Genomic DNA, 451,629 nt, shown 5'->3' with positions numbered 1-451,629 from the left:
ACCCTCCCGGAGAAGCTCGCCGCCCCGATGGGCGAGGGCGGCTGGATCAACCTGCCCGCGCTGGTCGTGGTCCTGCTCGCGATGGTCTTCCTGATGCGCGGCGCCAAGGAGAGCGCCACGATCAACTCGATCATGGTCGGCGTGAAGATCGTGACGCTCGTGCTCTTCATCGGCATCGGCGTCATGGGCATCAAGTCCGGCAACTACACCCCGCTGGCACCGCTCGGCGTCACCGGCATCAGCGCCGCCGCCTCCACGCTCTTCTTCTCCTACATCGGCTTCGACGCCGCCTCCACCGCCGGTGAGGAAGCCAAGAACCCGAAGAAGGACCTGCCGCGCGCGATCATGCTCTCGCTGGGCATCGTCACGGTCCTCTACGTCCTCGTCGCCTTCGTCGCCGTCGGCGCCATGCCCTGGCAGGACTTCGAGGGCACCGAGGCCGCGCTCGCCCAGATCATGACCAACGTCACCGGCACCAGCGTCTGGGGCGTCGTCCTCGCCGCCGGCGCGGTCGTCGCCATCGCCTCCGTCGTCTTCGCCGTGCTCTACGGCCAGACCCGCATCCTCTTCGCGATGTCCCGCGACGGCCTGGTCCCGAAGGTCTTCGCCAAGGTCGACGCCAAGACCGGCGCCCCGCGCGCCAACGTGGTGATCGTCTCGCTGTTCTGCGGCGCGCTCGCCGCCTTCATCCCGCTCGGCGAGCTGGCGAACGCCACCAGCATCGGCACGCTCTTCGCCTTCGCCCTGGTCAACGTCGCCGTCGTCATCCTGCGCCGCACCAAGCCCGACATGCCGCGCACCTTCAAGGTGGCGCTGTTCCCGGTGACGCCGATCCTCGGCTTCCTCGCCTGCGCCTACATGATGTACAGCCTGCCGGGCGCCACGTGGGTCGCGTTCGGTGTCTGGATGGCCGTCGGCCTCGTGGTCTACTTCCTGTACGGCATCCGCCGCTCCCGATTGGCCACGGCAGAGAAGTGATCCACCCGCAGTGCGACTGAACGATCTCGACGAACGCATCGTGCACGCCCTCGCCGAGGACGCCCGCCGCTCCTACGCGGACATCGGCTCCGAGGTCGGGCTCTCCGCCCCCGCCGTCAAGCGGCGCGTGGACCGGCTGCGCGCGGAAGGAGCCATCACCGGCTTCACCGTCCGTGTGGACCCGGCCGCCATGGGCTGGGAGACCGAGGGCTTCATCGAGATCTACTGTCGCCACAACACCTCGCCGGACGACATCCGGCGCGGCCTGGAGCGGTACCCCGAGGTGGTGTCCGCGTCGACCGTCACCGGCGACGCGGACGCCCTCGTCCAGATCTTCGCCTCCGACATGCGGCACTTCGAGCGGGTCCTGGAGCGCATCGCGGGCGAGCCGTTCGTAGAGCGCACCAAGTCGGTCCTGGTCCTCTCCCCGCTGCTGCGCCGCTTCACCTCCGGCGCCCCGGCCTGACCCCTGGGCGGTCCGCCTAGGCCGATTGCTTGACGCGGGCCGGCGCGTGCGCGTCGAGGAGGGCCCGGCGCTCCTCCTCGGTGAGGCCGCCCCACACCCCGAAAGGCTCGCGGGTCGTCAGCGCGTGCTCCAGGCAGGCCGCGCGCACGGGGCATCCGGCGCAGACGCGCTTGGCCGCCTCGTCCCGGACCTCGCGGTCCTCGCCCCGCTCACCGGCGGGGTGGAAGAACCGGCCGGAACCCAGGTCCCTACAGGCGGCGCGGGACTGCCACTGCCAGTAGTGGTGGGCGGAACCCGGCAGGCGGGAGACGTCGGACATGGCGGTTCCTTTCCGTGGGAAGTCGTCGGTACCAGCGCGTGTGACCCTTCCCCGCGCACTGAAACCCCTTCTCCCGCACCGAAGCCCCTTCTCCCGTACGGGAATCCCCGTCTTCCGGCCCACCGCCGCCGGCCGTACTCGACGAACCCGCGTTACGGCTTCCTCTCCCCGGCCGGGTCCGCGTCCGGCCCGGCGCCCGGGGTGCGCAGCCCGATGAACACCGGCTCGCGGCGCAGGGTGAACCCCATCGACCGGTACAGCCGGATCGCGCCGGTGTTCGCGGCGGCCGCGTGCAGGAAGGGGACGTCCCCGCGCTCGCGCACGGCGGCGGCCACCGCGCGGACCAGCCGCCCGGCCAGGCCCTCACCCCGGTGGCCGGGATGCGTGCACACCGCGCTGATCTCCGACCAGCCGGGCGGCCGCATCCGCTCCCCGGCCATCGCGACCAGCCGGCCCCCGCGCCGGATCCCGAGGTACGTGCACAGCTCCACGGTGCGCACGGCGAACGGGCCCGGCTGGGTGAGGCGCACCAGCTCCAGCATTTCGGGTACGTCGGCCGGGCCCAGCCGGACCGCCTCCGGGTCGGCCTCGGCCCGTACCTCGCGGCCGTCCAGCTGCACGCCCGGGATGGAGCGCAGCGTCCGCCACCCGTCGGGGGGCGTCGGCAGGCCGGTGAGCCACACCTCCCGGCCCGGCCCGACCAGTGACGCCAGGTCCGCCCAGGCCAGCGGGTCCGCCGGGTCGGCGAGGGCGGCGAAGGCGTTGGCGTCCGGCTGGTAGCGGGCCGCGCGGCCGGCCACCTCGGCGAAGTCCCGGTGCGTACCCGTGAGGGCGGCCCAGACCGGGTTGTCGAGGGGGTGGGCGCCGGTGGCGGTGAGGGTGTCCGAGTCGGGGGACATGGAGTGCCGGATCCTTCGGGTCGGGGGGAGGGCCAAGGGCGTCAGCGTCCGCGAGGGGCGGTTTATGCCCGGCTGACCGGGGGCTCGTCACCGTCCGGCGTCCGCCCCCGCGTACCCTCGTAGCTACGCCGCCGACGCCCAGGGGCCCAGCCGTGAAGGCCCCGCGCAACGAATCTCCGTACCGGCTGCGAAATACGCAACGAATCGATGCTCCGAGCGCAACGGAGACATCTTGTCGCGGTCGAACGGACGAACGTACCGTCTAAGGACACCCTCCCCACCCGTCACAGAGGTACGCCCATGCCCCCGCTGCGCACCGCTCTCCTCCAGAGCTCCGGAGTCCTCGGCGATCCCGCCGGGAACCTCAAGAGGCTCGACGAGGCCGCGTCGCGCGCCGCACAGGGCGGGGCCGGGCTCCTCGTGACTTCGGAGATGTTCCTGACCGGCTACGCGCTGGACCTCCAGGACATCCCCGGGCTCGCCGAAGCGGCCGACGGCCCGTCCGCCGTCGCCATCGGCGAGATCGCCCGCCGCCACGGCGTCGCCGTCCTGTACGGCTACCCGGAGCGGGCGGGCGGGGCGGTCTACAACTCCGCCCAGCTCATCGGCCCCGACGGGACCGCGCTGGCGAACTACCGCAAGACCCACCTCTTCGGCTGCTTCGAACAGGACGCCTTCACCCCCGGCGACGCCCCCGTCGTCCAGGCGGACCTGAACGGCCTCCGCGTCGGCATCATGATCTGCTACGACGTGGAGTTCCCCGAGAACGTCCGGGCCCACGCGCTCGCCGGGACCGACCTCCTCCTGGTCCCGACCGCGCAGATGCACCCGTTCCAGTTCGTCGCCGAACAGCTGGTCCCGGTACGGGCCTTCGAGAACCAGATGTACGTCGCGTACGTCAACCGGACCGGCCCCGAGGGCGAATTCGAGTTCGTCGGCCTCAGCTGCCTGGCCAGCCCCGACGGGGTCACCCGCACCCGGGCCGGCCGCGGCGAGGAGATGGTCCTCGGCGACGTCGACCCGGAGCTGCTGCGGGTCTCGCGCGAGACCAACCCGTACCTGCGCGACCGCCGCCCGGGGCTCTACGCCTCCCTCGTCTGACCTCCCCGGGCCGCCCCCGCCCGCACCCACCACCTGCCGCACAGTCCGTTCGCAAGGAGCCGTACCCCCATGACGTCCACGGTGCCCCCCGCCGTCCCGCACAGCGACGGACAGCCCCCGATCACCATGTTCGGTCCGGACTTCCCGTACGCGTACGACGACTTCCTCGCCCACCCGGCGGGGCTCGGCCAGATACCGGCGACCGAGTTCGGCACCGAGGTCGCCGTCATCGGAGGCGGGCTCTCCGGCATCATCTCCGCCTACGAGCTGATGAAGATGGGCCTCAAGCCCGTCGTCTACGAGGCGGACCAGATCGGCGGCCGCCTGCGCACCGTCGGCTTCGAGGGCGCCGGCACCGAGGGCCTGACCGCGGAGATGGGCGCCATGCGCTTCCCGCCCTCCTCCACCGCCCTCCAGCACTACATCGACCTCGTCGGCCTGGTGACGGAGCCCTTCCCGAACCCGCTCGCCGAGTCCACCCCCTCCACGGTCGTCGACCTCAAGGGCGAGACGCACTACGCCGAGACCATCGCGGACCTCCCGCAGATCTACCGCGACGTGTCCGCCGCCTGGAACGCCTGCCTGGACGAGGGCGCCGACTTCTCCGACATGAACACCGCGATGCGCGAGCGGGACGTCCCGCGCATCCGCGAGATCTGGGCCAAGCTGGTCGAGAAGCTCGACGACGAGACCTTCTACGGCTTCCTCTGCAAGTCCGAGGCCTTCCAGTCCTTCCGCAAGCGCGAGATCTTCGGGCAGGTCGGCTTCGGTACCGGTGGCTGGGACACCGACTTCCCGAACTCCATCCTGGAGATCCTGCGCGTCGTCTACACCGAGGCCGACGACCACCACCGCGGCATCGTCGGCGGCTCGCAGCAGCTGCCGCTGCGCCTGTGGGAGCGCGAGCCCGAGAAGATCGTCCACTGGGCCCAGGGCACCTCGCTGTCGTCCCTGCACGACGGCACCCCGCGCCCGGCCGTGACCCGCCTGCACCGCACCGCCGGCAACCGCATCACGGTCACCGACGCCTCCGGCGACATCCGCACGTACCGCGCCGCGATCTTCACGGCCCAGTCCTGGATGCTCCTGTCGAAGATCGAGTGCGACGACACGCTCTTCCCGATCGACCACTGGACGGCGATCGAGCGCACCCACTACATGGAGTCCAGCAAGCTCTTCATCCCCGTCGACAGGCCGTTCTGGCTGGACAAGGCCGTCGACGACGCGGGGAACCCGACGGGCCGGGACGTCATGTCGATGACGCTGACGGACCGCATGACCCGCGGCACCTACCTGCTGGACAACGGCCCGGACCAGCCGGCCGTCATCTGCCTGTCGTACACCTGGTGCGACGACAGCCTCAAGTGGCTGCCGCTGTCCGCGAACGAGCGGATGGAGGTCATGCTCAAGTCCCTCGGCGAGATCTACCCGAAGGTCGACATCCGCCGCCACATCATCGGCAACCCGGTGACCGTGTCCTGGGAGAACGAGCCCTACTTCATGGGCGCGTTCAAGGCCAACCTGCCCGGCCACTACCGCTACCAGCGCCGCCTGTTCACCCACTTCATGCAGGACCGCCTCCCCGAGGACAAGCGCGGCATCTTCCTCGCGGGCGACGACATCTCCTGGACGGCGGGCTGGGCCGAGGGTGCGGTCCAGACGGCCCTCAACGCGGTCTGGGGCGTGATGCACCACCTGGGCGGCTCCACCGACTCCACCAACCCCGGCCCGGGCGACGTCTACGACGAGATCGCCCCGGTCGAACTCCCCGAGGACTGACCGGTCCCCGGCCCCTGATCACGGGCCGCCCCCGCGCTTCCCCCGGCGCGGCGGCGGCCCGTTCTCATGCCCGGCGCCGCGGAACCCTCACGTGGCGAAGGCGCGGGCCGTACGGGGAACCGGCGCCGTCGGAGTCAGCAGGCACCGGCCCACCAGGCCGACGCCCGCGTCGAGGGACTCGCGGAACTCCTCGGCGAGCTCCGGGGCGCCGCGCAGCGTCCACAGGAGCCGGGCCGCCGCCCAGGCGCCCGAGCGGGCGCGGTCCAGGCTCCAGGAGCCGAGCAGGTGCGTCAGCGGATCGGCGACCTCCAGCAGGTCGGGGCCGGGCATCAGGTCCTCGCGGATGCGTTCCTCCAAGGAGACCAGCACGTCCCCGACCCGGTCGAAGTCCGCTTCCAGGGCCGCCGGTTCGCAGTCCAGGCGGCGGCAGGTGGAGACCACCGCCAGCGCCAGGTCGTGGCCGATGTGCGCGTTGATCCCGGCCAGCGCGTGCTGGAGCGGGCGCACGCCGGGGTGGCGGCGGTACTGGAGCAGAGGCCGCCAGCAGGCCGGGGCCCGGTCCGTTTCCACCGCCGCCAGATAGCGCTCGGCGAAGCGGACCGTGAGGGTCTGGGCCCGGCGCGGCGCGGGGAAGTCCCCGTCCCGGACGCGCCGCTGGAGCGCCTCCGTCACCGTCAGGTAGACCCGGTTGAAGACCGCGACACCGTCCCGCGCGGGCAGCCGCTCGTCCAGGGCGCGCATCCGCGCGAGCACCGCTTCCATGGGAGGCAGCGTCGCAGCCCGGACCGCCCGATCGGGGAACTTGGCCGTGGCCTTCCCCGGTTCGGGCGAAACACCGTCAACCGCGCTTGTCCCCGGACTCCGGGTCGTCGTAGCCGGAGGCACCCGCGTCGAGCAGCGGCCGCTGCTCCTTGAGGTGCGCGGGGGCGAAGTACCGCAGCGTGTGGTAGCCGGTGATCACCACGATCGTGCCGAGCGCGATGCCGCCCAGCTCGAACGTGCCAGTGATGTGCAGCTCGACCCCGCCGATGCCGATGATGATGCCCGCGGCGGCCGGTACGAGGTTCAGCGGATTGCGCAGGTCCACCCGGGCGTTCAGCCAGATCTGCGCCCCGAGCAGGCCGATCATCCCGTAGAGGACCACGGTGATGCCGCCGAGCACCCCGCCGGGGATCGCCGCGACGACCGCCCCGAACTTCGGGCACAGGCCGAACAGCAGGGCGAAGCCCGCCGCCGCCCAGTACGCCGCCGTCGAGTAGACGCGCGTCGCCGCCATGACGCCGATGTTCTCGGAGTACGTGGTGTTCGGCGGGCCGCCGAGCGCGGTCGACAGCATGGAGGCCGCGCCGTCGGCCGCGATGGCGGTACCGAGCTTGTCGTCGAGCGGGTCGCCGGTCATCTCCCCGACGGCCTTGATGTGTCCCGCGTTCTCCGCGATGAGCGCGATGACGACGGGCAGCGCGATGAGGATCGCCGACCATTCGAAGGCGGGGGCGTGGAAGGACGGCAGCCCGATCCACTCCGCCTCGCCGACCCCCGAGAGGTCCAGGCGCCAGTGGTCGACCGCCGGCCCGCCGCCCACCGTCGAGTGGATCTTGCCGAAGACGAGGTCGAAGACCCAGGAGATCGCGTACCCGAAGAGCAGCCCCAGGAAGATCGCGATCCGCGACCAGAAGCCGCGCAGGCAGACCACGGCCAGCCCGGTGAAGAGCATCACCAGCAACGCCGTCCACTGGTCCTGCGGCCAGTACGTCGACGCCGTCACCGGAGCCAGGTTGAAGCCGATCAGCATCACCACGGCGCCCGTGACCACCGGAGGCATCGCCGCGTGGATGATCCGCGCCCCGAAGCGCTGTACGGCCAGACCCGCGAGGAAGAGCGCCGCCCCGACCACGAACACCGCGCCCGTGACGACGGCGCTGTCCCCGCCGCCCGCCCGGATCGCCGCGGCGACACCCACGAAGGACAGGGAACAGCCCAGGTAGGAAGGCACCCGGCCGCGCGTCGCCAGCAGGAACACGACGGTCGCGACACCCGACATCATGATGGCGAGGTTCGGGTCCAGGCCCATGAGGACCGGAGCGACGAAGCTGGCGCCGAACATCGCCACCACGTGCTGGGCGCCGAGCCCGGCGGTACGCGGCCACGACAGCCGTTCGTCCGGCCGGACCACCGCGCCGGGTGCGGGGGTCCGCCCGTCCCCGTGCAGGGTCCAGCCCACGCCGAAGCCCATGTCCACCACTTCCGTTCCGCCGACCGGTCACCGATATCGGCTGCAGCCGGTCAACCACCCGCGCGAGCCAGCGGACATCCTACGGCCGGGTGGCGGCCGGTTCGTCCTGAGCGGCGGGGCCGCGGCCGCCCTCGCCCGCCGGCCCGCGCCGCAGCACCGCCGCCCCCGCGACCAGGCCGAACGCCAGCAGCGTGACCAGCCCGAACGACACCACGAGCGAGGTCGCGTCGGCCACCGCCCCGATCGCCGACGGCGCGATCAGGCCCGAGGTGTACGTGATCGTCGCCACCCCGGCGATGGCCTGCGCCGGAGCGGGCCCGCTCCGCGCCGCCGCGGCGAAGGCCAGCGGCACGACCACGGCGATGCCGAGCCCGATCAGGGCGAATCCCGCCAGGGCCCCCGCCGGATGCCGGACCGCGACCACCGACAGCCCGCCCGCGGTGGCCAGTACGCCGCCCGCCCGCACGGTGCGCACCGGGCCGAAGCGGTCCACCACCCGGTCCCCGCAGAGCCGTGCGACGGCCATGGTCAGTGCGAACGCGGTGGTGCAGGCGGCCGCGAGGCCCGCGTCGGTGTGCAGTACGTCGCGCAGGTAGACGGCGGACCAGTCCAGGCCCGCGCCCTCGGCGAAGACGGCGCAGAACCCGACCGCGCCGATGAGCAGCGCCGACTTCGGCGGCAGGGTGAAGTGCGGGGGCGCCTCGGCCTGCGCGTCACCGCCCGGATCCAGGACCCCGTGCACGGCGACCAGCCCGGCCGCCGTCAGGGCGAGCGCGGCCAGGAGGTGGTGCAGCCGGGCATCGGTACCCGCGTGCGCGGCGACCGTACCGGCGGCCGAGCCGATCAGGGCCCCCACGCTCCACATGCCGTGCAGGGAGGACATGATCGAGCGGCCGAGCCGGTCCTCGGTCTCCACGCCGAGCGCGTTCATCGCCACGTCGGACATGCCGGAGGTGGCGCCGTAGACGAACAGGGCGCCGCAGAGGGCGGGCAGGCCGGGGGCGAGGCCCGGCAGGACGAGGGACGCGGTCCACAGGACCAGCAGGCCGCGCAGCGCGGTACGCGTCCCGAAGCGGTGGCTGATCCGGCCGGCGAGCGGCATCGCGAGGGCGGCGCCGAGGGCGGGGAAGGCGAGGGCCAGGCCCAGCGTGCCCGCGCCGAGCCCGGCGTGCTCCTGGATCCAGGGGATGCGGGTGGCGAACGAGCCGGTGACCGCACCGTGGACGCAGAAGACGGCGGCGATCGCGAGCCGGGCGCTGCGCAGGCGGGTGGGGGTGGGGGCGGGCCCGGTCGTCATGCCGACAACCTACCGGTGGTTGCCGCGGCGAGGACGGGGCCCGTGCCCGGCCCGTGCCCGGCCCGGGGCCGCCCGAGGTGCGGTGCGGCGCCGCGGCGCGAGCGGTCCCGGCTGCGCCGGGCCCCGCGGGGCTCCGCCCCGCACCCCGCGCCTCAAACGCCGGCGGGGCTGGGAGGGGTTCGGCGGGGCCGGATGGGCCGGCCCAGATGCCGGCGGGGCCGGGCGGGGGTGGTCAGTGGGGGGTCTTCAGGTATTCAGCGAAGCTCTGGTGGCCCACCGCGCGGGTCGGGGTCAGGTGGCCGCCGCGGCGGAAGGCCGCGTAGGCCTTGCCCGCCAGCGGGACGTCCAGTACGCGGCGGCGGCGGCCCGTCGCCGCGAGGCCGGCGCGGGCCAGGTCCGACAGCGAGTGGATCTCCGGGCCGCCCATGTCCGGGACCCGCCCCGCCGGCACCGGCACCGCCAGTTCCGCGAGCCGGTCCGCGACCTCCCCGACCGAGATCGGCTGCATCCGTACCCCCTTGGGCACCGGTACCACCGGCAGCTTCCCCATCACGTCCACCACCCGCGCCACCAGGTCGTGGAACTGGGTCGTCCGCAGGATCGTGAGACCCAGCCCCGACTCCTCCAGCATCCGTTCCACCTTGAGCTTCGTCACGTAGTAGCCGTACGGCACCACGTCCACCCCGACGATCGAGATGTAGACGATGTTGGTCACGGTCCCCGCCCGCCGGGCCGCCTCGATCAGGTGCCCCGCCGCCACGTCGTCACCGCCCCGCGGTGAGCTCGCGCAGTGCACGACGACCTCGACGCCCGCCATCGCCGCGTCCAGTCCGCTGCCGTCCCGGAGGTCGACGGGGTACTCCTGCGAGTGCCGGCTCAGGACACGGACCTCGTGGCCCGCGTCCCGCAGCCGGGTGACGACGAGCGCCCCGACGGTGCCGGTGCCTCCGGTGACCAGGATCGTGCTCATGATGGGGTCTTCCTTCCCGGTAGAGGTGTGTTCACCAGCCAGGACCGGACGGCCTCCCCGGATGTGACAGCTGCCGCCGCAGGAACTCCAGCTTTTCCGGATTCAGCACGGCCCGCATGCCGGTCACCAGCCCGTCCGGCCCGTCCCCGAACTCCACGACCAGCACCCCCAGCTCGCCGAACACGAGCGCGGGCATCCCGTTGACCTCCGCCGGGGCGACCGGCAGGTCCGCCGCGTACTTGTTCAGGACGCCCACCAGGAACCGGGCCACCTTGTCCCGGCCCACGACCGGCCGCCGGGCCGCGCTGACCACCCCGCCGCCGTCCGACACCACCCGGACGTCGGCGCTCAGCAGGGTCTCCAGCCGTGCCACGTCCCCGTCGCGCGCGGCCGCCATGAAGGTGTCCACCAGGCCCTGCCAGCGCTGCGGGTCCGGCCGGAAGCGCGGACGCGGGGCCTCCACCCGCTGGGCCGCACGCCGGTACAGCTGCCGGGAGTTGGCCTCGGTGATGTCGAGCAGCCCGGCGATCTCCCGGTGCCCGTACGCGAAGGCCTCGCGCAGCACGTACACCGCCCGCTCGACCGGTGTGAGCTGCTCCAGCAGCACCAGCAGGGCCATCGAGACGCTGTCCCGCCGCTCCGCGGAGTCCAGTGGGCCGAGCGTGCCGTCCGAGGTGAGCACCGGTTCCGGGAGCCAGGGGCCGACGTACTCCTCGCGCCGGGCCCGGGCCGAGGTCAGCCGGTTCAGGCACAGGCGGGTCACCGTCTTCGCGAGCCAGGCGCCGGGGTGCTCGACGTCGCCCCGGTCGGCCGCGCTCCAGCGCAGGTACGCGTCCTGGACGGTGTCCTCGGCCTCGTGCGCGGAGCCCAGCATCCGGTAGGCGATGCCGAACATCCGGCCCCGGTGTTCTTCGAAGTCGGCCGCGGAGGCGGCTACAGGCGTGCTCACGTCGGCAGCGTACGCGGGAGGACCCGGTGGCCGCGGGGCCACCGGGTCCTGACCGTCACTCACCTGCGCGTGTCAGCAGGCGCCCTGGTCCCTCCAGACGCCCCAGTCGCCCGTGGTGCCGGGCTCCTCGTTCTGCGTCCACCACTGGGCCTTCCAGGTGTGGCCCTTGTGGGAGACGAGGTTCCCGCTGTTGTATACCGTGCCCGCGACGTACGCCGGGGCGGTGCAGGTCCCCCCGGGGGGAGTGGTCGGCGGGGTGGTCGGGGGAGTGGTCGGCGGGGTCGTGGGCGGCGTCGTCGGGGGCTGGGTGCCGCCCGGCTCGACCACCGTCGTGCCGCGCGCCAGGTCGCCGGCGAGGGCGTAGGCGGTGCCGGAGATGTTCACCGTCCAGTTGGAGGGTGTGGAGACAGGCAGGTAGTAGTTGAACGCCAGGTCCACCGAGGCGCCGGGAGCCAGCGTCTGCCAGGCCGGGAGTTTCAGCGAGACCCGCTGGAAGTCGCCCTTGAGGCCGCCGACGTTGTTGCCGGTGTGGCCGGCGCTGATCACCTTGGTGCCGAATCCGGACTGGTCGGAGGCGTTGGCCGGGGCCGAGGTCCCGTAGTCGAACTGGAACTCGGTGCCGCCGGGCAGCGTGGTCTTCGTGTTGTTCGTGATCTTGAGCTTGGGGGTGATCGGGTAGTTGGAGTCGCCCAGCTTGAACTCGGTGAACTCCGTCTTGATGTCCACGGCCCGCGCCGGGAGCGCGCTGCCCGCCGTCTTCGCCCCGTAGGGCGCGGCCGACTTGAACTTCTCGTACATCGTCGTGGTGAGCGTGTCACCCATCTCGTACTGGCCCTTGGCGGCGTTGTAGCCGTAGTCGCCCGCCAGTTCCCAGACCATCGTGCCGCCGATTCCCTTGTCCACCACGTAGTCGGCCTTGGCTGCGACGGACTGTTCGTCCTCCGTCGACAGGAAGACCTTCTTCTGGTCGTTCCACAGCCACGGAGCCACCAGCGTGGAGTCGTACTTGCGGACGTAGGTGCCGGTCAGCGAGGTGTTCGCGGGGAAGCCGTACTTCGTGACGTAGTCGCCGACGACGCCCTTCTCCAGGTTCTTCGCGTGCCACATCGGGTTGGAGCCGGCCGGGGATTCCTTGCCCGCCGTGTCCAGGTCGTGCCAGAGGTTGTCGATGCCGACCGCGCCGTCACCGCACTTGGTCAGTCCCGCACCTGCCGGACAGCTCGTGGCCGGGGCCCTGCCCCACAGGCCGTCCGTGCCGCCCTGCACGTTCTTGAAGCCGCGGGTGTAGTACGGCAGGCCCATGTTGATCCGGCCGGCGGGCATCGAGCCGCGGAAGTAGTGGTAGGCCCAGTCCGAGTTCAGGTAGCCGATGCCGCCGTACTGGGAGGTGGAGTAGACGCCCGCGGCGGCCAGTTCGCCGTCCTTGCCGTCGTCGAAGAGGGAGGCGTTGGGGCCGACGTACTCGTTCCAGGCGCCGTGCAGGTCGTAGGACATGATGTTGACGTAGTCCAGGTACTTCTGCATCTGGAACGTCTCCATGCCCCGCAGCAGGTACCCGGAGGAGGGCGCGGCCACCGAGAGCAGGTAGTGCCTGCCGTCGGCGGCGCCCGCGCGGTCGAGCCTCTCGCGCAGCGACTTCATCAGCGCGGCGTAGCCCTTGACCAGCCCGGCCCGGCGGGCGTTGGAGAGCTGCCAGTCCAGCGGGTTGCCCGCGTCCTTCATCGTCGTGGGGTACTCGTAGTCGATGTCGACGCCGTTGAAGCCGTACTTGCGGATGAACGCGACGGAGGAGTCGGCGAAGGTGTCGATGCCCGCCTGGTTGACGGAGCCGTCGGCGTTGGTGGCCATCGAGTAGAAGCCGCCGGAGGCGACGCGGTTGCCGTCGTCGCCGAAGTAACCGCCGGTCTCCGCCCAGCCGCCCACCGAGATCAGCGTCTTGACGTTCGGGTACTGCTTCTTGAATTTGTTCAGCAGGTTGAAGTGGCCCTTGTAGGGGAGGGCCGGGTCCATCTCGGCTCCGGCGACGCCGGGCCAGGTCATCCCGGTAGCGGCATTGGCGGCGCCGTCCGAGCCGACCGAGATCTTGTTGTCGGAACCGACGTGGGCGAAGGCGTAGTTCACGTGGGTGACCTTGGACCACGGGACGTCGTCGGCGAGGTAGGCGGGGGCGCCGTCCTTGCCGGTACGCCAGCCGGTGAAGTAGCCGATGACGCGCCGCTGGTGGTCGGCGCCCATCTTCTCGCGGCCTTCGGAGTCGTAGACCGAGCAGTACGGGACGTCGACACCGGGCGTCGTGTACAGCCCGTCGGGGCGGCAGCCCTGGTTGTCGGCGGCCTGGGAGACGCCCGTCGAGAGCCCGGCCGCCAGGAGTCCGGCGATCGCTGCGCCGGATGCCAGGAGCATCGCTCTCGTACGTGTGGGGGACGGCATGGTGCCTCCTGGGGAGGGGAGGATGGCGGGACACGACCTGGGGCAGCGTGGGGCAACGTGCGGAGGAGTGGCGCTGGTTGGCCCGTGGCGTGCGCACGCCGACGGACCGCCTCCCGGGGAAGATGAAGGGAACGTTAAGAGGACTAGACCACCGCGTCAATAGGTCTGGACCAAAGTGCCGTCGCGTGCGTGCGCGGGGTGTACGTACCGTGTGTGCGTGGCGCGTGCCGGGCTGCCGGTGGCGCAATAGCGGCGCTCAAGAACGGCCGGTTTGTGAGCCAGGCCACAGCGCCTCACCCGCATGGCCGCAGATCGCCCGTGGCACACTGGCCCTAGTACCAGTAGCAGCGCACTCCGGGGTCGGTGTAATTCCGAACCGGCGGTTATAGTCCGCGACCCGTCCGCAGCCAGCGGCCGGTTGACCAGGTGAAATTCCTGGACCGACGGTTAAAGTCCGGATGGGAGGCAGTGCGCGGCGGGCCAGTCACCGGTACGCCGCCGTCGGCGGTCCATCGGGCGTATCCCTCGGGATACCACCGAGCGGACCCGCTTTTCCGGCCTCGGCGTCCCCGCGTGTGCTTCCCGCTTCATCTGTCGTATCCCGACAGGCCCCGGAGTCCGTGCCCGATGAGGCAGGAGGACCCGGTGGCGACAGACGCCGCGCAGACCGCACCCGAGACGGGTGCCGCCGCCATGCGCCGGGCGATCGCCCTCGCGGCCCGCGGACTCGGCTCCACCAGCCCCAACCCCGTCGTCGGCTGTGTCATCACCGACGCCGCCGGAACGGTCGTCGGCGAGGGCTGGCACCAGCGGGCCGGCGGTCCGCACGCGGAGGTCCACGCCCTGCGCGCCGCGGGCCCCGCCGCCCGGGGCGGAACCGCCTACGTCACCCTCGAACCCTGCAACCACACCGGACGCACCGGCCCCTGCGCGCAGGCCCTCCTCGAAGCGGGCGTCACCCGCGTCGTCTACGCGGTCCCCGACCCCGACCCGCAGGCCAGTGGCGGCGCCGCCACCCTGCGCGCGGCCGGCGTCCAGACCGAGGGCGGCTTCCTGGAGGCCGAGGCCGAGGCCGGCAACATCGCGTGGCTGACCTCCGTACGCCTGGGCCGCCCCCACGTCACCTGGAAGTACGCCGCCACCCTCGACGGCCGCAGCGCCGCCGCCGACGGCAGCAGCCGCTGGATCACCTCCCCCGAATCCCGCGCCGACGTCCACCGGCTGCGCGCCGAGGCCGACGCCGTCCTCGTGGGCGGCGGAACCCTGCGTGCCGACGACCCGCACCTGGCCGTACGCGGCGTCGAAGGGGCCACCCAGCCGCTGCGCGTCGCCCTCGACACGCACGCCGCCCTCCTGCCCGGAGCCCGCATCCTCGACGACGCGGCCCCGACCCTGCTCGTCGTCGCCGAGGACGCCGACACCCGGCACCTGCCCGGCGTCGACCTGCTCCGGCTGCCCCTGCGCGACGGCCGCGTCCCCGTCCCCGAACTCCTCACGGCCCTGCACGCCCGGGGGGTGCGCTCCGTGTTCCTCGAAGGCGGTCCCACCCTGGCGGGCGCCTTCCTCGAAGCCGGGGCCGTCGACCGCGTCGTCGGCTACCTCGCCCCGGCCCTGCTCGGCTCCGGCCCCGCGGCCCTCGCCGACGCCGGCATCACCACCATCGCCCGGGCGGTGCGCCTCGACATCACCGAGGCCGTCCGCGTCGGCGCCGACCTGCGCATCACCGCCGTCCCCACCACTGCCGTCCCCACCACCGCCCCCAAGGAGCACTGAGTGTTCACCGGAATCGTCGAAGAACTGGGCGAGGTCACCGCCGTCGAGCAGCTCGCCGAAGCCTCGCGCTTCCGCCTGCGCGGCCCCCTCGTCACCGAGGGCGCGAAGCACGGCGACTCCATCGCCGTCAACGGCGTCTGCCTGACCGTCGTGGAGACCGCGGACGGCGAGTTCACCGCCGACGTCATGCAGGAGACCCTGAACCGCTCCAGCCTCGGCGCCCTGGCCAAGGGCTCGCGGGTCAACCTGGAGCGCCCGATGGCGCTCGGCGGACGCCTCGGGGGCCACCTGGTCCAGGGACACGTGGACGGCACCGGCGAGATCCTCTCCCGCACCCCCTCCGAGCACTGGGAGATCGTCAAGGTAGCCCTCCCGGCCCACCTGTCCCGCTACGTCGTGGAGAAGGGCTCCATCACCGTCGACGGCGTCAGCCTCACCGTCGTGGAGGCCGCCGCCGACTGGTTCACGGTCAGCCTCATCCCGACGACCCTCGCCCTGACCACGCTCGGCCGCAAGCAGCCCGGCGACCCGGTCAACCTGGAGGTCGACGTCCTCGCCAAATACGTCGAACGCCTGCTGGCCGCCGGAGTGGACCCGCTGCGCACCGAAGGAGAAGCCCAGTGAGCGCCCTGACCTGGCTCAACACCGAGGCCTTCGAGATCGTCGGCCAGAAGGTCATCTGGTCCGACATGATCGGCAACCTGATGGGCCTGGCCGCCCTCGCGCTCGGCTGGCGCCGCTCCATCTGGACCTGGCCCGCCCAGCTCCTGTCCGGCCTCATCCTCATCGCCGCCTACGCCTCCGCCCACCTCTCCGGCGGTGTCGGCAAGCAGCTCCTGGTCATCGGCGTGGCCGCATGGGGCTGGCGCGCCTGGCAGCGCGGCAGGCAGCAGGCCCAGGACGGCTCCATCGCCGTCCGCACCGCCACCTGGCGCGAGCGCGGCCTGCTCCTCGCCGGAGCGGCCCTCGGCACCCTCGCCGTGGGCGGCCTCTTCACCCTGTTCCCGGACCTGTCGTGGAGCCCCTGGGCCGACGCCTACATCTTCGTCGGCACCATCGTGGCGATGGTCGCCCAGGCCCGCGGCCTGGTCGAGTTCTGGGCGGCCTGGCTCCTCGTCGACCTCGTCGGCGTCCCGCTCGCCTTCACGGGCGGCCTGGCCTTCTCCGGCCTCGTCTACGTCGTCTACTTCGCACTCGTCCTGTGGGGCGCGTACGACTGGTACCAGCGCTCGCGCACCACCACCGCCCCGGCCCTCGAAGGAGCAACGGCATGACCCCCCTCAAGCCCGTGCCGGACGTGCCCGAAGACCTCCACGCGCAGACGTTCCGCCTCGACCCCGTCGAGCAGGCCATCCGGGACATCGCGGCAGGCCGCCCGGTCGTCGTCGTCGACGACGAGGACCGCGAGAACGAGGGGGACCTCGTCATCGCAGCCGAGAAGGCCACCCCCGAGATCATCGCGTTCATGATGAGCGAGTGCCGCGGCCTGATCTGCGCCCCCATGGAGGGGCCCGAACTGGACCGCCTCGAACTTCCCCAGATGGTCCAGCACAACACCGAGTCGATGAAGACCGCCTTCACCGTCTCCGTCGACGCGAGCGCCGCCCACGGCGTCAGCACCGGCATCTCCGCCGCCGACCGCGCCACCACCCTGCGGCTGCTGGCCGCCGGCACCAGCGAACCCTCGGACTTCGTCCGCCCCGGCCACATCTTCCCGCTGCGCGCCAAGGCCGGCGGCGTCCTGGTCCGCAACGGCCACACCGAGGCCGCCGTCGACCTCGCCCGCCTCGCGGGCCTGCGCCCGGCCGGCGCCATCGTGGAGATCGCCGGCGAGGACGGCGTGATGCTGCGGCTGCCCGAGCTGGTCCCCTTCGCCCGCAAGCACGGTCTGACGATCATCTCCATAGAGGATCTGATCGCCTACCGCCGCTCCGCCGAGCCGACCGTGCGCCGGGAGGCCGAGGTCAACCTGCCGACCGCCTTCGGCACGTTCACGGCCTACGGCTACCGCTCCACCGTCGACGGGGTCGAGCACGTCGCCCTCGTCCACGGCGAGGTCGGCGACGGCAGCGACATCCTGGTCCGCATGCACTCCGAGTGCCTGACCGGCGACATCTTCCAGTCCCAGCGCTGCGACTGCGGCCCGCAGCTGCACGCCTCCATGGCCCGCATCCAGGCCGAGGGCCGCGGCGTGGTCGTCTACCTGCGCGGCCACGAGGGCCGCGGCATCGGGCTGCTGTCCAAGCTGCGCGCGTACGAACTCCAGGAGCGCGGCCGCGACACCCTGGACGCCAACCTGGAGCTCGGCCTGCCCGCCGACGCCCGCGACTACGGGGCCGGCGCGCAGATCCTCGCCGACCTCGGCGTCCGCAGCGTGCGGCTGCTCACCAACAACCCCGACAAGGCGGACGCCCTCGTCGGCCACGGCATCGCCGTCGCCGGCCGGGAGTCGATGCCGATCGAGGCCGGCGAGCACAACCTGCGGTACCTGCGCACCAAGCGCGACCGCATGGGCCACGACCTGCCCTGGCTGGAAGGGCCCGTGACCACCTCCGCCTGCGGCAACCAGTAACCCCGTCACCACCCCACCCACCTACGCACGACCAACGAGGAGCAGAGCTGTGAGCGGCAAGGGCGCACCCGAACTGAGCGTGAAGAACTGCGGCGACCTGCGGGTCGCCGTGATCGCGGCCCAGTGGCACGAGAAGGTCATGGACGGGCTGGTCGACGGCGCCCTGCGGGCCCTGCACGAGCTGGGCATCGACGAGCCCACCCTGCTGCGCGTCCCCGGCAGCTTCGAGCTGCCGGTCGTGGCGAAGGTACTGGCCGGTCGCGGCTACGATGCCATCGTCGCCCTCGGTGTGGTCATCCGCGGCGGCACCCCGCACTTCGACTACGTCTGCCAGGGCGTCACCCAAGGCCTGGTACAGGTGTCGATCGACACCGGAGTCCCCGTCGGCTTCGGTGTCCTGACCTGCGACAACGATGAGCAGGCGCTGGACCGCGCCGGGCTTGAGGGGTCGAACGAGGACAAGGGGCACGAAGCGGTCACCGCCGCCGTCTCCACCGCCATGACCCTGCGGACCGTCAGCGAACCCTGGCGCTGAGTGGCGGCGGGGGACCCCTTATTCTGAGGACCATCATGGCGAACAAACCCTCCAAGAGCTTCGAAGAGCTCTTCACCGAGCTCCAGCTCAAGGCCGCCAACGGCGACCCCAGCTCCTCCCGTACCGCCGAGCTCGTCGGCAAGGGCGTCCATGCCATCGGCAAGAAGGTCGTCGAGGAGGCCGCCGAGGTCTGGATGGCCGCCGAGTACGAGGGCAAGGAAGCCGCCGCCGAGGAGATCTCCCAGCTGCTCTACCACGTCCAGGTGATGATGGTCGCGCGCGGGATCTCCCTCGACGACGTCTACGCGCACCTCTAGGCCGGAGCTCTTCACGCGGGCCCCCGCCCGCGCCACTCTTTCGCACCTACGCACCCAAGGAAGCCCCCATGCTGCGCATCGCCGTCCCCAACAAGGGTTCACTCTCCGGACCGGCGTCGGCGATGCTCCATGAGGCCGGCTACCGGATGCGCAAGGAGTCCAAGGAACTCGTGGTCGTCGACCCCGAGAACGAGGTGGAGTTCTTCTACCTCCGCCCCAAGGACATCGCGATCTACGTGTCCTCCGGCAAGCTCGACATCGGCATCACCGGCCGGGACCTGCTGCTCGACTCCGGCGCCAGCGCCGAGGAGATCCTGCCGCTGAACTTCGGCCGGTCCACCTTCCGCTACGCCACCCTGCCCGGCACCGCGAAGGGCCCCGAGGACTTCACCGGGATGACGATCGCGACCTCGTACGAGGGAATCGTCGCCAAGCACCTCGCCGAGAAGGGCATCGACGCCTCCGTCGTCCACCTCGACGGCGCGGTCGAGACCGCCATCCAGCTCGGCGTCGCCCAGATCATCGCGGACGTCGTGGAGACCGGCACCAGCCTGCGCAACGCCGGCCTGGAAGTCATCGGCGAGCCGATCCTCACCTCCGAGGCCGTCGTCATCCGCGGCAACGGCACCGACCCGGCCGACCCGCAGGCCCAGCAGTTCCTGCGCCGCCTCCAGGGCGTCCTGGTGGCCCGCAGCTACGTGATGATGGACTACGACTGCCGCGCCGAGCACCTGGAGCGCGCGGTCGCCCTCACCCCCGGCCTGGAGTCGCCGACCGTCTCCCCGCTGCACAACGAGGGCTGGGTCGCCGTCCGGGCCATGGTTCCCGCCAAGGAAGCCCAGCGGATCATGGATGACCTGTACGAGCTCGGCGCGCGCGCGATCCTCACCACCTCCATCCACGCCTGCCGTCTCTGACACCCCTGCCCGTCACGGACACCAACCCGTCACGGACGCCAGCCGTCACCGACACCACCCGCCACTGACACGACCCGGCACTGCCGGAACCTCGCAGAACCGAGCGCACACCATGGCCGACGCCGCCGCCCAGCCCGAACCGCCCGCCCTGCCGGTCACCTTCCGCCCGACCCGCACGAGGGCCGTGCTGCTGGGCGCCGGCCTCGCCGTCTTCGTCACGATCACGGCGATCGCCCTGCTCCTGAACCTGCACCCCGGCGAGCGGATCAGCTTCGTCTTCACCGCGGTCCTGCTCAGCTCCGTCCTCGTGCTGCTCAGCCGCCCCAAGGTGGTCGCGGACGAGGCCGGGGTCACCGTCGTCAACCTCACCCGCACCCGCCGCCTGGAGTGGGCGCAGATCCTGCGGGTGAACCTCCGTCCGGGCGACCCGTGGGTCTTCCTCGACCTGAGCGACGGCACCAGCCTGCCCGTCCTCGGCATCCAGCCCGGCATCGCCAGGGCCCGGGCCATCGGCGACGCGCGCACCCTGCGCGCGCTGGCCGAAACCCGCGGAACCGGTACAAAGGGCCACTGACCCCGGGCATCCCCGCTGCGTCCCATTGCGGCGGCGATCCCAATGACTACCCTGGTGGCGGGGCGCAGCTGTGCGCCCTCCCACCGGCCCCGGGACCCCGTGGCCCGTGGGCAACTGCGACTTGAGGAGTGACTCCCTCCAGCAATGGACGGATCGTCCGGTAGTACCCGCGCCGCCCTCCCCGTGGAGGCGGCGGCATGACCATCCCGCTACTCCTTCTCGTGGCGGCATTCGCCCTGATCCTCGCCAACGGCTTCTTCGTGGCGGCCGAGTTCGGCCTCGTCACCGTGGAACGGCCCGAGGCCGAACGCGCCGCGGCCGACGGTGACCGCCGTGCCCGCACGGTCGTCAGCGCCCTGCGTGAGCTGTCCTTCCAGCTCTCCGGCACCCAGCTCGGCATCACCATCACCTCCCTGGTCGTCGGCATGCTCGCCGAACCGGCCCTCGCGGCCCTGCTGTCCGGTCCGCTCGCCGCCACCGGGCTGCCCGCGGGAGCCGTCTCGGGCGTCTCCGTCGTCATCGGCATGCTGCTCGCCTCCGCCGTCCAGATGGTCGTCGGCGAACTCGTCCCGAAGAACTGGGCGGTCTCCCGCCCGCTCCAGGTGGCCCGGTTCGTCGCCGGACCGCAGCAGTCCTTCTCCCGTGCCTTCCGGCCGGTCATCGCGGCCCTCAACGCCGTGGCGAACCGTCTCGTACGGGCGCTCGGCGTGGAGCCGGCCGAGGAGATGGCCTCCGCCCGCACCCCCGGCGAGCTCGTGTCCCTGGTCCGCCATTCGGCTCAGGCCGGCGCCCTGGAGCAGGACACCGCCGACCTGTTCGTACGGACCCTGTCCCTGGGCGGGCTCACGGCCCAGCACGTCATGACGCCCCGGGTGAAGGTCAGCGCCCTGATGCACACGGCCACCGCGGCCGACGTGCTCAACCTGACCCGGGCCACCGGCCTGTCCCGTTTCCCGGTCTACCGCGAGCGCATCGACGAGGTCACCGGCGTCGTCCACCTCAAGGACGCCCTCGCCGTACCGGAGGCGGAGCGCGCCCGCACCACCGTGACCCGCATCTGCGTCGCCCCGCTGCTGGTGCCCGGCTCGCTGCCGGTGCAGCCGCTGCTGGAGCGGCTGCGCAGCGAACAGCCGATGGCCGTCGTCGTGGACGAGTACGGCGGCACCGCCGGTGTCGTCACCCTGGAGGACATCGTGGAAGAACTCGTCGGCGAGGTCCGCGACGAACACGACCTCGCGGAGGACGACAGCCCCGAGCTGGCAGCCGTGCCCGCCGAGGACGGCCGCCCGTCCTGGGAGGCCGACGGAAGCTGCCGCGTGCACACCCTGCGCCGGATAGGCCTGGAGGTACCCGAAGGCCCGTACGAGACCGTCGCCGGTCTCGTCGCCGATCTGCTCGGCCGGATCCCCGCCCCCGGGGACCGCGCCGAACTCCCCGGCTGGAGGCTGTCCGTCCGCCAGGTGCGCCGCTACCGGGCCGAACGGGTCCGGCTCGTACGCACCGCCCCGCTCACCGCTCCCGCCGAACTCGAGGCGGTCGGCCGGTGAACGCGCTCCAACTGCTCTTCGCCCTGCTGCTCGTGCTGGCCAACGGTTTCTTCGTCGGCGCCGAGTTCGCCCTGGTCTCCGTACGCCGCAGCCAGATCGAACCCCTCGCGTCCGGTTCCAAGCGGGCCCGCCAGGTGCTGCACGGCCTGGAGAACCTGCCCCGGATGATGGCTGCCGCGCAGTTCGGCATCACCCTGTGCTCGCTGACGCTCGGCGCGGTCGCCGAACCCACCGTGGCCCGGCTGCTGGAGCCCCTCTTCCAGGCCGTCCACGTCCCGGAGGGCCTGGTCCATCCGCTCGGCTACGCCGTCGCGCTCGCCGCCGTGGTCTTCCTCCACCTGGTCATCGGCGAGATGGTGCCCAAGAACCTGGCCATGGCCGCCCCCGAGCGGACCGCCCTGTGGTTCAGCCCCGGCCTGGTCGCCTTCGCCCGCCTGTGCGGGCCGGTCACCACCGCGCTCGGCGCCTGCGCCACCTTCGTCCTGCGGCTCTTCAAGGTCGAGCCCAAGGACGAGGTCGAAGCCGTGTACACCAGTGCCCAGCTCGGCCGGCTCCTCAAGGACTCCCGGCAGGCCGGGCTCCTGGAGCCGGTCGAACAGGAGCGCCTGGAGGACGCCTTGGAGCTGGGCACCCGCCCCGTCACCGACGTCCTCCTCGCCCGGGACCGGCTCGTCACCGTCGGCCCCGACGTCACACCGCGGCAGATCGAACAGCTGACCGTGCGGACGGGCTACTCGCGGTTCCCCGTCCGCTCCGGCAACGGCGCCTTCATGGGCTACCTGCACGTCAAGGACGTACTGGACCTGGAGGAGCGGGAGCGGGCAGTGCCCCAGCGGGTCTGGCGCCGGATGACGACCCTGTCCTCCACCCTCCCGCTGGACGACGCGCTGACCGTCATGCGCCGCGACGCCACCCACCTGGCGCAGGTCGCCGGCCCGGGCGGCCGGGTGCTGGGCCTGGTCGCCATGGAGGACGTGCTGGAGATGCTGGTCGGCGAGGTCCGCGACCCCGCCCACCGCACGCCCCCGCCGGCCCGCAGGGCCCCCGCCCCGGAAGACGCCATGGCCGGCTGATCCCGACCCCGCTCAGGCGTAGCGGTCGAACAGCGCCTGGACGTACTCCTCGAGCCTGCGGGTCAGGACCCCGGCGGCCAGGTCGGTGCGGCCCAGCTCGCGCCAGGGGACGCCCACCTTCTCGGCATCGGGGGCGAAGCCCAGCGCGTCCAGGAGCCTCCAGTAGAGGTGCTCGGCGCGGTCTTCGGCCAGGGTCCCTCCGGCGGCGGCGTACCGGTCGGCGAACCGGATGCCCGCGGGAGCGCCGTGGAGCAGGGCGAGGGCCGTAGAGCAGTGCGCCACGTCCAGGTCGGCCGGCCCCCAGGACGTCTCCACCCAGTCGACGACACCGCTGATCCGAAGACCGTCGCCGCTCCCGGTGAACAGGACGTTGCCGGGATGGAAGTCCCGGTGCAGGAAGCAGCCCCGGTAGGCGGGCGGCTCGCGGCGGATGACGTCCACGGCCCGCCGCCACAGCCCGGGCCTGTGCGTGTCCGCGGGCGGGACCGCCCGCTCCGGGGAGGTCCACGCCTGATAGGTGCGGGGCCGCCGTTGCGTGGTGACCGGCAGCCGGTGGATGCCCACCAGTTGCCGGGCCAGCAGTTCGGCGCGTTCGTCGGCGTCCTGCTCGTCCAGGCGCACGGTCCCCGGCAGCAGGCTCATCAGCAAGGAGGGGTGGTCGCAGTGCCGCGCCGTCGCGTCCACCGCGGCGAGGGTGGCCGCGGGCACGTCCGTACCGCCGAGCAGGCGCAGGACGGCCGCCTCCCGGGACAGCAGGCCTTCCGCGTGCCGGCGGAAGAACGGCTCGACGAAGGACCGCAGGACCAGAGAGCGCGCCCCATCCGGTCCCCGCAGGTCCAGCCTGCGCATCTGTGACGTCCACCCGCCGCGCAGCCGCACGGCCCGTTCCACGTACTCGCCCTCGGACAGCTGCTTCTGCACCCAGGAGCGGGTGGAACCCCAGTCCTGACCGTCCTGGTCCCCGCCGATGTCCTCGGCCCCCTCCGTCACCATGCCGGCAGGGTAACCGCCTCCCGCGGAAGGCGCGCCGGGGACCCGGTACGCCGGCTCCGCCGCTACAACGGCGGTGGCTCCGGGCGCTCTTGGGGGCCCCGGCCGGAGAGGACCTCGCCGTACGCCTGCATCAGGTCCGCCAGCCGCAGCGTGGAGAGGTCCTCCCGGGAGGGGTCGCCTGCGAAGCCCGCCAGGCGCAGGTCCCGGTAGGCGCAGCTCTTCTCGTAGAGGGTGCGCAGGAACCGGCCGTTGCCCAGTTCGTCGATCCAGCCCTGCTCGACCACGTGCCCGCTGATGCTGCGCAGCTCCTCCAGCGCCTCCTCGTCCCAGCGGTCGCCGTTGCCGTCCGCCAGCACCTCCCCGATCGAGGTCAGTTCGAGGGGACGGTAGCTCGGGAAGTCCACTCGGGTCGTGAACCGCGAGGAGAGTCCCGGGTTGGTGCTCAGCAGCCGGTCCATCCCGGCCGGGTAGCCCGCGAGGATCACCACGAGGTGGTCGCGGTTGTCCTCCGCGCGCTTGAGGAGCACCTGTAAGGCCTCGTCCCCGTATGCGTCACCCTTGCTGTAACCGGAGTTGGACAGGCTGTACGCCTCGTCCACGAACAGCACCCCGCCGATCGCGGAATCGATCAGCTCGTTCGCCTTCACGGCCGTCTGCCCGAGGAACTCGCCCACCAGATCGGCCCGCTGGGCCTCCACCAGGTGGTCGCCGCCCAGCAGGCCGAGCGCGTAGAAGACCCGGCCCAGGATCCGGGCCACCGTGGTCTTGCCCGTACCGGAGGGCCCCGAGAAGACGAAATGCCGCTTGGGCGGCTGCACCGGGAGGCCTTGGCCCGCCCGCAGCCTGGCCATGTGCAACTGCGCCGAGAGGGCTTTCACCTGCCGTTTGACGGGCTCCAGGCCCACCATCCGCTCCAGCTCCGCCAGCGCCTGCGCCAGCGCCCGCGGGTCGGCGGGCCCGGCCGGAAGGCCCACGGGCGCGCCCTGGGCCGGTAACGCCGCCTTGTGCCGCGTCCCGTCCGCCCGGCCCCCGTCCGGAGGACCGAAGCGGGGCTCCGGCGGGTCGGGGAGCAGCGGGTCCGGCTCCGCCTGGCCGTCCGCCGCGACGTCCTGCGCGGGGGCGCCGCCCCCGCCGCCGAGGGCGACCGCCGCCAGGTCCCCGCCGGCCGGGGCGGGCCCGTGCCCGGCGAACTGCTCGCCCACGTGCCCGTAGGCCGCGTAACCCGCCATGTCGTCGGGGTCGCTGCTGTCGGCGATCGCCGTCAAGCGGGCCGCGGTGTCCATGAACGCCGGGTCCACCCGGTGCACCGCCCGGTACAGCGGCAGCGCGGCGGCGCTGCGGCCGGTCCCCTCGTGGGCCCGCGCCAGCCAGTACCGCAGCTCCTTGCGCTGCGGCTGCTCGCTGCGACAGCGCATCAGCGCCGCCGCCAGCATCGGCTCCGCCTGCCCGTACATCTCCAGCCGGACCCGGGCCATCCCGCCGAACAGGCGTGCCTCGATGCCCAGTTGCGGATCGTCCACCAGCGGTTCGGTGTGCCGCACCAGCTGCTCCCAGTCCTTGACCAGGTAGGCCCGGCAGGCGTGCAGGAAGCGGACCTGCGGATCGGTGTCGACCGGGGGCAGGGCGGCCAGCGCCTGGTCCAGCTCGGGCACGTGGCGGCCGTCCAGCCAGTGCGAGGCGTGGGCCAGCAGCAGGTCGCGGCGGCTCTCCAGCACCGGCTGCACCCACCAGCCCAGCCAGTACCAGGAGTTCAGCGTCCTGCGGTGCCGGGCGCGCTGCTCCCCGAAGCGGTCCCGGTGCGCGTACATGCGCAGCAGCGCGTTGGTGGTGTCCGCCCTGAGCGCGTGCAGGCCCAGCCAGGCGTCCGCCATCGCGGGATCGAGCCGCACCGCCGTGCGGAACTCCTCCTCGGCCTGCGGATAGGCGCCCATGGTGCAGGCGTCGACCCCGCGCAGCCAGGCGAGTTCGGCCGGGGCGTGGGTGCTGCCCGGCATGCCGAAGTCCATCACATCCCCCACAAGCCTGCCCCCGTGGTGCGCGGCAACCCTCGGATCACTCCCGTGGGTTGTCCACCATGCCGATGAAATCAGGGCTGCATCGTACCTGCGGTGACGCTCCTTACCCAGGGTGCGGCAGCCGCGGGTCCGGAGGCCCCCGCGGACCCCACTGGTGACTCAGCGTGAAGGAAGTGGAGGGGATCGCGGTCGCGGCCGGCCGTCCGCGGCCCGCGCCGGGACAGAACGAAGCCCCCGATCACGGGGGAACAATCGGGGGCCTCGCGTCCGCCGCGGTCGCTGCGGACCGCGCATTCAGAACGTAAGGCCGCCGCGGGGGCGAGGTCAAGCGGCTCGGGGAACCCCCGGCGCAGGGCCGTCGGGGGCGGCGCTCAGGCCCGGGGGAGTCCGTGACGTTGGGTGACCGAAGCCGGGGTTCGCGCAGTCGCAAGAGCCCCGGAAGTCCACTCGTATCCCGTACCGCTCTGGCGTACCAGGGTGTCGGCGAAGGGGCGCGAAGGGTCGCCCGAGAAGTGCACGAGCTCCGCGCGCTCCCATTCGTCCCAGAAACCGTGAAGTTCACGCCCGTCCCGGCTGCGCCCGCGCCCCCAGGACACCTCGCGCGGCGTCTCCAACCACAGCAGCCGCGCCAGCCACGGACGCAGGGCCCGCCGGCCCGCCCCGACGCCCTCGACGATCACCACCGGGACCGGCTCCAGCACCCGCTCCGGGCCGAACCGGCGCAGCACCCAGTCGTACGGGGCCCAGCGCGCGGGCCGGCCGGCGGCGAGCGGCTCCAGGACCTGGGCGCTGAGCCGCCCGAACCAGTCGAACAGTTCCTCGTGCGTGGCCACCTCGTCCAGGTGCAGCACGGGAGCTCCGCCCAGGGTCTCGGCGAGGCGCTGCGCGAAGGTGCTCTTGCCGGATCCGGCGTGCCCGTCGACGCCGATCAGCCGGACCGGCCCGAGCGAGGGCGACAGGGCGGCGAGCTCCCGCGCGAGTGGGCCCAGGGGCCGGCCGGGGGAGAGGGGGGACTGCTCGGGCTGCTCCACCCGGCCAGCCTATGACGTGCGTGCCTCCGACACGGTCCCGCGGCTTCCGTCACCCGTCGCGCGGGAACTGGGAGGGTGGAGCAGCAGCCGATCCCGCCGTACCGACCCCAGGGGGCCACCACCATGACCGCACCCACCCCGCGCAGGGCCCTGCTCGCCGCAGCCCTCGCGGCCGCCGCCGTGGCCACGGTCCCGGGCGGGAAGGCCACGGCCGCCACCGCGCCCCACCGGGAGCGCGAGCGCGGCGCCACCACGCCGACGATCGACAACCGCTTCTGGTACTCGTACGCCCACTGGCAGGCCGGCACCCACCGCGGTACCGGGGCCGTGGCCGGAGACCGCCCGGGCCTGGAGATCGCGACCCCGGCGGGCCGGACCGAGTACACCGACCCGCACACCGGCAAGACCGCCGCCTGGGACCACGCCACCTGGACCTCCCCCGTGCACCGCTCCGCCGTCCCCGCCACCGAGGCCGTCGCCTCGTGGAACGCCCGTACCCCGGCCGGTACCTGGATCCAGGTCGAGCTGCGCGCCACCTACGGCGACGGCACGGCCACCCCGTGGTACGTGATGGGCCGCTGGGCCTCCGGCGAGGGCGACATCCGCCGCACCTCGGTCGACGGCCAGAGCGACGGCCGCACCACCGTGTGGACGGACACCCTGGCGGTCGACCCCGCCGCGAAGGCGAGCGGTCTGCGCCTGCGGGACTGGCAACTGCGCCTGACCCTGTACCGCAAGCCGGGCACCGCCGTCAGCCCCACCGTCTGGCTGGCCGGAGCCATGGCCTCGGACGTCCCGGACCGGTTCACCGTGCCCCCCTCGAAGCCCTCCGGCACGGCCCACGAGCTCAAGGTCCCGCGCTACTCGCAGGAGATCCACATCGGGCGGTACCCGGAGTACGACAACGGCGGCGAGGCCTGGTGCAGCCCCACGTCCTCCCAGATGATCATCGAGTTCTGGGGCCGCAAGCCCACTGCCGCGGACCTGGCCTGGGTGGACCCCTCCTACTCCGACCCGCAGGTCTGCCACGCCGCCCGCTCCACCTACGACGCGGCCTACAAGGGGTGCGGCAACTGGCCCTTCAACGCCGCCTACGCCTCGACCTACCGGGACATGGCCGCGGTGGTGACCCGGCTCGCCTCCCTCACTGACCTGGAAACCCTGATCCGCGCCGGAATCCCGGTCATCACCTCGCAGTCCTTCCTGCCCGAGGAACTCACCGGGGCGGGGTACGGCACCTCCGGCCACATCATGACCGTCGTCGGCTTCACCGGGGCCGGGGACGTGATCGCCAACGACCCCAACTCGGCGGACGACGCCGCCGTACGCCGGGTCTACCGGCGCACCGAATGGGAGAAGGTCTGGTTGCGCACCAGGCGCCTCAACGCCGCCGGCAAGGAGGTCCAGGCCGCCGGAGGGATCTGCTACCTCTACGTTCCGGCCCGTCCGGGCGCTGCGCGGCTCGCGGCCCTGCGCGCGGCCGGCGTGCTCTGAGGTCCGCCGGTGTGCTCCGACGTCCGTCGGTGTGCTCCGACGCCTGGCGCACCCGATTTGCCCACCACCGAATGGGTTGTAAGTGGGACATAAAGGGCAGAGGGGGTGTAGGAGCAGCTTCAACAGGAGGCAGTCCGACATGACCACGCACTCAAGCATCGAACACCACCCGGACCTCGCTGAGATGCGCACGCGGTTCGAGCAGGTCACCAGCACACCCCGCGCGCAGGCAGTGGAGGCACTGGCCCTCATCACGGGCCTCTACATCGCGGCCTCGCCGTGGATCGCCGGATTCAGCGTGCTGAGCGCGCTGGCCGTCAACAACCTCATCGCAGGCCTGGCCTACTGCCTGTGCATGGGCGGCCTGGGTACCGCGTACGAGCGCACCCACGCCATGGCGTGGACCGCCGTCGGCATCGCCGTCTGGACGATCATCGCCCCGTGGGTCATCGCGGGCAACGTGGACACGACCCGCTCGGTGGTCAGCAACGTCATAGCGGGCGTCGTCGGAACCGTGCTGGCGCTGGCGATGGCCGCCATGGCCGGTCCCGAACGCCGCGGCGCCGGACGCATGCGCCGCGCCTGACGGCGACGGCGACCGGACGCACCCGTATCCGCGCACCTGATATCCCACCCCTCCGATGAACCCGATCACGCCCGCCGCCTTCCGCGGCGGGCGTGACGCGTGGGCCGGCGCCGCGGGGGCGTCGCGCCGGCGCCGCGCGGGCACGGCGCGCGCAGTGAGGTGCGCCACCCGTGATGCTCGTCTCTACCGCGAAAGCCGCGAAGGCTGCCACATTGGACGGCATGACCGCACGCGCCTCCGCCTTCACCACCGCAGCCCCCGACCTCGCCGCCCGCCTCCGCCGCCGTGTCGGCACCGGCGGCCCCGACGGGGACACCGCCTGGCTGGAACACGTCCTCGGCTGGACCCTGGTGGTCGTGGTCGCCATGTTCGTCACCCAGGTCGGCTGGCTCTGACCCTCCCGCGCCGCGCCTGCGCCCTCACGACGCTTCCAGCCGCAGCCCGTCCGTGACGATCACGTCCGAGGTGACCAGCGCCTGCTCGGCGCTGACCCGCGTCATGAAGACGAACGGGGGAATGACCGGGGGAGCGGGCAGGCCTTCCGGGCTGAACGTGACGCAGAGCAGCCCCTCGATGCACCCGCTGAACCTGGTCAGGTACAGCGTCACGTTCCCGCGCAGCTCCAGCGACGAGGCGGTCAGCCCGTACTCGTCCCGGCCGTCCCGGGTACGCAGCCGGTAGTCGCTGAGCGAGGCGGCCGCCATCCTCAGCACCAGCACCTTGCGCGGTCCGTCGACCGTGGCGACCTCGGTGACCCCGGCGAGGGCGAAGCCCTGGGGTGCGAAGAGCGAGGTGGTCACGGTGGGCGGAGTGCGGGCCGCGGTCACCGGCGCCTGCGCGGCCCGGGCCTGAGGGGCGCCGGCCGTGGCCGTCGCCAGCAGCGCGAGCGGCAGCGCGGCGGCCATGACGCGCGGAGCGCCGCGCCGGGGGCGGGGCGCGCCACCCGGCTCCCCGGCCCCTTCCGGGCGCGGGGTCCACCCGAAGGCCAGCGCGCTGCCCGCGACGCCGAGCAGCATCCCCACCAGGAAGCCGCCGAGGTTGGTCGCCACGAAGGACAGAACCGACAGCAGCAGGGCGTGGACGCAGACGTACGCCCTCGTCCCGGGCAGGAACCACAGGAACAGCGCCGCCACGATCAGCGCGGTCCCGATCCCGATCGCCGCGACCCCGCCCAGGCCGAGGCTGACCAGCACCGCCAGCGGGGAGAGCGGGACCAGCAGCAGCTCCGCCCCGCCCAGCAGCACCAGCAGCCCGCCCCAGAAGGGCCGGGTCCGGCGCCAGGCCCGCAGCCGCCGCCGGGCGCCGTGAAGCGGGAGCCGCCGCCGGCGGGCGGGCCGCGCCCTGCCTAGAAGCACTGCTCGCCGTCCAGGGTGACGTTCAGCCGCATGCCCTTGAGCCGGAAGTTGCCGCCCGTGGCGGACCAGGCGTGCGATCTCACGTTCAGCACCTCGATGTTCCCCGCCTGGAGCCCGAACTTGCCCGGCTCGCCCTTGATCCCGTCGACCCGGTCGAGGGTGGAGGCGTCCCGGCCGATCTGGGCGGTGCCGAAGGTCGCGTCACCGTCGAGGTCCTCGCCGTCGATCACGAGATTGCCGGCGGTCACCTGCCCGGCCGGCCCGCCGGCCGTCAGCTTGAAGACCACCGCGCCCAGCGGGGTGTCCACCCGGGCGGCCTGGCAGATGTCGGCGAGCGTCGCCTCACCGATTCCGAGCAGCGCCACCGGGTGTCCCTTGCCGTCCGCCGACCGGTCCGTCTGGACGTAGGAGGCGAGGCCCCGGCTGCTCAACTTGGAGGAGGAGACCTGGAAGCTGGTCCCCGATACGGCGAAGGACGCGGCCGGCGCGCCCTGGGCCATGACCGTCGCCATCACGCCGACGGCGACCACCGCGGGCAGCGCCACGGCCGCCGTCCTGCGCCAGTCGACCCGGCCCTCCGGCCTGGTGTCCACGCTCATGGAAGTGCCTCCCGTACGTCGTCCGTGCGCAGGGAAGTGCCGAAGACAGGTCTGCCATACTGCGGGCGTCCTGTGGGAGTTCGAGGCTGGGGCCGAATTTGAATAATAGTCAACAGCGCGGTGAGGGGCGGGGCCGAGGACGCGGCCGGCAGCCCGGCGCGACCGGCCGTTCGCAGGTCCGCAGGGCCGAACTCATAGCCATCGGCCGCAAGTTGTTCGCCGACACCCCGTACGACGCGCTCTCCATGGACGACATCGCCAAACAGGCGGGCGTCGCCAAGGGGTTGATCTACTACTACTTCACGAGCAAGCGCGGCTACTACCTCGCCATCGTCGAGGACTCGGTGGCCGAACTCGTCGCCCGCGCCGGCGCGGACACCGAACTGACCGGTGCCGAGCGTGCCCGCCGGACCATCGACGGCTACCTCTTCTACGCCGAACACCACCAGGCCGCCTACCGCACCATCGTCACGGGCGGCGTCGGCTCCGACGCCGAAGTGCTCGCCCTCCGTGACGCCGTGCGCGAGGAGCTGGTGGCCACCATCGCCGAGGGCGCGTACGGGCACCGAGCCGTTCCGCCGATCGCCCGCCTGGCCCTCGTCGGCTGGCTCTCCGGGGTCGAGGGAACCACTCTGGAGTGGGTCGGCGGGCTCGGAGCGGACGGCGGCGAAGGGCTGCCCGGGCTGCCGGGCCGCGAGGAACTGGCGGCGCTGCTGGTGCGGCAGCTACGGGCCACTTTGGGGGTGATCGAGGAGTTCGTACCGCAATGCCCGGCTCCACCCGTACTCGAGGAAGCCTCGGCCGGGGGCGGGGATCTTGACGATCAACTACCGGTGACGGGAAGCCCCTGATCGGGCATACTCAAGCCGCCGCAGCCGCTGAACAGGTCCTTCCGTGATCCGGGAGGGCAGTATCGGCTGTGAGAGCACCGAGACCCGGCGGCGCGTCCCACACCTCACGCGCCGTCGCCGTGCCCGATGAGGGAGGAGAGCGCCGCCATGAACGACCGCGCCCCGCAGCCGGTGGAACGTCAGCTGCCCACCGAAGAGTCCCGCGATCTGCTCGCGCTCGTACGAGAGATCGCGCAGCGGGAGATCCGCCCCCGGGCCGCCGAAGAGGAGGACGCCGGCCGCTTCCCCCGCGAGGTCTTCGCCCTGCTGTCCGACTCGGGGCTGCTCGGCCTCCCCTACGACGGTGAGTTCGGCGGCGGCGATCAGCCGTACGAGGTCTACCTCCAGGTGCTGGAAGAGCTCGCGGCGGCCCGGCTGACCGTCGGCCTCGGCGTCAGCGTGCACTCACTGGCCTGCCACGGGCTGGCCGGGTACGGCAGCAAGGAGCAGCAGGCGGCCCACCTGCCCGCGATGCTGGGCGGCGGCCTGCTCGGCGCGTACTGCCTCTCCGAGCCGGCCGCCGGTTCGGACGCGGCCTCGCTGAGCACCAGGGCGGTGCGCGACGGCGACGACTGGGTGATCACCGGCACCAAGGCATGGATCACCCACGGCGGGGTCGCGGACTTCTACACCGTCCTCGCCCGCACGGGCGGCGAGGGCCCCAAGGGGATCACCGCCTTCCTGGTCCCGGGGGACGCCGCGGGCCTGACGGCGGCCGTTCCGGAGAAGAAGATGGGCCTCAAGGGCTCGCCCACGGCCCAGCTGCACTTCGACGGGGTCCGCGTGCCCGACGCGCGGCGGATCGGCGAGGAGGGCCAGGGCTTCACCATCGCCCTCGCCGCCCTGGACGCGGGCCGGCTGGGCATCGCCGCCTGCGCGATCGGCGTCGCGCAGGCCGCCATGGACGAGGCCCTCGCGTACGCGCTGGACCGCAAGCAGTTCGGCCACCCGATCGCGGACTTCCAGGGCCTGCGCTTCATGCTGGCCGACATGGCGACGAAGATAGAGGCGGGCCGGGCCCTGTACCTGGCGGCGGCGCGCCTGCGGGACGCGGGCAAGCCGTTCTCCCGCCAGGCGGCGATGGCGAAGCTGTTCTGCACCGACGCGGCGATGGCCGTGACGACGGACGCGGTCCAGGTCCTCGGCGGCTACGGCTACACCGCGGACTTCCCGGTCGAGCGGCTGATGCGCGAGGCGAAGGTCCTCCAGATCGTCGAGGGCACCAACCAGATCCAGCGCATGGTCATCGCCCGGCACCTGGCGGGCCCCGAAACACGCTGACCGCCCCCGCCCCCCGGGGCGGTCGGCACGACCGCCGCCCCCGGCCCGCGTGGGGCGCTCCGGGGCGCCGGACGCCCCGGAGGCCGGGTCCCCGGCCCGTCCCCTGCGCGTGGCCCGCGGCAGTCCGCCGGGGGCGGCCGGGGCAGTCGGAGCGGCCTTTCCCGCTGCCCGGGCGAAGCATCCGGAACACCGGCCCGTGCGGGTGCCCAGAACGAGGTACCGGCTCCGTGCCGGGGTACCGGTAAGCGGAACGGTTCGCGTGCCGAAGAGGGAGCTCCCCGTGGCGACCCCACGGAGGGACAGCGTGGCCATCGTCGTCGACGGCATCCACGACATCGACGGCACGACCAGCCGCCTGCGCCGCCATGACGTCGGACTCCTCGGCGAAGCGGCCCGGTACGAGGGCGCCTACCGGCCCTGCGACCTCCGCGGCCCCTCGGGGATCATCTGCGCTCCGGCGGAGCGGATCGGCCGGACCTGGGCGCCCACCGCCCGGGCGCGGCGCCCCGCCCTCCCGCCGCGCCCCCGCCCTACCCGTGCAGGCGGGTCGTGGCGAGGTGGACGGTCAAGGCGCAGGGGACCAAGCCCTCGGGTGTCGTGAGGTCGCGGACCTCGGCGGTGAAGGTCCCTCGCAGTCGTTCCACGCTCGCCGCGTCGAGCGGGCCGAGGTCGTAGACGCCGCAGAGGGCGGCCCACACCTGCCCTACCGGGCCGCTGAGGTCGATGGGGACCGTCTCCCATTCCACCGCGGCGAAGCCCGCCGGGCGGAGGACCGCGTCGAGCCCGTCCCGGTCGCGCGTCCTGCGGTCCCCCAGCGCCGGGATGCGCCGTGAGGCGGGCAGTTCCTCGCACGTGCGCCGCAACAGCCCCATGAACCGCTCGCAGGCCTCGCCGCCCACGGCCCCGCCCCCCACCACGCACGCCAGGACCCCTCCGGGGCGCAGCACCCGGGCGACCTCGGCCGCGACGTCCTCGACGTCGCTCATCAGCATCAGCGCCATGTGGGAGACGCAGGCGTCGAAGCTGTCGTCGGCGAAGGGAAGGTCCTGGGCCCGGCCCTGTTCCACCCGCGCCCCGGCGAGCGCCGGCCGGCGTCGGGCCAGCGCCACGGAATGCGCGGACAGGTCCACCCCCGCGAGGTGCCCCCCGTCCCTCCCGTCCGCCCCGGCCAGGAGTTCGAGCAGGAGGCCGTCCCCGCATCCGAGGTCCAGCACCCGTCGGCTCCCGGCCACCCGGTCGCACAGGATCTCGTAGCTGGACCGGCCGTCCGGAGCCCGGCCGGGGCCGAACGCCTGCGCGGTCACCGCCGGATGTCGGGCGTGGAACGCCCGCAGGAACGCCTCTTGCTCCGCCGTGGTCGTCACCCGGCCACACTACGTCCTGCGGGGCGGCGTTGCGTGCCGGGGTGTCACGGTGTGTCAGAAGCCTGGTACGCCCGCCAGTTTCTGACGTACCGTCATATCCGCCCGCGGAGCCCGCCCGTACGCAGGAGGTTCGTCATGCCCGCCGACCGGCCCGTCGCCCTGGACGAGTACCCCGTCCACCAGGCACCGCTGTCGATGAAGCACCTCGTCAGCGGCGACCGCAACGCCTACGACCGCTGCATCTTCCACGTCTTCGACCACGCCGGCCGGGCCGTCCTCATCCTCGGCCTCGGCGTCTACCCCAACGCCGGCGTCATCGACGCCTACGCCACTTTGCGACTCGGCGACGAACTGCTCGCCGTGCGCGCCTCCGACGCCCTCACCGACGACCGCATGAACCTCTCCGTCGGCCCCCTGCGCATCACCGTCGACCAACCCCTGAGGCGCCTCACCCTCCACTGCGACGCCGACCCCGCCGACCCCGGAGGCCTCTCCTACGACCTCACCTGGACCGCCGAGTTCCCCGCGGTCTGGGAACCGCACCACATCCAGCGGCGCGGCGACCGCCTCATGCTGGAGGGCCGCCGCTTCGTCCAGGCGGGCAACGTCACCGGCACCATCCGCGCCAAGGGCGAGGAACTCACCCCCACCCCCGGCGCCTGGACCGGCACCCGCGACCGCAGCTGGGGCGTGCGGCCCATCCCCGGCGAGGACGGCGGCCGCGCCGCCGACGAGTACCGCCCCGAGGGCTTCCACTGGCTCTGGGTCCCCGTCCGCTTCGAGGACCGCTTCCTCATGGTCATCACCCAGGAGGACGCGGACGGCCACCGCACCCTCAGCGAAGCCGTCCAGGTCTTCCCCGAGGGCAGCGGCCGCGGCGACGTCCAGCTCGGCTGGCCGCACACCGACGTCCGCTACCGCCCCGGCGGCCGCCACCCCGAGAGCGCCGTCGTCCACCTCACCGACCCGGCCCGCAAACCCCTCGAACTCGGCGTGGAGATCCTGAACTCCTCCCCGCTGGCCGTCGGCGCCGGCTACCCGCCCGCCGCCGACTGGCAGCACGGCACCTGGCAGGGCCGCGGATGGACCGACCGACGGGTCTACGACCTCTCCGACCCGGCCGCCCACCCCATGGCCGCCTTCGGCGTCACCGACCACTCGGCCCGCTTCACCCTCGACGGCCGGGTCGGCCACGGCATCTTCGAACACGGCAGCTTCGGCCGCCACGACCCCAGCGGCTTCGCCGACTACGCCTCCGTCGCACCGTAACGGCCGAGCCGAGCCGAAGACCACCCGAAGCAGCAGGAGGGACTCCATGGCAACGGCACCACGTCCGCGCACCTCCACCCGCGAGCCCGAGGAACTCGGCCGGCGCCTGACGGCCTGGCTCGACGGCCGCCTCCCCGGCGCGAAGGTCACCAACACCTCCGTACCCGGCTCCAACGGCATGTCCAGCGAGACCCTCCTCTTCGACATCGAGCACCCGGACGCCGCCGACTGCGCCTGCGCCCTGCGCCTCGCCGCCGACCCGGCCGCCTACACCGTCTTCCCCACCTACGACATGGCCCGCCAGTACCGCGTCATGCGGCTGGTCGCCGAACACACCGACCTGCCCGTGCCGCGCGTGCGCTGGCTGGAGGAGGATCCGCGACCGCTGGGCGCGCCCTTCTTCGTCATGGCCCGCGCCGAAGGCCGTGTCCCGCCCGACGTCATGCCCTACACCTACGAGGGCAACTGGCTGCACTCCGCCACCGACGCCGAACGCGCGGCCCTCCAGGAGGCGAGCATCTCCCTGCTCGCCCGCCTCCACGACCAGTTCCCGGCCGACGAAGCGCAGTTCCTCCTCCCGGCCGGCCCAGGAACCCCGCTGCGCCGGCACGTCGAGGCCCAACGCGCTTACTACGCCTGGGTGGTGGACGGCCTGGCCCCCTCACCGCTGCTGGAGCGCGCCTTCGACCGGCTGGAGGAACTCTGGCCCGCCGACGAGGGCGACCCGGTCCTCAACTGGGGTGACGCGCGCATCGGCAACGTGATCTACCAGCCCGACGGCTTCGAACCGGTGGCCGTACTCGACTGGGAGATGGCGGCGTACGCCCCGCGCGAGGTGGACCTCGGCTGGACCGTCTACCTCCACCGCTTCTTCCAGGACCTGACCGTCGGCTTCGGCCAGCCGGGCCTGCCCGACTTCCTGCGCCGCGAGGACCTCGAACGCCGCTACGCCGAACTCACCGGGCACGTCCCGCGCGACATGGAGTTCCACACCCTGTACGCCGCCCTGCGGCACGGCATCGTCATGCTCCGCATCGCCTACCGCCAGGCGTACTTCGGCGAGGTCGAGGTCCCCGCCGATCCCGACGGCCTCATCCTGCACCACGCCGCTCTCGCCGCCATGGTGCAGGGAACGTACTGGTAGGGCCCTCGGCCCGGCCGGTCAGGCGGCCTGCGCGTGCTGACGCATCTGGGGCGGCAGCACCGTCGCCGTCATCCGCACCGGACGCGATCCCGGACCGCCGACGTGCGAGAAGGGCTGCGTCCGCCAGTCCAGTCCCTGCGGCAGCGTCAGCATGACCACCGGGTCCAGCTCCTGGGCGTCCGGCTGGAACGCGCCCACGGACGCCAGCGCCTCCGAGGCCGGGCGGCCCGTGCCCGCGCACACCGTGAGCCCGAACGGGTTCCACGGGGTGAGGCAGAGCGCGTGCTCCGGCAGGTACTCCTCGTCCGCGACCAGGGCGATGGACTGACCGCAGTCGGGGCAGACCGCGTGGTGGACCTCGAAGCCGTCGGCGTCTTCGAGGTACTCCCCGTCGTCCGCGTCCTGTGCGTACTCGCCGTACGCGGCTTCGCTCACGCGGTCGGCACGGTTGGTGTTCAGCATGGATGTACTCCCCCTTGGGTGGGCCGGGCGGGCAGATTTCTTCGGCCACGGCCACAGCAAGCACTTCCCGTCGCGCGGCACGAGTAACCACGAGAGCCGGGCGTACGCATCCATACCCCTGTGGCCTTGGTCACATGCCTGCCGCAGGTGCCGTTTCCCCGTGGACACCGCTGTGCCTGGAGCGGTCCTGGGCAATAGGTTGAGCGGCTATGAGCGCAATGGAGGAGCTGGACCGCCAGATCGTGGATCTGCTCGTGCGGGACGGGCGGATGAGCTACACGGATCTGGGCAAGGCCACCGGACTGTCCACGTCGGCAGTCCATCAGCGAGTACGCCGCCTGGAGCAGCGCGGTGTCATCCGCGGGTACGCGGCCGTCGTGGACCCCGAGGCCGTCGGGCTGCCGCTGACGGCCTTCATCTCGGTCAAACCGTTCGACCCCAGCGCCCCCGACGACATCGCCGAGCGGCTCGCGGGGGTCCCGGAGATCGAGGCGTGCCACAGCGTCGCGGGCGACGAGAACTACATCCTCAAGGTGCGCGTGGCCACGCCCCTGGAACTCGAAGACCTGCTGGGGCGCCTGCGCGCCCTGGCCCACGTCGCCACCCGCACGACCGTGGTCCTCTCCACCCCCTACGAAGCCCGCCCGCCCCGCGTGTGAGCCGTGGGCCCGGTCCCGGGCGCCCGCGGCACCGCCCGGTGCCGGGGCGCCCCGTCCCGCGGCGTCTGCGGCCCGGCGAGGGGGCCGTGTCCGGGCGGGGGCGGGCGACCAGCGAAACTGGGGGCATGACTGACCGCACCGCCTCCGCCACCGCCGCCGGAACCCACCGCACCGTCCTGCTCCGCGGCGGCGAGGTGCACAGCCCCGCCGACCCCTTCGCCACGGCGATGGTGGTCGAGCGGGGGCACATCGCGTGGGTCGGCTCCGAAGGCGCCGCCGACGCCTTCGCGCAGGGCGTCGACGAGGTCGTCCACCTCGACGGGGCGCTCGTCACCCCCGCGTTCACCGACGCCCACGTCCACACCACCTCCACCGGCCTCGCCCTCACCGGCCTGGACCTCTCCGCGGCCCGTTCCCTCCCCGAGGCCCTCGCCCTCGTCCGCGCCCACGCCGCCCGCCGCCCCGCCGACCGGGTGCTCCTCGGCCACGGCTGGGACGCCGCCCGCTGGCCCGAGCGGCGCGCCCCGCGCCGCGCGGAACTCGACGAGGCCACCGGCAACCGCCCGCTCTACCTCAGCCGTGTCGACGTGCACTCCGCCGTCGTCACCACCGCCCTGCTGGACCTCGTACCCGGTGTCCACGCGGCCGGTGACGAGCCGCTGACCCGCGACGCGCACCACGCGGTCCGCCGGGCCGCGCTCGACGCCGTCACCCCGGCCCAGCGCGCCGAGGCGCAGCGCGCCGCCCTGGACCGCGCCGCCTCCCTGGGCATCGGCTCCGTCCACGAGTGCGGCGGCCCCGACATCTCCTCCCCGGAGGACTTCAGCTCCCTGCTCGACCTCGCCGCCCACCACCGTGGCCCGCGCGTCTTCGGCTACTGGGCCGACCGCGACATCGACCGCGCCGTGGAACTCGGCGCGGCCGGCGCGGCGGGCGACCTGTTCGTGGACGGCTCCCTCGGTTCGCACACCGCCTGCCTGCACGCCCCGTACGCCGACGCGCCCCACACCGGCACCGGCTACCTCGACGCCGCCGACGTCGCCGCGCACGTCGCCGCCTGCACCGGGGCGGGCCTCCAGGCCGGGTTCCACGCCATCGGCGACGCCGCTCTCGGCGCCGTCGTCGAAGGAGTCCGGGCGGCCGCCGAGAAGGTCGGCCTCGCCCGCATCCGGGCCGCCCGCCACCGTGTGGAGCACGCCGAGATGATGACCCCGGCCACCATCGCCGCCTTCGCCGAGCTGGGCCTGACCGCGTCCGTGCAGCCCGCCTTCGACGCCGCCTGGGGCGGCGAGGACGGCATGTACGCCGACCGGCTCGGCGCCGACCGGGCCAGGACCCTCAACCCGTTCGCCGCCCTCCTCAAGGCGGGTGTGCCGCTCGCCTTCGGCTCGGACGCGCCCGTCACCCCCCTCGACCCCTGGGGCACCGTCCGCGCGGCCGCCTTCCACCGGACCCCCGAGCACCGCATCTCCGTACGGGCCGCCTTCGCCGCGCACACCCGCGGCGGGTGGCGGGCACTGGGCCGGGACGACGCGGGCACCCTCGTGCCGGGCGCTCCCGCCGACTACGCCGTCTGGCGCACGGAGGAACTGGTGGTGCAGGCCCCCGACGACCGGGTCGCCCGCTGGTCGACGGATCCGCGCTCCGGCACCCCCGGTCTGCCCGACCTGACGCCCGGCGCGGATCTCCCCGTGTGCCTGGCCACGGTCGTGGGTGGCCGGGAGGTATTCGTACGGCCACAGGGGTGATCCGGCGGGCCTCGGTTCGGTACCGGCGGCCCGACCCGGATAGGTTCGGCCGGGTCCACCACAGGACGTCCCTTCCGGACGGATCCGTCCGCCCAGCGCGCCCGCGCCTCGGGGGCGAGGGAAGGTTTCGCCGGTGCGGGCGCCCCCAGCGGCAGTTGGGGGAGGGGTGGCCTCAGGTCGGGGCCCGGCGGTCCAGTAGACAACGGCCAGGGTCACCCGCAGCCAGCGGGAGCCTGGTCGGCCCGAAGGACCGCTGGCCCCGATCCCTGTTCTAAAATCGTCCCGCTGTGACGGGACGGACGAGGCGGGGCTGGACGAGAAGCATGCAAGGGGACCCAGTGAGCGACGGCGGACAGCGGACCTACGGGCCCCTCGGCACCACCTTGGTGATCATCCCCACGTACAACGAGGCGGAGAACATCGGGCTGATCGTCGGCCGGGTCCGCGCCGCGGTGCCCGAGGCGCACGTCCTCGTGGCCGACGACAACAGCCCCGACGGCACCGGCAAGCTCGCCGACGAGCTGTGCGCCTCCGACGACCACGTCCACGTCCTGCACCGCAAGGGCAAGGAAGGGCTCGGCGCCGCCTACCTCGCGGGCTTCGCCTGGGGCCTGGAGCACGGCTACGGCGTCCTCGTGGAGATGGACGCCGACGGCTCCCACCAGCCCGAGGAACTGCCCCGGCTGCTGACCGCGCTCGCCGGCGCCGACCTGGTCCTGGGCTCCCGCTGGGTGCCCGGCGGCCGGGTCGTCAACTGGCCCAAGAGCCGCGAGATCCTCTCCCGGGGCGGCTCCACCTACTCCCGGCTGATGCTCGGCGTCCCGATCCGCGACGTGACCGGCGGCTACCGCGCCTTCCGGCGCGAGACCCTGGAGGGGCTGGGCCTGGACGAGGTCGCCTCCGCGGGCTACTGCTTCCAGGTAGACCTCGCCCGCCGGGCCGTCCGCAAGGGCTTCAAGGTCGTGGAGGTCCCCATCACGTTCGTCGAGCGCGAGTTCGGCGACAGCAAGATGAGCAAGGACATCGTGGTCGAGGCCCTGTGGCGGGTCACCCAGTGGGGCATCAAGGCCCGCACGGCCAAGCTCACCGGCAGGCCCGGGGCGTAGCGCACGCTGCTCCGGATCCCCTTGGGGGATGTCCGGTACCTCCGACTGAGGCCGCTTTTACGCCATCCCAGGCACACTGGGGTCATGACGACCGGCACCTCGACTGCTCCCCGGCGGCGCTCGGCCGCCCGTACCTTCCTCCCCCTGGCGGTCGCCGCCTGGTTCATCCTGGAGATCTGGCTGCTCAGCCTGGTCGCGGGCGCGGCCGGCGGCTTCACCGTCGCACTGCTCGTCCTCGGCGGGATGCTGCTCGGGGGTGTGGTCATCAAGCGGGCCGGCCGCCGGGCCTTCCGGAACCTGACGGCCGGCTTCCAGCAGGCGCAGCAGGGCGAGGAGCCCGCGGCTCGGCAGCCCGGGCAGGGCAATGCGCTGGTCATGCTGGCCGGCCTGCTCCTGATCCTGCCGGGCCTGCTCTCCGACGCCGTCGGCCTGCTCCTGCTGCTGCCCCCCGTGCGGGCGCTGGCCTCGCGCCGGTTCGCCCGTTCCCTGGAGCGTTCGATGACCTCGGCGGCCTCCGGCGGCTTCGGCGCCGCGTACCAGCAGGTCCGCATCCGCCAGCCCGACGGCAAGGTGGTCCGGGGTGAGGTCATCCGCGAGGACCGGCCGCAGCCCGGAGCGGGCCCCTCCGGCCCCGACTCGGGGTACCGGCCGCCGCTGGCCTCCTGAGACGGACACGCAGAACCGAGACCCGAAGACCGGGACGCCGGAACACGCCGAGGGCCCCCGCCACAGGAAGTGGCGGGGGCCCTCGGCTTCGTTCTCAGTCCGGGTGTCAGGCGGACTTGCGGCTGTCCCGCGGATGCACGGCAATGTTCATGGCGCCGGAACGCAGGACCGCCAGCCTCTCGGCCAGCACTTCCTCGAGTTCCTCGCGGGTGCGTCGCTCCATGAGCATGTCCCAGTGCGTTCGCGCGGGCTTGCCCTTCTTCTCTTCGGGCCCGTCCCCGTCGACCAGGAGTGCCATGGCGCCGCACGCCTTGCACTCCCACTCCGGCGGAATTTCTGCCTCAACCGAGAACGGCATCTCAAATCGATGTCCGTTCTGGCATGCGTACTCCACCGCCTGGCGCGGGGCCAGATCGATGCCGCGGTCCGTCTCGTAGCTGGTAACCACGAGCCGCGTACCGCGGAGAGCTCGCTCACTCATGAATCGTGCCTCCCGGGCTTGTCGCCCACAGGACAGGTGTCGCTGTCGTCGTCATCCGGTCAACGTCCGGTCGGCGGTATAGATTCCCGCTCCGGGTCGTGCGTCGCCCGTCGTGCCGCCCCTTGTTGTACCCACCAGTGCCCGGTTTGTCACATCTGGCAGCAGATGTCACCCAGCGCCCATCCCTCGGGTGCGCGCAGTAACGGTCCGCCTGGCAGGCCAAAGGCGTACACTACCGGCCCTTTGCTTCAACGTCGAAATTCGTTCCGAATTCGTTCCCGGAGCCGTTGTCCGGAGGCCGTCGGGCTCAGAGCCGTTCGGGAACAGGATTGCCCGCCGCCTCCACCGCGCGCCGCACCGGCACCCGGGCCAGCAGCACGAAACCCAGTGCGAAGAACACCACCAACGAGATGATCGCCGTCCGGTAGCTGCCCGTCACCTGGTACGTCAGGCCGAACACCAGCGGCCCCACCCAGCTCAGCCCCCGGTCGCTCATCTCGTACGCGGAGAAGTACTCGGCCTCCTTGCCCGCCGGCACCAGGTGCGAGAAGAGGGAACGCGACAGCGCCTGGCTGCCGCCGAGCACCAGCCCGATCATCGCGGCCAGGGCGAAGAACCAGACCGGGGTCCGCGCCGGCAGGAAGTAGCCGGCCGCCAGGGTCAGCGCCCAGGCCGCCAGGGAACCGAGGATCGTGCGCTTGGCGCCGTAGGTGCGCGCCAGCCGGCCCATCCCGAGCGCGCCCGCCACCGCCAGGACCTGCACCAGGAGCACCGCCACGATCAGCGTCGACTGCTCCAGCCCCAGCTCCTCCGACCCGTAGACCGAGGCCTGCGAGATCACGGTCTGCACGCCGTCGTTGTAGATCAGGTACGCCAGCAGGAACGACAGCGTCAGCGGGAAGCGGCGCATGTCCCGCAGCGTCGCGACCAGCTGCCGCCAGCCGCTGACCGGCGGGGCCGCCCCCGCCTCCCGCACCACCGCCCGGTCGCGCAGCCGGCGCAAAGGGATGATCGCGAAGGCGCCCCACCACAGGCCCGCCGAGGCCAGGCAGATCCGTACCGCCGTGCCCTCGGACACGCCGAAGGAGTCGTGGCCCTGGAACAGCACCAGGTTCAGGACCAGGACGAACGCGCCCGAGGTGTACCCGAACGCCCAGCCCCGCGAGGAGACGGTGTCCCGCTCGTCCGGCGTGGCGATCTGCGGCAGGTAGGCGTTGTACAGCACCATCGAGACGGCCAGCGCCGCGTTCGCGACGACCAGCAGCAGCCCGCCCAGCAGGTAACGGTCCCCGCTGAGGAAGAACATCCCGGTGGTTGCCGCCGCGCCCGTGTAGGCAGCGGCCGCCAGCAGTGGTTTCTTGCGGCCGCCGCGGTCGGCCACCGCGCCGGCCAGCGGCATGATCAGCACGGCGACGATCACCGACACCGACACCGAGTACGCGAAGAAGGACCCCGCCCGGACCGGGACGCCCAGCGGGTGCACATAGCCCTCGGCGTCCGCCGCGGCCTTGGCCACCGCCGTCAGGTAGGGGCCGAGGAACACCGTGAGCACACTCGTCGAGTAGACCGAGCAGGCGAAATCGTAGAAGTACCAGCCGTGCTGTTCGCGCTTGCGGGCGACGGCGGATCTGCCGTCCTCCGCCCCCGGTTCCGCTTCGTCCGTCGTCTGCGCCGTCATCCGGTGTCCCCTCGCTGTTCCCCGTACCGCCGCGGCCGTCCGGGCCCGCGAGCGGGCCCGCCGGGCGGTCAGGCCCAGGCTCCGCGGCGGTCCAGCACCGTGCGCAAGATGTCGATCCGGTCGGTCATGATGCCATCCACACCGAGGTCGAGAAGAGCCTCCATGCGTTCCGGTTCGTTCACGGTCCAGACGTGCACCTGGAGCCCGCGCGCGTGCGCCGTCCGCACGAAGCGCCGGTCGACCACCCGTACGCCGGCCTGGCTCTCCGGGACCTGCGCCGCCACCGCTCCCACCCGCAGGGCCGCCGGGATGGCGTACGAGCGCAGCCGCAGCCCGAGCACGCCCAGCACCCCGTACGAGGTCGCCAGCCGCGGACCCGCGATCCGGTGGGCCCGGGCCACCCGGCTCTCCGAGAACGAACCCACGCACACCCGGTCCCACGCCCCGGCCCGGGCGATCAGGTTGACCAGCGGGTACAGCGCGGACTCGGCCTTGATGTCGACGTTCCAGCGGGCTTCGGGAAACTCCTCCAGCAGGTCCTCCAGGAGCGACAGCGGCTCCGTCCCGGCCACCCGGGCGGCCTTGACCTGCTTCCACGGCAGCTCGGCGATCCGGCCGCGCGCGTCCGTGACCCGGTCCAGGGTGGCGTCGTGGAAGGCGACCAGCTTGCCGTCGGCGGTGGCGTGCACATCGGTCTCGAAGTACCGGTAGCCCGCCCCGGCGGCCCGCCGGAAGGCGGCCGCGGTGTTCTCCAGGCCGTCGGCCGCACCACCCCGGTGCGCGAAGGGGATCGGAGCCGGGTGGTCGAGATACGGATGGCGAAGGCGTACGTGCGTCACGGCGGCAGTATGCCCGTTGTCACCGGTGGGACGTGAGCGGCCGGACGGACGCACGGTGAACTGCGGGTCCTCCCGGCCCGAGGGACGGGCCCCCTGGCCCGAATGGACCGCTCCATGACACCCTGACCCGGCAGGAGCAATCCAATACCGGCCCCCGAACCGGCCGGTCGCGGCCAATTCGACGAAGGTGGACCGGACAGCATGGCTCAGTGGACCTCGGCGGTCGGTGCCGCACAGCTCGCCCGTCTGATCACCTCGCAGCAGGACCGGCCGCCCGTACCCGGCGCCCGCAAGCCCCCCGCCTACCGCCTGCTCGCCGACGGCATCCGCCTCCTCGTCCTCGAAGGCCGCGTCCCCGTCGCCGCCCGGCTGCCCGCCGAACGCGAGCTGGCCGTCGCGCTCTCCCTCAGCCGCACCACCGTCGCCGCCGCCTACGAGGCCCTGCGCGGCGAGGGCTTCCTCGAATCCCGGCGCGGGGCCGGCAGCTGGACCGCCGTCCCCGCCGGGAACCCGCTGCCCTCCCGCGGCCTGGAGCCCCTGCCGCCCGAGTCCCTCGGCTCGATGATCGACCTCGGCTGCGCCGCCCTGCCGGCGCCCGAACCCTGGCTCACCAAGGCCGTCCAGGGCGCACTGGAGGAACTGCCGCCCTACGCCCACACCCACGGCGACTACCCCGCCGGGCTGCCCGCGCTGCGCCGGATGCTCGCCGACCGCTACACCGAACGCGGCATCCCCACCATGCCCGAGCAGATCATGGTCACCACCGGCGCGATGGGCGCCATCGACGCCATCTGCAGCCTCTTCGCGGGCCGCGGCGAGCGCATCGCCGTCGAATCACCCTCCTACGCCAACATCCTCCAGCTCATGCGCGCCGCCGGCGTGCGCCTCGTACCCGTCGCGATGGCCTCCGGGCTCGGCGGCTGGGACATGGACGTGTGGCGCCAGGTGCTGCGGGACTCCGCGCCGCGCCTGGCCTACGTCGTCGCCGACTTCCACAACCCGACCGGCGCGCTCGCCTCCGACGAACAGCGCCGTGCCATGGTCGAGGCGGCCCGCTCCGCCGGCACCGTCCTGGTCGCCGACGAGACGATGGCCGAACTCCGGCTGGACCCCCAGCTCGCCATGCCCCGCCCGGTCTGCTCCTTCGACCCGGCCGGCTCCACCGTCATCACCGTCGGCTCCGCCAGCAAGGCGTTCTGGGCCGGCATGCGCATCGGGTGGGTCCGCGCCGCCCCCGACGTCATCCGCAGCCTGGTCGCCGCGCGCGCCTACGCCGACCTCGGCACCCCGGTACTGGAGCAGCTCGCGGTGAACTGGCTGATGCGCACCGGCGGCTGGGAGGAGGCCGTCGGGATCCGCCGGGTCCAGGCCCGGGACAACCGTGACGCGCTGGTCGCGGCGGTGCGCCGGGAGCTGCCCGACTGGGAGTTCCAGGTCCCGCTGGGCGGCCTCACGCTGTGGGCCCGGGCGGGCGGACTGTCCGGGTCACGGCTCGCCGAGGTGGGGGAGAGGGTCGGCGTGCGCGTCCCCTCGGGCCCCCGGTTCGGGGTGGACGGGGCGTTCGAGGGATACGTCCGGCTGCCGTTCACCGTGGGCGGGCCGGTCGCGGACGAGGCCGCCGCACGGCTGGCGGCGGCGGCCCGGCTGGTCGGTACGGGAGCGGGCGGCAGCGGGGCGGAGCCGCCGCGCACGTTCGTCGCGTAGGCCGTCCGGGGGCGTGTGGCGGGGTGAGAGGGGCCTGTGGCGGGCTCAGGGCCCCACGGGCCACGGCCCGCGGGCCTTCGGTGTCTCCGCCGGGACCTCCTCCCGCACCGCCTGAGGCTCCTCCCGTGCCTCCGTCGCGCCGCTCCCGTCCTCCTCGGCGTCGATCGACGGCGCCTGTGCCTGGGGCGGCGGCTGGACGATGCGCAGCGGGACGGCCGGGGCGGCGTGCTGCAGCGCCGCGGGCCTCGGCGCACGCCGCTCCGCCCGCTCCGGCAGGAGCTCCGTCACCGCCTGGCGGTGCGCCGGGTACGTGGCGTCGTCGTACGGGTCCGGCGTGGCCGGCACCTGGAGGCGCAGGACGGGACCCGCCCCGAGCCGGGCGTACCCGCGGCCCGGCGGTACCTGCGCCGTCGGCGTCGTGTGCGGAGGCATCCCCAGCACTTCGGCGATCTGCTGGATCCCGGCGGGGCCGAGCACGACCCGGGCCCGGGTGTGCTGCCAGACGGCGTCGCCCAGCAGGTCCAGCTGGTCGAACTGCTCGGCCACCACCACCGTGACGTGGACGCCGCGCCCGTGCCGCAGCGGCACCTGGAGCCGCCCCAGCGGATCCGGCCCGTCGTCGGCCGCGGCCAGGTGCGCGAGCACGCTGGGCCGGTCCAGGAGGATCCACAGCGGGCGGCGGGTGTCCTCGGGCATGGCTCCCCCCGACTCCCGGGCCCGTTGGGCTGCGGTCAGCCGCCGCTCGGTCTCCTGCGCCGCCCACTCCAAGGTGGCCTGCGCCCCGCTCGGACCGCACTCGACCGCGAGCACGCCCGCCCGGCCGGCGAGGCACGCGTACTCGCCGCTGCCCGCGCCCTCGACGACCAGCACCTCCCCACCGTGCCGCAGCGCCTGCAGGGCGATCGAGCGCAGCAGGGTGGTGGTGCCGCTGCCGGGCTGGCCGGCCGCCAGCAGGTGCGGCTCCGTGGAGCGGGGCCCGGTGCGCCAGATCACCGGCGGCACGTCGTGCGGCTCGCCGGCCGCCAGGACGGGCAGCGTGCGCTGCACGCTCCCGGCGTCGGTGAACCCGAGGACGATCTCCCCGGGGGCGGTCACGAACGGCTGGGCGGCGATGCCCGTCGGCAGCGCCTCCAGCACCCGCAGGTCGAGCTGGTTGCCCTCCTCGTCCCAGTGGAAGAGGTACTCCCGCCCCCGCCCGGACTTGGCGTGCAGCAGTGCCTCGATCCGGGCCCGGGCTGCGGGCTCGCCGTCGGTGAAGTAGGCCGGGTAGCGGATGCGCAGGCGGGTGACGCGGCCCGATCCGTCGAACGTGTGGTCGCTGAACGCCTGGTCCCAGCTCCCGCCGTGGGTGAACAGGGGACTGGGGTCCTCCGGGACGGAGAAGTACGGCACGAGGGCCTCGTAGAGCGAGCGCAGGCGTTCGGCCTCGGCCTCGCTCGGGCCGGTCTTCACGGGGGTGCGCGCCCGGCCGTGCCAGGCGGCCGCCGCCATCAGGGTGAGCAGGCCGAGGAGGGGACCGTAGGGCACGAGGGCCAGGACGAGGACGACGGCGGCCCCCAGGAACAGCGCGGGCCCGCGCTTGTCCTTGGGGGTGTCGGCCCACTTGCGCCGCCCGGCGGCCGCCAGGACGCGCAGGCCCCGCCCGATGACGATCAGCGGATGGAGGACGTCCGTGGCGCTGTCGGCAGCCGTGCGGGCGAGGTCGCGACCCCGGGTCAGCGACGTGGTGCCGCCGAGGAGGATGCGGGGGAGTGGGCGCCGGGCCACGGGCGTCTCCTGGAGTTGTGGTGTGGCGGGACGGTGCGGTCGGGGACGGGAGGTGCGGGGGCGGGCCCGGCGGCGGACGGCCCGTCAGGCCGGCCCGGGCCGGCCGGCCTGAACGGCGGACGGCGGGCTCAGAGCTTGATCCCGCCCAGCAGGCTGGCGAGGCTCGCCGTGCTCGCCGTGATGCTCGGGGCGATGGCGGAGCCGGCGAGGAAGAAGCCGAACAGCGAGCACACGAACGCGTGGGTCAGCTTCATCCCGTCCTTCTTGAAGAAGAGGAAGCAGATGATGCCGAGCAGAACGACGCCTGAGATGGACAGGACCATGACGACTTCTCCTGGTGGGTGGGGACGTGGGACGGTCACCATCAGTTCTTCCAGGCTCACAGAAAGTATCAATGCGACAAAAGGTGCATCCGGGTGAATCTCGTCGCCTTTCACTTGACTGGCCGCTCCCGGCTGGCGCGGCGGCGTCGAAGCGGTCATGGGGGCGTCCGGCGCACGGGCGGACGGGTGAACCGGGCCGGGGTGAACCGGGTCAAGGGTGATCTTTGCCTCAGGTCGTCCCCGCCATGTGCGGACCCGGGCGCTACTCTGGCGATTCACCCGTACGGACGCAGTTCCGTACGCCCCCCTGCCCTCCCGGCCTGGGGAAACTCTTGCCGACGACAGTGAGTGAAAGGCGGTACGGACCATGAGCGAGCACACCCCGGAGGGCCCCGGCTCCCAGGACGTTCCCGACGCGGACGTCATCGAGCTGGCCACCAAGATCTTCGACCTCGCCCGGCAGGGGCAGACCGCCGCGCTGACCGCCTACCTCGACGCCGGGGTCCCGGCGAACCTCACCAACGACCGGGGCGACACCCTCGTCATGCTCGCCGCCTACCACGGTCACGCCGAAGCCGTCACCGCCCTGCTGGCCCGGGGCGCCGAGGCCGACCGCGCCAACGACCGCGGGCAGACCCCCCTCGCGGGCGCCGTCTTCAAGGGCGAGGAGGCCGTCATCCGCGCCCTGCTCGCCGGCGGGGCCGACCCGTACGCCGGCACCCCCTCCGCCGTGGACACGGCGCGCATGTTCGCCAAGGCCGACCTGCTGGAACTTTTCGGAGCCAAGTAATCCGCTTCCGGCCGGTACCGGGCGGGCTCCTACCCCTCCCGGACCTCACGGGTTGGTCACGGGAGACGTAAATGTGGTCGCGGCACACAAACCGCCTGGGTCATCATGGCGTCGGATTCGATTCGCGGACATGACGGACGGGCAGGAGCGGGCTGGACACGAACGCCGTTCCGCCCACCCCCGCCGAACCGGCCGTACTGATCGCGAAGCACCGACGGAGAGTGAGAAGGCAATGGTCTACATCGAGCGGAACAAGACGGCGAACGTCCTCACATGCTGTTACGCGGCCCTGTGAATCCCGATTCCCGGTTGCGTCCCCAGCTTGATTTGAGGCCATTCCCATGTTCGAACCAGTCATAGCGCCGAGCGGCACCCTGCTCGGACTCCTCCAGCGGGGCCGCGGCGACGGCACGCTGCACGCGCTCGCGGCGCCCAGGGCAGAGGCCCTCGCGGCCCTCGACCAGTGCGTCATCAGCGATCCGCGCCAGGACTGGCAGGTCGAGAACCGCTCGCTGTACTACGCCCGTCTCTACCTGGACCTCGACGGTCCCCTCGGCGCGATCGAAGCCCACCTCTTCGCCGCCGACGACCTCCTCGACGAGGACGAGCACCGCACCGGCCTCGCCCTGTCCGTGCTCGGCCACCTCGCCGCCTACGGACGCGACGACGCGCTGATGCTGTTGCGCCGCTACGCCGCCTGCGGCGCGAACTGGTCCTGGGCCCTGGACGAACTCGCCCTGCGCGACGACGACGAAGGCCTGCGCTCCCTGGCCGCGCCCGTACTCGCCCGCTTCCCCGCCACGGAGGAAGGCGGGGCGCTGCTGGCCGCCACCGTCCGCGACGCCTACGAGCCCCGGCCGTGGAGGCTGTGGGAGGAGAGCGCCGCCTACGGGGAGCGGCTGCGCGCCGCCCGGCAGCAGGGCTCCTTCGACCGTTGGCAGCGCCAGCTCACCCCCAAGGGCCCCCAGCCCGGCTGGGGCGTCGAGGCCGTCTTCGAATGGGCCGCCGACGGACTGCGCCGCGGCACCCCGCTGCACGTGCCGGCCGCCCGGTGCCTGGCCGCCGTCGCCGCGCCCGAGGACCGCCCGGCCATCCTCGCGGCCGCCGCCGGCGCACACGGGGAGGCCGCCCGGGCCACGGCCCTGCACCACCTCGTCCTCGCCGAACCGGAGAACCCGGCCGTGCTGGACCTCATCGAAGCCGCCGGGGACGAAGCCGCCGTGGCCGCCTACGAGCGCATGTGCGGCCCCGCGGCCGTCGAGCGGGCCCGCCAGTGGATCCACCGCCCCGACGCCCTCGGAGCCGCCGCCGGCGCCCTGCTCGCCGCCCGCGGCTCAGCCGAAGACGCCCGGCTGGTCCTCGGCGCCCTGCGCTCCACGGTCCGCGGCCACGGCCCCGACACGCAGCGCCTCTTCGCCCTCGTCGACGGCGCCGGCCGCCTGGCGATCGGCTGCGCGGCGCCGGTGCTGCGCCACATCTACCGCGAAACCTCCTCGTCCCACCTGCGCGGACGCGCGGCCCGGGCCCTGGCCAGCACGGACGCCTCCTTCGCGGCCGGCTTCGCCGTCGAGTGCCTCTGGGACTGCGAGGAGACCACCCGCGAGGTGGCCGCCCGCCACGCCGAGACGGCCGACGCCCGCGTGGCCCCCCGCCTGCGCCGCCTGGCGGCCGACCCGGCGGAGGAGGAGGACGTCCAGTCGGCGGTCCGCAGCCGCATCGCCCCGGAGTCGGCGGTGTAGCGGGCGCGCGGGGGCATGCCGGCTCCGCCTGCGTGCGGGGGCCCGGCGGCTCCGCCTGTGCCGGCGTGCGGGGCCCGCCGGCTACGCCCGAACGAACCGGACCTCCAGGCCCGGTCCCGCCTGGGCCGCCGCGTCCAGCGGGCGGCCCGCAGGGACCACGCCGAGCACCGGGTAGCCGCCCGTTACCGGATGGTCGGCCAGGAACAGCACCGGCAGGCCGTCCGGGGGGATCTGCACCGCCCCCAGGACCATGCCCTCGCTCGGGAGTTCCCCGCCCCGCCGACGGGCCAGCCGGGGCCCGCCCTCCGTCCGGAGACCGATCCGGTTCGACCGGGCCGACACCCGGTACGGCGAACGCAGCAGCCCCGCGATCGAAGCCGCCTCGAACCAGTCGGCCCGCGGCCCCAGCCGCAGCGGCAGCACCAGCACCGACGGCGGCCCCGGCACCCCCAGGGCGTCCGCCCCGCGGACCGGCCCCGCCCCGGCCGGACCCACCGGCAGCACCGCGCCGGCCGACAGGACGGCGGGCCCCAGACCGGACAGCAGGTCCGTCGAGCGACTGCCCAGCACCGGCGGGACGGCGAACCCGCCCCGCACCGCGACGTAGCTCCGCAGCCCGGACTCCGCCCGGCCCACATCGAGCTCCGCCCCCGCCCGCAGCCGGACCGGCGCTCCCCAGGCCGCCGGGCGCCCTGAGACCCGTACCGCGCAGGGCGCGCCCGTGACCGCCACCGTGACCGGGGCCCGGGCGCGCAGCGCCACCCCGTCCAGCGTGGTCTCCAGGACGGCGGCGTCCGCCGGGTTGCCCACGAGGCGGTTGGCCAGCGCGCACGCCCCCGCGTCCAGCGCCCCCGACCGCGGCACACCCAGGTGCGCCAGACCCGGGCGCCCCCGGTCCTGGACGGTCGTCAACGCCCCCGCCCGCAGCACCAGCAGCCCGCTCACGAGCCCGCCTCCTCGAACCGCACCCGCACCCCCGGTGCGAACAACGCCGCAGGCTCCCGCGCGGGGTCCCACACCACCGCGTCCGTCGAGCCGATCAGCTGCCAGCCGCCGGGGGAGGAGCGCGGGTAGACCCCCGCGTACTCACCGGCCAGTGCGAGGGACCCCGCCGGGACGGACGTACGGGGCGTCGCCCGCCGGGGCAGGTGGAAGCGGGCCGGAAGCCCCGTCAGGTAGCCGAAGCCGGGGGCGAAGCCGCAGAAGGCGACCCGGAACACGAGGCCGCCGACGATCCCCGGCACCTCCCGCGCGCCCACGCCCCACAGCGCGGCCACTTCCGCGAGGTCCGGCCCGTCGTAGCGCACCGCCACCCGCACCAGCGGCCCCTCGGACCCCGCCAGGGCGGGCACCTCCCAGCGGGCGATCCGGGCGCCCAGCCCGGCCGGGTCCGCCACCCCGTCCAGCAGTACCGTCCGCGCGGCCGGCACGATGTCCCGTACGCCGCCCAGCTCCCCGCGCCGTCGCAGCAGCTCGGCGTGGAGCGCGGCGACCTCCTCGGCGGAGTCCGTCTCCAGCAGCAGCGCCCCCGTTCCCACGACGAGCGGCCTCACGCGAACGCCTCCACCCGTACCCCGGCCGCGCCCAGCGCCTCCCGGACCCGCAGCGCGAGGCCCGCGGCGCCCGGGGTGTCCCCGTGCAGGCACAGCGAGCGCGCTCCCACCGGGACCGCCGAGCCGTCCGCCGCCGTCACGACCCCCTCGGCCGCCATCCCCACCGCCCGGGCCACCACCGCGTCCGGGTCGTGCAGCACCGCCCCCGGCTCGCCCCGCGGCACCAGCGTCCCGGCCGCCGTGTACGCCCGGTCGGCGAACGCCTCCGGCACCGCGGGCAGCCCCGCCTCCCCGGCGGCCGCCAGCAGCAGCGAACCCGGCAACCCCAGCACGGGCAGCCCGCCGGGGCCGGCCGCGAGCAGCACCCCGGCGACGACGGCGCCCGCCTGGCCCGCGTCGTGCACGGTGCGGTTGTAGAGCGCGCCGTGCGGCTTCACGTACGAGACGGCGGAGCCGGCCGCCCGTGCGAACACCTCCAGCGCACCGATCTGGTAGGCCACCTCGTCGGTCAGCTCGCGCGGCGGCACGTCCATCGCCCGCCGCCCGAAACCCGCCAGGTCCCGGTACGACACCTGCGCCCCGATCCGTACGCCCCGCTCGGCCGCCAGCTCACAGACGCGGCGCATGATCGACGGATCCCCGGCGTGGAAGCCGCAGGCCACGTTGGCACTGGTGACGACCGACAGCAGCGCCTCGTCGTCCGTCAGCGTCCACCGCCCGAAGCCCTCACCGAGATCGGCGTTGAGGTCGATGACGGGTGTGATCACGGGAGCCATGCGGTGAGCGTAGAACAGGCCCGGCCGAACCGGGCGTCGTGCGGGACGGGCCCTGGGGAGGATCCGGCCGAACCGTGCCGTTTGGGATGTTGTCCGTGTCAGCGCCTAGTCTTTCCGTCGTGACTCTCCCTGCCCCGGCGAAGCCCCTCGTCTCCCCGGCGCCGGGCCCGGCCGCCGACGAGGGCCTGGCCCGGCGCCTGCGCGCCCTCGCCTGCACCGCCCCGCTGCACGACCTCGACGTCCGCAAGGCCAATCTGGCCGGCGAGTACGGGGTCTACGCCATGGCGGAGGTCGCGCTGGCCGCGATCGACCTGGTCACCCTCAACATGGACTTCGACACCGGCGCCGACCACGAGCAGATAGTGGCCCGGCTGCTGCCGCGCGTCGCCGCCCAGGCCCCCGCCCGGCCCACCGCCGAGCACGAGCGGGTGGCGCGCTGGGTCCTGGAGAACCTGATCAACGTCGGCAGCGTGGACCGGGGCTTCCGCGCGATCTACGGCACCTTCGGCCCCGACGGTGTCTACGTCCGCAGGGACTACGACTTCAAGCTGATCGAGGAAGTCCCCGGCTACGGCGGGGCGGTGTACCTGCGCACCACCGACGAAGCCGTGAACGTGCTCGTCGGCGCCCTGGACACCGACGTGACCAGCGCGCAGATCGCCGCCGAGGTCAAGCTGGAGGTGCTGATCAGCCGCGGCCGGCTCGCCGATGCCCAACTCGCCGCCGAACAAGCCAGGTACCGCACGGTCCAGTACGCGGAGACCCTGCGCCGGACGCTGGACGCGACGCGGCGCAACGTACGGGCCGTGGACTGGCTCGAAGCCGTCCCGGACATGATCGCCGAGGCCCTGGAGCACGTCGCCGACCGCTACCGGCACGAGAACGCCATCCTCACCAACATCCGCAAGGCCCGCGACGAAGCCGAGGACCCCGACAACAAGCGGCGCGCCGCAGAGCTGGTCGACATCGTCAAGGACTGCATCCGCCGGCACACCCAGCTCCAGTCGCGGCTGCTGGACGCCGGCCCGCTCTTCCGCGCCGAGCAGGACCGGCAAGCCTTCGCCGCCCCGGCGCCGCGCTCGGGAATCGACCTGTACGGGCAGCTGATCGCCCCCGTGCTGCCGTTGCCGCTGGAACGGGCCACCAAGGTCACCGACGCGTTCTTCGCCCGGGGAACCGGTCTGCGCACCCCCGTCTCGGTGCGGGTCGCCGACCTGGTGGAGATCCTGCTGACGCCGCCCGTGGAGCGCGAGCACCTGGGCGTGGAGATGCCCGAGCCCGACCTGATCGCCACCCCGGACGACAGCCGGTTCAGCGAGGAGCAGCTCGCCGCGGCCATGGTGCTCCTGGACCTCCCGCACGACGCCCCGCGCCGGCTGTCCGGCCTGCTGGCCGAGGCCCGGCGCAGCGACCCCGAACTGCCGTACCTGGTGGCCCTGCTGGCCGTCCACGCGGCGAGCCCGGCGGTGGGTACGGCGTACCGGCAGGGCGAGGAGCGGCTGCTGTTCGCGGTGGACGACGGCACCGAGCTGGACGACCCGGAGTTCGGCGGCGCCGACCTGATCGTCGGCACGGCCCTCCTCGACGCCGCCGCCATGACGGCCGCCCGCACGGAGGCATCGTGACCGCCGCGTCCGCCGCGTGGGCCCGGCCGGGGCCCGTGTGCGGGCGGGGCGGTCTCCTCACCGTGCCGTCGGCCGTCGCCGCCGCTCCCGCTACCGCCGAATCCACCGCTTTGACCGCCCTGTCCGCGGCCGGCGCGTGGACGACGGCCGAGACCGCCGCGTGGCCCCGGCCGGTGCCCGTGTGTGGGCGGTGTGGTCCGCTCACCGCGTCGCCCCATGCCGTTGCCGCTCCCGCTCCCGCTCCGGTCGAGACCGCCGCGTCCGCCGCGGGGGTCCGGCCCGCGCACCCGCGCGGGCGGTGCGGCTCGCACCGCCGAGCGCGCGGGGGCGGGCCACCCACCGGGCCGGGCACGGGGTCGCCGGCGGTCACGGGCCCCCGGCCGCGCGCCGCTGCGATGGTCGGCCGGGTTGCCCATGTGCCTTCCGAGACGACCGCCGCGCCGCTCCCGGAGCGTTCCGCCGCTGCTTGCCCGGTCGGCGGCCGCGCTGCTTTCGGGCCGGTCTCTTCCACGGCCGCGAGCCCCCGCCCGGTGTCCGCCTCGGGGGCCGCCGGCCCCCCCGACCCGCAACGCCGGCCGCCCGCCGGGCCCGGCCGCCGGGCCGGGTTCCGCCGGGAGCCACGACGGCCGGGGCGGGGTCGGCCGTCGGCCATCCCGGCGCCCGCCGCCGAAACCACCGCACCACACGAAAGGCACCACCCGTGAGCGACCACCACGCCGAAGCCCCCGCGTGGGGCGAGCCCGACGCCGCCCCGGGCCCGGCGCCGGCGCCCGGCGCCGCGGCCGTGACCCCCGCCGACGCCGCCGACGCGGCCCGGCTCGTCGCCTTCGGGCTCCAGCCCAAGCTGCTCCCCGCCCGCGACGCCGAGTACGCCGAACTGCTGCGCCGCTACCGCGACGAGCCCGCCTTCGGCCGTCTCGCCGACGCCGTCGCCACCGGCCTCGGCCTCGTCGTGCTGGAGGTCTCCGCGCGCGCCGGCATGGCGGTGGCCGCCGACGAGGACTCCGTCTTCGCCGTCCGGATGGGCGACTACGCCCGCCGCACCGCCGCCGACGGCGGCGACCGCTTCCTGCACGGCCTCGCCCACCTCGCCGTCGCCGCCCTGGCCTTCCCCCGCCCCGAGGACCTCGCCGACGACGGCTACATCGGCCGGATCACCGTCAACGGCGTCGACTCCTTCGTCCGGCAGACCTGCCGCCGCCTGGAGGAGCGCGCCGAGGAACTCGGCGAGAACACCGACCCCGCCTCCGACGCCCCCGGCCTGGAGGCCGCCTGGCGCGTGTACGCCCGCCGCAGCGCGACCGGCGCCACCAAGGACGCGCGCCGCCTGGCCGGTTCCACCACCGGCATCGTCGGCAAGGCCGCCGCCTTCCTCACCGAATCCGGCTTCCTCCAGCGCACCGGCGACGAGTCCGGCGGCACCTACCGCACCACCCCCCGCTACCAGCTCCAGGTCCGCGACATGGCGGGCAGCGCCGCCATGGCCGAACTCCTGGAGCTCGGCGTGGTCCCCGTCAGCGACGGCTGCGCCACCCTCCTGCCGCCGCCCGAGGGCGACGACCTGGAGCTCGCCGCCGACGCCGGCCTGCCCTTCCACGCCTGAGCCCCGCGCCCTGATCCCCGTACGCACCACGAGAGACCGCGAGAACCCGCCGCCATGTACGAGCTGTCCCGGATCCGCCTCTACTCCATCGGGCCCGCCGGCGCACGCTACGCCGACACCGTGCTCGACCTGCGCGGAGTCGGCGAGCCGGTGCCCCACCCGGCGCCCGCCCAGGCGGAGTTCTTCGAGGACGAGCCGACGGGCCCGCCCCGCCGGCCCGCACCCGCAGGCGTGCTCTTCCTGGAGAACGGCGGCGGCAAGTCCGTCCTGCTGAAGCTGATCTTCTCGGTGATGCTGCCCGGCCACCGCAACACCCTCGGCGGGGCCAGCTCCGGCGTGCTGCGCAAGTTCCTGCTCGCCGACGACTGCGGCCACGTCGCCCTGGAGTGGCAGCACACCCAGACCGGCGAATGCGTCGTCGTCGGCAAGGTCAGCGAATGGCGTGGCCGGCAGGTCTCCAACGACCCGCGCAAGTTCGCCGAGGCCTGGTACTCCTTCCGCCCCGGCCCGGGCCTGAGCCTCGACAACCTGCCCGTCGCCGAGGCCACCACCGTGCGCCCGCCCGTCGAAGGCGCCTCCGGCGCCCAGGGCCGCCGTCGCACCATGAAGGGCTTCCGCGACTCCCTCACCGAGGCCGGCAAGGCGTACCCGCACCTGGAGGTGTACTGGGAGGAGATCCACGACCGCTGGAACGAACACCTCACCGATCTCGGCCTCGACCCCGAACTCTTCCGCTACCAGCGCGAGATGAACGCCGACGAGGGTGAGGCCGCCGGTCTCTTCGCGGTCAAGAAGGACTCCGACTTCACCGACCTCCTGCTGCGCGCCGTCACCGACACCCGGGACACCGACGGCCTCGCCGACCTCGTCCACGGCTTCGGCAACAAGCTCGGCCGCCGCTCCGAGCTGATGGCCGAACGGGACTTCACCGCCGGGTCGGTCGAACTCCTCACCAAGATCGTCGAGGCCGCCGAGACCCGCTCCCGGCTGCGCGACGTCCACGCGGGCGCCGAACGCCGTACCCGCACCCTCGCCCGGCGCCTGTCCGCCCGCGCCACCGAGGAACGCGGCCGCGCCGCCGAACTCGCCGAGCGGGTCACCGCGGCCGCCCACGCCGTCACCGCCGCCGAGTCCGCGCGCGAGCGCAGCGCCGCCATCTCCGCCGAACTCGCCTACCGGCACGCCTCGCTGGCCCTGACCGTCGCCGACAAGGCCGCCGCCGCCCAGCGCCGCGAACTCCTCGAAGCCCGCACCCTGCACTCCGCCTGGCAGGCCGCCGAGACCGTACTGCGCCACCGCGCCGCCGCCGACCGCTCCGCCAGGGTCGCCGCCGCCATCCTGGAGGCCGAGCGCGACGCCGCCCCCGCCCTGGCCGCCCGAGCCAGGGCAGCCACCGAACTCGTACGCGCCCTGCACACCGCCGCCGAGCAGGGTGAGGCGCGGGCCAACGAGGAGGAGGAGCGTTCCGCCGTCCTCCAGGCCGCTGGCGAGGCCGCCCACCGCGACGCCACCGCCGCCGCCACGGCCGCCCAGCGCGCCCGCAGCGAGGCCGAACACCTCCGCGCCCGCCTCTCGGAGGTCCAGCAGGAGACCGCCGAAGCGGTACGGGCCGGCTGGCTCGACGACTCGGCGCCAGACGCCGACCCGGCGCGCGCCGCCCTCGCCGCGAGCGACGCCGAGAAGAGCGCCGTGGCCGCCTGGGACGAGTCCCGCGAGGCCGCACGCGCCGCCGCCGACGCCGCCCGCGAGGCCGCCGCCACCGAAGCCCGCGCCGAGCTCACCGCCGCCCGTGCCGCCGACGCCGCGGACGCCGCCGAAGCCGCCCACGCCGCGGAGGAGCGCGCGGCCGCCTCCCTGGCCGCCACCCCCCGCCTGGCGGAGCTGCTGGGCCTGCCCTCGGCCCCCGACACCTTCCTCCCGCGTCCCCGCGCGGGCGCGCAGCCGGTTTCCTCCCAGGCCGCGGACGCCGGTGCCCCCGGCTCCGCACCCACCGCCCAGGCCTCGGCCGCCCCCGGCCTGACCGTCGCCGACCTCGACCGGGGCTCCGACGAACTGCTGCGGATGCTGGCCGATACCGTCGGCTCCGCCGAACGCCAGCTGTTCGAGCTGCGCACCGCAGCCGCCGAGGACGCCCGCATCCTCGGCGCCCTCGGCGACGGCGGGCTGCTCCCGCCCGGCCCCGACGTGCTCGCCACCGTGGAGTACCTCGGCGAACACGGCATCCCGGCCCTCCCCGGCTGGCGCTACCTCGCCCAGTCCGTGGACCCCGCCGACCACGCCGCCGTCCTCGCCGCCCGCCCCGAACTGGTCGACGGCGTCGTCATCACCGACCCCGACACCCACTCCCGTGCCCGGGAGGTCCTCTCCGGCGCCGCCCTGCTGCCCCGCTCCACGGTGGCCGTCGGCACGGCCGCCGCGCTGCTGGCCCCGGTTCCGCCCGCCGACGCGGATCCGGCCGGCTCCGGCATCTTCATCGTTTTCCCGAACCCGGCCATGCACGACGAACACGCCGCCGACGAGGAACGCCAGGCGCTGCGCACCCGCGCCACCGCCCGGGACGCCGAGATCCGCGACCTGGCCGCCCGCCTCTCCGGCGACCGGGAGCTCGCCGCCCGGCTCGCCTCCTGGCGCACCGGCTGCCCGCCCGGCCGTCTCACCGAGCTCGCCGAACACGCCGCCGCCGCACGGTCGTTCGCCGAGGAATGCGACGCCGAACTCGCAGAGGCCCGTACCGTACGCGCCGAGGCCGACGAAGCCGCCGCCGACGCCGCCCGGGTCCGCGACGAGCGCCAGGACGCCGCCCAGCGCGCCCGCCGGGCCGCCGACGCCCTCTCCGGCCTCGCCTACCGCTTGCGCGAGCGCTCCGGCTGGCAGGCCCGGCTGCGGGAACTCGCCGACGAGGCGGCCGAGTCCGAGGCGCGCGCCGAAGCGTGCCTGGACCGCGCCCGCGCCGCCGACGAGGACCGCCGCGCCGCGCAGCGCGCCGCGGACGACGCCCGCCGCACCGCCCGCGCACTGCGCGCCGAGCGCGCCGACATCGCCGGCGCCCCCGACCCCCTCCCCGAGGACGACGGCACGCCCAAGGCGCCCCTCCCCGACCTGCGCGAGGCCTACCGGGCCGCCTCCCGGCTCTACGAGAAGGTCGGCGTCGGCGCCGACCTGCGCGCCGAACAGGCCCGCGCCGAAAGCGACGAGAGCGCCGCCCTCGCCGAACTCGACCGGCTCACGAACAAGGTGCGCACCCGGGCCGCCCAGCTCCTCGAAGGCACCGACGGCGCCGACGGCCCCTCCCGGCAGGCCGCGGCGGCGCGCGCCGAGGCCCTCGTACAGATGCTGGAATCCCGGGCGTCGGCAGCGAGCGAGCAGCTCGGCCGGCTGCGCGGCGAGGCCGAACGGCACGCCCCCGCCGACGGCGAGGCGCACACCGACCTGCCCGAGGAACTCGTCCCCGGGGACGTCGAGCAGGCCCAGGGCCTGCTGCGCACCGCCACCGCCCAGCTCGCCGCCCACACCGCCGCCGTCGAGAGCGCCCGCGCCGCCCACGGCGACCTGCTGCGCTCCCACCGCACCGCGGAGGACGGGGCGGGCGGCTTCGACGAGACCGCCGCCCTCCTGCGGGACCTTCTGCGCGACCACACGCAGCAGGAGGACGAGCAGGAGCCGGCGCCCCACCGGGGCACTCTGGAGGAGGCCCGCCAGTCCGCCGCCGAGGCCCGCCGTTCCCTGCGCGGCTGCGCCGCCGACCTGTCGGCCGCCGAGTCGGCCGTCCGTGAGGCGAGCGACGTCCTGGTCCGCCACGCCAACGCCAACCGCTACGAGCAGGTGCGCACCCCCGCACGCCAGCAGATCCGCGAACTGCCCGCCTCCGCGCTGCCGGAGCACGCCGCGGCCTGGGCCTCGGCCTTCGCCCCCCGGCTGCGGGTGCTCACCGACGAACTCGCGCAGCTGGAGCGCAACCGCGACAGCATCGTCGACCGGCTGCGCGGCCTGGTCGAATCCGCCCTGGCCACCCTGCGCTCCGCCCAGCGGCTCTCCCAGCTCCCCGAGGGCCTGGGGGAGTGGTCGGGCCAGGAGTTCCTGCGGATCCGCTTCGAGGAGCCCGACCAGGCGACCCTCACCGAGCGGCTCGGGGAGGTCATCGACGAGGCCACCCGCGCGGCCGTCAAGAAGAACAGCACCGCCTCCTTCGGTGAAGGCCGGCGCGACGGCATGTCCCTGCTGCTGCGCGGGGTCCAGGCGGCCCTGGAACCCAAGGGGATCTCCGTGGAGATCCTCAAGCCCGACGCGGTACTGCGCGCCGAGCGGGTGCCGGTCGGACAGATGGGCGACGTCTTCTCCGGCGGCCAGCTGCTCACCGCCGCGATCGCCCTCTACTGCACCATGGCGGCGCTGCGCAGCAACGACCGCGGCCGGGACAAGCACCGCCACGCGGGCACCCTGTTCCTGGACAACCCCATCGGCCGCGCGAACGCCACGTACCTGCTGGAACTCCAGCGGGCCGTGTCCGACGCGCTCGGCGTGCAGCTGCTGTACACCACCGGCCTGTTCGACACCACGGCCCTCGCGGAGTTCCCGCTGGTCATCCGGCTGCGCAACGATGCGGACCTGCGGGCGGGCCTCAAGTACATCAGCGTCGAGGAGCACCTGCGCCCCGGTCTGCCGCAGCAGTCCCCGGACGGCGAGACCATCCACGGCGAGATCACGGCGACCCGCATGTACCGCCGCTCGACCGCGGGCGCCTGACGCCCGGCGGGCGCCCGGCCGGGCAGGGCCGCCCCGTACCGTCAGTCCCGTACCGTCAGCCCCGGCCGTGGGCAGCCAGTCGGCCGCCCTCGGCCGGGCGTATGCGGGGCACCCGGCCGGGCGCCCCCGAGCGGGCCTCCCGGCCGGTCCGGCGCTCCTCCCGGCCGCCATCGCGCGCCGTGCTGCTCGGCCGGGACAGGACCCCGTGACGCTGGTTCCACATCTGCCGGGTGATCAGCACGTCCAGCACGGCCCAGGTGGCCACCACCGTCCCGGCTATCGCACCGAGCCCCATCGGCAGGGCGAGCCACGAGCCGGTCAGGGTCAGGAAGAAGCTCACCGTCGCCTGCATCAGGGTCAGGGCCACTATCAGCACCGCCCGCACCGCCGAAGCCCTCACCGGATCGGGCATGCGGTACCTGCGTGCGGGCTCCTCCACCCACAGCGACCGCCTCGTGGCCGTCGCCCCGGCCCCGCCGTGGTCCCCGTACCCCGATCCGTCCGCCACCGCGTCGCCCGTCACCGCGTCGCCCGTCACCGCGTCGTCCCTCGTGCTCATGGTCCACTCACTCCCCACCGCACGGTCCGCATTGCCTACCCACACCTCATACCCCCTTGTGCGGTTTCGACCGTCTTCCCCGTCAGACGATCGGAGACGACGGGAGATTCCCGGATCCCGGAACGGGTTCACGCGCCCCGAGAGGCCCGGAGGAAGAATTCCAGCCATCCCTCCGATTGCGGGAACCGACACCCCACGAGGTGCCATGTGCCACATAACGGGCCGGACTTGCCAGGACCTAACGGACAACTCATGATCTTCACAAGGGCAGCAGGCCGAAAACGTCCGGACACGCCTTCGAAGCTTCTCCCCGGCAGTAGTAGGCTCACGCCGTTTAAAAGACGGAACACCGAGCCCCGGCAACGGGGTTGACCTGGGGGAGGCTGGGGAGGCCATGCGCTTTCGCGGGAAGTCCGTCCGCCGGAAGATCGTGGCGTTGCTCCTTGTGCCGCTCGTCTCCCTCACCGCCCTCTGGGCCTTCGCGACCGTCATCACCGGCCGCCAGGCCGTGCAGCTCCTCGGCGTCGCGCCCGTCATCGCCAAGGTGGGCTACCCCATCGAGGACGTCGTCCGCGTCCTGCAGAAGGAACGCCGGCAGACCCTCGTCGTCATCGGCGACCCCCGCGCATCGTCCGCCATCGCCGAACTCGCCAGGAGCCGTACCGCCACCGACACGGCCGTCCAGGACATCACCGCCGACGCCTCCAACCCCAAGGTCGTCGACCAGCTCAGCCCCGCCAACGCACAGCGGCTGCGCTCCATCCTCGACGCGTTCCACGGCATCGCGGCCCTGCGCCACTCCGTCGACCAGAACAGCCTCGCCCCCGACCAGGCCCTCGACCTCTACAGCCGGCTGGTCGACCCCTGCTACGAGTTCCTCATGAACCTCCACGCCCTGGAGGACGTGGAGATGGACAAGGAGGGCCGGGCCCTCGTCGGCGTCACCCGCGCCCGGGAGACGCTCTCCCGCGAGGACGCCGTCATCGCCTCCGCCCTCGCCGCCCGCAACATCGGCGCCGCCGACATCCGGCACGTCTCCGACTACACCGCCAACCGCGCGCTGCTCTACGAGTTCAACCTCGCGATCCTCCCCGCCGCCGACCGCGACGTCTTCGAGCAGTACTGGGCCGGTCCCGAGACCAAGGCGCTGCGCGACGCAGAGGAACGATTCATCTCCGCGGGCGCCGCCAAGCCCCCGCGCACCCTCACCGCCGCCCAGTGGGACGAAGCCGCCGGCAAGGTGCTCGGCGACCTCGCCGACATGAACACCGCCGCCGGAGACCGCTACCAGGAGCGCGTCAAGCCCGTCGCCATGAACGTGCTGGTCCAGGCAGCCGTCGCGGGCATCCTCGGCTTCATCGCCCTGATCGTCTCCCTCGTGATGTCCGTGCGCATCGGCCGCGACCTCATCCGCGACCTGTCCCGGCTCCGCAAGGACGCCCACGAGGCGTCCGGCGTCCGGCTGCCCAGCGTGATGCGCCGCCTCGCCGCCGGCGAGAACATCGACGTGGAGACCGAGGCGCCCCGGCTGGAATTCGAGAAGGACGAGGTCGGCCAGGTCGCCCTCGCCCTCAACAGCCTCCAGCGCGCCGCCGTCGAAGCCGCCGTCAAGCAGGCCGAACTGCGCCGGGGCGTCTCCGAGGTCTTCGTCAACCTGGCGCGCCGCAACCAGGTGCTGCTGCACCGCCAGCTGACCCTGCTCGACACCATGGAGCGGCGCACCGAGGACACCGAGGAACTGGCCGACCTGTTCCGCCTCGACCACATGACCACCCGCATGCGCCGGCACGCCGAGGGCCTGGTGATCCTCTCCGGCGCCGCGCCCTCGCGCCAATGGCGCAAGCCGGTCCAGCTGATGGACGTCGTACGGGCGGCCGTCGCCGAGGTCGAGGACTACGAGCGCATCGAGGTCCGCAGGCTCCCGCGCATCGGCATCGAGGGCCCCGCCGTCGCCGACGTCACCCACCTCGTCGCCGAACTGCTGGAGAACGCCACCGTGTTCTCCCCGCCGCACACCGCGGTCCAGGTCCACGGCGAGCGCGTGGCCAACGGCTTCACCCTGGAGATCCACGACCGGGGCCTGGGCATGACCCCCGAGGCGCTGCTCGACGCGAACCTCCGGCTCGCCGAGACCCCCGACTTCGAGCTCTCCGACACCGACCGGCTCGGCCTGTTCGTCGTCAGCCGCCTCGCCCGCCGCCACAGCGTCAAGGTGGTCCTCCAGCCCAGCCCGTACGGGGGCACCACCGCGGTGGTCTTCCTCCCGGCGGAACTGCTCACGGACGCACCCGACACCAACGGCACCGGGATCCGCCTCGAAGGCCTCAAGAACGCCAAGACCGGCAAGACCGGCAAGGCCGCAAGGCCCGTGCCGACGGGCAGGGGCGGCTCCGCCACGGTCGGCGCCGCCCCGGCCGGCCGGCCGCTGCCCGCCGGGGTGCTGGGCGGCCCCGTAGAGCTGGAGGGCCCGCTCGGCGTCCTCGGCCTGGACGGCGCCGACGGCCTGGACGACGACCCCGCGGCCCTGGACGAGGCCGCCCCAGGTCTCGCCGGCCTCACCGGAGCCGGCGGCCGCCCCCCGATGGCCACCCTCGACGACGAGACACCGCCCGGCGGCATCCCGGGCGCCGTCCTCGGCCTGCGCCCCTCGGGCAGGCCGGGCACCGGCCGGCACCCGGAGCGCTCCGGCCCCTGGAAGGGCGACCGGCTCGGCGAACGCCACCGCGAGCGCGGCACGGGCCCGGCCGGCGAGTCCGTCGCCCCGTCCGGCCCGGTCCGCATGGAGCGTTCCCGCCCGGACCCCGAAGGCCCCCGCGCCCCGGGAGCCATCCCGCTGCCCCGCCGGCGCCCGACCCCGACGCTGGTCGCCGACCACGGCCGCCGCGTCGAGCCCCGCCCCGTGCCGGTGGCCGGCCGGGCCGGGCAGACCGAGGAGGCGGCCCGCGCCGAGAACCCCGGCACGCCCGATCCGGGCCCCGCCGGCCTGCCCCGCAGGGTCCGCCAGGCCAACCTGGCACCCCAGCTCAAGAACACCCCGGCCCCCGCACCGGCCGACACCACCGCGAAGGCGGTCACCGACCGCGACGCGGAGGACGTACGTACGCGCATGTCCGCCCTCCAGCGCGGCTGGACGGCGGGCCGCAACCAGCACGCACCGCAGCAGTCCGAAGCCGAGGCCGGCACCCCCGCCACCCCGACTCCCGGATCCGAGAACGAAGGGGACGGTCGATGACCGCACCGCAGACCGGCAACGACACCAGGGGCCGCGGCTCCGGCCCGCTCAACTGGCTCCTCGACGAGCTCGTCGACAAGGTCGGCAGCATCCGCAAGGCGGTCGTCCTCTCCGGCGACGGACTGCCCACCGGCAGCTCCAAGGACCTGACCCGGGAGGACAGCGAGCACCTGGCGGCCGTCGCCTCCGGCTTCCACAGCCTGGCCAAGGGCGTCGGCCGGCACTTCGACTCCGGCAGCGTCCGCCAGACCGTGGTCGAGCTGGACGAGGCCTTCCTCTTCGTGATGGCGGCCGGCGACGGAAGCTGCCTGGCCGTGCTGGCCGACGCCGAATCCGATGTGGGCCAGGTCGCGTACGAGATGACCCTCATGGTCAAGCGCGTCGGCGACCACCTGGCGACCGCCCCGCGCTCCGGGCTGCCAGCCGGAGGGTGAGACGGACGGCATGAGCGATTCAGGCCGGTACCACCCCGAGCAGACCCCGGGCGGCGCGGAGGACCCCGCGCACCCGCACTGGTTCGACGACGAGGCGGGCCCCGTCGTGCGCCCGTACGCCATGACCCGCGGCCGCACCAGCCACGCGGGCCAGCACCGCCTCGACCTGATCGCGCTCGTCGTCGCCGAACCGGCGGCCGACGATCCGGTCTGGGACCTGACCCTGTCCCCGGAACACGCCCACATCCTGGGAAGGTGCCGGGAACGCCCCCAGTCCGTCGCGGAACTCGCGGCCGACCTCGACCTCGCGGTCGGGGTCGTCCGTGTCCTGATCGGCGACCTCGTCGACGACGAACTGGTCCACGTGACCCGGCCGGTACCACCGGCCGAACTGCCCGACGAATCCATTCTGCGTGAGGTGATCGATGGCCTTCGGGCGCTCTAGCCGCACCGGCGCCATGCATGCCGTGTCGCCGGTCGAGCCGCTGACCCTCAAGATCCTGGTCGCGGGCGGTTTCGGGGTGGGCAAGACCACCCTGGTCAGTGCGGTGAGTGAGATCAGACCGCTCCGGACGGAGGAACGTCTGTCCGAGCCGGGCATCGGCATCGACGACACCGGGGGAGTGGAGGGCAAGAGCACCACGACCGTGGCGATGGACTTCGGCCGCATCACCCTCCGCGAAGACCTCGTGCTCTACCTCTTCGGCACGCCCGGACAGGACCGCTTCTGGTTCCTGTGGGACGAGCTGGCCCAGGGGGCGCTGGGCGCCGTGGTCCTCGCCGACACCCGCCGCCTCGCGGACTGCTTCGCCGCCGTGGACTACTTCGAGCGGCGCGGCATCCCCTTCGTGGTCGCGGTCAACTGCTTCGACGGCGCCGACCGGCACCCGGTGGTGACCGTACGGGAGGCCCTCGACCTCGACCCCGACGTACCGGTGCTGCTGACCGACGCGCGTGACCGCGAGTCGGTCAAGGACGTACTGGTCGGCGTGGTGGAACACGCCATGTCGCAGGCCAGGGCCCGCCGCCACAGCCTGTCGGCCGGGGCCTGAGCGGGCGGCCCCGCACGCGGAGGCGGCCCGTACCCCCGCCGACTGGGGTACGGGCCGCAGCTCTCATGGGGGGTTCGGGGATCCCGGTCGTGCGCGGGACCGTGGAGCGAGTGTGAACCCGCCACCGTGGGCCGTCAAGCATTCGGACAGCACCCGCCGGTCAAGAGTGCGGTCGACGGGCGTCCCAGGGGCCTACCGCACCACGACGACCGCCGAACCGTGCCCGAACAGGCCCTGGTTGGCGGTGATCCCGGCCCGCGCCCCGGCGACCTGCCGGTCCCCGGCGGTGCCCCGCAGCTGCCACGTCAGCTCGCACACCTGGGCGATCGCCTGCGCCGGGACCGCTTCCCCGAACGAGGCCAGTCCGCCGCTGGTGTTCACCGGGACCCGTCCGCCGAGCGCGGTCGCCCCCTCCCGCACGAGCTTGGCCCCCTCACCCTCGCCGCACAGCCCGATGTCCTCGTACCACTGGAGCTCCAGCGCCGTGGACAGGTCGTACACCTCCGCGAGGGACAGGTCGTCCGGCCCCAGCCCCGACTCCTCGTACGCGGCCCGCGCGATCGAGGCCCGGAACGAGCCCCCGGCCGGGGCGGAGGCGGAGGCGGTCACCGCGTCGGTGGCGATGTCCGGCAGGTCCAGCAGCGTACGGGGGTAGGTGGGGGTCACCGTCGACACGGCGCGGATCCGCACCGGGTCCGCGACCCCGCGCGAGCGTGCGAAGTCCATGCTGGTCAGCACGAGGGCCGCGCCCCCGTCCGAGGTCGCGCAGATGTCCAGCAGCCGCAGCGGATCGGCCACGACCGCCGAGGCCGCCACCTCCTGGGCGGTGACCGTCTTGCGGTAGCGGGCGTACGGGTTGAGCGCCCCCGCCGCCGCGTTCTTCACCTTCACCTCCGCGAAATCCTCCGGGGTCTCCCCGTACAGCGCCATCCGGCGGCGCGCGTACAGCGCGAAGTACGCCGGGTTGGTGGCCCCCAGCACCCGGAACCGCAGCCAGTCCGGATCGTCCGGCCGCTCCCCGCCCGCCGGGGCGAAGAACCCCTTGGGCGCCGCGTCGGCCCCCACGACCAGCACCACCTCGGCCAGCCCCGCCAGGATCTGCGCCCGGGCCGCCCCGATGGCCTGGGCGCCGGACGCGCAGGCCGCGTACACGCTGGTCACCCTCGCGCCCTGCCAGCCGAGCGCCTGCGCGAAGGTGGCGCCGGCCACGTAGCCGGGATACCCCGAACGCACGGTGTCGGCGCCGACGATGGACCGTACGTCCGTCCACTCCAGTCCCGCGTCGGCCAGCGCGGCCTTCGCGGCAGCCCGCCCGTACGCGACGAAGCTGCGGCCCCACTTGCCCCACGGGTGCATGCCGGCCCCGAGCACGGCTATGTCGGCGCTCACGCGGCCGCCCCCGCCGGGGTCACGGGCCGGAACCGCCAGGTGGTCCACACCGTCCCCGCGTCCTCGTTCAGCACGCCGCCGATCACCTCGACCTCCATCCCGACCGCCAGATCGGCGACCGTCACGCCGGGCGCGCCCTGACCCAGGACGACCATCCCCTCGGCCTCCAGCTCCACCGCGATCAGGGTGTACGGCTCCCAGGGCGCGTCCGGGTCGGACACGTACGGCGCGGGCGGCCGGTAGCGGCCGTCGGTGTAGGACCAGATCCGCCCGCGCGGTGACAGCGGCGCCTCGACGAGTTCGCCGCCGCCCGGGCAGCGCGGGTTGCGGCAGTACGCGTCCTCGCGCGGGAAGAACACGGCGGCGCAGGCGGAACACCGGGTGCCGAGCAGCCGGAAGTCCCCGTCCTCCTGCGAACCGGTGAACCACCCGCTCACGACGGGCGTGCGGTTGCGTTCCAAAGCCCCTCCCTCACTCGTCACCTGACGACTCGTCAGAATGTGAGTGTGGCACGAGCGGCTCGCCGCGGTCACCGGTTCCCGCAGCCTGCCCGCTCAGCGGCCGACGGACGAGGAGGAGACCGGAAAGTCGAAGTACGTGTCCGGGAAGGCCTCGGGCCGGTACGTGAAGTGCCACCACTCCTCGGGCAGGTTGACGAACCCCTGCGCGGCGAGCGCCCGCCCCAGCAGCTCCCGGTTCGTGTGTGCCCGTACACCCACCCGCGGATCATCCGTGTGGGAGAGCGGGTCGAAGAAGTCGAACGCCGTCCCCATGTCGAGCACCCTGCCGCCCGGCAGGGCCACCAGCGTCACGTCCAGCGTGCTGCCCCGGCTGTGCCCCGACTTCGGCGCGATGTACCCCTCGCGGATCAGCCGGGCCTTGTCCACGCGCGGATAGAACTCCGCCTTGGTCGACTGGTCCCCCTCGTCCCCCGCCCACCGCACGAACGCGTCCACCGCCCGCTGCGGCCGGTAGCAGTCGTACACCAGCAGCCCGTACCCGCGCCGCAACAGCTGCCGCTGCGCCCGGCGCAAGGCCTCCGCGGCGGGGCGGGCGAGCAGACAGACCGGCTCCTCGTACCCGGCCACCGGACGGCCGGTGAAGTTGTGCGCCGACGCGTACCGCACGTCCTGCGCGATCGTCGGATCGACGTCCGACAGCGCCACGAAACCGGGCCCCGCCGACCCGCCGAGCAGCGCCCCCAACAAGGCCACGACGGCCGACATCCTCATTCCCCTTGGCATACCATCGCCGGATGCCGGGACACCTGAGGGACTCGCACTGCTCCACCTGCGGAGCTCCGTTCGACACGGCCGACTGGCCCCGTACGTGCACCGCGTGCGGAACCACCACCTACCGCAACCCGCTCCCCGTGGCGGTGGCCCTCCTGCCCGTCGAGGACGAGCAGGGCACCGGCCTGGTGGTCGTCACCCGCACCATCGAACCGGCCCGCGGCGAGATCGCCCTGCCCGGCGGCTTCGTCGACTTCGCCGAAGCCTGGCAGGACGCGGTCGTACGGGAACTCCGGGAGGAGACCGGCATCGAAGAGCCCGCCTCCGGAGTCGTCCTGGCCGATGCCCTCAGCTCCCGGGCCGGGCACCTGCTCCTGTTCGGCCTCCTCCCCACCCGCCCGGCGGACTCCCTCCCGCCCTCCGTACCGACCGACGAGACGGACGGCTGGCACATCCTGCGGGCCCCGGCGGAACTGGCCTTCCCCCTCCACACCCGGGCGGCCGGCGCCTGGTTCGCCGGCCAGTACGCCTGAGCCGCCCGCCCCGCCGTATGCCTCGAGGCCCCCTCGGGCCCCTCCCGAAGCCCCCGCACCACCACCCCGGGAGCGCGGCGGCGGGGCGGCCCTTCTCACAGCCCCCGCACCACCACCCCGGCCACCGGCTCGCCCGCCTCGTCCTCCACCACCACCGTCTCCCCGGCCCACCGGACGGCGTACCGCTCCACCCGGCCCGCCTCGAAACCCGGCCCCGGATCCCGCACCACCACCCCGCCGCCGGTCCGCCCCCGCGCCGGGGCCCACACCTCCAGCGTCACCGCGCCGTCCTCCCCGCGCACCGGCAGCACCGACCCCGCCCTGGCCAGCACCGGGGTCCGCCCCAGCGGAGCGTCCAGCAGCACCTGCGCCGGTCCCTCGTGCGCCGCCCCCGTCGCCGTGTCGTACCACCGCCCCCTCGGCAGCCGCACCGCCCGCCGGTCCGCCCCGCACTCCAGCACCGGCGCCACCAGCAGCGCGTCCCCCAGTAGGAACGCGTCCTCACAGTCCCGCAGCCGCCGGTCCTCCGGCGCCCCCCACCACAGCGGCCGCACGTACGGAGCCCCCGACCGCCGTGCCAGATGGGCCAGCGTCACGAAGTAGGGCCGCAGCCGCTCCCGCTCCGCCAGCACGGCCCGAGCCGCCTCCTCGACCTGCGGCCCGAACTCCCACGGCTCCCGCCGGCCCGCCCATATCGCCGCGTGCGTACGGAACAACGGCAGGTACGACCCCAGCTGGAACCACCTCAGGAACAGCTCCGGCGACGGCGACCCGCCAAAACCCCCCACGTCCGGGCCCGAGTACGGCACCCCGCACAGACCCAGCCCCAGCACCAGCGCCAGGGAGGCCCGCATCCCGTCCCAGCTGCTCTCCACATCGCCGGACCACGTGCCCCCGTACCGCTGCATCCCCGCCCACCCCGACCGGGAGAACAGGAACGGCCGTTCGTCCGGCCGCAGCCGCACCAGCCCCTCCCACCCGGCCCGCGCCATGCCCAGCGCGTACACGTTGTGCGCGGCCCGGTGGTCCCCGCCCGCTCCCTCCAGCACGTGCCGCGCCGAGCGGGGCAGCGTCGCGTCGCCGAACGCCGCGAACGCCACCGGCTCGTTCATGTCGTGCCAGAAACCGGCGAAGCCCTGCGCGAGGCGCTCCTCGTACAGACCGCCCCACCACGCGCGCACCGCCGGATCCGTGAAGTCCGGGTACGCGCACTCGCCCGGCCACACCTCTCCCCGGACCTCTTGTCCCCGCGCGTCCCGCACGAACGCCCCCCGCTCGCCGACCGCCAGCCCGGCGGTGTGCAGGGGGTCGCCGGCCATCACGGCCGGGTCGACGATCGACACCAGCCGCACCCCGTCCGCCGCCAGTTCCCGTGCCAGGCCGGGCAGGTCCGGGAACTGCTGCCGGTCCACCGTGAACACCCGGTGCCCGTCGTAGTGGTCGATGTCCAGGTGCAGCGCCGCCAGGGGCAGCCCCCGCGACGCGTACCCCGCCACCACCCGCCGCACCTCCGCCTCGCTGCCGAAGCCCCAGCGCGCGTGCTGGTAGCCCAGCGCCCACTGCGGCGGCACAGCGGCCCCTCCCGTCAGCGCGGACCAGCCCTGGAGCACCCGGGCCGGCGTCCCCACCAGCACCCAGCAGCGCAGCGGACCGCCCTGCGCGCGCAGCTCCGCCGTCCCGGGCCGGTCCGCCCCCGAACCCGCCCCCTCCTCGCCCTCACGCAGCACCACCCGCCCGTCCCAGGTGTTGTCGTGGAACATCAGGTGCGTCCCCGCGTCCGCGACCACCCACTGCACCGGCATCGTCAGGTACAGCGGGTCGTCACCCGGCCCGAAACCACCTTTCGGGTCGGTGTTCCACAGCCGGTACGAGCCGTCCCGCAGCCGCGGCCCCGCCGCCCGGCCGCCCAGCCCGAAGAACCGCGCGTCCGCCGGGACCTCCCCGCGCACCTGCCACCGGGCGCCGTCCCGGCCCGGCTCCACCGGCTCCCACCAGCGCGGCGGCGACTCCCGGCGCAGCACCGTTCCGCCCGGCGTGCGCACCTCCACCGCCCCGTGCCGGGACACCGCCACCGTCACCCGCTCCGACACCACCCGCCAGCCGCCCCCGGTGTCCGGTTCCAGCACGGCACGCGGATCCGGTTCGGGGCCGTTGCCCACCACCGCGTACGAGGGCGTCGGCTCCGCCCCGTCCCAGCCCCAGAACACCGCGCCGCCCGCCGTCACCCGCACCACGAGCTCCGAGCGCGCGAAGCGCAGCACACCCCCGCCCGGCCTCGGCTCCGTACCCGTCAGCAGTCCCGGCACCCGCGCCCGCTCCGCTCCCCGGGGCGGCAGCCCCTCGGCGTCCGCCCGCCGGCGCCGCCACGCCGCGCGCCAGGCGCGCCGTCCGCGCGCCGTACCGATCTCCCACACCCCGCGCACCAGATCACGACCGTCCATGGCGTCACCCTGCCACCGCCCCCCGGCCGAGCGGGCTGCGTTCAGCTGCCGTTCACCCGCCGACGGCGCCCGGCGGACGATCACACCGCCGCCCCGGGCCGCTCTGGTGCGGATGTCGATCACATGGCATCGTCCCTGTGAGCCGCCGCGCGCGCACCGATCGCGCGATGGCAACGTACGCACACGAAGCGCGAGCCACACAGTCGACCGGGAGCCGACCCATGACCTCAGCCACCCCGCCGGAACCCCTCTGGACCCCGGGCCCCGAACGGATCGCGGCGGCCCGGATCACCGCATTCCAGGCCTGGGCCGCCGAGCACCACGGCGCGCCCGTCGAAGGCGGCTACCCCGCCCTCCACAGCTGGTCCGTCGACGAACTCGACACCTTCTGGCAGGCCGTCGCCGAGTGGTTCGACGTCCGCTTCACCACCCCCTACGAGTCGGTCCTCGCCGACCGCTCCATGCCGGGCGCCCGCTGGTTCACCGGCGCCACCCTCAATTACGCCGAGCACGCCCTGCGCGCCGCCGAAGACCCGGCCCGTGCCGGGGAGCCGGCCCTGATCTGCGTCGACGAGACCCACCAGCCGGTCCCCGTCACCTGGGCGGAGCTCCGCCGCCAGGTTGGGGCGCTCGCCGCCGAACTGCGCGCGCTCGGCGTGCGCCCCGGCGACCGGGTCAGCGGGTACCTCCCCAACATCGCCGAAGCCGCGGTGGCCCTCCTCGCGACCGCCGCCGTCGGCGGGGTGTGGACCTCCTGCGCCCCGGACTTCGGCGCCCGCAGCGTCCTCGACCGCTTCCAGCAGGTCGAGCCCGTCGTGCTGTTCACCGTCGACGGCTACCGCTACGGCGGCAAGGAGCACGACCGCCGCGAGACCGTCGCCGAACTGCGCGCCGAGCTCCCCTCGCTGCGCGCCGTCGTCCACATCCCGTTGCTCGGCACCCCGGCCCCCGAGGGGGCGCTCGCCTGGCCGGAGCTGGTCGCGGGCGACGCGGAACCGGTCTTCGAACAGGTCCCCTTCGACCACCCGCTCTGGGTCCTCTACTCCTCCGGCACCACCGGCCTGCCCAAGGCCATCGTCCAGTCGCAGGGCGGCATCCTCCTCGAACACCTCAAGCAGCTGGGTCTGCACAGCGACCTCGGCCCGCAGGACCGGTTCTTCTGGTTCACCTCCACCGGCTGGATGATGTGGAACCTGCTCGTCTCCGGCCTGCTCACCGGAACGACGGTCGTCCTCTACGACGGCAGCCCCGGTTTCCCCGACACGGGCGCCCAGTGGCGCATCGCCGAACTGACGCGGGCGACGTTGTACGGCACGTCGGCCGCGTACGTGATGGCCTGCCGCAAGGCCGAGGTCCACCCCTCGCGCGACTACGACCTGTCCGCCGTCAAGTGCGTCGCCACGACCGGCTCGCCGCTGCCTCCCGACGGCTTCCGCTGGCTGCACGACGAGGTCGCCGAAGACCTGTGGATCACCTCCGTCAGCGGCGGCACCGACGTCTGCAGCTGCTTCGCGGGCGCCGTGGCCACCCTGCCCGTCCACATCGGCGAACTCCAGGCGCCTTCACTGGGCACCGACCTCCAGTCCTGGGACCCGTCCGGCAAACCGCTCATCGGGGAGGTCGGCGAACTCGTCGTCACCAACCCCATGCCCTCCATGCCGATCCACTTCTGGAACGACCCCGACGGCAGCCGCTACCGCGAGAGCTACTTCGAGATGTTCCCCGGGGTGTGGCGGCACGGCGACTGGATCACGATTACCGACCGCGGCTCGGTGGTGATCCACGGCCGATCGGACTCCACCCTCAACCGGCAGGGCGTCCGGATGGGCTCCGCCGACATCTACGAAGCCGTCGAGCGCCTCCCCGAAATCAAGGAGTCCCTGGTCATCGGCCTGGAGGAACCGAACGGCGGCTACTGGATGCCGCTGTTCGTGCACCTGGCCCCCGGAGCCACCCTCGACGACGACCTCCGCGCGCGCATCAAGGCGACGATCCGCGAGGAGCTCTCCCCGCGCCACGTGCCCGACGAGATCATCGAGGTCCCGGCAGTCCCGCACACCCTCACCGGCAAGCGCATCGAGGTCCCCGTCAAGCGCCTCCTCCAGGGCACTCCTCTGGACAAGGCGGTCAACGTCGGGTCGGTCGACCGCCCCGAACTCCTGGCCTTCTACGAGGAGCTGGCCCACAGCCGGAGGTGACTGTCAGTGGCCATGGTTACCGTGAGTGAGCAAGAGGTTGCGAATTCAGGGGGAACCATGCCACACACGAACACCACCGCCAACACCGATGCCGGAGCCGCACCGCCCCCCTCCGGGGCGACCGGCCGCCGCACCGACCGGCGCACGGACCGACGTACCCTGCGCCGCCGGCTCCGCCGCGAAGTCCCCAGCACCCTCGGCCTCCTGGCCGACGCCGAGGACTTCGCGGCCATGCGCCGCTACCGCAGCTTCCCCTTCGCCGAACACGCCGACTACGCGGACTACCTCCGACACGTCGAAGCCCTGCTCCGCTCCCTCGCGGCGCAGGGCATCCACTCCACCGTCGCCCTCTTCGACCCCGAGGAGTACGCCGAGTACTGCACGGAACACGGCCTCGACCCGGACACGGCGCAGGCCCGGATCCGCTTCACCGCAGAACTCGCCGGCGCGAGCGGCTGCCTCCCCTACAGGGGCCAGCCCATCGGGGAACTCGTCCCCCTCCTGCTCGACGAGGCCGTCCGGCAAGCCACCTGGGAGTACGCCACCACCCTGCTCGCAGGCGTCGGCACCTGCGCGGACTGCGGCGACGACATCGGCCAGGCCTCCTTCGAACGGGCCGCCGGCGCACTCAAACGCCTCGTGGAGGGAGCCGGCCCCGGCCACCACCACCTCGTCTGCAGCGTCCCCACCGACACCCAACAACTCGTCGCCGTCCTGCACGCGGAGGTGCCCGACGCCGGATCCCGGCCCCGGATCGACAGCCGCGAGGGCATGGACTTCGTCACCGTACTGGCCGCCGGCATCGCCCTGGGGGGCGCCGGGGGACTGGTGCTCCGCAGCACCTCCGGGGACTGCCCGGACCGCGTCCACGGCTGGCGCCTGGACCGCGGCCGCCTGGTCGCCCTCTCGGCAGCGGCGGTCTTCAACGCCTACTGCACCGACGCGGACACCGGCGACCCCGTCGCCCCCGAACCAGGAGTGGAGTACTGCCCGGGATACGAGGTGGACGACCCGGACCCCCACCACTGACGGGCGGCGGGAAACGCCCGAGGGGCCCCCGCCACCGGCGAAGGCCCCTCGGGCCGGACGACCTCTGCGGCCCGCTCCCGCGAGCCTGCCCGCCTACTCGCCGGACAGCACCGCCTGCGCGGCCACCCGTGCCTCGTCCGCGGTGTCGGCCGCACGTGCCGCGGCCGCGGCACGCTCGCACTGCGCCAGCGTGTGCTTGGCCAGCGTCGCCCGTACATAAGGAATGGAAGCGGCACCCATCGAAAGAGAGGTGACACCCAAACCCGTCAGCACGCACGCCAGCAGGGGATCGGAAGCCGCCTCACCGCAGACGCCGCAGCTCTTGCCCTCCGCCTTGGCGGCCTCGGCCGACATGGCGATCAGGTCCAGCAGCGCCGGCTGCCACGGATCCTGGAGCCGCGACACCGCCCCGACCTGCCGGTCCGCGGCGAAGGCGTACTGCGCGAGGTCGTTCGTTCCCAGCGACAGGAACTCCACCTCCTGCAGGATCGAGCGCGCACGCAGCGCGGCGGAGGGGATCTCCACCATCGCCCCGAACTTCGCCTGCAACCCGGCCTCCCGGCAGGCGTCCGCGAACGCCTTGGCGTCGATCCGGTCCGCGACCATCGGAGCCATGACTTCGAGGTAGACCGGCAGCCCCTCGGCCGCCTTGGCCAGCGCGGACAGCTGCGTACGCAGCACCTCCGGGTGGTCCAGCAGCGTACGCAGCCCCCGCACGCCCAGAGCCGGATTCGGCTCGTCGCCCGGCGTCAGGAAGTCCAGCGGCTTGTCGGCGCCCGCGTCCAGCACCCGTACGACGACCCGGCCCTCGGGGAAGGCCTCCAGCACCTTGCGGTACGACTCGACCTGCTTCTCCTCGGACGGCGCCCTCTTGCTGTCGTCCAGGAACAGGAACTCGGTACGGAACAGGCCCACGCCCTCCGCACCCGCCTCGACGGCCGCCGGCACGTCCGCCGGACCGCCGACGTTGGCCAGCAACGGCACCTTGTGCCCGTCGGAGGTGGCACCCGGCCCGGACGAAGCGGCCAGCGCCGCCTTCCGCTCGGCCGCGGCGGCCTCCAGCTCGCCCCGCTTCCGGGCGGACGGGTCAACGAACAGGTCGCCCGTGCTGCCGTCGACGGCGATCAGGGTCCCCTCGGCGATCTCACAGGCCCCCGGCAGGGCGACGATCGCCGGCACGCCCAGGGCACGCGCGAGGATCGCGCTGTGGCTGGTCGGCCCGCCCTCCTCTGTGACGAAACCGAGCACGAGCGCAGGGTCGAGCAGCGCGGTGTCGGCGGGCGCCAGGTCCCGCGCGATCAGTACGTACGGCTCGTCGCTGTCCGGCACACCCGGCATCGGTACGCCCAGCAGGCGGGCCACGATGCGGTTGCGCACGTCGTCCAGGTCGGCCACCCGGCCGGCCATGTACTCCCCGGCGCCCGCGAGCAGGTCACGGTAGGAGGCGAACGCGTCGTAGATCCCGCGCTCCGCGGTGCTCCCGACGGCGATCCGCCGGTCCACGTCCGCCATCAGCTCGGGGTCCGTGGCGATCATCGCCTGGGCCTCCAGCACGTGCTGGGCCTCGCCACCGGCCAGCTGCCCCCGCGCCATGAGGTCGGCCGACACGGCCTCCACGGCCTTACGGGCGCGCCCCTGTTCGCGCTCCGCCTCGTCCGCGGTGATCTGCTTGGCCGGCGGTTCGAGGACCGCCGTACCCATGTGCCGCACCTCGCCGATCGCCACACCGTGGCTCACGCCGACGCCTCGCAGCGTTGTCTCCATTTCACCCGTCTCCGATTGAGCGGCGGGCCCAGCCAGCCGCGGTGGATGTCCGACGCGCCCCCGACCGGGGGCGGTACGTCACTGCCAGCTGAAGAGGACGTCGTCGGCCTTCACGTCCCCGGACTCGACGACACCGGCGAGGGACTCCGCGGAGGCCTCGAGCGCGACGACGGGACAGATGGGCGACTTGCCGGCGGCTTCGACCGCTGCCGGGTCCCAGCGGATGACGGCCTGGCCGCGAGTGACGGTGTCGCCCTTGTTGACGAGCAGCTCGAAGCCCTCGCCGTTGAGCTGGACTGTGTCGATCCCGAGGTGAGTGAGCACGCCGTGCCCCTCGCCGTCGACGACCACGTACGCGTGCGGGTGCAGGGAGACGACCACACCGTCTACGGGCGCCACCGCCTCCGAGGCCTCACGCACGGGATCGATAGCGGTGCCCGGTCCCACCATCGCGCCGGAGAACACCGGATCGGGCACAGCCGCGAGTCCGATGGCACGCCCGGCAAGTGGGGAAGTCACGCTGGTCATGGAGGGCCTCCCAGGGGGGTGGGGCTTCTTCGAGTCGCCGTCACAATCTGTCAGGACGGCCTACTTTGAGAAGGGTAAGTCATGAGATGTCCCGGTTCTGCACGAAATGCTCCCCACCGGAGAGGGGTGCTGGACGTGCTGCCGCGACACCAACGTAGTGGACTAGACCATAGCCTGAATCGATTTGCCTGGGCACTCCCTGCCCTGTACTGTCGTGAGTCCCGCCAGGACGTGCCGCGTGAACATCTCGCGAACCGCCGATGGACGGGGAACCCCCTCTGAAGTACTGATCTTGAACTCGGCTTCTCTTCGTGTGCCTTGCGGCAGAACGGCGAGTGGTCAGAGGGACCGAAAAGCACTGATAGAGTCGGTCTCGCCGGAAAGGGAAACGCGAAAGCGGAGACCTCGAAGGTGGAAAACAAGCGGGACTGGCTCTGCTAGAGTCGGAAACGCAAGAACAAAACGAAGAACAAAGGAAGCGCCCGGAGGAAAACCCCAGTAATTGCTACTGAGGGTGAGTACGAAGGAAGCGTCCGTTCCTTGAGAACTCAACAGCGTGCCAAAAATCAACGCCAGAAGTTGATACCCCGTCCACTCCGGTGGATGAGGTTCCTTTGAAAAAGTCCTGTGGGGCTCCCTCGTGGAGTGCTTGCAGGCAATGAACACAGCGAGGACGTTGTGGTCAGCCGGTCTTATTCCGACCTTGGCTGGCCCGCTCTAAGTGTGTGTTTCACCCGATTACGGGTAAACATTCATGGAGAGTTTGATCCTGGCTCAGGACGAACGCTGGCGGCGTGCTTAACACATGCAAGTCGAACGATGAAGCCCTTCGGGGTGGATTAGTGGCGAACGGGTGAGTAACACGTGGGCAATCTGCCCTTCACTCTGGGACAAGCCCTGGAAACGGGGTCTAATACCGGATAATACTCCTGCCTGCATGGGCGGGGGTTGAAAGCTCCGGCGGTGAAGGATGAGCCCGCGGCCTATCAGCTTGTTGGTGGGGTAATGGCCCACCAAGGCGACGACGGGTAGCCGGCCTGAGAGGGCGACCGGCCACACTGGGACTGAGACACGGCCCAGACTCCTACGGGAGGCAGCAGTGGGGAATATTGCACAATGGGCGAAAGCCTGATGCAGCGACGCCGCGTGAGGGATGACGGCCTTCGGGTTGTAAACCTCTTTCAGCAGGGAAGAAGCGAAAGTGACGGTACCTGCAGAAGAAGCGCCGGCTAACTACGTGCCAGCAGCCGCGGTAATACGTAGGGCGCAAGCGTTGTCCGGAATTATTGGGCGTAAAGAGCTCGTAGGCGGCTTGTCACGTCGGATGTGAAAGCCCGAGGCTTAACCTCGGGTCTGCATTCGATACGGGCTAGCTAGAGTGTGGTAGGGGAGATCGGAATTCCTGGTGTAGCGGTGAAATGCGCAGATATCAGGAGGAACACCGGTGGCGAAGGCGGATCTCTGGGCCATTACTGACGCTGAGGAGCGAAAGCGTGGGGAGCGAACAGGATTAGATACCCTGGTAGTCCACGCCGTAAACGTTGGGAACTAGGTGTTGGCGACATTCCACGTCGTCGGTGCCGCAGCTAACGCATTAAGTTCCCCGCCTGGGGAGTACGGCCGCAAGGCTAAAACTCAAAGGAATTGACGGGGGCCCGCACAAGCGGCGGAGCATGTGGCTTAATTCGACGCAACGCGAAGAACCTTACCAAGGCTTGACATATACCGGAAAGCATTAGAGATAGTGCCCCCCTTGTGGTCGGTATACAGGTGGTGCATGGCTGTCGTCAGCTCGTGTCGTGAGATGTTGGGTTAAGTCCCGCAACGAGCGCAACCCTTGTCCTGTGTTGCCAGCATGCCCTTCGGGGTGATGGGGACTCACAGGAGACCGCCGGGGTCAACTCGGAGGAAGGTGGGGACGACGTCAAGTCATCATGCCCCTTATGTCTTGGGCTGCACACGTGCTACAATGGCCGGTACAATGAGCTGCGATACCGTGAGGTGGAGCGAATCTCAAAAAGCCGGTCTCAGTTCGGATTGGGGTCTGCAACTCGACCCCATGAAGTCGGAGTCGCTAGTAATCGCAGATCAGCATTGCTGCGGTGAATACGTTCCCGGGCCTTGTACACACCGCCCGTCACGTCACGAAAGTCGGTAACACCCGAAGCCGGTGGCCCAACCCGTAAGGGAGGGAGCTGTCGAAGGTGGGACTGGCGATTGGGACGAAGTCGTAACAAGGTAGCCGTACCGGAAGGTGCGGCTGGATCACCTCCTTTCTAAGGAGCACAGTACCGATTGCAGGCAAATGTTCTGCACGGTCAGCTCATGGGTGGAACGTTGATTAGTTGGCACGGTTTCGGAAACTTCCTGTAAGTACTGCTTCGGCGTGGAACACAGTGACAGTGGACGGGATCGTGCTTGGCACGTTGTTGGGTGTCTGAGGGTACGGCCGTATGGCTGTCCTTCTGCGATGCCGGCCCCAGTGAACTTGTGCTTTCGAGTGCAGGGTGATGGGTGGCTGGTCGTTGCTTGAGAACTACACAGTGGACGCGAGCATCTGTGGCCAAGTTTTTAAGGGCGCACGGTGGATGCCTTGGCACCAGGAACCGATGAAGGACGTGAGAGGCCGCGATAGGCCCCGGGGAGCTGCCAACTGAGCTTTGATCCGGGGGTGTCCGAATGGGGAAACCCGGCAGTCGTCATGGGCTGTCACCCACTGCTGAACACATAGGCAGTGTGGAGGGAACGAGGGGAAGTGAAACATCTCAGTACCCTCAGGAAGAGAAAACAACCGTGATTCCGGGAGTAGTGGCGAGCGAAACCGGATGAGGCCAAACCGTATGCGTGTGATACCCGGCAGGGGTTGCGCATGCGGGGTTGTGGGAATGAGCTTGATCGGTCTGCCGGCCGGTCGGCGAGTCAGAAACCGTTGATGTAGTCGAAGGACATGCGAAAGGTCCGGCGTAGAGGGTAAGACCCCCGTAGACGAAACATCAGCGGCTTGCTTGCTCATCTCCCAAGTAGCACGGGGCCCGAGAAATCCCGTGTGAATCTGGCGGGACCACCCGCTAAGCCTAAATATTCCCTGGTGACCGATAGCGGATAGTACCGTGAGGGAATGGTGAAAAGTACCGCGGGAGCGGAGTGAAATAGTACCTGAAACCGTGTGCCTACAAGCCGTGGGAGCGTCGCCGTTGTTCTTCGGAACAACGGTCGTGACTGCGTGCCTTTTGAAGAATGAGCCTGCGAGTTAGCGGTGTGTAGCGAGGTTAACCCGTGTGGGGAAGCCGTAGCGAAAGCGAGTCCGAATAGGGCGATTGAGTTGCACGCTCTAGACCCGAAGCGGAGTGATCTAGCCATGGGCAGGTTGAAGCGGAGGTAAGACTTCGTGGAGGACCGAACCCACCAGGGTTGAAAACCTGGGGGATGACCTGTGGTTAGGGGTGAAAGGCCAATCAAACTCCGTGATAGCTGGTTCTCCCCGAAATGCATTTAGGTGCAGCGTCGTGTGTTTCTTGCCGGAGGTAGAGCACTGGATAGGCGATGGGCCCTACCGGGTTACTGACCTTAGCCAAACTCCGAATGCCGGTAAGTGAGAGCACGGCAGTGAGACTGTGGGGGATAAGCTCCATGGTCGAGAGGGAAACAGCCCAGAGCATCGACTAAGGCCCCTAAGCGTACGCTAAGTGGGAAAGGATGTGGAGTCGCAGAGACAACCAGGAGGTTGGCTTAGAAGCAGCCACCCTTGAAAGAGTGCGTAATAGCTCACTGGTCAAGTGATTCCGCGCCGACAATGTAGCGGGGCTCAAGCGTACCGCCGAAGTCGTGTCATTGCAGCAATAGGGCCAACGCCTGCTGTGATGGGTAGGGGAGCGTCGTGTGCCGGGTGAAGCAGCAGCGGAAGCTAGTTGTGGACGGTTCACGAGTGAGAATGCAGGCATGAGTAGCGATACACACGTGAGAAACGTGTGCGCCGATTGACTAAGGGTTCCTGGGTCAAGCTGATCTGCCCAGGGTAAGTCGGGACCTAAGGCGAGGCCGACAGGCGTAGTCGATGGACAACCGGTTGATATTCCGGTACCCGCTTTGAAACGCCCAATATCGAATCAGGCGATGCTAAGTCCGTGAAGCCGTTCCGGACCCTTCGGGGAAAGGAAAGTGGTGGAGCCGACGAACCAGACTTGTAGTAGGTAAGCGATGGGGTGACGCAGGAAGGTAGTCCAGCCCGGGCGGTGGTTGTCCCGGGGTAAGGGTGTAGGCCGAGGGGTAGGCAAATCCGTCCCTCATTAAGGCTGAGACCTGATGCCGAGCCGATTGTGGTGAAGTGGATGATCCTATGCTGTCGAGAAAAGCCTCTAGCGAGTTTCATGGCGGCCCGTACCCTAAACCGACTCAGGTGGTCAGGTAGAGAATACCGAGGCGTTCGGGTGAACTATGGTTAAGGAACTCGGCAAAATGCCCCCGTAACTTCGGGAGAAGGGGGGCCATCACTGGTGAGGGAACTTGCTTCCTGAGCTGGGGGTGGCCGCAGAGACCAGCGAGAAGCGACTGTTTACTAAAAACACAGGTCCGTGCGAAGCCGTAAGGCGATGTATACGGACTGACGCCTGCCCGGTGCTGGAACGTTAAGGGGACCGGTTAGTGCGCTTTCGGGCGTGCGAAGCTGAGAACTTAAGCGCCAGTAAACGGCGGTGGTAACTATAACCATCCTAAGGTAGCGAAATTCCTTGTCGGGTAAGTTCCGACCTGCACGAATGGCGTAACGACTTCTCGACTGTCTCAACCATAGGCCCGGTGAAATTGCACTACGAGTAAAGATGCTCGTTTCGCGCAGCAGGACGGAAAGACCCCGGGACCTTTACTACAGTTTGATATTGGTGTTCGGTTCGGCTTGTGTAGGATAGGTGGGAGACTTTGAAGCCGTGACGCCAGTCATGGTGGAGTCGCCGTTGAAATACCACTCTGGTCGTGCTGGATGTCTAACCTCGGTCCGTGATCCGGATCAGGGACAGTGTCTGATGGGTAGTTTAACTGGGGCGGTTGCCTCCCAAAGAGTAACGGAGGCGCCCAAAGGTTCCCTCAGCCTGGTTGGCAATCAGGTGTTGAGTGTAAGTGCACAAGGGAGCTTGACTGTGAGACCGACGGGTCGAGCAGGGACGAAAGTCGGGACTAGTGATCCGGCGGTGGCTTGTGGAAGCGCCGTCGCTCAACGGATAAAAGGTACCCCGGGGATAACAGGCTGATCTTCCCCAAGAGTCCATATCGACGGGATGGTTTGGCACCTCGATGTCGGCTCGTCGCATCCTGGGGCTGGAGTCGGTCCCAAGGGTTGGGCTGTTCGCCCATTAAAGCGGTACGCGAGCTGGGTTTAGAACGTCGTGAGACAGTTCGGTCCCTATCCGCTGTGCGCGTAGGAATATTGAGAAGGGCTGTCCCTAGTACGAGAGGACCGGGACGGACGAACCTCTGGTGTGCCAGTTGTCCTGCCAAGGGCATGGCTGGTTGGCTACGTTCGGGAGGGATAACCGCTGAAAGCATCTAAGCGGGAAGCCTGCTTCAAGATGAGTATTCCCACCTCCTTGAGAGGGTAAGGCTCCCAGTAGACGACTGGGTTGATAGGCCAGATGTGGAAGCCCGGTAACGGGTGGAGCTGACTGGTACTAATAGGCCGAGGGCTTGTCCTCAGTTGCTCGCGTCCACTGTGTTAGTTCTGAAGTAACGACCGTGTTGTCATCCGGTTGGTCAACTTCATAGTGTTTCGGTGGTCATAGCGTTAGGGAAACGCCCGGTTACATTCCGAACCCGGAAGCTAAGCCTTTCAGCGCCGATGGTACTGCAGGGGGGACCCTGTGGGAGAGTAGGACGCCGCCGAACAATCATTGCGGGAAGCCCCGCACCAGCCCTTCGGGGCCGGTGCGGGGCTTTTCTGCGTTCAGCTGGCCGGCAGGGCGCCTCGGCCTCTCCTGTAGGGTCAGGGGGCATCGTTCGACTAGTTCTACCGTCACAGTGGAGGCCCCCGGGTGGAGGTCCAGGAGACTCGGGTTCAGACTGACCGAATTTTCACCATTCCGAACATCCTGAGCATGGCTCGCCTCGTCGGCGTACCCCTGTTCCTCTGGCTGATCCTCGCGAAGCACGACGGTTGGGCACTTCTCGTCCTCATGCTCAGCGGCATCAGCGACTACCTCGACGGGAAACTCGCGCGACGCTGGAATCAGATCAGCAAACTCGGCCGCCTGCTGGATCCGGCGGCGGACCGGCTGTACATCCTGACGACGCTCTTCGGTCTGACCTGGCGCGGGATTCTGCCGCTGTGGCTCACCGGTGCCCTGCTGGCCCGTGAGCTGATGCTGCTGGTCATGGTGTGGATCCTGCGCCGGCACGGCTATCCGCCGCCGCAGGTCAACTTCCTCGGCAAGGCCGCGACCTTCAACCTGATGTACGCGTTCCCGTTGCTCCTGCTCAGTGACGGCAACGGTCCGTTGGCCTGGATGGCGTCAGTTTTCGGATGGGCGTTCGCCGGATGGGGTACAACCCTCTATTGGTGGGCAGGAATCCTTTACGTGGTTCAGGTCCGCCGGCTGGTCAAGGCGGATGCCACGGCCGATTGAGCTTGCTCGACGCCGGTACACGCGGAGGAGTTGCGGAGTCACCGTCCGAGACGGGTGAGGTCGGCTTGACCGTCATCTCTCAAGGAGGACTCTTCCGACATGAAGGCCGTCGTGATGGCCGGTGGCGAAGGCACACGTCTTCGCCCCATGACCTCGAGCATGCCCAAGCCGCTCCTGCCGGTGGCGAACCGGCCGATCATGGAGCACGTGCTCAGGCTGCTCAAGCGGCATGGGCTCAATGAGACCGTTGTGACCGTGCAGTTCCTGGCGTCCCTCGTCAAGAACTACTTCGGTGACGGCGAGGAGCTCGGGATGGAGCTCACCTATGCCAACGAGGAGAAGCCACTCGGGACCGCCGGCAGCGTGAAGAACGCCGAAGACGCTTTGAAGGACGACACCTTCCTCGTCATCTCCGGCGACGCGCTCACCGACTTCGACCTCACCGATCTGATCCGCTTCCACAAGGAGAAGGGCGGCCTCGTCACGGTCTGCCTCACTCGGGTACCGAATCCGCTGGAATTCGGCATCACCATCGTGGACGAGGAGGGCAAGGTCGAACGCTTCCTGGAGAAGCCGACGTGGGGGCAGGTCTTCTCGGACACCATCAACACCGGCATCTACGTGATGGAGCCGGAGATCTTCGACTACGTCGACGCGGACGTATCGGTCGACTGGTCCGGTGACGTCTTCCCGCAGCTGATGAAGGAAGGCCGGCCGATCTACGGCTACGTCGCCGAGGGCTACTGGGAGGACGTCGGCACGCACGAGAGCTACGTCAAGGCCCAGGCCGACGTGCTCGAGGGCAAGGTCCAGGTCGACATGGACGGCTTCGAGATCTCGCCCGGCGTGTGGATCGCCGAAGGCGCCGAGGTGAGCCCCGACGCCGTGCTGCGCGGGCCGCTGTACATCGGCGACTACGCCAAGGTCGAGGCGGGCGTCGAGATCCGTGAGCACACGGTCGTGGGGTCGAACGTCGTCGTCAAGAGCGGCGCCTTCCTCCACAAGGCCGTGGTGCACGACAACGTGTACATCGGTCCCCACAGCAATCTGCGCGGCTGTGTGATCGGCAAGAACACCGACATCATGCGGTCCGCCCGGATCGAGGACGGCGCCGTCATCGGCGACGAGTGCCTCGTCGGCGAGGAATCGATCGTCCAGGGGAACGTGCGGGTCTACCCCTTCAAGACGATCGAGGCCGGCGCCTTCGTCAACACCTCCGTCATCTGGGAGTCCCGCGGGCAGGCCCATCTCTTCGGGGCGCGCGGCGTCACCGGGATACTGAACGTGGAGATCACCCCCGAGCTGGTGGTGCGGCTGGCCGGGGCCTACGCGACGACCCTCAAGAAGGGCGCCACGGTCACCACGGCCCGCGACCACTCCCGCGGTGCGCGAGCGCTCAAGCGGGCCGTGATCTCGGCGCTCCAGGCCAGCGCGATCAACGTCCGTGACCTGGAGAACGTGCCGCTGCCCGTCGCCCGGCAGCAGACCGCGAGAGGCAGCGCCGGTGGCATCGTGCTGCGCACCTCGCCGGGGGTGCCGGACTCGGTGGACATCATGTTCCTCGACGAGCGCGGCGCGGACCTCTCCCTGCAGCAGCAGCGCAAGCTGGACCGCGTGTACGCCCGCCAGGAGTACCGGCGCGCGTTCCCCGGCGAGATCGGTGACCTGCAGTTCCCGGGCAGTGTCTTCGACGCCTACACGGGTTCGATGCTGCGGCGCGTGGACATCACCGGGGTCGCGGACTCCGGGCTCAAGGTGGTCGTCGACGCTTCCAACGGCAGCGCGGGCCTGGTGCTGCCCAGCCTGCTCGGCCGGCTCGGGGTGGACGCCCTGACCGTCAACCCCGGGCTCGACGAATCCCGTCCGACGGAAACCAGGGAATCCCGGCGCGCCGGGCTGGTGCGGCTGGGCGAGATCGTGGCCTCGTCGCGGGCGGCCTTCGGCGTGCGCTTCGACCCGGTGGGCGAGCGGATCTCGCTGGTGGACGAACGCGGGCGGATCATCGAAGACGACCGGGCGCTGCTGGTGCTGCTGGACCTCGTCGCCGCCGAGAAGCGCAGCGGCAAGGTCGCGCTGCCGGTGACCACCACGCGTGTCGCCGAGCAGGTGGCGGCCTACCACGGCACCCAGGTGGAGTGGACGACGACCTCGCCGGACGACCTGACGCGGGTGGGCCGCGCGGAGAGCACCATCTTCGGCGGTGACGGCCGCGGCGGGTTCATCGTTCCCGAGTTCAGCAGCGTGTTCGACGGCTCGGCCGCGTTCGTGCAGCTGATCGGCCTGGTGGCGCGCACGCAGCTCACCCTGAGCCAGATCGACGCGCGGATCCCGCGGGCGCACGTCCTCAAGCGCGACGTGCCGACGCCGTGGGCGGTGAAGGGACTCGTCATGCGGCGGGTCGTGGAGGCGGCCGGCGACCGGCAGGTGGACACCACGGACGGGGTGCGCGTGGTCGAGGCCGACGGTCGGTGGGCGCTCGTGCTCCCGGACCCGGCGGAAGCCGTCACGCACCTGTGGGCCGAAGGCCCCGATGACGCGTCCGCGCAGGCGCTGCTCGACGAATGGGCCGCGGTGGTGGACGCGGGCGAACACTGAGGCAGCCGTACCAGCGCCGTCCGGGGCCGGGCGGGAGAGATCTCCCGTCCCGGCCCCCGGACGGCGCATTCGGTGTCGGCGGGGGCATCATGCGACGATGAGCGGCATGTCGCAGCCGCACCACAACCGGAGTTCGGTCACACGGCCCGCGCGCCCGGACGCTTCCATGTCGCTGCTGACGCACGTGATGGACCACAGTCTCGACGAGGGGTACGCGGAGGCCTCTGCGCGGCGTGAAGCCGAGGGCACTTCCGGCCTTCCGCGGACCCTCAAGGCCAAGCTGGCACTCGCGGGCGGCCTCGTGCTCGCCGCGATGGTGGTCACCCTGGGCGCCGCACAGGCGAGGGTGGCGGCGCCGGTGCTGGCCAAGGAGCGTCAGGAGCTCATCGACCGCGTGGACCGGGCCAACGCCCACGCGGACGGGCTGGAGGCGGACATCGAGCGGCTGCGCACGGAGGTCGCCGACCGCCAGCAGGCGGCGCTCAAGCAGACCGGCGGCGACCAGGGCCGGCTCGTGGCGCTGCTGTCCGGGGCGACGGACGTCCGCGGGCCCGGGGTGAAGCTGGTGGTGGACGACGCCAAGGGCTCCTCCTCGGGCGGTGGCGGCGGCCCGCGCGAGACGAAGGGGTTCTCGGACACCGGACGGCTGCGGGACCGGGACATGCAGAAGATCGTCAACGGTCTGTGGCAGTCGGGGGCCGAGGCGATTTCGATCAACGGGCAGCGGCTGACGGCGCTGTCCGCGATCAGGGCCGCCGGTGACGCGATACTGGTCGACAACAGGCCGCTCGTGCCGCCGTACGAGGTCCTCGCCGTGGGTGACGGCAAGCGGCTGGGCACCCGGTTCCAGGACTCGGCCGGCGGCCAGTACCTGCACGCGCTCCAGGAGAGCTACGGGATCCGCTCCAGCCTGTCGCCCGTGGACGACCTCCGCCTCCAGGCGGCGTCGAGCCTCGCCGTACGCACAGCCACAGCAGAACAGCCGAAGAAGGGTGCATCGTGATCGCGGTACTGGGCCTCGTGGCCGGAGTGGTGGTCGGGCTGCTGGTCCGGCCCGAAGTGCCGGCCGTGGTGGAGCCATATCTGCCGATCGCCGTGGTGGCGGCGCTGGACGCGGTGTTCGGCGGCCTGCGCGCCATGCTGGACGGCATCTTCGTCGACAAGGTCTTCGTCGTGTCGTTCCTGTCCAACGTGGTGGTGGCCGCGCTGATCGTCTTCCTCGGCGACAAGCTGGGCGTCGGCTCGCAGCTGTCGACCGGTGTGGTGGTCGTGCTCGGCATCCGCATCTTCTCCAACGCGGCGGCCATCCGCCGGCACGTGTTCCGGGCGTGAGGCCGATGAGTACGAACGGAACCCCTCCCGAGGAACCGAACGTTCCGGAGCAGCCTCTTGTAGGAGGGACACCGGCACCGGCCCGGGCCCCGCAGGAGAGCGGCCGCCGGCGGCTGGCGGAGGGCCTGTGGCCACCGCGGCTGAGCCGGGCGCAACTGGTCGTCGCGCTGCTGCTGTTCGTACTGGGACTGGGCCTGGCCATCCAGGTGCGGTCCAACAGCGACTCCAGCGCTCCGCTGCGCGGAGCCCGCCAGGAGGACCTCGTACGGATCCTCGACGAACTGGACGGGCGCACCAAGCGGCTGGAGGACGAGAAGCAGAAGCTGGAGGACCAGCGGAAGGAGCTGGAGAGCAGCTCCAACCAGGCGGAGGAGGCGCGCAAGCAGACCGTGGAGAAGGAACGCCAACTGGGCATCCTGGCCGGTACCGTGGCCGCACAGGGCCCCGGCATCACGCTGCGGATCACCGACCCCAAGGGCCAGGTGCAGTCCGATCAGCTGCTGGACACCCTCCAGGAGCTGCGGGCGGCCGGCGCCGAGGCGATCCAGATCAACGGCGTGCGGGTCGTGGCGAGCTCGTTCTTCTCGGACGAGGGCGGTGGGGTCGCGATCGACGGTAAGAAGATCACACAGCCCTACGAGTTCAGGGTGATCGGCAAGCCCCAGGACTTGGAGCCGGCGCTCAACATCCCCGGCGGTGTGGTGCAGACGCTGGAGAAGGAGCAGGCCACGGCCGCCGTCACACGGTCGGCCAAGATCGTCGTGGACGCCTTGCGGGCTGCGAAGCAGCCTGACTACGCTCGGTCGTCATCGTCGTGAGGCGGGGCGGAATGTGGAGCGGCTCACGTGGGCGGATGCCTGCGGGGGGTCGACGCGCCGAAGTCGCGGTGCGTGGTGGAAACTGTCTGGTGGTTACGGACGTTGTGAGAATGTCCGGGTCGGCAGGTGTGTGCATGCGGAGTTCGTCCTGCCCCACGGGCGGGTCTGTTTCGGTCAAGGGGAATCGCCCGTGAAGTTGTTTGAGAAGTTGTTCGGCAAGAAGAACCGCGAGGAGAGCGGTGCTCGCCACCGTGCGGGGCACGGGGACGGGGAGGCTCAGGCCGACCGGCCCCTCTTCCGGGACGAGGTCGGGTCCGGGGGTGACATTCCGGGCGCTCCGGGCGCGTCGTCCGTTGACCCCGCCGGTTCCGGACGCATAGGTTTCGGTGAACCGCCAACCTCAAGTGCGGGTGGAGGGTTTGCCTCCGACCCGTATGCCACCAATGCCTCCGCGGGGCAGCCGCGGCGCGAGGAGCCGTCCATGTCGGCCGAGCAGGTTTGCAGCAGGTGTGGCCACCGCAGCGATGCGGCGAGCCGGTTCTGCTCCAACTGCGGGGCGCCGCTGCGGGCGGGTCTGACGCCGGAGCGTGCCTCGGAGACCACGTCCACCATCTCGATCTCGGGCCTGGAAGCCTACGAGGCCGAGGTGGCGGGGCACGTGCCGTCCTCGCTTTCCCCCGAGGCCCAGGCCGCGGTGGAAGCCCTGCCCCCGGGTTCCGCCCTGCTCATCGTGCGGCGCGGTCCCAACTCCGGCAGCCGCTTCCTGCTGGACGGCGAACTGACCACGGCGGGCCGGCACCCGCAGAGCGACATCTTCCTGGACGACGTCACCGTCTCCCGGCGGCACGTCGAGTTCCGCAGGAGCCAGGACGGCGGGTTCACCGTCTCCGACGTGGGCAGTCTCAACGGCACGTACGTCAACCGTGAGCCGATCGACTCGGTCGCCCTGCACAACGGCGACGAGGTGCAGATCGGCAAGTACCGGCTGGTCTTCTACGCGAGCCTGCGGGGCATCTGACCCTCCCCCGGGGCGCCTTCCCGGCCACCGCCGGAAAGGGTGCTCCCCTGGGGAACCGACAGGGAAGGTCCCATGCTGCGTACCCCGTCCGGCGGTGCCGCGAAGAACGGCACCGCCGGGACCGCCGGGCGGCTGGTGAGCATCGGCACGGTGCTGACCATGCTGCGCGACGAGTTCCCCGACGTCACCATCTCGAAGATCCGCTTCCTGGAGGCGGAGGGGCTGGTCGAGCCCAGACGCACACCTTCCGGATACCGCAAGTTCAGCACCGACGACGTCGAACGGCTGAGCCGGATCCTGCGTCTGCAGCGGGACCACTACCTGCCGCTGAAAGTCATCCGGGAGCAGCTCGACGCACTCGACCGCGGCGAGCAGATCCGTATCCCCGCCCCCACGGCGCCCCGTGACCCGGGCGGCGCGACCGGAACCACCGGACCCGCGGCCGCGTACGGCGAGGTGGGCCGGGAGCGGCCGTCTGCGGCCCGCGTGGGGCGGGCGGAGCTGCTCGCCGCCGCGGAGGTGGACGAGGAGCAGTTGGCGGAGTGGGAGTCGTACGGCCTTCTCGGCGAGGCGCCGGACGGCGGGTTCGATGCCGAGGCGGTCACCGTGGCCCGGCTGATCGCCGATCTCGGCCGTTTCGGGCTGGAGCCCAGGCACCTGCGGGCGATGAAGGCGGCAGCGGACCGCGAGGCCGGACTGGTGGAGCAGGTCGTCTCCCCGCTGCGTCGGCACCGCAACCCGCAGACCAGGGCCCATGCCGAGGCCACCATGAAAGAGCTGGCGGGACTCTCCGTACGGCTGCACGAGGCTCTCGTGCAGACCGCACTCGGGGTCCGTCTGCGTTGACCGGAAAGAGCCCGACTACCCAAACCGGTCGGGCACGTCCTAGGGTTGCTGTGTGAACGAGCTCGACGTTGTGGGTGTCCGGGTGGAAATGCCCTCGAACCAACCGATCGTGCTCCTGCGTGAAGTGGGAGGCGATCGGTACCTCCCCATCTGGATCGGTCCCGGGGAGGCGACCGCCATCGCCTTCGCGCAGCAGGGGATGGCGCCTGCCCGGCCGCTGACGCACGACCTGTTCAAGGACGTGCTGGAGGCGGTCGGTGAGGAGCTCACCGAGGTCCGGATCACGGATCTGCGGGAGGGCGTCTTCTACGCGGAGCTCGTCTTCGCGAGCGGGGTCGAGGTGAGCGCGCGTCCTTCGGACGCCATAGCGCTCGCCCTGCGGACGGGGACGCCGATCTACGGCAGTGACGGTGTGCTGGACGACGCCGGCATCGCCATTCCGGACGAGCAGGAGGACGAGGTGGAGAAGTTCCGCGAGTTCCTCGACCAGATCTCGCCCGAGGACTTCGGCACCGGCCCGCAGTGAGACGGCGGACAAGCCGCCCACCTGGGACATTCTGCCCATTCGGTGAGCCATTCCCCGATTTGGGGCACGGGAAACCACTCTCAGGGTGATTATCACTCGGCGTGCCGAGTGTGGCGATCGTTGACGCACCCCTGGTGACTGCCTACCTTCGAGGTGGGCAGGTCAAGGACGGAGGGTCGGCGTGAGCATCACGGGCGACGGCATGACCGGGGGCATCCCCGCACGGAGTGACGGTGGGCCGTACCCGCTGCACGGCGGTGCGGCGGGCAGTGCGCGCCGTCAGCCGGAACCGGCGCCGGCCGCCCAGGGGGGCGGGGCCCCGGCGCCCGAGCAGGTCGGCTACCGGGGACCGACGGCGTGCGCCGCGGCCGGCATCACCTACCGCCAGCTCGACTACTGGGCGCGGACGGGCCTGGTGGAGCCGAGCGTGCGCCCGGCCCACGGCTCGGGGACGCAGCGGCTGTACAGCTTCCGCGACGTGGTGGTCCTCAAGATCGTCAAACGCTTCCTCGACACCGGCGTCGCGCTGCAGAACATCCGTACCGCGGTGCAGCACCTGCGCGACCGCGGCTTCTCGGACCTGGAGCGCATGACCTTGATGAGCGACGGCGCCACCGTCTATGAGTGCACCTCCCCGGACCAGGTCGTCAGCCTGCTCCAGGGGGGACAGGGCGTCTTCGGCATCGCGGTGGGCGTGGTCTGGCGGGACGTGGAGAACGCCTTGTCGCAGTTGCACGGGGAACGCATCGACACCGGCGAGACGCTGGTGGGCCACAATCCGAGGGACGAACTGGCCGCCCGCCGCAACCGGGCCGTCTGAGGCGCCACGAGCCGCCGGCGCCCCGGGCGGCGTTGTCAGTGGCGTAGGGCAGCATCGGAGCTGTGAGAGCCGCGCCGACCATCCTCCACCTGGACATGGACGCCTTCTACGCCGCCGTGGAGCAGGCGTCGAAGCCGAGCCTGCGCGGAAAGCCGGTGATCGTCGGCGGCCTCGGACCGCGCGGGGTCGTCGCCACCGCCTCCTACGAGGCCAGGCGGTTCGGGGTGCATTCCGCGATGCCGACGGCCCAGGCCAGGCGGCTGTGCCCGAACGGCGCGTACCTGATCCCCCGCTTCACCCTGTACCGGGAGGTCAGCGAGACCGTCATGGCCCTGCTGCGGGCCCTGTCCCCCCTGGTGGAGCCGCTCAGCCTCGACGAGGCGTTCGTGGACCTGGAGGCGGGCGGTGTCGCCTTCGACTCGGCGACCGCCCGGGCCACGGGGGAGCGGCTGCGGGCCGACATCATGGCCGCCACCGGGCTCAGCGGCTCCGTGGGGCTGGCCGGCTCCAAGATGCTGGCCAAGGTCGCCTCGGAGGAGGCCAAACCGGCCGGGCTGCTGCTGATCGAGCCCGGGACGGAGCGGGAACTGCTCGCGCCGATGTCGGTGCGGACCCTGCCGGGCGTCGGACCGGCCACCGGGGAGCACCTGCGGCGGGCCGGGATCACCACGGTGGGGGACCTGGCCGAGGCCGGGGAGGACGAGCTGGTCCGGATGGTCGGGCGGGCCCACGGGGCGGGGCTCTACCGCATGGCGCTGGGCCTGGACGACCGGCCCGTGGTCGCCGAGCGGGACGCGAAGTCGGTGTCCGTGGAGGACACCTTCGACGTGGACCTGCACGACCGGGTGCGGATCCGGTACGAGGTGCAGCGGCTCGCCGACCGCTGTGTGGGGCGGCTGCGCGGCTCGGGCCACTCCGGGCGCACCATCGTGCTCAAGGTGCGGCGCTACGACTTCTCGACGCTGACCCGCTCGGAGACGCTCCGGGGCCCCACCGACGACCCTGCGGTGGTGCGGGAGGCGGCCCAGCGGCTGCTGGAGTCCGTGGACACCACGGGCGGGGTGCGGCTGCTGGGGGTCGGGGTGACGGGGCTCGCGGACTACACGCAGGAGGACCTGTTCGCCCAGGCCGACGCGCTGGCCGAGGCGCTGGCCGCGCCGGGGGGCGCCGAAGGCGGCCCGGCGGGAGAGCCGGAGGCCGATGGGCCGGACGGGGCGCAGGAGCCCGATGGGGCGGCCGTGGCGGGCGTGGCGGCCGCGCCGGTCACCGGCGGCGTGGAGGAGCCCGAGCCGGCCGCCGAGCGTCGCTGGCCGGCCGGCAGCGACGTCATGCACGCGGTCTACGGCCCGGGCTGGGTCCAGGGGAGCGGGATCGGCCGGGTGACGGTGCGCTTCGAGCGGCCCGGATCGGCGCCGGGGCGGGTACGCACCTTCCGGCTGGACGACCCCGAACTGGAGCCGTCCGATCCGCTGCCGCTCGTGGGGGAGCTCGGGGAGGAGGAGGGACCGGACAGCCGTTAGCCCTCGCCGGCCAGGCTGCCGAAGTCGCGGGGCTGCGCAGGAGGCGGGGGGTGGTGGAAGTCCGTCGGCAGGGTCACGTCCAGCCCGTAGTGGTGGTAGAGCTGGAGTTCCTGCTCCGGGGAGAGGTGGCGGCCGACCCCGAAGTCCGGGGCGTCCTTGATCAGGGAACGTTCGAAGGGCACCCGGAGCGTGTCGTCGACCACCTCACTGGGCTCCAACGGAACGAAGGCGTCCCGGCTGAACAGGCCGGTCCGCACGGCGGCCCACTCGGGTACGCCGGTGGCATCGTCGAGGTAGACCTCGTCCACGGTGCCGATCTTGGCGCCATTGCGGTCGAACGCCTTGCGGCCGATGAGACTGCGGGGATCGATGTCGGTCTGCACGGTCCGGTCCCTCCAAGTGGTCGCAACTGCTCCGTAATGACTCGTAATGACTACAGAAGGGCAAATCCGCAGCGGGGGCCACTTGAGGGAGCTTCCAGATCCTCGCTGGTAGGCTGAGTGATGGCTGTTGACCCTGTGCGGGAGAGTCCTCCGAGTGAGAACGACGGAGGCGCCGAAGGAGCAAATCCTCCCCGGAATCTCTCAGGCATACGTACCGCACGTGACGAGGCCACTCTGGAAAGCAGGGGCGGGTACCGGGCGCGCAGTACCGGTTCCCCTCCTCACCGACGGTGAAAGCCGGAATCCGCGGGTCATCCCCGCGACTCCGGTGAAGCTCTCAGGTTGAGATGACAGAGGGGGAGGCCGTCCGGGTGCCCGCGCCGTGGTGCCCCTCGCAGGTCGTACGACCAGGAGGCCTCCGTACATGACCGCCAACCGCATTCCGCTCTCTCAGCTGGAGCGAGGCATCCCCTTCGAGCAGCGCCACATCGGCCCGGATGCCGAGGCGCAGGCCAAGATGCTCGCCCAGGTGGGCTACGGCTCCCTGGACGAACTGACCGCCGCCGCGGTACCGGATGTGATCAAGACCGCGGCCGCGTTGAACCTCCCCGAGGCGCGGACCGAGGCCGAGGTGCTGGCCGAGCTCCGCTCGCTCGCCGACCGCAACCAGGTCCTCTCCTCCATGATCGGCCTCGGTTACTACGGCACCTTCACGCCGCCGGTGATCCTGCGCAACGTCATGGAGAACCCGGCCTGGTACACGGCCTACACGCCGTACCAGCCGGAGATCTCGCAGGGCCGCCTGGAGGCGCTGCTGAACTTCCAGACCGTCGTCGCCGACCTGACCGGCCTGCCGACCTCGGGTGCCTCCCTGCTCGACGAGGGCACCGCGGCCGCCGAGGCCATGTCGCTGGCCCGCCGCGTCGGCAAGGTCAAGGGCGGCGTCTTCCTGATCGACGCCGACGCCCTGCCCCAGACCATCGCCGTGATCGAGACCCGCGCCGAGCCGATCGGGGTCGAGGTCGTCGTCGCGGACCTGTCCGAGGGCATCCCGGCCGAGATCGCCGAGCGCGGTGTCTTCGGCGTGCTGCTCCAGTACCCCGGCGCCTCCGGCGCCGTGCGGGAGATCAAGCCGGTCATCGACCAGGCGCACGAGCTGGGCGCGATCGTCACCGTCTCCGCCGACCTCCTCGCGCTGACCCTGCTGGTCTCCCCGGGGGAGCTCGGCGCCGACATCGCGGTGGGCACCACGCAGCGCTTCGGCGTCCCGATGGGCTTCGGCGGACCGCACGCCGGCTACATGGCCGTCCAGGCCAAGCACGCCCGCTCGCTGCCCGGCCGCCTCGTCGGCGTCTCCGTCGACGCGGACGGCAACAAGGCCTACCGCCTCGCCCTCCAGACCCGCGAGCAGCACATCCGCCGCGAGAAGGCCACCAGCAACATCTGCACCGCGCAGGTGCTCCTCGCCGTCATGGCCGGGATGTACGCCGTCTACCACGGCCCGGACGGCCTGCGCACGATCGCCCGCCGGACCCACCGCTACGCCGCCCTGCTCGCCGCGGGCCTGACGGCCGGCGGGGTCGAGGTCGTGCACGGCGCGTACTTCGACACCGTCACCGCCCGGGTTCCCGGACGGGCCGCCGAGGTCGTGGCCGCCGCCCGCGAGGCCGGGGTCAACCTCTACCGGGCCGACGCCGACCTCGTCTCCATCGCCTGTGACGAGACGACGCTGCGCGCCGACATCGAGGCCGTCTGGGGCGCCTTCGGCGTCACGGCGGACATCGAGGCGCTGGACGCCACCGCCGAGGACACGCTGCCCGAGGGTCTGCTGCGCTCGGACCAGTACCTGACGCACCCGGTGTTCCACCAGCACCGCAGCGAGACCGCCATGCTGCGCTACCTGCGCAAGCTCGCGGACAAGGACTACGCGCTGGACCGCGGCATGATCCCGCTGGGCTCCTGCACGATGAAGCTCAACGCGACCACCGAGATGGAGCCGGTGACCTGGCCCGAGTTCGGCCAGCTGCACCCGTTCGCCCCGGTGGAGCAGGCCGAGGGCTACCTCACGCTCATCACCGAGCTGGAGGAACGTCTCTGCGAGGTCACCGGCTACGACAAGGTCTCGATCCAGCCGAACGCCGGCTCCCAGGGTGAGCTCGCCGGTCTGCTGGCCGTGCGCGCCTACCACCGCGCGAACGGCGACGAGCAGCGCACCATCTGCCTCATCCCGTCCTCGGCGCACGGCACTAACGCCGCCAGCGCCGTGATGGCCGGCATGAAGGTCGTCGTCGTCAAGACCGCCGACGACGGCGAGGTGGACGCGGACGACCTGCGCGCCAAGATCGAGCAGTACCGCGACGAGCTCGCCGTCCTGATGATCACCTACCCCTCGACGCACGGTGTCTTCGAGGAGCACGTCGCCGACATCTGCGCCCAGGTGCACGAGGCGGGCGGCCAGGTCTACGTGGACGGCGCCAACCTCAACGCCCTGGTGGGTCTGGCCAAGCCGGGCCACTTCGGCGGCGACGTCTCGCACCTGAACCTGCACAAGACCTTCTGCATCCCGCACGGCGGCGGCGGTCCGGGCGTCGGCCCGGTCGGTGTCCGGGCGCACCTCGCCCCCTACCTGCCCAACCACCCGCTCCAGCCGACCGCCGGCCCCGAGACGGGCGTCGGCCCGATCTCCGCGGCGCCCTGGGGTTCGGCCGGCATCCTGCCGATCTCCTGGTCCTACGTCCGCCTGATGGGCGGCGAGGGTCTCAAGCGCGCCACCCAGGTGGCGGTGCTCGGTGCCAACTACATCGCCAAGCGTCTGGAGCCGCACTACCCGGTGCTCTACACGGGCCCCGGCAACCTGGTCGCGCACGAGTGCATCATCGACCTGCGGCCGCTGTCGAAGACGACGGGCGTGAGCGTGGACGACATCGCCAAGCGTCTGATCGACTACGGCTTCCACGCCCCGACGATGTCCTTCCCGGTGGCCGGCACGCTGATGATCGAGCCGACGGAGTCCGAGGACCTCGCCGAGATCGACCGGTTCTGCGACGCGATGATCGCCATCCGCGGCGAGATCGAGCGGGTCGCGGGCGGCGAGTGGCCGGTGGACGACAACCCGCTGGCCAACTCCCCCCACACCGCGGCGGCGCTCGGCGGCGAGTGGAACCACCCGTACAGCCGTGACGAGGCCGTCTTCCCGGGCGGCGTCACCGCGGCCGAGAAGTACTGGCCGCCGGTGCGCCGGATCGACGGCGCCTTCGGCGACCGGAACCTGGTGTGCTCCTGCCCGCCGCTGGACGAGTACGACGCCTGAGCCGTCTCCCCGTAGACGGACGACGTAGGAAGGGGCCGGTCCCGGAGCGCATGCTCCGGGACCGGCCCCCTTCTCGTGAGCGAGCCGTCAGGCGACCGCGAGCGGGCGGTGCGGGGCGATGATCTGGCCGTCCGGCAGCAGCTCACCGGTGTCCTCGAAGAGCAGGACGCCGTTGCACAGCAGGCTCCAGCCCTGTTCCGGGTGGTTGGCCACCGGGCGCGCGGCCTCCCGGTCGGCGGACTCTGATGACGGGCAGGCAGGCTGGTGCTGGCACATGGATGCGTTCTTTCGCTGCGGTGTGGTCTGCGTGCTACGGCTCGATGTGTGTTTCATGGCCGTCCCCCTGGTTTCATCCCCGCACCAGCGGGGAGCGTGTCGTCAGTCTTCCCCCATGACGGCTGCTTCGCAGGGATTTCCCGGCAGCTGTCCTCATAGATTGAGGACGCATCACTCGTGCGGGCGGTTCAGCCAACTGCCTTGTCGATCGGGGTGGTTCCGCGCTGGCCCAAGCGGGCTAGGCCGCATGGGCCACTCGGGCCATGCCGGTCGGTCCGTGCAGGTCAGGCCGCCGGAGCGGCCACCGGCGGCGGTGTCGGAGGCGCCGTACGCCGCAGCCGGTGGGTCAGTACGGGCAGCAGTTCGGACACCGGGTGCGGCCGGTAGGGGGCGATCCCGGGCGGGGCCGGTGCCAGGGGCACCAGCAGGTCGGCAGCGGCCGGCAGCCCGGCGGAGGCGTCGGCGTTCACGGCACCGTGCAGCCACAGCGTCAGCATGTACAGCTCCGGTACGGACAGCAGCCTGGGCTGGTAGCCCTGGCCGAGCGACTCCGCCTGGCGCAGCGCGCGTTCGGTCGCCGCCACGTAGGGGCCCTCGAAGAAGTGCGAGAAGGCCCAGCCGTCCGGGGTGAGCCGGGTGTCGGCGGCCGCGACGAACCGGTCGCCGCTGCGGATCAGGAACCGCCAGCCCGTCAGCCGCGTGCGGGGCGGCCTGCCGCCGGGGACCAGCGCCGAGGAGTGCAGCCGGTCGAGGACGTGGACCGGCAGGGGGAGTTCGGCGGTGACCGGCCCTTGCAAGGCGCGCAGGGAAGGTGTGTGTGCCTCGTTGACGGCGGTGGGGGAACCGAGTGCCGCGAGGACGCTGCGCAGGGCGGGCGCGGGAGCCGGAGGGACATGCAGCGGCATGGTGGGTCGCCTCTCACTTGGGAGACCGGTGCTACGGGAGAAGGTGCGGACGGCGCTGTCGCATTCTGGGGTCAGAGGTGGGCTGTGGGGCAATGGCCGCGCGCCAACTCTCTGCCTCGTTTGCGGAGTTTATACGACATGTGTTCACGCAATGTTTCGGCTAGCTGTCCCGGCTATTGCCGACAAGGCGATTACCGGTCCCGCTGACCTGACATACATGCCGGTTGCACGCGGACATGCAGCGCTGACCTCGGAGGTTACCGGATGGGGGCTCGGCTGGAAAGCGCCGGTTATCCGAAGCGGGCAAAGTCAATGCGGAATTTGCTCAGGTGTACTTGCCGGGTGAATGTGCCGAAGCGCCGTTCGCGCCAAACCGGCGCGCGCTCGCGGCCACGCGCGCCCCCTCGGCGTTAGCGATCATGCCGCTGGGGCATCATCGACCGTAACGCCCGCCTGGATGCTGTGGGCCGGGCCACTTGAGGAGGGACACCTCGATGGGGGAGAAGGTCGTGGCAGGCGGATTCGACCTGTCCGATCGGCAGCGGTATCGGAGGAAGCTGCGGGAGTGCCTGGAGGGCCTGGAGCGACTTCTGGCAGAGCAGAGGTTCGATCGCCCGAAGAACATGATGGGGCTGGAGATCGAATTGAATCTCGCGGGTGCCGACGGGTTGCCGAAAATGGTGAATGCCCAGGTCCTGGAACGGATAGCGAGCCCCGATTTCCAGACCGAGCTCGGAATGTTCAACCTGGAGGTCAACGTCCTCCCGCACCGCCTGGAGGGCCGTGTTTTCGACCAGCTCGCCGAGGAACTGAGCGCCGGACTCCACTACGCCCACCGGCAGGCCGCGGAGATCGACGCGGGCGTGGTGATGATCGGGATCCTGCCCACCGTCTCCCGGGCCGATCTGGCCTTGGCGAACCTCTCGGCGGTGGACCGCTACTCGCTGCTGAACGAGCAGATCCTCATGATGCGCGGCGAGGACTTCACCCTCGACATCGAGGGGGTCGAGCGGGTCACCTGGACCACCGGCTCGATCGTGCCGGAAGCGGCCTGCACCTCCGTGCAGTTGCACTTGCAGGTGACCCCGGCCCGGTTCGCGGACGTGTGGAACGCGGCGCAGGCGGTGGCGGCCGTACAGATAGCGGTCGGCGCCAACTCCCCGTTCCTGTTCGGCCGGGAGCTGTGGCGCGAGTCCCGGCCGCCGCTGTTCACCCAGGCCACCGACACCCGGCCGCCCGAGCTCCAGGCGCAGGGCGTGCGGCCGCGCACCTGGTTCGGGGAGCGGTGGGTGGAGTCGGCGTACGAACTCTTCGCGGAGAACGTCCGCTACTTCCCCGCGCTGCTGCCGATCTGCGACGAGGAGGAGCCGCTGCGGGTGCTCGCCGAGGGCGGGGTGCCCAGCCTCCAGGAGCTGGTGCTGCACAACGGCACGGTCTACCGCTGGAACCGGCCCGTGTACGGGGTCGCCGACGGTGTGCCGCACCTGCGGGTGGAGAACCGGGTGCTGCCGGCCGGGCCGACGGTGGCCGACGTCGTGGCCAACGCGGCCTTCTACTACGGCCTCGTACGGACGCTCGCGGACGAACCGCGTCCGGTGTGGACCCGGCTCCCCTTCGCCGAGGCGGAGGCCAACTTCGACGCGGCCTGCCGGTACGGGATGGACGCCCGGCTGCACTGGCCACGCCGGGGCCGGGGCGCGGGCCTGGCGAGCGTACCGGCGGTGCGCCTGGTGCTGGACGAGCTGCTGCCGATGGCGGCCGCGGGCCTGGACGCGTGGGGGATCGCACCCGCCGACCGGGACCGCTGCCTGGGGATCATCGAGGAGCGCTGCCGGAGCCGGGTGAACGGGGCGACCTGGCAGGTGGACACCTACCACCAGGCGCTCGCGGGCGGCCTGGAGCGCGACGCCGCGCTGGCCGCGACGACCCGGCGGTACACCGAGCTGATGCACCGGGGCGACCCCGTGCACACCTGGCCCGTCGGGCTCCCGGAGCGGGAGGTGGACGCCTCGGCGGCGATCGGCCGCTGACCCGCCGGGTCCGGTGCGTGCCCGGCCACCCCCAGGAGGCAGTATGGGGGTGGCGGACAACGGGACGGCGGAACGGGAGTCGCACGTGCGGGTGGAGCCGGAGCCGGTGGCCGTGGACCGGCGGGAGGACGGCCGCGGGTACCTGCGGACCGAGACGCTGCTCGTGCTCGCGCTCTCCCTGGGCGCGAGCGCGGTCTCGGCGCTGATCAGTTTCATCGGCTCGCTGACCAAGCCGGGGGGCCTCAAGGACCAGGCCGCCACGCTCAACGGCTCGTACGCGCCCGGTCGCCCCTGGTTGGACCTCGCGTGGCAGCTGTTCGGGATCGCGACCGCGCTGGTGCCCGTCCTGCTCGTCGCCCACCTGCTGACCCGGGAGGGCGCGCCGGGTCTGCGGGTGCTCGGCTTCGACCGCACCAGCCCCGGCCGGGACCTGGGGCGGGGGGTGCTCGTCGCGGCGGGGATCGGCAGCGCGGGGCTGGCGTTCTACCTGGCGTCGCGGGCCGCCGGCTTCAACCTGACGGTGGTGCCGGAGGCGCTGCCCGACGTGTGGTGGAAGTTCCCGGTGCTGATCCTGTCCGCCCTGCAGAACGCGGTGGTGGAGGAGGTCATCGTGCTGGCCTACCTGCTGCGGCGGCTGGACGGGCTCGGCTGGTCCCCGACGGCGGCGCTGCTGGCCAGCTCGGTGCTGCGCGGCTCCTACCACCTGTACCAGGGCGTCGGCGGCTTCGTCGGCAACATGGTGATGGGCGTCGTCTTCGTCCTGGCCTACCGGCGCTGGGGCCGGGTGACTCCGCTGGTCGTCGCCCACGCGCTGCTCGACATCGTCGCCTTCGGCGGGTACGCCCTGCTGGCGGGCCACGTCTCCTGGCTGCCGACCCCCTGAGGGGTCAGGGGCCGGTGCGCAGCTCGCCGTCCAGCACCGTGACCGCGTCGCCGGTCAGGAGCGTACGGTCGCCGGCGAGCCGGACGGTGACCAGGCCGGTGCGCCTCCCGCCCTGCAGCCCCACCAGTTCCGGGCGGCCCAGCCGGGCGGCCCAGAAGGGGGCGAGCGCGGTGTGGGCGCTGCCGGTGACGGGATCCTCGTCGATGCCGACGGCGGGGAAGAAGCCCCGGGAGACGAAGTCGTACCCGCGGGCGGGGTCCTCGGCGGCCGCGGTGACGATCACCCCGCGGCGGGCGTAGGCACGCAGGGCGGCGTGGTCGGGCGTGAGGTCCCGTACCGCCCGCTCGTCGGCCAGTTCCACCACCAGGTCGCCGATGTGGGCGGAGGTGTCGTGGACGGACAGGGCCGCGGCACCCAGGGCGCGCTCCACCTCGGCGGGCGTCTCGACGGGGGTGAGCGAGGACGTCGGGAAGTCCATCGTGATCCGGCCGTCGTCGCCGGCCAGTGCCGTCAGTACGCCGCTGCGGGTGCCGAAGCGGATCAGGCCGTTCGCGAGGCCGCTCGCCGTGAGGACGTGGGCCGTGGCGAGGGTGGCGTGGCCGCACATGTCGACCTCGGTGGCCGGCGTGAACCAGCGCAGCGCCCAGTCGGCCTCCCCGCCGGGCGGCAGGGGACGGGCGAAGGCGGTCTCGGAGAGGTTGACCTCCGCCGCTACCTGCTGGAGCCACCGGTCCGCGGGGAACTCCCCGTCGAGGACCAGCACCCCGGCGGGATTCCCGCCGAAGGGACGGTCGGTGAAGGCGTCGACGATTCGGATGCGCATGCCCCGACCCTATGGGCTGTCCCCTGCTCCCCGACGGGCGCGCGGCGAACCCGGACCGGACGCGGTTGCGCAGCTCATGCCTCGGCGGGGCGCCCGCGGGAGGCGGCGCAGCCCTCCTGGCACGCGTGGTCCGTCATGGCGCGTTCGTGAAGGAGCGGCGGTAGGAGCGGGGCGGCACTCCCCGGCGGCGTACGAACTGTTCGCGCAAGACGGCCGCGCTCCCGTATCCGACGCGGTGGGCGACCTCTTCGACCGGCAGGTCCGTGGTCTCCAGGAGCTCCTCGGCGGTGCTCAGACGCAGGCCGCGCAGCCAGGCGTGGGGGGTCGTGCCGGTGGCGGCGGTGAAGCGGCGGGCGAAGGTGCGTTTGCTCATCACGGCCCGCCGGGCCAGTTCTGCGACGGGAAGCGGCTGGTGGAGATTCCCGCGGGCCCACACGAGTACCTCGGCGAGACGCTCGTCGCCGCAGTCTTCGGGGACGGGGGCGGCCAGGTACTGGGCCTGCCCGCCCTCGCGGTGGGAGGGCAGTACCACGTCCCGGGCAACGGCGTTGGCCATCGCGGCTCCGTGCTCCCGCCTCAGCAGGTGCAGGCAGAGGTCGAAGCCCGCCGCGGCTCCCGCGCCCGTGATGACGCGTCCTTCGTCGATGTAGAGGGCGTCGGGTTCGACGGTGACTTCGGGGTGGCGGCGGGCGAGCAGTTCGGCGAACCGCCAGTGGGTGGTGGCCCGCCGTCCGTCGAGCAGTCCGGCGGCGGCGAGCGCGAAAGCGCCGACGCAGTGGGCCGCGACGAGCGAACCGCGCTCGTGTGCCGCCGACAGCGCGTCGAGCACGGCGGGAGCGGGCGGTGTGCGGAAGCCGGCCCACGGCAGGGCGATCACCAGATCGGCCGAGGCGAGCCGGTCCAGACCGTGCGTGAGGGTGAGCGGCACGCCGAGGTCGGTGGGGACCGGCCCGGGCCGGTCGGTGCACAGCGCGAAGTCGAACCCGTCCAGTGCCCCGCCGTGCGGGCCGAAGACCTCGGTGACGATGCCGACGGCGAGCATGCCGACTCCGGGCGGGGCGTACGCGGCGACGGTCATGAAGGGAGGCACACGCCCAGTGTGGCAGTAATCCTGCGATCAGCGGCAGCTGTGCCACTCGTGGGGAACCGACCGCCCCGGAAGGATGGGGGGCATGACAGACGCACCGCTCGGCCGCAGCGCCGCATACAAGGTCCTGACCACTGGATACGTCGGCTCCACGGGCCCCGGCGTCGCCGCCACCGTCTCCTACGTGCACGACGCGGGACGGCACGTGATCTTCGACCCCGGCATGGTGGCGAGCCACGACGACATCCTCTCCCCGCTCGCGGAGCTGGGTCTGGGTCCCGAGGACATCACCGACGTGGTGCTCAGTCACCACCACCCTGACAACACCATGAACGTGGGGCTGTTCGGACGGGCCCGGGTGCACGACCACAAGGTGGAGTACCTGGGCGACCAGTGGAAGAACCGGGACGCGGAAGGCTACGAACTCACCCCGTCGCTGCGGCTGATCCGCACGCTGGGCCACAGCGCCGAGGACATCACGCTGCTCGCCGGCACGGACTCCGGCGTAGTGGCCTTCGCCGGTGACCTGTGGTGGCACGCGCACGGTCCGGCGGACGACCCGGTGGCCCCCGACCGCGAGGTACTGCGTGCCTCCCGGCTGCGGGTGCTGGCCGCCGCGGACCTGATCGTGCCCGGCCACGGCGGCCCGTTCAGGGCCGACGACACCACGCCGCGCTAGCCGCTCCGTCCGGTGTGAGCTGCGGACTTCCGTCCGTGAGAGACCCTGTCGGCCAAAAGTTTCCGATATATCGTTGACGCATCGCGAAGGGTCGGTCATAGTGGAGACGTCGGAGCCCGGGAACGGGGTTCGACGCAGCGGTCGCAACAACGACCGGCAACCACATCCACATCGACGAATGACGAATGGCGAAAGGAGCGCAGTCATGCGTTCACACGGACAGCACGGACACGACCACGGGCACGAGCACGGACGGGGTCACGGCCACTGCGGCCCTGACCGTCGGGAGGAGTTCACGGGGCGGCGAGCCGCCTTCGGACCGTTCGGGCCGCCCTTCGGCGGAGGGCCCTTCGGCGGGCGCGGGGGACGGGGCGGGCCGCGCGGCCGCGCCCGGCGCGGCGACGTGCGCGCCTCCATCCTGGCGCTCCTCGCCGACCGGCCGATGCACGGCTACGAAATGATCCAGGAGATCGGCGAGCGCAGCGGCGGGGCGTGGAAGCCCAGCCCGGGCTCGGTCTACCCGACCCTCCAGCTGCTGGAGGACGAGGGTCTCATCACCAGTGAGAGCGACGGCGGCAAGAAGCTGTTCACGCTCACCGACGCCGGCCGCACCGAGGCCGAGTCGGGCCCGTCGGCCCCCTGGGCCGAGGCGGGCCGGGGCTTCGACTTCGAGGCGATGCGCGAGGTCCGGACGGCCGGTCTCGGCCTGATGGAGGCGTTCGGCCAGGTCTTCAAGACCGGCACGCCCGAGCAGCGCGAGAAGGCCCTCGGGGTCGTCAACGACGCCCGCAAGAAGCTGTACCTCATCCTGGCCGACGAGCACTGACCCCGGCCGCTCCTCCCGCGGAACACCGGCGCGCCCCACGAGTCCTCTCGTGGGGCGCGCCGGCGCGTGTGTCCGGGGCCGCTCAGGCGACCAGCGCCGACAGCCTGCGCAGGGACTCGTTCAGGGCGGCGGTCGCGGAGTCCTTGAGCTTGCCCGCCATCAGCGAGACGGCGGCGCCGGTGAACTCGCCGTCGATGCGGACGGTGGTGGAGCCGCCGTCCGGGACAAGGGTGTACCGGGTGAGGACGGCCACCCCCATCGGGCCCTTGCCGGTGATGGCGAAGAGGCGTTCGTCCTCCAGCTCCGAGACGGTCCACAGCACCTCGGCCGGGAAGCCCATCATCTTCATGTTCTCGGCGAAGGTGGACCCGACGGCGAGGGTCTGCGGGCCGCCCTTGGGGAAGTCGGTGTGGGTCATGCTCCACTGGCCGTACGCGTCCCAGTCCGTCAGCTGCGCCCAGACCTTCGCGGCGGGCGCCTCGATGCGTGATTCCGCGGTGACTTCGGCCATGCGGCCACCCCTTCTCGTCGGGTACGTGCGCGGAACGTAGCCCCGGCGGCCGGAACATTCAATACTGACGACCTGTCAGAAAGGGTGGCGGCCGCCGGTCCGGGCACCGGTCCGTCTCAACAGGTGTCACCCGGGCGACACTCCTGTCCGGCCCTGCCATGATGGCCTCATGCAAGCGTCAGGGAAGAACTCCGGACTGGGCCTCGCCCTGATCTCGGCGTGTGCGTTCGGTGGTTCCGGCGTCGCGGCGAAGCCGCTGATCGAGGCGGGCCTGGACCCGCTCCACATGGTCTGGCTGAGGGTCGCCGGCGCGGCGCTGGTGCTGTCCCCGCTGGCGTGGCGCCACCGCGACCTGGTGCGGCGCAAGCCGCTGCTGCTGGCCGGTTTCGGGCTGATCGCGGTCGCCGGTGTGCAGGCCTTCTACTTCGCCTCGCTCTCCCGCATCCCGGTCGGTGTGGCCCTGCTGCTGGAGTACCTGGGGCCGTGCCTGCTCCTCGGGTACATCCGGTTCGTCCAGCGCAAGCCGGTGACCCGGGCCGCCGCGGCCGGCGCGACCGTGGCCGTCGTCGGTCTGGCCTGTGTCGTGGAGATCTGGGCCGGGCTCAGCCTGGACCTGCTCGGTGTGCTGCTCGGTCTCGCCGCCGCCTGCTGCCAGGCCTGCTACTTCGTCTTCGCGGACCACGGCAGCGACGGCGGCGACGTACCCGACCCGATCGGTGTGATCGCGTTCGGCATGCTCATCGGAACCCTGGTCATGACCGTGGTCGCCCGGCCGTGGCGGATCGACTGGCAGGTACTGGCCGGCGACGCCGTCATGGGCGACATGACGGTGCCCGCGCCGGTGCTGCTCGCCTTCGTGGTGCTGATCGCCACCGTGTTCGCGTACCTGACCGGGGTCGTCGCCGTGCGCAGGCTGTCGCCGCAGGTCGCGGGTGTCGTGGCCTGTCTGGAGGCGGTCGTCGCGACCGTGCTCGCCTGGGTCCTCCTGGGCGAGCACCTCTCCACCTGGCAGACCCTGGGCGGCGCGCTCGTCCTGGGCGGGGCCTTCATCGCGCAGTCCGCGCGCGCCACCCCGCACGCGGCCCCCGAGCCGGCCGCCCTGGACCGCGAAGTGACGAAGGTCTAGTGTGACGATCATGCCTTCGACCGCTGTGCTTCCGCCTCCCGCCGCCTAGCGCGGGCGGCCCTCACGCAACAGTCCCGGCCCGGGAGTGACCCGGGCGGGTTCGCGCTGCCCGCGAAGCGATGACCGGCTTTCCTCATCCTTCACGCATGCGCGGAGACACCTGTGCCGAACCATTCGCCCGCCGCCGGGCGCAGTCTGCTGTACCTCGTCATCGCCGGAGCCGCCTGGGGCACCGCCGGGGCGGCCGCCTCCCTCCTCTTCCTGGCCAGTGACCTCGGCCCGCTCGCCCTGTCGTTCTGGCGCAGTGCGGGTGGCCTCCTGGTCCTGGCGGGGGTGCTCGCCGTACGCCGCCGCCCCGCGCCGGCCTCGCTCCGTCCTTCGGTCCCGTCGCTGATCGGGACCGGCCTGATGTTCACCGTGTTCCAGGCCGCGTACTTCGGCGCCGTGCGCGAGACCGGCCTGGCGGTCGGCACCGTGGTCACCCTGGGCGCCGGGCCGGTGCTGATCGCGCTCGGCGCGCGGTACTGGACGGGTGAACGGCTCGGCCGGGGCGGAGCCGCCGCGGTCGGCGGGGCGCTGGCCGGCCTCGCCGTGCTGGTGCTGGGCAGCGGCGGCGGCGAGGTGCGGCCGCTCGGCGTCGGCTGGGCGCTGCTGTCGGCGGCCGGCTACGCGGGGATGACCCTGCGCGCCCGGTGGCTGGGGCAGCGCGGGGAGGGCGGGGACCCGCTCGTCACCACCGCCTGGTCGGTCGGGGTGGGCGCGGTGTGCCTGCTGCCGCTCGCCGTGATGGAGGGGCTGCTTCCGCACACCGCCGAACCGGACCGGGTGGCGTGGCTGCTGGTGTACGTCGCCGTCGTGCCGACGGCCCTGGCGTACGCCTTGTACTTCACCGGCGCCGCCGCGGTGCGGGCCGCGACGGTGTCCGTGATCATGCTGATCGAGCCGGTGAGCGCGGCGGTGATCGCCGTCCTGGTGCTCGGGGAGCGGCTGACGGGCGCCGTGGTGCTGGGGACCGTACTGCTGCTGACGGCGGTCGGTGCGCTGATCGCCGCCGAGGCGCGGCGGCCGGCGGGCGGGCCGGTGGAGGTCCGGCCCGCCCCGGTGGCTCAGAGCGCGGCGAGGTAGCCGGGGACGGCGATGCCGGGGGCCAGGTCGGCGGCCGGGACCGGGGCCCCGTACGCGGGGGCGACCGGGACGACGCCAGACCAGTAGGGCAGGTCCAGGTCCTCGGCTTCGTCGTTCGGGCCGCCGGTACGGAGCTTCGCCGAGACCTCGTCGAGATCCAGGCGGATCACCGCCGTGGCCGCGAGTTCCTTGGCGTTGGCCGGGCGGGAGTCGGCGGAGCGGCCCGGTACGACGTGGTCGACCAGGGCGTCGAGCGCCATGCGGCACTCCTCCTCGTCGGTGACCTGGTAGGCCGTGCCGTGCACCACGACCGAGCGGTAGTTGAGGGAGTGGTGGAAGGCGGAACGGGCCAGCACCAGGCCGTCGACGTGCGTGACCGTCACGCAGACGGGCAGCCCGGGGTCGGTCCCTCCGGCCGCGAGCAGCGGGCGGGAGCCGGTCGAACCGTGGATGTAGAGGCGGTCGCCGACCCGGCCGAAGAGCGTCGGCAGCACGACCGGCGCGCCGTCGCGGACGAAGCCGAGGTGGCAGACGTAGGCCTGGTCGAGTATCGAGTGGACCGTCTCGCGGTCGTAGCGCGCCCGTTCCCGGGAGCGGGTCGGGACGGTGCGTCCGGTCGGCGCGTACGAGCCTGCCGCTGCGGCATCAGTGGTCGCCGCCGGATCGGTCGCCGGGTCGTTCGCCGGGTCGGTCGGCTCGGTGACGTGCGTGACGCTCATGGTGCGGACTCCGTTGTACTAGTGCATAATGTTCTTTGTGCTAGGAGAGTATCGGATCGTAGGACGTCGCGCATCGGACATCGCGGCCAGCGTCGAGGCGGGCGTCGGCTCGGGCGCGCTCGCGCCCGGAGCGATGCTGCCGCCGATGCGGGAGCTGGCGGGGGAGTTGGGGGTGAACCCCAACACCGTCGCCGCCGCCTACCGCACGCTGCGCGAGCGCGGAGTCATCGAAACGGACGGGCGGCGCGGCAGCCGCGTACGGGCCCGGCCCGCGAGCGCGCCCCGCGACGAGCTGCGCACGGTCGTGCCGGAAGGCGTGCGGGACGCCGCGTCGGGCAACCCCGACGTGTCGTTGCTGCCCCGGCTGGACGGGGCACTCGCCGCCGCGGCCGCCCGGTACGCGAATGCGCCGACCCTGTACGGGGACGACCCGGTGGCGCCGGAGCTGGGCCGCCTCGCCCGGGCCGGGTTCGACGCCGACGGGGTGCCGCCCGGCGCCATGGCGGCGACTTCGGGCGCCCTGGACGGCGTCGAGCGGGTGCTGGCCTCGCACCTGAGGCCGGGTGACGCGGTGGCGGTGGAGGACCCGGGCTGGGGCAGCGTGCTGGACCTGGTGCTCGGCCTCGGCCTGCGCCTGCTGCCGGTCCGGGTGGACGACGACGGACCGCGCCCGGAGTCGGTGGCACGGGCCCTGGCCGCGGGGGCCCGGGCGCTGGTGGTGACGGCCCGGGCGCAGAACCCGACGGGCGCCGCCGTCGGCGCGGCCAGGGCGGCGGAGCTGCGCGAACTGCTCGCAGGGCACCCCGAGGTGCTGGTCCTGGAAGACGACCACGGCCACGGCATCGTGGACCTGCCGCTCAACTGCCTGGGCGGGGTGACCCGCCACTGGGCGCTGGTCCGCTCGACGGCGAAGGCGTACGGGCCGGACCTGCGGCTCGCGGTGCTGACCGGCGACGCGGTGACCATGGACCGGGTGCGCGGCAGGCAGCGGCTGGGGCCGGGGTGGGTGAGCCGGCTGCTCCAGTACACCGTGGTGGAACTGTGGACGTCGGGCGCCGTGGACCCGGCGGCGGTGGCCCGGTCCTACGCCGAGAGGCGGGACGGGCTCGTCGCGGAGCTCGCCGCGCGCGGCGTGGGGGCGCAGGGGCGCAGCGGGATGAACGTGTGGGTGCCCGTCGCCGACGAGACGGGGGCGGTGACCCGGCTGCTTGGCGCCGGGTGGGCCGTGGCCCCGGGTGCGCGCTTCCGGGTGGACAGCGGGCCGGGGGTGCGGGTGACGGTGTCCCAGCTCGCCCCCGGCGAACTGCCGGGCCTGGCCGACGCGGTGGCCGCGGCGGTCAGGCCGGCTACGGGGGGCCGGTTCGGCTGACCGGCGCGCCGCGCGGGGAGCGCCGAACGGTACGCCGGCCGGACGTGCGCCCGGTGGGGGCGCCGAACGGCGCCCCCACCGCGCGGAGTCAGGCGGGCTCGGCGCCGGACGGGCGCCGGGCCTGGGTGAGGGCGGCGCCGGCGAGGACGACGGCCGCGCCGACCGGCGTGTTCCAGTGGAGCTGTTCGCCGAGGACCAGGACGCCCGCCGTGGTGGCGATGACGGGGATGAAGTACGTGACCATCTGCGCGGTGGTCGGGCCGACCTCCGCCACCAGGCCGTACTGCATCTGCAGGGCCATGCCCGTCCCGAGGGCGCCCAGGGTGACCACCGCCAGGGTCGGCCAGAGCGGGAACCCGGCGGGCGCCGAGGTGAACAGGACGCTGACCAGGAGCAGCTGGAGCGTCGAGACCAAGAGCTGGGCCCCGGTCATCGCCACCGGCGAGCCCGGCGCACCCGCCAGCGTACGGCGCACGTAGATCCAGCCGACCGGGTAGCAGAGCGAGGCGAGCAGGGCGAACGCGGCGCCCTCGGCGTCGACCCCGGAGAACCCCTGCCAGGCGCCGAGCACGGTCAGGACCCCCAGGAAACCGAGCCCCAGCCCCGCGAAACGGCGGCGGGTCGGGCGGTCCTCGGACAGCGCCACCAGCGAGAGCACCATGCCCCACAACGGCGACGTGGCGTTGCAGATGCCCGCCAGGCTGGACGGGATGCTCTGCTCGGCGAAGGCGAACAGCGAGAACGGCGCGGTGTTGATCAGCAGTGCGCTCACCATCAGGTGGGCCCAGGTGCGCCGGCCGCGGGGGAGCGGCTCGCGGCGGACCAGCAGTACGCCGAGGAGGGCGAGCGCTCCCGACAGGACCCGGCCGAGGGCGACGTGGAAGGGCGCGTAGCCCTCCGTGCCCACCTTGATCAGGAGGAAGCTGAAGCCCCAGATCACCGACAGGATGGCGAACCGCACGCGCCAGTCGAGGGTGCGGCGGCGCCGGGCGGTGGCGGCGCAGGAGGTGGTCGTCGGGGCGGGGCGTGTGACGGCGGGTGCGCTCATGGGGTCAACTCTGGCGGCGGCGAAGGATTAGGACAAGCGAGATTTTGTCGCGCAGACGCCGTAGCATCCCTTACATGTTGAACCTGGAGCGCCTGCGCACCCTCGATGCCCTCGCCCGCCACGGCTCGGTCAGCGGCGCGGCGGACGGCCTGCACGTCACCACCTCCGCCGTCTCCCAGCAGATGGCCAAGCTGGAGCGCGAGGTGGGGCAGCCGCTGCTGGCCAAGAGCGGGCGCGGGGTCCGGCTCACCGATGCGGGACGGCTGCTCGCCGGTCACGCCGCGCGGATCATCTCCCAGGTGGAACTCGCGCAGGCCGATGTCGAGGCCCAGCGCGGCTGCGCCGTCGGAGAGCTGGCCATCGGAGCCTTCCCGACCGCGATGCGAGGCCTGCTGCCGCCCGCCCTGTCCGCCCTGCGCGTCGACCACCCGGAGCTGCGGCCGCGGGTCCGGGAGCAGGCGCCCGAGGACTCCATGGCGGCCGTCGTACGCGGTGACCTCGACCTGGCGCTGGCCATCGACTGGTACAACAAGCGGATGCCGGTGCCCGCCGAACTCACCCGGACGCACCTGCTCGACGACTCGTGTGACGTCGCCGTCCCGGCCGGGCACCGACTTGCCGGGCGGAGCGAGATCTCCCTCGCGGAGTTCGCCGCCGACGAGTGGATCTCCTGGAACGAGGGCCAGTTCTGCCACGAGTGGCTCGTGTTCACCCTGCGGGACATGGGCATCGAGCCCCGCGTCGCGCACATCGCCGAGGAGCACCATACCCAGCTGGCCTTCGTGGAAGCCGGCCTCGGGGTGTGTGTGACACCGCGGCTCGGGCGCGGACCGGTGCCCGAGGGGGTCCGGCTGCTGCCCGTCCGGGAGGCCGTCCAGCGCCACGTGTACGCGCTCTGGCGGGCCGATGCCGACCGGCGGCCCTCGATCCGGGCCGCCGTCGAGGCCCTGCGGACGGCCGCGCTCGCTCTCTAGGGCGGGCCCTACAGCTTGCGGAAGTCCCAGGAGACGACCGAGTCGGGGGTGAGCCTGATCCAGGCGTGCCGGCCGTCGTGCGGCATCTCGGCAATGCCGAAGTTCTTGGCCGGGAACAGGCGCTCGGGTTCCGCGAGTTCCGGGCAGGGCTCGCCGGTGCGCGGGGCCTCGCCGACGAAGACGGCGCTGCCGGACAGCTCGACCCCGCGCAGTTCGTCGTACGCCTCGCCCGCGTCCACGACCACCGACATCCGCGGGTCCGTGCGCAGGTCCGACCAGCGGCGGCTGCGCGTGATCGAGTACAGCCACAGCGACCGGCCGTCCCAGACGAACCACAGGGCGCCCACGTGCGGGCGCCCGTCGGGGGAGACCGTGGCCACCCGGCAAGTGCGCTGCTCGCGCAGGAAGGAGTCCACTTCCCCCTCGGTCATCATGATGCGCCGGCCCCGCCGCTGGCCCTCGTCCCTGCGCGTCCCGTCCATGCGTCCCGCCCCTTCACATCTGACTGAGTGTCAGGAATCATGCGGGATCGATGGTCGTCACGCCAGGGGGAGCCATGCCGGAACTCGCGCCCGCACCCGAAACCGCCACCACCGCGCTGCTCACCGTCGAATGCCAAAGCGGCGTGGTCGGAGCCGAGAGCGCGCTGCCCGAACTGGCCAAGGCGGCCCGGGAGTCGGGGATGCTGGACCGGGTGGCCGCGCTGGTCGCCGGCGCGCACCGGGCCGGGGTGCAGGTGCTGCACGCGGTCGCCGAACGCCGGCCCGACGGGCTCGGGTCCAACGTCAACGCCAGGCTCTTCCGGGCCGCCGGGAAGCTGCCGGTGCGCCAGCTGCGCGGAACCCCGGCGGTCCAGGTCGCCGCCCCCATCGAGGTGGCCGAGCGGGACCTCGTCGTACGCCGTCTCCACGGGCTCTCGCCGATGGCCGGCACCGATCTCGACCCGCTGCTGCGCAACCTCGGCATCCGCACGCTGGTCGTCACCGGGGTCTCGTCCAACATCGCGGTCCCCAACACCGTGTTCGACGCCGTCAACCTCGGCTACCGGGTCGTGGTCCCCTCGGACGCCATCTGCGGGGTCCCCGCGGCCTACACGGACGAGGTGATCCGCAACTGCCTCTCCCTCGTCGCGTCCGTCACCACCACCGAAGCGCTGCTCAGGCAGTGGGCCGGTTAGCGGGACCGGGGGCGTTGCGCCGCAGCCACAGGCTCAAGGCGCCGCACGCCGCGGCGAGCAGGAACAGCACCAGGGGGACCGACTTCACGTCCACCGCGTCGATGACACCGCCGAGCAGCGGCGGGAAGGCCACTCCGCCGATCATCGAGGCGGCGATCACGTAGGCGCCGGCCCCGGCCACGCCGGGGACGGCGCGGTTCAGCCAGGGCAGACAGGTCGGGAAGATCGGGGCAATCATCAGGCCGACGCCGAAGTACGCGTACGGGGCGAGGACCGGCACCGTCGCCAGGAGCAGGAAGCCGGACATGCCCGCGCAGCAGCCGATCAGGATCGTGGGCGCGGACCAGCGCAGGCTGAGGGGTGCGACGACGAACCGGCCGACGGTCATGGCCGCCCAGTAGGCGGACGTCGCGGTGGCGGCGGTGGCGGCGCCGAACCCGACGGCTTCGAGGTGGGTGGGTTCCCACCCGCCGACGCCGGTCTCGATGGCGACGTGCAGCACGTAGACGCCGATGAACGCCGCGATGACCGGGAGCACCCGCGCCCCACCGGTGGCGGCGCCCTCCGCCGGGGCCGGCCGGGGCTCGCGGGAGGCCACTGCGCCCAGGGTCGGGAGGATCAGCAGGCTGATCACGCCGATGCCGAGGAAGATCTGCGGGTAGTCGTCCGCACCGAACCAGCCGATCAGGGCCGGGCCGGCGATGGCGCCGACGCCGAAGTGCCCGTTGAGCAGATTGAGCATGGCGGCGCTGCGGCGGCCGAATCCGACGGCGAAGAGCTGGTTGAGGCCGTAGTCGATGCCGCCGAAGCCGAGGCCGATGACGAAGGTGCCGGTGAGGGCCAGGGGCCAGTTCGGTGCGCAGGCGAAGACGGCCGCGCCGACTGCCATGAGCACGTAGGAGCCGCCGAGCAGCGCGCGGTTGCTCCCACGGCCCCGCAGGAGGTGATACACGAGCACACCCGCCAGCGCGCCGACGAAGTGGGCGCTGAGACCGAGCCCTGCCACGGCCGGGCTGATGCCGTACTCGTCCCGCAGGGCGGGGATCGCCGGTCCGTAGAGAGCCTGTAAGGCGCCGATCACGACGAAGGCCGCGCACGAGGCGATGACCGCAACGGTGGTCAGGAGGGGCCCTCCCGTTTCCGGCGGGTCGGCCTGACTGGTGGTGGACATCGTTCTCCTCGGCGTTAGCGGTCGAATGAAGAGAGTCAGTGTTCGTAGGGGGTGGAAACTCACATCCTGCACGCACATTACGCAGCGCCGATGTTCGAATCAACAGTTTTGGTGCGCGGAACGCACATCGCAGCCCCGAGCCTGCTGCATGTGTGCTAGAAGCAGACGCATGAACGTGATGGAGAGGCACAAGTTCGTCGTGGGGCTGCTCATGCAGCAGAACCGCGCGACCGTGGCCGAGCTGGCCCAGGCCACCGGGGCCTCCGAAATGACCATCCGGCGGGACCTGGAGGTGCTGGAGTCCCGCGGGGCCCTGCGCCGGGTGCGCGGTGGCGCCGTGAGCAGCCTGCCCGGCGGCGTCGAGCCGCCCTACGCGGTCCGGGCCATGTCAGGGGCGCAGGCCAAGGAACGGCTGGCCCGCACCGTGGTCGAGCTGCTGACCGACGGCGAGACCGTCGCCCTGGACACCGGAACCACCGCCGTGGCCGTCGCCAAGGCCATGGCAGGCCGCCGGTTCACGGTCGCCCCCCTCTCCCTGCACGCCGCGTTCGCCCTCTCCGGGCATTCCGGCATCCAGCTGGTGATGCCGGGCGGACAAGTGCGCCCCGAGGAGCTGTCGTTCTACGGTCAGGCCCCCGTGCAGGCCTTCAAGGACCTGTGCTTCGACACCTTCGTCCTGGGCTGCTGCGGCGTCGACCCGGTCCAGGGCGCCACCGCCTACAACCTCGACGACGTACAGGTGAAGCGGGCCGCGGTGGCCGCGGCGCAGCGCGTGATCCTCGTGGCCACCGCTGACAAGATCGGCCGCACCGCGCTCGGCCGCATCTGCTCCATGGAGGAGATCGCCCTGGTCGTCACGGACGCCCCCGCCGGTTTCCCGGCCGTCGAGGCGCTCGCCGAGCGGGGCGTCGAGGTGGTCCATCCGCCGAACGCCTGAACCGTCGGGCCCGCGAAATCCCGGTGGGGCGCGGCGATCATCACGCCTACGCTGGCCGGGATGCCTCCGGTACTCGTCAGGGGGCGCGGAAGTGGCTGAAACTGAATGGATACCCTCGGGAAATGCTTACAGAAGTGACGGCAACTCGCTATGTCACGCCTCTGCGTGAAGGCGGCTCGCTTCCCGGGATCGTCGAGGCCGACGATCTCGGGACGTACGTCATGAAATTCACCGGGGCCGGTCAGGGGCGCAAGACCCTGGTCGCCGAGGTCATCTGCGGCCGGCTGGCCCAGCGGCTGGGCCTGCGCGTGCCGAGGCTGGTGCAGATGCAGCTCGATCCCGTCATCGGGCTCGGCGAGCCGGACCAGGAGGTGCAGGAACTGCTCAAGGCCAGCGGCGGGCTGAACCTCGGCATGGACTACCTCCCCGGCTCGATCGGCTTCGACCCGCTCGCCTACCAGGTGGACCCGGTCGAGGCGGGGCGCGTCGTGTGGTTCGACGCCCTGATCAACAACGTCGACCGGTCGTGGCGCAACCCCAACATGCTGGTCTGGCACGGGGACGTCTGGCTCATCGACCACGGCGCCACCATGATCTGGCACCACAACTGGCCCACCGCCCAGAGCGCGGCCGCCAAGCCCTACAACGCCTCCGACCACGTGCTGGCGCCGTTCGGCCCGGACATCGCCTCCGCTGCCGGTGCGCTCGCACCCCTGGTCACGAGCGAGTTGCTCACCGAGGTCGCCGCCGACGTCCCCGACGAGTGGCTGGTCGACGAGCCCGGCTTCGACTCGACGGAGGCGCTGCGCCGGGCGTACGTGGACGCGCTGCTGGCGCGCGCGGCGACGATCCACGAGAGGATCTCCATGGAGGCAGAGGTCAAGGCCCCGTCCAAGCCGCCGGGCTGGCTCACCGACCACCTGCCCGAATGGCCCCACAAGACCAAGAAGAAGAGCGACAGCGAGTGATCAAGCGGGACGTGTTCGAGTACGCGCTGGTGCGTGTGGTGCCCCGCGTGGAGCGCGGCGAGTGTTTCAACGCCGGCGTGATCGTCTACTGCCGGGCGAAGTCCTACGTCGCCGCGCGCACCCACCTCGACGAGGCCAAGCTGCGCGCCCTGGACCCCGGGGCCGACGTCGCGGGCGTACGGGCCGCGCTGCACGCCGTCGAGGGGCTGTGCAGCGGTGGCAAGCGTGCCGGTCAGGCCGCGGGTGACGATCCGGGGCGCCGGTTCCGGTGGCTGATCGCGCCGCGCAGCACCGTCGTACAGCCGGGCCCGGTCCACACGGGGCTGACGGCCGACCCGGAGGTCGAGGTCGAGCGGCTGCTCGACCTGCTGGTGCGCTGATCCGGAGGAAGATCCGTACGACCTGGGAGCCCTGGGGCCCGGTGGCGTTGACACCGGGTGCCAGGGCTCCTAGCGTCTCCTCAGCTGAAGCTACTAAGCGGTTGCTCACCCGTGAGACACCGCTCCAGAGGATTCCGAGCGCGAGGAGACCCAGCATGTCCACCACCGAGCAGCGCGTAGCCATCGTGACCGGGGCGGCCCGGGGCATCGGCGCGGCCACCGCCGTACGCCTGGCCGCGGAAGGCCGCGCGGTCGCCGTGCTCGACCTCGACGAGGCGGCCTGCAAGGACACCGTGGAGGCGATCACCGCCGCGGGCGGCACCGCCCTCGCCGTCGGCTGTGACGTCTCGGACAGCGCGCAGGTGGAGGCCGCCGTCGAGCGCGTCGCGAGCACGCTGGGCGCCCCCACCATCCTGGTCAACAACGCGGGCGTGCTCCGGGACAACCTGCTCTTCAAGATGAGCGACACCGACTGGGACACGGTCATGAACGTCCACCTGCGGGGGGCGTTCCTGATGGCCCGGGCCTGCCAGAAGTACATGGTGGAGGCCAAGTTCGGCCGCATCGTCAACCTCTCCAGCAGCTCGGCGCTCGGCAACCGCGGCCAGGCCAACTACTCCGCCGCCAAGGCCGGCCTCCAGGGATTCACCAAGACGCTGGCCGTCGAGCTCGGCAAGTTCGGCGTCACCGCCAACGCCGTGGCCCCCGGTTTCATCGTCACCGAGATGACGGCCCAGACCGCCGCCCGCGTCGGCATGGGCTTCGAGGAGTTCCAGGCCGCCGCCGCCACCCAGATCCCGGTGCAGCGGGTGGGCCGCCCCGAGGACATCGCGGGCGCCATCGCCTTCTTCACGGGCGAGGCCGCGGGCTTCGTCTCCGGCCAGGTCCTGTACGTGGCCGGCGGCCCCCTCGACTGACGGGGTACGGCAACCGACGCGAGGCACCGCAACCGAGGAGAGGCACGGCGCACATGACGACGTACGAAGGAACGGACAGCGGCAAGGTCGCGCTGATCACCGGCGCCAGCCGGGGCATCGGCTACGGCATCGCCGAGGCACTGGTCGCCCGCGGCGACCGGGTCTGCATCACGGGACGCAACGAGGACGCCCTCAAGGAGGCCGTGGAGGCCTTGGGGGCGGACCGGGTGATCGGCGTACCCGGCAAGGCGCACGACGAGGCGCACCAGGCCCTCGCCGTGGAGCGGACGATGGAGGCGTTCGGCCGGGTGGACTTCCTGGTCAACAACGCGGGAACCAATCCGGTCTTCGGACCGATCGCGGACCTCGACCTCGGTGTGGCGCGCAAGGTCTTCGAGACCAACGTGATCTCGGCGCTCGGCTTCGCCCAGCGCACCTGGCACGCCTGGCAGAAGGACAACGGCGGTGCGATCGTGAACATCGCCTCCATCGCCGGCGTCTCCGCCTCGCCCTTCATCGGGGCGTACGGGATGAGCAAGGCCGCCATGGTCAACCTCACCCTCCAGCTCGCCCACGAGATGGCGCCGGGCGTGCGGGTCAACGCGATCGCGCCCGCGGTGGTCAAGACCAAATTCGCGCAGGCCCTGTACGAGGGGCGCGAGCAGGAGGCGGCGGCCGCCTATCCGCTCGGCCGGCTCGGAGTCCCCGCGGACATCGGAGGAGCGGCGGCGTTTCTTACATCTGCACAAGCGGAATGGATCACAGGGCAAACTCTCGTCGTCGACGGAGGAATGTTCCTCAATGCCGGAGTGCACTGACCGATAAACGGACGCATTTGCCTCCCAAAGGGAGGCAAATGCGTGTCGAATGTGCATGAAATCGGTCAAGTGCCTCACCAAACCTGCCCATTGGATTTGTGAGGCACTGCGGTAGGGTCTGCCGCACCCCTGGCTGATCGAGGAGCGTGCACGTGTTCAACCGGACCAGATGCCTGCAGATCACTGCAGCCCTTGCGTCCATATCCCTGCTCGCCGGATGCGGTCTGCTTTCCGATGACAGCGGTGCCGACAAGAAGCCGATCGTGGTCGGTACGACGAGCAAGCCGAGCACCCTCGACCCGGCGGCGGCCTGGGACGGCTCCTGGGAGCTGTACCGGAACATCTACCAGACCCTGCTGGCCTTCCCCACCGGCAGCACCAAGCCCGAGCCGGACGCCGCCCAGGGCTGCGAGTTCACCGACTCCGCCAACGAGTCCTACCGCTGCACGCTGCGCAAGGGCCTCAAGTTCTCCGACGGCGAGGTGCTCGACTCCAAGGCCGTCAAGCACTCCCTGGACCGCATCCGCACGATCGCCTCCAAGAACGGCCCGAAGGACCTGTTCGGCAGCCTGGACAAGATCGAGACCCCGGACGCGCTGACCGTCGTCTTCCATCTGAAGACCCCCGACGCGACCTTCCCCTTCGTCCTCGGCTCGCCGGCCGCCTCGCTGGTACCGCCCGGCGAGTACCCCGCCGACAAGGTCCGCAAGGACGGCAAGACGACCGGTTCCGGCCCGTACGTCCTGACGTCGTACAAGGACGGCGAGGCCGTCCTCAGCCGCAACGACAGCTACGTGGGCTTCGCCAACCGGCGCAACGACAGCGTGACCATCCGCTACTTCGCGGACTCCAAGAAGATGGTCACGGCGCTCAAGGACAAGGAGATCGACGCCACCTACCGCGGTCTGTCCGCCGCCGAGATCAAGGACCTGCAGAGCCCCGCCTCGCACGACCACGGCGTCCAGGTGGTGGAGAACGTCGGCTCCGAGATCCGCTACCTGGTCTTCAACCCCAAGGACCCGCAGGCCGCCAAGCCGGCCGTGCGCCAGGCGATCGCCCAGACCATCGACCGCGGCGCCCTCGTCTCCAAGGTCTACCAGGGCACTGCCGAGCCGCTGTACTCGATGGTCCCCAAGGGGGTCCTCGGCCACAAGACGCCGTTCTACGACATGTACGGCCAGCCGAACGTCGACGCGGCCAGGAAGACCCTCAGGGACGCGGGGATCACCCAGCCGGTGGAGCTGACCTTCTGGTACACCACCGACCGCTACGGCTCCTCCACCGCGGACGAGTTCACCGAACTCAAGCGCCAGCTGGACGAGAGCCTCCTCTTCAAGATCACCCTGCGCAGCAAGCCCTGGATCGAGTTCCAGGACGGCTACAAGAACGGCGAGTTCCCGGTCTTCGGGCGGGGCTGGTTCCCCGACTTCCCGGACCCGGACAACTTCATCGCGCCGTTCGTCGGCAAGGAGAACGCGGTCGGCACCCCGTACGAGCCGGCCGACATCCTGAACGACCTGCTGCCCAAGTCCCGCCGCGAGAGCGACCGCTCGGCGGGCGTCAGGGAGTTCGAGCAGGCGCAGCAGACCTTCGCCAAGGACGCCCGGCTGCTGCCGCTGTGGCAGGGCAAGCTGTACGTGGCCGCGCGCGACGACGTCGCGGGCGCCGAGCGGGCACTGGACCCGCAGACCGTCATGCAGATGTGGGAGCTGTACCGCAAGACCAGCTGGTAGCCCCCGCTCCCCGGCCACGGGCGTTGTCAGTGCCTGCGTATAGGTTCGGTCCAGTTGCACCAAGCAGTTTCACGGACCTGTACCGGAGGATGTAGACGTGAGCCAGATGCTGCCCGAGTCCTGGCTCCCCGCGATCGGCGGGGAGCTGGACCAGCCCTACTTCCAAGAGCTCCTGGAGTTCGTCGAGAAGGAGCGGGCCAACGGGCCGGTCTACCCGCCCTACGAGCAGGTGTTCGCGGCCCTGGAGGCCACGCCCTTCGACGAGGTCAAGGTGCTGGTCCTCGGGCAGGACCCGTACCACGGCGCGGGCCAGGGCCACGGCCTGTGCTTCTCCGTGCGGCCCGGCGTGAAGACCCCGCCCTCGCTGCGCAACATCTACAAGGAGATGAACGACGAGCTGGGCCTGTCCATCCCCGACAACGGGTACCTGATGCCGTGGGCCGAGCAGGGCGTCCTGCTGCTCAACGCGGTGCTCACCGTCCGTGAGGCCGAGCCCAACTCCCATAAGGGCAAGGGCTGGGAGAAGTTCACCGACGCGGTGATCCGCGCCGTCTCCGCCCGCCCCGACCCGGTCGTCTTCGTGCTCTGGGGCGCGTACGCCCAGAAGAAGATCCCCCTGATCGACGAGGAGCGGCACGTGATCGTCAAGGGCGCCCACCCCTCCCCGCTGTCGGCCAAGAAGTTCTTCGGGTCCCGGCCCTTCACGCAGATCAACGAGGCCGTCGCCGCGCAGGGCCATGAGCCGATCGACTGGCGGATCCCGGACCTGGGCTGACGCCACACCGCGCCTCGGTGCCTGAGCCGGTTGCTCCGGTTAGCGTCTTGATGATCAGACCGGAGCAGGTCTGGCGGAGGCAGCCGGAGGTCGCTTTGACGGAGCAGCGGGAGGCGTCGGAGGACGCCGTCATGACCAGGATCGGCCAGGCGGTCATCCTGCTGCACGCCGGCGACCGCGAGGAGGCCCGCAACCGGCTGGGCGAGATCTGGTCCGAGCTCGGCGAGGGCGGCGACCTGCTCCACCGCTGCACCCTCGCGCACTACATGGCCGACGCCCAGGACGACCCGGCCGACGAACTGGCCTGGGACCTGCGGGCCCTGCGCGCCGCAGAGGGGATCGCGGACGGGCCGCCCGCGCGGCCGCAGCCGCACCACGCCGTGCGGGTGTTCTACCCGTCGCTGCACCTGAGCCTGGCCGCCGACTACGTGAAGCTGCGCCGTCCCGAAGCGGCCCGGGCCCACCTCGCGCGGGCCCGGGCCGCCACCGGCGCGCTGGCCGACGACGGCTACGGCAACGGGGTGCGGGCCGCCATCGCCCGGCTGGAGCGCAGGCTCGACGCCGATCCGGGCGGCCGGACCCGGCCCTTCCCCGAGCAGGGTCCGTAGCCCCCGCAGAGCGGGCCCGGGTACGCGGTCACCCGCCGTGGACGCCCGCGCAGATCCGGGCCTCCGGGCTGTCCGGGTGCCAGCGCCCGTGCCGTCGTCCGAGGGCGCACACGTCGGCCGGGCGGACCGGAAGCTCGCGCATCAGCTCGCGGCCGGCCTCGCCGCCGCGCCCGGAGGGGCCGGGCAGGGCGCCGGGACGCCCCCCGGCCGCCTTCGCGGGCCGCCGGGGCTCAGGGATGTCGGGAACGGGCGGCGCGGCCCCCTCGGGCCCCGCCGGGGGCCGGCCCGAGGAGCGCGGGGCGGGCGGGCGGGGGCTCCCCGAAGCCGCCGGACGCGCGGATTGCCCCGGCACCGCCTCCAACGCCTCCAGGGCGGGCGCCCGGACGACCACCGCCGCGGCCCCCGGCCCGCCGCGCGGCTCGTGGTGGGGCGGCAGCCCGCTGGAGGTGCCCGCCGGCTGCGTCGCGGCGGGGCTCACATTCACACAGCCGGAGACGGCCGAAACGGCACAGGCCACTCCGAGCAGCAGTTTCGTCGTGGTTCGGGTTGGATGCACCCGGCAACTCTGCTGTGCGCGGACCCGGTTGCGAAAACCGGGAGCGGATATTGCCCCCGCACGGGTGACGGCCGGCCGCCGGGGCACCGCAGGTTGACGCCGGCCATCCGGGCCCTACTCGCCGGTGGCGCCGTCGATGTGCTCGCGCAGCAGATCCGCGTGGCCGTTGTGGCGCGCGTACTCCTCGATCATGTGGTTGTAGACCCAGCGCAGGCTGAACACCTCGCCGCGGTGGTGGCTCCCGGGATCCGACAGCAGGTCCAGGGGACGGCCGGCGGCGGCCTGCCGGGCCAGCTCGACCTCCGTCTGCCAGACCTCCTCGGACTCCGCCCAGGAGTCGTCGTCGGTGAAGTGGAAGTCCCCGTCCGGGTCTTCGCGCGTGGAGTACAGCTCCGGCAGGTCCGCGCCCAGCATGATCTCCCGGAACCAGTACCGTTCCACCTCCGCCATGTGGCGTACGAGCCCCAGCAGGCTCAGCTCGGAGGGAAGCAGCGGAGTGCTGCGCAGCTGCGCGTCCCCCAGGCCCTCGCACTTCCAGGCGAGCGTGGAGCGGTGGTAGTCGAGCCAGCCGTCCAGCATCTCCCGCTCGTTCGCGGTGGTGGAGGGCTCGTCACGGTGTGATCCAGAACTGGTCATGGTGCCCATCTTCGGCGAACGCGGCCCCTGTCACCAGGGATTAAGCTGCGAGCGTCCCACAAGGAAGCAACCAGGAGGTACCCGGTGAAGGTCGGCGTCATCGGACTCGGCGACATCGCCCAGAAGGCGTACCTGCCCGTCCTCACCACCCGGCCCGGGGTCGAGCTGCACCTGCAGACCCGAACCCCCGCCACGCTGCGGCGGATCGGCGACGCGCACCACGTCCCCGCCGGACAACGGCACACCGGCCTCGACGCGCTCATCGCCCAGGGGCTCGACGCGGCATTCGTCCACGCGCCCACCGCGGCCCACCCCGAGATCGTGACCCGGCTGCTGGAGGCGGGCGTACCGACGTACGTCGACAAGCCCCTGGCCTACGAGCTGGACGAGTCCCGGGCTCTCGTCGAACTGGCCGAGGCGCGCGGGGTCGGCCTCGCCGTCGGCTTCAACCGCCGATACGCGCCCGGCTACGCGCAGTGCGCCGACCACCCCCGCGACCTGATCATCATGCAGAAGAACCGGATCGGCCTGCCCGAGGACCCGCGCACCCTGGTCCTGGACGACTTCATCCACGTCGTCGACACCCTGCGCTTCCTGCTTCCCGGCGAGGCCGACCACATCGACGTGCGCGCGGTGGTGCGCGAGGGGCTGATGCACCAGGTGGTCCTCCAGCTGTCCGGCGACGGATTCACCGCCCTCGGCGTCATGAACCGCCTCTCCGGCTCCACCGAGGAGATCCTGGAGGTGTCCGGGCAGGACACCAAGCGGCAGGTCGTCAACCTCGCCGAGGTCATCGACCACCGCGGCCAGCCGACCGTGCGCCGGCGCGGCGACTGGGTGCCGGTCGCCCGCCAGCGCGGCATCGAACAGGTCGTGGACGCCTTCCTGGAAGCCGTCGGCGCCGGCCGGGTCCCGAGCGCCCGGGACGCACTGCTCACCCATGAACTGTGCGAGCGGGTGGTGCGCTCGGCTCTGGAGCAGGCCTCCTGAGCGAACGCGCCGCCCTGGCCGCGCAGTACGCGGCCAGGGCGGCGAGGCCCGCACCCACCGGCCAGTTCCCGAACCGCACGTACAGCGTCGTGCCCCGGGCGAGCGGAACCTCGTACACGGCCGCCGTACTCGCCGACGTGGGCAGGGCCGGCCCGATCCGCTCCCCGGAAGGGCCGTGGACCTCGCTGATCCCCGTCAAGGTGGCGTGCACCACCGGGCGGCCGTCCTCGGCGGCGCGCAGGGCGGCGAGCGAAGCGTGCTGGGCCGGGGCCCAGCTGTCCTGGAAGCTGGAGGTCGCCGACTGGGTGACGAGCAGCGCGGCCCCGTCGCGGGTCAGGCGCCGGCTCATGTCGGGGAAGGCGGACTCGAAGCAGATCAGCGGGCCCAGCCGCACCCCGGGCCGGTCCGGCAGGTCCATCAGGGCCGGGGCGTCACCGCGCATCCGGTCCTCGCCCGCCGCCTTGCCGACCGAGGTGGCCCAGCCGAGCAGGGCCCGCGCCGGTATGTACTCCCCGAACGGCACCAGACGCATCTTGTCGTACCGCTCGCCGGTCGGCCCGTCCGGGCCGATCAGGACGGAGCTCTTGTATATCCCGGGCCGGTCACTGCGCCGAGCGTCGACGTTGACCAGCAGCGGGGCGCCCACCTGCGCGGACAGCGCCGCCAGGCGCCGGGCCAGGTCCGGCCGCTCCGCCAGGTCCTCCCCGACGCTGCTCTCGCCCCACACCACCAGCTCCGGGCCCCGGCCGGACGGCGCCCCGGCCAGCTCCCGGGTCAGCCGCTCCCCGGCCGCGAACCGCCGCTCCGTACTGTCCGGCCCGTCCCCGACCGGACCCGGCTGTACGACGGCCACCCGCAGCCCGCCCGATACCTCCGGTCGCGGCACCCACAGCCACACCGCCCCCGTCAGCAGCGCGCACCCCGCCACGCCGGCCACCGCCGCAGCCCGCGCCCCCGGCACCGCGGCCAGCATCACCAGCGCACAGTTCACCGCCACCACCAGCAGGCTCACCAGCCACACCCCGCCCACCGACGCCAGCACCAGCGCGGGCGGTACCTGCCACTGGCTGGCCCCCAGCAACCCCCAGGGCCCGCCCAGCCCCTGCCAGGACCGGACCAGCTCCGGCAGCAGCCACCCCGCCGGCAGGAGCACCAGCGCGGCGGCCGCGCGACCGCCCGCCGCGACCCCGCCGAGAAGCTCCCGCACGAGCAGCGCCCAGGGGATCCACAGCGCCCCGAGCAGCGCGGCCAGCAGGAACAGGAACACGTGCAGGCTCGGCAGCAGCCAGTGGTGGACGGCGAAGACGAACCCCGTGCCGCCGAGCCAGCCTTCCAGGGCGGCGCGCCGCCCGGTCGGGGCGGACCTCAGCAGCAGCAGCCACGGCACGAGGGCCACGTAGGCGAACCACCAGAGCGCCGGAGCGGGAAAGGCGAGCGCGGGCAGCGCTCCCGCACCGGCTGCGGCAGCCGCACGCCACCATCCGTCGAACTCCCGGGCCATGGGCGCCTCCGCTTCCAGTGTGGGACGGCCGGGCCGCATCAGCCCGCCGGGTACCGCCACTTCTCGTGCACGGTTACCCCGGAGAGCCGCCACCCATCACGGGTCCGGGCCAGGTCGAAGGCGTAGCGGCCCGCGGCCGCGAAGTTCGGGGTGGTGACCGCGGGGTCGGAGCCGGTGTCGGCCAGCCGCATGGGGTTGAGGAAGTCGGCCCCCACCTGCGCCGTGTCACCGGGCGCGCCGTCGGTGACCTCCAGCCGGACCAGCCGGTTGACGATCAGGTGCTGGCGCACGGGGAACAGCGTCATGGTCCGTGCCAGCCAGTCCGCGACCTCGGCCGCCGAACCCTCCACCCCGCCCGCCGACCGGTAGTCCGCCCGCCCGGCCGGGGTGAACAGGGCCCGGTAGGCCTCCCAGTCGCCGTCGTCCACGGCCACCGCGTACCTCGACACCACCTCGTCGATCGCCAGCCGGTCCAACACCGTCGCGAGGTCCACACGCTGCGTCATCGGGTCAGTGTGCGGGCGTCCGCCCGCGAGGCCAAGGGGCGTGCGCGGACTTGATCGCCGCCGAGGCGTCAGCGGCCGGAATGCACCTCCCGCTGGCGCACGACCACCAGGAACGCGTCACTGTCCAGGTCCATCACCACTTCGGCCTGCACGCCCTCGCGCATCCGCTGGGCCGCGTACTCCTCGGCCGGCCAGCTTCCCCGCGGACTCCCGGCCGGAAAGCGCTCCAACACCACTCGGCGCATGGGACACCCCCTGCAATTCGCCTTCGCTTCTCTCAGCTCTTTACAGGCACAACGACGCGGAGGCCGTCCGGGAACGTTCCCGGACGGCCTCCGATTCACGCGAAACGGTGATTTACCCGGCCGATTCGCCCGCGTGCGGGCTCAGCACGTTCATGCTGATCAAGACGATCAGGGCGATGCCCAGCAGGATGCGGTACACCACGAAGGGCATGAAGCTCTTGCTGGAGATGAACTTCATGAACCAGGCGATCACCACGTAACCGACGACGAAGGCGATGACCGTGGCGAACACCGTAGGACCCCAGGACACCTGGCCCTCGCCCAGCGACTTCAACTCCATGCCGCCCGAGGCCAGTACCGCGGGGATGGCGAGGAGGAAGGAGTAACGCGCCGCGGCCTCACGGGTGAAGCCCATCAGCAGACCGCCGGAGATCGTCGCACCGGAGCGGGAAACACCCGGCACCAGCGCCATCGCCTGGCAGACACCGAAGATCAGACCGTCCCTGACCCCGAGTTCCCTGAGCGTCTTGCGCTCGCGGACGGCGCGGTGGCGACCGCCCTCCTCGTCGCGCGCCGCCAGCCGGTCGGCGATGCCGAGCACGACACCCATCACGATGAGCGTGGCGGCCGTCAGCCGCAGATCACGGAACGGGCCCTCGATCGCGTCCTTGAGCGTGACGCCCAGCACACCGATCGGGATCGAGCCGACGATCACCAGCCAGCCCATCTTGGCGTCCTGGTCCGAGCGCAACGACTTGTCGAAGAGCGAACGGAACCAGGCGGAGACGATCCGCGCGATGTCCTTGCGGAAGTAGATCAGCACGGCGGCCTCGGTGCCGATCTGGGTGATCGCGGTGAAGGCCGCGCCCGGGTCCTGCCAGCCGGCGAATGCCGCGGTCAGCCGGAGGTGGGCGCTGGAGGAGATCGGGAGGAACTCCGTAAGCCCCTGGACGAGACCGAGGATTAGGGATTCGAACCAGCTCATGTCGGGGTGCGCTCGTCCTTGTGATCGTCGGGAAGGTCGCGTCCGATGCTAGGGCCCGTGGGGAACGCCGCTGACCACAGGGGGGTGCTGGGGCGTGAGCCCGTGCGTCGGCACCGGCGCGGGAGGGGCCGCGAGGCGGTGCCGTTTGCGCCAGGCGACCGCGGCCGCGACCACCCCGGACACCCCGATGAAGCCGAAGGAGACGAGGAACGCCGGCGAATCCGGGGAAGAGGCGCTCGCCCCGGCGATCACGTACGCGGCGGTGTTGGGCACCGTGCCCAGCGCGGTCGCGCAGAGGAAGGGCAGCCAGCCGCAGCGGGACACCGCCGCGCAGTAGTTGGCTGCCGCGAAGGGGACACCCGGGAAGACGCGGATCGCGAGCATCGAGCGGAAGCCGTGCCGGCCGAGCTGCCCGTCGGCGGCGCGCAGCCAGCGGCCGCGCACCAGGGGCCGCAGGGCGCTGCGGCCCAGCGCCCGGCCCAGGCCGAAGGAGATCCCGGCGCCGACGACCGTGCCCGCGACCGCCGCGAGCAGGCCCAGCGGGGAACCCAGTACCGCCCCCGCAGCCAGGTTCAGCAGCGGCCTCGGGACGAACGCCGCCGTGCACAGTCCGTACACCGTCGCGAACAGCAGCGCCGCCGTACCCACCGGGAGGCCGGGGGGCAGGCCCTGCGACAGCAGGCGCTGGGGCTCGTACAGCAGCACGCCCACGCCCCCCGCCGCGAGCAGCAGGACGAGCAGCGACAGCCGGGCCCACGGCGCGAGGAGGAGGGACATCCCGGGAGACTAACCGACCCGTCGGGCGCGGCGCCGACCTCCGCCTCCCGCGCGGACGAACGGCGCCCGACCCCCACGCGGCCACCGGGCCGAGCCCGGCACCGGCAGTGACGAAGACCACGTCGCGCACCCGCCGGACCACCACGGAAAAACCGTTCGACGGCGCGCGGGCGCTGAGGCAGGATCAGGTGCATGTCCCGGTACGCCTTCCCCGCAGCGCCGTCCGCAGTCGCGGACGCGCCGAAGGCTGCCGTCCTCGCAGAGGCATTCCCCTTCGCCGCATTCGACGGCGCACGAAGCTGACCCTTCCCGGAACGTCCGGCGGACCCCACAGGGGGAGGGTCGGTCCGCTCCAGGGGTCCCGTACCGGCTTCACGACATACGGGAAGACATCATGGCCAAGACGGCCTTCGTACGCACCAAGCCGCACCTCAACATCGGCACCATGGGCCACGTCGACCACGGCAAGACGACCCTCACCGCCGCCATCACCAAGGTCCTCGCCGAGCGCGGCGGAGCCTCCTTCGTGCCCTTCGACCGCATCGACCGGGCCCCCGAGGAGGCCCGGCGCGGGATCACCATCAACCTCACGCACGTCGAGTACGAGACCGACACCCGCCACTACGCGCACGTCGACATGCCCGGCCACGCGGACTACGTCAAGAACATGGTGACCGGCGCGGCCCAGCTCGACGGCGCGATCCTCGTCGTCTCCGCTCTCGACGGAGTCATGCCGCAGACCGCCGAGCACGTGCTGCTCGCCCGCCAAGTCGGCGTCAACCACATCGTGGTGGCCCTCAACAAGGCCGACGCCGGGGACCCGGAGCTCACCGACCTCGTCGAACTGGAGGTCCGCGAGCTGCTCGACGCCCGCGGCTACGGCGGCGACGCGGCGCCCGTCGTACGGGTCTCCGGGCTCGGGGCGCTGGAAGGCGACCCGCGCTGGACCGCGGCCGTCGAGGCGCTGCTGGACGCGGTGGACACGTACGTGCCGATGCCCGTGCGGTACACGGACGCGCCGTTCCTGCTGCCGGTGGAGAACGTACTGACCATCACCGGGCGCGGGACGGTCGTCACCGGCGCCGTCGAGCGCGGCAGCGTACGCGTGGGCGACCGGGTGAGCGTGCTCGGCGGCGACGGGGAGCCGGCCCTGACCGTGGTCACCGGGCTGGAGACCTTCGGCAAGCCGATGGAGCTGGCCGAGGCGGGTGACAACGTCGCGCTGCTGCTGCGCGGGGTGCCGCGCGAGGGGGTGCGCCGCGGGCACGTGGTCGCGGCGCCCGGCAGCGTCGAGCCGAGCCGCCGCTTCACCGCCCAGGTGTACGTGCTCTCCGCCCGGGAGGGCGGCAGGACGACGCCGGTGGCCTCCGGGTACCGGCCCCAGTTCTACATCCGGACCGCGGACGTCGTCGGGGACGTCGACCTGGGCGCCGTGGGGGTGGCCCGGCCGGGGGAGACGGTCACCATGACCGTCGAGCTGGGCCGTGACGTGCCCCTGGAGGCCGGGCTGGGCTTCGCGATCCGCGAGGGCGGGCGCACGGTCGGCGCGGGGACGGTCACCTCGGTCGGCTAGCGGGTCCTGTGCGGGCGATCCCTGATCGCCCGCACGGGAACCGGGCCCTGCGGGACCGGGGCCGCATCGATGACCCGGTGCGGTGGCGGTGGCGGGGCTGGGGCAGACTGCCGTCACCACAGGGTTCGTGAGGTGACGAGGGGCGGGCGGCGATGGGCGGCAGGACGGCACTGGTACTCGGCGGCGGCGGACTCACCGGAGTCGGTTGGGAGGCCGGGATCCTGTGCGGCCTGGCCGCTGCGGGTACGGATCTGACCACCGCCGACCTCGTCGTCGGCACCTCGGCCGGTTCGGTGGTCGGAGCCCAGCTCGCCTCCGGACTGCTCACCCCGAGGGAGCTGTACGAGCGCCAGCTCGGAGACCCGGCCGGCGAGGCCGCGGCGAAGCTGGGAGCCGCCACCTTCGCGCGGTACGCCGTCACCATGCTGCGCTCCCGGGACGCCGCGGCCTACCGCCGGCGGGTCGGCGCCTTCGCGCTGGCCGCCGACACCGTGCCCGAGGCGGACCGGCGCGAGGTGCTCGAAGCCCGGCTGGTTTCCCGCGAGTGGCCCGAGCGGCGGCTGGTGGTGACCGCCGTCGACGCCCTGACCGGCGAACTGACGGCCTTCGACCGGCACAGCGGGGCCGGACTGCTGGACGCGGTCGCCGCGAGCTGCGCCGTGCCGGGCGTGTGGCCGCCGGCGACCGTGGACGGCCGGCGGTACATCGACGGCGGCGTCCGTTCCGCGACCAACGCGGACCTCGCCGCCGGATACGAGCGGGTGGTGATCATCGCGCCGATGGCGCTCGGGTCGAAACTGATCCCCTCGCCCGCGGCGCAGGCCGGGCAGCTGCGGAAGGCCGGGGCGGAGGTCCTGCTCATCACTCCGTCCGCCGAGGCCCGCAAGACCTTCGGCCGCAACGTCCTGGATCCGGCGCGGCGCGACCCGGCCGCCCGGGCCGGCCTGGCCCAGGCGGCGGCGCACGCCGCCGAGGCGGCGCGCGTCTGGGCGGCCTGACAATGGTGTCGTGAACGACGAGCAGATCCCGGTGGTCCGGGACGTGGGCCAGGGCGCCGCCAAGCTGATGCCGGACGTGGACCGGGAGCGGGCCTGGCTGCTGACCGTCGACGGGGCGCCGCAGTCGTACGTCGACCTCGACGAGCCCGAGCACCTGGAGTTCGAGTACGTACGCCGCCTCGCGCACGTCCTGGACTGCGCCGCTGAACCGGGGGCGCCGCTGGACCTGCTGCACCTCGGCGGGGGCGCCCTGACGCTCCCGCGGTACGCCGCCGCGACCCGGCCGGGCTCCCGCCAGCAGGTGGTGGAGTTCGACGCGGGCCTGGTGGAGCTGGTGGCGGAACACCTGCCGTGGGGCGAGGAGGCCCGGATCACGGTGCACGCCGCCGATGCGCGGGCCTGGCTGGAGGGTGCCACCGGGGCGAGCGCCGACGTGGTGGTCGCCGACGTCTTCGGGGGCTCGCGGGTCCCGGCCCAGCTGACCTCGCTGGAGTACGCGCGGGAGGCGGCGCGGGTGCTGCGGCCCGGCGGGCTTTACGTGGCGAACCTGGCGGACGGGGCCCCGTTCGGTTTCCTGCGGGGGCAGTTGGCGAACTTCGGGGCGGTGTTCGCGGAGCTGGCGCTGATCGCGGAGCCGGGGGTGCTGCGGGGCCGCAGGTTCGGCAACGCGGTGCTCGTGGCCTCGGACCGGGAGATCCCGGTGGCCGCCCTGGCCCGGCGCTGCGCGGCCGACGCGTTCCCGGCCCGCGTGGAGGCGGGCGCGGCCCTGGACCGGCTCGTACGGGGCGCGGCCGTGGTGCCGGACGCGCAGGCCGTGGCATCGCCGGAGCCCCCGGCGGGGGCGTTCAGCGTCGGCTGACCACCCCGGCCCGGCTTCACACGGCGGCGGGCTCGGCAGCCGGCGAAGGGGCGGCGGGGGAGGGGGCCGGCGGAGGGGACGGTGCCGGGCGGCGGGTCAGGCGGCGGACGTCCGGCGCGGCGAGGACCACCGCGGTGGCGAGGACCACGAGCGTCGCGCAGCCCCACAGCGCCCGGGTGCGGCCGAAGGCCGTCTCGGCCGGGCCTGCCAGGGCGGTGGCCAGCGGGACCATCGACACCGAGCCGAACCAGTCGTACGCCGAGACGCGGGAGAACTTGTCCTCCGGTATCTCCTGGTGCAGGGTCGTCATCCAGTTCACGCCGAACACCTCGATGGCCACACCGCTGACCAGCATCACCGCGCACAGCCCCCAGGTCGGCAGCGGCACCGCCAGCGCCGCCGACGGAAGCGCCATCGGGAACACGCACAGCGTGCCGACCAGCAGCAGCCGGCGCGGCTTCCACAGGGTCATCAGGACGGCCCCGCCGATCGTGCCCACGCCGAAGAAGGCCAGGGCCACGCCCCAGGGGGCGGGCCCGCCCAGCCGGTCCCGGGCGACCAGGGGCCCGTAGACCGCCTCGGCCGCGGCCACGACGGCGACGACCACGGAGAACTGGAGCACGATCCGCCACAGCCAGGAGCGGCTCCTGAACTCGACCCAGCCTTCGCGCAGATCGGCCAGCAGGCCTCCGCCGGGAGCCCGCTCGGCGATGTGGCCGACGCGCAGGAAGGTCCGTAGCGCACCGGCGAGGGCGAAGGCCGCGGCGTCCACGGCCAGCACCCAGCCCGGGCCGATCGCGGCGATCATGGCGCCGCCCAGGGCGGCGCCGCCGATGCCCGCGCCGTTCATCGCCATCCGGAACAGGGCGAAGGCGCGGTTCGCGTGCTCGCCCGAGACGCTCGACAGCAGCATTCCCTCGGCGGCCGGGTTGAAGAAGGCGGTACCCGTACCGCAGAGGGCGGTGAGCAGCATCATCTGCCACAGTCGCGGATCGCCGGACAGGACGAGCGCGGCGAAGGCGGCCTGGGAGAGGCAGTTGAGGGCGTTGGCCGCGACCATCACCCGGTGCCGCGGCAGCCGGTCGGCCAGCGCGCCGCCGATCAGCAGGAAGAGGACGAGCGGCAGGGTGCGGGCCGCCGCCACCAGGCCGACGTCCCCCGCGCTCCCGCCGGCGTCGAGTACCGCGAAGGCGGCGGCGATGAGCGCCCCGTGGCTGCCGAGGTTGGTGACGACGGCGGCGCCGGTCAGCAGGGTGTAATTGCGGCCGGCCCACGCGGGCCGACGGCGGGTGGCGGGTGTGCGGGAGGGGGTGGCGGGGGGAGGACTCACCCGGGGACTATCGCCCGCCCCGGGCCGGGAAACCAAACGGATTACCGGTCCGGGGGGCGGGGGAGGGGCGATCAGCTCCCGGTCAGGCGGACCGAGCTCATGATCTTCTCGTACGTCTCCTTGGAGACCTCGCCGGGAACGCCCGCGGCCGCGTAGAGCACCCAGACTGCGAAGTCACCGTTGGCGATCTTGTAGGCGAAGGCGATGCTCTTGCCGTCCGAGTCGCACTTGCTCTTCTTCGGCAGGCCGGTGGCGGTGGCCGTGGAGAAGCTGCCCTTGAGGCCGGAGAGGGTCGTGAAGTCCTTGGCGTCGGTGGACTTGACCGTCTCCTTCGGGTTCGGGGAGTCCTGGGCGTAAGCGGCGTACACCCAGTTCTCGGCGGCGATCCGCGCGGCTTCGGCGGTGTCCTTGGCGCCCTGGGCGCCCTTGGCGCCGGTGCCGGCCAGCTCGGTCGTCTCCTCCTTGCCGTCCTTGTTGGAGTCGACCTTGCACCAGTCCTGCTTGTAGAAGGCGGGTGCGCTCATCGTGACGAGCGGGGAGCCGTCGCCTTTCTTCGCGTCCTCGAAGCCGCTGCTGAGGCCCGAGCTGGCGACCGTCCAGTCCGGCGGCACGTCGAAGGCGGTGCCGTGCAGCGGGTTGATGACGACCTTCCAGCCGGGGACGACCGGCTTGACGTCGCCTCCGGCGCGCGGGTTCCCGGTCGGGGCGGGCGGGGCGGCCGACTTGGCGGCGGGCGGCGACGAGGCGGCGGCCGGCTTGTCGTTGGCCTGGACCGTCTTCTTGTCCCGGGTGAGGACGAAGGTCCCGGTGGCGGCCGCGGTCACGACCACCGCGGCGGCGGCGACGATGGCCACCGTCTTGGTGGAGTACGGGCTCCTGGCGCGGGCCGCCGACTGCGTCACCGTCGGGGGCTGCCCCCACGGCTGGGTGGGCGGCGGCGTCTGGTAGCCCGCCTGCGGGTATCCGTAACCGGGCTGCGGCTCACCGAATCCCGGCTGCGGCTGCTGCTGGTACGGGTTCGGCTGTCCCGGCTGCTGCTGGTACGGGTTCTGTTGCGCGTCCTGGGGGTTCGGCTGTCCCCCGGGAGGCTGCTGCTGTCCTGGCCACATGGCCGGTAACGATAGTGGGAGGGGGTGACGGTAGCCACGGCCGCCCCCTCATCGGGTCTGGCCAACCGGTCTTACTCGTGGGTAACATCGCGTGCCATGAGCGCAGAACAGATGAACGTGGGCGAACTGCTCGCCGCGACCGTGCCGATGGCCCGCACCCTGAACCTCCAGTTCCTGGAGACGACCCCCGAGCGCGCCGTCGTCCGGCTGCCCGACCAGCCCGACTTCCACAACCACGTCGGCGGTCCGCACGCGGGGGCGATGTTCACCCTGGCCGAGTCCGCGAGCGGCGCCATCGTCCTGGCCGCCTTCGGGGACCAGCTCTCGCGCGCCGTGCCGCTCGCCGTCAAGGCCGAGATCGGCTACAAGAAGCTCGCCAAGGGCGTCGTCACCGCCACCGCCACCCTCGGCCGCCCGGCCGCCGAGGTCGTCGCGGAACTCGACGCGGGTGGCCGCCCCGAGTTCCCCGTCACCGTCGCCATCCAGCGCGAGGACGAGGCCGTGACCGGGGAAATGACCGTCGTCTGGACGCTGCGGCCCAACGCCTAGGCGCCGGGCGGTACCGGCGCTGTCCGTCCGGGGACCCGCAGCGGCGCACCCGGGTGCGGATAGCGCCGCCCGCGAGGTGCACGCCGGCCTCTAGGCGTACGCCGGCCGCGAGGTGTACGCCGGCCGTTCACCGCGGGAACCGTCACTGAGCGGGGAGGCTGTCGTGGCGAGCCGATAGGCTGCTTGTTCGGCGTGTCACAGGGGGCGCGCCGGAGACGACTCTGGAGGACGTACCGGTGCACATCCAGGAATGGCTGGAGACGATCCCGGCGGTCAGCGTCTATCTCCTGGTGGGGCTGGTCATCGGGCTGGAGAGCCTGGGCGTTCCGCTGCCCGGTGAGATCATCCTGGTCAGCGCCGCCCTGCTGGCGTCACAGCAGGGGCACATCGACCCGGTCGTGCTGGGGTCGTGCGCCATCGCGGGTGCCATCGTCGGCGACTCCATCGGGTACGCGATCGGGCGGCGGGGCGGCAAGCCGCTGCTGGAGCGGCTCGGCCGGCGCTTCCCCAAGCACTTCGGGCCGCAGCACGTGGCCCTGGCGGAACGCTCCTTCGAGAAGTGGGGCATGTGGGCCGTCTTCTTCGGGCGGTTCGTGGCCCTGCTGAGGATCTTCGCCGGACCGCTGGCCGGCGTGCTGCGCATGCCGTACTGGAAGTTCCTGATCGCCAACGTGCTCGGCGGGATCCTCTGGGCGGGCGGTACGACCGCCGTCATCTACACCGTCGGGATCGTCGCCGAGCCGTGGCTCAAGCGGTTCTCGTGGCTGGCGCTGGTGGCGGCCCTGCTGATCGGCCTCGCGGTGACCCTGGTGCTGCGCGTGCGGATGCGCAAGGCGGCGGCCGCGGCACGCGAGGCCGAGAACGAGCCCGCTGCCGCTCCGGCCCCGGCGTCGGTCTCGGACTGAGACCGACGACGAGTCGGCCGGGCCGACGTCCCGCCCCGGTGACGAGCCCGGGGGCGCGGTGGGCGGGGGCCGGCCGCCGGGTGAACGCGGACCCGTCACCAGGGCGTGATCGACACGCCTCGCTGCCGTCGATGCGCCCGGCTACTCCTGCGGGCCCACCGAGGCGCGGTGCTGGTCGGCGAGCCGGGTGTACATCTGTGCGTTGACCCGGATGCCCTCGCGCTCCTCCTGCGTCAGCTCCCGCCGCACCTTGGCGGGTACCCCCGCGACCAACGAGCCGGGCGGGACCACCATGCCCTGCGGGACCAGCGCCTGCGCCGCCACCAGCGAACCGGCGCCGATCACCGCGCCGTTCAGCACGGTCGCGCCCATGCCGATCAGACAGTCGTCCTCGACGGTGCAGCCGTGCACGACGGCGTTGTGGCCGATGGAGACGCGCTCCCCGATGGTGACCGGGAACCCGGGGTCCACATGGACGGTGCAGTTGTCCTGCACGTTGCTGTCGGCGCCCAGGGCGATCGGACCGCAGTCGGCGCGCAGCACCGCCGAGTACCAGATGCTGGAGCGGGCGCCGAGGGTGACGTCGCCCACCACCACGGAGGTGGGCGCGGTGAAGGCCGACGGATCGACGGCCGGCTGCTTGCCGCCCACGCCCGCCACGAGTGCCCGGGCCGCCTGCTGTGTCATGTTCTGTTCCCTCGTTCCCTGTTCTCCACCGGTGCCGCGCTCACAGCACGGTAGGACACCCGCCCGCGGCCCCCGGCGATGGGGTGAAGATCACGGCGCGGTTCCGGCACGCGGCACGCTACGGTTGCCCGGTGCCGAAGAACCAGAACACGTTCTCATCCCTGCGCCGCCGCGTGGCCAACCGCGTCGTCCAGGCCGGGTGGCGCTGGATGCAACAGGCCGGCGCCGTGACCGCCGAGACGCCCGGCCGGCTGCGCTTCGGCGCCATCGGGGACGGGACCCGGCTCGCCTTCCCGCAGGGCACCGTATTCGGTGAGCAGTGGATCCGGCTCGGCGAACACTGCATCATCGCCGAGCAGGTCACCTTGACGGCCGGGATGATGCCCGACCTGGACCTCGGCCCGGACCCGGTGCTCGTGCTCGGCAACGGGGTGGTCCTCGGCCGCGGCAGCCACGTGATAGCCGACACCCGGATCAGCATCGGCGACGACACCTTCTGCGGACCGGGCGTGTACATCACCTCCACCAATCACAGCTACGACGACCCGCACGAGCCGGTCGGCAGGCAGTGGCCCCGCAGTTCGCCGGTGGAGATCGGCCCGGGCTGCTGGCTGGGCACCGGGGCCGTGATCCTGCCCGGGGCGCGGCTGGGCCGCAACGTCGTCGTGGCGGCGGGGGCCGTCGTGCGGGGCGAGGTACCCGACCACGCGGTGGTGGCGGGGGCCCCGGCGCGCATCGTGCGGCGGTGGGAGCCCGAGACGGGCTGGCAGCCGCCGCTGCGCACCCCGGCGCCGGTCCCGATCGCGGACGGCATCACTCCGGAGCAACTGCGCGGCCTGGCCGCGCTGGCGGCGGCCGAGGCCGAGGCCGAGGCCGGTCAGCTCAGCCCGGACCCGGCCTAACCGGCGGCGAGCAGGACGGTGCCCGCGAGGGCGAGGCCGGCGCCGGCGGCCTGGACCGTACGCAGGCGCTCCTTGAGGACGGCGAAGGCGGCGAGCGCGGTGACCACCGGGTAGAGCGAGGAGAGCACGGCGGCCACCGTGACCGGGCCGCTCTGCGCGGCGACGGAGTACGTGCCGTTCGCCGCGACGTCCGCGAGACCCACGAAGGCCAGCGCCGGCAGGAGCCCCCCCAGGAGCCGCGCGCCGCTGCCCTGCGCAAGTGCGGGAGTTCCCCGCCGCACCTGGACCCACAGGGCCGTGCCGCCCGCGGCCACGTTGGTCACGCGCTGCACGAACAGGGCCAGGAAGAGCCCCGTGACCGTGTGCGAGGCCTCGGAGATCAGGGCCATCACCGCGCCGAAGCCGAAGGCCGCGAGCAGGGTGAGCAGGACGGCCCGGCGCTGTACCGGGGCTCCGCGCAGTTCCGGGCCGCCGGCCAGGATGATCCCGAGGACGGCCACCGCGATCCCGGCGAACTGCCCGGGGCCCGGGCGCTCGCCCAGTGCCAGCCCGGCCCCGACGGGGACGATCACGCCGAGCGAGCCGAGCGGGGACACCACGCCCATCGGGCCGAGGGCCAGCGCCTTGTAGAAGCTGAGCATCGCGACCGGACCGACGAGCCCGGCGGCGACCGCGAACCACAGCTGCGGCCCCGCCTCCCGCCAGGCCCCGGTGACGAGGACCACGGAACCGAGCACCACGACGGCGACGACCTGCGAGACCACCACCACGGTCAGCGCCGGTATGCGGCGCGTCAGCAGCCCGCCGCCGAAATCGGCGAGGCCCCACAGCAGGGCTGTCGCCAGGGCGAAGATGACGGTCATGCGGGAGCCTCGCAGTACAGTGTCTTGAACGGTGGGGTGCAACGTCGAGTACACCACACCGCAGTTCAGTCTGCTGGACTGCGTCATCCAAAATATTGGACGCCGTGACGTGGGACGCCGAAGCTGGGGGAATGGTGTCGGACCTGGAACAGCTCACTCAGGCGCTCGGCCGGAACCTCCGGCGCTGGCGCGGTGAACGCGGTTTCACCCTCGAAGCGCTGGCGGCGCGGGCGGGCGTGAGCCGGGGGATGATCATCCAGATCGAGCAGGCCCGGACGAACCCCAGCGTCGGCACCACGGTCAAGCTGGCCGACGCCCTCGGCGTCAGCATCACCACCCTGCTGGACCGCGACCGCGGCCCGCGGGTGCACGTGGTGGAGCCCGGTCAGGGGGTGCGGATGTGGTCCACGGCCGGCGGCAGCGGTGCGACCATGCTGCTCGGCGACGACCGGCGCGGCCCGCTGGAGGTGTGGGCGTACCGGCTGGAGCCCGGCGAGGGCACCGGGTCGGACCCGCACCCGGCCGGGACCCTGGAGATGCTGCACGTCACGGCCGGACGGCTCACCCTCACCGTCGACGGCGAACCCTACGAGGTGCCGCAGGGCGGGGCGGTCTCCTTCGAGGCGAACGTCCCGCACGAGTACCGCAACGAAGGCGCGGAGCCGATGGAGATGACGATGGCGGTCTCGATCCCGCCGGTCAGCGGGCACGAGCAGCCGCCCTCGCACTGACGGCCGTCGCTACAGGGCGGGGATCTCGATGGCGGGGCAGCGGTCCATCACCATCAGCAGACCCGCCTCGCGCGTCCGCGCCCAGGCCGCCTCGTCGATCACCCCGAGCTGGAACCAGACGGCGCTCGCGCCGACCGCCACCGCCTCGTCGGCGACCGCTCCGGCGAGGGAGCTGTTGACGAAGACGTCGACCACGTCGACCGCGAACGGGATGTCCGCCAGCGAGGCGTACCCGGGCTCGCCGTGCACCGTCTCCGCCTTGGGATGTACGGGAACCACCCGCTTCCCGAACCGCTGGAGCACCCGCGCCACCCCGTAGGCCGCCCGCCGCTCGTTGTTGGACAGGCCCACCACGGCCCAGGTGTCCCCGGCTTCGGTGAGGATCCTGCGGATGGTCTCCTGGTCGCCGTACACGCGCACCGCCTCCTGTCGCCCGCCGGACCGGCTCGTGACGGCCCGCGCGAAGGGATCAACGGAGAGGGCAGGTGTCCGATTCCCCCGCTACGGGACCGGAACTCCCGTGCGCAGGAAGAACAGGCCCACGATCTGTCCGTCCGTGTTGAAGGTGACGCGGAAAGTCCCCGGCTGCTTCGCCATGTGCAGCGGGACATCGACCACGTTCCCATTGCCGGACGCGACCTGTTTCGGGTCCCCGTGCGACTCGAAGCGACCGAACGTCTTCTGGTAGTCGTTCCAGGACTTCGCGAGGAACTCCGCAGTGGCCTGTCCGCGAAGGGCTTCGTCGAAGCGGGCCGAGACGGCGGTGAAGTCGCCCCGTGTCACTTCGCCGAGGGTGTCGAGGGCGAGCTGCTCGTAATCGGGCCGAGCCGCAACCGTCACCGCGGCCGGGACCGCGGCGTGCTCGGCGGCGTGGGCCTGGGTCACACCCGCAACTCGACCGCCGATCGGCAGGACCGCTTGGGAAGCCAGTAGGACCGCGGGCGCCAGGAGGAGGAGCCGCCGCCGCGTTCCGCCGCGCGTCGTGTCCTTGCCGGGAAGCAAAAACATGGATTTCCCCTTCCCGCGTTCGGTGGGGCCGGATGCGTTCACCGTAGATCGCCCCGATGGCGGCCGCATTTCGGCTGCCCGGCCGCCCCGTGGCCGGCCGGTCGGCCGGTTCCGGGCCACCGCTTAGGGTGGAGCGGTGAAGGCAGACCAGTACGTGACGGTGGCCCGGGAGGGCGTGCACGAGGCGGAGATCAACCGCTCGAGGTTCCTGTGCTCGCTCGCGCCCGCCGCGACGGAGCAGGAGGCCCAGGAGTTCATCGCGCGCGTCCGCAAGGAGCACCCCACCGCCACCCACAACTGCTTCGCCTACGTGATCGGCGCCGACGCCTCCGTCCAGAAGGCCAGTGACGACGGCGAGCCCGGCGGCACCGCAGGGGTGCCGATGCTGCAGATGCTGACGCGGCGCGACATCCGGTACGCCGTCGCCGTGGTCACCCGCTACTACGGCGGGGTCAAGCTCGGCGCGGGCGGGCTGATCAGGGCCTACGGAGGGGTGGTCGGCGAAGCGCTCGACGCGCTCGGCACCGTCACCCGGCGCCGCTACCGGCTGGCCACCGTCACCGTCGACCACCAGCGGGCCGACAAGACCCAAAACGACCTGCGCTCCACCGGCCGGACCGTCGTCGACCTGCGCTACGGCTCCGCCGTGGAGATCGAGGTCGCCCTTCCGGAAGCCGACCTCCCCGCCTTCGAGGCCTGGCTGGCCGACAGCACCGCGGGCAGCGCCACCCTCACCCTGGGCGGAGAGACGTACGCGCCCTGAGCCGCATCCCCGGTCTCGGCGGAGCGGCCGTGGCGGCCCCCGCGACGGGTTAGCGTAGAGGGGGCAGTGGGCCGGAGGACGACCAGGGGGACGGGCATGCGCGGCGAGGCCGGCGAGTGAAGTTTCTGCACACCTCCGACTGGCACCTCGGGCGGTCCTTCCACCGCGTCAACGTGCTCGGCGCCCAGGCCGCCTTCATCGACCACCTCGTCGCGACCGTCGAAGAGCACCGGGTCGACGCCGTCCTCGTCGCCGGGGACGTCTACGACCGGGCCGTGCCCCCGCTGGCCGCCGTCGAACTGTACGACCGGGCCCTGCACCGGCTCGCCGCCCTCGGCGTGCCCACGGTGATGATCTCCGGGAACCACGACTCCGCCCGCCGTCTGGGGGTCGGGGCCGGGCTGATCGAGGGGGCCGGGATATTCCTCAGGACCGATCCCGCCGGCTGTGCGGACCCCGTGGTGCTGGCCGACGTACACGGGGATGTGGCGTTGTACGGGCTGCCCTATCTGGAGCCGGCCCTGGTGAAGGAGGCCCTCGGCGCGCCGAAGGTCAGCCACGAAGCGGTGCTGGGCGCGGCCATGGACCGGGTGCGCGCCGACCTGGCCGACCGGGCCCCCGGGACCCGTTCCATCGTCCTCGCCCACGCCTTCGTCACCGGCGGACAGGCCAGCGACAGCGAGCGCGACATCACCGTCGGCGGAGTGGAGGCCGTGCCCGCGGCCGTCTTCGACGGGGTCGACTACGCCGCCCTCGGCCACCTCCACGGCTGCCAGAAGATCAACGAACGGGTGCGCTACTCGGGTTCCCCGCTCGCCTACTCCTTCTCCGAGGCCGACCACCGCAAGACGATGTGGCTGGTCGAACTCGGGCCGGCCGGGGAACTCGTCACCACCGAACGGATCGACACCCCCGTACCGCGCGCCCTCGGGCGCCTGCGCGGGCGGCTGGAGGAGTTGCTGGAGGACCCGGCCCTCGACGCCCACGAGGACCGCTGGATCGAAGCCACCCTCACCGACCCCGTCCGGCCCCAGGACCCCATGGCCCGCCTCGCCGCCCGCTTCCCGCACGTCCTGAGCCTCGCCTTCGACCCCGAAGGCCGCGAGGAGGACGGCGCGGCCTCCTACGCGCAGCGCCTGAGGGGCCGCACCGACCAGGAGATCGCCGAGGACTTCGTCGCGCACGTCCGCGGCGGCGGCCACGCCGACGACGACGAACGGGCCGTGCTGCGCGGCGCCTTCGACGACGTACGCACCCGGGCCGTGGTCCAGGAGACCCTCCGATGAGGCTGCACCGGCTCCAGGTCACCGCCTTCGGGCCGTTCGCCGAGCCCCAGGAGATCGACTTCGACGCCCTCTCCGGCGCCGGGATCTTCCTGCTCCACGGACCCACCGGAGCGGGCAAGACCTCCGTCCTCGACGCCGTCTGCTTCGCGCTCTACGGGGCCGTGCCCGGCTCCCGCCTCCCCCACCTCACCAGCCTGCGCAGCGACCACGCCGCCCCCGGCACCGCGACCGAAGTCACCCTCGAACTCACCGCGGGCGGACGCCGCCTGGAGATCACCCGGCGGCCCGAGCAGGACCGGCCCAAGAAGCGCGGCAGCGGCACGACCAAGGACCGCGCCCAGAGCCGGCTGCGCGAACGCGTCGACGGCGTCTGGCAGGGGCTCAGCCGCTCCCACCAGGAGATCGGCGAGGAGATCGAGCAGCTGCTCGGCATGAGCCGCGAACAGTTCTGCCAGGTCGTGCTCTTGCCGCAGGGCGAGTTCGCCCAGTTCCTGCGCGCCGGCGCCGAAGCCCGCGGGCGGCTCCTCGGGCGCCTCTTCGACACCCGCCGCTTCGCCGCCGTCGAGACCCTGCTCGCCGAGCGGCGCCGGGCGGCCGAGGCCAAGGTGCGGGCCGGCGACGAGAAGGTGCTCGGTGTCGCCCAGCGCATCGCCCAGGCCGCGGGCGACAGCGCCGACCTGCGCGGCTGGCCGATGCCCCGCCACCAGCCGGGCGAACCCGGACTCGCCGACGCCGTCCGTGCCTGGGCGGCCGTCGCCCGCTGCGCCGCCCGGGAGCGGCTCACCGTCGCGGAGTACGCGCTGGCCGCCGTGGAGAGCCGGTACGCGGCCGCCCGGCGGGCCGCCGAGGAGGCGCGGGAACTCGACCGGTTGCAGCGCCGTCACGCGGAGACCGCCCGCCGGGCCGCCCTGCTCGAAGCCGCCGCGCCTGAAAGGGAGCGGGTGCGCGCCCTGCTCGACCGGGCCCGCCGGGGAGCCCTCGTGGCCCCCGCCCTGGAACTGCGCGGGGCCGCCGCCGCCGCGCACCTGACCGCCGCCCACGCGCAGACGCTCGCCCTCGCCGAACTCCCGCCCGCCCTCGCCGAAGCCGGAGCCGAGCAGCTCGCCGCCACCGAGCAGCGGCTGCGTGAGGAACTCGGCGCCGTCGGAGCCGCCCAGCGGGCCGAGCAGCGCAGCGCCGGGATCAGCCGCGAGCGCGCCACGCTGGACCGGGAGTCCCGCGACGACGAGGAGCAGCGTCAGGAGTCCGCCGAGTGGCTCGCCCGCTGGGAGGGCACCCGCGCCGAGCTGGCCGGCCGGGTGGAAGCCGCCCAGCAGGCCGCCACCCTCGCCGAACAGCTCGCGGCCCGGCTGGAGCCCGCACGGCTGCACCTGAACGCCGCCCGGCGGCGCGACGCCCTCGCCGCCGACGCCGAAGTCGCCGACGCCGCACTGCTGCGGCTGCGCGAGGAGTCCGCCGCCGCGCGGGAGGACTGGCTGGAGCTGAAGGAGGCCCGGCTCAGCGGGATCGCCGCCGAACTGGCCGCCGCCCTGGTGGCGGGGGAGCCCTGCAAGGTGTGCGGGTCGGCGGAGCACCCGCTCCCCGCGCGTCCGGCCCCCGGACACGTCGACCGGGCCGCCGAGGACGCCGCCCACGCCCGCTTCGAGCAGGCCGAGGAGCGGCGCGGCGCCGCCGAACGGAAGCTGGCCGCGGTCCGGGAGGCCGAGGCCGAAGCCGCGGCCGCCGCCAGGGACGCCACCACCGCCGAACTCCTCGCGCTGACCTCCGACCTGAGCGCCCGCCACGCCGCCGCCCACGCGGATGCGGCAGGGCTGCACACCGCCCGGGAGCGGCTGGCCCGCGCCGAGCGCGAGTACGCCGCGCGCAGCGCCGACCGGCTCGACGCCGAACGCCGGGCCGCCGCCAGGGCCTCGCGACGGGAGGCCCTGGACCGGGAACAGGCCGCGCTGGAGGCCGAGCTGGCCCTCGTGCGGGGCGACGCGCCCAGTGTCGCGGCCCGGGCCAGGGTGCTGGAGGACCGGGTCCGGATCGTCACCGCGGCCGCCGCCGCGCTGCGCCGCGCCGACGCCACCGCCGCCCGGCTCAAGGAGGCCGACGACCAGCTGGCCGACGCGGCGTTCAAGGCCGGGTTCGACACCACCGGGGCGGCGGCCGACGCGGTGCTGCCGGAGTACGAACGCACCGCCCTCCAGCACAGGTTGGACGCCTGGCAGGCCGAGGAAGCCATGCTGGCCGACCGGCACGCCGAGCACGACACCACGGCGGCGGCCGCGCTCCCGCCCGCCGATCCGCAAGGCGCCGAGGAGTACGCGGCCGCGGCGGCGGCGAAACTGAGGGAAGCCGGCTCGGCCGTCGACGCCGCCCGCGTCAGCTGCGCCGAACTGGACCGGCTCTCACAGCGGGCGGACCAGGAACTGCGCGCCCTGGGCCCGTTGCGCGAGGAGTACGACCGGGTGGCCCGGCTGGCCGGACTCACCGCGGGCACCTCCGCCGACAACGAGCGCAAGATGCGACTGGAGTCGTACGTACTGGCCGCGCGCCTGGAGCAGGTCGCGGCCGCGGCGACGGTACGGCTGCTGCGCATGTCCGGCGGCCGCTACACCCTGGTCCACTCCGACGCGCGGGCGGGCGGCCGGGGCCGCTCCGGCCTCGGGCTGCACGTCGTGGACGCCTGGACGGGAACCGAGCGGGACACCGCCACCCTGTCCGGCGGTGAGACCTTCTTCGCCTCGCTCGCCCTCGCGCTGGGACTGGCCGACGTGGTGACCGACGAGGCGGGCGGCATGCGCCTCGACACCCTCTTCATCGACGAGGGCTTCGGCAGCCTCGACGACCAGGCCCTGGACGAGGTGCTCGACGTACTGGACTCCCTGCGCGAACGGGACCGCAGCGTCGGCATCGTGAGCCACGTCGCCGACCTGCGGACCCGGGTCCAGGCCCAGCTGGAGGTCGTCAAGCAGCGCGGCGGCTCGGTGGTGCGCCACCGGGTGGGGAGTCCGGCGGGCTGAACCGCTGCCCGCCGCCCGCTGCCCGCTGCCCACGCCTCACGGACTCAGCGGCCTGCGGGGGAGCGGAGAGGAGTAGACGATGCTGGTGGTGACCGGGCCGAGGCCGGAGATCCGGCCGGCGACCTCCTCCAGGTGCGACATCGAGCGTGCCGCGACCTTGAGGACGAAGCAGTCGTCACCGGTCACGTGGTGCGCCTCCAGGATCTCGGGGGCCGCCTCCAACAGGTCGTGGAACGGCTTGTAGTTGCCGTGCGGGTAGCGCAGCCGGATCAGCGCGAGGATGGACTTGCCGAGCTTCTCCGGGTCCACCACGGCGGTGTAGCCGGTGATGACGCCGGCTTCCTCCAGCCGCCGCACGCGTTCGGTGACGGCGCTGGCGGACATCGAGACGGTACGGGCCAGATCCGCGAAGCTGGCGCGACCGTCGGCCTGGAGGGCCTGCAAGATCCGCCAGTCGGTGGCGTCGGGGGAATGGTCGCTCATGGCGCCTGTATAGCAGGGGATTCCCCGGTGGAACACGGGGAAGGCCGGGGAAATCCACTTCCGGGGCCTTCGGGTAGCTCGTAGATTCTGAGCCATGACGACGACCCAGGTCCAGCCCACCGCAACCGCAGCCCCTGCCTCCACTGCAGCCCCCGCCAACCCCGTGCTCCGGGTGCCCCCGGCCAGTCCGGCCGCGGCCGCCGCCTACTTCTCGGCGAGCCTCGCCTTCCACGCGGACGTGTCCGACGTCGCCGCCGCCTTCAAGACCCACCGGGAGCAGGGCGCCGAACTGGGCTTCCAGCTCATCGACTCCCGCTCCACGCCCTCCTGGGACCAGGCCCGCGTGCCCGGTGCGATCCACCTGCCCACCGCGCTCATCCCCGAGCAGGCCGAGCGGCTCCTGGACAAGGACGTCCCGGTGGTGACGTACTGCTGGGGGCCCGGCTGCAACGGCGCCACCCGCTCCGCCCTGGCCCTCGCCGAACTGGGCTTCCGGGTCAAGGAGATGCTCGGCGGCATCGAGTACTGGATCCGCGAGGGCTTCGAGGTCGAGACCTGGCAGGGCAGCGAGCAGCGCGCCGTCGCCGACCCGCTGACCGCGCCGACCGACTCCGACGACTGCGGCTGCTGAGACCGCCGACCGGGCTGAAACACCACGGCCGTTGACGCCGCAGCGGTGGCCGGACGGCCCCGAGCGGCGGGCCGCTCGCCCCACGGGGGAGGCGAGCGGCCCGTCCGTACGGGCCGGCTCCGGTCAGAGCCTCGACAGCTCCTCCACCAGCGCGTCCAGGCCGAGCGAGCCCTGCGACAGCGCCGCCATGTGCCACGCCTTCAGGTCGAAGGAGTCGCCGTGCGCGGCGCGCGCGTTGTCCCGGCCCAGCAGCCAGGCACGCTCGCCCAGCTTGTAGCCGATCGCCTGCCCCGGCATCGACAGGTAGCGCGTCAGCTCGCTCTCGATGAAGTCCGCCGGCCGGCCGCTGTGCAGGCCGAAGAACTCCTGCGCCAGCTCCACCGTCCAGCGCTCGCCCGGGTGGAACGGCGAGTCCGCCGGGATCTCCAGGCCCAGGTGCATGCCGATGTCCACGATGACCCGCGCGGCGCGCATCATCTGGCAGTCCAGGTAACCCAGCCGCTGCTCGGCGTCCCGCAGGTAGCCGAGTTCGTCCATCAGCCGCTCCGCGTACAGGGCCCAGCCCTCGCTGTTCGCGCTGACCATGCCGACGCTCGCCTGGTAGCGGGAGAGCCGGTCCGCCACGTGCGTCCACTGGGCGAGCTGGAGGTGGTGGCCCGGAACCCCCTCGTGGTACCAGGTGGAGACCAGGTCGTACACCGGGAACCGGGTCTGGCCCATGGTCGGCAGCCAGGTGCGTCCCGGGCGCGAGAAGTCCTCGGAGGGGCTGGTGTAGTACGGAGCCGCCGCGCCGCCCGAAGGGGCGATCATGGACTCCACCTTCTTGACCCGCTCGGCGAGTTCGAAGTGGGTTCCGTCGAGGTTCTCGATGGCCTCGTCCATGATGCCCTGGAGCCAGGCCTGCACCTCCTCGACGCCCTCGATGTGGGTGCCGTGCTCGTCGAGGTGCTTGAGGGCCTCCCAGGGGCCGGCGCCCGGAAGGATCTTGGCCGCCTCCGCCTTCATCTCGGCCAGCAACCGGTGGAACTCCGCCCAGCCGTACGCGTAGGCCTCGTCCAGGTCCAGGTCGGCGCCGTTGAAGTAGCGCGCCCAGCGGGCGTAGCGCTCGCGGCCCACGGTGTCCGGGCGGCCCTCCACGGACGGGGCGTACACGTCGCGCATCCAGTCGCGCAGCTCCATGACGGCGGCGGTGGCCCCGGCCGCGGCCTTGTCCAGCTCGGCGCGCCGGGTCTCGGGGCCGGCGGTGACGAAGTCACCGAAGAAGTCCCGCTCGCCGTCGGTGTCCTGGCCCGCCCAGGTGGTGAGCTGGCCGACGAAGGTGGCGGTCGCGCGGGGGCCGGCGTACAGACCGCGCTCCAGGCCGAGCGCCAGGCTCTCGCGGTAGCCGGCGAAGGCCTCGGGAACCGCGCGCAGGCGCTGGGCGATCGCGGCCCAGTCCTCGTCGGTCTCGGCCGGGGTCAGGGTGAAGACCTCGCGGACCTCGTGCGCCGGGGAGTGGATGTTGCTGACCGTGCACAGGTCCTCGTCGGCCTCGTATACGGCGAGCTCCGCCGTCAGGCGCTCGCGCAGCAGGCGGCCGCAGCGCCGCTCGGCTTCGGAGTCCGCGCCGGGCAGCCGCTCGGCGGCGTCGAGCCGCGCGAGGGTGGCGCGGGCGAGGTCGGCGACGGCCGCGCGGCCGGCCGGGGAGTAGTCCGGGAGCTTGCCGGAGCTGGCGGTGACCCCGAGGTAGGTGCCGATGACCGGGTTGAGGGCGATCAGGTCGTCTACGTACGCGTCTGCGACCTGGCGGGGAAGCCTGGTGGCGCTGTCACTGTGGAGGGTGTCTGACATGCGGCCATCTTCGTACGGGGGACCTCCCCGCGTCATCAGCGTTCGCTCTGGGCCTGCTTACGGGGGAAGGCGGACCGAAGGCGGACCCGGGTTGCCGAGGGTCCGCCTCCACGCGGTGCCGCGCCGCCGCTCAGCCCCGGTGGCGCGTCTCGTACGCGGGCCGCTCGCGCGGGACTTCGTACGGGAGCCGGGAGGTGACCGGTGTCGCGTCCAGCCGCGCCGTGATCACCAGGGTGCCCTCCTCGATCTGGTAGTCGAGGGGCAGGCCGAGGCCGCGCATCGCGGCGACCATGCCGGTGTTGGCGGCCTGGGTGACGGCGTACACGCTGTCGCAGCCGGCTTCGACGGCCATGGCGATGAGGCGGCGCAGCAGCTCGGAACCGATGCCCCGGCGTTGCCAGTCGTCCTCGATGAGCAGCGCCACCTCGGTCTCGTCACCGTCCCACAGCAGGTGGCCGAGGGCGACGAGCTTGCCGGACGCGGTGGTGGCGGCGAGGGTACGGCCGAAGCGGGGGCTCAGCAGGTGCCCCAGGTAGCGGTCGGCGTCGGCGACCGGGCCGTGGTAGCGCAGGCCCAGCGTCCGCTCGGAGCAGCGGTCGTGCATGGCGCGGGCGGCGGCCCGGTCGGAGCCGTCGGCACGGCGCACGGTGATCTCGTTGCCCTCGGGCAGCGTCAGTACGTCCTGGCTGCGCGGTACGCGCGGGCCCAGGCGCGCGTCGAGTTCGACGAGGGCCCGGGCTCGGGCGAACTCGGTGGGGGTGAAGGGCAGGTAGGGGCGTTCGACGGTGATGGCCCCGCCCGACGGGTCGCGCAGCCGCATCACCGTCGCCTCCAGGACCCCCTCGACCGGGGCGTCGGCGCCCGCGTTGGGGCGGCCGGAGAGGGTGGTCGCGGGGATGGAGTGGATGGTGCAGCGACCGAGCAGCTGGCGCAGGGCCAGGGGGAGTTCGGCGGCGTCCAGGGCGGTGCGGGTGGCGAGGCCCAGTACCCGGGTCGGGGTGTCGACCAGGTCGTGGGCGTCGGCGCGCTCGATCCAGGTACTGCGGCCGCCCGCGCCGGCGATGGCCCGGGTCAGGTCGGCGGAGGGCAGCTCCTGAGGGGCGCGGAGCAGGAACTCGTCGACGGTGCCGCCTTCGGGCAGCGGGTGGGTCTGGAGGGTGAGGATGTCCACGCCGTTGTGGGCGAGGGCCGAGCAGAGCGCGGCCAGGCTGCCGGGCTCGTCCCGTACCGTCGTGCGCATCCGCCACAGGGCGGCCGCGGTCGTGGTGGCCGTCGTGGCCGTGGTCCTCGTCGTCGTGGTGGCGGGCGTCGCGGTCTTGCCGCCCGGGTCGGGGTGGGCCGGGTCCGGCGGCGGCGCGTGGCTGTGGCGGCGTGCCCACCAGGTGTGGAACGCCGCTGTGACCAGCAGTGCGACGGCCGAGGCCACCAGCAGGACGGGGCCCCTGGGGCCGTGGGCGACGAGGTTGGCGATGCCGTCGGCGACCGCGACGGCGCAGAACAGGGCGGCGAGTTCGACGAGGTCACGGCGCCAGTGGTGGCGGTGGGGACGCTGGGCGGAGGCGGGGTTACGGTCAGTCATGCACACCACTGTGGCGCAGGGGTGTTGCGTGATCACGAACGATCTGTGACCGACTGGTTAAGTGTCGATCCGGTGGATCTGGCCCCCATGGCTGGTTTGGCCGGTTCGGGTGAGCTGCCCGTTTGGGGTCGGTTTCCCGGGCTGGTTTCCCGGGCTGGCTTCCCGAGTCGGTTTCCCGGGCCGGGGCCGGTGCCGGCGCGGCTGTCCCGGCCCGGGCCGTGGTGCCCGTCGTGGGTGCGGGCCGCTACGACTGTCCCACGCGCCCCGGCTGGAGGGTCGTGGTGAAGAGTACGCCGCCTCCCTGGCGGCGCAAGCGGACGGTGAGCTCGCCGCTGCCCCCGTCGATCGACACCTCTCCGTAATACGGGGGGTTCTCCGCCGGCGACATGTTGGCGATAGGCGCGGACTGGACGTACGCCGTCCGCGGGCCGAAGGTGGCGTCGAGCCGGCCGGCCGGGAAGCCGCCGGCGCCGATGGGGCCCGAGACGAACTCCCAGAACGGCGCGAAGTCGGTGAATGCGGCCCGCTCCGGCGCGTAGTGGTTCGCGGCCGTGTAGTGGACGTCGGCGGTGAGCCACAGGGTGCCGGTGATGCGCTGGTGCTTGATGTGGCGCAGGAGTTCGGCGATCTGGAGCTCACGCCCGAGCGGTGCGCCCGGATCGCCCTGCGCGACCGCCTCGAAGTTCGCGGCGCCGTCGGGGACGACGATGCCCAGCGGCATGTCGGCGGCGATGACCTTCCAAGTGGCGCGGGAGCGGGACAGCTCGCGCTTGAGCCAGGCCAGCTGCTCCGCACCGAGGATGCCGATGGGATCCTCGGTCTGCGTGCCGGGGGAGTTGGCGTCACGGTACGTGCGCATGTCCAGGACGAACACGTCGAGCAGCGGGCCGTACCGCATCACCCGGTACATCCGGCCCTCGGCGCGGCCGCCGCGCAGGTCGGTGACGGGGAAGTACTCACCGAAGGCCTGCCGGGCCCGCCCGGAGAGGGTGTCGACGTCCTTGACGGTGTAGCGGGGGTCCTCGATGAGCTGGCCCGGGTACCAGTTGTTGCGCACCTCGTGGTCGTCCCACTGGGCGAGCACCGGCACCTGGGCGTTGAACTGCCTGAGGTTGTGATCGAGCAGGTTGTAGCGGAAGTTCCCGCGGAACTCGGCCAGTGTCTCGGCGACCTTGTCCTTCTCCGCGGTGGTGACGTTGCGCCACACACTGCCGTCGGGGCGGGTGACGGAGGCCTGGATCGGGCCGTCCGCGTAGATGGTGTCACCGCTGAACAGGAAGAAGTCCGGGTCGCGCAGCCGCATCTCCTCGAAGACCCGGTACCCGCCGAGGTCGGGATTGATGCCCCAGCCCTGGCCGGCGAGGTCCCCGGACCACAGGAAGCGCACGTCGTCGCGGCGTGAGACGGGTGTGGTGCGGAAGGTGCCGCGGACCGGCTCGCTCGTGCGGCGCGGGTCGGCGGGGTCGGCGAGCAGCACGCGGTAGTGGATCTGGCGTCCGGGAGGCAGGTCGCGCAGCGAGGTGGTGCCGGTGAAGTCGGTGCCGGGCCCGAGGAAGGGGCCGTCGTGGCGGCGCACGCCGTAGCGGAACGATTCGCTCGGGGACGTCTCGACGTACATCCGGGCGGGGCGGTCGGAGCGCGTCCAGACGGTCGCGGAGTGGGCGGTGACCTCGCCGGACTGGGTGCCCCAGAGCGCGCTCGGCCGACCGGACAGGGCGAGGGCCGGTGCCTTGCGGGCGGCGGCGAACGCCGGTGCGGCGAGCGCGCCGGACAGGGCGAGGCCGGCCGGGACGGCGAGTGAACCGCCGAGCAGGGACCGTCGGGTGTGCGGCGTGGGTGCCATGGTGCGTCTCCAGGGACCGGCGGGGGGTGGGCCGGACCAGTGTGCCGACGCACACCGGCCCGGCCGCGTCGCCCACGCGAACCGCGGGTGAACACCCGTCAGCCGATCACCGCTTCCGCGGGCACGGGGGAGGCGGTTCGCGCCGTGTCGAGGATGACCCGGGCGACGAGTGCCGGATCGTCGTTCATCGGGACGTGGCCGCATCCGGGCAGCCGGACCAGGCGGGCGCCGGGGATGGCCTGCTTCGCGCGGACGCCCTGGCGGCGCAGGAGCAGCCGGTCGCGGTCGCCCCAGGCGATGGTGACGGGCAATCCGGGCAGGTCGACGGTGAACCGGACGGAGACGCCCGCCGCCAGCGTCTCGTCGAAGCCGGTGGCCCCGCGCAGGGCCAGCGTCTCGGCGACCACGGCCTCGGGGGAACGGCGCGCCGGGCGGGCGTAGATGCTGCCGGTGAGCGCCGCCCGGCCCGGGGCGGTGAGGGAGAGCCGCTCCAGCGCGGGGCGGGGCAGCGCCCGGGCTCCGGTGCGCATGGCGCGCAGGGCGGTGAAGGCGTAACGGCGCTCGGCCGGCGACCAGAATCCGGCGGGGGACAGGGCGGTGACCGAGCGGACGAGGCCGCCGCGGGCCATTTCGAGCGCGAGCAGACCGCCGAGTGAGTTCCCTGCGACGTGCGGGCGCTCGACGCCGAGCGCGGAGCAGAGGGCGCCGAGGGCCGGGGCGACGGTGGCCAGGTCGTAGGGGACGCCGTGGGGCAGCGGGCCCGAGAGGCCGAAGCCGGGCAGGTCGATGGCGATGACGTCGTGTTCGGCGGCCAGGACGTCGGTCACCGGATGCCAGGCCTGATGGTGGTGGCCGATGCCGTGCAGGAGGAGAAGCGGTTCGCCGGCGCCCTTGCGCTCGTAGGCGACGGTGGCGGTGCGCGGGCCGTGCGGCGAATCGATGGGGAAGGAGACCGTGGCGGTCATGCTGCTCCTCGTCGGGTGGACGCGTGTGAGACAGGCTGTCAGTAATGACTACCGCTCAGTAGGTGCCGAGGGCAAGGCGCCGCGGCGCGCTCTTCCCCTCACGCCACCTCGCGAGCGCACACGTCACGCGCCCGGCGCTCCGGGAGGAACATCATGTGAACGGCTTACTACATATGCGCCACATACGCCCGATCTGCCCGGGGTAGCGGCGAGCATTGGTCTTGACCAAGGTGGTGCGCCGTCCTATCGTCGCCAGGGATAGTGCAGGAACCTTTAATAAACAAAGGCGCGGAACTGCGGTGCGGAACTGCCGCTGGAATACGGCGTGCAGCGATTGCAGGAGGAGTCAGGGTGGGGACCACGCAGCTCGAATCGGTGCCGGAGCCGAAGTACTGGCACCTGAAGACCGTTCTCAGCGAGGCGCTGGACCAGGACTTCGCCGTGGGTGAGGTCCTGCCCAACGAGCGCGAGCTCGCCGCCCGCTTCGGCGTCGCCCGCGCCACCCTGCGTCAGGCGCTGGAGCAGCTGGAGCTGGAAGGGCGGCTGCAGCGGCGCCGGGGCGTCGGCACCACCGTCGCCCCGCCCCGGGTGGGCGTCGCCGTCGGCAGTACGGGCCACAGCTGGCCGGGGGAGAGCGGCGACGGCTGGGAGAACGTGGACGCGGCCCTGGCCGTCGCGCCCGCCTCGGTCCGTACGCTGCTGGCCGCCGGGCCGGGCTTCGCCGCCGACCAGCCGGTGCACACGGTGCGCCGGACCCGCGTCACGCAGGGGCAGGTCGTCGCGGCCGAGCTGCTGTACGTGCCCGCCGGATCCGTGCCGGGCCTCTCCGCCATCGACGCTCCGGCCGGCCCTGCGCGGGCCCGGGCGGTGCTGCGGGAGCTCCAGCGGCTCACCCTCGACGGGCAGGACCGCTCGGTGGAACTCGGCTCCGCCCGCGCCGACGACGCCAAGGAGCTGGACCGGCTGCCCGGTGCCCCCGTGCTGCTGGTGACCACCCGCTACTTCACCGCCGAGGGCACGGCCGCCGTCTCGGTGGCCACCTACCGCGCGGACACCTGCCGCCTGACCTTCGGGGACGCCGGAGTCGAAATCGCGGACACCTGCGCCGCCTCCTGACCCACCGGCGGCCCCGGCCTCCCCACTGCCGGCCACCCCGGCCCCACCCGCCCGCGACCGCACCCCGGGCGCCTCGCTCGCCGTAGCCCGGGCCTGACGGCCCTCCGCCCGCAGCTCGATGCCGCGGCAGCTCGCAGCCGGCGCCCTCCGTCGGGCCGCGCGCGTCCGGGCGGGCGCACGCGAGCGCACGGGCACGTGCGTGGGCAGCGGGCATCCGCGCACAGGGCCGGACCATCCGGGCGGGACACGGCGTGTTCCTCGCGCCGTCACCGCCGCTACCCGCGCCGACGCCCGATCGCGATCCGGCTCGGGCTCCGCTCATGCGTGAGGCTCAACGCGAGAGTTGGATGACGGTGCCGGATCCGGCGGCACGACCGTGATGACGGAACGCGAAGGGCTGGCCCTCCTCCAGCGCGACAGGCTCATCGAGCACCACTGTCACCTCGGCTCCGTGAAGCGGCCGGACCGTGTCGGCACCCTCGGGCAGTGTGACCGTGCCCAGAACTGCGGCCGTGCGGGCGTGGAAAAGGAGGCGAGCGCCGGAGACGACCTCCGCACCGCCCTGCTCCTCGGACAGCAAGGTGATGTCGGCAGTGAAGCCGGTATGGGCGCTGACCGATCCTGGTGCCGCGAGCACCTGTCCCCGTTCGACCGCGGCCGCGGCAATGCCACGGAGCAGCACCCCCACGTTCATCTCCGCCCGTGCCTCCCCGATGGACACCCGGTTCCGTTCGATGTCCGCGATGAGAGCGGTCGCGCCGCCACCCGAGCCGATGATCTCCACCGCGTCGCCCTTGCGTACCCGGCCGCGTGCGATCCGACCCGTCGCCATGACCACCCTGCCCTGTTTCAGGCAGAAGACGTCTTCGACGGGCATCAGGAACGGCCTTTCTCCTGCGCCCGCCACTTTCTCACCTGGAGGTCCATCCATGCGTACCCCTGCTCCCTCGTGATCCATGTGGCACCCGCGAACGGGAGTCAGAGGCTAGCAACGACCGCGGGCCGCTCAGCCGAGGAGCCGATGCAGGCATTGCGTCGCAGGCCGAGGAGCGCTCGAAGCCCACCCTCGTCGGCAGCGGCCTCAACGTCCCGCTGTCGGCGAACTGCCCAGCGTGCATAGGTGGAGGTGCCGGAAGATGCCCGGCGTTCTTGCTGCTCGGCGCGTGAGGTCAGAGGGAACTGGTCGGCGAACCAAGGACCTTGCGCGCGGCATCGCGTACGTCCGCGTCCACGTCCGCCGTGAGTCGTCCGAGCGCGGCGCGAGCCTCGGAGGCCGGTCTCCGAGCCAGCGACCACGCAGCCGCGTACCGGACCCTGGGGTCGACGTCGCCGGCACGGGCCACCAGGATGTGGGTGACCGCGTCGTCGCGCGAGGAGTGGAGGGCTTGTACGGCTGCGCTCCTGACCTCGGGCGCAGCATCATCTGTGCCGGCGCTCAAGAGAGCTCGGGCCCGTGTGGGATCACCCGTGCCGAAGACGGTGCCGAGGGTACTCATCACTTCGGCGCGCACGCGCGGTTCGGGGTCTGAAGCCGCGTCAGCGATCAAGGCGAAGTACTTGGTCCCGCCGAAGTCGATGACGCTCACGCCCCAGAGACCGACCAGCCGCTTGCCGGGGTCGTCCGAGGCGATGTACTCCAGGACCAGTTCGAGCGACGTCTCCGGCCAGGCATCGAACAGGTCGAGGACGTCGAGCTGCAACGTTTCCCCGTCGCCGTTGCGATCACTCGCCATTGCGCACAGCAGGGCAGGTAGGGCCTCTTTCCCGCAGGCGCCCGCCAGGATGTGGGCCAGGAGGTCGCGGACGAGAGAGTCGCCCGCGTGGGCGTAACGGGCAAGCCGTTGTTCCAGCTCCGGCCGCAGGAACGCGGCGGCGGGTGTACGCAACTGCTCCACCAGGTCCTCGAACCGGCCGCGCGCTCCCGGCCCGCGCCCGGCGCACGCGTCGAGCCGCGCGTCCCACTCGTTCAGTACACCTCGCAGCGCCGTGCGCTCCGTCCCGTCCCGTGTCCCACCAGCCCCGGTCATGCCGCTCACCCTACGGTGGGAGCCACCGGCACCGGCACCAGCACCGGCATGAGACAGCGGCTGGTTTTCGCGGTCGGCCACGGCTGCCCCGGGGTAGCGGGAGACCCGAGCCGGAGGGGCACGCTCGAGGCGGTCCTCAGCGGCGGCGGGCCGTTACCGTCTTCTCCACCGCGAACAGCTCCTCTTCCACGTGGTCCAGCGCGAGCCGCAGCGCTCCCGTGGCCACCGCCGCCTCGCCGAGCAGCGACAGCGCAACCTTCGGCGGCCGCAGGCAATACCGTTCCAGCTCGCGGCGTAGCGGTTCGAGGACGCCGTCGATGCCGGCCGCCCAGCCGCCGACCACCACCAGCTCCGGGTCCATCGCCAGGACCAGCGCCGCCACGTCGTGCACCAGCCGTTGCAGGAAGCGCTCCACAGCGGCCACCGCACGCGGGTCCCCCCGCCTGGCCATCGCGAACACCTCGGCGACCGCAGGCTCGTCCAGCGGGTGCAGCGGCTCACCGGTGGTCGACAGCAGCCTCTCCGGCGTGGCCTCCCGTCCCAGCAGGTGCAGCGCACCGATCTCACCGGCCGCCCCGCCGAACCCGCGGTGCAGCCGACCGCCGATCAAGGAGCCCGCGCCGGGGCTGAGGCCCGCCATCACGAAGACCATGTCGTCGGTGTCCCGTGCGGCGCCCTTCCAGTGCTCGGCGACCGCCGCGGCGTTGGCGTCGTTCTCCACCTGCACCGGACAGCGGAACGAGCGCCGCAGCCGGTCCCCGAGCGGCAGCCCCGTCCAGCCGGGCAGCGCCGTCCCGAGGCGGACCGTGCCGTCCGCCTCCACGATGCCGGGGCTGCCGACACCCACCGCACGCAGCGAGTCCCGGGGTACGCCCGCACGCCGCAGCAGGTCGGCCACCGCCGCTCGGACCCGCTCCAGCCGCTCGTCGGCCGAAGCCGTCTCGGCGACGTCCTTGGTACCCGCGCCGATCACCCGCCCGTCCAGTCCGGACAGCAGCACGGCGACCCGGTGGGAGCCGATCTCGATGCCCAGCAGGTGACCCGCCTCGGCCCGGAAGCGGAACCTCCTGGCCGGTCGGCCCTGCCGCCGCGCACCCTCCTCGGCGTCTGCCTCGACGACGAGCCCGGCCCCGATCAGCCCTTCGACGACTCCCTCGACGGTCGGCCGCGACAGGCCGGTCACCCGGGTGAGGTCGGTGAGGGTCGGCGACCCGGCCGCCCGCAGGGCGCGCAGCACCACGGCCGAATTGATGCGCCGGAGCAGAGAGGGATCCCCGCCGGTCAGCTGCCCCAACGTGTGTCCTCCCAGCTAGCGGCCCTGTCAGCCGGATCGTACTGCGCCCCTGGTGTGGCGGCGAGAAGCGGCCCCCCATCGGCCGGATCCACGCGGTCGCCTCAGGCGGGGCAGACGAATCCGGACTCGTACGCCGTGATGACCGCCTGGGTCCGGTCGCGCGCACCCAGCTTCGCCAGGATCGCGCTGACGTGGGACTTGACCGTCTCCGTGCCGACGATCAGCTCGGTGGCGATCTCCACATTGGTCAGCCCCCGCGCCATCAGCCGGAGCACCGCCTCCTCGCGTTCGGTGAGCGCGGCCCGCTCCAGCAGCGTCCGGGCCTTGCGGTTGCCGTACTCCGCTGCCAGCGCCCGCACCGCGGCCGGGAAGAGGAGGGTCTCGCCTTCCGCGACGAGCCGTACCGCGTGCACGATCTCCGACGGCCGGGCTCGTTTCAGCAGGAACCCGTCGGCCCCGGCACGCAGCGCCTGGTAGACGTACTCGTCGTTCTCGAAGGTGGTGACCACGAGGATCTTCGGCGGTGCGTCCACGGAGCGCAGCACCGCACGCGTCGCCTCGATCCCGTCGAGCAGCGGCATCCGTACGTCCATCGCCACCACGTCCGGACGCAGTTGCCGCACCAGCGGGACCACGGACGCCCCGTCCGCCGCCTCGCCGACGACCTCGATGTCAGGCTGGGCTTCGAGAACGGCACGCAAGCCCGCGCGCACCAGGGGTTCGTCATCGACGAGCAGTACGGTAACCGGCATCCCGTCAGGGTATTCGCTCCAGCGGAAGCCGGGCGCGCACCCTCCAACGCCCCTCGTGCGGACCGGTCTCGGCCTCCCCGCCGAGCAGTGCGGCCCGCTCACGCATCCCTCGCAGGCCGCTGCCGTTGCCCGTGATGACGCTCGGCCCGTCCGGGAGCGGGTTCGACACCTCCAAGTCGAGCCGGTCCGCGGCCCTTTCGACCCGCACCCGGACGGGTACGGGACCGCAATGCCTCAGCACATTGGTCAGCGCTTCCTGGAGGATCCGGTACCCCTCCCGGGTGACGGGGCCCGGCAATGTCTCGAGCGAACCCCTCAGTCGGACATCCACATCCGCCCCTGAAGCGCGCGCCGACTCCAGGAGCCGGTCCGCCTCGGCCAGGGTGGGACGCTGGGACGGCGGCTGTGCCGACTCCCGCAGGACCAGCAGGACCCGCTCCAAGTCCTCCAGGGCCGCCCGGCCCGTCTCCTCGATCGCGGACAGCGCCCGTTCGGTGAACGCGGGGTCCCCGGCGGCCCGCGCCGCGCCGGCTTGCACGACGGCGACGGTCAGCGCATGACCGATCGAGTCGTGCAGCTCCCGCGCCATCCGGGTCCGCTCCAGCAACTGCTCCGTCCTGGCCTCCAGCGCCGTCACCCGCTCCGCCGCGGACGGCCCCAGCAGTCGGCGGGCGATCGCAGTGATCATCTCGCCGAGGAGCACCACGATGACGATCAGCAGGACCAAGGGAAGCGGTGCCAGCATGGCAGCCGCCCAACGCGGTGGCGTGGGGAACGGCACCGCGTGGTCCGCCGCCCCCGACGGGTGTCCGACCGCGATCGCGATCAGCTGGAGGCTGAGTACCGGCAGGGCGACGGTCGCGAACATGGCGGCGCCGGCGACGGCCAGCCGTATCTCCAGCCACAGAAGGGTCCGCCACCGGTCGGCCCAACGCGCCGAGGGGGCCGCGGTGATGCCCGCGACGGGCGAGTCGTCCTCGTCCGGAGCCAGCAGGAACCGGGCCTGCAGGCCCTCGGCCAGCCGGACCCACGGCACGAATCCGAAGGGGACGACGATCAGCAACGGCACCCACGGCCTGTCGGGCGAGATGAACATCCAGATCGCCAGCAGCAACAACGGAACGCACAGATGCAGCCAGCGGGAGTACGTCACCGCCTGGAGCGGTGCGCGGAGCAGTCGGTACATGGCTTCATCGTGGCAGTTCCCGGGTGCGGGACGTCTCCCCCACGTGGGGGAGACAGCACCCCCGCACGGGGGAGGAGGAGGGCGGGGGACCGCGGTGAGTCTTGAGCCATGAACCGCATCGAGATCCGCGAACTGACCAAGGCCTACGGCACCACACGGGTCGTGGACCACCTCACCTTCGATGTCCTGCCCGGCCGTGTGACGGGTTTCCTCGGTCCCAACGGGGCGGGAAAGTCCACGACGATGCGTCTGGTCCTCGGGCTCGACCAGCCGACATCCGGCGCCGCCACCATCGCAGGCACCCGATTCACCGAACTCCGGCAGCCGCTGCGCCAGGTGGGCGCGCTGCTCGACCCGCAAGCAGCCCACGGCGGGCGTACCGCACGGGATCACCTGCTCGCCCTCGCCGTGAGCAACAGCATTCCGGCGGAGCGCGTGGACGCGGTACTGGAGCAGTGCGGCATCGCCTCGGTGGGCCGCCGCCGGGTGAAGACCTTCTCACTCGGCATGCGCCAGCGGCTGGGCATAGCCGCGGCACTGCTCGGGGACCCGGCGGTGCTGCTCCTGGACGAGCCGGCCAACGGCCTGGACCCGGAGGGCATCATCTGGATCCGGGAGCTGATGCGAGGCCTCGCCGGCGAAGGGCGCACGGTCCTCGTCTCCAGTCACCTGATGGCCGAGACCGCCTCGTTCGCCGACCACCTCATCGTGCTCGGTCAGGGCAAACTGCTCGCCGACAGCCCCATGAAGGAGTTCATCGACTCCCGTAGCTCCCCCCGTGCGCGGTTGCGGACCTCCGACCCACACCGGTTGCGGGAGGTGCTGGCCGACGAGGGCCTCGTGCTCCTGGCCGGCGAGGACGGGTCCTGGAGCGTCGACGGCATACGGGCCGAACACATCGGCGCACTCGCGGCCCGCCACGGGGTGCCGCTGCTGGAGCTGTCCGACGAGCGGGCCTCGCTGGAACAGGTCTACCTCGAACTCACCGCGGGCCGCGCCCAGTTCGTCGCGACGCCCGCCTGATGTCCCGCGATCCCCGATCCCGGTACCTCATTCCTCTACCCCTGCCTTCGAACGGAGCTACCGCCGTGACCGCAGCGAGCCTGCCCACCGTCCCCGTACTGCACTCGGAATGGATCAAGATACGGTCCGCCCGCGCGGCCCTGGGGTCTCTCATAGCCGTGCTGCTCACCACCGCCGGTGTCACCGTCCTCGTCACCGGAGCGCTCGGTGCGGGGCAGGAGGACGCGCTGGGAGACGACCGGCTCGCCGCGGCCTTCTACGGCATCAACTTGGGCCAGATAGCGGCCGTCGCGTTCGGCGCGACCGCATTCGCCGGCGAGTTCCGTGACGGAGCTCTTCGGGTCTCGCTGACCGCCGTGCCCGATCGGAGCCGGCTGTACCTGTCCAAGACCGCAGTGGTGGCCGTACTGGCTCTCCTGGTCGGGGAGATCACCGGTGTGGCGGCCTTCGCCGCCGGACAGTCCCTCATGGGGGAGCGGGCTCTGGGCATGGGTGATCCCGGCGTGCTGCGGGCGGTGTTCGGCAGCGGCGTCTACCTGATGCTGATCGCCTTGCTGTCGGCCGGTCTGACGGCGCTGGTGCGCAGCGGCACCCTCGTGATGAGCCTGCTCATACCCTTCCTGCTGATCCTGCCCTTCGTCATCGGCCAGGTGGCGGGCGGGGCGGGCCAGTTCATGCCCGACCGGGCAGGGCAACTGGTCATGCGCACGGATGCGGAGGGGGCGCTCGGCCCGTGGAGCGGGCTCGGTGTCGCCGCGGTGTGGTCGCTTGCGGCCCTCGGGGCGGGATGGCTGGCGGTGCGGCGCCGGGCGGCGTGACCCAGTACGGCGTGACGCAGGGCCAGTTGTCAGTGCCCGCCGAGATACTGACGGCATGACCACGGCAGAGCATCTCGACACGATCGACCGGCTCCGGGCGCAGGTGTTTCCTCCGGAACCGGTCTGGTTCGGCCGGCACAGCAGTGGACCGGGGTACCACCTGGTCCAGCTCGTGGAGACGCGGGACTTCTGGGAGGACGACGGCTCGGGGCGGATCGAGGCGGCCGACCAGATCAGTGCCGAATACGGGGCGCTGGAGCAGGCGCTCACCGACCGTTGGGGAGAGCCACAGCTCTTCACCCTTGAGGGGACGATGCACCGGGGGCTCGAAGGGGAGGAGATACCGGAACCGTGGGAGGAGCTCAGCAACAGCACCGACCACGTGCACATGTGGCGGGCCGAGGACCGGTGGCTCGTGGCCTACGTCGCCCACTGGGAGGCGGAGGACCCGTTCCGGCTGATGGCGGGCGTCACCGTGATCGACCCGCCGTAGTCGGCCGAGGCGTCAGGCGTCAGGCGCCAGGTGCCCGGTCGGCGGCCTCGGCGGCGGCGCGGAGGCGGGCGTACTCCTCGGCCATGGTCGCTGCCGTCCAGTGCGCATTGAGACCACTGGGGTTGGGGAGGACCCAGACACGGGTGGTTCCGATGGTGCGTTCCTGGGGACCGATCTTGGCCTTCGGCTCCTGGAAGGCGATGCGGTAGGCGGTGACGCCGACCACGGCCAGCCACTGGGGGCGCAGGAGTTCCACCTTGGCTGTCAGGGTACGGCCGCCCTCCCGGTATTCCTCGGCGCTCAGCTCGTCGGCGCGTGCCGTGGCGCGGGCCACGACGTTGGTGATGCCGAGGCGGTACGTCAGCAGCTCTTCCTGCTCGGCGGGGGCCAGCCGGCGCGGGGTGAAGCCGGACAGGTGCAGCACCGGCCAGAAGCGGTTGCCGGGGCGGGCGAAGTGGTGGCCCGTCGCGGCGGAGAGGAGCCCCGGGTTGATCCCGCAGAAGAGCACGCGCAGACCGCCCGCGACCACGTCGGGGACGACGCGGTCACGGGCGGCGTTCAGCTCGTCGGGGGTCAGAGGATCGACCCCGGCGTGTACCCGGCGGCCTCAGGGTGCTGCTTGGCGATGTCCTCGATGCGGGAGATCACCGTGGCGACCTGGTCACCGGCCGCGCCCGTGAAGGACAGCTTGTCGGCCATCAAGGCGTCGAGCTGCGCCCGGTCCAGCGGCATCCGCTCGTCGGCGGCCAGCTTGTCCAGGAGCTCGTTGCGCTCGGCTCCCTGCTCGCGCATGGCGAGCGCGGAGGCCACGGCGTGCTCCTTGATGACCTCGTGGGCGGCCTCCCGGCCGACCCCGGCCCGTACCGCGCCCATCAGCACCTTGGTGGTGGCGAGGAAGGGCAGGTAGCGGTCCAGTTCGCGGGCCACGACCGCCGGGAAGGCGCCGAACTCGTCCAGGACGGTCAGGAACGTCTCCAGCAGACCGTCGAAGGCGAAGAACGCGTCGGGCAGCGCCACGCGGCGGACCACGGAGCAGGAGACGTCGCCCTCGTTCCACTGGTCGCCGGCCAGCTCGCCGGTCATCGAGGCGTAACCGCGCAGGATGACCATGAGGCCGTTCACGCGCTCGCAGGAGCGGGTGTTCATCTTGTGCGGCATCGCGGACGAGCCGACCTGGCCGGGCTTGAACCCCTCGGTGACCAGCTCGTGGCCGGCCATCAGACGGATCGTCTTGGCGATCGAGGACGGCGAGGCGGCCAGCTGCACCAGGGCGGTGACCACGTCGTAGTCGAGGGAGCGCGGGTAGACCTGGCCGACGGAGGTGAAGGCCTGGGCGAAGCCGAGGTGGGCCGCGATCCGCTGCTCCAGGTCGGCGAGCTTGGCGGCGTCGCCGCCCAGCAGGTCGAGCATGTCCTGGGCGGTGCCGACCGGACCCTTGATCCCGCGCAGCGGGTAGCGGGCCAGCAGGTTCTCCAGGCGGTCGTAGGCGACCAACAGCTCGTCGGCCGCGGTGGCGAAACGCTTGCCCAGGGTGGTGGCCTGCGCGGCCACGTTGTGGGAGCGGCCGGCCATGACCAGCTCGGCGTGCTCGCCGGCCAGCTTGCCGAGGCGGGCGAGGACGGCGACCGTGCGGTCCCGGGCCAGTTCCAGGGAGAGCCGGATCTGGAGCTGCTCGACGTTCTCGGTGAGGTCGCGGGAGGTCATGCCCTTGTGGACGTGCTCGTGGCCGGCGAGGGCGTTGAACTCCTCGATGCGGGCCTTCACGTCGTGCCGGGTGACCTTCTCGCGCTCGGCGATGGAGGCGAGGTCGACGGTCTCCAGGACGCGCTCGTAGTCGGCGAGGGCGGCGTCCGGGACCTCGATGCCGAGGTCCTTCTGGGCACGCATCACGGCGAGCCACAGCCGCCGCTCCAGCGTCACCTTGTACTCGGGGGACCACAGGACGGCGAGCTCCGCGGAGGCGTAGCGGCCGGCCAGGACATTGGGGATGCGGGGCTTGGCTGTCACGTGTAGGGATTCTACTTGGGCCGCCGCTGTGCGTTTACGCAGGTAGGGGACCCGTCCCGGATTGTGCCTTGCTACGAGAGCCGGTCGGGCGCCCAGGCCTCGTACGGCAGCAGCTGCGAGCGCTTCGCCGCCCGGCCGTCGCCGGAGGAACGGCCCGTGATCCGGCGGCCGATCCAGGGGAGCAGGTGCTGCCGGGCGAAGCGGAGGTCCTCGGTCCGGCGGGCGGACCAGGCAGGGGCCACCGACGGCGGCAAGGGGGCCCGCCAGTCCTCCTCCGGCGGCAGTCCCAACGCCTGCCAGACCGCCTCCGCGACGCGCCGGTGGCCTTCGGCGGTCAGGTGCAGCCGGTCCACGTCCCACAGCCTCGGGTCGGCGAGGACCGCGGCCCCGTACAGGTCCACGAGCAGTGCACCGTGCCGGGCGGCCAGCTCCTCCAGGATGGCGAAGAGCTCCTCCATCCGCGGGCGGAAACGTTCCATCACCGGTCCGTTGCGGCCGGGGGAGCGCATCAGGACCAGGGTTCCGCAGGAGGGGGCGAGGAGCCCCACGGCCTCCTCCAGGTGTCCGCGCACCCGGCCCATGTCGACCTTCGGCCGCAGCGCGTCGTTCAAGCCGCCCACCAGGGTCACCACGTCGGCGCCCATCCCCGCGGCCAGGGGCGCCTGGTCCCGGGCGATCTGCCCGATCAGTTTCCCGCGGACCGCGAGGTTCGCGTAGCGGAAGCCCGGCTCCCGCGCCGCGAGGCGCGCGGCGAGCAGGTCGGCCCAGCCCCGGTAGGAGCCGTCCGGCAGCAGATCGGACATCCCCTCGGTGAAGGAGTCGCCGATCGCGACGAAACTGGTGTAAGACGCATTCATCTCCATGGCGCAGCGATGCTACCGCGCGGTAGCCCGGTTCCGCACGGCCGTGCGGAACCGGGATCCGGCGGCCGCGCTCAGGCCGTCGCCGGCCTGCCGAAGAGCTCGCGCAGCACGTCCTCCATGGTCACCAGGCCCGTCATCGCACCGTCCGGCCCCTGGACGGCGGCCAGGTGCGTGCGGCTGCGCCGCATGGCGGTCAGTACGTCGTCCAGCGGGGTCTGCGCCCGTACCTGCGCGATCGGGCGCAGCGCGGAGGCCGGGAACGGCTGGTCCCGCTGGGTCACGTCCGCGTCGAGCGCGTCCTTGACGTGCAAGTACCCGAGGATCTTGTGCTGCCCGTCGATCACCGGGAACCGGGAGTACCCGGACGTGGCGGCGAGCCGCTCCAGTGCCGCCGGGGTGATGTCCTCGCGTGCCGTGACCACCCGGTCCGCGGGCAGCACCACATCGGTGACCGGCCGCCGGCCGAGTTCCAGGGCATCGTGCAGCCGGGCGCTCGCCCGGACGTCGAGGAGCCCCGCGGCGCTGGAGTCCTTGACCATCCGGGCCAGTTCGTCGTCGGAGAACGTGGCCGCGACCTCGTCCTTCGCCTCCACCCGGAGCAGGCGCAGGATGAGGCTGGCGAACGCGTTGATCGCGAAGATGGCCGGTTTCAGCGCCCGCGTCAGGGTCACCAGCGGCGGCCCCAGCAGCAGCGCCGTGCGTACCGGCTCGGACAGCGCCACGTTCTTCGGCAGCATCTCGCCGAAGAGCATGTGCAGGTACGTCGCCAGGGCCAGCGCGATCACGAACGAGATGGCGTGCGTCAGCCCGCCCGGCACGCCGAAGAAGTCGAACACGGGTGCCAGCAGGTGGGCGATGGCCGGCTCGGCGACCACGCCCAGCACCAGGGTGCACAGGGTGATCCCCAGCTGCGCCGCCGCCATCAGCGCCGACACGTGCTCGAGGCCCCACAGCACCGCCCGGCCGCGCCGGTCGCCCTGTTCGGCGTACGGCTCGATCTGGCTGCGCCGCACGGAGATCAACGCGAACTCCGCGCCGACGAAGAAGGCGTTGACGACCAGGGTCGCCACGCCGATCAGCAACTGGACCACGGTCATCGCGCGTCCCCCGCATCCTCGTCACCGGCGGCCGCGGGGCGGCGCAGCAGTACGCGGGCCGCCCTTCGTCCGCTCGCGTCCACCACGTCCAGCCGCCAGCCGTCCAGCTCCAGACTGTCCCCGACCTGCGGGATCCGGCCCAGCTCGGTCGCTATCAGCCCGGCCAGCGTCTCGTACGGGCCGTCCGGCACCCGCAGGCCGATCCGGCGCAGCTGGTCGGTCCGCGCTGCGCCGTCGGCCGAGTACAGCTGCCGGCCGGAGGCGTCCGTACCGGCCGGGGCCAGGTCCGGAGTCTCGTGCGGGTCGTGCTCGTCACGGACTTCGCCGACGACCTCCTCGACGATGTCCTCCAGCGTCGCCACCCCGGCCGTTCCGCCGTACTCGTCGATCACCACGGCCATCGTCTGCTTGCCGGAGAGCCGGTCCAGCAGCCGGTCCACCGTGAGCGACTCGGGCACCAGCAGGGGCGCGCGCAGCAGCTGCGACACGGGGTAGCCGTGCCGCTCCTCGGCCGACAGGGCCAGGACGTCCTTGATGTGGACCGTGCCCACGACGGTGTCGAGGCTGCCCCGGTACACGGGGAAACGGGACAGGCCCGTCGCCAGCGTCGCGTTCGCGACGTCCTCGGCGGTGGTCTGCACGTCGAGGGCGGTGACCTGGACCCGCGGCGTCATCACGTTCTCGGCGGTCAGGTCGGCCAGGTTCAAGGTCCGTACGAACAGTTCGGCGGTGTCCTTCTCCAGGGCTCCCGCCTTCGCGGAGTGCCGGGCGAGGGCGACGAGTTCCTGCGGACTGCGCGCCGAGGCGAGTTCCTCGGCCGGCTCCATGCCGAACCGGCGCACCATGTGGTTCGCCGTCCGGTTGAGCTGGCTGATCAAGGGACGGAACGCCCGGCTGAACAGGCGCTGGGGGGTGGCCACGCGCTTCGCGATGGCCAGGGGGGAGGAGATCGCCCAGTTCTTCGGCACCAGCTCGCCCACCACCATCAGGACCACCGTGGACAGCACGGTGGCGAGCACCAGCGCGGTGGAGGAGGCGGCGCCCGGCGACAGGCCCATGGCCTGGAACGGCCCCTTGAGCAGTGCGGCGATCGAGGGCTTGGAGATCATGCCGATGACCAGGCCCGTCACGGTGATGCCGAGCTGTGCGCCCGACAGCTGGAACGTCAGGCTGCGGACGGCGGCCAGCGCGCTCTCTGCCCCCCGCTCGCCGCGCTCGACGGCGCCTTCGAGCTCACCGCGCTCGATGGTCGTCAGGGAGAACTCGGCCGCGACGAAGACCCCGCAGGCGAGGCAGAGCAGCAGCGCCAGGAGGAGCAGGAGCACTTCGGTCATCGGTCGGTCACCTCCGTCCCATGATCGGTCAGGAGGAGGGCTGTCGCGCGACGTCGTCGCGACTGGGACCGGCTGCGGGTACTGGGAGGCTCGCCCATGGGCGGACGCTCACACCTTTCGATCGAGTGGACGTTCCCGGCAATGGTAAAGGAGGGGCAAAGGGAAAGCTCCGTGGTTTCGGCCGGATCCGCCGGATGCTGGGATCACCGTACGGGTGATCTTCATGGCGTTACCGCTTCGGCCGCCGACCCCACCGCCGTGCTCGACTTCTGGAAGGCCGCTGCCGAGGGTACGAGCATCAGCGACGACCCCGCGGGCGTCGAGCGGCTCCACGCCCGCGATCCGCACGCCCTGCTCCCGGCCTTCCGCGACGGCGAACCGGTCGGCACCGTGATCGCCGGGTTCGACGGCCGGCGCTGCCACCTCTAACGGCTCGCCGTGCACCCCGAGCGCCGCAGGCAGGGCATCGGCACGGCGCTGCCGGCCGCCGTGGAGGAGCGTTTCCGCGCCCTCGGCGGCCGGCGTGCGGACGCGATGGCGCTCGACCGCAACGAGCGGGCGCACGCCGCGTGGGAGGCGGCCGCGTACCACCCGAGGGCCGGTGGACCCGAGGGGTCAAGCCGCTGAACGGCTGACACCGGCGGCTCGCCCGACGGCGCTGCGCAGCCGCGGCGCTGCGTGGCCACGGTGCCGGACAGCCACGGTGCTGGGCGGCCACGTCACTGCGCAGCCACGTCACTGCGCAGCCGGTCAGTCGACGCCCCGGCGGGCCGTCCCGAGGACGCAGTACGACGTCGGCAGCGCCGGCCCCCGCTCGGGGAGGCGGAAGGTCCGCTGCGAGACGATCCGGAAACCGGCGGCCTCGATCGAGGCCAGCGGGTCGCGCGCCGTATGGCAGTTGCCGAACAGGAGGGGCCAGACGGTCCGGTCCAGCGTGCGCTGGACGGAGGCCATGCCCGGTCCCGGCGCCAGACCGTGCTCGAAGAAGCGCAGCTCGCCGTCGGGGCGCAGCACGCGGTACAGCTCGGACAGGGCCCGCGGCAGACTCCGTACGGTGCACAGCACCAGGGAGGCGACCGCGGCGTCGAAGGCCTCGCTCTTGACCGGGAGGGCCTCGGCGACGCCGGGCACCAGATCCACCGGCACCTCGGCGCGCAGCGCGGCCGCCGCGGCACGCCGGCGCAGGATGCGCTCCGGTTCGACGGCGACGACTTCGGAGACGGCGCGGGGGTAGTGGGCGAAGTTCAGCCCGTTGCCCGCCCCGATCTCGATGACGCGGCCGGACACCCCGTGCAGGAGCTCGCGCCGGACGGCGGCGATACCGCCCCGCGCATCGGCGGTGGGGCTGACGCGGGCGTAGAACCGGGCGAAGAGGGGGTGGTGGACGGGATCCGAACCGAGGGGTGAAGTGGGCATGGCGGGCCTCCGGGCGGGTGCGACGGGTGCGTGTGCCCTGCCGGGCTGTTCCCCGTCCAGGCGGCCCACGAAACCGGGGGGCGCACGGTACCGGCCGCGACGGTGGGGCAGTTGGGCCGCGTGCGGTGAGTACGCGTACTCATGAACCAGCCTCGGACCGTGCGGATAATCGGATGATCCGGCCCCTGTTGGGGCTGCCTCAGGATGTGGAGACCAAGTGAAGTTCCGCACCGACCTGACCCGCACCGACCTGATCCGCACCGACCTGACGCGCACCGACCTGATCCGTACCGTGCTGCTCGCGACGGGACTGCTCGCGTTGACCGCCTGTGGGACCACAGTAGCCCCGGGCGCCGGTTCGGCAGCGGCCTCGTCCGCCGCTCCCTCCGCGACGGCGAGCGTCGACTACGCGGCGCGGGCCGCCGCCGCGGTGGAGCGCCACGACAAGCTGTTCCCCGAGATCGCCGCCCGGTGCGCGGGCAAGGCCGAGGTCCTCCCGACCCCGGTGGGCACGCCGGCCGGGCTGCCGACGGACCCCGAGGCGCGCAAGTACGCCGAGAACCACGGGTACAAGACCCAGGCCGGGCTCACCCCGGCGAGCCGGTGCCGGGGCGAGGCGCACGCCGAGCGGATCAAGGCGGCGCTGGGCGGTCCCGACGGCAAGGGCACGCCGCGCACCACGGAGGAGCTCCGCAGCCTGCTGACGGGGTTGGGCTACCGGCCGGACGGCAGGGACGTGTACGGGTCCGGCCCGCAGGACCTCGCGTTCGTGCTGTCGGTCCCCGAGAGCGGGCCCTGCGTCACGGGGTACCTGGGCACCCCGGTGCGGATCGAGGCCCACGGGGTGTACCTGGAGGGCGGCTGCCACGAGCCCCGCGGCGGCCACTGACGCCCGAAGTCCCCGTCACGGCAGTGGATGCCCGGCCCCGCCCGTCAGGCCGGCCAGGCCGCCGCGAACGCCTGCGCCGACCAGGAGCCGTGCAGCGGCGCCGCGAGCCAGCCCGGCGCCGCGGCCCGGAAGCCGGCGGGTGCCAGGGCGCCGGAGCCCTGCGGGACCGCGCCGAGCAGCGGCAGGCCCGACACCGCGGGGAGGTCGGCCAGGTTGCAGCGCGAGGCGAGGTCGGGGGAGGCCGGCCAGCTGCCGATCACCACGCCCGGCGAGGTGAGCCCCCGCGCCCGCAGCGCCTCCGCCGTCAGGGTCACGGAGTTGAGCGTGCCGAGGGCCGCCGGGGCGACGACCAGGACCGGCGCACCGAGCAGCCGCGCCGCGTCGGCCAGCGTGTGCCCCTCCTCGTCGAAGCGGACCAGGAGACCGCCCGCGCCCTCCACCAGGACCAGGTCGTGCGAGGCCGCCAGCTCCTTCGCCGCCTCCGCGACGACGGCAGGGGACAGCGTCGGCAGGCCGGCGCGGCGGGCCGCCGTGTCCGGGGCCAACGGCTCGGGGTAGCGGGCCAGTTCCCGTGCGGTGACGGAGGGCCCCGCGAGGCGCACCACCTCCGCCGCGTCACCCGGCTCGTCCGGCCCCACGCCCGTCTGGGCCGGCTTGAGGACCGCCACCGACCGGCCGGTGGCCACCGCGGCGGCGGCGACCGCCGAGGTCACCACCGTCTTGCCGATCTCCGTGCCGGTACCGGATACGAAGAGGATCGTCATGTCAGCCCTCCTGAGCGGCCGCGCGGACGGCACGGCAGATGCGGGCCACATCCGCGTCGCCCGTCACGAACGGCGGCATCGTGTAGATCAGGTCGCGGAACGGGCGCAGCCAGACGCCCTCGCGCACCGCCGCCCGTGTCGCCGCGGCCATGTCGACCTCGTGGTCGAGCTGGACCACGCCGATCGCGCCCAGCACCCGTACGTCCCGCACCCCGGGCAGGGCCGAGGCCGGGGCCAGGCCCTCCAGCAGACCGGCCTCGATCCGCTTGACCTCCGCCTCCCAGTCCTGGTTCAGCAGCAGCTCGACCGAGGCCAGCGCCACCGCCGTGGCGAGCGGATTGCCCATGAAGGTCGGCCCGTGTGCCAGGACCGGCACCTCACCGCGTGAGATCCCGTCGGCCACCCTGGCGGTGCACAGCGTCGCCGACAGGGTGAGGTAGCCGCCGGTCAGGGCCTTGCCGAGGCACATCACGTCGGGGGTGACGCCCGCGTGGCCGGCGGCGAACAGCGCGCCGGTGCGGCCGAAGCCCGTCGCGATCTCGTCCAGCACCAGGAGGACGTCGTACTCGTCGCACAGCTCCCGCAGCACGCGCAGGTAGCCCGGGTTGTGGAAGCGCATCCCGCCCGCGCCCTGCACCACCGGTTCCACGATCACGGCGGCCAGCTCGTGCGCGTGCGCGGCGATCAGGGAGCGCAGGTGCGCGGTGTACTGCGGATCCACCGGGGTGTCGAAGCCGCCGGGCGGGACGTCGGCGAACACCTGCCGGGGCAGTTGCCCGGACCACAGCTCGTGCATCCCGCCTTCGGGGTCGCAGACCGCCATCGGCTGCCAGGTGTCCCCGTGGTAGCCGCCGCGCCAGGTCAGCAGCCGGGTCTTGCCGGGCCGTCCGACCGAGCGCCAGTACTGGAGGCACATCTTGACCGCGACCTCGACCGAGACCGAGCCGGAGTCGGCGAGGAAGACGTGCTCCAGACCCTCCGGGGTGATCTCGACAAGTTTCGCCGCCAGCCGGACGGCGGGCTCGTGGGTGAGCCCGCCGAACATGACGTGCGACATCCGCCCGAGCTGGGCGGTGACGGCTTCGTTCAGCACCGGGTGGTTGTAGCCGTGGATGGCCGACCACCAGGAGGACATGCCGTCGACCAGCTCCGTGCGTCCGTGCGCCGCAGCGCCGAGCCGCAGCCGGACGCCCGCGGCGGAGGAGACGACCAGCGGTTCCTGCCTCCCGGGCATCGGGCCGTACGGGTGCCAGACGTGCTGCCGGTCCAGCGCGAGCAGGCCGGCGGTGGAAAGGGGGTGCTGGTCAGGCATTCGGCGCGAGGTCCGTTCCCGCGCCACGGCGGCGTACCGCCACCAGGTCCGAGCGCACCTCGCCGGCTTCCGCCTGGACGGGGGCGGGGGCCTCGTGCTCCGAGTGCCCCGAGCAGCCGCCGCACGCCGACCCGCAACCGGGCGCGTCCGCGGAGTCCGTGGGGGCCGCCGAGCCGCAGAGCGAGCCGCCGCCCGCGGCGCCCGAGCCGCAGCCGCCGGCCGCCTCCTGCTCCGAGCGGTGCGCCGGGAGGGTCGTCGTACCGGCGCCCTCCACCTCGAAACCGGCGTCCGCGATCATGTCGAGGTCGGCCTGACCGGCCTGGCCCTCACTCGTCAGGTAGTCGCCGAGGAAGATGGAGTTCACCAGGTGCAGGGCCAGCGGCTGCATGCTGCGCAGGTGCACCTCCCGGCCGCCCGCGAGGCGGACCTCGACGTCGGGGCAGACGAACCGCACCATCGCCAGGATCCGCAGGCAGCGCTGCGGGGTGAGGTTCCACTCCTTGGCCAGCGGGGTGCCCTCGAAGGGGATCAGGAAGTTGACGGGCACCGAGTCGGGGTCGAGTTCGCGCAGCGAGTAGACGACGTCGACCAGGTCCTCGTCGCTCTCGCCCATGCCCGCGATCAGACCGGAGCAGGCGGACAGACCCGCCGCGTGGGCCTTTTGTACGGTATCGACCCGGTCCGCGTAGGTGTGCGTCTTGGTGATCTGACCGTACGTCGCCTCGGAGGTGTTGAGGTTGTGGTTGTACGCGTCGGCGCCCGCGTCCTTGAGGCGCTCCGCCTGGCCGTCGGAGAGCAGGCCGAGGCAGGCGCAGACCTCGACGCCCTCGTTCTGCTCCTTGATCGCCTCGATCGTCTTGCCGACGCGCTCCACGTCACGGTCCGTGGGACCGCGTCCGCTCGCCACGAGGCACACGCGCTTCGCGCCGCCCGCGACCCCGGCCGCGGCGGCCTGGGAGGCTTCCTCGGGCTTGAGCCAGGTGTACTTGAGGATCTCCGCCTTCGATCCCAGGCGCTGGGAGCAGTAGGAGCAGTCCTCCGGGCACAGCCCCGACTTGAGGTTGACCAAGTAGTTCAGCTTCACCCGCCGGCCGAACCACTGGCGGCGTACCTTGCCGGCCGCGGCCACCACGTCGAGCAGTCGGTCGTCGGAAGTCGCCAGTACGGCGAGTGCCTCTTCGCGGGTCGGCAGCTCGCGCCGCAGCCCCTTTTCCACCAGGGTGTTCAGCAGGTCCATGACGCCGATCCTGGACCACACGACCACTCACGGCCAAGGAGAGATCGCACAACATCGCCCGAACCGAGTGTGTGTATCACCACACCGGGTGCTCGCGCCTGGGCAGCTAGGGTCTAGAAACCGTCCGGCCGTGATCCGCCGGACGCCCCGTAGCAGGCCTGTGGACAGCCGACAAAACACGAGGACCCCGCCGATGCTCCAGCACCCCCCCGAGCCCGTGGACGTCTTCGCCTGGATCGACGAAGCGGAACGGGCCCGCGAGCGGGCCGGGCTCGTGCGGACGCTGCGTCCCCGTCCGGCTTCCTCGCCGCTGCTGGACCTCGCGAGCAACGACTACCTGGGCCTGTCCAGGCACCCCGAGGTCATCGCCGGCGCCGGGCGGGCCGCCGAGTGCTGGGGCGGCGGGGCCACCGGCTCCCGCCTGGTCACCGGCACCACCGAACTGCACGCCACGCTGGAGCGCGAACTCGCCGCGTTCTGCGGCTTCGAGGCCGCTCTGGTGCTTTCGTCCGGATACGCGGCCAACCTCGCCGCCGTCACCGCGCTGAGCGGCCGCGGGGCGCTCGTGGTCTCCGACGCGGGCAACCACGCCTCGATCGTCGACGGCTGCCGGCTGTCGCGCGCCGACGTCGCCGTCGTCGCGCACGGGGACGTGGACGGCGCACGCAAGACGCTGGCCGGGCACGAAGGCCGTTCGCTGCTGGTCAGCGACTCGGTGTTCTCCGTCGACGGGGACGCCGCCCCGCTCGCCGGCTACGCCGCGGCCTGCCGCGACGAGGGGGCCGCCCTGGTCGTGGACGACGCCCACGGGCTCGGCGTCCTGGGCGAGGGCGGCCGGGGCGCCCTGCATGCGGCCGGTCTCGCGGGCGCGCCGGGCGTGGTCGCGACGATGACCCTCTCGAAGTCGCTGGGCAGCCAGGGCGGCGCAGTGCTCGGACCGGCGAAGGTGATCCGGCACCTCGTCAACACGGCCCGGACCTTCATCTTCGACACCGGACTGGCTCCGGCCGCCACGGGCGCCGCGCTCGCCGGTCTGCGCCTGCTGGCGCGGGAACCGGAACGCGCCGCGCGGGCACGGGAGGTGGCCACTCTGCTGTACGGACGGCTCACTGCGTCCGGCCTGACCGCGGCCCGGCCGGACGCGGCCGTGGTGTCGGTACGGGCCCCGTCGGCTTCGGCGGCACTGCGCTGGGCCGCCGACTGCCGCGAGGCAGGTCTGTCCGTGGGGTGTTTCCGGCCGCCCTCGGTTCCGGACGGCATCTCCCGGCTGCGGCTGACCGCCCGGGCCGATCTCACGGGGGAGGAGATCAGTCGGGCCGTCGCGGTGATCCTGCGTACCGCACCCGCGGGAGCCACGGACCGCTGAGCGTCACGCCGGGGCGTCCGCCCTCACCGAGGCGAGGAAGCCGTCCCAGGCGGGTCCGGTGAAGAGCAGGGCCGGGCCCTCCGTCCGCTTGGAGTCGCGGACGGCCAGGAGACCGCCACTGAGGACGGCTGCTTCCACGCAGTTGTTCATTCCGGTACTGCGGCTGCTCCGCCGCCACCGCGCGCCGATCAGAAGTCCGCTGGTGGATAAGGGGGTTGCGGACACGGGGGTGCCTCCTTACGCGTCGTCAGCGATAGAGCTGATCAGATCCGACGAGTCCTGGGGCGGGAGGGCGTGCGCCTGGATGGTGCGGAACGCGGCGCTGTACGCCTCTAGGTCTTCCTTCCGCTCCAGGTAGAGGCTACTCGTCAAATGGTCGAGGACCACCACATCCAGATCGGCGATGTTCGGAAATGAGAAAATTACGAACGGTCCGGTCAGGCCGAGATGACCCCCCACGCTGAACGGCAGTACCTGTAGGCGCACTTGGGGCAGCCGTGCCACCTCCACCAGGTGCCGCAACTGCTCCCGCATCACCCCCGCCCCGCCGATCTGCCGGCGCAGCACCGCCTCGTCCAGTACCGCGCTCAGTTCGAGCGGGGGGTCGGCGCGCAGTACCGACTGGCGTGCCAGACGTACGTCGACCAGCGCGTCCACCTTCGGCTCCGGCAGCCCGCCCAGCGCGGCCCTGGTCACGGCGCGCGCGTACTCCGGCGTCTGCAACAGACCCGGAACCACCGAGAGTTCGACGGTACGGGCGGAGCGGGCCCCCGCCTCCAGGCTGATGAAGTCCCGGTATTCCTGGGGCAGCAGCCCCCGGTAGTCGTGCCACCACTGGCGGCCCGGCGCGCGGTCTGCCCCCGCCCCGGGGCCCGCCGCCGAGGCCCCCAAAGCCTCCAGCAGCGCCCGCTGCTGGGTGCTCACCACGTCCCCGTAGGCGTCGAGCAGGAGGCGGATGTCTGCCGTTTTCACGCCACTTCGACCCGTTTCGATGCGGCTGATTTTCGACTGGTGCCACCCCACCAACCGGGCGGCCTCACCACTGGTGAGACCACTGCGGTCACGGAGCGCACGCAATTCCTCGCCCAGCTTGCGGCGGCGTACCGCGGGGCCGTGCTGCATACCCGCTCTCCTTCCACCGGCACACCTCGCACCAGTCTGCCGTCCAAATACGCTCTTCCGTAGCAGAGTTCACCGCATCGAGCGACAGATATATGCATATCTTGGGGGAACGAAGGAAACGGCGGCACGATGGGTGCACTCTGACGCTCAGCGTAGATCCGGGGCGGCTGCGCCCCGGTGGGAAAGGGACGTCGCCATGGCAGATCACCAGGAAGCATCCGTCACTCTGCCGAGCGACCCGGCCGCGGTCGCCGCTGCCCGCCGGTACGTCGTGGAGGTGCTCGGTGAATGGGGACTGCCCGAGGAGTCCGAGACGGCCGACACCGTCCGGCTGATCGTCTCGGAACTCGCGACCAACGCGGTGCAGCACACCTTCGGCCAGTCGCCCACCTTCACCGTGGACGTCCACCTGGAGCGCGGAGAGTGGCTGCGGGTCGGGGTGACCGACAGCCATCCGCGCCGGCCCCGGCGGCTGCCGGCCGCCGTCCAGCAGGACAACGGCCGGGGGATGGTCATCATCCGCTGGCTCGCCGCGGAGGCGGGCGGCCGGCTCTCCGTCACGCCGACCGAGGACGGCGGCAAGACGGTGTGGATCGCACTGCCCTGGGCGGCGGGGGCCCCGGCGAGGACCGCCACCGGCTGTTGAGGGTGCCGGGCATCCGCCGGCCCGGCTGCGCCCGGGGCTGAGCGGGCCGGCCCCGCTCAGGCGATGCCGCGCTCCGTCGCGCTGCGTTCGATGCACAGCTCGTTGCCCTCGGGGTCGGCCAGCACGACCCAGCCGGCGATGCCGTCCTCGTCCCGGCGGTCGTCCACGACCCGCGCCCCGAGACCGACGAGCCGCTCGACCGTCTCGTCCCGGGTGCCCGTGGGCGGCTGGATGTCCAGGTGCACCCGGTTCTTCACCTTCTTTCCGTCGGGCACCCGGATGAACAGCAGGCCCGGCGCACCGGGCTGACCCGGCTCCAACTGGATCTCCTCGTCGCCCTCCACGCCGTCCTCGGCGATCGCGTAGCCGGTCACCTCGGACCAGAACCGCGCGACCTTCCAAGGGTCGAGGGCGTCGAACGTGATGTTGCGGACGGGGTTCAGCATGTTGACCTCCATGCGGCCTCGGTATGCGCAAGCCCGCGGAACTCGCCCACGGGTTGAACCGGACGCCTCCCGGAAACGTGGGTTAACCCGGCGGAAAAGTGCGGGTTCTACTCTGGCGCCCGCGTGCTTCCGCCAATGATCAGCCATGAGCCGGTAAAGCAGTGGTGATCGGACCGGAAAGTCTCTCCCTGTGTTGGGCAAGACATGCTTGGCACGGATATGCGCAGGTCAACAAAGTGTTGAAGCGGCTTAGGGTCTTCTTGGCGCGAAGTTGATCTTGTCCCGGAAACTTGGTGATACGTGTGCAACTGACACCGCACGAGCAGGAAAGACTGCTCATCCACGTCGCGGCTGATGTGGCCGAAAAGCGCAGGGCGCGCGGGGTGCGCCTCAACCACCCCGAGGCGGTGGCCCTGATCACCTCGCACATCCTCGAAGGCGCCCGCGACGGGCGGACCGTGGCCGAGCTCATGGCCTCCGGCCGCACCGTGCTGCGCCGCGAAGAGGTCATGGAGGGGATCCCCGAGATGATCCACGACGTCCAGGTCGAGGCGACCTTCCCGGACGGCACCAAGCTCGTCACTGTCCACGACCCCATCGTCTGAACGGGAGCACCCGCATGATCCCCGGCGAAATCGTCTTCGGGGACGGTCCGGTGCGCCTGAACGAAGGCCGCGCCATCACCCGTCTCACCGTGCTCAACGCCGCCGACCGCCCCGTGCAGGTCGGCTCCCACTACCACTTCGCCGAAGTCAACCCGGGCCTCGACTTCGACCGCGCCGCAGCCCACGGCCTCCGGCTCAACATCGCCGCCGGTACCGCCGTCCGCTTCGAGCCGGGCATCCCCGTCTCCGTCGAACTCGTCCCGCTGGGGGGCCTGCGCACCGTGCCGGGCCTGCGCGGGGAAACCGGAGGGCCGCTCGATGGCTGAGATCTCGCGCCGGACGTACGCCGACCTCTTCGGACCGACCAAGGGCGACCGCATCCGGCTCGCCGACACCGACCTCTTCGTGGAGATCGAACAGGACCTCAGCGGCGGCCCCGGACACTCGGGGGACGAAGCCGTCTTCGGCGGCGGCAAGGTCATCCGCGAGTCCATGGGCCAGGCCCGCACCACCCGCGCCGAAGGCGCCCCCGACACGGTGATCACCGGCGTGGTCATCCTCGACCACTGGGGCATCGTCAAGGCGGACCTCGGCATCCGCGACGGGCGGATCTGCGGCATCGGCAAGGCCGGCAACCCCGACACCATGGACGGGGTCGACCCCGCCCTGGTCATCGGCCCCGAAACCGAGATCATCGCCGGCAACGGGAAGATCGTCACCGCCGGCGCCATCGACGCGCACGTGCACTTCATCGCCCCCACCGTGATCGACGAGGCCCTCGCCTCCGGCATCACCACCCTCGTCGGCGGCGGCACCGGACCCGCCGAGGGTTCCAAGGCCACCACCGTCACCCCCGGACCCTGGCACCTGGCCAGGATGTTCGCGGCGCTGGAGGCCTACCCCGTCAACATCGGCCTGCTCGGCAAGGGCAACACCATGTCCCGCGAGGGCATGTACTCCCAGCTGCGCGGCGGCGCCCTCGGCTTCAAGATCCACGAGGACTGGGGGGCCACCCCGGCCGCCATCGACGCCTGCCTGACCGTCGCGGAGGAGACCGGCGCCCAGGTCGCCATCCACACCGACACGCTCAACGAAGCCGGGTTCGTCGCGGACACCCTCGCGGCCATCGCCGGGCGGACCATCCACTCGTACCACACCGAGGGCGCGGGCGGCGGCCACGCACCGGACATCATCACCGTGGTCTCCGAGCCGAACATCCTGCCCAGCTCCACCAACCCCACCCGGCCGCACACCGTCAACACCATCGAGGAACACCTCGACATGCTGATGGTCTGCCACCACCTCAACCCGGCCGTCCCCGAGGACCTCGCCTTCGCCGAGTCCCGCATCCGGCCGTCCACCATCGCCGCCGAGGACGTCCTGCACGACCTCGGCGCCATCTCCATCATCTCCTCCGACTCCCAGGCCATGGGCCGGGTCGGCGAGGTCGTGCTGCGCACCTGGCAGACCGCCCACGTGATGAAGAAGCGGCGCGGCTTCCTGCCCGGCGACGGCCCGGCCGACAACCACCGTGCCCGGCGCTACGTCGCCAAGTACACGATCAACCCCGCGATCGCCCAGGGCCTCGCCCGCGAGATCGGCTCGGTCGAGGTCGGCAAGCTCGCCGACCTGGTCCTGTGGACCCCCGCCTTCTTCGGGGTCAAGCCGGAGGTCGTCGTCAAGGGCGGCCAGATCGCCTACGCGCAGATGGGCGACGCCAACGCCTCCATCCCCACCCCGCAGCCCATCCTGCCCCGGCCCATGTACGGGGCCCTCGGGCGCGCGCCGGCCCTCAACTCGATCAACTTCACCGCGCAGGCCGCCCTCGACGACGGCCTGCCCGAACGGCTCGGTCTCGACAAGCAGTTCGTGGCCATCGAAAGCACCCGCAAGGTGAGCAAGACGGACATGCGCAACAACGAGGCCATGCCCAGGGTCGAGGTGGACGCCGACACCTTCACCGTCACCATCGACGGTGAGGTCGTGGAGTCGGCCCCGGCGGCGGAACTGCCCATGGCACAGAGATACTTCCTGTTCTGATGGGCGTCTGCCGATGAGCCTCGCCACGCTGCTCGTCCTCGCCGACGGCCGCTTCCCCGCCGGAGGGCACGCCCACTCCGGCGGGGCGGAGGCCGCCTGCAAGGCGGGCCGGATCCACGACGCCGCCACGCTCGCCGAGTTCTGCCGGGGCCGGCTGCACACCTCGGGCCTCGTCGCAGCCGCACTCGCGGCGGCCGCCGCCCACGGCCTCGACCCGGCGGAACTCGACGCCGCCGCCGACGCCCGCACCCCCTCGCCCGCGCTGCGGTTCGCCGCGCGGCGGCTCGGCCGGCAGCTGCTGCGCGCCGCCCGGGCCACCTGGCCGGCCGCCGAACTCGACGACCTCGCCGCAGCCTTCCCGCGCGGGGCCCACCAGCCCGTGGTGCTCGGCGTCACCGCGCGGGCCGCCGGGCTCGGGCCCCTGGACGCCGCGCACGTGGCGGCGTACGAGAGCGTCAGCGGTCCCGCCACCGCGACCGTGCGGCTGCTGGGCCTGGACCCCTTCGAGGCGAGCGCGGTACTGGCCGGCCTCGCCCCCGCACTCGACGCCGTGTCCGGGCGGGCCGCGAGCGCCGCCCTGCTGGCCCGTCACGAGGGCTTGGAGGCGCTGCCCGCCTCCTCCTCCCCGCTGCTGGACATCGCGGCGCAGGTCCACGCCGACTGGCCGGTCCGGCTCTTCGCCTCCTGACCGCCCCCCACCCAAGGAGAAACCATGCACCTCGACCACGGCGGGAGCTATCCCCACCGCCACACGCACAGCGCCGAGCCCGTACGGGCCGACGGCACGCGCCGCGCCCTGCGCGTCGGCCTCGGGGGACCGGTCGGCTCCGGCAAGACCGCCACCGTCGCCGCGCTGTGCCGGGCCCTGCGCTCCGAACTGTCCATGGCCGTCGTCACCAACGACATCTACACCCGCGAGGACGCCGAGTTCCTGCTCCGCGAGGCGGTCCTGCCGCCCGAACGGATCGCGGCCGTCGAGACCGGGGCGTGCCCGCACACCGCCATCCGGGACGACATCTCCGCCAACCTGGAGGCGGTCGAGGAACTGGAGGAGCACGTCGGTCCCCTGGACCTGATCCTCGTCGAGTCCGGCGGGGACAACCTGACCGCCACCTTCTCCCGGGGCCTGGTCGACGCCCAGATCTTCGTCATCGACGTGGCCGGCGGCGACGACATCCCGCGCAAGGGCGGACCCGGCGTCACCACCGCCGACCTGCTCATCGTCAACAAGACCGACCTCGCCCCGCACGTCGGCTCCGACCTGGACCGGATGGCCCGTGACGCCGCCGAGCAGCGCGGCGACCTGCCCGTGGCGTTCCAGTCCCTGCGCGGGCCCGAGGGCGTCACCCCGGTGGCCGACTGGGTGCGCGAACGGATCGCGGTCTGGGCCGTACGGTGACCAGCGCACCCCCCGTCGCCCCTGGGGCCCACGCTCCGGCGGGGCTGCGGGCCACCGCCCGGATCGCCGCCGTGGCCGACGGCCGGGGCGGCACCGCCCTGCCGCTGCTGGCCGGGGAAGGCCCGCTCGCGCTGCGCCGCACCCGCGGCGAGGGCGCCGAGGCCGGCGTGATGCTCGTCGGCGCGATGTCCGCACCGCTCGGCGGAGACCACCTGAGCGTCGAGGCCGACGCCGGACCGGGGGCCCGGCTGGGGCTCCGCTCGGCGGCGGCCACCCTGGCACTGCCCGGCCGGGGCGGCGCGCCCGCGCGGTATGACGTACGGCTGACGCTGGCCGAGGAGGCGGCCGTGCGCTGGCTGCCGGAGCCGCTGGTCTCCGTACGCGGCAGTGACCTGCGGGTGCGCACCCGCGTGGAACTCGCCCCCACCGCCAGGCTGCTGCTGCGCGAGGAGCAGGTGCTCGGCCGCACCGGGGAGGCACCGGGCCTGCTGCGCAGCCGCCTCACCGTCTCCCGTGGCGGCCGCCCGCTGCTCGACCAGGAACTGGCCTGCGGGCCGGGAGCCCCCGGTGGCTGGGACGGCCCGGCGGGACTCGCGGGCCACCGGGCGCTCGGCCAGCTCCTGGTGGTGGACCCGCAGTTCGCCGAGGCCCCGCCGACACCCGCGGTGCTGGGCGAGTTCGCGGCGGCGACCCCGTTGGCCGGGCCGGCCGTCCTGGTGACGGCCCTCGCCCCGGACGCGCTGCGGCTGCGGGAACTGCTCGACGCGGCCTGCGCGACGTACGGCTGGTAACGGGAGGGCGGACCTGGGGCGAACCGGACACCGCTCAGCGGTACACACTCGTCCGGATATCGGCTTGGCAAAGAACCGGACCGTGCACTGTCGCCCGCTCCCGGTCAGGCGCAAGGATCCCCCTGCACGTCAACGACCGAAACAGACCAACACGGCTGCCCGTGACGGCACATGACGCAGGGGGAACAACCACGTGATACGCACCGCGGCGCTGGGGAGCGCCGCCACTCTGATCACCGGCGCTCTGGCGGCGAGCCTGCTGCTCGCCCCGACCGCCGAGGCCGCTCCGGCCTCCGGTGACAACGGCTACAACGAGGCGATCGGCGTTCAGGTCGCCGCCGCCCGCGCCGCCCGCATCGGGATCGATTGGAAGGACTGCCCGGCCGACTGGGGCTTCGAGAAGCCGATCCAGTGCGGCTGGGTCAAGGTCCCGCTCGACTACGCCAAGCCGTACGGCAAGACCATCGACCTCGCCGTCGACCGTGCGCTGAGCACCGGCACCAAGGAAGAGCGCCAGGGCGCGCTCGTCTACAACCCCGGCGGCCCGGGCGGCTCCGGCATGCGCTTCCCGCGCCGGATCACCACCAAGTCCCCGCTGTGGGTCAACACCGCCAAGGCGTACGACTTCGTGGGCTTCGACCCCCGCGGCGTCGGCCACTCGGCGCCGATCTCCTGCGTCGACCCGCAGGAGTACGTCAAGGTCCCGAAGGCGGACCCGGTCCCGTCCAACGAGGCCGACAAGCGCGCCCAGCGCAAGCTCGCCGCGGAGTACGCGGACGGCTGCAAGGAGCGCAGCGGCGAGATGCTGCCGTTCATGACCACGCCGAACACCGCGCGTGACCTGGACGTCATCCGGGCCGCGCTCGGCGAGAAGAAGCTGAACTACCTCGGCGTCTCCTACGGCACCTACCTCGGCGGGGTCTACGCGACCCTGTTCCCGGGCCACGTGCGCCGCATGATCGTCGACAGCGTGGTCAACCCGGAGCAGGACAACATCTGGTACCAGGCCAACCTGGAACAGGACGTCGCCTTCCAGATGCGCTGGAACGACTGGGAGGACTGGGTCGCCAAGAACGACGCCGTCTTCCACGTCGGCGACACCCGCGCCAAGGTCGAGGCCAAGTGGCTGGAACTGCGGGCCAAGGCCAAGGCCAACCCGCTGGGCGGCGTGGCCGGTCCGGCGGAGCTGATCGGCTTCTTCCAGAGCGCCCCGTACTACGACTCTTCCTGGGTGCCCACCGCCCAGGCCCTGAGCGCGTACGTCGCCGGTGACGAGCAGCCGCTGATCGACGCGGTCACCCCCGACCTCGCCGACATCAAGGGCAACATCGCGACGGAGAACGGCAACGCCGTCTACACCGCGGTCGAGTGCGCCGACGCCAAGTGGCCCACCAGCTGGGCCAAGTGGGACCGGGACAACACCGCGCTGCACAAGAAGTACCCCTTCCTGACCTGGTCCAACGCCTGGATGAACCTGCCCTGCGCGACCTGGAAGTCCAAGCAGAGCAGCCCGATCGAGGTCGGCGCGAGCGCCAAGCGCGGTCTGCCGCCGGTCCTCGTCGTCCAGAGCGAGCGCGACGCCGCCACCCCGTACGCGGGCGGCGTCGAGATGCACCGCCGCCTCGGCGGTTCGCGTCTGATCACCGAGAAGAACGCGGGCTCGCACGGTGTCACCAGCCTGGTGAACCCCTGCATCAACACCCGGGTGGACAGCTACCTGCTGACCGGCAAGGTCGACGCGCAGGACGTGACGTGCGAGCCGCACGCCACGCCGGTCGCCCCGGCCCCGGCCACCGCCAAGTCGGCGGCCGTGTCCCAGGGCGCCGAGCTGGCGCCGCGTGAGGAGCTCCCGGCCGTCCGCTAGGTCGTCGGCAGCACCAGGCAGCACCAGGCAGCACCCGGGCACGAACACGGAGAAGGCTCAGCGCGTCCTGCGCCGGGCCTTCTTCCGTGCCTGCTCCTCCTCCGCCTTCACCTCGGCGGCGTACCGGTCGACGTATTCCTGGCCGGACAGCTCCAGGACCGCGTACATGATCTCATCGGTGACGGCCCGCAGGACCGCCCGCTCGCCTTCCAGGCCCTCGTACCGCGAGAAGTCCAGCGGCCGGCCGAAGCGGATCGTGACCCGCCGGATGTTGGGGATCTTCTGCCCCGGCGGCTGGATCTCGAAGGTGCCGACCATCGCGCAGGGCACGACCGGCACGCCCGCGCCGAGCGCCATCGCGGCCACGCCGACCTTGCCCTTGTAGAGCCGCCCGTCGTGCGAGCGGGTGCCCTCCGGGTAGATGCCGAGCAGCTCCCCCTTGGCGAGGACGCCGAGCCCCTCGCGCAGCGCCGCCCGTCCGGCGTCCTTGCCGGAGCGGTCCACCGGGATCTGGCCGGCGCTGCGGAAGAAGGCGGCCGTCAGCCGCCCCTTGACGCCCGGGCCGGTGAAGTACTCGGCCTTCGCCAGGAAGGTGATCCGGCGTTTGAGGATCGCCGGCATCAGGAAATGGTCGGAAAACGACAAGTGGTTGCCGGCGATGATCGCCGGGCCCTCCGGCGGGATGTTCTCCAGGCCCTCGATACGCGGCCGGAACAGCAGCCGCAGCAGCGGGCCGAGCAGCACGTGCTTGAGCAAGTGGTAGAACACCGGCCGTTTCCCTTCACCTGGCGGACACGTCAGGGTGGCGCACCCGGTGCCGGATGGGCAGATCACCTACTGCGGGAGGCCGCCAGCCCGGCGGTCAGCATGCCCAGCAGAACCCACACGAACCACAGCCAGCCGTTGCTGCCGAGCACCACGGAGTACGCCGCGACGGCCACCAGAGAGCCGAAGGTCAGCACGGCCATCGCCTTAACGGATCCGCTCATGCCCCATGGTGGCGCGGGGAGGGGCCGCCGCGCTACCGGCCACGCCCCTGGAGCGAGGCGAGATACGAGTTGTACGCCTCCAGCTCCTGGTCCCCGTTGCGCTCCGCCGCCCGGTCGGAACGCTTGGCGGCCCGCTGCTCCGAGCGGTACCACTGGTAGACCAGAGCGATCAGCACCAGCACCGAGGGGATCTCGCTGAAGGCCCAGGCGATGCCGCCGCCCCACTGCTGGTCGAGCAGCGCGTCGACGTGCAGGGAGGCCGGCGGGTTCGCGTACGACTTGATCATCGGCTCGCTGGCCATCATCAGCGCGATGCCGAAGAACGCGTGGAACGGCATGCCGGCGAACAGCTCCAGCATCCGCATCACGTAGCCGGGACGGTGCGGACCCGGGTCCACGCCCATGATCGGCCAGAAGAAGATCAGGCCTACGGCCAGGAAGTGGACCATCATCGCGATGTGCCCGGTCCTGCTCTGCATCAGGGAGTCGAACAGAGGGGTGAAGTAGAGGCCGTAGAGGCTGGCGATGAACAGGGGGATCGTGAACGCCGGGTGGGTGATCACCTTGAGGTAGCGGCTGTGCAACAGCATCAGCAGCAGCTCGCGCGGTCCCTTGACGCCCCGGGCGGCCGGCGGGAGCGCGCGCAACGTCAGCGTCACCGGAGCGCCGAGCAGCAGCAGGATCGGGGAAACCATGCTGATCACCATGTGCTGCACCATGTGCACGCTGAACATGACCATGCCGTAGTCGTTCAGCTTGGTGCACATCATCAGGGCCACGGTCAGCACACCGGCGGTGAAGGAGACGGTCCGGCCCACCGGCCACCCGTCCCCGCGCCTGCGCAGCCGCACCACGCCCCACAGGTACAGGCCGAGACCCAGCAGCGAGCCGATCAGGAAGAAGGCGTCGAAGGAGAACTCCAGCCCGCGCCCGAGAGTGAACGGCGGCAGGTCCATGTCCATGTCCATATTCATGTCCATGCCGTGACCGCTGTGATCCATGTGTTCACTCCCTTGACTGTGGCGCTCCACCACAGTAGTGCCGCCCCCGGACGCCGAAGCGTCCGGGGGCGGTGTCAGAAGGGGGGAAACATCACAGAACGGTCTCCGCCTCGTCGTAGCGCTCGACCGGGACCGTCTTGAGGCTCCGTACGGCGTCGGCGAGCGGCACCATCACGATGTCGGTACCGCGCAGCGCGGTCAGCATGCCGAACTCGCCCCGGTGTGCGGCCTCCACCGCGTGCCAGCCGAAGCGGGTGGCCAGGACGCGGTCGTACGCGGTCGGCGTGCCGCCGCGCTGCACGTGGCCGAGGATCACCGGACGGGCCTCCTTGCCGAGGCGGTCCTCCAGCTCGACGGCGAGCCGGTTGCCGATGCCGGCGAACCGCTCGTGGCCGTACATGTCGGTACCGCCCGACTCCAGCGCCATCGAGCTGCCCGGGGCGGGCTTGGCGCCCTCGGCGACCACGACGATGGCGAACCGCTTGCCGGCCGAGAACCGCTCGCCGACGATCGCGGTCAGCTCCTCGATGTCGAAGGGGCGCTCCGGCACGACGATGGCGTGCGCGCCCGCAGCCATGCCGGAGTGGAGCGCGATCCAGCCGGTGTGGCGGCCCATGACCTCGACGACCATCACCCGCTGGTGGGACTCGGCGGTGGTCTTGAGCCGGTCCAGGGCCTCGGTGGCGACCCCGACGGCGGTGTCGAAACCGAAGGTCACGTCGGTGGAGGCGATGTCGTTGTCGATGGTCTTGGGGACGCCGACGATGGGCAGGCCGCCCTCGGACAGCAGGTTCGCCGCCTTGAGGGTGCCCTCCCCGCCGATCGGGATGATCGCGTCCAGGCCGAGGTCCGCGAGGTGCCCCCGGGCCCGCTCCACGCCGTCGCGCAGGTGCGCGGGCTGGACGCGGGAGGAGCCGAGGATGGTGCCGCCGCGGGCCAGGATGCCGCTGACCGCGTCCAGGTCGAGCTTGCGGTAGTCGCACTCCAGCAGGCCACGCCAGCCGTCGTGGAAGCCGATCACCTCATCGCCGTGGTCGACGACGGCGCGGTGCACGACGGAGCGGATGACGGCGTTGAGGCCGGGGCAGTCGCCTCCGGAAGTGAGCACACCAATGCGCATGGCAGGAAGAACCCTTGCAACGTGGGCCGACGACCGGACCACGTCGTCCGGTTGGTACTGCCCGCCAGCCTACAAGCGGATTCCCACCGGACTGAACCATCCTCCACATGCTGGTCACATCCGTCGTACGAACGCACGCCGGCCCGGACCCCCCAAGGGGAATCCGGGCCGAACGGGGCGTGACGGACGCGTTACGCGGGCTGCGTGGCCGCCGCGATGCGCTCGTCGCGCAGCGCCTCGTACCAGCGGTCGTCGAGGCCCGGCAGCGCGTTCACATCGAGGGCCAGCTTCAGCAGCAGGTCCGCGATCTGCGGGTTGCGGGCCATCACGGGACCGTGCATGTAGGTACCGAACACGGTGTCGTTGTACGCGCCTTCGGTGCCGTCGCCGGTTCCGTTGCCCCGGCCCAGCCGGGTGCGGGCGAAGGGCTTGGCCGTCGGACCGAGGTGGGTCACGCCCTGGTGGTTCTCGAAGCCCGTCAGCGGGGGCAGGTTCAGACGCGGGTCGATGTCGGCGAGGACGTCGCCGACGCACCGCTCGCCCTCGCCGCGGACCGTGACCACGTCCAGCAGGCCCAGGCCCTGCTGGCGCTCGCCCACGTCGTTGACGAACTCGTTGCCGAGGATCTGGTACCCGGCGCAGACCGAGAAGACGATCGCCCCGTTCGAGACGGCCCGCTCCAGGCCGCCGTCGCGCAGCAGGCGCTCCGCCGCCAGGCGCTGCGGCCGGTCCTCGCCACCGCCGATCAGGTAGATGTCACCGGAGGTGGGAATGGGCTGGTCGCTGCGCACGTCCACGCGCTGCACGTCCAGGCCGCGCTGGCGCGCCCGGCGCTCCACCACGAGGGCGTTGCCCTGGTCTCCGTACGTGCTGAGCAGGTCCGGGTAGACCCACACCAGACGCAGACTGTTGTCGCTCATGCTCTTGTGTCCTCTGGAGGTATGAGTACTAGTTGCCGACGCGGCGGCGCACGTCCTGGAATGCGGTGTAGTTGGCGATCAGCTCGATCTGTCCGGGCGGGGCGAGCTGCACGGCCTCGTCCAGGGTCTCGCAGACGCGGAAGTCCAGGCCCGCGACCTCCAGGCGCACCGCGAGGTCCAGCTTGCGGTCGCCGATCACGAAGATGGGGTGCCCGGCCAGGCGCGGGTAGTCCACGTCCCAGAGCCAGGAGGTGTCCGTGCCGTCGGCGCCGCGCGCGTTGACGGACAGGATCACCGGCGTCGGCGGCGGGTCGATCAGCGAGAACGTCTCCAGCCAGCCCGCCGGGTTCTTGGCGAGCAGCAGCCGCAGCTCACGGCCCTGGAAGGAGACCACGTCGTAGCGGCCGGCGACGGCCTGCACCTGGTACATCCGCTCCAGCGCGACCTGCGGCGGGACGCCGAAGACGGCTGCGACGGCGGCCGAGGTGGCGGCGTTGGCCTTGTTGGCACGGCCGGGCAGCTGGAGGTGGATCGGCCAGGCGCTTCCGTGCGGGTCCAGTACGTGGTCGCCGGAGAGCACCCAGCTGGGGGTGGGGCGGCGGAAGCCGCACTCGCCGCAGAACCAGTCGTCGCCCGGGCGCTGCATGACGCCACCGCAGGAGGGGCACGACCAGGCGTCGTCCTTCCACTCCTGGCCGGCCGCGACCCACACCACGTTCTGCGAGGAGGACGCGGACCACACGATCAGCGGGTCGTCGCAGTTGGCCACGATGACGGCCTTCGAGCCCTGGAGCCCCTCGCGCCACTTCTCGGCCAGCATGCGGGTCTCGGCCGCGCGGTCCAACTGGTCGCGGGAGAGGTTGAGCAGGGCGATCACCTTGGGGGTCACGTCCCGGGCCACTCCGGCCAGGTACTTCTCGTCGACCTCGATGACGCCGTACTTGGCGTCCGAGCCGCCCGCCAGCGCGGAGGTGATCCCGGCCGGCATGTTCGCGCCCAGCGCGTTGGAGACCACCGGACCGCTGGCCCGCAGCGCCTCGGCGATCAGGCGGGTCGTCGTGGTCTTGCCGTTCGTCGCGGAGACGAGGACGACGTCGAGATGCTGCGCCAGCGCGCCGAGGAGATCGGGGTCCAGCCTGAGTGCGACCTTGCCACCGATCACCGATCCGCTTCCGCGTCCCGCGGCCCGCGACACCGCCGCCGCGGCCTTGCCCGCCGTCACGGCCAGCTTGGCCCGCGGCGAAAGCGGCTCCGTGTTGCCTGCCATCGTCCCTTGTCCTCCTTGCGTCGGTCGGCCCCAGCCTATCCAGTACCTGCCGGGGCCTTGACCGCGGCGCCCCAGGGGCGGCGCGGATCTGCTCATATCTTCGCCCGTCGTACGCTTACGGCCATGCGACAGCGCCCCATCCCCGGCACCACCGGACTCGTCCGCACCATGAGCCTGCTGGGCGATCCGGTGCTCCACTCGCCGTGCGCCGAGGTCACCGGGTTCGGACCCTCCCTCGACCGGCTCATCGAGGACATGTTCGCCAAGATGTACGCGGCCCAGGGCGTCGGCCTCGCCGCGAACCAGATCGGGGTCGGGCAGCGGGTGTTCGTCTACGACTGCCCCGACGACGAGGACGTCCGCCACGTGGGACACGTGGTCAACCCCCGCCTGGTGAGCGCCGACGGGGACGAGTTCCGCGGCCCCGAGGGCTGCCTGTCGCTGCCCGGCCTGGAGGCCGGCACGGTCCGCTTCGACCACGCCGTCGTCGAGGGGGTCACCTCCGACGGCGCGCCGGTACGGATCGAGGGCACCGGGTTCTTCGCCCGCTGCCTCCAGCACGAATGCGACCACCTGGAGGGCACGGTGTACGCGGACCGGGTCACCGGACTGCGGGCGCGCCGGCTGCGGCGGGCGATCGGCAAGACGGCGTGGGGCGCGCGCGGACTCCTGGCCCTGGGCCGCGAGTCCTGACGGGAGGCGGTCCGCCCGCAGAGGCCGGGCCGCGGCCGGGACCGGGCCGCACTCAGAAGCCGGGCCCGCCCAGGCGGTTGCCGGCCGTGGCCAGGCGGCCCCACAGCAGGTCGGTCAGCGCGGCCACCAACTCGGCGCGTTCGCAAGGGCGTTCGCCGAGCCACCAGTCGCCCGCCGCGTGCATCATGCCGACGATGCCGTGACCCCACACCCGGGCCAGGCGCTCGGAGCCCGGGCCGAGGTCGACGCGTTCGCCGATGACCTGCGCCAGCTCCTCGCCGAGGCGGCGCAGCAGCGGGGCCGAGTGCAGGCCGACGTCGAAGCCGCGTTCGGCGGACTGGGAGTCCTCCGCGGGGTGCATCAGGAACCGGTACACCTGCGGCCGGGCCTCGATGGCCGCGAGGTAGGTGTCGAGCGTGGACTCCACCCGGCTGCGGCGCTCGGCCGGGGCGTCCAGTGCGGCCCGCAGCGAGTCCAGCAGGGCGTCGGTGTGCCGGACGGCGAGCGCCTGGTAGAGGCCGGCCTTGTCGCCGAAGTGGCGGTAGAGGATGGGCTTGGTGATGCCCGCCTCGGCCGCGATGGCGTTCATCGAAGCCTTGGGTCCGTCCCTGAGGACGACGCGGTCGGCCGCTTCGAGCAGCTCCCGCCTGCGGCGCTCGGCCGCTCCCGGTTCGCCGGCCTGCTGCGTGGTCTCCATGACGTGTTTGTCTCCCCGCCCTTGCGATGTGCGTGACGCCCACGCAACGTAACACCCCGCACACCCTGCCGATCGAACCGGAGGTGCTCCCGTGGCCGGTCGGCGCCCCGCTTGACAGTGCTTACTCGTCGGTAACAGACTGGCGCCGTGGCTGGTTACCGCAGGTAACGGCCTGCCGGTGACGGTGACGGGTACGTACGTGAAACAGCTGGAGGGGACATGGCGGAGTTCACCATGGAGCTCAACGACGACCAGAAGCAGGTGCGCGACTGGATCCACGGGTTCGCCGCCGACGTGATCCGCCCCGCGGCCGCCGAGTGGGACGAGCGCGAAGAGACCCCGTGGCCCGTCATCCAGGAAGCGGCCAAGGTCGGGATCTACTCCCTCGACTTCTACGCCCAGCAGTTCTTCGACCCGACCGGCCTCGGCATCCCGATGGCGATGGAGGAGCTCTTCTGGGGTGACGCCGGCATCGCCCTGTCGATCGTCGGCACCGGCCTCGCGGCCATCGGCGTCCTCGCCAACGGCACCGAGGAGCAGATCGGCACCTGGATCCCCCAGATGTACGGCGACGCGACCGATGTCAAGGTCGCCGCCTTCTGCTCCTCCGAGCCGGACGCCGGCTCCGACGTCGGGGCGATGCGCACCCGCGCCGTCTACGACGAGGCCAAGGACGAGTGGGTGCTGAACGGCACCAAGACCTGGGCGACCAACGGCGGCATCGCCAACGTCCACATCGTCGTCGCCGTGGTCGACCCCGAACTGGGCACGAAGGGCCACGCGTCCTTCATCGTGCCGCCGAACACCCCCGGCCTGTCCCAGGGGCAGAAGTTCAAGAAGCACGGCATCCGCGCCTCGCACACCGCCGAGGTGGTGCTCGAGGACTGCCGCGTCCCCGGCTCCTGCCTGCTCGGCGGCAAGGACAAGCTGGACGAGCGCCTCGCGCGGGCCCGGGAGCGCGCCAAGGCGGGCGGCGGCGAGCGGCTCAAGAACGCCGCCATGGCCACCTTCGAGGCATCCCGCCCGGCCGTGGGCGCCATGGCCGTCGGCACGGCGCGCGCCGCCTACGAAGTCGCCCTCGACTACGCGATGGCCCGGACCCAGTTCGGCCGTCCGATCATCGACAACCAGGGCGTGGCCTTCCAGCTCGCGGACATGCGCACGCAGATCGACGCGGCCCGGCTGCTGGTGTGGCGGGCCTCCTGGATGGCGGTGGCGGGCAAGCCGTTCACCTCGGCGGAGGGGTCGATGTCGAAGCTCTTCGCGAGCGAGGTCGCCAAGAAGGTCACCGCCCAGGCGGTGCAGATCCTCGGCGGCAACGGGTTCACCCGGGAGTACCCGGTGGAGCGCATGCACCGAGACAGTGCCATCTACACCATCTTCGAGGGCACGAGCGAGATCCAGCGCCTGGTGATCGCCCGCACGCTCTCCGGGATGCCGATCCGCTAGGGCCAGGGCCTGCGGCCGCCCCGTCCCCCGCGCGGGGGACGGGGCGGCCGTCGTTCAGCTGGTCGCGGCGCCGATCACGACCAGCGCGACGATCGCCAGCGCGACCAGGACCATCGGTGCGGCGATGACCAGCGCGGCGGGCCGCTGCCAGAGCGGCTTGCCCGGGTCGAGCGGGGGCCGGAAGCCGCCCACCGGAGGGGCGAGCTTGCGGAAGGCGGACCGGGGCACCAGGTTGACCAGCACCGTCAGCGGCGTGATGAACAGCGAGGCCGGACCCCACCACCCCTGCCACAGGGTCTTCGCCGACATGTCGCGCACGACGGCGGTACCGCAGTCACGGCAGAAGGGGCCGTGCGTGCTCAGGAACCGCATCATCAGCACCAGACCCTGGTGCCCGCGCACCGTACCGGGCGCGGCCGGCTGGGCGCCGCACACGCGGCACGCGTACCCGGGCTGCTGCGGGTACTGGGGCTGCTGCTGGTAGGCGGCGTAGGGGTTGCCGTGCGGTATCCCCTGCTGCGGCTGCGGCTGCTGCTGCGCGTACGGGTTGTGCTGCGCGGCCGCGCCCTGCTGGGGCGCCGTGCCGTACGGGTTCTGCGGGACGGCGCCCTGTTGCTGCTGCGGTGGCGGAGTGGCCATGGAGGTTCCCCTGGAAGACGTGGTGGCATCACCGGGCGCGGTGATCACGGCACCCTAGCCCGACTTGTCAGGAACGCAGCAACCGGGCGAGGGCGCGGCCGAACAGGAGCCGGCCGGCGACCGCCAGCGCCGGGTCGAAGAACCGCCCGAGCCCCCGCACCCGCAGTTCCTCGCGCCAGTGCACCTCAGCGCCGGCCGGCCCCAGCGGCCTGACCTCGATCTCCGCCCAGCCCAGGACGACGCGCCCGCGCTTGTCGAGACGCACCAGCCCCGCCGAACCCGTCGTCGGCGGCCGCCAGACGGTGACTTCCATCGGGTCGTCGAAGGTGACCCTCCCCACTCCCGTGCGCGCCGTGAAGCGCGTTCCGACGCGCGTGGGCGGCGCCGTTTCGACGGTCGTGCGGGTGAAGGGGACCTGCGCCCCGTGGCGCGCCCAGTCCGTGAGCCTCAGCCAGGCCTCGGCGGCCGGCAGACGAGTGCGGTGAACGATCCGGATCGGCGGCATGAGCGCATGGTAATCGGGCATACACACCGTGAACTCGACCGCGAATATGGGTTCCGTCAGGGGGCGGCGATCAGTAATACTCACCGCCACCGTGGATCGCGGATCAGACCGGGTGACCACCGGCCCTCCCGCCCCACACTGCGAGGAGGTGCGCCATGTGCTCCCACCAGCCCCCCTGCCCGTCCGCCGACAGCGCCGATCACGACGCTGCCCGCACGGTGGCCTTCCACCCCGAACAGGGTTGGAGCCTGCTGTGCAACGGTCTGGTGGTGTTCGACGACACCGGGGAGCTGCTCCCCGACGGCCGTACGGTGGAGCCCCGCCGACCGGCCCTGGTCTGAGCCAGGAGGCAGCATGCGCCAGCAGCTGATCCGCAAGCCCGTCCCCAAGCCCGCCCCCCGAGACCTGGACCTGCGCACCCCGTCGGGCAGGCCCCTCCCGTACTGACGGCGGCCTGCCTGACGCTACGGGAGACGGGGACCGCGGCGGCCCGCGCTCATGCGGTGGCCGCCGCCGCGCCGCCCCGGAAGGCGCTCTCGAACGCGGCGTCGCCGATCGCCGCGCGGGCCTGCCGCTCGCCCTCGTCCCGCAGGGCCGTCAGGGACGGGGAGCCCATCTGCGGGCGCCCCACGGTGCGCCACCAGGCGTGCCCGGTCCCCAGCAGGCGCGCCGCGAGTTCGCCGTCGCCCAGCCCCGCCACGGCCGCCGCGAGCACGTCCAGGCCGAGCGCGATGCCGAAGCGGTCGCCCAGCAGCCGCTTGCCGGACAGCATGGCCCGTACGTGGCGGGCCGCCTCCCCGTGGTTGCCGACGCCCAGCGCCGCGACGGCCAGGATGTAGTCGGCGTAGGCCCTCAGCCAGCGCTCACCCAGCTCCGCACACGCCTCGCGCAGCCCCCGCGCCTCCTCGGCCGCCTCCTCGAACCGCCGCTCGTCGCAGAGCGCGTAGCCGGAGGCCAGCCGGCACAGCAGCCAGCCCGTCCCGTCCGTCCGGCCGCCGTGGGCGGCCCGCGCCCGGGGTCCCGCCAGCGCGAGCGCCCCCACCGGGTCGCCCGGCATCATCACCGAGACGGCACGCAAGTAGGCGGCGCGCAGCTCCGGTTCGGGGTCGCCGAGCCGGGCCGCCTCGCGGGCGCACCGCCGGCCCAGCTCCTCGGCCGCGTCCATGTCGCCCTGGAGCAGCGCCGTCAGGCCGAGCGTCCACACCGCCTGGGTGTACGCCGGCCCGGTGCGGGGGCCGCAGGCGAGCGCCCGTTCCAGGAAACCGCGGCCCTCGTGGACGTGGCCGCAGGCGAACCAGAAGAACCAGAGCGCCCCGGCCATCTCCTGGGCCGCCGCCGGATCGGTCCGCAGCAGGTGCTCCAGGGCCGTGCGCACCTGCGCGTGCTCCGCGCTCATCCTGCGGTACCAGTCGACCTGCCCCGGGCCCAGCCAGCCCCGCTCCGCCGCGTGGGACAGCGCCGCGTACCAGTGGGCGTGCCGGTCCGCGACCGTGCGCACCTCCCCGAGTTCGGCCAGCCAGTCGCGCCCGTACTCGCGGATCGTGTCCAGCATCCGGTACCGGGCTCCCGCGCCGCGCTCCTCGGTCCGCCGGACCACGGACTTGGCCACCAGAGCGGCCAGTACCCGCTCCACCCTGGCGGCGGGCAGCGGGCCGCCCGCGCAGACCGTCCGGGCGGCGGCCACGTCGAAGTCCCCGGTGAACACCGAGAGCCGGGCCCACAGCAACCGTTCCACCGGGGCGCACAGCTCGTGGCTCCAGCCGATCGCGGTCCGCAGGGTCTGGTGGCGGGGCAGCAGCGCATGCGTGTCGGCAAGGACCTCGAACCGCGCGTCCAGCCGCCGCACCATCTGCTCCAGCGTCCACAACCGCATCCGCGCGCCCGCCAGTTCCAGGGCGAGCGGGATCCCGTCCAGCCTGCGGCACACCTCGGCCGCCAGCAACATCCGTTCGGGGTCCCGGAACGCTTCGGCGGTCTCGGGCATCGCGGCCTCGGCGCGGGCGCGGAACAGGGCGAGGGCGTCGCTGTCCGGTTCCTCGCAGGGCAGGGGGCGGACCTCGAAGACCACCTCGCGGGGGCTGCCGAGCGGTTCGCGGGAGGTGACGAGCACCGTCAGACCGGGCGCGGACTGCAGCAGTTCACCGACGAGGTGGCGGCATGCGGGGATCAGGTGCTCGCAGGTGTCGAGGACCAGGAGCAGTTCCTTGTCGGCCATCCACGCGCACAGTTCCTCGTCCAGGGGGCGCGCGGAGTGGTCCGCGAGTCCGACGGCGTGCGCCACGGTGGTGGTGAGCAGGCCGGGATCGCGCAGCGGTGACAGCTCGACCCACCAGACCCCGTCGCGCCGGGGCCGTCCGCTCGCGGCGGCCCGGAGGGCCAGCCGGGACTTGCCGACGCCGCCGACACCCGTGAGGGTGACCAGTCGGTGCAGGCCCAACAACGCCGACATATCACCCAGTTCGCGCTCCCGTCCGATGAACCCGGCCGGTTCCGGCGGCAGGTTTCCCGGCACGGCGCGAGGGTCTGGCCCAGGGGCGCTACCTGCGGAGTGTGCCTGATTGTTGTTGACCGAGTACTCACCGAACACGGATGTATTGTGCGTGATCTTCTTTCACGGCCACGCCGTTCGCGTCGGAATCACCACCGGATCTCAAGTTCACCGCTCAGCCGGCGAGGACGGTCCGCCGCTCGGGGGTGAAGGCGCCCCAGTTGCCGTCGGGCAGTCTGGCCCGCAGTTTCAGGGACCAGACCGTACCCGCCGGCTCGGTCACCGTCAGCCGGTGCACCACCGTTCCACGGGGAACCGCACCGGCCCCGAACTGGATGACGGTGACGGGCTGTCCGTTGACGTAGAGCTGGTACTCGGTGGTCTCCTGCCCGGTGTCGGGAGCAGTCCAGGAAAGGGTGACGGTGCCCGGGGACGCCGCCGCGGTGAAGCCGGACGGCGCGGTGTCCGGCCCCCGGGCCGGGTCGGCGGCCGTGGTCACCTCGGCGAGGGGGCCGTCCGGGGAGGAGTTGTCGGAGCCGTCCCGGGCCCGGACCGTGAAGCCGTAGCGGGTGCCGGGCTGGAGGCCGGTCAGGGTGGCGGAGGTCTCGCCGGGGCCGGCCGTGTGGATCCGGACGCCGCCCTGGTAGATGTCGTAGGCCGTCACGCCGGTGTCGTCGCTCGCCGGCGCCCAGTTCAGCCGGGCCGTCCGGGGGCCTTCGGCACGGCCGGTGGTGGTGGCCGGGGCGGTGGGCGCCCGGTGGTCCTCGGCCCGGGCGGCCGGCGTGGTGACGCGGGCGGCCGCGCTGAGGGGGGAGCGGTGCCCGGCCGCGTCCTTGGCCCGGACGGCGAAGGCGTAGGCGGTCAGCGGGCTCAGTCCGGTGACGTCCACCATCGTCTTGTCGGCGGGCAGGTCCCGGACCAGCCGGTCCGCCTGGAACAGCTGGTAACCCGTCACGGCGCTCCCGCCCGAGGCGGCTTCCCACATCACGTGGACGGAAGTCGCGCTGCCGGCCTGGGCGGTGATGCCGACCGGGGTGCGCGGCGACCGTGCCCCGCCTCCCGAGCAGGCGTTCAGGGCCAGGCAGAGGGCGAGCGCGGCGGTGGTCCGCCCCAGGGGGTGTCTCGCGGGATCTCGCACGGGGAACGCCCTCCGCCGCCTGCTCGTAAAGGTCTAGACATATATGGCACGGCCCGACGCGGCCCGGCAAGTCCCGGGCGCCGTACACCTCAGGTGGGTCACACAGGGTCAACACCCGTACGGCGGACGCGTGTTTCGCCCGAAGGGCCCCTCCTCTGCGCCACCATGGCGGCGCCCGAAGGAGGCTTCGATGGTGATTTCCCTCTCCGTGATCGTCCTGCTCCTCGTCCTCGCGTGGATCTTCCTGCGCGGCGGGGGCCTCAAGTTCTCCCACGCACTCGTCTGCGTCCTGCTCGGCTTCTACCTCGCGAGCAGCAGCATCGCCGCGACCATCCACAGCGGGCTCGCCGCGACGGCGAGCGTGGTCTCCGGCCTCAACCCCTGAAACCCCCGGAACCCCGGATCCCGGGGCCCCAGGGTCCCTGGATCGCGCCCGGCGACCGACTGTTGCGCGTTCGTGAATCATCCGGCTCCTCCATGGACTCCTCCCACGGTTCGACCTAGCGTCTGGCGGCGGCGCGATGTCAGACGTGGTGTCAACACAACCGATGGGAACGGAGGAAGTCCGGATGTTCCGAAGAGCGCTGAACTGCGCCGCGGTCCCCGCCGTCGCCGTCTTCGTGGCGATGTACGGGATCTCACCGGCGCAGGCCGAGGAGATACCCCAAACCCCCGGCCACCGCCTGGTCAGCCAGTACGACGGCGCCCCGGCCGCCGCCGTCGCGCTGCCCGGCCAAGCCCCGCCGCAGCACCCCTACCTCGCGCCCAACGGCCGCAGCGGCATGCACTCCGACGCCGCGGGCAGTGCCACCTCGCCCTGGTCCGGGCCGCTCGGCAAGAACCCGGAGGTGAGCAGCGAGAAGATCGCCGCTCTGGGCGGCGAATGCGCCACCACCACCTTCGACAAGGCCGGCCGGCTGGTCACCGTCTGCGGCACCTTCTCCGGCTTCAAGGTCGAACTCCTCGATCCGCACACCCTCGCCCCCCTGGCCGAACACCAGCTCCCGCAGCGTTCCTCCACCGTCGAGACCATCACCTCCCTCGACTTCTCGAAGATCTTCAAGGACACCTCGGGCGGCGCCTACTTCTACCTGGACGACCAGGACCGCGCCGTGCTGGCCGACTCCCGCCAGCACATCCTGCGCCTCGCCCATTCCCAGAACCCCGACGGCAGCTGGAAGTTCACCGTCGACGCCGACTGGGACCTCACCGGGCAGGTCCCGCACGACTGCGTCGGCTGGACCAGCCTGTGGCCCAGCGGCACCTGCGATCCCGTCACCTCCGTGATGCCCGACTGGGACGGCCGCATCTGGTGGGTCACCCGTCAGGGACGCGTGGGCACGGTGGACCCGGCCACCTCGCAGATCCGCTCGATCCGGCTCCAGGGGGAGGAGATCCAGAACTCCTTCTCCGTCGCCGAGGACGGCGTCTCCATCGTCACGGACCACGCGCTGTACAGCTTCCGCGCCGCCGCCGACGGCACCCCCGAAGTCCAGTGGCGCCAGACGTACGACCGCGGGACGGGAACCAAACCCGGCTCCGTCAACCAGGGTTCCGGCACCACCCCGGACCTCTTCGGTGACGGCTACGTCGCCATCACCGACAACGCCGCGGACCGGATGAACGTACTGGTCTACCGGCGGGGGGTGGACGTCCCGGCGGACCGGCGGCTGGTCTGCAAGGTCCCGGTGTTCGGCTCCGGCGCCTCCACCACCGACAACTCCCTGATCACCTGGGGCAACAGCATCATCGTCGAGAACAACTACGGCTACGAGAACCCCACCAGCCTGCTGCTGGGCAAGTCGGTCGTCGGGGGAGTCAGCCGCATCGACGTCCGCCCCGACGGGAGCGGCTGCGACACGGTCTGGCAGAGCGCCGTCCGCTCTCCCTCCGTCGTACCCAAACTGTCCACCGGCAACGGGCTGCTGTACTTCTACGAGAAGGAGCCCAACGTCTGGGGCATCGACGCCTGGTACCTCACGGCGGTGGACTTCCGCACCGGTGAGCGCCGCTGGCGTCAGCTGACCGGCACCGGACCCCTGTACGACAACAACTGGGCGCCGATCACGCTCGGTCCCGACGGTACGGCCTACGTCGGCGTGTTCAACGGGATCGTCGCGGTCCGCGACGGAGGCTGACGGGCCGGGCGGCGGGCGCCGGGCGGCGGGTAGGACGGTCCGGCGGGGGGCGGGGGGCGGGGGGCGGGGGGCGGGTGGCGGGCGGTGGGCTGCCCCGTGTCCGTGGCGTGCCGCCCGTCACCCGCCGTGCCGCCAGAGCGGGTGTTCGCGCTCCGCCCAACGCCGGTCGACGGAACCCGTGCGCAGGCCGCGCCGGGCTTCCGGATCGCGCAGGGCCATGCCGATGTGCCCGGCGACGACGATGCCCAGCGTCAGGGCCAGCCAGTCGTGCACGAAGGTGGCACCGGTCCGCAGGACCAGCGGGGCGAGCCCGGTCAGCCACATCAGCAGCCCGGTGCCCAGCATCACCAGCACCGCCCCGGCCAGCCAGCCCGCGTACACCTTCTGCCCGGCGTTGAACTTCCCGGCCGGCCGCTCGCCACTCCGCCGCAGGGCGCTGCGCAGCCACACCCCGTCGTGCGGACCGAACCGCCCCAGGCGGCCGAGGTCGGCGCGCAGGGCACGGGACGCCAGGCCGAACAGGACCGGGACCAACAGCAGCAGCCCCGACCACTCGTGAACGGTGACGACCAGACGGCGGCGCCCCACCAGCTCCGCGAGCTGCGGCAGGTAGAGGCACCCCGCGGAGGCCACGCACACGCCCATCAGGACGGCCGTGGCGCGGTGGACCCACCGCTGGGCCCTGCCGAACCGGCGTACCCGCACGGGCGTTTCAGACAGTAGGGGCATCATCGCGTCCGTTCGATCGGCCGACCCACGCGTCGACGTCATAGCCGAGCCGCTCCCAGTAGCCGGGTTCCACCTCGTCGGTGACGGTGATGCCCGAGAGCCACTTCGCGGACTTGTAGAAGTACATCGGGGCCACGTACAGCCGTGCCGGCCCGCCGTGGGCGTGGCCCAGCGGCTCGTCCTGCATCCGCAAGGCCACCATCACGTCGTCCCGGCGCGCCTGGGGGAGGGTGAGGCTCTCGGTGTAGGCGCCGTCGAAGCAGCTGAACCGGATGGCGCGCGCCTGCGGCCGTACGCCTGCGGCGTCGAGCAGCCGTGACACCGGGACGCCCTCGAAGGCGGTACCCGGTACGCGCCAGCCGGTGACGCACTGGACGTCCCGCACCACACGGGTCTGCGGGAGCCGCCGCAGCGCGTCGAGATCGTACGTGGCCGGGCGCTCGACCAGGCCGTCGACGGTCAGCCGGTAGTCGGCGGGACCGCGTTCGGGCACCGAGGAGGCGACCGAGTAGTACCGGAACCCGCCGCCGTTCGGCAGCAGCCCCGTGAGGCCCGTCGGATCCTTGTCGGCCGCCGCGCCGAGTGCGGATTCCAGGGCGCGCTGCAGAACGGGCGCACCCAGCAGCCCGGCGGCGCCGAGCCCGACCATGCCGAGGACCAGTCGTCGGCCCAGGGGCGTGCCGGTCTCGTCGGGGTCGGGGTCCGCGAGTGGCGGTGTCGGGCCGGTCTGCTCTGTGCTCACGCACCGATTCGACCATCGCCCGGCGCCGGCCACCAGGGGAAACGGCGCGTCGTCAGACTTCCGTCACATCCGGCTGCGAAGGCCGCCCCGGCCGGGCAGGAGCCGAGGCCCTGCCCGGCGGGGCTCCGGCTCGGCCGGGCAGGGCGTCGGCACACCTGGAACCGACGGGCCGTCAGGTCAATCGTCCCGGACTATTGACTCTTGTGGCGGCAGTCGGGATTCTCGGTTGACCTTGCGCGGGACATGACAATCCACCCGCCGTCCGCCGACCGGAGACATGGTGATCACCGTGACCCGACAGCCGCACAGCGGAGGCAGGCCGATCGCGGTCCTGTCCCTGCTCCTGGCCATGCTCGCCATGGTCCTCGGCCCCACCCAAGGGGCCGCCGCGGCCGACCCCGGCTGGTGGGACCCCGTAGCCCGGCCGGCGCCGGACTCCGCCGTCAACGTCACCGGCGAGCCCTTCAAGGGCACCGACGCGCAAGGCAACGTACGCGGCTTCGTCGACGCCCACGACCACATCATGGCGAACGAGGGCTTCGGCGGCCGCCTCATCTGCGGCAAGGCCTTCTCCGACCTCGGTGTCGCCGACGCCCTCAAGGACTGCCCCGAGCACTACCCCGACGGCTCGCTCGCCGTCTTCGACTTCATCACCAAGGGCGGCGACGGCAAGCACGACCCCACCGGCTGGCCCACTTTCAAGGACTGGCCCGCCCACGACTCCCTGACCCACCAGCAGAACTACTACGCCTGGATCGAACGCGCCTGGCGCGGCGGCCAGCGGGTGCTCGTCAACGACCTCGTCACCAACGGGGTCATCTGCTCGGTCTACTTCTTCAAGGACCGCGGCTGCAACGAGATGGACGCCATCCGCCTCGAAGCGCAGAAGACGTACGACATGCAGGCCTTCATCGACAAGATGTACGGCGGCCCCGGAAAGGGCTGGTTCCGCATCGTCACCGACTCCGCCCAGGCCCGTGACGTCGTCAAACAGGGCAAGCTCGCCGTCGTCCTCGGCGTCGAGACCTCCGAGCCGTTCGGCTGCAAGCAGATCCTCGACGTCGCCCAGTGCAGCAAGGCGGACGTCGACCGGGGCCTGGACGAGCTCTACCGCCTCGGCGTCCGCAGCATGTTCCTCTGCCACAAGTTCGACAACGCCCTCTGCGGCGTCCGCTTCGACGGAGGCGCCCTGGGCACGGCCATCAACGTCGGACAGTTCCTGTCGACGGGCACCTTCTGGCAGACCGAGAAGTGCGCCGGCCCGCAGCACGACAACCCCATCGGCCTGGCCCCGGCGCCGCAGGCGCAGAAGGAACTGCCGCCGGGCGTCAGCGTTCCGTCGTACGCGGCCGACGCCCAGTGCAACACCAGGGGCCTGACGGCACTCGGCGAGTACGCGGTGCGCGGCATGATGAAACGCAAGATGATGCTCGAAGTCGACCACATGAGCGTCAAGGCCGCCGGGCAGGCCTTCGACATCCTGGAGACCGAGTCCTACCCGGGCGTGATCTCCTCGCACAGCTGGATGGACCTCGGCTGGACCGAGCGGCTCTACAAGCTCGGAGGTTTCGCCGCCCAGTACATGAACGGCTCCGAGGGTTTCACCGCGGAGGCCAAGCGTACGCAGGCCCTGCGCGAGAAGTACGGCGTCGGCTACGGCTACGGCACCGACATGAACGGCGTCGGCGGCTGGCCCGGCCCGCGCGGCGCCAACACCCCGAACCCCGTCACCTACCCGTTCCGCAGCACCGACGGCGGTTCCGTCATCGACCGGCAGACCGCCGGACAGCGCACCTGGGACCTCAACACCGACGGAGCCGCGCACTACGGCCTGGTCCCGGACTGGATCGAGGACATCCGGATCGTCGGGGGACAGGGCATCGTGGACGACCTCTTCCGCGGCGCCGAATCGTATCTCCGCACGTGGGGCGCGTCCGAACACCACCAGGCCGGGGCCAACCTCGCCGCGGGTGCGGCGGCGACGGCCAGTGCCTCGGAGTGGAACCCGTTCACCAGCTACGCGCCCGGCCGGGCCGTCGACGGCGACCGGGGAACCCGCTGGGCCAGCGGCTGGAGCGACGACCAGTGGCTCAGCGTCGACCTCGGCTCCTCCAAGCTGGTCAAGCGCGTCACCCTGGACTGGGAACGCGCGTACGGCAGGGCCTACCGCATCGAGACCTCCGCCGACGGCACCGACTGGCAGACGGTCTGGTCCACCACCACCGGTGACGGCGGCCTGGACACCGCCCTGTTCGCCGGCGTCCCGGCCCGCTACGTCCGCATCCACGGGCAGGGGCGCGGCACGCAGTGGGGCTACTCCCTGAACGAGGTCGGCGTCTACAGCAGCTGACCACGCGCGGCATGCGTCCCGGCGGCGAACGCGTACGACGCGGACGAAAGGAACACGCATGGGACGCATGCCCCTGGCCGACCGGCGGCGCCAGCTGACCGAGGCGGCGATCCGGGCGATGACCCGCGACGGCGTCGCCCGGACGACCACCCGGTCCATCGCCGCCGAGGCCGGGCTGTCGCTGAGCGTCTTCCACTACTGCTTCGACTCGAAGCAGGCGCTGCTGGAATCCGTCATCGAGACGATCACCGAACACTGCATCCGGGTGGTCCGGGAGGCGCTCCGCCCCCGGGCCACCCTCCACGAGACGATCCGGGCCGGTTTCCAGGCCTACTGGGACCACGTGGTGGCCCACCCGGGCGAGCACATGCTCACCTACGAACTCACCCAGTACGCCCTGCGCCAGCCCGGCTTCGCCCACCTCGCGCGACGGCAGCACCAGCTGTACTCCGACACCTACGGTGACCTCATCGACCGGCTCCGCACGGCCATGGCCTTCGAACTCGCCGCCCCTACCGAGGTCCTCGCCCGGTATCTCGCCGCCATGACGGACGGCCTGACCCTGCGTTTCCTCGTCCTCGGGGACGAAGGGGCCGCCTCCGAGATCCTGGACATGATCACCGACCACGTCACCGGACTGGTACGCGTTCCCGCCCCCTGAGGGGCGGGAACGTATGGCGGGGGTCACGCGTTGAAGGGGCAGTGGCCGAGGCAGAAGGAGGTGTCCGCAGATGTCCACAGGCGGAAAGGTCGCGGTTGCCGGCGTGGTGGCAGCCATCGTGCTGTTCGCGACGGTCGGATTCTGGGCCGGGCTCCTGGTTCTGATCGGGGTGCCCACAGCGGCGTACTTCATGCTGGACTCCTCCCAGCGGCGTCGGCTCCGCGGCATATCCAGGAAGCAGATCGGCCGCTGACGGCGGCCAGGGGGTTGTACATGGGCAGCGCACAGGTGACGGCGGTCAGCAGCAACGGCGTCTACTCCTTCACCAAGCCCCGGCGGGAGAGCATCACGCTGCTCGCCGGGCTCGGCGTCGAGGGAGACGTCCACGCCGGGGTCACCGTCAAACACCGCTCACGCGTGGCCCAGGACCCGACCCAGCCGAACCTGCGGCAGGTCCACCTGATCCACCGCGAGCTCTTCGACGAGGTCGCCGGAGCCGGCTTCACCGTCGGACCGGGCCAGCTGGGGGAGAACGTCACCACGGAGGGCGTGGACCTCCTCGCCCTGCCCGTCGGGACGCTGCTGCGCCTCGGTGAGGAGGCGGTGGTGGAGGTGACCGGCCTGCGCAACCCGTGCCTGCAGATCGACAATTTCCGCAAGGGGCTGCTCAAGCAGGTCGTAGGCAGGGACGAGGAAGGCCGCCGGGTGCTCAAGGCCGGCGTCATGGGCGTGGTCCGGCACGGCGGCACCATCCGCCCGGGCGACCCCATCACCGTCACCCTGCCGCCGGCCCCGCACGTACCGCTCGAACGCGTCTGACGCAGCGGGCGCGGGGGCGGAGCCCGCGGGGGCCTCAGACAGGTCGCACGGCGATACGGGTCAGGGCCGCCAGCAAATCGGGCAGCTTCGGCAGCTCCGGGTGGTCCGGATGGCCGTCCCCCGGGACCGGAAGCACCTCGCCCGGCGCCTCGTCGAGCAGGACGAACGCCGTCTCACCGGTGCGCGCCACCAGTGACCACCCGGGGCCGTCAGCCCGGAGCGTCCGCGCGTCCTCCTCCGCGAAGGAGGAACGCACCCGGCCCGGCGGCGGCGCCTGCTCCGCGTAGCCCGCGGCTTCCGCCAGCGCCCGCGCCAGCCCCGGGTGCGCCACGGCAGCCGCCCCGCCGTCCGGGGCCACCCGCTCGCGCCAGTCGGCCCAGTCCCGGGCGATCTGGTCCGCGCCGAGCCTGCGCTGCACGGGTCCCCAGACCTCCGCGGAGGGCGGGGCCAGCGGCACGCGACCCGTACCGTCCGCGCCCTGCTCGGGATCGTGCGGCTCGGGGAGCCCGGAGGCGGAGACGGTCAGCTCCAGCGGCCAGCCCGCCAGGGAGACCACGATGGTCCGCTCGTCCGGGGACAGGTCGTACTCCATGCCGCAGTCCCATGAGGCGATCGCGGTGGCCACCAGCGCGACGTCGTCCACGACGACCGTCCAGCGCGCGCCTTCCTCGTCCTGCCCGAGCACCAGCCCGTACCCGTCCAAGGCCGGCTTCACGCCCAGGAGCGCGCACGCCTCGGGGTAGTCGTCGCCGAGGACGGCCGGGAACCGGGTGGGGGTCACCAGCACCGCGGTCAGCACGTACAGCGAACCCCCGTCATCCTCCGCTTGTGACACGTGGCCTCCTCCCGATCCGGTCGCTCGCTCGTCGGCGCACCTTAACCAGTGGGTAACTCGCCCGTCGAGAGCCCGCGGGACTCGATTTTCAAGCCGGGCGGGGGCGTGAGGAGTTGAGGTCCGGCCGGGCCGGTGGCGGGCGCGGGGTCAGGGGCGGCGGGCGGCCAGGGCCAGGAAACGGTCGTCCTCGTCCGCGTACGAGATCATCTCCCAGCCCGCCGCCGACAGCAGCGGGCCCAAATTGTGGGCGGCCCTCAGATCGTCCGGGCTGAGCTCGCGGCCCTGGCGCGCGGCCAGGGCCGCCCGCCCGATCGGGTGGAACAGCACGAGGCGCCCGGCCGGGCGGACCACACGGGCGAGCTCGATCAGGTTCGACTCCGGATCGGGCAGGTGCGCGATCAGGCCGGCCGCGAACACCGCGTCCAGCACCCCGTCACGAAGCGGCAGCCGCGCCACGTCCGTGAGCAGCAGCGCCGCCGCTCCGCCCCGGCCGGCGTCCCGCGCGGCGGTGAGCATCTGCGGGGTGAGATCCGCGCCGATCATCGTCCCCGAGGGCCCGACGGCCGCGCGCAGTACCGGCAGGGCGCGCCCGGTGCCGCAGCCCGCGTCGAGCACCCTGTCTCCCGGTCGCAGACCGGACTGGGCCACGGCGCGCGCGAAGGCGGGGCCGTCACCCGGAAACTTGCGGTCCCAGTCCGCGGCGCGCGCCCCGAAGAACTCCCGGACATGCGTGTGGTCTTCGCTCATGAGGCCATGATCTCCCAACGCCGGCGCCGCACGGGTCCCGCCCGCCCGCACCCGTCCCACGCACCCGCCCCACGTGCTGGTCCCGTGGACAAGGTGACACGCGGCCTGATCGAAGACGAACCCAGCTCTGTCATATTCCAGCAGTTGCAGCGGCTTTCGAAATGCGCCCCTTGTTCGCGCCCTCACCCGCACTAGCGTCCGTGGGCCATGGGACACCTGCACCACGCCGCCTATGGCTGGCTGACACCCGCGCTGTCATATGTGATGGCCTGCATCGGCGCCGCCCTCGGGCTGCGCTGCACCGTCCGCGCCCTCGCCGCGACCGGATCCACCCGCCGCAACTGGCTCCTCACCGCCGCCTCCGCCATCGCAGCCGGCATCTGGACGATGCACTTCGTCGCCATGCTCGGATTCGAGGTGACGGGGACCGACATCCACTACGACGTCCCGCTGACCGTCCTCAGCCTCCTCGTCGCCGTGCTCGTCGTAGGCGCGGGCGTCTTCACCGTCGGCTACGGCCAGGGCCGCGGCCGCGCCCTGCTCCTCGGCGGTCTCACCACCGGCCTGGGTGTCGCCAGCATGCACTACCTCGGGATGGCCGCCCTGCGCCTGCACGGCACGGTCTCCTACCGGCCGCTCGCCGTCGCGCTCTCGATCGCCATCGCCGTCCTCGCCGCGACCGTCGCCCTGTGGGCCGCTCTCCACACCAGGTCGCCGCAGGCCGTCGCCCTCGCCTCGCTCGTCATGGGCGCCGCCGTCAGCAGCATGCACTACACCGGGATGCTGGCCGTCGCCGTCCGCGTCACCCCCTCCGACGCCGCCCTGCCCGGTGCGACCGCCATGCAGTTCGTCTTCCCCCTCGCGGTCGGGCTCGGCTCCTACCTCTTCCTCACCTGCGCGTTCGTGGCCCTGTCCCCGACCGCCGGTGAACGGGCCGCCTCGGCGTCGGCGCGCAGCCTCGGGGAGGGCGCCGTGGGAGCCCGCTGAACGGCCCTGCCCCCACTGCCGGGCGCCGCCCGCACACATCGCCCGCCCGCACCCCGCGTACAGCCCCGGAACGAGGAGTCCCATGCGCACACCCCGCAGGAGACCGCAAGCAGCGCCCCCGGCGCGCGGCCGCCGGGCGCACGCCGGGCCACCTGCCGACGAGCCGCCGGACGGGGCGCGCAGCGACGCCCCGGGGTCCTCGGCCCCGGACAAGCGGCCCCGGATCCGCCTGCGCCCCGGCACCGTGCGCGCCAAGGTCGTCTCCCTGCTGATGGTCCCGGTCGTCTCGCTGCTCGGGCTGTGGGGCTTCGCCACGGTGAGCACCGCCCAGGACATCGCCCGCCTCGGCCGCGTCCAGCGGATCGACGCACAGATACGCACCCCCCTGACGGCCGCCCTCACCGAACTCCAGGCCGAGCGGCGCGCAGCCGTCCGCTTCCTGGCGGACCCCGCGGCCGAGCAGGGCGCCGCCCTGGAGCAGCAGGCCCGGCGCACCGACGCGGCCGTACGGCGCCTGCGGCTCGGCGACCGGAACACGGTGGCCGACTCCGGTGACCACCCGAGGGAGGTGGTCGCCCGGCTCGGTGCCTTCGTGGCCGCGGCCGAGCAGCTCGGCCCGTTCCGCGGGCAAGTCGCCGGCCGGGCCACCGGCGCCGACACCGCCTACGAGACCTACACCCGGGTGGCCGACGCCGCTCTCGCCGCAGCCGGGTCCCTCTCCGGCGGCCGGGAGCCCGAGCTCGGGGCCGGGGACAGGGTGCTGCTGGAGTTCGGCCGGGCCGGGGAACTGCTGTCCCGCGAAGACGCGCTGCTCGCCCTGCCCGGTGCGTCCGGTGCGTCCGGTGCGTCCGGTGGGCAGGCGCTGCGCCGCCTGACCGGTGTCATCGAGACCCGGAGGGCGGTGACCGACTCGGCCGCGCGTGACCTGCCCGACGCCGGGCGGCGTGCCTGGGAGGCGGTGACCGGGAGCGCCCCGTACGCCGCGCTCACCGGCGCCGAGGAACGGGCGCTGGGGACTGCCGCCCCGGGGAACGGGAGTGCGGCGAAGGAGGCCCACGGGGTGCCCGCCGGATGGGACTCCGCGTACGCCGAAGTCGGCGCCTCCCTGCGGGAGATCGCGGACGCCGCCCACGCGGGAGCCACCGGCCGCACAGGAGCCGCAGGCCGCTCGGGCGCGTTCGCCGAGGGTGCGTTCGGTGCGTCGGGTGCCGCCGTGCTCCTGGGCCTGGCCGCCGTCGCCGCCTCCCTCGTCATCTCCGTGCGCATCGGACGCGCCCTCGTCGTAGAGCTGGTCTCGCTGCGCAACACCGCACTGGAGATCGCGCACCGCAAGCTCCCGCACGCCATGGAGCGGCTGCGGTCCGGACAGGAGATCGACATCGACGCCGAGACCACGCCCGGGCCGGCCGCGGACGACGAGATCGCCCAGGTCGGCGAGGCGCTGTCCACCGTCCACCGGGCCGCCCTGAGCGCCGCCGTCGAGCGCGCCGAACTCGCCGACGGCGTCAGCGGCGTCTTCGTCAACCTCGCCCGGCGCAGCCAGGTCCTGGTGCACAAGCAGCTCACCCTGCTCGACTCGATGGAACGGCGCGCCGAAGACCCGAGCGAGCTCGGAGACCTCTTCCGGCTCGACCACCTCACCACCCGGATGCGCCGGCACGCCGAGAGCCTGATCATCCTTTCCGGCGCCGCCCCCGGCCGGGCGTGGCGGGTGCCGGTACCACTGACCAACGTCGTCCGCGCCGCCGTCTCCGAGATCGAGGACTACCCGCGCGTAGAGGTCCGCCGGCTCGCCGAGGCCGCCATCGTGGGCGGCGCCGTGGCCGACCTCACCCACCTGCTCGCCGAACTGATCGAAAACGCGGCGCAGTTCTCACCGCCGCACACCAAGGTCCGGGTCACCGGTGAGCCGGTGGGGGCCGGATACGTCGTCGAAGTGGAGGACCGTGGGCTCGGCATGGGCAGTGCCGCACTCGACGAGGCGAACCGCCGCATCGAGCAGTCCGAGGCACTCGACCTCTTCGACAGCGACCGTCTCGGGCTGTTCGTCGTCAGCCGGCTCGCGGCCCGGCACGGGATCCGGGTGCAGCTGCGCACGTCCCCCTACGGGGGGACCACCGCGGTGGTCCTGTTGCCCAACTCCGTGATCCAGGGCGTGAGCACCGCTGTCCCTCCGCAGCCGGCCGAGGAACCGGAGCTCCGGCGTCCGGCTCCGGCGCCTCCCGAAGAGCCGGAGCCCCGGCGTCCCGCCCCGGTGGCGTCGCTCCGGCCGCGCGGCCCCGGTGGCGGTGACACCAGCAGGAAGGCCCCGGCGGCCGCGTCGCCCCCACCCGCGGCGGTGACCGAACTGCCGCGCAGGGTCCGCCAGGCCAGCCTGGTCCCGCAGCTGCGCGAGGTCCCCGCCCCGGCGGAGGCCGCCGGGGCGCCCCGGACCGGTGAGCCGCCGGGCCGCAGCCCGGAGCAGGCGCGGGACCGGATGGCGGCGTACCGGGCCGGCTGGGCGCGCGGCGCCCGGGAGAAGTCCCCTCACCACGACAGCGAAGGAGAATCCTGATGTCCGAGCAGCGCAGACCCGGCCTGGGCGCGGTACACGGATCCGGCGGCGAACTGGACTGGCTGCTGGACGACCTGGTGGTGCGGGTCCGGGAGGTCCGTCACGTCGTGGTCCTGTCCGACGACGGCCTCGCCGTCGGTTCCTCCAGCCGACTGAGCCGCGAGGACGCCGAGCACCTGGCCGCCGTCGCGTCGGGCTTCCAGAGTCTCGCCAAGGGCGCGGGGCGGCACTTCCACGCCGGAGGCGTGCGCCAGACGATGGTGGAGATGGAGGACGGGTTCCTGTTCGTCGCGGCTGCCGGGGAAGGCTCCTGCATGGCCGTCCTCAGCGCAGCGAACGCCGACATCGGGCTGATCGCCTACGAGATGGCCCGGCTGGTCAAGCGCGTCGGTGAACACCTCCACACCCCGCCGAGGTTCACGGCGCGGCCCCCGGCCGCGGGTTGAGGGCGGCGGGCGCACGGATGGAAGGCCACTGGTACGACGCGGAGGCGGGCCCGCTCGTGCGTCCCTACGCCATGACGGGAGGGCGCACCAAGCCGGGCCCGCACGGGGTCAGGTTCGACCTGATCGCCCTGGTCGTGGTGGACGGGGCGACCGCGGCCGCGGGGGACGAGGCGCTGCTGGGCCCCGAGCACCGTGCACTGCTCGGGCTCTGCCGGGCGCAGACGCAGTCGGTGGCGGAACTGGCGGCCGACGCCGACCTGCCGGTGGGCGTCGTGCGGGTCCTGTTGGGAGACCTGTTGGAGGGCGGCCACGTGTCGGTCAGCCGCCCGGTACCGCCCGCCCGGCTCCCCGACGAGCGGATTCTGCGGGAAGTCATCGAAGGATTGCGAGCACTGTGATGGGACTGCAGGACGACGGACCGGCCCTGGACGACGGAGCGGACGCGGAGTCGGCTCCGCTGGCGCTGAAGATCCTCGTGGCGGGTGGTTTCGGGGCGGGCAAGACCACCCTGGTCGGGTCGGTCAGCGAGATCAGGCCGCTGCGGACCGAGGAACTGCTCAGCCGGGCGGGGGAGCTCGTCGACGACACGGGAGGCGTCGGCCGCAAGACGACCACGACGGTGGCCATGGACTTCGGGCGGATCACCATCAGGGACGGGTTGTCGCTGTACCTGTTCGGGACGCCGGGTCAGGACCGGTTCTGGTTCCTCTGGGACGAGTTGTCGCAGGGCGCACTGGGCGCGGTGGTGCTCGCGGACACCCGGCGGCTGGAGGACTGCTTTCCGGCCGTCGACTACTTCGAGCACCGCCGGATCCCCTTCCTGGTGGCCGTCAACTGTTTCACCGAAGCCCGGCGGTACGGGGCGAACGAGGTGGCGCGGGCCCTGGACCTGGAGCAGGGGACGCCGGTGGTGCTGTGCGACGCACGGGACAAGGACTCGGGGAAGGAAGTGCTGGTCAGGCTGGTGGAGTACGCCGGGCGTGTGCACACCGCCCGACTGCTCGACTCCGTCGGTCCGCCGACGGGGCCGCACTGAAGGGCGGCTGTGTCGACCGGTCCGCGGCGGTGCGCGGGCTTGCGCCGTCGGCCGGAAGTGTCCGGCAGTCCCCGTGCGGGCGGCGCCGGGACGAAGCCCGCCATTCCTCTTGAGTCATCTTCTGCGCCGGGGGTCCGTCCTCCTTGCCGGGAAGCAGCTGGTGGGGAAGGCTTGCGGACGACCGAGCAGAGTGGGGCGCGGCCACGTGGGCCGCGCCGACGGGGAGGGGCTCTACATGGCATTGGACAAGCAGCTCGACTGGCTGCTCGACGACCTGACGCGCAGGGTGCCGCAAGTGCGGCACGCGGTGGTGCTGTCCAACGACGGGCTGGTCACAGGAGCGAGTGCCGGGCTGGCGCGGGAGGACGCCGAGCACCTGGCGGCGGTCGCGGCCGGACTGCAGAGCCTGGCGAAGGGGTCGGGGCGGCACTTCCGCGCGGGTGACGTCCGGCAGACGATGGTCGAGTACGACGAGGGGTTCCTGTTCGTCGTGGCCGCGGGCGCGGGCAGTTGCTTGTGCGCGCTGAGCGCCGCCGAGGCGGACATCGTGCAGGTCGCGTACGAGATGACGCTGATGGTGAACCGGGTCGGCGAGCACTTGGGCGTCACCGAGCGGCGGATCACGGGAGGCTGAGGGCTCGCCCGGGACGCCCCTGAGAGGCACGGCCGACTGCCGGGTCCGGAGTTATCCACAGGCCCTGCGCCCTTCCGTCGCTCTCGGTTACGGTCTTCACACAGAGTGATCGCCACTCGTGGGGGAGGACCGTGATGAAGAGTGATGTGCAGGGCTGCGCCGTACTGGACGAACCCGGGCGGATGATGCCCGAGGTGCGCGCGCAGGCAGGGGCGGAGGTACCGGCGGACGCGTCGCAGGACCAGCTGCTCGGCGCCGTCCGGGCGGCCCGGGAACTGGGGCTCAAACGGGGCGAGTTCGCCCGGGCCGTCCAGCTGGGGCTGGTGCGCGCGGGACCACGGGCGCCGAGCGGGGCAGCCCGCTTCACCCCGGGCGAGCTGGAGCGTGTCCGCGCGGGCGAGGGATTTCCGCAGGCGCTGCGCGCGCGGGTCGAGACCGTGGCGGGTGCGGACGCCGCGGCCGAGGTGCTGGGGGTCGGGCCGAGCCGGTTGACCCGGCTCGCGCGTTGCGGGCACCTCGTCCCGGTCGGTTACCGGATCAACCGGTACCGGGCCGTGGTGTGGCTCTATCTGGCGGCAGAACTGAGGGAGTTCGCCGTCCGGGAGGCCGGGATGCTGAGGGGCATCGCGTCCCCTGGGGACCGCGAGCTGATCGCGGCCAGGACGGACCTGCGGCCGCGGGCGTGGCGCGGGCGGCACGTGGGGCTGCTGTTGAGACGAACCGTCGACCCCTGGGAGCGGGCGGCCGTACTGGCCTCCGTCCTCCCGGAGGAAGAGGTACGGGCGGTGGTGCCCGATCCGGCGGAGCGGATCGTCCTGGCGGCCCTCGCACCGCCCCCGCCGTACGGGCATCCGCAGCTGCCGGCGGCCGCGGCCGTGGCGCTGCCGCTGCTACGGGCGCAGGAGCCGGATGAGGTCCACTGGTACCGCACCAGCCTGGAGTTCGCCTTGACCGGGGCGCGTGGTCAGTCGAAGTCGACGGGGGAGAGGGGGCCGACGTAGACCCAGGCCCCTTCCTCCCGGGAGAAGGCGCTGCGTTCGTGCAGGGACCCGGTGTGCCGGCCCTCGCGGTAGTGCGCCCGGAACTCCACCGATCCCTCCGTCTCGAACATCCCGCCGCGCTCGGTGGCGAGGACCTCCAGCCGCTCCCAGCGCTGGCCGGGGTGCAGTTCGAGCCCGGCCGGGCGGGTCGAGGAGTGCCAGGAGCGCAGCAGGTAGGCGGTGTCGCCGACGGCGAACGCGCTGAACCGGGAGCGCATGAGCAGTTCGGCGGTGGGGGCCTGCCGCTCACCGGAGTGGAAGCGGCCGCAGCACTGCGGATAGGCGGCGGGCAGCCCGCAGGGACAGGGGAGGGCCGGCGTGGACATGATGGGGCTCAGTTCTTCGGGGATGACGGAGAGGACGGGTACGGGCGGAAGAGGCCTTCTTGGACCACCGAGACCAGCAGCTTGCCCTCCAGGTCGTAGATGCGACCGCGGGCCAGGCCCCGGCCGCCGTGCGAGATGGGCGACTCCTGGTCGTACAGGAACCACTCGTCCGCCCGGAACGGCCGGTGGAACCACATGGCGTGGTCGAGGGAGGCCATGTCGAAACCGCGCATGCCCCACAGGGGTTCCACGGGGATGCGCACGGCGTCGAGGAGGGTCATGTCACTGGCGTAGGTGAGGGCGCAGGTGTGGACGAGAGGGTCGTCGCCCAGCGGGCCGACGGCGCGCATCCACACGGCGCTGCGCGGATCTGCGTCCTTGAGCTCCTGCGGGGTCCAGCGGAGCCGGTCCACGTACCGGATGTCGAAGGGCTGACGGCGGGCCATCCGTTCCAGCGCCTCGGGCAGCGCGCCCAGGTGCTCGCGGATCTCGTCGACCACCTTCGGCAGCGTGTCCGGGTGCGGGAAGTCGAGGCGAGGAGGCAGCTGGTGCTCGATGCCGCCCTCCTCCGGGTGATGGAAGGAAGCGGTCAGGTTGAAGATGGTCTTGCCCTGCTGGACCGCGGTGACGCGGCGCGTGGTGAAGGAACGCCCGTCGCGCACCCGCTCCACCTGGTACACGATCGGTACCCCCGGGATGCCGGGGCGCAGGAAGTACGCGTGCAGCGAGTGGACGGGACGGTCGCTCTCGGTGGTGCGGCCGGCCGCCACCAGCGCCTGGCCGGCGACCTGCCCGCCGAACACGCGCTGGAGGGACTCCTGGGGGCTCGCGCCCCGGAAGATGTTGACCTCGATCTGCTCCAGATCGAGCAGATCGACCAGTCTCTCGGCGGGGTTGGTCATCAGGGGTTCTCCGTTGTCGGGTCCGGCGGGTCCGGTGGCGCTGGCTTACGCGGGCAGGTCAGAGCGCGCCGAGCTCGCCGACCGAGGTGACGCGGATGACCGCCCGGCCCTCCTCGTCGGAGGCCGCGAGGTCGACCTCGGCGCTGATGCCCCAGCCATGGTCCCCGTTCGGGTCGGCGAAGGTCTGCCGGACGCGCCACAAGCCGTGTGCCGCGTCCTCCTCGATCTGCAGGAGCTTCGGTCCCCGCGCGTCGGGGCCGGTGCCCAGGTCGTCGTACTCGTCCCAGTAGAGGTCCATGGCCTCGCCCCAGGCGTCTGCGTCCCAGCCGGAGTCGCCGTCCAGCTCTCCCAGCACGTTGACGTGGTCCAGGGCGGCCAGCTCGACCCGGCGGAACATGGCGTTGCGGACGAGGACCCGGAAGGCGCGCGAGTTCGCGGTGACGGGCTTGACCTGGTCGGCCTTCTCCTGGGCCTCCTCCGCCGTCTCCACCTCCGGGTTCGCCAGCTGCTCCCACTCGTCCAGCAGGCTGGAGTCCACTTGGCGCACCAGCTCGCCCAGCCAGGCGATGAGGTCCTGGAGGTCCTCGGACTTGAGGTCGTCGGGGATGGTGTGGTCCAGGGCCTTGTAGGCACTGGCCAGATAACGCAGCACGATGCCCTCGGTGCGGGCCAGCTCGTAGTAGGAGGTGAACTCGGTGAAGGTCATCGCCCGCTCGTACATGTCGCGGATGATCGACTTCGGGGAGACCGGGTGGTCGCGGACCCAGGGGTGGCTCTTGCTGTACACGTCGTAGGCGTGCAGGAGCAGCTCTTCGAGCGGCTTGGGGTACGTCACGTCCTGGAGCCGCTCCATCCGCTCCTCGTACTCGATCCCGTCGGCCTTCATCGCGCCCACGGCCATGCCGCGTTCCTTGTTCTGCTGCGCGGCCAGGATCTGGCGCGGGTCGTCAAGGGTCGACTCGACGACCGACACCATGTCCAGGGCGTAGGAGGGGGACTCCGGGTCCAGCAGGTCGAAGGCGGCGAGCGCGAAGGTGGACAGCGGCTGGTTCAGCGCGAAGTCCTGCTGGAGGTCGACGGTGAGCCGGATGCTGCGGCCCTCCGCGTCCGGGGTGTCGAGCTGTTCGACGACGCCGCCGTCCAGCAGCGAGCGGTAGATGGCGATCGCCCGGCGGATGTGGCGCAGCTGGGCCTTGCGCGGCTCGTGGTTGTCCTCCAGGAGGTGGCGCATCGCCTGGAAGGCGTCGCCCGGCCGGGCGATCACCGAGAGCAGCATGATGTTGGTGACCTTGAAACGCGAGGTGAGCGGCTCCGGGTCGGCGGCGATCAGCTTCTCGAACGTGGTGTCCGACCACGCCACGAAGCCCTCGGGCGCCTTCTTGCGGACCACCTTGCGGCGCTTCTTCGGGTCGTCGCCCGCCTTGGCGAGGGCCTTCTCGTTCTCGATGACGTGCTCGGGCGCCTGCGCGACGACATAACCCGCCGTGTCGAAGCCGGCCCGTCCGGCCCGGCCGGCGATCTGGTGGAACTCGCGGGCGCGCAGCGTCCGTACCCGGTTGCCGTCGTACTTGGTGAGGGCGGTGAACAGCACCGTGCGGATCGGGACGTTGACACCCACCCCGAGGGTGTCGGTACCGCAGATCACCTTCAGCAGACCGGCCTGCGCCAGCTTCTCCACCAGGCGGCGGTACTTGGGCAGCATGCCCGCGTGGTGCACGCCGATGCCGTGGCGGACGTAGCGGGAGAGGTTCTGCCCGAACTTCGTGGTGAAGCGGAAGTTGCCGATCAGCTCCGCGATCTTGTCCTTCTCCTCGCGGGTGCACATGTTGATGCTCATCAGCGACTGCGCCCGCTCGACCGCCTGGGCCTGGGTGAAGTGCACGATGTACACCGGAGCCTGCCGGGTTTCCAGCAGCTCGGTGATGGTGTCGGTGATCGGCGTGGTGACGTACTCGTACGACAGCGGTACCGGCCGGGTTGCGGAGCGGACCACCGAGGTCGGCCGCCCGGTGCGCCGGGTCAGGTCCTCCTCGAACCGCTTCATGTCACCGAGCGTCGCCGACATGAGGACGAACTGCGCCTGCGGCAGCTCCAGCAACGGGATCTGCCAGGCCCAGCCGCGGTCCGGCTCGGCATAGAAGTGGAACTCGTCCATCACGACCTGGCCGATGTCGGCGTACTTCCCGTCACGCAGGGCGATCGAGGCCAGCACCTCGGCGGTGCAGCAGATCACCGGCGCGTCCGCGTTCACGGAGGCGTCACCGGTCAGCATGCCGACGTTCTCGGTGCCGAAGAGCTTGCACAGGTCGAAGAACTTCTCCGACACCAGCGCCTTGATCGGAGCGGTGTAGAAGGTGACCTTGTCCTGGGCCAGGGCGGTGAAGTGCGCGCCGGCCGCGACGAGGCTCTTGCCGGAACCGGTCGGGGTGGACAGGACCACGTTCGCCCCGGAGACGACCTCGATCAGGGCCTCCTCCTGCGCCGGGTACAGGGTGATGCCCTGGTCCTGCGCCCACGAGGAGAAAGCCTCGAAGAGGGCGTCGGGGTCGGCGGTCGGCGGGAGCTGATCAATGAGGGTCACACCCCCCATCTTGCCTGGCTTCCCGCCGGATCAGGCAACCGGCGACCGGAGGCAAGATCATCGACTGTACGCTGTGCCGTCGACGCGGCCCGAACGAATCAGTCACCGGGGCCCGAGACGACCGAACCGGGGCGGGAAAAGAAACATGATGGGTCCGGCGCATTCCCTGTCCGGCGCGGCGGCCTGGCTGGGGGTGGGTGCGGCGGCCGCGGCCGCGGGGCACCCGATGCCGTGGCCCGTCCTCGTCGTCGGCGCGCTCATCTGCGCCGGCGCTGCCCTCGCCCCCGACCTCGACCACAAGTCGGCGACGATCTCGCGCGCCTTCGGGCCGTTGTCCCGAGGGCTGTGCGAGGTGGTCGACAAGATCTCTTACGCCGTCTACAAGGCGACGCGCGCCCCGCGCGACGCCCGCCGCAGCGGCGGGCACCGCACCCTGACCCACACCTGGCTGTGGGCCGTCCTCGTCGGCGCCGGCTCCTCCGCCCTGGCGGTGACCACCGACCGCTGGGGCGTGCTCCTCCTCCTCTTCGTCCACCTGGTACTCGCCGTGGAAGGCCTGCTGTGGCGGGCCGCCAGGATGTCCAGTGACATCCTGGTGTGGCTGCTGGGGGCCACGAGCGCCTGGATCCTGGCCGGTGTGCTCGACCAGCCCGGCAACGGCGCGGGATGGCTGTTCACGGAACCCGGCCAGGAGTACCTGTGGCTCGGTCTGCCGATCCTGCTCGGCGCCCTCGTCCATGACATCGGCGACGCGCTGACCGTCTCGGGCTGCCCGGTCCTGTGGCCGATCCCCATCGCCGGCAAGCGCTGGTACCCGATCGGTCCGCCCAAGATGATGCGCTTCCGGGCGGGCAGCTGGGTGGAGCTCAAGGTCCTCATGCCGGTGTTCATGCTGTTCGGCGCGGTGGGCGGCGCCGGCGCGCTGAACTTCATCTAGGCCACCCCGGGCCCCCGAACCCTCGGGCCCCGGGAACGGCGGACCGCCCGGTGTGCCGTCACGGTCGTCCGCGGAGCCCGCGGGGGTGCGGTTCGCGCCGTTTCGCCGCGGGTGGGCCGGGGCGGACCGCGGCCCCGCTGCTCCGGGGGAAGGGCGCGCGTACGGGTTCGCCCGGCGCCCGGAAAGGCCGGATGTCCCTGCGCCTGGGCGACCGCGACGTGGCGCGTACCGGCTCATTACGGCCAAAGACCGGGCAGAGCCCGATCCTCCGGGATGTATAACGTTCGGCGGGCGTGACGACCGCCCGCACGGGGGGCGAGGAGCAGGCTGTGAGCGGGATAGTGATCTACCTGCCGCCGGGGAGCGGCGGCGCGGGTGGCGCGGAGCCGGGCGACGGGGCGGTGACGTTACGGCTCGGCCCGGGGGAAGTGGCCCGGTTCGGGCGGGGATCGGCCACGACGCCGGTCGAACTCCGCCTCGTCGACGACGCGATCTCCCGCCTGGCCGGCGAGATCCGGGTGACCGACGACCACTGGCAGCTCAGCAACCTCAGCGCGACACACAGCTACCTCGTGGAGAACCCCGAAGGGGCCGGCGAGTACCTGCGGGTCCCGCCACGCCGGGCCGGAGCCCCCATCCCCTTCGAGTTCTCCCGCGTGGTGCTGCCCACCCGACACGACACCACCGTCTCCTTCCAGGTCTTCGCCCCCGACCACGTCTACCTCGACCCGGACGGCCTGGGCGGCGCCGGCGGGCAGTGGGGCGGTCGCACGGTCACCGCGTACTCCCTGGACGAGACGGCCACCTACTTCCTCGTCCTGGTGGCGCTCTGCGAACCCCGGCTGCGCGACGAGTCACCGGTCGCGGTGCCGACCACACCCCAGATCGTCGAACGGCTCAGGGACCACGCGGCCTGCGGCAGGCTGACGGCCCGTGCGGTCAGCTCCCACATCGACTACCTCGCCGAGGAGAAGATGCGCGTCGCCCCGCCGGCCGAGCAGGACCCCGGCCGCGGCGCCCGCCGCAACGGCAAGCGGGAGTCGATCGTCGGCCTCGCCCTGCGGTTCGGGCTCGTACGGGAAGAGCACCTGGCGCTGCTGCCGCCCCGCAGCGGGGCGGCCCCGCGCAACGAGCAGACCGGAGGAGGGGAAGGTGCACGGCCCGGCCGACACCTCGGGAAGTGACTGCACGCAGCTGCTCGCGCCCGGCTACCGCGTCGGGAGCTGGGAAGTCACCGAGCCCATCGCGGCCGGCGGCTGGGGGACCGTCTACGCGGGACGCGCGGTCGGCGGGGACCGGCCCGCGCAGGAGGTGGTCGCGCTCAAGTTCCTGCCGACCTCCGGGCTCGCCCCGCGGCAGGCCCGCAACGTCGTGGACACCGCCCGGCGCGAGGTCGAACTGGGCCGCCGAGCGGGCCACCCCCGGCTGATCCGGCTCCTGGACTCCGTCGTGCTCAGCGAGCCGGACCATCCGCTCCTGGACGGTGCGCTCGTCCTGGTGATGGAGCGGGCCCACCGCAGCCTGCGGGACCGCCTGCGAGCAGGCCCGGTGGGCGAAGCCGAAGGGGCCCGTCTGATCACCGGGATCTGCGAGGGCCTCGCCCACCTGCACCGCACCGGCTGGGTGCACGGCGACCTCAAACCGGACAACATCCTGCTCATGGCGGACGGTTCCGTCAGACTCTCCGACTTCGGCCTCGCCGCCGAACTCACCGGCACCCACGGCACCCACGGCTACGCGCCCCCGATGGGCACCTTCGACTACCTCCCGCCCGAGCGCTGGAGGGCCCCCCTCGGCGAGCACGGCGTCCAGGTCCGCCCGAGCGCCGACATCTGGGCCCTCGGCATCGTGATCCACGAGGTGTTCACGGGCGGCACCCCACCGTTCCCCGGCGCCACCCCCATGGCCCGCGGCGCGGCGGTACAGGAGTACGCCGACGGACGGGCCCCCCTGCGCCTGGACCCCGCCGTACCGCACTTCTGGCGCGAGCTGGCCGCGGACTGCCTGGCCCCCTCCCACGCCGCCCGCGCCGCCCACACGGCCCAGAGCCTCCTGGCCCGCGTCACCGCCCGGCCGCGACCGGGCAAGGATCGCCCGGCGGGCCGCACGCGCAGGGCCGTCCACGCCGCCCTCGTCTCCGCGCTGATGTGCGGGGCGGCTGCGGGGAGCACCCCGTACGCCGCACTCGACGGCACCTTCGCCCCGCCCGGGGCGGCCGGCCGGATCCGGGTGTTCAACGCCGAACCGAGCTGCACGACCCGCACCGACCGGGACCCGGACTGCAGCCTCGGTCTCGCCATCGACCCCCAGCGGCCCTACACCGCGGACAACGTCGTCCCGACCCGGGTGTGGCAGGGCGACGAGCTGGCCGTCGACTGCCTCCTCGCACACGGCATCCCCATCATCGACGAGGGGGACGCCTGGTCACCCCAGTGGTTCCGCGTCCGGCTGGCCGCCGGCTCGCCGCGGCCCACCGCCTGGCTGCCCGCCGTACGCACGAAGGACCGCCCCCGCGTCCCCGCCTGCCCGGCGCCCGCCTCCGGACGCTGATCCGGGGCCGCCCCCGCCCCTGTCCGGGCCCATCCCCATCCCCGTCCCGCCCCATCCCATCCCCCCACCCGACCCATCCCTATCGGGGACTCTCCGGCGCTGTCACTCCGGAACGTTGCGGATGCCCCGCCCGCCGCGCACGCGGCTAGCTTGCGGACGTTCGGTGGGCCGACCGCGCACAGTTCGCTCCGGCACGCCGAACGCCCGTACACCGCAAGGTGACTGACGAAGCGAAGGAGCTGGAACGTGCGTGGCACAACAGCTGGGCGCGCGAGATCCGTGACGGCGGCCCTCCTGGTCGCGGCGGTGATGTCCGCCCTGGGCGGCGGCCCCGCCACCGCGCGGAACGCGGTGCCCGGACCCCTCGGGCACGCCATGACGGCCGAGTTCTACTGCGACATCCCCCCGGAGCGGGACATTGCCGTAACCCGCAAGGTCTACGAAGTCGGACAGCGCCGGGGAGTGTCCGACAAGGTCATGCTCGCCGGGTTCGAGACGGGCTGGGTCGAATCCCGGATGAACAACCTCGACTGCGGGGACCGGGATTCGCTGGGCGTCTTCCAGCAGCGTCCCTCCCAGGGCTGGGGCTCCCCCGAACAGGTCATGGACGTCGACTACGCGGCGAACAAGTTCTTCGAGGTGGCCCAGCAGATGGAGCCGGGGATGGAGGGCAGCAGCGCCGGCGAACTCGCCCAGGCGGTCCAGCGGTCCGGCTACCCCGAGCGCTACCCGCAGGCCGAGGGCATCGCCCGGCAGATGCGGGACGAGGCCTTCCAGCCCTACGGGACGATCGGCGCCAAGTACTACGGCACCGGCGGACCCGACGGCCCCCTCGGCCGGCCGCTGCGCGCGGAGGAACCCGCCCAGTCGGGCGGACGGTTCCAGCTGTTCCAGCACGGGATCGTGATCTGGCATCCGGATGCGGCGTTCGCGGTGTACGGGGAGATCCTGGACAAGTTCTGGGCGACGGACGCGGAGCGTCGTTGGGGTTTCCCGACGATGGACGAGGCGGATGCGTCGCAGGCGCCGAACGGGACGCGGGGCCGGTACCAGTTCTTCGAGCAGGGCTTGTTCATGTGGTCGCCGCAGACCGGTACGCACGTCGTCCACGGTGCGATCTACCAGGCGTTCCACGCGGGTGGTCATGAGGGCGTGTTCGGCTACCCGGTCGGTGACGAGGCCGACGAGCCGGGCGGCAAGGTTCAGAAGTTCCAGAACGCCAGCATCCACTGGAACCCCGACCGGGGCACCTGGACCACCACCAACTGACCGGGAGACGGCATGAGATCGTTGATCCTCCGGCGCGCGGTCAAAGCCGCGGCGCCACTGCTCGCAGCCCTCGCGCTCACCTTCTTCATGGCGCCCGCGGCGACCGCCTCCGAACCGGACGGCTCGATCGGACGCGGTGAGGTCATGGACCGGGCCTGGTCCTGGGTCGCCGAGCAGGTGCCCTACAGCCAGAGCGGCTGCTACGCCAACCAGTTCGGCTGCTACCGCCCCGACTGCTCGGGCTTCGTGTCGATGGCCTGGCACCTGGGGTCGTCACTGACGACCTGGAGCCTGTGGAACGTCACCTTCGACATCCCGGCCGCGGACCTGCAGCCCGGCGACGCCCTGCTGCGCGACTCGGACGGCACCGACCACGTGGCGCTGTTCGTCCGGTGGGCCGACGCCGCCCACACCCAGCCGGTGGTGCGCGAGACGTACGACTTCGGGCACGTGGCCGAGGAACGGGTGTGGGGCAACGGCCTGCGCGGATTCACGCCCCGCCGCTACAACGTGCTCGACGACCTGATGCCGTACGGCGCGATCAGGGCCAAGTACGACAGCATGGGAGGCCTGGACAGCGTGCTGGGCCCGCCGACCTCCGGGGAACGCGACTCCATGATGGGCGGCCGCTTCCAGGGCTTCCGCAACGGGATCGTGATCTGGCATCCGGATGCGGCGTTCGCGGTGTACGGGGAGATCCTGGACAAGTTCTGGGCGACGGACGCGGAGCGTCGTTGGGGTTTCCCGACGATGGACGAGGCGGATGCGTCGCAGGCGCCGAACGGGACGCGGGGCCGGTACCAGTTCTTCGAGCAGGGCTTGTTCATGTGGTCGCCGCAGACCGGTACGCACGTCGTCCACGGTGCGATCTACCAGGCGTTCCACGCGGGTGGTCATGAGGGCGTGTTCGGCTACCCGGTCGGTGACGAGGCCGACGAGCCGGGCGGCAAGGTTCAGAAGTTCCAGAACGCCAGCATCCACTGGAACCCCGACCGGGGCACCTGGACCACCACCAACTGACGTACTCACCCACAACCATCGACCAGGAGGTCACCGTGAACGAGCACGGCCCCACCCGCAGGAGCATCCTCAAGTCCGTCGGCGGGCTCTCCGCCGCCATGGCCCTCGGCGGTGCGGGCGTCCTCGGGACGGCATCGGCGGCGAGCGCGGCCGGCGACGGTTTCGGACTGCACATCGTCGACCACAACGAGGGCGACGCCCGCATGTGGTACTACCGCTTCCAGACCGACGCGATCGGCTGGCAGCCCGCCGTCAACGTCCTGCTCCCCGACGACTACCACACCAGCGGACGCACCTACCCCGTCCTCTACCTCTTCCACGGGGGCGGCACGGACCAGGACTTCATCACCTTCGACCGCCTCGGCATCCGTGCCTGGACCACCGGGCGGCCGCTCATCGTCGTGATGCCGGACGGCGGCCACGCGGGCTGGTACTCCAACCCCGTCAGCTCCAACACCGGCCCCCGCAACTGGGAGCACTTCCACATCAACCAGCTCCTGCCCTGGGTCGAGGCGAACTTCCGGACCTTCGCCGAGTACGACGGCCGCGCCGTCGGCGGGTTCTCGATGGGCGGCTTCGGCGCCCTCAAGTACGCGGCCAAGTACTGGGGCCACTTCGCCTCGGTCAGCGCCCACTCGGGACCCGCCAGCGTGCGCCGTGACGGCGGGGCGGTCGTGCACTGGGCCAACCTGTCCTCCGCGGCCCTCGACCTGGGCGGCGGCACCGTCTACGGCGTGCCCTGGGACCAGGCCCGCGTCAGCGCGGACAACCCCGTCGAGCGCATCGAGAGCTACCGCAACAAGCGGGTCTTCCTCGTCGCGGGGACCAGCCCCGACCCGACCAACCCGTTCGACTCGTTCAACGAAACCCAGGTCCTCGCGGGCCAGCGGGAGTTCCGCGGCCTCCTCGACCAGGCCGGCATCCCGCACGAATGGCACGAGGAGCCCGGTGGCCACTTCGTCCGCGACTACATGATGTGGCGCGACCTCGACGGCATCATCGACCGCCTCCGCAAGGCGTAGCGGCGCCCCCGGACGGCCTCGCGGACGCCGCCGACCCACGCGTGGCGTCCGCGAGGTCCCCCCTCACCCGTGCCAGGACCGCCACAGCGCCGCGTAGGCGCCGTCCGCCGCCACGAGGTCCTCGTGGGAGCCGAACTCACTGATCCGGCCGCCCTCGACCACCGCGATGACGTCCGCGTCGTGCGCGGTGTGCAGCCGGTGGGCGATCGCGATGACCGTGCGGCCGTCCAGCACCCGGGCCAGGGAACGCTCCAGGTGCCGGGCCGCGCGCGGGTCGAGCAGCGAGGTGGCCTCGTCCAGTACGAGCGTGTGCGGATCCGCCAGGACCAGCCGGGCCAGCGCCACCTGCTGCGCCTGGGCCGGGGTCAGCGCCGCGGCTCCCGATCCGACCTCCGTGTCCAGCCCGGCCGCCAGCGCACGCGCCCAGCCGTCCGCGTCCACCGCCTCCAGCGCCGCCCACAGGTCGGCGTCCCCGGCGCCCGTCCTGGCCAGGCGCAGGTTGTCCCGGAGCGAGCCCACGAACACGTGGTGCTCCTGGTTGACCAGCGCCACCTGCTCCCGCACCCGCTCGGCCTGCATCCGCGACAGGCGTGCCCCGCCGAGGGTGACCTCGCCGGCCCGCGGCGCGTAGATGCCCGCCAGCAGCCGGCCCAGCGTCGACTTGCCCGCGCCCGACGGCCCGACCAGCGCCATCCGGGTGCCCGGCGGCACGGACATCGACACCCGGTGCAGGACGTCCACGCCCTCCCGGTAGCCGAACCGCACCTCATCGGCCCGCATCTCCCGGCCCTTCGGCGAGACGGACGCGTCACCCCCGTCGGGCTCGATCTCGTGGATGCCGACCAGCCGGCCCAACGACACCTGCGCTACCTGCAGTTCGTCGTACCAGCGCAGGATCAGGCCGATCGGGTCGACCATCATCTGCGCCAGCAGCGCACCCGTCGTCAGCTGCCCCACCGACATCCAGCCGCGCAGGACGCAGTAGCCGCCGATCATCAGCACCGAGCCGAGGATCGTCACGTAGGTGACGTTGATGACGGGGAAGAGCACGGACCGCAGGAACAGCGTGTACCGCTCCCACTGGGTCCACTGCCGGATGCGCTGTTCCGACAGCGCCACCCGGCGCCGCCCGAGCCGGTGCGCCTCGATCGTGCGCCCCGCGTCCACCGTCTCCGTCAGCACCGCCGAGACCGCCGCGTAACCGGCCGCCTCCGAGCGGTACGCGGACGGCGCCCGCCGGAAGTACCAGTGGCAGCCGATCACCAGCACCGGCAGCGCCACCAGCGCCGCCGCGGCCAACGGCGGCGCGGTCACCGCCAGCGCCCCGAACAGCAGCCCCGCCCACACCACGCCGACGGACAGCTGCGGCACGGCCTCCCGCATCGCGTTCGCCAGCCGGTCGATGTCGGTGGTGATCCGCGACAGCAGGTCACCGGTCCCGGCCCGCTCCAGCACGCCGGGCGGCAGCCCGACCGAACGCACGAGGAAGTCCTCGCGCAGGTCGGCCAGCATCTCCTCGCCGAGCATCGCCCCGCGCAGCCGGACCATCCGCACGAAGCAGGTCTGGACGGCGAGCGCCAGCGCGAACAGCAGGCTCACCCGCAGCAGGTGGAGCTCGCGCACCCCTGCCGCGAGGTCGTCCACGACCCGCCCCAGCAGGTACGGGCCGACCATGGAGGCGATCACCGCGACCGCGTTGGCGCTCACGAGCGCCACGAAGGGCCGCCGGTGGCGCCGGAACAGGCCGCGTACGTAGCCCCGTACGGTCGCCGACGTGCCGACGGGCAAGGTCGCGGCCGACTCCGGGGCGGCCGGATCGTATTGCGGCGGTGCCACGCCGATCATGCGGATCCCTCGATTTCGGTGAGTTCTTCCTCAAGCCGGTCGGTGAGGCCCTCGTCCAGCGCGGTCCGGGGCAGCGCGTCCAGGCGCTGTTCCTCCTCGGTCTCCCGCGTGACGACCGCGCGGTAGCGCGGCTCGTCCCGCAGCAGGTCGCGGTGGGTGCCGGCCGGCAGGGCGACGCCCTCGTGAACGAGGACGACCCGGTCGGCCCGGTCCAGCACCAGCGGTGAAGAGGCCAGGACCACCGTCGTGCGCCCGGCGCGCAGCGCCGCGATGCCGTCCGCGATGCGTGCCTCGGTGTGCGAGTCGACGGCCGAGGTCGGCTCGTCCAGTACCAGCACCTCCGGATCGGCGACCAGCGAGCGGGCCAGCGCGAGCCGTTGGCGCTGACCGCCGGAGAGCGAGCGGCCCCGCTCGGTGATCCGGGCGTCCATCGGGTCCTCCACCCCCTCGGGCGCCGACTGCAGCACGGCCTCCAGTACGTCACCGCACTGGGCGGCCTCCAGCGCGGCCGCGGGGGTCACCGCCCCGGACGCCGGTACGTCGAACAGCTCGCGCAGCGTGCCGGACAGCAGCACCGGACCCTTGTCCTGCACGAGGACCAGCGCTCGCGCCGTGTCCAGCGCGAGCTCGTCCAGCGCCACGCCTCCCAAAAGCACCGGGGCGCGGTCCGCGGCGCGCTCACCGGCGTCTTCCCCGTCGCCCGGCGGGTGCCCGCCCAGGCGTTCCGCCAGCCGTCCCGCGAGGTCGGGGTCCCCGCAGACCACGGCGGTGAACCGGCCCGCGGGAACCAGCAGCCCGGTTTGCGGGTCGTACAGGTCCCCGCCCGGGGCAGGGGCCCGGACGGCGCCTTCGGCCGCCGCCGGCGCCGGGCCGTCGTCACGCGTCAGGCGCAGCACCCGGGCAGCGCGGGTGGCGGAGGGCCGGGAGAACGAGTAGGCCATGGCGATCTCCTCCACGCTGCGCAGCGGGTACAGCAACAGCGACACGGCGCTGAACACCGCGACGAGTTCACCGACCGAGAGCCGTCCGTCCAGGACGAGCGAGGAGCCGTACCAGACCACCGTGATCAGCAGTACCCCCGGCAGGAACACCTGGACGGCGGAGATCAGCGCCCACATGCGCGCACTGCGCACCGCGGCGGTGCGTACCTCCTGCGAGGCCTCGCGGTACCGGCCGAGGAACAGTTCCTCGCCGCCGATGCCGCGCAGCACCCGCAGACCGGCCACGGTGTCGGAGGCCAGTTCGGTCGCCTTGCCCGCCTTCTCCCGCTGGATGTCCGCGCGTTGTGTGGCGCGGGGGAGCAGGGGCAGGGAGGAGAGCGCCAGCAGCGGCATCCCGACGGCGACGACGACGCCGAGGGACGGCGCGTACACGACCAGGGCCACGCAGACGACGACGATGGCGACAGCCGCCGCGAGGAAGCGGGAGACCGCCTCGACGAACCAGCCGATCTTCTCCACGTCCCCCGTTGATACGGAGACCACTTCGCCGGCCGCCACCCGGCGGGTCAGGGCGGAGCCCAGATCGGCGGTCTTACGGGCGAGGAGCTGCTGCACCCGGGCGGCGGCGGTGATCCAGTTCGTGACGCTGGTCCGGTGCAGCATGGTGTCGCCGAGGGAGATGGCGACGCCGAGCAGTGCGATCAACGCGCCGACGAGCAGCAGCCGGTGACCGTCGCCGTCTACGGCCGCCTCCACGCCCAGGCCGACCGCGGACGGCAGCCCGGCGATGGCACAGTGGTGGACCAGCCCCCAGCACAGGCTCTTGGCCTGCCCGCCCAGTTGGGTGCCGCCCAGCCAGAGCAGGAAGCGTGGGCCGGAGCGGGCGTCGGGTACTCCGGGATCCGGATGCGGAAGATCGCTGATCTGCATGACGCCCCATGACGGTCGAGTGGTTCAAACCACACAAGGTTCGTCTTCCGGACCGGGGCCCGGCAACCGAATTTCTCGCGGCGCCGGGCGGCGGCAGCGAGGTTTACGGGCGCGCGGGTTCGCGTACGGGCTGCTCAACCGGCTTGCGGAGGTGGGGCGGTGCTCAGCGGGAGGCGGGGCGGGGCTCAGCCGGACGCGGGGCGGTGCTCAGCAGCCGCGCTCCGCCGGGGCGTCGGAGAGGGTGTCGAGCAGGCCGCCGAGCACCCCGCGCTGTGCGGCGGTCAGGGGGGCCAGGATCTCCTCCGCGGCGGCCGTCCGCGCGTTGCGCAGGCGGCGCAGGGTGGCGCGGCCGGTGCCGGTGAGCTCGATCCGGATGACCCGCCGGTTCGCGGGGTCGGGCGCGCGGCGCACGCAGTCGGCCGCCTCCAGACCGTCGACCAGCGTGGTCACGGCCCGGGGGACGACTTCGAGGCGGGCGGCCAGCTCCGCCATCCGGGGTGGCTCGCCGCCGTCGTAGTGCGAGACCAGCCGGAGCAGCCTTGACTGGGCTGGAGTGATTCCGAGGGGTTCGAGATGACGCTTCTGGATGCGGTGAAGCCGACGGGTCAGGCGCAGCAGCTGCTCGGCGAGGACGCCGTCGTCGCTGTCGGGCGAGTCGACGCCGTCCGCACTGGTCAGGGCGGGTTCGGAAGCGGTGCTCATGCTGCGGTCCTCATAATGGGAAGAGTATCAGGACCAGATTCATTGTGAGCATAGGTAACAATGAGCTATGCTCAGTAGAATCTCGTCAGAAGGAGGCCCATGCGCCCCAAAGAACCCGAATGGACGCCGTCCAAAGAATCCCTCGATCCCAGCCGCCCGGTGCCGGCGGAGCAGCCGCGCCAGCTGCGCCGCATCATGGGTCTGTTCCGGCCCTACCGCGGCCGCCTCGCCGTGGTCGGCGCGCTGGTCGCCGCCTCCTCGCTGGTCGCCGTCGCCTCGCCGTTCCTGCTCAAGGAAATCCTCGACGTGGCGATCCCCCAGGGGCGGACGGGCCTGCTGAGCCTGCTCGCCCTCGGCATGATCCTCACCGCCGTGGTCACCAGCGTGTTCGGCGTCCTCCAGACCCTGATATCCACCACGGTCGGCCAGCGCGTGATGCACGACCTGCGCACCGCCGTCTACGCCCAGCTCCAGCGCATGCCGCTGGCCTTCTTCACCCGCACCCGTACGGGCGAGGTCCAGTCCCGGATAGCCAACGACATCGGCGGCATGCAGGCCACCGTCACCTCCACCGCGACCTCCCTGGTCTCCAACCTCACGGCGGTGATCGCCTCCGTCGTCGCCATGCTCGCCCTCGACTGGCGGCTGACCCTCGTCTCGCTCCTGCTGCTGCCCGTCTTCGTGTGGATCAGCCGGCGGGTCGGGCGCGAGCGCAAGAAGATCACCACCCAGCGGCAGAAGCAGATGGCGGCCATGGCCGCCACCGTCACCGAGTCCCTCTCGGTCAGCGGCATCCTGCTCGGCCGCACCATGGGCCGCGCCGACTCCCTGACCCGGTCCTTTTCGGAGGAGTCCGAGAAGCTGGTCGGCCTGGAAGTGCGTTCCAGCATGGCCGGGCGCTGGCGGATGTCCACCATCGGCATCGTGATGGCCGCCATGCCGGCACTGATCTACTGGGCCGCCGGCATAGCACTCCAGACCGGCGCGCCGTCGCTGTCCGTGGGTACCCTCGTCGCCTTCGTCACCCTCCAGCAGGGACTGTTCCGGCCCACGGTGAGCCTGCTGTCGACCGGTGTGCAGATCCAGACCTCGCTCGCCCTGTTCGCGCGCATCTTCGAGTACCTCGACCTGCCGGTGGACATCACCGAACGCGAGGACCCGGTGCGCATCGGCCGGGCGAAGGGCGAGATACGGCTCGAGGACGTGCACTTCGCCTATGACGGCAAGAACGGTCCCACGCTGGCCGGTATCGACCTCACGGTCCCCGCCGGCGGCTCACTCGCCGTGGTCGGACCGACCGGATCGGGCAAGAGCACCCTCAGCTACCTGGTGCCCCGGCTGTACGACGTCACGGGCGGACGGGTCGCCCTCGACGGGATCGATGTCCGCGACCTCGACTTCGACTCGCTGGCCCGGTCGATCGGCGTGGTCTCCCAGGAGACCTACCTCTTCCACGCCTCCGTCGCCGACAACCTGCGCTTCGCCAAGCCGGACGCGACCGACGAGGAGATAGCCGAGGCCGCCCGCGCCGCCCAGATCCACGACCACATCGAGTCCCTGCCCGACGGGTACGACACGCTGGTCGGTGAGCGCGGCTACCGGTTCTCCGGCGGGGAGAAGCAGCGTCTGGCCATCGCCCGCACCATCCTGCGCGACCCGCCGGTCCTGATCCTCGACGAAGCGACCAGCGCGCTCGACACCCGTACGGAGCACGCGGTGCAGCAGGCCATCGACAAGCTGTCCGCGGGCCGCACCACCATCACGATCGCGCACCGGCTCTCCACCGTGCGCGACGCCGACCAGATCGTCGTCCTGGACGCCGGGCGCATAGCCGAACGCGGTACGCACGAGGAACTCCTCGCCGCCGGCGGCCGCTACGCCGCCCTGGTCCGCCGTGACCGGGACGCCGAGACGGCGCCGCGGCCGGCCGACGGCGAGCCGGCCGGTCAGGAAGCGACGGCCCCGGCCAGTGCCGGAGTGCCGGAGGTTTCGCGGGCCAGCAGACGGCGGATCTCTCGGACGGCCGCGCCGCCCGCACGGTTGGCCCCGATGGTGGAAGCCGAAGGGCCGTAGCCCACCAGGTGGATCCGCTCGTCGCGGACCGCCCGGGTGCCTTCGAGCCGGATGCCGCCGCCCGGTTCCCGCAGCCGCAGCGGCGCCAGGTGGTCGACTGCCGCCCGGAAGCCGGTGGCCCACAAGATCACGTCGGCGTCGACGCTCCGCCCGTCGGCCCAGCCGACGCCGGTCGGGGTGATGCGGTCGAACATCGGCCTGCGCTCCAGCACCCCCGAATCCAGCCCGGCCCGTACGGCGTCGTTCAGCGCCAGCCCGGTCACACTGACCACGCTCTGCGGGGGCAGGCCCCTGCGCACCCGCTCCTCCACCAGGGCCACCGCCGCCCGGCCCTCGGCTTCGCCGAAGCGGGAGTCGCGGAACACCGGCGGACGGCGTGTCACCCAGGTGGTCGCTGCCGCCACCTCGGAGATCTCCAGCAGGTGCTGCACCGCCGAAGTGCCACCGCCCACGACCACCACGCGGGCGCCGGCGAACGTGGCCGGTCCCGGATAGTCCGCGGTGTGCAGTTGGCGGCCCCGGAAGGTTTCCTGTCCCCGATAGCGGGGCCAGAAAGGACGGTCCCAGGTACCCGTGGCGTTGATCAGGGCCCGGGCCGACCACCGGTCGCCGGACGCCGACTCCACCAGCAGCCGCCCGTCCGCACCGTTGCGCACGGCCGTGACGTCCACGGGGCGGCGCACGCGCAGCCCGAAGCGCTCCTCGTAGGTGGCGAAGTACTCCCCGATGACCTCCGACGACGGCCGCAGCGGATCGGCGTCGGCCAGCTCCATGCCGGGCAGTGCGTGCATGCCGTGCACCTTGCCGTACGTCAGCGAGGGCCAGCGGAACTGCCAGGCGCCACCCGGAGCCGGCGAGTGGTCCAGGACGACGTGGCCGATGCCCGCCCGGGCCAGGTGGTAGGCGCCGGACAGGCCCGCCTGCCCCGCGCCGATGACCACGACGTCCACCGCTGCCGGGTCCCGCTCCACAAAGTCGTTCACGGTTCTACCAACCCGGGACCGGCCCGCCCTCTTCCCCCGGAGCCCCCCGAAGTCAGGCCGCCCGGTGTTCGCCGAGCCATTCGTAGGCGGTCTCCGCGTCGAAGGCCGCCGGTCCGCCGCGGAAGAGGAGGCCGGCCGAGGCGAAGGCGGGGTGGGTGGCGGTGGTGGCCACGGAGGGGATCGCCAGGCACTCCATTCCCGCTGCGCGAGCGGCCTCCGCGCCCGGCGCCGCGTCCTCGACGACCACGCAGTCGGCGGGGTCCGCGCCGAGCCGGCGGGCTGCCTCCAGGAACACGTCGGGGGCGGGCTTGCCGTGCGCCACTTCCTCGGCGGAGACCGCGACGCTCAGCAGCGTGTCCAGGCCGGTCCCGGCCAGTACGGCCTCGATCGCCTCCCGCGAGGAACCGGACGCCACCGCCATCGGAACCCCGTCTGCGTGCAGCCGCTCGACGAACCTGCGCATCTCCGGGAAGGCCTCTGTCCCTGCGCGGGCAAGCTCCAGATAGGCGGCGTTCTGCTCCGCCAGCAGCCGCGCGACCGGCGCGCGAAGCCCGTACCGCTCCTTGAGGATCTCCAGCGTCTCCATCGTCCCGATGCCGATGAAGGGGGAGTGCTGCTCCCAGGTGAAGTCGGGCACGCCGTGCCGTTCCAGGGTGCGTCGCCCGGACTCGTAGTAGTTCGGCTCGCTGTCCACGAGGGTGCCGTCGAGATCGAATATGACGGAAAGCATTCCGTTCAGCCCGTCCTGCCGGTCGAGTGCGTGTCACGGCCATTTTGTCAGGGTTTGGCCGCTGCTCTTCCCACCGCTTCGACCAGGGGCAGCAGCCGGTGCGCAACCCGCTCGCGCAGAGCGACCTCGGTACGGGTACGCACGACGCCCGGAAGCCGGATGAGGCCCTGGATGACGTCCTCCAGATGCGCGTTGTCCCGGGCCGCCACCCGGGTCAGCAGGTCCCCGCCGCCGGTGATCGAGAACGCCTCGATGATCTCGGGTACGGCCGCGAGTGCGTCACCCACCTCGTCCAGGTGCCCCTGGGTGACCTCGATGTGGACGAAGGCCAGCACCGGGTGCCCGAGCGCGGCGGGGGAGAGGACCGGACCCGTCCCGGTGATCACCCCGGTGCGCTCCAGCCGGTCGAGCCGGGCCTGCAGGGTGCCGCGCGCGACGCCCAGCAGCCGGGCGTACTCGCGCACGCTGGTGCGCGGCTGCTCGATCAGCAGGCGCAGGATCCGGGTGTCGAGCTCGTCCACCGCCATGCCGCGACTGTACTCACCGCAGGCCCTCCTGCGGATCGTGACGGGGCCGCGGGCGCACCGGCAGCCCGCGCAGCCACAGCCGGACACGGTGGTAGCGGATGCCCACCGCCACGGCGGCGGTCGGCCAGGGGTGGCGCAGAGATGCCCGCAGGAGCCCCCGTAGGCCGGATGCCCGGCGGCGGCCCCGCACCGTCGCCGTCAGCCGGGCACCGTCCGCCCCGCCCGAAAGGCACACGCTCAGGGCGAGGTGCTCGCCCGGCACCGGGAGCCGCATCCGGTAGTCGCCGTCCACCTCCAGGAAGGGGGACGCGTAGAACTCCTTGGCCACCCGGGCCGTGCCCTGCGCGGCCTGCGGGCCCAGGAGGTAGCAGTGCCGCTCGCCGTACGTGTTGTGCACCTCGGCGACGACCTGCAGCAGGGCCCCGTCCGGGCCGTGGCACCAGTACACGGACAGCGGGTTGAAGACGAAACCCAGCACCCGGGCGTGGGCCAGCATCAGCACCCGGGAGCCCGGCGGAAGCCCGGCGCCGCGCGCGGAGAGGAACCGCTCCAGCCCTGCCCGGATGGTCGGCGCCCCGCCACCGAAGTGGTCCCGCGCCTCGAACCGGGCGAGGGGGCACAACGGCGCCGGGAGGCGGGGGAGTTCGTCGAGGTCCACCAGCCACAGGTACGTCCGGTGGCGCAGGGCGTACGCCCGCTCCCCGGACCGCACGTGCCGCAGCTCGGCCTCGTACACCACCGCCCTCACCAGACCACCCCGAGCGCGGCGGCCGCCTCCACGCCCGAGCGGCAGCCGTCCTCGTGGAACCCCCACCCGTGGTAGGCCCCCGCGAACGCCGTCACCGGACCCGACAGGCCGGGCAGCAGCCGCTGGGCGGCCACCGACTCCGGTGTGAAGACGGGGTGTTCGTAGGCCATCTCGGCCAGCACCAGCTCCGGCCGCACCCGGTCGTCCGCGTTGAGGGTCACCACGTACCGCTGCGGCGCGTCGAGCCCCTGCAGACGGTTCATGTCGTAGCTGACGAGGACCCGCGCGTCGTACGGGTCGCAGCCGGACAGCCGGAAGTTCCAGCAGCCCTGCGCGGCCGCCGAGCGCGGCAGCACCGAGGCATCGGTGTGCAGCACCGTCCGGTCGCGGGAGTACAGGAAGGCGCCGAGCACCGCCCGCTCGGCGTCCGTCGGGTCGGCCAGCAGCCGCAGCGCCTGATCGGCGTGGACGGCCACGACCACCGAGTCGTAGGTGACGGCGCCGTCGGCGGTGCTCACGCGGACCCCCTCCGGGGTGCGCGCGAGCGCCCGTACGGGGGTCCCCGCACGGACCGCGGCCGCGCCGAGCCGCTCCCGCAGCCGCTCGACGTAGCGCGCCGAACCGCCTTCGACCGTGCGCCAGCGCGCCGAGCCGTCCACCGGACCGCCCACCGCGAGCATCCCGTGGTGGGCCAGGAAGCGGAACAGGTACCGGGCGGGGTAGCGCAGCGCCGTACGGGGCGGGCAGGACCACACCGACGCCACCAGCGGAATCGCGAAGTGGGCGGTGAAGTACGGCCCGAAGCCGCACTCGCGCAGGAAGTCGCCCAAGGTCACCTCCGCCGAGACGGCGGGAGTGGCCAGCAGCAGCCGGGCCTGCCGGCGGAACAGCGGCACCTGCGCCAGCATCCGCAGGTAGCCGGGCCACGCCGCCGACCTCGGCCGGGCCGCCGGCCCCCGCGGTCCCCGCGCGCCCGCGTACTCCAGCCCGCAGCCCTCGCACTGCACCGAGAGGCTCATCGTGGTCGCCCGGGTGGCCACGCCGAGCTCCCCGAACAGCCGCCGCAGATGGGGGTAGGTGAGGTCGTTGTGCACGATGAACCCGGAATCCACCCCGCGTACGCGGCCGTCCGGGCCCGTCACCTCGTGGGTGTGGGCGTGGCCGCCCAGCCGGTCCTCGGCCTCGTACACGGTCACCTCGTGCGAGCGCGCCAGCACGTAGGCCGCCGTCAGCCCCGAGACACCCGCGCCGACGACGGCCGTTCGCGGCCTTGGTCCTCCTCGCTCCGTCATCGTGTCCTCCTTCCGGTGGTTGCTTCGTAGCCGAAGGGCGCCCGGATGGGCTTGCGCAGGGCCCCGTGAAACGGGCCGTGCGGTCGCAGGTGCATCCGGACGCGCCCGCCCCGCGGAATCCCTCACGGAATGCCGAGCGCGGACCCGTGCGGAATCCTGTACGGGGGCACGAGAGCGGAGAGCGCCATGACGGGACGGCGATGACGGGCGCGGCGGCAAGGCACTGCCTGGTCACCGGGGCCACCGGCTACATCGGCGGCCGGCTGGTGCCGGAGCTCCTCGCTGCCGGTCACCGGGTGCGCTGCCTGGCCCGGACGCCGGAGAAACTGCGCGACCACCCCTGGGCGGGCCGCGCCGAGGTCGTACGGGGCGACGTCACCGACCCCGGATCGGTCGCCGGGGCGATGCAGGGCATCGACGTCGCCTACTACCTCGTGCACGCCCTCGGCTCGGGCTCCGGCTTCGAGGGCCGCGACCGCGAGGCCGCCCGCGTCTTCGCGGAGCAGGCCCGGGCGGCCGGGGTCCGGCGCATCGTCTACCTCGGCGGGCTCACCCCCGAGGGCATCCCGCTGCGGGAACTCTCCCCGCACCTGCGCTCCCGCGCCGAGGTCGGCGAGATCTTCCTCGGCTCCGCCGTACCGGCCACCGTCCTGCGCGCAGCCGTCATCATCGGCTCCGGGTCCGCCTCCTTCGAGATGCTGCGCTACCTGACCGAGCGGCTCCCCGTGATGGTCACCCCCAGCTGGGTCGGCACGCGCTGCCAGCCCATCGCCGTCCGCGACGTGCTGCGCTACCTCGTCGGCAGCGCCGGCATGCCGCCCGAGGTCGACCGCGCCTTCGACATCGGCGGCCCGGACGTGGTCACCTACGAGGAGATGATGCGCCGCTACGCGGAGGTCGCGGAGCTGCCCAAACGGCTCATCATGCGGGTCCCGATGCTCACCCCCGGCCTCTCCAGCCACTGGATCGGCCTGGTCACCCCGGTCCCGCGGGCGCTGGCCCGGCCGCTCGCCGAGTCGCTGCGGCACGAGGTGGTCTGCCGCGAGCACGACATCGCCGCCCACGTCCCCGACCCGCCCGGGGCGCCGCTCGGCTTCGACCAGGCCCTGGTCCTCGCCCTCCAGCGGGTGCGGGAGGCCAAGGTGACCACTCGCTGGTCCTCCGCCGGTTTCCCCGGCGCCCCCAGCGACCCGCTGCCCACCGACCCCGACTGGGCGGGCGGCAGCCTCTACACCGACCGGCGGGAGCTGCCCGTCGACGCGTCACCCGCCGCGCTGTGGCGGGTGGTGGAGGGCATCGGCGGGGACAACGGCTGGTACTCCTTCCCGCTCGCCTGGGCGGTACGGGGCTGGCTGGACCGGCTCGTCGGCGGGGTCGGCATCCGGCGCGGCCGCCGGGACGCGGCCCGGCTCCGGGTCGGCGACAGTCTCGACTTCTGGCGGGTGGAGGAGATCGAGCCGGGGGCGCTGCTGCGGCTGCGCGCCGAGATGCGGCTGCCGGGCCTGGCCTGGCTGGAGCTGCGCGCCGACCCCGATCCGGCGGACCGCCGCCGCGCACGCTTCCGCCAGCGCGCCCTGTTCCACCCGCACGGGCTGCTCGGCCACCTGTACTGGTGGAGCGTGTCCCCCTTCCACGCCGTGGTCTTCGGCGGGATGGCGCGCAACATCGCCAAGGCCGCCGAACGGCTGGAACGCGATGGCCCGCGGGGCGCATCCACCCCGGCGCCCGCCGCCGAAGTACCGGGTGCGAGCAGCACCCCACAGCCCTGACCCGGAGCGAGAACCCATGAACATCGCGGTGGTCCTGTACACCTCCGACCTGCGCGTGCACGATCATCCGCCGCTGCGCGCCGCCCTGTCCTCCTGCGACCAGGTGGTTCCGCTCTTCGTGCGCGACCGGGCCATCGAGCGGTCCTCCTTCGCCGCGCCCAACCGCCGGGCCTTCCTCGCCGACTGCCTCGCGGGACTGGACGCCGCGCTGCGCGAGCGCGGCGGCCGCCTGGTGATCCGCTCCGGTGACGCAGTCGGAGAAGTGCTCGCCCTCGTACGGGAGACGGACGCCGACGAGGTGCACATGGCGGCCGGGGTGAGCGCCTACGCCCACGCGCGCGAGGAACGGCTGCGCGCCGCCCTGGAAGCGGAGGGCCGGCGCCTGTACGTGCACGACATGGTGGTGACGGCCGTGGCCCCCGGTGCGCTGCGGCCCTCGGCCTCCGACCACTTCGCCGTCTTCACCCCCTACCTGCGCCGCTGGACCGAACTGCCGCCGCGTGCCGTCACCGCCGCCCCGCGCGTGGTCAGGGTTCCCGCGTCCCCGCGCTCGGAACCGCTGCCCGAGCGCTCCGCCGTCACGGGCGTCTCCCCGGGCCTCGCGCGCGGCGGCGAGCGCGAGGGCCGCCGGCTGCTGGGCGCCTGGCTGCGCGGGGGTGTCGACCGGTACCACGACGTCCACGACGACCTGGCCGGCGACGCCACCTCCCGTCTCTCCCCCCACCTGCACTTCGGCACCCTCTCGCCCGCCGAAGCCGTCCACCGCGCCCGCGCGGCCGAAGGCCCCGGCGCCGAGGCGTTCGTCCGGCAGCTGTGCTGGCGCGACTTCCACTACCAGGTCCTCGCCGCCCGCCCCGACTCGGCCACCCGCGACTACCGGACCCGGCACGACCGCTGGCGCACCGACGCGGGCGCGCAGGAGGAGATCCAGGCCTGGAAGGAGGGCCGGACGGGCTACCCCGTCGTCGACGCGGCCATGCGCCAGCTGCGCCACGAGGGGTGGATGCACAACAGGGGCCGGCTGCTGGCCGCGAGCTTCCTCGCCAAGACCCTGTACGTGGACTGGCGGATCGGCGCCCGCCACTTCCTGGACCTCCTCGTGGACGGGGACCTGGCCAACAACCAGATGAACTGGCAGTGGGTCGCCGGCACGGGCACGGACACCCGGCCGGGCCGCGTCCTCAACCCGGTCCGCCAAGGCCTGCGCTACGACCCCGAAGGTGCCTACGTGCACCGGTGGGTGCCGGAGCTGGCGGGGCTGCCCGCGCCGCGGGTGCACGAACCGTGGCGGCTGCCGGCGGCGGAGCGCGCCCGGTACGACTATCCCGAGCCGGTAGTCGAACTCGCCGAGGGGCTCGCCCGTTTCCGGCAGGGGCGGGGCATCGAGTGATCCGGTCGTGGTGCTCCGGCGTCCTAGGGTGAACGGGTGGATCCAGTGCAGCCCCATGACCGCGAGCCGCCCGACGAGCCCGTGCCGTCCCACGAGCCCGTGCCGCCCCGTGGCCCGGTGCCGCCCCGCGCACCCGTGACGCCGGCCGATCCCGCGCCGCTGCCCGCCGCCGCGTTGAGTACCGGCGCCGTCGCCCGCCGCCTCGGGGTGTCGCCGACCACGCTGCGGTCCTGGGAGCGCCGGTACGCCATCGGCCCGGCCCGCCGGGAGGACGGCCGCCACCGCCGCTGGACCCCCGCCGACATCGCCCGCCTGGAGCTGATGTGCCGGCTCACCGCGCAGGGCGTGCCCCCCTCGGCGGCGGCCAGGGCCGCGCTCGACGCAGCCGCCGGCGGCTCCGGGGCGGCCCGGGCGGCGACCGTGACGCCGGGCGGGTCCACCGCCCTTCCGCTCGGGGAGGTGCGGACGGAATGCAGGGGGCTCGCACGGGCCGCCGTACGACTGGACGCGCCGGCGGTGGAGCGACTGCTGGACACCGCGCTGACGGAGCTCGGCCTGGTCGTGGCGTGGGAGGAGGTCATCGCGCCGACCCTGCACGCGGTCGGCCGCAAGTGGGCCTCCGCCGGGGAGCGTTACGTGGAGGTGGAGCACCTGCTGTCCTGGCACGTCTCCGGCGCCCTGCGCAGTCGGCGGCCCGCGCCCCGCCGGTACGAGGCGCCGCCGGTGCTCCTGGCCTGCGCCCCGGACGAGCAGCACAGCCTGCCCATCGAGGCACTGACCGCCGCCCTCGGGGAGCGCGGCCTGCCCACCCTGATGTTCGGCCCGGCCCTGCCCGCCGAGGCGCTGCGCGAGGCGGTGCGCCGTACGGGCCCCCGCGCCGCCGTGCTCTGGGCCCAGTCGGCTGCGACCGCGGACCGCGCCCTGGCCAGGGCGGTCGCCGGCATCGAATGGGGGCCGCACGGCGCCCGAGGGCATTCGGTGCTGCTGCTGGCGGGGCCCGGCTGGGGTGCGGGTACGTCCGGTCCGCGCACCGAGCGGCTGTTCGGCCTGCGCTCGGGCCTCGCCGTCATCGAGCGGCTGTGGGGCGCGCCGCCGGATCCCCCAGCGAGCGGCGCAGCACCTGCAGCGCCCGGCGCATGTGGCTCTTGACGGTGCCCAGCGGCAGACCGGTGCGGGCCGCGATCTGCGTCTGGGTCAGGTCGCCGTAGAACGCCAGCCACATCACGCTCCGCTGGGCGGGGGGCAGCCGGGACAGTTCGCCGAGCACCAGCAGCCGGTCCAGCGCCTGCTCGGGCTCCGGCGGTGCGTGGGCGGCGGGGGACCGGGTGCGTTCGTGGAGCGCGTGCGCGGCGGCCGAGGCGGCCCGGGTCCGCCGGGTCCTGGCCTCCAGCGCGTCGGCCACCTTGTGGCGGGTGATGCCGGTGAGCCAGGCCCCGAGGCCGCCCGGGCCGGGGCGGTAGTGGTGCCGGCCTCGCCAGGCGGCGAGGAACACCTGCTGCGTCACGTCCTCCGCCTCGCGTTCGTCACCCAGAGCGCGGCGTGCGAGGGACTGCACCAGCGGCCGCCAGCGGCGGTAGGCCGCCTCCATGGAACGTTCGTCGCCCGCCGCGAACCCGGCGGCGTCGGGATCGTCCCGGTCCGGACCGCCGTTCGGACGGACCGCCCGGGCCCGTTGGTGGATCAGGTCGTCCATGGACCGAGGGTGGCGAGCCGGTCCGCTCCCCTCCAAGTCGCATCGTTTCCGCATCGGATCGCTGCGGTGGCGTACATGACACGCTGCGCTCACCCCATCGGTGCGGCCGACCGTCTAAGGTCCAAGGATGAGCGACTTGTTGCTGGTGAGACATGGTGAGACGGCCTGGAGCGCGAGCGGGCGGCACACCGGCCTGACCGACGTACCGCTGGCCCCCCGCGGCGTCGAGGAAGCCATCTCCCTCGCCCCGTTCTTCCACGACCGCCGTCCCGCCCTGGTCCTGACCAGCCCGTCGCGCCGGGCCGTGGCCACCGCCGAACTCGCCGGACTGACCGGCGGCATCCCCGACCCCGACCTGCACGAATGGGACTACGGCGGCTACGAGGGCATCACCACGGCCGAGATCCGGCGCACCCGGCCGGACTGGTCGCTGTGGACCGACGGGGTCCCGCCGGGCGACGCCGGGCACCCCGGGGAGGACGCGGAACAGGTCGGCGCCCGCGCGGACCGCGCGCTGGCCCGGGTCGACAAGGTCCTGCGCGAGGACCGGGGCGACGCCGTCGTGGTGGCCCACGGCCACTTCCTGCGCGTCCTGACGGCCCGCTACCTCGGTCTCGCCCCGCAGGACGGGCGCCTGTTCCTGCTGCGCACCGGCACGCTCGGCGTCCTGTCCACGGAACACGGTCTGCCGGTCGTCGCGGGCTGGAACACCCGCCCCTGAGACCCGCGCGGCGGCGTTCGCGCCGCGCCCTCCCCGTCTCGCGCCCCGCCGCCTCGTGCCCGAGCATGCGTATATGGCGCAGGACGGTAAGGGCGGCGGCGACGGGCAGCGCACCGCGCCGGCCGAGGCGGGGCTGAGGCCCGACGCGATCGGTTTCCTCGAAGCGCTCGTCATCGGCCTGAACTCCACCTCGCCCGCCTACTCGCTGGCCGCCGTGATCGGGCCGATCGTCGCGGTGGCCGGCATCTACGCACCGGGCGTGATGCTGGCCTCCTTCGTACCGATGCTGCTGATCGCCGCCGCCTTCTACTACCTCAACAAGGTCGACCAGGACTGCGGGACCACCTTCTCGTGGGTGACGCGGGCGATGGGCCCCTGGGCGGGCTGGCTCGGCGGCTGGGCGATCACCATGACCGGGGTCCTCGTCATCGGGTCGCTCGCCGACGTCGCGGTGCGCTTCGGGCTGCTCGCGGTCGGCCTCGACGGCCTGGCCTCGAACGAGCCGGTCCGCCAGACGCTCGCCGTCGTGGTCATCCTGGCCATGACCGCCGTCTGCGTGATCGGCACCGAGATGTCCGCCCGGGTCCAGGACGTGCTGATCCTGGCCCAGGTGTTCTTCCTCCTGGCCTTCGCGGTGGTCGCCCTCTACCGCGTCTACGCCGGCACCAGCAGCCTCGACGCGATCGAGCCGTCCGTCGGCTGGCTCAACCCCTTCGGAGCGGGCGGCGCCGCGCTCACCGGCGGACTGCTCCTCGGCGTGTTCATCTACTGGGGCTGGGAGTCCGCCGTCAACCTGACCGAGGAGGTCGAGGACTCCGCCACCGCGCCCGGCAAGGCGGGCATCTGGTCGACGGTCGTGCTGCTGGTGACCTACCTGTCGGTCGGGTTCGCCGTCGTCGCTTACGCGGGGACCACGTTCCTGGCTCAGCACGCGGGCCAGGAGGAAGCGGTCTTCGGCGTGCTCGCCCACGAGGTGATGGGCGGCTGGGACTGGATGGTGCTCCTCGCGGTCTGCACCTCCGCGCTCGCCTCCACCCAGACCACGATCATCCCCGCCTCCCGCACCGCCCTGTCGATGGCCCGCCGGCACGCGCTGCCGCACGGGCTGGCGCGCATCCACCCCCGGTTCCGGACCCCGGACGTGAGCACCTGGTGGGTGGCCGTCATCGCGATCTGCTGGTACCTCGCGGTCAACCAGATCAGCGAGAACGCGCTCCTCGACTCGCTGACCGCACTCTCGCTCCTCATCGCCTTCTACTACGCGCTCACCGGCCTGGCCTGCGCCGTCTACTACCGGCGCCACCTGCTGGAGAGCCCGCGCAACTTCCTGCTCATCGGGCTGGGCCCGGTCGTCGGCGCCGGACTGCTGACCTGGCTACTGGTGGAGTCCGTCAACGACATGTCGGAGCCGCAGAACTCGGCCGGGGGCGTCTCCTGGCTGGGCATCAGCCCACCGCTGCTCATCGGCATCGCCATCGCGCTCGCCGGGGTGCTGATCATGTGCTTCTGGAGGGTGCGGGACGGTCGCTTCTGGCAGGAGCGGCGCGGGGTGGCCGACCCGGCGCTCGTCCCGGGCCGGCACCGCCGGCCTCGCTGAGCCGTGCCGAGAAACGGAGGAGTACGCGATGTCCGTGGTCCTGGGGTACGACGAATCGCCCGGCGCGGAACGCGCCCTCGGTGTCGCCCTGGAGGTCGCCGCAGCCTTCGGCGAGCCCCTCGTCCTCGTCTACGGTGCGGCCGCGCCCGGCGCCGCGGGCGAGGAGTCCCGGGCCCACCGCGAAGCCGTCCGCCAGGCCGGCCGCGACGCACTGGCCCGGGCCGTCGCGGCGGCGGACGAGGCGGGAGTCCCCTCGGCGGTGGAGGTCGTCGACGAGAAGCCCGCCCAAGCCCTCCTGGATGCCGCCGAACGCCACGGGGCGCGGGTCGTCATCGTCGGCACCTGGGGCGACAGCCCCCTGCGCGGCGCCCTCCTCGGCTCGACGCCGCACAAGCTGCTGCACCTGTCGCCGGTACCGGTGCTGTGCGTGCCGACCGGGCAGCCCGGGTAGCACCGGGGGCGGGGAGCGGGGAGCGGGCGGTCGGGTCACACGGGTCGGGTCACTCGGCGATCTCCGTGCGCTCCCACCACTCGTAGACGGGAACCCGTCCCTGCGCGGCGTCCTGGAAGCGGGACGTGGCCTTGAAGTGCTCGTATCCGCCGCGGTGCGCCACTTTCACGTCCTCACCCGGCGCGGGGGCCGGAACGAGGCGCTCCGGAAGATCGTCCGGGCCGCCCTCAAGGGCCGCCATGGTCGCCATGGTCGTCATGGGACCAGTTTCGCCACCCACCCGGCGGGGCGCACTTCGGCGGGCCGCTCCCCGGGGCGGCGGGCAGAATTGAAGGGGCCGCCCGGGCCATCCGCGCGGCGCACGACAGCCGCCGTCGCGCGCGGCGCGCAAAAGCTCGGGCTGCGGAAACTCGGGTGCAGCAGCTCGGCGTGCAGAAGGGGGCAGCGATGCCACCGGACCCGCAGGGGGGTGGCGACGCCGATCCCGGCCCGATACGGTCGGAACCGGGCTCGCTGCTCGAACACGTGGTGGTCGCCGTCCTCGGCATCGACGACGAGGACCGGATCTGCTACTGGGGTCCCGGCGCGCGCAACCTCTTCGGCCACGACGCCGCGGCCGTACTGGACCGGCCCGCTTCGACGCTCTTCCCCGGACGGGATCCCGGCGCGGCCGCGCGGCTCGCCGAGCGCGCCCGCACCCTCGGCTACTGGCGCGTCCGGATGCCCGCGCTCCACCGGGACGGCACGGTGTTCGACTGCGGCTTCCGCGTCTTCCCGCTCACCGGCAGCACGGGCCGTTCCGTGGTGATGGGACTGGCGAGCCGCAGCGTCGAACTGGACCGGGTCAAGACCAACCTGGCCTTCCTCGACGCGCTCTTCGAGACCTGCCCGATCGGCCTGGTCATGCTCGACGAGGACCTGCGGTACGTCCACCTCAACCAGGCCCTCGCCGACATGGACGGCCTCGCCCTGGCCGACCACCTCGGCCGCCGCATGACGGACATCATGCTCACCTCCGACGGCGGCGAGTACCAGCGCCTGCTGCGGAGCGTCGCCCAGGAGGGCCGGACCGTGGTGGACACCCTCGTCGGACTGCGCACCCCCGGCCACCCCGACCGCGACCAGGTGCGGTCGGTGAGCCTGTTCCCGCTCAGCGGCGCGGTGGGCAGCCGGCGCGGCGTGGGCGGCCTGCTGGTGGACGTCACCGACCGCGAACGGGCCATCGTGGAGGCCACCGCGGCCCGGCAGCGGCTCGCGCTCCTGGACCGCGCCGCCGCCCGCATCGGCACCACCCTCGACGTGGACGTGACCGCGCGCGAGCTGGTCCGGTCCGCGGTCCCGGAGTTCAGCGACGCCTCCGTGGTGGAACTGGTGGAGTGGATGCACGAGCCGGAGGTCTTCGACCCCCGGCTGCCGCTCGTCACCCGCAGGATCGCGTGGGGCACGACCCTGCCGCCGCCCGCCGACGAGCTGCTCGGCGGCCTGGAGCGGGTCACGTACCCGCCCGGCTCCGGCATCCACACCATGCTCGAAACGGGCCGCCCGCTCTGGTTCCCGGTGAACGACGACTTCGTGACCAGCACCGTCGCCCACGAGGAACGGGCCCGGCTGCTCATGGAAAGCGGCCTCGCGTGCATCCTCATCGCCCCGCTGGTCGCCCGCGGCACCGTCCAGGGCATCACGATGTTCGGCCGCGCCGCGTCCCGCCCGGCCTTCTCCGAGCCCGACCTCAGCCTCGCGGGCGAGCTGGCCTCCCGCGCCGCCCTGTGCCTGGACAACGCCCGCCTCTACAGCCGCGTCCAGGACATCGCGCTCACCCTCCAGCGCGCCCTGCTGCCCAGCGCCCCCGCGGCGGGCCCCCACGCCGACGTCGCCCACCGCTACCTGCCCGGGAGCCGGCTCACGGAGGTCGGCGGCGACTGGTACGACGTCATCCCCCTGCCCGGCGACGAGCTGGCCCTGCTCGTCGGGGACGTGATGGGACACGGCGTGCCGGCCGCCGCCGCCATGGGACGGCTGCGCATCACGGCCAAGGCCCTCGCCCGGCACACCCGGGACCCCGCGGCCCTGCTCGCGGAGCTCGACACCTGCGCCCAGGAGGCGGGCATCGAGCTCGCGACGTGCCTGTGCATCTTCTACGACCCCCACACCGGCCACGCCCGCGTCGCCAGCGCCGGCCACCCCCCGCCCCTGCTGCGCCACCCGGACGGCACGGTGGAGAGGATCGGCGACGTCCTGGGGGTCCCCCTCGGGGTGGGCGGCGTACCGTTCCGCTCGACCGGGACGCGGATCCCCGAGGGCGCCGTCGTGGCGCTCTACACCGACGGGCTCGTCGAGGCCCGCGGCCAGGACATCGACACCGGCATCGACGCCCTGTGCGACCAGCTGCGGGCCCCCGTGGACCGTCTGGAGGAGGCCGCGGACCGGATCCTGTCCGGCCTGCTGCCCGACACCGCGACCGACGACACGGTCCTGGTCCTCGCACGGCTGCGCCGCGCCCCTCCCGCGGGGCCACAATGAACGGGGACGGGACAAGGGCAAGGGCCGACGACGGGACGCTTGCCGCGGGCGCCGGAGAGGCGGAACCGATGCCGTACGCAGCCGTCAGCGCACTGAGCCACGCCGGGCTGCTGCGCGAGCACAACGAGGACAGCCTGGTCATCGGGCCGTGGACGCTGTGCGCCACCGAGACCCGCAACCCGCAGATGCTGGTGTTCCCGCTCGGCTCGCCGCTCGTCGTCGCGGTCGCCGACGGCATCGGCGGACAGCCGGCCGGCGAGGTGGCCAGTGCGCTCGTCGTACGGCGCCTCGCGCAGCTCGGGCCTTCGCTGGACGGCGAGGAGGCCGTCCGTGAGGCCCTGGAACTGTGCAACCGTGCCGTGTACGACGCCGCCGACCGCGAGCCGGAGCTGGCCGGCATGGGCACCACCGTCGCCGGCGCGGTCGTCCTGCCCGAGTCGGTGCTGACCTTCAACGTCGGCGACAGCAGGGTCCTCGACGCCTCGGACGCGGCGCTGCGCCAGGTGAGCGTCGACGACAGCCCGCCGCTGCCGCCGGGCCGCCGGACGACCTCCCTGCTCACCCAGGCCCTCGGCGGCGCCCGGGGCTTCCACGCCGTCACGCCGCACGTCCGTACCTCCCCCCTCGCCGTCGGGGCCCGCTACCTGATCTGCACGGACGGGCTGACCGACCCGGTGCCCGAGGACGTGCTGGACGGCCTGCTGGGGGACCACGACGACGGCCGGGCCGCCTTCGAGCTGTGGAAGGCCGCCATCGACGCGGGAGGGCCCGACAACATCACCCTGGCCCTCGTGCGCATCGGCGAGGCGTGAACCTGGTCCGTTGGCGTCCAACGGCCGAAGAACCGCCCGCGCGGCTGTGCCAATGGCACAGCGCCCCGGGGCCCGGTTGAGCCAGTGGGCCTCCGGATGGTTATCTGTGTCCTATCCATGTACTTACGGCGCCGCGCAGCGCCGGACGGCAACGAAGCCGTTCCGGACCGCGGCGCCTTCGCCGTGCCTGTACGCCGCCCACCACCCCGGGCGGACACCGGCCCGGCGCGCACCATCGCGAGGGGGGCGGCACACCGCCGTGAAGAGGATGTTCGTGGCTCCGGACCCGGGGCTGATGAGGCTCAGGAACTCGCTGCGCGCGGTCGTCGGCGTGGGGCTCGCCGTCGCCGCGGCCCAAGCCGTGGGGCTCTCGCTGACCGCCTCGATCACCGGGGGGCTCGCCGCCCTGCTGGCGCTGTTCACCGTGCTCGACGCGACCGTGCGCGCCCAGCGGGTGACCACGGCCCTGCTGCCCGTGGCCGGATTCCCGGTCCTCGCCGCGGCCACCGCCCTGCACGGCCTGCCGCTCGCCCGCGACCTCTCCTTCCTCGCCGTCGTCTTCGCCGGTGTCTACGCACGGCGCTGGGGGCCCCGCGGCCACGCCCTCGGCATCTTCGCGTTCATGAACTTCTTCATCACGCAGTTCCTGCACGCGGTGCCCGCGCAACTGCCCGAGCTGTTCGCCGCCGTCGGGCTGGCCCTGCTCGCCGCGGGCGCCGCCCGGTTCGTGCTCTGGCCGATCGAGCGCCGTACGCCGCCGCCCGCCGCGCCGCCCGGCCTGCCGGGCACCGGCCTGGCCCGGCCCACCACCCGGCAGGCCTTCCAGGCCACGGCCGCCTGCGCCTTCGCGCTCGGCATCGGCCAGGTCCTCTCCGAGGACCGCTGGTACTGGGCCGTGGGCACCGCCTGGTGGATCTTCGTCAACACCGCCTCGCGGGGCGAGACCCTGGTCCGCGGCTTCCGCCGGGTCGTGGGCACCGTCACCGGCATCGCCGCCGGGCTGCTGGTCGCCGTACCGCTGCACGGTGCGCCGACGCCGACCGCCGCCCTGGTCGCCGTATGCGTCTTCGGGATCTTCTACACCGCCGCGCCGTCGTACTCCTGGATGATGTTCTTCGTCACCGTCATGGCCGGCCTGCTCTACGGACTCCTCGGCGTGCTGCACCCCGGCCTGCTCCTGCTGCGCTTCCAGGAGACCGCCATCGGCGCGCTCGGCGCCGCGCTCGCCGTGGTGCTGCCCGTCACCACGCACGCGGCCAACGACGCCTGGATCCAGCGCGCCCTGCACTGCGTACGGGCCTCCACGGCGGCCTCCCTCGACCGCCTCGCCGGACATCCCTCCGCCGACCCGGCCCCCCACGCCGCCGAACTGGAACTGCTCCTGGGCCGGGTACGGATGGCGCTCGCGCCCCTGGTGCACCCGCTCAGCCCGCTGCGCGCCCGCAAGGCCCGCGCACGGCAGGTGCTGGAGCTGCTCGACGCGTGCGCGCGCGAGGTGCGGGGCCTGGTGGCCGTCGCCGCCGACCCGCAGGCCTCGCACGACGCCCGGCTCGCCGCGGCGTGCTGGCGGGTCGAGGCGGCGGTGGAGGCGCTGACCGCGCCGCAGGACGGCCACCTGCCCGCCGCCCCGGAGAACACCTCCCGGCCGCCGGCCCCGGCGGAGCCCGTCCTGGCCCACCTGCACGGCCTGGAGCACGCCCTCGTAGCGCTGCACGTCCCGCTGCGCACGCACCCTCGCGCCCCGCTCGTCGTCAGCGCCTGATCCCGGCCGGTCGCCGGCCCCGTAGCCCCCGCCCGGGGCCGCCGAGCCGGCGCGGATGGTACGCCACTTGAAGACGCCCGTTCCGGCCGATCCGCGCAGATCACCCGGAGGAGTGTTCCGGCCGTCGCCCACCCGCGCCGCTGACCTGCCCCGTGTACAACGGGTGATGTTCACGGCACATTCATTCGGCATGTACAGGGTGGATCTGAACGGACAGGGGGTAACGGCCCGGAATGGAAATCCTTCAACAGCGCTCGGGCACGGCTCGGGAGCGCTCGGGTACCGCTCAAGTGTGGGAGGCCGCCGAGGAGTTCATCCGGCTCTTCCACCGGGAGAACCCGGATGCCGGTGATCTCGACGCCCGGCTGGCGGCCGTGCGCGCCGAAATCGCCCAGGCCGGCACCTACCGGCACACCCCGGACGAGCTCGTCCACGGTGCCCGGGTGGCCTGGCGCAACAGCAACCGCTGCATAGGCAGGCTCTACTGGAACTCGCTGCGGGTCCGCGACCGCCGTGGGCTCACCGACGGCGACGGCATCGCCGAAGAGTGCTTCGCGCACCTGCGGGAAGCCACCAACGGCGGCCGGGTACGGCCCACCATCACCGTCTTCGCACCCGACGCCCCGGACCGCCCCGGGCCGCTCATCTGGAGCGAGCAGCTCATCCGCTACGCCGGGTACGGCGACCACCCCTCCATAACCGTCGGCGACGCCCGCAACGCGCCGCTCACCAGGGCGCTGCTCGACCTGGGCTGGCCGGGCGGCCCCGGTACCCCCTTCGACCTCCTGCCGCTCGTCGTCCAGGGCGTGGACGACAAGCCCCGCTGGTTCGACACCCCGGCGGACGCCGTGCTGGAGGTGCCGATCCGCCACCCGGACGGGCCCGACCACTGGGACGACTGGGGCCTGCGCTGGCACGCGGTCCCCGCCATCTCCAACATGTGCCTGGAGATCGGCGGCATCCACTATCCGGCCGCGCCGTTCAACGGCTGGTACATGGGCACCGAGATCGGCGCCCGCAACCTCGCCGACACCGACCGGTACAACCTGCTCCCCGCCGTCGCCCGCAGGCTGGGGCTCGACACCTCCAGCGACCGCTCGCTCTGGAAGGACCGGGCGCTGGTCGAGCTGAACCGTGCGGTCCTGCACTCCTTCGACGAGGCCGGCGTGAGCATCTCCGACCACCACACCGAGTCCCGGCGGTTCCTCTCGCACCTGGAGCGCGAGGAGCGCAAGGGACGGGAGGTGGGCGCCGACTGGTCCTGGATCGTGCCGCCGATCTCCGGGGCGGCGACCCCCGTCTTCCACCGCACGTACGAGGACCGGCCGAGCGCCACCGCGTACGTCCACCACGCCGGGGCCCACGAACGGGCCAAGGGACGGGACTTGGTCTAGACCTTCTGTTACCGTCGTTGCGACCGGATCCGGGACGGCGGAATAGGGGCACCTGTGGATGGCGCGCGCAGCACGGACCAGGGCGGCGGACACCGGGCCTACATCGGCTCGTTCACCTCGGGGGGCGGCCGCGGCATCACCACCGCGGCCGTGGATCCGGCCACCGGGGCGCTGACGCCCCTCGCGGTTACCGGGACCGCCGAGAACCCCTCCTGCCTCACCCTCGCGCGCGAGCCGGGCGTGCTCTACGCGGTGAGCGAGGCGGAGCACGGAGCGGTCGCGGCGTTCCGGACCGGGGCCGACGGGCTCACCGCCCACGGACCGCTCGTCCCCGTCGGCGCGTCGGGCCCCACCCACCTCAGCCTGGCGGGGCAGCGACTGCTGACCGCCAACTACACCTCGGGCAGCGTCAGCTGCATCCCGCTCGCCACGGACGGCGCCCCCGGTGGTCCTCCGGCCGTCCTGGCCCACCAGGGCTCGGGACCCGACGCGGAGCGGCAGCAGGGGCCGCACGCCCACCAGGTGCTGCCCGACCCCAGCGGCCGCTGGGTCCTCAGCGTGGACCTCGGAACCGACTCCGTAAGGGTCTGCGCCCTCGGCCCGGCCGACGGCCCGCTGCGCCTTCACGCGGAGACGAAGCTGCGGGCCGGGTCAGGACCCCGCTACCTGGCCTTCCACCCGGACGGGGAGACGGTCTACGTCATCCACGAGCTGGAGCCGCTGCTGAGCGTGTGCCGCTGGAACGCGCGGACCGGGCGGCTGGAGGCCACCGCCGAGGTCGCGGTGCTCCCCGAGGACGTCCCGGCGGACCCCCGGCCCTACCCCTCGGTCGTCGCCGTGTCGCCCGACGGGCGGTTCGCATGGGCTGCCGTACGGGGAGTGAACACCATCGCCGCGTTCTCCCTCGCCGACGGGCCCGCCAAGCCCCGGCTCACCGGGAGCACGGACTGCGGGGGCAGTTGGCCGCGCGACCTCGTCGTGGACGGGGCGGGGCGCAGGCTGTACGTGGCCAACGAATGGTCCGGCGACGTCACCTGGTTCGACGTGGACCCCCTGACCGGCGAGCCCCGGGCAGCGGGTTCGATCGAGGTCCCGGCCGCCGCATGCGTGGTCTTCGGGCCCTAGGTGTATTGATCACGAGCGTTGTTAACAGAGCCGGGTCTTGATCATGGCGAAGACCTCCGGTGTGGTGGAGGTGTCTAGGCTCCACACCACACACGGAGGTCTTCGTGTCCCACCGTAATGCCCGGCTGACGGTTCACGGCAGGCGGATCCTGGTCGAGCGGGTTCTGGCCGGGCGGCCGGTCGCCCACGTGGCCGCCGAGATGGGCATATCCCGGCCCACCGCCCACAAATGGGTCCGCCGCTGGCGGGCCGAAGGCGAGGGCGGCCTGCACGACCGTTCCAGCAGGCCGCGTACGACCCCGCACCGCACCCCCGCGACGATCGAGGCCCGCGTCTGTGACCTGCGCCGAAGCCGCAAGCTCGGGCCGGCCCGCATCGGCCCGGTCCTGGGCCTGCCCGCCTCCACCGTCCACCGGATCCTGGCCCGCCACGGCCTGAACCGGCTGGCCTGGCTGGACCGGCCCACCGGCCAGCCGATCCGCCGCTACGAACGGGCCCGACCGGGCGAACTGGTCCACGTCGACATCAAGAAGCTCGGGAACATCCCCGAAGGCGGCGGATGGCGCGTGGTGGGCCGGGCGGCAGGCGACCGCAACCGCCAAGCCACCACCGACCAGCGCAAAAGCTCCACGCCGGTCATCGGCTACAGCTACATCCACTCCGCCGTCGACGACCACTCCCGCCTGGCCTACAGCGAGGTCCTCACCGACGAACGCAAGCAGACGGCCGTCGCCTTCTGGCAGCGAGCCCAGGCGTTCTTCACCGCCCACGGGATCACCGTTGAACGCGTCCTGACCGACAACGGCTCCTGCTACAAGTCCAAGCAGTTCACCCAGACCCTGGCCGCGGCCGGCATCACCCACAAGAAGACCAGGCCCTACCGGCCGCAGACCAACGGCAAAGTCGAACGCTTCAACCGCACCCTCCTCGACGAATGGGCCTACCTACGGCCCTACCAATCGAACAACGAGCGGACAGCGGCCCTGGCAGACTTCCTCCACACCTACAACCACCACCGCTGCCACACCGCACTGGACGGCAAGCCGCCCATCAGCCGAGTGAACAACGCTGCGGGTCAATACACCTAGGCCGTCTCTTCAGCATCTTGCCGGGCGGCGCGTGTCAGGCAAGATCCGGAAAAAGACGGCCCGGGGACGCGTGAAGGGCCCGTGCCGCGGCGCGGGCCCTTCACGGCGCTCCGAGAAGCGGGGAGCCGGGTCAGTGGGCGGAGGCGCCCAGGGTGAGACCGAGGGCGGCGCTGTACTGGGCGACGGCCAGCTTGCCGAGCGCCGGGTAGGCCCCCAGCACCTCGGCGGTGGCGCAGTCGGCCTCCTTGCACGCCGTGTCCAGCAGCCCGTCGGCCGCCTCCGGGCCGATCAGGTACGGCGCCAGGGCCAGCTGGGTCGAGCCTTCGGTGCGCAGCTGGTCGGCGATGCCGGCCACCGACCCCTCCTGGTCCAGTGCGGCGGCCTTCACCGGCACCGCGAGGCGCGCGGCCAGCAGCATGCCGGTGATCCCGGCGGCCTGGACGGCCTCCTCGCCACCGGTGGTGGCCAGGATGATGCCGTCGGCGGCGGTGGTGACGGTGAACAGCCGGGCCCGGTCGGCGCGGGCCAGCCCCGCCTCGGAGAGCCGCACGTGCAGTCCCTCGGCGAGCAGCGGGTGCGGGCCCAGTACGTCGGCCAGCTCGGCGGCGGCCGAGGAGTCCATCAGCGCCTGGCGGACGCGCCGCAGCAGGTCGCCGTCGGGACCGACGAGCAGGGGCACGACCACGGCGTCCGGGCCGGTCGCCTGCGCCACCTCGTGGCCGGCGGCGCGGGCGAACTCGGCGCGCGCGGCGCGCTCGTGCGCGACGGCGGTCAGCACGCCGGCCAGGGACGGGAACTGCGAGCCTTCGGAGTCGTCACCCTCCAGGTAGCCGATCCGGCCGTCCAGGCCGGGCAGCTCGGAGCGGCCGATGCTCAGGATCTCTTCCGCGAGCCCGCGCGAGGCGGCGGAAGGGGCACCGGGCACGGCGAGCACCAGCGCGGGCGCGCCCTCGGGCGCCACCGCGGGCTCGGGGCGGCGGTGCCGTCCGGCAGGGCGGGGTCGCGGCATTCGTACGGGCAGGCCATTTGCGGGCCCAGTGGGGGAGCTCATGGCGCCGCATGCTACTGGTTTATCGGAACCCGTTGTTCGGGCAGGGTCATTTCCGGCGGCTTCTGTCCGTATTTATCCGCTGAATGTGCGACAGGGTCGCCTGTACCGGCCACCTATCGGCCGAAACGGTTCAACCGGCCGTCGGCAGGCGCCAGTCCACCGGAGCCGCGCCCTGACGCACCAGAAGGTCGTTCACCTTGCTGAACGGCCTGGACCCGAAGAATCCGCCCGCGGCCGACATGGGGGAGGGGTGCACGGACTCCACCGCCGGCAGCTCGCCCAGCAGCGGCCGCAGGTTACGCGCGTCGCGCCCCCACAGCACCGACACCAGCGGCTTCCCGCGCGCGGCCAGTGCCCGGATCGCCTGTTCGGTGACCGCCTCCCAGCCCTTGCCCCGGTGGCCGCCGGTCTTGCGCGGGGCGGTGGTGAGCGCGCGGTTGAGGAGCAGCACGCCCTGGCGGGTCCACGGCGTCAGGTCGCCGTTGGCCGGCCGCGGCACGCCGAGGTCAGCGTTCAGCTCGCGGAAGATGTTGTCCAGGCTCGGCGGCCAGGGGCTGACCTCGGGCGCGACGGAGAACGACAGGCCCATCGCGTGGCCCGGGGTGGGGAAGGGGTCCTGCCCGACGATCAGCACCTTGACCTCGTCGAAGGGCTGCTGGAAGGCGCGCAGCACGTTCGGCCCGGCGGGCAGGTAGGTTCTGCCCGCCGCGATCTCGGCGCGCAGGAAGTCGCCCATCGCGGCGACCTGCGCCGCCACCGGCTCCAGAGCCCGGGCCCAGCCCGGCTCGACGATCTCGTTCAACGGTCGTGCTGCCACGGGCAGTCACTCTACTGGCCCATCGGCGGTCCTACCCAGGCAGGACCGCCGCCCGCACGCAGAGCACGTCCGGCAGGTGCTCGGCCAGCAGTTGCCAGCTGTCCCCGTCGTCGTGGCTGGCGTACAGCTCGCCGTTGCGGTTGCCGAAGTAGATGCCCGCCGGATCCGCGTCGTCCGTGCAGAGCGCGTCCCGCAGCACCGTGCCGTAATGCTCCCCGGCCGGCAGGCCCTTCGAGAGCGGTTCCCAGTTCGCCCCCGCGTCCTCGGTGCGAAAGACCCGGCAGCGGTGCTCCGCCGGGACCCGGTCGGAGTCGGCGTTGAGGGGGAAGACGTACGCGGTGCCCGGGCGGTGCGGGTGGGCGGCCACCGCGAAGCCGAAGTCGGAGGGCAGTCCGGAGCCGATGTCGCTCCAGGCGTCCCCGGCGTCGTCGCTGCGGTAGACCCCCCAGTGGTTCTGGAGGTACAGCCGGTCGGGGTCGGCGGCGTCCCGGGCGACCTTGTGGACGCACTGCCCGAACTCGGGCTGCGGGTCGGGCAGGAACACCGCGGAGACCCCCCGGTTGGACGGGTCCCAGCTCGCGCCGCCGTCCTTCGTCCGGAAGACGCCGGCCGTGGAGACGGCCACCGTGACCGAGTCCGGGTCACCCGGATGGGTGATCACCGTGTGGAGCCCCTCGCCACCGCCGCCCGGTACCCAGCGCGAGCGGGTGGGGTGTTCCCACAGGGCGCGGACCAGTTCGAAGGACTCCCCGCGGTCGGTCGAGCGGAACAGTGCGGCCGGCTCCGTCCCGGCGTAGACCACGTCGGGGGCCTCCGGTCCGGCCGGTTGCAGTTGCCAGACCCGCTCCAGCGAGGCGCCGGTGTCCTGCGGGAACTTCACCGCGGCGGCGGTCGGCTCGCGCCAGGTGACGCCGAGGTCGTCGGAGTGGAAGACGGACGGCCCCCAGTGGGAGCTGTCTCCGCCCGCCAGCAGGCGCGGCGTGGAGCCCCGTACGTCGATGGCGACGGCCGAGACCGCCTGGGCGTTGAAGTGCGGCCCTTCGAACTTCCAGGGACCGGCCCCGTCGCGCCGGCCGATGAAGAGCCCCTTGCGGGTGCCCGCGAGCAGTAGCACATCGGACATGGCCGATACCTCCGGAAGTCCGTCACGGCAGCCTTTCGGCCAGTGTGCACCCGGGCCGCTGACAGCGGCGTGCAACGCCGGCCCCCGGTGCGGTCCGCGCGGCGCAGCGGGAATTAGTACGAAGGGCTTCGTAGTACGAAGGAATTCGTAGTACGGTGACTCTCGTACTTGCCGCCGGAGTCCCGGCGCGCGTCCCCGGTCACCCTGGAGAGCCTGATGACTGCCGCCCCGGCTGCCTTCGCCGCCCTGTTCCAGCCCTACACCGTGCGATCGGTGACCATTGCCAACCGCGTGTGGATGGCCCCGATGTGCCAGTACAGCGCCGAGCCCGCCGGCCCCCGCGCGGGCGTGGCCAACGAGTGGCACGTAGCGCACTACGCGGCCCGCGCCGTCGGCGGCACCGGCCTGATCATCCAGGAGGCCACCGCAGTCTCCCCGGAGGGCCGGATCACCCCCTACGACCTCGGCCTCTGGAACGACACCCAGACCGAGGCGCTGCGCCCGATCACCGCCTTCATCAAGGCGCAGGGGGCCGTGCCCGGCATCCAGATCGCGCATGCGGGCCGCAAGGGCTCCACCGAGCGCCCCTGGAAGGGCGGCCGGCCGGTCGGAGCCGAGGCGCACGGCTGGCAGCCCCTCGCGCCGAGCGCGGTGCCGTTCGGCGAAGGCGACCCCGTGCCCCACGAGCTGACGGCCGAGGAGATCCGTGCGGTCGTCGGCCAGTTCGCCGACACCGCCCGGCGCGCCCTGGCGGCCGGCTACGAACTGCTGGAGATCCACGGTGCCCACGGCTACCTGATCGGCGAGTTCCTCTCCCCGCACAGCAACCTGCGCACCGACGAGTACGGCGGCTCCTTCGAGAACCGCACCCGCCTCGCCCTCGACGTCGTGGACGCCGTACGGGCGGTGTGGCCCGAGGAACTCCCGCTGTTCTTCCGCGTCTCCGCGACCGACTGGCTGGAGGAGGGGGGCTGGACCGCCGACGACACCGTCCGGCTGGCCGGACTGCTCAAGGAGCACGGCGTGGACCTGCTGGACGTCTCCACGGGCGGGCTCGCGCCGCACGTGAGGATCCCGGTCGGCCCCGGCTACCAGGTGCCCTTCGCGGCGCGCGTCAAGCGCGAGACCGGCCTGCCGGTCGCCGCGGTGGGTCTGATCACCGAGCCCGTCCAGGCGGAGAAGATCCTGGCCAACGGAGAGGCCGACGCGGTCCTGCTCGGCCGCGAACTGCTCCGCGACCCCTACTGGGCCCGGCGGGCGGCCGGCGAACTGGGCGTGGAGCCCCGCACCCCCGCCCCTTACCACCGCGGCTGGTGAACCGTGGGCGGCGCCGGTCACCGCCCGCCCGGCGCCGCAGGTGTCCTACGATGGTTCTCGTACCTCGGTGCGGTGCGCCGGTGTACGCCGAGGTGCGAGGGCGCCGAGTGAACGAGTGAGTGGAGGAGCAGATGCCGCAGCCGGCCGCCACCACGCGCCCGCTCGCCCATCCCGGGAGTGCCGAGATCCGCCTGGAAGGGGTCCTGCACGCCCTCTCGGACCCCGTCCGGCTGTCGATCGTCCGCGAACTGGCCGCGGCCGCCGAGGAGCTGGCCTGCTCGCACTTCGTGCTGCCGGTCACCAAGTCCACCACCACCCACCACTTCCGGGTCCTGCGCGAGGCCGGGGTCGTGCGGCAGACCTACCGCGGCACCACCAAGCTGAACGACCTGCGCCGCGCCGACCTGGAAGCCCTCTTCCCGGGCCTCCTGGACACCGTCCTGACGGCGGCCGGCGCCGAAGCGGCCCGCCTGGACGCGGCGGGCGCGGGCGCGCGCCCCTGAGGGCCGCCGCCTCCCGGCCGCGCGTCCTTGCGGCCGCCCGTTGCGGGCCCGTGCCCTTGGGCGCCGTCGGGTCCGTCCGCGCAACTCCTCGGTACGCTACGTTCCGGCCGCGCCCAGCAGGCCCGCCCAGTCCGGGATCTTGACCGAGCGGCGTCCCAGGGAGCGGCCCAGATCGGCCTCCGCGTTCTCGATGGCCAGCCAACCGGGCCACTGCACCGGCCTGAGTCCTGCCGCGCGCAGCGCCTCCAGGGGATCCTGCTCCAGCTCGCGGCGGGCCAGCGCCCCCGCGTCCTGGAGCAGGGAGGACGCCGTCTCCTTCGCACACGGCCGGTTGGTGCCGATCACCCCGGTCGGGCCGCGCTTGATCCACCCCGCGACGTACTCGCCGACCGAGGCCCGGCCCTCGCGCAGCACCCGGCCCGCCGCGTGCGGGACCGTGCCCGTCGCCGGGTCGAAGGGCAGCCCGGGCAGTGGCACGCCCCGGTACCCCACCGACCGCAGCACCAGCTGCGCCGGGACGTCCTCGTACACGCCGGTGCCGCCCACCCCGCCACGACCGTCGGGGGCGGTCCGCTCGAAGCGCACCGCGGCGACCCCGCCGCCGGGCCCCGCCAGCACCTCCACGGGCCGCAGGAAGAACCGCAGCGTGATGTTCCGCTCCGCCTCGCCGGGGGCCGCCACGGCCCAGGCGCGCAGCACCTCCAGGTTCCGCCGGGCCACCGCGGGCAGGGCGGCCGCCGCACCGGGGTCCTCGTAGGCGGGGTCCAGCGCGAGTTCGGCAGGGTCCACCCGTACGCCCACGCCCGGCAGGGTGCCCAGCTCCCGGAGCTCCTTGGTGGTGAACTTGCCCTGCGAAGGCCCCCGCCGGGCCACCATCGACACCGCGCGCACCCCGCTCGCCGCGAGAGCGCCCAGGGCGGCCTGCGGCATGTCGGTGGGCGCCAGTTCGGGCACGCCCCGGGCCAGGATCCGGGTCACGTCGACCGCCACGTTGCCCGCGCCGACCACCACCGCCGACCCGACTCCGGAGAGGTCGAAGGCCTCCTCCGCCGCGTCGGGATGTCCGCTGTACCAGGACACGAACGCCGTCGCGGAGTGGACGCCGGGCAACTCCTCGCCGGGAATGCCCAGGCGCCGGTCCCGGGCGGCGCCGACGCAGTACACCACCGCGTGGTACATCTCGCGCAGCCGGGCCGTCGGCAGGGCGGGACCGCCCACCTCCACGTTGCCGAGGAAGCGGATCCCTTCGTCCTCCAGCACCGAGCGCAGACTTCCGGTCAGGGATTTGATCTTCTCGTGGTCGGGGGCCACCCCGTACCGCACGAGCCCGTACGGAGCCGGCAGCCGGTCCAGGACGTCCACCAGGACGCCCGGCACCTCGCGCTGCTGGACCAGGGTCTGCGCGGCGTAGACCCCGCTGGGGCCCGAACCGACGACGGCGACACGAAGCACGGCGGAGCTCCTCCCGCAGGTGCCTCCCAGCATGACACCGGGTGCCGCAACCGTCAGCCCATGGCGCGCATCCGGTCGATCTCGGCGCTCTGCGTGGCCACCAGCTCGGTCGCCATCTCCTCGACTGCGACGTTGTTGCCCTGGGCGAGCGCCTCGCCGGCCATCTTCAAGGCGCCTTGGTGGTGGGCGGTCATCAGGCTCAGGAAGAGCCGGTCGAACTCCGGCCCCGTGGCGCCGGTCAGCTCCCCCAGCTGCCGTTCCGTCGCCATCCCCGGCATCGCCCCGTGGTCGTGGCCGGCCGCGGCGCCGTCGGCGGGGGAGGGCTCGGGGTAGCGCGCCAGCCACTTCTCCATCGCCCCGATCTCGGGCCCCTGTGCCGCCGCGATCCGTTCGGCGAGGCGCTTGACCCCGTCCGCCGAGGCCCGTCCCGGTGCCAGCGCGCTCATCGCCAGGGCCTGGCGGTGGTGCTCGATCATGTGGCGTACGTAGGCGTGGTCGGCGGCGTTGGGGGTGTCGTCGGGCCGCTCCTTCGCGGCCCGGCCGGGCGAGAGCGTCCGGGCCTGCTCGCCCGGTCTGCCGGGGGCGATCACCACCGGCCCGGCGTCGTCCGCCCGGTCGTCACCCTGGCAGCCGGTGAGGGTGAACAGGAGTCCGGCGGCCAGGGCCGCCGCCCCGAGGAATCGGCCGAGTAACGCATTTGCCATGTCCATGAAAAGCAACATACTGCCGGGGTCCAGGTTCCGTTCCCCGTACGAACGCCGAAAGCGCGGACCCCCACGGGAGGCACAGTGACCTCGTTGCACACCACCGGAGCGCGGCCCCGGAGTCTGGGGGCGGCGCTCGCCGCCGCCGGACTCCTCACGACGCTCCTGGCGGGCGCCGGACCGGCGTCCGCGACCCCCGACCCCGGCGACCTGACGCCCGGATCCTCGTTCGGCGCCGTCGGCCCCCGGAGCGCCGCCACCGCCCCGGACCGCGAGCTCGCCCCCGGCGAGATCCCCGGACAGGACGAGATCGTGCACAGCAAGAACGTCACGCCCCTGGCCAACGTCCCCAGCAGCCACCCGGGCGGGATCAACTCCGACCTGGCCTTCCAGGACCAGTACGCCTACGCGGGCAGCTACGACGGCTTCACCATCTACGACATCGGCAACCCCAAGGCGCCCAAGACCGTCGCCACGGTGCTCTGCCCCGGCGGCCAGAACGACGTCTCCGTCTACGGCGACCTGCTCTTCCTCTCCACCGACTCCTCCCGCAGCGACGACTCCTGCCACAGCGTCTCGCAGCCCGCGACGGAGAAGTCCTCCTGGGAGGGCATCAAGATCTTCGACATCAAGGACAAGAAGAACCCCAGGTACATCAAGTCCGTCGAGACCTCGTGCGGTTCCCACACCCACACCCTGGTGCCGGGCGGCCGTGACGTCTACCTCTACGTCTCCTCGTACTCGCCGAGCGAGGCCTTCCCCGACTGCCAGCCGCCGCACGACGGCATCTCGGTCGTCAAGGTCCCGAGGAAGGACCCGACCCGGGCCGCGGTCGTCGCCTTCCCCGTCCTCTTCCCGGACGGCGGCAACCCGGGCGCGCCCGCCAACCCCGGCGTCTCCAAGACGACCGGCTGCCACGACATCACCGTGCTGCCCTCCAAGAACCTCGCCGCCGGCGCCTGCATGGGCGACGGCATCCTCTTCGACATCACCGACCCCGAGCAGCCGCGCGTCATCGACCGCGTCCAGGACAACGTCAACTTCTCGTTCTGGCACTCCGCCACCTTCAACGAACGTGCGGACAAGGTGGTGTTCACCGACGAACTGGGCGGGGGCGGCAGCGCCACCTGCAACGAGGCGACCGGCCCCGACCGGGGGGCCGACGGCATCTACGACATCACCGGCCGCGGCGACCAGCGCAAACTCGTCTTCAAGAGCTACTTCAAGATCCCGCGCCGGCAGGCGGACACCGAGAACTGCGTGGCCCACAACGGCTCGTTGGTCCCGGTCGGCGGCGGCCGCGACGTCATGGTCCAGGCCTGGTACCAGGGCGGAGTCTCCGTGTGGGACTTCACCGACTCCACCCGCCCCGTGGAGATCGGCTACTTCGAGCGCGGCCCGCTGACCACCGACACGCTGGGACTGGGCGGCTCGTGGTCGGCGTACTACTACCGCGGCCACATCTACTCGAACGACATCGTCAAGGGCCTCGACGTGCTCCGGCTCGACGACCGGCGCACCGAGAGCGCCAAGTGGGTACGGATGGACCGGCTCAACGTGCAGAGCCAGCCCGCCTATCACTGACCCGGCAGCGCGGGGCTCCCGCCGGGCGGCCCTCCGTCCGGCGGGGTACCGAGCTCCCACTCCAGCCCGTACCGCTGGAACAGCTCGGCCCGCAGCCGGGAGGCCGGCATCGGCGCCCCCGGCAGCAGGACCGCCACCACGGCGCCCATCAGCAGGGCACGCAGCAACGGGTAGTCGGTGTCCACGTCCGTCGAGCCGTACCGGACGACGGTGTCGCTCAGCAGCTCCGCGAGGCGCTGCTGCTCCGCGCACCGGACGAACCCCTCCGCCTGGAGGATGCCCGCCATGTGCGTGCGCATCAGCCGGGGCCGGTCCACGGCCAGCCCGAGGATCGCGTCGATGGCCCGCGCCAGGCGTTCACGGCCGTCGTCGGTACGGGGCGGCCGCTCCAGGGCCGCCTCCAGGGTCAGGTGCATCAGCCGGTGGACCGCGGACTGCAGCAGCTGGCGTTTGCCCGGGAAGTAGTACGAGATCAGGCCCCGGGCGGCACCGGCCCGGTCGGCGATGTCGCCGAGGGTGGTGGCTTCGTAGCCACGCTCGCCGACGAGCTCCACCGTCGCCTGGAGCAGCCGTTCCCGGGAACGTCTGCGCAATTCTTCATTGACCGATGCGCTGCGCGGGACCATGCTTACTCCTGCGTTGACTGGCTCCGAGCCAATATACTCAGCGCGCGGTTCTACTGCTCTGGGTGACGCGGGGGATCACCCAGAGCAGAGCTCCGCACACGGCGGGTGCGCTCAGTCCTGCCCGCGGCCGGACAGCTCGAAGTAGGCGCCGGTGCCCGCACCGTCCACGTGGACGACGTGCCGGCCGACGCGGACGATCTGCGCTCCGCCGGCGCGCCATGAACCCTCGGGGCCCCGGTCGCCGCTCAGGGGCGTCCACACTTCCAGGAACGTGCTTCCGTCGGTGTTCGTGCCGGTTTCGACCAGGCCGCTGCCCTTTGGCCGCAATGTCCCGACGTCCTCGCCGGGGGAGCCGACCTCGTGGTGGAAGGTGACCTGCCTGCCGTCGTAGGTGGTCGTGCCGGCGAAGCCACGGCTGTCGGCGTAGCAGGCGCCGCTCTGGAGCCAGACGACGTGCTCGTCCTCGCGCAGGGGGCCGCCGTCGCGGCTGATTCCGGCGCGCAGCCAGGCGCCTGGGGTGGGTGCGTCCATGGCCCCAGCCTGCCAGGCGGCGGCGTGGAGGCCGGTGAGCGCGGCCGGGGGTTACGCGAGCGCGCTCAGGCCCGGTACGAAGGCCACCGCCAGCGGCAGCGCGGGCATCAGCGTCGCCAGCGCCGTCAGCCGCAGCCGCCTGGCCGGGGACAGCCGCGGGGTGGCGGACAGCAGCCGCCGCACCCGCTGGGGGACGTGCGCCTCTGGGGCGGCGCCCAGGCCGAACACCCCGCGGTCCTCGTTCAGCCCGACCAGGGCCAGCGCGACCGTGAGCCGCCCGAACCGTCGTGAAGCCACGTCGTCGGCGGCGAGCTCCACCAGGCGGTGCATCTCCTCCTCGAACGCCGCGAACACCGGCACCTGGGGGAAGCCCCCGGCCAGCGCCCGCGAGCAGTGCAGCAGCCAGTCGTGCCGGGCCGCGACGTGCCCCTGCTCGTGGGCCAGCACGGCATCCAGTTGGCTGCCCTTCAGCCGGCCCAGCGCGGCCGTCGTGACCACCAGCTGCGGGACCGTACCCGGCTGCCACCACGCCTCGGGCCGGGGTCCCTCCAGTACGACCAGCCGCGCGGCCTGCGGGTCCTCCCCGGGCAACAGCGGAGCGCGCTCCAGCAGTTCGGCCCCGCGGGCACGCCGCCCGGCCCGCGCCCGCAGCACCTCGCGGGTCAGCATCGCGCCCGTCCACAGGCCGCCGCCCGCCAGTGCCAGCGCGGTGACCGCGGCCCACATGCCGCCCGCCGCGCCGAGCCCGTAGGCGTCGACCACCCCGTGCGGGGCGGCGGCGAAGAGCCGCCCCCGTACCGCCTGCCAGGCCGCCGCGGCGCTCAGCAGCATCGACAGCGCGAGGCACAGCAGCACCGCCCCCACCACGCACTGCCACACCCACAGCGCGACGACCGGCTCACGGTCGGGCCACTCGGCCCGCGCCAGCAGGCGGGGGGCGAGCAGCGCGGTCAGTGCGCCGAGCAGCAGGAGAGCGGCGGGGACCATCATGGCCGTCAGCCTATGAGCGAGGCGCTACCTGCGGGTAGGGCCCGCGCCATTGGTGACGCAGGACACGTTTCGCCGTCACTCACATGCTCAGCAGCATCGCCAACATCCCGATCCCCATGGTCAGTCGGCAGGCCCTGGTCAACTCGCCCGCGGCACCCGCGGCACCCGCGGCACCCGCGGCACCCGCGGCACCCGCGGCACCCGCGGCACCCGCGGCACCCGCGGCACCCGCGGCCCCCGCGGCCCCCGCAGCGCCCGCGGCACCCGCAGCGTCCCCGGCCGGCGCCACCGGGACCGGCGCAGCCCCGCCTCCCGCCACCAGCCGGGCCCCGCCCAGCAGGACGTACCCCGCGAAGTAGGCGAGCAGCGTCCCCGTCACCAGGGGCAGCCCCGCGCCCTGGCCGTGCGCGTGCCCGGAGCCCGCCACGAGCCCGAGGTACGCCATGTAGGCCATCGCCAGGCAGCCGACCGCGTGGTGCGCGTGGTGGCGCAGGCCCGGGCCGCCCCGCAGCAGCCACAGCGCGTGCGCGGCGGCCGCGCAGAAGACGGCCAGCAGGATCGCCGGACCCCACGCGCCGGTGCCGGACGGCGCGGCCATCACGGCCATCCCGAACCCCATGAGGGCCTCGCCCATCGCCGCGCCGCGCGCCGCCCGGCCCGCTCTGCGCGCCCGCAGCAGGCAGTACGTACCGCTGGTGGCGCAGAGCGCGACGAGCAGCCAGCCGGAGACGGCTGAGGCGGCGGACGGCAGCGCGGATCCGTGCACGGCGGAACCTCCCGGTTCGTCGGCGTCACGGGAAGAGATGCCCCTGTGGACGGGCCCGCACGCCGCCCCGGGATAGGCTCTCCGTGCCGTACCCGGCATGTCATATGCCGATCAGATGAACGGAGTCGTCCATGCCGACCGTCCACCCCGCCGCCCTGAGTTTCCGGCCCGCTGTCGAGGCGGACGTACCGGAACTGGTGGCGCTCGTCGAGTCGGCCTACCGCGGTGACGCCAGCCGGGCCGGCTGGACCACGGAAGCGGACTACCTGGACGGCCAGCGCACCGACCCGGAGGGCGTCCGGCAGATCATCGGAGCGCCCGACGGCGTGCTGCTCGTCGTGGAGCGCGCGGGCGAACTCGTCGCCTGCTGCCAGCTCGAACACCGCGGCGACCACGCCTACTTCGGGATGTTCGCCGTGCGCCCCGGGCTGCAGGGCGGCGGCCTCGGCAAGGAGGTCCTCGCCGAGGCCGAGCGGCGCGCCCGCGAGGAGTGGGGCGCCACGGAGATGCGGATGACGGTGGTCAACGTACGGGAGGAACTCATCGCCTACTACGAGCGCCGCGGCTACCGGCGCACCGGCGAACTGAGCCCCTTCCCGTACGGCGACGAGCGTTTCGGCATCCCGCTCCGCACCGACCTCGCCTTCGAGCTGCTGGTCAAGCCGCTGTAGCGGACGACCGGCCGCCCGCTCAGGCGGTGAAGCGGCCGGTGCTGCGGATCTCCGGGAAGCCGGTGAGCACGCCGTCCAGTTCGAGCGCGCGCGCCAGCCGCAGCTGGTCGAGGGAGTCGACCGTCCAGCCGGTCACCCGCAGCCCGGCCGCGTGCGCCGCCTCCACCGTCTCCAGGGTGATCCGGCGCAGCCTGAGGGCCACCGTGCGGGCGCGTGCGGCGAGCGCCCGGTCCACCACGTCGGACCCGTGGGGGTCCGCGTACAGGGTGGTGCGCAGGCCCGGCACCCGCCGGGCCGCCCCGGCCAGGACCGCGTCCTGGAACGAGGCCACCTCGACACGGGCGCTCAGATCGCGGCGCACGACCAGTTCCGTGAGCACCCCGGCGGCGGCCTCGTCCTGCACCGCGACCTGGAGCGGGGTGCGCACCGCCTCCAGCACCTCGTCCAGGACCGGTAGGCGTTCGCCGTGACCGGCGTCCAGCTCGCGCAGTTCGGCCAGGGTCAGTTCGGCCACGGCGCCCGCTCCGTCGGTCGTGCGGTCCACTTCGCCGTCGTGCAGGACGACGAGCGCGCCGTCCTTGCTCAGGCGCACGTCCAGCGCGATGACGTCCATGCCGCAGCGTTCCGCGCGGACGAAGGACCGCAGGGTGTTCTCCGGCTCCACACCCATGACCCCGCGATGACCGATGGTGAGGAAAGTCAAGGTTCTCTCGCTTCCGTCGACGGCGGCTGCCGCGCGGTCGCGGTGTCCCGACCGGCCGCGCGGTGAGGACGCATGCTAGTGCGCCACGGGTGCGATGGGACCGGCCGTGCAGTGCCCGGAAAGGCCCCCGAGGCCGCTTCCCGCCAGGGCTCGGTCCCCGGTCGCGGCGCCGTGGCGTCACCCACGGGTGGGCGCGTCCTCCAGGCGTTGACGCGGACGGCGCGGTGCGCCGCGCGGACGCGGCCGGTCCCGGGTCTTGCTACTTCTACCTATGACTACTAGTCATATTCCTATTCGAAGCAAGCCCTGGCGTGCGGCGCGTCCGCACGCGACCGCGCGACATCTGGAGGCATCGTGAAATTCTCCGTGATCTTCGAAGCGCAACTGGCCGATCCGACCGTGGAGCGGGAGCACCAGGTCATCCGCGACTGCGTCGAACAGGCCGTGCTCGCCGAACGCGTGGGATTCGACCGGATCTGGGCGGTCGAGCACCACGCGCTCAAGTGGTACGCCCACATGTCCGCACCGGAGATCTTCCTGACCTGGGTCGCGGCGCGGACGCGGTCCATCCGCATCGGCCACGGCGTCGTCTGCATGCCGTTCCGCTTCAACCACCCGGTCCGGGTCGCCGAGCGGGCCGCGATGCTCGACCTGCTCTGCGGCGGACGGCTCGACCTGGGTGCCGGGCGCGGCGGCACCACGCAGGAGACCTCGTTGTTCGGGGTGGACAAGGAGCGCACCACCGCCGAGGTGGAGGAGGCGCTGCGGATCATCGGGCGGGCCTGGCGGGAGGAGGAGCTGGAGTACCACGGGGAGCTGCTGGACATCGGCCCGCACCCGGTGCTGCCCCGGCCGGCCCAGCGGCCCCACCCGCCGCTGTTCCTCGCGTGCAGCAGGACCGAGACCCTGGAGCAGGCCGCCGAGCTGGGCGTGGGCGCGCTGGTGATGGGTTTCGCCGGCCCGGAATCGATCGCGGGGATGCGGGCCGCGTACGACGCCGCGATCGCCCGGCGGGACGGCGCGCGCTTCGTGTCGAGCGCGGTGAATGACCACTTCTCGGTGCTCTGCCCGACCATCGTGCTCGACGACCCGCAGGAGGCCCGGCGGATCGGCATCCGCGGCCAGCGGTTCTTCGCCCAGTCCATCGGTCACTGGTACGGCGGGGCGGGCGTCCCCGACGAGGCGGTGGTGGCGGGCGCCGACGAGGCCGCGGGGATGCGCGAGGCGGCCGAGCAGGTGGTGGCCCGCCTCCACGAACTGGAGATCCCGGTGCGGCCCACGTCGACGGCCACCTTCAACGCCGACCACGCCTACGGCAGCGCGGACGAGGCCGTCGCGTACGTCGAACGGCTCAGGGCGGCCGGGGCCGACGAGGTGATGTGCCTCATACAGATGGGCACGGTCCCCCAGGAGGCCTGTCTGGAGACCCTGCGGCAGTGGGGGGACAAAGTGATCCCGCACTTCCGGAACGCGGAGGCGCCCAGGGCCGGATGAGGGGCCGGAGCGATGGCCTCCGCCCTCTAGGACGGGAAGAATTGTCGTGGAGTGGGGGGTGTCGCAGGATATTTTCCCGAGTCTCCTCTTGAACAGGAGAGCCTCAGCCGCTTACGCTGCCCTGACGTGAGGTTCTCCTGTGGAGGAAGTGACATGACGGAAACTCTTGTGCCGGGCACCGGTGGCGCCGTGATATCCGCCGGGACGCGGGTGGTCGATCACCCGGCGTGGCCCGAGCTCAAGGCCGCCGTGGAGGAGATCCGCCCCTGGCAGGCCCCGAACGGCTCCATCGACTTCGAGGCGGAGGCCGCCCCCACCAGGGCCGAGGCCGCCGCCGCCGTCGAGCGGGTGATCGAGGCCGTGGAGACGCTGTCGCCGCTGCTCCCGCACGCCACCGCCTACCACCAGGCCCTCGTCGCCGACCTGCGCAAGTGGGCCGGGGCCGGCTTCCCGGTGCCGGACTTCCTCGACTCCCTGCTGGCCTTCCAGCCGGCCGCCGAGCGCGCCGACGGGCGCCAGCACCTCGTGATCTTCCCGATGTACACCCAGAACGGGAACCCGGACCGCAACCTCGAAGCCGTGGTCCTCAAGATGGTGTGGCCCGAGTGGCTCTCCGAGCTGGAGCGCACCCGGTACGACAACCCGCTCTTCCTCGGGATCACCTTCGAAGACTTCACCCCGGGCTACGACACCCACTCCGCGGTGCTCTTCCCGGAGACGATCGCCGTGCGCGAGGCCCCCGAGCGGTTCACCTGGGGCGGCATCTTCTGCGACCGCGAGGCCGCCCGCTACCGCAAGGTCACCGCGGCCGCCGTCGACATCCTGGGCATCGAGCTGCCCGAGGACATCGCCCGGATGGTCGAGGACCAGGAGCGCTGCGAGAAGGCCTTCGTCCTGTGGGACATGGTCCACGACCGCACCCACAGCCACGGCGACCTGCCGTTCGACCCCTTCATGATCAAGCAGCGCCAGCCGTTCTGGATGTACGGCCTGGAGGAGCTGCGCTGCGACCTCACCGCCTTCAAGGAGGCCGTGAAGCTGGAGTCCGAGGGCAACGAGCACGGCCGTGACGTGCAGTACGCCGTCCTCTTCGACCGCATGTTCCGCTTCCCCGTCTCCGGCGACCGCAACCGGAACTACGACGGCCTGGGCGGCCAGCTGCTCTTCGCCTACCTCCACAAGCACGACGTCGTGCGCTGGACGGACAACACGCTCAAGATCGACTGGATGCGTGCCCCGCAGGTCACCAACCAGCTCTGCGCCGAGATCGAGGACCTCTACCGGGCCGGCATCGACCGCCCGAAGCTCGTCCACTGGTTCAAGGCGTACGAGCTCGTCTCCACCTACCTGGCCCCCCACCCGGGCTCCAAGTGGGCCAAGGGCCCCGACGCCCTCGACCTGACGCTGCCCCCGCGCAAGCTCGTGGACGACGTGCTCGCCGACGAGTTTCCGCTCAGCATGTTCTATGAGGCGCTCGCCAAGAAGCTCAAGGGAGTGATCGCCTCCACCAAGGGCATCACTGCTGTGAACGCTGACGACGCGCAGCGAGTGGCCGCGTGACCACTCGCCCTCAGGAGGCTGCACGGATGAACGGCTCGGGCAACGACAACACGGTGCTCCAGGGAGCGGTAGTGGCGGTCGCCGGTGCGGGCGGCCCCGCCGGGCGCGCCGCCCTGCTCCGCCTCGCCGAGGCGGGCGCGACCGTCGTCGCGTCGGACGCGGACCCGGCGCGCCTCGCCGAGGCCGTGGACGCGGCCCGGTACGCCCACGGTGGCGCCACCGTCATCGGGGACACCGTCGACCTGCTCGACCTCGCCGCGACGAAGGCCTGGGCCGAGCGGATCGAGAAGGACTTCGGCCGCATCGACGGCCTGGTCCACCTCGTCGGAGGCTGGCGCGGCAGCACCTCCTTCACCGACACGGACCTCGCGGACTGGGACTTCCTGGAGAAGCTGCTGATCCGCACCGTCCAGCACACCTCGATCGCGTTCCACGACGGCCTGCTCCGCAGCGACCGCGGCCGCTACGTCCTGATCAGCCAGTCCGGCGCCCACAAGCCGGTCGCCAACAACGCCGCTTACAACGCGGGCAAGGCGGCCGCCGAGGCCTGGACGCTGGCCATGGCCGACTCCTTCCGCAAGGCGGGGGGCGAGGACGGCCCGCAGGCCGCGGCTGCGATCCTGGTCATCAAGGCATTGGTGCACGACGCCATGCGCGCGGAGCGCCCCAATGCGAAGTTCGCGGGCTTCACGGACGTCAAGGAGCTGGCCGAGGCCATCGCCGGCGTATGGGACGAGCCCGCCTCCGATGTGAACGGACAGCGTCTGTGGCTCACTCCCAGGCCGTGAGAACCGCGAGCGGGACGACCGATGCGCGCCGCCACCACGACCCGACGGTGCGCGGATTCGCCAGCGACAACTATGCGGGGGTGCATCCGGAGATCCTGGAGGCCGTCGCGCTCGCCAACGGTGGCCACCAGGTCTCCTACGGCGACGACGAGTACACCGAACACCTGCAGAAGATCTTCCGCAGCCACTTCGGGCCGTACGCGCAGGCCTTCCCCGTCTTCAACGGCACCGGCGCGAACGTCACCGCCCTCCAGGCGATGACCGACCGCTGGGGCGCCGTGGTGTGCGCCGAGTCGGCGCACATCAACGTCGACGAGGGCGGCGCGCCCGAGCGGATGGCCGGCCTCAAGCTCCTCACCGTCCCGACGCCCGACGGCAAGCTCACCCCCGAGCTGATCGACCGGCAGGCGTGGGGCTGGGAGGACGAGCACCGCGCGATGCCGCAGGTCGTCTCGATCACCCAGAACACCGAACTCGGCACGGTCTACACCGTCGAGGAGATTCGGGCGATCTGCGACCACGCGCACGCGCTGGGCATGAAGGTGCACCTCGACGGCGCCCGGATAGCCAACGCCGCGGCCTCGCTCGACGTGCCCATGCGCGCCTTCACCAACGCGGTCGGCGTGGACGTGCTCTCCTACGGCGGCACGAAGAACGGCATGATGGCCGGCGAGGCCGTGGTCGTGCTGAACCCCGACGCCGTGCGGCAGATGAAGCACATCCGCAAGATGTCGATGCAGCTGGCGTCGAAGATGCGGTTCGTGTCGGTGCAGCTGGAAGCGCTGCTCGCGAAGGACCTGTGGCTGCGCAACGCCCGCCACGCCAACGAGATGGCGCAGCGGCTCGCGGCGGGCGTCCGCGAGACGGACGGGGTCCGGATCCTCTACCCGGTCCAGGCGAACGCGGTGTTCGCGCGGCTGCCGCACGAGGTGTCCCGGCGCCTGCAGGAGCGCTACCGCTTCTACTTCTGGGACGAGATCGCCGGCGACGTCCGCTGGATGTGCAGCTTCGACACCCAGGAGGAGGACGTCGACGGCTTCCTCCAGGCGTTGAAGGAAGAACTCGCCCGGTAGTTCCCGCCCGGGTGGCTCACGCGATAAATCGATAGACATGCAGAGTGTTGCATAGGCATGCTCCTGGGTCATGGAACTGATCCAGGAGCATGCCGACGTCCGCGCCTACCTCGGCGCCGACGAGGCCGTCGACCACCCGCACCCCCTCGTCCGCGAGACCGCCGACGCCCTGTGGACCGCCACCGGCGGCGACGCGTACGCCTATGCCGAAGCGGCGTACGAGTTCGTGCGCGACACCATCGCGCATTCCGGCGACTGGGGGGACATGCGCGTCACCTGGCGCGCCTCGGACGTGCTGGCAACGCGCAACGGCATCTGTCACGCCAAGTCCCACGCCCTCGTCGCCCTGTTGCGCGCCCGGGGCATCCCCGCCGCCCTCTGCTACCAGCGCCTCACCGAGGACGACGGCACCCAGCCGCTGCTCCACGGGCTCGTCGCCCTCCGGCTGCCCGGCCGCGACGGCTGGTCCCGGCTGGACGCACGCGGCAACAAGCCCGGCGTGGACGCCCGGTTCGACCTCGAACGGGAGCAACTCGCCTTCCCCGTACGCCCCGGGCTCGGGGAGGTGGACTACCCGACGCTGTACGCCGCCCCGCACGCGGGCGCCCTCACGGCGCTCCGGGGGTCCGCGGACCGGCCCGAGCTGTGGCGGAAGCTGCCGACGGCCCTGTGACCGCCCCCGCCGCCGCTACGGGCCCACCGCGGGCCACCCACGCCTGCAGCAGGGCCGCGGCGGCCTGGAGGACGGCGATCCCGAGCAACAGCGCGCGGGGCGGCGCCGCGGCCGCCAGCCCCACCAGGGCGGCACCCGCCGAGGCCGCCGTCAGCTTGAGCCCGGCGCCCAGGGTGAAGACCTGCGTGCGCACCGCGTCGGGGGCGTACTCCGAGCGGATCCGGAGGGTGGCCGTCAGCAGCGGGCCGTCGCACACCCCGGCGGCGGCGAAGGCGGCCGCCGTCCACGCCACCGAGGGCGTGCACGCCGCCGCGCCCAGGGCCACCGCGGTCCCGGCGAGCGCCCCGCAGGCCAGCCGGCCCGGCGCGACGGCCGTGACCCGGCCCAGCGTCAGGGAGCCGGCGAGCGCGCCCACCGCGAAGGCCGTCATGAGCACCCCGCCCGCGCCCGGGCTGCCCAGCGCCGAGGCCAGCAGCACCGAGGTGGTGGTGAGGGAGCCGATGCCGACGAAGGCCAGGGTCGTCGCCGAGGTGATGGCCCGCAACTGACGCACCCGCCACAGCGCGGCGAGCCCCGCGGTCGGATTCGGCCCGGCCCGGGGCCCTTCGGCGTCCTCGGTCCGGGACTCGTAGCGCAGGCTGGCCGCCAAGACCGCGGCCAGCGCACCGGAAGCCGCCAGCAGGCCCATCGCCGGTCCCGCCGAACCCAGCGCCGCCACCACGCTGACGGCGGCCGGTGCGGTGACGGCGGCGGCGTTGTAGGTCGACGCGTCCCACCCGTACGCCCGGTCCCGGCCGGGGCCGGCCGGCACCAGCCCCGCGACCAGGCTCGACAGACCGCCCGTCACCATGGGTCCGCACGTGCCGCCGAGCAGCGCGACCCCCAGCACCACCACGTTCGGAGCCCGCCCCAGCAGCAGCGCCAGCGCCGCCACCGCGGCCGTGAAACCGGCCAGCGCGCCCGCGTGGAACAGCCGGGGCCGGCGGGCCCGGGCCGCGGCGGCCCCCGCCAGCGGAGCGGCCAGTACGTGCGGCGCCAGCCAGGCGGTCAGTACGAACGCCCCGTGCGCGGCGCTCCCCGTCCGCTCGAGGGCCAGCAGCACCACGGCCATCCCCATGCCCTCGGAGGCGAACCGCGCCGCGAGCGCCGCCCCCAGGTACCGCCCGAACCCCCGCATCCGGCGCCCCCTCCGGGTCCTGCCCTCATCCCGGGCCGGTGCTCAGCCCGCTTCTTTGACCTGCGCCGCGGTCGGGGCGGTACCGCCCAGGTGCGCCGGGAGCCACCAGGAGTCCTCGGGGCCCTTCGGCTTGGCCGGATACGCGCGCTGCGCGGCGTCCAGCAGTTCCTGCACCCGCTCGCGCAGGCGGCGGGTGATGGCCCCCGCGTACTGGTCCGTCGGCGCCTCCAGCGGCTCGCCCACCCGCATCGTCACCGGGATGTGGCTGCGCTTGAGGTCCTTCGGCCGGCCCTTGGTCCACAGCCGCTGGGTACCCCAGAGCGCGACGGGGATCAGCGGGACGCCGGCCTCCTGCGCCATGCGGGCCGCGCCCGACTTGAAGCTCTTGAGCGTGAAGGACTGGGAGATGGTCGCCTCGGGGAACACCCCGATGATCTCGCCGGAGCGCAGCGAGTCCAGCGCGTGCTGGTACGCCGATTCACCCTGCGCGCGGTCCACCGGGATGTGCTTCATCGCGCGCATCAGCGGGCCGGACACCTTGTGCCGGAACACCGACTCCTTCGCCATGAAGCGCACCAGCCGCTTCTGCGGCCGCGCCGCAAGACCGGCGAAGATGAAGTCGAGGTAGCCGATGTGGTTGGAGACCAGGACCGCCCCGCCCTTGCGCGGGATGTTCTCCGTACCCTTCATGTCGATACGGATGTCCAGCGCACGGAAGAGCGTGTGCGCGGCGCCGATCACGGGTGGGTAGACGAGCTCAGCCATTGGTGGGGAGACCCCGCTTTCTGCCTGGGGAGGTGCTCCCGGCCGGAAGTTACGGAAGCGTAGGTACGCGACCATGGGGATGGTGCCCCACATACCGGCCCGTGAGCCAGTCCAGACGCGTGTGCCCAAGGAGATTCTCGTCACGCCGGGAATGCGGCGCACGGGCGGGGCGCTCGGATCAGCGTACGACCGGAGCGAGGGCAGGGGTACTGATGGCAGCCGGGGAGCGCGGGCACGGGGACGGGGCACGGCTGGGCGCCGCCGAGCTGGGCGGGGAACCGGGGGAGCGGGCCACGCTCGTCCAGTTCTCCAGCGCGTTCTGCCAGCCCTGCCGGGCCACCCGGCGGATCCTCGCCGATGTCGCCTCCATGGTGGACGGCGTCACGCACGTCGAAGTGGACGCCGAGCGGAACCTGGAGCTCGTACGCTCCCTCGGCATCGAGAAGACCCCGACCGTGCTGGTGCTGGACGCCGCCGGGCGGATCGTCTCGCGGGCCGCCGGGATGCCGCGCAAGGCCGACGTGATCGCCGCCCTCGGGGCGGCAGTGTGACGAGCGGGGCGAGGGGCCTTGCGGGCGGGTCGAGAGGCCGTGCGGGCCGGGCGGGGGGATCGCACGCGCCGGTGCACGCTCCCGCACCGGGCGTGACGCGCCCGACATCCGGCCGGAGCGGCTTGACTGTGTACACGAGAGATCGCCAGGCTGACCACATGCGGTATGAACTCCTGCTTTACGGACGGGTCCACGTCGACCTGGTCCGCTACGCGAGCGCGCGCTGTTGGGATCACTGAACGTCCCCGACCCCCGATCCCCGACTTCGCCCGCGCCCCGCGCGGCAGAAGGAAGCCCCCTCATGACGGCCCCGACGGCTCCGTCCCCCCGTTTCACCACCGGCACGGCCGGATCCCCCGACCTGCTGCGCTCCGTCTTCCGCCAGCACGCTGCCGGAGTCGCGGTCATCACCTCCACCACGAGCGGCGGCGTCCCGGTGGGGTTCACCGCGACCTCGCTCAACTCGGTCTCCGCCGACCCGCCGCTGCTCTCCTTCACGATCGGCACCGGCTCCTCCAGCTGGCCCGCCGTACGCGACTGCGACCACCTCGGCGTGCACATACTCGCCGAGCACCAGCGGGAGCTGGCCGGGCTCTTCGCGCGCAGCGGCGCCGACCGTTTCGGACCGGCCACCGACTGGGCCGAGGGCCCGCACGGGGTGCCGGTCCTGTCCGGGGTGCTGGCGTGGCTGGTGTGCCGGGTGGTGGCGCGGGTGCCCGCCGGTGCCCACCGGGTGATCATCGCCGAGGTGGTGTCCGGGGACCCGGAGGTGCACGCCGGCGGTGAGGGCCGTCCGCTCCTCTACCACCAGGGGCGCTTCAACGCGTTGCGGGACTGAATCGTCCCTGCTGGGGCGGGTTCGGGTGGCGTTGGCCAGATCACAGTTCGGCGGCCTTGCCACCGGGGAAGACCCACTGTGTACTGACGAGTAACATTCCCTTCGGGACGCGGGCCGCCCCGATCGGGATCCGCCCGACAAGGCGCCTATGCTGCCTGCACAAGGCGGTACCAGAAAAAGACGATGCGGTAGGAGAGTCGGCGTGAGCCTGAGGATCGTTGTCTGTGTGAAGTACGTACCCGACGCCACCGGCGACCGGCACTTCGCCGATGACCTGACCGTCGACCGCGACGACGTCGACGGTCTGCTGTCGGAACTCGACGAGTACGCCGTCGAGCAGGCGCTCCAGATCGCCGACGAGGCGGACGACGCGGAGATCACCGTCCTGACCGTCGGTCCCGAGGACGCCAAGGACGCGCTGCGCAAGGCGCTCTCCATGGGCGCCGACAAGGCCATCCACGTCGAGGACGACGACCTGCACGGCTCCGACGTCATGGGCACCTCGCTCGTGCTCGCCAAGGCCATCGAGAAGGCCGGTTACGACCTGGTCATCACCGGCATGGCGTCCACCGACGGCACCATGGGCGTGCTCCCGGCGATCCTCGCCGAGCGCCTGGGCGTCCCGCAGGTCACCCTGCTCTCCGAGGTCAAGGTCGAGGACGGCACCGTGACCGGCCGCCGCGACGGCGACACCGCGAGCGAGCAGCTGCAGGCCTCCCTGCCGGCGCTCGTCTCGGTGACCGACCAGTCCGGCGAGGCCCGCTACCCGTCCTTCAAGGGCATCATGGCGGCCAAGAAGAAGCCGGTGGAGTCCTGGGACCTGGAGGAGCTGGAGATCGAGGCCGACGAGGTCGGCCTGGAGGGCTCCTGGACCAAGGTCGACTCCGCCGCGCAGCGCCCGGCCCGGACCGCCGGCACGATCGTCAAGGACGAGGGCGAGGGCGGCAAGCAGCTGGCGGAGTTCCTCGCCGGCCAGAAGTTCATCTAAGAGCTTCGCCGACACCCTCTCGATCGCCCCCTGACTACTTCGCATTCGCAGGAGCACTCCCATGGCTGAAGTCCTCGTCTACGTCGACCACGTGGACGGCGCCGTCCGCAAGCCCACCCTCGAACTGCTGACCCTGGCCCGCCGCATCGGCGAGCCCGTCGCGGTCGCCCTCGGCGCCGGCGCCGAGAACACCGCCGCCGTGCTCGCCGAGCACGGCGCCGTCAAGGTCCTCACCGCCGACGCCCCCGAGTTCGCCGAGTACCTCGTCGTCCCGAAGGTGGACGCCCTCCAGGCCGCCTACGAGGCCGTCTCGCCGGCCGCCGTGCTCGTCCCCTCCTCCGCCGAGGGCAAGGAGGTCGCGGCCCGCCTCGCGGTCCGCATCGGCTCCGGCATCATCACCGACGCCACCGACCTGGAGGCGGGTGACGAGGGCCCGGTCGCGACGCAGTCCGCGTTCGCCGCGTCCTTCACCACCAAGTCCCGCGTCTCCAAGGGCACCCCGGTCATCACCGTCAAGCCGAACTCGGCTCCGGTCGAGGCCGCCCCGGCCGCCGGCACCGTCGAGGCGCTCGCCGTCTCCTTCGGCGCCCTGGCCACCGGCACCAAGGTCGTCTCCCGCACCCCGCGCGAGTCCACCGGCCGTCCGGAGCTGACCGAGGCCGCGATCGTGGTCTCGGGTGGCCGTGGCGTCAACGGCGCCGAGAACTTCCACCTCATCGAGGACCTCGCGGACTCCCTCGGTGCGGCGGTCGGCGCCTCGCGCGCCGCCGTCGACGCCGGCTGGTACCCGCACACCAACCAGGTCGGCCAGACCGGCAAGTCGGTCTCCCCGCAGCTGTACATCGCCTCCGGCATCTCGGGCGCGATCCAGCACCGGGCCGGCATGCAGACCTCGAAGACCATCGTGGCCATCAACAAGGACGCCGAGGCCCCGATCTTCGACCTGGTCGACTACGGCGTGGTCGGCGACCTCTTCACGGTCGTCCCGCAGCTGACCGACGAGATCAAGGCGCGCAAGGGCTGACCTGCGCATCTCTGGGCCCCGGGGCCGTGTGGTGTTCGTCACCGCACGGCCCCGAGTCGTTTGCCGGGTGCGGCGGAGGGACCATTGACGGAGCGGAACCACGTGACTAAATTCTGCTATGCGGATCTAAGCTTCCGTGAAGCGGAAAAGAGGAGAGTGCACGATGGGTCAGCAGGAGAAGGTGGCGACGAGCCTCGCAGGCGCGGTCAGCGAGGGCATCAGCGCCTCCCTCGCGCCGGTGGACGCCGAACTCGCGCGGCACTACCCGGGCGACCCCGGGACCCGCCAGCCCATCCACACGGTCTACGTCCCCGGCGACGTCTTCGCCGCGGACACCATCCGCTCCTGGGGCGACCAGGCCCTGGCGGCCCTCGACGAGCACGCCCCGGACGCCGCCACCTTCGCCAAGGTGCTCGGCATCTCCGACGAGCTCGCCGCACCCGTCTACGAGCGCGTACGCGCCAAGCTCGCCTCCGAGCCCATCGAGGACCTCCGCGTCGACTTCGAGGACGGCTTCGGCGTCCGCTCCGACGCCGAGGAGGACCAGACCGCCGCCCGCGCCGCCCGCCTCGTCTCGGAGGCCTTCGCCAACGGCACGAACGCCCCGTACATGGGCATCCGCATGAAGTGCATGGAGTCCAACGTCCGCGACCGCGGCATCCGCACCACCGACGTCTTCCTCTCCGGGCTCCTGGAACACGGCGACCTGCCCGAGGGCCTCGTGCTCACCCTCCCGAAGGTCACCTACGCCGAGCAGGTCAGCGCGTTCGTCGAACTGCTGGAGGCCTTCGAGAGCGCCCGGGGCCTGCGCCCGGGCCGGATCGGCTTCGAGATCCAGATCGAGACCAGCCAGTCGATCGTCGCCTCCGACGGCACCGCCACCGTGGCCCGCATGATCGAGGCGGCCAAGGGCCGCGCCACCGGCCTGCACTACGGCACCTTCGACTACAGCGCCTGCGTCGGCGTCTCCGCCGCCTACCAGTCGAGCGACCACCCCGCCGCCGACCACGCCAAGGCGATCATGCAGGTCGCCGCCGCGGGCACCGGCGTACGCGTCTCCGACGGCTCGACCAACGTCCTGCCGATCGGTACCACCGAGCACGTACACGAAGCCTGGAAGCTGCACTACGGGCTCACCCGGCGGGCGCTGGCCCGCGCCTACTACCAGGGCTGGGACATGCACCCGGGCCACCTTCCGACCCGGTACGCAGCCGTCTACACCTTCTACCGCGAGGGTCTGGAAGCCGCGGCCGCCCGCCTGAAGGCGTACGTGGCCAAGATCGAGGGTGACGTCATGGACGAGCCCGCCACCGCCAAGGCCCTGGCCGGCTACCTGGTCCGCGGCCTCGACTGCGGGGCGGTCGGGACCGAAGAGGTCACGGCCCTGACCGGCCTCACCCGCGCCGAGCTGGACGCCTTCGCGATCCCGCGCCGCTCGGCGACGCTGAAGACGACCGCCTGACCCCGGCGCGCCCGCCCCGGGCGGCCCGGAGCCCCCCCGCGGGTTTCAGGCCGCCGGGGGCAATTCGCCCGAGCCGCGGGGCACCAGGCGGGTGGGCAGCTCGATGCGGGCCGGGGGCAGATCGGCGCCCGCCAGACGCTGGAAGAGGCGGTCCGTGGCGACCCGCCCCAGGGCCGCCGCGTCCTGGGCGACCACGCTCACCCCGGGACGCAGCAGGTCGGCCAGCTCGAAGTCGTCGAACCCGACCAGGGCCACCGGGCGCGGCTCGGCGGCCAGGACGCGCACCGCCGTGACCGTCACCCGGTTGTTGCCCGCGAACAGGGCGGTGACCGGCTCGGGGGCCGAAAGCATCCGGCGGGCGGCGGCCGCGACCGGGCCGGGCGCGGTCGGTCCCAGGGCCACCCAGGACTCGTCCACGGGCAGCCCGGAGGCCGCCATGGCCGCGCGGTAGCCGCGCAGGCGTTCCGTCGCCGTGTGGATGCGGGGATGGTCGCCGATGAAGCCGATCCGGCGGTGACCCCCGGCTATCAGGTGCGCCACGCCGTCCCGGGCGCCGCCGAAGTTGTCCGACAGGACCACGTCCGCGTCGATCCGCCCCGCGGGGCGGTCCACGAACACCGTGGCCACGCCCGCCCGGATCTCCGGCTCCAGGTAGCGGTGGTCGTCCCCGGCCGGGATCACGATGAGCCCGTCCACCCGGCGGGCGCACAGTGCCAGGGCCAACTCGCGCTCCCGCTCGGGGTCTTCGGCGCTGGAGCCGTTGATGAGCAGCGCCCCGTGGGCGCGGGCCACTTCCTCCACGGCCCGGTTCAGCGGACCGTAGAAGGGGTCGGCCAGGTCCTCCAGGACCAGGCCCACGGTGGCGGTGCGGCCCTTGCGCAGCACGCGGGCGCTGTCGTTGCGCCGGAACCCCAGCGTTTCGATGGCCTCTTGGACGCGCCTTTCGGTGTCGGGGGTGACGCCCGGCTCGCCGTTGACCACCCGGGAGACCGTCTTGAGGCCCACGCCTGCCTGGGCGGCCACGTCCTTCATGGTCGGCCTGTTGCCGTAACGGGGTACGGCGGGGCGGCGGGTGTGGGGCACGGGACCTCCGGCGAAGCGGTCGGGCGGGACGCGGGCGAAGACACGGGCGGGGCACGGACAAGGACGCGGGACCAGGCTCTGACCTTGAGGATAAGCACTCCGCCCGGGAGCGGGTTTCCGTGGCAGGGTGAGGCGGGCAAGCCACTGGGGGCTTCGAGGCGAGCCATCGGAGAGGGGTAGACGTGATTGTCTGGATCAACGGCGCGTTCGGTGCCGGGAAGACCAGCACGGCCCGTGAACTGACCGCACTCCTGCCGGACAGCACCGTGTTCGACCCGGAGTTCGTCGGTGACGCCCTGCGGGTGCTGCTCCCGCGCAAGCGGCTCGCGGAGGTCGCCGACTACCAGGACCTGCCGAGCTGGCGACGGCTCGTCGTGGAGACGGCGGCGGCGATGCTGGCGGAGCTGGGCGGGGTGCTGGTCGTGCCGATGACGCTGCTGCGCCAGGAGTACCGCGACGAGATCTTCGGCGGGCTCGCGGCGCGGCGGATACCGGTGCGGCATGTGCTGCTGGCCCCCGAGGAAACGATTCTGCGCCAGCGGATCGCCACCCGGGAGGAGCCGGGCGCGCCGCAGGAGGTGAACGTCCGGGTCAGGCAGTGGGCGTACGACCACATCCCCGCGTACCGGCAGGCGCTGGGCTGGCTGACGGCCGACGCGCACGTCATCGACAACGGGCGGCTGACGGTGCGCGAGACGGCGGAGCGGATCGCGGAAGCGGTGCGGACGGGGTCGGCGCCGGTGTGCGAGATCGTGCAGACGCCGGAGCCGACGCGGGAGACGGTGGCCTCGGGGGTCCTGCTCTTCGACGGGCAGGGGCGGGTGCTGCTGGTGGACCCGACGTACAAGCCGGGGTGGGAGTTCCCCGGCGGCGTCGTGGAGCCCGGCGAGGCCCCGGCGTGCGCGGGCGTGCGGGAGGTCGAGGAGGAGCTGGGGCTGGCACTGGAGCGGTTGCCGGAGCTGCTGGTGGTCGACTGGGAGCGGCCGGTGCCCCCCGGGTACGGGGGGCTGCGGCTGCTGTTCGACGGGGGACGGCTGGGGGAGCGGGAGATCGCGGAGCTGCGGCTGCCGGGGCCGGAGCTGCGGGAGTGGCGGTTCGTGACGGAGGCGGAGGCGGCCCGCTTGCTGCCGCCGGTCCGCTTCGAGCGCCTGCGGTGGGCCCTGCGTGCCCGCGAACGCGGCCACCCCCTGTACCTGGAGGCGGGCCGGCCGGTGCCGTAGCCCGTGCGGCGGGCAGCGGGCGGACTACGGGGCGGTGAGCGGGCAGCCCGGCGTCAACGCAACCGGCGGCCCCGTACGGGAGGTGCCGGCCTGAAGGTGCCGGCCGGGGCCGGGCCGGACCACGTCGTCAGGCGGCGCCCGCGGCCTTGCGGAGGGTGTCGGCGGTGGCGGTGGTCAGGGGGTCGCCGTGGCCGAAGCAGGCCACGGACGGGGACAGGGCGGCCAGCCGGCGGAAGGAGGCGAGGGCCTGGGCGCCGTCCACGTTGAACACGCCGAGCATGACCTGCCCAACTCCCGCCACGCAGTCCCCGGTGAACAGCACGCCGTGCTCCGGCAGGTGCACGCCGATGCTGCCCGGCGTGTGCCCCGGGGCGTGCACCACCACCGCGCCGCCCCCGAACGGCAGCTGCTCGCCGTCCTCCACCTCCTGGTCCACCGGGGTCGGCGCCGCCTGCGGGGCGGTCAGACCGTGCGCGTACAAGGGGAGTTCCCAGTCCGAGAGCACCGGCTCGGGCACCGGCTGCTCGCCCCGGATCACGGGGGCGTCCAGCCGGTGCGCCACGATCCGCGCACCCCACCGGGCGCCGAGTTCCCCCGCCGAGCCCACGTGGTCGCGGTGGCAGTGGGTCAGTACGATCCGCTCCAGCCGCTCCGGGAGCAGGCCCAGCGAACGGATCGCCCCTTCGATCGCGTCGGCGGCGCCCGCGTGGCCGGCGTCGACCAGCGTCAGGGCCTGGTCGTCCTGCCACAAGTACGCCTGGCCGATGGGGAAACGCAGCATGTGAAGGCGGTGGGGGACGACCTCCACCAGATCGAGTCCGGTCATGGGTCGAACGTAAGCGCGCACCCTCCGCTCCCGGTGCGCGTTTCACCGGAAGCGGAGTTCACCCGTGGCGTAGGTCAAATACCCTTGGACCGGGCGTAGTTCACGAGGAACAGGGCCTCCGCCACCGCCAGACGCTCCAGTTCCTCCGGGGAGACGCTCTCGTTCACCGCGTGGATCTGCGCCTCGGGCTCGCTCAGACCGATCAGCAGCATCTCCGCCTCCGGGTACAGCGACGTCAGCGTGTTGCACAGCGGGATCGACCCGCCCATCCCGCTGACCTGCATTTCCTGGCCGGGGTACGCGACCTCCATGGCCGCCGCCATGGACGCGTACGCGGGGCTGCTCGTGTCGGCCTGGAACGGCTGCCCCTGACCCACGACCTCCAGCTCCAGCCGGGCCTGCCACGGGGTGTGCGCCACCAGGTGCGCCTCCAGCAGCTTGATGGCCTCCGCCGTGTCCACGCCCGGCGGCACCCGCAGGCTGATCAGCGCGCCCGCGCTCGCGTGGACCGACGGCGTCGCGCCGACCACCGGCGGGCAGTCGATCCCGAGGACGGTGACGGCCGGGCGGGCCCAGAGCCGGTCCGCGATCGTGCCCTCGCCGATCAGGCCCACGCCGTCCAGGACCTTCGCGTCGGCCCGGAACTCCGCCTCCGGGTACTGGAGCCCCTCCCAGACCGCGTCCGAGGCCAGCCCGTCCACCGTCGTCGAGCCGTCCTCGGCCCGCAGCGAGTCCAGCACGCGGATCAGGGCGGCCAGCGCGTCGGGCGCCACACCGCCGAACATCCCGGAGTGCAGGTTCCCGGCCAGGGTGTCGATCTTGACCTTGACGAGGGTCATCCCGCGCAGCGTGGCCGTCACCGTCGGCAGCCCCAGCCGGAAGTTGCCCGCGTCGCCGATGACGATGGTGTCGGCGGCCAGCAGCTCCGGGTGCGCCTCGGCGTACTGCTGGAGGCCCCCGGTGCCCTGCTCCTCCGAGCCCTCCACGATCACCTTCACGCCGACCGGCACCCCGCCGTCGGCCTTGAGTGCCCGCAGCGCCAGCAGGTGCATGATGAAGCCGCCCTTGCAGTCGGCGGCGCCGCGCCCGTACCAGCGGCCGTCCCGCTCCGTCAGCTCGAAGGCCGGAGAGATCCAGGCGGCGTCGTCCAGCGGCGGCTGCACGTCGTAGTGGGCGTAGAGCAGGACGGTCGGCGCGCCCTCGGGGCCGGGCAGGTAGCCGTACACCGACTGCGTGCCGTCGGGGGTGTCGAGCAGCGCCACGTCCTGGAAGCCCTCGGCGCGGAGCGCGTCCGCCACCCAGTTCGCGGCGGCCTCGCTCTCGCTCCGGGGGAACTGCGAGAAGTCCGCCACCGACCGGAAGGCCACCAGCTCGGCCAGCTCCTGCCGGGCACGGGGCATCAGCGAGGCGATGGTCTGGGCGACCGGAATCGGCGACATGGGCACGCTCCTCTTGGGTGCGACGTTGATGTACGTGTACGCCTCCCGCATCCGCGTGGTGCGCGTAGGGCGGGTACGGCGAAAGACAGCATCGATCCTCGCACAGCGAGCCGGGACGATCTCTCGCCGTAGGATTTCCCCGGCATCCGAGGAACAGCCTGATCAGGAGCAGCAGCACATCGTGAGCAGCGACGACGAGGTACAGGGCGCGAGCGCAGAGCAGAACGCCACCGGGCGGGCCGACGAGGGGAGCACCGGCGGGAACGGCGAGGTGTGGGACGTGGTCGTGGTGGGGGCCGGACCGGCCGGGGCCTCGGCGGCCCATGCGGCGGCGAGCGCCGGGCGGCGCGTCCTGCTGCTGGAGAAGGCCGAACTGCCCCGGTACAAGACCTGCGGCGGAGGCATCATCGGCCCCTCGCGGGACGCCCTGCCGCCGGGCTTCGTCCTGCCCTTCAAGGACCGGATCAACGCGGTCACCTTCTCGATGAACGGGCGGCTGACCCGGACCCGGCGCTCGCGCGGCATGCTGTTCGGGATGGTCAACAGGGCCGAGTTCGACGCGGCACTGGTCGCGGAGGCGGAGAAGGCGGGCGCGACCGTCCGTACGGGAACGGCCGTGAGCCGCGTCGAGCAGCACGGGGCGGCGGTACCCGACCGGCGTACGGTGGCCGTGGTCCTCGCGGACGGGGAGACGGTGCTGTGCCGGGCCGTGGTCGGCGCGGACGGCAGCGCGAGCCGGATCGGCGCCCATGTCGGCGTCGAGATGGACCAGGTAGACCTCGGCCTGGAGGCGGAAATTCCGGTCCCGCAGACCGTCGCCGAGGACTGGAAGGGGCGGGTGCTCATCGACTGGGGCCCCCTGCCGGGCAGTTACGGCTGGGTCTTCCCCAAGGGCGACACCCTCACGGTCGGCGTCATCTCGGCGAAGGGCGAGGGCGCGGCCACGAAGCGCTACCTGGACGACTTCATCGCCCGCCTGGGTCTGGCCGGATTCGAGCCCGCCGTCTCCTCGGGGCACCTCACCCGCTGCCGGAAGCCCGATTCGCCGCTCTCGCGCGGCCGGGTGCTGGTGGCGGGTGACGCGGCGGGGCTGCTGGAGCCGTGGACGCGTGAGGGCATCTCCTTCGCGCTGCGCTCGGGGCGGCTCGCGGGTGAGTGGGCCGTGAAGATCTCCGAGGCGCAGGACGCGGTGGACGCCCGTCGCCAGGCGCTGAACTACGCCTTCGCGGTCAAGGCGGGGCTGGGCGTGGAGATGGGCGTCGGCACGCGCATGCTGGCGCTGTTCGAGGCGAAGCCCGGGCTGTTGCACGCGGCGATCACCGGCCTGCGTCCGGCCTGGCTGGCCTTCGCCCGGATCACCCGCGGCTCGACGACGCTGGCCGAGCTGGTACGGGCGTACCCGCTCGCCCGCAAGGCCCTGCACGTTCTGGACGGGCGCCAGGCGCGCCGACGCCAGGGCTGAGCCGGCGCGAGTGCCGCCCGGCCCCGTGCGGGGCGGGCGGCCCTCAGCGCGGGTGGCGCAGCTCGCGCGCGTCGCCGCGCTCGCACCTACCCCGGCGCCCCGGCCCCGCGCACCGACCCCGACCGACGGACTCCCCGTCCCCGGCCCCGTACCTGCCCCGCCCGCCGCCCCGAAGCCGCGCCGGGCCGCACGGCGCCCCGAGGACCGGCCTGCGGATGGCTGCCGGCAGCGCCGGGCACCTGCCCGTCGACCCTTCGTCCCGCGCGCCGCGGAGCGACGGACGGGGGAAGCCACGGGCGGCCGAAACGATCCGTCGCTCTTCTGTTCGTCGTATGAATGCAGGGGAGTTCGGCTTTTTCGGCCCGGCTCCGCGTCTACTGTTCCTCGGGTCCCCCCCTGCCGCCGTCGGAGGAACAGCCATGGCCCGCGCCCGCGTCGTGAAGGCGCTGTACGCCGCTGCGACCGTCCTCCTCCTGGTCGCCACGGCGCCCGCCTGCACGGCCCCGGCCGCAGCCCCGTCGGCCGCCGCGCGGACCTCCGCACCGGCTCCGGCTCCCGTCGCGCCGCCCGGCCCGCGGGCCCCCGGCGTGCGGGGCCTGGAGGTCGCGGTCCCCGCCTACGTGGGGGCGGACGCCCCGATGCTGTCCGCTCTGGCCGCCGCCGGCCCGGCCGTATCGGTGGTCGTCCTCAACCCGGGCAACGGCGACTCCCCGTTCGACGCCCGCTGGCAGGCCCGCGCGGACGCCCTGCGCGCCGGCACCACGGCGACCGGCGAGCGGACAAAGGTGCTCGGCTACGTCCACACCGACCACGGCAACCGCGACGTGGCCGCCGTCAAGGCCTCCGTGGACAACTACGTGAAGACGCCCGACGGCCGCCTGCACGTCGACGGCGTCTTCTTCGACGTCGTCGGCCGGGACTGCGGCCCCGCGAACGCCACCCGCGACCTGTACGAGCAGCTGCGCCACTACGTCGAGGACGCCATGCACGCCACCGATCCGTCCGCAGGGGACCTGGTGGTGAACAACCCGGGCACCGCCATCGCGGACTGCTACCTGGAACCCGGCCACCGTACGGCCGACGTCTTCGTCACCTTCGAGGACACCTACGCCGCCTACACCTCCGGAGGCTGGCTGGGCGGCAACGTCTTCAACACGTCCGGCGGCTACCGCGCCGGCAGCGAACTCGACCCGAGCGGCACGGCGTTCTGGCACCTCGTCCACGACGTCCCGGACGCCTCCGCCATGCGCTCCACGCTCCGCACCGCCTTCGACCGAGGCGCGGGCTACGCCTACGCAACCAGCGCCGCCATGCCCAACCCGTGGAACACGCCACCGGCCTGGCCCTACTCCGGCCAGACCGGCTTCGCCACCCTCGGCTAGCGACGGCGGGGCCGGACGCCGTCAGATGATCGGGGACGCCTCCCTCCACAGCCGCGCGAGGGGGTGTCCGGCGTCATCGGGGCCGGTCAAGGGGAGGCGGTTCCACAGGGTCGCGTACAGCCGGGCCGCCTCGCCCGCCAGATCGAGGTCCGCCGGGGTCCCGGAGTCCCCCCGCGCCGTGCGCGGCGGCTCCTGCGACAGGTGCACCGTCCACACCGCGCCCGTGTCGGTCGCCCGTATCCGTATGACCTGGGGCTTCTCGCTGCGCACCCCGCTGCGCGAGCGGGCGTGGAAGCCGGTCAGCAGCTCGTCCACCCCGTCCTCGGCGAACTCCGGGGTCACCATGGAGAACGGGACGCCGAGCGCAGCCTGCGCGTCGAACCGGTGCACCGTCGTCTCGTGCGCCTGACGGCGGGCCCAGAACCCCAGGGGGGACGGCGCGGTCGGCAGGAACGTCCAGCACTCCACATCCGCCGGAGCCTCGCCCAGCGTCCGCACCAGCGCCGCGTGCCCCTCCCGGAACCAGGCCAGCAGCTCGGACCCCGTCGCGTCCGGTGCCTGCGGGAACGGACCCGGTTCCGTCACCGCGCCCCCGACGTACCCGGCCGCCCAGCGGTGGACCGCCCCGGTGTGCCGCAGCAGATCGGCGACCCGCCAGTCGGGGCAGGTCGGCACCGGGGCGTCCGTACCCGCGCGTTCGGCCGCCTGGGCCATCAGCTCGCCCTCGCGGGCCAGCGTCTCCACAAAGTCGATGATCTCCATGGACGGGAGTGTGCCAGCCACCCCTGACAATGGGGACATGGAAGGGGAACTCTTCCCGCGCGAGCGGACCGAGATCGCCCCCGGCGCGGTGCACCTGCCCGACTGGCTCGACCGGCGCCGGCAGCGCGAGCTGCTCACCGCCTGCCGCGAGTGGGCCCGGCCGCCGGGGGGGCTGCGCACCGTGCACACCCCCGGCGGCGGGACGATGACCGCCCGCCAGGTGTGCCTGGGGCTGCACTGGTACCCGTACGGATATGCGCGTACCGCCGTCGACGGCGACGGCGCGCCGGTCAAGCCGATGCCCCCCTGGCTTGCCGCACTCGGGCGCACCGCCGTCACCGACGCCTACGGGCGGCCACCGGACGAGGCGTACGACATCGCCCTCGTCAACTTCTACGACGGCGACTCCCGCATGGGCATGCACAGGGACTCCGACGAGAAGTCGGCGGCCCCCGTCGTCTCCCTCAGCCTCGGCGACTCCTGTCTGTTCCGCTTCGGCAACACCGCCTCGCGCGGCCGCCCGTACCAGGACGTGGAACTGCGCAGCGGCGACCTGTTCGTCTTCGGCGGACCGAGCCGGCTCGCCTACCACGGGGTGCCGAAGGTCATGCCCGGCACCGCGCCGCCCGAGCTGGGTCTGACGGGGCGGCTGAACATCACACTGCGGGTCGGCGGCCTCCTGCCCTGATCGGCGCCCGGCCCCTCCCGCTCGTGCGAGGATCGCTGTCATGAACGGCAACGGGGCCCCGCGGCGGGTGGGGGACGCGTCCACGGTGTCCACGGTCTCATCGGCGGCCTCCGCCGCCGACCGGGCAGCGGCGGCCACGAGGACCAGACTGGAGCGGGGCCGCGGCGCGCTGGGCCCCGCGTTGGAACTCGTGCACACCGGCCGTGCCCCGACCCGGGCGGTGCTGACCGCCAAGCTGGGCGTCACCCGCGCCACCGCCGGAGCGGTCGCCGCCGAACTGGAGGCGCTCGGCCTGATCCGCGTCGACTCCCGCCCCGGTGGCGCCGGCGGTACCCAGGGCCGGCCCTCGCACCGGCTCGCCGTGGAGGAGAACGGCCCGGTCGCGCTGGCCGCCCAGGTGCACCCGGACGGCTTCCGGGCCGCCCTCGTCGGCCTCGGCGGCCGGATCGTGGCCACGGCCCCCGGCAAGGTCACCGTCTCCGCCGACCCGGCGCAGGTCCTCGGCGCCGTCGTCGACGCGGGCGCCGCGCTGCTCGCCGAGTCCGGGCGGCGCTGCATCGGCGCGGGCCTCGCCGTTCCCTCTGCGGTCGCGGAGCCCGAGGGAACCGCACTGAACCCCCTGCACCTGGCCTGGCCGGCCGGATCCCCGGTCCGGGCCATCTTCGCCGAACGGGTGAAAGCTGCCGGGATCGACGGCCCCGCCCTCACCGGCAACGACGTCAACCTCGCCGCGCTCGCGGAGCACCGCCACGGCGCGGGCCGCAGCGCGCAGCACCTGCTGTGCGTGGCCACCGGCCACCGGGGGGTCGGCGGGGCGCTGGTGCTCGACGGCCGCCTGCACACCGGCAGCGCCGGTCTGGCCCTGGAGGTCGGCCACCTCACCGTGAACCCGGAGGGGCGGGCCTGTCACTGCGGGAGCCGGGGTTGCCTCGACGTGGAGGCGGACCCGCTGGCCTTCCTGACGGCGGCGGGCCGTACGCCCGGCCCCGAGGTGTCGCTGCTCCAGCAGGCGCGGGACCTGTTGCACGCCGAGTTCGCGGATCCGGCCGTACGGGCGGCCGCCGAGGAACTCATCGACCGGCTGGGACTGGGGCTGGCGGGTCTGGTGAACATCCTGAACCCGGACCGGATCATCCTGGGCGGTCTGCACCGGGAGCTGCTCCAGGCGGATCCGGAGCGGCTGCGCGCGGTGGTCGCGGACAGGAGCCTTTGGGGGCGCAGCGGCGGGGTGCCGATCCTGCCGTGCACCCTGGACCACAACAGCCTGGTCGGCGCGGCGGAGCTGGCGTGGCAGCCGGTGCTGGACGACCCGCTGGGGGCGCTGGGCACCGCCGCCTGAGGGCGGGGCAGGGTGTGCAGGCTGCCGGCCGGGGCCGGGGGCCGGGAGGCGGCGTGCTCCGGGTCCCGGCGGTGGGGGTGCGGCGGGCGCGGGCTACCCGGGCCTGGTGCCGGCCCGGGCCGATACCGGCACGGCTGCGACGACGGCCGCCGGTTCCACGGCGTAGAGCGCCGCCGGGGCGGGCTCTCGTACAGCCTTGGAGGAGATCCGCACGGTTCGGGTCGGCGCCGTGGAGGCGGGAGCCGCCCGCAGGGAGAACCAGACCACCTTGCCGGGCCCCTCCTGCTGGTGCCGGGCACCCCAGGCCTCGCTGATCGCGGCCACGAGCGCGAGGCCGCGTCCGCAGGTCTCCAGAGCCGCGGACTCGCGCACCACGGGCAGCCGCGGATCGCTGTCGTGCACAGAGACGGTGAGCCGGCCCAGCCGGAATTCGATCTCCACCCTGCAGACCTTGTCCGGCTGCGCGTGGCGGTGCACGTTGCTGAGCAGCTCCGTCACGCCGAGCGCGGCCCGGTCGATGAGGGGGTCGAGCTGCCAGTGACGCAGTTGTGCAGAAACGATTCTGCGGATCTGGCCGATCCGCGCGGGCAGGGCCTGCAGTTCGACGACGCAGTGCCTGCGGGAATGACTTATCACGGCTGCGACTCCCCGACATGAGTGTTACGGGTGCTGCACCCTCTGTGACGCCTCACCAGGGTCACCCACGGTGCGCCGGTGTGCAACCGAACGGGCCCGATGATCTGGTCCCGGTGTCCGGCACCCGTCCGAAAGCCGTCGGTCCGCCGTCCGAAAGCCGCCTGCGGGTGCGCGGCGGGCCGTTCCGCAGCCCGGACGCAGGCCGCTCACCCGGCCCCCTAAAGCCATGCGCATGGAAACCCAAAGGAACTGTTTGCGCAGGTGAGGGAGGTACATTGCGAAGGCAGGGGGCCACGGAAGTGATGAAGGAGCAAGGCGCATGAGCACGACCAGTACCACCGCCCGAGTCGACGACGTCGACCGCAGCGACGCGGACTACCGGGCCTGGCTGAACGAAGCCGTGCGCAAGGTCCAGGCCGATGCCAACCGGTCCGCCGACACCCACCTGCTGCGCTTCCCGCTCCCCGAGGAATGGGGCATCGACCTCTACTTGAAGGACGAGTCCACGCACCCGACCGGCTCCCTCAAGCACCGGCTGGCCCGTTCCCTGTTCCTGTACGCCCTGTGCAACGGCTGGATCCGTCCCGGCCGCCCGGTCATCGAGGCCTCCTCCGGTTCGACCGCGGTCTCCGAGGCGTACTTCGCCAAGCTGATCGGTGTCCCGTTCGTCGCCGTCATGCCGCGCACCACCAGCCCCGAGAAGTGCCGCCTCATCGAATTCCACGGCGGCACCTGCCACTTCGTGGACGACCCCATGAAGATGTACGAGGAGTCCGCGGAGCTGGCGGCACGCACCGGCGGGCACTACATGGACCAGTTCACCTACGCGGAGCGGGCCACGGACTGGCGCGGCAACAACAACATCGCGGAGTCGATCTACCAGCAGCTGCGCCTTGAGCGGTACCCGGAACCGACCTGGATCGTGGCGACGGCCGGAACCGGCGGCACCTCCGCGACGATCGCGCGCTACGTCCACTACATGCAGCACGACACCCGGATCTGCGTGCCCGACCCGGAGAACTCCTGCTTCTTCGACGGCTGGACCCAGGGCGACCCGGACGCGAGCAGCGATTGCGGTTCGCGCATCGAGGGAATCGGCCGCCCCCGGATGGAACCGAGCTTCGTGCCCGGCGCCATCGACCGCATGATGAAGGTGCCGGACGCGGCGAGCGTCGCCGCGTGCCGGGCCCTGGAGCAGGCCATCGGGCGCAAGGCGGGCGGCTCGACCGGCACGGGCCTGTGGAGCGCGCTCAAGATCGTCTCGGAGATGGTGGCGCAGGGCCGTACGGGCAGTGTCGTGACCCTGCTGTGCGACCCGGGCGACCGCTACCTCGACAAGTACTACTCGGACGAATGGCTGGCGGCGCAAAAGCTGGACATCGCCCCGTACACGAAGACCATCGAGACGCTGCTGACGACGGGGACCTGGCGGGAACCCTCGGCCTGATCGGGGCGTGCCCGCCGGCCCGGGCCGGTCAGGCCGGTGGCCGACCCCGGGCGGTGAGACGGGCGGTGAGGGGGCGTGCGCGCCCGGCCCGGGCTAGGTCAGGCCGGTGGCCGGTTCCGGGCGATCAGGCGGGCGTCGAGGGCTCCGACCGCCGAGCGGAACGAGTGCCCGAGCCCGGGGCGGGCCGCGGCGAGGGCGAACCGGAGCGGGGCCGGTCCGTCCGCCGCGAAGGTCCACCGGATCCGCGTCCCGGAACCGGACGGGCTCAGCCGCCACTCCTCCAGCAGCGCCCGCAGACCGGGGACGTTGGTCTCGTCCACCCGGTACGCGTAGCACCGTCCCGGCTCCGCCGCCATGACGGTCTCCCGGAACCGGACTCCGCCCACCAACCCGATCTCACGGCCCGCACCGCCGTGCGTCGGGCGGGCCAGGGTGACCGCCCTGAACCAGGTCGGCCAGTCCGCCACCTGCTCGGCGAGCGCCCGGTAGACCGGCGCCGGCGGCTGTGTCACGCGCGCCGTGAAGACCAGCCGGACCGGCGCCGTCCCGGCGAAGTCCAGCTCCACTGCCCGGAGTCGGCGAGCCATCGGGTTACCCCCTGGAGAGAGACGGAGCGGAACGCCGCACCCTACCCGCCGGCCCGTCAGATGTCTCCGGGTCGTCCGGGGAGGCTCCTCAGGGGCCCGCCGCCGAGCCGGCCGGGAGCGCCGGCAGGTCCTCCGGGAACAGCAGGGTGAGCTCGTCCGTGCCCGGGTCGCTCAGCTGCGCCACACGTCCGGCGTGGCGCTCGACCATGGACTCGAAGGTCTGGCGGGCGGTGCGGCCGTTGCCGAAGGCGGGGCCCTTGGGGAGCTCCGTGAAGTACGACAGCAGCGCCTTCGCGGTGCCCTCGCCCAGCCGGTACTCGTGCTCCTCCGCCTGCTGCTCCACGATGCGCAACAGCTCCTGCGGCCCGTAGTCGCCGAAGGTGATGGTCCGGGAGAAGCGGGACGCCACACCGGGGTTGACGGTCAGGAACCGCTCCATCTCCGCCGTGTACCCGGCGACGATCACCACCACCGCGTCCCGGTGGTCCTCCATCAGCTTCACCAGCGTGTCGATCGCCTCGCGCCCGAAGTCGCGCCCCGAATCCTCCGGCGCCAGGGCGTACGCCTCGTCGATGAACAGCACACCGCCCCGCGCCCGTTCGAACGCTTCCTGCGTACGGATCGCCGTGGACCCGATGTGCTCGCCGACGAGGTCCACCCGGGACACCTCGACCAGGTGGCCCCGCTCCAGGACCCCGAGGGAGGCGAGGATCTCCCCGTACAGCCGGGCGACGGTGGTCTTGCCGGTGCCCGGGGAGCCGGTAAAGACCAGGTGCCGGCGCACCGACGCCGCCTTGAGGCCCGCCTGCTGCCGCCTGCGGCCCACCTCGATCATGTCGGTGAGGGCGCGCACTTCACGCTTGACGCTGTCCAGGCCCACCAGCGCGTCGAGCTGGCCCAGCACCTCGCCGGAGCCCCGGGCCGGAGCGGCGTCGGGGTCCGGCTCGTCGGCGGGACGCGGCGGCGGTACGCCGACTGCTCCCGGTGCGGGGCTCTGCGCGGCCGTCACCGTACGGATCCCGGCGCGCTCGCGGGCCAGGCCGCCGGCGGCCGCCGACTGGGCGGCGAGGCGCGGCCCGGACTCGTCGCTGGTGCAGCCCTCCGCCACCGGGCCGTCCTCCGCGAACTCGTAGCCGCCGCGCGCGCAGCGCTCGGTGTGGCACTTGGCCAGCGAGGTGCGGCTGCCGTCGATCACATGGAAGCCGAAGCCGGAGCTGCCGCTCACCCGGCACGCGGTGAACGTGCCGCGGCCGCCCGCCGAGACGTAGAAACCTGCCTCGGCGGGGGAGGTGACCACGCAGCGGTCCAGGACCGGGTCGGCCCCCTTGGTGACGATCACGCCCGTCTGGACGGAGTCGATGGAGCAGTTGGCGAGGGTGCCGCCGCTGCCGTGGTCGCGGAACCAGGCCCCGGTCGCCGCCTCCCGGATCCGGCAGTCGTCCAGCTGCGCGGTGGCCCCGTCGCTCACCGAGACGGCCGTGTTCCGCACCTGCGACAGGTCACTGTCCACCACGTCCGCGCGGGAGCCGCGGTCCAGGACGAACAGCGCGTCCGGTACGTCGTGCACCCGGCAGGAGTCCAGCGAGGCCGTGGCCCCGTCGCTGATCCACACCGCCGGATAGTCACCCGTGCTGTCGTGGATCTCGCAGGACCGGGCGTCCACCCGGGTCCCCGGATCCCAGACCGACAGGCCGTTGCGGCCGAACCGGCGCACGGTGGTGCGGCTCAGCGTGAGCACCGAACGCGAGCGGAGGTCCACCGCGTTCTCCGGGACGTCGTGGATGTCGCAGCCGGCCAGGGTGAGGACGGCGTCGGTGTCGAGGGTGACCCCGTCGGCCGACGTACGGTGCACCGCGCAGTCGGTGAGCCGGGCGGCGGCCCGCGCCGCTATCTGCACGCCGGTGCCCTTGACCTCGTACACCTCGCACCCCAGCGCCTCCAGACCGGAGCCCTCCCCGGTGACGGCGATGCCCGCGCCCGTGGCGTGGTGGATGCGGCAGCGCTCCAGGCGCGGGTGGCCGCCCCGCACCGAGATGCCGCTCTGCCCGGCCGCCACGACCTCGCACTCCTCGAACACACCGCCGCCGCCGTCGAGTACGGCGATGCCCACCCCGGCCGGGTTCTCGACCGTGCACCGGCGCACCAGCGGCCTGGCCCCGGCGCCGCGGACCTCGATGCCGGCCGACGAACGGGTGCTGACCCGCAGGTCGGTGAGTTCGGGCGAGCCGTCCTCGACGAGCAGCGCGGGCGCCGTCCGGTCCTGGCCCTCCAGGTACAGGTCCTGCACCACGGCCGAGGCGCTCACGGTCAGGGCGACGCCGTCGGGCGGGGCGATGCGCACGGATCCGACCGCGCCCTCGGGTCCACGGAGGGTGACGGCGTGGCGCAGTACCAGGTTCTCCCGGTAGGTGCCGGGCGCGATCGACAGGACGTCCCCGTCGCCGGCGACGGCGAGCGCGGCGGTCAGTGTCGCGTACTCACCGGAGCGGCGCCGCCAGCGCGAAGCCCCGCCGTGTGTCACCTGGACCGTGCCCTGAGCCATGGTGCTGTCGTGCCCCCCACCCTCGTCCTCGCGTGCGGCAGTCACCGCCGGAGTCGCCCGGCGGCCGGCCTGCCCGGTCCACCGTAGCGCGCGCGGGGCTGGTGGGTTGCCAGGTCAGCTGCCCGCGTCCGCCCGGCCCCAATCCGGCCCGACCGCCGCCCACGCCCGGTCCAGGCGTATGTACCGCCGGTGCATGAGCCGCCGTACGATCAGCCGCCGGACCGTCTCCACCAGCGCGGCCACGCCCAGGGCGGCGGCCAGGCCGGCCATCACGGCGTGGAACGAGGCGGCGGACGCCGCGAGCGGCTGCCCCACGAGCCGGCCGCTGGTGTCCGTCCATATCCGGAACCGGTCACCGGCCCTGGGCGGTTCCTCGGCGGCCGGAACCGTCCCCTGGTGGATGCTGCCGTCCGGCGCCGTCCACGAGGCGAGGATCCGGGTCCGCTGCGGTGTCTGCGGCCCCGCCGACTTGTCGGCGGCGACGCCGCCCCCGGGCGTGGCCTGGGCCGGCCGGAGCACCACCGCCGGGACGAGGTACCGCTCCTGCCGCTGCTCGTGCACGGCGCGCTGCAGCGTATCGTCCACCCTCGCGCCCGCGAGCCAGCCTACGGCCGGTGCGATCACCAGGACGCACACCGCCGCGGCAAGCGCCAGCCACGCTTCGAAAAGATCAGTTCTGCGGCGCAGCGGATTGCGCCGCCAACGCCACACACCCACTGCTGTCCACACGGTCCGGCACCCCCTCGCCTCCGCCTGCTCCCGTCCCAGCTTCCCGCATGCCCGGCGGACGCGCATGCCGGAACGCGAGAGACATGCGCACCCGGCCCAGGGCCCCGTCCGGAGCACGTTCCCCCGTGCCCCGTCCGTGCCCTTGCCCGCACGTCTCGAATGATCCAACGGCGCCGTGGTGCCCGCTGGTTCCGGCGGGCGGGCGGAGCCCCTCGAAGGTGTTATTCCAGAACGCGGACCTCGTCGCCCACGCGCACCGTTCCCAGCGTCACCGGCACCACCTGCCGGCCGAACGCCAGCGACTTCCCGATCCGCCGGTGCCTGGCCAGCGTCTTCAACGGTTCCTTGCCGCGTTCCGCGGTCGACTGGTCGGTGGTCGTGACGATGCACCGTCCGCACTCGCGCACCCCGCGGAACACGGCGTCCCCGATGGCGATGCGCCGCCAGCCGTCCTCGGCCCACGCCTCGGCGCCGGCCACGACCAGGCTCGGGCGGAAGCGGTCCATCGGCAGCGGCCCCTCCTCCGGGTGGCTGCCCTCGGCTATCAGCGCGTTGAGGGCGTCCAGCGAAGCGAGGGTCGTGACCAGCAGCGGATAGGCGTCCGCGAGGCTCACCGTCTCGCCCGGCAGTGCGTAGTCCGGGTCCACGGGGCGGCGTACGGAGGGATCGTCCAGGTACACGAGACGGGCGGGAAGGCCGAGGTACGCGGAGAGCCAGTCGGCCGCGGCCGTCGACGCGACCACGGTCTCGATCTTCTTACCGAACAGGACGACCGGCTCCAGCGGACCCGGCTCCGGCACCTCCACGACCAGATCCGCCGCGCCCGGCGCCGAAAGCGCCACCCGGCCGTCCTCCAGCGGACGTGCAGATGCCAACGCCAGGCGGGCCTGCTGGCGTTGGGTGATGACCGCGCCCTCGATGTCGATCACGGCCCACCGGCGGTCACCGGAGAGCCCCCAGGGCTCCACGGCCATTTCGGCGGGTGCGATCCCCGCCATCGACTTGACGGGGTAGACGTGGAGCGACTGGACGTACAGGTTCGACATGAGTGCAGTTTGCCAGTAGCCGCCCCCGCGGCACCCGGCACCTCTTCCCACAGGGCCGCGCGGGGGTCAGCCGCCGCGGCCGTGCTCCGTCGGCCGCGGCCTAGTTGTATTGATCACGAGCGTTGTTAACAGAGCCGGGTCTTGATCATGGCGAAGACCTCCGGTGTGGTGGAGGTGTCTAGGCTCCACACCACACACGGAGGTCTTCGTGTCCCACCGTAATGCCCGGCTGACGGTTCACGGCAGGCGGATCCTGGTCGAGCGGGTTCTGGCCGGGCGGCCGGTCGCCCACGTGGCCGCCGAGATGGGCATATCCCGGCCCACCGCCCACAAATGGGTCCGCCGCTGGCGGGCCGAAGGCGAGGGCGGCCTGCACGACCGTTCCAGCAGGCCGCGTACGACCCCGCACCGCACCCCCGCGACGATCGAGGCCCGCGTCTGTGACCTGCGCCGAAGCCGCAAGCTCGGGCCGGCCCGCATCGGCCCGGTCCTGGGCCTGCCCGCCTCCACCGTCCACCGGATCCTGGCCCGCCACGGCCTGAACCGGCTGGCCTGGCTGGACCGGCCCACCGGCCAGCCGATCCGCCGCTACGAACGGGCCCGACCGGGCGAACTGGTCCACGTCGACATCAAGAAGCTCGGGAACATCCCCGAAGGCGGCGGATGGCGCGTGGTGGGCCGGGCGGCAGGCGACCGCAACCGCCAAGCCACCACCGACCAGCGCAAAAGCTCCACGCCGGTCATCGGCTACAGCTACATCCACTCCGCCGTCGACGACCACTCCCGCCTGGCCTACAGCGAGGTCCTCACCGACGAACGCAAGCAGACGGCCGTCGCCTTCTGGCAGCGAGCCCAGGCGTTCTTCACCGCCCACGGGATCACCGTTGAACGCGTCCTGACCGACAACGGCTCCTGCTACAAGTCCAAGCAGTTCACCCAGACCCTGGCCGCGGCCGGCATCACCCACAAGAAGACCAGGCCCTACCGGCCGCAGACCAACGGCAAAGTCGAACGCTTCAACCGCACCCTCCTCGACGAATGGGCCTACCTACGGCCCTACCAATCGAACAACGAGCGGACAGCGGCCCTGGCAGACTTCCTCCACACCTACAACCACCACCGCTGCCACACCGCACTGGACGGCAAGCCGCCCATCAGCCGAGTGAACAACGCTGCGGGTCAATACACCTAGTAGCCGCGCCCCTGGTAGGGGCGGCCGTACGGGTCCTCGTACGAGGGGGCCTGCACGGGCGCCTGCATCGGGCGCGGGGCGGCCGGGCGCATCGCCTCGTACCCGGCGCCGGTCGGGACCGGCCGGGGCTGCTGCGGCTGGGGGGCGTACCCGGCGCGGGCGCCGACCGGCTGCTGCTGGGGCACGTACGGCGCGGGTGCGTTCTGCAGCGGCACGGGCATCTGCATCTGCGGGGCGGCCTGCTGCTGGTAGGGGTACCCGTACGCCGGGGCGCTCTGCTGCTGGGGCATCGAGGGCGCCGCCGGGAGGGCGGGCAGGGCGGACGGGAGGGCCGGCAGGTACCCACCGCTCGAATAACCGGAACCGGGGGTGTCGTAGGCGGCCGGAACGCGGATCGGGGCGATCTGCGGAGTGCCGCGTTCGGCGACGAGGGAATCGTAGATGGGGGTGTCCGGGAAGGAGGGCGCGGAGTAGTAACCGCCGCCATAAGTGGAGCGGGGGGAGGTCATGGGACCTAAGTTAAGCCCACGGCTTCACGGGGTCCATAGCAAGGTGCCGTCAACCCCGCCCTGACCTGCATATTCCCAGGTCAGGGCCACAGCTTTCACTTCACGTTCACGTGCACGATTCGCGACTTCCACCCCATCTTGTTCCTACTCGTACCCACCGGTTGGGGGTTGCACGTACTTGGCCTTGACGCAGCGTCACCACGCGCGCTTCTGCGGCCTGACCTCGTATGACGCTCCTTCAGCCGGTCCGAGAGGGGTCAGGCGTCGCTGGGCCGGGCGTAGGTACGGCCCTTCCAGGCGCCGCCGCGGCCGCGGTAGTGCAGGACGGCCGAATCGACGGTCATCAGGAGGTAGAGCAGCGCCGTGAACGGAAGCAGCGGCGCGAGGGCGGCGGGCTGACGGTAGTACCGCAGCATCGGCAGATAGGTTCCGGCCATCAGCAGCCAGGCCAGGCCCCCCGCCCAGGCGACGGGCGGGCGGTCCAGCAAGAGCCCGGCGAACAGGGCGGCCGGCGGCACGAGGTAGACGAGCACGAGCCCGGCCACCGTCCCCGCCAGCAGCAGCGGTTGGTGGCGCAGTTGGGCGTAGGCGCTCCGCGAGACCATCCGCCACAGGTCGCCCAGCGCCGGGTACGGGCGCACGCTGTCCACCCGCTCCGCCAGCCCGAGCCAGATCCGGCCACCGGAGCGCCGGACGGCGCGGGCGAGGGAGACGTCGTCGATCACGGCCTGCCGGATCGAGTCGGGCACCCCGGCGCGGACGGCGGCCTCCGTACGAAGGAGCACACAGCCGCCGGCGGCGGCCGCGGTCCGCCCGCCCGGGCGGTTGATCCGGCGGAAGGGGTACAACTGCGCGAAGAAGTACACGAAGGCCGGTACGACGAGCCGCTCCCAGAACGTGGCCACCCGCAGCCGGGCCATCAGCGAGACGAGATCGAGGCGGGCGGAGGTCGCGGCGGCGACGAGCTCGCGCAGGCTGTCCGGCTCGTGCGCGATGTCGGCGTCGGTGAGCAGCAGGTACTCCGGTTCGGTGGGGCGGGCGGTACGGGCGTGCGCGATGCCGTGCCGCAGGGCCCAGAGCTTTCCGGTCCAGCCGGGCTCGGGGGCGCCGGGGGAGACGACGGTCAGGGGCAGCCCCGGGAGTTCCCCGGCCAGGCGCCGGGCGAGTTCGGAGGTGCCGTCCGTACTGCCGTCGTCGACCAGGATCACCTCGGCGGCGCCGGGGTAGTCCTGGGCGAGGAGCGAGGGGAGGCTGCGGGGGAGCACCTCCGCCTCGTCCCTGGCCGGGACGACGATGGCGACGGAAGGCCAGCGGGCGGGGGCGGTGCGCGGGGGGAGGCGGACGTCGGTGCGCCAGAACATGCCCTGGGCGAGAGTGAGCCAGAGCCAGGCGGCGAGGGAGGCACAGGCGGCGGCGAGGAGGATGCCCATGGGCGCAGTGTGCCGAACGGGAGGGGCCGTGTCGCGCATCCACGCATCCGTACGTGCGCGCCGGGTGGCGCACCCGCCCATCCGGGCATCGGTACCTGCGCGCCGGGTCGCCGCGTGCGGGGTGCCGTCGGCGGTGCGGGGATCCGGGCGGGGCAGGTGGGGCGCTGCTTCGAGGTGCGGGTCGCGGGGCGGTCGCCGGTCGGAAGGAACCGGTACCTGCGGGCCGGGAGGGGCCGGTAAGTGCGGGCCGCCGGGCGCCGGTGCGGGCGGCGTCGCGGAGGCGGAGGGCCGCGTCGATTAAGGTGACCAGGTGAAGATCGCCCTCATGGACTCCGGAATCGGCCTCCTCGCGGCGGCCGCCGCGATGCGACGGCTGCGGCCCGACGCCGATCTGCTGCTGTCGTGTGACCCCGAGGGGATGCCCTGGGGGCCGCGTACTCCCGCCGACCTCACCGGGCGGGCCCTCGGCGTCGCCCGGGCGGCCGCCGAGCACCGTCCGGACGCCCTGGTCGTCGCCTGCAACACCGCCTCGGTCCACAGCCTGCCCGCGCTCCGCGCGGCGCTGGAGCCGGCCATCCCGGTCATCGGGACCGTCCCCGCGATCAAGCCGGCCGCGGCTTCGGGCGGCCGGGTCGCGATCTGGGCGACTCCCGCCACCACCGGCAGCCCGTACCAGCGCGGGCTGATCGAAGCGTTCGCCGCCGGAGCCCAGGTCACCGAGGTGCCCTGCCCCGGCCTCGCGGACGCCGTCGAGCGCGGGAACGAGGACGCCGTCGTGCGGGCCGTCGCCGCGGCCGCCGCGCTGACCCCGGCCGACGTCACCGACGTCGTACTCGGCTGCACCCACTACGAGCTGGTCGAGACGCCGATCCGGGCCGCCCTCGCCGAGCGGACCGGCGGCGCCGAGCTCGTCTTCCACGGCTCCGCCGAGGCGGTCGCCGTACAGGCGCTGCGCCGCATCGGCGCCCGCCCCGAGCCGGACCTGCCCCGGACCGGCGGCCTGACCGTGCTGCTCGGCGGGCGGCAGGGCCCCTTGCCCGCCGCCGCCCTCGGATACGCCGAAGGCCGCCTGCTCGCCGAGGGCGCGCCCCTCGCGCACTGACCCGGGGCCGGTCCGGGGCCGTGCCGGTGTGGGGACGGGCCGGGCCCGGGCGCACGGCGTGCCGCGTCGCCGATGAGTTCCCGGTCCGGGGAGAGTCGACAGACAGACGGCAATTCCCGCAGCGAAGGGCGGCAGGACATGTTTTTCACCCACGTACTCGCCGTGGCCCCGGTGAGTGACTTCGAATCCGCCGTGCTCTGGTACGAGCGCCTCATGGGCAGGCCGGCCGATGCGCGGCCGATGGACGGCCTCGCCGACTGGCACGTTTCCCCGTCCGCCTGGGTGCAGGTCTTCCGGTCGCCCGAGCACGCCGGGACGACCCTGCTCAACCTCGTCGTGGACGACCTGGACCAGGCGCTTGACGAGCTGGCCGGTCGCGGCATCGCCGCGGGGGAGGTCCAGCCGGGCGCCGAGAAGGTGCGGTTCGCCGCCGTCCACGACCCCGACGGCAATCGGGTCACCTTGGTCGAGAACCCGGTGGCGTAGCTCCGGGACCCCTTCCGCCGAGGGACATATCGAGTCGCCTTCCCGATGGCCCGTGGGTAGGGTGGAGGATAGAACGAGACGATACGTCTCGTGTCGCTTGTCGGTCTCCGAACGGATCCACAGCGGCCCGCCCCGCCCCATGGAGGAATCGCCCTTGCGTACTCCCGCCCCACTCGCCTCCACCCAGATCGTCCTGTCCGAGGTCACGAAGGCCTACGACGCCCGGGTGGTACTGGACCGCGTCAGCCTCACGGTCCGGCCCGGTGAGCGGGTCGGCGTCGTCGGCGACAACGGCTCCGGCAAGTCCACGCTGCTCCGGCTCCTCGCCGGCCGCGAGCGCCCCGACCACGGACAGGTCACCGTCACCGCGCCCGGCGGGGTCGGCCACCTCGCCCAGACCCTCGACCTGCCCCCGACCGCCCGCGTCCGCGACGCGATCGGCCTCGCGCTCGCCGAACTGCGCGAGCTGGAGCGCCGGATCCGCACCGCCGAAGCAGGGCTCCGGCAGGCCGGCCCCGAGGAACTCGCCGCGTACGCCGACCTCCTCACCGCCTACGAGTCCCGCGGCGGCCCCGACGCCGAACGGCGCGTGGCGACCACCCTGCGCCGGCTCGGCGAGCGCACCGCGCCCGATCCGGACCGGCGGCTCGGCACCCTCTCCGGCGGGCAGCGCTCACGCCTGGCCCTCGCCGCGACCCTGGCCGCCGAACCGGAGCTGCTCCTGCTGGACGAGCCGACCAACGACCTCGACGACGAAGCCGTCGGCTGGCTGGAAGACCACCTGCGCGCCCACCGCGGCACCGTCGTCGCCGTCACCCACGACCGGCTCTTCCTGGACCGCGTCACCACCGCCATCCTGGAAGTCGACCAGGACCGCCGCACCGTACGCCGGTACGGCAACGGGTACGCCGGGTTCCTGACCGGCCGCGCCGCCGAACGCGCCCGCTGGGAGCGGCAGTACGAGCAGTGGCGCGAGCAGATCCGGGACGCGCAACGCCTCGCCGACACCAACATCGGCCGCTTCGCCGCGATCCCGCGCAAACTCCCGCGCGGTTTCAGCGGGGCCGGCGCGTTCCGGGCCCGCTCGCGCACCCACGGCGCGGCCGGCCGGATCCGGACCGCCCGCGAACGCCTGCACCGGCTGACCGAGAACCCGGTGCCGCCGCCCCCCAGCCCGCTCCGCTTCACCGGGCGGTTCACGGCGGGCGCCGCGGGCGTGGTGGAGGCCGACGGGCTCGCCGTGCCGGGACGGCTCGCGCCGACCTCCTTCCGGCTCGAACCCGGGGAGCGGCTCCTGGTCACGGGGCCCAACGGGGCGGGGAAGTCCACGCTGCTGCACCTCCTCGCGGGCGAGCTCACCCCCGGGCGCGGCTGCGTGCGCACGCCCCCGCGCGTCGGCCTGCTGCGTCAGGACGACCCCCTGGGGCGGGAGGCCCGCTCCGTCACGGAGCTGTCCGGCCCGCAGTACGCGGACCAGGTCGCCGCCCTCGGCCTGCTGGCCCCGCCCGACCTGACCCGCCCCGTCCGGGACCTTTCCGCGGGACAGCGCCGCAAGCTGGAACTGGCCCGGCTGGTGAGCGCCCCGCTGGACGTGCTGCTCCTCGACGAGCCGACCAACCACCTGGCCCCGGCCGTGGTGGAGGAACTGGAAGCGGCGCTGGCCGACTTCACCGGAACCCTGGTCCTGGTCACCCACGACCGGCGGCTCCGCAGCGCCTTCCGGGGTCGCCGTCTGGAGCTGACCCCCGAGCCCCGGCCTGCCCCGGCGAGCCGCTGAGCCGGCACCCCGGCCGCCCGCGTACCCGGGCAGTGGCACGCGCAGCGGCCCCGCCACTCGTCCGGGATCGCCGCCCGCCCACGGCGCGGTCCAGGAGGGCCGTCACGAGGTGGCGCCGGGGTACGGGGCTGCACAGCAGGTCGCGCATGAAGGCGTCCGGGTCGTCGAGCCCCGCCGCGGCGAGGGTCTGGGGCGGGCCGGCGAGGGGGATCGCGCCCGCCAGGACGCGCGGACGCCCCGGCCCGGCGACATCACGCAGCAGAACGGCCGGGAACGCCGCGAGCCCGTCCCGGTCCACGGGGCGCGCCCCGCCTCCCGTGAGGGCGGCTGCGACGGCCCGGTACTGCTCCGGGCACTGTTCGGCCACTGCCCGCAGCAGGGCGGCGGGGCGCCCCGCCGCCCTACGGGCGTACGAGGGAGAGCGGCGGGGCAGCGCCCAGCGCGTCGCCTTCGCCTCCCGGACCCTGCACCGGATCGTCACCGGCCGCCGCCCGGCGTTGCGCGATGCCGTGGTCGGGCTGCTCCCGGGGCAGGCACGCAGGGGGAGGCAGGGCCGTGTCGAGGGGCGCGGGCGGGCGAGGTGAGTACGCTGCACACATGACGGGTCACCCCCCGGGTCCGCTCTGGACGGGCCGCGCATCCAACCGCGCGCAGTGGCTGCTCGCCGCGGCCGGCGCCGCATGCCTGGCGCTCGGCGTCGAACTCGCCGTCGACCCCGGCTGGACCTCCGGGACGGCGCCGCTGCTGATGTCCGTGATCGGCTGCCTCGCGGCCGGGCTGCTCATCCTCTTCGGCACCCTCGCCTTCGTCCACGTGGCCGTCACCGTCGACTCCCAGGCCGTGGAGGTGCGCTGCGGCCACATCGGGCTGCCCCGCCGCACCATCCGGCTCGCCGAGGTGGCCTCCGCCGAGTTCGTGCCCAAGATCACCCCCCAGCACTGGGGCGGATGGGGCTACCGGTGGCGCCCCGAGAGGGGGACCGCCGTCATCGTCCGCCGCGGTGAGGGCGTCGAGCTGCGCCTGGACGACGGGAAGCTGTTCACCGTCACGGTCGACGACGCCGAGAACGCCGTCCGGGTCATCCGCACCCACCTGCGCGCTCTGGCGCACTGAGTCCCTGAGGACTGCCGCGCGCAGGGGACGTACACTCCGCCAAATGAGCACCAGTGTCACCCGAGCGGCCGGGAACGAGCCCGCGCAGTCCACCGCACCGGCGAGCGGCGCCCGCGGCCTCGGCCGCCTCCGGGGCGCCTGGCCGGTCCGGGCGGCGCTCGCCGCGCTCGCCGGGGTCCTGCTCTACCTCAGCTTCCCGCCCCGCCCCCTGTGGTGGCTGGCCCCCCTCGCCCTCGCCCTGCTGGCCGGCTGCCTGCGCGGGCGTCGCGCCCGGGCCGGATTCGGCCTCGGCTTCGTCTTCGGGCTGGGCTACCTCCTCCCGCTGCTCGTCTGGACCAGCGAGGGCGTCGGCCCCGTCCCCTGGATCGCCCTCGTCACCCTCGAAGCGCTGATCTTCGGTCTCACGGGCCTCGGCATCGCCCTCGTCGACACGCTTCCCGGCCGCGCCCTGTGGGCCTCCGCCCTGTGGATCGCCGGCGAGGCCCTGCGCGCCCGGGCGCCCTTCGGCGGCTTCCCGTGGGGCAAGCTCGCCTTCGGCCAGGCCGACGGCTTCTTCCTGCCGCTCGCCGCGCTGGGCGGCACCCCGCTGCTCTCCTTCGCGGTCGCCCTGTGCGGATTCGGCCTGTACGAGGCCTGGCGCACCGTCCGCGCCCAGCCGCGCCGTACCACCGCAGCGCTCGCCGCCTTCACCGTCGCCCTGCCCGTCGGGGCGGCCCTGGCGGCGCGGCCACTGGTCTCCGACGCCGCCGAGGACGGCACGGCCGTGGCCGCGGTCATCCAGGGCAACGTCCCCCGCGCCGGCTTCGACTTCAACGCCCAGCGCCGCGCCGTCCTCGACAACCACGCCAACCGCACCCTCCAGCTCGCCGACGACGTCGTGGCCGGCCGCGCCCGGCAGCCCGACTTCGTCGTCTGGCCGGAGAACTCCTCCGACATCGACCCCTTCGCCGAGCAGGACGCCCACGACGTCATCGACCACGCCGTCAAGCGGATCGGCGTGCCCGTCGCCATCGGCTCCGTACTGGAGCCGCCGACCGGCCCGCTGCGCAACACGATGATCCTTTGGGACCCGGTCAAGGGCCCGACCGCGACGTACGACAAGCGCAAGATCCAGCCGTTCGGCGAGCGCATGCCGATGCGGTCCTTCGTCCGGATCTTCAGCAAGGACGTGGACCGCGTACGCCGTGACTTCGGCCCCGGCAAGGAACCCGGCGTCTTCGACATGGCCGGTACCCGGGCGGGGATGGTCACCTGCTACGAAGCGGCCTTCGATGACGCCGTCCGCTCCACCGTCCAGGCCGGCGCCCAGGTCATCGCCGTACCGAGCAACAACGCCACCTTCGGCCGGACCGAGATGACCTACCAGCAGCTCGCCATGGACCGGGTCCGGGCCGTCGAACACAGCCGGACCGTGCTGGTCCCCGTCACCAGCGGGGTCAGCGCCGTCATCCGGCCCGACGGCGAGGTCGTCCAGCAGACGAAGATGTTCACCGCCGACGCGCTGGTCGCCGAAATCCCGCTGCGCTCGACCCAGACCCCGGCCACCAGGCTCGGACCGCTGCCCGAGTACGCGCTGCTCCTGGCGGCCGCCGGCGGGCTGGGCTGGGTGCTGACCCGCCGGGTTCGCGCCCGCCGGGCCGCATGACGCGGGTGTGCGCGGGGCGTCTCGTAGGGTCGGGGCCATGACCACCCCTGACTACATACGCGCGGTCCGTGAAGCCGGCGCCGGGCACCTGCTGCTCCTGCTGCCCGGGGTCACCGCCATCGTCGTCGACGACCGCGACCGGATCCTGCTCGGCCGGCGCGCCGACACCGGCCTGTGGTCGGTGATCGGCGGCATCGCCGAACCGGGCGAACAACCCGCCGTCACGGCGGTGCGCGAGGTGTACGAGGAGACGGCCGTACGCTGCGTCCCCGAGCGGGTCGTGCTCGTGGAGATGCTCGAACCGATCACCTACCCCAACGGTGACGTCTGCCAGTTCCAGGACATCACCTTCCGCTGCCGTGCCACGGGCGGCGAGGCCCGGCCGCACGACGGCGAGCTGCTGGAAGTCGGCTGGTTCCCGGCGGACGCCCTGCCGCCGCTCGAGCCCTTCGCCGTGCAGCGCGTCCAGCGCGCCCTGCGGGACGAACCGACCTGGTTCCGGCCCGCCGACGGGGCCTAGGTCGTCTCTTCCGGGGCCGGCCTAGCCCGCGACCGCCGCCTCGCGGTACAGCTCCAGGGCCTGGTCGTCCATCACCGCGCTGTACGACACCTCCGGGACCAGGCCGCCGTCCTCGTAGCCGCCCAGGACCCCGGCCACGGCGCCGTTCGCCAGCCAGGGGCTGCCGCTCGTGCCACCGCTGAGGTCGGGGCAGTCGATGCGGCGCTGCGTCGGCGAGAACAGGCTCGTGGCGTTGGTGCAGCGCAGCGGCGACTCGTCACTGCTCGGGTAGCCGACGACCGTCACCGTCACGTCCGCCGGCTGCTCGGGGTCCACCGGGAAGCCGCCCACCAGGTCCTCGACCTGCCCCGACCCCGTCACCGGGGTGACCGAAGCGAAGGCGATGTCCTCGTCCGGGTCGCGCCCCTGCGTCCAGCGCGGGGACACGTACACGCTGGTGACCTTCCACAGCCCGTACGGGGCCTTGCCGTCCCGGTAGCCGGGCGCGAACACCGTGCTGTCCGGGTTGTCCAGGCAGTGCGCCGCGGTGGCGATCACGCTCCGGTCGTCGCTGTGCACCACGGCGGCGCTGCAGAAGTGGCCCCCGTCCAGCCCTCCCGCGAACAGGGCGCCCACCCGGTCGACGGCCGTGCCGGGCTCCGCCTGCGCGGTGACGCCGAGCGGCGGGGCGGCCCCGGCGTCCGGCAGATCGACGCTCAGCAGCGCGGCCATCGCCGCCAGCGCGAGCAGGACCCGGGACGCCCGCCGGACGCGGGAGGAGCCGACGGGGGCGGCCTGTCTGGGGAGCATGCGGCGGATCATGCACCTGAGCCTGCCCAGCGAGCCTGTGGCCACAGCCCCCGATTCCATAAGAATCCGCTGTGAATCCCGGACCGGACGTCTCGGAAGTGCGGAAACGGCACCCATTTCCGGCATGCGCCGCGGTCGGAAGGCGTGGGTCCTCCGGCGGAGAGGCGCGAATCCTCGGCAGGGGAGGCAACGGCCTTCGGACCGGGAAGCGCGAGTCTATGGACGACGCGGACGGTTTCCGGGGCCGGTGTTGTGCACCGCGGAGCGTGAGCGCGGGGCCCGGACGCCCCTAGCCTCGCCGCAGGAGCACGAACGAGGGGCGGTACCCGGTGAACTGGCTGATCCACGACTACCGCGAGAGCGATCTCGCCGCTGTCGTCCACTTGATCGACACCACGGCGGAGCTCGGCCAGGAGTCCGTGTTCTCGCTCGCCGAGTGCATCGGCGCGCTCACCGACCGGCAGCCCTGTGTGGTCGCCGTCCACCAGGGCGTCCCGATCGGCGCGGCCCTCGCCTGCGTCACCGGCGAACGCGCCTGGGTGATGCGCATCGCGATCGCCGCGGGCTGGCGGGGCCGCGGGCTGGCCAGCGCGCTGCTCGTCGAACTGGAGCGGCGGCTCATCGCCGCCCGCGTCGGGCGGATCGCCTACGTCCTGCCCGAGGAGGACCTGCTCGGCGAGGGCCTGCTCAACGCCGGATACACGCGCCAGCCGGCCGTCGCCTACTTCGAGAAGACCGAACCGTTGCACGGGCCGGCCGCCGGTCTCCTCGACGACCTCGGCGGCCGCTTCCTCCCCAATGACCTGTGGGGCAAGGTCGCCGGGATGGAGAAGGAGAAGGACCTCATCGAGCGCCGCGTGGTCCTCCCGCTCGCCGAGCCCGAACGGGCAGCCGCGCACGGGGTGCGGCCGCCGCGCGCGATCACCCTCTTCGGGCCGCCCGGGACCGGCAAGACCACCTTCGCCCGCGCCATCGCCTCCCGCCTGGGCTGGCCCTTCGTGGAGCTGCTGCCCTCCCGCCTCGCCGACGAGGGCAACCTGGCGGCCGCGCTGCGCGACGCCTTCGCCCGGATCGCCGAGCTGGAGCGGGTCCTCGTCTTCATCGACGAGGTCGAGGAGATCGCGCCCGTACGGACCGAGCCCGCGCAACCCGGCGGCATCCACGGGGTCACGAACGAGCTGCTCAAGCTGATACCCGGCTTCCGGGAGGGCGACGAGCGGCTGCTGGTCTGCGCCACCAACTCCATCCGCTCCCTGGACCCCGCCTTCCTGCGGCCGGGGCGTTTCGACTACCTGATCCCGATCGGCACCCCGGACGCCGGGGCGCGCGCCGCGATCTGGTCCCGGTACACGTCCGGGCGCCCGGACGTCGACGTGGCGGCGCTGGTGGAGGCGACCGAACTGTTCACCCCGGCGGACATCGAGCACGCGGCGCGCATCGCGGCGCAGGTGTCCTTCGAGCGGGACCTCGAGGCGGTGGGCGCGCGGGGCGCAGGCGCCGCACAACTGGGCGCGGGCACCGGTGACTACCTGGCGGCGGTCGCGCAGTGCAGGCCGACGGTGACCCCGGCGATGACGGGGGAGTTCGCGGCGGACATCACGGCGCACGCCCGCTTCTGACCCGCCCGGCCGCCCGTTCGCCACGGACGCACAGGGGCCTCACAGACGTGCCTGCCACGGACAGGCCGGCCAGGTCGGCCCGCGGCCGCTCCTCCCCGAGCGGCCGCGGGCCCACCCGCGCAAGGACATCCCCTATGCCCGACAGCGGTAGGTGAACCCGACGGCCCCGGCGCGCTGCCCGGGCGAGTCGAGCCGGAGCTCGGCGCGCGCGGCGTAGGTGCCGACTCCCTGGAAGGTCCACAGCAGGTGCAGCCGGGCCTCCTTGCGTCCGCTCGGTACCCGCTCCGTCAGCTGCTCCGAGCGGGTGCCGTCGCTGCGCTCCCAGTGGTAGGTGAGTGTGCCCGGGCGCCCGTTGGTCCGTACGACGGCCAGCACGTCCGCGGCCGCATCACAGCCCGGCCCCTTGGGGTCGGTGGTCACCGCTACGTCCCGGACCGCGAGGGCGGGACCGAACCGCTGCCAGCCCAGGTAGGCGAGGACCCCGGCCAGGACCACGGCGGCCAGGGTGTAGCGCCGCCACTGCCCCGGGCGGCGGCCCGGAACCGCGGCAGGCACCGTCACCGGGAACGGCGCGGGCATCGCCGCCGTGACGCCGGGGCCGAACCGCAGCACCGGCCCGTCGACCCGGTCGGGGGCGGCGCCGGGGACGGTCTGCGGCGTGTCGAGCACGGGCGTGTCGAGCCTGCGGGTGTCGAGCGCAGGCGTGTCGTGCTGCCGGGTGTTGTCATGCCGAGGGGTGGGGAAGTCCGGCCGTCCGGTGCCGTCCGGCTGCTCGGGCGGGCCGCTGAACCAGTGGGTGCCGAGGACCGTGGCGCTGTAGTCGTCGCCCTCGGGGGCGTGGGGATCGCTCATCGCGGCGGCTCCTGGCACCTGGGGATCAGCTTCGAGACGGTGACGCTGCCGGACGAGGGCGTCGTGGTGACGCGGACGCTCAGGTAGCAGCCCGCCCTGCGGGTGAAAGCGTGGGCCCTGTCCACGGTCGCCGCCCCGGCCTGGACCGCGACGGAGTCCGTGCCGTCGGCGACGCGCAGGTCGGAGTCGCCGTTGCCGAGGAACCACTCCAGCACCACCGTCGCCGGTCCCCCCTTCACATCCAGAGAGACGCTCACCTGTCCGGTGCTCGGGCTGGTCAGCAGCGTGGCCTTCACCCCGGAGACGGTGACCGACGGACTCGGCTTCACGGTGGGGGTCGGCTTCGTCGGTGTTGGCGTCGGTGTCGGCGTCGGTGTGGGAGTCGGAGTGGGCGTCGGGCTCGGTGTCACCGACGGCGAAGCCGAGGCCGTGGGGGAGACGGACACGGACGGCGAGGGCGACGCCGACGCCGAGGGCGTCGCGGACACCGGGGCGCCCGGCCCGGGCCCGCCACCACCGGGCGGCCCGGCGCTCGACGTCGCGAACGCGCTCAGCGTGGCCGCGCCGCCGGACTCCCCGGCGACGGCCTCGTACGTGAACAGCAGCATCGCCCCGATCACCACCACGGCGGCCGCCGCCAGCGCTCCGCGCCGCCCGGGCGCCCAGCTCGCCGGCGTGGGCGGCAGCACGGTCGTCGCGAGCGCCGTGGTGCCGGCCGCGGCGGCTCCCGCCGACGGGAACAGCAGGGGCAGCAGCGCCGCCAGGGCCGCCAGTTTGCGCTGCCCGCGCTCCTCCCAGTGCGGCCCGTACCCCGCCAGCGCCACCTCCTCCAGCTCCGCCACGAACGCCTCGGCGTTCTCCGGCCGCTGCTCCGGCGCCTTGGCCAGGCCCCGGCGGATCAGCGGGCGCACCGGCTCGGGCGCCTCGGTCTCCGGTACCGGGGCCTCCACGTGCTGGACCGCCAGCTCCGCGAAGTTCGTCCCGGGGAATGGCTTGTGTCCGGTCACGCACTCGAAGAACGTCGCCGTCGCCGCGTACACGTCGGCCGCGGGGGAGGCCGGCCGGCCCTGCCACTGCTCGGGCGCCATGTACGCCGGCGTGCCCGCGACGCCCGGGGTGGCCCCGCGTCCGGTCGCGATCCCGAAGTCCACCAGTTTCGAGGAACCGTCCGCACCGACCAGTACGTTCTCCGGTTTGTAGTCCCGGTGCACCACCCCCTCGCGGTGCGCGGCGGCCAGCCCCAGCAGCGAGCCCTTGAGCAGTACCAGGGCGGCCTCCGGCTCCGTGCCCGCGCCGGACTGCTTGAGCAGGGCGCGCAGTGAGATCCCGTCGACGAGTTCCATCACGATGGCGGCGCCGCCGGGCCCTTGCGTGTACTCGCAGTACTCGTAGAACGCCACCACGTGCGGGGAGCGCAGTCCGCCGAGGAGCCGGGCCTCCGCCCGGAACTCCCGGACGAAGGCGGGGTCGTCGCGCAGCCGTTCGCTGAGGTACTTCACCGCGACCGGCGTGCCCGTGGCCTCGTGGACCGCCAGCACCACCCGGCCGCTCCCGCCCGCACCCAGTTCCCGGACCGGCGTGTACCCGGGAACCGTCCACGCGTCGTTCATCGTTCCCCCTCCATGGCCCCACCGTGTCCCAGCGCCGGTCCGTGCGGCCGGCACCCCCTGGGACACGGTTTTCGCCATGGCCGGTTCCCTGCCGCAGGGGGTGTTTCGAAGCAGGGCCCGGGCGGGTGGGTCAGCTCGTCACGCCGCGGCCCGTTCCGCTCCGATCAGGGCGTGCAGCCGCTCCGCCGCGGCCCGTCCGAAGGACGGATCGTTGATGTGGGTGTCGTAGTCGTGCAGCAGGGCGGCGCTGCCCCGCAATCCGTCGCGCAGCGCCGTGAACAGGGCCCGGTCCGCGCCGGGGTCATGGTAGGGGCCGCCGGGCGCGCCCAGCGTCGACAGTCCGCGCAGTGGGACGCACACTTCCGTCGGGCCGGTCGCCGCCCGGAGCTTCGCGGCGACCCGGCGGCCGAGTTCCGCGCACTCGGCCGCGGTCGTACGGATGACGGTGATCGACGGGTTGTGGACGCGGACCCGGCGGTAGCGGACCCGTTCGGGCAGGGTCTCGAGCGGGCCGAACTTCACCATGTCCAGCGCGCCGAGGCTCACCACCTGCGGGACCCCGGCCCGGCCGGCCGCGCTGAGGCGGTCGGGGCCGGCGGTGAGGATGCCCCCGCACATGTCGTCGGCGAGCTCGCCGAGGGTGAGGTCGAGGACGCCGGCGAACACCCCCTGGCCGGCCAGTTTCTCCAGGGTGCGGCCGCCGCTGCCGCTGATGTGGAACACCAGCACCTCGTAGCCGAGTTCGGTCAGCCGCTCCCGGGCCGCGTCCACGCCGGCCGTGGTGACGCCCGCCATGCTCGCGGCGACCAGCGGCGGTGAGCCCGCCCCCGGCCGGCCCGGGCGGCGGCGCTCCAGCGCGGCCCGGGCGTACCCCTTGGCCATGCCGGCGATGGCCTCCACCGCATTGGCCAGCACCGGGGCGGAGACGCTGTTGATCCCCGCTATGTCCACGACGCTGTACATCATCGTGATGTCCGCTGATCCCACGTACGGGGCCACGTCGCCGGAGGCCATGGAGGAGACCATCAGCTTCGGTACGCCCAGTGGCAGTGCGCGCATCGCCCGGGTGGCGAGGGAGGTCCCGCCGCTGCCGCCGATCGCGAGGACCCCGTGGAGCCGGCCCTCCGCGTGCAGGCGCAACAGCGTCGCCTCGGCGCCCTCGGCCATGGCGGTGACGGCGGCGCCCCGGTCGCCCGCCGCCCGCAGTTGCTCCAGTTCCGTTCCCGCCGCCCGTGCGACCGCTTCACGCGGTACCTGCGCGGGTATTCGGGGCTCGCCCATGATTCCTGTGTCGACCGTGATCACTTCGACGCCGGCGCGCAGCAGCCTCTCGCGCAGCCAGCCGTACTCGACACCCTTGGTGTCCAGGGTTCCCACCAGCACGACGTTCGTCATATGTGCAATGTCCATGCGCGCGGGGTTTGTTGGCAAGTCAAGGTCGGGTCAACCCTCTGAAAGCGCCAACAGGCGTTCCAGGAAGGGGACTTGACCTGGGATCAACTTGTTCCTGGCCACCGGGGGAGTGAACCAGGCCACCCGGTCCAGTTCCGGGAACTCGGCCCGCCGGCCCGAGTGCGGAGGCCACTCCATGGTGAAGGTGCCGGGCACCATCAGCGCCGGATCGAGGTCGGCGCGTACCGCCCAGATCGTCACCAGCTTCCCGCCCGCCATCCGGATCTCCCCGAGCGGCAGGTACGGGCCTTCCGGCGGCGGGAGGCCGATCTCCTCGGTGAACTCGCGGCGGGCCGCGTCCAGCGGTGTCTCGTCCGGGCCGTACTCCCCCTTGGGGATCGCCCAGCCCCCCGCGTCGCGCCGCTCCCACAGGGGGCCGCCCATGTGGCCCAGCAGTACCTCGACCCCGGCGCCGGCCCCGCGGAACAGCAGCAGGCCGGCGCTGCGCTTTTGCGTCATGCGCTCATGTATGCCCCGCCGCGCGGTCCGTCAGTGATCGTGCGGGCCGGCCCGGTGGACCGGGCCGTGCGCGTCCGCGCAGTGCGGGTCGCCGGGCTCGGGGTCCTCGCCGGCCCGGCCGACCGAGAGCAGGGCCTCCGCGACGTGGTCCACCTGGAGGGTGGTGTGCGTGACCCCGTACTCCTTGGCCAGCAGCCGCTCCAGGTCCCGCCGGACGGCGTGGCAGTCACCGGCCGGTTCGACCAGCACGTGCGCGGAGAGTGCCGCCTGGCCGGAGGTGATCGTCCAGATGTGCAGGTCGTGCACTTCGGTCACCGGCGGGTGCCCGGCGAGCCGGTCGCCGACCGCGTCCGGGTCCATGTGCGCCGGAGCGGCCTCCAGGAAGATCCGGCCCGACTCGCGGACCAGGCCGTAGCCCGCCTTGACCATCAGCACCACCACGACCAGCGAGGCGATCGAGTCGGCCTGGCGGAAACCGGTGGTCAGCACGATCAGACCGGCCACCGCGGTCCCGATGAAGGCGAACAGGTCGTTCAGGATGTGCTGGTAGGCGCCCTCGACGGCCAGGGAGTTCCGGTTCGCCTTCGAGATGCACCAGGCCGCCGCCACATTGACGACGATGCCCGCCAGCGCCGTCACCAGGACCGGACCGCCCTCCACCGGCGGCGGATCGATCAGCCGCCGCACCGCCTCGTACGCCAGCCACACCGCCAGCAGCAGCAGCGTCAGCCCGTTCGCCTGGGCGGAAAGTATCTCCGCCCGCTTGAGGCCGTACGTGAAGCCGCCGCGCGCCGGGCGGGCGGCGAGCCGCATGGCGATCAGCGCGAGCACGATCGAGACCGCGTCGGTCAGCATGTGCGCGGCGTCGGAGATCAGTGCCAGGGAGTGGGCCAGGACGCCGATGACCACCTCGACGGCCATGAAGCCGCCGATCAGGCCGAGGGCGATCGCCAGCCAGCGCCGGTCGGCGTCCGCGGCCACACCGTGGCTGTGCCCGGCGTGGCCGCCGTGCCCGGAATCCCCGGCGTGGTCGTGCTCGTGTCCGTGCTCGTGCCCGGTCATGGCGTCCCCCGTTTGTTCGGTTTCGACGCCGCAAGTGAAACGCACCTTCCGTGCATCGGCAAAGGCTGCAACGGGGACCGTTGTCATTACCCATAACGGGCCGCTGACCTGCGGCTATGCCGCGCCGGTCGGATCGTGGGAAAATCTGACCATGGCCTCGCGACCCGGTGCGCCGGCCGCACCCGAACTCGTGCTGGAGACCGCCCGGGGCTCGACCCCGATCAGCCCGGGCCGGACCTACCACGTCGGACGCGACCCCCTCTGCGAGATCTGCCTCGACGACGCCCGCGTCTCCTGGCACCACGCGGTCCTGCGCCCCGACGGCGACCACTGGACGGTCGAGGACGAGGGCAGCACCAACGGCACCTGGGCCGACGGCCACCGCGTGCACGAGTGGAGCGTCGGACCCGGCAGCGAACTGCGCTTCGGCAGCGCCGAGGACGGCCCCCGCGCCGTCCTCCTCGGCGCCGCCCCCCGGCGCACGCCGGGCCGCCCGTCCTCCGTCTCGGACCCCGGCCGGTCCGCCACCTTCCACCGGCCCACCTCCGTGCGGCCGCGACCCGCGCGCACCGTCCGCATCGGCCGGGCCCCCGACAACGACCTCGTCGTCGACGACCTCGTCGTCTCGCGCCACCACGCCGAACTGCGCGCCCTGCCCGACGGCACCTACGAGATCGCCGACCTCGCCAGCCACAACGGCACCTACCTCAACGGCGTCCCCGTCGACCGGGCGCGCGTCGCCGACGGCGACATCGTCGGCATCGGACACAGCGCCTTCTGCCTCGTCGGCGACCAGCTCCAGGAGTACGTGGACACCGGCGAGATCACCCTCGACGTCCAGGACCTCGCCGTCGCCGTCGACCGCGGCCGCAAGGTCCTGCTCGACCACGTCTCCTTCCCCGTCGGCGCCAAGTGCCTCCTCGCGGTCGTCGGCCCCAGCGGCGCCGGCAAGTCGACGCTGCTCGGCGCGCTCACCGGGCTGCGCCCCGCCGACCACGGCACCGTCCTCTACGACGGACGCGACCTCTACCGCGACTACGCCGAGCTGCGCAGCCGCATCGGCCTCGTCCCGCAGGACGACATCCTGCACGCCCAGCTCACCGTCCGCCGCGCCCTGACCTACGCCGCCGAACTGCGCTTCCCGCAGGACACCGCCAAGGCGGAGCGGCAGGCCCGGGTGGACGAGGTGATCCGGGAACTCGGTCTCGCGCAGCGCGCCGACCAGCCCATCCACACCCTCTCCGGCGGCCAGCGCAAACGGGTCTCCGTCGCGCTGGAACTGCTGACGAAGCCCTCCCTGCTCTTCCTCGACGAGCCGACCTCCGGACTCGACCCCGGCATGGACCGCTCCGTCATGAAGATGCTGCGCAGCCTCGCCGACGACGGCCGGACCGTGATCGTGGTCACCCACAGCGTGCTCAGCCTGGAAGGCTGCGACCGGCTGCTGGTCCTCGCCCCCGGCGGCCGTGTCGCCTACTTCGGACCGCCCGGAGAGACCCTCGGCTTCTTCGGCTTCGAGGAGTGGCCGCAGGCCTTCGAAGCCTTCGAGAACCAGCAGGACCGGGACTGGGCGGGCGAGTACCGCTCCTCGACCCCGTACCGCAAGTACGTCCAGGTCCCCGGCCACCCGCTCGCCGCGAACGGCGCCCCCGGCGGGCCGGCCGGATATGCCGCCGCGCCGCCCAAGGCGCAGAGCTGGGGAGCGCAGCTGTCGACCCTGGTGCGGCGCTACGCGGCCGCGCTCAGCGCCGACCGCACCTTCCTCGCCGTCATGGTCGCCCTGCCGTTCGTGATGGGCGCGATGGCCCGCGCCCTGGCCGGCCGCTCCCTCACCCAGGAGACGGCCATCAACGCCCTGCTCATCCTGAGCGTGGGCGGCGTGCTCACCGGCGCCGCCAACGCGGTGCGCGAACTCGTCAAGGAGCGGACCATCTACCGGCGCGAGCGCGCCGTGGGGCTCTCCCGCTCCGCCTACCTGATGTCGAAAGTGGTGGTCCTGGGCACGGTCACCGTCGCACAGGCCGTGGTGCTGACGCTGGTGGCGCTCCTCGGGGTGGGGACCAACGCGCCCGGCGGCAAAGGGGTCTTCCTGCCCCCGCTCGTGGAGATCACGATCGCCGTCGCGCTGCTGTCGTTCACCGCGATGATGCTCGGCCTGCTGATCTCCGCGCTGGTCAGGAAGGAGGAGGTCACCATGCCGCTGCTGGTCCTCCTCGCCATCGTGCAGGTGGTCTTCTGCGGGGCCCTGCTCCGGCTGGACGGCGTACCGGTGATCCAGCAACTGGCCTGGCTGGTTCCCTCCCGCTGGGCGCTCGGCGCCATGGCGGGCACCATCGGCCTCGGCGCGATCGTGCCCGGCAAGATCACCGACGACCCGCTGTTCGCCCACTCCGCCGGGGTGTGGCTGCTCGACGTCGGGATGCTGGTGGCGCTGTCCGTGCTGTTCGGGCTGCTGGTCGCCCGGCTGCTGCGGCGGCACGAGCCCGCCCTCATGCGGAAGTAGAGCCGGTGACCTCGATGACGAGCCCTGCCGACGCCGCGGACTTCCGGCCCACGCACGTCGTGCCCCAGGACGGACTGCCCGCCTGGGAGGCGCCGGACGTGTCCCGGCCGACCGCGGCCCTGGACCCCTTCCTGCCCGTACAGCTGCTGTCCCGGCAAGGCGAATGGGGCGAGGTCCTGTGCTCCAACGGATGGTCCGCGTGGGTGGACGGCCGGCTCCTGGTCGCCGTGCCGCAGCCGCCGCCGACGGCCGGCCGGCCCCTCGCGCGCACCGAGGACCCCCGTCCGCTGCTCGCCCGCAGCGCCGACGCGCTGGAGCGCTACCGGAAGGCCGCCGACGAACTCGCCTCCGGACGTGCGGACACCGAGGCCTTCCGCAGGGGCACGCGCGGACTGCGGGCCGGCGTGGTGATCGACGGGGAGGCGGTGTGGCTCTACGACGAGGCGGCCGGGCGGTGGCTGTACGGCGAAGGCGGCCGGGCGGACACCTTCGCCGTCGTCTCGGGGCCGGGCTCCGCCGCCGGGGCGCCGCTGCCCGGCGCACCGGACGCCGGCGGTGTGGCCGACGCAGGAGCACGTGAACCCGACGACACGGGGCACGAGTCGACGCTGGTGGTGGAGAGCCCCGAGGGCGGCGACCGGTGATGTCCGCCGGCCCGCCCGGCGGCCGGCCCTCCGACCTGCGGGGCAAGCAGATCGCCGGGTACCGGGTGGAGAGCGAGATCGGGCGCGGCGGGATGGCGGTCGTCTACAAGGCACTGGACCTGCGGCTGGACCGGACGGTGGCACTGAAACTGCTCGCGCCCGAACTCGCCCGCAACGACACGTTCCGCCAGCGGTTCACCCACGAATCGAAGGTGGCGGCCGCCATCGACCACCCGCACATCGTGCCCGTCTTCGAGGCGGGCGAGACGGACGGCCTGCTGTACATCGCGATGCGCTACGTCGCCGGGCAGGACCTGCGGGCGCTGCTGGACCGCACGGGCCCGCTGTCCGTCCGCAGGGCGGCGCGCATCGCGGGCCAGGTGGCCTCGGCACTGGACGCGGCCCACGCCCACGACCTGGTCCACCGGGACGTGAAGCCGGGCAACATCCTGGTGGCGGAGGGCATCGACAGCGACTACCCCGAGTACGTGTACCTGACGGACTTCGGGCTGACGAAGAAATCGCTGTCGCTGACCGGGTTCACGAGTGTCGGGCAGTTCGTGGGGACCCTCGACTACGTGGCGCCGGAACAGATCTCCGGCAAACCGGTCGACGGGCGATGCGACGTGTACGGCCTGGCGTGCGTCGTCCAGGAGATGCTCACCGGAGCCCCGCCGTTCCAGCGTGACGAGGACATGGCCCTGCTCTGGGCCCATCAGTTCGATCCGCCGCCTCCGGTGACCTCGCGGCGGCCCGACCTGCCGGCGGCGGTCGACGAGGTGCTGGGCAAGGCGCTGGCCAAGTCGCCGGAGCAACGCTGGGGCGACTGCCTGGAGTTCACCGGGGCCCTGCGAAGGGCGGGGGAGGCGGCGGAGCCGGCCGGGGCGGCGGGCTCCGGCCGGCCGGCGACGCCGCTCGCGGAAGCCCTCGGGTCCGCGGCGCACCGCGGCCCCGCGCCGCCGCCGCCGCGCTGGGCGATGCCGGTGTTCCGGCCCCGGGACGGCGGTGCGTGAGGGGGTGCCGGTCAGGAGCCGGAGTCGAGGGCGGAGCGGCACAGCACGTACGCCCTGACGTCGGCGTGCGAGGCGGACGCGTACCAGCCCTTGCGGCCGTCGGGTCCGACGACGGGGTGACTGGCCAGGACGGGGCCGGTGTTGCCGTTCTCCAGGGAGTAGCCGCCGGACTGGAGGAGCATGCCGTCGGGGCAGTAGACCGTGCTCGCCGAGACCTCCCTGGGCGTCGCGTCGCGCGCCCCGACGGGACCGGCGAGGTAGCGGGCGCCGGTGGGTGTCGCTCCGGTGGGGAGCGCGGTGGAGAGGGTCAGGGCGACTGCGGAGACGGCAAGCAGGCCGCCGGCATGGAGCGGCCGGAACAGGCCTTTAAACGTGTTCACGGAGGTGAGGTTGGCACGCGGAATCGATTCACCGCCGAACCGATCCGCGCCGGTTCACCCGTATGGATCATCGGTTGCCCACCGCGGGGAACCCCCTCGGTCAGAGCCTCGCCGGGTCCTTGCTCTCCACGGGCCCCCGGTGGCGCAGCGGGCGGCCCAGGAGGGCGCCGAGGTATCCGGCCACCGCGCCCCACAGCAGGGCCAGGCCGGTGTTGCGCCACAGCACCGGGGTCAGGTCGACCTTTTCGCCGAGGCCGCCCACATCGCCGATCCCCAGGAGGGAGAGACCGAACCCGGCCTGCACGCCCGTCAGTAGACATACCGTCAGCATCGCCAGGGCCAGCGCCACCCCCAGGTGCAGGGCGTGCCGCCAGGGCCGGACACCGGCCGGCGAGCGCACGGCGGCCAGCACGCCCGCGCCCAGCAGCAGGACGGCGGCCACCACCACCAGCCACCACGCCCGCGGGTCCTGATGCGCGAACGAGGAGACGTCGACCGTGTGGGGTTCCGGGCCGCGCAGCACCTCGTCCAGCAGGTGCGGCATCGGCAGCCCGAACGGCCCGTCCACCCTGCCCTTCCACGCTCCGCCCAGCCCCAGCGACAGGGCGAGCCACGCCAGGTTCGGCAGCCCCAGGAGCATGACCGCCAGGGTGCGTTCCGGGTGTCCTCGGGTAACCGCCACCACGAGGCCGGTGATGACCGCCAGCGCGACGTACGTGAGCAGCAGCACCAACGTGGCGAAGGCGGCCGGGCGCACCGCCGTGTGGAAGCGGACCACCGAGGCGGGCAGCGGGGCGCGCCGCGACACCAGCAGGGTCACCACCAACAGGCCCACGATCCACAGCAGTCCGCAGAAGAAGGTCACGAGCAGATCGGTCTCGAAGCCCACCGTCGGGGCGGAGTCGAGCAGTTCACCGATGTCCCCGAGCGGAGAATCGCCCGGGAGGAGGCCGAAGGTCTGCCGGGCCGCGAGACCGGTCCCCATCAGGGCGAGCAGCCACAGTACGACCAACGGCACGGCTCGGCCCAGGAGTTCCCGTGGACCGGCGACCGCCCGGCCCCGCAGCGGTCGCAGGAAGGCGCAGGCCGCGGTCAGCGCACCGGCCAGGGCGACCGACAGCGGCATCACGGAGAGGTTCACGTCGGCGCCGGCCAGGGGGCCGGCCCCGCCCGAGGCCCCGACCGAACCTCCGGCCGCCATCACGACCACCGCGGCGACCACCCGGGGGTACGCGCCGCCCGGCAGGTCGCCGGCGCCCGCACAGGCCGTTCCGGCCGAGGCGACCGCGAACATGACGGCGAACGCCGCCACCACGGCGACGAAGCCGTCACGCCAGGCCTTCACGGCTCCGGAGGCCGGCGTCGTCGAGGGACTGCTCACTCCGCCACGGTGGCACCCCCGGCTTGCGGCCACCACCCGGAGGCCGCACACAATGGTCCGCAGGAGTGCGAAAAACGCTGGTGTGGACGGTTGTGTCCGTACGGCAGCCGCGGGACGCCGAGGGGCTGGGCCGGGCCCCGGAACACCTTCGCAGGGGAAGAGGAGCCCGTGACCACGCAACCCTCAGGCGAGGAACCGCCGCGGCCACCCTCACGGCGGCCCCCTGCCGAACCTCCCGGCGGCCGGCCGGCCGGTCCCCCGTCCGGCCCGCTCTCGGGCGGCAGCCGCGGGGCCGGACCGCCGCCGTCCCCTCCGTCCGGACCGCCGCCGGGGCCCGGCGGGCAGCCGCCGAAGGGGCACTGTTGGCGTTCCGTACCCCGGCTGGCCGCCGCCGTGGTCGCGGTTGCCGCCGTCGCCGCACTGGTGGTGGTCCTCACCCGGCCCGGCGGGACGCCGTCGGGCAAGGCGGGCGGCGAGATCTTCCTGCAGCCCGCCGCCGCGACCGGTCCCGACCCCTTCACCGAATCCACCGCTGCGGACCAGGGCACGCAGCCCCCGCAGAGCCCGCCCGCCCGGACGCCGGGCACTTCCACGCCGAGCGCGACGGCGCCGGGGACGACGGTCACCCGCAGCGTCACCGGGGCGGCGCCCGGGCTCTACGGCGGCACCAAGGACGTGGCCAGCTGCGACGTGGAAAAGCAGATCAGGGTGCTGTCCGCCCAGCCGTCGACGAACGAGGCCTTCGCCTCGGCCCTCTCCCTCCGGCCCGCCGCCGTTGCGCACTACCTGCGCTCCCTGACCCCCCTCCAGTTGCGCGTCGACACCCGGGTGACGAACCACGGTTACCGCGACGGCAAGCCCACCGCCTACCAGGCCGTGCTCCAGGCCGAGACCGCCGTGCTGGTCGACGACAGGGGCGTACCGCGGGTGCGCTGCGCCTGCGGGAACCCGCTGACGCCCCCCGTCGCGCTGGGGGGCCAGCCGAAGCGGACCGGTCGGCCGTGGCCCTCGTTCCAGCCCTCCCGGGTGGTGGTCATCGCGCCGTCGGTGACCGTCGTGAACAAGTTCGTGATCTACGACCGTCACGACGGGCGCTGGGTCGAGCGCGACCGCAACGACCACCAGGGCGAGCACGACAAGGCCGTGCCGCCGCCCGTGGTGAAGAGTCCGCCGCCCTCGTCGCAGCCGCTGCCCGTCTCGCCGCCGCAGTCCCCGCCCACGTCACAACCGGCGCAGTCGCCGGCCTCCCCGCCCTCAGCCCCCGAGTCGCCGGCCTCCCCGCCCTCAACCCCCGAGTCCCCGGCCTCCCCGGCCCCACCCCCCGAGTCGCCGCCCGCCCCGCCTCCCGTGTCCCCGGCCCCGGGCACCTACTCGGGCCCACCGTCCGAACCGGCCCTGCCCGGTTCCTCCCCCGGTTCCTCCCCCGGCTCACCGCCCGGTTCCTCCCCCGATGCCTCCTCCAGCCCGCCCGTACCCGGCGACGGCCGGTAACACGTGAGAGGCTGGCAGCATGGACCAGCGGGGAGAGACGGCCCCCGAATTCGACTGGCCGGCGCGGCCGGACACCAGCCTGGCGCTCAACCGCATGGGCACCTTCGACTGGGACCTCGACAGCGGGCAGATGCACCTGGACCCCACCGCCCTCAAGGTCCTCGACCTGCGCTCCGACGAGTTCAGCGGCACCCCCGACGGACTGCGCGCCCGCCTGGTGTCGGGCGAGGAGGCGCGGATCGACGCGCGCGTCGCGCAGGCCCTCAAGGAGGGACGCAGCCACTACGGGGCCTACTTCCGCAGCAGACGGCGTGACGGCAGCGCCGGCTGGACCCACATCCAGGGGCACATCCTGCGCGATCCGCACGGCCGCCCGTACCGGATCATCGGGATCCTACGCGACGCCGCACACGACCCCGGCGAGCCCGGGGGCGACGGATCGCACGACGAAGGACGGCGCCGGATGACCGGGGTGGTCGAGCGGACCACGGCGATCCTCGCGCACGCCCGCACCGTCAACGACGTCACCGACGTCCTCAAGGACCCCGAGGCGCTCGGCCACCTCGGGGCGGTCAGCGTGATGCTCGGGGTCGTGGACGGCGGCCGGATCCACCTGGTGGCGGAAGGCAGGCTGGGTTCGTACGTCCCGGAGATCGAATACACCCGGATCGACGCGCAGTTCCCGATGAGCGAAGCCGTCCGGAGCCTTCGCCCCGTGTTCATCGCCTCGCGGGACGACTTCCGGGAGCGCTACCCGCTGCTGTGGCCCTACATCGAGCCGCTCGAGGTGCGCAGCGGTGTCTACCTCCCCCTCATCGCCCAGGGCAGGGCCATCGGCGCACTCGGACTGCTCTACACCCGTCCCGGCGACTTCACCGCCGAGGAACGCAACGTGCTCATGGCGCTCGGCAGCGGCATCGCGCAGAGCCTCCAGCGGGCCATCCTCTTCGAGCAGGAACACGACCTCGCCGAGGGCCTCCAACGGGCCATGCTCCCGCGCCGGATCCCGGACGTCGCCGGCGTACGGATCGCCGTACGGTACCGGGCGGCCAGGATCGGCCGGGACATCGGCGGCGACTGGTACGACGTCATCCCGCTCGGCGACGGCCGGGTGGGGGTGATGATCGGGGACGTGGAAGGGCACGACACGGACGCGGCTGCCGTCATGGGCCAGCTGCGCATCGCGCTGCGCGCCTACGTCGCCGAGGGCCACACGCCCGGCACCGCGATGGCGCGGGCCTCGGCCTTCCTGCGCGAACTGGAGACGGAACGCTTCGCCACCTGCACCTACGCCGAAGTCGACCTGAACACCGGGACGCTGCGCATGGTCCGCGCCGGCCACCTCGATCCGGTGCTGCGGCGCGGCGACGGCAGCGCCCACCGCGTCCAGGTGGCGGGCGGCCTCCCGCTCGGGCTGCGCCCGGCCGACAGCCCGCACACCGCGCCCGGGACCGGCACCGGGTATCCCGTCACCGCCCTCGACCTGCATCCGGGCGACACCCTCGTACTGTGCACGGACGGCCTGACCGAACGCCCAGGAGGGGACTCCGAGACGGGCATGCGCGAACTGATGGAGGCGGTGCGTGACGGCCCGGCCGACGTCGAGGAACTCGCCGACGTGCTGTGCGACCTCATCGGTGACGCGGGCGGCGGCGACGACATGGCGCTGCTCCTGCTGCGCCGCCGCGGTACGCCCGCCCCGCGCGGCGGCGGCCCGCTGCGCCACCGGCTCGACCCGGGCGACCCGGCGGCCCCGGCGCACGCCCGGCACCTGATCCGTGCGGCCTCGGAAGCCTGGGGGGCGCGCGCCAGGTCGGACGAGGTCGTGCTGGTCGCCGACGAGCTGATGACCAACGCCCTGGTCCACACCGACGGCGGCGGCCACGTCAACATGCGCCGGACCGTGGACGGCCGGATCAGGGTCGAGGTGGAGGACACCAGCAGCGCCCTGCCGCACCGCCGGGAGGCGGGGGAGTGGGCGATGTCGGGACGGGGGCTGCTGCTGGTGGAGGGGCTGGCCGACGCCTGGGGAGTGGAACCCAGGGGCGGCGGGAAGTGCGTGTGGGCGGAGTTCGCCACGGAGCCGCCGACGGGCTGAGGGCGCGGCCGGGGCGGCGGGGGGCTCCGCGCCTTCGGCCGGGGACGTGGCATGCCGGCGCCCTGGGCCGTCGACGCGGGGGCACGCCGCGCTCTGCGGCCCGCCCGACCCTGTTCGCGGCCGGTCCGCGCGCGGGCCGTCGATGCCCCCCCGTGGGCGCGGGTGACCGATCTCCCGGGCGCGCACATCGGCCTGGTGGTCGGGGCGCAGGGCTCGATCCCCAGGAGCGTGCGGCGGCCCGCGGCGTCCGAGGGGGGCGCGTGGCTGAATCCGGCGAATGGCTGAATCCGCGGGCGCGGCACGGCGAACGGGCGCTCGGCCGGCGGTCCGGCGTTCGATGCTGCCCGGGTGTCGCACCCGTCGCACCCCCGCCCGCTGCGCCTCGCCCCGCTCGCCGCCCTGCTCTGCGCCGCCCTCGTCGCGGCGGGTCCGACCCGTGCCGCCGCCGCCGACGACGACGAGGGCATCGAGACAGCCCGCACCTCCCGGCTCATCGCACCCGGCGTCCGCCTGGAGTCCTACGACCGCCTCCAGGCCGACCGGTGGCTGCGGATCGACGAACTCGTGGCCGACCTCGGCGGAGCCGACGGCGTACGGGCCGAGTACCTCGGCGGCCCCGGCCGGGACCCGACCCGCCTGGGCACCCTCGCCGAAGCCGCCGTCCGGCATCAGGCCGGGCCCGGGCGGCGGGTCGTCGGCGCCGTCAACGGGGACTTCTTCGACATCCGGGGCACCAAGGCCCCCCTCGGCCCGGGGCTGCGCGCCGGGCGGTTCCTGCACTCCGCCTCACCCGGCCCGGGCGGCGGCCTGGCCATCGGCTTCGGCCCCGAAGGCAGCGGCCGGCTCCTGCGCCTCGGCTTCCGCGGGACCGTCACCCTGCCGGGCGGCGCCGTACGCCCCCTGGCCGGCTACAACGCCGCCCGGCCGCCCGCCGACGGCTTCGCCCTCTACACCGACGACTGGCCCGGCACGGTCATGCCCGCCGCCGCGACCCGGGCCGTGGAACTCCGCGACGGCCGGGTGACCGGCCCCGCCCGGCAGCCGATCGGGCGGCCCGCCTCCGGAACAGCCCTGCTCGTCGCCTCCGGTCCCGCGGCGGCCGAACTGGGCCGCCTGCGCCCCGGCGACCCGGTTGCCGTGACGGCCCTCCCGCTGCCCGCGTCCGGCGGCCCGGCCGCAGCCGCAGTCACCGCCCCAGCCCCGGTCCCGGGCCCTGTCCCGGTGACGGCGATCGGCGGCCGGGAGCCGCTGGTGCTGGCCGGGACCCCGCAGAACCACGACGGCGAACCCAACGACGCCGCCGCCCCGCGCACCGCGGTGGGCCTCTCGGACGGCGGCCGGCGGCTGCGCCTGGTCACCGTTGACGGCCGCCAGCGCGACAGCGGCGGCCTGTCTCTGACCGGGCTCGGCCGGATGATGCGCCGGCTCGGGGCGTCCGAGGCCCTCAACCTGGACGGCGGCGGCTCCTCGACCCTGCTCGCCGGACGGAGCGGGGCCACCGCCCTGACCGTGGAGAACTCCCCGTCGGACGGCGTGCTCCGCCCGGTCCCCAACGGCCTCGTCCTCACCGCCCCGGCCGGCTCCGGCCACCTCACCGGGTACCGCGTCGAGCCCGTCGCCGGTTCGGCCCGTGCCTTCCCGGGGCTGACCCGCACCTTCACCGCCACCGGCCACGACCTCGCGCTCGGCCCGGCCCCCGGCGCCCCGCAGTGGTCTGCCCGGGGCGGCGGCAGCGTCGGCCCGGACGGGGTATTCCACGCGCTGCGGCCGGGGCCCGCCACCGTCACGGCCCGGCGCGGAGCGGCCACCGGCGCGCTGCGCCTGGACGTCCTCGGCCCGCTGACCCGGCTCCGGCCCACCAGCGACCGGATCGGACTCGCCGGGCCCGCCGAGCACGCCGGGTTCGCGCTGACCGGCTACGACGCGCAGGGTGCGGCCGCACCCGTCGAACCCCGGGACGTGGCGCTGCGGTTCGACCGCTCCCGCTGGAGCGTGAGCGACGACGGCCGGGGCGCCTTCACCGTGACCGCCCGGGTTCCGCACGCCACCGGGCGCCTCGGCGTCACCGTCCGGGCGACCGGGGCCACCGCCGAACTCGCCCTCGGCGTCGGCCTGGAGGAGCTGCCGCTCGCCGCCCCGGCAGACGCCGCCCGCTGGACCGGCCCGGGTGCGCAGGCCGCCCCCGGGGCGCTGGCCCTCGCACCCGCCCGCGCCGTGGCGTCCGCCGCCCCGCCGGGCCCGCTCCCCGTGCCGGAGCTCGCCCGTTCGGTGTCCCTGTGGGTGACGGGCGACGGATCCGGGGCCCGCCCCACGGTGCACCTGGCCGACGCCGACGGGGCCGCCGTTCCTCTGCGCGGGCCCGCCGTGACCTGGTCCGGCAGGCGCCGGATCACCCTGCCGCTGCCGGCCCGGGCACGGCCGCCGCTGACCTTGACCCGCCTCTCGGCGGCGCCCGGGGCCCGGCCCGGCCGGCTGCTGCTGGACACGCTGACCGCCGCCACCCCGCCGACCGGCCCGGCCCCCGCCGTGCCCGCGGCCGCGGACCCGGTGGTGGGTACCACCGCCCAGGTGGCGGCGCGGCCCTGGCGGTTCGCAGTGGTCCCGGCCGGGCAGGCGCCGCCGCCGGGCGTCGACTTCGTGCTCCGCGGGGGCCGCCCCGGGTCCGTGCACCGCGGAGTACGGTTCGTGCCGCTCGACAGCGGCCGCCGCACGCTGGAGGGGGGCGCCGGGCTGCACCGGATGCGGGCGGTGCGCGAGGCCCTGGCGGCCGCCGCCCGGGAGCCGGACACGGGCGCGGTGGCCGTCGTGGAACGCCACGCCCCGCAGAGCGTGGACCGCAAGGAGGCCGCCCTGCTGGAGGACCTGCTCGCGGAGTTCCGCCGCACGACAGGGAAACGGGCCGTGTTGCTGACCCTCGACGCACCCCGCTTCGCGGCCGGCCGCTCCGAGGGCGTCCTGTCGGTCGCTGCGGCCCGCGGGGAACGGACCCTGATCGGCGTCGACGCCTTCGCCGCCGGGGACTGGCTCTCGGTACGGCCCGGCGCCTGACGCCGGATCAGAGCCGTACGAGCGTCACCTCGGTGGCCTTGACGCTGGTCCACACCTCGGCGCCGTCGACCACGCCGAGCTCGGCCGCCGCCTCCGGGGTGATCTCCGCGACGAGGTCCGGAGCCCCGGCGGAGCCGATCAGCACCCGCAGCCGGCTCCCCACCGCGGTGACTTCCCGTACGGTGCCGGGCCACACGTTGCGCGGGCTGCCGCCGGGCCGCTCCCGGTACACGGACACCGCCTCCGGGGCGATGATCGCCAGCGCCTGGGAGCCCTCCGGCAGCGCCTCGGGCACCACCAGGAGGCCGCCCCCGGCGAGTTCGAGCCCCTTCGGGGTGGCGGTGCCCGGCCAGGCGTTGCGGCCCAGCATCCGCGCCACCCACGGGGAACGCGGATGGCGGGTGACCTCGGCGGGCGGGGCGTCCTGGAGGGTCTGCCCGTCGGCGAGCACGAGGACCCGGTCGGCCAGGGACACCGCCTCGACGGGGTCGTGCGTGACGATCAGGCAGACCCCGCCGAAGCCCGCCAGGTGGGTGCGCAGGGTGTGCCGGACCCGCGCCCGCGTCGTCTGGTCGAGGGCGGCGAGGGGCTCGTCGAGCAGCAGCAGCCTAGGCCGCGCCGCGAGCGCCCGGGCCAGGGCCACGCGCTGCGCCTGCCCGCCGGACAGCTGCGCGGGTCTGCGCCGGGCCAGGTGACCGACGCCCAGCCGGTCCAGCCACTCCTGCGCCTCGGCGCGCGCTTCGGCGCGCGGCACCCGGCGGGCGCGCAGCCCGTACGCGGTGTTGGCGAGCGCGCTCAGGTGCGGGAACAGCGCACCGTCCTGCGGCACCCAGGCCACCTGCCGCCGGTGCGGGGGCAGCGCGGTGACGTCGGTGTCGCCCAGCCGCAGGGTGGCGTGGGCGCGCGGGGTCAGCCCGAGCAGGGCCCGGAGCAGGGTGGTCTTGCCGGCGCCGTTCTCGCCGACGACGGCGATCGTGGTGCCGGGGCCGGCGTCCAGGGTGAGCCGGTTGAAGCCGGTGACCTCGGCGTGCAGCGGCCAGTGGCCGCCGCCCTGGTGCGGGGCGGGCGGCTCGGCGGGGGCGAGGGGCTCGGGGGCCTCCCCGGCCACGGGCGCGGCCGCCCGGGCCAAGTCGCGGCTGAGGGGGGCACCGGTCCAGCGGCCGCGCAGTGCGATCAGCACGCCCATCGCGATCGCGAGCAGCAGCAGGGACACGGAGGTGGCTGCATCAGGGCTGTCCTGGAGCAGCAGGTACACCTGGAGCGGCAACGTCTGGGTGGTGCCGGGCAGGTTTCCGGCGAAGGTGATGGTGGCGCCGAACTCGCCGAGCGCCCGGGCCCAGGTGAGCGCCGCACCCGCGGCCAGGCCGGGCGCCACCATGGGGAGGGTCACGGTGAAGAACACCCGTACCGGCGGGGCGCCGAGGGAGGCCGCGGTCTCCTCGTAACTGCGCTTGAGGCCGCCGAGTGCGCCCTCCAGGCTGATGACGAGGAACGGCATCGCGACGAAGGTGGCGGCGACGACGGCGCCCGAGGTGTGGAACGGCAGCGTGATGCCGAAGGTGTCTTCCAGCCACGGCCCCAGCAGCCCGCGACGGCCGAATCCCAGCAGCAGCGCCACACCGCCGACGGTGGGCGGCAGCACCATGGGAAGCAGGACGAGGGACCGTACGAACGCCTTGCCCTTGAAGTCGACGCGGGCCAGCAGCCAGGCGAGCGGCACCCCGAGCAGGAGGGAGAGGCCCAGTGCCCACGAGGAGACGAGCAGCGACAGCTTGAGCGCCTGCTCCACCGCCGGGCTGCCCAGATGGGTACCCAGCTCGCTCCACCGGGTGCGGCTCAGGATGCCCAGGAGCGGCAGCAGCAGGAACGCCACGGCGAGGAGCGCGGGCAACGCCAGGGCCACGGGCGGCCGGACGCGGGTACGGGGTCTGCTCATGAGGCGGTTCCTGGCTGGTTTTCTCGGCTGCGTGCGTTCCGGGTGGGAAGACGGCCGTTCGAGCACTGCAAGAAGGAAAAGGGGCTGCCTGTCCCCCCGGTCAGGCAGCCCCTGCCCGCGTTCGGGCCGCGGGAGCCGTTACGGCTGCTGGAAGCCGGCGTCCTGGAGGATCTTCTGTGCCTCGGGCGTGCTCAGCCACGCCACGAAGGCGGCCGCGGCCCCACCGTTCTTGGACTGCTTGATCGTGGCGGCCGGGTAGGAGGCGACCGCGTTCTGGTCGTCCGGGATCTCCACGTTGACGACCTTGTCGCCCGACTTGGCGGAGTCCGTCTTGTAGACGAGACCGGCGTCGGCCTCGCCGAGCTCGACCTTGCTCAGCACGGCGCGCACGTTGGGCTCCTGGGAGACCGGCTTCACCTCGATCTTCTGCGCGTCGAGGATCTGCTTGCTGTAGCGGCCGACCGGCACCTCGGGCGCGGCGAGCACGACCTTGATCTTGCTGTCCGCGAGGTCCTTGAGCTCGTCGATCTTGAACGGGTTGCCCTTGCCGGCCGCGATCACGAGGCGGTTCTTCGCGATGACCGTCGCCCCGCCCGTCTCGGCCTTGAGGCCGTCCATCGTCCTGGTGTCGGCGGTCACCAGCGCGTCGGCCGGCGCGCCCTGCTTGACCTGGGCGGCGAGTTCCTGCGAACCGGCGAAGGAGAAGGTCACCTTCGTACCCGGGTGGGACTTCTCGTAGGCGGCGCCCGCCGTCTTGAAGACGTCGGTGAGGGAGGAGGCGGCGAGGACGGTCAGGTTCGCCGGCTTGACCTGGGCGGAAGCGGATGAGGAGGCGCTCGGCGGGCCCGCCGCGCCGGACTTCTCGTCGTCGGCGCCACACGCGGACAGGGCCGGCACGAGGAGCGCTGCGGTCAGGGCGGCGGCGGCAGCGGCGCGGCGGCGGGTCGGGGTCGGGGACATGGGCGGGTGCTCCTCGGTCGGGTCGGCGGCCGGCTCGGATGCCGGGGCCGCGCGGTGGTGACCCGCGCCGGGGACGGGCGGAGCGGGTGGGGACGGTCGGTGGTGCCGAGCGGGGGTGCGGGAACCGCGGTCAGGCGCGGTCGACGTGCACACTGGTGGACTTCACGCGGGCGGTGGCCCGCATGCCGACCTCCAGACCGAGCTCCTCGACGGCCTCACGGGTGAGCAGGGACACCAGGCGGTGGGGTCCGGCCTGGATCTCGACCTGCGCGGCCACGTCGCCGACCTTGACGGCCGTGACGATGCCGGGGAAGGCGTTGCGCGCCGAGGTGTACGGCTCCTCGTCCTCGCCGTGGGCGCCTTGGCCCACCTCGATGGAGAAGGCGGCCAGCGCCCGGCCCTCGATCAGCCGGCGCCCGCCCTCGTCGCGATGGGTCGCGACCCGGCCGGCGTCGGCCCAGCGGCGCGCCGTGTCCGGGCTGACGCCCAGCAGACGCGCGGCCTGTCCGATGGTGTAGGACTGCATGAGCGACAAGGTAGGGGCATCTTCGGCGCATTTGCAATTCCCTCGGGCGGTTGTACATGGCAGATGCGGCGGCTGTTGTGTCATCCGCCGAAAGTGCTTCGCCTTCCGGCCGCCCGCCTCGATAAGGTCGGGACATGGCTGATGAGGTATCGGGAACGGTCCGGGTCGACGCGTGGATCTGGTCGGTGCGGCTGACCAAGACCCGTTCGACCGCGGCGACGGCCTGCCGCGCGGGCCATGTGAAGGTCAACGGCGATCGTGCCAAGCCGGCCCAGGCCGTGCGCGCGGGCGACGAGGTCCGGCTCTTCCACGCGGGCCGCGAGCGGATCGTGGTGGTGCAGAAGCCGGTGGCCAAGCGGGTCGGCGCGCCGGTGGCCGCCGAGTGCTACATCGACAAGAGCCCGCCGCCGCCGACCCCGGTCGAGGCGGCCGTGGTCGGCATCCGCGACCGCGGCGCGGGCCGGCCCACGAAGGGCGAACGCCGCGAGATCGAAATCCTGCGCGGACGGTAGCGGACCGGTGGCGGCGGCCCGGCCCGGCCGGCCGCCCCCGTCCGACGGGCCCGGCCGGCCGGTCAGCCCTTGCGGTATTTGTGCGCCTCGCCGGCCGCGGCTTCCACCGCGTCCAGCGGGGCACATGCGGAGGCGGCCACCACGGCGGCCACCGCACCCTCCAGGAACGGCGCGTCGAGCAGCCGGCTGCCGTCCGGCAGCTCCCCGTCCACCAGCAGGGACTTGACGGTGAGCACGGAACTGCCCAGGTCCGCCAGGATCGCCACGCCCGCGCCCGCGTCCACCTCCCGTGCGGCGCGCACGATCAGCTCCGCGCTGGTCCCGAGCCCGCCGTCCCCCGTGCCGCCCGCGACGCCGACGAGGACCGAAGGCGCGCCCCCGGCCAGGCCGCGGGCCAGCTCGGCCACCGCCTGCGCGACCCTCGCGCTGTGTGAGACCAGCACGATGCCGACGCAGGCCCGCGACGCGCTCACGCCCCGCCCTCCGCGACCTCGGCGAGGGCGTCCAGCAGCAGGGCCGACGAGGTCGCGCCCGGGTCCTGGTGCCCGATGCTGCGCTCGCCCAGGTAACTGGCCCGGCCCTTGCGGGCCTGGAGCGGCACCGTCGCCCGCGCGCCCTCCTCCGCCGCGTCGGCGGCCGCCCGGTAGGAGGTGGCGAGTGCGGCCACCCCCGGCACCAGCGCGTCCAGCATCGTCTTGTCGCCCGGCGCCGCCCCGCCGAGCTGCGCCACCGCGCCCACCCCGGCGTACAGCGCCTCGCGCAGCGCGTCGTCGGAGACCTCGGTGGAGTCGCCGAGCTCCTTGCCCGTGCGGCGCAGCAGCGTCCCGTACAGCGGTCCGGACGCCCCGCCCACCGTGGAGATCAGGGTCCGGCCGGCGAGCTGGAGCACCTCGCCCGGAGACGCCGCGGCCGGTTCGCCGGAGGCGAGGGCCGCCCGTACGGCCATGAAGCCGCGCAGCAGGTTGCTCCCGTGGTCGGCGTCCCCGATCGGGGAGTCGAGCTCGGTCAGCCGGTCCGCCTCGCGTTCGACGGCCGCCGTGGCGGTGTCCATCCAGCGCCGGAAGAAGTCTGTGTCACGCACCGGATCTCCTCGCCTCACGTCCGTCCGACCGGCCTTCCACCGCCACGATACGGTCCACCGGCGCGGGTACGGGGCTTTGCCGACAGGGCTGCGACGACGGGCCGGGCCGGGGGCCCTGACGGCCGCTCACCGCCCCCACCGCAGGGCTGCGGTCTGCACCGGCGCGTCCCACAGGCGCAGCAGTTCCTCGTCGGCCCGGCACAGGGACACCGAACAGCCCGCCATGTCCAGGGAGGTGACGTAGTTGCCGACGAGGGTCCGGGCGACCGGCACCCCGCGCTCGGACAGTACCCGGGCCACCTCCGCGTGGAAGCCGTACAGCTCCAGCAGCGGCGTCGCGCCCATCCCGTTGACCAGCGCGATCACCGGCCCGTCGGCGGGAGCCACCTGCTCCAGGTCGTCCAGTACGGCGCCCACCGCCACGTCCGCGATCTCCCGTGCCGGCATCATCGCGCGCCGCTCCCGGCCGGGCTCGCCGTGGATCCCGATGCCCAGTTCGAGCTCGCCGACGGGGAGGTCGAAGGTGGGGCTCCCCTTGGCCGGAGTGGTGACGGCGCTCAGGGCGACGCCGAAGCTGCGCGAGGACTCGTTGACCCTGCGGGCGAGCGCCGCGACCTGCTCCAGCGGCGCGCCCTCCTCGGCGGCCGCTCCGGCGATCTTCTCCACGAACAGGGTGGCCCCGGTGCCGCGCCGCCCGGCCGTGTAGAGGCTGTCGGTGACGGCGACGTCGTCGTTGACCAGCACCTGTTCGATCCGTACGCCGTCCTCGCCCGCGAGGTCGGCGGCCATCTCGAAGTTCAGCACGTCGCCGGTGTAGTTCTTGACGATGAACAGCACGCCCTGGCCGGCGTCGACTGCCGCGGCCGCCCGGACCATCTGGTCGGGCACCGGCGAGGTGAACACCTCCCCGGGACACGCCGCCGACAGCATGCCCGGGCCCACGAACCCGGCGTGCAGCGGCTCGTGCCCGGAACCGCCCCCGGATACCAGCCCGACCCGTCCGCCGTCCTCCGCGTCCCGTCGTACGACGACCCTTCGCTCGACGTCGACGTCCAATTCGGGGTGCGCTGCGGCCAGTCCGCGCAGCGCGTCGGCGACGACGGTCTCGGCACTGTTGATCAGCATCTTCACGAGAATCTCCCGGTGCGGCTGGAGTGGTGCGCGTGTCTGCCCATGCTGACGGTTGGCGGCCCGGGGCGGGGGGACGACACCCCACGCGGCGGTCCGGCGGCAGTCACTTCCAGCCTCCCACCTCGGCGCACGGGGCGCCCGCAGGCCGCCCGCCCGCGCCGCGTCCGGGTTTCGAAGACGAGCCGCTTCGCAAGACGAGCCACTTCATGCGGTGAAGGGGCAATCCGGTGGCCCGGTGGCTCCGAAGACCCGGCGTGAGGATCGACCGAGCCACCTTCGCCCGTACCGCCCCGGCGGCGCTGAGCGGCCTGCTGTCCGGCTACGCCGCCCTGGCCGTCGCCGAACTGGTCGCGGCCGCCGTGCGCCCCGAGGCGGGGCCGGTGACCGCGGTCGGCGGCGCGGCCGTCGACCGTACCCCGTCCGCGCTCAAGGACTGGGCGATCCGGCACTTCGGCAGTGACGACAAGCTGGTCCTCCAGCTCGGCATCCTCGCGGTCCTCGCGCTGACGGGCGTCGTACTCGGCCTGCTCGCCCTGCGCCACCGCCGCTGCGGCTGCGCCGGGGTCCTGCTCCTCGGTCTCGTCGGCGGGACGGCCGCCGTCACCCGGCCCGACTCCACCGGCCCCGCCGACGCCCTGCCGTCCCTGGTGGGCGCCCTGGCCGCGGCGGCGCTGCTGTACGTGCTGACCGGCCGGGCGGCCGCGGCCCCCGGCGCGGTCTTCGGCGCAGCGCAGAGCCGTCGGCGGTTCCTCCTGGCGGCCGGCTCCACCGCCGTCGCCTCGACGGCCGCCGGAGTCTTCGGCCGGCGGCTGGGTGCCTCGAGGGTCCGGGACGCGGCCGCCTCCCGGGCCGCCGTACGGCTGCCCGCACCGGCCTCGCCCGCCCCGGCCGTGCCCCGCGGGGCGTCCCTGCGCATCCCCGGCATCAGCCCGTTCACCACGCCCGGAGCGGACTTCTACCGCGTCGACACCGCCCTGGTGGTCCCCGCCGTCCCCGCCGGCACCTGGCGGCTGCGCGTCCACGGCAAGGGCGTCGGCCGCCCCCGCACCTACAGCTACGCCGACCTGCTCGGCCGGCCGCTCATCGAGCGCGACCTCACTTTGACCTGCGTGTCCAACGAGGTCGGTGGCCCGTACGTGGGCACCGCCCGCTGGCTCGGGGTACGCCTGGCCGACCTGCTGGCCGAGGCGGGCGTACGGCCGCCGTCGAAAGGGGGACCGGCCGACCAGCTCGTGGCGCGCTCGGTGGACGGCATGACCCTGGGCACCCCGGTGGAAGCCGTCATGGACGGCCGTGACGCGATGCTCGCCGTCGGCATGAACGGCGAACCCCTGCCCCTGGCCCACGGGTTCCCGGTACGGATGCTCGTGCCGGGCCTGTACGGATACGTATCGGCCTGCAAGTGGATCGAGGACATCGAGCTCACCACCTTCGCCTCCTACGACCCCTACTGGGTGCGGCGGAACTGGGCCCGCGAGGCGTCCGTCAAGACGCAGGCCCGCATCGACACCCCCAGGCCCTTCGCCCGCCCCGCGCCCGGCGTCGTCATGGTCGCCGGAGTCGCCTGGGCGCAGCACCGGGGCATCGACCGGGTCGAGGTACGCGTCGACGACGGCCCCTGGGAGCCGGCCGACCTCGCGGCCGAGCACACCGCCGACACCTGGCGGCAGTGGTCCTACCGCTGGCAGGCCGTCACCGGCGGCCACACCCTCACCGTCCGCGCCACCGACCGGTCCGGGACCACCCAGACCGAGGAACGCAAGCCCACGATCCCCGACGGGGCGAGCGGCCGGCACTCGGTCGTCGTCAGCGTCGGCTGACCACAGTCCACCCCCCGACCAACCACTCCCGATCAAGGAGAACCACCTCCATGTACAGCCTTCGTTCGCGCCGTACGGCCCTCGCCCTCGCCGCTGCGGCCGTCCTGCCCTTCGCCCTCGTCGCCTGCTCCTCCGACTCCGGCCAGGAGGCGGGCTCCGGCAGCGCCGCCTCCGGTCCGGCCGATCCGGCGGGTGCCCCCTCGGCAGCCACGGCGGTGGACGCTCCGTTCGGTCCGGCGTGTGCCACGGTGCCCGAGCAGGGCGCCGGCAGTTTCGACGGGATGGCGAAGGACCCGGTGGCCACTGCCGCCTCGAACAACCCGGCCCTGTCCACGCTGGTCACCGCCGTCAAGAAGGCCGGACTGGTGGACACGCTCAACAACGCGAAGGACATCACGGTGTTCGCGCCGACCAACGACGCCTTCGCGAAGATCCCGAAGGCCGACTTGGACAAGGTCCTCGCCGACAAGGCCACCTTGACGAAGATCCTCACGCACCACGTCGTCGGCCGGACGCTGACGCCGCAGCAGCTGGAGTCCGGTTCGTTCGAGACCCTGGAGAAGGGCACTGTCACAACGGCCGGATCGGGCAGCTCCTACAGGGTCGGCGACAGCGCCAACGTGGTGTGCGGCAACGTCACGACGGCCAACGCCAAGGTCTACATCATCGACACGGTCCTGATGCCCAAGTAGCGGCGGCAGCGGGGGAGGGGACCCCCCGGCGGCGGCGCCTCAGGCGCCCTGTTCCCTGAGCCGGCGGCCGACCTCACCGAGGCCGGCCGCCAGCGCGTCGAGCTGTTCGGGGGTCAGGACGTCCACGAGGATCTCGCGGACGGTGGCCACGTGCCCGGGCGCCGCCTCCTCCAGCCGGGCGAGGCCCGCCTCGGTGAGGACGGCGAACACCCCGCGCACATCGGAGGGGCAGCTGCGGCGGCGGACCAGGCCCGCCTTCTCCATCTGGGTGATCTGGTAGGTCAGCCCGCTCTTGGAGTTGATCAGTCCGTTGGCCAGCTCGGTCATCCGCAGTTCACGACCGGGCGCGGCGGCGAGCCGGACGAGTACCTCGTACTGGGGGTGCGACAGTCCGGCGTCTTCCTTGAGCTGCTGGTCGAGGCGGCGGTTCACCAAGGCGGAGGCGGCGAGGAAGCCGCTCCAGGCGCGCATCTCGCGGTCGTCCAGCCATCTCGTCCCAGCCATGACACCAGCCTACACATGTTGTTCCAATTTGAATCAATGATTAAGGTCATGGAAGCCGGTTCGAATTTGAACAACCCTGTGATCTGCCCCTCCGGACCGGCCCCGACCGGAAGGACCCCCCATGACCAGCGCCTCCGCCGCCGCGACGAAGGCTCCGGCCGCCGCACCGGCCGCACCCGCCCCCACGACCGCCACCAGTGCCCACGACGCCGGGCTGCTGCTCCTGCGCGTCGTCCTCGGCCTCACCATGGCCGCCCACGGCACCCAGAAGCTGTTCGGCTGGTTCGGGGGCGGCGGCATCAGCGGCACGGGCCGGTTCTTCACCGCGAGCGGCTACCCGGCGGGCGACTCCATGGCCGCCCTCGCCGGTCTCACCGAGACCCTCGGCGGTCTCGGCCTCGCTGCCGGGCTGCTCACCCCGCTCGCCGGCGCCGCCGTCGTGGGCACCATGATCAACGCGATCGCCGTCCACGGCGCCGGTGCGTTCTTCGCCCCCGAAGGCATCGAATACGAACTGCTCCTGACCGCCGGCGCCGCCGCCCTCGCCCTCGCCGGCCCCGGCCGGTACGCCGCCGACCGCCTGCTGCCCGTACCGGCGTTGCGCACGCCCCGCCCCGCCCACAGGGCGCTCGCCCTCGCCCTCGGCGTGGTCATGGGGGCGGCGCTGCTCCTCGTACGGAACTGACCCCGGGGTCCGCGCCCTCCGGGCCCCCGGACCGGGCGCGGCGCGGACCTGATTGACCTGCGGCGTTCGGGGGAAGAGCGCACAAATGACACAACCCATCGAAGACTACGCACTCATCGGCGACCTGATGACCAGCGCACTCGTCGGCCGAGACGGGTCCATCGACTGGCTGTGCCTGCCCCGCTTCGACTCGGCCGCCTGCTTCGCCGCCCTCCTGGGGGACGAGGAGAACGGTCACTGGCGCATCGCCCCGGCGTCCGCCGCGGACGGCGAAGGGTGCACGCGCCGCGCATACGTCGACGACTCGCTGATCCTGGAGTCCGTCTGGGAAACCGAGCACGGCACGGTCAAGGTCACCGACTTCATGCCGCAGCGCGACGTCATGCCCGACGTCATGCGGATCGTCGAAGGGATCTCCGGCGAGGTCACCGTACGCAGCACCCTGCGCCTGCGGTTCGACTACGGCGACATCGTGCCCTGGGTCCGGCGGCGCGACGGCGACCGCGTCGCCATCGCCGGACCCGATTCGGCCTGGTTCCGCAGCCGGCCGCCCGTACGCACCTGGGGCGAGGACAAGAGCACCCGCTCCGAGTTCACCGTCGCAGCCGGCGAGAAGGTCGCCTTCGTTCTGACCTGGCACCCCTCGCACGAGCCGCGGCCGGAGCCGCTCGACCCGGACGAGGCGCTCGAACAGAGCCTCGCCGACTGGCGGGAGTGGGCCTCACGCTGCGCCTACGTGGGCCCCTACCGGGAGGCGGTCGTCCGCTCCCTGATCACCCTCAAGGCCCTGACGTACGCCCCGACCGGAGGCATCGTCGCCGCCGCCACGACCTCCCTCCCCGAGGAACTCGGCGGCGTGCGCAACTGGGACTACCGCTACTGCTGGCTCCGCGACGCCACCCTCACCCTGGGCTCCCTGCTGGCCACCGGCTACCACGACGAGGCCCGCGACTGGCGGGCCTGGCTGCTGCGCGCGGTCGCCGGGAACCCCGCCGACCTCCAGATCATGTACGGGATCGCGGGCGAACGCAGGCTCCCCGAAACAGACCTGCCCTGGCTCCGCGGCTACGCGGGCTCCTCCCCGGTGCGCGTCGGCAACGCAGCCGTGGACCAGCTCCAGCTGGACGTGTACGGGGAGGTCATGGACGCCTTCTACCTGGCACGGGCCAGCGGGCTCCCCACGGAACGGCACGCCTGGAAGATCCAGCTCGCGCTGCTGGACTTCCTGGAGGACAACTGGCGGCGCCCCGACGAGGGGCTCTGGGAAGTCCGCGGCCCGCGCCGCCACTTCACCCACTCCAAGGTGATGGCCTGGGTCGCCGCGGACCGCGCCGTCAGGACGCTGGAGCACGACCCCTCGATGCCGGGCGACGTGGAGCGCTGGCGGGCCATAAGGGACGAGGTCCACGCCGACGTCTGCGCGAACGCCTACGACCCGGAGCGCAACACCTTCACCCAGTACTACGGTTCGCGCGAGCTGGACGCCGCGACCCTGCTCATCCCCAGGGTCGGCTTCCTGCCGCCCGACGACCCGCGGGTGATCGGCACCGTCGACGCGGTGCGGGAGGAACTCGGGGCCAGTGGCTTCGTCCGCCGCTACAGCACCGAGGGCCCCTCCGTCGACGGACTGCCCGGCGACGAAGGGGTCTTCCTGGCCTGCTCCTTCTGGCTGGCCGATGCCCTGCACTTGACCGGCCGGAGCAAGGAGGCGCGCGAGCTGTTCGAGCGGCTGTTGGGCGTCTGCAACGACGTCGGCCTGCTCGCCGAGGAGTACGACCCCGTCGCAGGCCGCCAGCTGGGCAATTTCCCGCAGGCGTTCAGCCACATCGGACTGGTCAGCACCGCGCTCCTGCTCGGCTGGGGCCCGCCGCGGGACTGACCCGCTGCGGGCCCCGGCGGGCCTTACGCCACGGCCCCCGCCACGGCCTCTTCCGCGTCCTCTTCCCCGTCCTGCGGGATGCTGACCAGCCAGCGGCTGTCCTGGCGCGGCCGCAGGTACAGGGCCCAGTACAGGGTGGCCACGGCGGTGATCCCGCCCGTCCACAGCAGGTACTGGGTCTCCTGCTGGGTCAGGATGTACGCGAACACCGCGATCAGTACCACCGGCACGGCCGGCCACATCGGCATCCGCCAGGCGGCCTTCTCACGGTGCGCCCCCCGCCGGCAGAACAGGGCGGCCACGGCGACCAGCAGGTACATGCCGGTCACCGAGACGCCGGTGACGCCGTACAGGGTGTCCAGGTTGACGAAGCACATCAGGGCGCCCGGGATGCCGACCAGCAGGGTGGCCACCCAGGGCGAGCCGAAGCGGCCGAGCTTCGCCAGGGCGTTGTTGACCGGCTCCGGCCAGGCCTTGTCGCGGGCGGAGGCGAACAGCACGCGGGAGTTCTGGATGACCATGACGATGCCCGCGTTGACGATGGCGAGGGCGACGCACAGGCTCACGAAGGTGCCGACGGCCGAGTTCGACCAGGCGGTGACCATCGCGCCGAGGTCACCGGCGCTCAGCGCGTCGAGGTCCGGGGCGCCCATGGTGATCGCGATGACCGGGACCAGGATCACGGCGGTGGAGATGGCGAGCGTCGCGAGGACCGTCCGCGGGACGTTGCGGCGGGGCTTCTCCAGCTCCTCCGAGAGGTAGACGGCCGTCGAGAACCCCTGGGTGACGAACAGGGCGATCGCGAGGCCGGAGACGACCATCATCGCCGTCACGGTCGACGTGCCGCCGCCCTCGGCGGCGACCGAACCGTGCACCAGAGCGTCGGCGCCCCGCTCGCTGTGGGCGAAGCCGAGCACCGCCACCAGCGCGGCCGCCACGACTTCCAGGACCAGGAAGATGCCGGTGATCCAGGCGTTGGCCCGCAGGTCCAGCAGGCCGGCGAGGGTGGCGAGCAGCATCACGGCGCCACCGGCGACCGGGGCGGGGATGTGCACGACCGGGGCCAGGTAGTCGGCCGTGCCCATGGCGATCACGGGCGGCACGATCATCACGACGAGCAGCGACAGTACGAACACCAGCCAGCCTGCCAGCCTGCCGGCCATGGTCGATACCATCGCGTACTCACCGCCGGCGCTGGGGATGAGCGTCCCCAGCTCCGAGTAGCAGAACGCCACGCCGATACAGAGCAGCGAGCCGATGGCGATGGTGAGGGCGGTCCAGGTGCCGAGGCCGGCGAACAGGTCGGGTACGACCACGAAGAGCGTCGAGGCGGGCGTCACGCACGAGAGCGTGAGCAACGTTCCGCCGACCACGCCGATGGAACGCTTGAGCTTCTGGGGGACGGGCGCGGTCGCCGGCGCGAGGGCCTGCGGGGCGCTGATCGTGTCAGTCATCGGTGCGGTGTTCCGATCGGCAGATGCGGGGGAGTGAGCGCGGGAGCGGTATCGCCTCCGGGGCGGTGGTGAGCAGGGTGTTTCAGTGGCTCCCGGGCCGTCATGCAATCTCCGCGAGATCCGCAGGTCAAGAGCTGTTCATGTGCGGATTCCCTTGTCCGCGGACCGCCGGTAACCCCTTTTCGGCGTCAAGGCGGCGTAAATACTGCCCCCGCGGGGGTACGGGAACCGCACCTAGATCAGCGTGAATTTTCCTCCGCTTTGCCGAGCGGGCGCCCGTTCGTGACCACCGCGGGCCGTCAGTCGGCCGGTCCGGTGCGCCACGCCAGCAGCAGGGCGATGTCGTCGGGCCGGTCACCGGTGGTGCCGGCCCCGCTCGCCAGCCGGTCGGCCGTCTCGGTCAGCGGGACGGGTCGGGCGGCCGCCAGCGCCACCCGCAGCCGCTCCACCCCGGCGTCGATGTCGGTGCCCGGCACCTCCACCAGTCCGTCCGTGTACAAGGCGAGCAGCGCCCCCGGCTCCAGCACGAACTCCGTCACGGGGTACGAGGCGGCCGCGTCGACACCGAGCACCACCCCGCCCCGAAGGTTCAGCACCTCCGTCCGGCCGCCGGGATGGCGCAGCAGCGGCTGGGGGTGGCCGGCGCGGACGGCCCGGGCCCGTCCCGTGGCGCGGTCGAGTTCGACGTAGCAGCAGCTCGCGATCTGGCCCGGGTCCAAGTCGATCAACAGTCGGTTGGTGCCGCGCACCACCTGCTCCGGTGCGTTGCCGCCCAGCGCGAAGGCCCGCACCGCGCTGCGCAGCTGCCCCATCGTGGCCGCGGCGGCCACCCCGTGGCCCTGGACGTCGCCGATGACCAGGGCCAGGGTGTCCGGGCCGGTCTCCGTGACGTCGTACCAGTCGCCGCCGACGTCCATGCCGACCGTCCCGGGGAGGTACCGGCCCACGGTGACCACGTGCTCGTGCACCGGCAGCCGGTGCGGCAGCAGTGCCGACTGGAGGCCGCGGGCCAGCGCCGCCTCGCTGTCGTAGCGCCGGGCCCGCTCCAGGGCCTGCGCGATCAGCCCCGCCAGCGCGGTGAGCACCGTACGCTCCTCCGCGCCGAAGCCGCGCGGTGTGTCGAAGCCGAGGATGCAGGAGCCCACCGGGCGGCCCGAGGCGATCAGCGGCAGGAACGCGCGGGCGCCCACATGGGTGTCGAGGGGAATGCCCGGGTAGGCGGCGGCCAGGTGCTCCATCGACTCGAAGAACAGCGGACGGCCCGACGTCAGGGTCTCCACGCCGGGCAGCCGCACGTCCAGGCCCACTCCGTCGAAGCGGTCCAGGAACCCGCGGGGGAACCCGGTCTCCCACGCCAGGTGCAGATGGCGTTCGTCCAGCAGGTAGATCGCCAGCTGGCGACCGCCGAAGGCGGGCAGCAACTCCTCGGTGACCACCGCCGACACCTGGCGGGCGGTCACCGCCTCGGTCAGCGCGATCGCCAGCGCCACCGGCCGGTACAGCGCCGAGGAACGGTCCGCGGGGGAGCCGGCCCCCCGCGGCCCCGAGGAGTACGGGTCCGACCCGGCGGAGCCCAGCGTCACGGTCACCCCGTCCGGCCCCGGGTGCAGGCCGACCGACAGCCACGTCCCCGACGGGGGGTCACCCTCCCGCGCCACGAAGTACACCGGTTCGGGCGCCATGAAGACGGCCCGGAAGTGGTCCTCGTACGCCGGATGGCTCAGCCAGGGCAGCGCCTCCCACAGCACCTCGCCGAGCAGGGGCCGCCCCCGCGTGCCCGGCAGCGCCGCCGCGGCGGCGTTCGCGTAGCGGATCCTGCCCTGCCGGTCCAGCGACAGCACGGCCTGCGCGAGGCGGTCCACGGCCGTCTCCGCGCCGCCCCGGGGGACCACCGGCTCCGGGCGGACCGGGTCGCCGTCCCACACCACCGGGTCGCCGCTCGCCCTGAGCGCCGTCAGCTCGGCCGCCAGCCGCGCCGCGACGCCGCGCATCCTTTCCCGGTCCCCGGACTCCACCGCGGCGCCCGGGGTGGCCGGGCGCAGCACCATCAGCACCCCGAACCGTTCGTCCCCGGCGGTGACGGGCTCGTACAGCGACCCGAACGTGAAGGGCAGCCCGGCCGTCAGCTGGGGGAAGCGCCGCATCGCCGACTCGGCGTCGGGCAGGTGCACCGCCTGCCCCGAGCGGTACGCCTCCGCGACGGGGTACGGCCGGTTCACGTGCATCCGCCACCAGGGCCGGAACAGCCTGCCCGGGAGTCCGTCCAGCGCTGCCAGCCGCAGCAGCCCGTCCGTGCGCGAGCGCAGGTAGACCCCGCCCGCGTAGCCGCCGACGGCCTCCTCCACGGCCATGGCTGCCCGTGCGAGCACCCGGGCCAAGGCGTCGGTGGCCGGGCTGCCGCTGTCGGGTCTCGCGGTCACACAGCCAGGATGCGCCCGGCGGATCGGGCCCGCACCGCGCGCGGAGCCCGTACGCCGCACCGACTGACCCGAACGCCTCCCCCGTGCGGGGGACGGTGCGGGCCGGGCGGCTGTCCGCCGGGCCGCCGCCGGGGAGGCATTGCGGCATGCAACAGCAGTACGACACGTCGACGCCCCCGCCCGCCTTCTCGGAGGCCGACGCCCTCACCCTGCGCACCGCCCTGGACGCGCTCGGCGGGGTCCGGGGACTGGACGCCCTCGACCTCCCCTGCGGGAACGGCGGCACCGCGAGGCTGCTGGCGAGCGGCGGGGCCCGGCGCACCGTCGGCGTGGACAGCTGCCCCGACCGCATCCGCCGCGCGCGCGAGACCCACCACGACGCCCGGATCGAGTACGTCGTCGCGGACGCCGCCGGGATGCCGCAGCTGGGCCCCTTCGACCTGGCAACCGCCGTCTACCTGTTCAACCAGGCCCCCGACCGCGAGACCCTGCACGCCCTGTTCCGGTCCGTACGGGCCAATCTGCGGCCCGGGGGCCGGCTGCTGGCCATCGTGCCGAACCCGGGGGCGTTCCCCTGCCCGGACTGGTCCCCCTACGGCGTACGGGTCCTGCGGCGCGAGCCGCACCCGGAGGCCCCGCTCGTGCGGGCCCAGTTCGTCTCCCGTCCCGACGCGCACTTCGAGTTCCGTGCCTGGGCGCACGCCGATTTCTGCGAAGCGGCGGTCGAGGCCGGGTTCACCACCGCCGGCTGGCAGCCCGTACGCACCCCGCCGCCCGACGCGGAGCGCGACGAAGCCTTCTGGGCGGCCTACCGGGCCCGGCCGGTCAGCTCGCTGATGACCTGCCTGGCCTGAGCGTGAGGCCGGTGCCGGGGCGCCGGCCGGGGCCGGCGCACGGCTCGCGGGCCGGGGCGGTGGCGCCCCGTCGTCCCTCACAGCTCTGCGGCGGCCCTGACCAGGTCCACGATCCGCTCCCGCGCCGCCCGGCCCTCCGGGACGGGCAGCAACGGGTAGCCGTGCGGCAGCCCCACCGCCTCGTGGAAGTCCACGTCCACGCCCTCCGCCCGCGCCCGCCGCAGCAGCTCCCGGCTGTCGGTGGTCAGCACGTCCCTGGTGCCCGTGAACGCCGTCAGCGGCGCCAGCCCCTCGAAGGACCCCAGCAGCGGGCTCACCCGGGGGTCGTCGGCGGCGAGGGTGCCCGCGTACAGCCGCCCGGCCTCGGCCAGCCCGGGCCGGGCCAGCAGCGGGTCCGCCCGCTCGATGTCCGGCTGCGCCGGATGGCTCATCGACACGTCCAGCCAGGGCGAGATCAGCACGATCCGGGACGGCTGCGCCCCCGTTCGGTCCCGCAGGCGCTGCGCCGCGGCCAGTGCCAGACCGGCCCCCGCGCCGTCCCCGATCAGTACCGTCCCGCCCGCGCCACCGCTCTCGATGAGCCCGCTCAGCAGGTCGGCGGCGACCGGCACGTTCCGGTCTGCCGTCCCGCGGGGGGCCAGGATGTAGGCCGGTACGACGACGCGGGCACGGGCCCGGGCGACGAGCGTACGGATCATCGACCAGTGCGGCCGCACCAGTCCGTCGATGTAGGCGCCACCGTGCACGTACAGCACCTGCGCCACCGCTTCCGTCCCGCGCGGCGAGATGTCGTACACCGGCCAGGCCCCGACGAAGGCCCGCGAGACCTCGGCGATCCGGCCCAGCGAACGCGGCGGCAGGTGCGACGCCGGCCGCCTGGCGGCCTGCGCCACCCTGGCGCGCACCGCCTCGGCGCTCGCGAACCGTCTTCGCCGCCCCGTCGCGATCAGCGCGACCGACAGCGCCCTGCTGCGCAGACTCGGCACGCCCCCCACCTCCCCGTTCCCCTGCTCCCGGCCCGGTCCCGGCCGGCCCTGCCCCGTCACCCGAGGAGCATAGGCGTGAAGCTGCGCTGTCGACCCGCTTAAGAAAGTCTCGATGGACTGATCACCGCGCCGCTCGGCAGATTGGTCCCGTCACCCCTCGGCCGCGCGGGCCCGCACGCCCGCCGCGTCACCCTTCACATGCCTGGAGCCACCCCATGAAGGCACTCGTCAAGCACAAGGCCGAACCCGGGCTGTGGCTCATGGACGTCCCCGAGCCCGAGTACGGCCCCGGCGACGTGCTGATCAAGGTGCTGCGGACCGGTATCTGCGGGACCGACCTGCACATCCGGGCGTGGGACGGCTGGGCGCAGGGCGCCGTCAAGACGCCGCTGGTGCTGGGGCACGAGTTCGTGGGCGAGGTCGCCGCGCTCGGCGCCGACGTCCGGGACATCGAGATCGGCGCCCTCGTCAGCGGCGAGGGCCACCTGGTGTGCGGCAAGTGCCGCAACTGCCTGGCCGGGCGCCGTCACCTGTGCCGCAGCACGGTGGGCCTCGGCGTGGGGCGGGACGGCGCGTTCGCCGAGTACGTGGTGCTGCCCGCGCAGAACGTGTGGGTGCACCGGACCGCCGTGGACCTGGACGTGGCGGCCATCTTCGACCCGTTCGGCAACGCCGTGCACACCGCGCTGTCCTTCCCGCTGGTCGGTGAGGACGTCCTGATCACCGGCGCCGGCCCGATCGGCATCATGGCCGCCGCCGTGGCCCGGCACGCCGGTGCGCGCAACGTCGTCATCACCGACGTCAGCCCCGAGCGCCTCGACATCGCCCGCAAGGCCGGGGCCACCCTCGCGGTGAACGTCGCGGAATCCTCGATCGCCGACGCGCAGGCGCAGCTGGGGCTGCGCGAGGGCTTCGACATCGGACTGGAGATGTCGGGCCGTGCCGAGGCCATGCGCGACATGATCGACAACATGACGCACGGCGGCCGGATCGCCATGCTGGGCCTGCCCGCCCAGGAGTTCCCCGTCGACTGGGCCAAGGTCGTCACCTCGATGATCACTATCAAGGGCATCTACGGCCGCGAGATGTTCGAGACCTGGTACGCGATGACCGTGCTGCTGGAAGGCGGGCTGGACCTGAGCCCCGTCATCACCGGCCGCTACTCCCACACCGACTTCCAGGCCGCCTTCGACGAGGCGTCGACCGCCCGCAGCGGCAAGATCATCCTGGACTGGACGGCCTGACCGCCACCGGGGACCGGGACGGCACCACCGTCCCGTGCTCCCCGGACCCTCTACTCCGGCCGCCCCCGCACCCACCCTCCGCGGGGGCCCCGCCCCCCTCCCTCCGCCACCAGGAGAAAGAGAGCACCGCCCCATGTTCGAGACCGTCCGCGCCGACCTGCGCACCACCCTCGACGAGATCCGGTCCGCCGGCCTGCACAAGCCCGAGCGCGTCATCGGCACCCCGCAGAGCGCGTCCGTCGCCGTCACCTCCGGTGGCTCCGCCGGAGAGGTCCTGAACTTCTGCGCCAACAACTACCTCGGGCTGGCCGACCACCCCGAGGTGGTCGCCGCCGCCAAGGACGCGCTGGACCGCTGGGGCTACGGCATGGCCTCGGTCCGCTTCATCTGCGGCACCCAGGAGGTGCACAAGGAACTGGAGGCCCGCCTCTCTGCGTTCCTCGGCCAGGAGGACACGATCCTCTACTCCTCGTGCTTCGACGCGAACGGCGGCGTCTTCGAGACCCTGCTCGGCGCCGAGGACGCGGTGATCTCCGACGCCCTCAACCATGCCTCGATCATCGACGGCATCCGCCTGTCCAAGGCCCGCCGCTACCGCTACGCGAACCGCGACCTCGCAGAGCTGGAGACCCGGCTCAAGGACACCCAGGACGCCCGTCGCCGCCTGATCGTCACCGACGGCGTGTTCTCGATGGACGGCTACGTCGCCCCGCTCGCCGAGATCTGCGACCTCGCCGAGCGCTACGACGCCATGGTCATGGTGGACGACTCGCACGCCGTCGGCTTCGTCGGCCCCGGCGGCCGCGGCACCCCGGAGCTGCACGGCGTCATGGACCGCGTCGACATCATCACCGGCACCCTCGGCAAGGCCCTCGGCGGCGCCTCCGGCGGCTACGTCGCGGCCCGCGCCGAGATCGTCGAGCTGCTGCGCCAGCGCTCGCGCCCGTACCTCTTCTCCAACTCCCTCGCCCCGGTCATCGCGGCCGCCTCCCTCAAGGTCCTGGACCTGCTGGAGTCCGCCGGCGACCTGCGGGAGCAGCTGGCCGCCAACACCGAGCTGTTCCGCACGAAGATGACCGCGGCCGGATTCGAGGTCCTGCCCGGGGACCACGCCATCGCCCCCGTCATGATCGGCGACGCGGCCGAGGCGGCCCGCATGGCGGAGCTCCTGCTGGAGCGCGGCGTGTACGTGATCGGCTTCTCCTACCCGGTGGTGCCGATGGGCGCGGCCCGCATCCGCGTCCAGCTGTCGGCCGCCCACTCGACGGCGGACGTGGAGCGTGCGGTGGCCGCCTTCGTCGACGCCCGCGCGGCGCTGGCGACGGCGGGGGCCTGAGCCGCGGGGCCCGGTGCGGCGGGGGTCCCCGAGACGCCGGGGGCCGTGACCGCGGGGGCCCGTGAGGGCCGGGGGCCGGTGACGGCGGGGGCCCGCGGGACCGCCGGGGCCTGCGACAATGGCGGGGTGATCGACCCCCGCCGGCTGCGTGTCCTGCGGGCCGTGGCGGACCACCGTACGGTGACCGCCGCGGCCGCAGCCCTGTACCTGACCCCCTCCGCCGTATCGCAGCAGCTCGCGGCGCTGGAGCAGGAGACCGGGCACGCCCTGCTGACACGGAGCGGCCGGGGCGTGCGGCTCACCGCCGCCGGGGAGATCCTGCTCGGGCACGCCCACGAGGTGCTGGCCCAGCTGGAGCGGGCGGAAGCCGAACTCGCCGCCTACGCGGGCGGCTCGGCGGGCGAGGTCACGGTGGCCGCCTTCGCCACCGGCATCGCCGAGGTCCTGGCGCCGGCGATCGCCCGGCTGGCCGTGGACCACCCGGGCATCCGGCTGCGGGTCCGCGACGCGGAGGGCGACCAGAGCCTGCCGCTGCTGCTGGACGGCGAGGCGGACCTGGCCCTGGCCGTGGAGTACCGGGGCGCCCCGGGCGCCGACGACGGCAGGCTGTCCGTTCTCCCGCTCTACGCGGAACCCTTCGACGCGGTCCTGCCGGTGGGGCACCGCCTCGCCGGCCTGCCCACGGTGTCGCTCGCGGAGCTGTCGGACTCGGACTGGGTGGGTCAGTACCCCGGCAACCCGTGCCACGACGTGACGCTGCTGGCCTGCGAACTGGCCGGCTTCCAGCCCCGTTTCGCGCACTCCTCCGACGACTTCCGCGCGGTGACGGCCCTGGTGGGGGCGGGCGCGGGCGTCGCTCTCGTGCCGCGCTCCGCCCTGCGCGGCATGGACCTCAAGGAGGTCCAGGTCCGCCCGGTCTCCGGCCCGGCCGCCACCCGCCGCGTCTTCGCGGCGACCCGGCGCGGCGCGGAGACCCACCCCCTGATCGCCCCGGTCCTCGCCGCCCTGACCCGCGAGGCCCAACGCGTCCCCACCCCCTGACCCCGCTACCGGTAGAGCCCCCGGCCGGGCCCGGGATCACCTCCGCCCAGCCGGTGTTCGCCGGGCCGGGAGGGGCTGCGCGGCGCGGACTGTCCGTCCGCACGCCGGGTCGGAACACGGCCCGTGTGGCCGTGACCCGGACCGGGGGCGCGGCCGCCGTCGCTACCGGTGAGCGCGCCGGGGGCCCGCCGCCTTGCGGGACGGCGCGGCCGGTCCGGTGGCATCGGGCGCACGGGCGAGGGGCAGTCCGGGCGCGCGGTCCGGGCATCCGCTCGTCGCCGAGGCCGTCGCCCGCGGGCCTGACGCGGTCCGTGGAGCCAGAGCCGGCAGTTCCCGGAGAGTGAGGTCCGGCCGTCACCTGCTCGCCGTGCGGGGTTCGCTGACGCCCCGGAGACCGGGAAGCGTGGTTTCCCGAAGCCCGCCCGGACCAGGCGGTCACCGAGCAGCGCGCGGCCCGGCCGGGCGCTCGCCGATACCCGTCGGCCGGCCGGTCCGAAGGCCCGCGCAGCCGTGCCCCACCGGCACCACGTCCCGTAAGGGCTGTCCCGGCGCGGTGCCCCGAGCACGACCCCCGCCCACCCGGGCCGGGCGCCCACCGCCCGGCCGACGGCCGACTGCCCACGGCCGACGCCGAGGCCGCTGCCCGGGCGGCGCCCGCTCGCCGTCGCCCGGCCGGTGCACCGGATGGCAGCCGGCAGCGCCGTGCGCCGCACGGGCGAGACGTCGTGCGTGCGGCCCCGAATGCCGGCCGCCGTCACACCCGGCGGACCTCCACCCCCGCCGCGGTGAAGGCCTTCGCGACCGTCTCCGGGAGGCCCGTGTCCGTCACCAACACGTCCACCGCGTCGGTCGCGCAGATGCGCGCGAAGGCCCGGACCCCGAGCTTGCTGGAGTCCGCCGCGATCACCACCCGCCGGGCCCGCTCGCACAGCAGGCGGTTCATCGCCGCCTCGTCCTCGTGGCGGGTCGCCGCGCCGTCGGCCGGGTCGAAGGCGTCCACACCGACCACCGCGGTGTCCATGCTGAGCTGCCCGAGCACCTGCTGAGCCAGCGGGCCGGTCAGTTCGTAGGACTGCGGCCGGGCCACCCCACCCGTCAGCACGATCTTGAACTGCGGCCGGATCACCAGCTCGCCCGCGATGTTGAGGGCATTGGTCACCACGGTCAGGGCGGGCGAGCCGGTGGCGAGGTCCGGGCGGGCGGCAAGGGCCCGGGCGACCTCGGTCGTCGTCGTCCCGCCCGTCAGGCCGATCACCTCGCCCGGGGCGATGAGGGCGGCCACCGCCTCGCTGATCCGGCCCTTCTCGGCGGCCCGGCGGGACGTGCGGTAGCGCAACGGCAGTTCGTACGACACCCCGTGCGGCACCGCCCCACCGCGCGTACGGACCAGCATCTGCTGCTCGGCCAGCTGGTCGAGGTCGCGCCGGATGGTGGCCGCGGACACGCCGAGGAGCTCGGCGGCCGGTTCCACCTCCAGCCCGCCCCGCTCGACCAGCAGATCCAGCAGTCTCTGCCAGCGTTCCTTGCGGGTCATGGCCCCCCTCCCACTTTCCCGGCCCGTCGTTCGGCCCACGGCTCGAGATTAACCCAGACGATGGGGCCGCAGATGCTTGAAGTTGCGCGAAACGGCCCGATACCGTGCAAGAACACGCATCGGTAGACCCACTGCTCCAGGGAGCCCCTATGAGTCACGTCGCGCACGAGCTGGTCACGCAACCCGCATGCTGGGAGCGGGCCGCCGAACTGGCCCCCGCGCGGCGGACGGTGCTGCCGCAGCCCGGGGAGCGGACCGCGATCGTCGGATGCGGCACCTCGTACTACATGGCCCAGGCGGCCGCCGCCTTGCGCGAGGAAGCCGGGCAGGGCGAGACCGACGCCTTCCCCGCCTCCGAGTTCCCCCGCCACCGGCGCTACGACCGGGTGGTGGCACTGACCCGGTCCGGCACGACCACCGAGGTGCTCGACCTGCTGGCCGGGCTGCGGGACGCCGGGGTGGCCACCACCGCCGTCATCGGCGACCCGGCCACCCCCGTGATGACCCTCGCGGACGAACTCGTGGTACTGGACTTCGCCGACGAGCAGTCCGTCGTGCAGACCCGGTTCGCCACCACGGCCCTGACGCTGCTGCGCGCCCACGTCGGCGCGTACGACCCCGCCGTCGTGGCGGACGCCCGCACCGCACTCGCCGAGCCGCTGCCCGAAGGGCTCGACACCCGGGGGCAGTTCACCTTCCTCGGCCGCGGCTGGAGCGTCGGGCTGGCGAACGAGGCCGCGCTCAAGATGCGCGAGGCCTCCCTCTCCTGGGCCGAGTCCTACCCGGCGATGGAATACCGGCACGGACCGATCAGCGTCACCGGACCCGGAACCGTCACGTGGTCCCTCGGCGAGACCCCGGAGGGGCTCGCCGAGCAGGTCCTGGCGACCGGCGCGGAGTGGGTGGCCGGGCGGCTCGACCCGCTCGCCGAGCTGGTACGGGTCCACCGGCTGGCCCTCGCCGTGGCCGCCCACCGCGCCCTCGACCCCGACGCGCCACGGCACCTGACCCGCTCCGTGATCCTGACGGCGGGCGAGGAGGCGGTCCGATGAGCCTCGTACCGGCGGGCGCGCTCGTCACGGAGGCGGCGGCGGCCGGCCGCGCCGTCGCCGCCTTCAACATCATCACGCTGGAGCACGCCGAGGCCGTCATCGAGGGAGCCGAACGGGCCGGGCTGCCGGTCATCTTGCAACTGAGCGAGAACGCGGTGAAGTTCAGGTCCGGCCGGCTGCTCCCCATCGCCCGGGCGGCCTCCGCGAGCGCAGAGGCCGCGGGGGTACCCGTAGGCCTCCACCTCGACCACGTGAAGAGCTCGGAACTGCTGCGCCAGGCCGTGGACGCGGGGTTCGGATCGGTGATGTACGACGCGGCGCAACTGCCCTACGCCGAGAACCTGGAGGCCACCCGCTCCGCAGCCGAGTGGGCCCACGCCAACGGCCTGTGGATCGAGGCGGAGCTGGGGGAGGTCGGCGGCAAGGACGGCGCCGCCCCGCCGGACCCGCACGCGCCGGGCGCCCGTACCGATCCCGACGAGGCGCGGCGGTTCGTCGCCGACTCGGGGGTGGACGCGCTGGCCGTCGCCATCGGCAGCAGCCACGCCATGACCAGCCGGACCGCTTCCCTGGACCACGGGCTCCTGGGCCGCCTGGCCAAGGCGGTGGAGGTCCCGCTCGTCCTCCACGGATCCTCGGGACTCCCGGACGCCGAACTCGCGGCGGCCGTCGCGGGCGGCATCCGCAAGGTCAACATCGGCACCGCGCTGAACGTGGCCATGACCGAAGCGATCCGCACCCACCTCACCCCGGCGGACCCCCGCCCGTACCTCACCGCCGCCCGCACGGCGATGGCGGCGACGGCCGCGGCGATGATCGCCGCCCTCACCTGAGCCCCGGCCGCGGTCACCGCCCTCGGCGGTGACCGCGGCCGGCAGGGCGGGCGGGCACGGCGCGAGAGCGCCGCCCCCCCCGCGCGTGCATGCCGAAAGCCCGGCCCGGCACCACACTTCCGGATTCTTGAAACAGGTTCTAATCTACGCTGCGCCGGCGGACGGACCGGCCGACGGACGGACCGCGAGACACCCGGAGGGGCCGTGCACCTCGAATACACGCCTGAGCAGGAGCGGTTGCGCAGCGAACTGCGCGCCTACTTCGCCGAGCTGGTCCCGCAGGACGTCTACGCACGCTACGAGGACCCCGCCGCCCAGAAGCGCTTCTACCGCGAGACCATCCGCCGCCTCGGCGCCGACGGCTGGCTCGGCGTCGGCTGGCCGCAGGAGTACGGCGGGCGCGGCATGTCGCCCATGGACCAGTTCATCTTCTTCGACGAGGCCGCGCAGGCCGTCGTACCGCTGCCGCTGATGGCGCTGAACACCGTCGGGCCGACGCTCATGCAGTTCGGCACCGACGAGCAGAAGGCGTACTTCCTGCCCCGCATCCTCTCCGGCGAGATCGACTTCGCCATCGGCTACAGCGAACCCGACGCCGGGACCGACCTGGCCGCACTCAAGTGCAAGGCGGTGCGGGAGGGCGACGAGGAGACCGGTACCTACGTGGTCAACGGCCAGAAGATCTGGACCACCAACGGCGACACGGCCGACTGGGTCTGGCTCGCCGTCCGCACCGACCCCGACGCCCCCGCGCACAAGGGCATCAGCATGCTCCTCGTGCCGACCTCCGGCCCCGGCTACTCCTGCACCCTCATCAACACCCTGGCCTCGCACGACACCACCGCCAGCTACTACGAGGACATCCGGGTCCCCGCGAGCCGGCGCGTCGGCGCGGAGAACAAGGGCTGGCGCCTGATCACCAACCAGCTCAACCACGAGCGCGTCACCCTCGCCGCCCACGGCACCATGGCCATCCGGGCCCTGCACGACGTCCAGCGGTGGGCGGCGCAGACCAAACTGGCCGACGGGCGCCGGGTCATCGACCTCTCCTGGGTCCGCGGCCGCCTCGCCCGCACCCACGCCCGGCTCGACGCGATGAAGCTCCTCAACTGGCAGATGGTGAACGCCGTCCAGTCCGGGACCCTCACGCCCCAGGACGCCTCCGCCGTCAAGGTCTACGGCTCGGAGGCCCGCCGGGACGCCTACGCCTGGCTCATGGAGGTGGTCGGCGCGGCCGGCTCCCTCAAGGACGGCTCCGCGGGCGCGGTCCTGCACGGCGAACTCGAACGCGGTTACCGCAGCGCCGTGATCTTCACCTTCGGCGGCGGCAACAACGAGATCCAGCGCGAGATCATCTCGTGGATCGGGCTCGGCATGCCGCGCGTCCGCCGCTGAGTCCGTGGTGGAGCCGGGCCGTCACAGGGGCGGGAGGCGGCCGGCCAGCAGGCAGAACTCGTTGCCTTCGGGGTCGGCGAGGACGTGCCAGGACTCTTCCCCGGTCTGGCCGACGTCGGCCGGGCGGGCCCCGAGCCCCAGGAGGCGTTCGAGCTCGGCGTCCTGGTCGCGGTCGGTGGCGTTGACGTCGATGTGCAGCCGGGGCTTGGCGGGCTCCGGCTCGTCGCAGCGGCTGAGGAAGATCGTCGGCTGCGCGCCGCCGAACCCTTCGCGCGGCCCGATCTCGATGCTCCCGTCGTCCTCGCGGGAGAGCACCACGAAGTCCAGGACCTCGCACCAGAACCGGGCCAGTACCTCGGGGTCCCGGCAGTCGAGGACGAGCTCACCGATACGGCATGCCATGGACGCAACCCAACTTTCGCCGTGGGAACTTCCGGGTGGGGGCCGCGCGCAGATCCCAGGGGCTCCCGGCAGTACGGAACTTCCTCGCGACGGTACCGGGCGGGGCGAGCGGCGGCGAACGGTTTGCGGCCCCCGCCCGGCCGGCCGGGTGTGCGGCGTGGGGTCCGGCCGGCGCCGCCGCGTGGCGGTCCCGGCGGGGGGACGGGAGAATGGGTACGCCGGGGCAGGAGCGTCCCTGGCCGAACGACTGACTCCCGGCTCCGCGGTTCCGCTCCGCCGGCGCCGTAGGGAGGGACACAGGTGATCGCCCATGTGCAGATGGCTGGCGTACTCGGGAACGCCCCTGCTGCTCGATGCCCTGCTGTACAAGCCGGCGCACTCGCTGATCGACCAGAGCCTGCACTCCCGCCTGGGGGCGGAGACCACCAACGGTGACGGCTTCGGCGTCGGCTGGTACACGAAGGAGGACGTCACCCCGGCCGTCATGCGGGACATCGGCCCCGCCTGGAACAACCGCAACCTGCGCGAGATCGCGGACCACGTCCGCTCCCCCCTGTTCTTCGCCCACATCCGTGCGTCGACGGGAACCGCGGTTCAGCAGTCGAACTGCCACCCGTTCCGGCACGGTCGCTGGATGTGGATGCACAACGGTGCCATATCCGGCTTCCACTTGATGCGCCGTGACCTCTGCATGCTCGTGGACCCGGCCCTGTTCACCGGTATCGAGGGCACCACCGACTCCGAAGTGATGTTCTACCTCGCCGTCACCCTCGGCCTGGACCAGGACCCGCCCGGCGCCGTCGCCCGGATGGTGGGGGTCGTGGAGCGCAGCGGCCGCGAGCACGGGGTGGAGTTCCCGATGCAGATGACCGTCGCCGTGACCGACGGGGAACGCCTCTGGGCCTTCCGCTACTCCAGCCAGGGCGCCTCCCGTTCGCTGTTCTACAGCAGCCGGGTGGACACGCTGCGCACACTGCATCCGGACGTCCCCTACTTGGAGGACCTCTCCGAGGAGACCCGGCTGATCGTCTCCGAACCCCTGTCGGACCTGCCCGGCGCCTGGAACGAAGTCCCGGAGAGCAGTTACGGCGTCGTCCAGCCCGGGGCGGACGAGATGTTCCGCTTCACCCCGGAACCCGCGTAACCAGGCGGGAAGAACCCGCACACCACGCCACCACGACGAAGGGTCCGGCGATGCCCGACTCTGCCCCGGCCCGGGACGGCCGCCACCGTCGGCGCGGCCCAAGTACCGTGACGGCACCGGGTGTTCATGTCGGCAGCTAGGGGGCCAGGCGCGCCGTCAGGGCGGCGAAGTCGGGGACGAACCAGACGTGGTGGCCACGGTTCGCCTCGCGCACCAGGTCCCGCAGGGCGGTGCCGGAGCGCAGGTGGGGGGAGAGGTCGCCCACGACCACCAGCCGCAGGCGGTAGTTGACGAACTTCTGCATGACCGCGCCGGCCAGACCCGTGCTCAGGTCGAAGAAGCGGTCGTCGAACCGTACCGCCGGGACCGCCACCACGTCCGCGCCCTGGAAGGCGCCGCCGATCAGGTGGTCCAGAGCGTCCTGCTCGGTGGAGATCCGCGGCCCCTCGGCGTCGCAGACGAGGACGGGCACGCCGTGCCGGCGCACCACCACGTCAGCCACGGTCGACTCCCTGCGCGGAGTCGTCCGACAGGATGCCGTTGCCCGGGCCGAGTACGCCGTCGAGCAGGAGCAGCAGGTCGGCGGTGGCGGCGGCGTTGCCGAGGACCACGATCTTCATACGGGCCCGTGCCTCGTCGTAGACGGTCTGGATGCGCAGGGGCTCGGGGGTGTCGCGGGAGAACTGGCCCCCGGCCGTGACGAGGGTGCTCAGCCGGCTCGCCGCGTCGGGGCCGATCGCGTCGATCTGGACGATGCTCGACACCTCCACGTGGCCGCGCGGGGCGACGGTCTCCGCGACCGCGCCGGCGGCCGGGCCTCCCGTCAGCGCCTCGAAGTCCTCGCGGGCGATCCGGTACTGCTTACCGATGCGCACGGCCTTGAGGCGACCCTCGCGCACGTACGCCCGGACGGTCCGCACGTGCAGCCCCAGGCGCTGCGCCACCTCACCGACCGAGTACAGCTCTCGTTCAGAACTCTCCATACTAACGGACATTACCGTAACCATCCCTGATGAGAGAAGAATAGGGAAGGATGAGGAGTGCCGCGCAGGGAAGGCGGGCCGTCGTATCCGCGACCGACCCGGCCGCCCTCAGCCGCCCCCCGCGCCCCACCAGCCGCCTGCTGCCCACCATCCCCCCAGGTCCGCGCCGCCGGCCCCCGTCAGGTCACATCTTGAAAGCGATGCGCCGCAGGGGCCCCGGGAGTCGCCCCTCGGCGTACACACTGCGTACATCAGCGGCCATACTGGACCGTCCGGGGAGGGCGTGGCACGACACACGGGGGCGGCTTCAAGACATGGCGGAGTCCAGACTGATCCAGGGCCGGTACCGGTCGCTCGATCTGATCGGGCGCGGCGGCATGGGCGAGGTATGGCGGGCCCGGGACGAATCACTCGGCCGCCAGGTCGCCGTGAAGTGCCTCAAGCCCCTCGGACCCGAGCAGGACACCCACTTCACCCAGGTGCTGCGCGAACGCTTCCGCCGCGAGGCGCGGGTTGCCGCAGCGCTCCAGCACCGCGGCGTCACCGTGGTCCACGACTTCGGCGACGACAGCGCGGCCGGCGGCCCCCTCTACCTCGTCATGGAACTCCTGGACGGTCGCAACCTCAGCCAGCTCCTCGCCGACAACGAGTCGCGCCCGCTGCCCGTGGACGTCGTCGTCGACATCGCCGAACAGATGGCCGCGGCGCTCGGCTACACCCACGACCAGGGCGTCGTCCACCGCGACCTCAAGCCCGCCAACATCATGCGGCTGACCGACGGCACCGTGAAGATCTGTGACTTCGGCATCGCCCGCCTCGCCCACGACATCGGCTTCACCGCCAAACTCACCGGCGGCGGCATGGCCATGGGCACCCCGCACTACATGTCGCCCGAGCAGATCGCCGGCGGCGAGGTCGACCACCGCAGCGACCTCTACTCCCTCGGCTGCGTCCTGTACGAGATCGCCACCGGCGCCCCGCCCTTCGACCTCGGCGACTCGTGGTCCGTCCTGGTCGGCCACCGCGACACCGCGCCCGTACCGCCGCGCGAACACCGCCCCGAGCTGCCCGAGTACTTCGACCGGCTCGTCCTCGAACTGCTCGCCAAGCAGCCCGAGGACCGCCCCGGCGACGCCCGCCACCTGCACCGGCGGCTCGTCGAGTACCGCCTCGGCGCCGGCGGGCCGTCCGGCGCGCAGCCTCCGCTGCCCGACTGGGCCCGGGGGATGACCGCCGGGCGCAAGGCCGGTACCGACGCCCGCCCCGCCAGCGGGGAGTGGGCCGTGCTCACCGGTTCCTGGACCACTGCCCGGCCCGGCGTGACCCGCCCGATCCAGCGGCCCGACGCCGCCGCCGACCCCCGGCTCACCCTCGCCGTCGGGCTGCCCCGCGCCGGTGCCCCCGGCGGCGACCAGGAGCACCCCGAGGCGCTCAGCGCCGCCCATGCCCGCGCCTACGCCCTCAGCCGCGCCGGCCGGCCCGAGCAGGCGCTCGCCGTGTACGCAGCCGTGGCCCGGGGGAGGGCCACGGTGCTGGGGCCCGACCACGGCGACACCCTCGCGGCCCGTCAGGAGGAGGCGTACGAACTGGGCCGCCTCGGACGTCACCGCGAGGCCTGCGAGATCTACGGTGCGGTGCTCGCCGCCCGTGTCCGCACCGCGGGCCCGCGCCATCCCGACACCCTGCTCTGCCGCCACAACCTCGCCTGCGCGCTGGGCGCCCTCGGCCGGTACGAGGACGCCCACCGCACCGCCGCCACGGTCGCGGCGGACCGCGCGGCCGTGCTCGGCGCCGAACACCCCGACACGCTGCTGACCCGGTACGAGGTCGCGTACGCGCTCGGTCGCCTCGGCCGCTGGGACGAGGCGCTGGCCGGCTTCCGGCAGGTCGCCGCCGTCCGCGAACGGATCCTGGGCCGCGACCATCCCGACGCCCTGGCCGCCCGCTACGAGACCGGGGTCGCGCTCGGGCGCACCGGCCGCGCCGTGGAGGCCCTCGACCTGTTCCGCGCCCTGGTGCGCGACCGGACCCGCGCGTACGGCGACACCCACCCCGAGACCCTGCGCGCCCGGCACGTCCTCGGCGTGAACCTCGGCCGGCTGGACCGCTGGGAGGAGGCGGTGGCCGAGGCGGGCAAGGTCGCGAAGGCGCGGGTCGAGGTGCTGGGCGCGGAGCACCCGGACACGCTGGTCAGCCGCCGCGAACTCGCCGTCGGACTGGGCCGGCTGGGCCGCTGGCACGAGGCGCTGCCCCTGTACCGGGAACTCTCGGGCATCCGTGAACGGTCCCTCGGCGAGGGGCACCCCGACACGGTGCTGGCCCACGCCGACGAGGCCTACTGTCTGGAGCGGCTCGGCCAGGTGTGCTACCAAGAGCCATGACGACGACCTCGGAGCCCTTCCGGCAGGCGGCCTACGACGTGGTGATCGTGGGCGGCGGCCACAACGGCCTGGTGGCCGCCGCGTACCTGGCCCGCGCGGGCAAGTCCGTACTGGTCCTCGAACGGCTCGGGCACACCGGTGGCGCCGCCGTCTCCACCCGCCCGTTCGCGGGCATGGACGCCAGACTCTCCCGCTACTCCTACCTCGTCTCGCTCCTCCCGGCGAAGATCGTGCGCGACCTGGGCCTGGACTTCGCGGTACGCGGGCGCACGGTCTCCTCGTACACGCCCGTCGAGCGCGGCGGCCGCGCGGGCGGACTGCTCGTCGGCGGCTCCGAGGCCCGCACGCGGGAATCCTTCGCACGGCTGACCGGCTCCGACCGGGAGTACGAGAGCTGGCGCGCCTTCTACGCGATGACGGGCCGGCTCGCCCGGAAGGTGTTCCCGACCCTCACCGAGCCGCTGCCCACCCGCGCCGGGCTACGGGCCCGCATCGACGACGAGGCCGCCTGGCGGATGCTGTTCGAGGAACCGCTGGGCCGGGCCGTGGAGCACCACTTCGCCGACGACCTCGTGCGCGGCGTGGTGCTGACGGACGGCCTGATCGGCACCTTCGCCGACGCCCACGACGTCTCCCTCGCGCAGAACCGCTGCTTCCTCTACCACGTCATCGGCGGCGGCACGGGCGACTGGAACGTCCCCGTCGGCGGTATGGGCGCGCTCACCGACGCCCTCGCGCGGGCCGCGCGGTCGGCGGGGGCGCAGATCCTCACGGGCCACGAGGCGCTGCGGATCGACGCGGACGGCACGGCCGCGCCGGCCGAGGTGACGTTCCGGACGCCGACCGGCGAGGGCGCCGTCGCGGGCCGCACGGTGCTGGTGAACGCCTCGCCGCAGGCCCTCGCGGAACTGCTCCGCGAGACCCCGGCCGCCCCGGCGGAGGGCGCCCAGCTCAAGGTCAACATGCTGCTGCGGCGGCTGCCCCGGCTCAAGGACACCTCGGTTGACCCGCGCGAGGCGTTCGGCGGCACCTTCCACATCGCCGAGGGGTACGAGCAGCTCGCACGGGCCTACGCGGAGGCCGCGAGGGGTGAACTGCCCTCCGTGCCGCCCTCCGAGATCTACTGCCACTCGCTGACGGACCCCTCGATCCTCGGGCCCGAACTCGTGGCGCGCGGCTACCAGACCCTGACCCTGTTCGGCCTGCACACCCCGGCCCGGCTGTTCGAGAAGGGACACGGCGGCAACACCGTCGCGCGCGAGGTGCTGCTGGCCGGCACCCTGGCCCAGCTCGACGCGCACCTGGCCGAGCCGCTCACGGAGTGCCTCGCGCTCGACGCGGACGGCCGGCCCTGCATCGAGGCCAAGACCCCGCTCGACCTGGACCGCGAACTGCGCCTGCCCGGAGGGCACATCTTCCACCGCGACCTGTCGTGGCCCTACGCCGATGAGGGCGCGGGCGATGCGGCGGGCGCGGGCCGTTGGGGCGTGGAGACGGCCTACCCGAACGTGCTGCTGTGCGGGGCGGGCGCGGTGCGCGGCGGCGGTGTCAGCGGGGTCCCCGGCCACAACGCCGCCATGGCGGTCCTGGGCCGCTGAGCCGTTACGCGACCTGCCGCACGGGCTCGATGACCACGATCGGGATCTCGCGGTCCGTCTTGGTCTGGTACTCGTCGTACGCGGGCCAGTGCCCCACCATCACGGGCCAGTACGCGGCGCGCTCCTCGGAGGTCGCGGTGCGCGCGGTGCCCTGGACGACCTTCGGGCCGACCTGGACGCGGACCTCGGGGTGGGCCTTCAGGTTCTTGTACCAGAGCGGGTCCTCGGGGTGGCCGCCCTTGGACGCCACGACGAGGTACCGGCCGTCGGCCTCGCCGTAGATCAGGGGCGTGCGTACGGGCTTGCCGGAGATCCGGCCGAGGGTGGTGAGGAGCAGGGTCTGGGTCCCGTTCCAGAACTGGCCCTCGGCCCCGTTCGAGCCCACGTACAGCTTGACGTGGTCCAGCGTCCAGCCGGGCTTGGGGTCGATCGGGTGGTCCCAGTCGATATCGGTCATGTTCCTGGCCTGCCTTCGTGTCGGACGGTCAACGAACTTCGGCAACGAGTCGCAACGCGGACGCGGACGCGTTCATTCCGAACCGACGCTCAGTCGGCCGAACGGGTCCATCCCGTGGCCTCCAGGCGGTCCGCGTCGGCCGGACGGTCCTCGGCGAAGAGCAGGCGGCCGGGCTCGGCGACGCGGATGACGTCGACGTACACGCCGCGCCCCACGTAGCGGCCGGTGGCGGTGTGGCGGAAGCGCAGCCGCACCTCCCTGCCCGCCCAGGGGGCGAGGGGGGCTTCGAGGCGGTGCCAGATGCGGCCCGACCAGCCGTCGGCGCGGCCCTGGGGCCACGGTTCGGGCGTGCCGCCGGTGGAGCGCACGGTGGTGAAGGGCAGGGGCTCCCAGGTCCGCCCGTCGGCGGAGGCCTCCAGGTGGACGGCGCCTTCGCCCGGCACGGTGTCCCACCACAGGGCGCAGCGCAGCCGGGCGGCCGCGGTTGCGGGCGTGAGCGGGGGGAGGGTGAGGGTGCCCGAGCCGCCCGGGGTGATGCCGGAGAACCAGGCGGGGCCGCCGTGCCTGGTGCGGACGGGAACGGCGCGGGCGAAGCGGTTGCCCGTGGCGACCCGGGGCGCGCTGCCGGCCCGCCAGGTCCGCACGGGGTGCACGGAGTTGCCGAGCAGGATCAGGAAGGAGTCGGTGGAGGGGTCCAGGACCAGGGAGGTGCCGGTGAAGCCGGTGTGGCCCGCGGAGTGCGGGGTGGCCATGGCGCCCATGTACCAGTGCTGGTAGAGCTCGAATCCCAGGCCGTGGTCGTCCCCGGGGAAGGCGGTGTTGAAGTCGGTGAAGAGCAGCTCGACGGAGGCGGGGCGCAGGATGCGCTTCCCGGCGTAGACCCCGCCGTCGAGCAGGGCGCGGGCGAGGACGGCCAGGTCCCAGGCGGTGCCGAAGACGCCCGCGTGGCCGGCGACGCCGCCGAGGGCGTACGCGTTCTCGTCGTGGACCTCGCCCCACACCAGGCCGCGGTCCAGGCCGGACCAGGGCGGACGCTGCACCTCGGTGGCGGCGGTGGTGCGGCGCCAGGAGAGCGGGGGCCGGTAACGGGTGCGGTGCATCCCGAGCGGAGCGGTGATCTCCTCGTGGAGCAGGGTGTCCAGTGTGCGGCCGGTGATCCGTTCCAGAAGCAACTGGAGCGTGATGAGGTTCAGGTCGGAGTACCGGTACACCGTCCCCGGGGTGTCCTGCGGTCGCACCGACCACAGCAGCCTCAACTGCCCCTCGCGGGTGGACTCCCGGTAGAAGGGCGCCCACGAGCGCATCCCGGAGGTGTGGGTGAGCAGCTGACGGACCGTGATCAGCTCCTTGCCGCCCCCGGTGAACTCCGGCAGGTACCGCTCCACCGGAGCCTCCAGCTCCAGCCGCCCCCGCTCCATCTGCTGGACGGCCAGCAGGGAGGTGAACAGCTTCGTGAGCGAGGCCAGGTCGAAGACGGTGTCCTCCGCCATCGCGATCCGTTCGGCCGCGGGGAACTCCCGGACCCGGTCGGTGCGCCCGTCGTAGTCCGCGTACCGCACCGCGTGGCCCATGGCCCGGTGCAGGGCGACGGTGCGGCCGCGCCCGGCGAGGACGACCGCCCCGGCGTAGTAGGGGTGTTCGGGGGAGGGGCCGAGGAAGCGCCGGGCCTCCTCCGCCACCCCTTCGAGGTGCTTCTCCAGCAGCCCGGCCTGGCGTGCGGAGCCGTAGCGCAGTCTCAGGCCCTGGAGGGCGCGCCGCTCGGCCGGGTTGCCGCGGGCGCCGGCGGACCCGGGCAGGGCCGCCTGGAGGACGAGCACCCCGCCGAGTGCGAGCAACCGCGCCCCGAGCCGTCTGCGGCTGAGCCCGCCCGCGCCGACGCCCGCGCCGACGCCCGCGCCGGCCTCCCGGCCAGCCCCCGCGGTCGGGCCGGCTCCCGCCGCGACGGCCGGTGCCGGCGGCGGTGTCGCCCCGCCCGCCGGGCCGCCCGCCGCTCCACCGGCCGCCCCGCCCGCCGGGCCGGGCCCGGTCGTCCCGTCGGGCGCCCCCGTGAACTCGTCCATCACCGGTCCTCCTGTCCGCCGTCGCGCCTCTCGCAGTATCTGCCCGCGCGGCCCGCGCCTCCCGCACCGACCGGTCCGCAAAGAATCTGACGCTGCATCAGGAAACCCCTTCCCTCGACCGTCGCGCTGCGGCATCCTCACGCCCATGGAGACGGAGCTGAGCAAGAAACTGGGAGTCGAGCACGCCATCTTCGGCTTCACGCCCTTCCCGGCGGTCGCCGCTGCCATCACCCGCGCGGGCGGATTCGGCGTACTCGGCGCCGTCCGCTACACCGCCCCCGACGACCTCAAACGCGACCTCGACTGGGTGCAGGCGCACACCGACGGCAAGCCCTACGGCCTCGACGTCGTCATGCCCGCCAAGAAGGCCGTCGACGGCATCGCCGAAGCCGACATCGAGGCGATGATCCCCGCCGGACACCGCGCCTTCGTCCGCGACACCCTCGCCAAGCACCACGTGCCCGAGCTCGCGGAGGGCGAGGCATCCGGCTGGCGGATCACCGGCTGGATGGAACGGGTGGCACGGAACCAGCTCGACGTCGCCTTCGACTACCCCATCAAACTCCTGGCGAACGCGCTCGGTTCCCCTCCCGCCGACGTCATCCGCCGCGCCCACGACCACGGCGTCCTCGTCGCCGCCCTCGCGGGCAGCGCCAAACACGCCCGTCGTCACGCCGAAGCCGGCATCGACGTCGTCGTCGCCCAGGGCTACGAGGCCGGCGGCCACACCGGGGACATCGCCACGATGGTGCTGGTCCCCGAGATCGCCGAAGCCGTCGCCCCGCTCCCCGTCCTGGCCGCGGGCGGCATCGGCAGCGGCGAGCAGATCGCCGCGGGCCTGGCCCTCGGCGCCCAGGGCGTCTGGCTCGGCTCCCTCTGGCTCACCACCACCGAAGCCGACCTGCACTCCCGCGCGCTCACCGCCAAACTCCTCGCCGCCGGCTCCGGCGACACCGTCCGCTCCCGCGCCCTCACCGGCAAGCCCGCCCGCCAGCTGCGCACCGAGTGGACCGACGCGTGGGACGACCCGGACGGCCCCGGCGCGCTCCCCATGCCGCTCCAGGGCCTGCTGGTCGCCGAGGCCGTGTCACGGATCCAGAAGTACGAGGTCCAGGCGCTGCTCGGAACCCCGGTCGGCCAGATCGTCGGCCGGATGAACAGCGAACGCAGCGTGCAGGCCGTCTTCGACGAGCTGACCAGCGGCTTCGAGAGGGCCATCGACCGAATCAACCGCATGGCCGGCCGTCGAACCCGAGAGGCGTGAGCTGCATGACCGAGACCAACGGCTTCTGGGCCCAGGCCGCCGCCGAGCCCGACCGCACCGTACTGACCGCCCCCGACGGTGAACAGTGGAGCGCGGGCCGGCTGCACGCCGACGTCAACCGGCTCGTCCACGGGTTGCGCGCCGCCGGGATGCGCACCGGCGACTCCTTCGCCGTCGTCCTGCCCAACGGCGTCGAGTTCCTCACCGCCTACCTCGCCGCCTCACAGGCCGGCTTCTACCTCGTCCCGGTCAACCACCACCTCGTCGGCCCCGAGATCGCCTGGATCGTCGCCGACAGCGGGGCCAAGGTGCTCATCACCCACGAGCGCTTCGCCGAGGCCGCCACGGCGGCGGCCGACGAAGCCGGCCTGCCCGCGGGCCACCGCTACGCCGTCGGAGCGGTGGCCGGTTTCCGCCCCTACGAGGACCTCCTCGCCCCGCACCCCGCCACGCCGCCCGCCGACCGCACCCTCGGCTGGGTCATGAACTACACCTCCGGCACCACCGGCCGGCCGCGCGGCATCCGTCGCCCGCTGCCCGGGAAGCTCCCCGAGGAGACGTACCTCGGGGGATTCCTCGGCATCTTCGGCATCCGCCCCTTCGACGGCAACGTCCACCTCGTCTGCTCGCCGCTCTACCACACCGCCGTCCTGCAGTTCGCGGGCGCCGCGCTGCACATCGGGCACCCGCTGGTCCTCATGGACAAGTGGACACCGGCCGAGATGCTGCGCCTGATCGACCAGTACGCGTGCACCCACACCCACATGGTGCCGACGCAGTTCCACCGCCTGCTCGCACTCCCGCAGGAGACGAAGGAGGCCTACGACGTCAGCTCCATGCGGCACGCCATCCACGGCGCCGCGCCCTGCCCCGACCACGTCAAGCGGGCGATGATCGACTGGTGGGGCGGGTGCGTGGAGGAGTACTACGCCGCCAGCGAGGGCGGGGGTGCCTTCGCCACCGCCGAGGACTGGCTGAAGAAGCCCGGAACCGTCGGCAAGGCCTGGCCGATCAGCGAACTCGCCGTCTTCGACGACGACGGCAACCGGCTGCCGCCCGGCGAACTCGGAACCGTGTACATCAAGATGAACACCGGCGGTTTCAGCTACCACAAGGACGAGGGCAAGACCCGAAAGAACCGCATCGGCGACTTCTTCACCGTCGGCGACCTGGGGCTGATGGACGAGGAGGGGTACCTCTTCCTCCGGGACCGCAAGATCGACATGATCATCTCCGGCGGGGTCAACATCTATCCGGCGGAGATCGAATCCGCCCTCCTCACCCACCCGGCGGTCGCGGACGCCGCCGCCTTCGGCATCCCGCACGACGACTGGGGCGAGGAGGTCAAGGCCGTCATCGAGCCCGCCGAGGGCTTCGAGGCGGGTGACGCGCTGGCCGCCGAGATCCTGCACCACTGCGAACGGCAGCTGGCCGCCTACAAGCGCCCCAAGACGGTCGACTTCATCGCGACGATGCCCCGCGATCCCAACGGCAAGCTGTACAAGCGGCGGCTGCGCGACCCGTACTGGGAGGGGCGTGAGCGCGCCGTGTGACGCAGGGGGGTGACGGTTCTGGCAAGTTGGCCGACATGAGTACGGCAACGCACAGAACGTCCCTGTTCGACTGGACCGTCGTGGTCCCCGTGGTGGCCATCGTCGCGCTCGTCCTCAGCTGGGGGCGCGACCTGCCGGCCTTCGCGGTGGGGCTGGTCTCCCTTTGCCTGGCGGGCGCGGTCCTGGCGGCCGTCCACCACGCGGAGGTGGTGGCCCTCCGGGTCGGCGAACCCTTCGGCTCCCTCGTCCTGGCCGTCGCCGTCACCATCATCGAGGTGGCCCTGATCGTCACCCTGATGGCCGGTGGCGGCGACAAGACCGCCTCGCTGGCCCGGGACACCGTCTTCGCCGCCGTCATGATCACGTGCAACGGCATCGTCGGCGTATCCCTCCTGGTCGGCGCCCTGCGCAACCGGGTCGTCGTCTTCCACGCCGAGGGCTCGGGCGGGGCGCTGGCCACCGTCGCGACGCTCGCCGTACTGAGCCTGGTGCTGCCGACGTTCACCACGAGCAAGCCCGGCCCCGAGTTCTCCAGCGCCCAGCTGACCTTCGCCGCGTGTGCCTCCCTCGCGCTCTACGGCCTGTTCATCGCCGTACAGACGGTCCGTCACCGCGACTACTTCCTCCCGGTGGACACCCGGGGGAGCGGGGCGCCGGAGGCCGGGGACGCGTCGGGGGAGGACGCCCACGCGGTGGCGCCGAGCCTGCGTGCCGCCCTGATCAGTCTCGGTCTGCTGCTGGTCGCGCTCGTCGCGGTGGTGGGCGACGCCAAGGCCGTCTCGCCGACCATCGAGCGGGGCGTCGCCGACGCCGGGCTGCCGCACGCCGTCGTCGGTGTGATCATCGCACTGCTGGTGCTGGCTCCCGAGACCCTGGCCGCCGTCCGCTCCGCCCGCCGCGACCGGATGCAGACCAGTCTCAACCTGGCCTACGGCTCCGCCATCGCCAGCATCGGCCTGACCATCCCGGCCATCGCGCTGGCCACGATCTGGCTCTCCGGACCGCTGCTGCTGGGTCTGGGCCCGGTCCACATGGTGCTGCTGGCGCTGACGGTGGTCGTCAGCGCCCTGACGATCGTGCCGGGGCGGGCGACGTTGCTCCAGGGCGGCGTGCACATCGTGCTCCTGGCCGCGTACCTGTTCCTCGCCGTGAGCCCGTGAGGCGTCTCGTACGCCCCCGGCGGCACGGGCCGGGGGCGTACGTCCTCGCGCCGGGCGGGGTCAGGCGTCGTCGAAGTCCGTGCCGCGGCTGACGGTCTCCCAGGCGTCGGCCTCGGCGCGAACGGCGTCCGCGTGGGCCCGGATGAACTCCACGGCGTCAGTGCCCAGCACGAGCCGCAGCGGGGTCTGCGGGGCGTCCAGGGCGGCGAGGATCGCGGCGACGGCCTTGACGGGGTCCCCGGGCTGGTGGCCGTCGCTCGCCGGGAGCCCGACCCGCACGGGGCCGACGATGTCCTCGTAGGCGGGCAGCGGGGTCGTGGACCGCAGCGCGCCACCGCCCGCGAAGCTCGTGCGGAACGAGCCGGGTTCCACGATCAGCACCTTGATCCCGAAGGGGGCCACCTCGGCGGCGAGCGCCTCGGTCAGACCCTCCAGGGCGAACTTCGTCGCGCAGTAGGCCCCGACGCCGGGGAAGGCCAGCCGTCCGCCCATGCTGCTCATCTGCACGATGGCCCCCGACTTGCGGGAGCGCATGTGGGGCAGCGCCGCGCGCAGCAGCGCCGCCGGACCGAAGAAGTGCAGGTCCATGAGTTCGCGGAGTTCGGTGTCGCTCGCTTCCTCCACGGCGCCGACCAGGCCGCGCCCGGCGTTGTTGACCAGGACGTCGATCCGGCCGAAACGGTCCACGACCCCGCCGACGGCCTCCTCGGCGCGGGCCGTTTCCGTCACGTCCAGGGCCAGGGGGACGAGCCGGCCGGGGTGCTCGGCGGCCAGGGAGTCGAGGGTGCCGGTGCGGCGGGCGGCCGCCACGACCGTGTCGCCGGCGGCCAGCGCGGCCTCGGCCAGGATCAGGCCGAACCCGGAGGACGCCCCGGTGATCAGCCAGACGCGGCCCTCGGGTGCGTCCGTCGGAAACTGCGTAGTCATCAATCCCCCTGCGAGTGACTGGTGTTACTGGATCACCCTGATCCTCGCACCGGCGGGGCCCGTGGCGTCAGTCGGTTCTCGGACCATGCGCATCAGGTCCCTCCCCGGTGAGGGCGCCGGTTCTGTGCAGCCGGCGCAGGGTGAGCCGTTCGTGGGCCAGGCGGCCGACGAGGGAGCCGCCGTAGACGACGAAGCCGACACCGACCAGCCAGGACTGCACCACGAGGAGGGTGCCGAACGGCCCGTACGTGACGGCGCTGGAGGCGATCAGGGGGGAGAACACCAGCTGGGAGAAGACGCGCAGGCCCAGCAGGCCGACGCTGGTGAGGACCGCCCCCGGGAGCAGGGCGCGCCAGCGGACGCGGCCTCCCAGCAGGAGGCGCTGGGAGGTCCAGAAGAAGATGACCGTGCCGATGAGGTCGCTGACGGTGCCGAGGGCGATGCCGACGGCGTTCTTCGAGGGGGCCGGGATCTCGACGAGGAGGGCGAGGTAGCAGACGAGCAGGGCGAGCCAGACGACGTGGCGCCACATGGTGTGCCACCGGGCGGTCGGAAGGTCCCAGACCTTTTCGTAGCCGGTCTGGACCGCCGACCCGAAGGTCAGGCCGAATACGGCGAGGGCGGCCAGACCGAAGGCGGTGGTCCGCTCCAGCGCCAGGTCGGCGGCGCTGAACAGCATCTCGACCCGGGCCCGCGAGGACTGCGTCACCCCGAGGGCCTGCCCCAGCCAGCGCCCGAAGCCGGAGCCGGAGCCCGGGGCGGCGGCCGCGACGACCACGAGCAGCGGCACCAGGGTCAAGAACCCCAGGGCCGCGAAGCCCATCGCCCGGTGCATCAGCTCCATCTGGCGCCCCCGGCTCCAGGCCAGCCCGACGAGGGAGGCCCGGAGCCGGTCGTGCGGCGGCCGGGGCTTCGAGGTCACACCCTTCACCTACCCGGCCGCACCCCGATCGCCCCGGAGGCACCGGTGAAAACGGCCCGAAGGGGTGGTTTTCCCGCGTCCGCGCGGCTGACCGGAGTCGCCCGCCGAGGGCACGTACCTGCGCAGGTGCCCCGCGTCGTCACCGGCTGAGGCCTCCGCGCAGCTGCGGAAACGGCTGCGGCCTCGGCGCGGCTGAGGGACCGGCTGCGGCATCCGGCGCGGCTGCGGCCGCCGCCCGCGGTCAGGGCCGTATCGGGGGCTCCGCCCGCAGGTCCCTGATGCGCTTGATCTTGCCGACCGACCGCTCCAGCGTCTCCGGATCGACCACCTCGACCCCGACGGACACCCCGACCCCCTCCTTCACGGCTCTGACCACCGCCGCGGCCGCCGCTTCCCGCTGGGCGGAATCGGCCTCGCGACGGGCCTCGACCCGGACGGTCAGCGCGTCCATCCGCCCTTCCCGGGTCAGCCGGAGCTGGAAGTGCGGGGCCAGGGCCGGGATCCGCAGGAGGATCTCCTCGATCTGCGTGGGGTAGAGGTTCACCCCGCGCAGGATGATCATGTCGTCGCTGCGGCCCGTGATCTTCCCCATCCGGCGGAAGGCCGGCCGGGCGGTCCCCGGCAGCAGCCGCGTCAGATCCAGGGTGCGGTACCGGATGACGGGCATGGCCTCCTTCGTGAGCGAGGTGAACACCAGCTCCCCCGGCTCGCCGTCCGGCAGTACCGCCCCGGTGATCGGATCGACCACCTCGGGGTAGAAGTGGTCCTCCCAGATGTGGAGCCCGTCCTTCGTCGAAGCGAATTCCTGCGCCACTCCGGGGCCCATCACCTCCGACAGGCCGTAGATGTCCACGGCGTCGATGCCGAGCCGGTCCTCGATCTCCCGGCGCATCTCCTCCGTCCAGGGCTCCGCGCCGAATATCCCCGTACGGAGCGAGGTCGAACGGGGGTCGATCCCCTGGCGCTCCATCTCGTCCAGCAACGTCAGCATGTAGGAGGGGGTGACCATGATGACCTCCGGCCGGAAGTCCTGGATCAGCCTGACCTGGCGGTCCGTCATGCCCCCGGAAGCGGGTACGACCGTACAGCCGAGCCGTTCGGCGCCGTAGTGCGCGCCGAGGCCGCCGGTGAACAGGCCGTACCCGTAGGCGATGTGCACGACCTGCCCCGGCCGCCCGCCCGCCGCCCGGATGGAGCGGGCCACGACATCGGCCCAGGTGGACAGGTCGCCCTCGGTGTACCCCACCACCGTCGGGCGCCCGGTCGTTCCGCTGGAGGCGTGGATGCGGCGCACCTGCGGGCGGGGGACGGCGAACATCCCGAAGGGGTACTGGTCGCGCAGATCGGCCTTGGTGGTGAAGGGGAAGAGGGAGAGGTCCGCCAGGGAGCGGCAGTCGTCGGGGTGCACACCGGCCTTGTCGAAGGCCTGCCGGTAGAAGGGCACCCGGTCGTAGACGCGGTGCAAGGTGGCGCGCAGCCGGCTCAGCTGGAGGGCCGCGAGCTCGTCACCGCTCAGCAGCTCGCCCTGATCCCGCTCCTCGTCTGCGAAGTCCGACATGTCCTCACCCCATCGTGAACGAACCGACCGATCATTCGGTAGCCTGCCGGACGCCGACGGCTAAAGCAATGACTCGAACGAGTGAGCGGTGGTCCCGACCGCCCCGACGCGCGGGAAAGGCCGGTCCGCATCTCGGTCGCCGCCCGGGTCCGGCGGTGGTTCACTGGCCGCATGCCGCTCGCCGACTACGGGGTGCTGTGCGGAACGCTGCACCGCCACTTCCGCGACGAACCCGATGCGCAGGGCCGCTGGTCCCACGTCAACCTGGAGGTCGACGCCCCCGAGGGCCGCTACCGCTGCGCCGTCGACGTCGACAGCAAGCACCCCGCCGTCGGCGTGCAGTGGAAGGTCCTCACCCTGGCCGCCTCGGTGCTCGAACCGGCCTCCGCGCTGCCGCCGGGCCACCACGACCTCGCCCGCACCTCCGGATCGGGCGCCATCGACTTCCAGCGCCACCCCGCGCTCGCCGACCGGGCCGGCTGCGTGCTCGCCCGGCTCCGCCCGCTCCTCGGCCGGCTCAGCCCCCCGCACCCCTGGATCTCGGGCTCCTGCCTCGAAGCCTCCGAGGCCCTGGAGCCCCTCCTCGTGCCCGGCCGGCCCGTCATGGTCTTCGGGGAGTCCTTCGACCACGGCGGCCCCGGCATGCGCCACGTCCACCAGAACCAGGGCTCGCCGTACGACAGCCGGTGGTGGCCGCAGAACGGGATCTGGCAGGACGGTGCGACGATGACCCGAAGGGAAGACGGCTGGTACGACGTCTTCCTCTCCAAGTTCTCCACGCAGGCCGACCGGACCGGCCCCGACGGCCACCCCGAGTGATCCGCTCCCCCTCCTGCCTCAGTGGGCGGCGTCCGCCTCCGTGGCCACGGCCTTCGCCCAGCGGTAGTCCGCCTTGCCGCTCGGGGAGCGCTGGATCGCGGGTGTGACGACGAGCTGGCGCGGGATCTTGTACCCCGCCAGCCGGGTGCGGCAATGGGCCCGGATCTCCTCCAGCGTCGGCTCGGCCGCCCCCGCGCGCAGCTGGACCACCGCCGCCACGTGGCTGCCCCACGTCGGGTCCGCCACCCCCGCCACCAAGGCGTCGTACACGTCCGGGTGTGACTTCAACGCCTGCTCCACCTCCTCCGGGTAGACCTTCTCGCCTCCGGTGTTGATGCACTGGGAGCCGCGCCCCAGCACGGTGACGATCCCGCTCTCGTCCACCGTCGCCATGTCGCCGAGCAGCACCCACCGCTCCTCGCCCTTGCGGAAGAAGGTCTCGGCCGTCTTCACCGGGTCGTTGTAGTAGCCGAGCGGTACGTGCCCGCGCTGCGCCAGACGCCCCGGCCGGCCCACCGGCACCGGCTCGTGCGTGACCGAATCCACCACCTGCGTACGGTCGTTGACCTCCAGCCGGAACCCCTTTTCGGGGCCGGAGTCGTCGGCCGCCCGGCCGTTGGAACCGGACTCCGAGGAACCGAAGTTGTTCAGCAGCACCACGTGCGGCACCAGCCGCTGGAATTCGGCCCGGACCGTCTCCGACATGATCGCCCCGGACGAGGAGACGCTGAACAGCGACGACAGGTCGGTGCCCTTGAGCGGGCCGTTCAACGCGTCGATCAGCGGCCTCAGCATCGCGTCGCCCACCAGGGACACGCTGGAGACCTTCTCCTTCTCGATCGTGCGCAGCACTTCCTCGGGCGCGTACTTGCGGTGGATGACCACCCGCTGGCCGTAGTTGAAGGCGATGAACGAGGTCAGGGTCGACGTGCCGTGCATCAGCGGCGGCGCGGGGAAGAACGTGAGGCCGGCGCCGCGCGCCGCGACCCGCTCGGCCAGCTCCTGCGGGCGCTTCACCGGTTCGCCGGACGGCTCGCCGCCGAACAGGCCTGCGAAGAAGAGGTCTTCGGCCCGCCACATGACGCCCTTGGGCATCCCGGTGGTGCCGCCGGTGTAGATGATGAACAGGTCGTCGGAGGAGCGGGGCGCGAAGCCGCGCTCCGGGGAGCCGGCCGCCTCCGCGTCCGCGTACGCCACGGGCGCGATCGCGGGCTCAGGTGCGCCCTCGGGGACCTCGCCGACCCGGATCAGGTGTCGCAGCCTGGTCGTCTGCGGGAGCGCGGCGGCCACCCGCTCGGTGAACTCGCCCTCGAAGACGAGTGCGGCGAGGTCGGCGTCGTTGTAGAGGTAGACCAACTCCTCCTCGACGTAGCGGTAGTTGACGTTCACCGGCACCAGACGCGCCTTGAGGCAGGCCAGGACGGTCTGGAGGTACTCGACCCCGTTGTACAGGTGCAGCCCGAGGTGCTCGCCGGGCGTCAGCCCGCTGTCGAGGAGGTGGTGTGCGAGGCGGTTAGCCGCCGCGTCCAGTTCCGCGTACGTCAGGCGGCGCTCGGCGCCGGTCCCGGGGTGGTCCACGTAGACGAGGGCCTCCCGGTCGGGGACGACGTCGACGACCGACTCGAACAGGTCGGCAAGGTTGTACTCCACCGTTCCTCCTGGCCCGAAAGTGTCCACGGCTGACCCCATGGTCGGCCCGGCTCGGCGGTCATTAGAGCGCCGGGACGGTCAACTGGGAAGGTGCGCACCAAGAAAACTGACTGTGTGTCAGAAAACTCTTGAACTGCATCCCTCCCTCCTGCAACCTGTTCTAGGTCTTCAGACGGGAGGACGGCAATGGGTGGGACGGAACACCTGACCGTGGAACGCCACGGCGCCACGCTGGTGCTCACCATGAACAGGCCGGAGGCGAAGAACGCGCTCTCGCTGCCACTGCTGGTCGGGCTGTACGACGGCTGGCTGGAAGCCGACGCCGACGACGCCATCCGCTCGGTGGTCCTGACCGGTGCGGGCGGGGACTTCTGCGCGGGCATGGACCTCAAGGCGCTTGCCGGGCGGGGGATGGCGGGCGACCAGTACCGGGACCGGCTCGACGCCGACCCCGACCTGCACTGGAAGGCGATGCTCCGCCACCACCGGCCGCGGAAGCCGGTGATCGCGGCGGTGGAGGGGTACTGCGTGGCCGGCGGCACGGAGATCCTCCAGGGGACCGACATCAGGATCGCGGGGGAAGGGGCCACGTTCGGGCTGTTCGAGGTCAAGCGGGGCCTGTTCCCGATCGGCGGCTCGACGGTACGGCTGCCACGGCAGGTCCCGCGCACGCACGCGCTGGAGATGCTGCTGACCGGCCGGCCGTACTCGGCGGCGGAGGCGGCGCGGATCGGCCTGATCGGGCGGGTGGTAGCGGACGGCACCGCGCTGGAGCAGGCCCTGGAGACCGCCGAGCGGATCAACGCGTGCGGACCGCTGGCGGTGGAGGCGGTGAAGGCCTCGGTGTACGAAACGGCGGAGATGACGGAGACGGAGGGGCTGGCCGCCGAACTGATCCGGGGATGGCCGGTCTTCGCCACGGCGGACGCGAAGGAGGGCGCCCGTGCGTTCGCGGAGAAGCGCCCGCCGCGGTACCACCGCGCGTAACGCTGCGCGGTACGGGACGGCGGGCCGCCGGCGGGCAGGTCCCCCCGGCGGCCCGGTGCCCGGCGGGCTCCCGGCCCGGGCGGCCGGGTTCCGACGACGCACCGGCCCGAACCAGGAGGGGAGCGCGCTCTGACCGATCACCGCCGGCATCGCCCCGGGCGCACCAGTCGGCCGGCGGACGGCCCGATCGGACGGCCCGGCCGGCGCCGCCCACCAGGACCGGGCCTGACCGGTCCCGCCGACCCACGGCAGCGGCGGGCCAGACGGTCGGCCGACGGGCCGAGCCGGATGGCGGGGCACACGGCTCCCGGGAACGACCGGACGGCTGCCGGAACGCCGGCCGACCGGCAGCAATGCCTGACCGAAGCGAACCGCCGGCCCCGGTCGACCGGCAGGAGTGCCCGAACGGGGCCCACGGCGGATCGACCGACCCTGCTTGACCTGCCCGGTCCGTCAGACCCCGCCGCCCCGGCCGACCGGCCCCGGGCCGGGTGTTACTCGTCGTGCCATCAGATAGGAGCCCGCACATGACCGCAGCCGCAGAAGCCGCCGCGTCGCCGCCCGGGGTGCTGCGTGCGCCCCTGGTGGTCGAGTTCCCGTTCACACGGTCCCTCGGGCCCGTGCAGAGCGCCTTCCTCACGGGCCTGCGCGAGAGCGTCGTGCTGGGTGTGCGGACCACCGCCGGCCAGGTGATGGTCCCGCCCGTCGAGTACGACCCCGTCACCGCCGAAGAGATCCGCGAACTGGTCCAGGTCGCCGCCACCGGCACCGTCACCACCTGGGCCTGGAACGGCCATCCGCGCCCCCACCAGCCCCTCGACCGCCCCTTCGCCTGGGTCCTGGTCAGGCTCGACGGCGCCGACACCGCCCTCCTGCACGCCCTCGACGCGCCCGGTCCCGACGCCGTCCGCACCGGAATGCGCGTCCGCATCCGCTGGGCGGCCGAACGCACCGGAGCCATCACCGACATCGCCTGCTTCGAGCCGCACGAGGGCGAGGAGCCCACGGACCCCGAAACCGCCCCCCGAGCCGCCCCCCACGACGGGACGTTCGCGGCCCCCGTCACCGGCATCATCGCCGAGGCCCGGCTCGACTACACCTACAGCCCCGGACGCGCCCAGACCGCGTACATCAACGCCCTCTCCGAGCGGCGGACCATCGGCGAGCGCTGCCCCTCCTGCCACAAGGTGTACGTGCCCCCGCGCGGCGCCTGCCCCACCTGCGGCGTCGCCACCACCGACCGGGTCGAGGTCGGCCCGGCCGGCACCGTCACCACGTACTGCGTCGTCAACATCAAAGCCCGCAACCTCGACATCGAAGTCCCCTACGTCTACGCCCACATCGCCCTCGACGGCGCCGGCCTCGCCCTGCACGGCCGGATCGGCGGCATCCCCTACGACCAGGTCCGCATGGGCCTGCGCGTCGAACCGGTGTGGACCGAAGGCGGCCGGTACCCCGACCACTACCGCCCCACCGGCGAACCGGACGCGGACTACGACGCGTACAAGGAGCTCATCTGATGGCCACGCCCCACAGGTACGCCCGCGAGGTCGCGGTCGTCGCCTTCGCGCAGAGCGACCACCGGCGCCGCACCGACGAACTCAGCGAAGTCGAGATGGTCATGCCGGTCCTCCACCAGGTGCTGGCCCGGACCGGCCTCAAGACCGGCGAGATCGGCTTCACCTGCTCAGGCTCCAGCGACTACCTGGCCGGCCGGGCCTTCTCCTTCACCATGACCCTCGACGGCGTCGGCGCCTGGCCGCCCATCTCCGAGTCCCACGTCGAGATGGACGGCGCCTGGGCCCTCTACGAGGCCTGGGTCAAGATCCAGACCGGAGAGGCCGACACCGCGCTCGTCTACGCGTACGGGAAGTCCTCGCCCGGACCGGTACGCGACGTCCTCACCCGCCAGCTCGACCCCTACTACCTCGCCCCCCTCTGGCCCGACTCGGTCGCCCTGGCCGCCCTCCAGGCCCAGGCGCTGATCGACGCGGGCGAGACCGACGAGCCGGCCCTCGCCGCCATCGGCGCCCGCAGCCGGGCCTCCGCCGCTGCCGGCAACCCGCACGCCCAGCTCACCGGCGCCGTTCCGCAGGGCGACTACCAGGTCCGGCCGCTGCGCACTGGCGACTGCCCGCCCATCGGCGACGGCGCCGCCGCCGTCATCCTGGCGGCGGGCGACACCGCACGCCGGCTGTGCGAGCGGCCGGCCTGGATCACCGGCATCGACCACCGGATCGAAGCGCACGCCCTGGGACTGCGCGACCTCACCGACTCTCCCTCGACCCGCACCGCCGCCGAACACGCGGGCCTCTTCGAAGCCCCCGTGGACACGGCGGAACTGCACGCCCCCTTCTCCTCCCAGGAGGTGGTGCTCCGCAAGGCACTCGGGCTCGACGACGGCGTGGCCGTCAACCCGTCCGGCGGGGCCCTCGCAGCCAACCCGATCATGGCGGCCGGCCTGATCCGCATCGGCGAAGCCGCCGCACGCATCCACCGCGGCGCCTCCGACCGGGCCGTCGCGCACGCCACCTCCGGCCCCTGCCTCCAGCAGAACCTGGTCGCCGTCCTGGAAGGGGACCGAGCATGAGCAAGGCCGCGACATCGAAGGAGAGCGTGGCCGTCGTCGGCATCGGCCAGACCAAGCACGTCGCCGCCCGGCACGACGTCTCCCTCGCCGGACTGGTCCGCGAGGCCGCGGTGCGCGCCCTCGCCGACGCAGAACTGACCTGGGCGGACATCGACGCCGTCGTCATCGGGAAGGCCCCCGACTTCTTCGAGGGGGTGATGATGCCGGAGCTGTACCTGGCGGACGCCCTCGGCGCGGTCGGCAAACCGATGCTCCGCGTCCACACGGCCGGATCCGTAGGAGGGTCCACCGCGCTCGTCGCCGCCAACCTGGTGGCGGCCCGCGTGCACCGCACCGTCTTGACCCTGGCCTTCGAGAAGCAGTCCGAATCCAACGCCATGTGGGGCCTCTCGCTCCCGGTGCCCTTCCAACAGCCCCTGCTGGCGGGGGCGGGCGGGTTCTTCGCACCGCACGTACGCGCGTACATGCGCCGCACCGGCGCGCCCGACACGGTGGGTTCGCTCGTCGCGTACAAGGACCGGCGCAACGCGCTGAAGAACCCCTACGCGCACTTGCACGAGCACGACATCACGCTGGAGAAGGTCCAGGCCTCACCGATGCTGTGGGACCCGATCCGGTACTCGGAGACCTGCCCCTCCTCCGACGGTGCCTGTGCGATGGTGCTCACCGACCGGGCGGGCGCGGCCCGTTCGCCCCGGCCTCCGGCGTGGGTGCACGGCGGGGCGATGCGCAGCGAGCCGACCCTCTTCGCCGGCAAGGACTTCGTGTCCCCGCAGGCGGGCAAGGACTGCGCGGCGGACGTGTACCGGCAGGCGGGGATCACGGACCCGCGCCGGGAGATCGACGCGGTGGAGATGTACGTACCGTTCTCCTGGTACGAGCCGATGTGGCTGGAGAACCTGGGCTTCGCCGAGGAGGGCGAGGGCTGGAAGCTCACCGAGGCCGGGGTCACCGAACTCGACGGCGACCTGCCCGTCAACCCGTCGGGCGGTGTCCTGTCGACCAACCCCATCGGCGCATCCGGCATGATCCGCTTCGCCGAGGCGGCGCTCCAAGTACGGGGCCGGGCGGGCGAACACCAGATCGCGGGCGCCCGCCGGGCCCTCGGGCACGCGTACGGCGGCGGGGCCCAGTTCTTCGCGATGTGGCTGGTGGGGGCCGAACCGCCCGCCTCCTGAGCGCCGGCCGGGCGGACGGGACCGGTCGCGGCCGGGACGCCGGGGGCCTGTGCGGCACCCGCCCGCGTGGTTAACCTGGCCCTCGGACGACGTACCGGGAGGAGCACGCACGTGGCCGAGAGCATGACTTCGCAGGCCCCCGCCGGCTGGGGCAAGCCGGACCTGGACCTCAGCGGGGCGCACTGGCGGTCGAGCAGCCGGGGAGCGGGGGATGTCCAGATCGCCTTCGTGGAGGGGTTCATCGCGATGCGCAACGGCGAGCGGCCCGACAGCCCCTCGCTGATCTTCGCGCCCGATGAGTGGCGCAAGTTCGTCCTGGACGCCCGGGGCGGGGAGTTCGACCTCACCTGACGCCGGGGCAGCCGGTGCGGGTGTCGGTGCGGGCGCGGCCGGACCCGCACCGGGACGGCCAGGACGACCGGCCGCCGTAGGGCGGCCGCGTCACCGTCCCGGCAACCCGGTGCTCCTGACGTCCCCGGCCTGCCCGGTCCGCCCGGGTGCGCGCCGGAGCCGTTCGCCGGCGCATCAGGACGTAGGAACCCGCCGGCGGGCCGGGCCCAGTGGCCGCACGGACGAGATCGCCGGGCGGTCGACCCGAGCGGGCGGCCGCCCCTGGTGCCCTCCTGCCCCGCCCCCTCGGACCCCTCCCCCCCCCACGGGCTCCCCTCCGACCCTCCGACCCTCCGACCCGGCGGCCCGGGCCGCGTGGCCGAGGCCGGACCGGACCCCGACGCTCGATCCGGGTACCCGGTGCCCGGATCACTGATCGACTGGTTCGCCGAGGGCGCGGCGACGCTGGTGGAACCGTTCCGTACGCCCGGCCCCGACGTCCCGGTGTGGACCTGGGTCCTCCGAACGGACCAGCGGCTGCCGACTGCGGATGCAGCCGATCGAGCCCGCCCTGCACCGGTGGGACGCGGAGGCCGTGACGGGACACCGGAGCCCGTGCCCACCGGAGCCCGGGCCCACCGGCCCGGTGGACGTCGAAGCCGCCGGGACGGCCTCGGAGCCGATGCCCTTCCTCTGGCAGCGGCTTCCCCGCCTCCGCGCTGACGGTCACCGGTGACCTCGGCCGCCCTCGGCCACTGCTTCGAGCTGGTCCCGCCCGTCCACGGGGCCCGCCGCCCGCCGCAGGCCCCCCGCCCCGGTCCCGCCTCCCGCTCCCGCCCCCGCGGTGGAAGCGGGGCCCCGGGCCGGAAAACGCGGTCGGCCACGTACCATGGCGGCATGTCCTTCCTCCGCCGCCACCGCGCCGCCACACCCGCCGGCCCGGACTTCGACGTCCTGGCCATGGACCCGGGGGACTGGCCGGGCAACCTCGGGGCCGGGCTGCTCCCCGCCCCCGACGGCAGCTGCCAGGGCGTCTTCCTGCGCTACGACCTCTTCGGCGGCCGCGGCCCCGCGATGATCATCGGCAACCTCCCCGAGGGCTCCCCGGCCCGCGAGCTCGCCGACAAGCAGGTGCCCTTCGAGGTGGCCCAGCTCCTGGACGCCTTGGAGAACGACGAGGAGGTCGAGGTCACCGGGGTCGAGGACTGCCCCGTCATGCAGGGCGACAACCTCCTCATCGTGCGGAAGGTCAAGCTCTCCGAGGGCCGCATCAGCTGCGTGCAGTTCGACCGCAGCGACAACGTGCTGGTCACCATCGCCAGCTGGGACCGCCCCATCACCGATGACCTGTACGCCCTGCTCAAGCCCCTCCCGGCGGAGCTCTTCCAGCAGGGCTAGGCACCTGCGCCTACGCGTCCGCGATGTCGTTCGCCGCCACGTAGCCGAACGTCATCGCGGGGCCGATCGTCGATCCGGCGCCCGCGTAGCTGTGCCCCATCACCGCCGCGCTGGCGTTGCCCGCCGCCCACAGGCCCCGGATCACCGACCCGTCCGGGCGCAGCGCCCGGGCCCGCGCGTCCGTGACGATGCCGCCCTTCGTGCCCAGGTCCCCCGGGACGATCTTGAAGGCGTAGAACGGCGGCACCCAGACCGGCGCCAGGCACGAGTTCGGCTGGACGTTCGGATCCGTGTAGTAGTGGTCGTACGCCGTGTCACCGCGGTGGAAGTCCGGGTCCGACCCGTTCCACGCCTGCGCGTTGAAGCGGCCCAGCGTCGCCCGCAGCGCGGCGGCCGGCACCCCGATCTGCCCGGCGAGCGCGTCCCACGTCCACGCCTTCTTCGCGGCCCCCGCCTCGTACCAGGCGTCCGGGAAGGCCAGCGTCGGAAGGACGTCCTTGAAGAGGTACCGGTTGCGGTAGTTCTGGTCCACGATCAGCCAGGCCGGAATGTGCGAGCCGGTCGCGCCCCGGTCCTTCTCGTACATCACGTGCACCACGTCGCTGTACGGGGCGGCCTCGTTGACGAACCGCGTGCCGTTCGCGTTCACCATCAGCCCGCCCGGAAGGGTCCGCTCCGCCAGGCAGAAGTACGGCTCTCCGGGCAGCGGGATCGAAGGCCCCCACCAGGCGTCCTCCATCAGCGCGAGCGCCGCCCCGGCCCGCTGGCCCGCCCGGATGCCGTCGCCCGTGTTCTCCTTCGCCCCCACCGACCACTGGGTGCCGATCGGCTGCTGCTGGTACTGCGCCCGCATCGCCGCGTTGTGCTCGAATCCGCCGGAGCCGATGACCACCCCCTTGCGGGCCCGCACGACGCCCCGGGCGCCGTCCTTCTCCACGACCACCCCGGTGACCGCCCCGCCCTCCTGCACCAGATCCACCAGCGGACTGTTCAGCCATACCGGCACCCCCGCCCGCATCAGGCCCGCCCGTAGCCCCGCGGCCAGCGCCTGGCCCATGGTCAGCGGCTTCTCCCCGCGCAGCGCCGCCTTCGCGCCGCGCGCCAGGCACTCCGTGGACACCGCCAGTCCCTTCGCGGTGACCGCCGCGAGGTTGAGCCACTTGTAGTCCTGGCTGAACACCACCATCCCGGCGGGCACCGCCATGTACGCCGGGTTGAGGCGGGCCAGTTCGGCGCCCAGCACGTTCCCGTCGATCTGGTCGGGCTCGACGGAGCGCCCGTTCGGCAGACCGCCGGGCAGGTTCGGGTAGTAGTCGCTGTAGCCGTCCATGAAGCGGAACTTCAACGGGCTGTTGGCCATGACGAAGTCCAGCATCCGGGGGCCGTTGGCGAGGAACGCCCGCTGCCGGTCGGCCGGTACGTCGGGACCGACGACCGCCGCCAGGTACGCCGAAGCCTTCTCCGGGGTGTCCGGCACGCCCGCCCCGAGGATGACGGAGTTGTTCGGCAGCCAGATCCCCGCGCCGGATCGGGCCGCGGAGCCGCCGAACGTCGGGGCCTTCTCCACCACCAGCACGCTGAGCCCGCGCCCCGCGGCGGTGAGCGCGGCGGTCATCCCGGACGCCCCCGACCCGACCACGACGACGTCGTACTCGCCGAGCGGGACCCCGTCGGGGCCGGCGGCGGCCGAGGCCCGCGCGGCGGCGGCCGGCAGCACGGTGGCGGCGAGCACCCCGGCGGCGGTACCGGCGAGGACCGTCCGGCGGGCCGGGAAAGGAGCGCGTGCGTGGTCGGACCGTGCGGACATGGCGGGCTCCGGGGGAGTGAGGACGGGGCGACGGCTCCGGCACGTCTGATGCCGGGTCAGAAAACTGTTCGCAGGATCATGTGATGTCAAGGCATCCGACGCCGCCGCCCCGGTACGTGCCCGGTACGCGCCGAAGCGAGACCCCGTGGCGGTGGGAGCCACGGGGCCTCGCGTACGGGGGACGGTGTGTCAGCGGGTGCCGACCACCGCCCGGACCGCCCTGCGGGCCATCCCGCAGTCGTCGTGCAGCCGGCGAAGCAGCAGCCGCTGCTCCTCACCCGAGGACAGGGCGCCCGCGGGCAGCGGCTGCATCGGGGCGGTCGCCGTCATAGAGCGCTGCACCGCCGTCTCGGACATCCGGATCTCCCGGGTCAGGATCAGCATCAGGTTCACCAGGAACGCGTCCCTGACCGCCGGCCCCTGCTGCTGCGCCATCCGGCTGATCTGGCCGCGCGCCGCCGGGGCGTCGCCCAGTACCGTCCACAGCGTGGCCAGGTCGTAGCCGGGCAGGTACCAGCCCGCGTGCTCCCAGTCGAGCAGTACGGGCCCGGCCGGGGAGAGCAGCAGGTTCGACAGCAGGGCGTCACCGTGGTTGAACTGCCACGGCGTCCCGGCCAGCTTGAGGCCGTGCAGCAGCTTCTGCAGGTCGCCGAAGTCGCGGTCGGTCAGCATCCCCAACTGGTGGTCGCGGGCGATCCGCCGGGTGTAGTCCAGCGGGTGCCCGAACAGCTCGGCCGACGGCCGCCACTGGTTCACCCGGCACACCGCCCCCAGCGCCGTCCGTACGTCTGCCCGCGGCGGAGCCTCCACGGGGTGCCGCTGCAGGGCCGCCACCCGGCCCGCCATCCGCTCGACGACCAGGACGCAGTTCTCCGGGTCGGCGGCGATCAGCCGGGGCACCCGGACCGGCGGACGGTGCCGGACGAAGGCCCGGTACGCAGCTATTTCGTGCCGGTACCGCTCGCGCCACTCGGGCGAATGGTCCAGTAAGACCTTCGCGACGGCGGTCATCCGTCCCGTCGTCCCCACCAGCAGGACCGACCGGCCGCTGCGCCGCAGGACCTGTACGGGCGCGAACTCCGGACAGATCCGCTGCACCGAGGCGAGCGCCGTGCGCAGTTGGGCGCCCTGCGGCCCGGACAGGTCGATTCTTCCGCTGGGCGGCTGGGTCCCGGTCCCCGGCATCCGCCGGGCCCGTACGGCGCCCTGCGCCGGGGCGGCCGGCCGGCCGGGTTCGAGGTAGGGGCCGCCGCCCGCCTGGAGCGTGCGGTGCGGCCGGACCGGGGCGGACACGGAGGACGTTGCTGCGTACATGGCGTTTACGGTTCCCTTCGTGCGCCGACGAGTTGCGTACGCCGCCCCGCCGGATCCCGTACTTCACCCTGGGGAGTTCCGCCGGGGGCCGGGTCGGGGAGGCGCATTCCTACATGACACCCCGCCGTGGGTGGCACACCATCTGGCGGACCCTGGCGAACCCTGGCGAATAGTCGCTGGGCATCTGACGGCGGGCTACTGTCAACTCAGCCGAGAACCTGGGGGCTTGACGTGAGCAAAGGTCCAAACACCCGTCTGAACGACCTGTTCGGCCTGGCCGGCTGGTCCAAGGGCGAACTGGCGAGGATGGTCAACCGGCAGGCGGCCGCCATGGGCCACCACCAGCTGGCCACCGACACCTCGCGGGTGCGGCGCTGGATCGACATGGGGGAGACCCCGCGCGAACCGGTGCCCACGGTACTGGCAGCACTGTTCACCGAGCGGCTCGGTCGTGTCGTGACCATCGAGGACCTCGGGTTCGTACGGCAGCGGCGCACCGCGAAGCGGCAGCCGGAGGGGGCGCAGGAGAACCCCGACGGAGTGCCATGGGCGCCCGAACGCACAGCCGCGGTCCTCACCGAATTCACGGGAATGGACCTCATGCTCAACCGTCGCGGTCTGATGGGCGCGGGAGCCGCGCTCACCGCCGGCTCAGCCCTCAGCAACGCCATGTACGACTGGCTGCACACCGACCCCGCCACCGCCAAGGAGGCCGACCGCTTCGGCGGGGGCGCCCACCAGGCCGACCCGGCCGGCTACGACCGCTACGAGGCGGCCCCGATCGGCTCCCAGGAGATCGATGCCCTGGAGCGCTCCGTCGAGGTCTTCCGCGCCTGGGACGCTTCCAGGGGCGGCGGACTCCAGCGCAAGGCCGTCGTGGGCCAGCTCAACGAGGTGGGTGGAATGCTCGCCTACCACCACCCCGACCACCTCCAGCGCCGGCTGTGGGGAGTGGCCGCGAACCTGGCGGTGCTCGCCGGCTGGATGTCCCACGACGTCGGCCTCGAACCCACCGCACAGAAGTACTTCGTCATCGCCGCGCACGCCGCACGCGAGGGCGGCGACCGCCCGAGGGCCGGCGAGGCGCTGTCGCGGGCGGCCCGCCAGATGGTGCACCTGGGCAAGCCCAACGAGGCCCTGGACCTGATGAAGCTGGCGAAGTCCGGCTCCGGCGAGGAGACCCTGCCGCGCACCCGCGCCATGCTCCAGACCATCGAGGCCTGGGCACAGGCCGCCATGGGCAAGGGCCAGGCGATGCGCCGCACGCTGGGCGAGGCCGAGGACCTGTTCGTCTCGGACAAGGGCGATGTCCCGCCGCCCTCGTGGATGCAGCACTTCGACGAGGCCGACCTGCACGGGATGCAGGCGCTGGCCTTCCGGACGCTGGCCGACCACGACCCCACGGCAGCGCCGATCGCCCAGCGCCACGCCAAGGAGGCGCTGCGGCTGCGCGCCCAGGGGCACCAGCGCTCGCAGATCTTCGACTACATCTCCATGGCCTCGGCCTGCTTCATCGCCGACGACCCGGAACAGGCGGACCGGTACGCCCGTCTCGCGCTGGTGTCGATGAACGAGACCTCCTCGCACCGGACGTGGGACCGGCTGCGCGAGATGTACCGGCTCACCGGCCAGTACTCCGGCTACGCGCGCATCGAGGACCTGCGCGAGGAGATCAAGCTGGCCCTACCGGACACCCCGAAGGCGGCGAGCCACGTGTGACCGGAGCCAGGTGTGACCGGGCCAAGGTCCGAACCGGGAAGGGCCGCGCCCGGCGGCGCGGCCCGTGCATCCTCGTCGTCCGTTCTCCGTGGTCAGGGGGCGGGGCCGGAGGGCGCGGTCAGAGGCCGATCCGGGCCACGAGCACGCAGGCGTCGTCCTCGCGCTCGTTGTCCCCGAACTCCTCGGTCACGATGCGTACGCACTCCTGTGCCGACCGCGCCGTCGAGAACCTCGGTGCGAGCGCGAGCAGCCGCTCGGTACCGTCCGCCCGGCTGAACTCGATGCTGCGCGGGGTCAGTCCGTCCGTGTGCAGGACCACCACGTCGCCCGCTTCCAGGCGTTCCTCGGCCTGGCCGTACACCGCCCCGGAGGTCGCCCCCAGCAGTACGCCCTCCGGCGGCTGGAGCGAGCGGCCCTGGCCGTCGCGGAACAGCAGTGGCGCCGGGTGGCCGGCCTGTGCCCAGGACAGCACGCGACGGGCGGGATCGTAACGGCAGCAGACGGCCGAACCGAGGGCCGGCTGGACGGAGCTCTCCAGGAGTTGGTTGAGCCAGCCCATCAACGGGCCGGGTTCGATGCCGGCCATGGCCATCCCCCGCAGGGCGCCGAGCATCATCGCCATCCCGGAGGTGGCGGTCACGCCGTGGCCGGTCAGGTCACCGACCGTCAGCAGCGAGCGGCCGTCGCTCAGTTCGAGCGCGTCGTACCAGTCCCCGCCGATCAGCGCGCTGGTGGCGGAGGGCATGTAGTACGCGGCCACGTCCAGGGCGCCGGTGCTGTCGTGCGGGAACCGCAGGGAGCCGCGCCACGGGGGGAGCACGGCCTCCTGCAGCTCGACCGCCAGCCGGTGCTCGGTCTGCGCGATCTCCCGGTGGCGCTGGAGCGAGTCCCGGGACTCGCGCACCGCGCGCTGGCTGCGGCGCAGTTCGCTCACGTCCCGCAACACGGCCCACATCGATGCCGTGCAGCCGTCGGAGTCGAGTACCGGCTCGCCCCTCATGTGCAGCGTACGGACCCGCCCGTCGGCCCGGACGATGCGGAACTCGCCGTCTATGGGCTTGCCGTCCACCAGGCAGTCGGTGACCATCGCGGTGAGCAGCGGCTGGTCCTCGGAGAACAGGGTCGAACCCAGTTCGTCCAAGGGCAGCGCACCGGCCTCGGGCGACCGGCCGAAGATCTGGAAGAGTTCCTCGGACCAGGTCACCTCGTCCGTGAGCAGGTTCCACTCGGCGCTGCCGACCCGGGTCGGGCGGTCCTCGACCGTGGTCTCGGGAGCCGCCGCCGGCGCCGCGACGGGCTGCTGCGGCGTGGGCGGCAGGCCCTCCTTGAGCTGACCGAGGTGCTGGCCCAGGTCGTCGAGGTGGTGGACGGCGAGATCGCACAACGCGCGCTGCCAGCGGCCCTGGGCGTCGTCGTCGTCCGCGACGGTGTCGCGGCGCACGGCGTCCACTTCGCCCCGCAGCCGCCGGGTCTGTGAAATCAGTGCGTCCACCGACCCCGGCTCGGGCGGCTGCGCGGGACGGTCCGCGAACAGGTGGGACGGCATGAGAACTCCGATACAGGCGCGGCACGGCCATGAAGGAAGGACCGGTTACGACTGTTGCACAGGCCGGAACGGCCTGTAAGGCGTTTGGCAACATCCGCAACATGGTTGCTCAAGGCATATGCCGCAGGCCTTCGGGGCCTCCTTCGTGTGTACGAATGTTTCCGGTCACGGCGGTCGGGAACCGTCGTGGAGCTACACCACCAGCGGCACGGGGTGGATCTCGTTCGCCGGGTGCCCGGTCCGCTCGTGGATGCGCTGCACCGCCTCGGCCGTCGGCGCCTCCGACAGGCAGTACACCGTGCCCGACTCCGGGTCGGCCCAGGCCTGCTTGAAGTGCACGCCTTCCTCGCCCTCGATCGCCTGGTCCGCGCGGTGGGCCTCCATCAGCGCCTCCGCGGTGATGCCCTTCATGCCGGTGTGGACGTCCATGAACGTGGCCATCGCCCCACACCTCCTCGCTGTTGCGGTCGTCTCCGGCCCCTGCATCTTCCATCGTCCACCTGCGGCCGGAAAACCGCCGTCCGGCCGCGCGAAGTCGAGCGTACGCGCGAGGGGTACGAGCCCCCGGAGTGCTTCAAGTGCCTCCCGGCGCCGGTCATCACCCGACGGCGGGACCGCTCGAACGAAGGACCCCGCCCGCCGCGATCGCTTCCCACCCCACCCCCTGATCGCTACCCTACGTGTCGGTAATCAACGGGGGGTCCACTCAGGTGGACCGCGCGCGGGGTGGGGGACAAGAAGACATGAGCGGGCACAGCCCCACCTCCGACCGGAGCCGGCGCTCCTTCCTCACGCACCTCGTCGCGGCCCCGACCCTCGCCCTCGTCACCCGGGCCGGGGCGGACGCCCTGGCCCCGCAGCCCGCCGACGCCGCGGTGCCGACGCTTCCCGCCCTCGCCGACCTGGTGGACCTCGGAGACCTGTTCATCCTGGCGGGCGCCCCCACCGCCGCGCTGCTCGCCCTCGCCGTCGAAGCGGACGGGACCATCCGCTTCCGGCTGCCGCGCGAGGAGGTCGGCCAGGGCCTGACCACGGCCGTCGCCGTCCTCGTCGCCGAGGAGCTCGACGCACCGCTGACCGCCGTACGCGTCGAACTCGACGACGCGCGTCCCGAGTTGCTGTTCAACCAGCTCACCGGCTCCTCCAACTCCATCCGCTCCCTGTACGGGCCGGTCCGGCAGACCGCCGCCACCGCCCGGGCCCGGCTGGTCGCGGCCGCAGCCGCCCGCTGGAGACTCACCCCCTCCGCCCTGACCACCGCGAACGGCGTCGTCCGGGCCCCCGACGGCCGTACCGCCGACTACGGGAGCCTCGCGGAGGCCGCCGCGGACCCCGCCCTCCCGGTCCTCGGCTCCGCCCCGAAGCCGGCGGCCCAACACGCCCTCGTGGGGAAGCCCGCCGGCCGGATCGACGCCCGCGCCATGGTCACCGGCGCCCAGCGCTACACCCTCGACCTCGACGTACCCGGTGCCAAGCCCTGCGTCGTGCGCCGCCCGCCCACCCTCGGCGGCAGCGTCCGCGCCGTCGCCAACCGCGCCGCCGTCCAGGCCATGCCCGGAGTCCTGCACGTGGTGACGATCCCGACCGGGGTGGCCGTCGTCGCCGAGACCTTCGGCCAGGCCCTCGACGCCAAGGCCGCGCTCCAGGTCACCTGGGGACCCGGCCCGGCCGACCGGCTCTCGGACGCCCAGGTCCGGGCGAAGCTGCGCGCCGTCAACCCGCCGCCCCTGCTGCCGCCGCTGCTCACCCCGTACGTGGACGCGGAATTCGACTTCGCCTTCGTCAGCCACGCGCCGATGGAGACCAACTCCGCCGTGGCCGACGTGCGCGAGGACCGCGCCGAGATCTGGTCCGGGCTGAAATCGCCGATCGTGGCCCGCGAGAGCATCGCCGCCGACCTCGGACTGCCCCTGGACAAGGTCACCGTGCACGTCGTCCAGGCCGGCGGCTCCTTCGGCCGGCGGCTCTTCTTCGACGCCGCCCTGGAAGCGGCCCGGGTGTCCAAGATCTGCCGCCGCCCGGTACGGCTGATGTGGACCCGTGTCGACGACACCCGCCACGGACGGATGCGGCCCGCCACCCACCACCGGATACGCGCCACCTACGCCCTGGGCGAGGTGCTGAGCTTCGAGCACCGCGTCGCCGCCGCCGAAACCGACTTCCGGCACGGCCTCGGCGAGATCATCACCGCCACCGCGGCCGGCCTGCCCTCGGGGCTCGGCAACGCCACCCTCGCCCAGACGCTCTTCCTCACGACCGTCAAGTCCCCGTACCACTGCGGACTCACCACCCAGACGCTCACCGAGACACCCACCGGAGTCCCCACCGGCTCCTGGCGATCGGTGTACTCCGCCAACACCCGGGGCGCGGAGGAGATCGTGGTCGACGAACTGGCCGCGCGGACCGGCAAGGACCCCTACCGGTTCCGGCGCGCCTTCCTCAAGACCGACGCCCAGCGCGCGGTCCTGGACAAGGCCGCGCAGGAAGGCGAATGGGGACGCCCGATGCCCGCGGGCTGCGCACAGGGCATCGCCTTCCACGAGGAGTACAAGTCCCGTACCGCGTGCCTGGTCGAGATCGACACCCGGGATTCGCGGCACGTCCGGGTCACCAAGGCGGTCGTCGTGGCCGACGTCGGCCTGCCCGTGAACCCGCGGGGTGTGGAGGCCCAGATGATCGGCGGTCTCACCGACGCGATCTCCACCACCCTGCGCGCCGGCCTCCACCTGGACGACGGCCTGCCGTTGGAGGGCAGTTACAGCCAGTTCCACTGGGCGCAGCAGCGGGACACCCCGCGCGACGTAAGGGTCTTCGTCCTCCCGGCGACCGGTACGGAGCCGGGCGGCGCGGGCGAACTCGGCGTACCCGCCGCGGTGGGCGCGATCGCCAACGCGTGGGCCCGCGCCACCGGATCCAAGCCGCGCTCCTTCCCGCTCTCCTTCGACGTCGACTTCACCCCCTACCCGCGCTAGTCCGCCTCCCGCCGCGCCAGCTCAGGAGCCCCGCCGTGCCCTCGCACACCTTCACCGTCAACGGACAGAGCGTGACCGTCGACGCGCCCGACGACCTGCCCCTGCTGTGGGTGCTCCGCGACATGCTGGGCGTGCGCGGGCCGAAGTACGGCTGCGGGGTGGACGTCTGCAAGGCCTGCACCAGCCATCTCGACGGCGCGGACGTCCGACCGTGCGTCGTGCCCGTATCCGCCTGTGCCGGGAAGACGGTCACCACCATCGAGGGGCTGGCCGAGGGGGACAGGCTCCACCCGGTGCAGGAAGCCTGGCTCGAACAGGACGTCTCCCAGTGCGGCTTCTGCCAGCCCGGCCAGATCATGGCGGCGGTCGCCCTGCTGGAGCGCACCGCCACCCCCACGGACGAGGACATCGACGCCATAGCCAACATCTGCCGCTGCGGCACCTACTTCCGCATCCGGGAGGCCATCCGCAGCGCGGCGGCCAAAATGCGCACGGCGTAGTGACGACGGGCCCCGGGCACCGACGGGCCCGCCGACGTCCGGGGCGCCGAAGGGTCCGGGGCGTCCCCCGCCCGACGGCGGCCCCGCGCCACCCGGATCCGGGACACAGCACCGATAGAGGATGGAATGCACGGAAAATGGCTGATCATGCCTGAATGAGGCGTATCAATGCGAAACGCGTGCTGGTGGGTGAGCCGCTCGACACCGCCCGACTGGGCGAGACGCTCCTGCCCAAGCGGCTCGCCCTGCCGATCTTCTGCAGCGACCCGCTGTCCTCGGTGGCTTACGCCACCGAGGAGATCCTGCTGACCCTCGCCCTCGGCGGCGTCGCCCTGCTCCACCTCGCCTGGTACGCGGCCGCCGCCATCGTCTTCCTGCTCGTGGTGGTCGTCGCCTCGTACCGCCAGACCTGCCACGCCTACCCGGGCGGCGGAGGCGCGTACGTCGTCAGCGCGGAGAACCTCGGCCAAACCGCCGCGCTGACCGCCGCCAGCGCGCTGCTGGTCGACTACGTGCTCACTGTCGCGGTGTCCGTCGTCTCCGGCGTCGCCGCCATCACCTCGGCCATCCCCGCCCTCAACGACCACCAAGTCGCCCTCTCGGTCGCCTTCGTGGTGCTGCTCACGCTGATGAACCTGCGCGGCGTACGGGAGTCCGGGCGCGTCTTCGCCGTCCCGACGTACGGCTTCGTCCTCGTCATCTACCTCATGTTCGCGGTCGCCGCGTTCCGGATCGGGACCGGCGACACCATCCGGGCCGAGTCCGCCACGCTCCCGATCACCGCGGACGGGACGTACACCGGGATCGCGCTGGTGTTCCTCGCGATGCGTGCCTTCGCCTCCGGCTGTACGGCACTGACCGGCGTCGAGGCGATCAGCAACGGCGTGCCCGCCTTCCGCAAACCCAAGAGCCGCAACGCCGCCACCACGCTGGCCGCGATGGGCGCCCTGGCGGTGACCATGTTCATGGGCATCACCGTCCTCGCCATGGTCTACGAGGTGCACGTCGCCGCCGACCCCACCGAGCTGGGCCTGCCCCCGGGAACGCCGATGTCGACCGCGCTCGCCCAGATCGGACGGGCCACCTTCGGCGACTGGCACCCGCTCTTCTACCTGCTCCAGGCCGTCACCGCCGGCGTACTCGTCCTCGCCGCGAACACCGCCTTCAACGGCTTCCCGATGCTCGCCTCCATCCTCGCCCGGGACCGGTACGCGCCGCGCCAGCTCTCCAACCGCGGCGACCGGCTCGTCTACTCCAACGGCATCGTGCTGCTCGCCCTCGCCGCGATCGCCCTGATCGTCGCCTTCGACGCCCAGCTGACCCGCCTCATCCAGCTCTACATCATCGGCGTCTTCGTCTCCTTCACCCTCTCCCAGGCCGGGATGGTCCGGCACTGGAGGCGCGAACTGGCCTCGCCCGCCACCCCGAGGGAGGAGCGGATCCACATCCACCGCCGGCTCGCCATCAACGCGGTCGGCGCCACCCTCACCGCACTGGTCCTGGTCATCGTCCTCGTCACCAAGTTCACCCACGGCGCCTGGCTGGTCTGCATCGCCATGCCCGCCCTGTTCCTGGGCATGAAGGGGGTCCGGCGGCACTACGACGCCGTCACGCGACAGGTCGCCGTCCCCGCCGGCGCCCTTCCCCGCATGCCCGCCCGCCACCACGTCCTGGTGCTGGTCTCCTCCGTGCACGCCCCGACGCTCAAGGCGCTCGGCTACGCGCAGGCCCTGCACCCCGACACCCTGACCGCCGTGTCCGTGGCCGCCGACGAGCACGACATGCGGCGGCTGCGCGAGGCGTGGGCGGACCACGCCCCCGGGATCAGCCTCAAGGTGCTGCATTCGCCCTACCGCGAGGTGGTCGGCCCGATGATGGCCCACATCCAGGAGCTGGCGGCCACCGAGGGCGGGGACGTGCTGTCGGTGGTCATCCCGGAATACGTGGTGGGCCACTGGTGGGAGCAGCCGCTGCACAACCAGAACGCGCTGCGGCTCAAGGCGAGGCTGCTGTTCACCCCGGGCGTCGCGGTGATCGACGTGCCGTACCTCCTGGAGTCGGCGCAGGCCGGGGAAACCGGCGGGGCCGGGCTACCGGCCGGGTAGTTCAGCCGGCGGCGTGCTGGAGCACCGCCGCGTGCGCCAGCGCCAGTTCCACGACCTGTGCCGGATCGGACAGCGACCGGCCGGTGAGCCGCTCCAGTCGGCGCAGCCGGTTCGAGACGGTGTTGCGGTGGCAGTACAGGCGCTGCGCGGCGTACGTGGTCGAGCCCCCGCAGGCCAGCCAGGTTCCCAGGGTCGTCAGCAGCACCCGGCGGTCCTCCGGCGGCAGCTCCAGCACCGGGCCCAGCACCACCTTGCGCAGCCGCCCCGCGAGTTCGGCGTCAGAGGCGACCAGCGCCGCCGGGAGCCGTTCGTCCAGGAGCGTGGCGCCCGGGCCACCCGCCGCCGGGGCGGTGTGCAGGGCCAGCTCCGCCAGCCTGCGGGCGCCGGCCAGTTCGGCGGGGGACACCACCACCGGGCTCACCCCGGCCCGCGCGCCGGGCGGCGCGAGGAGCTCCCGTACGGCCTCCAGGGGATGGTGGCCCAGCTCCACCAGCCCGCTCGCGCCACCGGCGCGCACCCGCCACCACACGCGCGGGGCGCCGGCCGCAGCCGGGGCGGGGACCGGGCCGGGAGGGGACCCGCCCGGCCCGGACGCGATCACCGCGAACCGGCCCCGCTCCGGGAGTCCGAGCCGGGCGGCGGCCTCCGCGGCCTCCGCGGCCGTCCCCCCGTTGTCCAACAGCGCGTCGAGGAGGGCCGCCCGGTGCTCCCGGTCCCGGTCGGCGCGCGCGGCGACGGCGTCCCGGTACGCCTCTGACGCGGCGTCCGACATCCGCTCCAGCACCTCCCACAGCTCCGCCGCCGCCGGCAGCAGCCGCGGCAGCGCAGCCCGGTCGTGCGCGGTCACCGCCTCGGTCAGCGCCTGCCACAACGACCGCCCGGCGCGCCGGTATCCGCGCAGCAGGGAATCCAGCGGCAGTCCGCGCTCGGCCGCCTCCGTCCCCTCGGCGCGAGCCGTGTCGGCGCAGGCCCGATCCACCGGCAGCCCCCGGGAGACCCGGGCCAGGCCCGACACGGCCTGCCCCAGCGTGCGGTGGATCCGCTCGTGCAGCCCGGGCCGCCCGATCAGCGCGGCGTACGCGGGGTCCTCGGCCTGCGTCCGGTCGGTGAGCCGGTCCGCCGCCACGGTGATCCGGCGTTCCAAGTCCTCGCGTATCTCCTCGATGAGCCGCTCCATGCCGGGCAGCGTGACACGCGCGGGGGCGCGGTGGGGAGCCCCGGGAACGGCCCGCGTCCCCCGCGGCGTCAGGCACGCCGCCGCGGGCCTTGCCCGTGGCGAGGCGGAATCCGAAAGACCTCACCCGCGCGAACTAGCGCACCCCGGACTCCGGTTGGGGCAGGCCCAGGCCGGCGAACAGGTCCTGCGCGAGGTGCTCGGTGAAGACGGCCGACTCCGTCAGGGCGCGGCGGACCGCGGCCCCGTCGGCGGTGAGTCCGGCCGCCGCCGACCACGCCAGGGCGGCGCACACCGCCGGCAGCACGGGGAACTCGTGCACGGGTATCCCGTAGTCCACCGCCTTGGCGCGATCGAGCAGCGCCCTCCAGCGGTGCCCGGCCGGCGCGGTGGCCTCGACGAAGCCGACGTCACTGTCGAGGAACTCCACCGCCACCACCGGCGCGTCCACGAGCCGGGCCAGCCGCGCCACACCCTGCCGGTCCGCTTCCTCGAACTCCGCGGACCGCCAGCCGGCCACCGCCGGGGCCGACGCCTCGACACCGGTGAAACCTGCGGCTTCCATCAGGTCCGGCAGCCGTCGCGCCGCGGACCGTACGACCAAGGATCCCCCTGAGTTACCCATGCCGACAACGGTACGGCGGCCCACTGACAATCACCGGGAAGTCCGTACCCGCGCAGGGGAACCGCCCGCTCCCACGAGGAAGATCGCGCTTCCCGGGCGCCGGGCGGTGGTTGATCTTATGCTCAGGTTTACGCGAGTCAGCTGGTTTTGTGGCCGGTGAGCGACTTTGATGGGTTTGCCAGCCTCGTCACGGAGCAGGGGGACTCATCATGGGCACCGAGCACACCCACAAGGACAGCGCACCCACCCTGATCGGTTCCGTGCAGCGGGCGCTGCGCCTCGTGGAGGCGATGCACGCGGAGGGCGGTGCCACAGCCAAGCGGCTCTCGCGGATCACCGGGATCCCGCTGCCGACCGTCTACCACCTCTTGCGCACCCTCAGCCACGAGGGGTACGTACAGCGCGAGGGCGGAGCGTTCCGGCTCGCGGACGACCTGCCACTGGCGTCGTGAGCGGAGCGTCCCGCTCGGGCCGCCGGAAGGAAGCCGGTGGCGCTCGGCCGTCGTGATCGAGCCGTCAGGATCCGGCCCTCGTGATCGGAAGCTGACACGTTCCGGCCAAGCTGGCACGTGCTACCGCGCATGTTCCAGCGGAAAATGCCAGAACGCCTTTTCGCTCTGTGGAAGTTGAGTAAGTTCCCTCCTGTCGCGCCGTACGACCGTGCACCCAGCACGTCAAGCCGGGAGGGGAGCCCGCGTGCCCGGGATCGACGAATGTCTGCTCGAAGCCATGGCCCTGCCCGGTGCGCGGGGCGCCGCGCTGGTCGACTGGAGCAGCGGACTGGCCCTCGGTACCGCGGGGGACTCACCGGTGGGCGACCACGAGACCACCGCCGCCGAGACCGCCGAGCTGGCCCGCGCGGCCGCGGAGTACGAGTCCTTCGCCCCGGCGGAACCGGGAACCGAAGCCGGATCCGGTCCGGGAGCGGGACCCGGCCCGGGCGCCCCCGCGGGCCCGCCCGTGGAGGACCTGATCGTCACCACCCGGACCGGCTACCACGTCCTGCGCTTCGTGGAGACCAGCTTCGACAGCAGCGTCTTCCTCCACCTCTGGCTCGACCGCGCCGACGGCAACCTGGCCCTCGCCCGGCACAGACTCCGCACCCTGGCCGAGGGACTGGTGCTCAGATGACCGCCGCAACAGCGAGCCCCGCCACCGCCGTCTCCCCGCTGCTCACCCGCCTCGCCGCCGAGCGCGCCACCGGCGCCCTGCTCCGCGACCGCGGCACGCTCTTCCTGGAGCACGGCCGGGTCGTGCACGCCGAGAGCCCCTCGACCCCCGGCCTCGGCGTCCTGCTCACCGCCGGCGGCGGCCTCGCCCCCGAACGCTGGAACGAGGCCATCAGCCAGGCCGGAGCCCGCCGCCAGGTCGCCCGGTTCCTCGTGGACAGCGGTGGCCTGGCCGGCGGGGAGCTGGAGATCTGCCACGTCGCCGCCATCTTCGACGCCGCCTTCTTCGCCCTTTCCCCGGGCAGCGGCCCCTCCCGGTTCCGGCGCGGCGCCACCCACTGGATCGGCTCCGTCCGGTCCGTCCCCGCGGCCGCCGTCGAGCGCGAGACCCGGCGGCGCCGGGAACTCCTGGACGCGGTGTGGCCGTACCCGCTGCTGGACACCGCCCCCGTGGTGCCCCGCCCGGCCGCCCCGGGCCAGACGGTCACCGCCCGCCAGCGCCTCCTGCTCCGGCAGGCCGACGGCGTGCGCACACCCGCCGACCTCGCCTGGGTGCTGGGCCGCCCGGCCTTCCACACGCTGCTCGACGTCCGCAGGCTCGCGGCCGCCGGCCTGGTCGAGACGCCGTACGAGCCCGCCCCGGCACCGGTCGCCGGGGCATCCCTGCCCGACTGGATGACCCAGACCCAAACCCCGGACGTGGCGCTGCTCCGCCGGTTACGCGACGCACTGGAGGCAAGCCTGTGAGGCTCCCGCTGCGACCGGTCCTGCGCGCCGACCGCTCCGAGCGCAGGCAGCCCGAAAGGAGGCCGGCCGAGATGAGCACGGTGATGGTGACCGCCGAGACCGAAGCCGAGATACGCGCGGAGCTGCGGCGCCTGCGGGCCCGCGTCCCCCAGCTCACCGGCGCCCTCGCCGCGAGCGCCGACGGCCTGGTCCTCGCCCACGACAGCGCCGCCGCCGAAGCCGAATCCGTCGCCGCGCTGACCGCGGCGGCCCTCGGCGTGGCCCAGCGGCTCAGCGACTGCACGGGCCAGGGCGGCTTCCGGGAGCTGCTGGTCCGCGGCGAACACGGCTACGTCGCGACCTACGCCGCCGGGGAGGCGGCCGTCCTCACCCTGATCGCCGAACCGCGCGTCAACGTGGGCCGGCTCCACCTGGAGGCCCGGCGCTCCAGCCTGCGCATCACCGAACTCGTCGAGCACGGCCTCGGCCGGCGCGGAGGCCCGGTGGCCCCGCCCATGCCGACCGAGGCGCCGTCTCCCTGAGTTCCTTACGAAGACCACGGCAGACCGCCGCGACACGGCGTCCCGGCACAGCCGCTCCCACAGCGACAGCAGACGACGACAGCAGGAACGACAGAGAAAGGCAGCACTCATGGCCAACGTGGAGACCGCCCTCAAGGAAGCCACCACCACCATCGACGGCGCGCTCGGCGCCGCGCTGGTCGACTACGGCAGCGGCATGGCGCTCGGCACCGTCGGCGGGGGCAAGGACCTCGACCTCGGGATCGCCGCGGCGGGCAACACGGACGTGGTGCGGGCCAAGGTCCGCACCATGGAGATGCTCGGCCTCAACGACGAGATCGAGGACATCCTGATCACCCTCGGCAGCCAGTACCACCTGATCCGGCTGATGAAGGCGCGCAGCACCGGAGGCTTCTTCCTCTACCTCGCGCTCGACCGGGGACGCGCCAACCTCGCGATGGCCCGGCACCAGCTGAAGAAGATCGAAAGCGAGCTGGAGATCTGAGGAGTACCCGCGAGGGTCGCGACGGCTCGGTGGCGGGCGGTTGAATTCTTTGCCGTCCGCCCGGCGACCAGGGGCGATATGTCCGAGGATGGGCGGACTTTATCATCCCGTTACCGAGTAAGATGCTCTAATCGGTTGATCATCAACAAAGCAAATAGCTGGAGAACCTGCCACCCATGCCCCCGCGCCTGAGCATCGTCGTACCGGTCTACAACGTCGAGCTCTACCTCGACGAGTGCCTGGAGTCCATCGCCGCCCAGACCTTCGAGGACTTCGAGGTCGTCCTCATCGACGACGGATCCACCGACGCGAGTGCCGCGATAGGCGAGGCCTTCGCCGCGCGGGACGACAGGTTCCGACTGGTCCGTCAGAAGAACGCCGGACTCGGTGCCGCCCGCAACGCGGGTGCCCGTCACATATCCGAAGGCAGCGAGTACCTCGCCTTCGTCGACAGTGACGACACCATGCCGGTGGACGCCTACCAGCGGCTGATCGAAGCCCTCGACGAGACGGGTTCCGACTTCGCCGGCGGCAACGTGCTGCGCTTCCGCTCCGTCGGCATGCAGCAGTCCTGGGGACACCGCGCCCCCTTCGCCACCACCAGGCTCAAGACCCACATCTCCAAGTTCGCGCCGCTGGTCACCGACCGCACCGCGTGGAACAAGGTCTACCGGCGCAGCTTCTGGGACGAGCACGGCTTCCAGTACCCGGAAGGCATCCTCTACGAGGACGCGCCCGTCAGCATCCCCGCCCACTACTTCGCCACCAGCGTCGACGTGATCAGTGACGTCGTCTACCACTGGCGGGTGCGCGAGACCGGCGAGCGCTCCATCACCCAGCGCTCCACGGACCCCGTCTCCGTGATCGACCGCGTGACGTCCATCCGGATGGTCCGCGACGCCCTCAAGGGCAAGCAGGGCGAGAAGTACGCCCGGTACCTGCGCGAGTACGACCACAACGTGCTCAGCGAAGAGCTGCCGCTCATCTACAAGTACGTCGGTGAGGGCGGCCCCGAGTTCCGCGCGGCGTTCGTCAAGGAGGTCGGCGGCCTCATCCGGGAGATCGGCACCGGGCCCTGGACCGACCTCACCGTCGCCGACCGGCTCAAGGCGTACCTCGCCCGCGAGGGCCGCGTCGAGGAGTTCATCGCCCTCAACAAGCACCAGAGCGACTACTCCTACAGCGTGCCGGTCAAGGGACTCGCCCGCCCGCAGGCCGACTACCCCTTCCTCACCGCCCCCGTGCCGCCCAAGCTGCTCACCCTCGGCCCGCGCGAACGCCGCGTGGTCAGCCGCCTGGAACAGGCCGCCTGGAGCGACGGCAAGCTGCTCCTGCGCGGCTACGCGCTGCCCGGCCACCTCGGCGCGGAGAGCCGCCTGGGCTCCCGCAAGATGCTGGTCTTCCGCGAGCAGGGCAAGCGCCGCCGCAGCGTCGTCACCGCCCGGACGGTCGCCTCCCCGATGGCCACCGTCAACGAGTCGCACCTCGCGCTGCGGCACGCGGACTGGGCCGGTTTCACCGCCGTCGTCGACCCCACGGTCTTCCAGACCGGCGGGACCTGGAACGACGGTACGTGGACCACCTCGATCGCGGTCACCGGCGCCGGCGGCCTGCACCGGGCGCGCCTGCGCGGCGGCGACCACGACAGCGGCCACAACCCGCCCGCCTACTGGGCCACCCCCGACGTCCGGATCGTCCCCACCGTCGCCGGCGCCCTGACCATCAAGGTCGAGGTCGTCCGCGCCCGGGCCCTGGACGTACGCCCGTCCGGCGACGAAGCCGTCGAGGTGTCCGGCGAGCTTTCCACCGAAATCGGCCGGGGCGCCTCGCTGCGCGCGACGCACGTCGGCAGTGACGACACCCTGACCGTCGCGCTGGACACGGCGGACGCCGCCCAGAACGGCCGCGTCCCCTTCACCGCCGTCCTGCGCCTGGCCGAGCTGGCCGACGTCCCGCTGCCCGGGCCCGGCGAGTGGGGCCCCCAGGCGTGGAACCTGTCCGTCGTCCGCGCCGACGGCACCGAACACCCCCTGACGCTGGACGAGCGGGGCGGCTTCACCGGACTGGTCGTGCCGGTGCCCGGCGACGCCACCGGCCGCGCCGTCTTCGCCAAGCGCGGCACGTCGGGCCACCTGGTCCTGTCCGTCCAGGCCTCGCCGCCCCTCGTGGACACCGTCACCGCCAAGAACGGCACCCTCACCCTCGCCGGCAGCTTCCACGCCCCCGCCGACGCGGCCGACGAGCCGTACGAGCTGGTCCTGCACAACCACCACGGGAGCGAGTTCAGCTACCCCGTGACCCGTGACGGCGACCGCTTCGAGGCCTCCTTCGAACCGGTCCTGCCCGAGCCGTACGCCGGCCGCACCACCCTGCCGCACGGCCGCTGGTGGCCCACGCTGCGCCCGGTGAGCCAGGGCGGCACCACCGCGGGCCTGCTCGGGGTCGACCGCGGCGCGCCGCTCCAGCTGCTGCCTCCGGTCCTCTTCTCCGGACCGCACCACCTCACCGTCGACGGCCGCCGCATGCGCGTCGAGGCCCGTCTGTACGACCGGCTGGTGCTGAACAGCGACCCGCTGATCAGCCCGCACGACCGCTCGCGGTACGCCCAGCGCGTCGCCCGCGACATCACCTACCCGGCCCAGTCCGCCCTGCCGGTCAAGGACATGGTCGTGTACGAGACCTTCCAGGGGAACGGCGCCGGCGACTCGCCGCGCGCCATCCACGAGGAACTGGTGCGGCGCGGCGAGAAGCTGGACCACGTCTGGCTGGTCCGCGACGGCCGCGCCGAGGTCCCGTCGACCGCCCGCGCCGTCCAGTACGACAGCCTGGAGGCCTGGGACGTCCTGGCCCGCGCCCGCTACTACGTCGTCAACGACAGCGTGCCGGGACACTTCCGGCGCCGCCCCGGGCAGACCGTCGTACAGACGTGGCACGGAACGCCGTTGAAGCAGATCGGCCACGACTACCTGCACGACTACTACACGAGCCCCGAGGCGCTCGACGCGCTGCGCCACGACGCCGCCCAGTGGTCGCTGCTCGCCTCCCCGAGCTCGTACGCGACCCCGGTACTCAAGCGCGCCCTCGGCTACGACGGCGAGATCATCGAGTCCGGCAGCCCGCGCACGGACGCCCTCGTCCGCCCGGACGAGCAGCGCGTCGCCGAGGTCCGGCGGCGGCTCGGCCTGCCCGACGGCAAGAAGGTCGTCCTCTACCTGCCGACCTGGCGGGAGAACCGCGAGGGCTGGTCGAACGGCTACAAGCTGGACCTGCAGATCGACCTCGAAGCCGCCCGGCGCGAGCTCGGCGAGGACCACGTCCTGCTGGTCCGCGGTCACCACAAGGTGAACGAGCAGGTCCGCGAGGGAGCCCGTGACGGCTTCGTGGTCGACGTGTCCCGCTGGCCCGACACCACGGACCTGCTGCTCGTCGCCGACGTCCTGATCTCGGACTACTCGTCCGCGATCTTCGACTTCGCGCTGACCGACCGGCCGATCCTGCTGTTCACGTACGACCTGGAGCACTACCGCGACACGCTCCGCGGTTTCACCTTCGACCTGGAGAAGAAGGCCCCGGGGCCGCTCCTCGCCGACTCCGCGAGCCTGATCGAGGCCGTGCGGAACGCGGACGCGGTCGCGGCCGAGCACGCCGAGGCGCGGGCGGCGTTCCGCGCGGAGTTCTGTGACCTCGACGACGGTCACGCGGCCGAGCGCGTCGTCGACCGGATGCTCGCCTTGTAATCCGTACGAGTGCATTACCCGAGGGACACAGACCGGTCCCCGGCCCACCGATGAGTTCCGGGCCGGGGGCCGGTCTGTATGCAGGAGACGGCACCCGCTTCCGGGTCCGTCCCGCGCACCCACCCTGGAGGCAGTCATGAGCAGCAGCACCGGCTTCACCACGTGCCTGTGGTTCGACGGCGACGCGGAAGCCGCCGCCGACTACTACCTGTCCGTCTTCAAGGACGGCAAGCGCGGCCGCACCGTCCGCAGGAACGAGGCGGTGCCCGGCCCGGGCGGTGAGGTGCTGTCCATCGAGTTCGAGATCAACGGGCAGAAGTTCCTCGGCCTCAACGGCGGCCCCCAGTTCCCCTTCACCGAGGCCGTCTCGTTCATGATCCACTGCGCCGACGAGGCCGAGGCGGACTACTACTACGACGAGCTGAGCGGCAACGGCGGCGAGGAGTCGGCCTGCGGCTGGGTCAAGGACAGGTTCGGGCTGTCCTGGCAGGTGGTCCCGGCCGGCACCCTCGACCTGATCGCCGACCCCGATCCGGGACGGGCCGCGCGCGCGACGGCCGCCATGATGACGATGAAGAAGCTGGACGTGGCGCACATGCGCCGGGCGGCCGACGCCGAGGGCTGACCGGGGGCGGCCAGGGGCCGGACAGGATCCGATCAGCCGCCGATCCGGGCCAGCAGCGCCGGCAGGGCCGTCCCGATCGGCTGGCGGATCACCTCGTGAGCGAGGGCGTCGTACGGGGTCTCCTCCGCGTTGACGATGATCAGGCGGGCCCCCGCCTCGGCGGCCATCCCGGCCAGCGAGGCGGCGGGCTGCACCTGGAGGGTCGACCCGACGGCGATGAACACCTGACACCCCTTGGCCACCGCCATGGCCTGCCCGAGCACCTGCGGGTCCAGCCGCTCGCCGAACATCACCGTCGCGGCCTTGAAGATCCCGCCGCAGGCGTGACAGGCGGGATCCGGCTCCCCGGCGGCCACCCGGGCCAGCGCCTCGTCCATCCCCGACCGGGCGTGGCACGCCGTGCACACCACGGACCGGGCCGTCCCGTGCAGCTCGAACACCTTGCGCGCGGGCATCCCGGCGAGCTGGTGCAGGCCGTCCACGTTCTGGGTGATCACCCGGACCGGCGTACCGCCGCGCTCCAGCTCCGCCACCGCGACGTGCGCGGCGTTCGGCCGGGCCCCGAGGGCGCCGATCTCGGCCCGCATCAGCCACGATCGCCGCCGGACGTCCGGATCGGCCATGTAGTACGCGTACGTGACGAGCTTCTCGGCGTCCGGCTCGCGCCGCCACAGCCCTTGCGGCCCCCGGTAGTCCGGAATCCCGGAATCGGTGGACATCCCGGCCCCACTGAACACTGCGACGAGCGGCTTCCCCATGAGCCGACCCTACGCAGACCAACCCCGGCCCGCGAACCCGTTTTCCGCGCACCGGTTTTCCGCGGCTCAGGCCCGCGCGGGCCCGTCCGCGGGGCCCCGGCCGGACCGGGGGAGCGGCCCGAAGGCCACAGTGGTGAATCCCGCCCCCACTGGGGTGAGGTCCCCGCCGCGTCCCGCCCGGCCGGACCGCGCGGGCAGCTACAAACCGGACATGAAGCTCACCCCTCACCTCCCCGGCGCGCTGCTCCTCGCCCTGACCGCCCTTCTGGTCCCGGCGGCGGCCGCCACCCCCGCACTGGCCGACGCGCCGCCGTTCGGGGACATCGCCGCCCTCGCCCGCCGGCACACCGCCGCCCAGATCAGCGGCTTCCTCACCGGTTTCTACGGGGTCCACGGGCCCTCCGCCCACGACCGCCGGCACCGGGTCTCCCAGCAGCTCAAGGACAAACAGAGGAACAACCCGGACAGCGACGTGCTGCTGTGCGCCCAGAGCAAGCCCAACCGCATCACGGTCGGCCCTGCCACCGTCGCCCAGAACGCCGGCGTCGGCTGGGCCACCGTCACCACCCACTGGGACGGCGGCGCCACGGACACCTTCACCGCGTACGTACGGCTCGACAGCCGGCCGATCCGGGTGGACGACGTGATCTGCGCGGGCTGACCAGGGGCGGGTGAGCCGGGGACGCCGCAAGGGCGTTGTCCCGCCTTCCGGCCGGGCGCCCCGCATCAGGTGGGCCGCCCGCCCGGACAGCCCGTCGGCCGACACCCTGACGCCGGACCCGGATCCGCTGCGGGCGGCTGTCGAGGCACTGCGATGCCGCTTCGTCACCTCCGGCCCCGCGCTGCGCGCGGACGGCGTCCGGCGGGTCGCCGAGTTGGGTGACGGGCAGGTCGGCGACCTGCACCGCGAGGCCGATCCGGCCGCGACCACCGCATTGCTGACGATGAGTCAGACCTGACGGGCGGGGCTGCGTGGGCGCGGTGGCGTCTGGTAGAAACACCGGCATGACGGGCTTCGAGATCACCGGCGCGAGCGCCTGCGACATGGAACTCATCCGCTCCTGGGCCGAGGAGGAAGGCTGGAACCCGGGTGTCGGCGACCGTTTCGCCTTCGCCGTCGCGGACCCCGGCGGATTCCTCGTCGGCCGGCTCGACGGGGAGCCGGTGGCCTGCATCTCGGCGGTCCGCTACGGCGCCGGCTTCGGGTTCATCGGCTTCTACATCGCCCGGCCGGCCGTGCGCGGCCGGGGGTACGGGATCCGGCTGTGGAACGCCGGGACGCAACGGCTCGACGGGCGCCTGGTCGGCCTGGACGGGGTGGTCGAGCAGCAGGGCAACTACCGCAAGTCCGGGTTCCGCCGGGCCTGGAACAACGTCCGCTACGAGGGGGTTCCGGCGGCCGGTGACGACCGCGGGGTGCGGCTGGTGGACGCCGCCTCGCTGCCCTTCGCGGAACTCGCCGCCTACGACCGCCTGTTCTTCCCGGAGGCCCGGGACTCCTTCCTCGCGGCGTGGACCGGGCTGCCCGGGCGGACGGCCCTCGCCGCCGTCCGTGACGGACGGGTCGAAGGCCTCGGCGTGGTCCGCCCGGGCAGCGCGGCCGCCAGGATCGGCCCGCTGTACGCAGCGGGCCCCGAGGTCGCCGCGAGCCTGCTGCGGGGGCTCGCTCGGCACGCTCCCGGCGGGCAGGTCGCCGTGGACGTACCGGACGCGAACCCGGCCGCGGTCGAGCTGATGGCCGGGCTGGGGCTGGTGCCCACCTTCGAGACCGCCCGCATGTACACCGGCCCGGCGCCGGAGCTCGACCTGGCGGGCCTCTACGGGGTCACGAGCCTCGAACTGGGGTGACGCGGACCGGGCGGCGGTCGCACGGCGCCGCCCGGCGGGTTTTCGTGCGCCGTCCTACACGTGGAACAGGACGCCCTCACTGCTGCGCAGCTCGCACGGGTTGGCGAAGGTGTGCGCGTAGTTCAGCCGGCGGCCCTGCCACACTCCGTCGGTCGTCACCGTCACCGGGTTCCACTCCCTCGTACACCGCACGTTCGCGCGGGGCGCTGTCAGCGCGTCCGGCGAGCCACCGGTCGCCCGCAGTTCGGCGCACGCCGTTGCCGGGTCCGGGTGCGTGCCCGCCGGCCGCGGAGCGCACACCAGCGTCACCGCGCGCATCACCGTCGCCTGGGCGGGGTCCTCTCCGCTGGCGACGCTGACCACGAGCGCCGACGGGGCGTAGAGGGTTTCGGCTCCGGTGGGCGCCGCGTCGGCGGCTCCGGACCCGGCCAGCGCGGTGAGAGCGGTGAGCGCCATGGCTCCGGAAGCCAGTCCCAGACTCCTGCTGATGGACCGCATTTCGAACACTCCTCGGGGTTGTCGTGCCGGATAACGGACGGGAGTCTTGCCCATGCGGCGCCAGAACGCTCGTTCGGGCCGCGATTTCGCGTCACCGTTCGTAAGCGCATGAGTGCAGTCCGCAGCGGTGACGGTCCGTTGACCAGTGCGAACGGAGAGCACCGAAACGGCCGAAGAAGCCCGCTTCCGGGGGGCTCATGGGACGGGAGGGACCGGGCCCGCACCTCGCTGACCGGCGGCGCGGGCCGCGGATCGCGGCTTCGGGGCTCCCGGCGGGCCCGAGGGCTCGGCGGCCCGAAGGTTCGGGAGCCGGGGAGTTCAGCGGGTCGCCGGGCTGCGCGGCGCGTACAGATCGAGGAGCCGGGTGCGCGTCTGCTGGAGCCGCATCGCCAGCACGCGCCCCACCCAGTGCCCGATGGCGGATCCGAAGGCGGGGTCGGCGTCCATCAGCATCCGCACCGTCGGCGCGTCGAACTCGTACGCCCGCACCAGGGTCATCGCCTCGGCGCTGAGCTGCCAGGTGTACGGCGGGAAGAGCCAGGACCAGCCCACCAGTTCACCCGTGCCGAGGCTCTCGATCGGGGCGGCCCGGCGGCCGGGGACGGGAAGCTCCAGGGTGACGGTGCCGGAACGCACTATCCAGAAGGAATCCGCCCGGCTGCCCTCGTCGAAGATCCGAGTGCCCTCGCGGAAATTGACCTCCCGGGACAGGGCCATGAGCCGCCGGCGATGCTCGGTGGACAGCACGGCGGCGAGCCGGATGGGGGAAGGTGTGCTCACGACGGCCTCCGATCACGACCCCCCACAACGGTGCTGCTCACCTCAGTGTCGCCGACTCCGGCGCAAGGGGTAGTGCGACGCCTCGATACGGCGCTCCGCCCCCCGGTGGCCACTCGCTCCGCCCCCGTGGCCGCCCGCCCCGGGACCTGTGGGTCACCGCCGTTGCACGGGAAGTGACGGCTCAGTCCTCGGCGCCCGCCTCCAAGCAGGCCAGCTCCATCGCGTCGAGCACCGCCTCGTGGCTGCGCCGGCTCAGCTCGGCCACGTTCTCGATCTGCGCCGTCGCCCAGGCGGCGAGGGTCATCACCAGGACCCGGAGTCCGTCGGTGCCGTGTTCGGCGAGGATCGCATCGGCCACGATCATGGCCTCCTCGGGGACCTGCTCCGGCGGTTCCAGCCCGGCCAGGCCCCGCAGCATCGCGAGGGTCCGCCGGGAGATCTCCGGTGTCATCCGCGCCAGCCGCATGTCTTCTTCGTCGTCCATCCGCCCACCTCCGGTGCCGTGCCGAACGCCTGAGGGCACGGTAGAGCGGCACGGGTCCCCGCGGGGTGGTTTTCCCCGGGGTGCGCCCGGGCGAACGAACGCGCCGGGGCGCGGCTCCCGTACGTCGCAGGGGCCGGGCGACGGCGAACCGCCGCCCCCGGGGTCCGGTTCGGCATCCGATGGGTCAAGTGCCGTGCCCGGCGGACCGATTCGCCCTAGGGTGTGCGCCCGTACGTACGACCATCGGACCGCTTCCCGGGCCGCCGGCCGTACGGCCGTGTCCCGCGCGGCGCCCGTGCGGGGCAACGCACACCGAACTGGGGGGTTCATGCGTAGATCCAGAGGGACGGCCACCGCTCTCGCCCTGTCCCTGGCGGGCACCGCCACCGCCATCGGCCTCGGCCTCGCCCCGCAGGCGGCGGCCATCACCCCGCCCGTCGCCTTCACTGCCGACGCGCTGCCCACCTGGCAGCCCAACGGCGTCGTGTGGGCCCTCGCCGAGGCCGGGGTCACGGTCTTCGTCGGCGGCACCTTCTCGGCCGTACGCCCTCCGGCGGACGGCGGCGGCAGCGAGCGGCCCGCCGTGAACTTCGCGGCGCTCGACGCCGCGACCGGCGCCCCCACCTCCTGCTCCCTGGACTTCACCGTCGGCGGGGGCACCGCCACCGTACGCGCGCTCACGCTCTCACCCGACAAGAAGACCCTCTACGCGGGGGGCTACTTCGGAGCCGTCAACGGCACGCCCGTCTCCAGCATCGCCGCCATCGACGTGGCCAGCTGCACGGTGAAGACCTCCTTCCGGCCGGCCTTCGCGGCGACCGTCCGGGCCCTCGCCGCCACGGGCGACACCGTCTACGCCGGCGGCGACTTCCTGACCGTCTCCGGCCAGCCCCGCAGGCGCTTCGCCGCGGTCGGCGCGAGCGACGGCGCACTCAAGCCCTTCACCGCCGACGCCGACGAGCCGGGCCGTGCCCTCGAAGTCACACCGGACGGGAACAACGTCGTACTCGGCGGTGACTTCTTCACCGTCAACGGCACGAACACCCATGCCCTGGCCGTCGTCAACGCGACGAGCGGCGCCCTCACCAAGGCCTACCCGGGCTTCATCGAGACCAACTCGGTGGTCAAGGACATCGCCACCGACGCGACCGGCTTCTACACGGGCAACGAGGGCACGGGCGGCGGCGTCTTCGACGGCCGCATCGCGCTCGACCTCGGCGACTTCAACCAGCGCTGGCGCGACACCTGCCTCGGCGCCACCCAGGCCGTGCTGCCCTACCAGAACGTGCTCTACAGCGCCTCGCACGCGCACGACTGCTCCAGTGTCGGCGAGTACCCCGACGGCCGGCGCCACCACCTCCTGGCCCAGCCGACCACCAGCGTCGGCAAGCTGGGCTGGGCACCCGACACCAACGACGGCATCGGCGAGGGCATCGGCCCGCGCGTGATGACGGTGGGCTCCAAGGCCGGGGTCCCCTACCTGTGGGTCGGCGGCGAATTCACCACCGTCAACGGGGCGGCCCAGCAGAGCCTGACCCGCTTCGCCTCGACCGGCGACACCGGGGCGCCGACCGTGCCCGTCGCGAGCGCCGTCAGCTTCAAGCCGGTCGAGGTGCAGGTGCGCTGGCGCACCAGCCTCGACCTGGACGACAGCGCGCTCACCTACCGGATCTACCGCAACGGCTCCGCGACCGCGATCGGCACGGTCACCGCGGACTCGCTGTTCTTCAAGCGACCGCAGGCCTCCTGGACGGACACCACCGTCCTCGCCGGACAGTCCTACACGTACCGGGTGACGGCCACCGACGCGGCCGGCAACACCAGCGCCCTGTCCGGGACCGCGTCCGTCACCGTGCCCACCTCGGTCGACGCGTACCCGAACGCCGTCCGTACCGACGGCGCCCAGCAATTCTGGCGCTACGACGAGTCGGCCCTGCCGTTCGTCGCCGACTCCTCGGTGGCGGGCAACGAGAGCGGCGTCCACCTGAACGGACCGGCACTGCGCCAGTCGCCCGGTGCGGTCAACGGCGCGAGCACCGCGATCGGCTTCAACGGCACCAACACCCAGGTGTACGGCGACAAGCGGCAGACCGTGGGCAGCAGCTACTCCATCGAGACCTGGTTCAAGACGAACACCACCCGGGGCGGCAAGCTCGTCGGTTTCGGCAACAACCAGGACCGCGGCAGCAGTCGGTACGACAAGCACATCTACATGACCAATGACGGCCGGCTGGTCTACGGCGTCTACACAGGAGCGACCCGCACCCTCACCACCGGCAACGCCGAGCGGTACAACGACGACAAGTGGCACCACGTCGTCGCCACCCAGGGCCCCGGCGGCATGACCCTGTACGTGGACGGCGCCCAGAAGGGCACCCTCAACGTCACCACGCACGAGGACTTCACCGGCTACTGGCACGCGGGCGGCGACAACCTCAACGCCTGGCCCGACCGCCCGACCAGCGACTACTGGGCGGGACTGCTCGACGAGACGGCCGTCTACCCGAGCGTGCTGAGCGCGGCGCAGGTCCAGCACCACTACGCCCTCGCCACCGCACCCGCCGACTCGGTCGTCCAGCTCACGGCGGCCGAGGACACCTACGCCAACGCCGGCGCCCCCGGCACCAACTACGGGGCCTCGGGCTCCCTCGCCGTCCGCGGGACCCCGCTCTACGCGAGCTACCTGCGCTTCAACCTGCCCGCCGCGCCGGCCGGGACGGTGCTCAAGTCGGCGACGCTCAGCGTGAAGACCAGCACCATGAGCGGCGCGGGCACCACGGACACCGTCTCGGTGGTCCCGGTCACCGGGGCGTGGACCGAGGGCGCAACGACGTACGACAACCGCCCGGGCCTGGGAGCCCCGGCGCTCGGCGGCTTCCCGGGCGTCCCGGACGGCTCGGCCGTCCACACTGCCGGGCTGGACACGGCCACGGTGGCGTCCGCCCTGGGCACCGCCTATGGCCTGGCACTGACCAGCACCGGAACCGACGCCCTGTGGCTCTGGTCCTCCGAAGCCGCGGCCGACGAAGGCACGCCCCGGCTGACGCTGACCTTCGGCGCGCCGTGACCCGCCGCTGAGCGGGGGGCGGTACCGCCCCGGACGGTACCGCCCCGGGGGCGGCCCTCAGCGGGGCGGTTCGACCTCCAGGAAACGGCGGCGGCGGGGGCCGCGGTACAGCAGGCATTCCCACCCGTGCCGCTCCAGCACCCGCCCGCACTCCGACAGCCGCTCCTGCTCCTCGTCCGCCGCGCCACCGCCCGGCGGGCCGAGCCAGGACACGTGCACCCGCCCGGGTTCCGGCGCGGGCGCCACCCGGTAACCGCTCCGCGTGCGCCGCCCGTCCGGGGCCACCGCCGACGGCGCGACGCCCGAGGCCTCCAGTACGAGGGCCACTGCGCGCGGCATCCGGCGCAGCTCCCACGGGGCGGGAACCCCGGCACCCCGCGGGCCGTTCACCAGACGCCGGATCTGCATCAGCCCCTCGTACGCCGTCCGGACCTCGGCCGCCCGCCCGGGGCCCGCCGGCGGGGCCGGGCCGTCCCCGGTCGCCGCCTCGAAGCCCTGCCCGCCCGGTTCCTCCGCCACGCACACCACCCCGTCTGAGTACGCCACGTCCAACGGCATGAGTATCCGCACCGATTCCCCGCCGGGCCCCCGCTGGTCGAATGGCGGCATGAAGAACGAAGCCGCGCGCGGCCCGCACCACCCGCGCATGCAGCAGGTCGCCACCGCCGGTTCGGCGCTGGCCGTGGCACTGGTCCCGCTGGTGGTCGGGGTCCTGGTCGCCAAGGGGATGTCCGCCGACCCGCACGCCCCCGTCAACGCCCTGATCGCCGGGGGCGGCCGGCGCGCCGGGCTGCCCGGCGCCGAGTGGCGGCGACGCGGGCACACCGCCATGCGCCGGCTGCGGACCGCCCGCGAGGGCACTGCCCGGCGCTGCGCCGCCGCCCGCGGACGGCGCACGCGGCGTGCACCGGCCACGGCCGTCAGGGGGTCAGGGGCTCCTGGAGTTCGGTGACCCACTGCTCACGGTCCTCGGGGCAGGCAAGGCCCAGCTCGCGCGCGAACCCGGCCGAGCGGTGACCGTGGGCGTCGATCCACCGGGCCAGCGCCTGCACCGTGGGCAACACGTCGTCCATCGGCCCGCGGTGCACCACGGTCGCCGCCCGCTCGACCCCGGGCAGCTCGACGATCCTCACCGCACCCCCGAGGTCCCGGGCGTGGACGGCCGCTGCGACGGGGAGCCCGGCGTGCACCAGGACGGATCCGGGCGCGGCGTCCGGAGCGTCCTCGTAGTAGGCCAGACCCGGGCCCGTCGGAACCACCCCCGCAGCCTCGACGCGGCTGCACAGCTCCTCGTACAAAGGACCGATGACCGGCCCGATCTCCTGCGGGGCGTATCCGGCGGCGACGCCGGTCACCTCCGCCAGCCGGACGGGCGGCAGGCTCTTCACGACGATCTCGTCGGTGGGCATGGTCCCCTCGCTCTCGATGGTCCGGAGCCTCGTCTCGACCTCCGCCAGCCTCGCCGCTGCTGCGGCCAGGGCGCTCTCCAGTTCCGCCCGCCGCAACCGCAGCATCCCGCGCAGCTCCGCCACGCCCGGCCGCTCGTTGAGGATCGCCCCCACCTCTTCGAGGGTGAAGCCGAGCTCCTTGAGGGCGATGACGCGGTTGAGGCGGGTGAGCTGCTCGGCCTCGTAGAAGCGGTAGCCGCTGGCGGGGTCGACACGTGCCGGACGCAGCAGTCCGAGGGCGTCGTAATGACGCAGCATGCGGACCGACACCCGGCCGTACTTCGCGAAGTCTCCGATGGTGAACATGACGCCTCCATTGCAGGGCCTGACACGGTGTGAGGGTCAAGCCCCGAGCGCCCGGACCGGAATCCGGGCCGGTCAGCGGTCGTACTGGCGCACGCACAGGTCGACGACGGACGGCGGTACGACGCCCTCCGCGGCCGCGCACAGCTCCTCGCCGCCCCGGCCGCGCGGGACCGTCCTGCGCGGTGCGTCGGGCGGGCGGACCCGCCGGGGGGCGGCGGGCTTCGCGGCGTGCTCGCCGCCCCTGCGGGCGGGGTGCACGCGGGTCTTGCCCTTCGGCTGCCCCTCGGCCTCCGGCCCGGGGTCGGGGGCCGCATCCGGGGCCGGGCCGGGGTCGGGCAACGGGCTCAGCGGCAGCGGCTCGGACGGGGGAAGGACGGGAGGTGCGTCCGGGGCGTCGACGGGCGGCAGCGAACCCCGGGCGGGACCCGCGGCGGGCTCACCGGGCCCGACCGACACGCAGCCGGCGCTTGCCAGGAGCGCGAGGAGGGAAAGGGGCAGGGCGGCCCGGCGTAACTGCATTCCCCCACCATGCCGCACCCCGGACGGCCCAGACGCGCCGCTCACGCGTCCGGGTGACACGATGCGCGCCGGAGCTCGCAACCCGCCGGCCCGACCGGAGGGAACGGGCGGATCGGACACCGGGCTTGACCGGACCCGTCCCGGGCGGCAAGAGTGCGCCCCGATCAAGCACCACGGCGCGACCCGTACTTCGAAAGACGCACCCATGCCCCTGCCCGCCCGCACGGCGGTACCCCTTGCCACCAGCCGGAAGCGGGCCCATGCCTGACGACGGCCTGCTGGTACGCCCCTACGTCGCGGCCCCCGGCCCGCCGGCCTCCGCGGCCAACGGCCCGACCTGGCCCGAAGGCGCGGCGCCGCCGGTTCCCGCGCCCTCGACCGCCCCGGCGGTGTCCGTCGTGCCCGACCGGCGCGTGCGCGGCGGTCGGGCGCCCGCCCTCCTCGCCCTCCTCGCCCTGCTCGGGCTCTCGGTCGCCGGCGCCCTGGTGTTCCTGCCCGGCGGCCCCGACCCCGGACCCGGCCGAGCCTCGGCGCCGCCCGGCCTGAGCGTGCCGGTGCTCCCGGCACGCAGCCCCGACACCGACCCGGCACCCCCTTCCGCCACCCCGGACCGGCCGAAGGCCTCCACCCCGGCGCCGGTCAGGGCCACGCCGTCGGCTCCCGGCTCCCGGCCGGGGAGCACGCCCGGGGGCGGCCCGTCCGGCGTCGTCCCGCCGACCCCGGCCGAGGACTCCGCGACCCTGCGCCAGGGGGACAAGGGCCCCGAGGTGCGCGTCCTCCAGCAGCGGCTGTACGCGCAGGGGTTCACGTACGTCGCCGTCACCGGCGTCTACGACGGGCGCACCCGGCGCGGTGTCGCGCAGCTCCAGAGCGACCGCGACATCAAGGGCGACCCGCCCGGCGTCTACGGCCCGGCGACGCGGGCCGCCTTCGGCTGAGGCGCGGTGGTGCCGGTGCGCGTGCCGCCCGGGCGGGACCGTCCCGGGCGTCCCGGGCGGTCGGGGCGGCCTGGGCGGTCGGGGGCGGGCGGCGCGGCTTGCCGGGGCGGGCGCGGCCGTCCGTGATGGGATGGCGGCACGCAGGCGATCGCACCAGCCACCAGCTCACGGAGAGGCCGGGTACATGTCCGAGGAAACGATGCGGGCCATGGCATACGAGACGTACGGCGGTACGGAGGTGCTCGCCGAGACCAGGCTGCCGGTCCCCAAGGTCGCGCCCGGCGAGGTGCTCGTCCGCGTCAAGTACGCCTCGGTCAACCCGGTCGACTGGAAGATCATGGCGGGTGGGCTCGACGCGCTGATGGACGTCGTGTACCCGGTGGTCCCGGGCTGGGACGTCGCCGGGACCATCGAGCGCGTCGGCATCGACGTCCCCGAGTTCGCGGTCGGGGACGAGGTCATGGCGTACGCCCGCAAGGACTACGTGCACGGCGGCACCTTCGCCGAGTTCGTCAGCGTCCCCGTACGGGCACTGGCCGCGAAGCCCGCCTCGCTCGACTGGAAGCAGGCCGCCGGGCTTCCGCTGGCCGGCCTCACCGCGTACCAGCTCCTCACCCGCCTGGGCACGGGCAAGGAGGACACCGTCCTCGTGCACGGTGCGTCGGGCGGCGTCGGCTCCTTCGGCGTGCAGATCGCCCGCTCGCTCGGTGCCCGCGTCATCGGCACTGCCTCGCCGCGCAACCACGACCGGCTGCGCGAACTGGGATGCGAGCCCGTCGCGTACGGGGACGGCCTCGCCGACCGCGTCCGCGAGCTGGCCCCCGACGGGGTGAGCGTCGTCGCGGACTTCGTCGGCGGGGTACTGGACGTGACGCGGGCGGTCCTCGCGGACGGCGGGCGCCACGCGTCGATCGCCGACCACACGGTGCTCGGCGCGGGCGGCCAGTGGATGTGGGTCAGGCCGGTCGCCGACGACCTCACCGAACTGGGCCGGCTCGCGGACAGCGGGCTGCTGACGGTGCCGGTCGCCGAGACCTTCCCCCTGGCCGAGCTGGCGGCGGCCTTCGAGCTGAGCCAGGCCGGGCACACGGCCGGGAAGATCGTCATCGAGCTCTGAGCGTCCCCGTCCCGCGGGTCAGGCCAGCGAGGGGACCGCTCCGCACTCCGCCCAGGTGACCTCGACGCCCGGCAGACCCGAGGACCACGGGCCGGTGAGCGAGGCCAGCCGGGCCGCGTCCGGAGGGGCGGTCCCGAGGCCGATCGCGTACCGGGCCAGGGTGTCGCCGCGCTCGAACGGGCGGGGCCAGGCGTGGACGTCGGGCAGCCCGGCGTCCGCGAGGACGCCGAGCAGGGCCCGCAGACGGCCCCGCATCCGGCCCAGGTTCTCCTCGAGCTGACCGGGCCCCGCGCCGCGTACGGTGACCACCGCCCATGCCGCGTGCCGCCGGTGGGGCGGCGTGGGGGCGGCGGGGGAGCGGCGGCCCGGATCGGCGTCCAGCGACTCCCACGCCGCGTACAGCTCCCGCACCAGCAGGTCCCGGGTCCCGGGGCCCACTTGGGCCGTGCAACTGCGGACGGGGTGGGAGGGCGTGAGTACGGTGACGGCCGGGTCGGAGCCCTCGTCCGGGCCGGGGGCCGCGTCCCGGACGCCAGGCGCGTCCAGGGTGTTCGGCGTGTCCAGGGCGACCGGGACGCGCCAGTCCCAGGCGGCCCAGGTGGCGAAGAACTCCCTGAGCAGCGCCCCGGGGGCCAGGTCCTCGGCCTCCGCGACCGTGCGCGCCGCCAGTACCGCCCAGGCCAGCCCCGGCAGACCGCCGAACGGTGCGCTGTCCAGGCCACGGGACCGGGCCCAGGCCTTCACCTCGCGCGCCAGCCCCGCGAACGCCCCGGACGCCGCGCCCACGAAGCCCCGTACCGCGTCGGCGTCGCTGACCGCGCTCAGCGCCACCGCCGCCGCCCCGCCCAACGCGGCCCGCCGGGACACCGCCCGCGCCGGGGGCGTCGTCCCGGTGGCGACGGCCACCAGGTCCACGTCCAGCCCGTCCACCCGGAACCGCAGGCCCGGCACCCACGCCCCCGTGACCAGCCGGAGTCGCCGGGCATGCGGCAGCGCCGCCGCGATCCGCTCCCGCAGCCGCTCGGGGTCCACCTCGCCCGGCAGGGCCGCCACCAGGTCCAGGTCAGCCCCCGGCAGCGCGCAGCCCATGCGCCGGGACCCGGCCAGGTGCACCACCGCGCCGGGGAGCGCCGCCCCGACCCGGGCGGCGACGGATCCCGCGGTGTCCGGCTCAGGGGCGAGCGCCCCGGCTTCGAGTCCCTCGGCGAGCGCCACGGCTTCGGGCCCGGCGCTGTCCGCGTCCGTCGGCCCGTCACCGCCGGGTCGCGGCGAAAGCGTCCCCTCGGGGAGCAGGCGAACCGACCCCGTCCCGAGTTCCACGGTCGCCCTGACCCGCATCGGCTCGTCCCCGCGCCGGGACAGCACCGCGAGCGATCCGACCCGCGCCGCCGGGCCCCCGCCCCCGAGCCGGACCTCGAACTCGCGGACCGCCCGCTGCGGATCGCCGCTGCGCCCCAGCGTCAGGTGCGGGGTGAACCCCCGCGCGTCCGCACCCCGCCCGCGGCAACCGGGGAACCGCTCCGCCAGCGCCCGCCGCAGCTCCTGCCACGCCGCGTCACCGTCGGCCGCCGGGTCCAGCCACAGGGTGGCGTACTCGCGGTGCCCGAAGCTGTGCACCCCGGCCAGCCGGGTGGTGAACGGCGCGGTCTTGGCGGCGACTTCCGCCAGCAGCGGCAGCGCCTCCTCGAAAGAGGACTCCGGAACGAAGCCGAACAGCAGGTTCACGTGCGGCGGCCACCGGTCGGCCCCGGGGTCGTGCTCCCGCCGCAGGGCGTCCACCGCCGGGTCGGGCGGCGGCAGCCACGCCACCGCCGTACGCGCGGTCGCCGCTACGCCGAGGGTGCCGCCCCCGCCGTCGGCCCCGAATTCGACCGTGGCCCCCACCCCGTAGTGGTCGGAGACGAACAGTCCGTCGGTGGTGGGGGAATCGCCCCGCAGCGCGGCCTCCCGCACCCGCGCGTCCGCCGACCGCAGCAGGATCCGGTCCAGCCGCGCCGCCCGACCCGACAGCGAGCCGACCGCGGCCAGCGGGTTGGCCACCGGGTCGAAGGTCGGGGTGTCGTCCGCCGGCCCGTGTACCTCGCTCCACGCGTCCCGCAACCCCAGCGCGGCGGCCGGGCCCTCGGCCCCGGACCGCCCGTCTTTGAAGTCGCCGACCAGCGCCAGCTGGGCCTCGACGCCGCCCAGCCCCTCGGCCAGCCGCGCGAGTTCCCCCGCGCGCCGGTCCGCACCGCGCTCGGAGTGGTCGCTGCTCAGGTGCGTCGCGGCCACCACCAGCGGGCCGCCCGCCGTATCGACGGTGACGGCGGTGACCGCCTTGTGGCGGCCCAGCACGTTCATCCCGGCCTCGCGCACCGGCAGGCGGCTGAGCACCAGCAACCCGCTCTCCGCGACGTCGGGGCCGCCCGGGTCGGTGCCCAGGGCGTAGCCGGCCCGGACCCACGGCAGCGCCAGCAGCGGGACGAGCAGCGCGGGTTCGACTTCCTGGAGCGCGATCACGTCCGCGTCGGCGGCCTCCAGCTCGGCCAGCAGCAGCGGCCTGCGCCGGGCGGTCGAGATGTGCGGGGCGTCGTAGCGGTCCCACAGGGTGTTCCAGGTGAGCAGCCGCACCCGGGCCGGACCGGGCGCCGCCCCGGCGCCGGGCGCCTCCACCGGCCGCCAGCCCCCGCCGTCCGCCGGATCCCAGGCGTGCGGGGTACGGGCGGTGAAGAACGGTGCCCGCAGCAGCCGGGGGGCACGCACCCGCCCGGCCCGCGTCACGTCGATCCGGTCCACTCCGGTGGCCCGGTCCCACACCAGCTCTCCGTCCGCCTCCACGAACAGCACCCGGTGCCAGGGGATGTCTCCGCCCGGCACGAAGGACGGCAGCGGAACCCGCTTGGGCGCGGCCCCGCGCTGGAGCAGCCCGAGTGTGAACCGCGCCGGGTCGAAGCGGGGGTCCCAGCGGACCTGGTGGTAGAGCTCCTCGCTGGTACGCATCAGCAGTCCCCGCCCGGTGTCCCGACGACCGCCGGGGTCTCTTCCGCGTCCGCCTCGTCGATCGACCCGGCCGTGTCCGCGAGCGTGCCGTCGCCGCCGACGTACCACGTCAGGTGCGCCTCGCCCGGGTACGGCGGGCCGAACCGGCGCAGCTGCGAGTCCAGTACCGCATCCGGTACGGGGTGCGCCCGGGAGGCGTTGCGCCGCACCAGTTCGTCCTCCTCCACCCACAGAACGGCGTGCGTGACCAGCGCGTCGCGGCGGCGCGCGACCGCTCCGGCCAGCCCGCGCTGCTGTTTCGTCAGGGAGGTGGCGTCCCACACCACGGTCTGGCCGGTGCGCGCGGCCGCCGCCAGGGCGGTGTCCAGCCGGTCCAGGCCCTCGCGCAGCACGTCGGCGTTGGCCCGCTGGTCGGAGCGGGAACCCCGGGCGGTGCGCAGATCGTCCAGACTGATGTACGTCTCCACCCCGGCCAGCCGCCCGGCGTAGGTGCTCTTGCCGCTGCCCGACGGCCCGCACAACTGCACGAGGTGCGGGAACGCCCCGTCGCGCAGCCGCCAGGTCGCGGCGACCGCCTCCTCGGCGGTGTGGACCCTGGCCCGCCCGAAGGCCTCCCGTGCCTGCGCCCAGCACCGGTCGGCGGCGCGCTGCCCCAGCCCGGCGAGCGCCTCGCGCAGCCCGCTCCGCAACGGCCCCAGCGGGTCCGGTCCTAGCAGCCCTTCCTCCTGCGCGTACAGGGCGGACCACTCGACGCACTCGCGCCCCGCCCCGTCCCGGGGATCCCCGAGCGCCCCCGCCAGCGCGTGCAGTACGCCCAGGTCGGCGGCCGAGGCCAGCCGGACCAGCCCGGCCCGCCGCTCCGCGTCGGGGAACGGCCTGCGCAGGGCCGGGTACAGCCCGACCAGGTCCGCCACCCGCCGGGCGGACGGCATCCCGAGCGGCCCCGCCGCCAGCCGCGCACCCAGCCGGGCGCGCGGCACGCCGTGCAGTGCGGCGGCGAGCACCCCGGTCAGCCGGCTCTCCCCGGTCCGCCCCAGCCCGTCCAGCCGGGCGGCCACGTCGGCGACGGCCTCTGCGGCCCCGGGCGCGGGGCCGGGCTCCATGCCGAGCGCGCCGAGCAGGGCCGCCGGGTCCGGCTCGGAGCCCGACCGGACCGCCCACAGCGGGGCGGCGGGCCCCAGCCCGTTCGGTACCACCGGCGCGTACATCCAGTGCGTGTCGGTCCGGACGTGCCCTGCGCGCACCCACTTGGCCACGTACCGCCCGAAGTCGGTCCGCGGGAAACCGGCGACGGTCCGTACGACGTACCCCTCCTGACGCGCGGTGTCGATCCGCAGCTTGCGCAGCGCGCGCTCGTCGTAGACGCCCCGCCACAGCACGCGCGGGGTGGGGACGCCCAGGCGCCGCAGGAAGCGCACCGTCCGGTCCCAGTCCAGACAGTGGTCGCCGTCCCACACCGAGAACCCGTAGAACCAGCCGTCCAGGTCCTCGTACGGGAGGGAGTGCCGGGCGTAGAGGTTCTCGCCGCACACCCGCCGGCCCGCCGGTATCTGCGGACCGATGCGGCCCTGGAGGCCCTTCACCCAGGCCCGGGAGGGGTGGTGCCCGGAATCCGGGGAGCGTGCGTGCAGCCCGTCACGGTAGAGGGTGGTGTTCTCCCCGTCGAGCTTCTCCGTGACGACCACCTCCCGACCGGCCAGAGCGATGGGCCCGGACATGCGCACGTCGTCCGGGGTCGCCCCGGGGGACCAGGGCAGGTGCGCCGTACGGGGGTAGTGCGTGCGCATGATCCGCTCCTGCTCGGTTCCTGCCCGACGGGGCCTTCCACCGTCACTCTAGGTAGGCGGCGCGGGCGGATCCACCCGATATCCCGGCCGGCGGGCCGTCCGACGCCCGACCGCCCCGCATACGGGCCGTCGGACGCCCGCCGCCCCGCATACGGGCCGTCGGGCGTCCGACCGTCCTGCCGGCCGGCTCACGGCCGGCGGCCCGTCCACGCCACGAGCCGGTCGATGGCGGGAGCGTCGTCGTCCACCGCGACGACCTCCGCGTAGGGCACCGGGCCACCGCGCCGGCCGGCCGGCAGGGACCGGCGCAGGACCTCCAGCACCCGCTCCACCAGGGCCGGGTCCCACACGGGCTGCTGTCCGGTCGCCCGCGCCAGGTCCCAGGTGTGGACGGTGAGTTCGTTGGTGTAGATGACCGCGCCGACCGCTCCCGGCTTGGGGCCGATCGGCAGTCGCAGCTCCCGGGTGAGGATCGAGTCGTCCGCCCACACGGCCTCCGCCTCCACCGTGGCCGGCGCCCAGGCAGCGGCCCAGGCGCCGTCGGACAGTTCGTCGGCGAAGGACGGCACGCTGAACGGGTCCTCGCCCCGTCCGATCACCGCGATCCGGCGCAGGACGGCCACGAGGTGGCTCGACAGCCGCCGGACGTCGAACTCCGCGCACGGGGTGGGGAGGTCGTACTGGTCGGGGCGGACGGCGGCGAGGGTGCGGCCGGCGAGCGCGATGGCGGCCGAGAGGTCGGGGCGCGGGTCGAAGGCGTGGACGGGCAGGGGCTGCGGGGCCGCGAGCTGTGCGGTGTTCTCGTTCATGGGTTCATCGTTGCGGCTAAAGTGGCCACCTCATGGCCAGTTTTACCGGAGTTCCTCCGGAGGAAGTGGGTGGCTGCGCATGAGGGCTGACCGGCTGGTGGCGACCCTGTTGTTCCTCCAGGAGCGCGGCCGCGTCACCGTCTGCGAGGTCGCCGCCGAACTGGAGGTGTCCGAGCGCACCGCCCGCCGCGACCTGGAGGCGCTGGCCGCGTCCGGGATCCCCGTGTACTCCCAGCGCGGCCGGGGCGGCGGCTGGTCCCTGGTCGGCGGCGCGCGCACCAACCTCACCGGACTGACCGCCGCCGAGATCCGGGCGCTGTTCCTGCTCACCGGGCCGCTCGCCGCGACGCCCGAACTGCGCACCACCCTGCGCAAGTTGGTACGTGCGCTGCCGCCGGCGCTGCGCTCCGGAGCCGAGGCCGCCGCCCGCGCGGGAATCACCGATGCCACGGACTGGTCCCGCAACGCCGCCACGTCGCAGTCGGGCCACCGCTCGCTGCTCCAGAGCGCGGTGGTGGAGGGGGAGCGGGTCCTGCTGGGGTACGCGGGGGTCGGGAAGCCCCCGGGTGTGCGGGTGGTGGACCCCCTCGGGCTCGTCGCCAAGGCGGGGGCCGACTACCTCGTCGCCGGTACGGAGTCGGGCCTGCGGACGTTCCGGCTCAGCCGCGTCACCTCGGTGGAACCGACCGGCGAACCGGTGGTCCGGCCCCCGGACTTCGACCTCGCCTCGGTGTGGCGGGAGCGGGCCGAGGTGATCGAGGGCAGCATGTTCGCGGTCACGGCCCGGGCCCGCGTCGCCCCCGAGGCGCTGGCCCGCCTCCAACGGGTGCTCCGAGGCCGGGTCACTGTCGGCGAGCCGCTGGACGACGGCTGGACGGAGGTCCGCATCGACGGTCCGGCCCACCGCGCACTGGCCGCCCAGCTCGCGGGCTTCGGCGCCCTGGTCGAAGTCCTGGACCCCCCGGAGCTCCGCCGCACGCTGGCCCGCATCGGCGCCGAACTCACGGCGCTCTACGACCCCGACGCCTGACCGGCGGGTCCCTCGTCGCCGGGTGCCGCCTTCCTCGCCGCACTCGCCTTGAAGCACCAGACGGCGTGCTCGAGTCCGCCGGGGGCGTGCCCGAGAAGAGCGGCGGCCTCCTCGTACACGGCCTGGAGCTGCCGGTAACCGAGGTCGGGGACACCGGCGTCCGCGGCGAAGGCCCTCAGGTGCACGTCCACCACGACCTGGGACCGGCCGACGAGGTTGCCGATGTAGTCCACCGTCTTCGGCCCCACGCCCTTCACCGTGCGCAGGGCCGCACGGTTGGCCCGGTGGCCGAGCCAGGCGTGCAGATCGTCGCGGGTGTCGACTCCGGCGGCAGCCGGCAGAGCGGTGATGCCGTGGGCCGTGGCGACCCTGCCGGGGCTTCGGAAATCCATGGCGACCGCGAGGTCTTCGGTGGCGAGCCGTGCACGGAAGCCGCGGACCGTGGCGGCGTCGGGCCAGGCCGCCTCCAGCCGGCGAAGCCGCGGCAACAGGGTCGACCGGTACGGGCGGCGGGCGTGGAACCCGGCGTCGCAGATCACGGCGCCCATGTGGGTCCACCCGCGGGCCGGGCGGAACGGCCCGTCGCCGAGGGTGGTTCGTATGTGGAGGGCGAGCCGCTGGCCGGGGCCGGGTCTGGTCATCGCCCCATGATGGTGCTCCGGCCCCACGGCCGGGGTCCGTTTCGCCAGGGATCCGGGTGTCGTGTGCGGGGCCGTCCGGGGTGGCGCGGTGACCGCGCATCGCGGGTGGGCCGGCGGTGGTCGTCGTGTGACGCCGTGACGCGTGAACGACGTCAACGGGCAGGAGTGGCTGCGCAGTTGCAGCCGGGAGGGAACCCCGGTGGCCCGCTCGCGCGTCCGAGCGCCATGAAGCGACCCCTCTTGCCGACGGCCCTCCTCGTCTGCGGGCTCCCCCTGGCCGCCTGCGCGGCGGCGCCTCGGGCGCAGCCCCAGCCCCTCATCCGCGCCGTACGCCTCGGGCATGACGGACGGACCGTCACCACCGCCGTCGCGGTAGGCGGTTGTCAGACGGGTCGGCTCACAGGCAGCGAATCGGACACCACGATCACCCTGAGACTGTGGGTGCGCACACGGGAGAAGCCCGGTCAGGCCTGCAGGGCCGGCATCAGGCTGGAGCCGGTGAGCCTCGCGCTCCGCTCACCCTTGGGCAACGGGACGGTGGTCGACGCGGCAACGGGCCGGACGCTCGGGGTCGGGGCCTGAGCCGGATCGCCACTCGTCGGTTCTACCGCCGACGGCCGTCGCACCGTCGGCGCCCCTCACACCGGCTTCGCCCCCCACGGCCGGTCACGTGGTCGGACGGGCGGTTTTCAGGCCGCCTGTCCGCATCACGGAAGTTAGCAAGATCGACATAATCAGGCAATAAGGAGGTATCGGCGAAGCAAAAAGGCGGACCGGATTCCGCATCCGGGTGCGCGCCGTAACCGCCGAGCGGTCGCCGCTGTTGCACAGCCGGCGGGTCACCCCAACGGCGAAACGGAGTCCCCATGCCCCAGCTGACCGACGACGCCGGCCAGGCCACCGGGCAGGTCGCCGGCCAGGCCACCGGGCAGGCCGCCGCGCAGGCCGGCACCTGGATGACGCCCGCCGAGTACGGAGCCTCGCGCGCCGCGCTCTGGACCGGGGCGCTCGTCCTCGTCACGGACACCGACGGCCGGGTGCTCGTCCAGACGGTCGACTACCGGCCCGACCGGCTGCTGCCCGGCGGCGCCGTCGACGCGGGCGAGGCACCGGCCGCCGCGGCCGCCCGGGAGATGCGCGAAGAGCTCGGGATCGACGGCCACTACCCGCGCGGGCTCGCCGTCGACTGGATCCCCGCCGGCGCCCCCGGGTTCCCACCGGAGATGAGCTTCCCCGGGGAGATCCTCTACGTCTTCGACGGCGGCACCTGGACCCCCGACCGGATCGGGGCCGTCCGCCTCCCGGCCCAGGAGATCACCGGCATCGACTTCGTCGAGCCCGCCGACCTGGCGGCCCTGATGGACGCCGGCGACGCCCGCCGGGCCCTGTCCGCGCTGCGCGCCCGGATCGCCGGGGCCGGTCCGGCGCTGCTGGAGGACGGCCGGCCGGTCACCCCCACCGCCCTCGACCGGCTCGGCGTGCTGCGGACCCGCAGGACGCCCGGGCGCGGCTCCTGGCACCCCGGCCCGGTGCCGGCCGGGCTGCCCGTGCGGGACCGCTCCGGATGGCTGTTCGCCCCCGACGGCCGGGTCCTGCTGCTGATCGCCCGCGCCACGGGCGCCGCGCACCTGCCGCCCCCGAACACCGAACCCACCGCCGCGGCCGCCCCGCTCGGCTACCGGTACGCCGGCCAGGGCGCCCACGCCCGCACCGTGGCCCGCCTCACCTCGGTCTCCGCGCACCGCGACCCCGCGTACGCGAGGCTGCTGGCCACCCCGGAACAGGTGCGCGAGCTCAGCGACTGGGGTCCGGCCGGCCGTCAGGAGCTGGCGGCCGTCCACGCGGCCCGCCAGCAGCTCTCGCTCCCCGCGCCGCCCCGGATCCCGCCGACCGAACTGCCCCGCGAGGGCGCCCGCTGGTGACGGCCCCGGTGTCGTCCCCGCCGCAATCCCGGCCCCGCGGTCCGTGGTCCCGCAGCATGGAGGCCATGAGCGACAGCGCGATCACGTACACCCTCTACATCCAGGCCGACCCCGACCGCGTCTGGCAGGCGCTGACCGAGCCGGCCCTCACCCGCCGCTACTGGGGCCTGAGCTTCGAGACCGACTGGGCGGTGGGCTCGCGGATGGACTGGATCGAACGCGGCGCCCGCACCAGTGACCCCGCCCAGGTGGTGCTCGACTGCGTCCCGAACCGCAGGCTGTCCTACACCTGGCACACCTTCACGCCGCAATGGGCCGCATCCGTGGGCATCGGCGAGGAGCTGCGGGCCGAGCTGGCGCGCGAAAGGCGCACGAAGGTCACGTACGAGATCGAACCGGTCGGTGACACGCTCGCCCGACTGACCGTCATCCACGAGGGGTTCGAGCCCGGCGGCACCCTCATCGGCATGTGCGCGCGGACCTGGCCGTTCCTCGCCTCCAGTCTCAAGACGCTGCTGGAGACCGGGGCCCCGCTGCCCGGGCCCGGCCACGAGGACGAACAGGGCTACGGCGGCCACGAAGACTACGAACGCTGACCCGGGCGCGGCGCCCTGCCGGAACCCGCGCCGCCTCGCCCCCGGGACTCGCCGCGTCCCCCGCCCCCGCACCCCTGGGCGGCCGGCGGCCGGAGGGGTCGTGTGGAATGGGGGCATGGGGAGCAGTGAGCACGAGATACGGCGGACGCAGGGGAGCGGACCGGAGCAGCCGCCCGAGCGGTGGCGCTACGCCCGCCACCTCGCGGCGCTCGCGGCGGCCGCCGCCGGCGAAGCCGTCGCCCTCGCCGAGGCGGTCGAGGCCGAGGCGGTCGCCGTCGTCCTGCGCGACCCGGACCCGGTGATGGCCGAGAGTGCCGTCGTCACGCACCTGGACCGGCGCGCGGTCCGGCTGCCGGCCGACGGCCGTTTCCCCGGCTGGGCCCGGGCCATGGAGCCGGCGCTCCACGGGCGGCTCTTCCCTTCCCGGCGACTGCGCGAGTGGACCCTGCTGAAAGCCATCGCCGCGGGCGAGCCGTGGTCCGCGGCGGAGCTCACGGCCGCATCCGACTGGTGCCAGCGCACCGCCGCCCAGACGGTGAACTCGTACGAGGCGCTCGGCGTGCTCGCCTCGGCCGCCCGCACCCACCGGGTCCGCGACGCAGCCGCCCGGCGGCTGCGCAGACGTACCACTGCCTGAGCGGGGACCGTCCGGGCAGCGGTCGAGCGAACCGGTCATACCAGGACAAAAGGGACGGATGGGTGCGCCGGTGGCACGGATTGCGGACGCTCTCTCACCGAAGCCTCGTCACACGTGCGTTCGGGGGCTTAAGGTCGGCTCACCTGGCCGGGTATCAGCGTTGGACCATGCCATTCCGCTGGAGGATGACTCTCCGTGTCGCACCTTTCACAGGCTCCCGTCACCACCCCGGAGGCCGAGCCCGCTCCCCCCACACCGCACGCCTACAGCGAGGTCAAGGGTTGGTTCTCGGCGTACGACCAGGTGCTCTTCGACTGGTTCCTGACCCGGCAGAACAGTGACGCCGCCTCCTCGGGCGATCTCCTGGAGCTCGGCGCGTTCATGGGGAAGAGCGCGATCTTCCTGGCCGGATACCTCCGGGCCGGCGAGGAGTTCACCGTCTGCGACCTCTTCGACTCGCCCCCGCCGGACGACGAGAACCTCAGCGAGGTCCGCGACTCGTACCCCACCCTCACCCGGCGCGGCTTCGAGACGAACTACCTCGCCTTCCACGAGGCGCTCCCCACCCTCATCCAGGCCCCCACCTCCGTGGTGGCCGACCGGGTGCGCGCAAAGAGCTGCCGCTTCATCCACATCGACGCCTCGCACCTCTACGAGCACGTCGTCCAGGACATCGAGTCCTCCCGGCTGGTGGCCGCCCCGGACGCGGTCGTCGTCTTCGACGACTACCGCTCCGCGCACTGCCCCGGCGTGGCGGCAGCGGTGTGGGCCGCCGTCGTCGGGGACGGGCTGCGGGTCATCGCCGTCTCGGCCTCGAAGCTCTACGCCACCTGGGGAGACCCCGCGCCCCACCAGACGGCGCTGCTGAGCTGGCTGGAGGGCCGCACCGACCTGTGGCACGGCGTCGACATCGTGGCCGGCCTGCCGCTCGTGCGGATCGGCGACGAAGGCGTCATCCCCCTCGCGCCCCCGCAGCCGCTGCACCCGGCACAGGAGGCGAAGCCCGTCGCCCCGCAGGCCCCCGCCGCCGTCCGCAAGCCCCCGGCCGCCTGGCGCAAGCTGGCCAAGGACCTGCTCCCGCCGGTGATCACCCGGGCGATCGTGGCCGCGCGGCGCCGCCGCCGCTGAGTCCGGCCGCGCCGCGCGGGTGTCAGTTGGCCTTGCGCACCCGCGCCGCGCGGCGGGCTTCGGCCGCCTGCCGGGCCTCGATGGTCTTACGGGACTCCTTGCCCTTGCCGGGCCTCCCCGGGCGGGTGCCGATGCCCCGGAAGCCGAGGTCCGATCCGCTCGGCCTGCCCTTGGCGTCCGTCGGCGCCGAGCCGGACAGGGGGACGCCCGACGGCGCCTTGGCGCCGGTGATCCGGCTGAGCGCCGCCTCGCCGGAGCGGACCTGGGTGATGGTGGGGCGGATCTTCGCGTCGGCCATCAGCCGGACGATGTCGCGCCGCTGGTTCGGGGTGATGAGGGTGACGACCTTGCCGGACTCACCGGCCCGGGCCGTGCGGCCCCCGCGGTGCAGGTAGTCCTTGCTGTCGGCCGGGGGGTCCACGTTGACGACGAGGTCGAGGTCGTCGATGTGGATGCCGCGGGCCGCGACGTTCGTCGCGACCAGTACGTTGACCAGGCCGTCCTTGAACTGCCCCAGGGTCCGGGTGCGCTGGGGCTGCGACTTCCCGCTGTGCAGGCCCTCCGCGCGCACGCCCATGGCCCGCAGGTGCTTCACGAACTGGTCGACGCCGTGCTTGGTGTCCAGGAACATCAGCACCCGGCCCTCGCGCGCGGCGATCTCCGTCGCGGCGGAGATCTTGTCCGCCGCGTGGATGTGCAGGACGTGGTGGTCCATGGTCCCCACCGAGGCGGACTGCGGGTCCACCGAGTGGGAGACCGGGTCCTTGAGGTAGCGGCGCACCAGCTGGTCCACGTTGCGGTCCAAGGTGGCGGAGAACAGCATCCGCTGACCGGCGTGGTGCACCTGGTCCAGGATCTCCGTGACCTGCGGCATGAACCCCAGGTCGCACATCTGGTCCGCCTCGTCGAGGACCGTGATCCGTACCCGCTCCAGGTGGACGTCACGCCGCCCGACGAGGTCGCTGAGGCGCCCCGGGGTGGCCACCACGACCTCTGCGCCGGTGCGCAGCGCGCCGGACTGCCGGCCGATAGACAGGCCTCCGACGACCGTCGCCATCCGCAGGCCCAGGGCCTTCGCGTACGGGTCCAGGGCCTCGGTCACCTGCTGCGCGAGCTCCCGGGTCGGTACGAGGACCAGGGCGAGCGGCCGCTTCGGATCCGCCTGCTGCCCCGCCGTACGGGCCAGCAGGGCCAGACCGAAGGCGAGGGTCTTGCCGGAACCGGTCCGGCCGCGGCCGAGGATGTCACGGCCGGCGAGGGAGTTGGGCAGCGTGGCGGCCTGGATCGGGAACGGCTCGCGCACCCCCTGCTCCGCCATCGTCTCCACCAGCTCGACGGGCAGACCGAGCTCCGCGAACGACGCCACCGGCGCCAGTGCGGGCGTGACGGTCCTGGGCATGGCGAACTCGCCCTGCGGCCCGAGGGTCCGAGGGGCCTTGCCGGGGCCGCCCTTGGCCCCCGGCTTGCCGCCTGCCTTGGCTCCGGCCTTGACGCCGAAACGCCCGTGAGCTGACGGGTTCTTCATGCAGAACCTTCCGTGAGGAGAGCGAGCGCGGCGCGGCGCGCCCCTGGGACGGCAACGAGCCGGGGCCCGTACCCCTCGGTACGGGCCCCGGCTCGTCGTACACGTCCGCACCGGGCGACAGCGGCCCGCGCATCAAGTTTCCCGCCCATTTTACCAGCCGTAGCCCCGGCCTCCGGGCGCGAGCGGAGCCACCGCCACGGAGCGTGCTCACTCCTTTCGCCGACAAGCCGGGCAGAAGTTCGAACGAACCCGGTTGGCCGCGCCTGGGGTGTGGCGGGCGGGGCGGGTGGGCACTATCGAGACGGCCGCGCGTGTGGCCCGAGAGGCACGTTGAGAAGGATCAGTACCCATGGCAACTGGCATCGTGAAGTGGTTCAACTCGGAGAAGGGGTTCGGGTTCATCCAGCAGGACGACGGTGGTCCCGACGTGTTCGTGCACTTCTCCGCGATCCAGACCACCGGCTTCAAGGAGCTGGCGGAGGGCGCGAAGGTCGAGTACGAGGTGACCCAGGGCCCCAAGGGTCCGCAGGCGGAGCGGGTGGTCACCCTCTGACCCGCTTCACGAGCCGAGCTGTCCGTGGGCCCCGCCGCAAGTCTTCCGGCGGGGCCCGCGCCGCTCACGGGCCGCCCGCCGCGCCGGCCGCCGCACTCCAGCGGCTGGCCGGGCCGGGAGCAGCCGCCGGTGCGGGCCCGCCGGCTCGGCCGCGGCGGCCGGGAGCGAGCGGCGCCGTCGGCTTCGCGTGCGGACGGACCGGCCCTCCGGCGCGACTACGCTGACCGCATGACTGTGCTCTTGTACGAAGAATTCGGTACCGGACGCCACCGCGAGAGCTCCCTGATCCGCCACGCGCTGGGCAACGCCCACGACGAGGCGCTGGTCGCGGGGCTCGCGGGCGGTATCGGCTTCATGTACTTCGTCTTCGAGTACCCCGAGCGCCCGCCGCTCGCCACGATCGTCGCCCAGGCCCACCCCGAGCCGTGGGTGCAGGTCGCCCTCGGCCGACTGCACGTCCCCTACGACGCCACCCGCAGCACCAAACCGCGCTGGGGCCGGGTCCGCGCCGCGCTCGACGAGGGGCACCCCGTCTTCTGCGTCGTCGACCGCTCCTCGCTGCCCTGGCACGAGGCGGTCGCCCCGATGCCGGGCGCCGACGCGTACACCGTGGTCATCGCGGGGTACGAGGGCGACGACCTCTTCATCGAGGACGGCGCCGCGGCGCCCTACCGGATCGACCGCGAGGAGTTCGGCGCGGCCTGGAGCGCCCACCCCACGGGCCGCCACCAGCTGGTCGTACCCACCGGACCGGCCGAGGCCGACCCGGACGTGGACGGGGCCGTCGCCGCCACCGTCACGCACCTGACCGGGCCGGTCCTCGGCAACCGGTTCGACGTCAACTTCGGCTTCTCCGGCATGGCCCGGCTCTCCGCGGACCTGCGCGACACCAGCACCGCCGCGGCCTGGGAGCAGCGGTTCGGCGCCTCACCCGAGACGTTCCGCGGCGCCACCCGGCGGCTGTACGCCTCCCTGGAGGAGGAGTGGACGGCGCCCGGTGCCACCCGGCCGCTGTACGCCGACTTCCTGGACCTGGTAGGCCGTTCCGAGGCGGCCGGTCTCTTGCGCGCATCGGGCCTCCACTGGTCGGAGCTCGCCGCCCTCGCCCGCGAGGCCGACCCGGCAGCCGACGCGGGGGAGCGCCGGGAGCTGTTCGAGGCGTGCGCGGGGCTCGTCGACCTCTGCGCCGGACTCGAACGCGAGGCCGTGGCGGTCCTCGGGGGGTAGCTCCGAGCGTGGGCCGCACCCGGGAACCACCACCCGGGTGCGGCCCACGCCGTTCGTCAGGCGTCTTCCACGGAGATCGCCGCGACCGGACAGGCCCGGGCGGCCTCCCGCACCAGCGGGCTGCCGTGGCCGTCCTCGCGGCCCGGGAGCAGTTCGCTGAAGCCGTCGTCGTCCTGGGTGAACACGTCGGGCGCGGTCAACGCGCACTGGCCGGCGCCGATGCAGACGCCTCGGTCGATGGAGATCCGCATGCCGCTCACCATGCCACGGGAAGTTCGAGCATGCCCTGGATGGTGTCGCCGGGCTTGAAGGGGATCCGGTCCGGTTCCTCCGCCAAGCGCAGCCCGGGGAACCGGGCGAACAGGGAGCCGAGGGCGATCTCCATCTCGGCGCGGGCCAGGTTCTGGCCGAGGCACTGGTGGATGCCGAAACCGAACGCCAGGTGGTGGCGGGTCGGGCGGTGCCAGTCCAGCGAGTCGGGATCGGCGAAGACCGACTCGTCGCGGTTGATGACGGACGTGGAGAACACCACCCCGTCGTCGGCGCCGATCGTGACGCCACCGATCTCGATCTCCTCGGTCGCCACCCTCAGCATGCCGTCGGCGATCGACAGGAACCGCATCAGCTCCTCCACGGCCTCCGACATCAGCGAAGGGTCCGCGCGCAGCTCGGCCAGCTGCTCCGGATGGCGCAGCAGGGTGAAGGTGCCGAGCGAGATCATGTTCGCCGTGGTCTCGTGGCCCGCGATGAGCAGGATCACGGCCAGGGCGACCAGCTCCTCGACATCGGTCTGACCGGTTTCGAGGCGCTGCGCGATGAGTTCGTCCAGCAGCCCGTCGCCCGGGTCGGTGCGCTTGCGCCCGATCAGGTCCCGCAGATAGGCGTCGAGGCTGTGGCGGGCCTCCTCCACGTCGGACAGTTCGGGGCCGCGCAGCAGCTGCCTCGACTTCGCCTCGAAGAACTCGTGGTCCTCGTACGGGACTCCCAGCAGGGCGCAGATCACCATGGAGGGCACGGGCAGGGCGAAGGAGCCGACCAGTTCCGCCGGCGGGCCCTGGGCGGTCATCCCGTCGAGCAGCCGGTCCACGGTCTGCTGGATCTGCGGCCGCAGGGCGGCGATGCGTTTGACGGAGAAACTGGGGATCAGCATGCGGCGCTGCGTGTTGTGTTCGGGGTCGTCGACGCCGAGCAGCGCGGTCCGGCGCGCCGTCAGGCCCTTGAAGCGCTTGGTGGTGGCGGGGAAGGCCGCGTTCTGGCGGTCGGAGGAGAGCCGGCCGTCGGAGAGCAGGGCGCGCGCCTCGGCGTGCCCGGTGACCACCCAGACCGAGCGGCCGTCGAAGAGGGTGACGCGGGAGAGCGGCCGGGTCTCCCGCAAGGGCGCGTACGCCGCCGGGGGGTGGTAGGGACAGGTCCGGTCCTGGGGAAAGGCAACGGTTTCTGACATGCAGCACCTCGCGAGCGATGGTCCGTCTTGCCGGCTCCATTACATGCCCTAGGCACCTATCTCACCTATGCCACTTTCGGCCAGACCGGCCGCATGTCGCCCGAAGGGCCCAGCGGCCGTGCGGCGGGGTCACAGGTGGGCTTCGAGGAACGCCCGGAACTCCTCGCGGGTCAGCGGTCCGGCCTGGGACGCCACGGCCTCCCCGTCCTTGACGAGGACCACGGTGGGCGCGCCCGTCACGCCGTAGCGCCTGGTCGGGCCGGGGCAGCGGGTGATGTCGGTCCGTACGGCGGTCAACCGCGCCCCGTACTCCTGTGCCAGCTCGCCGACGAGCACGTCCATGGCGCGGCAGGCCTCGACGGCCTTGGGCCAGGTGCCCGTGAAGTAGGCGAGAACCGGCCCCGGGGACATTCCCAGGATGAAATCGAACTCCTGGTCCTCCAGCGGCTGGTGTACCCGACGTGCCATGTGTGCTGCTCCTCGTGTGTCCCGGCGGGTCCCGTCCGGTCCGGCGTGTGGTGGCCCGCGCACCCCATCATCCCCGGGACGGGGCGGCGCGTTGTCAGTGGTGGCTGGCAGCCTGGACGCATGGACGACAGGATGCTGCGGCGCCGGGTCTACGGCGCAGACCACGACGACCCCGACCCCGGCCCGCGCCCCGGCCATGCCTACGGCGAGCTCGTGGGCGGCCCGCTCGACGGCCTCCTCCTCGACGTCACCGGCTGGAGCGGACCGCAGCTGACCGAGGAGGCCCGCCTGCCCACGGAGATAGGCCGCTACGGGGCGGGCGGCCGGGCCCACTACCGCCGCCGCGCGACGGACCCGCAGCGCTGGGACTGGTCGGGCGACAGCCCCTGACGTACGCCGGGCCGGAGCGGCGGGGCGGCGAGCCCCCGGTCCGCCGACGTGTGACCGGGGGCTCTGTGCGGCACTTCTGCCCGGGCGGCGCGACCGGATGCGCGAGGGGCGCCCGATCGGGTGCGGGAGCGCGCGCGGACGTCAGCCGGTCGTGGCGCTCCGGCTGACTTTGCGCGCCCACAGGACCAGCGGTACCTGGAGCGGCAGCCGGGCCAGGGTCACGGCCCGTGCGGCGGGGGCGCCGCGGCGGGCGTCGACCGCCATCTTCACGTTGGCCGGGAAGACGCCGACGAAGAACGCCGCCGTGGCCAGTGCGGCCATCCGACGGGTCCGCGGATGCGCGACCCCAGCGGCGAGGGCGAGCTCCGCCGCGCCGCTCGCGTACGTCCACTGCCGCGGGGTGCCGGGCAGCGAACGCGGGACGATCTTGTCGAACTGCTCGGGCCTGACGGCGTGTGCCACCCCCGCGGTCGCCAGCAGTCCGGCGAGCAGCAGGGGTGAGGAGGGTATGCGCGGCATGGGGGTGTCCTCTCAGAGGGGGCGCGGCGGGACGGCCCCGCGATCCTACTCGCGGGTAGGTCGGGGTGATCCGGCGAAGCAGCCGGGCGTCCCCGAAAAGAATCCGAAGAAGTTTTCCGGGAGCTGTCGATCCGGGCGCCTCCCGTTCGACACAGGAGTGAAAGGCGGGGACAGCCCCCGCCCACCGACCGAGGAGTCACCATGCCGCGCTTCCTTTCCCTGGTCCGCATCGACGAGCAGAGCCTCCCCGAGGACACCCCCTTCCCGGAGGACTTCCTGCAGCGGATGGGCGCACTGATGGAGGAGATCACCAAGGCCGGGGTGATGCTGGACACCGCCGGACTGCTCCGCACCTCCGAGGGCACCCGTGTCACCTGGTCCGGGGGCAAGCTGAGCTACACCGACGGCCCCTTCACCGAGACCAAGGAGGTCGTCGGCGGCTACGCCCTCCTCCAGGCCAAGGACAAGGCGGAGGCGCTGGAGTGGACCAAGCGCTTCCTGGAGATCCACCCCGAGGAGTGGACGGTGGGCGTCGAACTCCGGCAGATCGCGGAGGGCTGAGCCCGCGGCCGAAGCGACCGGGCCGGCCTGCGACGGGCCGGTCGCGAGCCGGTCGCGTCCCACGGGCGAGCCCCGTTTGCCCTGCCCCGTCACGGCTGCTCTGATGGGTGGCCGTGACGGCAGTGACCCCGGCCCAGACGGTCGAAACGGTGTACAGGATCGAGTCCGCGCGGATCATCGCCGGCGTGGCCCGGATCGTGCGGGACGTGGGCATCGCGGAGGAACTCGCCCAGGACGCCCTGGTCGCCGCGCTCGAACAGTGGCCGCGGTCCGGGATCCCCGACAACCCGGCCGCCTGGCTCATGACCACCGCCCGCAACCGCGCGGTCGACCTCGTCCGGCGCAAGGAGACCTACGCGCGCAAGCTCGCGGAGGTCGGCCGCACCCTGGAGGACGTACCGCCCCCGGCCGAACCGGCGGCCCCCGACGACATCGACGACGACGTACTGCGCCTGGTCTTCACGGCCTGCCACCCCGTGCTGGGTGCGGAAGCCAGGATGGCGCTCACCCTGCGCCTCGTCGGCGGCCTGACCACACAGGAGATCGCCCGGGCGTTCCTCACCTCCGAGCCCACCGTCGCCCAGCGCATCGTCCGCGCCAAACGGGCGCTGGCCAAGGCCGGGGTGCCGTTCGAAGTCCCGTACGGAGCCGCTCGCGAAGCGCGGCTCGCCTCCGTCCTGGAAGTGATCTACCTCGTCTTCAACGAGGGCTACTCGGCCACCGCCGGGGACGACCTCGTCCGCCCCGCCCTGTGCGAGGACGCCCTGCGGCTCGCCCGGGTGCTGGCCGCTCTGATGCCCGACGAAGGAGAGGTCCACGGCCTGGCGGCGCTGCTGGAGTTCCAGGCTTCCCGGATCGGGGCCCGCACCGGCCCCGACGGCGAGCCGGTCCTGCTCGCCGACCAGAACCGGGCCAAATGGAACCGCATGCTCATCCGGCGCGGCTTCGAGGCCGTCGGCCGCGCCGGCACCGGCCCCTACTCCCTCCAGGCGGCCATCGCGGGCTGCCACGCCCGGGCCGTCCGGTACGAGGACACCGACTGGAAGACCATCGCCGCACTCTACGGACGCCTGGTCCGGCTGGTCCCCTCACCGGTGGTCGAGCTGAACCGGGCGGTCGCCGTCTCCATGGCCGAAGGCCCCGAAGCGGCCCTGCCGCTGGTCGACGCCCTCGTGGCGGATCCCGCGCTGCGCGCCTACCACCTGCTGCCGAGCGTGCGGGGGGACCTGCTGGAGCGGCTCGGCCGCCGGGCGGAAGCCCGCGCCGAGTTCGAACGGGCCGCCTCCCTCACCCGCAACGCGCGCGAACGGGAACTGCTGCTGGGCCGGGCGCGCTCCGGGGGCTGGCCGTGATCAGGCCCGGACGGGCGTGTCCAGCGGGCGGCGGGGCGCGGTCAGCGCGATCGGACGCCGGAAACCGCCCGAGAGGGCGATGTCGCGTACCGTCTCGCGGAGCGCCTCCTGGAAGTCGCCCATGGTGCGGCGGGCGGCGGGGGTGTCGACGTAGATCGAGTTCATGTGCAGACCGTCCGCGTCGCGCTGGTACCAGGAACAGGCCCCGTTCGCGCGCGCCGACCACACGTGCGTGGCGGGCCGCCAGTCCTCGTGCCGCTCGGCGCCCCGGCACTTGCGCATGTCGATGTACGAGAAGAAGTTCACCGGGTAGGGCCAGGAACGGGCCGCGAACTCCTGCGGCGCCAACAGCTCCCACGCCCGCACGAAGGGCACGTCGATATGGCGCAGCAACTCCCCGAACCCCGCCCGGATCCCGGCCATGACCTGGGCGAAATCCCGCCCGGGCGAGGCGTCGAACTCGATCGGCATCGTGTTCACGAACCAGCCGACCGAATCGGACCAGCCGTCGCGGCCGCGCTCGCTCACCGGCATGAACCCCCGGTACACGCCCGGCCCGCCGGCCTCCCGAAGCGACAGCGCGACGGCCGCGAGCACCCCCATGAAGGGCTTGCCGTCGACTGCCAGACAGGACTTGTCGAAGACCTCCGCCTCCCCGGCGTCCAGCAGCGGCGAGGCCTCGTTGACGATGGGGTACATCCGGTCCGGCTCCACGCCGAGGTCCAGCGGGAACCTCGGGAAGAACTCGCCGTTGCGCGCGATGAACGACTTCCAGTAGCCGAGCCGTTCGTCGCCCGCGTCGATGGACAGGTAGCGGCGGCGCTGCTCCTCGGCGAAGTCGAGGTAGCTGGGAGCGGTGGCCGGCAGGGCGGAGCTCTCGCCCCGGCACAGGGCCTCGTAGGCGGTCAGCACCTCGTTCACCACGATGGGCATCGACATGCCGTCGCAGACGATGTGGTCGAAGGCGAGGTAGACGGTGGCGGAGTCCTCGCGCAACACCGCACCCATGGTGAACAGCGGCCAGGACAGCGTGTCGATGCTCCGCCGGAAGCGTTCCGCGAGGAAGGCGCGCAGCAGATCGGTGGTCGCGAACTCACCCACCGGTACGGCGTCCAGCGCCAGTTCGTCCGCGGCGAGCGGCTCGCACGCCACCTCCCCGGCCAGGCGCCGGAACTCGCACCGCAGTACCTCGTGCCGCCGCACGAACGCCAGCAGGGCCTGGGCGAGGGCCTGTTGGTCGAGCGGACCGCGCACCTCGAACGTCACCGCGAGCCAGGACGCCACCGGGTCGTCGGCTCCCCGGCTCTCCTCGGCCACCGTGAAGTGCTTGTCCTGGTTGAAGGACGCCCTCCTGCCCGCCGCGCCGCCCGGGCCATTGGCCCGGGCGGCCGTGGACCGCACCCGCCACTCGACCACCCGTCCGGGCGCCAAGGTGTGCATCTCCAGAGGAAACTGCCGCATTCCGTCATCCCTTCGCCCCCCGAGTCAACCCCGTGCGGCTAACGACATCCGGCCCGTGGAAGTGACGCCCGTACGCGGCGCGCGGGGGCGGGGTCCGCCGTACCCGGGCGGCGATGACCGACAGTGGTCGGCGTGGATGCTTCTGACGACGTCGAACAGGTCATCGACGCGCTGTACGCGTCGCCGCCCGCGGGCTTCACGGCGGCCCGGGACGCGGCCGCGGCCGGGTTGAAGGCCGCGGGGGACAAGGCCGCCGCGAAACGGGTCGCGGGGCTGCGGCGGCCGACGCTGGCCGCGTGGGCGTCGAACACGCTGGTGCGGGCCGATCCGGAGGAGGTGGGGCAGTTCCTCCAGCTCGGCCAGGCGCTGCGGGAGGCGCACCGGGCGCTGGACGGGGAGCAGCTACGGGACCTCTCGCACCAGCAGCACGTGGTGATCGGGGCGCTCGCACGGGAAGCCGTACGGCTGGCCGAGGAGGCGGGGACGCCGGTTTCGGAGGCGGTGGAGCGGGAGGTGGAGCAGATCCTGCACACCGTCCTCGCCGACCCCGCGGCGGCCGAGGAGTGGGCCTCGGGCCGGCTCTCGAAGCCCCCGCCGCCGGTGACGGAGTTCCCGACGCCGACCGGGGACGCGGTGACCCGCGCCGCCGGCCGGGCCGGTGCGGCTCGCGGGGAAGCGGGCCGGGCCGGGGCGGGGGAGGGCGAACGGGACGCCGAGCGGCGGGCCGAGGCGCGGCGGGAGGCCGAACGGGCGGTGGCCGCCGGCGAGGAGGAGCTGCGTGCCGCCGACGAGGCCCGGCAGCGGGCCCTCGGGCGGGTCGCCTCGGCGGACGCGGAGGTGGAGCGGCTGGAGCGGGACGCCGCCAGGGCCCGGGCGGCCCGGGAGCAGGCCCACGCGGAGCTCGCCGCGGCCGAGAAGCACCGCCGGGCCGCCGACCGGGCCGCCCGCCAGGCCCGCGACCGGCTCCCGCCGGCCGAGGAAGACGGCCCCACCCGCCGCCGCAACCGCACCCGCCGCCAGGACCCGCAGTGACGGGCCTGGCCGGGGGCCCGGCGAACTGCGTGGCGCGACCTGCGCCGTCCTCGCGGCGGCCGCCGCGCGCCCGCAGGGCCGGGGCGCCGTCGGGATGCCGGCCGCCCGGGGCCCTGGCAGCGCGCTGACGAGCGGTCAGCCGTCGCCTGCGCGGCGGGCCAGGGGAGTGGTTACCGCCGAGTTGCTCACGCTGAAGGTGACGCTGCCCGCACGGTAGCGGTCGTCGGACCACTCGATCGGGCGGCCGGTGCGGGTGGCCGAGACGTGACGTTGCCGCAGCAGCGGGCTGCCGCGCCGCAGTTCCAGCAGCCGCGCGTCCTCACTGCCCGCCGGAAGCGCGTCGATGAGGTGCTCGCCGTACTGGGCGACCACCCCCCAGTCCCTGGCCAGCCCGTCCATCACCGAGCGGCAGTCCTCGGCCATCGCCTCGACCGCCGCCGCGACGCAGTCCGCGTAGGCCGTCCGCTCCACCATCACCGGCTCCCCGTCGAGCCGCCGCAGCCGCAGCACGGCGAGGACCTCCGCACCCGGGGCCACCGCCAGCCGCTCCGCCTCCTCCGCCGTGGCGGGGCGGCGGACCCGGGACAGGAAGCGGCTCGACACCTCATGGCCCAGCCCCTCCGCCCACTGCGCGAAGCTGTTCAACTCGCTGAAGCTGTGCTTGCGCTCCTGCCGCAGCACGATCCGCCGCGCACCCTGCCGCGAGCCGATCAGCCCCTCCGCCGCGAGCGTGGCCACCGCCTGGCGGACCGTCCCGCGCGACGCCGACCAGATATCTGATGCTGCCCACGCGACTGCCACGCCCCCTCGCCGAACCGACCGGTATGCCACTCATGATCATTGAACCCTGTCTTGTCACGCCCTCTTCCGGTCAATCTCCGCTCTTCCTCGAGCCGTGCGCCCCGGGACAGGCCCCGTTCACCGTCCGTACAGCGGACCCGGGCGAACTGGAGCCAACTTGTTCAGACAAGTGAAACCCCCTGTCAGGTTCTTTCTCTGGGAGAGACCGTGCTCAGTTCCTCCGCCCGTCGCGGTGCGGCCGTTCTGCTCGGCGCCGCCGTCCTCACCACGCTCAGCGCGTGTGGTGCCGCCCCCGACCAGCAGTCCGCCGGTGCCACCGGCGACGCCACGGGCAAGGTCCAGCCGGGCGCGGCCGCCTCGGTCGCCGACTTCGGCGGCATGGAGGGCCTCGTCGCCGCCGCCGAGAAGGAGGGCCGGCTCAATGTGATCGCGCTGCCCGCCGACTGGGCGAACTACGGCGAGATGCTCAAGGCCTTCCAGGCCAAGTACCCGAAGATCAAGGTCGGCAGCGAGAACCCGGACGCCTCCAGCGCCGACGAGATCGCCGCGGTCAAGTCCCGCAAGGGCCAGGAGCGCGCCCCCGACGTCCTGGACCTCGGCATCGCCTTCGCCCGCAGCGGCGCGAGCGAGAACCTCTTCGCCCCGTACAAGGTCACCGCCTGGGACAAGATCCCCGGGTCGCAGAAGGACGCCGACGGCCGCTGGTACAACGACTACGGCGGCTACGTCTCGATCGGCTGCGACGCCGCGAAGATCCCCACCTGCCCGCAGACCTTCGCCGACCTGCTCAAGCCCGAGTACAAGGGCAAGGTCGCCCTCAACGGCAACCCCACCAAGTCCGGTTCGGCGTTCGGCGGCGTCTATGCGGCCGCCCTCGCCAACAAGGGGTCCTTCGGCGACATCCAGCCGGGCATCGACTTCTTCGGGCAGCTCCGCAAGAGCGGGAACTTCATCCCGGTCGAGTCCACCCCGGCCACCGTCGAGAAGGGCGAGACGCCCATCTCCATCGACTGGGACTACCTGAACGCCGGCTACGCCGAGCAGTTCAAGGGCAAGGGCGTCGACTGGAAGGTCGCCGTCCCCACCGACGGCGTCTACGCCCAGTACTACTCCCAGGCCATCAACAAGGACGCACCGAACCCGGCGGCCGCCCGCCTGTGGATGGAGTTCCTCTACAGCGCCCAAGGCCAGAACCTGTGGCTCAAGGGACACGCCCGCCCGGTGCTCCTTCCCGCCATGACCCAGGACGGCACCGCCGACAAGGACGCCGTCACCAGGCTCCCGCAGGTCCAGGGCACCCCCGAGTTCCCCGCCTCCACCGAACTCGACAAGGCCAAGGCCACGCTCGCCGAGAAGTGGGACAAGGCCCTCTCCTGATGTCTGCCCCCACTCCCACCCACACGATCGGGACCGCCGGCGGCAACCGTCGCCGGCGGCGCGGCCCGCGCACCTGGCTCGCCGTCCTCCCGCTCCTCGCCTTCACCGGACTCTGCTTCGGCATCCCGCTCGGCGCCCTCGCCTTCGGCGCCGTCACCAGCACCGACGCCACGACCGGCGCCACGCGCCTGACCGGCGAGCACCTCGCGCGCTCCCTCCAGGGCCCCTACCTCGGCTCCCTGATCGGCAGCGTCCAGCTGTCCGCCCTCACCGCGCTGACCGGCGGAGTGCTCGGCGTCCTCACCGCCCAGGCCGTGGTCACCTCCCGATTCGCCGCCCTGACCGCCTCGGGGGTGCTCGCCAACTTCGGCGGCGTCCCGCTCGCCTTCGCGTTCATCGCGACCGTCGGCATCTCCGGGGTCCTCACCCGGCTCGCCGACCTGACGGGCCTCGGCTGGAACCTGTACTCCTTCACCGGCCTGACCGTGGTCTACCTCTACTTCCTCATCCCGCTGATGGTGCTCGTCATCGTCCCGGCGCTGGACGGCCTGCGCCCGCAGTGGCGCGAAGCCGCCCGGAACAACGGGGCGAGCGGGTGGCAGTTCTGGCGCCACGTCGGCCTGCCGGTGCTCGCGCCCTCCCTGCTCGGCGGGTTCGTCCTGCTCTTCGGCACCGCGTTCGCCGCGCACGCCACGGCCGCCGCGCTCGTCGGCGGTTCCGTACCGCTGGTCACCTTGAAGATCGCCGACGCCCTGTCCGGCAACGTCCTCACCGGCCAGGAGAACGTGGCGCTCGCCCTCGGCCTCGACATGATCCTGATCGCCGGCCTGGTCATGGCGGTCTACCTGCCCCTCCAGCGACGGAGCGCCCGATGGCTGCGATGACCCCGGCCGTGCCGCAGACGGACGCACCCGAAGCGGCCCCGGTACCCCGGGCCGCCGCACCCCGGGCCGCCCGCCGCCCCCGCGTCTGGCGCGGAGCCGTACTCGCGCTCGCGGGCGCGTACTTCCTCACCCCGCTGATCGCCTCCTTCGTCTTCACCGTGCACGTGCCCGGCCGGGGCATCGGCTTCGAGGCGTACACCGAGCTGCTCGGCGCCGACGGCTTCACCGAGAGCCTGCTGCTGTCCCTGAGCCTGGCCGCCGCCACCATCGCGCTGTCGCTGCTCCTCGCGGTGCCCGCGTTGGTCGCCGTGCGGATCGGCTCGCCGAAACTGCGCCCCGTCGTGGAGGTGGCGTGCATGCTGCCGCTGGTGGTGCCGCCCATCGCCCTGGTCACCGGCATCACCACCGTGCTGCGCTGGGGGCCCGAGCACCTCTCGCGGACCCCGCTCTACCAGACCTTCATCGCCGTCCAGGACGAGCGGTTCCCCGTCGTCCTCGTCCTCGCGTACACGGTGCTGGCGCTGCCCTTCGTCTACCGCTCCCTCGACTCGGGTCTGCGCGCCATCGACGTGCCCACCCTCGCGGAAGCCGCCCGCAGTTGCGGCGCGAGCTGGCCGTAGGTGGTCCTGCGCGTCCTGCTGCCGAACCTGCGGGGCTCGCTCGCCGGAGCCGCCTTCCTCACCCTGGCGCTGGTGCTCGGCGAGTTCACCATCGCCTCCCTCCTGGGCTTCCGTCCCTTCGCGGTGTGGATCGTCTCCATCTCCGGCGCCCAGGCCCGGATGTCGGTGGCCGTCTCCCTCCTCAGCCTGATGATCACCTGGATGCTGCTGCTCGTCCTCTCGCGTGCCGGAACCGGCCCCTCCGTGGCGGCCTCCGCGCCCGTCACCACCTCCCGCAAGGAGTCCTGACCCGCATGTCCACCACCCTTCCCGCGGCCCGGAAGCCGGCGGGCACGACGGCCGCCGGCGCAGCCGCGGGCGCGCGCCTGGAGTTCCGCGGCCTGCGCCGCACGTTCGGCTCCACCGTCGCCCTCGACGGACTGGACCTGACGATCGCACCCGGTGAGCTCATCGCCCTGCTCGGCCCGTCCGGCTGCGGCAAAACCACCGCGCTGCGCGTCGTCGCCGGCTTCGAGCAGCCCGACGCCGGCGAGGTCCTGGTAGACGGCCAGGACATCACCGCGGTGCCGGCCAACCGCCGAGACGCCGGGATGGTCTTCCAGTCGTACAGTCTCTTCCCCAACCTCAGCGCCCGCGACAACGTCGCCTTCGGCCTGCGCGTGCGCAAGGTCGGCGCGGCGCAGCGCCACGAACGGGCGGCCGAACTCCTGGACCTCGTCGGACTGCCCGACCACGGTGACCGCTACCCGCACCAGATGTCGGGGGGCCAGCAGCAGCGCGTCGCGCTGGCCCGCGCCCTGGCCCTGCGCCCGCGGGTGCTGCTGCTCGACGAGCCGCTGTCCGCCCTGGACGCCAAGGTACGGGCGAACCTGCGCGAGGAGATCCGCCGTCTCCAGTCGTCGCTCGGCATCACCACCGTGTTCGTCACGCACGACCAGGAGGAGGCCCTGTCGATGGCCGACCGGGTCGCCGTGCTGAACGCAGGGAAGCTCGAACAGTGCGCCGCTCCCGCCGAGCTGTACGAGCGGCCCGCGACCGCCTTCGTCGCCGGGTTCGTCGGCACCATGAACCGGCTGCCGGGCCGGCTCACGGGCTCCGGGACCGTGGAAGTCCTGGGCGCCCGCCTGCCCGTGGACGGCCCCGTGCCCGCGGGACCGGACGTCCAGGTGCTGGTGCGGCCCGAGAACGTCACCGCGACCGCCGACCCGGACGGCACGGCCACCGTCGTCTCCGCCTCCTTCTTCGGCGCCGTCACCCGCCTCCACCTCGACCTGCCGGGCGGCGAGCCGATCAAGGCGGACCTGCCCTCGCGCGCGGCGGGCGACCTGGTTCCCGGGGCGCGGGCGGCCGTCGGCCTGGCCGAGCGGTCCGTTCTCGTCGTGGCGAGCGCCGCATGAGCGCCCTCGCCGCGGTCCTGTTCGACATGGACGGCACCCTCGTCGACACCGAGGGCCTGTGGTGGGAGACCACCGAGGAGACCGCAGCCGGCCTCGGTCACCGGCTGGGCGACGCCGACGCGCCGGAGGTCGTCGGCCGGGCGGTGGAGGACACCTCCGCCCACCTCGTACGGGTCTGCGGCGCGGGCGACGCCGAGGAGGTGGGCGCCGCGCTCACCGAAGGGTTCCTGCGCCGGGTGCGGGCCGGAGCGCCGCCGCGCCCGGGCGCACGGCGGCTGCTGAGCGCCCTAGAGGCCCGGGGAGTCCCCTTCGCGCTGGTCAGCGCCTCCCCCCGGCTGGTCGTGGACGCGGTGCTCGAAGGCCCGCTGGCCGGGGTCCCGTTCGCCCACACCGTCTCGGCCGACGACACCACACTGACCAAGCCGCACCCGGACCCCTACCGGGCGGCCGCCGAGCGGCTCGGCGTCGCCCCGGCCGGCTGCGTCGCCGTGGAGGACTCCCCGGACGGCGCGGCCTCCGGGGAGGCCGCCGGCTGTGCGGTACTGGTGGTGCCGTCCCTGCTGCCGGTGCCGCGCTCCCCGGCGCGTACCTTTGCCCGGACCCTGGAGGACGTCACCGTGGACGTCCTGCGGGAGTGCCTGACCCGGCGTCCGCCCGCCTGACGGGACCCGGACCGGGCCGGGGCCGCAGGGGCGCGCGCATCACGCGCAGAGGTCGAGGATCTCCACCACGCCCTTCGCGTACGCGCCGGTCACCGAGCCGGGGGCGTACGCGGCCTCGCGGCGCAGCGTGGGCAGGGCGGTGCGGATGAACGCGGCGCACTGCCCGTACAGGCCGGCCTCATGGGAGCCGCCGTCGTCCTCCGTACCCAGCAGGGCGAGCAGCGTCCACAGCAGGGCCTCCCGGGTGGTCTCCCTGGGCGGTCCCGCCGCCCACACGGCCATCAGCACACCGCACGCGGCCGGGGCGGGCGGCTGGAGCCTGGCGGGCGTGAAGACGTGCCCCGCCAGGGCGTGGAAGGCGGCCGGGTGCCCTTCGGCCGCGTCCCACAGCACGTCCTGGAGATGACCGGCGGAACGCCCGCAGCCGCACGGGATGGACTCCCAGTCGTGCCGCGCGATCTCGGCCTCCACCGCCTCCGGTACCAGCGGGCTGCGCAGCGGCTTGTCCGTCCGTTTCATGGCGCAATTATGAGATCTCCAAGCGCGGCCGTACCAGAGGGCGAGGAACCGGATCCGCAGGCCGGTCGTCCCAGACGCCGTGTGGAACGTGAAGATGAGACGAAGAGTCCTGACCTTGCTGTTCGCGCTGCTCGCGACGCAGCTGGGGTCCCTGGTGGGTCCGGCCTACGCGTGCGGCTGCGGAGCGATGATCCCCGACGGTTTCTCCCGGATCGGCGTGCAACGGGAGACCTCCGTCGTGCGCTGGGACGGCCGGACCGAACAGATCGTGATGCGGTTCAGGGTCGACGGCGACGCGAAGAAGGCCGCCTGGATCATGCCCGTGCCCGGGCGCGCCACGGTCGAACTCGGCAAGGCGGAACTCTTCACCGACCTCGGCCGGCTCACCGTGCCCGAGCGCAGGACCCGCAGCTACTTCTGGCCGCGCGAGGCGGACTGGCCCTTCTCCTCCGGTTCCCGTGACGGAGTGGGCGCCGCGATGCCCGGCGCCCCGTCCGTGGGCGTCGTCGGCCGCGAACAGCTCGGCGACTTCGACGTCGCGCGGCTGACGGCCACCGACCCCGATGCCCTCGAGCGCTGGCTGGAGACCAACGGCTTCAAGCTGCCGGACCGGCTCTCCACGGAGCTGCGGCCGTACGTCGACCAGAAGTGGGAGTACGTAGCGGTCCGCCTCGCCCCGCGCGACCGGACCAAGGCGCTGCGCGGAGACCTCGACCCGCTGCGGATCCGCTTCGACAGCGACCGGCTCGTCTACCCGATGCGGCTCTCCCGGATGGCCCAGGCCGCCCAGTCGCTCGGGCTGTACGTCCTGGCCGCACACCGGATGGAGCCGCTCTCCCCGATCGGCGGAGCCGCGCCGAAGGTGGCCTTCGCCGGGACCATCACCCCGCAGGGCCCCGTGGCGGAACTCACCGGCTCCGCCGCGCCGGTGTTCCTGACGGCGATCGAGCAGGAGTTCCCCGAGCCGTCCCGCATCGACGGCGACCACGAACTGCGCGCCACCGCCAAGGACACCCCGTACCGGCGGGCCGTCTACCACGACGAACTCCTCACCGTCGGCGGTGTCCCGGCCTGGCTCCTCACGGTGGCGGGAGCCCTCACCGCAGCCGTCGCCGTCCTCCTCGGCCGGGTCCTCAGCCGTCGCGGGGCCAGGCGGCGCAGCACCCGGGCTGCTTAGAGAGCCGGCGTCATCCGGCCCTGCGCAGGGCCAGCGCCGCCAGGGCCTCCGGGGCGCCGGTGCGGCCCCGCAGGCCCGGGAAGGCGTTGACGTCCACGATCAGCGGAGTGCCGTCGCCGGTGTCGAGGAAGTCCACCCCGTAGACGTCCAGCGCGAAGACCTCGCCCACACGGAGCGTCAACTCCGCCCAGTGAGGAGGCGGTGCGGTCCGGGAACGGGCGGGTTCCGCGTCCTGCCGGACGAGCTCCGAGCGCCGTAGCCCCGCGAAGACCCGGTCGCCGATGGCGTACATCTTGTGGTCCCAGCCGTTGTTGGCGGCGAAGGCCTGCACCACCACCGGCTCCTCTCCCCACCCCGCCGACAGCTCCCGCAGCCGCGCCGCGTCGTCGACCCGCGCCACCAGGTCGCCCTTGCGGCTGCGCCGGCTCTTGACCACGACCGGCCAGGGCAGCCCCGGCAGGCCCGGGCCGTCGCCGGCCTGCAGGGCCAGCCGGTCCAGCGAAGGGAAGGCCGTGGTCGCGGCGAAGGGCAGCCCGGCCCGGCGGGCCAGCTCCGCCATGCCCCTGCGGTCCTGGCAGCGCTCCGTGGCCGCCGCGGTGTTCACCACCGGCGCGCCCCGCCGCTCAAGGGCCCGTGCCAGCTCCAGCGCCCGGGGATCGCGGGCCTTGAGGAGGTACACGTCGGCCCGCACCCGGCCCGCCACCGCCTCCGCGTCCGGATCCCGCGGATCGAGCACCACCACCTCGTGCGCGGGGGCCAGCGCGGCGGCCGCCCCGGCCAGCAGGGGATGCCCGGCGTCCGGGGTGATCAGGCCGACCCTCACGCGCCGTCACCCGCCCGGGCCGCAACCTGCGCCGGGATGGACACGTGGAGCCCCTCCGTCCGCGGGGGCGGGATCGGCGCCGCGCCACCGTTGCGGGACAGGTCCAGCACGGCCCGGGCCACGCGGGCCGCGGCCTCGGGCACCTGACGGAAGCTCGGGAAGTCGTTCACGTCCACCACCACCGGCCCGTCGGGGCCCAGCAGCACGTCCAGTCCGTACAGGTCGAGCCCGTACACCACGCCGACCTGCGCGGCGATCGCGGCCACCTCGGCGGGCAGCGGCACCCGCCGCTCGCGCACGGAGCGGTCCGGGTGCATGGGGGAGCACCGTTCGGTGGCGAACAGTTCCCCGCCCACGCAGTACACCTTGATGTCGATACCGGAGTTGGGCACGTACGGCTGCGCTATGAGCATGCCCTCGCCGGCCAGCCGGGGCAGCAGCGCGGCGAGCCGGTCGGGGGAGGCCACCAGGTGCACCGCCCGGCCGGAGCTGCCGTCGGCGGGCTTGACGACCAGGGGGTACTCGGACGCCGGGACCTCCGCGAGCAGCTCGGGGCGCGCCACGGCGTACGTGGGCGGCAGCGGGAGGCCCCGGGCGCGACCGATGGCGGCGGCCAGCGCCTTGTCCCGTACGCCGCGGATCGAGCGGGCGTCGTTGACGGTGGTCATCCCGGTCGCCGCGGCCGCTTCGAGCAGGGTCAGACCGGGGCCACCGGACACCGTCTTGAGCACCCAGGCGTCGTGTACCCCGGACCGCACCAGGTCGGTCATGCGCAACAGCGAGCCGCCCGGCCGCAGCACGTCCACCTGGTGGCCCCACGCGCTCAGTTGCCGGATCACCTCGTTCGGCATGCCGTCGTGGCGGTAGTGCTCCTCCACCAGGAAGCAGAGCCTCATGGACCTTCCCCATATTTTCCGGACGTCCGCCGATCCCGCCCGGCGAGTTGTGACGTCACAGGATGCCATGGCCGCAATGTGATGATCGTCCGGTAGCGGCCGGGGATTCCCCAGAAAACGCATGAGAAGTGCCTTAATTGGCCATTACTCAGCGTCACGTTTACCAAGAACTTTCCAAACTGATCAACAATTCTCTTATAGTGATGGCTTGTTGCCACAGGAACCCTCTCTTCCATTTACGCCCCGGTTTGAGGCTTTGATTGATGACGGCGTCGCCCTCCCCCCTTCGCCCCTCCGCGCTCGCCCTGCTCGTCACGGCGGTTGCGGCCGGAGTGCTCTGCACGGCGGCGGTGGCCGCGGCCCCGTCGGACGTCCGCGTCCCCCTCGGCTGGTTCTCGCTCTTCGGCGTCCTGCTGCTCTCGCTCGCCGCCTTCGCCGTCACCTGGCTGACGCGGGGCAGCCGCCTGCTGCGCGGCCGGATCGCCGGTCTGAACGCGGACCTCGCCGCCCGGGACGGTCACATCGCCCGGCTCACCGCCGACGCCGCCCGTGACGCGGCCGCCCGCACCGCCGAGGTGGCGCGCCTCACGAAGGAGCACGCGGCGGAACTGGAGCGGCTGAGGACCGCCCACAGGGTCGAGCTCGACCTGGCGGCCATCACCCAGCTCACCGAGCGCGAGCGGCTCGGTGAGGAGCTGCGGCGCGCCCAGTCCGGGCGGGCCGCGGCGATGGCCGCCGCCGCCAACGCGGCCGGACGGATGCAGGCCCTCGCCACCGGCATGCTGGCCGACCTGCGCGAGATGGAACACCGGCACGCCGACGAGGACGTGCTCGGCGACCTCCTGCACCTCGACCACCGCACCGCCCAGGCGGGACGCCTCGCCGACTCCATCGCCGTCCTCACCGGAGCCCGCTCGGGCCGCCGCTGGTCGAAGCCGATCGTCATGGAGTCCATCCTGCGCGGCGCCATGGGCCGGATCGGCGGCTACCAGCGGGTCCGCCTGCACTCCACCAGCGATGCCGCCGTCGCGGGGCACGCCGCCGAGGGGGTCATGCACGCCCTCGCCGAACTCCTGGACAACGCCGCCAACTTCTCCCCGCCGACCGCGGAAGTCCACGTGTACGTGGAGGAGGTGCCGGCCGGGATCGTCATCACCGTCGAGGACAGCGGCCTGGTCATGAGCGAGGTCCAGCTGCGCCGCGCCGAACAGGCCGTGGCCGGCGAGTCCCTGGACCTGGCCGGGCTCTCCGGCACCCGCCTCGGGCTCGCCGTCGTCGGCCGCCTCGCCCGCAAGCACGGGCTGACGGTGTCCTTCCGGCCCTCCGCGCGCGGCGGTACCGGCGCGCTGATGATGCTGCCGCACGAGCTGATCAGCCGCACCCCGGGGGAAGCCGGGCCCACGCCCGCGCTGGTGGCCGCCCCGGCCGCCGCCGCCGGGGCGCGGACCGGGGAACCGGCCGCGGAACACGGGCCGGGCCCGCGCGGCGGCGGCGTCGGCTCTGGTGGTGCCGGGCGCACGAAGGAACGTATCCCGTCCCTGCGGGACGACGCCCCGGACGCCGCACCCACGGCCCCCGGCGAGGATGCCGGATCCGCCGACGGGACCCCGCGGACCGGCGACGGCGGCCTGCCCCAGCGGCGACGCGGCCGCACCCTGGCCGCCGCCCACCCCGAAGGACCCGAAGCCGCCGCCCGCGCGGCCCGTACCCAGGGCGCCCCGACCGGCGCCTCCCAGTCCGCCGCCCGCTTCGGCAGCTTCCGGCAGGCCGTGCGCGGCGCGTCGGCGCAGCAGCCCCCGAACCCCCCGCTCCCGGAAGGCAACACGCGATGACCGGCTCCACGACCGACGAGACGCTCAGCTGGCTCCTGGAAGGACTCCTGGAACGCACCCCCGGCGCCCGCCACGCGCTCGTGCTCTCCCGGGACGGCCTCAAGCTGTGCCGCACCCCCGAGCTCTCCGTCGACCAGGCCGACCAGCTCGCCGCGATCGCCGCCGGCATCCAGAGCCTGTCGCACGGCGCGTCCATCGAGTTCGGCGACGGCACCGGGGGAGTCCGCTCCGCGATGGCCGAGTTCTACGGTGGCATCCTGTTCATCGTCGAGGCCGGGGAAGGCGCACACCTCGCACTCGTCGCCGCCGACGACGCGGACGCGGGCCTGGTCGGCCACAACATGTCCGAACTGGTGGAACAGCTGAGCGAGCATTTGATCGCGAGGCCCCGGGGTTGAGCCGTACCAGGCCGGGCCGGGACGACTCCCCGGACCGGCTCTACACCCTGACCGGCGGCCGCAGCAGCTCCGGTTCGGACGCCTTCGACCTCGTCACGCTGATCGTCGCCGAATGCGATCCGGTTCCCGGCATGCAGTCGGAACACGCGGCGATCCTGCGCATGTGCCGGTACCCGGCGGCGGTCGTCGAGATCGCCGCCGAGCTGGGCCTGCCCGTGTCGATCGTGCGGATCCTGCTGGCCGACCTCCTCGGCACCGGCCGGATCAGCGCCCGGCACCCGCGTGCGGCGTACCGCCTTCCCGACCCCGACATCCTGGAGCAGGTGCTCGTTGGACTCCGCAACCTCTGACCGGCGTGAAACCCGGCAGACCCTCAGCAGCACCGCCGACAACGGCTTGAAGATCGTCATCGTCGGCGGCTTCGGAGTGGGCAAGACCACCATGGTCCGTTCGGTCAGCGAGATCCGGCCGCTGAACACCGAGGAGACCATGACCAAGGCGGGCGAGGGGGTCGACGACACCGACGGCGTCGCCGGGAAGAACACCACCACGGTCGCCTTCGACTTCGGCCGGATCACGCTCGACGCGCACAACGTGCTCTACCTCTTCGGCGCTCCCGGGCAGGAACGTTTCTGGTTCCTGTGGGACCGGCTGTTCTCCGGCACCCTCGGCGCGGTCGTCCTCGTCGACACGCGTCGGCTCGCCGACTCCTGGTACGCCATCGACCGCCTCGAACACCACGGCACCCCCTTCGTCGTGGCCTGCAACGACTTCGGCGGCCCCGGCCACACCGCCGAAGAGGTCCGCGCGGCCCTCGACCTGCCGCCCGAGGTGCCGCTCGTCTTCTGCGACGCCCGCTCGCGCGCCTCCAGCAAGGACGTCCTGATCTCCCTCGTCCGCCACCTCCAGACGGCCGCCCTGTCCCACACCCCGGAGCCCACCCCGTGACCACCCCCGCCGACCGCGAACCGCAGCCCGTCTACCTCGGCGGGCCGCGGTTCCAGACCGACCCCCTCGCGCTGTACCGGGAGATGCGGCGCGAGCACGGCGCCGTCGCCCCCGTCGTCCTCGACGGCGACGTACCGGCCTGGCTGGTCCTCGGCTACCGCGAGCTGCACCAGGTCACCAGCGACCCGCAGCTCTTCACCCGCGACTCGGAGCTGTGGAACCAGTGGGACCGCATCCCCGCCGACTGGCCCCTGCTCCCGATGATCGGCCGCAAGCAGCCCTCCATCCTCTACACCGTCGGCGAACGCCACCGCGAGCGCGCGGCCGTCGTCTCCGGGGCGCTGGAAGCCGTCGACCCCTTCGAACTCAAGGGCCACGCCGAACGGTTCGCGGACGAACTGATCGACGTGCTGTGCGGCAAGGGCGAGTGCGACATCGTCGGCGAGTACGCGATGCTGCTGCCCCTGCGCGTCCTCGCCCGGATCTACGGATTCTCCGACGAGCAGGGCCCCGGCCTCGTCACCGCCATGAACGACATGATCAACGGCCGTGAGGGCGCCCTCGACGGCCAGCGCCACCTCGCCGAGTCGATGTTCGCACTCATCGCCGACAAGCTGGTGCGCCCGGACCACGACGTCGTCTCCCGGATGCTCGCCGCCCGGGGCGACTTCACCGTCGAGGAGATCGCCCAGGACCTGATGGTGATGCTGGCGGCAGGCCACCAGCCCACGGCCGACTGGATCGGCAACACCCTGCGCCTCATGCTCACCGACGACCGGTTCGCCGCCTCCCTCGCCGGCGGTCGGCACAGCGTCGGCGAGGCGATGAACGAGGTCCTGTGGGAGGACACGCCCACCCAGAACGTGGCCGGGCGCTGGACCTCCCGCGACACCCACCTCGGCGGACAGCGCATCAACCGCGGCGACCTCGTGCTGCTCGGCCTGGCCGCCGCCAACGCCGACCCGCACGTGCGCACCGACGCCGGAGCCCTGACCGGCGGCAACAACGCCTTCTTCTCCTTCGGCCACGGCGAACACCGCTGCCCCTTTCCCGCCCAGGAGGTCGCCGAGGCCATCGCCCGGACCGGCATCGAGGTGCTCCTCGACCGGCTCCCGGACGTCGACCTCGCCGTGCCCGCCGCCGACCTCGCCCGGCGGCCCTCGCCCTGGCTGCGCGGTCTGACCGCGCTGCCCGTGACCTTCACCCCGACCCCCGCCCTTGGAGCCTCCCGATGACGTGCCCGATCGACCACACGGAACCCGCCGCCATCACCCTGGACCCCTTCGTCGCCGACCTCGACGCCGAGAGCGCCGCGCTGCGCGCCGCCGGACCGCTGGCCCGGGTCGTCCTGCCCGGCGGCGTCGACGTGTACGCCGTCACGCACCACGCGCAGGCGCGGGCCCTGCTGACCGACGCCCGCCTGGTCAAGGACATCGGCGTCTGGGGCGCCTGGCAGCGCGGAGAGATCCCGCCGGACTGGCCGCTGATCGGCCTCGCCAACCCGGGCCGCTCCATGCTCACCGTCGACGGCGACGAGCACCGGCGCCTGCGGAGCCTGGTCGCGCAGGCCCTGACCGTCCGCCGGGTGGAGAAGCTGCGGGCCGGCATCGAGGCCCTGACGACCGGGATGCTCGACCGGCTGGCCGAGCTGCCGGCCGGCGAGAGCGTGGACCTCAAGGCGGAGTTCGCCTACCCGCTGCCGATGAACGTCATCAGCGAGCTCATGGGTGTCGACAGCGCCGAACACCCGCTCCTCAAGGCGCTGTTCGAGAAGTTCTTCTCGACGCAGACGCCGCCGCACGAAGTCCCGCAGATGATGGCCGACCTGGCCGGACTGTTCTCCCGGATCGTGGAGTCCAAGCGCGAGAACCCGGGCGACGACCTGACCAGCGCCCTGATCGCGGCCTCGGAGAACGGCGACCACCTCACCACCGAGGAGATCACCAACACCCTCCAGCTGATGGTCGCCGCCGGCCACGAGACCACCATCAGCCTGATCGTCAACGCGGTCGTCGCCCTGGAGACCCACCCCGAGCAGCGCGCCCGCGTCCTCAAGGGCGAAGTGCCGTGGGAGAACGTCATCGAGGAGACCCTGCGCTGGTCGACCCCGACCTCGCACGTCCTGATCCGCTTCGCGGCCGAGGACATCGAGGTGGGCGACCGGATCCTGCCGAAGGGCGAGGGCCTGATCGTCTCCTTCGGCGCCATCGGCCGCGACGAGGCCCAGCACGGCGCGGACGCGGGCGAGTTCGACGTCACCCGCACCCCCAACCGGCACATCTCCTTCGGCCACGGCCCGCACGTCTGCCCCGGCGCGGCGCTCTCCCGGCTGGAGGCCCTCGTGGCGCTCCCCGCCCTCTACGCCCGCTTCCCCGACCTCACCCTCGCCGTCCCGCGCGAGGAGCTGCGCAACAAGCCGATCCTGACCCAGAACGACCTGTTCGACCTCCCGGTCCGCCTGCGCTGAGCGTTCCGAGGCCGCGGAAAAATACGAATGCCCGTACGAGGAGCCCTGCTAAGTTGATCGCGTGCCCAAGCTGAATCAGATCATCGCCGTCGAAAAGGGCGTCAAGTCCAAGTCGCTCCAGGAGCTGACCCAGGCTCACCAGGACGTCCAGAAGCCCGCCCTGCTCGCGGGCATCTCCCGGACCTACCAGCCCAAGGACGAGGAGGGCGAGCAACTGCCGCCCGAGTCCACCCGGGTGCAGATCAAGGCCGAGGACGTGCTGCGTGCGACCGCAGGCACCCTCACCCGCCTCTTCGACGTGACGGCCACGAAGGACTGGGCCAACCGCAGCGCCGCCGCCGACGTGGTCGTCGACGGGCAGGTGCTGCTGGCCCAGGTGCCGGTCCCGTACCTGCTCTTCCTGGAGAAGCAGCTCACGGACCTGCACACCTTCGTGCGGAAGCTGCCGGTGCTGGACGCCTCGGAGTCCTGGAACCTGGATCCCTCGACGGACTCGTGGAAGACCGACCCGGTCCGCACCATCCGCACGAAGAAGGTCCCGCGCAACCACGTGAAGGCGGAGGCGACCGACAAGCACCCGGCCCAGGTCGAGGTGTACTACGAGGACGTCCCGGTCGGCTACTGGACCACGGTGAAGTTCTCCGGGGCGCTGCCCGCGCGCCGCGTGAACGAACTCCTCGACCGGGTCGAGAAGATCCAGCAGGCCGTCAAATACGCCCGCGAGGAGGCCAACAGCGTGGAGGTCACCGACCAGCGGATCGGTGACGCCGTGTTCGGCTACCTGTTCAGGTAGCCCCCGGATCGCCCCCCGTGCGAGCGGGGGGTGGCGCGAAGAGCGCAAGCTGAAACTGATGTTGAAGCTGACATGGGGTGTCAGTTGGGGGTTCGAATCCCTCCCCCCGCACCACGCGCGGGGGTGGCCCAAGCTGGCAGAGGCGGCCCCTGAATCTCAGATTCTCGCTCCAGTCTCAGTATTCGCCGCCGAACACCGGATCGACCGAGCGCGGACGATCATCGACGGATGGGGGTTCAAGTCCCTCCTGCGCCTCTCCTCGTGGCGCGGTAGTTCAAAGGCAGAACACGTCGGTTTAAGACTGATCCGCGACTCTTAAACGCCGCCGGTGTGCGCAATTGGGTGGCACGCAGGAGCCCGGGAACTGGATATGTTCCCGGGCTCCGTCACGTCCGGGGGGCGTCAGGCCCGGACCGGGACCGCGACGAAGGTCTTGCCCGCCTCGTTCTCGACCAGGACCTCCTTGACGTCGGCCGCCGCCACCGCCGCCGAGCCGTCCAGTGCGGCGCCCTTGCCCTCGCCGAGTTCCGTGGTGCCCACGACCCAGCCGCCCGCCGTGCTGCGCGTACCGTCCCGGGAGACCACCACCAGCCGGCAGCGCTCGCCCGCCGGCACACCGGTCACGGCCGCGTGCACCCGTACCCATGCCGCCGCCGGCACCACCTGCACCGTCATCCGGGTTCCCGTGCCCCGGTCCGTCGCCGAGGCCACCCGGGTCCCGGGCACCGCCGACGGCGCGGACGATGCGGACGGGGACGGCGGCGGGGCCCCGGCGACGTCGTCCGCGCCGCCCGTGCCCAGTTGAGTACCGGCCCAGAACACGGCGGCCAGCGCGGCGGCCGCGGCCACTCCCGTCAGCCCGTAGCGCCGGCGCGCCCGCGCCGCGCGCTCGCTGCGCACCTGGCGCAGCGTCCGGCGCAGCAGCAGGTCACCGCCCTGCGGGGGCCCGTCGAGGAACGCCTCCGCGGGGACCTCCCCCAGGGCCCTCTCCATCTCGCGCAACGCGGCCACCTCCTCCCGGCACTGCACGCAGTCGCCGACGTGCTCCTCGACGCGCCGTACGTCCGCCTCGTCGAGGACTCCGAGTACGTACGGGCCGAGGAGTTCCTCCTCGTGCCGCTGCCGGCTCATGCCACCACCTCCCGCAGTCCGCCGGGCTGCTGGGGCGGCCTGCCCGATCGTTTGCTCCTGTTGCCTTCCCCGGTGCCGTCCGCGAAGACCTCCCGCAGGGCCTTGAGGGCGTAGTGCGCACGCGATTTGACCGTGCCCGCCGGAATGCCGAGCCGGTCGGCGGCCTCGGCGACGCTGTGCTCGCGGTAGTACAACTCGGTCAGGACGTCCCGGTGTTCCGGGGTGAGCCGGTCCAGTGCGCCGAGCACCGTCATGGTGTCGACGACCAAGTCCGCGTGGTCCACCTCCACCGCGGGAGCGGCAGCCGCACCGGAAACCTCCGGCGGCCGGGCGGCCTTCGCGCGGTAGCGGTCGGTGATGATGTTGCGGGCGACGGTGAGAAGCCAGCCGCGTACCGAGCCCTTCCCGTTGACGAGGACCTCGGAGTGCCGCCAGGCCCGCAGGAGGGTCTCCTGCACCACGTCCTCGGCGGCGGCCCGGTCCCCGGTGAGCCGGGTGGCGTAGGCGAGCAGGGCGTGGCCGTGCTCCTCGTACACCGACGTGATCAGTGCCTCATCGGTCGAGCCCCGCCGAGTGCGGGGCCACAGTGGTCCGGCCATCTCACCCTCTCCGTCTTCCTCGCTTGCGTGGGTGCGGTCCGAACACGAGCCCCGGCCGGCCCCGGTTCATGTGACCCGCGTCACGGGCCGGGTGCGGGGATCAGGTACGGCAGGTGCGGCCGTCGTTGAGGCAGTCGGCCACGTCCCGCATCCGCTCGTCGGTCATCACGTCCACGAACATCGCGTGGTCCGTCTTGGGGCTGTGCAGCTGCTCGGGGAAGGAGTCGAGCGCGAAGGGCACTCCCGGGGGCAGGTCGTACGCCAGCGACACGCGCAGCTGGGGAACCGGGAAGGTGCCCTGGGGGCAGACGCCGCTGGCGGCGGGGAACAGCAGGTGCGAGCGGTGTCCGGGGCTGTCGGTGTCCAGCCCGTTCCAGCAGCTGGGGAAGACCAGGGTCCGGGTGACGCGCTGCCCGGCGGGACAGCGCGGATAGTGCGCGGAGGCCCGACCGGGGGAGCCCGAACACCCCCACCGGGCCCGGACCTGCGCCTCGGGGCCCGCCGTGTACGCGAGCGCGTCGCCGGTCACCGCGCGCAGGAACCGGGGCATCGGCACCACCTTCTCGACCGGGCTGCCCCGGAACTCCACCGTCACCGCCGCCTCCGGCACGATCTCGCCGGCGTTGCCGTGTCCCGCCGCGTTCTCGTGCGGATCCCGGCCCGGCCGGTCCGTGCGGCGCAGGACCGGCCAGTAGTACGTCGACCGGTCGCCGCCCGTGCAGCTGGTGGCCGCGGCCGCCAGGGAGGCGTCCGTGGACAGCGCGTCGGTGGACAGGTTCCCCACGTAGGCGTGGGTGTGGTGGGCGCCCGCCGACAGCCCCGGGGAGACCACCAGGTTGTCCTGGTTGTAGTGCCCTTCGCCGTTGCGGCCGCAATCCACCGTCACCGTGCCGCTCGACGCGTCGGGGCCGGCGGGGAGCAGTCCCGGCTCGGGGGACATGTCGCGCGGGGCGGCGAAGTCCGCCGCCGCAGAGCCCGCGCGCGGCCCGGCCGCGCGCGACGCCCCGAGCACGGCGGCGCACAGCCCGCCGCCCAGGACCAGGCAGACCAGCAGCGCGAGCAGTCGGTGTTCGTTCCCCATGGCGCTCACGGTTGCCGGTGCCCGCCACCCGAGTCAACCGCGCCCGCCCGCGGCCGCCCGGGCCCGGACGGCCGGCCCCTGCACCCGCTGCCGTCAACGCACCGGCACCCGAGGCCGGTTGGCCGCGCCGCTCCTTGCCGGGGCGACCGCCGACCGCGCACAGTGGACGCCATGACGCCCGCCGAGCTCCTCCTCGCCCTCGCCCGCACCCGCGCCTCGCTCGACGGCAGCGAGGTGACCTTCTGGTGGACCGGAGACGTCCACTCCTGGGCACCGGGAGAGCCCTACCGGCACCTCTTCGGCTTCGAGGGCCTCAACGTGGCCCGGCTGGCCGCCGGCGAGGGCGAGGAGGAGGGGACGTACCGGCTCCTCACCCGGGAAGCCGCCTTCTACCTGGACCCGCGCAGCCGCGAGATCCTGGAGACCTGGGAGGGCAAGCCGGTGGTGCACGTCTGGAACGACCCGGCGAACCAGGCCTGGCGGCCCTTCCCCGTGCCCGTGACCGACCTCGGCGACCAGGTCTGTTTCAGCCTGGAGATCCCCCTCTCCTACCCCTCGCCGCTGCCCGTCGCCCAGTACCCGCTGAACTCGGCGGACGACACCTACCGGGCCCTGGAGCTGTTCCAGTTCTTCGCGCCGGCGACCGTCCTGACGACCGACGCGCCCAGCGTCCCCGCCACGATGTCCTGGACCCGGATGTCCCCGTGGCTGCCCTGGATGGAACAGGGCGCGCGGCCCGGCGGCCTCACCTTCCACTGTCGCGGTCGCAAACTCGCCTCCTACGAAGACGCCCCCGAACGCACCCGCGCGTACATCGCCGCCCACCACCCGGAGTTCGCCCACGCCCCCGAGAAGTGGACCGGGCCGAACGAGACCAGCTGGACCTACTTCCGCACCCTCCACCCGCCCCGATAGCCCCCTGGGCACGGGCAGGGGGGCGACAAGGGTTTTCCCCGTATCGAGTTCATCCCCGCGTTGCCTACTGTCTGCCCACCGGCGGTCTTCCCCGCCACGAACGGCCCCCGCACCAACCCCACATGGTGTGAAGCCTTGCGAGGCCGGGCCAGATCGCCGGTACCGCCGTTGCCCCGCCCCGCCGTCGCGGCCGGGCAACGCGGCGCGCGGTGGTGTCCGGAGCGGGTCTGACCAGCCCGCTCCCGGCCCGCCCCGGCCGCCGGTTCACCTCCCACACAGCTCGAACCGGCCGCTCCGGCATGCCCGGAAACGGCCCGCGAAAGGGAACACGTGCACGCATCCAGACGTCGGCTCATATCCGTGGTGGCCATGTCCGTCACCCTGCTGGCGGGCTCCGCCACCGCCTCGGTGGCCGTGACCGGCTCCTCGGACCCCGCCACCACCCTCCCGGCCGCCGCGGCCCCCGCCGCCCCGGGCGCCGCGCCCGTGCAGAACCTGATCGTCGGATACAAGGCCTCCGCCGCCGAAGCCGGCTCCAACAGCGCGGCCGCCGACGACGCCGCCGCCAAGGGGAAGAAGGCCGGCAAGAAGGCGAAGTTCGACCGCCGCCTCGGCACCGGCGCCGCCCTCGTCAGCCTGGGTGGTGCGACCGCCCCGGCCGACGCGGCCGACGTGATGGCCCAGTTCCGTGCCGACCCCGACGTCGCCTACGTCGAGCCGGACTCCCGCGCCTACGCCATGGCCACCCCGAACGACACCGAGTACGCCAAGCAGTGGGACCTCTTCGAGGCCACCGCCGGCATGAACGTGCCCGCCGCCTGGGACAAGTCGACCGGCTCCGGCGTCACCGTCGCCGTCATCGACACCGGCTACGTGACCCACTCCGACGTCGCCCCCAACATCGTCGCCGGATACGACTTCATCAGCGACTCCACCGCCGCCCGCGACGGCAACGGCCGCGACGGCAACCCGGCCGACCAGGGCGACTGGAGCGCGGCGGGCGAGTGCGGCACCGGCTCCACGGCCAGCGGCTCCTCCTGGCACGGCACCCACGTCGCCGGCACCATCGCCGCGGCCACCAACAACGCCAAGGGCGTCGCCGGCATCGCGTACAACGCGAAGATCCAGCCCGTCCGCGTCCTCGGCAAGTGCGGCGGCGCCACCTCGGACATCGTCGACGCCATCACCTGGGCCTCCGGCGGCTCCGTCCCCGGCGTCCCGGCGAACGCCACCCCCGCCAAGGTCATCAACATGAGCCTCGGCGGCTCGGGCACCTGCGGCACCAGCTACCAGAACGCCATCAACGCGGCAGTCGCCCGCGGCACCACCGTCGTGGTCGCCGCCGGCAACAGCAACGCCGACGCGTCGGGCTTCACCCCCGCCAGCTGCAACAACGTGATCACGGTGGCCGCCTCCAACCGGACCGGCGACCGCTCCTTCTACTCCAACTTCGGTACCCGCATCGACATCACCGCCCCCGGCGGTGAGACCCGCCGCGCCACCGATACCCCCGGCACCGTCACCACCCCCGAGAACGGCATCCTCTCCTCGCTGAACGCGGGCACCACCACCCCGGGCGCGGAGATCTACAAGCCGTACCAGGGCACCAGCATGGCCTCCCCCCACGTCGCGGGTCTCGCCGCGCTCCTGGTGGCCGCCAAGCCGTCCCTCACCCCGGCGCAGGTCAAGGCGGCCATCAAGGCCAATGCCCGGCCGCTCGCCGGAACCTGCACCGGCGGCTGCGGCGCCGGCCTCGCCGACGCGGCCGCCACCGTGAACGCCGTCACCTCCACCCCGGTCACCCCGGTGTTCGAGAACACCACGGACGTCGCGATCCCGGACAACGGCGGCGCCGTGTCCTCCTCGGTCACCGTCTCCGGCATCACGGGCAACGCCCCGGCCGCCCTCAAGGTGAACGTCGACATCAAGCACACCTACCGCGGTGACCTCGTCATCGACCTGGTCGCGCCGGGCGGCACGGTCAAGCGGCTCCAGAGCTCCTCGGGCGACAGCGCGGACAACGTGCTCACCACCTACACCGTGGACGCCTCCGCCCTGCCCGCCAACGGCACCTGGCAGCTGCGCGTCCAGGACGTGGCCGCCGCCGACACGGGCTACATCGACTCCTGGAGCCTCGGCTTCTGAGCCCGCCGCCACGGCCCTGACGGGCCGATGGTACGGACCAACACCAGCGTCGATTCCGACCCCCGGACCTGCCGGTACCTCCCGTACCGGCAGGTCCGCCGGGCATTGCGGCCGGCCGACTGATTTCTGCGTCACAATGAGGGTCCGCCAGGCAGCCGACCTCGTATTGTCGCGCTCACAGGAAAGGCACAGGGCAGGGGCGCGAAAGGCTGGTGGCTGTGCGTGGCGGCGACGGGGAACGCTGACACAAGTGTCGGACACGGTGAACTCATCGCGGCGGTCGACCGCGCGCTGACCACCCACGGCCGGGCGATCCTCACCGGGCCCGCCGGCGCCGGCAAGACCGAGGTGGTGCGCGCCGTCGCGGCCGCTGCCGAAGCACGCCGCGAAACCGTGCTCCACCTCGCCCCGGAAGCCGCCGACCAGTCGATACCCGAGGCCTCGGCCGCCGCACTGCTCGCCTCCGTCCCCGGCGCCGCCCTCGAACGGCTCGCCGGGCCCCAGCGCACCGCGATCGCCCTCCTGCGCCGGGAGACCGACACGCCGGGCGCCGGCCGCGACCACGTGGCGCTGCGCCTCGCCGTCGTCGAGGTGCTGCGCACCCTCGCCGCCCGCAACCCCGTGCTGCTCGTCATCGACAACGCCCAGTGGCTCGACGCCGAAAGCACCGGTCTGCTCCGCTTCGCCCTGCGCCTGACCCCGCCCCGGGTCCGGGTCCTGGTCGCCGAATGCGTGCAGGGCGGCGCCCCCGTCGCCGGACCGCTCTGCGGCCCCGCCACCCCCGCGGTGCGGGTGCCCCCGCTCGGCGCGGACGAGGTCGCCGAACTGCTCGTGCGCCACGGGCTGCCCGCCCGCCTCGCCGGCCGCATCCACCAGGCCAGCGGCGGCAACCCGCGCCTCGCCCTCGCCCTCGGCCACTCGCTCACCGAAGCCGCCGGCACCCGCGACGGCGCACCCGGCGCCCACCACGCCGACACGCTGCCCGTCTCCGGACAGGCCCGCGAAGTCGCCCGCAGGCTCCTCGCCGAGGCCCCCGCCCGGGCCCGCCGCACCCTGCTCCTCGCCGCCCTCGCCTCCCGCCCCACGACCGCCCTGCTGCGCCGGGCCGGCAGCCCCGACGCCGAAGCGGAACTGGCCGAGGCGGAACGGGCCGCGCTGGTCACCGTCGGGGAGGACGGCGCCGTCCGCTTCACCGCCGGCGCATTGCCCACGGCACTGGCCGCCGACGCGGGCTGGCCCGAGAGGGCCGCCGGGCACGCCGCGCTCGCCGCCGCCGTGGACGACCCCGTCCAGGCCGTACGGCACCGGGCGCTGGCCGTGGACACCCCCGACGCCCGTCTCGCCGCCGAGATCACCGAAGCCGCCGCCGCCTGCCGCCGTCGCGGTCAGCGGGCGCTGGCCGCCGAACTCGGGCTGCTCGCCGCCGAACGCACCCCCTGCGACCGGCCCGAGGAGGAACTGGCCCGGCTGGTCACGGCCGCCGAGGACGCGGGCTGGGCGGGCCGCGCCGACCTCGCCCGCCGCGCCACCCGCGCCGTCCTCGCCCGCGACGCCTCGCCCGCCGACCGGGTCCGCGCCCGCCTCGCCGTGATCGACGCCGCCGGGCAGGCACTGGCCGACCTCGACGAGACCTTCGCCTACGCCATCGACGACGCCGCCGGGGACCCGGCGCTGCTGGCCGCCGTCCGGCTGAGGGTCGCCTGGAAGCACAACCTCAGCGACGGCGACCCCGTACGCTCGCGCGACGCGGCGGCCGAAGCCGGGGCCCTGGCCGCGCTCGGCGGAGACCAGGTCGCCGAAGCCATGGCCTTGACCGTGCGGGCCCGCATGGGCCGCATCCTCGGCGACCCCGATGCCGAGGACATCCTCGCCGAGGCACTCGCCCTGCCCGCCCCCGAAGTGCCGCTCGGCATGCGCAACGCGCCCCAGTACCTCGCCGTCCGGCACGCCCTCTTCGACGACCGTCTGGAGGAAGCCCACCGCCAACTCCTCGCCCTGCTGCCCGCCGTGCAGCGCACCGGTTCCTCCGAGGACGTCTTCGAGGTGCTGCGCAGCCTCACCGAGGTCGAACTGCGGCGCGGCAGGTGCGCGGCCGGGGCCGCGCACGCCCGGCGCGCCCTGGAGCTCACCATCGAGGCGGGCCTGTCGCCGGGCCCCGCCTGGTACGTCGCCGCGACGGCCGAGGCCACGGGCGGCAGCTTCGCCCGCGCCGCCGGCTACGCCCGGCGCGGCATCCAGGCCTCCGAGGAGGAACACGACCAGGTCTTCCTCTCCCGGAGCCTGTACGCCCTCGGCCTCGTCGAACTGGCCACGGGCGACGCCGCGAAGGCCGTGGCCACGCTGCGCCGGGTCGCCGGCCTGGAAGAGGCTCAGCAGGTGGTCGACCCCTCCATCCTGCGCTGGCACGGGGACCTCGCCGAGGCCCTGGTCGCGGCCGACGCCCCCGGCGAAGCCGCGGAACTCCTGGACTCCGTCCGTACGGTGGCCCGCGCGCTCGGGCGCACCGGCGTCCTGGCCGCCCTCGACCGGGCCCAGGGGCTGTGCCTGTCCGCGCAGGGCGACGCGGAGGCGGCCGTGGCCCTGCTGGAGGCCACGGCCCTGCGGTTCGAGGAGCTCGGGCTGCCCCTCGAACGCGGCCGTACGCTCCTGGCCCTGGCCCGCGTCGAACGCCGCCGCCGACGCCGTGCCCCGGCCCGTACCGCGCTGCGGGAAGCGGCCGAGGTGTTCGACCGGGCCGGGGCGAAGCCGTGGCTGGACCTGGCCCGGGAGAGCGCTCCCGAAGCCGCTGCCCTGCACCCCGGGGTGGCGGCGCTGACCGAGGCCGAGACCCGCCTCGCGCTGCTCGTCAGCCAGGGCGCGAGCAACCAGGAAGCCGCCGCGAAGCTCTTCCTCAGCGTGAAGACGGTGGAGTCCCGGCTCACCCGCATCTACCAGAAGCTCGACGTCCGTTCGCGGGCCCAGCTGGCGACGGCCCTGCGCACGCGCTGAGCAGGGGCGGGCGGGTCAGCAGGTGAGGTGGTCGCCCGGGGTGACGCCCAGCAGCCGGGTGAAGCTCTCGTAGGCGTTCACCCGGCTCTGGACCTGCGCCGGGTTGCCGCCGTTGCACTCCAGGGAGCCGTTGATGGAGCGGATCGTCTCGCCGAAGCCGGCGCCGTTGACCATGGCGGCGTGGGCGGTCATGGTGCCCGGGCCGTTCTGGGTGTTCCAGTACCAAAGGGCCGTCTTCATCGCGACGGCCGGGTCCTGCTCCACGAGGTAGGGGTTGGCGAGCAGGTTGATGCCGAGTGCGTCGCCCGCCGCCTTGTAGTTGAAGTTCCAGCTCAGCTGGATGGGGCCGCGTCCATAGTAGGCGGCCTGCCCGGCGGGGCAGCCGTAGGGCTGGGACGCGTCGCAGTAGTGCGGATAGTTGGCGGTGTTCTGCTCGACGACGTAGACGAGCCCGCCGGTCTCGTGGGAGACGTTGGCGAGGAAGGCGGCGGCCTCGCGCCGCTTGACGGTGTCGTCCCCGGTGTGCGCGAAGGCCGGGTACGCAGAGAGCGCCGCGACCAGCCCGTTGTAGGTGTAGAAGGAGTTCCGGTTCGGGAACATCTGGTTGAACTGGGCCTCGCTGACGACGAATCCCGACGGGTTGCCGGTGCCGGGGTCGGGGTCCTGGCCACCACCGCCGCAGGCGCCCTGGTCCGACCAGACCCCCCACTGTCCGGTGGTGCCGGGGGTCTCGCCCTGGGTCCACCACTTGGCCTGCCAGTTGTGTCCGCCGTACGAGGCGCTCATGCCGTTCGTGTAGACGGCGGCGGCCGTCCAGGAACCGGCGCAGGCGGGGGCCGCGGCGGCGGGGGAGGCGGGCAGGGCAAGGGCGACGCCGAGGGTCACGGCGGTGGCCGCGGCCAGGGAGAGGGCGCGGCGGCGTAGCGCACGGATCACGGAACTGCTCCTTCAGTGGGGGGAGTTGCCGGGGATGTCAGGTGGGGGGCAACTACGGCCACTGAAGCGAAAGTGGTCTGAACCTGTCAAGGTCTAGACCAAAGCTGTTGCATTTGGACAGAAGCCGGCCGACTGCTCCTGGCCCGCGCGAGCGCCGGACGCGAG

General features: G+C 73.1%; 414 protein-coding genes, 3 rRNA genes, 3 pseudogenes and 2 riboswitches (1 of these 422 cut by a window edge). Of the genes and pseudogenes, 235 read left to right on the top strand and 185 right to left on the bottom strand.

Translation table 11 applies throughout. From position 1 onward, the window contains the following. A protein-coding gene (locus OHA81_RS06210) for an amino acid transporter (RefSeq protein WP_329193547.1) crosses the window boundary here: on the top strand, positions 1-978 show its 3' portion. The gene continues 477 nt to the left of window position 1, outside the view; 978 of the gene's 1,455 nt are visible here — the last part of the coding sequence; its start codon lies off the left edge, out of view; its stop codon occupies positions 976-978. Between the two features lie 10 nt (positions 979-988). Next, entirely contained in the window at positions 989-1,444 is a 456-nt protein-coding gene (locus tag OHA81_RS06205) for an Lrp/AsnC family transcriptional regulator (RefSeq protein WP_030027017.1), read from the top strand. A gap of 16 nt (positions 1,445-1,460) precedes the next feature. On the opposite strand, the gene OHA81_RS06200 is transcribed toward OHA81_RS06205, so the two are convergent. Then, positions 1,461-1,763, bottom strand: coding sequence for a WhiB family transcriptional regulator (locus tag OHA81_RS06200; RefSeq protein ID WP_329193544.1), 303 nt, complete (start codon positions 1,761-1,763; stop codon positions 1,461-1,463). Positions 1,764-1,915: 152 nt separating this feature from the next. After that, positions 1,916-2,662: a GNAT family N-acetyltransferase gene (locus OHA81_RS06195; protein WP_329193542.1), complete on the bottom strand. Its 747-nt coding sequence runs from the start codon at positions 2,660-2,662 to the stop codon at positions 1,916-1,918. 300 nt (positions 2,663-2,962) lie between these two features. Between OHA81_RS06195 and OHA81_RS06190 the strand changes: the two genes are divergently transcribed. Then, the gene (locus tag OHA81_RS06190; RefSeq protein ID WP_329193540.1) at positions 2,963-3,763 is read left to right on the top strand and encodes a carbon-nitrogen hydrolase family protein; all 801 of its coding nucleotides are present in this window, start codon (positions 2,963-2,965) and stop codon (positions 3,761-3,763) included. Positions 3,764-3,832: 69 nt separating this feature from the next. Continuing rightward, complete coding sequence (locus OHA81_RS06185) at positions 3,833-5,542, top strand: flavin monoamine oxidase family protein (RefSeq protein ID WP_329193538.1); 1,710 nt, start codon at positions 3,833-3,835, stop codon at positions 5,540-5,542. Between the two features lie 87 nt (positions 5,543-5,629). Here OHA81_RS06185 and OHA81_RS06180 read toward each other — a convergent pair whose 3' ends face one another. The 6 genes from OHA81_RS06180 to OHA81_RS06155 all read right to left on the bottom strand — a co-directional run bounded on the left by OHA81_RS06180 (position 5,630) and on the right by OHA81_RS06155 (position 13,421). After that, the gene (locus tag OHA81_RS06180) at positions 5,630-6,304 is read right to left on the bottom strand and encodes a DUF5995 family protein (RefSeq protein WP_329193537.1); all 675 of its coding nucleotides are present in this window, start codon (positions 6,302-6,304) and stop codon (positions 5,630-5,632) included. 76 nt (positions 6,305-6,380) lie between these two features. Continuing rightward, complete coding sequence (locus tag OHA81_RS06175) at positions 6,381-7,775, bottom strand: uracil-xanthine permease family protein (RefSeq protein WP_329193535.1); 1,395 nt, start codon at positions 7,773-7,775, stop codon at positions 6,381-6,383. 79 nt (positions 7,776-7,854) lie between these two features. After that, positions 7,855-9,072, bottom strand: a complete 1,218-nt coding sequence (locus OHA81_RS06170; protein WP_329193534.1) for an MFS transporter — start codon at positions 9,070-9,072, stop codon at positions 7,855-7,857. 232 nt (positions 9,073-9,304) lie between these two features. Further along, positions 9,305-10,042 carry an SDR family oxidoreductase gene (locus tag OHA81_RS06165; protein WP_329193532.1) on the bottom strand — a complete coding sequence of 246 codons (738 nt, stop codon included), beginning with the start codon at positions 10,040-10,042 and terminating at the stop codon, positions 9,305-9,307. 31 nt (positions 10,043-10,073) lie between these two features. Then, positions 10,074-10,991: an RNA polymerase sigma-70 factor gene (locus tag OHA81_RS06160; protein WP_329193530.1), complete on the bottom strand. Its 918-nt coding sequence runs from the start codon at positions 10,989-10,991 to the stop codon at positions 10,074-10,076. A gap of 72 nt (positions 10,992-11,063) precedes the next feature. After that, complete coding sequence (locus OHA81_RS06155) at positions 11,064-13,421, bottom strand: chitinase C-terminal domain-containing protein (protein WP_329193528.1); 2,358 nt, start codon at positions 13,419-13,421, stop codon at positions 11,064-11,066. A gap of 345 nt (positions 13,422-13,766) precedes the next feature. Next, positions 13,767-13,897, top strand: a riboswitch (FMN riboswitch). A gap of 151 nt (positions 13,898-14,048) precedes the next feature. Between OHA81_RS06155 and ribD the strand changes: the two genes are divergently transcribed. The 10 genes from ribD (at position 14,049) to OHA81_RS06105 (ending at position 22,729) form a co-directional block, all read left to right on the top strand. Beyond that, the gene (gene ribD, locus OHA81_RS06150) at positions 14,049-15,194 is read left to right on the top strand and encodes a bifunctional diaminohydroxyphosphoribosylaminopyrimidine deaminase/5-amino-6-(5-phosphoribosylamino)uracil reductase RibD (RefSeq protein WP_329193527.1); all 1,146 of its coding nucleotides are present in this window, start codon (positions 14,049-14,051) and stop codon (positions 15,192-15,194) included. Beyond that, positions 15,195-15,818: a riboflavin synthase gene (locus OHA81_RS06145; RefSeq protein ID WP_329193525.1), complete on the top strand. Its 624-nt coding sequence runs from the start codon at positions 15,195-15,197 to the stop codon at positions 15,816-15,818. Beyond that, on the top strand, positions 15,815-16,468 hold the full coding sequence (locus OHA81_RS06140) for a nicotinamide mononucleotide transporter family protein (RefSeq protein ID WP_329193523.1): 654 nt from the start codon (positions 15,815-15,817) through the stop codon (positions 16,466-16,468). The genes OHA81_RS06145 and OHA81_RS06140 overlap by 4 nt, the downstream gene beginning before the upstream one ends. Next, the gene (locus tag OHA81_RS06135) at positions 16,465-17,766 is read left to right on the top strand and encodes a bifunctional 3,4-dihydroxy-2-butanone-4-phosphate synthase/GTP cyclohydrolase II (RefSeq protein ID WP_329193520.1); all 1,302 of its coding nucleotides are present in this window, start codon (positions 16,465-16,467) and stop codon (positions 17,764-17,766) included. The genes OHA81_RS06140 and OHA81_RS06135 overlap by 4 nt, the downstream gene beginning before the upstream one ends. 49 nt (positions 17,767-17,815) lie before the next feature. Then, complete coding sequence (gene ribH, locus OHA81_RS06130) at positions 17,816-18,301, top strand: 6,7-dimethyl-8-ribityllumazine synthase (RefSeq protein ID WP_007262951.1); 486 nt, start codon at positions 17,816-17,818, stop codon at positions 18,299-18,301. 35 nt (positions 18,302-18,336) lie between these two features. Continuing rightward, positions 18,337-18,618 carry a phosphoribosyl-ATP diphosphatase gene (locus tag OHA81_RS06125; RefSeq protein ID WP_190187088.1) on the top strand — a complete coding sequence of 94 codons (282 nt, stop codon included), beginning with the start codon at positions 18,337-18,339 and terminating at the stop codon, positions 18,616-18,618. Between the two features lie 68 nt (positions 18,619-18,686). Next, positions 18,687-19,535, top strand: coding sequence for an ATP phosphoribosyltransferase (gene hisG, locus OHA81_RS06120; protein ID WP_329193517.1), 849 nt, complete (start codon positions 18,687-18,689; stop codon positions 19,533-19,535). Positions 19,536-19,647: 112 nt separating this feature from the next. Further along, the gene (locus OHA81_RS06115; RefSeq protein WP_329193516.1) at positions 19,648-20,109 is read left to right on the top strand and encodes a PH domain-containing protein; all 462 of its coding nucleotides are present in this window, start codon (positions 19,648-19,650) and stop codon (positions 20,107-20,109) included. A 197-nt stretch (positions 20,110-20,306) separates the two neighbouring features. Next, positions 20,307-21,656: a hemolysin family protein gene (locus OHA81_RS06110; protein WP_329193515.1), complete on the top strand. Its 1,350-nt coding sequence runs from the start codon at positions 20,307-20,309 to the stop codon at positions 21,654-21,656. After that, positions 21,653-22,729 carry a hemolysin family protein gene (locus OHA81_RS06105; RefSeq protein ID WP_329193513.1) on the top strand — a complete coding sequence of 359 codons (1,077 nt, stop codon included), beginning with the start codon at positions 21,653-21,655 and terminating at the stop codon, positions 22,727-22,729. The genes OHA81_RS06110 and OHA81_RS06105 overlap by 4 nt, the downstream gene beginning before the upstream one ends. A 12-nt stretch (positions 22,730-22,741) precedes the next feature. On the opposite strand, the gene OHA81_RS06100 is transcribed toward OHA81_RS06105, so the two are convergent. From OHA81_RS06100 to OHA81_RS06090, 3 genes are all read right to left on the bottom strand, one after another. Beyond that, positions 22,742-23,722 (bottom strand): phosphotransferase family protein, encoded by a 981-nt coding sequence (locus tag OHA81_RS06100; RefSeq protein ID WP_329193510.1) that lies wholly within the window; start codon positions 23,720-23,722, stop codon positions 22,742-22,744. Between the two features lie 62 nt (positions 23,723-23,784). Beyond that, a complete protein-coding gene (locus OHA81_RS06095) occupies positions 23,785-25,728 on the bottom strand; it encodes an AAA family ATPase (protein ID WP_329193508.1) in 1,944 nt (647 codons plus the stop codon). A gap of 380 nt (positions 25,729-26,108) precedes the next feature. Beyond that, complete coding sequence (locus tag OHA81_RS06090; RefSeq protein WP_329202032.1) at positions 26,109-26,726, bottom strand: uridine kinase family protein; 618 nt, start codon at positions 26,724-26,726, stop codon at positions 26,109-26,111. Positions 26,727-26,891: 165 nt separating this feature from the next. On the opposite strand from OHA81_RS06090, the gene OHA81_RS06085 reads away from it, so the two are divergent. From OHA81_RS06085 to OHA81_RS06075, 3 genes are all read left to right on the top strand, one after another. Then, positions 26,892-28,262 (top strand): peptidase C39 family protein, encoded by a 1,371-nt coding sequence (locus OHA81_RS06085; RefSeq protein WP_329193506.1) that lies wholly within the window; start codon positions 26,892-26,894, stop codon positions 28,260-28,262. Between the two features lie 139 nt (positions 28,263-28,401). Then, on the top strand, positions 28,402-28,848 hold the full coding sequence (locus OHA81_RS06080) for an SPW repeat protein (protein ID WP_329193504.1): 447 nt from the start codon (positions 28,402-28,404) through the stop codon (positions 28,846-28,848). 221 nt (positions 28,849-29,069) lie between these two features. Then, positions 29,070-29,243 carry an SCO1431 family membrane protein gene (locus OHA81_RS06075; RefSeq protein WP_329193502.1) on the top strand — a complete coding sequence of 58 codons (174 nt, stop codon included), beginning with the start codon at positions 29,070-29,072 and terminating at the stop codon, positions 29,241-29,243. A gap of 24 nt (positions 29,244-29,267) precedes the next feature. Here OHA81_RS06075 and OHA81_RS06070 read toward each other — a convergent pair whose 3' ends face one another. Both OHA81_RS06070 and OHA81_RS06065 read right to left on the bottom strand, forming a co-directional pair. Next, positions 29,268-30,203 carry a DUF6114 domain-containing protein gene (locus OHA81_RS06070; protein WP_329193500.1) on the bottom strand — a complete coding sequence of 312 codons (936 nt, stop codon included), beginning with the start codon at positions 30,201-30,203 and terminating at the stop codon, positions 29,268-29,270. Continuing rightward, positions 30,194-30,802, bottom strand: a complete 609-nt coding sequence (locus OHA81_RS06065) for a DUF6230 family protein (RefSeq protein WP_329193498.1) — start codon at positions 30,800-30,802, stop codon at positions 30,194-30,196. Before OHA81_RS06065 ends, OHA81_RS06070 begins: the two co-directional genes overlap by 10 nt. 98 nt (positions 30,803-30,900) lie before the next feature. Between OHA81_RS06065 and OHA81_RS06060 the strand changes: the two genes are divergently transcribed. Together OHA81_RS06060 and OHA81_RS06055 are read left to right on the top strand one after the other, a co-directional pair. After that, entirely contained in the window at positions 30,901-31,653 is a 753-nt protein-coding gene (locus tag OHA81_RS06060) for a TetR/AcrR family transcriptional regulator (RefSeq protein WP_443056452.1), read from the top strand. A gap of 147 nt (positions 31,654-31,800) precedes the next feature. After that, entirely contained in the window at positions 31,801-32,973 is a 1,173-nt protein-coding gene (locus OHA81_RS06055; protein ID WP_329193496.1) for an acyl-CoA dehydrogenase family protein, read from the top strand. Between the two features lie 530 nt (positions 32,974-33,503). Here OHA81_RS06055 and OHA81_RS06050 read toward each other — a convergent pair. Further along, positions 33,504-34,337 (bottom strand): class I SAM-dependent methyltransferase, encoded by an 834-nt coding sequence (locus tag OHA81_RS06050; protein WP_329193493.1) that lies wholly within the window; start codon positions 34,335-34,337, stop codon positions 33,504-33,506. Positions 34,338-34,472: 135 nt separating this feature from the next. Between OHA81_RS06050 and OHA81_RS06045 the strand changes: the two genes are divergently transcribed. Then, on the top strand, positions 34,473-35,606 hold the full coding sequence (locus OHA81_RS06045; RefSeq protein ID WP_329193491.1) for a hypothetical protein: 1,134 nt from the start codon (positions 34,473-34,475) through the stop codon (positions 35,604-35,606). Positions 35,607-35,652: 46 nt separating this feature from the next. Then, positions 35,653-36,750 carry a phosphotransferase family protein gene (locus OHA81_RS06040; protein ID WP_329193490.1) on the top strand — a complete coding sequence of 366 codons (1,098 nt, stop codon included), beginning with the start codon at positions 35,653-35,655 and terminating at the stop codon, positions 36,748-36,750. Between the two features lie 18 nt (positions 36,751-36,768). On the opposite strand, the gene OHA81_RS06035 is transcribed toward OHA81_RS06040, so the two are convergent. Further along, positions 36,769-37,212: a hypothetical protein gene (locus tag OHA81_RS06035; protein WP_329193489.1), complete on the bottom strand. Its 444-nt coding sequence runs from the start codon at positions 37,210-37,212 to the stop codon at positions 36,769-36,771. A 218-nt stretch (positions 37,213-37,430) separates the two neighbouring features. Here OHA81_RS06035 and OHA81_RS06030 point away from each other — a divergent pair, with 218 nt between their 5' ends. The 4 genes from OHA81_RS06030 (at position 37,431) to fxsA (ending at position 41,391) form a co-directional block, all read left to right on the top strand. Continuing rightward, complete coding sequence (locus OHA81_RS06030) at positions 37,431-37,871, top strand: Lrp/AsnC family transcriptional regulator (protein ID WP_168713945.1); 441 nt, start codon at positions 37,431-37,433, stop codon at positions 37,869-37,871. Positions 37,872-37,996: 125 nt separating this feature from the next. Beyond that, positions 37,997-39,619, top strand: coding sequence for an amidohydrolase (locus tag OHA81_RS06025; protein ID WP_329193488.1), 1,623 nt, complete (start codon positions 37,997-37,999; stop codon positions 39,617-39,619). Positions 39,620-39,957: 338 nt separating this feature from the next. Further along, positions 39,958-40,725, top strand: a complete 768-nt coding sequence (locus OHA81_RS06020) for a polyprenol monophosphomannose synthase (RefSeq protein WP_329193485.1) — start codon at positions 39,958-39,960, stop codon at positions 40,723-40,725. A gap of 84 nt (positions 40,726-40,809) precedes the next feature. Next, the gene (gene fxsA, locus OHA81_RS06015) at positions 40,810-41,391 is read left to right on the top strand and encodes an FxsA family membrane protein (protein ID WP_329193483.1); all 582 of its coding nucleotides are present in this window, start codon (positions 40,810-40,812) and stop codon (positions 41,389-41,391) included. 106 nt (positions 41,392-41,497) lie between these two features. Here fxsA and OHA81_RS06010 read toward each other — a convergent pair whose 3' ends face one another. From OHA81_RS06010 to OHA81_RS06000, 3 genes are all read right to left on the bottom strand, one after another. Beyond that, positions 41,498-41,872, bottom strand: coding sequence for an RNA polymerase-binding protein RbpA (locus OHA81_RS06010; protein WP_007262928.1), 375 nt, complete (start codon positions 41,870-41,872; stop codon positions 41,498-41,500). A 307-nt stretch (positions 41,873-42,179) separates the two neighbouring features. Further along, on the bottom strand, positions 42,180-43,550 hold the full coding sequence (locus OHA81_RS06005; RefSeq protein ID WP_329193481.1) for an MFS transporter: 1,371 nt from the start codon (positions 43,548-43,550) through the stop codon (positions 42,180-42,182). Between the two features lie 68 nt (positions 43,551-43,618). Further along, on the bottom strand, positions 43,619-44,389 hold the full coding sequence (locus tag OHA81_RS06000; protein WP_329193479.1) for a glycerophosphodiester phosphodiesterase family protein: 771 nt from the start codon (positions 44,387-44,389) through the stop codon (positions 43,619-43,621). Between the two features lie 201 nt (positions 44,390-44,590). On the opposite strand from OHA81_RS06000, the gene OHA81_RS05995 reads away from it, so the two are divergent. Beyond that, the gene (locus tag OHA81_RS05995; RefSeq protein WP_329193477.1) at positions 44,591-46,093 is read left to right on the top strand and encodes an SCO1417 family MocR-like transcription factor; all 1,503 of its coding nucleotides are present in this window, start codon (positions 44,591-44,593) and stop codon (positions 46,091-46,093) included. A 45-nt stretch (positions 46,094-46,138) separates the two neighbouring features. Here the strand turns inward: OHA81_RS05995 and OHA81_RS05990 are convergent, their stop codons facing one another. Continuing rightward, on the bottom strand, positions 46,139-47,860 hold the full coding sequence (locus tag OHA81_RS05990) for a hypothetical protein (RefSeq protein ID WP_329193475.1): 1,722 nt from the start codon (positions 47,858-47,860) through the stop codon (positions 46,139-46,141). 128 nt (positions 47,861-47,988) lie between these two features. After that, positions 47,989-48,183: a hypothetical protein gene (locus OHA81_RS05985; protein WP_030031218.1), complete on the bottom strand. Its 195-nt coding sequence runs from the start codon at positions 48,181-48,183 to the stop codon at positions 47,989-47,991. Between the two features lie 367 nt (positions 48,184-48,550). Between OHA81_RS05985 and OHA81_RS05980 the strand changes: the two genes are divergently transcribed. Then, complete coding sequence (locus OHA81_RS05980) at positions 48,551-48,973, top strand: ankyrin repeat domain-containing protein (RefSeq protein ID WP_329193473.1); 423 nt, start codon at positions 48,551-48,553, stop codon at positions 48,971-48,973. Positions 48,974-49,314: 341 nt separating this feature from the next. Then, a complete protein-coding gene (locus OHA81_RS05975; protein ID WP_329193471.1) occupies positions 49,315-50,712 on the top strand; it encodes a HEAT repeat domain-containing protein in 1,398 nt (465 codons plus the stop codon). A gap of 81 nt (positions 50,713-50,793) precedes the next feature. Here OHA81_RS05975 and OHA81_RS05970 read toward each other — a convergent pair whose 3' ends face one another. Genes OHA81_RS05970 through OHA81_RS05960 form a run of 3 tightly spaced genes read right to left on the bottom strand, consistent with a single transcriptional unit; the run spans position 50,794 to position 53,041 of the window. Continuing rightward, the gene (locus OHA81_RS05970; RefSeq protein WP_329193468.1) at positions 50,794-51,657 is read right to left on the bottom strand and encodes a biotin-dependent carboxyltransferase family protein; all 864 of its coding nucleotides are present in this window, start codon (positions 51,655-51,657) and stop codon (positions 50,794-50,796) included. Then, the gene (locus OHA81_RS05965) at positions 51,654-52,265 is read right to left on the bottom strand and encodes a 5-oxoprolinase subunit B family protein (RefSeq protein ID WP_329193467.1); all 612 of its coding nucleotides are present in this window, start codon (positions 52,263-52,265) and stop codon (positions 51,654-51,656) included. The genes OHA81_RS05970 and OHA81_RS05965 overlap by 4 nt, the downstream gene beginning before the upstream one ends. Further along, positions 52,262-53,041, bottom strand: coding sequence for a LamB/YcsF family protein (locus tag OHA81_RS05960; RefSeq protein ID WP_329193465.1), 780 nt, complete (start codon positions 53,039-53,041; stop codon positions 52,262-52,264). The genes OHA81_RS05965 and OHA81_RS05960 overlap by 4 nt, the downstream gene beginning before the upstream one ends. A gap of 86 nt (positions 53,042-53,127) precedes the next feature. Here OHA81_RS05960 and OHA81_RS05955 point away from each other — a divergent pair, with 86 nt between their 5' ends. From OHA81_RS05955 to OHA81_RS05945, 3 genes are all read left to right on the top strand, one after another. Next, positions 53,128-54,666 (top strand): hypothetical protein, encoded by a 1,539-nt coding sequence (locus tag OHA81_RS05955; protein ID WP_329193462.1) that lies wholly within the window; start codon positions 53,128-53,130, stop codon positions 54,664-54,666. Between the two features lie 700 nt (positions 54,667-55,366). Then, the gene (locus OHA81_RS05950) at positions 55,367-56,269 is read left to right on the top strand and encodes a hypothetical protein (protein WP_329193460.1); all 903 of its coding nucleotides are present in this window, start codon (positions 55,367-55,369) and stop codon (positions 56,267-56,269) included. Positions 56,270-56,323: 54 nt separating this feature from the next. After that, positions 56,324-61,012, top strand: a complete 4,689-nt coding sequence (locus OHA81_RS05945; protein WP_329193458.1) for a hypothetical protein — start codon at positions 56,324-56,326, stop codon at positions 61,010-61,012. Positions 61,013-61,067: 55 nt separating this feature from the next. On the opposite strand, the gene OHA81_RS05940 is transcribed toward OHA81_RS05945, so the two are convergent. After that, positions 61,068-61,571, bottom strand: a complete 504-nt coding sequence (locus OHA81_RS05940; protein WP_329193455.1) for a hypothetical protein — start codon at positions 61,569-61,571, stop codon at positions 61,068-61,070. A gap of 430 nt (positions 61,572-62,001) precedes the next feature. On the opposite strand from OHA81_RS05940, the gene OHA81_RS05935 reads away from it, so the two are divergent. From OHA81_RS05935 to OHA81_RS05920, 4 genes are read left to right on the top strand one after another with little or no spacing between them, the layout of a single operon-like run. Beyond that, positions 62,002-64,803 carry a sensor histidine kinase gene (locus OHA81_RS05935; protein ID WP_329202026.1) on the top strand — a complete coding sequence of 934 codons (2,802 nt, stop codon included), beginning with the start codon at positions 62,002-62,004 and terminating at the stop codon, positions 64,801-64,803. Next, positions 64,800-65,237 (top strand): roadblock/LC7 domain-containing protein, encoded by a 438-nt coding sequence (locus OHA81_RS05930; protein WP_329193453.1) that lies wholly within the window; start codon positions 64,800-64,802, stop codon positions 65,235-65,237. Before OHA81_RS05935 ends, OHA81_RS05930 begins: the two co-directional genes overlap by 4 nt. Positions 65,238-65,247: 10 nt before the next feature. Further along, positions 65,248-65,682, top strand: coding sequence for a DUF742 domain-containing protein (locus OHA81_RS05925; protein WP_329193451.1), 435 nt, complete (start codon positions 65,248-65,250; stop codon positions 65,680-65,682). Further along, a complete protein-coding gene (locus tag OHA81_RS05920; protein WP_329193449.1) occupies positions 65,663-66,289 on the top strand; it encodes a GTP-binding protein in 627 nt (208 codons plus the stop codon). Before OHA81_RS05925 ends, OHA81_RS05920 begins: the two co-directional genes overlap by 20 nt. Before the next feature lie 192 nt (positions 66,290-66,481). Here the strand turns inward: OHA81_RS05920 and OHA81_RS05915 are convergent, their stop codons facing one another. The 3 genes from OHA81_RS05915 to OHA81_RS05905 form a co-directional block, all read right to left on the bottom strand. Next, positions 66,482-67,678 carry a lipid-transfer protein gene (locus tag OHA81_RS05915; RefSeq protein WP_329193447.1) on the bottom strand — a complete coding sequence of 399 codons (1,197 nt, stop codon included), beginning with the start codon at positions 67,676-67,678 and terminating at the stop codon, positions 66,482-66,484. Further along, positions 67,675-68,139 (bottom strand): Zn-ribbon domain-containing OB-fold protein, encoded by a 465-nt coding sequence (locus OHA81_RS05910; RefSeq protein ID WP_329193445.1) that lies wholly within the window; start codon positions 68,137-68,139, stop codon positions 67,675-67,677. The genes OHA81_RS05915 and OHA81_RS05910 overlap by 4 nt, the downstream gene beginning before the upstream one ends. A 93-nt stretch (positions 68,140-68,232) precedes the next feature. Beyond that, a complete protein-coding gene (locus OHA81_RS05905; RefSeq protein ID WP_329193443.1) occupies positions 68,233-68,904 on the bottom strand; it encodes a M15 family metallopeptidase in 672 nt (223 codons plus the stop codon). 29 nt (positions 68,905-68,933) lie between these two features. Here OHA81_RS05905 and OHA81_RS05900 point away from each other — a divergent pair, with 29 nt between their 5' ends. Then, entirely contained in the window at positions 68,934-69,443 is a 510-nt protein-coding gene (locus OHA81_RS05900; RefSeq protein ID WP_329193441.1) for an NUDIX domain-containing protein, read from the top strand. Between the two features lie 95 nt (positions 69,444-69,538). On the opposite strand, the gene OHA81_RS05895 is transcribed toward OHA81_RS05900, so the two are convergent. Next, positions 69,539-71,884 (bottom strand): glycoside hydrolase family 31 protein, encoded by a 2,346-nt coding sequence (locus tag OHA81_RS05895; protein WP_329202024.1) that lies wholly within the window; start codon positions 71,882-71,884, stop codon positions 69,539-69,541. Positions 71,885-72,105: 221 nt separating this feature from the next. Between OHA81_RS05895 and OHA81_RS05890 the strand changes: the two genes are divergently transcribed. Beyond that, complete coding sequence (locus OHA81_RS05890; RefSeq protein WP_329193439.1) at positions 72,106-74,082, top strand: acetoacetate--CoA ligase; 1,977 nt, start codon at positions 72,106-72,108, stop codon at positions 74,080-74,082. A 57-nt stretch (positions 74,083-74,139) separates the two neighbouring features. Beyond that, positions 74,140-75,111 carry a hypothetical protein gene (locus tag OHA81_RS05885; RefSeq protein WP_329193437.1) on the top strand — a complete coding sequence of 324 codons (972 nt, stop codon included), beginning with the start codon at positions 74,140-74,142 and terminating at the stop codon, positions 75,109-75,111. A 93-nt stretch (positions 75,112-75,204) separates the two neighbouring features. On the opposite strand, the gene ptsP is transcribed toward OHA81_RS05885, so the two are convergent. Together ptsP and OHA81_RS05875 are read right to left on the bottom strand one after the other, a co-directional pair. After that, the gene (gene ptsP / locus OHA81_RS05880) at positions 75,205-76,875 is read right to left on the bottom strand and encodes a phosphoenolpyruvate--protein phosphotransferase (protein ID WP_329193435.1); all 1,671 of its coding nucleotides are present in this window, start codon (positions 76,873-76,875) and stop codon (positions 75,205-75,207) included. 78 nt (positions 76,876-76,953) lie between these two features. Next, positions 76,954-77,403 (bottom strand): PTS sugar transporter subunit IIA, encoded by a 450-nt coding sequence (locus tag OHA81_RS05875; protein ID WP_329193433.1) that lies wholly within the window; start codon positions 77,401-77,403, stop codon positions 76,954-76,956. Between the two features lie 751 nt (positions 77,404-78,154). Here OHA81_RS05875 and OHA81_RS05870 point away from each other — a divergent pair. The 13 genes from OHA81_RS05870 (at position 78,155) to OHA81_RS05810 (ending at position 93,489) form a co-directional block, all read left to right on the top strand. After that, positions 78,155-79,679, top strand: a 16S ribosomal RNA gene (locus tag OHA81_RS05870). 285 nt (positions 79,680-79,964) lie between these two features. Next, positions 79,965-83,087 (top strand): 23S ribosomal RNA (locus OHA81_RS05865). Positions 83,088-83,160: 73 nt separating this feature from the next. Next, positions 83,161-83,277 (top strand): 5S ribosomal RNA (gene rrf / locus OHA81_RS05860). The 16S, 23S and 5S rRNA genes sit together here, the layout of an rRNA operon. A 146-nt stretch (positions 83,278-83,423) precedes the next feature. After that, positions 83,424-84,014 (top strand): CDP-alcohol phosphatidyltransferase family protein, encoded by a 591-nt coding sequence (locus tag OHA81_RS05855; RefSeq protein WP_329193432.1) that lies wholly within the window; start codon positions 83,424-83,426, stop codon positions 84,012-84,014. 99 nt (positions 84,015-84,113) lie between these two features. Continuing rightward, on the top strand, positions 84,114-86,609 hold the full coding sequence (locus OHA81_RS05850; RefSeq protein ID WP_329193430.1) for a mannose-1-phosphate guanyltransferase: 2,496 nt from the start codon (positions 84,114-84,116) through the stop codon (positions 86,607-86,609). A 97-nt stretch (positions 86,610-86,706) separates the two neighbouring features. Beyond that, positions 86,707-87,612 (top strand): DUF881 domain-containing protein, encoded by a 906-nt coding sequence (locus tag OHA81_RS05845; RefSeq protein ID WP_329193428.1) that lies wholly within the window; start codon positions 86,707-86,709, stop codon positions 87,610-87,612. Beyond that, on the top strand, positions 87,609-87,941 hold the full coding sequence (locus OHA81_RS05840; protein ID WP_030158423.1) for a small basic family protein: 333 nt from the start codon (positions 87,609-87,611) through the stop codon (positions 87,939-87,941). Before OHA81_RS05845 ends, OHA81_RS05840 begins: the two co-directional genes overlap by 4 nt. Before the next feature lie 5 nt (positions 87,942-87,946). After that, a complete protein-coding gene (locus tag OHA81_RS05835; RefSeq protein WP_443056449.1) occupies positions 87,947-88,759 on the top strand; it encodes a DUF881 domain-containing protein in 813 nt (270 codons plus the stop codon). An 82-nt stretch (positions 88,760-88,841) separates the two neighbouring features. Next, positions 88,842-89,777, top strand: coding sequence for an FHA domain-containing protein (locus OHA81_RS05830; protein WP_329202021.1), 936 nt, complete (start codon positions 88,842-88,844; stop codon positions 89,775-89,777). A 72-nt stretch (positions 89,778-89,849) separates the two neighbouring features. Then, positions 89,850-90,623, top strand: coding sequence for a transcriptional regulator FtsR (gene ftsR / locus OHA81_RS05825; RefSeq protein WP_329193425.1), 774 nt, complete (start codon positions 89,850-89,852; stop codon positions 90,621-90,623). A 52-nt stretch (positions 90,624-90,675) separates the two neighbouring features. Beyond that, positions 90,676-91,149, top strand: coding sequence for a bifunctional nuclease family protein (locus OHA81_RS05820; RefSeq protein ID WP_007262890.1), 474 nt, complete (start codon positions 90,676-90,678; stop codon positions 91,147-91,149). Positions 91,150-91,330: 181 nt separating this feature from the next. Next, the gene (locus tag OHA81_RS05815; protein WP_329193423.1) at positions 91,331-91,969 is read left to right on the top strand and encodes a MerR family transcriptional regulator; all 639 of its coding nucleotides are present in this window, start codon (positions 91,331-91,333) and stop codon (positions 91,967-91,969) included. Between the two features lie 62 nt (positions 91,970-92,031). Continuing rightward, complete coding sequence (locus OHA81_RS05810) at positions 92,032-93,489, top strand: DNA polymerase IV (protein WP_329193421.1); 1,458 nt, start codon at positions 92,032-92,034, stop codon at positions 93,487-93,489. Here the strand turns inward: OHA81_RS05810 and OHA81_RS05805 are convergent. Then, positions 93,486-93,872 (bottom strand): PRC-barrel domain-containing protein, encoded by a 387-nt coding sequence (locus OHA81_RS05805; protein ID WP_329193419.1) that lies wholly within the window; start codon positions 93,870-93,872, stop codon positions 93,486-93,488. The two genes, OHA81_RS05810 and OHA81_RS05805, sit on opposite strands and share 4 nt — an antisense overlap. A 128-nt stretch (positions 93,873-94,000) precedes the next feature. After that, positions 94,001-94,099, top strand: a riboswitch (glycine riboswitch). 197 nt (positions 94,100-94,296) lie between these two features. Here OHA81_RS05805 and gcvP point away from each other — a divergent pair. Further along, the gene (gene gcvP, locus OHA81_RS05800) at positions 94,297-97,182 is read left to right on the top strand and encodes an aminomethyl-transferring glycine dehydrogenase (protein WP_329193417.1); all 2,886 of its coding nucleotides are present in this window, start codon (positions 94,297-94,299) and stop codon (positions 97,180-97,182) included. An 87-nt stretch (positions 97,183-97,269) separates the two neighbouring features. Here gcvP and OHA81_RS05795 read toward each other — a convergent pair whose 3' ends face one another. After that, positions 97,270-97,458, bottom strand: coding sequence for a DUF5999 family protein (locus tag OHA81_RS05795; protein WP_030236602.1), 189 nt, complete (start codon positions 97,456-97,458; stop codon positions 97,270-97,272). Positions 97,459-97,742: 284 nt separating this feature from the next. After that, a complete protein-coding gene (locus OHA81_RS05790) occupies positions 97,743-98,363 on the bottom strand; it encodes a hypothetical protein (protein WP_329193413.1) in 621 nt (206 codons plus the stop codon). A gap of 494 nt (positions 98,364-98,857) precedes the next feature. Here OHA81_RS05790 and OHA81_RS05785 point away from each other — a divergent pair, with 494 nt between their 5' ends. Together OHA81_RS05785 and OHA81_RS05780 are read left to right on the top strand one after the other, a co-directional pair. Next, a complete protein-coding gene (locus tag OHA81_RS05785; protein WP_329193412.1) occupies positions 98,858-100,393 on the top strand; it encodes a glutamate-cysteine ligase family protein in 1,536 nt (511 codons plus the stop codon). 43 nt (positions 100,394-100,436) lie between these two features. Continuing rightward, entirely contained in the window at positions 100,437-101,276 is an 840-nt protein-coding gene (locus OHA81_RS05780) for a CPBP family intramembrane glutamic endopeptidase (protein ID WP_329193410.1), read from the top strand. A 4-nt stretch (positions 101,277-101,280) separates the two neighbouring features. On the opposite strand, the gene OHA81_RS05775 is transcribed toward OHA81_RS05780, so the two are convergent. Both OHA81_RS05775 and OHA81_RS05770 read right to left on the bottom strand, forming a co-directional pair. Continuing rightward, positions 101,281-102,099, bottom strand: a complete 819-nt coding sequence (locus tag OHA81_RS05775) for a PhzF family phenazine biosynthesis protein (protein WP_329193408.1) — start codon at positions 102,097-102,099, stop codon at positions 101,281-101,283. Between the two features lie 133 nt (positions 102,100-102,232). Next, the gene (locus OHA81_RS05770) at positions 102,233-103,177 is read right to left on the bottom strand and encodes a GlxA family transcriptional regulator (protein WP_329202019.1); all 945 of its coding nucleotides are present in this window, start codon (positions 103,175-103,177) and stop codon (positions 102,233-102,235) included. 94 nt (positions 103,178-103,271) lie between these two features. Here OHA81_RS05770 and OHA81_RS05765 point away from each other — a divergent pair, with 94 nt between their 5' ends. Then, complete coding sequence (locus tag OHA81_RS05765; protein WP_329193407.1) at positions 103,272-103,865, top strand: MBL fold metallo-hydrolase; 594 nt, start codon at positions 103,272-103,274, stop codon at positions 103,863-103,865. A gap of 205 nt (positions 103,866-104,070) precedes the next feature. After that, positions 104,071-104,691: a PadR family transcriptional regulator gene (locus tag OHA81_RS05760; RefSeq protein WP_329193406.1), complete on the top strand. Its 621-nt coding sequence runs from the start codon at positions 104,071-104,073 to the stop codon at positions 104,689-104,691. A gap of 82 nt (positions 104,692-104,773) precedes the next feature. Here the strand turns inward: OHA81_RS05760 and OHA81_RS05755 are convergent, their stop codons facing one another. Beyond that, positions 104,774-105,202, bottom strand: a complete 429-nt coding sequence (locus OHA81_RS05755; protein ID WP_329193405.1) for a type II toxin-antitoxin system Rv0910 family toxin — start codon at positions 105,200-105,202, stop codon at positions 104,774-104,776. A 169-nt stretch (positions 105,203-105,371) separates the two neighbouring features. Between OHA81_RS05755 and OHA81_RS05750 the strand changes: the two genes are divergently transcribed. Both OHA81_RS05750 and OHA81_RS05745 read left to right on the top strand, forming a co-directional pair. Beyond that, a complete protein-coding gene (locus tag OHA81_RS05750; RefSeq protein ID WP_329193403.1) occupies positions 105,372-106,328 on the top strand; it encodes an EamA family transporter in 957 nt (318 codons plus the stop codon). A gap of 162 nt (positions 106,329-106,490) precedes the next feature. Next, positions 106,491-107,453 (top strand): DMT family transporter, encoded by a 963-nt coding sequence (locus tag OHA81_RS05745; RefSeq protein WP_329193402.1) that lies wholly within the window; start codon positions 106,491-106,493, stop codon positions 107,451-107,453. On the opposite strand, the gene OHA81_RS05740 is transcribed toward OHA81_RS05745, so the two are convergent. Further along, complete coding sequence (locus OHA81_RS05740) at positions 107,435-108,172, bottom strand: pyridoxamine 5'-phosphate oxidase family protein (RefSeq protein WP_329193400.1); 738 nt, start codon at positions 108,170-108,172, stop codon at positions 107,435-107,437. The two genes, OHA81_RS05745 and OHA81_RS05740, sit on opposite strands and share 19 nt — an antisense overlap. Before the next feature lie 37 nt (positions 108,173-108,209). On the opposite strand from OHA81_RS05740, the gene OHA81_RS05735 reads away from it, so the two are divergent. Then, on the top strand, positions 108,210-109,541 hold the full coding sequence (locus OHA81_RS05735; RefSeq protein WP_329193398.1) for an aminotransferase class I/II-fold pyridoxal phosphate-dependent enzyme: 1,332 nt from the start codon (positions 108,210-108,212) through the stop codon (positions 109,539-109,541). Positions 109,542-109,629: 88 nt separating this feature from the next. On the opposite strand, the gene OHA81_RS05730 is transcribed toward OHA81_RS05735, so the two are convergent. Beyond that, positions 109,630-110,589: a DMT family transporter gene (locus OHA81_RS05730; protein WP_329193396.1), complete on the bottom strand. Its 960-nt coding sequence runs from the start codon at positions 110,587-110,589 to the stop codon at positions 109,630-109,632. A 74-nt stretch (positions 110,590-110,663) separates the two neighbouring features. On the opposite strand from OHA81_RS05730, the gene OHA81_RS05725 reads away from it, so the two are divergent. Then, the gene (locus OHA81_RS05725; protein WP_329193394.1) at positions 110,664-111,563 is read left to right on the top strand and encodes a LysR family transcriptional regulator; all 900 of its coding nucleotides are present in this window, start codon (positions 110,664-110,666) and stop codon (positions 111,561-111,563) included. 8 nt (positions 111,564-111,571) lie between these two features. On the opposite strand, the gene OHA81_RS05720 is transcribed toward OHA81_RS05725, so the two are convergent. Continuing rightward, positions 111,572-112,045 carry a pyridoxamine 5'-phosphate oxidase family protein gene (locus OHA81_RS05720; RefSeq protein WP_329193391.1) on the bottom strand — a complete coding sequence of 158 codons (474 nt, stop codon included), beginning with the start codon at positions 112,043-112,045 and terminating at the stop codon, positions 111,572-111,574. 74 nt (positions 112,046-112,119) lie between these two features. Here OHA81_RS05720 and OHA81_RS05715 point away from each other — a divergent pair, with 74 nt between their 5' ends. After that, a complete protein-coding gene (locus OHA81_RS05715; protein ID WP_329193389.1) occupies positions 112,120-112,740 on the top strand; it encodes a cysteine hydrolase in 621 nt (206 codons plus the stop codon). Here the strand turns inward: OHA81_RS05715 and OHA81_RS05710 are convergent. Beyond that, complete coding sequence (locus OHA81_RS05710) at positions 112,721-113,911, bottom strand: MFS transporter (RefSeq protein WP_329193387.1); 1,191 nt, start codon at positions 113,909-113,911, stop codon at positions 112,721-112,723. The two genes, OHA81_RS05715 and OHA81_RS05710, sit on opposite strands and share 20 nt — an antisense overlap. 169 nt (positions 113,912-114,080) lie before the next feature. Here OHA81_RS05710 and OHA81_RS05705 point away from each other — a divergent pair, with 169 nt between their 5' ends. From OHA81_RS05705 to OHA81_RS05670, 8 genes are all read left to right on the top strand, one after another. Continuing rightward, on the top strand, positions 114,081-114,848 hold the full coding sequence (locus OHA81_RS05705; protein WP_329193385.1) for a DeoR/GlpR family DNA-binding transcription regulator: 768 nt from the start codon (positions 114,081-114,083) through the stop codon (positions 114,846-114,848). A 122-nt stretch (positions 114,849-114,970) separates the two neighbouring features. After that, positions 114,971-115,816, top strand: a complete 846-nt coding sequence (locus OHA81_RS05700) for a HipA family kinase (protein ID WP_329193384.1) — start codon at positions 114,971-114,973, stop codon at positions 115,814-115,816. Then, positions 115,813-116,196, top strand: a complete 384-nt coding sequence (locus OHA81_RS05695; RefSeq protein ID WP_329193382.1) for a DUF3037 domain-containing protein — start codon at positions 115,813-115,815, stop codon at positions 116,194-116,196. The genes OHA81_RS05700 and OHA81_RS05695 overlap by 4 nt, the downstream gene beginning before the upstream one ends. Before the next feature lie 155 nt (positions 116,197-116,351). After that, positions 116,352-117,113: a 3-oxoacyl-ACP reductase FabG gene (fabG, locus tag OHA81_RS05690; protein ID WP_329193380.1), complete on the top strand. Its 762-nt coding sequence runs from the start codon at positions 116,352-116,354 to the stop codon at positions 117,111-117,113. A gap of 53 nt (positions 117,114-117,166) precedes the next feature. Continuing rightward, complete coding sequence (locus OHA81_RS05685; protein ID WP_329193378.1) at positions 117,167-117,931, top strand: SDR family oxidoreductase; 765 nt, start codon at positions 117,167-117,169, stop codon at positions 117,929-117,931. A gap of 152 nt (positions 117,932-118,083) precedes the next feature. Beyond that, positions 118,084-119,664 (top strand): ABC transporter substrate-binding protein, encoded by a 1,581-nt coding sequence (locus OHA81_RS05680; RefSeq protein WP_329193376.1) that lies wholly within the window; start codon positions 118,084-118,086, stop codon positions 119,662-119,664. Positions 119,665-119,770: 106 nt separating this feature from the next. After that, positions 119,771-120,439, top strand: coding sequence for a uracil-DNA glycosylase (locus OHA81_RS05675; RefSeq protein WP_329202017.1), 669 nt, complete (start codon positions 119,771-119,773; stop codon positions 120,437-120,439). A 95-nt stretch (positions 120,440-120,534) separates the two neighbouring features. Further along, positions 120,535-121,047 (top strand): hypothetical protein, encoded by a 513-nt coding sequence (locus tag OHA81_RS05670; RefSeq protein ID WP_329202015.1) that lies wholly within the window; start codon positions 120,535-120,537, stop codon positions 121,045-121,047. A gap of 28 nt (positions 121,048-121,075) precedes the next feature. Here OHA81_RS05670 and OHA81_RS05665 read toward each other — a convergent pair whose 3' ends face one another. After that, the gene (locus OHA81_RS05665) at positions 121,076-121,603 is read right to left on the bottom strand and encodes a hypothetical protein (RefSeq protein ID WP_329193375.1); all 528 of its coding nucleotides are present in this window, start codon (positions 121,601-121,603) and stop codon (positions 121,076-121,078) included. Positions 121,604-121,717: 114 nt separating this feature from the next. Continuing rightward, positions 121,718-122,239, bottom strand: a complete 522-nt coding sequence (locus OHA81_RS05660; protein WP_329193374.1) for a DinB family protein — start codon at positions 122,237-122,239, stop codon at positions 121,718-121,720. A gap of 84 nt (positions 122,240-122,323) precedes the next feature. Between OHA81_RS05660 and OHA81_RS05655 the strand changes: the two genes are divergently transcribed. Then, entirely contained in the window at positions 122,324-123,229 is a 906-nt protein-coding gene (locus OHA81_RS05655) for a Gfo/Idh/MocA family protein (protein ID WP_329193373.1), read from the top strand. Here the strand turns inward: OHA81_RS05655 and lnt (OHA81_RS05650) are convergent. The 5 genes from lnt (OHA81_RS05650) to OHA81_RS05630 all read right to left on the bottom strand — a co-directional run bounded on the left by lnt (OHA81_RS05650) (position 123,174) and on the right by OHA81_RS05630 (position 127,243). Then, entirely contained in the window at positions 123,174-124,730 is a 1,557-nt protein-coding gene (lnt, locus tag OHA81_RS05650; RefSeq protein WP_329193372.1) for an apolipoprotein N-acyltransferase, read from the bottom strand. The two genes, OHA81_RS05655 and lnt (OHA81_RS05650), sit on opposite strands and share 56 nt — an antisense overlap. A 38-nt stretch (positions 124,731-124,768) precedes the next feature. Beyond that, complete coding sequence (locus tag OHA81_RS05645; RefSeq protein WP_329193370.1) at positions 124,769-125,236, bottom strand: nuclear transport factor 2 family protein; 468 nt, start codon at positions 125,234-125,236, stop codon at positions 124,769-124,771. A 68-nt stretch (positions 125,237-125,304) separates the two neighbouring features. Next, on the bottom strand, positions 125,305-125,481 hold the full coding sequence (locus tag OHA81_RS05640) for a hypothetical protein (protein WP_329193368.1): 177 nt from the start codon (positions 125,479-125,481) through the stop codon (positions 125,305-125,307). 112 nt (positions 125,482-125,593) lie between these two features. Beyond that, entirely contained in the window at positions 125,594-126,466 is an 873-nt protein-coding gene (locus tag OHA81_RS05635) for an undecaprenyl-diphosphate phosphatase (RefSeq protein ID WP_329193366.1), read from the bottom strand. Positions 126,467-126,514: 48 nt separating this feature from the next. Next, positions 126,515-127,243 carry a TVP38/TMEM64 family protein gene (locus tag OHA81_RS05630; RefSeq protein WP_329193364.1) on the bottom strand — a complete coding sequence of 243 codons (729 nt, stop codon included), beginning with the start codon at positions 127,241-127,243 and terminating at the stop codon, positions 126,515-126,517. Positions 127,244-127,637: 394 nt separating this feature from the next. Here OHA81_RS05630 and tuf point away from each other — a divergent pair, with 394 nt between their 5' ends. The 3 genes from tuf (at position 127,638) to OHA81_RS05615 (ending at position 130,673) form a co-directional block, all read left to right on the top strand. Further along, positions 127,638-128,816 (top strand): elongation factor Tu, encoded by a 1,179-nt coding sequence (gene tuf, locus OHA81_RS05625; protein ID WP_329193362.1) that lies wholly within the window; start codon positions 127,638-127,640, stop codon positions 128,814-128,816. Positions 128,817-128,968: 152 nt separating this feature from the next. Beyond that, a complete protein-coding gene (locus OHA81_RS05620) occupies positions 128,969-129,814 on the top strand; it encodes a patatin-like phospholipase family protein (RefSeq protein ID WP_329193360.1) in 846 nt (281 codons plus the stop codon). A 67-nt stretch (positions 129,815-129,881) separates the two neighbouring features. Next, positions 129,882-130,673 carry a spermidine synthase gene (locus OHA81_RS05615; protein WP_329202012.1) on the top strand — a complete coding sequence of 264 codons (792 nt, stop codon included), beginning with the start codon at positions 129,882-129,884 and terminating at the stop codon, positions 130,671-130,673. 16 nt (positions 130,674-130,689) lie between these two features. Here OHA81_RS05615 and OHA81_RS05610 read toward each other — a convergent pair whose 3' ends face one another. Then, positions 130,690-132,003: an MFS transporter gene (locus OHA81_RS05610; RefSeq protein WP_329193359.1), complete on the bottom strand. Its 1,314-nt coding sequence runs from the start codon at positions 132,001-132,003 to the stop codon at positions 130,690-130,692. 71 nt (positions 132,004-132,074) lie between these two features. Then, positions 132,075-133,112, bottom strand: a complete 1,038-nt coding sequence (locus OHA81_RS05605) for a hypothetical protein (RefSeq protein WP_329193357.1) — start codon at positions 133,110-133,112, stop codon at positions 132,075-132,077. A gap of 96 nt (positions 133,113-133,208) precedes the next feature. Between OHA81_RS05605 and OHA81_RS05600 the strand changes: the two genes are divergently transcribed. Further along, the gene (locus OHA81_RS05600; protein WP_329193355.1) at positions 133,209-133,661 is read left to right on the top strand and encodes a DUF4442 domain-containing protein; all 453 of its coding nucleotides are present in this window, start codon (positions 133,209-133,211) and stop codon (positions 133,659-133,661) included. Between the two features lie 236 nt (positions 133,662-133,897). Further along, positions 133,898-134,566, top strand: coding sequence for a DedA family protein (locus tag OHA81_RS05595; RefSeq protein WP_329193353.1), 669 nt, complete (start codon positions 133,898-133,900; stop codon positions 134,564-134,566). Between the two features lie 141 nt (positions 134,567-134,707). Here the strand turns inward: OHA81_RS05595 and OHA81_RS05590 are convergent, their stop codons facing one another. Further along, the gene (locus tag OHA81_RS05590; RefSeq protein ID WP_329193351.1) at positions 134,708-135,253 is read right to left on the bottom strand and encodes a gamma carbonic anhydrase family protein; all 546 of its coding nucleotides are present in this window, start codon (positions 135,251-135,253) and stop codon (positions 134,708-134,710) included. A 131-nt stretch (positions 135,254-135,384) separates the two neighbouring features. Here OHA81_RS05590 and OHA81_RS05585 point away from each other — a divergent pair, with 131 nt between their 5' ends. After that, entirely contained in the window at positions 135,385-136,155 is a 771-nt protein-coding gene (locus OHA81_RS05585; protein ID WP_329193349.1) for an acyltransferase, read from the top strand. Here the strand turns inward: OHA81_RS05585 and OHA81_RS05580 are convergent. Further along, entirely contained in the window at positions 136,152-137,018 is an 867-nt protein-coding gene (locus OHA81_RS05580; protein WP_329193347.1) for a DMT family transporter, read from the bottom strand. The two genes, OHA81_RS05585 and OHA81_RS05580, sit on opposite strands and share 4 nt — an antisense overlap. A gap of 134 nt (positions 137,019-137,152) precedes the next feature. Between OHA81_RS05580 and OHA81_RS05575 the strand changes: the two genes are divergently transcribed. Continuing rightward, positions 137,153-137,749 carry an XRE family transcriptional regulator gene (locus OHA81_RS05575; protein WP_329202009.1) on the top strand — a complete coding sequence of 199 codons (597 nt, stop codon included), beginning with the start codon at positions 137,153-137,155 and terminating at the stop codon, positions 137,747-137,749. 9 nt (positions 137,750-137,758) lie between these two features. On the opposite strand, the gene OHA81_RS05570 is transcribed toward OHA81_RS05575, so the two are convergent. Together OHA81_RS05570 and OHA81_RS05565 are read right to left on the bottom strand one after the other, a co-directional pair. Next, entirely contained in the window at positions 137,759-138,163 is a 405-nt protein-coding gene (locus tag OHA81_RS05570) for a CoA-binding protein (RefSeq protein ID WP_329193345.1), read from the bottom strand. An 87-nt stretch (positions 138,164-138,250) separates the two neighbouring features. Beyond that, positions 138,251-138,634 (bottom strand): DUF3887 domain-containing protein, encoded by a 384-nt coding sequence (locus OHA81_RS05565; RefSeq protein WP_329193343.1) that lies wholly within the window; start codon positions 138,632-138,634, stop codon positions 138,251-138,253. Positions 138,635-138,893: 259 nt separating this feature from the next. Here OHA81_RS05565 and OHA81_RS05560 point away from each other — a divergent pair, with 259 nt between their 5' ends. The 3 genes from OHA81_RS05560 to OHA81_RS05550 all read left to right on the top strand — a co-directional run bounded on the left by OHA81_RS05560 (position 138,894) and on the right by OHA81_RS05550 (position 143,814). Next, positions 138,894-139,520, top strand: coding sequence for a YigZ family protein (locus OHA81_RS05560; protein WP_329193341.1), 627 nt, complete (start codon positions 138,894-138,896; stop codon positions 139,518-139,520). A 116-nt stretch (positions 139,521-139,636) separates the two neighbouring features. Continuing rightward, the gene (locus OHA81_RS05555) at positions 139,637-140,806 is read left to right on the top strand and encodes an exonuclease SbcCD subunit D (protein ID WP_329193339.1); all 1,170 of its coding nucleotides are present in this window, start codon (positions 139,637-139,639) and stop codon (positions 140,804-140,806) included. After that, complete coding sequence (locus tag OHA81_RS05550) at positions 140,803-143,814, top strand: SMC family ATPase (RefSeq protein WP_329193337.1); 3,012 nt, start codon at positions 140,803-140,805, stop codon at positions 143,812-143,814. The genes OHA81_RS05555 and OHA81_RS05550 overlap by 4 nt, the downstream gene beginning before the upstream one ends. A 36-nt stretch (positions 143,815-143,850) precedes the next feature. Here the strand turns inward: OHA81_RS05550 and OHA81_RS05545 are convergent, their stop codons facing one another. After that, positions 143,851-144,297 carry an Lrp/AsnC family transcriptional regulator gene (locus OHA81_RS05545; protein WP_329193335.1) on the bottom strand — a complete coding sequence of 149 codons (447 nt, stop codon included), beginning with the start codon at positions 144,295-144,297 and terminating at the stop codon, positions 143,851-143,853. A gap of 94 nt (positions 144,298-144,391) precedes the next feature. Here OHA81_RS05545 and OHA81_RS05540 point away from each other — a divergent pair, with 94 nt between their 5' ends. Then, entirely contained in the window at positions 144,392-144,928 is a 537-nt protein-coding gene (locus OHA81_RS05540) for a rhodanese-like domain-containing protein (protein ID WP_329193333.1), read from the top strand. Between the two features lie 123 nt (positions 144,929-145,051). On the opposite strand, the gene OHA81_RS05535 is transcribed toward OHA81_RS05540, so the two are convergent. From OHA81_RS05535 to OHA81_RS05520, 4 genes are all read right to left on the bottom strand, one after another. Beyond that, a complete protein-coding gene (locus OHA81_RS05535; RefSeq protein ID WP_329193330.1) occupies positions 145,052-146,758 on the bottom strand; it encodes a DUF885 domain-containing protein in 1,707 nt (568 codons plus the stop codon). A 130-nt stretch (positions 146,759-146,888) separates the two neighbouring features. Next, positions 146,889-148,337 (bottom strand): GNAT family N-acetyltransferase, encoded by a 1,449-nt coding sequence (locus tag OHA81_RS05530; RefSeq protein ID WP_329193328.1) that lies wholly within the window; start codon positions 148,335-148,337, stop codon positions 146,889-146,891. A 244-nt stretch (positions 148,338-148,581) separates the two neighbouring features. Next, positions 148,582-150,180, bottom strand: coding sequence for an alkaline phosphatase D family protein (locus tag OHA81_RS05525; protein WP_329193326.1), 1,599 nt, complete (start codon positions 150,178-150,180; stop codon positions 148,582-148,584). A gap of 98 nt (positions 150,181-150,278) precedes the next feature. Continuing rightward, positions 150,279-151,145: an alpha/beta fold hydrolase gene (locus OHA81_RS05520; RefSeq protein WP_329193324.1), complete on the bottom strand. Its 867-nt coding sequence runs from the start codon at positions 151,143-151,145 to the stop codon at positions 150,279-150,281. Positions 151,146-151,496: 351 nt separating this feature from the next. On the opposite strand from OHA81_RS05520, the gene OHA81_RS05515 reads away from it, so the two are divergent. Further along, positions 151,497-152,261: a GntR family transcriptional regulator gene (locus OHA81_RS05515; RefSeq protein WP_329193322.1), complete on the top strand. Its 765-nt coding sequence runs from the start codon at positions 151,497-151,499 to the stop codon at positions 152,259-152,261. A 331-nt stretch (positions 152,262-152,592) separates the two neighbouring features. Here OHA81_RS05515 and OHA81_RS05510 read toward each other — a convergent pair whose 3' ends face one another. The 5 genes from OHA81_RS05510 to OHA81_RS05490 form a co-directional block, all read right to left on the bottom strand. Then, the gene (locus tag OHA81_RS05510; protein ID WP_329193320.1) at positions 152,593-153,138 is read right to left on the bottom strand and encodes an EF-Tu/IF-2/RF-3 family GTPase; all 546 of its coding nucleotides are present in this window, start codon (positions 153,136-153,138) and stop codon (positions 152,593-152,595) included. 292 nt (positions 153,139-153,430) lie between these two features. Then, positions 153,431-154,288, bottom strand: coding sequence for a HEAT repeat domain-containing protein (locus tag OHA81_RS05505; protein WP_329193318.1), 858 nt, complete (start codon positions 154,286-154,288; stop codon positions 153,431-153,433). A gap of 136 nt (positions 154,289-154,424) precedes the next feature. Continuing rightward, a complete protein-coding gene (locus OHA81_RS05500) occupies positions 154,425-155,582 on the bottom strand; it encodes an ROK family transcriptional regulator (RefSeq protein ID WP_329193315.1) in 1,158 nt (385 codons plus the stop codon). Between the two features lie 101 nt (positions 155,583-155,683). Beyond that, positions 155,684-156,334, bottom strand: a complete 651-nt coding sequence (locus OHA81_RS05495; protein ID WP_329193313.1) for a response regulator transcription factor — start codon at positions 156,332-156,334, stop codon at positions 155,684-155,686. A gap of 4 nt (positions 156,335-156,338) precedes the next feature. Then, positions 156,339-157,520 (bottom strand): sensor histidine kinase, encoded by a 1,182-nt coding sequence (locus OHA81_RS05490; RefSeq protein WP_329193311.1) that lies wholly within the window; start codon positions 157,518-157,520, stop codon positions 156,339-156,341. 108 nt (positions 157,521-157,628) lie between these two features. Here OHA81_RS05490 and OHA81_RS05485 point away from each other — a divergent pair, with 108 nt between their 5' ends. The 3 genes from OHA81_RS05485 to OHA81_RS05475 all read left to right on the top strand — a co-directional run bounded on the left by OHA81_RS05485 (position 157,629) and on the right by OHA81_RS05475 (position 159,854). Beyond that, positions 157,629-158,543, top strand: a complete 915-nt coding sequence (locus OHA81_RS05485; protein WP_329193309.1) for an ABC transporter ATP-binding protein — start codon at positions 157,629-157,631, stop codon at positions 158,541-158,543. 65 nt (positions 158,544-158,608) lie between these two features. After that, the gene (locus OHA81_RS05480; RefSeq protein WP_329193308.1) at positions 158,609-159,361 is read left to right on the top strand and encodes an ABC transporter permease; all 753 of its coding nucleotides are present in this window, start codon (positions 158,609-158,611) and stop codon (positions 159,359-159,361) included. Between the two features lie 55 nt (positions 159,362-159,416). Further along, positions 159,417-159,854, top strand: coding sequence for a hypothetical protein (locus tag OHA81_RS05475; RefSeq protein WP_329193307.1), 438 nt, complete (start codon positions 159,417-159,419; stop codon positions 159,852-159,854). 19 nt (positions 159,855-159,873) lie between these two features. Here OHA81_RS05475 and mug read toward each other — a convergent pair whose 3' ends face one another. The 5 genes from mug to OHA81_RS05450 all read right to left on the bottom strand — a co-directional run bounded on the left by mug (position 159,874) and on the right by OHA81_RS05450 (position 165,155). Further along, complete coding sequence (gene mug, locus OHA81_RS05470) at positions 159,874-160,431, bottom strand: G/U mismatch-specific DNA glycosylase (RefSeq protein WP_329202007.1); 558 nt, start codon at positions 160,429-160,431, stop codon at positions 159,874-159,876. Next, on the bottom strand, positions 160,428-161,861 hold the full coding sequence (gene purB / locus OHA81_RS05465; protein ID WP_329193305.1) for an adenylosuccinate lyase: 1,434 nt from the start codon (positions 161,859-161,861) through the stop codon (positions 160,428-160,430). The genes mug and purB overlap by 4 nt, the downstream gene beginning before the upstream one ends. Before the next feature lie 71 nt (positions 161,862-161,932). Beyond that, on the bottom strand, positions 161,933-162,724 hold the full coding sequence (locus OHA81_RS05460; RefSeq protein ID WP_329193303.1) for an SGNH/GDSL hydrolase family protein: 792 nt from the start codon (positions 162,722-162,724) through the stop codon (positions 161,933-161,935). A gap of 71 nt (positions 162,725-162,795) precedes the next feature. Next, positions 162,796-163,821 (bottom strand): hemolysin family protein, encoded by a 1,026-nt coding sequence (locus OHA81_RS05455; RefSeq protein WP_329193301.1) that lies wholly within the window; start codon positions 163,819-163,821, stop codon positions 162,796-162,798. Further along, positions 163,818-165,155: a hemolysin family protein gene (locus OHA81_RS05450; RefSeq protein ID WP_329193300.1), complete on the bottom strand. Its 1,338-nt coding sequence runs from the start codon at positions 165,153-165,155 to the stop codon at positions 163,818-163,820. Before OHA81_RS05450 ends, OHA81_RS05455 begins: the two co-directional genes overlap by 4 nt. Before the next feature lie 141 nt (positions 165,156-165,296). On the opposite strand from OHA81_RS05450, the pseudogene OHA81_RS05445 reads away from it, so the two are divergent. Next, positions 165,297-165,790, top strand: a pseudogene (locus OHA81_RS05445) (GNAT family N-acetyltransferase). Between the two features lie 115 nt (positions 165,791-165,905). Here OHA81_RS05445 and OHA81_RS05440 read toward each other — a convergent pair. Next, positions 165,906-166,571 carry a class I SAM-dependent methyltransferase gene (locus OHA81_RS05440; protein WP_329193298.1) on the bottom strand — a complete coding sequence of 222 codons (666 nt, stop codon included), beginning with the start codon at positions 166,569-166,571 and terminating at the stop codon, positions 165,906-165,908. Between the two features lie 217 nt (positions 166,572-166,788). Between OHA81_RS05440 and OHA81_RS05435 the strand changes: the two genes are divergently transcribed. Further along, positions 166,789-167,460, top strand: a complete 672-nt coding sequence (locus OHA81_RS05435; RefSeq protein ID WP_329193297.1) for a hypothetical protein — start codon at positions 166,789-166,791, stop codon at positions 167,458-167,460. Between the two features lie 44 nt (positions 167,461-167,504). Here OHA81_RS05435 and bioD read toward each other — a convergent pair whose 3' ends face one another. The 3 genes from bioD to bioB are packed head-to-tail and all read right to left on the bottom strand — an operon-like array spanning position 167,505 to position 170,773. Continuing rightward, a complete protein-coding gene (bioD, locus tag OHA81_RS05430; protein ID WP_329193295.1) occupies positions 167,505-168,224 on the bottom strand; it encodes a dethiobiotin synthase in 720 nt (239 codons plus the stop codon). A gap of 1 nt (position 168,225) precedes the next feature. Further along, positions 168,226-169,536 carry an adenosylmethionine--8-amino-7-oxononanoate transaminase gene (locus OHA81_RS05425; RefSeq protein WP_329193293.1) on the bottom strand — a complete coding sequence of 437 codons (1,311 nt, stop codon included), beginning with the start codon at positions 169,534-169,536 and terminating at the stop codon, positions 168,226-168,228. After that, positions 169,529-170,773 (bottom strand): biotin synthase BioB, encoded by a 1,245-nt coding sequence (gene bioB / locus OHA81_RS05420; protein ID WP_329193290.1) that lies wholly within the window; start codon positions 170,771-170,773, stop codon positions 169,529-169,531. The genes OHA81_RS05425 and bioB overlap by 8 nt, the downstream gene beginning before the upstream one ends. 193 nt (positions 170,774-170,966) lie before the next feature. Between bioB and OHA81_RS05415 the strand changes: the two genes are divergently transcribed. After that, positions 170,967-172,139: an 8-amino-7-oxononanoate synthase gene (locus OHA81_RS05415; protein ID WP_329193288.1), complete on the top strand. Its 1,173-nt coding sequence runs from the start codon at positions 170,967-170,969 to the stop codon at positions 172,137-172,139. Positions 172,140-172,142: 3 nt separating this feature from the next. On the opposite strand, the gene OHA81_RS05410 is transcribed toward OHA81_RS05415, so the two are convergent. Both OHA81_RS05410 and OHA81_RS05405 read right to left on the bottom strand, forming a co-directional pair. Further along, on the bottom strand, positions 172,143-172,364 hold the full coding sequence (locus OHA81_RS05410; protein ID WP_329193286.1) for a DUF397 domain-containing protein: 222 nt from the start codon (positions 172,362-172,364) through the stop codon (positions 172,143-172,145). A 12-nt stretch (positions 172,365-172,376) separates the two neighbouring features. After that, positions 172,377-173,261, bottom strand: coding sequence for a helix-turn-helix domain-containing protein (locus tag OHA81_RS05405; RefSeq protein ID WP_329193284.1), 885 nt, complete (start codon positions 173,259-173,261; stop codon positions 172,377-172,379). A gap of 196 nt (positions 173,262-173,457) precedes the next feature. Here OHA81_RS05405 and OHA81_RS05400 point away from each other — a divergent pair, with 196 nt between their 5' ends. Further along, positions 173,458-173,907, top strand: a complete 450-nt coding sequence (locus tag OHA81_RS05400; protein WP_329193282.1) for an ATP-binding protein — start codon at positions 173,458-173,460, stop codon at positions 173,905-173,907. 56 nt (positions 173,908-173,963) lie between these two features. Here the strand turns inward: OHA81_RS05400 and OHA81_RS05395 are convergent, their stop codons facing one another. After that, the gene (locus OHA81_RS05395) at positions 173,964-174,365 is read right to left on the bottom strand and encodes a VOC family protein (protein ID WP_329193281.1); all 402 of its coding nucleotides are present in this window, start codon (positions 174,363-174,365) and stop codon (positions 173,964-173,966) included. A gap of 290 nt (positions 174,366-174,655) precedes the next feature. On the opposite strand from OHA81_RS05395, the gene OHA81_RS05390 reads away from it, so the two are divergent. From OHA81_RS05390 to OHA81_RS05360, 7 genes are all read left to right on the top strand, one after another. Continuing rightward, positions 174,656-174,958, top strand: coding sequence for an urease subunit gamma (locus OHA81_RS05390; protein ID WP_136211538.1), 303 nt, complete (start codon positions 174,656-174,658; stop codon positions 174,956-174,958). A 14-nt stretch (positions 174,959-174,972) separates the two neighbouring features. Beyond that, entirely contained in the window at positions 174,973-175,284 is a 312-nt protein-coding gene (locus OHA81_RS05385) for an urease subunit beta (protein WP_329193278.1), read from the top strand. Then, positions 175,277-176,998 (top strand): urease subunit alpha, encoded by a 1,722-nt coding sequence (locus tag OHA81_RS05380; protein ID WP_329193276.1) that lies wholly within the window; start codon positions 175,277-175,279, stop codon positions 176,996-176,998. The genes OHA81_RS05385 and OHA81_RS05380 overlap by 8 nt, the downstream gene beginning before the upstream one ends. A 13-nt stretch (positions 176,999-177,011) precedes the next feature. After that, positions 177,012-177,686: an urease accessory protein UreF gene (locus OHA81_RS05375; protein WP_329193274.1), complete on the top strand. Its 675-nt coding sequence runs from the start codon at positions 177,012-177,014 to the stop codon at positions 177,684-177,686. A gap of 24 nt (positions 177,687-177,710) precedes the next feature. Beyond that, positions 177,711-178,397, top strand: a complete 687-nt coding sequence (ureG, locus tag OHA81_RS05370) for an urease accessory protein UreG (protein ID WP_329193272.1) — start codon at positions 177,711-177,713, stop codon at positions 178,395-178,397. Continuing rightward, positions 178,394-179,188, top strand: coding sequence for an urease accessory protein UreD (locus OHA81_RS05365; RefSeq protein WP_329193269.1), 795 nt, complete (start codon positions 178,394-178,396; stop codon positions 179,186-179,188). Before ureG ends, OHA81_RS05365 begins: the two co-directional genes overlap by 4 nt. Positions 179,189-179,381: 193 nt before the next feature. Next, complete coding sequence (locus OHA81_RS05360) at positions 179,382-181,052, top strand: alpha/beta hydrolase (protein WP_329193268.1); 1,671 nt, start codon at positions 179,382-179,384, stop codon at positions 181,050-181,052. A 57-nt stretch (positions 181,053-181,109) separates the two neighbouring features. Here OHA81_RS05360 and OHA81_RS05355 read toward each other — a convergent pair whose 3' ends face one another. The 6 genes from OHA81_RS05355 to OHA81_RS05330 all read right to left on the bottom strand — a co-directional run bounded on the left by OHA81_RS05355 (position 181,110) and on the right by OHA81_RS05330 (position 186,349). Then, complete coding sequence (locus OHA81_RS05355; protein ID WP_329193266.1) at positions 181,110-181,820, bottom strand: lysophospholipid acyltransferase family protein; 711 nt, start codon at positions 181,818-181,820, stop codon at positions 181,110-181,112. 62 nt (positions 181,821-181,882) lie between these two features. Further along, complete coding sequence (locus tag OHA81_RS05350) at positions 181,883-182,041, bottom strand: hypothetical protein (protein ID WP_329193264.1); 159 nt, start codon at positions 182,039-182,041, stop codon at positions 181,883-181,885. Positions 182,042-182,073: 32 nt separating this feature from the next. Then, positions 182,074-183,042, bottom strand: coding sequence for a cytochrome c oxidase assembly protein (locus OHA81_RS05345; protein WP_329193263.1), 969 nt, complete (start codon positions 183,040-183,042; stop codon positions 182,074-182,076). Between the two features lie 91 nt (positions 183,043-183,133). After that, entirely contained in the window at positions 183,134-184,162 is a 1,029-nt protein-coding gene (locus OHA81_RS05340) for a 6-phosphofructokinase (protein ID WP_329193261.1), read from the bottom strand. A 191-nt stretch (positions 184,163-184,353) separates the two neighbouring features. Further along, entirely contained in the window at positions 184,354-185,082 is a 729-nt protein-coding gene (locus OHA81_RS05335) for a type 1 glutamine amidotransferase (RefSeq protein ID WP_136211518.1), read from the bottom strand. Positions 185,083-185,110: 28 nt separating this feature from the next. Beyond that, entirely contained in the window at positions 185,111-186,349 is a 1,239-nt protein-coding gene (locus OHA81_RS05330; RefSeq protein ID WP_136211516.1) for a MurT ligase domain-containing protein, read from the bottom strand. Positions 186,350-186,472: 123 nt separating this feature from the next. On the opposite strand from OHA81_RS05330, the gene def reads away from it, so the two are divergent. Continuing rightward, on the top strand, positions 186,473-187,042 hold the full coding sequence (gene def, locus OHA81_RS05325) for a peptide deformylase (protein ID WP_329193257.1): 570 nt from the start codon (positions 186,473-186,475) through the stop codon (positions 187,040-187,042). A 52-nt stretch (positions 187,043-187,094) separates the two neighbouring features. Here def and OHA81_RS05320 read toward each other — a convergent pair whose 3' ends face one another. After that, the gene (locus OHA81_RS05320) at positions 187,095-187,739 is read right to left on the bottom strand and encodes a TetR family transcriptional regulator (protein WP_329193255.1); all 645 of its coding nucleotides are present in this window, start codon (positions 187,737-187,739) and stop codon (positions 187,095-187,097) included. A gap of 219 nt (positions 187,740-187,958) precedes the next feature. Between OHA81_RS05320 and OHA81_RS05315 the strand changes: the two genes are divergently transcribed. Next, on the top strand, positions 187,959-189,188 hold the full coding sequence (locus OHA81_RS05315; protein ID WP_329193254.1) for an acyl-CoA dehydrogenase family protein: 1,230 nt from the start codon (positions 187,959-187,961) through the stop codon (positions 189,186-189,188). 54 nt (positions 189,189-189,242) lie between these two features. Here OHA81_RS05315 and OHA81_RS05310 read toward each other — a convergent pair whose 3' ends face one another. Further along, positions 189,243-189,827 (bottom strand): hypothetical protein, encoded by a 585-nt coding sequence (locus OHA81_RS05310; RefSeq protein ID WP_329193252.1) that lies wholly within the window; start codon positions 189,825-189,827, stop codon positions 189,243-189,245. Between the two features lie 67 nt (positions 189,828-189,894). Next, positions 189,895-190,332, bottom strand: coding sequence for an SRPBCC family protein (locus OHA81_RS05305; RefSeq protein WP_329193250.1), 438 nt, complete (start codon positions 190,330-190,332; stop codon positions 189,895-189,897). A gap of 155 nt (positions 190,333-190,487) precedes the next feature. Between OHA81_RS05305 and OHA81_RS05300 the strand changes: the two genes are divergently transcribed. After that, positions 190,488-190,673, top strand: coding sequence for a DUF5999 family protein (locus OHA81_RS05300; RefSeq protein WP_136211506.1), 186 nt, complete (start codon positions 190,488-190,490; stop codon positions 190,671-190,673). A 155-nt stretch (positions 190,674-190,828) separates the two neighbouring features. Here OHA81_RS05300 and OHA81_RS05295 read toward each other — a convergent pair whose 3' ends face one another. Both OHA81_RS05295 and OHA81_RS05290 read right to left on the bottom strand, forming a co-directional pair. Then, positions 190,829-192,844, bottom strand: coding sequence for an ATP-binding protein (locus OHA81_RS05295; RefSeq protein WP_329193248.1), 2,016 nt, complete (start codon positions 192,842-192,844; stop codon positions 190,829-190,831). A gap of 151 nt (positions 192,845-192,995) precedes the next feature. Then, entirely contained in the window at positions 192,996-193,958 is a 963-nt protein-coding gene (locus OHA81_RS05290; protein WP_329193246.1) for a fibronectin type III domain-containing protein, read from the bottom strand. Between the two features lie 190 nt (positions 193,959-194,148). On the opposite strand from OHA81_RS05290, the gene OHA81_RS05285 reads away from it, so the two are divergent. Beyond that, positions 194,149-194,343: a hypothetical protein gene (locus OHA81_RS05285; RefSeq protein WP_136211500.1), complete on the top strand. Its 195-nt coding sequence runs from the start codon at positions 194,149-194,151 to the stop codon at positions 194,341-194,343. A 184-nt stretch (positions 194,344-194,527) separates the two neighbouring features. Continuing rightward, on the top strand, positions 194,528-196,096 hold the full coding sequence (locus tag OHA81_RS05280; RefSeq protein ID WP_443056447.1) for a hypothetical protein: 1,569 nt from the start codon (positions 194,528-194,530) through the stop codon (positions 196,094-196,096). A gap of 117 nt (positions 196,097-196,213) precedes the next feature. Here OHA81_RS05280 and OHA81_RS05275 read toward each other — a convergent pair whose 3' ends face one another. Next, positions 196,214-196,828, bottom strand: a complete 615-nt coding sequence (locus OHA81_RS05275; protein ID WP_443056446.1) for a cytochrome b/b6 domain-containing protein — start codon at positions 196,826-196,828, stop codon at positions 196,214-196,216. Beyond that, entirely contained in the window at positions 196,809-197,474 is a 666-nt protein-coding gene (locus OHA81_RS05270) for a molybdopterin-dependent oxidoreductase (protein ID WP_329202003.1), read from the bottom strand. The genes OHA81_RS05275 and OHA81_RS05270 overlap by 20 nt, the downstream gene beginning before the upstream one ends. 451 nt (positions 197,475-197,925) lie before the next feature. On the opposite strand from OHA81_RS05270, the gene OHA81_RS05265 reads away from it, so the two are divergent. From OHA81_RS05265 to OHA81_RS05250, 4 genes are all read left to right on the top strand, one after another. Then, on the top strand, positions 197,926-199,917 hold the full coding sequence (locus tag OHA81_RS05265; protein ID WP_443056749.1) for a galactose-binding domain-containing protein: 1,992 nt from the start codon (positions 197,926-197,928) through the stop codon (positions 199,915-199,917). 58 nt (positions 199,918-199,975) lie between these two features. Then, a complete protein-coding gene (locus tag OHA81_RS05260; protein ID WP_329193239.1) occupies positions 199,976-200,578 on the top strand; it encodes a TetR/AcrR family transcriptional regulator in 603 nt (200 codons plus the stop codon). Positions 200,579-200,648: 70 nt separating this feature from the next. After that, positions 200,649-200,831, top strand: coding sequence for a hypothetical protein (locus tag OHA81_RS05255; RefSeq protein ID WP_329193237.1), 183 nt, complete (start codon positions 200,649-200,651; stop codon positions 200,829-200,831). Positions 200,832-200,851: 20 nt separating this feature from the next. Continuing rightward, a complete protein-coding gene (locus tag OHA81_RS05250) occupies positions 200,852-201,397 on the top strand; it encodes an MOSC domain-containing protein (protein WP_329193235.1) in 546 nt (181 codons plus the stop codon). A 34-nt stretch (positions 201,398-201,431) separates the two neighbouring features. On the opposite strand, the gene OHA81_RS05245 is transcribed toward OHA81_RS05250, so the two are convergent. Next, positions 201,432-202,232 carry a hypothetical protein gene (locus tag OHA81_RS05245; RefSeq protein WP_329193233.1) on the bottom strand — a complete coding sequence of 267 codons (801 nt, stop codon included), beginning with the start codon at positions 202,230-202,232 and terminating at the stop codon, positions 201,432-201,434. A 147-nt stretch (positions 202,233-202,379) separates the two neighbouring features. Continuing rightward, positions 202,380-202,979 (bottom strand): methyltransferase domain-containing protein, encoded by a 600-nt coding sequence (locus OHA81_RS05240; RefSeq protein WP_329193231.1) that lies wholly within the window; start codon positions 202,977-202,979, stop codon positions 202,380-202,382. A 207-nt stretch (positions 202,980-203,186) separates the two neighbouring features. On the opposite strand from OHA81_RS05240, the gene OHA81_RS05235 reads away from it, so the two are divergent. The 7 genes from OHA81_RS05235 (at position 203,187) to OHA81_RS05205 (ending at position 209,637) form a co-directional block, all read left to right on the top strand. Then, entirely contained in the window at positions 203,187-203,966 is a 780-nt protein-coding gene (locus OHA81_RS05235; protein WP_329193229.1) for an MHYT domain-containing protein, read from the top strand. 82 nt (positions 203,967-204,048) lie between these two features. Further along, a complete protein-coding gene (locus OHA81_RS05230; RefSeq protein ID WP_329193227.1) occupies positions 204,049-206,520 on the top strand; it encodes a sensor histidine kinase in 2,472 nt (823 codons plus the stop codon). Then, positions 206,520-206,966 carry a roadblock/LC7 domain-containing protein gene (locus OHA81_RS05225; RefSeq protein ID WP_329193225.1) on the top strand — a complete coding sequence of 149 codons (447 nt, stop codon included), beginning with the start codon at positions 206,520-206,522 and terminating at the stop codon, positions 206,964-206,966. The genes OHA81_RS05230 and OHA81_RS05225 overlap by 1 nt, the downstream gene beginning before the upstream one ends. Before the next feature lie 17 nt (positions 206,967-206,983). Next, on the top strand, positions 206,984-207,364 hold the full coding sequence (locus tag OHA81_RS05220) for a DUF742 domain-containing protein (protein ID WP_329193223.1): 381 nt from the start codon (positions 206,984-206,986) through the stop codon (positions 207,362-207,364). Then, on the top strand, positions 207,364-208,002 hold the full coding sequence (locus OHA81_RS05215; protein WP_329193221.1) for a GTP-binding protein: 639 nt from the start codon (positions 207,364-207,366) through the stop codon (positions 208,000-208,002). The genes OHA81_RS05220 and OHA81_RS05215 overlap by 1 nt, the downstream gene beginning before the upstream one ends. Positions 208,003-208,237: 235 nt before the next feature. Beyond that, positions 208,238-208,636, top strand: a complete 399-nt coding sequence (locus OHA81_RS05210; RefSeq protein ID WP_190186925.1) for a roadblock/LC7 domain-containing protein — start codon at positions 208,238-208,240, stop codon at positions 208,634-208,636. A gap of 134 nt (positions 208,637-208,770) precedes the next feature. Beyond that, a complete protein-coding gene (locus tag OHA81_RS05205; protein WP_329193217.1) occupies positions 208,771-209,637 on the top strand; it encodes a DUF6397 family protein in 867 nt (288 codons plus the stop codon). Here the strand turns inward: OHA81_RS05205 and OHA81_RS05200 are convergent. Genes OHA81_RS05200 through OHA81_RS05190 form a run of 3 tightly spaced genes read right to left on the bottom strand, consistent with a single transcriptional unit; the run spans position 209,601 to position 213,485 of the window. Continuing rightward, complete coding sequence (locus OHA81_RS05200; protein WP_329193215.1) at positions 209,601-210,002, bottom strand: YchJ family protein; 402 nt, start codon at positions 210,000-210,002, stop codon at positions 209,601-209,603. The two genes, OHA81_RS05205 and OHA81_RS05200, sit on opposite strands and share 37 nt — an antisense overlap. Positions 210,003-210,010: 8 nt before the next feature. Continuing rightward, positions 210,011-210,904, bottom strand: coding sequence for an acyl-CoA thioesterase (locus OHA81_RS05195; protein WP_329193214.1), 894 nt, complete (start codon positions 210,902-210,904; stop codon positions 210,011-210,013). Between the two features lie 58 nt (positions 210,905-210,962). Next, positions 210,963-213,485 (bottom strand): DEAD/DEAH box helicase, encoded by a 2,523-nt coding sequence (locus tag OHA81_RS05190; RefSeq protein WP_329193212.1) that lies wholly within the window; start codon positions 213,483-213,485, stop codon positions 210,963-210,965. Between the two features lie 145 nt (positions 213,486-213,630). Between OHA81_RS05190 and OHA81_RS05185 the strand changes: the two genes are divergently transcribed. From OHA81_RS05185 to OHA81_RS05160, 6 genes are all read left to right on the top strand, one after another. Then, positions 213,631-214,422, top strand: coding sequence for a metal-dependent hydrolase (locus tag OHA81_RS05185; RefSeq protein WP_329193210.1), 792 nt, complete (start codon positions 213,631-213,633; stop codon positions 214,420-214,422). 329 nt (positions 214,423-214,751) lie between these two features. Continuing rightward, the gene (locus tag OHA81_RS05180) at positions 214,752-215,606 is read left to right on the top strand and encodes a serine/threonine protein kinase (RefSeq protein WP_329193208.1); all 855 of its coding nucleotides are present in this window, start codon (positions 214,752-214,754) and stop codon (positions 215,604-215,606) included. Further along, the gene (locus OHA81_RS05175) at positions 215,575-216,972 is read left to right on the top strand and encodes a serine/threonine-protein kinase (RefSeq protein WP_329193206.1); all 1,398 of its coding nucleotides are present in this window, start codon (positions 215,575-215,577) and stop codon (positions 216,970-216,972) included. The genes OHA81_RS05180 and OHA81_RS05175 overlap by 32 nt, the downstream gene beginning before the upstream one ends. 246 nt (positions 216,973-217,218) lie before the next feature. Next, positions 217,219-218,241: an LGFP repeat-containing protein gene (locus tag OHA81_RS05170; RefSeq protein ID WP_443056445.1), complete on the top strand. Its 1,023-nt coding sequence runs from the start codon at positions 217,219-217,221 to the stop codon at positions 218,239-218,241. A gap of 12 nt (positions 218,242-218,253) precedes the next feature. Further along, a complete protein-coding gene (locus tag OHA81_RS05165) occupies positions 218,254-219,261 on the top strand; it encodes a hypothetical protein (RefSeq protein ID WP_329193204.1) in 1,008 nt (335 codons plus the stop codon). 35 nt (positions 219,262-219,296) lie between these two features. Continuing rightward, positions 219,297-220,283, top strand: coding sequence for an alpha/beta hydrolase (locus OHA81_RS05160; protein ID WP_329193202.1), 987 nt, complete (start codon positions 219,297-219,299; stop codon positions 220,281-220,283). A 63-nt stretch (positions 220,284-220,346) separates the two neighbouring features. Here OHA81_RS05160 and OHA81_RS05155 read toward each other — a convergent pair whose 3' ends face one another. From OHA81_RS05155 to OHA81_RS05145, 3 genes are all read right to left on the bottom strand, one after another. Further along, on the bottom strand, positions 220,347-222,128 hold the full coding sequence (locus tag OHA81_RS05155; protein ID WP_329193200.1) for an ABC transporter ATP-binding protein: 1,782 nt from the start codon (positions 222,126-222,128) through the stop codon (positions 220,347-220,349). Further along, a complete protein-coding gene (locus OHA81_RS05150; RefSeq protein ID WP_329193198.1) occupies positions 222,125-223,999 on the bottom strand; it encodes an ABC transporter ATP-binding protein in 1,875 nt (624 codons plus the stop codon). Before OHA81_RS05150 ends, OHA81_RS05155 begins: the two co-directional genes overlap by 4 nt. Before the next feature lie 207 nt (positions 224,000-224,206). Further along, positions 224,207-224,701 (bottom strand): MarR family winged helix-turn-helix transcriptional regulator, encoded by a 495-nt coding sequence (locus OHA81_RS05145; protein ID WP_329193196.1) that lies wholly within the window; start codon positions 224,699-224,701, stop codon positions 224,207-224,209. Positions 224,702-224,800: 99 nt separating this feature from the next. Here OHA81_RS05145 and OHA81_RS05140 point away from each other — a divergent pair, with 99 nt between their 5' ends. Beyond that, a complete protein-coding gene (locus OHA81_RS05140) occupies positions 224,801-226,774 on the top strand; it encodes an ABC transporter ATP-binding protein (RefSeq protein ID WP_329193195.1) in 1,974 nt (657 codons plus the stop codon). Here OHA81_RS05140 and OHA81_RS05135 read toward each other — a convergent pair. From OHA81_RS05135 to OHA81_RS05115, 5 genes and pseudogenes are all read right to left on the bottom strand, one after another. Continuing rightward, positions 226,678-227,757 (bottom strand): annotated as a pseudogene (locus OHA81_RS05135) (NAD(P)-binding domain-containing protein); the annotation flags it as partial. The gene OHA81_RS05140 and the pseudogene OHA81_RS05135 sit on opposite strands and share 97 nt — an antisense overlap. 52 nt (positions 227,758-227,809) lie before the next feature. Next, positions 227,810-228,487, bottom strand: coding sequence for an HAD family hydrolase (locus OHA81_RS05130; protein WP_329193193.1), 678 nt, complete (start codon positions 228,485-228,487; stop codon positions 227,810-227,812). 47 nt (positions 228,488-228,534) lie between these two features. Further along, complete coding sequence (locus OHA81_RS05125; RefSeq protein WP_329193192.1) at positions 228,535-229,014, bottom strand: Lrp/AsnC family transcriptional regulator; 480 nt, start codon at positions 229,012-229,014, stop codon at positions 228,535-228,537. A gap of 13 nt (positions 229,015-229,027) precedes the next feature. Then, a complete protein-coding gene (locus OHA81_RS05120; RefSeq protein ID WP_329202000.1) occupies positions 229,028-229,765 on the bottom strand; it encodes a DUF1365 domain-containing protein in 738 nt (245 codons plus the stop codon). Beyond that, positions 229,759-231,054, bottom strand: a complete 1,296-nt coding sequence (locus tag OHA81_RS05115; RefSeq protein ID WP_329193191.1) for an NAD(P)/FAD-dependent oxidoreductase — start codon at positions 231,052-231,054, stop codon at positions 229,759-229,761. The genes OHA81_RS05120 and OHA81_RS05115 overlap by 7 nt, the downstream gene beginning before the upstream one ends. A 200-nt stretch (positions 231,055-231,254) precedes the next feature. Between OHA81_RS05115 and OHA81_RS05110 the strand changes: the two genes are divergently transcribed. The 3 genes from OHA81_RS05110 (at position 231,255) to OHA81_RS05100 (ending at position 235,362) form a co-directional block, all read left to right on the top strand. Further along, positions 231,255-232,823 (top strand): SDR family oxidoreductase, encoded by a 1,569-nt coding sequence (locus OHA81_RS05110; protein WP_329201998.1) that lies wholly within the window; start codon positions 231,255-231,257, stop codon positions 232,821-232,823. Between the two features lie 16 nt (positions 232,824-232,839). Beyond that, positions 232,840-234,213, top strand: coding sequence for a cryptochrome/photolyase family protein (locus OHA81_RS05105; protein WP_329193190.1), 1,374 nt, complete (start codon positions 232,840-232,842; stop codon positions 234,211-234,213). Between the two features lie 117 nt (positions 234,214-234,330). Beyond that, a complete protein-coding gene (locus OHA81_RS05100; protein ID WP_443056748.1) occupies positions 234,331-235,362 on the top strand; it encodes a MerR family transcriptional regulator in 1,032 nt (343 codons plus the stop codon). On the opposite strand, the gene OHA81_RS05095 is transcribed toward OHA81_RS05100, so the two are convergent. Continuing rightward, complete coding sequence (locus OHA81_RS05095) at positions 235,280-235,801, bottom strand: RNA polymerase sigma factor (RefSeq protein WP_443056747.1); 522 nt, start codon at positions 235,799-235,801, stop codon at positions 235,280-235,282. The genes OHA81_RS05100 and OHA81_RS05095 overlap by 83 nt on opposite strands. A 232-nt stretch (positions 235,802-236,033) precedes the next feature. Here OHA81_RS05095 and OHA81_RS05090 point away from each other — a divergent pair, with 232 nt between their 5' ends. The 3 genes from OHA81_RS05090 to OHA81_RS05080 all read left to right on the top strand — a co-directional run bounded on the left by OHA81_RS05090 (position 236,034) and on the right by OHA81_RS05080 (position 238,675). After that, positions 236,034-236,627, top strand: coding sequence for a histidine phosphatase family protein (locus tag OHA81_RS05090; protein ID WP_329193184.1), 594 nt, complete (start codon positions 236,034-236,036; stop codon positions 236,625-236,627). A gap of 73 nt (positions 236,628-236,700) precedes the next feature. Beyond that, positions 236,701-238,224 carry an APC family permease gene (locus tag OHA81_RS05085; protein ID WP_329193182.1) on the top strand — a complete coding sequence of 508 codons (1,524 nt, stop codon included), beginning with the start codon at positions 236,701-236,703 and terminating at the stop codon, positions 238,222-238,224. Positions 238,225-238,252: 28 nt separating this feature from the next. Then, positions 238,253-238,675, top strand: coding sequence for a universal stress protein (locus tag OHA81_RS05080; protein ID WP_329193180.1), 423 nt, complete (start codon positions 238,253-238,255; stop codon positions 238,673-238,675). Between the two features lie 49 nt (positions 238,676-238,724). On the opposite strand, the gene OHA81_RS05075 is transcribed toward OHA81_RS05080, so the two are convergent. Then, positions 238,725-238,925, bottom strand: coding sequence for a DUF5988 family protein (locus OHA81_RS05075; RefSeq protein ID WP_373304703.1), 201 nt, complete (start codon positions 238,923-238,925; stop codon positions 238,725-238,727). Between the two features lie 197 nt (positions 238,926-239,122). Between OHA81_RS05075 and OHA81_RS05070 the strand changes: the two genes are divergently transcribed. The 6 genes from OHA81_RS05070 (at position 239,123) to OHA81_RS05045 (ending at position 247,376) form a co-directional block, all read left to right on the top strand. Then, entirely contained in the window at positions 239,123-241,195 is a 2,073-nt protein-coding gene (locus tag OHA81_RS05070) for a SpoIIE family protein phosphatase (protein ID WP_329193177.1), read from the top strand. Positions 241,196-241,263: 68 nt separating this feature from the next. Continuing rightward, on the top strand, positions 241,264-242,007 hold the full coding sequence (locus OHA81_RS05065) for a PP2C family protein-serine/threonine phosphatase (RefSeq protein ID WP_329193175.1): 744 nt from the start codon (positions 241,264-241,266) through the stop codon (positions 242,005-242,007). A gap of 268 nt (positions 242,008-242,275) precedes the next feature. Beyond that, the gene (locus OHA81_RS05060) at positions 242,276-243,769 is read left to right on the top strand and encodes an FUSC family protein (protein WP_329201994.1); all 1,494 of its coding nucleotides are present in this window, start codon (positions 242,276-242,278) and stop codon (positions 243,767-243,769) included. 233 nt (positions 243,770-244,002) lie between these two features. Then, positions 244,003-245,163, top strand: a complete 1,161-nt coding sequence (locus tag OHA81_RS05055) for a nitric oxide synthase oxygenase (RefSeq protein WP_329193173.1) — start codon at positions 244,003-244,005, stop codon at positions 245,161-245,163. A 54-nt stretch (positions 245,164-245,217) separates the two neighbouring features. Continuing rightward, entirely contained in the window at positions 245,218-246,288 is a 1,071-nt protein-coding gene (locus OHA81_RS05050) for a lactonase family protein (protein ID WP_329193170.1), read from the top strand. A 104-nt stretch (positions 246,289-246,392) separates the two neighbouring features. Further along, the gene (locus tag OHA81_RS05045; protein ID WP_329192635.1) at positions 246,393-247,376 is read left to right on the top strand and encodes an IS481 family transposase; all 984 of its coding nucleotides are present in this window, start codon (positions 246,393-246,395) and stop codon (positions 247,374-247,376) included. A gap of 130 nt (positions 247,377-247,506) precedes the next feature. Here the strand turns inward: OHA81_RS05045 and OHA81_RS05040 are convergent, their stop codons facing one another. From OHA81_RS05040 to OHA81_RS05030, 3 genes are all read right to left on the bottom strand, one after another. Further along, a complete protein-coding gene (locus tag OHA81_RS05040) occupies positions 247,507-248,427 on the bottom strand; it encodes a sirohydrochlorin chelatase (protein WP_329193167.1) in 921 nt (306 codons plus the stop codon). A gap of 130 nt (positions 248,428-248,557) precedes the next feature. After that, a complete protein-coding gene (locus OHA81_RS05035; protein ID WP_329193165.1) occupies positions 248,558-249,244 on the bottom strand; it encodes a uracil-DNA glycosylase in 687 nt (228 codons plus the stop codon). A 31-nt stretch (positions 249,245-249,275) separates the two neighbouring features. After that, entirely contained in the window at positions 249,276-250,367 is a 1,092-nt protein-coding gene (locus tag OHA81_RS05030; protein WP_329193162.1) for a WD40/YVTN/BNR-like repeat-containing protein, read from the bottom strand. Positions 250,368-250,583: 216 nt separating this feature from the next. Between OHA81_RS05030 and OHA81_RS05025 the strand changes: the two genes are divergently transcribed. Then, entirely contained in the window at positions 250,584-251,684 is a 1,101-nt protein-coding gene (locus OHA81_RS05025) for an NADH:flavin oxidoreductase/NADH oxidase (RefSeq protein WP_329193160.1), read from the top strand. Positions 251,685-251,815: 131 nt separating this feature from the next. Next, positions 251,816-252,187, top strand: a complete 372-nt coding sequence (locus OHA81_RS05020) for an ArsR/SmtB family transcription factor (protein WP_329193158.1) — start codon at positions 251,816-251,818, stop codon at positions 252,185-252,187. Between the two features lie 96 nt (positions 252,188-252,283). On the opposite strand, the gene OHA81_RS05015 is transcribed toward OHA81_RS05020, so the two are convergent. Both OHA81_RS05015 and OHA81_RS05010 read right to left on the bottom strand, forming a co-directional pair. Continuing rightward, the gene (locus OHA81_RS05015; RefSeq protein ID WP_329193156.1) at positions 252,284-253,639 is read right to left on the bottom strand and encodes an FAD-dependent oxidoreductase; all 1,356 of its coding nucleotides are present in this window, start codon (positions 253,637-253,639) and stop codon (positions 252,284-252,286) included. Positions 253,640-253,692: 53 nt separating this feature from the next. Beyond that, on the bottom strand, positions 253,693-254,349 hold the full coding sequence (locus OHA81_RS05010) for a DUF305 domain-containing protein (protein WP_329193154.1): 657 nt from the start codon (positions 254,347-254,349) through the stop codon (positions 253,693-253,695). Positions 254,350-254,427: 78 nt separating this feature from the next. On the opposite strand from OHA81_RS05010, the gene OHA81_RS05005 reads away from it, so the two are divergent. After that, entirely contained in the window at positions 254,428-255,927 is a 1,500-nt protein-coding gene (locus OHA81_RS05005) for an LVIVD repeat-containing protein (RefSeq protein WP_329193152.1), read from the top strand. Here the strand turns inward: OHA81_RS05005 and OHA81_RS05000 are convergent. The 4 genes from OHA81_RS05000 to OHA81_RS04985 all read right to left on the bottom strand — a co-directional run bounded on the left by OHA81_RS05000 (position 255,921) and on the right by OHA81_RS04985 (position 258,840). Continuing rightward, a complete protein-coding gene (locus OHA81_RS05000) occupies positions 255,921-256,553 on the bottom strand; it encodes a TetR/AcrR family transcriptional regulator (protein ID WP_329193149.1) in 633 nt (210 codons plus the stop codon). The genes OHA81_RS05005 and OHA81_RS05000 overlap by 7 nt on opposite strands. Positions 256,554-256,664: 111 nt before the next feature. Beyond that, the gene (locus OHA81_RS04995; protein WP_329193147.1) at positions 256,665-257,084 is read right to left on the bottom strand and encodes a hypothetical protein; all 420 of its coding nucleotides are present in this window, start codon (positions 257,082-257,084) and stop codon (positions 256,665-256,667) included. A 51-nt stretch (positions 257,085-257,135) separates the two neighbouring features. After that, positions 257,136-258,074, bottom strand: coding sequence for a M56 family metallopeptidase (locus OHA81_RS04990; RefSeq protein ID WP_329193145.1), 939 nt, complete (start codon positions 258,072-258,074; stop codon positions 257,136-257,138). Positions 258,075-258,153: 79 nt separating this feature from the next. Beyond that, complete coding sequence (locus OHA81_RS04985; protein ID WP_329193143.1) at positions 258,154-258,840, bottom strand: DUF5134 domain-containing protein; 687 nt, start codon at positions 258,838-258,840, stop codon at positions 258,154-258,156. Positions 258,841-258,971: 131 nt separating this feature from the next. Here OHA81_RS04985 and OHA81_RS04980 point away from each other — a divergent pair, with 131 nt between their 5' ends. Beyond that, positions 258,972-259,511, top strand: a complete 540-nt coding sequence (locus OHA81_RS04980) for a GNAT family N-acetyltransferase (RefSeq protein WP_329193141.1) — start codon at positions 258,972-258,974, stop codon at positions 259,509-259,511. A 19-nt stretch (positions 259,512-259,530) separates the two neighbouring features. Here OHA81_RS04980 and OHA81_RS04975 read toward each other — a convergent pair whose 3' ends face one another. Then, entirely contained in the window at positions 259,531-260,214 is a 684-nt protein-coding gene (locus tag OHA81_RS04975; protein ID WP_329193139.1) for a glycerophosphodiester phosphodiesterase, read from the bottom strand. 354 nt (positions 260,215-260,568) lie between these two features. Between OHA81_RS04975 and OHA81_RS04970 the strand changes: the two genes are divergently transcribed. From OHA81_RS04970 to OHA81_RS04950, 5 genes are all read left to right on the top strand, one after another. Next, on the top strand, positions 260,569-261,708 hold the full coding sequence (locus tag OHA81_RS04970; RefSeq protein ID WP_329193137.1) for an LLM class flavin-dependent oxidoreductase: 1,140 nt from the start codon (positions 260,569-260,571) through the stop codon (positions 261,706-261,708). Between the two features lie 153 nt (positions 261,709-261,861). Beyond that, a complete protein-coding gene (locus tag OHA81_RS04965; RefSeq protein ID WP_329193136.1) occupies positions 261,862-263,268 on the top strand; it encodes a DUF6421 family protein in 1,407 nt (468 codons plus the stop codon). A 26-nt stretch (positions 263,269-263,294) separates the two neighbouring features. After that, positions 263,295-264,056 carry an SDR family oxidoreductase gene (locus tag OHA81_RS04960; RefSeq protein ID WP_329193134.1) on the top strand — a complete coding sequence of 254 codons (762 nt, stop codon included), beginning with the start codon at positions 263,295-263,297 and terminating at the stop codon, positions 264,054-264,056. Continuing rightward, positions 264,053-265,129, top strand: coding sequence for a threonine aldolase family protein (locus tag OHA81_RS04955; RefSeq protein ID WP_329193133.1), 1,077 nt, complete (start codon positions 264,053-264,055; stop codon positions 265,127-265,129). The genes OHA81_RS04960 and OHA81_RS04955 overlap by 4 nt, the downstream gene beginning before the upstream one ends. 70 nt (positions 265,130-265,199) lie before the next feature. Beyond that, positions 265,200-265,802 (top strand): transglutaminase-like domain-containing protein, encoded by a 603-nt coding sequence (locus OHA81_RS04950; protein WP_329193131.1) that lies wholly within the window; start codon positions 265,200-265,202, stop codon positions 265,800-265,802. Here the strand turns inward: OHA81_RS04950 and OHA81_RS04945 are convergent. After that, positions 265,738-266,979: an MFS transporter gene (locus OHA81_RS04945; RefSeq protein ID WP_329193129.1), complete on the bottom strand. Its 1,242-nt coding sequence runs from the start codon at positions 266,977-266,979 to the stop codon at positions 265,738-265,740. The two genes, OHA81_RS04950 and OHA81_RS04945, sit on opposite strands and share 65 nt — an antisense overlap. Before the next feature lie 42 nt (positions 266,980-267,021). Then, positions 267,022-267,744, bottom strand: a complete 723-nt coding sequence (locus OHA81_RS04940; RefSeq protein ID WP_329193127.1) for a lysophospholipid acyltransferase family protein — start codon at positions 267,742-267,744, stop codon at positions 267,022-267,024. Between the two features lie 212 nt (positions 267,745-267,956). On the opposite strand from OHA81_RS04940, the gene OHA81_RS04935 reads away from it, so the two are divergent. From OHA81_RS04935 to OHA81_RS04915, 5 genes are all read left to right on the top strand, one after another. Continuing rightward, positions 267,957-268,295, top strand: a complete 339-nt coding sequence (locus OHA81_RS04935; RefSeq protein ID WP_329193125.1) for a TlpA family protein disulfide reductase — start codon at positions 267,957-267,959, stop codon at positions 268,293-268,295. 301 nt (positions 268,296-268,596) lie between these two features. After that, the gene (locus OHA81_RS04930; protein WP_329193124.1) at positions 268,597-269,133 is read left to right on the top strand and encodes a flavin reductase family protein; all 537 of its coding nucleotides are present in this window, start codon (positions 268,597-268,599) and stop codon (positions 269,131-269,133) included. Positions 269,134-269,335: 202 nt separating this feature from the next. Then, complete coding sequence (locus OHA81_RS04925) at positions 269,336-270,121, top strand: electron transfer flavoprotein subunit beta/FixA family protein (protein WP_190184144.1); 786 nt, start codon at positions 269,336-269,338, stop codon at positions 270,119-270,121. Positions 270,122-270,182: 61 nt separating this feature from the next. Beyond that, positions 270,183-271,145, top strand: a complete 963-nt coding sequence (locus tag OHA81_RS04920) for an electron transfer flavoprotein subunit alpha/FixB family protein (protein WP_329193121.1) — start codon at positions 270,183-270,185, stop codon at positions 271,143-271,145. Between the two features lie 163 nt (positions 271,146-271,308). After that, positions 271,309-272,607, top strand: coding sequence for a DUF6986 family protein (locus OHA81_RS04915; RefSeq protein ID WP_329193120.1), 1,299 nt, complete (start codon positions 271,309-271,311; stop codon positions 272,605-272,607). A 45-nt stretch (positions 272,608-272,652) separates the two neighbouring features. On the opposite strand, the gene OHA81_RS04910 is transcribed toward OHA81_RS04915, so the two are convergent. Beyond that, positions 272,653-273,639 carry a LacI family DNA-binding transcriptional regulator gene (locus OHA81_RS04910; RefSeq protein ID WP_329201992.1) on the bottom strand — a complete coding sequence of 329 codons (987 nt, stop codon included), beginning with the start codon at positions 273,637-273,639 and terminating at the stop codon, positions 272,653-272,655. A 233-nt stretch (positions 273,640-273,872) separates the two neighbouring features. Between OHA81_RS04910 and OHA81_RS04905 the strand changes: the two genes are divergently transcribed. Beyond that, positions 273,873-274,910, top strand: coding sequence for an NUDIX hydrolase (locus OHA81_RS04905; protein WP_329193119.1), 1,038 nt, complete (start codon positions 273,873-273,875; stop codon positions 274,908-274,910). Positions 274,911-275,037: 127 nt separating this feature from the next. On the opposite strand, the gene OHA81_RS04900 is transcribed toward OHA81_RS04905, so the two are convergent. Then, a complete protein-coding gene (locus OHA81_RS04900) occupies positions 275,038-275,736 on the bottom strand; it encodes an MBL fold metallo-hydrolase (protein ID WP_329193117.1) in 699 nt (232 codons plus the stop codon). 74 nt (positions 275,737-275,810) lie between these two features. Then, entirely contained in the window at positions 275,811-277,175 is a 1,365-nt protein-coding gene (locus tag OHA81_RS04895; RefSeq protein WP_329193115.1) for a dipeptidase, read from the bottom strand. A 271-nt stretch (positions 277,176-277,446) separates the two neighbouring features. On the opposite strand from OHA81_RS04895, the gene OHA81_RS04890 reads away from it, so the two are divergent. Next, a complete protein-coding gene (locus OHA81_RS04890; RefSeq protein WP_329201991.1) occupies positions 277,447-278,637 on the top strand; it encodes a geranylgeranyl reductase family protein in 1,191 nt (396 codons plus the stop codon). Between the two features lie 419 nt (positions 278,638-279,056). Further along, positions 279,057-280,019, top strand: a complete 963-nt coding sequence (locus OHA81_RS04885; RefSeq protein WP_329193113.1) for a spherulation-specific family 4 protein — start codon at positions 279,057-279,059, stop codon at positions 280,017-280,019. Between the two features lie 21 nt (positions 280,020-280,040). Here the strand turns inward: OHA81_RS04885 and OHA81_RS04880 are convergent, their stop codons facing one another. After that, on the bottom strand, positions 280,041-280,781 hold the full coding sequence (locus OHA81_RS04880; RefSeq protein ID WP_329193112.1) for a maleylpyruvate isomerase family mycothiol-dependent enzyme: 741 nt from the start codon (positions 280,779-280,781) through the stop codon (positions 280,041-280,043). Positions 280,782-280,818: 37 nt separating this feature from the next. Here OHA81_RS04880 and OHA81_RS04875 point away from each other — a divergent pair, with 37 nt between their 5' ends. Continuing rightward, positions 280,819-281,469, top strand: coding sequence for an alpha-ketoglutarate-dependent dioxygenase AlkB family protein (locus OHA81_RS04875; protein ID WP_329193110.1), 651 nt, complete (start codon positions 280,819-280,821; stop codon positions 281,467-281,469). 40 nt (positions 281,470-281,509) lie between these two features. Beyond that, on the top strand, positions 281,510-282,808 hold the full coding sequence (locus OHA81_RS04870) for an ROK family protein (RefSeq protein ID WP_329193108.1): 1,299 nt from the start codon (positions 281,510-281,512) through the stop codon (positions 282,806-282,808). Between the two features lie 93 nt (positions 282,809-282,901). Here OHA81_RS04870 and OHA81_RS04865 read toward each other — a convergent pair whose 3' ends face one another. Next, complete coding sequence (locus OHA81_RS04865; protein ID WP_329193106.1) at positions 282,902-283,444, bottom strand: ATP-binding protein; 543 nt, start codon at positions 283,442-283,444, stop codon at positions 282,902-282,904. 319 nt (positions 283,445-283,763) lie between these two features. Between OHA81_RS04865 and OHA81_RS04860 the strand changes: the two genes are divergently transcribed. Next, positions 283,764-284,891, top strand: a complete 1,128-nt coding sequence (locus tag OHA81_RS04860; RefSeq protein WP_329193104.1) for a PLP-dependent cysteine synthase family protein — start codon at positions 283,764-283,766, stop codon at positions 284,889-284,891. Between the two features lie 98 nt (positions 284,892-284,989). On the opposite strand, the gene OHA81_RS04855 is transcribed toward OHA81_RS04860, so the two are convergent. From OHA81_RS04855 to OHA81_RS04840, 4 genes are all read right to left on the bottom strand, one after another. Continuing rightward, the gene (locus OHA81_RS04855; RefSeq protein ID WP_329193102.1) at positions 284,990-285,478 is read right to left on the bottom strand and encodes an SRPBCC family protein; all 489 of its coding nucleotides are present in this window, start codon (positions 285,476-285,478) and stop codon (positions 284,990-284,992) included. A gap of 88 nt (positions 285,479-285,566) precedes the next feature. Next, the gene (locus OHA81_RS04850; protein WP_329193100.1) at positions 285,567-288,020 is read right to left on the bottom strand and encodes a right-handed parallel beta-helix repeat-containing protein; all 2,454 of its coding nucleotides are present in this window, start codon (positions 288,018-288,020) and stop codon (positions 285,567-285,569) included. A gap of 114 nt (positions 288,021-288,134) precedes the next feature. Next, on the bottom strand, positions 288,135-288,815 hold the full coding sequence (locus OHA81_RS04845; RefSeq protein WP_443056441.1) for an Rv1733c family protein: 681 nt from the start codon (positions 288,813-288,815) through the stop codon (positions 288,135-288,137). A gap of 155 nt (positions 288,816-288,970) precedes the next feature. After that, complete coding sequence (locus tag OHA81_RS04840; protein WP_329193096.1) at positions 288,971-289,795, bottom strand: MOSC domain-containing protein; 825 nt, start codon at positions 289,793-289,795, stop codon at positions 288,971-288,973. Between the two features lie 208 nt (positions 289,796-290,003). Here OHA81_RS04840 and OHA81_RS04835 point away from each other — a divergent pair, with 208 nt between their 5' ends. Then, positions 290,004-290,987 (top strand): IS481 family transposase, encoded by a 984-nt coding sequence (locus OHA81_RS04835; RefSeq protein WP_329192635.1) that lies wholly within the window; start codon positions 290,004-290,006, stop codon positions 290,985-290,987. On the opposite strand, the gene OHA81_RS04830 is transcribed toward OHA81_RS04835, so the two are convergent. Together OHA81_RS04830 and OHA81_RS04825 are read right to left on the bottom strand one after the other, a co-directional pair. After that, positions 290,984-291,496: a DUF6643 family protein gene (locus OHA81_RS04830; protein WP_329193094.1), complete on the bottom strand. Its 513-nt coding sequence runs from the start codon at positions 291,494-291,496 to the stop codon at positions 290,984-290,986. The genes OHA81_RS04835 and OHA81_RS04830 overlap by 4 nt on opposite strands. A gap of 257 nt (positions 291,497-291,753) precedes the next feature. Beyond that, entirely contained in the window at positions 291,754-292,926 is a 1,173-nt protein-coding gene (locus OHA81_RS04825) for a glycosyltransferase (RefSeq protein ID WP_329193092.1), read from the bottom strand. 310 nt (positions 292,927-293,236) lie between these two features. On the opposite strand from OHA81_RS04825, the gene OHA81_RS04820 reads away from it, so the two are divergent. From OHA81_RS04820 to OHA81_RS04795, 6 genes are all read left to right on the top strand, one after another. After that, positions 293,237-294,028 carry a glutamate racemase gene (locus OHA81_RS04820; RefSeq protein WP_329193091.1) on the top strand — a complete coding sequence of 264 codons (792 nt, stop codon included), beginning with the start codon at positions 293,237-293,239 and terminating at the stop codon, positions 294,026-294,028. A gap of 138 nt (positions 294,029-294,166) precedes the next feature. Beyond that, the gene (locus OHA81_RS04815) at positions 294,167-294,514 is read left to right on the top strand and encodes a VOC family protein (protein WP_329193090.1); all 348 of its coding nucleotides are present in this window, start codon (positions 294,167-294,169) and stop codon (positions 294,512-294,514) included. Between the two features lie 139 nt (positions 294,515-294,653). Next, positions 294,654-296,291 (top strand): ribosomal protection-like ABC-F family protein, encoded by a 1,638-nt coding sequence (gene abc-f, locus OHA81_RS04810; RefSeq protein ID WP_329201989.1) that lies wholly within the window; start codon positions 294,654-294,656, stop codon positions 296,289-296,291. Between the two features lie 597 nt (positions 296,292-296,888). Next, positions 296,889-297,404, top strand: a complete 516-nt coding sequence (locus OHA81_RS04805; RefSeq protein ID WP_329193089.1) for a hypothetical protein — start codon at positions 296,889-296,891, stop codon at positions 297,402-297,404. Positions 297,405-297,447: 43 nt separating this feature from the next. Further along, positions 297,448-299,049: an apolipoprotein N-acyltransferase gene (lnt, locus tag OHA81_RS04800; RefSeq protein ID WP_329193087.1), complete on the top strand. Its 1,602-nt coding sequence runs from the start codon at positions 297,448-297,450 to the stop codon at positions 299,047-299,049. Between the two features lie 37 nt (positions 299,050-299,086). Continuing rightward, complete coding sequence (locus OHA81_RS04795) at positions 299,087-299,569, top strand: NUDIX hydrolase (protein WP_329193086.1); 483 nt, start codon at positions 299,087-299,089, stop codon at positions 299,567-299,569. Positions 299,570-299,590: 21 nt separating this feature from the next. Here the strand turns inward: OHA81_RS04795 and OHA81_RS04790 are convergent, their stop codons facing one another. Beyond that, positions 299,591-300,358: a trypsin-like serine peptidase gene (locus OHA81_RS04790; RefSeq protein ID WP_329193084.1), complete on the bottom strand. Its 768-nt coding sequence runs from the start codon at positions 300,356-300,358 to the stop codon at positions 299,591-299,593. A gap of 329 nt (positions 300,359-300,687) precedes the next feature. Between OHA81_RS04790 and OHA81_RS04785 the strand changes: the two genes are divergently transcribed. Further along, a complete protein-coding gene (locus OHA81_RS04785) occupies positions 300,688-301,977 on the top strand; it encodes an ATP-binding protein (protein WP_329193082.1) in 1,290 nt (429 codons plus the stop codon). A 132-nt stretch (positions 301,978-302,109) separates the two neighbouring features. Here OHA81_RS04785 and OHA81_RS04780 read toward each other — a convergent pair whose 3' ends face one another. The 5 genes from OHA81_RS04780 to OHA81_RS04760 form a co-directional block, all read right to left on the bottom strand. Continuing rightward, a complete protein-coding gene (locus OHA81_RS04780; protein ID WP_329193080.1) occupies positions 302,110-302,829 on the bottom strand; it encodes a hypothetical protein in 720 nt (239 codons plus the stop codon). Next, entirely contained in the window at positions 302,826-304,439 is a 1,614-nt protein-coding gene (locus OHA81_RS04775; RefSeq protein ID WP_329193078.1) for a serine/threonine-protein kinase, read from the bottom strand. The genes OHA81_RS04780 and OHA81_RS04775 overlap by 4 nt, the downstream gene beginning before the upstream one ends. Before the next feature lie 138 nt (positions 304,440-304,577). Then, positions 304,578-305,834 (bottom strand): Tm-1-like ATP-binding domain-containing protein, encoded by a 1,257-nt coding sequence (locus tag OHA81_RS04770; RefSeq protein WP_329193076.1) that lies wholly within the window; start codon positions 305,832-305,834, stop codon positions 304,578-304,580. Between the two features lie 48 nt (positions 305,835-305,882). Next, the gene (locus OHA81_RS04765; RefSeq protein WP_329193074.1) at positions 305,883-306,350 is read right to left on the bottom strand and encodes an NUDIX domain-containing protein; all 468 of its coding nucleotides are present in this window, start codon (positions 306,348-306,350) and stop codon (positions 305,883-305,885) included. A 30-nt stretch (positions 306,351-306,380) separates the two neighbouring features. Further along, entirely contained in the window at positions 306,381-307,412 is a 1,032-nt protein-coding gene (locus tag OHA81_RS04760; protein ID WP_329193072.1) for a cation diffusion facilitator family transporter, read from the bottom strand. Between the two features lie 151 nt (positions 307,413-307,563). On the opposite strand from OHA81_RS04760, the gene OHA81_RS04755 reads away from it, so the two are divergent. Genes OHA81_RS04755 through OHA81_RS04745 form a run of 3 tightly spaced genes read left to right on the top strand, consistent with a single transcriptional unit; the run spans position 307,564 to position 311,572 of the window. After that, entirely contained in the window at positions 307,564-309,915 is a 2,352-nt protein-coding gene (locus OHA81_RS04755; RefSeq protein WP_329193070.1) for an FHA domain-containing protein, read from the top strand. 14 nt (positions 309,916-309,929) lie between these two features. Further along, a complete protein-coding gene (locus OHA81_RS04750; protein ID WP_329201987.1) occupies positions 309,930-310,559 on the top strand; it encodes a hypothetical protein in 630 nt (209 codons plus the stop codon). Further along, on the top strand, positions 310,559-311,572 hold the full coding sequence (locus OHA81_RS04745) for a serine/threonine-protein kinase (protein ID WP_329193068.1): 1,014 nt from the start codon (positions 310,559-310,561) through the stop codon (positions 311,570-311,572). The genes OHA81_RS04750 and OHA81_RS04745 overlap by 1 nt, the downstream gene beginning before the upstream one ends. 11 nt (positions 311,573-311,583) lie before the next feature. On the opposite strand, the gene OHA81_RS04740 is transcribed toward OHA81_RS04745, so the two are convergent. Further along, positions 311,584-311,952: a hypothetical protein gene (locus OHA81_RS04740; RefSeq protein ID WP_329193066.1), complete on the bottom strand. Its 369-nt coding sequence runs from the start codon at positions 311,950-311,952 to the stop codon at positions 311,584-311,586. 100 nt (positions 311,953-312,052) lie between these two features. Beyond that, entirely contained in the window at positions 312,053-313,333 is a 1,281-nt protein-coding gene (locus OHA81_RS04735) for a streptophobe family protein (RefSeq protein WP_329193064.1), read from the bottom strand. A 168-nt stretch (positions 313,334-313,501) separates the two neighbouring features. Here OHA81_RS04735 and OHA81_RS04730 point away from each other — a divergent pair, with 168 nt between their 5' ends. From OHA81_RS04730 to OHA81_RS04720, 3 genes are all read left to right on the top strand, one after another. Continuing rightward, positions 313,502-314,824: a DUF6777 domain-containing protein gene (locus OHA81_RS04730; protein WP_443056439.1), complete on the top strand. Its 1,323-nt coding sequence runs from the start codon at positions 313,502-313,504 to the stop codon at positions 314,822-314,824. 19 nt (positions 314,825-314,843) lie between these two features. Continuing rightward, positions 314,844-316,922 (top strand): SpoIIE family protein phosphatase, encoded by a 2,079-nt coding sequence (locus tag OHA81_RS04725; protein WP_329193060.1) that lies wholly within the window; start codon positions 314,844-314,846, stop codon positions 316,920-316,922. A gap of 348 nt (positions 316,923-317,270) precedes the next feature. Continuing rightward, positions 317,271-319,970, top strand: a complete 2,700-nt coding sequence (locus OHA81_RS04720; protein WP_329193058.1) for a phosphodiester glycosidase family protein — start codon at positions 317,271-317,273, stop codon at positions 319,968-319,970. Positions 319,971-319,977: 7 nt separating this feature from the next. On the opposite strand, the gene OHA81_RS04715 is transcribed toward OHA81_RS04720, so the two are convergent. The 3 genes from OHA81_RS04715 to OHA81_RS04705 form a co-directional block, all read right to left on the bottom strand. After that, positions 319,978-321,906, bottom strand: coding sequence for an ABC transporter permease (locus tag OHA81_RS04715; RefSeq protein ID WP_329193056.1), 1,929 nt, complete (start codon positions 321,904-321,906; stop codon positions 319,978-319,980). Between the two features lie 138 nt (positions 321,907-322,044). Beyond that, positions 322,045-322,866, bottom strand: coding sequence for a molybdate ABC transporter substrate-binding protein (gene modA / locus OHA81_RS04710; RefSeq protein ID WP_329193055.1), 822 nt, complete (start codon positions 322,864-322,866; stop codon positions 322,045-322,047). Positions 322,867-322,996: 130 nt separating this feature from the next. Further along, on the bottom strand, positions 322,997-323,392 hold the full coding sequence (locus OHA81_RS04705) for a TOBE domain-containing protein (RefSeq protein WP_329193054.1): 396 nt from the start codon (positions 323,390-323,392) through the stop codon (positions 322,997-322,999). Between the two features lie 134 nt (positions 323,393-323,526). On the opposite strand from OHA81_RS04705, the gene OHA81_RS04700 reads away from it, so the two are divergent. After that, the gene (locus OHA81_RS04700; protein ID WP_329193052.1) at positions 323,527-323,904 is read left to right on the top strand and encodes an RNA-binding S4 domain-containing protein; all 378 of its coding nucleotides are present in this window, start codon (positions 323,527-323,529) and stop codon (positions 323,902-323,904) included. Positions 323,905-323,966: 62 nt separating this feature from the next. On the opposite strand, the gene OHA81_RS04695 is transcribed toward OHA81_RS04700, so the two are convergent. From OHA81_RS04695 to dhaK, 3 genes are all read right to left on the bottom strand, one after another. Next, a complete protein-coding gene (locus tag OHA81_RS04695) occupies positions 323,967-324,377 on the bottom strand; it encodes a PTS-dependent dihydroxyacetone kinase phosphotransferase subunit DhaM (RefSeq protein WP_329193051.1) in 411 nt (136 codons plus the stop codon). After that, on the bottom strand, positions 324,374-324,985 hold the full coding sequence (gene dhaL / locus OHA81_RS04690) for a dihydroxyacetone kinase subunit DhaL (RefSeq protein WP_329193049.1): 612 nt from the start codon (positions 324,983-324,985) through the stop codon (positions 324,374-324,376). The genes OHA81_RS04695 and dhaL overlap by 4 nt, the downstream gene beginning before the upstream one ends. A gap of 126 nt (positions 324,986-325,111) precedes the next feature. Further along, positions 325,112-326,110 carry a dihydroxyacetone kinase subunit DhaK gene (gene dhaK / locus OHA81_RS04685; RefSeq protein ID WP_329193048.1) on the bottom strand — a complete coding sequence of 333 codons (999 nt, stop codon included), beginning with the start codon at positions 326,108-326,110 and terminating at the stop codon, positions 325,112-325,114. A gap of 260 nt (positions 326,111-326,370) precedes the next feature. Between dhaK and OHA81_RS04680 the strand changes: the two genes are divergently transcribed. Both OHA81_RS04680 and OHA81_RS04675 read left to right on the top strand, forming a co-directional pair. Further along, positions 326,371-327,936: a molybdopterin-dependent oxidoreductase gene (locus tag OHA81_RS04680; RefSeq protein WP_329193045.1), complete on the top strand. Its 1,566-nt coding sequence runs from the start codon at positions 326,371-326,373 to the stop codon at positions 327,934-327,936. Between the two features lie 50 nt (positions 327,937-327,986). Continuing rightward, positions 327,987-328,628 (top strand): fasciclin domain-containing protein, encoded by a 642-nt coding sequence (locus tag OHA81_RS04675; RefSeq protein ID WP_329193044.1) that lies wholly within the window; start codon positions 327,987-327,989, stop codon positions 328,626-328,628. 39 nt (positions 328,629-328,667) lie between these two features. Here the strand turns inward: OHA81_RS04675 and OHA81_RS04670 are convergent, their stop codons facing one another. Continuing rightward, the gene (locus tag OHA81_RS04670; protein ID WP_329193042.1) at positions 328,668-329,132 is read right to left on the bottom strand and encodes a MarR family winged helix-turn-helix transcriptional regulator; all 465 of its coding nucleotides are present in this window, start codon (positions 329,130-329,132) and stop codon (positions 328,668-328,670) included. Between the two features lie 121 nt (positions 329,133-329,253). On the opposite strand from OHA81_RS04670, the gene OHA81_RS04665 reads away from it, so the two are divergent. Together OHA81_RS04665 and OHA81_RS04660 are read left to right on the top strand one after the other, a co-directional pair. Beyond that, positions 329,254-329,817 (top strand): DoxX family protein, encoded by a 564-nt coding sequence (locus tag OHA81_RS04665; protein WP_329193040.1) that lies wholly within the window; start codon positions 329,254-329,256, stop codon positions 329,815-329,817. Positions 329,818-329,902: 85 nt separating this feature from the next. Next, on the top strand, positions 329,903-331,696 hold the full coding sequence (locus tag OHA81_RS04660) for a glycoside hydrolase family 15 protein (RefSeq protein WP_329193038.1): 1,794 nt from the start codon (positions 329,903-329,905) through the stop codon (positions 331,694-331,696). 23 nt (positions 331,697-331,719) lie between these two features. On the opposite strand, the gene OHA81_RS04655 is transcribed toward OHA81_RS04660, so the two are convergent. Together OHA81_RS04655 and OHA81_RS04650 are read right to left on the bottom strand one after the other, a co-directional pair. After that, the gene (locus tag OHA81_RS04655) at positions 331,720-333,150 is read right to left on the bottom strand and encodes an APC family permease (RefSeq protein WP_329193036.1); all 1,431 of its coding nucleotides are present in this window, start codon (positions 333,148-333,150) and stop codon (positions 331,720-331,722) included. Between the two features lie 299 nt (positions 333,151-333,449). Further along, positions 333,450-335,501, bottom strand: coding sequence for a SpoIIE family protein phosphatase (locus tag OHA81_RS04650; protein ID WP_329201985.1), 2,052 nt, complete (start codon positions 335,499-335,501; stop codon positions 333,450-333,452). A 215-nt stretch (positions 335,502-335,716) separates the two neighbouring features. Here OHA81_RS04650 and OHA81_RS04645 point away from each other — a divergent pair, with 215 nt between their 5' ends. Next, positions 335,717-336,424: a class I SAM-dependent methyltransferase gene (locus OHA81_RS04645; protein WP_329193035.1), complete on the top strand. Its 708-nt coding sequence runs from the start codon at positions 335,717-335,719 to the stop codon at positions 336,422-336,424. Between the two features lie 77 nt (positions 336,425-336,501). Here OHA81_RS04645 and OHA81_RS04640 read toward each other — a convergent pair whose 3' ends face one another. Next, entirely contained in the window at positions 336,502-337,410 is a 909-nt protein-coding gene (locus tag OHA81_RS04640; protein WP_329193034.1) for an alpha/beta hydrolase, read from the bottom strand. A gap of 215 nt (positions 337,411-337,625) precedes the next feature. Between OHA81_RS04640 and tdh the strand changes: the two genes are divergently transcribed. From tdh to OHA81_RS04625, 3 genes are all read left to right on the top strand, one after another. After that, positions 337,626-338,654: an L-threonine 3-dehydrogenase gene (tdh, locus tag OHA81_RS04635; RefSeq protein WP_329193032.1), complete on the top strand. Its 1,029-nt coding sequence runs from the start codon at positions 337,626-337,628 to the stop codon at positions 338,652-338,654. Between the two features lie 133 nt (positions 338,655-338,787). Continuing rightward, positions 338,788-339,990 (top strand): glycine C-acetyltransferase, encoded by a 1,203-nt coding sequence (locus tag OHA81_RS04630; protein WP_329193030.1) that lies wholly within the window; start codon positions 338,788-338,790, stop codon positions 339,988-339,990. Positions 339,991-340,116: 126 nt separating this feature from the next. Then, entirely contained in the window at positions 340,117-341,031 is a 915-nt protein-coding gene (locus tag OHA81_RS04625; RefSeq protein WP_329193028.1) for a LysR family transcriptional regulator, read from the top strand. A gap of 754 nt (positions 341,032-341,785) precedes the next feature. On the opposite strand, the gene OHA81_RS04620 is transcribed toward OHA81_RS04625, so the two are convergent. Continuing rightward, a complete protein-coding gene (locus OHA81_RS04620) occupies positions 341,786-342,565 on the bottom strand; it encodes a DeoR/GlpR family DNA-binding transcription regulator (protein ID WP_329193026.1) in 780 nt (259 codons plus the stop codon). Between the two features lie 149 nt (positions 342,566-342,714). On the opposite strand from OHA81_RS04620, the gene OHA81_RS04615 reads away from it, so the two are divergent. The 3 genes from OHA81_RS04615 (at position 342,715) to OHA81_RS04605 (ending at position 345,845) form a co-directional block, all read left to right on the top strand. Then, complete coding sequence (locus tag OHA81_RS04615; RefSeq protein ID WP_329193024.1) at positions 342,715-343,617, top strand: SIS domain-containing protein; 903 nt, start codon at positions 342,715-342,717, stop codon at positions 343,615-343,617. Beyond that, positions 343,614-344,450, top strand: a complete 837-nt coding sequence (locus OHA81_RS04610) for a class II fructose-bisphosphate aldolase (protein ID WP_329193022.1) — start codon at positions 343,614-343,616, stop codon at positions 344,448-344,450. The genes OHA81_RS04615 and OHA81_RS04610 overlap by 4 nt, the downstream gene beginning before the upstream one ends. Positions 344,451-344,654: 204 nt before the next feature. Continuing rightward, positions 344,655-345,845, top strand: coding sequence for an acyl-CoA dehydrogenase family protein (locus OHA81_RS04605; RefSeq protein ID WP_329193020.1), 1,191 nt, complete (start codon positions 344,655-344,657; stop codon positions 345,843-345,845). Between the two features lie 21 nt (positions 345,846-345,866). On the opposite strand, the gene OHA81_RS04600 is transcribed toward OHA81_RS04605, so the two are convergent. Next, positions 345,867-346,247: a VOC family protein gene (locus OHA81_RS04600; protein ID WP_329193018.1), complete on the bottom strand. Its 381-nt coding sequence runs from the start codon at positions 346,245-346,247 to the stop codon at positions 345,867-345,869. 310 nt (positions 346,248-346,557) lie between these two features. Here OHA81_RS04600 and OHA81_RS04595 point away from each other — a divergent pair, with 310 nt between their 5' ends. Continuing rightward, complete coding sequence (locus OHA81_RS04595; protein ID WP_329193016.1) at positions 346,558-347,391, top strand: class II glutamine amidotransferase; 834 nt, start codon at positions 346,558-346,560, stop codon at positions 347,389-347,391. A gap of 136 nt (positions 347,392-347,527) precedes the next feature. Here the strand turns inward: OHA81_RS04595 and OHA81_RS04590 are convergent, their stop codons facing one another. Together OHA81_RS04590 and OHA81_RS04585 are read right to left on the bottom strand one after the other, a co-directional pair. Next, entirely contained in the window at positions 347,528-347,893 is a 366-nt protein-coding gene (locus tag OHA81_RS04590) for a DUF4180 domain-containing protein (protein WP_329193015.1), read from the bottom strand. After that, the gene (locus tag OHA81_RS04585; protein ID WP_329193013.1) at positions 347,886-348,374 is read right to left on the bottom strand and encodes a helix-turn-helix domain-containing protein; all 489 of its coding nucleotides are present in this window, start codon (positions 348,372-348,374) and stop codon (positions 347,886-347,888) included. Before OHA81_RS04585 ends, OHA81_RS04590 begins: the two co-directional genes overlap by 8 nt. Positions 348,375-348,688: 314 nt before the next feature. On the opposite strand from OHA81_RS04585, the gene OHA81_RS04580 reads away from it, so the two are divergent. Beyond that, positions 348,689-350,755, top strand: coding sequence for a serine/threonine-protein kinase (locus tag OHA81_RS04580; RefSeq protein ID WP_329193011.1), 2,067 nt, complete (start codon positions 348,689-348,691; stop codon positions 350,753-350,755). Further along, positions 350,752-352,353: a phytoene desaturase family protein gene (locus tag OHA81_RS04575; RefSeq protein ID WP_329193010.1), complete on the top strand. Its 1,602-nt coding sequence runs from the start codon at positions 350,752-350,754 to the stop codon at positions 352,351-352,353. Before OHA81_RS04580 ends, OHA81_RS04575 begins: the two co-directional genes overlap by 4 nt. A gap of 4 nt (positions 352,354-352,357) precedes the next feature. Here the strand turns inward: OHA81_RS04575 and OHA81_RS04570 are convergent, their stop codons facing one another. Both OHA81_RS04570 and OHA81_RS04565 read right to left on the bottom strand, forming a co-directional pair. After that, a complete protein-coding gene (locus tag OHA81_RS04570; protein WP_329193008.1) occupies positions 352,358-352,810 on the bottom strand; it encodes a nitroreductase family deazaflavin-dependent oxidoreductase in 453 nt (150 codons plus the stop codon). An 89-nt stretch (positions 352,811-352,899) separates the two neighbouring features. Continuing rightward, positions 352,900-354,870, bottom strand: coding sequence for a serine hydrolase (locus OHA81_RS04565; protein WP_329193006.1), 1,971 nt, complete (start codon positions 354,868-354,870; stop codon positions 352,900-352,902). A 145-nt stretch (positions 354,871-355,015) separates the two neighbouring features. Between OHA81_RS04565 and OHA81_RS04560 the strand changes: the two genes are divergently transcribed. From OHA81_RS04560 to OHA81_RS04550, 3 genes are read left to right on the top strand one after another with little or no spacing between them, the layout of a single operon-like run. Continuing rightward, positions 355,016-356,134 carry an NAD(P)H-dependent flavin oxidoreductase gene (locus OHA81_RS04560; protein WP_329193004.1) on the top strand — a complete coding sequence of 373 codons (1,119 nt, stop codon included), beginning with the start codon at positions 355,016-355,018 and terminating at the stop codon, positions 356,132-356,134. A 5-nt stretch (positions 356,135-356,139) separates the two neighbouring features. Beyond that, the gene (locus OHA81_RS04555; protein ID WP_329193002.1) at positions 356,140-357,687 is read left to right on the top strand and encodes an acyl-CoA synthetase; all 1,548 of its coding nucleotides are present in this window, start codon (positions 356,140-356,142) and stop codon (positions 357,685-357,687) included. Positions 357,688-357,722: 35 nt separating this feature from the next. Next, a complete protein-coding gene (locus OHA81_RS04550) occupies positions 357,723-358,847 on the top strand; it encodes a calcium:proton antiporter (RefSeq protein WP_329193000.1) in 1,125 nt (374 codons plus the stop codon). Between the two features lie 60 nt (positions 358,848-358,907). Here the strand turns inward: OHA81_RS04550 and OHA81_RS04545 are convergent, their stop codons facing one another. The 3 genes from OHA81_RS04545 to paaK form a co-directional block, all read right to left on the bottom strand. After that, complete coding sequence (locus tag OHA81_RS04545; RefSeq protein WP_329192998.1) at positions 358,908-359,774, bottom strand: oxidoreductase; 867 nt, start codon at positions 359,772-359,774, stop codon at positions 358,908-358,910. A gap of 67 nt (positions 359,775-359,841) precedes the next feature. Then, complete coding sequence (locus OHA81_RS04540) at positions 359,842-360,696, bottom strand: YhjD/YihY/BrkB family envelope integrity protein (protein WP_443056436.1); 855 nt, start codon at positions 360,694-360,696, stop codon at positions 359,842-359,844. Positions 360,697-360,937: 241 nt separating this feature from the next. Then, a complete protein-coding gene (gene paaK, locus OHA81_RS04535; protein ID WP_329192996.1) occupies positions 360,938-362,254 on the bottom strand; it encodes a phenylacetate--CoA ligase PaaK in 1,317 nt (438 codons plus the stop codon). 171 nt (positions 362,255-362,425) lie between these two features. Between paaK and OHA81_RS04530 the strand changes: the two genes are divergently transcribed. Further along, on the top strand, positions 362,426-363,073 hold the full coding sequence (locus OHA81_RS04530) for a DUF2278 family protein (protein ID WP_329192994.1): 648 nt from the start codon (positions 362,426-362,428) through the stop codon (positions 363,071-363,073). Between the two features lie 18 nt (positions 363,074-363,091). Here the strand turns inward: OHA81_RS04530 and OHA81_RS04525 are convergent, their stop codons facing one another. Further along, positions 363,092-364,723, bottom strand: coding sequence for an acyl-CoA synthetase (locus OHA81_RS04525; RefSeq protein WP_329192992.1), 1,632 nt, complete (start codon positions 364,721-364,723; stop codon positions 363,092-363,094). Between the two features lie 186 nt (positions 364,724-364,909). On the opposite strand from OHA81_RS04525, the gene OHA81_RS04520 reads away from it, so the two are divergent. From OHA81_RS04520 to OHA81_RS04495, 6 genes are all read left to right on the top strand, one after another. Beyond that, a complete protein-coding gene (locus OHA81_RS04520) occupies positions 364,910-365,710 on the top strand; it encodes a crotonase/enoyl-CoA hydratase family protein (protein WP_329192991.1) in 801 nt (266 codons plus the stop codon). Between the two features lie 527 nt (positions 365,711-366,237). Next, on the top strand, positions 366,238-367,230 hold the full coding sequence (locus OHA81_RS04515) for a Zn-ribbon domain-containing OB-fold protein (RefSeq protein WP_329192989.1): 993 nt from the start codon (positions 366,238-366,240) through the stop codon (positions 367,228-367,230). Next, positions 367,230-368,300 (top strand): thiolase domain-containing protein, encoded by a 1,071-nt coding sequence (locus OHA81_RS04510; RefSeq protein ID WP_329192986.1) that lies wholly within the window; start codon positions 367,230-367,232, stop codon positions 368,298-368,300. Before OHA81_RS04515 ends, OHA81_RS04510 begins: the two co-directional genes overlap by 1 nt. Next, positions 368,297-369,478 carry a thiolase domain-containing protein gene (locus tag OHA81_RS04505; RefSeq protein ID WP_329192984.1) on the top strand — a complete coding sequence of 394 codons (1,182 nt, stop codon included), beginning with the start codon at positions 368,297-368,299 and terminating at the stop codon, positions 369,476-369,478. Before OHA81_RS04510 ends, OHA81_RS04505 begins: the two co-directional genes overlap by 4 nt. A 123-nt stretch (positions 369,479-369,601) precedes the next feature. Beyond that, complete coding sequence (locus tag OHA81_RS04500) at positions 369,602-369,829, top strand: DUF397 domain-containing protein (protein WP_443056746.1); 228 nt, start codon at positions 369,602-369,604, stop codon at positions 369,827-369,829. Positions 369,830-370,705: 876 nt separating this feature from the next. Continuing rightward, positions 370,706-371,206 (top strand): hypothetical protein, encoded by a 501-nt coding sequence (locus OHA81_RS04495; RefSeq protein ID WP_190184063.1) that lies wholly within the window; start codon positions 370,706-370,708, stop codon positions 371,204-371,206. Positions 371,207-371,216: 10 nt separating this feature from the next. Here OHA81_RS04495 and kstD read toward each other — a convergent pair whose 3' ends face one another. Beyond that, the gene (gene kstD, locus OHA81_RS04490) at positions 371,217-373,013 is read right to left on the bottom strand and encodes a 3-oxosteroid 1-dehydrogenase (protein WP_329192982.1); all 1,797 of its coding nucleotides are present in this window, start codon (positions 373,011-373,013) and stop codon (positions 371,217-371,219) included. Positions 373,014-373,202: 189 nt separating this feature from the next. Then, a complete protein-coding gene (locus OHA81_RS04485) occupies positions 373,203-374,327 on the bottom strand; it encodes an aminoglycoside phosphotransferase family protein (protein ID WP_329192980.1) in 1,125 nt (374 codons plus the stop codon). A 231-nt stretch (positions 374,328-374,558) separates the two neighbouring features. On the opposite strand from OHA81_RS04485, the gene OHA81_RS04480 reads away from it, so the two are divergent. After that, on the top strand, positions 374,559-376,046 hold the full coding sequence (locus OHA81_RS04480) for a DNA-binding protein NsdB (RefSeq protein ID WP_329192978.1): 1,488 nt from the start codon (positions 374,559-374,561) through the stop codon (positions 376,044-376,046). A gap of 118 nt (positions 376,047-376,164) precedes the next feature. Here OHA81_RS04480 and OHA81_RS04475 read toward each other — a convergent pair whose 3' ends face one another. After that, the gene (locus OHA81_RS04475) at positions 376,165-377,592 is read right to left on the bottom strand and encodes a PP2C family protein-serine/threonine phosphatase (protein ID WP_329192975.1); all 1,428 of its coding nucleotides are present in this window, start codon (positions 377,590-377,592) and stop codon (positions 376,165-376,167) included. A gap of 192 nt (positions 377,593-377,784) precedes the next feature. Further along, on the bottom strand, positions 377,785-378,033 hold the full coding sequence (locus OHA81_RS04470) for an SCO4226 family nickel-binding protein (protein WP_329192973.1): 249 nt from the start codon (positions 378,031-378,033) through the stop codon (positions 377,785-377,787). A gap of 302 nt (positions 378,034-378,335) precedes the next feature. Here OHA81_RS04470 and OHA81_RS04465 point away from each other — a divergent pair, with 302 nt between their 5' ends. The 3 genes from OHA81_RS04465 to OHA81_RS04455 all read left to right on the top strand — a co-directional run bounded on the left by OHA81_RS04465 (position 378,336) and on the right by OHA81_RS04455 (position 383,169). After that, a complete protein-coding gene (locus OHA81_RS04465) occupies positions 378,336-380,564 on the top strand; it encodes a xanthine dehydrogenase family protein molybdopterin-binding subunit (RefSeq protein WP_329192971.1) in 2,229 nt (742 codons plus the stop codon). A gap of 35 nt (positions 380,565-380,599) precedes the next feature. Further along, complete coding sequence (locus OHA81_RS04460; protein ID WP_329192970.1) at positions 380,600-381,064, top strand: (2Fe-2S)-binding protein; 465 nt, start codon at positions 380,600-380,602, stop codon at positions 381,062-381,064. A gap of 155 nt (positions 381,065-381,219) precedes the next feature. Continuing rightward, positions 381,220-383,169: an APC family permease gene (locus tag OHA81_RS04455; protein ID WP_329192967.1), complete on the top strand. Its 1,950-nt coding sequence runs from the start codon at positions 381,220-381,222 to the stop codon at positions 383,167-383,169. A gap of 1 nt (position 383,170) precedes the next feature. Here OHA81_RS04455 and OHA81_RS04450 read toward each other — a convergent pair whose 3' ends face one another. Together OHA81_RS04450 and OHA81_RS04445 are read right to left on the bottom strand one after the other, a co-directional pair. Then, positions 383,171-384,346 carry a helix-turn-helix domain-containing protein gene (locus OHA81_RS04450; protein ID WP_329192965.1) on the bottom strand — a complete coding sequence of 392 codons (1,176 nt, stop codon included), beginning with the start codon at positions 384,344-384,346 and terminating at the stop codon, positions 383,171-383,173. Between the two features lie 133 nt (positions 384,347-384,479). After that, a complete protein-coding gene (locus OHA81_RS04445) occupies positions 384,480-384,968 on the bottom strand; it encodes a hypothetical protein (protein ID WP_329192964.1) in 489 nt (162 codons plus the stop codon). Positions 384,969-385,177: 209 nt separating this feature from the next. Between OHA81_RS04445 and OHA81_RS04440 the strand changes: the two genes are divergently transcribed. The 7 genes from OHA81_RS04440 to OHA81_RS04410 all read left to right on the top strand — a co-directional run bounded on the left by OHA81_RS04440 (position 385,178) and on the right by OHA81_RS04410 (position 392,251). Further along, the gene (locus OHA81_RS04440; RefSeq protein ID WP_329192962.1) at positions 385,178-385,420 is read left to right on the top strand and encodes a helix-turn-helix domain-containing protein; all 243 of its coding nucleotides are present in this window, start codon (positions 385,178-385,180) and stop codon (positions 385,418-385,420) included. Positions 385,421-385,664: 244 nt separating this feature from the next. Then, positions 385,665-386,099 (top strand): hypothetical protein, encoded by a 435-nt coding sequence (locus OHA81_RS04435; RefSeq protein WP_329192961.1) that lies wholly within the window; start codon positions 385,665-385,667, stop codon positions 386,097-386,099. Further along, complete coding sequence (locus OHA81_RS04430) at positions 386,096-386,884, top strand: transcriptional regulator (protein ID WP_329192959.1); 789 nt, start codon at positions 386,096-386,098, stop codon at positions 386,882-386,884. The genes OHA81_RS04435 and OHA81_RS04430 overlap by 4 nt, the downstream gene beginning before the upstream one ends. 71 nt (positions 386,885-386,955) lie before the next feature. Then, complete coding sequence (locus OHA81_RS04425) at positions 386,956-387,405, top strand: roadblock/LC7 domain-containing protein (protein WP_329192958.1); 450 nt, start codon at positions 386,956-386,958, stop codon at positions 387,403-387,405. A gap of 109 nt (positions 387,406-387,514) precedes the next feature. Continuing rightward, positions 387,515-387,889 (top strand): hypothetical protein, encoded by a 375-nt coding sequence (locus OHA81_RS04420; RefSeq protein WP_329192956.1) that lies wholly within the window; start codon positions 387,515-387,517, stop codon positions 387,887-387,889. Between the two features lie 176 nt (positions 387,890-388,065). Next, complete coding sequence (locus tag OHA81_RS04415) at positions 388,066-391,626, top strand: bifunctional glycosyltransferase/CDP-glycerol:glycerophosphate glycerophosphotransferase (RefSeq protein ID WP_329192954.1); 3,561 nt, start codon at positions 388,066-388,068, stop codon at positions 391,624-391,626. Positions 391,627-391,762: 136 nt separating this feature from the next. Then, a complete protein-coding gene (locus OHA81_RS04410) occupies positions 391,763-392,251 on the top strand; it encodes a VOC family protein (protein WP_329192951.1) in 489 nt (162 codons plus the stop codon). Between the two features lie 32 nt (positions 392,252-392,283). Here the strand turns inward: OHA81_RS04410 and OHA81_RS04405 are convergent, their stop codons facing one another. Beyond that, on the bottom strand, positions 392,284-393,009 hold the full coding sequence (locus OHA81_RS04405; RefSeq protein WP_329192949.1) for an SIR2 family NAD-dependent protein deacylase: 726 nt from the start codon (positions 393,007-393,009) through the stop codon (positions 392,284-392,286). A 211-nt stretch (positions 393,010-393,220) separates the two neighbouring features. On the opposite strand from OHA81_RS04405, the gene OHA81_RS04400 reads away from it, so the two are divergent. From OHA81_RS04400 to OHA81_RS04390, 3 genes are read left to right on the top strand one after another with little or no spacing between them, the layout of a single operon-like run. Next, the gene (locus tag OHA81_RS04400; protein ID WP_329192947.1) at positions 393,221-393,670 is read left to right on the top strand and encodes a hypothetical protein; all 450 of its coding nucleotides are present in this window, start codon (positions 393,221-393,223) and stop codon (positions 393,668-393,670) included. A 10-nt stretch (positions 393,671-393,680) separates the two neighbouring features. After that, complete coding sequence (locus OHA81_RS04395; protein WP_329192945.1) at positions 393,681-393,968, top strand: ATP-grasp domain-containing protein; 288 nt, start codon at positions 393,681-393,683, stop codon at positions 393,966-393,968. Positions 393,969-394,014: 46 nt separating this feature from the next. Then, complete coding sequence (locus OHA81_RS04390; RefSeq protein WP_329192943.1) at positions 394,015-394,857, top strand: GNAT family N-acetyltransferase; 843 nt, start codon at positions 394,015-394,017, stop codon at positions 394,855-394,857. Positions 394,858-394,911: 54 nt separating this feature from the next. Here the strand turns inward: OHA81_RS04390 and OHA81_RS04385 are convergent, their stop codons facing one another. The 3 genes from OHA81_RS04385 to OHA81_RS04375 all read right to left on the bottom strand — a co-directional run bounded on the left by OHA81_RS04385 (position 394,912) and on the right by OHA81_RS04375 (position 396,619). Then, positions 394,912-395,355 carry a subtilase-type protease inhibitor gene (locus OHA81_RS04385; RefSeq protein WP_329192941.1) on the bottom strand — a complete coding sequence of 148 codons (444 nt, stop codon included), beginning with the start codon at positions 395,353-395,355 and terminating at the stop codon, positions 394,912-394,914. A gap of 318 nt (positions 395,356-395,673) precedes the next feature. Beyond that, positions 395,674-396,135 (bottom strand): Crp/Fnr family transcriptional regulator, encoded by a 462-nt coding sequence (locus OHA81_RS04380; RefSeq protein WP_329192939.1) that lies wholly within the window; start codon positions 396,133-396,135, stop codon positions 395,674-395,676. A 181-nt stretch (positions 396,136-396,316) separates the two neighbouring features. Further along, complete coding sequence (locus OHA81_RS04375) at positions 396,317-396,619, bottom strand: hypothetical protein (RefSeq protein ID WP_329192937.1); 303 nt, start codon at positions 396,617-396,619, stop codon at positions 396,317-396,319. A gap of 328 nt (positions 396,620-396,947) precedes the next feature. Between OHA81_RS04375 and OHA81_RS04370 the strand changes: the two genes are divergently transcribed. After that, on the top strand, positions 396,948-399,686 hold the full coding sequence (locus tag OHA81_RS04370; RefSeq protein ID WP_329192934.1) for a DNRLRE domain-containing protein: 2,739 nt from the start codon (positions 396,948-396,950) through the stop codon (positions 399,684-399,686). 57 nt (positions 399,687-399,743) lie between these two features. On the opposite strand, the gene OHA81_RS04365 is transcribed toward OHA81_RS04370, so the two are convergent. Beyond that, on the bottom strand, positions 399,744-400,232 hold the full coding sequence (locus tag OHA81_RS04365) for a hypothetical protein (RefSeq protein ID WP_329192932.1): 489 nt from the start codon (positions 400,230-400,232) through the stop codon (positions 399,744-399,746). 61 nt (positions 400,233-400,293) lie between these two features. Between OHA81_RS04365 and OHA81_RS04360 the strand changes: the two genes are divergently transcribed. Further along, a complete protein-coding gene (locus OHA81_RS04360) occupies positions 400,294-400,638 on the top strand; it encodes a hypothetical protein (protein WP_329192930.1) in 345 nt (114 codons plus the stop codon). Here OHA81_RS04360 and OHA81_RS04355 read toward each other — a convergent pair. Next, entirely contained in the window at positions 400,607-401,440 is an 834-nt protein-coding gene (locus OHA81_RS04355; RefSeq protein WP_329192928.1) for a MerR family transcriptional regulator, read from the bottom strand. The genes OHA81_RS04360 and OHA81_RS04355 overlap by 32 nt on opposite strands. Positions 401,441-401,512: 72 nt before the next feature. Beyond that, positions 401,513-401,959: a hypothetical protein gene (locus tag OHA81_RS04350; protein ID WP_329192926.1), complete on the bottom strand. Its 447-nt coding sequence runs from the start codon at positions 401,957-401,959 to the stop codon at positions 401,513-401,515. Between the two features lie 260 nt (positions 401,960-402,219). On the opposite strand from OHA81_RS04350, the gene OHA81_RS04345 reads away from it, so the two are divergent. Further along, positions 402,220-402,897 (top strand): peptidoglycan-binding protein, encoded by a 678-nt coding sequence (locus OHA81_RS04345; RefSeq protein ID WP_329192925.1) that lies wholly within the window; start codon positions 402,220-402,222, stop codon positions 402,895-402,897. A 199-nt stretch (positions 402,898-403,096) separates the two neighbouring features. Beyond that, on the top strand, positions 403,097-404,014 hold the full coding sequence (locus tag OHA81_RS04340) for an NADP-dependent oxidoreductase (RefSeq protein WP_329201981.1): 918 nt from the start codon (positions 403,097-403,099) through the stop codon (positions 404,012-404,014). Between the two features lie 18 nt (positions 404,015-404,032). Here the strand turns inward: OHA81_RS04340 and OHA81_RS04335 are convergent, their stop codons facing one another. The 3 genes from OHA81_RS04335 to OHA81_RS04325 all read right to left on the bottom strand — a co-directional run bounded on the left by OHA81_RS04335 (position 404,033) and on the right by OHA81_RS04325 (position 409,589). After that, positions 404,033-406,993, bottom strand: a complete 2,961-nt coding sequence (locus OHA81_RS04335) for a poly(A) polymerase (protein WP_329192923.1) — start codon at positions 406,991-406,993, stop codon at positions 404,033-404,035. Beyond that, positions 406,993-408,780, bottom strand: a complete 1,788-nt coding sequence (locus OHA81_RS04330) for an RNA ligase family protein (protein ID WP_329192921.1) — start codon at positions 408,778-408,780, stop codon at positions 406,993-406,995. Before OHA81_RS04330 ends, OHA81_RS04335 begins: the two co-directional genes overlap by 1 nt. A 188-nt stretch (positions 408,781-408,968) precedes the next feature. Continuing rightward, positions 408,969-409,589 carry a TIGR03086 family metal-binding protein gene (locus OHA81_RS04325; protein WP_329192919.1) on the bottom strand — a complete coding sequence of 207 codons (621 nt, stop codon included), beginning with the start codon at positions 409,587-409,589 and terminating at the stop codon, positions 408,969-408,971. A gap of 79 nt (positions 409,590-409,668) precedes the next feature. Here OHA81_RS04325 and OHA81_RS04320 point away from each other — a divergent pair, with 79 nt between their 5' ends. After that, a complete protein-coding gene (locus OHA81_RS04320) occupies positions 409,669-410,619 on the top strand; it encodes a helix-turn-helix transcriptional regulator (protein ID WP_329192917.1) in 951 nt (316 codons plus the stop codon). Here OHA81_RS04320 and OHA81_RS04315 read toward each other — a convergent pair. Then, entirely contained in the window at positions 410,601-411,260 is a 660-nt protein-coding gene (locus OHA81_RS04315) for a hypothetical protein (protein WP_329192915.1), read from the bottom strand. The two genes, OHA81_RS04320 and OHA81_RS04315, sit on opposite strands and share 19 nt — an antisense overlap. Before the next feature lie 866 nt (positions 411,261-412,126). Here OHA81_RS04315 and OHA81_RS04310 point away from each other — a divergent pair. From OHA81_RS04310 to OHA81_RS04295, 4 genes are all read left to right on the top strand, one after another. Continuing rightward, a complete protein-coding gene (locus tag OHA81_RS04310) occupies positions 412,127-413,182 on the top strand; it encodes an NUDIX domain-containing protein (protein WP_329192914.1) in 1,056 nt (351 codons plus the stop codon). A 65-nt stretch (positions 413,183-413,247) separates the two neighbouring features. Continuing rightward, complete coding sequence (locus OHA81_RS04305) at positions 413,248-413,778, top strand: SRPBCC family protein (protein WP_329192913.1); 531 nt, start codon at positions 413,248-413,250, stop codon at positions 413,776-413,778. A 115-nt stretch (positions 413,779-413,893) separates the two neighbouring features. After that, the gene (locus tag OHA81_RS04300) at positions 413,894-414,415 is read left to right on the top strand and encodes a hypothetical protein (protein WP_329192911.1); all 522 of its coding nucleotides are present in this window, start codon (positions 413,894-413,896) and stop codon (positions 414,413-414,415) included. 195 nt (positions 414,416-414,610) lie between these two features. After that, positions 414,611-415,543 carry a class I SAM-dependent methyltransferase gene (locus OHA81_RS04295; protein ID WP_329192910.1) on the top strand — a complete coding sequence of 311 codons (933 nt, stop codon included), beginning with the start codon at positions 414,611-414,613 and terminating at the stop codon, positions 415,541-415,543. 22 nt (positions 415,544-415,565) lie between these two features. Here the strand turns inward: OHA81_RS04295 and OHA81_RS04290 are convergent, their stop codons facing one another. Further along, complete coding sequence (locus tag OHA81_RS04290; protein ID WP_443056434.1) at positions 415,566-417,068, bottom strand: DEAD/DEAH box helicase; 1,503 nt, start codon at positions 417,066-417,068, stop codon at positions 415,566-415,568. 349 nt (positions 417,069-417,417) lie between these two features. Between OHA81_RS04290 and OHA81_RS04285 the strand changes: the two genes are divergently transcribed. Together OHA81_RS04285 and OHA81_RS04280 are read left to right on the top strand one after the other, a co-directional pair. Next, positions 417,418-417,621 (top strand): cold-shock protein, encoded by a 204-nt coding sequence (locus OHA81_RS04285; protein WP_329192909.1) that lies wholly within the window; start codon positions 417,418-417,420, stop codon positions 417,619-417,621. A gap of 228 nt (positions 417,622-417,849) precedes the next feature. Beyond that, entirely contained in the window at positions 417,850-418,848 is a 999-nt protein-coding gene (locus tag OHA81_RS04280; protein WP_329192907.1) for a BtrH N-terminal domain-containing protein, read from the top strand. 56 nt (positions 418,849-418,904) lie between these two features. Here OHA81_RS04280 and OHA81_RS04275 read toward each other — a convergent pair whose 3' ends face one another. The 3 genes from OHA81_RS04275 to OHA81_RS04265 form a co-directional block, all read right to left on the bottom strand. Next, positions 418,905-419,099, bottom strand: coding sequence for a ferredoxin (locus OHA81_RS04275; RefSeq protein ID WP_329192905.1), 195 nt, complete (start codon positions 419,097-419,099; stop codon positions 418,905-418,907). Between the two features lie 5 nt (positions 419,100-419,104). After that, positions 419,105-420,292: a cytochrome P450 gene (locus OHA81_RS04270; protein ID WP_329192903.1), complete on the bottom strand. Its 1,188-nt coding sequence runs from the start codon at positions 420,290-420,292 to the stop codon at positions 419,105-419,107. Between the two features lie 129 nt (positions 420,293-420,421). Beyond that, positions 420,422-420,760 carry a thioredoxin family protein gene (locus tag OHA81_RS04265; RefSeq protein WP_329192900.1) on the bottom strand — a complete coding sequence of 113 codons (339 nt, stop codon included), beginning with the start codon at positions 420,758-420,760 and terminating at the stop codon, positions 420,422-420,424. A 120-nt stretch (positions 420,761-420,880) separates the two neighbouring features. Here OHA81_RS04265 and OHA81_RS04260 point away from each other — a divergent pair, with 120 nt between their 5' ends. After that, a complete protein-coding gene (locus OHA81_RS04260) occupies positions 420,881-421,150 on the top strand; it encodes a hypothetical protein (protein ID WP_329192897.1) in 270 nt (89 codons plus the stop codon). Between the two features lie 141 nt (positions 421,151-421,291). On the opposite strand, the gene OHA81_RS04255 is transcribed toward OHA81_RS04260, so the two are convergent. Further along, positions 421,292-421,669 carry a DoxX family protein gene (locus OHA81_RS04255; protein WP_329192895.1) on the bottom strand — a complete coding sequence of 126 codons (378 nt, stop codon included), beginning with the start codon at positions 421,667-421,669 and terminating at the stop codon, positions 421,292-421,294. A 201-nt stretch (positions 421,670-421,870) separates the two neighbouring features. Here OHA81_RS04255 and OHA81_RS04250 point away from each other — a divergent pair, with 201 nt between their 5' ends. Further along, on the top strand, positions 421,871-422,230 hold the full coding sequence (locus OHA81_RS04250; protein ID WP_329192893.1) for a YciI family protein: 360 nt from the start codon (positions 421,871-421,873) through the stop codon (positions 422,228-422,230). A gap of 122 nt (positions 422,231-422,352) precedes the next feature. Next, positions 422,353-423,582 (top strand): RNA polymerase sigma factor, encoded by a 1,230-nt coding sequence (locus OHA81_RS04245; protein ID WP_329201978.1) that lies wholly within the window; start codon positions 422,353-422,355, stop codon positions 423,580-423,582. Here the strand turns inward: OHA81_RS04245 and OHA81_RS04240 are convergent, their stop codons facing one another. Continuing rightward, positions 423,583-425,043, bottom strand: coding sequence for a condensation domain-containing protein (locus OHA81_RS04240; protein WP_329192891.1), 1,461 nt, complete (start codon positions 425,041-425,043; stop codon positions 423,583-423,585). It abuts the gene before it with no gap. 132 nt (positions 425,044-425,175) lie between these two features. Here OHA81_RS04240 and OHA81_RS04235 point away from each other — a divergent pair, with 132 nt between their 5' ends. After that, positions 425,176-426,075: a hypothetical protein gene (locus tag OHA81_RS04235; RefSeq protein ID WP_329192889.1), complete on the top strand. Its 900-nt coding sequence runs from the start codon at positions 425,176-425,178 to the stop codon at positions 426,073-426,075. A gap of 135 nt (positions 426,076-426,210) precedes the next feature. Here the strand turns inward: OHA81_RS04235 and OHA81_RS04230 are convergent, their stop codons facing one another. After that, positions 426,211-426,876 carry a GntR family transcriptional regulator gene (locus OHA81_RS04230; RefSeq protein WP_329192887.1) on the bottom strand — a complete coding sequence of 222 codons (666 nt, stop codon included), beginning with the start codon at positions 426,874-426,876 and terminating at the stop codon, positions 426,211-426,213. Positions 426,877-427,083: 207 nt separating this feature from the next. Here OHA81_RS04230 and OHA81_RS04225 point away from each other — a divergent pair, with 207 nt between their 5' ends. From OHA81_RS04225 to OHA81_RS04205, 5 genes and pseudogenes are all read left to right on the top strand, one after another. Then, a complete protein-coding gene (locus tag OHA81_RS04225) occupies positions 427,084-428,253 on the top strand; it encodes an ABC transporter substrate-binding protein (RefSeq protein WP_329192886.1) in 1,170 nt (389 codons plus the stop codon). Further along, positions 428,253-429,137 (top strand): ABC transporter permease, encoded by an 885-nt coding sequence (locus OHA81_RS04220; RefSeq protein ID WP_329192884.1) that lies wholly within the window; start codon positions 428,253-428,255, stop codon positions 429,135-429,137. The genes OHA81_RS04225 and OHA81_RS04220 overlap by 1 nt, the downstream gene beginning before the upstream one ends. Continuing rightward, positions 429,125-430,045 (top strand): annotated as a pseudogene (locus OHA81_RS04215) (ABC transporter permease). Before OHA81_RS04220 ends, OHA81_RS04215 begins: the two are co-directional and overlap by 13 nt. Positions 430,046-430,050: 5 nt before the next feature. Continuing rightward, positions 430,051-431,154, top strand: coding sequence for an ABC transporter ATP-binding protein (locus tag OHA81_RS04210; protein WP_329192882.1), 1,104 nt, complete (start codon positions 430,051-430,053; stop codon positions 431,152-431,154). After that, positions 431,151-431,816: an HAD family hydrolase gene (locus tag OHA81_RS04205; protein WP_329192880.1), complete on the top strand. Its 666-nt coding sequence runs from the start codon at positions 431,151-431,153 to the stop codon at positions 431,814-431,816. The genes OHA81_RS04210 and OHA81_RS04205 overlap by 4 nt, the downstream gene beginning before the upstream one ends. Positions 431,817-431,855: 39 nt before the next feature. Here OHA81_RS04205 and OHA81_RS04200 read toward each other — a convergent pair whose 3' ends face one another. Continuing rightward, positions 431,856-432,335: a hypothetical protein gene (locus OHA81_RS04200; protein ID WP_329192878.1), complete on the bottom strand. Its 480-nt coding sequence runs from the start codon at positions 432,333-432,335 to the stop codon at positions 431,856-431,858. 94 nt (positions 432,336-432,429) lie between these two features. Between OHA81_RS04200 and OHA81_RS04195 the strand changes: the two genes are divergently transcribed. Next, positions 432,430-433,512, top strand: coding sequence for a DUF2330 domain-containing protein (locus OHA81_RS04195; RefSeq protein ID WP_329192877.1), 1,083 nt, complete (start codon positions 432,430-432,432; stop codon positions 433,510-433,512). A gap of 10 nt (positions 433,513-433,522) precedes the next feature. On the opposite strand, the gene OHA81_RS04190 is transcribed toward OHA81_RS04195, so the two are convergent. Both OHA81_RS04190 and OHA81_RS04185 read right to left on the bottom strand, forming a co-directional pair. After that, positions 433,523-434,335, bottom strand: a complete 813-nt coding sequence (locus tag OHA81_RS04190; RefSeq protein WP_329192875.1) for an ATP-grasp domain-containing protein — start codon at positions 434,333-434,335, stop codon at positions 433,523-433,525. After that, positions 434,332-435,231, bottom strand: a complete 900-nt coding sequence (locus tag OHA81_RS04185) for an ATP-grasp domain-containing protein (protein WP_329192873.1) — start codon at positions 435,229-435,231, stop codon at positions 434,332-434,334. Before OHA81_RS04185 ends, OHA81_RS04190 begins: the two co-directional genes overlap by 4 nt. A gap of 263 nt (positions 435,232-435,494) precedes the next feature. Between OHA81_RS04185 and OHA81_RS04180 the strand changes: the two genes are divergently transcribed. From OHA81_RS04180 to OHA81_RS04150, 7 genes are all read left to right on the top strand, one after another. After that, on the top strand, positions 435,495-437,063 hold the full coding sequence (locus OHA81_RS04180; protein WP_329192870.1) for a sensor histidine kinase: 1,569 nt from the start codon (positions 435,495-435,497) through the stop codon (positions 437,061-437,063). After that, positions 437,060-437,461, top strand: coding sequence for a roadblock/LC7 domain-containing protein (locus OHA81_RS04175; RefSeq protein ID WP_329192868.1), 402 nt, complete (start codon positions 437,060-437,062; stop codon positions 437,459-437,461). The genes OHA81_RS04180 and OHA81_RS04175 overlap by 4 nt, the downstream gene beginning before the upstream one ends. After that, on the top strand, positions 437,458-437,811 hold the full coding sequence (locus OHA81_RS04170) for a DUF742 domain-containing protein (RefSeq protein WP_329192867.1): 354 nt from the start codon (positions 437,458-437,460) through the stop codon (positions 437,809-437,811). Before OHA81_RS04175 ends, OHA81_RS04170 begins: the two co-directional genes overlap by 4 nt. After that, complete coding sequence (locus tag OHA81_RS04165; protein ID WP_329192865.1) at positions 437,792-438,409, top strand: GTP-binding protein; 618 nt, start codon at positions 437,792-437,794, stop codon at positions 438,407-438,409. The genes OHA81_RS04170 and OHA81_RS04165 overlap by 20 nt, the downstream gene beginning before the upstream one ends. Further along, complete coding sequence (locus OHA81_RS04160) at positions 438,406-439,644, top strand: cytochrome P450 (RefSeq protein WP_329192863.1); 1,239 nt, start codon at positions 438,406-438,408, stop codon at positions 439,642-439,644. The genes OHA81_RS04165 and OHA81_RS04160 overlap by 4 nt, the downstream gene beginning before the upstream one ends. After that, positions 439,641-440,876, top strand: coding sequence for a cytochrome P450 family protein (locus OHA81_RS04155; RefSeq protein WP_329192861.1), 1,236 nt, complete (start codon positions 439,641-439,643; stop codon positions 440,874-440,876). The genes OHA81_RS04160 and OHA81_RS04155 overlap by 4 nt, the downstream gene beginning before the upstream one ends. 61 nt (positions 440,877-440,937) lie before the next feature. Then, positions 440,938-441,669, top strand: a complete 732-nt coding sequence (locus OHA81_RS04150) for a DUF7873 family protein (RefSeq protein ID WP_329192859.1) — start codon at positions 440,938-440,940, stop codon at positions 441,667-441,669. A 402-nt stretch (positions 441,670-442,071) separates the two neighbouring features. On the opposite strand, the gene OHA81_RS04145 is transcribed toward OHA81_RS04150, so the two are convergent. The 3 genes from OHA81_RS04145 to OHA81_RS04135 form a co-directional block, all read right to left on the bottom strand. Continuing rightward, positions 442,072-442,800, bottom strand: coding sequence for an anti-sigma factor family protein (locus OHA81_RS04145; RefSeq protein WP_329192857.1), 729 nt, complete (start codon positions 442,798-442,800; stop codon positions 442,072-442,074). Beyond that, on the bottom strand, positions 442,797-443,399 hold the full coding sequence (locus OHA81_RS04140) for a sigma-70 family RNA polymerase sigma factor (RefSeq protein WP_329192855.1): 603 nt from the start codon (positions 443,397-443,399) through the stop codon (positions 442,797-442,799). The genes OHA81_RS04145 and OHA81_RS04140 overlap by 4 nt, the downstream gene beginning before the upstream one ends. Positions 443,400-443,499: 100 nt before the next feature. Further along, positions 443,500-444,480, bottom strand: a complete 981-nt coding sequence (locus OHA81_RS04135) for a DUF1996 domain-containing protein (protein WP_329192853.1) — start codon at positions 444,478-444,480, stop codon at positions 443,500-443,502. 171 nt (positions 444,481-444,651) lie between these two features. Between OHA81_RS04135 and OHA81_RS04130 the strand changes: the two genes are divergently transcribed. The 3 genes from OHA81_RS04130 (at position 444,652) to OHA81_RS04120 (ending at position 450,528) form a co-directional block, all read left to right on the top strand. Then, positions 444,652-445,395, top strand: a complete 744-nt coding sequence (locus tag OHA81_RS04130) for a DUF1838 family protein (RefSeq protein ID WP_329192851.1) — start codon at positions 444,652-444,654, stop codon at positions 445,393-445,395. Positions 445,396-445,764: 369 nt separating this feature from the next. Then, complete coding sequence (locus tag OHA81_RS04125; protein WP_329201976.1) at positions 445,765-447,540, top strand: S8 family serine peptidase; 1,776 nt, start codon at positions 445,765-445,767, stop codon at positions 447,538-447,540. A 222-nt stretch (positions 447,541-447,762) separates the two neighbouring features. Then, positions 447,763-450,528 (top strand): helix-turn-helix transcriptional regulator, encoded by a 2,766-nt coding sequence (locus OHA81_RS04120; RefSeq protein WP_329192849.1) that lies wholly within the window; start codon positions 447,763-447,765, stop codon positions 450,526-450,528. Positions 450,529-450,543: 15 nt separating this feature from the next. Here OHA81_RS04120 and OHA81_RS04115 read toward each other — a convergent pair whose 3' ends face one another. Beyond that, positions 450,544-451,464: a glycoside hydrolase family 19 protein gene (locus OHA81_RS04115; RefSeq protein ID WP_443056431.1), complete on the bottom strand. Its 921-nt coding sequence runs from the start codon at positions 451,462-451,464 to the stop codon at positions 450,544-450,546. Positions 451,465-451,629 lie beyond the last annotated feature (165 nt).

It is taken from the genome of Streptomyces sp. NBC_00667 (genome assembly GCF_036226825.1).
In the GTDB taxonomy this organism is placed as follows: Bacteria; Actinomycetota; Actinomycetes; order Streptomycetales; family Streptomycetaceae; genus Streptomyces.
This window is presented reverse-complemented; position numbering and strand designations above follow the sequence as displayed.

What these genes read in the sequence shown, in the direction of transcription:
- OHA81_RS06200 (WP_329193544.1), bottom strand. Translation starts at nt 1,763, where the DNA reads ATGTCCGACGTCTCCCGCCTGCCGGGTTCCGCCCACCACTACTGGCAG.
- OHA81_RS06195 (WP_329193542.1), bottom strand. Translation starts at nt 2,662, where the DNA reads ATGTCCCCCGACTCGGACACCCTCACCGCCACCGGCGCCCACCCCCTC.
- OHA81_RS06190 (WP_329193540.1), top strand. Translation starts at nt 2,963, where the DNA reads ATGCCCCCGCTGCGCACCGCTCTCCTCCAGAGCTCCGGAGTCCTCGGC.
- OHA81_RS06185 (WP_329193538.1), top strand. Translation starts at nt 3,833, where the DNA reads ATGACGTCCACGGTGCCCCCCGCCGTCCCGCACAGCGACGGACAGCCC.
- OHA81_RS06180 (WP_329193537.1), bottom strand. Translation starts at nt 6,304, where the DNA reads ATGGAAGCGGTGCTCGCGCGGATGCGCGCCCTGGACGAGCGGCTGCCC.
- OHA81_RS06175 (WP_329193535.1), bottom strand. Translation starts at nt 7,775, where the DNA reads ATGGGCTTCGGCGTGGGCTGGACCCTGCACGGGGACGGGCGGACCCCC.
- OHA81_RS06170 (WP_329193534.1), bottom strand. Translation starts at nt 9,072, where the DNA reads ATGACGACCGGGCCCGCCCCCACCCCCACCCGCCTGCGCAGCGCCCGG.
- OHA81_RS06165 (WP_329193532.1), bottom strand. Translation starts at nt 10,042, where the DNA reads ATGAGCACGATCCTGGTCACCGGAGGCACCGGCACCGTCGGGGCGCTC.
- OHA81_RS06155 (WP_329193528.1), bottom strand. Translation starts at nt 13,421, where the DNA reads ATGCCGTCCCCCACACGTACGAGAGCGATGCTCCTGGCATCCGGCGCA.
- ribD (WP_329193527.1), top strand. Translation starts at nt 14,049, where the DNA reads ATGAGGCAGGAGGACCCGGTGGCGACAGACGCCGCGCAGACCGCACCC.
- OHA81_RS06135 (WP_329193520.1), top strand. Translation starts at nt 16,465, where the DNA reads ATGACCCCCCTCAAGCCCGTGCCGGACGTGCCCGAAGACCTCCACGCG.
- OHA81_RS06125 (WP_190187088.1), top strand. Translation starts at nt 18,337, where the DNA reads ATGGCGAACAAACCCTCCAAGAGCTTCGAAGAGCTCTTCACCGAGCTC.
- hisG (WP_329193517.1), top strand. Translation starts at nt 18,687, where the DNA reads ATGCTGCGCATCGCCGTCCCCAACAAGGGTTCACTCTCCGGACCGGCG.
- OHA81_RS06115 (WP_329193516.1), top strand. Translation starts at nt 19,648, where the DNA reads ATGGCCGACGCCGCCGCCCAGCCCGAACCGCCCGCCCTGCCGGTCACC.
- OHA81_RS06110 (WP_329193515.1), top strand. Translation starts at nt 20,307, where the DNA reads ATGACCATCCCGCTACTCCTTCTCGTGGCGGCATTCGCCCTGATCCTC.
- OHA81_RS06100 (WP_329193510.1), bottom strand. Translation starts at nt 23,722, where the DNA reads ATGGTGACGGAGGGGGCCGAGGACATCGGCGGGGACCAGGACGGTCAG.
- OHA81_RS06095 (WP_329193508.1), bottom strand. Translation starts at nt 25,728, where the DNA reads ATGGACTTCGGCATGCCGGGCAGCACCCACGCCCCGGCCGAACTCGCC.
- OHA81_RS06085 (WP_329193506.1), top strand. Translation starts at nt 26,892, where the DNA reads ATGACCGCACCCACCCCGCGCAGGGCCCTGCTCGCCGCAGCCCTCGCG.
- OHA81_RS06080 (WP_329193504.1), top strand. Translation starts at nt 28,402, where the DNA reads ATGACCACGCACTCAAGCATCGAACACCACCCGGACCTCGCTGAGATG.
- OHA81_RS06075 (WP_329193502.1), top strand. Translation starts at nt 29,070, where the DNA reads ATGACCGCACGCGCCTCCGCCTTCACCACCGCAGCCCCCGACCTCGCC.
- OHA81_RS06065 (WP_329193498.1), bottom strand. Translation starts at nt 30,802, where the DNA reads ATGAGCGTGGACACCAGGCCGGAGGGCCGGGTCGACTGGCGCAGGACG.
- OHA81_RS06055 (WP_329193496.1), top strand. Translation starts at nt 31,801, where the DNA reads ATGAACGACCGCGCCCCGCAGCCGGTGGAACGTCAGCTGCCCACCGAA.
- OHA81_RS06045 (WP_329193491.1), top strand. Translation starts at nt 34,473, where the DNA reads ATGCCCGCCGACCGGCCCGTCGCCCTGGACGAGTACCCCGTCCACCAG.
- OHA81_RS06040 (WP_329193490.1), top strand. Translation starts at nt 35,653, where the DNA reads ATGGCAACGGCACCACGTCCGCGCACCTCCACCCGCGAGCCCGAGGAA.
- OHA81_RS06035 (WP_329193489.1), bottom strand. Translation starts at nt 37,212, where the DNA reads ATGCTGAACACCAACCGTGCCGACCGCGTGAGCGAAGCCGCGTACGGC.
- OHA81_RS06030 (WP_168713945.1), top strand. Translation starts at nt 37,431, where the DNA reads ATGGAGGAGCTGGACCGCCAGATCGTGGATCTGCTCGTGCGGGACGGG.
- OHA81_RS06025 (WP_329193488.1), top strand. Translation starts at nt 37,997, where the DNA reads ATGACTGACCGCACCGCCTCCGCCACCGCCGCCGGAACCCACCGCACC.
- fxsA (WP_329193483.1), top strand. Translation starts at nt 40,810, where the DNA reads ATGACGACCGGCACCTCGACTGCTCCCCGGCGGCGCTCGGCCGCCCGT.
- OHA81_RS06010 (WP_007262928.1), bottom strand. Translation starts at nt 41,872, where the DNA reads ATGAGTGAGCGAGCTCTCCGCGGTACGCGGCTCGTGGTTACCAGCTAC.
- OHA81_RS06005 (WP_329193481.1), bottom strand. Translation starts at nt 43,550, where the DNA reads ATGACGGCGCAGACGACGGACGAAGCGGAACCGGGGGCGGAGGACGGC.
- OHA81_RS05995 (WP_329193477.1), top strand. Translation starts at nt 44,591, where the DNA reads ATGGCTCAGTGGACCTCGGCGGTCGGTGCCGCACAGCTCGCCCGTCTG.
- OHA81_RS05985 (WP_030031218.1), bottom strand. Translation starts at nt 48,183, where the DNA reads ATGGTCCTGTCCATCTCAGGCGTCGTTCTGCTCGGCATCATCTGCTTC.
- OHA81_RS05980 (WP_329193473.1), top strand. Translation starts at nt 48,551, where the DNA reads ATGAGCGAGCACACCCCGGAGGGCCCCGGCTCCCAGGACGTTCCCGAC.
- OHA81_RS05975 (WP_329193471.1), top strand. Translation starts at nt 49,315, where the DNA reads ATGTTCGAACCAGTCATAGCGCCGAGCGGCACCCTGCTCGGACTCCTC.
- OHA81_RS05960 (WP_329193465.1), bottom strand. Translation starts at nt 53,041, where the DNA reads ATGGCTCCCGTGATCACACCCGTCATCGACCTCAACGCCGATCTCGGT.
- OHA81_RS05955 (WP_329193462.1), top strand. Translation starts at nt 53,128, where the DNA reads ATGTTGTCCGTGTCAGCGCCTAGTCTTTCCGTCGTGACTCTCCCTGCC.
- OHA81_RS05945 (WP_329193458.1), top strand. Translation starts at nt 56,324, where the DNA reads ATGTACGAGCTGTCCCGGATCCGCCTCTACTCCATCGGGCCCGCCGGC.
- OHA81_RS05940 (WP_329193455.1), bottom strand. Translation starts at nt 61,571, where the DNA reads ATGAGCACGAGGGACGACGCGGTGACGGGCGACGCGGTGACGGGCGAC.
- OHA81_RS05930 (WP_329193453.1), top strand. Translation starts at nt 64,800, where the DNA reads ATGACCGCACCGCAGACCGGCAACGACACCAGGGGCCGCGGCTCCGGC.
- OHA81_RS05925 (WP_329193451.1), top strand. Translation starts at nt 65,248, where the DNA reads ATGAGCGATTCAGGCCGGTACCACCCCGAGCAGACCCCGGGCGGCGCG.
- OHA81_RS05920 (WP_329193449.1), top strand. Translation starts at nt 65,663, where the DNA reads ATGGCCTTCGGGCGCTCTAGCCGCACCGGCGCCATGCATGCCGTGTCG.
- OHA81_RS05905 (WP_329193443.1), bottom strand. Translation starts at nt 68,904, where the DNA reads ATGTCGGCCGTCGTGGCCTTGTTGGGGGCGCTGCTCGGCGGGTCGGCG.
- OHA81_RS05900 (WP_329193441.1), top strand. Translation starts at nt 68,934, where the DNA reads ATGCCGGGACACCTGAGGGACTCGCACTGCTCCACCTGCGGAGCTCCG.
- OHA81_RS05895 (WP_329202024.1), bottom strand. Translation starts at nt 71,884, where the DNA reads ATGGACGGTCGTGATCTGGTGCGCGGGGTGTGGGAGATCGGTACGGCG.
- OHA81_RS05890 (WP_329193439.1), top strand. Translation starts at nt 72,106, where the DNA reads ATGACCTCAGCCACCCCGCCGGAACCCCTCTGGACCCCGGGCCCCGAA.
- OHA81_RS05885 (WP_329193437.1), top strand. Translation starts at nt 74,140, where the DNA reads ATGCCACACACGAACACCACCGCCAACACCGATGCCGGAGCCGCACCG.
- ptsP (WP_329193435.1), bottom strand. Translation starts at nt 76,875, where the DNA reads ATGGAGACAACGCTGCGAGGCGTCGGCGTGAGCCACGGTGTGGCGATC.
- OHA81_RS05875 (WP_329193433.1), bottom strand. Translation starts at nt 77,403, where the DNA reads ATGACCAGCGTGACTTCCCCACTTGCCGGGCGTGCCATCGGACTCGCG.
- OHA81_RS05850 (WP_329193430.1), top strand. Translation starts at nt 84,114, where the DNA reads ATGAAGGCCGTCGTGATGGCCGGTGGCGAAGGCACACGTCTTCGCCCC.
- OHA81_RS05845 (WP_329193428.1), top strand. Translation starts at nt 86,707, where the DNA reads ATGAGCGGCATGTCGCAGCCGCACCACAACCGGAGTTCGGTCACACGG.
- OHA81_RS05835 (WP_443056449.1), top strand. Translation starts at nt 87,947, where the DNA reads ATGAGTACGAACGGAACCCCTCCCGAGGAACCGAACGTTCCGGAGCAG.
- ftsR (WP_329193425.1), top strand. Translation starts at nt 89,850, where the DNA reads ATGCTGCGTACCCCGTCCGGCGGTGCCGCGAAGAACGGCACCGCCGGG.
- gcvP (WP_329193417.1), top strand. Translation starts at nt 94,297, where the DNA reads ATGACCGCCAACCGCATTCCGCTCTCTCAGCTGGAGCGAGGCATCCCC.
- OHA81_RS05795 (WP_030236602.1), bottom strand. Translation starts at nt 97,458, where the DNA reads ATGTGCCAGCACCAGCCTGCCTGCCCGTCATCAGAGTCCGCCGACCGG.
- OHA81_RS05790 (WP_329193413.1), bottom strand. Translation starts at nt 98,363, where the DNA reads ATGCCGCTGCATGTCCCTCCGGCTCCCGCGCCCGCCCTGCGCAGCGTC.
- OHA81_RS05785 (WP_329193412.1), top strand. Translation starts at nt 98,858, where the DNA reads ATGGGGGAGAAGGTCGTGGCAGGCGGATTCGACCTGTCCGATCGGCAG.
- OHA81_RS05780 (WP_329193410.1), top strand. Translation starts at nt 100,437, where the DNA reads ATGGGGGTGGCGGACAACGGGACGGCGGAACGGGAGTCGCACGTGCGG.
- OHA81_RS05775 (WP_329193408.1), bottom strand. Translation starts at nt 102,099, where the DNA reads ATGCGCATCCGAATCGTCGACGCCTTCACCGACCGTCCCTTCGGCGGG.
- OHA81_RS05770 (WP_329202019.1), bottom strand. Translation starts at nt 103,177, where the DNA reads ATGACCGTCGCCGCGTACGCCCCGCCCGGAGTCGGCATGCTCGCCGTC.
- OHA81_RS05765 (WP_329193407.1), top strand. Translation starts at nt 103,272, where the DNA reads ATGACAGACGCACCGCTCGGCCGCAGCGCCGCATACAAGGTCCTGACC.
- OHA81_RS05760 (WP_329193406.1), top strand. Translation starts at nt 104,071, where the DNA reads ATGCGTTCACACGGACAGCACGGACACGACCACGGGCACGAGCACGGA.
- OHA81_RS05755 (WP_329193405.1), bottom strand. Translation starts at nt 105,202, where the DNA reads ATGGCCGAAGTCACCGCGGAATCACGCATCGAGGCGCCCGCCGCGAAG.
- OHA81_RS05750 (WP_329193403.1), top strand. Translation starts at nt 105,372, where the DNA reads ATGCAAGCGTCAGGGAAGAACTCCGGACTGGGCCTCGCCCTGATCTCG.
- OHA81_RS05740 (WP_329193400.1), bottom strand. Translation starts at nt 108,172, where the DNA reads ATGAGCGTCACGCACGTCACCGAGCCGACCGACCCGGCGAACGACCCG.
- OHA81_RS05730 (WP_329193396.1), bottom strand. Translation starts at nt 110,589, where the DNA reads ATGAGCGCACCCGCCGTCACACGCCCCGCCCCGACGACCACCTCCTGC.
- OHA81_RS05725 (WP_329193394.1), top strand. Translation starts at nt 110,664, where the DNA reads ATGTTGAACCTGGAGCGCCTGCGCACCCTCGATGCCCTCGCCCGCCAC.
- OHA81_RS05720 (WP_329193391.1), bottom strand. Translation starts at nt 112,045, where the DNA reads ATGGACGGGACGCGCAGGGACGAGGGCCAGCGGCGGGGCCGGCGCATC.
- OHA81_RS05715 (WP_329193389.1), top strand. Translation starts at nt 112,120, where the DNA reads ATGCCGGAACTCGCGCCCGCACCCGAAACCGCCACCACCGCGCTGCTC.
- OHA81_RS05710 (WP_329193387.1), bottom strand. Translation starts at nt 113,911, where the DNA reads ATGTCCACCACCAGTCAGGCCGACCCGCCGGAAACGGGAGGGCCCCTC.
- OHA81_RS05705 (WP_329193385.1), top strand. Translation starts at nt 114,081, where the DNA reads ATGAACGTGATGGAGAGGCACAAGTTCGTCGTGGGGCTGCTCATGCAG.
- OHA81_RS05700 (WP_329193384.1), top strand. Translation starts at nt 114,971, where the DNA reads ATGCTTACAGAAGTGACGGCAACTCGCTATGTCACGCCTCTGCGTGAA.
- fabG (WP_329193380.1), top strand. Translation starts at nt 116,352, where the DNA reads ATGTCCACCACCGAGCAGCGCGTAGCCATCGTGACCGGGGCGGCCCGG.
- OHA81_RS05685 (WP_329193378.1), top strand. Translation starts at nt 117,167, where the DNA reads ATGACGACGTACGAAGGAACGGACAGCGGCAAGGTCGCGCTGATCACC.
- OHA81_RS05675 (WP_329202017.1), top strand. Translation starts at nt 119,771, where the DNA reads ATGCTGCCCGAGTCCTGGCTCCCCGCGATCGGCGGGGAGCTGGACCAG.
- OHA81_RS05660 (WP_329193374.1), bottom strand. Translation starts at nt 122,239, where the DNA reads ATGACCAGTTCTGGATCACACCGTGACGAGCCCTCCACCACCGCGAAC.
- lnt (WP_329193372.1), bottom strand. Translation starts at nt 124,730, where the DNA reads ATGGCCCGGGAGTTCGACGGATGGTGGCGTGCGGCTGCCGCAGCCGGT.
- OHA81_RS05645 (WP_329193370.1), bottom strand. Translation starts at nt 125,236, where the DNA reads ATGACGCAGCGTGTGGACCTCGCGACGGTGTTGGACCGGCTGGCGATC.
- OHA81_RS05640 (WP_329193368.1), bottom strand. Translation starts at nt 125,481, where the DNA reads ATGCGCCGAGTGGTGTTGGAGCGCTTTCCGGCCGGGAGTCCGCGGGGA.
- OHA81_RS05635 (WP_329193366.1), bottom strand. Translation starts at nt 126,466, where the DNA reads ATGAGCTGGTTCGAATCCCTAATCCTCGGTCTCGTCCAGGGGCTTACG.
- OHA81_RS05630 (WP_329193364.1), bottom strand. Translation starts at nt 127,243, where the DNA reads ATGTCCCTCCTCCTCGCGCCGTGGGCCCGGCTGTCGCTGCTCGTCCTG.
- tuf (WP_329193362.1), top strand. Translation starts at nt 127,638, where the DNA reads ATGGCCAAGACGGCCTTCGTACGCACCAAGCCGCACCTCAACATCGGC.
- OHA81_RS05620 (WP_329193360.1), top strand. Translation starts at nt 128,969, where the DNA reads ATGGGCGGCAGGACGGCACTGGTACTCGGCGGCGGCGGACTCACCGGA.
- OHA81_RS05615 (WP_329202012.1), top strand. Translation starts at nt 129,882, where the DNA reads ATGCCGGACGTGGACCGGGAGCGGGCCTGGCTGCTGACCGTCGACGGG.
- OHA81_RS05605 (WP_329193357.1), bottom strand. Translation starts at nt 133,112, where the DNA reads ATGTGGCCAGGACAGCAGCAGCCTCCCGGGGGACAGCCGAACCCCCAG.
- OHA81_RS05600 (WP_329193355.1), top strand. Translation starts at nt 133,209, where the DNA reads ATGAGCGCAGAACAGATGAACGTGGGCGAACTGCTCGCCGCGACCGTG.
- OHA81_RS05590 (WP_329193351.1), bottom strand. Translation starts at nt 135,253, where the DNA reads ATGACACAGCAGGCGGCCCGGGCACTCGTGGCGGGCGTGGGCGGCAAG.
- OHA81_RS05580 (WP_329193347.1), bottom strand. Translation starts at nt 137,018, where the DNA reads ATGACCGTCATCTTCGCCCTGGCGACAGCCCTGCTGTGGGGCCTCGCC.
- OHA81_RS05550 (WP_329193337.1), top strand. Translation starts at nt 140,803, where the DNA reads ATGAGGCTGCACCGGCTCCAGGTCACCGCCTTCGGGCCGTTCGCCGAG.
- OHA81_RS05545 (WP_329193335.1), bottom strand. Translation starts at nt 144,297, where the DNA reads ATGAGCGACCATTCCCCCGACGCCACCGACTGGCGGATCTTGCAGGCC.
- OHA81_RS05540 (WP_329193333.1), top strand. Translation starts at nt 144,392, where the DNA reads ATGACGACGACCCAGGTCCAGCCCACCGCAACCGCAGCCCCTGCCTCC.
- OHA81_RS05535 (WP_329193330.1), bottom strand. Translation starts at nt 146,758, where the DNA reads ATGTCAGACACCCTCCACAGTGACAGCGCCACCAGGCTTCCCCGCCAG.
- OHA81_RS05530 (WP_329193328.1), bottom strand. Translation starts at nt 148,337, where the DNA reads ATGACTGACCGTAACCCCGCCTCCGCCCAGCGTCCCCACCGCCACCAC.
- OHA81_RS05525 (WP_329193326.1), bottom strand. Translation starts at nt 150,180, where the DNA reads ATGGCACCCACGCCGCACACCCGACGGTCCCTGCTCGGCGGTTCACTC.
- OHA81_RS05520 (WP_329193324.1), bottom strand. Translation starts at nt 151,145, where the DNA reads ATGACCGCCACGGTCTCCTTCCCCATCGATTCGCCGCACGGCCCGCGC.
- OHA81_RS05510 (WP_329193320.1), bottom strand. Translation starts at nt 153,138, where the DNA reads ATGCCCGTCGAAGACGTCTTCTGCCTGAAACAGGGCAGGGTGGTCATG.
- OHA81_RS05505 (WP_329193318.1), bottom strand. Translation starts at nt 154,288, where the DNA reads ATGACCGGGGCTGGTGGGACACGGGACGGGACGGAGCGCACGGCGCTG.
- OHA81_RS05495 (WP_329193313.1), bottom strand. Translation starts at nt 156,334, where the DNA reads ATGCCGGTTACCGTACTGCTCGTCGATGACGAACCCCTGGTGCGCGCG.
- OHA81_RS05490 (WP_329193311.1), bottom strand. Translation starts at nt 157,520, where the DNA reads ATGTACCGACTGCTCCGCGCACCGCTCCAGGCGGTGACGTACTCCCGC.
- OHA81_RS05485 (WP_329193309.1), top strand. Translation starts at nt 157,629, where the DNA reads ATGAACCGCATCGAGATCCGCGAACTGACCAAGGCCTACGGCACCACA.
- OHA81_RS05475 (WP_329193307.1), top strand. Translation starts at nt 159,417, where the DNA reads ATGACCACGGCAGAGCATCTCGACACGATCGACCGGCTCCGGGCGCAG.
- OHA81_RS05460 (WP_329193303.1), bottom strand. Translation starts at nt 162,724, where the DNA reads ATGGAGATGAATGCGTCTTACACCAGTTTCGTCGCGATCGGCGACTCC.
- OHA81_RS05455 (WP_329193301.1), bottom strand. Translation starts at nt 163,821, where the DNA reads ATGACCGTGGTCCAGTTGCTGATCGGCGTGGCGACCCTGGTCGTCAAC.
- OHA81_RS05450 (WP_329193300.1), bottom strand. Translation starts at nt 165,155, where the DNA reads ATGACCGAAGTGCTCCTGCTCCTCCTGGCGCTGCTGCTCTGCCTCGCC.
- OHA81_RS05440 (WP_329193298.1), bottom strand. Translation starts at nt 166,571, where the DNA reads ATGCCCACTTCACCCCTCGGTTCGGATCCCGTCCACCACCCCCTCTTC.
- bioD (WP_329193295.1), bottom strand. Translation starts at nt 168,224, where the DNA reads ATGACGATCCTCTTCGTATCCGGTACCGGCACGGAGATCGGCAAGACG.
- OHA81_RS05425 (WP_329193293.1), bottom strand. Translation starts at nt 169,536, where the DNA reads ATGCCTGACCAGCACCCCCTTTCCACCGCCGGCCTGCTCGCGCTGGAC.
- bioB (WP_329193290.1), bottom strand. Translation starts at nt 170,773, where the DNA reads ATGGACCTGCTGAACACCCTGGTGGAAAAGGGGCTGCGGCGCGAGCTG.
- OHA81_RS05415 (WP_329193288.1), top strand. Translation starts at nt 170,967, where the DNA reads ATGCTCCAGCACCCCCCCGAGCCCGTGGACGTCTTCGCCTGGATCGAC.
- OHA81_RS05405 (WP_329193284.1), bottom strand. Translation starts at nt 173,261, where the DNA reads ATGCAGCACGGCCCCGCGGTACGCCGCCGCAAGCTGGGCGAGGAATTG.
- OHA81_RS05400 (WP_329193282.1), top strand. Translation starts at nt 173,458, where the DNA reads ATGGCAGATCACCAGGAAGCATCCGTCACTCTGCCGAGCGACCCGGCC.
- OHA81_RS05395 (WP_329193281.1), bottom strand. Translation starts at nt 174,365, where the DNA reads ATGGAGGTCAACATGCTGAACCCCGTCCGCAACATCACGTTCGACGCC.
- OHA81_RS05385 (WP_329193278.1), top strand. Translation starts at nt 174,973, where the DNA reads ATGATCCCCGGCGAAATCGTCTTCGGGGACGGTCCGGTGCGCCTGAAC.
- OHA81_RS05380 (WP_329193276.1), top strand. Translation starts at nt 175,277, where the DNA reads ATGGCTGAGATCTCGCGCCGGACGTACGCCGACCTCTTCGGACCGACC.
- OHA81_RS05375 (WP_329193274.1), top strand. Translation starts at nt 177,012, where the DNA reads ATGAGCCTCGCCACGCTGCTCGTCCTCGCCGACGGCCGCTTCCCCGCC.
- ureG (WP_329193272.1), top strand. Translation starts at nt 177,711, where the DNA reads ATGCACCTCGACCACGGCGGGAGCTATCCCCACCGCCACACGCACAGC.
- OHA81_RS05350 (WP_329193264.1), bottom strand. Translation starts at nt 182,041, where the DNA reads ATGAGCGGATCCGTTAAGGCGATGGCCGTGCTGACCTTCGGCTCTCTG.
- OHA81_RS05345 (WP_329193263.1), bottom strand. Translation starts at nt 183,042, where the DNA reads ATGGATCACAGCGGTCACGGCATGGACATGAATATGGACATGGACATG.
- OHA81_RS05340 (WP_329193261.1), bottom strand. Translation starts at nt 184,162, where the DNA reads ATGCGCATTGGTGTGCTCACTTCCGGAGGCGACTGCCCCGGCCTCAAC.
- OHA81_RS05335 (WP_136211518.1), bottom strand. Translation starts at nt 185,082, where the DNA reads ATGAGCGACAACAGTCTGCGTCTGGTGTGGGTCTACCCGGACCTGCTC.
- OHA81_RS05330 (WP_136211516.1), bottom strand. Translation starts at nt 186,349, where the DNA reads ATGGCAGGCAACACGGAGCCGCTTTCGCCGCGGGCCAAGCTGGCCGTG.
- def (WP_329193257.1), top strand. Translation starts at nt 186,473, where the DNA reads ATGCGACAGCGCCCCATCCCCGGCACCACCGGACTCGTCCGCACCATG.
- OHA81_RS05320 (WP_329193255.1), bottom strand. Translation starts at nt 187,739, where the DNA reads ATGGAGACCACGCAGCAGGCCGGCGAACCGGGAGCGGCCGAGCGCCGC.
- OHA81_RS05315 (WP_329193254.1), top strand. Translation starts at nt 187,959, where the DNA reads ATGGCGGAGTTCACCATGGAGCTCAACGACGACCAGAAGCAGGTGCGC.
- OHA81_RS05310 (WP_329193252.1), bottom strand. Translation starts at nt 189,827, where the DNA reads ATGGCCACTCCGCCACCGCAGCAGCAACAGGGCGCCGTCCCGCAGAAC.
- OHA81_RS05305 (WP_329193250.1), bottom strand. Translation starts at nt 190,332, where the DNA reads ATGCCGCCGATCCGGATCGTTCACCGCACTCGTCTGCCGGCCGCCGAG.
- OHA81_RS05300 (WP_136211506.1), top strand. Translation starts at nt 190,488, where the DNA reads ATGTGCTCCCACCAGCCCCCCTGCCCGTCCGCCGACAGCGCCGATCAC.
- OHA81_RS05285 (WP_136211500.1), top strand. Translation starts at nt 194,149, where the DNA reads ATGGTGATTTCCCTCTCCGTGATCGTCCTGCTCCTCGTCCTCGCGTGG.
- OHA81_RS05280 (WP_443056447.1), top strand. Translation starts at nt 194,528, where the DNA reads ATGTTCCGAAGAGCGCTGAACTGCGCCGCGGTCCCCGCCGTCGCCGTC.
- OHA81_RS05275 (WP_443056446.1), bottom strand. Translation starts at nt 196,828, where the DNA reads ATGATGCCCCTACTGTCTGAAACGCCCGTGCGGGTACGCCGGTTCGGC.
- OHA81_RS05270 (WP_329202003.1), bottom strand. Translation starts at nt 197,474, where the DNA reads ATGGTCGGGCTCGGCGCCGCCGGGCTGCTGGGTGCGCCCGTTCTGCAG.
- OHA81_RS05265 (WP_443056749.1), top strand. Translation starts at nt 197,926, where the DNA reads ATGGTCCTCGGCCCCACCCAAGGGGCCGCCGCGGCCGACCCCGGCTGG.
- OHA81_RS05260 (WP_329193239.1), top strand. Translation starts at nt 199,976, where the DNA reads ATGGGACGCATGCCCCTGGCCGACCGGCGGCGCCAGCTGACCGAGGCG.
- OHA81_RS05255 (WP_329193237.1), top strand. Translation starts at nt 200,649, where the DNA reads ATGTCCACAGGCGGAAAGGTCGCGGTTGCCGGCGTGGTGGCAGCCATC.
- OHA81_RS05250 (WP_329193235.1), top strand. Translation starts at nt 200,852, where the DNA reads ATGGGCAGCGCACAGGTGACGGCGGTCAGCAGCAACGGCGTCTACTCC.
- OHA81_RS05240 (WP_329193231.1), bottom strand. Translation starts at nt 202,979, where the DNA reads ATGAGCGAAGACCACACGCATGTCCGGGAGTTCTTCGGGGCGCGCGCC.
- OHA81_RS05235 (WP_329193229.1), top strand. Translation starts at nt 203,187, where the DNA reads ATGGGACACCTGCACCACGCCGCCTATGGCTGGCTGACACCCGCGCTG.
- OHA81_RS05230 (WP_329193227.1), top strand. Translation starts at nt 204,049, where the DNA reads ATGCGCACACCCCGCAGGAGACCGCAAGCAGCGCCCCCGGCGCGCGGC.
- OHA81_RS05225 (WP_329193225.1), top strand. Translation starts at nt 206,520, where the DNA reads ATGTCCGAGCAGCGCAGACCCGGCCTGGGCGCGGTACACGGATCCGGC.
- OHA81_RS05220 (WP_329193223.1), top strand. Translation starts at nt 206,984, where the DNA reads ATGGAAGGCCACTGGTACGACGCGGAGGCGGGCCCGCTCGTGCGTCCC.
- OHA81_RS05215 (WP_329193221.1), top strand. Translation starts at nt 207,364, where the DNA reads ATGGGACTGCAGGACGACGGACCGGCCCTGGACGACGGAGCGGACGCG.
- OHA81_RS05210 (WP_190186925.1), top strand. Translation starts at nt 208,238, where the DNA reads ATGGCATTGGACAAGCAGCTCGACTGGCTGCTCGACGACCTGACGCGC.
- OHA81_RS05205 (WP_329193217.1), top strand. Translation starts at nt 208,771, where the DNA reads ATGAAGAGTGATGTGCAGGGCTGCGCCGTACTGGACGAACCCGGGCGG.
- OHA81_RS05200 (WP_329193215.1), bottom strand. Translation starts at nt 210,002, where the DNA reads ATGTCCACGCCGGCCCTCCCCTGTCCCTGCGGGCTGCCCGCCGCCTAT.
- OHA81_RS05195 (WP_329193214.1), bottom strand. Translation starts at nt 210,904, where the DNA reads ATGACCAACCCCGCCGAGAGACTGGTCGATCTGCTCGATCTGGAGCAG.
- OHA81_RS05185 (WP_329193210.1), top strand. Translation starts at nt 213,631, where the DNA reads ATGATGGGTCCGGCGCATTCCCTGTCCGGCGCGGCGGCCTGGCTGGGG.
- OHA81_RS05165 (WP_329193204.1), top strand. Translation starts at nt 218,254, where the DNA reads ATGAGATCGTTGATCCTCCGGCGCGCGGTCAAAGCCGCGGCGCCACTG.
- OHA81_RS05155 (WP_329193200.1), bottom strand. Translation starts at nt 222,128, where the DNA reads ATGATCGGCGTGGCACCGCCGCAATACGATCCGGCCGCCCCGGAGTCG.
- OHA81_RS05150 (WP_329193198.1), bottom strand. Translation starts at nt 223,999, where the DNA reads ATGCAGATCAGCGATCTTCCGCATCCGGATCCCGGAGTACCCGACGCC.
- OHA81_RS05145 (WP_329193196.1), bottom strand. Translation starts at nt 224,701, where the DNA reads ATGAGCACCGCTTCCGAACCCGCCCTGACCAGTGCGGACGGCGTCGAC.
- OHA81_RS05140 (WP_329193195.1), top strand. Translation starts at nt 224,801, where the DNA reads ATGCGCCCCAAAGAACCCGAATGGACGCCGTCCAAAGAATCCCTCGAT.
- OHA81_RS05130 (WP_329193193.1), bottom strand. Translation starts at nt 228,487, where the DNA reads ATGCTTTCCGTCATATTCGATCTCGACGGCACCCTCGTGGACAGCGAG.
- OHA81_RS05125 (WP_329193192.1), bottom strand. Translation starts at nt 229,014, where the DNA reads ATGGCGGTGGACGAGCTCGACACCCGGATCCTGCGCCTGCTGATCGAG.
- OHA81_RS05115 (WP_329193191.1), bottom strand. Translation starts at nt 231,054, where the DNA reads ATGACGGAGCGAGGAGGACCAAGGCCGCGAACGGCCGTCGTCGGCGCG.
- OHA81_RS05110 (WP_329201998.1), top strand. Translation starts at nt 231,255, where the DNA reads ATGACGGGCGCGGCGGCAAGGCACTGCCTGGTCACCGGGGCCACCGGC.
- OHA81_RS05105 (WP_329193190.1), top strand. Translation starts at nt 232,840, where the DNA reads ATGAACATCGCGGTGGTCCTGTACACCTCCGACCTGCGCGTGCACGAT.
- OHA81_RS05095 (WP_443056747.1), bottom strand. Translation starts at nt 235,801, where the DNA reads ATGGAGGCGGCCTACCGCCGCTGGCGGCCGCTGGTGCAGTCCCTCGCA.
- OHA81_RS05090 (WP_329193184.1), top strand. Translation starts at nt 236,034, where the DNA reads ATGAGCGACTTGTTGCTGGTGAGACATGGTGAGACGGCCTGGAGCGCG.
- OHA81_RS05085 (WP_329193182.1), top strand. Translation starts at nt 236,701, where the DNA reads ATGGCGCAGGACGGTAAGGGCGGCGGCGACGGGCAGCGCACCGCGCCG.
- OHA81_RS05080 (WP_329193180.1), top strand. Translation starts at nt 238,253, where the DNA reads ATGTCCGTGGTCCTGGGGTACGACGAATCGCCCGGCGCGGAACGCGCC.
- OHA81_RS05075 (WP_373304703.1), bottom strand. Translation starts at nt 238,925, where the DNA reads ATGGCGACCATGGCGGCCCTTGAGGGCGGCCCGGACGATCTTCCGGAG.
- OHA81_RS05070 (WP_329193177.1), top strand. Translation starts at nt 239,123, where the DNA reads ATGCCACCGGACCCGCAGGGGGGTGGCGACGCCGATCCCGGCCCGATA.
- OHA81_RS05065 (WP_329193175.1), top strand. Translation starts at nt 241,264, where the DNA reads ATGCCGTACGCAGCCGTCAGCGCACTGAGCCACGCCGGGCTGCTGCGC.
- OHA81_RS05060 (WP_329201994.1), top strand. Translation starts at nt 242,276, where the DNA reads ATGTTCGTGGCTCCGGACCCGGGGCTGATGAGGCTCAGGAACTCGCTG.
- OHA81_RS05055 (WP_329193173.1), top strand. Translation starts at nt 244,003, where the DNA reads ATGGAAATCCTTCAACAGCGCTCGGGCACGGCTCGGGAGCGCTCGGGT.
- OHA81_RS05040 (WP_329193167.1), bottom strand. Translation starts at nt 248,427, where the DNA reads ATGAGCTCCCCCACTGGGCCCGCAAATGGCCTGCCCGTACGAATGCCG.
- OHA81_RS05030 (WP_329193162.1), bottom strand. Translation starts at nt 250,367, where the DNA reads ATGTCCGATGTGCTACTGCTCGCGGGCACCCGCAAGGGGCTCTTCATC.
- OHA81_RS05025 (WP_329193160.1), top strand. Translation starts at nt 250,584, where the DNA reads ATGACTGCCGCCCCGGCTGCCTTCGCCGCCCTGTTCCAGCCCTACACC.
- OHA81_RS05020 (WP_329193158.1), top strand. Translation starts at nt 251,816, where the DNA reads ATGCCGCAGCCGGCCGCCACCACGCGCCCGCTCGCCCATCCCGGGAGT.
- OHA81_RS05010 (WP_329193154.1), bottom strand. Translation starts at nt 254,349, where the DNA reads ATGGACATGGCAAATGCGTTACTCGGCCGATTCCTCGGGGCGGCGGCC.
- OHA81_RS05000 (WP_329193149.1), bottom strand. Translation starts at nt 256,553, where the DNA reads ATGGTCCCGCGCAGCGCATCGGTCAATGAAGAATTGCGCAGACGTTCC.
- OHA81_RS04995 (WP_329193147.1), bottom strand. Translation starts at nt 257,084, where the DNA reads ATGGACGCACCCACCCCAGGCGCCTGGCTGCGCGCCGGAATCAGCCGC.
- OHA81_RS04990 (WP_329193145.1), bottom strand. Translation starts at nt 258,074, where the DNA reads ATGATGGTCCCCGCCGCTCTCCTGCTGCTCGGCGCACTGACCGCGCTG.
- OHA81_RS04980 (WP_329193141.1), top strand. Translation starts at nt 258,972, where the DNA reads ATGCCGACCGTCCACCCCGCCGCCCTGAGTTTCCGGCCCGCTGTCGAG.
- OHA81_RS04965 (WP_329193136.1), top strand. Translation starts at nt 261,862, where the DNA reads ATGACGGAAACTCTTGTGCCGGGCACCGGTGGCGCCGTGATATCCGCC.
- OHA81_RS04960 (WP_329193134.1), top strand. Translation starts at nt 263,295, where the DNA reads ATGAACGGCTCGGGCAACGACAACACGGTGCTCCAGGGAGCGGTAGTG.
- OHA81_RS04950 (WP_329193131.1), top strand. Translation starts at nt 265,200, where the DNA reads ATGGAACTGATCCAGGAGCATGCCGACGTCCGCGCCTACCTCGGCGCC.
- OHA81_RS04945 (WP_329193129.1), bottom strand. Translation starts at nt 266,979, where the DNA reads ATGCGGGGGTTCGGGCGGTACCTGGGGGCGGCGCTCGCGGCGCGGTTC.
- OHA81_RS04940 (WP_329193127.1), bottom strand. Translation starts at nt 267,744, where the DNA reads ATGGCTGAGCTCGTCTACCCACCCGTGATCGGCGCCGCGCACACGCTC.
- OHA81_RS04935 (WP_329193125.1), top strand. Translation starts at nt 267,957, where the DNA reads ATGGCAGCCGGGGAGCGCGGGCACGGGGACGGGGCACGGCTGGGCGCC.
- OHA81_RS04930 (WP_329193124.1), top strand. Translation starts at nt 268,597, where the DNA reads ATGACGGCCCCGACGGCTCCGTCCCCCCGTTTCACCACCGGCACGGCC.
- OHA81_RS04920 (WP_329193121.1), top strand. Translation starts at nt 270,183, where the DNA reads ATGGCTGAAGTCCTCGTCTACGTCGACCACGTGGACGGCGCCGTCCGC.
- OHA81_RS04915 (WP_329193120.1), top strand. Translation starts at nt 271,309, where the DNA reads ATGGGTCAGCAGGAGAAGGTGGCGACGAGCCTCGCAGGCGCGGTCAGC.
- OHA81_RS04910 (WP_329201992.1), bottom strand. Translation starts at nt 273,639, where the DNA reads ATGAAGGACGTGGCCGCCCAGGCAGGCGTGGGCCTCAAGACGGTCTCC.
- OHA81_RS04900 (WP_329193117.1), bottom strand. Translation starts at nt 275,736, where the DNA reads ATGACCGGACTCGATCTGGTGGAGGTCGTCCCCCACCGCCTTCACATG.
- OHA81_RS04895 (WP_329193115.1), bottom strand. Translation starts at nt 277,175, where the DNA reads ATGTCGCCGATTCCGGTCGCCCAGACCATCGCCTCGCTGATGCCCCGT.
- OHA81_RS04885 (WP_329193113.1), top strand. Translation starts at nt 279,057, where the DNA reads ATGGCCCGCGCCCGCGTCGTGAAGGCGCTGTACGCCGCTGCGACCGTC.
- OHA81_RS04880 (WP_329193112.1), bottom strand. Translation starts at nt 280,781, where the DNA reads ATGGAGATCATCGACTTTGTGGAGACGCTGGCCCGCGAGGGCGAGCTG.
- OHA81_RS04875 (WP_329193110.1), top strand. Translation starts at nt 280,819, where the DNA reads ATGGAAGGGGAACTCTTCCCGCGCGAGCGGACCGAGATCGCCCCCGGC.
- OHA81_RS04870 (WP_329193108.1), top strand. Translation starts at nt 281,510, where the DNA reads ATGAACGGCAACGGGGCCCCGCGGCGGGTGGGGGACGCGTCCACGGTG.
- OHA81_RS04860 (WP_329193104.1), top strand. Translation starts at nt 283,764, where the DNA reads ATGAGCACGACCAGTACCACCGCCCGAGTCGACGACGTCGACCGCAGC.
- OHA81_RS04855 (WP_329193102.1), bottom strand. Translation starts at nt 285,478, where the DNA reads ATGGCTCGCCGACTCCGGGCAGTGGAGCTGGACTTCGCCGGGACGGCG.
- OHA81_RS04850 (WP_329193100.1), bottom strand. Translation starts at nt 288,020, where the DNA reads ATGGCTCAGGGCACGGTCCAGGTGACACACGGCGGGGCTTCGCGCTGG.
- OHA81_RS04845 (WP_443056441.1), bottom strand. Translation starts at nt 288,815, where the DNA reads ATGCGCGTCCGCCGGGCATGCGGGAAGCTGGGACGGGAGCAGGCGGAG.
- OHA81_RS04840 (WP_329193096.1), bottom strand. Translation starts at nt 289,795, where the DNA reads ATGTCGAACCTGTACGTCCAGTCGCTCCACGTCTACCCCGTCAAGTCG.
- OHA81_RS04830 (WP_329193094.1), bottom strand. Translation starts at nt 291,496, where the DNA reads ATGACCTCCCCCCGCTCCACTTATGGCGGCGGTTACTACTCCGCGCCC.
- OHA81_RS04825 (WP_329193092.1), bottom strand. Translation starts at nt 292,926, where the DNA reads ATGGGCATCCTCCTCGCCGCCGCCTGTGCCTCCCTCGCCGCCTGGCTC.
- OHA81_RS04815 (WP_329193090.1), top strand. Translation starts at nt 294,167, where the DNA reads ATGTTTTTCACCCACGTACTCGCCGTGGCCCCGGTGAGTGACTTCGAA.
- abc-f (WP_329201989.1), top strand. Translation starts at nt 294,654, where the DNA reads ATGGAGGAATCGCCCTTGCGTACTCCCGCCCCACTCGCCTCCACCCAG.
- OHA81_RS04805 (WP_329193089.1), top strand. Translation starts at nt 296,889, where the DNA reads ATGACGGGTCACCCCCCGGGTCCGCTCTGGACGGGCCGCGCATCCAAC.
- lnt (WP_329193087.1), top strand. Translation starts at nt 297,448, where the DNA reads ATGAGCACCAGTGTCACCCGAGCGGCCGGGAACGAGCCCGCGCAGTCC.
- OHA81_RS04795 (WP_329193086.1), top strand. Translation starts at nt 299,087, where the DNA reads ATGACCACCCCTGACTACATACGCGCGGTCCGTGAAGCCGGCGCCGGG.
- OHA81_RS04790 (WP_329193084.1), bottom strand. Translation starts at nt 300,358, where the DNA reads ATGCTCCCCAGACAGGCCGCCCCCGTCGGCTCCTCCCGCGTCCGGCGG.
- OHA81_RS04780 (WP_329193080.1), bottom strand. Translation starts at nt 302,829, where the DNA reads ATGAGCGATCCCCACGCCCCCGAGGGCGACGACTACAGCGCCACGGTC.
- OHA81_RS04775 (WP_329193078.1), bottom strand. Translation starts at nt 304,439, where the DNA reads ATGAACGACGCGTGGACGGTTCCCGGGTACACGCCGGTCCGGGAACTG.
- OHA81_RS04770 (WP_329193076.1), bottom strand. Translation starts at nt 305,834, where the DNA reads ATGACGAACGTCGTGCTGGTGGGAACCCTGGACACCAAGGGTGTCGAG.
- OHA81_RS04765 (WP_329193074.1), bottom strand. Translation starts at nt 306,350, where the DNA reads ATGACGCAAAAGCGCAGCGCCGGCCTGCTGCTGTTCCGCGGGGCCGGC.
- OHA81_RS04760 (WP_329193072.1), bottom strand. Translation starts at nt 307,412, where the DNA reads ATGACCGGGCACGAGCACGGACACGAGCACGACCACGCCGGGGATTCC.
- OHA81_RS04755 (WP_329193070.1), top strand. Translation starts at nt 307,564, where the DNA reads ATGGCCTCGCGACCCGGTGCGCCGGCCGCACCCGAACTCGTGCTGGAG.
- OHA81_RS04750 (WP_329201987.1), top strand. Translation starts at nt 309,930, where the DNA reads ATGACGAGCCCTGCCGACGCCGCGGACTTCCGGCCCACGCACGTCGTG.
- OHA81_RS04745 (WP_329193068.1), top strand. Translation starts at nt 310,559, where the DNA reads ATGTCCGCCGGCCCGCCCGGCGGCCGGCCCTCCGACCTGCGGGGCAAG.
- OHA81_RS04725 (WP_329193060.1), top strand. Translation starts at nt 314,844, where the DNA reads ATGGACCAGCGGGGAGAGACGGCCCCCGAATTCGACTGGCCGGCGCGG.
- OHA81_RS04715 (WP_329193056.1), bottom strand. Translation starts at nt 321,906, where the DNA reads ATGAGCAGACCCCGTACCCGCGTCCGGCCGCCCGTGGCCCTGGCGTTG.
- modA (WP_329193055.1), bottom strand. Translation starts at nt 322,866, where the DNA reads ATGTCCCCGACCCCGACCCGCCGCCGCGCCGCTGCCGCCGCCGCCCTG.
- OHA81_RS04705 (WP_329193054.1), bottom strand. Translation starts at nt 323,392, where the DNA reads ATGCAGTCCTACACCATCGGACAGGCCGCGCGTCTGCTGGGCGTCAGC.
- OHA81_RS04700 (WP_329193052.1), top strand. Translation starts at nt 323,527, where the DNA reads ATGGCTGATGAGGTATCGGGAACGGTCCGGGTCGACGCGTGGATCTGG.
- dhaK (WP_329193048.1), bottom strand. Translation starts at nt 326,110, where the DNA reads ATGCTGATCAACAGTGCCGAGACCGTCGTCGCCGACGCGCTGCGCGGA.
- OHA81_RS04675 (WP_329193044.1), top strand. Translation starts at nt 327,987, where the DNA reads ATGTACAGCCTTCGTTCGCGCCGTACGGCCCTCGCCCTCGCCGCTGCG.
- OHA81_RS04670 (WP_329193042.1), bottom strand. Translation starts at nt 329,132, where the DNA reads ATGGCTGGGACGAGATGGCTGGACGACCGCGAGATGCGCGCCTGGAGC.
- OHA81_RS04665 (WP_329193040.1), top strand. Translation starts at nt 329,254, where the DNA reads ATGACCAGCGCCTCCGCCGCCGCGACGAAGGCTCCGGCCGCCGCACCG.
- OHA81_RS04660 (WP_329193038.1), top strand. Translation starts at nt 329,903, where the DNA reads ATGACACAACCCATCGAAGACTACGCACTCATCGGCGACCTGATGACC.
- OHA81_RS04655 (WP_329193036.1), bottom strand. Translation starts at nt 333,150, where the DNA reads ATGACTGACACGATCAGCGCCCCGCAGGCCCTCGCGCCGGCGACCGCG.
- OHA81_RS04650 (WP_329201985.1), bottom strand. Translation starts at nt 335,501, where the DNA reads ATGGCCGTGGAGGAGGCCGTCGGCGGCTACGCGGGCGGGGTCTACCTG.
- OHA81_RS04645 (WP_329193035.1), top strand. Translation starts at nt 335,717, where the DNA reads ATGCAACAGCAGTACGACACGTCGACGCCCCCGCCCGCCTTCTCGGAG.
- tdh (WP_329193032.1), top strand. Translation starts at nt 337,626, where the DNA reads ATGAAGGCACTCGTCAAGCACAAGGCCGAACCCGGGCTGTGGCTCATG.
- OHA81_RS04630 (WP_329193030.1), top strand. Translation starts at nt 338,788, where the DNA reads ATGTTCGAGACCGTCCGCGCCGACCTGCGCACCACCCTCGACGAGATC.
- OHA81_RS04620 (WP_329193026.1), bottom strand. Translation starts at nt 342,565, where the DNA reads ATGACCCGCAAGGAACGCTGGCAGAGACTGCTGGATCTGCTGGTCGAG.
- OHA81_RS04615 (WP_329193024.1), top strand. Translation starts at nt 342,715, where the DNA reads ATGAGTCACGTCGCGCACGAGCTGGTCACGCAACCCGCATGCTGGGAG.
- OHA81_RS04610 (WP_329193022.1), top strand. Translation starts at nt 343,614, where the DNA reads ATGAGCCTCGTACCGGCGGGCGCGCTCGTCACGGAGGCGGCGGCGGCC.
- OHA81_RS04600 (WP_329193018.1), bottom strand. Translation starts at nt 346,247, where the DNA reads ATGGCATGCCGTATCGGTGAGCTCGTCCTCGACTGCCGGGACCCCGAG.
- OHA81_RS04595 (WP_329193016.1), top strand. Translation starts at nt 346,558, where the DNA reads ATGTGCAGATGGCTGGCGTACTCGGGAACGCCCCTGCTGCTCGATGCC.
- OHA81_RS04585 (WP_329193013.1), bottom strand. Translation starts at nt 348,374, where the DNA reads ATGGAGAGTTCTGAACGAGAGCTGTACTCGGTCGGTGAGGTGGCGCAG.
- OHA81_RS04580 (WP_329193011.1), top strand. Translation starts at nt 348,689, where the DNA reads ATGGCGGAGTCCAGACTGATCCAGGGCCGGTACCGGTCGCTCGATCTG.
- OHA81_RS04575 (WP_329193010.1), top strand. Translation starts at nt 350,752, where the DNA reads ATGACGACGACCTCGGAGCCCTTCCGGCAGGCGGCCTACGACGTGGTG.
- OHA81_RS04570 (WP_329193008.1), bottom strand. Translation starts at nt 352,810, where the DNA reads ATGACCGATATCGACTGGGACCACCCGATCGACCCCAAGCCCGGCTGG.
- OHA81_RS04565 (WP_329193006.1), bottom strand. Translation starts at nt 354,870, where the DNA reads ATGGACGAGTTCACGGGGGCGCCCGACGGGACGACCGGGCCCGGCCCG.
- OHA81_RS04560 (WP_329193004.1), top strand. Translation starts at nt 355,016, where the DNA reads ATGGAGACGGAGCTGAGCAAGAAACTGGGAGTCGAGCACGCCATCTTC.
- OHA81_RS04555 (WP_329193002.1), top strand. Translation starts at nt 356,140, where the DNA reads ATGACCGAGACCAACGGCTTCTGGGCCCAGGCCGCCGCCGAGCCCGAC.
- OHA81_RS04550 (WP_329193000.1), top strand. Translation starts at nt 357,723, where the DNA reads ATGAGTACGGCAACGCACAGAACGTCCCTGTTCGACTGGACCGTCGTG.
- OHA81_RS04545 (WP_329192998.1), bottom strand. Translation starts at nt 359,774, where the DNA reads ATGACTACGCAGTTTCCGACGGACGCACCCGAGGGCCGCGTCTGGCTG.
- paaK (WP_329192996.1), bottom strand. Translation starts at nt 362,254, where the DNA reads ATGTCGGACTTCGCAGACGAGGAGCGGGATCAGGGCGAGCTGCTGAGC.
- OHA81_RS04530 (WP_329192994.1), top strand. Translation starts at nt 362,426, where the DNA reads ATGCCGCTCGCCGACTACGGGGTGCTGTGCGGAACGCTGCACCGCCAC.
- OHA81_RS04520 (WP_329192991.1), top strand. Translation starts at nt 364,910, where the DNA reads ATGGGTGGGACGGAACACCTGACCGTGGAACGCCACGGCGCCACGCTG.
- OHA81_RS04515 (WP_329192989.1), top strand. Translation starts at nt 366,238, where the DNA reads ATGACCGCAGCCGCAGAAGCCGCCGCGTCGCCGCCCGGGGTGCTGCGT.
- OHA81_RS04510 (WP_329192986.1), top strand. Translation starts at nt 367,230, where the DNA reads ATGGCCACGCCCCACAGGTACGCCCGCGAGGTCGCGGTCGTCGCCTTC.
- OHA81_RS04505 (WP_329192984.1), top strand. Translation starts at nt 368,297, where the DNA reads ATGAGCAAGGCCGCGACATCGAAGGAGAGCGTGGCCGTCGTCGGCATC.
- OHA81_RS04500 (WP_443056746.1), top strand. Translation starts at nt 369,602, where the DNA reads ATGACTTCGCAGGCCCCCGCCGGCTGGGGCAAGCCGGACCTGGACCTC.
- OHA81_RS04495 (WP_190184063.1), top strand. Translation starts at nt 370,706, where the DNA reads ATGTCCTTCCTCCGCCGCCACCGCGCCGCCACACCCGCCGGCCCGGAC.
- kstD (WP_329192982.1), bottom strand. Translation starts at nt 373,013, where the DNA reads ATGTCCGCACGGTCCGACCACGCACGCGCTCCTTTCCCGGCCCGCCGG.
- OHA81_RS04485 (WP_329192980.1), bottom strand. Translation starts at nt 374,327, where the DNA reads ATGTACGCAGCAACGTCCTCCGTGTCCGCCCCGGTCCGGCCGCACCGC.
- OHA81_RS04475 (WP_329192975.1), bottom strand. Translation starts at nt 377,592, where the DNA reads ATGCCGTCCCACCTGTTCGCGGACCGTCCCGCGCAGCCGCCCGAGCCG.
- OHA81_RS04470 (WP_329192973.1), bottom strand. Translation starts at nt 378,033, where the DNA reads ATGGCCACGTTCATGGACGTCCACACCGGCATGAAGGGCATCACCGCG.
- OHA81_RS04465 (WP_329192971.1), top strand. Translation starts at nt 378,336, where the DNA reads ATGAGCGGGCACAGCCCCACCTCCGACCGGAGCCGGCGCTCCTTCCTC.
- OHA81_RS04455 (WP_329192967.1), top strand. Translation starts at nt 381,220, where the DNA reads ATGAGGCGTATCAATGCGAAACGCGTGCTGGTGGGTGAGCCGCTCGAC.
- OHA81_RS04450 (WP_329192965.1), bottom strand. Translation starts at nt 384,346, where the DNA reads ATGGAGCGGCTCATCGAGGAGATACGCGAGGACTTGGAACGCCGGATC.
- OHA81_RS04445 (WP_329192964.1), bottom strand. Translation starts at nt 384,968, where the DNA reads ATGGGTAACTCAGGGGGATCCTTGGTCGTACGGTCCGCGGCGCGACGG.
- OHA81_RS04440 (WP_329192962.1), top strand. Translation starts at nt 385,178, where the DNA reads ATGGGCACCGAGCACACCCACAAGGACAGCGCACCCACCCTGATCGGT.
- OHA81_RS04430 (WP_329192959.1), top strand. Translation starts at nt 386,096, where the DNA reads ATGACCGCCGCAACAGCGAGCCCCGCCACCGCCGTCTCCCCGCTGCTC.
- OHA81_RS04425 (WP_329192958.1), top strand. Translation starts at nt 386,956, where the DNA reads ATGAGCACGGTGATGGTGACCGCCGAGACCGAAGCCGAGATACGCGCG.
- OHA81_RS04420 (WP_329192956.1), top strand. Translation starts at nt 387,515, where the DNA reads ATGGCCAACGTGGAGACCGCCCTCAAGGAAGCCACCACCACCATCGAC.
- OHA81_RS04415 (WP_329192954.1), top strand. Translation starts at nt 388,066, where the DNA reads ATGCCCCCGCGCCTGAGCATCGTCGTACCGGTCTACAACGTCGAGCTC.
- OHA81_RS04410 (WP_329192951.1), top strand. Translation starts at nt 391,763, where the DNA reads ATGAGCAGCAGCACCGGCTTCACCACGTGCCTGTGGTTCGACGGCGAC.
- OHA81_RS04405 (WP_329192949.1), bottom strand. Translation starts at nt 393,009, where the DNA reads ATGGGGAAGCCGCTCGTCGCAGTGTTCAGTGGGGCCGGGATGTCCACC.
- OHA81_RS04400 (WP_329192947.1), top strand. Translation starts at nt 393,221, where the DNA reads ATGAAGCTCACCCCTCACCTCCCCGGCGCGCTGCTCCTCGCCCTGACC.
- OHA81_RS04390 (WP_329192943.1), top strand. Translation starts at nt 394,015, where the DNA reads ATGACGGGCTTCGAGATCACCGGCGCGAGCGCCTGCGACATGGAACTC.
- OHA81_RS04385 (WP_329192941.1), bottom strand. Translation starts at nt 395,355, where the DNA reads ATGCGGTCCATCAGCAGGAGTCTGGGACTGGCTTCCGGAGCCATGGCG.
- OHA81_RS04375 (WP_329192937.1), bottom strand. Translation starts at nt 396,619, where the DNA reads ATGGACGACGAAGAAGACATGCGGCTGGCGCGGATGACACCGGAGATC.
- OHA81_RS04370 (WP_329192934.1), top strand. Translation starts at nt 396,948, where the DNA reads ATGCGTAGATCCAGAGGGACGGCCACCGCTCTCGCCCTGTCCCTGGCG.
- OHA81_RS04360 (WP_329192930.1), top strand. Translation starts at nt 400,294, where the DNA reads ATGAAGAACGAAGCCGCGCGCGGCCCGCACCACCCGCGCATGCAGCAG.
- OHA81_RS04355 (WP_329192928.1), bottom strand. Translation starts at nt 401,440, where the DNA reads ATGTTCACCATCGGAGACTTCGCGAAGTACGGCCGGGTGTCGGTCCGC.
- OHA81_RS04350 (WP_329192926.1), bottom strand. Translation starts at nt 401,959, where the DNA reads ATGCAGTTACGCCGGGCCGCCCTGCCCCTTTCCCTCCTCGCGCTCCTG.
- OHA81_RS04345 (WP_329192925.1), top strand. Translation starts at nt 402,220, where the DNA reads ATGCCTGACGACGGCCTGCTGGTACGCCCCTACGTCGCGGCCCCCGGC.
- OHA81_RS04340 (WP_329201981.1), top strand. Translation starts at nt 403,097, where the DNA reads ATGCGGGCCATGGCATACGAGACGTACGGCGGTACGGAGGTGCTCGCC.
- OHA81_RS04335 (WP_329192923.1), bottom strand. Translation starts at nt 406,993, where the DNA reads ATGCGTACCAGCGAGGAGCTCTACCACCAGGTCCGCTGGGACCCCCGC.
- OHA81_RS04330 (WP_329192921.1), bottom strand. Translation starts at nt 408,780, where the DNA reads ATGCGCACGCACTACCCCCGTACGGCGCACCTGCCCTGGTCCCCCGGG.
- OHA81_RS04325 (WP_329192919.1), bottom strand. Translation starts at nt 409,589, where the DNA reads ATGAACGAGAACACCGCACAGCTCGCGGCCCCGCAGCCCCTGCCCGTC.
- OHA81_RS04320 (WP_329192917.1), top strand. Translation starts at nt 409,669, where the DNA reads ATGAGGGCTGACCGGCTGGTGGCGACCCTGTTGTTCCTCCAGGAGCGC.
- OHA81_RS04315 (WP_329192915.1), bottom strand. Translation starts at nt 411,260, where the DNA reads ATGACCAGACCCGGCCCCGGCCAGCGGCTCGCCCTCCACATACGAACC.
- OHA81_RS04310 (WP_329192914.1), top strand. Translation starts at nt 412,127, where the DNA reads ATGCCCCAGCTGACCGACGACGCCGGCCAGGCCACCGGGCAGGTCGCC.
- OHA81_RS04305 (WP_329192913.1), top strand. Translation starts at nt 413,248, where the DNA reads ATGAGCGACAGCGCGATCACGTACACCCTCTACATCCAGGCCGACCCC.
- OHA81_RS04300 (WP_329192911.1), top strand. Translation starts at nt 413,894, where the DNA reads ATGGGGAGCAGTGAGCACGAGATACGGCGGACGCAGGGGAGCGGACCG.
- OHA81_RS04290 (WP_443056434.1), bottom strand. Translation starts at nt 417,068, where the DNA reads ATGAAGAACCCGTCAGCTCACGGGCGTTTCGGCGTCAAGGCCGGAGCC.
- OHA81_RS04285 (WP_329192909.1), top strand. Translation starts at nt 417,418, where the DNA reads ATGGCAACTGGCATCGTGAAGTGGTTCAACTCGGAGAAGGGGTTCGGG.
- OHA81_RS04280 (WP_329192907.1), top strand. Translation starts at nt 417,850, where the DNA reads ATGACTGTGCTCTTGTACGAAGAATTCGGTACCGGACGCCACCGCGAG.
- OHA81_RS04275 (WP_329192905.1), bottom strand. Translation starts at nt 419,099, where the DNA reads ATGCGGATCTCCATCGACCGAGGCGTCTGCATCGGCGCCGGCCAGTGC.
- OHA81_RS04270 (WP_329192903.1), bottom strand. Translation starts at nt 420,292, where the DNA reads ATGTCAGAAACCGTTGCCTTTCCCCAGGACCGGACCTGTCCCTACCAC.
- OHA81_RS04265 (WP_329192900.1), bottom strand. Translation starts at nt 420,760, where the DNA reads ATGGCACGTCGGGTACACCAGCCGCTGGAGGACCAGGAGTTCGATTTC.
- OHA81_RS04260 (WP_329192897.1), top strand. Translation starts at nt 420,881, where the DNA reads ATGGACGACAGGATGCTGCGGCGCCGGGTCTACGGCGCAGACCACGAC.
- OHA81_RS04255 (WP_329192895.1), bottom strand. Translation starts at nt 421,669, where the DNA reads ATGCCGCGCATACCCTCCTCACCCCTGCTGCTCGCCGGACTGCTGGCG.
- OHA81_RS04250 (WP_329192893.1), top strand. Translation starts at nt 421,871, where the DNA reads ATGCCGCGCTTCCTTTCCCTGGTCCGCATCGACGAGCAGAGCCTCCCC.
- OHA81_RS04240 (WP_329192891.1), bottom strand. Translation starts at nt 425,043, where the DNA reads ATGCGGCAGTTTCCTCTGGAGATGCACACCTTGGCGCCCGGACGGGTG.
- OHA81_RS04220 (WP_329192884.1), top strand. Translation starts at nt 428,253, where the DNA reads ATGTCTGCCCCCACTCCCACCCACACGATCGGGACCGCCGGCGGCAAC.
- OHA81_RS04210 (WP_329192882.1), top strand. Translation starts at nt 430,051, where the DNA reads ATGTCCACCACCCTTCCCGCGGCCCGGAAGCCGGCGGGCACGACGGCC.
- OHA81_RS04205 (WP_329192880.1), top strand. Translation starts at nt 431,151, where the DNA reads ATGAGCGCCCTCGCCGCGGTCCTGTTCGACATGGACGGCACCCTCGTC.
- OHA81_RS04200 (WP_329192878.1), bottom strand. Translation starts at nt 432,335, where the DNA reads ATGAAACGGACGGACAAGCCGCTGCGCAGCCCGCTGGTACCGGAGGCG.
- OHA81_RS04195 (WP_329192877.1), top strand. Translation starts at nt 432,430, where the DNA reads ATGAGACGAAGAGTCCTGACCTTGCTGTTCGCGCTGCTCGCGACGCAG.
- OHA81_RS04185 (WP_329192873.1), bottom strand. Translation starts at nt 435,231, where the DNA reads ATGAGGCTCTGCTTCCTGGTGGAGGAGCACTACCGCCACGACGGCATG.
- OHA81_RS04180 (WP_329192870.1), top strand. Translation starts at nt 435,495, where the DNA reads ATGACGGCGTCGCCCTCCCCCCTTCGCCCCTCCGCGCTCGCCCTGCTC.
- OHA81_RS04175 (WP_329192868.1), top strand. Translation starts at nt 437,060, where the DNA reads ATGACCGGCTCCACGACCGACGAGACGCTCAGCTGGCTCCTGGAAGGA.
- OHA81_RS04155 (WP_329192861.1), top strand. Translation starts at nt 439,641, where the DNA reads ATGACGTGCCCGATCGACCACACGGAACCCGCCGCCATCACCCTGGAC.
- OHA81_RS04145 (WP_329192857.1), bottom strand. Translation starts at nt 442,800, where the DNA reads ATGAGCCGGCAGCGGCACGAGGAGGAACTCCTCGGCCCGTACGTACTC.
- OHA81_RS04140 (WP_329192855.1), bottom strand. Translation starts at nt 443,399, where the DNA reads ATGGCCGGACCACTGTGGCCCCGCACTCGGCGGGGCTCGACCGATGAG.
- OHA81_RS04135 (WP_329192853.1), bottom strand. Translation starts at nt 444,480, where the DNA reads ATGGGGAACGAACACCGACTGCTCGCGCTGCTGGTCTGCCTGGTCCTG.
- OHA81_RS04130 (WP_329192851.1), top strand. Translation starts at nt 444,652, where the DNA reads ATGACGCCCGCCGAGCTCCTCCTCGCCCTCGCCCGCACCCGCGCCTCG.
- OHA81_RS04125 (WP_329201976.1), top strand. Translation starts at nt 445,765, where the DNA reads ATGTCCGTCACCCTGCTGGCGGGCTCCGCCACCGCCTCGGTGGCCGTG.